Here is a 446,873-nt window from a genome sequence, read left to right as displayed (position 1 = left end):
GGTGTCGGAGGTGAGCAGGTCGGGCAGGAAGCCCTCGGCGATCGCCTTCCTGGCGACCTCGAAGCTGAGGTTGCTCTTGCCGTGCGCGCTGTCGAAGAGGACCCCGCGAGCCCGCGCGTCGAGCACCGCGGGAATGACCTTGTCGTCGTCGAGGATGCCGTGCGGCTTGCCGGTGTAGCAGTGCGCGACGATGTCCCCCGGGCGGAGCATCCCCAGAACCTCGGGCAGCGGCTCCTCGGTCTCCCCGATGTGGACCATGAGGGGCAGACCCGCGTCGGCGGCCAACGCGAGGGAGCTCTTGAGCAGCGAGCGCCAGGCCGAGCCGACCACGTCCTCGGAGAGACGGATCTTGAAGCCACGGACCACGTCCGGGTTGTCCCGCGCCACGGCCAGCGCGTCCTCGGCGACCAGCGTGTCCGGGTTGAGCAGCTCGCCGAAACGGAAGTCGATCAGCCCGAGCACCGAGACGTTGAGGAAGTTGACCAGGCGCATCTCGGCGGGCCGGACCACGAATTCGCGGAAGGCGGCGAAGGTCGAGGCGCCGACCGTACCGGCGTCGGCGGCGGCGACCACTCCCCGGCGCAGATGGGCCTCGTCCGGCGGCGCCCCCACCTTCGAGACGTTCGCGAAGACATGGGTGTGCCCCTCGACCAGGCCCGGCATGACCCACTTGCCCGCGCAGTCGACGACCTCCCCGGCCTGCGCGGCGAGCGAGGGCGCGATGCGCGCGACGCGGCCGTCGGTCACGGCCACGTCGGTGACCGCGTGCGTGCCCGCCGCGGGGTCGAAGACGGTGCCGCCGGACAGAACAAGGTCGAACGAAATCTCGGTCATCTCATATCTCTCATCTCAGGGAACTGCGAAGGCTCTGGGAAGGGGGGAACTCAGCGGTACCGGGTGCGCAGCGGCAGCACGCCGGCGACGGACACCTCCACCTCGTCACCGGGACGCAGGAAGACCCCGCGGTCCTGGCCCGTGCCCGCCGGGGTACCGGTCAGCACGACGTCGCCGGGTCGTAGCGCGGCGAAGTGGGAGATCCTGGAGATCAGCTCGGGCACGGCGAAGATCAGTTCCGCCGTGCTGGAGTCCTGCCGGACCGTTCCGTTCACGCCGGTCCTGACAGTGATCTTCTCGGGGTCGTCGACCGCCGAGAGTTCGAGCACCGAGGCACCGAGCGCGCCGAAGCCGGGGAAGCTCTTGGCCAGGGTGGGGGTCGCGGTGGCGACCATGACGTCACGCGCGGTCATGTCGTTGGCCGCCGTGATGCCGGCGATGTGCCTCCACACCTCACCGGGCGGGGTGCGGTGCATCGGCCACCCGATCACGAAGGCGACCTCGCCCTCGTAGTCCACCTGGCTGGAACGGTCCTGCGGCAGCGTCACCTCCGCTCCCGGCGCGGACACCGCCGAGGGCGACCGGAGGAAGAGGATGGGTTCCGAGGGGACGGACCGCCCGGTCAGCCGTGCCTTCGACAGGTAGTTCAGCCCCACACCCCAGATGGCCCCGGTGCTGCCCAGCGGGGCCAGGAGCTCCTCAGGCCCGATCCGGCCCCGCTCCCGCGCGGCGTGCGCGGGGGCGAAGCCCTCACCCGCCGCGAGCAGCTCCGCCACATCGGCGAAGGGCAGGTCCAGCAGGACGGCGCCGTCACCGTCGAGGTCACCGTCGAGACGTGCCAGACCACGCGGCGTGGCGATCAGGTTCACGCTTCCTCCCTGGAGAGCGAGCCGCCGCAGGCGGTGGCGAGGAGGACTGTCGCGAAAGCCATGACGGCCCCTGCGCGTCGCGTACCCATGCTTGCTCCTACTCCTCTCGCCGCCGCTCCGGGGGAGACGGCGAGGGTTCAGGGGGGTGGTTTTTCTCGGGGCATCGGCGGGCGGGCGCGCCAGTGGCGGGGTTCCCCACCGCCGTGCCAGGTCAACCGGGCTTCATGAACGTACGAGGAACGCTTGGCACGTGTCAAGATGCGGAATCACATCTCGCATTGCGTCACATTGCAGGCGTGCTTGAGCACTGCGGGAGACCACCTGCGATTTCCGGAAAGAATGTCTGATCAGCGAGAACGCACGCCGACGGGACACGCCGCCGCGCTGTGATCTCCGCTTCCGAGCCCGTTGGCCCGCGCTCAGACGGGCGTGGTGCCGCCCAGCTCACGCGACAGGTCGCGCGCCACCCCCAGCAGCACGGCGGCGGCCTGCGTCTCCAGGTCGCCCGCGAGGGAGGCCACCGTGCCGAGGACCGCCATCGAGGCGACCACCTGGTCACCCTCGAAGACCGGCGCCGCGAGCACGCGCACCCCGTGGTCCACCGGAGAGTTGATCGCGAGCCCGGTCCGCCGGACCTCCTTGAGGAGTTCACGCAGCTCCGCGGAGGCCCGCAGCCGCCGCGCGAGCCCGGGTACCTCTCCCGCGGGCAGGTAGGCGCAGAAGATCCGGCCCTGGGCCGAGCGGGTGACGTCGAGCTGCGAGCCGGTACGGACGCTCAGCCGGATGTCGCCGAGGGTGTTGTCCACGCAGCTGACCACCACCGGGCACTCACCGTTCCAGACGCTGAGCACGACCGTCTGGTTGATCTCGCGCATGAGCAGTTCGAGGTGGGGGGCGGCGGCCGCGGCGATGGGCAGCCCGGCCCGCGCGGCGGCCTCCAGCCCGAGCAGCTGGGGACCGAGCGAGTACAGCGCGCTACGCGGGTCGTAGCGGAGCAGGTTGGCCGCCCGCAACGCCCTGGCGTACCGGTGGGCGGTGGGCTTGCTGACCCCCAGGCGCGTGGTGATCTCATTGAGGCTCAGCCAGGGACGCTCGATGGTGAAACCACTCAGGATCAGCGCGGCGCGCCGCACCGTCTGGATGGCGGGCACCTCGTCGGCCACGTCGACGTCGCCGGGGTGCGCCTGATCCGCCATGCCGACTCCTCCGCACAGACCATCCGTTGGACCGGACTCTACCGACTGTCGAGCTCAGGCCGCATCGGAAGAATGGCCGGGCGTGGTACCGAGGGCGGGATTCACCAGCGGCGCCAGGTTGTTGACCGCCGCGGCGGCCTCGCCGAACCCGACGGAGATCAGCCGGACCTTGCCGTCATAGTCGCTGATGTCCCCGGCGGCGAACACCCTGGGCAGGTTCGTCCTCATCGACCGGTCGACGAGGACGTGCCGTTTACGCAGCTCAAGGCCCCACTTCTGGACAGGCCCGAGATCGGCTATGAAACCGAGTGCCGCCACCACGGTCTGGGCCGGCAGCGTGACGCGGTCGCCCTCCTTGACCTTCTCGACGACGACCTCACCGAGAAGGGGGTCGCCGCTGATCTCGGCGACCTCGTACGGGGTCAGCACCCGCACCGACGACGCGTGCAGCGTCGCCACGCTGCGCTCATGCGCGCGGAAGACGGGCCTGCGGTGCACGAGCGTCACCGAGCGCGCCAGCGGTTCCAGGGCGAGCGCCCAGTCCACCGCGGAGTCTCCGCCGCCGACCACCACGACGTCGTGGCCGGCCACCTCGTCCAGCCTGCGGACGAAGTAACGCAACCCCCGGCCCAGGTACTCCTCGCCCACGGGCAGCTCCCGAGGGGTGAAGGTGCCGATGCCCCCGGTGAGGAGCATGGCCTTGGCGCGCACCCGGGTACCCGCGTCGGTGACGACCTCCACGCCCTCCTCGTCGTGCAGCAGTTCGCAGGCGCTCTCCCCGAGCAGGAAGAGCGGATCGGCCTGAGCCGCCTGCGTCACCAGCTCGTCGACCAGCCGCTGCCCCTTCACCGCGGGAAACCCCGCGATGTCGAAGATGTCCTTCTCCGGGTAGAGCGCCGAGATCTGGCCGCCGGGCTCGGGCAGCGAGTCGATCACGGCGACGGACATGCCGCGAAAGCCCGCGTAGTAGGCGCCGTACAGCCCCGAGGGGCCCGCGCCGACGATCACCAGATCGACGTCGTACGCCGTCACGCCCCACCGCCGGGAGGCACCGCGGCGGGATGGTCGCTGCCGGTACGGCCGACCTTCCTGGCTCCGCCGGGAGAACCCAGATCGGCGAAGAACTCGGCGTTGATCTCGGCGAACCTGGTCGCCTCCGCCGGAAGGTCCTCCTGATGGAAGATCGACATCACCGGGCAGGCGGGTTCGCACCGGCCACAGTCGACGCACTCATCCGGATGGATGTACATCATCCGGTCGCCCTCATAGATGCAGTCGACCGGGCACTCCTCGACACACGATCTGTCCTGCACGTCCACACACGCGTCGGTCACGACGTAGACCATCAGTCCTCCCTCGTCGGCAACGTGGGGGAACAGTAGGATTCGGCCGCAAGCATTGTCAATATACGAGATGGCGTCTTGCATGGAGTTAACATGTGAACATGAAGAGCGATGCCCTGCGACAGCTGCGACACGCCACGGGCGCGGCGATCTCCAGCGGGCCGATCGTCGAGGCGATCCGGGTGATGGCCGCCGGCCCCAGCCCCCGGGGCCGGGAGCGCGCGACCGCGACCCGGCTGGCGGCGTGGGCCCGGAGCCGCTGGCCCGAGCTGCCCTGGAACATCCAGGCGGTCGGGGACGAGGGGGCGAACCTGACGTCCACCGCCGGCGGCTCGGGGCCCGAACTGCTCCTCTACTCCCACCTGGACACCTCCCTGTCCGGTGACGTCGAACACGACCGGTGGGCCACCGGGATCGACGAGGAGCCCGCGCCGCTCTCCGTGGACCCGGCGTCCGGCCTGCTGGCGGGTTTCGGCCTCGGCGTCGCCCGCGCACCCGCCGCCGCGGCGCTGGCGGGATACGTGGCCGCGGCCACGGCCCTGCGACGCCACGGCCTGCCACACCGCCTCTCCCTGCTCCTGGCCTCGGGCGGCACGCACTCGTCACCGTTCGCCCCCGCCGGGCCTTCGGGCATCGACGAGCATCTCCGGTCGCACCCGCTGCCCTCGGCCGCGGTGGTCGCCAAGTGCGGCCCGCGCGGCGTCCTGCACGAGGAGCCTGGAGCGATCTTCCTGCGCGTACGGCTGGGCGGCCCCTACCGGCCGGTGCTGGCCAGGGACGCGGGCGGCGGGCTCCTCGCCAACCTTGGCACCGCCACCGCGATCCTGGAGTCGTGGCGCACCGAGCACGTGGCGGCCAGGGCGGGCGCCGGTCGCCAGCTCGCCGCCGAGGCCGGCATCGGCGCGGTACGGGGAGGGCTCCTGGAGAAGCCCGACCTGCTGCCGGGCGTCGTGGAGCTCCACCTCTACCTGGTCACCGTCCCCGGCGACGACCCCGACGAGATCGCCCGGACCGTACTCGCCAGGATGCGGGCCGGAATCCCCGGCGGGCCACTGGACGGCTGCCGGGTGAGCGTGGACGCGCGGCTGGTCCATCCCGCCGGGGTGACCTCACCCGACGCCCCGGTGATCCGCCACGCGATCGCCGCCTGGCACGACGAGCACGGCGAACCCCCGCCCGCCGTCTCCGGCTGGAAGGGCTCGACGGACGGAGTGGTGCTGCGCGGCCACGGGGTCCCGACCGCCAGGGTCGGCCCGGCGGCCGGATCCGACCCGGCCGACCCCCGGCGGGACGTCTTCGATCCGCGGACGCTGGTGCGCTTCGCGCGCCTGTACGCCGGGATCGCCGTCAGGCACGCGCTCGGCGATGTCGAGGGACAGGGTCATCGACATTGAATGTTCTGGATGGCAGGATGCTGTCTCGCAATGCAAAATATACTCTCGGCGCCGAGCTGCCATACATAACGCGAGGGAACCAATATGGGTGACGACCCAGTGCCTAGCCTGAAAGGTGTCGCCGGCGAGAACAGAACCCCGGCGATCCAGACCGTCCAGCGGGCCGCGATGATCCTCAGCGCGTTCACGGTGAGCCGCCCGCACCTGACGCTCAACCAGCTCACCGCCAGCCTGGGCACCAGCAAGGCCACCGCGCACCGGTACACCAAGGCCCTGCGCGAGAGCAACCTGCTCCGCTACGACGAGCGCGAGGCGCTGTACTCCCTGGGGCCGCAGATCCTCACTCTCTCCGCCGCCGCCCGCGTCGGCATGCCCGTGATCGGCATCGCCGGGCCGTACATGCAGCGGCTCGTCAGGGAGATCGACGAGACCGTCGTGCTGAGCGTCTGGGACGGTGACACCGCCGTCGTCGTCCGCGTCGACGACAACACCGACCGCACCATAAGGGTCAGCGTCCGGATGGGCTCCCGCCTCTCGCGGACCGAGTCCGCCCAGGGCCGGGTCTTCTGCGCCTTCCTCCCCCCGGAGGACGTTCCCGGCCTCGAAGCGCAGCTGGCCGCCTCCCCCGAGCTGCGCCAGGAGCTCGTGAAAATCCGCGAGGACAACATCTCGGCCAACACCCCCTCCGTCAACGGCGTGCGCAGTATCGCCTCCCCCGTGTTCCGCGGCCCGGTTCTGCTGGCCGCGATGGCCATCGTCGGCACGACCTCCTCGGTTCCCGCGGGCACCCACTCCCCGCTCGCCGAGGCCCTGCGGCAGACCTCGGCCGAGGTGACGGCTGAGCTGGGCAAGGAACAGAATTCCCCTGGTCACTGACGTTCCGTGAACTCCAGGTGTCCGGATGGCGAACCGCATTCACGGTCGAAACCGGAGCCAAGTAGCGTAGGACCCGATGAACCAGCGCACGCTTCTGATCACGTTGACCGGTCCGGACCGCCCAGGCGTGACCTCACGCCTCTTCTCTGTTCTGGCCGGATTCCCCGTCGTCGTCGCCGACGTGGAGCAGGTCGTCATCCGCGGCCGGCTCACTCTCGGCGTCCTCGTCTCCTACGCGGGCGACACACCGACCGGCACCGGCGGCACCCTTGGTGCCCTCTGGACCACCGTCGAGCGGACCGCCGAGGATCTCGGTCTGCACGTGGAGATGTCCACCGGCTCCGATCCGAAGGAGAAGCGGCGCAGGGGACGGCTCAACGTCACCGTGCTCGGCGCGCCGCTGCAGCCCGCCGCCATGGCGGGCATCTCGGGGCGGATCGCCGCGGCCGGCGCCAATATCGACCGGATCGAGCGCCTGTCCAGCTATCCGGTGACCTGCATCGAGCTCTCCCTGTCCGGCGCCGACCCCGACACCCTGCGGGCCGAGCTGGCCGTCGAGGCGCACGCCCAGCAGGTGGACGTCGCCGTGCAGCGGACCGGCCTGCACCGCAGGGCCAAGCGGCTGATCGTGATGGACGTCGACTCGACGCTCATCCAGGCCGAGGTGATCGAGCTGCTGGCGGCGCACGCCGGCTGCCTGGAGGAGGTCGCCAGGGTCACCGAGGAGGCGATGCGCGGCGAGCTCGACTTCGCCGAGTCGCTGCGCCGCCGGGTCGCACTGCTGGAGGGCCTCTCCGCGGAGGTCTTCGAGAAGGTGCGCGAGGAGCTCGTGCTGACCCCCGGCGCCCGCACGCTGGTACGGACGCTCAAGCGGCTCGACTACCGGTTCGCGATCGTCAGCGGCGGGTTCACGCAGCTCACCGATGCCCTCGTGGAGGACCTCGGGATCGACTACTCCGCGGCCAACACCCTGGAGGTCGTCGACGGCGTGCTCACCGGGCGGGTCGTCGGGGAGATCGTCGACCGGCCTGGCAAGGCACGGGCGCTGGAGCGCTTCGCCCGCGAGGCGGGCATCCCGATCAGCCAGACCGTCGCCATCGGCGACGGCGCCAACGACCTGGACATGATCGCGGCGGCCGGCCTCGGCATCGCGTTCAACGCCAAGCCGGTGGTCCGCCGCGCCGCGGACACCGCGGTCAACGTGCCCTACCTCGACTCGATCCTCTACCTGCTCGGCATCCCCCGCGCCGAGGTGGAGGACGCCGACGCCGAGGACGGCGTCACCACCAACCGCTGAACACACCGGCCCTGGCCGCCCTCGCCCCCGGACGATCGCGGCTAACAGGTCCTCGGGGCGGTCAGGGAGGCCAACCGTACGGCTTCGGCGCTGAGACCCCGCAGAGCGGGCCGCGCGGCGGCGGCGTGCCTGATGCTACGCCGCAGACCCGTCATCCTGTCGCCCGCCCCCTCGGCCAGCTCGTCCAGGCGGCGGGCGGCCAGCTCGTCCACATACGCGCCGAGTTCGTCGAGGGCCCGATCCAGGTCGTCGGGCGGCGTTCCCGGCCGGTCCGTCCTGACCCCCTCGGCGGCCCTCTCCAACCGGTCGGCGACGAGGTCGAGGACCGTCACCGTGGGCCCGGCCTCGTTCCCGGGTGGCGGTATCGCGAACAGCGCGAGCGCGTTGTCCCGCAGCCGCCCGGCCACCGTCACCGCATCCCGCAGGCGCCGCGGCGCGGCGCCGCCCGGCTCCTTGTCCAGTCCGTCGAGCGAGTCGGCGAGCCGCCCGGCGGCGTCGGACGCCGAGGAGATCCGTGCGTTCACCTCCTTGGGGTCCTGGTCGATCAGTGACCGCACCAGCGCGGCGTGCCGATCGAGCATCTCCGCGATGGCGGCGGTCAGCGTGGCCCGATGCCCCCTGGACCACAGCAGCCGGGCGAAGAGCAGCGCCAGCACGCCACCCATGATCGTGAGCACCACCCTGGCCGCGGCCGCGCCCCAGTCGAGCGACAGGGCGAAGTCGGCCAGCATCAGCGAGAGCGGTGTGGCGAGCATCATCCAGTACCCGTAGCCGCACCCGCGCAGCGCGAAGCCCAACGCCGCGCAGACGGAGACGAACAGCGTCAGATACAGATGCCCCGGCGCGACCGCCAGCACCACCGCCCCGGCCACCGCGCCCACGGCCGTGCCCAGCACCCGCAGCCGCACCCGATCCACCGTGTCGCGATAGGTCGGGCGGAGGCTGACCGCCACGGTCACCACGAACCATTTGGCGTAGTGCTCGTGGATCACCAGCATCAGTACCATGGCCGCGGTCACCGCCAGGCCCACTCTGATCGGGTGGTAACCGGTCGTGATCACCGGTTTTCCCGACCGTACGAACTTCGGCAGGCGCGGCCCCACCTCGATACTCTCCGCCGCCTGCCGCTCCACCGAGCGCACGGCCATCGCGATCCGGTCCACACATCGGGTCACCTGCCCCAGCAGTGCGGCCGCGGGCAGCGGCGTGTCCCCCGCACGAGCGGTTCTGCGGATCTCCTCCACACTGTCGGCGAACCGCCCGACGGCGGCCAGCGCCCCCGGCATCTCGGCCGAGCCGCCAAGCAGTACCGCCTCTCGCAGCGCGTGGGCCAGCACCCCGATCGCCTCGTCCAGCTCCCGGGTCCACCCCGTCCCGGCTCTCGCCTCCACGGCCGCCGCGCGCAACACGCGCAACGCGATCGTCTGCTGGAAGATGCGGGTCAGCGTGGCCGAGAGCCGCTCCGAGGCCCCGTCGTCCTCCCCGACGACCCGGTAGAGGGAGAGCGCCGCCTCCAGATCCTTGAGCGCGGTGGCGGCCCGGTGGCGCAGCGACTCCCAGCTCTCGTCCGCGAGCGGTGCCCGTCCCCCGCCGGCCAGGAGGTCGGCGAGCGCCGTACCCGCCTCCTCCACGGTCCTGCGCAGCGGCCTGCCGCGGCGTAACGGCCAGATCGTCATGACCATCAGCACGGCCAGCAGGCCACCGCAGGCCGAGGCCCCCATGTGGAACAGCACGCCCATGGTGGAAGAGCCGAAGTAGGTCAAGGTCACGGAGAGGATCGCGGGTATGCCCAGCGCCCGCCAGTAGATGCCCGCCGCCGCGACCAGGCCGACCACCACGGCGGCGATCGGCCACGGGTGGGGGTGGATGAGCGCGCCGAGTCCGGAGCCGAGCGTGACGGTGGCCGTGGTGGTGAGCAACCTTCTGACCCGGTCGCCGTACAGCTGCCCGGGGGCGTCGCCGAAGAGCGTCAGGTAGCCGCCCAGAGCCACCGAGGCGCCCTCCGCGAGACGGCCGAGGAGAACGCCGAGCAGCAGCGGGAGGCAGACGACCAGCATGCACAGCAGGCCGTACGTCCAGGCGGGACGCCCGGAGAGCCGGAAGTCGGCACGCAGCATGTCGACGAGCCTGCGCATGCCACCCCCGATCCCGGGAGCTCCCCCGTGCCTCGTTACGCCTCGTTACGCCCTGGCCCTCAGGGCTCCTTGGGGCTCCATCTGGCGATCCCGCGACCGGCGTCGAGCTCCGCCCACTCGCCGTCCACCTCGATGACGGCGAACGCCCCTGGCGGGAACCCGGCGTCGCCGTCGTCCTCCTCGGTGAGCTGCCTGACCAGCTCGTGGACGCCGGGGTTGTGACCGACCAGGACCAGCGTGCGCACCTGCGGATCACTCCGCCGGATCAGCGTCAGCAGCTCGTCGGGGTAGGCCTCGTAGACGGCCGGTTCGAAAAGGACGTCCGCACCGGGAAGGGCCAGCTTCGCGGTCTGCCGGGTGCGCACCGACGGCGAGCAGATCACCAGGTCGGGGCGGAGGTCCTGGGCGGCGAGGGCCTCACCGACCCTGCGGGCGTCGTGCTCGCCGTCGGCGCTGAGGGGACGCTCGCGATCGGCGAGACCGGGGGCGTTGACCGCCTTGGCGTGACGCAGCACGACGAGCGTGCGCGCCGTCATCTCGAAGCCCACATGGCAAGGCCCACGATCACCGCGAACACCACGGCCATCGCCAGCAGGATGAGGATGAGAGTTCTGCCTCCGGAGGGCTGCTGTTCCATATCGGCCAGTTTCCCACCGAGACGGTCCGCACATGCAGAAGGGGTGCACGCGGCCCGTGCACCCCTTCGTCAAACATTGCTCAGCTGGAGACCTGCTCCGGCTCGCGGTCGCTGTTGTTCTCCTCCGTCGGGGCGATGCCCGCCGAACGACGCTTGGAGATGACCACCGCGGCGATGACGACGCCCACCGCGAGCACCGTGATGCCGATGCGCAGCGTCGGGCTGTCCGCGTAGGCCACCACGGCCGGGGCGATCAGCAGCGCCACCAGGTTCATCACCTTGAGGAGCGGGTTGATCGCCGGTCCGGCGGTGTCCTTGAACGGGTCACCGACGGTGTCACCGATGATGGTGGCCTCGTGGGACTGCGAGCCCTTGCCGCCGTGGTGACCATCCTCGACGAGCTTCTTGGCGTTGTCCCAGGCTCCGCCGGAGTTGGCCAGGAACACCGCCATGAGCGTGCCGCACGCGATGGCACCGGCCAGGAACGCGCCGAGCGGCGCGTAGCCGAGGGCGAAACCGACGGCGATCGGGGTCAGCACGGCCAGCAGGCCGGGCGTGGCCAGCTCCCGCAGCGAGTCACGGGTGCAGATGTCCACGACCCTGCCGTAGTCGGGCAACTCCGTGCCGGCCATGATCCCCGGCTTGGTGCGGAACTGCTCGCGTACCTCGAAGACCACCCGACCGGCCGCGCGGCCGACCGCCATGATCGCGAGGCCGGAGAACATGAACACCACCGCGGCGCCGATGATCAGGCCGACCAGCACGTTCGGGGAGTCGACGCTCAGGCTGAACGTGCTGAAGGAGCCCAGCGCCTCCTTGACGGACGCGCCCGCCTTGACCAGCTCGCTTTCGACCGCCGTACGGAACGCGCCGAACAGCGCGGTCGCGGCGAGCACGGCCGTGGCGATCGCGATGCCCTTGGTGATGGCCTTGGTGGTGTTTCCGACGGCGTCCAGCGAGGTGAGGACCTGGGCACCCTCGCCCTCGACGTCCCCGGACATCTCGGCGATGCCCTGGGCGTTGTCGGAGACAGGACCGAAGGTGTCCATCGACACGATCACGCCGACCGTGGTCAGCAGGCCCGTGCCCGCCAGCGCCACGGCGAACAGCGCGACCGTGACGTTGCCGAAGCCCAGCAGGAACGCGCCGTAGACGGCGGCTCCGATGACCAGCGCGGAGTAGACGGCCGACTCCAGGCCGACGCTGATGCCGGACAGGATGACCGTGGCGGGACCGGTGCGGGAGCTCTCGCCGATGTCCCGCACCGGACGACGGTTCGTCTCGGTGAAGTAGCCGGTGAGGACCTGGATGGCGCTTGCCAGCACCAGGCCGATGAGCACCGCCCCGATCGCGATCAGGCGCGGGTCGGAGGTGATCGCGGCGATCTCCGGGCTCACCCCGGTCAGCCCGGAGAAGCTGGCCGGCAGGTAGAGGTAGGCCGCGACCGCGACGAGGACGGCCGAGATGGCCGCCGAGATGAAGAAGCCCCGGTTGATCGCGGCCATCGCGTTGCGGTCGCCGGCGCGCGGGGCGGTGACGAAGATGCCGATGATCGCCGTGATCACACCGATCATCGGCACGATCATCGGGAACACCAGTCCCTCGACACCGAAGGCCACCTTGCCCAGGATCAGGCTGGCGACGAGCATGACCGCGTAGGACTCGAACAGGTCGGCGGCCATGCCCGCGCAGTCGCCCACGTTGTCGCCCACGTTGTCGGCGATGGTGGCGGCGTTGCGCGGATCGTCCTCGGGAATGCCCTGCTCGACCTTGCCGACCAGGTCGGCACCGACGTCGGCGGCCTTGGTGAAGATGCCGCCGCCGACCCGCATGAACATCGCGAGCAGCGCGGCGCCGAAGCCGAAGCCCTCCAGCACGGCCGGGGCGTTGCCCCCGTAGGTGATCACCACCACGGCCGCGCCGAGAAGGCCGAGGCCAACGGTGATCATTCCGGCCACGCCGCCGGTGCGGAAGGCGATCCGCATCGCGAGCTTCTCACCCGACTCGCGGGCGGCGGCGGCGACGCGGACGTTGCCGCGGACCGCCAGCCACATGCCGATGAATCCGGTCAGCGCGGAGAACAGCGCGCCGACGACGAAGAAAGCCGATCTGCCGATCCGCACGCCGGTCGTCTCCGCCGGGAGAAGGTACAGCAGGAACGGGATCAGGATGACGAACAGCGCGAGCGTCCGGAACTGCCGGGTAAGATACGCGGAAGCCCCTTCCTGGACGGCTCGCGCGATGTTTTGCATACGCTCGGTGCCTTGGCCGGCGGCCAGCACTTCCCGCACCAGTGTGCCGGCGACGGCGAGTGCGAGCAGTGCCACGACGGCGACCACGATCACGATGTTGAAGTGGTAACCACTCAGGGATACCGCTGGCTCTTCGACAGCGGCGAGATGGAGCACAGACATCCGACTCTCCTTGGCAAGACGGGAACACGTCCTGCCCGGAGTGCGCTGCCGAAGTGGTTAGACGAGCGGAGCGGCGCACATCCGGGATGGTTGGCAGTGCCGCTTCCAGTTGCAGACCCCCACGGAGGACGGCTCGCGTGCGGGCCGCTCCGAAGGATAAACCTTGGCCGGTCCCGGGAGTCTACGCAGCGAGGACGCGGATATGAAGCCTCTGCCTGCGGACAATTGACGCCGAGTCCAGCGCCTTTTACCGACCGTCCTGCTTATAACGGCATTTTGCCTGTCACACCTACCCCACCAGCCTCTGTTTCCCCCCAATTTCGGGTGGGAAATATCATGGTTATGTTTTGTCCAAAACTGGGTGTCCCACGACGAACAGCCGGGCGTGTCCAGATGGACACGCCCGGCTGTTCGAAGTCTTCTGTCAGGCCGGAGACAGGCCGTTCGTCGCCGCGGGCCAGCTCATGCGGATACACATGCCCTTCTGGCTCGGGTAGACCTGAACATCGTCGGCCAGTCCCGCGATGACCGCGATGCCGAAGCCGGCCATCAGATCATCGGGAAGTTGCCCGAACGGATCGTCGAACCCCAGGAGGCCGCGATCGTGCTCCAGTTCGTCACTGGGGGCGGAGTCGGTGACGGTCACCTCGAAGCGCCCTGAGTCATCACGTAGCTCGATACGGATCGGCTCTCCCGGACAGTGGAGGCGGTGCGCCTCCACGGCCCGCGAGCACGCCTCACCGACAGCGAGCCGTACCTCGTCCAGCAGTGACTCCTGCACACCGGTGCGTCTGGCGATCGCCGTGGCGACCAGACGTGCCGTGCGCACGTGCGCGGGGAGAGCGCTGAACGTCAGTTCGACGGTAGCCACGACTACTTGTCTCGACCGTGAGCTTCCTTGGCCTCGTCGACCGAGGCGTAGATACCGAAGACCTTCGTCAGCCCGGTGATCCGGAAAATCTTCAGGATGCGCTCCTGAGTGCAGACAAGCTCCAGTGAGCCATCGTGCGCCCTAACTCGCTTGAGCCCGCCGACCAGGACACCAAGGCCCGTGGAGTCAAGGAAGTCGACCTTCTCCATGTTGACGAGCAGGTGGAAATTCCCCTTGTTGACCAGGTCGATCAGGAGCTCACGCAATCTGGGCGCGGTGTAGACATCAATCTCACCCTCGACCTCAACGATGGTGAGACGGTCCTCGGAATGGTGGTCCAACTTCAGATCCACAGATCCTCCAGCGCCTTGCCTGCGAAAGTACCGATTCGAGCGTGCCCTCCTGGGACCGGATGATCCCCGGACGACAAGCCCCGACGCGCGGCATTCAACCATGCGTACGCTCAGTGTCTATACGAAATCACGATTCCCGGCGACTCTGCCCACAGATGTGAGACTGAAACCAGTGACCCCGCCCTCATCCTCGCCCCTCCGAGCGGGTAACGCCCTCAATCGCCTGCTCGATGTTCCCGCACGTCGCGACCGTGTCACCCATGTGGAGCACGTTCCCGCACGTCAGGCCGGTAAGACCCGGTGGCCGGACTGGGTTGACCAGCGATTGGTTACGCGCTGGGCGAACCACGGCGTTTCTGGCCTGTGGCCGCATCAGGCCGAGGCCGCCGAGCTGGCCCACCGTGGCCAAAACGTGATCATCTCCACCGGGACCGCCTCGGGCAAATCCCTCTCCTACCTGGTCCCGGCGCTTTCCGCGACGCTCGACGGCGGCACGATCCTCTACCTGTCCCCCAGCAAGGCTCTGGCCGCCGACCAGCTCCGCGCGCTGCGCGAGCTCGACCTGCCCGAGCTCCGTGCCGCCACCTACGACGGCGACACCTCCTTCGAGGAGCGGACCTGGGTACGCAGGCACGCCAACTACGTCCTCACCAACCCGGACATGCTCCATCGCGGCCTGCTGCCCCGTCACGCCCAGTGGTCGGCCTTCTGGCGGAGGCTCCGGATGGTCGTCGTGGACGAGTGCCACGGCTACCGAGGCGTGTTCGGCTCCCACGTCGCGCAGATCCTGCGCCGCCTGCGCCGGATCTGCGCGCGCTACGGCTCACACCCGACCTTTCTGCTCTCCTCGGCGACGGCCAGCGAGCCCGGGGCCTTCGCGAGACGTCTGACAGGCCTCCAGATGGCCGAGGTGACCACGGACGCCTCTCCCCGCGGCTCGACCACCTTCGCGCTGTGGGAGCCACCCCTGACCGATCTGCGGGGCGAGGGCGGGGCACCTGTCCGCCGCCCCGCGACCGCCGAGAGCGCGGACCTCCTGGCCGACCTCGTCGTCTCCGAGGTGCGGACCCTGGCCTTCGTCCGCTCCCGGCGGGCCGCCGAGTCCGTGGCCCTCACCACACGGGCCAGGCTCGGTGACCTCGTCGCCGACGGGAGCGTGCCCACGGACCTGCCCGACAAGGTGGCGGCCTACCGGGCGGGCTACCTGGCCGAGGATCGCAGGGGACTGGAAAAGGCACTGCGTTCAGGGGAGCTGCTCGGCCTGGCGACGACCAACGCCCTGGAACTCGGCGTCGACGTCTCCGGGCTGGACGCCGTGCTCATCGCGGGGTGGCCGGGAACCCGCGCCTCACTCTGGCAGCAGGCCGGGCGGGCCGGAAGGGACGGGCAGGACGCGCTGGCGGTGCTGATCGCCAGGGACGACCCCCTGGACACCTATCTCGTCCACCATCCCGAGGCCCTGTTCGGCAGGCCGGTGGAGACGATCGTGCTCGATCCCGGCAACCCGTACGTGCTGGGCCCCCACCTGTGCGCGGCGGCCGCCGAGATCCCGCTGACCCACGACGACCTGGACATCTTCGGCCCGACCAGTAAGGAGGTGCTCGCGGACCTGGTCGGTGACGGGCTGCTCAGGGAACGCGCCGCGGGCTGGTTCTGGACCAGCAGGGGACGCGCCACCGACCTCGCCGACATCCGCGGGTCGGGCGCCGCGCCGGTCCAGGTCGTCGAGATGTCCACCGGACGGCTGCTCGGCACCGTGGACGAGCCCTCGGCTCACTCCACCGTGCACGCCGGCGCCGTCTACGTGCACCAGGGAGAGACGTTCCTGGTGGCCGAACTCGACCTGGAGGCGGGGGTCGCGCTGGTCGAGGCCGGGGCACCCGACTACACGACCTTCGCCAGGGATGTCACCGATATCTCGGTCATCGAGTCCCTCAGCTCGCACCCCCTCGGTCCTGGAGAGCTCCACTTCGGCTCGGTGGAGGTGACCAGCCAGGTCGTGGCCTATCTCAAGCGCCGGGCCCAGAGCGGCGAGCTCATGGGAGACGAACCCCTCGACCTGCCCCCGCGCACGCTGCGGACCCGCGCCGTCTGGTGGACGCTGCCCACCTCGGCGATCATCCCCCTGATCGAGGACGGCCTGGACCTCGGCGGCGCCGCGCACGCGGCCGAACACGCCTCCATCGGCCTGCTGCCGCTCTTCGCGACCTGCGACCGCTGGGACATCGGAGGCGTCTCCACCGAACTCCACGCCGACACGGGGTTGCTCACCGTCTTCGTCTACGACGGGCACGAGGGCGGCGCCGGCTTCGCCGAGCGCGGCTACGCCCGCGCGCGCGACTGGCTCACGGCCACCCGCGAGGCCATCGCCTCGTGCGAGTGCGAACGCGGCTGCCCCTCGTGTATCCAGTCCCCCAAGTGCGGCAACGGCAACGAACCCCTCGACAAGGCCGGAGCCCTCCGCCTGCTGGCCGTCCTGCTCTCCTCCGGCGAACCGCGGATGTGAGGGCCGTGGATGTGAGGGCCGTGGATGTGAGGGCCGTGGAACACCCCGGCAGCGGGCCGGGCACCGGCCTTCCGGAGACTCGGCCTTCCGGAGACTCGGCCTTCCGGAGACTCGGCCTTCCGGAGACTCGGCCTTCCGGAGACTCGGCCTTCCGGAGACTCGGCCTTCCGGAGACGATGTCGGATCAGCTCATGCCCGGAGTGAAGCGATGCCCCGAGGAGGAGAGGCCATCGCGGTTTCGTCGCTCGTCCCGGCCGTCGTCGTCACGGTCCTCGGCCCAGAAATCGGTCGCGCCGGGCTGCGGGCGCTCCCAGAACCCGCTGTCCTCCATGGAACGGGGCGCAGGCGGAAGGTAGTCGTCCCATCGGTCAGCCGTCGGGGCCACGACCTGGCCGGCATCACCGACCTCAGAGGGCGGAGCCGTGACGGAAGAGGGATCCGCGTCCGGCTGCCCGGCCTGCCCGGTCTCCGCGTGCTCAACCTCCGCGTGCTCAACCTCCGTCTGGCGGGTCCCCTCCCGCTGTGACTCCGTCTCGCGACCGGCGGCTTTCCGGACCGAGGCCAGCCGAACCGAAGCCGGCTGAACCGAGATCGGCTGAACCGGGGCATCCTTAATCGAGATGCGCTGAGCCGGGACGCGCCGGGCCGGAGCCGACTCGGCCGAGATGTTCCGCTCCGGCACGGGCCGATCCGGGGCAGACCGATCCGGGGCAGACCGATCCGGGGCAGACCGATCCGGGGCAGACCGATCCGGAGACTGCCGGGGAGAGTAGGGGCGGACCGAACCACGGGAATCGGGCGACGGGCTCCCCGGGGCCAGACCGGTCTTGACCACGGCGAGGATGACCGCGGGACGCCGTGGATCGACAGTGACAGCGGTGCCGCCCTTGCCCGCCACACCACCCCTGCCGCCGGTGCCGGTCGTGCCGCTCCTGTCCGCCGTACCGCCTCGGCCCGTCGTCCTGGCGTCCCTCTTCGAGTCCCTCCCACCGAGCGGCTCGGGCACGAGGGGCGCGGCCTGCCCGTCGCTCCCTCCGTCACGGCGCCTGTCTCCGCCGGCGGAACCGTCCCCCACGGCCAGTAGCCTGCGACGGATCCAGGCTCCACCGTGCGCGCTGAGAAGCAGCAGGACGAGAGCACCGGCGATGAACATGCCGTACTGGCTCATACCGCCGGTCTGTACGTCAGATGACCCCGCTGTGGTGTTCGCATTCGGGGCGGAGTCCGCCTTGGTCACACCGGTCGCTCCGGAGCCGGGGGCACTGTCCGCGCCTTCCCTGTTCCCCTGATCGCCGCCGGCCCCCTCATTCGTCTCCTCGGCCTGCTCGGCGCCCGGCGAGGTGGCATCGCCGCCATTCTCCGCCTTTTCCGAAACCCCAGGCTTCTCCGTTGGCGCGACCACTGTTCCCGACGACCGGTTCGAGGCCGCCGTGGGCTTCTTCGCGGGCAACTGCGGAAGGTCGTGGACTCCGGCCTGCTTGTTCTCGCTCCTCTTCCCGCTTTTCCTGGTGTTCTGCTGACTGCCCGTGTCGCTCTGGCTCGATCCGCTCCGGGGGCCGGAACTCTCCTGGCCACCGGTTTTCCTGCCGCTCTTCGCCACCGTGGCCGCCGGCACCTTCACCGAGGCGACGGCCGAGTTGCCCGAGGAGAGCGTGCCGCCACCGCCGTTGCCGCGCAGGGCCCGCACCGTGAACCCGATCCGCTGTCCGGCCGCCTTCGCCGGAACGGCCAGGGTCGCCCTGCACGAACTCCCGGAACACGCGCTGCCCACCCGCACGGACCCGACTCTGCCGGTCCTGCTCGTGGAGATCACATAACCCTGCAGGTCAGGCTCAGCACCCCTGCTCCATCTGACGACCACCTGCTTGCCGTGCAACCGGGCGCTCACCCCGCTCGGCGTCGCCGGAGGAACGGCCTGGACCAGGGTCCTGCCGGTCTGGTGCCACTTGGCTCCGAGCACCTTGCCCCGCTGTTCGAGCCTGATCCGGTAACTGCCGTTCCGGTGATAGCGGGGATTCCAGGCGTAGGAGACTTTTTGATCTCCCTTCGCCACCTGCCTGCCATTGACGAAAAGGACCGCGTCGAACAGAAGATCAACTCTGCCGGAAAGGATCACTGTGCTGTTGGAGGTCACCCGGGACGGGACGTTCAGCCGCGCCACGGCCTGCGCCGGATTCGCGGCGGTGAGCACAAAGGACATGGAAATGATCGGCGCGATCACCGTCATGGCGACCAGTCTGCGAACTACTGTCACGACGTTTCCCTTCGTCGAGAACCGCGCGTCAGCCGGCCATCCGCCCCCCCATAAGGTCACCCGTACCGCCACCCGGCGGCCAGACCGTTCCCTCCTCCCGGCCGGCTCGCACCGGCCCCGCCCTCCGGCCCTGCGGTCGCGAGGCCGTCCGATGATGTCGTGTGACCTGGTGATTCGCATCTCACCCTCCCCAGGCCGATCGGGAAACAGCACGGATCACCGGTAAGCGGCACCTTACGTGAGCTTCCAGACTCTTGGACACGCCGTCCAAGAAGTCGTGATTTGATTGCGACCTTGTTTCCCGGAGGCTTCGTACACCCGGTTTCCCGAAGACTTCCGTCCGCCGATTCTCGGTGTTCGTCTGTGCGGAGCAGTTCTGTTCGGAGCAGTGCTCTGCCGCGTTGCCGTCGCAGCGTTCTTCTTGGCTGGATCTCCCATTTCATCAGCGCACGCCCGGCGCGGATGTCTGTTCCTGCCGTATCCGCCCTTTGAAGCCGTACTCAACTGCTTTCCGGTCGGCTCCCATCGGATTCCCGACGTGCTTTCCTTCAGCGGCCTGAATCAGCGATGTGGACAGGGCCGGCACGTGCTCTGGCGCTGATCGCCACCGCTCCCTTCAGGGGGAGTGAGACGTCCATGGTCACCTCGATCTCCGCGATGCCGTCATTTCCCACGGAACAGCGGGTGATCCTGGCCCCGTTGTCCGCAGCGAGCAGGGAGGCCCTCGCGCAACTCCGGTCCGGGTCCGCGAAGGCCAGCCGAGCGGCGGTGAGCGCGCTCAGGTCGGCAGCGCTCTGCGCTCGGTGGCGCGCGACCCGAGCCGTGCCCGCGACCATGACCGCCGCCGCGACCGCGAAGAGCAAAGCCATGAGCCCGACCGTCCAGATAGTGGCCGACCCCCGCTCAGCCCCACCGTCATCCATATCCTGCGGGCAGGGCCTGCCCTGCGTGAGACTGCGAGAGCGGCTTGACCAGAAGCCGCTCTCCCCAGGAAGCGAAGGAGTCACGGGCCTACCACTCCAGTCCGGGCTCGGTGACGGAGGCGGCACTCGCGTGCACGGTGACGCCCGGGAGCGAGGCGCCCCAGCGCGGCCTGACGTTCACCGACACCTCCACCCGTGCCATCTCCGCGCTTCGGGTCACCACGACGGTCGCGCCCGCGGGAGCCACGGACAGGACGCTGCCTCGGACCCGCTCCAGCGACTCGCCGCGCGAGGCGGCCCGAGCCCCGGCCCGGGCCGCGTCCACGCACTCCAGTTGCGCCTCGACCGCTGACACCGCCCACAGCCCGGCTCCCAGCACGACCAGAAGGGCGGGCAGCACCGCAGCCGTCTCCGCGGTCACCGATCCTCTGGTCCGGCGGGAGAAGATCGCTGCCACGGGGAGGGTCATCCCGCCACGGTCAGCGCTCGGTTGATCAGAGTTGTGATCATCTGTTGGACGTCGGGACTGGTAACCACTTTGAAAAGGAGGGCGGCGAAGGCACAGGCCGCGATCGTTCCGACCGCGTACTCCGCGGTGGACATGCCACGGTCACGGCGCGCGCCGGTGGTCAGCAGCGCCCACCGGGCACGCAGCCACCGCAACCGATCGCGCCGCGCACGAAGCGCGCTCGTTCGAGCCATCTGCTCCTCCTGGAGATCCCCGCCGGACCCACCGCCCGGCATCGGTCACGCCAGGGTTCTCCATGCGCCCACGGCCCCGTCGACCCGAACGCCATTCTGTGGATAACGCCATGGGCCCGCCTTCGGTCTGGGGATATCGCACTCAGACACCGGGCGGTGCGCACAGGCCGGCATGCCCCCACGCGAACGCAAAGATGATCCGTCGCCCTTCACCGGTGCCGGTCCGCCGCCCTCCCGCAAGAAACATCAGGCTCTCCACAGCCGGGGAAAACGTGGCACAACGCCAACCCCTCGACCAAAGGAGGCCACTTCAGGCCCTAGGTAGCGATATTTCAGGATACTTATCCACAGGCCTCGTCGATCTTCTGTGGATAACCCGGGGATTTGAGGAAAAACCTGTGGATAACCAGGAAGGCGGCAGCCAACGTGACCGCTCGACCGGGCGGCACTCACGAACAGGCGAAGAATCACAGGCCATGTCATCCAGGCGAACGCTCGGGACGTCTCTTACACATCCCCAGCCCCACGGGCCACTATGACGAATTCGTACGGCCCACAGGATCCTTGGTCCGCTTCCCAGGCGAGTGCCGTCGCACTACGTGATGCACGACAGCGAACTGGCCTACCCTCCGAAGTGTGGTCATGACTGTGGTGTTCGACATAGGCGAGACGTTGGTCCGCGATGATCGCTACTGGGGATCTCTTGCGGATTGGCTGAACGTCCCCCGCCACACCCTGTCCGCCTTGGTCGGTGCGGTGACAGCGCTGGGCATGGACAACGCGGAAGCGGTCCGCCTCCTCCGACCGGGCATCGACCTGCACGCGGTGCGCCGGGCTCGCGAAGCGGCAGGCCGGGGCGAATACCTCGACGAGAGCGACCTGTACCCCGACGTACGCCCCGGGTTGCAGGTCCTGCGTGACATGGGGCTGCGCGTCTGCGTCGCCGGAAACCAGACAGCCAGGGCCGGTGATCTTCTGCGAGGGCTGTCGATTCCCGCCGACGTGATCGCCACATCAGAGGAATGGGGCGTCGCGAAACCCGATCCTGGATTCTTCGACCAGGTCGTTCGGCTTGCCGAGGCTCCTGCCCACGAAACGGTCTACGTAGGCGACCACCCCGCGAACGACATCATCCCCGCGAAAGCTCTCGGTCTGCGCACGTGCATGATCCGGCGTGGCCCCTGGGGACACCTGTGGGGCGCCGACGCGGCTGTGCTGAGCGCAGTGGATTGGCAGATCGACAGCATCACGGAACTGCCATCTGCCCTGTCTGGATGAACGGAGCCGAGATGCCCCGCAAAGCCTCTGGCGAAGGCCCCGGAGGTCGCATAGCCGCGATCCGCAGCGCACGCCGCATGACCCAAGAGGACCTCGCCCTGGCAGCCCATATCTCCCTCAGCCTGCTCCGGAAGATCGAGCAAGGTACACGCGTCGCCAGCGACCCCGTCCTGGACGCCATCGCTGCGGCGTTGAGCATTGCCCCCTCCCGGCTCCTGGGGAACTCTGGCCGCCTCGACGGCCGCGTGCATGACGCGATTCCCGCACTTCGCGAGGTCATCACCACCTACGACATCCCTGACGAGGGCCCGGTGCGCCCCATGCCCGCGCTTCGAGCATCCGTCACCGGCGCGGTCCAAAAACGCCTGGGCGCTCAGTACGTGCGGTTGTCGCAGACCCTGCCCGAACTGCTCGGCGAACTCGTCCGCGGGGTGCACGCGCCGGGTGATCCCGCAGGCGTCTCGGCGTTGCTGGTGGCCACCTACCGTGCGGCCGATGCGGTTGCCTACAAATACGGGTATCTGGATTTGTCGGCCCGGCTGATCGAGTTGATGCGCCAGACCTCGGCCGTCGCCGGGGATCCTCTGCTCAGTGCGTCCACGGCGTATGTGCGGACCGAGGTCTTCTTCGCCACGCACACCTACCAGGCGGGCTTACGCGCACTCGAATCCGCGATGGACCAGCTGCCGCGAAAAGCCGGGCCTCTGTGTCTCGGCGTCTTGGGATCACTGCACATGCGGGCGGCCGTCATCGCCGCGCGAGCAGCCCACGCCGACGCCGCCATGGCCCATCTGAGGCAGGCGCGACAACTCGGCGACCAGGTCCCCGAGGGCATCTACTACGGGACCGCGTTCGGTCCCTGCTCGGTGCGCGTCCACGAGGCGTCGGTCGCCATCGGCCTGGGAGACCTTCAGCTCGCCCTCAGCCTGGCCGACAGCTGGTCGCCGCCGCTGGAGATGCCCGCCGAGCGCCGCAGCGGCTTCTTCATTGATCTGGCCAGAGCGCAGTTGTGGGCCGGTCAGAAAGACGCGGCCTTCGAGTCGCTGCTGACCGCACGCCGGATCGCGCCGCAGCACACGCGTGAACATCCTTGGGTCCGCGAGGATGCCGAGACCTTGCTGCGCCTGTACCGGGCCAGTAGCGAAAGCCTGGTGGGTTTCGCCGAATGGGTTGGCGCGGTCTGACTTCGGGGTGACACAGGCTGTGTCACTTCCCCAAGGACCGACGAAGCACCATGGTGACCGTTCGAGTCGAAGCGTAGGCGGACGGTGACGATACGTCTTGCCCGCGCAAAGGGCGAGACCCGCAGGCGCTGACACGCCGTACGGGCCCCTTGATCAGGAAGGGACTCCTGACCCGTGAGCAAGATTAGGACCATTCGCATCCGCTGGAAAGCAGAGGCCCCGCCACTGCCACTGGGCTGCCGCTGGTGTGGACACGCCCCCTATGCCCATGACGCATCCACTCTGCCGCACCGCCGCGACCACCACTGGGAGCAGCCCACGCCCCGGCAGGTGTGCGCCCGCATGGCCACCCGGCGGCGCCTCGGCCTGTGCCGCCCGCTCCCGGCGTCGGCACACCCACTGAAGGTCCACCCGCCCATCGCTCCCGCCCAGCCGCGCCCCGGCCATCACGCCCGGACGATGACGGCCCCCGCCACCCACAGCCGGGGCCGCGCGCCGGACACCTCCCCGCAGCGCCGTTACGAGCCGCACCGACGGGAGGTTCTCGCATGAGCACACCCCCAGAGAGTGACGCCCCCACGAGCAGGCACGACGGCAGTCCCGCCTCCCCGATGGCCGCCGCCGCGCCGTCGACCGCCGTGCAGTACGCCCAGGACCTGGCCGCTGTACTGGCCGAGGTTCACCACATCCGTGCGGACGTCCACGAGCTCGCCTCCGGCAACGCCATCGTCTCCGTCCATTACGGGCTGCTGGCCTACACCGACGGTGAGCGGTTCTGGTGGACCGGCCCCGAACTCAACCACGCAGGCAGCCCGCTGCTCAGCTCCGAGTTGACACTACTCGCGGCTGCCGGACAGCTCGCCGAGCACCACGCCATCCTGAGCGCGCGGGAGGCTGCCGACGTACTGTGCAACGGGTTGCCGCTGCTCGCCGACGTGATCCTGGCCGAGCATGTCGACCCGCGCTGACACCGACGCGGCCCGAGCCGCCCAGCAGGTACAGAAGTACGCGCCCACCTGGCTGGTCATCTGGAGCCTGCGCCACCGGCGCTTCGAGGCCTGGCAGTGCACCGACCCGGCGCGCTGCCACATCGTCCACGCGACCAGCGCCGCTGAGCTGTGGGACCTCATGGAGCAGGCAGAAGCCGACCCCCGGGCGGACCTCACCGCACGATGACCAGCCGCCTACACCCAGTGCGGCCAACCGTCCGGGTTTGCCACTCCCGGTGGCCCCCGAGCCCGTTCCCCGCCCTCGCGCTCTGCCACCGGACCGCCTCGAACGAACTCCGGGGCCATGTCCCTCGTCGCCGGAAAGGAGCCGATCGTGATCCCGCCCTACGACACCCCGGAAGGCGACCGGCTGAACGTGACCAGGTGGCATCCCGGCGCCATCGCCGCCCTCAAGCACCTGCGTACCGAGCTTCACGCCCACCGGATCTACCCGACGATCTCCTACTACCGGGGGCAGCCTCACCTCGTGATCAGTGCCGAGCTGACCGTTTGGGCCGGCCGCGCGGGCACGGTCTTCTGCTGGGGCACCTGCTTCCTCGAAGAGCCCGCCGACCAGGCGCCGATAGAGGACCTACCGCAGGTCGCGCGCCGCCTCGCCGGACGACTCGGGAAGCACTACGCCGAACCGGTGGACTCGCCCTGAGCCACGCGGCGACACGGCGCTCCCACCTCCCGTGCCATCGCATCCTCAACTCCCCGCAGGCGGTGGTGCGCGAGCCAAGGGCCGCCTGCGGGGCCAGAGACGACCGCACACCCTCCTATCCCACGGGCACGGCTCCCGATCGAAATAACGGTTCCCCCGCGGTGACGGTCGTCAGGGAAGGAGCACCTCGCCGGCGAGGCCGGCCACGACGGGGATGATGCCCAGGAAGACGAACGCGGGCAGGAAACAGAGTCCCAGGGGAGCGACTGCCTGGACGCCGACCCGTTGGGCGGCCGCCGACGATGCGGCGCGGGCGGCTCGGCGGGAGTCGTCGGAGAGCCTGGTGAGGACGTCGGCCACCGGTGCGCCACTCGACGCGGCCCGGCTCATGGCACGGGCCAGCGGGGCGAGCGAGCGCTCGGCGGCCAGGGCCTGCCAGGCGCTCTCCGGTGCGGCTCCCAGTCTCAGTTGGCCGCCCACCCAGGCCAGTCTCTCGCCCAGTGGTCCCCCGATCGCCTCCGCCGTGACGTCGACGGCTCCGGTGATCGGCTGCCCCGCGCGCAGGCAGGCGACCATGAGATCGGCCGCCAGCGGCAGATCCGCCGTCAACCGTCTGCGCTCCTCACGCAGTTCGGGTGACTCTCGCCTCCGCAGCACCGCCAGCGCGATCCCGGAACCTGTCGCCCCGACCACCGCTCCCGGCAGACCTCCCACGGCCAGGAACGCCGCCAGCCCCACGGCGAGGGCCGCCGCGATCTCACCCCGGCTCGGCCGCCGCCTTCCCTCCGGATCATGAACCATCCCGGCGAACGGGCCACGGGCCGTTCCCGCGACCGGATCCCGAGCCGTCCCCGTGGACAGCCCCCGGCCTGCCCTCGCAAACGGGCTCCGAGCCGTCCTCACAGGCAGACCCCGAACCGCCCCCATGGCCGGGAAAAACGTGGGTGCTTCGGCCTCCGGCCATGTCCTCGGGTACTCGGCCGGATGTGCTGAGCGCCGTGCGTGGCGGAGCCGGTCGGCGGGTTCACGCCGGGCGATCCACAACCGGGCGGCGATTCCGGCGAGCACCACGGCAAGCAAAGTGATCACTTTCTCTCCTTCTCGCGAGCCTGACCACGGGGACGTCAGACCTGCTGTGCTCGGATGACCAGGCGTTGGGTCCACCACAGGCCACAGGCGTCGAGTGCGAGGCCGACAAGCAGACAGCCGACGCCCGCCGAACCGCCGAACAGGAAGTGCAGCGGGCGCATGCCGAGGCCGGCCGCCATCAGCAGGCCGAGGACGGGCAGACCTGCCAGCAGGCGGGCCGTGGCGCGGGGTCCGGCGAGTTGGGCCGCGACGTCCTGGCGATGGCTCTGGGCCTCTCGCAGGGAGGCGGCGACACGATCGACAAGGACGGCCAGGCCCGCCCCCGCTGTCACGCTCACCTGCCAGCAGGCGGCCAGAGCCCGGAAGGCCTCGCCTCCCCGCTCCGGCGCCACGGCCAGTAAAGCGGCGGGGACGTCACCGCCGTCCCTGGCGGCCGCGACCAGCGGGCGCAGGGCCTCGGGATCGGGAAACCCCGCTGCCCGCACGGCCCGCGCCAGCGCGTCACCGGCCGTCCGTCCCGCCGCCAGTTCGGCGGCGAGGCCCTGACAGAGCTCGATCGACGCGACCCGCCAGGCCGCCGCGCGCCGGGAGGGCCGCGAGTGAGCGGCGAACCTCTCCCGCACAGAGGGCGAGGCGACCGGGCCGCGACGGCGCAGGCGGCCCAGGCGTGCGGTGCCGATATCCGCCCCCGTCCACAACCATGCCGCCAGGGTGACGAGAACCAGGGCGGCTGCCGTCATGACGTCGGCCGTGACATCGTTCTTGAGGCCGTTCGCGACATCGGTTCGCCGGGACTCGGGCAGCCGGGAACGTCCAGGTGCGTCTTCCGGTGAGACGGGGATGTGGGGACACCGGAACACGGGCTCGAAAGGCTTGGGGAACCTAAGGCATCGGGAGAAGCCCCTCGTGGAAGCGTGGGAACCCGGATATCCGGACACGAGCCGCCGAGAGCCTCGGAGGCCGCGGTGTCCCGGTAGGAGGTGACCGGTCTCTGGGGAGCCTCGGACGGCCCGTACGACCGCGGCGGGCGGGGTGACGGATAGGCACTGCGGCGGGGAGCCGGCGAGGCGGAGATGCCGGGCGCTCGGGCCGCGAGGGCGGGCAGGCCGGGGCCGGGACTCATCTGGCCGTCCGGGGCGAAGGTGAGGGCCGGTTCGGCCTCCACCAGTCCCGAGGGGCGGCGGATCATCATGCAGATCTCGGCGACCCGGCGGCGCCCGTCGGCGCGGTCGCGGGCGAGGTGGATGACGACGTCCAGGGCCGCGGCGATCTGGCTGTGGACCGCCTCCCTGCTGAGACCCGCCGCGCATGCCAGCGCCTCCAGGCGGGGTGGCACATCGGTCGCGGTGTTGGCGTGCAGGGTGCCGCAGCCTCCCTCATGACCGGTGTTCAGCGCACTCAGGAGGTCCACGACCTCGGAACCCCTCACCTCACCGACGACGAGACGGTCGGGGCGCATCCGCAGGGCCTGACGGACGAGGTCACGCAGACCGACGCCGCCGGCGCCCTCAAGGTTGGCCGGGCGCGCCTCCAGTCGGACGACATGGGGGTGTAGTGGTCTCAGCTCGGCGGAGTCCTCGACCAGCAGCAGCCTCTCACCGGGATCCGCCAGGGAGAGCAGGGCCGACAGCATGGTCGTCTTACCGGTCCCCGTACCACCGGTGACCAGGAAGGCGAGCCTCGACTCGATCACCGCGGTGAGAACGGCGACGCTTTCCGCCCCGATCGCGCCCGCCTCGACCAGATCATGAAGGGTGAAGGTGCGCCGGGGCGGGAGTCGTAAGGACAGGCAGGTGCCGTTGGGCGCCACAGGCGGCAGGACGGCGTGCAGCCGGACACCTCCCGCCAGACGGGCATCGACATAGGGGCAGGCGTCGTCGAGGCGCCTGCCCGCGGCGGAGGCGAGCCGCTGTGCGAGCCGCCGGAGCGCGTCTTCGCCGGGGAAGACGACCGAGGTCAGGCGCAGCCCGTGCCCGTCGTCGACCCACACCTCGCGCGGGCCGTTCACCAGCACGTCGGTGACCCGGGCCTCGGCCAGCAACGGCTCCAGTGGACCCGCTCCGATGAGATCGGCGCACAGGACCCGGGCCACCGCCAGAATCTCCGCGTCGCCGAGCATCGCCCGCTCGGCCCGCAGCGCTACCGCGACGTGCGCGGCACTGGGCTCGACCCCCGTCCTGGCCAGCCGTACCCGGACCGCCTCCACCAGCTCCGGCGAGACCGTCACCGCGCTCTCGACCCGTTTCACCTGTCCGCCCCGAGCCGCTCGTGCAGGAAAGCGGCACAGAACCGCCCGAGAGAGGTGCGACGGCCAAGTGGGGGAACGTTCCCCCGATCAAGCGCGGCGGCGAGGCGAGGCTGGTCGGGGAGGCTACCGCCGTGCGGGACGCCGAGCGAGCCCGTCACCACGTCGTCGTTCAGGACCCCGCTGCGCACAACGGCCCGCACCTCACCGGTGTGCTCGCGCAAGGAGGCCAGCACCTGTGCCGCGGCGAGCACGCCGCGCACGTCGGCGGTGACGACCAGGAGGGTGGTACCGGCCCTGCCGAGCGCCTCCACCGCGGCCTGGTCGAGGTGGCGCGGCAGATCGACGACCACCAGCTCGAAGCCCCTGCGCCCCGCTTCGAGGACCGAGCGCATCGCCTCGGCCGGGATCGGCTCGACCTCGCCCCGGCCGAAGGAGAGCAGCGTCAGCCCCGCGAAGGTCGGCAGGGCCGCCTGGAGCGCCGTGCAACTGACCCTGCCCTCGCGGGCGACCAGGTCCGACCAGCGCGCTCCGTCGGACTCCTCCTGACCAAGAAGGAGATCCAGGCCTCCGCCAAGCGGGTCGGCGTCGATCAGGAGGGTGCGGATGCGTCGGCGGGACGCGGCCAGCGCCAGTGAGCCCGCCAGCACGCTGGCCCCGGCTCCGCCGCGCCCGCCCGCGACGCAGACCACGAATCCCGGCTTGGCGGGTGGCTCGACGACGTCGGCGAACTCGTCGACCAGCCGGCGCTCCGCGGCGGGCAGCTCCAGCACGGCCTGGGCACCGACCGCGACGCATCTGCGCCATGTGTCGGGGTCGTCGCAGGTGCGGGTGACCAGGAGAACACGGGGGCGAGGTGGCGGTCCGGTCGAGGCCAGCGCGCCTGCCATGTCGTCACCGACGACGACCAGCGGAGCACGGTTCCAGTAGGGCCGGGCGTGCGCGGGCGCGTGGGCGACGTCAAGCTCGGCTCCGGCCGCGGCGGCGATGCGGAGCAGGTCGTCGAGCAGATCATGGTCTTCGGTGATGACCAGCGGGCGGTCCACTGCTGCCTCCTGGGATGCGGGGACCCCACCCTCCGCGACGGCTCCCCATCCCCGAGGCACCGAACGCCGTACTGTGGACAGCCGGCTCCAAGGTGACCCGGCCTGTGGAAGACCAGCGCCCGGGAGAAGTCGTACGAGCGCGGAAGGCCCCGGGCAGGCGGGCGAAGACGAACACCTCAGCGGGCCTGCCTCACACGTTCACGCGTCGACGCGCCGCACCGAGAGCCCGCACCGAAGAGGACCGGGAAGGACGGTGCCGCCGAGGCCGGAGTGTCGGCCTGGAAAAGAGGCGACCCCCGCCGGGGGGAGGGCGGGGGTCGCCGATCGGTCCGGCTCTGGGGGGGTAGAGCCGGTCCCGTTTCAGAAGAAAGCTTCAACGGCCAACCAGAGCATGGCAAAGGATTGCGGTGGCAACCTGTACACAGTTACTCCGGTTTGGGGAGATACAAACTCATGCTGCCCGATCAACTCAAGTTTCGTCGAGGAGTAATCCTCAATTTCCACTAGTTTTTTTAATGTAACGATCCAGTCTCCGGATACCTCCCGATCCGGGCGCGCTCCTCGCACGGACGAACCGCGACTACGTTAAGTGATCACCAGCGGAGCACGACCCGGCCCGCACGGACGACGTCGGCCGGCCTCGCGCGGCACAAGATGGCATACGGGTGGGTTTGCTGGTTAATGTTCCTCGATCCGCAAAGGTTTTGCCCCTAGGGGTTCCCATCAGCGCGAATCGGACGTACAAAGGTTGCACGGACCATGTGTCCGGGCACGACCGCTGGGTACCCACGCGCCGTCAGCCGCGGGAGGCGCGTTGAAGCGGGCTTGTCCCGTTTCAACGATTATCAGGTGCACGCTTGGTAACCCGGTAGGAACGTGCCGACGACGGCGCCCCCTACCAGGGGCGCCGTCGGCTCGTGTGGACAGGCGTCCGGGGATGTCCGTAATCGATGACCGAGGGTGATCGATTATGTGCGGACAGCGTCCCCCTGCCGGGATCGGGATCAGCCCCGCTGCATGGCCTCGCAGATCGCCGTGGCCTCGCGCACGCCCAGCGTGACCGCCGTCGCGCAGTGTCGCACCCACACCGCGACGCCCTCGGGGGTACCGCTCAGGTACGACCGCAGTCCCTCCCGGTAGGCCGGGCCGAGTTCGAGGTGACCCACCTCGACGGCCACCAGCGATTTCGGGTCCAGGCCGAACTCCACCAGCGTCAGCCGCTCCGCCGCCCGTGCGACCAGCCCGTCCGCCGACCCGAACGGGCGCAGCACCGCCAGTTCCGCGTGCACGACGGCGGCGAGCACCAGCGCCGGCGCCTTCGAGGATGCCGTCACCAGCTGGACGAGACCGTCCACCCGCGCCACCGCCTCCTGCGGTTCGGGCGCGGCACCAAGACCGAGCGGATCGGGCGCCTCGGCCGTGGCCCTGGGGCGGCCGAGGTCCTTGGTGAGCCCGGAGGCGGCGAGCGTGTGCAGCCTGGCCAGCACCTGGCGGGGCGCCGTGCGCCAGGTCGAGCCGAGCCGCCCCAGCTCGGCCGAGACGCGCAGCGCGCCCTGTACCACCGGGTCGGTGACCTCGGGGATGACATCGAGCGGGATGTCCACGCCCTCCAGCGCGGCTGACGCACGAGCACCGCGCAGGGCGGACCTGGCCGACACCTCCGGGCTCTTCCGCCGCAGTACGCGGTGCCCGTAAAGCCGGTCGACGGCCTTGCGCGCGTCGGTGACCGCCTCGGACACTCCGGGCATTCCTGCGATGACAGCCAATGGGTCGCTCACGCTGCCCGACCCTATCGGGGCCGCTCGGCGAGGCCTCGACCAGGCTGCGGGGTCACCCCCGGCGGCTCGGGAAAACAGCTGCGGAACCGTTCGCCGAGCGCATGACACCGTCCGGCGCATCACCGTGTCAATACGCATTGAATAACGCCGTCTATATTCCTACGGTGTCGAAAACACAACATTTCCGGAGTGGTCGTTCCCGAAAAACAAGGCGTTTTGAAGGCCCATGAGGCCTTGTCACCGATTGGTACAGACCTGTCTAGACCTCTTGTGGCGAGCACCGGTGGCCTGGTGAAGTGGGACACGACCAGTCGATAGCAGTACGTGAGGAGTGCGCAGTGGCCCCGGAGACCCCTGGTTCCGAGTCTCGTGAGACCCAGGAGACGCTGTCGAACCTGTTGAACGAGACCCGGCGGTTCGCACCTCCCGCAGGCCTGGCCGCGGCCGCGAACGTGACCGCCGACGCCTATGCGGAGGCCGAGCAGGACCGCCTCGCCTTCTGGGAGAAGCAAGCCGACCGCCTGGCCTGGTCAAAGCGCTGGGACAGTGTTCTTGAGTGGAACCCGCCTTTCGCCAAGTGGTTCGTCGGCGGCGAGCTCAACATCGCCTACAACTGCGTCGACCGCCATGTGGAGGCCGGTCACGGCGACAAGATCGCCTATTACTGGGAGGGTGAGCCCGAGGGCGACAGCCGCACACTCACCTACGCCGACCTGCGGCGCGAGGTCTCCAAGGCCGCCAACGCGCTCGCCGAGCTGGGCGTCGGCAAGGGTGACCGGGTCGCGATCTACATGCCGATGATCCCCGAGCTGCCGATCACGATGCTGGCCTGCGCCCGGATCGGAGCGATCCACTCGGTCGTGTTCGGCGGGTTCTCCGCCAGCGCGCTCAGCGGCCGGATCAAGGACGCGGACGCCAAGATCGTGGTCACCGCCGACGGCGGCTACCGTCGCGGCGCGCCCAGCGCGCTCAAGCCGACCGTGGACGAGGCGGTCGCGGAGTGCCCCGGCATCGAGCACGTCCTGGTCGTGCGGCGGACCGGCCAGGAGGTCGATCAGACCGACAAGGACGTCTGGTGGCACGACGTGGTGGACCGGCAGTCCGACGTCCACGAGGCGCTGCCGAACGATGCCGAGGATCCGCTCTACATCCTCTACACCAGCGGCACGACCGGTAGGCCCAAGGGCATCCTGCACACCACCGGCGGCTACCTCACCCAGGCCGCGTACACCCACGACGCGGTCTTCGACCTCAAGCCCGACACCGACGTCTACTGGTGCACCGCCGACATCGGCTGGGTGACCGGCCACTCCTACATCGTGTACGGCCCGCTGGCCAACGGCGCGACCAGCGTCATCTACGAGGGCACTCCGGACACCCCGCACCGCGGCCGGTTCTGGGAGATCGTGCAGAAGTACGGGGTCACGCTGCTCTACACCGCCCCGACCGCCATCCGCACGTTCATGAAGTGGGGCGACGACATCCCCGCCAAGTACGACATGTCGTCTCTGCGGATCCTGGGCAGCGTCGGCGAGCCGATCAACCCCGAGGCGTACGTCTGGTACCGCGAGCACATCGGCGGCAACCGCACCCCGGTCGTCGACACCTGGTGGCAGACCGAGACCGGCGCCATCATGATCAGCCCGCTGCCCGGCGTCACCGAGGGCAAGCCCGGCGCGGCCATGCGCCCGCTGCCGGGCATCACCGCCGACGTGGTCGACGACCAGGGCCGAAGCGTCGGCAACGGCGGTGGCGGCTACCTCGCGATCCGCGACCCGTGGCCGTCGATGCTCCGCACGATCTGGGGCGACGACCAGCGCTACATCGACACCTACTGGTCCCGCTTCGAGGGCATGTACTTCGCGGGCGACGGCGCCAAGAGGGACCAGGACGGCGACATCTGGCTGCTCGGCCGGGTGGACGACGTCATGCTCGTCTCCGGGCACAACATCTCCACCACCGAGGTCGAGTCGGCGCTGGTCTCCCACCCGAAGGTCGCGGAGGCCGCCGTGGTCGGGGCGACCGATCCGGTGACCGGACAGGCCATCGTGTCGTTCGTGATCCTGCGCGGCGATGCCGAGGAAGGCGCGGACATCGCCGCCGAACTCCGCGCCCACGTGTCCAAGACCCTGGGCCCGATCGCGAAGCCCCGCCAGATCCTGGTGGTGCCCGAGCTGCCCAAGACCCGCTCCGGCAAGATCATGCGGCGTCTACTGCGCGACGTGGCGGAGAACCGCAGCATCGGCGACGTCACCACCCTGGCCGACAGCACGGTGATGAACCTCATCTCGGAGAAGCTGCCCAGCGCCAAGGGCGAGGACTGAGCGAACCGGAGGACCCGGGCGGGCCAGGACCCCTGGCCTGCCCAGGGCCGGCTCCCCCAGCACCGCCGCGATGTTCACCGGCCCGCCGCCGGGGTAGCTCCCGGCCGTGACAACCTCCCCACCGGTGTCGTCGTCCGGCGCCGGAACCGAAACGGCCCGCCACCGCCCTGATCAAGGGCGGAGAACCAGCCGGCGATCCTGCCCGGCCTCCGCGTCCGGCCGGCCCGAAAGCACGCCCGGTGGTGCGGATTCCCGCCACCGGACGGCCGGGACCTCACCAACCCGGTACGGCCGGACTAAAGTCTGAAGTCTTGACGACGCAGATATTCGATGACACATGCGCGATTACCACAGTGGTGCTCGCGACACCGGCTCCGGTGACGATCCCGCCGCGGGTGTGCGTGCACGACCGCCTCAGGGCGCAGCATGATGTTCGACAGAGGCCCTTGATAGGAGACCGTCCATGACACATATTCCGCCCGCGGAACCACAGGAGGAGTCGCTGGGCGCACTGGTCGCCGCGGCCAGTGACCACATATCCACACTGGTCCGCGCCGAGATCGAGTTGGCCAAGGCAGAGCTCAGGTTCGACGCCAAGCGGGTCGGCGTGGCGGCGGGTCTCTTCGGCGCCGCGGCGTTCATGGCCCACCTGTGCCTGATCCTCGCCTCGTTCGCGATCGCCTACGGCCTGGTCGCCGCGGGCCTGTGGATCTGGCTCGCCTTCCTGATCGTCACCGTGTTCTATCTGGTCGTGGCCGGGCTGCTGATCTTCGTCGGCATCCGGCGGCTCAAGGGCCTGACCGGAATGCGGCGGACCCTGCACTCGCTCAAGACCATCAAGAGCGGAGCCGAGGCCGACGCCGTTCCCGCCGCTCCGGTCACGGCCGGTCAGGTGGGCGGCCATCGCGACCCGGTGAGACCGAGCCAGTGAGCAGACCCGACGAGTCCATGGTCAGGCTGGAGGGTCCGTGGACCCACCACTCGGTCCATGCCGGAGGCACCCGCTTCCACGTCGTGGAGGCCGGTACGGGCCCCCTTGTACTGCTGCTCCACGGATTCCCGCAGTTCTGGTGGAGCTGGCGCAACCAACTTGTCTCGCTTCCGGCAGCGGGCTACCGCGCCGTCGCCGTCGATCTGCGTGGCTACGGCGCCAGTGACAAGCCACCACGTGGCTATGACCTGTACACCCTGGCCGCCGACGCGGCCGGGCTGGTCAGGGCGCTGGGCGAGAGCTCCGCGATCGTCGTCGGCCACGACTGGGGCGGCCTGCTCGCCTGGACCATGGCCGTGAAGAACCCGAAGGCGGTCCTGCGGCTGGTCACCGTCTCCGCGCCGCATCCCCGTCGTCTCCGCACCGCGCTGTTCACCGAGCCGTTCGGCCAGTTCAGGGCGGCTCGCTACGCGCTGGGATTCCAGCTGCCGCTGCTTCCCGAGCGACGCCTGACCGCCGACTCCGGCGCCATGGTGGGGCGGTTGCTGGAGAAGTGGTCGGCTCCCGGCTGGCCGCGGGAGGAGGTGGCGAAGACCTACCGCGACGCGTTCCGCATCCCCAACGTCTCGCACTGCGCGCTGGAGTACCACCGCTGGTTCGGCCGCTCCCAGCTCCGCCCGGACGGGTGGCGCTACGCGAAGGCCATGCGCGCCCAGATCAACGTACCGACTCTGCAGGTGCACGGCGCGTTCGACCGGAACGTCCTGCCCCGCACCGCCCAGGGCTCGGGCCGCTACGTGGCCGCCCCCTACCGGTGGCGGCTGATCGAGGGCGCCGGGCACTTCCCGCACGAGGAGTGCCCGGAGGAGTTCGACGCCGAACTCATCGCCTGGTTGTCCGATCCGGAGCCCGACCGGTGAACGGGCGGGACCGGGACGCCGACGGGAGACCGCGCAACCGGCGTCCTCGCGACGCGTTCGGGAGGCCGCTCCGGTACGGCGCGGAGGGCGTGGAACGCATCCCGGACGACTACGCGCCAAGCGCGGAGGAGGCCGTCTCCGAGGCGCACAGGCTGCTCGGCGAGGGACGTCCGTTCCACGCCCACGAGGTGCTGGAAGGCCGCTGGAAGAACTCCCCCGCCCAGGAGCGCGAGCTGTGGCAGGGGCTGGCGCAGATCTGCGTGGGCCTCACTCACCTGCAGCGGGGCAACCGCGGCGGAGCCGCGACGCTGTTCGCCCGGGGCGCCGACCGGATCAGCCGGTACGGCACGCCGTACGAGGAGATGGCCGTGGCGGTCGGAAAGCTGGACGACCTGGACGCCGAAACGGCCATCGCGGTGATCAGGGACCTGATCCAGCGCCTGGTTCCCCCCGGGGGAGCGAATCCAGGTGGGACGTCCGTGGCCTGATCAGTTCCGGGTGCACTCCTGGGTGTTCACCCGGTTGGACAGCTTGGAGCCGTCTTCGGCGTCCGGCGCCACTTCGGCGGCGGTCAGCACGAAGCCGGTCTCCGCCCTGTCGGTGGCCGCCGCGAAGACGACGCCGTAGACCCTGCCGTCGGTGGTGAGCAGCGGCCCGCCGGAGTTGCCCTGCCGGACCAGGCCGCGGATCCAGTAGACATCCCGGTTGACGGTCTTGTGCTCGTAGATGTTGGGTCCCTGAGCCTTCTGCCGGTCCCTGATCCGGGCCGGGTTCATGGTGTAACCCTGACCGTGCGGGAAGCCCGCGACGATGGCGTCGTCGTCCTTCTTGGCCGTGCCGTCGAAGCGCAGGATCGGCAGGTCCAGGTCGGAGACGTGCAGGATCGCGATGTCCCTGTCGGGGTTGTAGAGCACGACCTGGGCCGAGTGGACGTTGTTGAGATGGTCGATGACCTGAAGGTCCTGGTCGACCCCGGCGACCACGTGCGCGTTCGTCATGATCTTGTCCTGGGCGTAGACGAACCCGGTGCCCTCGATGTGCTTGCGGCAGCTGGCGGCCACGCCCTGGACCTTGACGATGCCCCGACGGGCCCGCGAGAGCGCCGCGCTCTTCGGCACGCTCCGGTCGGGTGGCGCGACCTCGACGAACTGGCCGCCCGCTATGCCGTCGAACACCCTGGGAAAACCGGAGGTGTCGATGAAGTCCCTGAAGGGCTTCTGCAGGTCCCTGGCCAGCTTCGGCATCGTCTGGTCGACCGTTTTGATCAACAGGGACTTACTGACCTGCTCACCGAGCAGCGTGAACTGCGAGGAGGTGATCAGCGAGCCGATCAGCCACGCGATGATCAGCACCGAGAAGGCGCTCGCGAAGGTGCCGCCGACCGCGTCGACGACCTTGGCGGGCTCCCAGGTGACATGGCTGCGGACCACCGCGCCGATCGTCGACGACGCGAACTGACCGATCGTGGCGGCGAGGAAGACGATGACGATCGCCAGCAGCGCCCGCTCGGTCTCACCGTCGACCACCGCTCCGGCGATGGGCGGGGCGATGAACATGCCCAGCAGGCCACCACCGACAAAACCGACAAAGCTCAGAGCCCCGATGATGAACCCCTGGCGGTATCCCGACACCGCGAAGGCCACCATCAGGGCGATCAGGATGAGGTCGAGGAGATCACCGCTCACTCCCTTACGGTATCCAGCCCCTGCCCCGCGCGTGCACACCTTCTGCGAGGTCTCTGCGGTTATCGTGTCCGGATGGCGATGATCGAAGGAGCGGCGACCGTGGCGTCTCTCATCGAGACCGCGCTACGGGAGCGAGATCAGGAGGGCGCGGCCCGCTGGCGCGCGATCACCCGGTTGCAGGAACGGGGCGATCTGGAGACCTTCACCGCGGCACGGAGACTCTGCTCGGGAAAGACCGCGGCCGAGCGGATGCTCGGGGTCGACATCCTGGGACGACTCGGCTTCGTCGACCGGACGCTGCCGGTGCTCCGCGCCCTGTCCGTCGGTGAGGACGACTGCCTGGTGCTCTACTCGGTGTTGATCGCCTTCGGCCACCTCAGGGACCGCCGCGCGCTGCCGTCGGTGATCGCCCTCTCCGAACACGCCGACCCCCGGATCAGGTACGGGGCCGCCTACGCGCTGCCGAACATCATGGGCAGCCCACCCGACCCGACGGGCCTGGCCGCGCTGAGACGGCTGACCCTCGATCCCGACGGGGACGTGGCCGACTGGGCTCGCCTCGGTCTGGCCCTGTCAACGGGACGCGAGGTTGAGGACGTCGGGCGGGATGTCCTCGATCCGTGAACGGTCCCAGGGAAGCTCGAAACCCGAACGGCCGAGCACGGTGTCGAGCACTCCCGCGGTGAACCCCCACACCAGCAGCCCGCGCACCCGGAACGCCGGCCCCGAGTAACCGCTCGGATGGCGCAGCCTGATCCGGTTGGCCGGATCGACGAGCTCGCGGATCGGGATCCGCTCCACCGACTCCACCTCGTCCGGCGAGGCCGCGTGGACCACGCAGGGCGTGTGCCACCAGGCCAGCACCGGGATCACCCGGTTGTCGCTGCGGCTCACGTACAGCTCGGGCATGGTCCCGATCACCCGGACGCCCGTCGGATCGAGACCGGTCTCCTCAACGGCCTCGCGCAGCGCCGCGGCGATCGGGCCGTCGTCCTCCGGGTCCACCCCGCCGCCCGGGAACGCGGGCTGACCGGCGTGGGTGCGCCCGTTCGAGCTCCGCTGGATGAGCAGCACGTCCGGACCGAGCGGCCCCTCGCCAAAGAGCAGCAGCACCGCGGCCGACCGCCCGCCGGATGCCGGGGGGCGCAACATCGAGGGCACCGGCGTTCCTGCGACCCGCTCCGCCAGCGTTTCCAACCATCCGGGAACCTCTTCCACGGGCACACCTCCGGTCCTCTGCAACACGGCGTCCCGCCCCGCGCTTCCCGGTACCGGCGGGATGTCAGCGGATCCACCGGGACCCGAAGGCGGTCTTAGGCCCTGTCCTGTGGATCTTGCCGTGGCGAGGATCGGTCAGGTGGTGTCTCGCAAGGCGGAGGAGGGAGCCGCAGCGTGCTGCGGTGACCGACGACAACGCGGCGAGGCGCCGCCTGACCGTGGTGGGCAAAAGATCCACAGGACAGGGCCCAGCACAGCGGTGCGGAAAAGATCACGAGAAGGGGCCGGGGCGCACCAGCTTGGCGGCCTGGACGGGATCCGTGGGGCCGATGCCGTACGAGGGGCAGAGCGCGGCGAGCGGGCAGACGCCGCAGGCCGGCGTGCGGGCGTGGCAGACGCGGCGACCGTGCCAGATCAGGCGGTGGGACATCATCGTCCAGTCGCGCTTCGGGATGAGCTCGGCGACGACCCGCTCGATCTTCACCGGGTCGGTCTCCGAGGTCCAGTGGAAGCGGTGGGTGAGCCGCTGGAAGTGGGTGTCCACGGTGATGCCGGGCACCCCGAAGGCGTTGCCGAGCACCACGTTGGCGGTCTTGCGGCCGACCCCCGGCAGGGTCACCAGGTCCTTGAGCCTCCCGGGGACCTCGCCACCGAAGCGCTCGCACAGGGCCTGGGCCATGCCGATGATGCTGTTGGCCTTGGCCCGGAAGAACCCGGTGGGCCGGATGATCCCCTCCAGCTCGGCCCGGTCCGCACCGGCGTAGTCTTCTGCTGTGGGATATTTCATAAAAAGTGCAGGAGTGACCGTATTGACCCTTTTGTCCGTGCACTGTGCGGACAGGATCGTCGCGACCAACAGCTCGAGAGGATCGCGAAAGTCGAGTTCGCAATGAGCGTCGGGATAGGCCTCCGCCAGGATTCGGTCCATTCGCCGAGCTCGACGGACCAGAGCGAGCTGGGATTCACCACCGGGGCTGACATCGCGGAGCACTCCGACAGCCTACGCTCAAGGCCCCCCGCAGAGTCGCTCGGTGGGATGGGTCACAATGACTGCGTGAGCCGTGAAACGGGAGGCACTGTGAACTCCGACGACGTGCTGGGCAAGGCCCCTCTGTTCGCCGCGCTCGACCGTGAGAGCGCCGCCGCGCTGCGTACGAGCATCTCCGAGGTACGCCTCGCCAAAGGGCAGACCCTCTTCAGCGAGAACGAGACCGGGGATCGCCTCTACGTGGTGCTCGAAGGCAAGATCAAACTCTCCCGCACCGCGCCCGACGGCCGGGAGAACCTGCTCAGCGTGCTCGGCCCGAGTGAGATGTTCGGCGAGCTCTCCCTGTTCGACCCCCGTCCCCGTACGGCGTCCGCCACAGCGCTGACCGACGTCCTGCTGGCCGGGCTCGGACACGACGACCTGCGCCCCTGGCTGACCGGTCGTCCCGAGGTCGCCCTTCACCTGCTGCGCGCCCTGGCCCAACGCCTCCGCCGTACCAACGACGTGCTGGCCGACCTGGTCTTCACAGACGTTCCAGGACGGGTGGCCAAGGCCCTGCTGGACCTGGCCGACCGCTTCGGCCAGCGGGTCGACGACGGCGTGCGGGTCCACCACGACCTCACCCAGGAGGAACTGGCCCAGTTGGTCGGCGCCTCCCGCGAGACCGTGAACAAGGCGCTGGCCGACTTCGCCCAGCGCGGCTGGCTGCGCATCGAGGCCAAGGCCGTGGTCATCATGGACCTGGAGCGGCTGCACAACCGCTCGCGCTGACGGGCGGGACCTCGCCGCGGCTTCCCCCTCCAGCTCACGACGCCGGCCAGGTCCGCCGACGACGGACCTGGCCGTCCAGATAGGCGAGCTGCGCGTGAACCGACATCTCGGCGGCGAACCAGAGGGAGCTGTCCAGCTCCGCGTAGACGATCTCGACGATCTCGCGGGGTGTCGTCGCCCCCCGTTCCCTGGCCTCCCTGATCTGGTCCAACCGCCGCCGCCGGTGCGCGACGTAGCCGTCGAGCGCGCCGATCGGGTCGGGGAGCACCGGACCGTGACCGGGCAGCAGCGCCTCCGCCCCGACCTGCTCGGCCCTCGCTCTGAGCAGGTCGAGGGAGCGCAGGTAGTCGGCCAGGTCACCGTCCGAGGCGATCACGGTGGTGCCACGGCCGAGCACGGTGTCGCCGGTGAGGATCGCCCTGTCCCGCGGCAGCCAGAAGCAGAGCGAGTCGAACGAGTGGCCCGGCGTGCCCACCACGTGCAGCTCCAGGTCCCCGACGGTGAGCACGTCGCCGTCGCCCAGCCCCTCCTCACCCAGCCGGTGCGCGGGATCCAGCGCCCTGACGGGCGCGCCGACCAGCCCGGCGAACCTCGCGGCACCGCCGCTGTGGTCACGGTGCCCGTGGGTCAGCAGGATCGTGGCGACCCGGCGGCCCTCCAGATGCCCGGCGACCCGCGCCAGGTGCTCCTCGTCATCGGGACCGGGGTCGACGACCAGCACCTCCTCACCGAGGCCGATCACCCACGTGTTGGTACCGTCCAGGGTCATCTCGGAGGGGTTGGGGGCGAGCAGGTTGAGCGCGTGCTCCGTACCCGCGCCGTCGGGCCCCTCCAGGGGGATCCGCAGCCCGCTCACCGCGAACCGCCGAGCTCGTAGTCGTCGTCGAGCACGATGCGCATCTCACCGTCCACTTCGGCGATCTTGGGCAGGAAGGTCACGATCTCACGCGCGGCCGCGAGCGCCTCGGAGACCTTGTCGTAGGCGCACAGCTCGGTGAGCGTGCGATGGGTCGGGGGCATCAGGAAGATCCGGCCCGCCCTCCCCCGGCCGAGCGCGTCGGCGGGCCGGAGCCAGACCACCTGGTCGGCCTCGCCGCCGACGTCGCGGGTGAGCTGGCCCGGCGGGAGCGCCGCGACGAAGAAGCGGGTGTCGAAGCGCTTGTTCTCCACCTCGGGAGTGATCCAGTGGGCCCAGGGGCGGAGCAGGTCGGAGCGGAGGACCAGGCCGCGCCTGCCGAGGAAGTCGGCGAGGGAGAGGGTCCTGTCGATCAGGGCGAGCCGGTCGGCCTCCCAGTCGTCACCGGTGGTGTCGGCCACCACGGACTCCGCGGACGGCCCGGCCAGCAGTACCCCCGACTCCTCGAACGTCTCCCGCACGGCGGCGCACACCAGGCCCCGCGCGGTCTGCTCGTCCGCGCGGAAGATCTCGCCCCAGGCCGCGGGCGAAGGACCGGCCCAGGTGATCTCCTGGTCGGTGTCGCGCGGGTCGACCGACCCGCCGGGGAAGACGTAGGCCCCGGCGGCGAAGGCCATGCTCGCCTTGCGCCTCAGCAGGTAGACCTCCACCTGACCGGCGTCCTCGCGGAGGATGACCACGGTGGCGGCATCTCGCGCGGGGACCGGCGCGATCCGCCCGGCCAAAATGTCGCGTGCACGCTCACCGAACTCGCCGGGAAGCGGGATACCGCCCATTTGAGACCCTCCGCCAGAACATCACTCGGTTTCCGGGTCCATCATGTGGCACGGCACCGCCCCGGACAATCGCGGGGTCCCTCCCGGCGCGCCGCCCCGGCGGGTGGGGCGCCGGGAGGCCGGCCCCGGCGGGCCCCACGGCACCTCCAGGGCCCCCGGCGAGCTCTCGCCGCCCTCGACCCGTCGGTGTGCCCTCGCGGCCGTCAGGGCCTCGCTGACGCCGGGGTGTCCACCCGGCCTCAGCGGACCTCGGCGATCACCTCGACCTCGACCGGCGCGTCCAGCGGGAGAACGGCGACACCGACCGCGCTCCTGGCATGCCTGCCCGCGTCGCCGAGCACCGCGGTGAGCAGCTCGCTGGCGCCGTTGACGACCTGCGGCTGGCCGGTGAAGCCGGGGGCGCTGGCCACGAACCCGACCACCTTGACGATCCGCACGATGTTCGACAGTCCTCCGGCCGCCGACGCGACCGCGGCGAGGGCGTTGAGCGCGCAGATCCTCGCGAGCTCGTAGGCGTCCTCGACGCCCACCTCGGCGCCGACCTTCCCGCTGGCCCTCAGCTTGCCGTCCACCACCGGAAGCTGCCCCGAGGTGTAGACGTGGTCACCGGAACGCACCGCCGGGACGTACGCCGCCAGCGGCGGCACCACCTCCGGCAGGGTCAGGCCCAGCTCCGCCAGCCTCTCCTCGGCCGTCACTGCTTGGGCCGCTTCAGGTAGGCGACCAGCTGCTCGGGGTTGGGCCCCGGCACGACCTGGACGAGCTCCCAGCCGTCCTGGCCCCAGTTGTCGAGAATCTGCTTCGTCGCATGTACCAGCAGCGGCACTGTCGAGTACTCCCATTTCGTCATGCGGGACACATTAGCGAGACGGCTCCCGGTGAGCGGCCCACTACGGGTCCGCGAGCGCCCGGCATGGCTCATGCCCGCCACCCGGTACCGCCGGAGGCGGGCCGATGATCGGGGCGGTCCGCTGTGAGAATCTACATATTTACTTTCCGCATCCGATCGATTAGCGGGAGGGCCGCGCACGGCTCCCCGGGCCGCGCCTCCGGCTTCGGACGGGTTCGGCTTCGGGCCGTCCGGCCCACACCGCCTTGCTGACCAGCGTGATCGGCGAAAGAGACGCCCCGGCCCCCCTCGGGGCAGGCGCCCGCTCCCGGCTCAGGCCCGCCGGGCGACGATGCCGTTTAAGGGCTATCGGGGAAGGTGCCGGAGAGTTGTCAAGTAACCGTTGGGTAGCCTTCGAAAGGTGAGAGCTCGCGACACCGATTGGGACGGCGTACGCCTTCACGTCGTCACCGGCAAGGGTGGCACCGGCAAGACGACGGTGGCCGCCGCACTCGCGCTCGCCCTCGCGGCGGGCGGCGACAAGGTCCTGCTGGTCGAGGTCGAGGGCCGCCAGGGGATCTCCCAGGTCTTCGACCTGCCGCCGCTGCCCTACGAGGAGCGCAAGATCGCCGTCGCACCCGACGGCGGGGACGTCTACGCGCTGGCCATCGACCCCGAAGAGGCGATGCTCGAATACCTTGAGATGTTCTACGGCATGCGCAGGGCCGGCAGGGCACTCACCAAGATCGGCATCGTCGACTTCGCCACCACCATCGCCCCCGGCTTCCGCGACGTCCTGGTCACCGGCAAGACCAGCGAGGCCGTCCGGCGCAAGGGCAAGGACGGCAGGAGGGTCTACGACGCGGTCGTGCTGGACGCGCCGCCGACCGGCAGGATCGTGCGCTTCCTCAACGTCACCAACGAGGTCGCGGGGCTGGCCAGGGTCGGCCCGATCAAGAACCATGCCGACCTGGTGAACGGCGTCGTCTCCTCTCCGGAGACCGCCGTGCACTTCGTCACGCTCCTGGAGGAGATGCCGGTCCAGGAGACCCTGGACGGCCTGAGCGAGCTTCGCACCGCCGGGCTCCCGCCCGGGGGGATCTTCATCAACATGGTCCGCGAGTCGCTGCTGCCCGACTCCGTCCTGGAGGCCGCCGCCGAGAACCGGTTCGACCCGGCGGAGCTGGTGCTCGGCCTCAAGGCCGCGGGGCTCACCGACGGCGGCTCCGCCGCGGTCACGGTGGCCGATGCCCTGACCGAGGAGATCGCCGAGCACGCCCGCCGCACCGAGCTGGAGCGGGACGAGAGGCTGGCGCTGGAGGAGGCCGCACGCCCCCGCTACGAGCTGCCGCTGCTGGCCGACGGGGTGGATCTGTCCGGGCTGTACGAGCTGGCGGAATCGATCCGCACCCAGGGAGCAGCGTGAAGACCCCTCCGGTCCTCGACCTTGACGCGATCATCGACGACCCGCACACGCGGATCATCGTCTGCTGCGGTTCCGGCGGCGTCGGGAAGACCACCACCGCCGCGGCCCTGGGACTGCGCGCGGCCGAGCGCGGCCGTTCCGCCGTGGTGCTCACGGTCGACCCCGCGCGGCGGCTGGCGCAGTCGATGGGGCTCACCGAACTCGACAACACCCCCAGGCTCGTCGTGGGCGTCGAGGGCGAAGGCCGGCTGCACGCCATGATGCTCGACATGAAGCGGACCTTCGACGAGATCATCGAGGCGCACGCCGACCCCGAGCGAGCTCGCCAGATCCTGACGAACCCCTTCTACCAGTCCCTCTCCTCCAGCTTCGCCGGCACGCAGGAATACATGGCCATGGAGAAGCTGGGCCAGCTCCGGCGGTCGGACGACTGGGATCTGATCATCGTCGACACCCCTCCGTCCCGCTCCGCGCTCGACTTCCTGGACGCTCCCGAGCGGCTCGGCCGCTTCCTTGACGGCCGGCTCATCCGGCTGCTCATGGCCCCCGCCAAGGCCGGCGGGCGGAGCGCGTTCAAGCTGCTCAACGCGGGCTTCGGCATCGTCGCCGGAGCGCTGACCAAGCTGCTGGGCGCGCAGGTGCTCAAGGACCTGCAGACGTTCGTGTCCGCACTGGACGCCGTCTTCGGCGGTTTCAGGGCGCGGGCCGACCAGACCTACCGGCTCCTGCAGGCCCCCGGAACCGCGTTCCTCGTGGTGGCCTCGCCCGAGCGCGACGCGATACGCGAGGCGTCCTACTTCGTGGAGAGGCTGGCCGAGGAGCGCATGCCCCTGGCGGGCCTGGTGGTCAACCGGGTGCACCGCTCGCCCGCGGCCGTGCTGTCCGGGGCGCGGAGCACCGCCGCCGCCGAAGACCTGGAGGCGCGCGGCGAGCACGAGCTCACCTCCGCCGTACTGCGGCTGCACGCGGACCGGATGCAGCTGGCCGCTCGCGAGCAACGCGAGCAGGAGCACTTCATCTCCGCCCATCCCACGGTGCCCGTCGCGCGGGTCCCCGCCATGTCGCAGGACGTGCACGACCTGGAAGGGCTGCGCGAGGTGGGCGACCTGCTGGCCGCCCAGTAGCCGTCACGGCGGCCCAACGAGCCTTGGAGCGCGCGTTCGCCGGCCCATGACATGCGTGTACGGCTGGCGCCCGGCGCCAGCCGTACGGGATCGGCGCGAACTCAGCCGGCGATCAGCTCATTCGTCCGCTCATATTCTTCTTTGGCCAACTCCAGCAGGTCCCGCCAGGAGTCGACATCCGGTCGCCGACGCAACAGCGCTCGGCGTTCGCGCTCGGTCATCCCGCCCCACACCCCGAACTCGATGCGGTTGTCCAGCGCATCGGCGAGGCACTCGGTCCGGACCGGGCATCCTCGGCAGATCAGCTTTGCTCGGTTCTGGGCAGCACCCTGAACGAACAAAGCGTCAGGATCCGCACCCTTACAGGCCGCACGGGAGGTCCAATCCGTGATCCACATTCGACCCCACTCCCCTTAGGTGGTCAGTCGTGACTTGGGCCGACGGGCGCGGGCGTCGGGCCTCGGTATTCAATTGCTGCAGAAAGAGACCGTACGCAACCAGACGTTCGGGCCGACAGACCCCGGCGGGACCAATTTCTTACATGGTCATCCACGGCCATCTGGCCGGGAATGACTAGTCACCCACCTGCGATACAGCACGAAGTCATGGCAAAACAGGGTTCCGTTACCGTTTGGGCTATCCGTCCGACGTACCCTGGGTCTCGTGCAAGCTCAAGGCAAAGATCAGGGGTCGGCGGTCGGCAATGTGCTGAAGCTGCTCGGCGCGGCGGCTGTCACAGGTGTGCTCGTCGCCGCGGTGGCGCTTCCGGCGGTGGGTGGCGCGGGGATGACCGTGAACGCGGCGACGAACGAGCTGCGTCTGCTCCCCGAGGAGCTCAAGGAACCTCCCCTCGCGGAGAAGACCACCCTGCTCGACGCGGACGGCAAGCAGTTCGCCCAGTTCTACTTCGAGAACCGCGAGTCGGTGAGGCTCGACCAGGTCGCCGACGTCATGAAGACGGCGATCGTGGCGATCGAGGACACCAGGTTCTACGAACACGGGGCGATCGACCTGGAGGGCACCTTCCGCGCGGCGGTGCGGAACGTCTCAGGCGGCGGCGTCGTCCAGGGTGGCTCCTCCATCACGCAGCAGTACGTCAAGCTCGTGCTGGTCAATGCCGCGGAGACCAAGGAGGGGCAGGAGGCCGCGACCGCGCCGACCCTCTCCCGCAAGCTCAACGAGCTGCGCTACGCGCTGGCCGTCGAGGAGAAGTACACCAAGTCGGAGATCCTTGAGCGCTACCTGAACATCTCCTACTACGGTGCGGGCGCCTACGGCATCCAGGCCGCGTCCAGGCGCTTCTTCAACAAGCCGGCCTCCAAGCTGACCCTGTGGGAGGCGGCCACCCTGGCCGGAGCCGTGCAGAACCCGAGCGTCACCGACCCGAGCGTCGGAAAGGCCTCCCGCGAACGGCTGCTGGAGCGGCGCAACATCGTGCTGAGCCGGATGGCCGAGCTCGGCAAGATCACAACACAGGAAGCCGAAGAGGCCAAGAAGAAGAAGCTCGGTTTCAAGAACATCTCGGCCCCCGGTGGCTGCGAGGTGAGCGACTACCCCTACTTCTGCCTCTACGTGCAGCAGGAGATCGCCTCCAACGAGGACTTCGGCAAGACCCGCAAGCAGCGGGAGAGGCTGCTCCAGCGGGGTGGCCTGACGATCAAGACGACGCTCGACCCGAAGGCACAGCAGGCCTCGGAGAAGGCGATCCGGCAGCTCGTCCACGCCGGCGACAAGCCGGTCGCCTCGCAGGCGATGGTCGTCCCCGGCACCGGCGCCATCAAGGCGATGGCCGCCAGCCGGAAGTTCGGCGGGAACAAGAAGAAGAACGAGATCAGCTACAACCTCGTCGGCGACCGGCTGCACGGTGGCGGAGCGGGCTTCCAGGCCGGCTCCACGTTCAAGCCCTTCACCCTGCTGACCGCCCTCGACAAGGGCATGAAGCTGAACGACGGTTTCAACACCGGCACCGGCTACCAGGCCCCCAGCCACAGCGCGTTCCGCGACTGCAAGGGCAACGCGGTCGGCGAGCCCGGGCACACCGTCACCAACTCCAGTGAGGGCCCCGGCGGGTTCAACACCCTGACCACCGGCACCCTGGGTTCGGTGAACACCTTCTTCATGCGCCTGGAGCAGGAGGTCGGCCTCTGCGACACGGTGAAGATGGCCAAGAGCCTGGGCATCCAGCGCGCCGACGGCAACCCGCTGAAGGAGTTCGAGACCTTCACCCTCGGCATCAACGAGATGGACCCGGTGACCGTCTCCGCCGCCTACGCGACGATCGCCGCCCGCGGCACCTACTGCAGGCCGATGGTGATCACCGAGAGCACCGACCGCGAGGGCAAGAAGACGTCGTACAAGCCCAAGTGCAAGCAGGTGCTGGACGAGGAGGTCGCCGACGCGGCCACCCACATCATGTCCGGGGTCTTCACCAAGGGCACGATGAGCCAGGTCGGCGGCATCGGCCGCGACGCGGCCGGCAAGACCGGCACCACCGACGCCTACACCGCCGCCTGGTTCGCCGGGTTCACCCCCGACCTCGCCTCCGCGGTGAGCGTCGGCGACCCGCGCGGCGCCTTCGGGCACGACCTGATCGGCGTGACCATCGGCGGGCGCTACTACAGCCACGTGTACGGCGCCTCGATCGCCGGCCCGATCTGGAAGAACTCGATGCTCAACGCGCTCAGGGGCGTCGAGGCGACCTCGTTCACCCCGGTGAACATGGAGCGCTTCGGCGGCTGCACCGGCAACCGGTGCGCGCCCAAGCCGCCGCCGAAGTCCGACCGGGGTGACGGCGGTGACCGTGGTGACCGTGGCGGTCGCGGTGACGGTCGCGGTCGCGGCGGTGACGGTCCGCCCTCGGGCGGCGGCGACCGGGAGGTCAACGGCGGCTTCACGATCCCTCCGGTCACCCCCTAGGCCCGTCCCTCGGGACATCGGAGCCCTCCTCGCCTGACCCTTTCAAAGGTCCGGCGCGGAGGGCTCTGGCCTTACCCGCGTGCCGCACGGCCTCGGGTCAGGAGGATGCGAGGCGCGCCCGTACGGCCTGTGCGACGCGACCACCCTCGGCGCGCCCGGCGACCTTCGGGTTCACGACCTTCATGACCTGGCCCATGGCCTGCGGCCCGGAGGCGCCGCTCTCGGCGACGGCCTCGTCCACGAGGACGGCGAGCTCCTCGTCGGAGAGCTGGGCGGGCAGGTACGCCTCCAGCACGGCCTGCTCGTCGACCTCCGCCTGCGCCTGCTCCACCCGGCCGGCACCGCTGAACGCCTCGGCCGCCTCGCGGCGCTTCTTGGCCTCCTTGGCCAGCACCTTGACGATCTCGTCGTCGGTGAGCTCGCGCGCCGTCTTACCCGAGACCTCCTCGACGTTCACGGCCGCGAGGGCCATCCGAATCGTGCGGGTGCGGATCTCGTCCCTGCTCTTCATGGAGGCCGTGAGATCGGCCTTCAGCTTGTCCTTCAATGCGCTCATGCGGTCCATCTTGCCGCCTCACCAGCCCCGCTGTATCCAGAGTTTCCGTCCGGAGGGCCGATCTCGGGCATGATGAGAGGGTGAGGAAAGCAGCCGCGGTGCCCCTGTCCCTGTTCGGCGTCGGCCTGGCCGGCCTCGCGTACGCCTCGGTCGTCGAGCGCAACGCGTTCCGGCTGCGCCGCTTCGACGTGCCCGTGCTGGAGCCGGGGCAGCGTCCGGTGCGCGTCCTGCACCTGTCCGACCTGCACCTCACCCCCGGCAGGCGGATGCTCATCGACTGGGTCCGCTCGCTCGGAGCCCTCCACCCCGACCTGGTGGTCAACACCGGCGACTCCATCGCGCACCCCGACGCGATCACGCCCCTGATGCATGCCCTGGAACCCCTGCTGTCGCGTCCGGGGCTGTTCGTCTACGGCTCCAACGACATGTACGAGCCGAAGCCGAAGAACCCGCTGCGTTATCTCTGGCGCACCTCCAAGGCCGACTACGGCCAGAAGATCCCCACGCTTCCCTGGGAGGAACTGGGCACCGCCATGGCCGCCGAGGGCTGGCTCGACATGAACAACACCACCGCCCGCGTCAAGGTCGGCGATCTTGACGTGGCGGTGGGCGGCATCCACGACTCCCACATCAACCGCGACCGCTACGACCTGATCGCCGGTCCCGCCCCGGCCGAGGCCGACCTGCGGCTGGGGGTGATGCACTCACCGGAGCCCCGTAACATGACCCGCTTCGCCGCCGACGGCTACCAGCTGCTGCTCGCCGGTCACACCCATGGCGGCCAGCTCTGCGTCCCCTTCTACGGCGCCCTGGTCACCAACTGCGGCATCGACCGGGCCCGGGTCAAGGGCATGAGCCGCCACGACTCCGCCTACCTCCATGTCTCCGCCGGCCTCGGCACCAGCCCCTACGCTCCGGCCCGCTTCGCCTGCTACCCCGAGGCCAGCCTGCTGACCCTGGTGCCCCGCCGGCGCGGCGACGCAAGCACCCACGAAGTCCGCTAGACTTTCCCAAGCACGAGCAAGACCGGACGTGTGACCGGGGTGTGGCGCAGCTTGGTAGCGCGCTTCGTTCGGGACGAAGAGGCCGCAGGTTCAAATCCTGTCACCCCGACGTTGAACAAAGTCCCGAGGTAGAGAGCCGTTCCTGAGAGATCAGGAACGGCTTTCTGCGTTACTGAGTGACCATCTCTCGGAGAGCCTGGGATTGTGCGGCTTTTGGCGGTTGGCGTGGTAAGGGGGTTACATCTCATCTCGAACGACAGTGACCTGCGCTTCCCCATCCAGGAAGCCCGCAAACGTGCCCCGGTAGGGCTGATCAACCCTTCCCCCACCCAGCTTGCTGGAGCGCTGAAGGATCAGCCTACAGTTGGCGTTGGCGGGCGCTGGTGGAGACAGCTGACTCTCGCAGACTTCAAGGGCCACCAGCTCCCCGATCCTGCCGGAGGGTACTCCTGTCCGGTGGGATGGTGACTTAACAAGCGGGAAGCTAACCGGGACGACGAACGTCAGGTACATTGTTCTCATATACCACCCGGCTCCTTGTGGGCCGGGTTTTTCCATGCCTGGACTCGGTGGCCCATCGGGCCAGGAACGGGCTCACTTCTCATGTGACCGCTACGCTGATCAGTCAGTCGGCGGAACGTCGTCAAGACGCGAGAGCTCCGCCTGTGGGCCGGCATCGACCATGCTCCGGATCAGACCTCACTCGCCCCCGAAAGTTCCTCGCCCATGCACGATGGTAGGTGGGTCGCGCCTGGCGGCGGATCCGCTTTCCAAGCGACCGTCGCCGCGCTGATCAGTCGGCCTGCTGCGTCCCGTAGGCCGGCCAGCTCTCCCGCTCGTTGACGAACGTGCCGCGACCTTGCACGGTCACCGTCCATCCCTGCTCGCCGAGGTGCCGCATCGCCCGGCGGACGGTGCCCCGGCTCACGCCGTGTAACGCCGTACCGGGGCCCCGATCAGGAAGTGAGTCCTGACCATGAACAACCTTGGTGCTCCGATTCTCGACCGGACCGTGGCGAAGGCTGGAGTGATCCGCAGCCAGGTATGAGCGCGAAAGGGGAAGTCATGCGATCAGCTGGTGCGAACCGTACCTTGAAGAAGCAGGACGAGCGGTGGGAGGACATCATGAGCGAGGGTCGGCCGGTGCAGGCCGACCGCGATAAAGGCCCTGACCTGCGAAGCCGACTCCCGCGAGTGACCCCTATTCCCCCTTGATCACCCTGGTTAATCGCCCGCGCCTAACCCCTCCTATCTACTCGAACACCGTCCCCCTGGAGGGAATCCGGGGTGCAAGTCGCTATCGGCTTGCGTCGGGAAGCCGACTCCGGTGGGATGAGCAGATGGACGCCCAATTCTCCTTTTCCGGACTTGTGTCGGCACTTGACGGGGGCGACTTCTCAGGTCGCGCTCAAGCGAGTTTCCGAGTGCATGAGGAGGAGAGCTTCTTCGTCAACCCGGAGCTGCTCATACGGGAGGGGCTAGGCGATCTTCAGGCGTCGGTGCTGCTAGTCTCGGCGCGCGGAGCGGCGGGCAAGAGCCGGTCAGCCGAAGAGCTCTCACGGCGGCTGGGCGCGCCTCTTTGGAAGCTGGAGCGGGACACAGCGGTGAGTGCGACCGCTTTGCCGTTCATCCTCAACCGGTATCTGGAGACGGCTGATGTGGACTCGGTGATCAGGGCGATGACCCGGCCGACCATGTTGATCGACTCCCTCGATGAGGCACGAGCCCGGGTGTCGGGTACTTCGTGGAGCGAGTTCTTGCAGTCCCTGGCCGACGTGACCCATCTTGGCTGTCGTTTCGTTCTCTTCGGCCGCGAGCGGACTCTAGAAGAGACGTGGGTCAGTCTGGACGACGCCGGCGTGTCCCTCGCATGGCTTGAGATCTCGCACTTTGGACCGGATGAACGCCTGGAGTACGTTGACGGAGTTGTGCGGCGCCGAAGCAAGGAATCCGTGCTCAGGGGCCAGTATTACGAGGCGGCGCGGGACGCTGTGCTCAATTCGGTCGTCAACTCGGTGGCGGGAGATGTCTCGGGAGCCTTCGCTGGCTACGCGCCGGTGCTCGACGCTGTTGCGGCTGTCCTGCTGCGTGAAGAGAACCACTTTCTGGTGTTGAAGACCTTCCAAACGGCGCAGGGCGGGACACGTCATCTCCAGGAGCTTAAGCACGTTCTTGAGCACCTGCTGGCCCGCGACCAGCAGAAGATGAAGCCGACCGCGGAAGACCTCGGCCTCGACCCGTCGCTGACCTATACACCGGAAGAACAGATCGACTGGCTATGCCATGACCTGGAGAGGGGACGGGAACCGGAGCTCGCGTACATCACCGATCCGAAAGTCCGCAGAGACTATGTTGAAAGGATTCGGCCGTTCCTGGAGGACCACCCGTTCCGGAGCGAAGGACATTGGGCGAGTGCGGTCTTCACCGCATACGCAGCGTCCAAGCGGTTCGGCACGACCATTGACGGCCAACGGTTGGTCACGATCGGCAACGACTCGAGTCTTCTCTTTGATCTCGTCGCCCTGGAGTCCGATGACCTGGTGATCGACGAGTGGGGATTCGCTGCTCTTCATTCCTCGGTCACGGCTGGCGAGTTTAGCGGCGCTGTGGCGACGGTGACCGCCTACGAAGTCGATGCGGGAGAGTACGAGGGGGAGATGAGTCTCCTTCGAGCTGGCGTGTCGGCCCAGAAAGGATTTACGCTCCTCCCCGAGTCGGATCACGTGCTCCGGCTCTATGGACCGCTTGAAGACCTCACCGTCACGACGTCAGCCGAGGTCCGCATCCTTGCCCGGGACACCCCGACTGTGCTGGGCCCTGACCTGTACCTGCACTGCGGCGCGCTTTCCATCGAAGGCATGTCCGTCGAGTTCGCGCACCGGGCTGCGCTAGCGACGGAAGCTGAGGCGTCGCCCGACATGGTGATTATCGAAGTGGAGACGGGTGCTCTCACGCTCCCGAGCCTCATTGCACGCGATCCGCTGAGCGGAGTCTTCGAACTCCGGGTCCCCGAGGGAATCGCCCTCCACTATCCATGGGTGAACTACCGCCAGCCGCTGGACACTCCGGAGACGATCGATCTCAACGACCGTGCCGTGCGCTTCCTCAAAATGTTCATGAACCTGACCCGCGCCCATGGCCATAAGGGAGAGCGTGGGGTGTTCATTAAGAAGCTGCAGGGCAGACAATCACTGAAGGGGGAGGCGTTCAGCGCCGCAACCCGTGTCCTTGACCGTCGGAGAATAGCCCGCATGAGCGGCGAGATGATCTATCTCCGCGAGGAGTACGAGCAATACCGCTTCAGCGGCAAGACCCAAGATGGCCAGAGACTGATCGAAGACGTCTGGGACTTCTGGAGCCCGGTCGCCAAGAACATCGCTGAGAACATCTCCCTGAACGCCTGACCGCAGGGACAGCTGAGTTTCAAAACCACAAGGCCGCCATAGCATGATGAAGAGGTTCAGGGCTTCTGGGGCAGTCCCAACCTCTATGGTCTCCCTGCGGCTCTTACGGCAGGTGAGCGCACACGCGTTTGCTGGCCACGAACACACCTTGATTGCTTCGGGACGAAGAGGCCGCAGGTTCAAATCTTGTCACCCCGACGTTGAACAAAGTCCCGAGGTAAAGGGCCGTTCCTGAGAAATCAGAAACGGCCTTTCACTTTCCCGGATTCTGTGATCGTGCGTCGCAGGTGCGTCGAAATCACTAAAAGGGCGAATGTTGCCGCAGGAGTTGGGCCGTCTTTCATGGTTCTGCGGCTCGCGGTTGTGCCAGGGGCTTGTGTTGCCGCGCGACCGGGTGGCTTTCCAGCCGGTTTCTATCGCACGGCACCCGGCGTCCGGTCAGACTTCTCTGCTGCGGATGCTCGCCAGGAAGCCGCGCCAGGCCGCCGGGGAGAAGGTTAGCGCCGGGCCAGATGGGTTCTTGCTGTCGCGTACGGCGATAAGGTCTGGCAGGTTCGTGGCTACCTCAATGCAGTCATTGTTGCCGCCACTGAGGCTGGACTTGCGGAAATCAGCGGCAGACAGGTCAGGGGAGATCATGCCTTGCTCCTCATCGCAGCTATGCGTGTTGCGGACTCCTGGGGGGACAAGCACGCGCCGGCAAGGCGCTCGAACATGAGCATAAGCCTGCGGACCTGATCCGATGCTTCCACATAAACCTCACCGGCCGGACATTCGGCGTATCCGATGTCGGGGTCTTCGTCGCCGAAGCCGAGGACGGAGAAGGCTCCTTCCAGTCCGGTATGCGCACCGTTCGTGAGTGGCAGGACCTGGACGGTGACGTTCGGCCAGTCCATGATCCGAAGGAGGTCGCCAAGCTGGCTGGCTATGATCTCGGGCGTACCGATAGGCCGATTCAGGGCTCCCTCGTCCATGAGGACGTGCAGCGCCGATGTCTTTGATCCGAGGAGATTGATCTTCCGTGCCATGCGGGCGTCCACGCGGCGGTCCAGTTCGGTGCTGGTCAGGTCTGGCCAGGTGGCTCGGATGATCTCGCGGGCGTAGTCCTCGCTCTGTAGTAGCCCTGGGATCAGGAGCGGCTCCCATTTGTGGATGACGGTTGCCTCTGCCTCGAACTCGATGTAGCTGCCGGTGAACACGTCCGAGTAGGCCGTCCACCAGCCGCGTCGGGTTACCTCCCGGGCGAGTTGCACCGTGGCCTCGGCGGTGGCCTGGTCTACGCAGTACAGGTGGCAGATGGCGGCCACGTCCTCGGTTGCCGGGGCGATCTTGCCGGTCTCGAAGCGGTTGAGCTTCGACCTGGACCAGCCAAGTTGTTCGGCGGCGGCCTCGGTCGTCAGGCCAGTGGTCGCACGCAGGGTGCGCAGCTCACGCGACAGACGACGCAGGCGGACCGTGGAGTACTTCATGCGGTCAGTGTGCCGCAGCTCAACCGGCTCCTCCTGCTCAACGCAACAAATATGTGCGATGGGATTGCCAGCCTGAGATTCTCACGTCATCATGATGCTCGTCACACAGGGTAGGGAAATTCGAGCAGTCAGTGACAGGCTTGCGCCCGTCCTGACGCCAGCAGCCTTGACGCAAATCGGGCTTGTCAACGGTGTGGACCACCGTCAACAAGTCCTTGATCAGGAAGGCGCTCCTCATCCATGACCAGGCTTGGTGCCCCAGTCCTCGACTCGCAGACGGCAAGGGAAGGCTGCGGTTGCTTCGCCGACGCTGTGCCGATGCCGATGGGGTGCGCTGTCTGCGGGCACGCCCCCTACGCGCACGGCTGCTCTGACCGGCCCGCCGATCACGAGTACGCCCAGCCCTCCGGCGATCTGATGGCCACCCGCCTGGAGGCCCGCCGCACCGGGGACCACTCCTTGCCCTGCTTCGAGTCACTCGTCTTCGCGGCCCCGGCTGAGGCGATCGCGTTCATACCTGCTCAGCGGTCTGCCGAGCAGGACCCGGCCAAGGTGATCCCGATACCACCTACCCCACGGCTTCCCGAACAGGCCCTGGCCGCCGAGCCCGCGATACCGGCGCCGCCGCCCAAGCGGGCGCCCTGCCGCCCTCGCCCGGCGTCCCCGTCCAGATCCGCTCTTACCAGACCGTCCCGGCTCGGCACCGTACGTCATCTCGCGCCTCGTCCCAGGCGAACGACCACCTGTGCCCTGCGCCGTATAGCGGTCACCCCGTCTTCGTACCGGCCATCCGGCCCGTACGGCGCACCTCTCCGTATCCTGCCCTGCCCCATTAAGCGGGCCCGTCCTCCGCTACCAACGTCCGGACGGGCCCTTGATCGGATGGAGGTCCAATCAGTGGACGATGTTAGATCCAGCACCCCCGAACCGGCCATCCCCGGCTGGCGGCTGATCCTCAGCGACACCGGACGACTGTGGGCCAGCCGGGAAGAAGCCTTCCCCCCGGCCGCGTTCCACGCCGGAGCCGAACGGACGGTCGACGCTGACACTCTCGACGCCCTGCGGGCCGAGACCGACCGGCAGGAGACCATCGCCCGAGAGGCTCAAGAGCAAGCCGAGCAGGTGATCTCATGATACGGCGACGGCCCTCCCGCACCCGCGGACGACACCGCGACGACCAGGGTGCCACCCCCGTGCCGCACTACACCTGGGACCACGAAGCCCGCGCCGAAGCCGCGATGCTGGAGATCACCTGGCCAGGCTGGGCCGTCCTCTACGGCACCGGCAGCCGCCTCTTCCACGCCATCGCCACCTGGCCAACCCTCGAACCGCTGCTTCTCTGCGACCGCACCGTCGAAGGGTTGAAGGCACAAATGCGCGAGGCCGAGATGACCGCGCTCCTGCACCGCTGGGCACTCACCTCCACCTCGGCCAGCATCGGCCACTTCTGAGCAGGCACGGCGGCCACGTCCCTTCCCCGGTCCAGGCCGCCGTGCCGTTGACGACGTACCACGCGGACGCGAAGAAAGGCGCCCGCGTGGTACGCGACGCCATACGAGGCGAAGCAGTGAACGCCCTGGCCGGGACCGTCGTGGACGTTGGGATGGCCGGAGACGGGGGCGGACCCACGGGAGACGGGTGGGCGGCGACCGCACCTGGTCTACTTATCGCAGGTGCGATGGCATAAGGGCAGCATCTTTGTTGATTGCCAGGGAACCTGCCTCTTGAAGCCTGAATATGCGAAGGTATCGTGATTGTCGGTGACGACGTTCTGGGTCGGCACGGTGAAGTCAGTAAGGAGCCCTCGTTGTTCAGGCGTCTTTCCCGGTGGGCCACGATCCCCATCGCCCTCACGTTGGCCGCCGGCCTGGCCGGCTGCGGTGCCGGCGATCCGGCCACCTCCACCTCCCCCGGCGGGTCGTCCGGAGACGGGGCCACGACGCTGACCGTGTTCGCCGCCGCGTCACTGACCGGCACGTTCACCGAACTGGGCAAGACCTTCGAGGCCGCGCACCCGGGCACGACCGTGCGGTTCAACTTCGGTTCCAGCGCCACCCTGGCCCAGCAGATCGTCGAGGGCGCCCCGGCCGACGTCTTCGCCGCCGCCAGCCCGGCGACGATGAAGATCGTCACCGACGCCTCCCTGGCCGGCACCTCGGTCACCTTCGTGCGCAACACCCTCCAGATCGCCGTACCCGCCGACAATCCCGCCAAGGTCGACGACCTGAGCGACCTGACCGACCCGAAGATCAAGGTCGCCCTCTGCGCCGAGCAGGTGCCGTGCGGCGCGGCAGCGGTCAAGGCGCTGGACGCGGCCGGACTGAAGGTCACCCCGGTCACCTTGGAACAGGACGTCAAGGCCACTCTGGCCAAGGTCTCACTCGGCGAGGTCGACGCCGCCCTGGTCTACAAGACGGACGTCATGTCCTCCGGCGGCAAGGTTCAGGGCATCGACTTCCCCGAGGCGGAGAAGGCGATCAACGACTACCCGATCGCCACCCTGTCCAAGGCACCCGCCCCCGAGGCGGCCAAGCAGTTCGTCGATCTGGTGCTGTCACAACAGGGCAAGGACGTGCTGACCAAGGCCGGCTTCCAAGCCCCCTGACCCGCGATGACGCGATCCGCGACCCCGGCGGGCCGGAACGGCGCACAGCGCCGCCCCGGCCCGTCCGGCCGCCCGTCAGGAGGTACGGCAGGGGGTACGGCATGAGCGGCGACCAGCCCCGTAACGCCATCTGCCTGGGCGGCCCCTGCCACGGCATGCTCACCCACATCGACCAGGACATCGGCACCCTCACCGTGCCCGTCCCGCGCCGCTCACCCGAAGAGCCCGAGGGCGTCGCCCGCTACCGCATCACCCGCGAACGGGTGCACCATCCCTGCCGCACCGAGCCGTTCATCGCCCTGCACTGGGCCGATCCCCCCGAACCGGCCGGCCTGCCCTGCCCCTGTGGCCTCAGGCACTAGACACGCCGCTCCGCGTGCGCGCCTTCGCGCATCCGGCCGATGTGCCGCCCTCACACCGACGTACCGTCGAATGCCTCGGACGTGGTCCCCGTCCGTACGCACCGCGCGGGTCTCGTGGTCATCGGCTCGCCCTGTGGTTCCGGTCACCGCGTGGAGTACTCGACGTCACAGCGGCCAATGCCGGTACGGCCTCCCGCACTTATAGGGGCCTTTAAAGGCATAAAGTAACCCCCCGCAGTCAGTCGACCACAAGCGGTAAGGTACGTTTGTGGTCATGATCGCATCGATGCGGCGAGTCACACAGCGCGGAGGCGTCGCCTTCGCGCTAGGGCTGGCCGTGCTCGGTGCCGTCGTGTTGATGCACCTGACGCTGTGCGTGGTAGCCCCCGCCCACCAGGGCCATCATCGTGCCCCCGGCCCGTGGCCGCCGGCCACGGCGACCGTGGGGGTGAGCGCCGCCGGAGATGCCGACGCCGTCACCGGGCTGCTCACCCTGATCGGCGCGGGGACGCCGGCGGAGCATCTACCGTGCCCGGCGCCGCCCGTCGATGAAGATCACCACCTCTGCGGCGCGGCGGCCGGAGCGCAGATCACCGGCACGCGCGTCCTGGTACCGGCCGGGCCGGTCGTCGGTGATCCGGTGGTGGCCGAGAAGGCCACCACACCTCCACCGCCGCCCGCGCGACGGCGCGCGCACCCGGTCCGTCCGCCGCCCGGGGTCGCGCTACTTCTCCTCAAATCCGTTTCCCGGATATAGCCCGCCCCTCGGGCCGCCAACGACTCCACGCTCCCGCTGAGCGGTATGAGCCGTCGTTCGCGCACGCCCGTCAGCGAGCCGATCACATCGCATCCAGGGGAAACGGATCATGATATATACACTTAGTTCACCGCAGGTCACTGCGAGTTCGCCACAGATCGCCACCACCTCGCTCAGCCAGTTGATCACCGGAGCCACCTGCCACGCCCCCGAGCACGTGGTCGGCAACACCCCGGTGCTCTGGGTTCCGGAGATCGCCTCGGGGCAGGGGCGCGGGTTCTGGGCGAAGCTGGAGGGCAACAACCCCGGAGGGATCAAGGACCGCTCCGCCCTCTACATCGTCGAGCGGGCACGCGAGCGCGGCCTGCTTCGCCCCGGAGCGCCCATCGTGGAGTCCACCAGCGGGACCTTCGGCCTGGGCCTGGCGCTGGCCGGCATCGTCGGCGGCCACCCGGTGACGCTGGTGACCGACCCGGGCATGGAGCCGCTGATGCGCCGGTTGCTGTCCGCCTACGGGGCGCGTGTCGTCGTCGTCGGCGAACCGCACCCGGTGGGCGGCTGGCAGCGGGCCCGCCGCCAGCGCGTGCTGGAGCTGCTCGATGAGCACCCGGACGCCTACTGCCCTGACCAGTACAACAACCCCGACAACGTCGCCGCCTACACGGGGCTGGCCATGGAGCTGGCCGGCCAGCTCGGGCGGATCGACGTCCTGGTGTGCAGCGTGGGCACCGGCGGTCACAGCGCCGGGGTCTCCCGCGCGCTACGGCGCTTCTATCCCGACCTCCGGCTCGTCGGCGTCGACACGATCGGCTCGACCATCTTCGGCCAGCCCGCGCGCTCGCGGCTCATGCGCGGCCTGGGCAGCAGCATCTACCCGCGCAACGTGGCGTACGAGGCGTTCGGCGAGGTCCACTGGGTCGCACCCGCCGAAGCGGTCTGGGCCTGCCGGCGTCTGGCCGCGCTGCGGTACGCCACCGGCGGATGGAGCGTCGGCGCGGTGGCCCTGGTGGCATCCTGGCTGGCCCGCACGCTACCCGGCCACACCCGGATAGCGGCGGTCTTCCCCGACGGCCCGCACCGCTACTTCGACACCGTGTTCAACGACGACTACTGCGCCGAACAGGGGCTGCTCGGCGCACCGGCGGCGACCGGCCCCGACGAGATCGTCCACCCCGCCGAGCGCGAACTGACCCGCTGGACCCGGTGTACGACCGTGCTCGACCCCACCGTCCCGGGAAACGGCGTCGCGGGAACACCCGTCACTCCGGGAGGTGGCGCGGAGGAAACGGCCACCGTACCCGCCGGGAGGACACCCTCCGGAGACGAAGAGGGCCGGCGGTGAGAGGTACCCTGGCCCTGGCCCGCTCCTTTGACCGGCCGGTGAGACTGCTACTGGTCAACCAGCTCACCATCAACACCGGCTTCTACATGCTGATGCCCTACCTGGCCGGCCACCTGTCGGGAGCGCTGGCGCTGCCGGCGGCACTGGTCGGCCTGATCCTGGGCATCCGCAACCTCAGCCAGCAGGGCATGTTCCTGATCGGCGGCACCCTCGCCGACCGGCTCGGCCACAAACCCATGATCGTCGCAGGGTGCGGGCTGCGCACTCTCGCGTTCCTGATGCTGGCCGTGGCCGACTCGCTGCCCATGCTGGTGACCGCCTCGGCCCTGACCGGGTTCGCCGGCGCGCTGTTCAACCCCGCCGTACGGGCCTATCTCGCCCAGGAGGCAGGAGAGCGGAAGGTCGAGGCGTTCGCCGCGTTCAACGCCTTCTACCAGCTCGGCATCCTGATCGGGCCGCTCGTCGGCCTGCTGCTCAACGCGGTGGCCTTCAGGCTCGTCTGCCTGATCGCGGGCGTGATGTTCGCCGTGCTCACCGTCGCCCAGCTGCGGGCCCTGCCGAAAGGGGAGCGTCCGCGGGCCGAGGAGAGACGGGGCGTGCTGCTCGACTGGCGCGAGGTGTTCGGCAACCGGCCCTTCCTGCTCTTCTCGCTGGCCATGATCGGTTCGTACGTGCTGAACTTCCAGGTCTATCTGGGCCTGCCACTGGAGATCCGCCGGGTGACGGGTGGCGAGCTGGGGGTCACCCTCGTCTTCGTGGTCTCCGCGGTGCTGACCATCGTCGGTCAGGCCCGCCTGACCGCGTGGGCGACCCGGCGCTGGCGACCACCGCAGGCCATCGCCAGAGGTCTGGTCCTGATGGGGCTCGCCTTCGCCCCCGTGGCCCTGGCCGCCCCCTGGGCGGGCAGCGCCGGCACGTCCGGCGGCGTCGCCGGGGTGCTCGTGCTGCTCCCCGTCCTGGGGACGGCGGCGCTGCTCAGCCTGGCCACCATGATCATCTACCCGTTCGAGATGGCGACCATCGCCACCTTCGGCGGCCGGCACATGGTGGGTACCTACTACGGGCTCTACAGCACCCTGGCCGGGATCGGCATCGCCGCGGGCAACCTGCTCACCGGGTGGGCGCTGGATCTGGGCGCGCGGCTGGGTCTGCCGAGCCTGCCCTGGATGGCCCTGATGCTGATCGGCCTTGGCTGCGCCGCGGCCGTGGTCGCCCTGGATCGATCGGGACGCCTGGCGGCCTCGCCGCGGGCCGCTCCGGCGACGGCATGACGCGCCTCGGGGGCGGTCCGGCCTCGCGGAGCGGGTTCCGGCGGCCGGCTACCCGTCACCGGCCGGCTCGGTGGGCGGCGACGCGGGGTCCCACCCGCGCAGCAGGCCACGGGTGACGGCCGTGACCGCGCAGCGCTGGGCGGCGTAGGCGAGGGCCATGGTGTGGTGTTCCTCGGAGAAGTCGGCGACGGCATCGGCCATGAGGAACGGCTGCAGGTCCTGCATGAAGGCGTCGCAGGCGGTCATGAGGCAGCCGATGTGGGCGTAGACACCGCAGACGATGATCTGGTCGCGGCCCATGGCGTCCATCCGGGCGCGTAGGTCGGTCATCCGGAAGGCGCTGTAGCGCCACTTGGTGAGCAGGATGTCGGACGCCGCGGGGAGAAGGCTCGCGACGATCTCACTCTCCTGCGAACCGGGGACGCCCGAGCCCCAGAAGTCCTGGAGCAGGCCGCGCTGGTGGCTGTTCTGGCCGCTGGGCTGCATCGAGTAGACGACCGGAACCCCCAGCCCGGCGCAGGCCTCGCGCAGCAGGCCGATGTTGTCGATGAGCCCGGTCAGCGGTGGGGCACCGGCGGCGAAGGGGGCAAGGAAGTAGTTCTGCATGTCATGGACCAGCAGGATGGCACGGCGCGGATCAGGGCGCCAGGTCACCTGGTTCTCGGGAAGATCGCCTTCTCCCGGCAGCGGGTAGGAGGCGATCTGGGGAAGGGCCACGGGTACTGTCTCCTTTCCTGCGATGGTGGGTCAGCGGTCCTGGCCCAGGCCGACGGCGCGGAGCATGGTCTGGAACTTGGCGGTGGTCTCGGCGAGCTCGGTCTCCGGCACCGAACCGGCGACGATTCCCGCACCGGCGAACAGCCTCAGGGTCTGGTCGGCGACCTCGGCACAGCGGATGGTCACGACCCACTCGCCGTCGCCCGCCGAGTCCCCCCACCCGACCAGGCCGGCGTACAGGCCGCGGTCGAACGGCTCGATCTCCTCGATGGCCTGGCGCGCGGCGCTCGCGGGAGTGCCGCAGACGGCGGGGGTGGGGTGCAGCATGGTGGCCAGCTCCAGCGACGTGACCGCGGGATCGTCGAGCACGCCGGTGATCCGGGTCGACAGATGCCACATGGAGGCGGTGGACAGTGGCGAGGGTCCGTCGGGCACCGAGAGTTCCCGGCAGTACGGGCGCAGGACCTCCACGATGCTCTCGATCACCAGCGCGTGCTCGCGGAGATCCTTGTCGGAGGTGAGCAGGGCGCGGGCCCGCTCCGCGTCGACGACGGGGTCCGGGTGGCGGGGTACGGACCCGGCCAGCGGGTTCGTGGTGATCCGGCGGCCGGACCGGGAGACGAGCAGTTCCGGGCTGGCCCCCAGCAGCGTGCGGGCGGTGGCGGTGCTCGACGGCAGGTCGACCGCGTAACCGTAGGCCTGCGGGTCGCGCCGGATGAGGTTGCGCAGCACCCGCCCGACGTCGACGGGGGCACCCAGGGTGACGTCCAGGGCGCGGGCCAGCACGATCTTCTTGAGCTCTCCCGCGGTCAGCTTGGCCAGCGCCTTCTCCACCCCGCGCAGGTAGTCACCGGGGTCGGGAACCGTGCCGAATCCGGTGAACGTGCCCGTGACCTGCTCGGGACCGGCGGGCAGGCCGGCCGGTGGGCTCGTCCAGCAGACGGCGGCGGGCACCAGCAGGCGTGTCGGGCGGTCGTCGCGGAAGGGGATCGCGCCCACCACCACGGGGTTGGGGTGACCTGAGCTCCTGGCGTCCCGCAGGGCGGAGGCGACGCGGTCTCGCAGGCTCGTCGCCCCCGAATCGGGGACCTCCTGGCACACCCCCCTGGCGAGCAGGGTCCGGGTCGGCGAGGTGAAGAAGAAGGTGCCGGGTTCGTAATCCTCCAGGAGGTCCGGCATTCGGGACATGGTGAGGGTGTCGTTCGGCGACATGGGGAAAAGCTCTCCTGTCAGGAGGGGATCCAGGAATAGGAGGGACCAGCGCCGGCAGGCGGCCGACGCTGGGATTGGACCGTTCCGCTACCGGAGCGTGGCGCCCCCGTCGACGTACAGGTCCTGCATGGTGATGTGCCTGGCACGGTCGGAGGCCAGGAAGAGGACCGCGTTCGCGATGTCCTCGGGGTCGGCCAGGCGGCCGAGAGGGATGCCCACCCGGAAGGTGGCCGGCGATCCGTCGATGGCCGCCCGCGCGTCGTGGCCGCCGGCCCACAGGGCCCGCTGCATGGGGGTGTCGGTGGAACCGGGCGACACCACGTTGCAGCGGATGCCGTACGGCGCCAACTCCAGGCCGAGACACTTGGTGAACTGCGCGGCCGCCGCCTTGGAGGCCGCGTAGGCCGACATGTTCATCCGCGGCACACCCGCGGCGTTGGACCCCACGGTGACGATCGCCCCGGATCTACGGGGGATCATCCGGCGGGCGACCGCGCGGGACAGGTGGAAGACCCCACCGGTGTTGACGGCGAAGGTCCTGGCCCAGTCGTCGTCGCTGATGGCGACGGCCGATCCCGAGCAGAGCACTCCGGCCACGTTGACGAGCAGTTCGATCGGGCCGAGGTCGGCCTCGACCCTCGCGACGACGTCGTCGACGGCGGCGCTGTCGGCGACCTGGCAGGGGTAGGCGACCGCGGTGCCGAGCCCGGCGGCGACCCGCTCGATCCGCTCGGCGTTCACGTCGAGCGCGGCGACCCGCGTGCCCGCCACCGTCAGGGCTCGCGCCACCGCCTCTCCGATGCCCTGCGCCGCACCGGTGACCACGGCCACTCCGCCTTCCGCCAGCATGTCCCCACCTCCGTCAGCCTCTCGCCGGTAGGCAGGCTAGTGCCATTACTTTAAGTCGCGCAGCAAAAACTTATAGTTACTTTTCACAGATCAGGCGGACATCACGGAGGTTGATACGAACACTCCTGACCGCCGGACGTGGCAACGCATGAGGAGCGCGGGGGCCGGAGCGGTGCCGATTCCTAGGGCCTTCGCAGGAGTGACCGAGGGGATGACGCGTTTGTCTTCTAGCGATGTCACGTCAACCGTTACGACTTATGGTCACACTTCATGACAAGCCAGGATATTTCTGAGCAACCTCCGCACACTCCCCCTATTTCGCAAGCCACTCCTCCGACAGATCCATCGGAAGAGAAGGAAGGCAGCGGCGTCCTGGAGACCATCCGGCGCTCCATGGACGAGACCATCCTCGAATCCATCCGGCTCGACCCGGAGCGGGAGGCGGGTTTCAAGTGCGGCACCCTCGCCGAGGAGACGCGGACGGCCGAGGTCACGGGCCAGTAGGCACGGTGGGGACACCCGCGTCGCCGGTCCGATCGGCCCCGGCCGGCGGCCCGGTGGCGAGGCCCGGTGTTCCGGGTCCCGCCACCGGGGAGGGGGCGGTGCGGGGAGTGGCGGGGGGTGCCCGCACCGGTGTCCGGACGGGGCACCGCCCTGACACGGTTGTCAGGTGTCAGGACGGAATGCCATCCGCTCCGCACTTGATGATCGGGCGGATGCAGTCGCGCAGGCGGCGCTCCATCTCGGCCGGGGGCCAGGCGTTGAAGAAGTCGCCGTGCATCGTGTATCCCCGCCCGGACGCCAGCCGCAGCTGTGCCGGGTCACCGCTGACCGGGTACCTCAGCACCTGACGCAGCTTCGGCACCGGCACCGGGTGCGAGGCGGGACAGGCCCCGCCCACCGGGTAGGCCATGTGGCTCTTGTGATCGGCCGAGTCCAGGTCCCTGCCGTTCCAGCACTGCGGGAAGTCCAGGTAGGACTCCAGCATGGTGCCCGCCGGGCAGTTGACGAAGTCCTTGGAGGACCCCACGTGCCCGGCGTGCAGGCACGACCAGCGCGCGTTGCTGCTGGGGTCGCCGATCCCGGTCGCCTTGGCGTTGCCCGCGACGATCCGCAGGCCCAGGGGCAGCGGCTGGGTCCGCGCGATGATGTCGTCGCGGACGCCCTCACCCAGGTAGTAGAACGTGGTGCCGGTGGGTTCCACCGGGGTGTTGCCGTTGTAGAGGGTCGGCACCCAGTACGACGACAGGTCGACGCGCGGATTGCAGTTGCTGGGAGAACTCTGCAGGGACGCCAGCGTCGTGTGGGCGTTGGTGGAGGTGCTGCCGAAGAAGCTGTGCATGTGCGACGCGCCCGGGAGTCCCGGGAAGACGATCGGGTCGTCGGGCAGGCGGTGGCTGAACGGGCAGTCGGCGAGGAACTCCGCCACCCGGACGACCGCCGCGGACGAGCCGGCGGCCTGCGGGGTGTGCAGGACGAGGGACGTGCCCAGGAGCGCCAGCAGTGTGGTCATCAGGGTCAGTGGGCGTAACCGGCGTCGGAGGCCGGCCGGGGAGAGTGCCGGGTGCATGGGTGACTCCTTTGGGAAGCCCCCGGCACGGCTCACCGAGCCGTACCGGGGAGCGGTGGAGTTACTGGTAGACGCGTACGTAGTCGACGAGCATCTGCTTGGGGAAACCCGTGCTCGCGTCCGGCGGTCCTGGCCAGTCGCCGCCGACCGCGAGGTTGAGGATGATGTAGAAGGGGTGGTCGAAGACCCACGGGCCCCGGGTCGCCTCGACCTGGTCCTTGCTGATGGTGAAGACCGTCCGGCCGTCCAGGGTGTAGACGATGCCCTTGCTGTCCCAGTTGGCGGCCCAGACGTGGAAGTCGTCGGAGAAGTCCGCGCCTGTCGGCAGCGTGTACGGGCTGCCGACACCGCCGCCGCCGTTGTAGGCGGGTGCGTGGACCGTCGAGTAGGCGGTCTTGACGTCCTTGCCGAGGACTTCCAGGATGTCGATCTCGCCGTTGTACGGCCACGGCCTGCCGGTGAGGAAGTCGGCGCCCATCATCCAGAACGCCGGCCACAGGCCGTTGCCCTTCGGGACCTTGACCCGGGCCTCGACCCGGCCGTAGGTGAAGGTGAACTTGCCGCCGGTGTTGATCCGGCCCGAGGTGTACTGGCAGGTCCCGCCCGGGCACGCCGACCCCGGGGTGGCCTCCTGCCGTGCCGTGATGACGAGGTTGCCGGTGCCGTCCATGGCGGTGTTGTTGGGACTGTAGTACTCCAGCTCGTTGTTCGGGCCGGTTCCCGGGTCCTGGGTCCACTTGGCCGCGTCGGGCCTGGTCCCCGCCGCGCCGTTGAACTCGTCACTCCAGACCAGCCTTGGCGGGTTGGCCGGGTCGGGCGGGAGCGGCGGCGGGGTGATGGGGACGCCGCCGGTGCCCCAGACCTGGAACTCCCACAGTGAGTAGCCGTAGGGAGTGGCCCGCTGGGTGCCGTACATCCGCACGTAACGGCCGGTCCCGTCGACGTTCAGCGTCTGCTTGAAGCCGGTGCCGGTGGTCGTGGAGTAGATCGGCGTCCAGGTGGTCCCGTTCGCGGAGACCTGGATCTCGAACGCCTTGGCGTAGGCCGGATCCCACTGCAGCACGACCTTCTTGATCTGCGCGGTCGCGCCGAGGTCGACGGAGATCCAGGCCGGGTCGACCCAGCCGGTGGTGGAACTGGTCGCCCAGCGGGAGGCCGGGTCGCGGTCGAACGCCCTGGCCGGGGTGCACTCCCAGCAGTTCCCGTCGTGCTGGGAGCTGGAGGCCGCACCCGGCCTGCCGTACGACAGCAGCTTGAGCGCGCCCGGGTCGGGGTCCGGGCCGGTGGAACCGATGGTGCCGTAGACCTGGAACTCCCACAGCGAGTAGCCGTACTGGGTGGAGCGCTGGGTGCCGTACATCCGCACGTAACGGCCGGATCCGTTGACCGCCAGCGTCTGGTCGCCGCCGGTGCCGGTGGTCGTGGAGTAGATCGGCGTCCAGGTGGTGCCGTTGGGCGAGGTCTGGATCTCAAAGGCCCTGCCGTAGGCGGTCTCCCACTTCAGCGACACCTGCGTGATGGTCGCGGTGGCGCCGAGGTCGACCTGGATCCACTGCGGATCGGCGAACGCGCTGGACCAGCGGGTGCCCGCGTCGCCGTCGACGGCCGCCGACGCGGGGAAGGCCACGTTCTCCGCGGACGAGGCGGTCACCGTCCTGCCCTGGGACAGCAGGGTGTCGGCGGCGGAGGCGGGCATGACGGCGAGACTGGATGTGACGAGGGTGACGGCCGCGGCGATCATCAGGACCACACGGCGGCCGGGACTTCGAAGCGAGGGCATGGCGTCTCCTCGGGGGACGGGGGTGCGTACCGGTACGGGTCGGGGAGCGCTCTCTCAAGCAGAGAGTGCTCTCGTCCGACAGGGCCTGTCAAGTACCCGTTTAACCAGCAGGAAAAGGGCTGCACATGATCCGGCAATCAACCGCACACTTCAGGGAGCGCTCCCGCAAAACGCTTTGTACCGTTACAGGCGGCTGTGAGCTGGAGTTAAGAAGATCTTTTTTAGGGAGCGTTTTCTCCGATTCCGTCACGGATCACCGGGGAGGGAAATTTGCCGCCGTCCGTGCCGTTGACAGAAATCTCGCCTCTGATCACCCTTTGTGAGGGAGCGCTCTCTTCATGATCCTCGATTAGGCTTCTTGAAGGTGGCACCGCACGTTCCGGCACCACCGGCCAGTCAGCGGTACGGACTGCGGGAGAAGCACATGAGACGACCCACCCTGGAGGCTGTCGCCACCCGGGCCGGCGTGTCCAAGTCGACGGTCTCCAGGGTGGTGAACGGCGAGCCGACCGTCGCCTCGGACATCCGCGACCTGGTCATGCGGGCGGTGAACGAGCTGGGCTACGTCCCCAACCCGGCGGCGCGCAGCCTGGTGACCCGGCGCACCGACTCCATCGCGGTGATCGTCTCCGACCCGCCGGCCGGGCTCGTCTCCGACGACCCGATGTTCTCCACGGTCGTGCGCGCGGCCAGCCGCGAGTTCGAGGCGGCGGGCAAGCAGGTGGTGCTCATGCTCGCGGGCTCGGACGACGCCCGCCTGCGGGCCAGGCAGTTCGTGGCCGCCCGTCACGTGGACGCGGTCATGCTCGTGTCGATGCACGGCGCCGACCCGTTGCCGGCGGCGCTCGCCACGACGGGCGTCCCGCTCGTCTCACACGGCAGGCCCGCCTTTTGGGGGGCCGCGCCCTGGGTCGACAACGACAACGTCGGCGGTGCCGCCCAGGCGGTGCGGCACCTGCTGGAACGGGGGCGGCGCAGGATCGCCACCATCTGCGGACCGCTGGACATGTCCGCGGCCCAGGACAGGCTGGGCGCCTACCGTGAGGTGCTGAGCGAGACCGGGCGGCGCTCGATCGTGGCCATCGGCGACTTCACCCGGATCTCCGGAGCCGAGGCCATGGCACAGCTACTGGAGGACGACCCCGCGCTGGACGCGGTGTTCGCCGCCAACGACCTGATGGCGATCGGCGCCATGCGGGCGCTGCGCCGGGCGGGCCGGCGGGTGCCCGACGACGTGGCGGTGGTGGGGTTCGACGACATCGAGGCGGCCCTCTACACCGACCCCCCGCTCACCACGGTGCGCAGCCCGATGGGCGAGCAGGCCGCCGCCTCCGCCCGCCTGCTGCTCGGCCTGTTACGAGGCGAGGACGCCGCCCCGGTGATCCTCCCGACCCGGCTCGTGATCAGGGAGTCCAGCTAGCCGCCGGGAACCGAAGGAGTTCTCCCGGGCGCGGTCCGGGGTGAACGGCGCCCCGTCCCTGTGCTGGGCGCCTCGAACCTTCCCGCCGCGGGGCACGGTGACGTGTCCTCAGGAGACATCGCCTGGGTGGTGGGGCGGAACCCGCCCGCGCCCGGCATGGCCTCCGCTCTGGATGACGCGGGCCAGGCCGGTCAGCCCGAGTATGAGGCCCGCGCGCTCGTCGGCGGTGAGCCCCTCGAACAGCGCGGCGTGCGTGGTGCGCAGGTCGGCGCCGACCCGCTCGGCGGCGGTCCATCCGTCAGGGGTGAGGCGGAGACGGTAGAAACGGCGGTTGGCCGGGTCCCGTTCGCGCGACAACCACCCCCGCCGTTCCATGCCCGCGGCCAGACGGCTCACCGTGCTCTTCTCCAGGCTCAGACGGGTGGCCAGTTCCCCCTGGGAGAGCGTCCCGGAGTCGGCGAGCTCGCCGAGGGCGAACACCTCCGACAGGGAGACGCGCAGGCCACCGTAGTCATGCGGTTCGAGCAGTCCACCCGTCCTGACAAGCAGCTTCAACAGCCGACGCAGCTCGTCATCGGGGAACGTCCCCCCATGAGTTGTATCGTACAACTATCTATCCTATGCTCGACATTACACAGTTGTGCTTTACAACTATAGGAGAGCGTCATGCGTGCCATCCATCGCGCCCGTGCGAGCCTGTTCGGTCTCTTCCACCACGGTGGCCTCTACGACCGGCTCGTCAGCCACGGATTCCGTCCCCTCTACACCAAGGTCACGGCCGACGTCGTGTCGGCGGCGCCCGCGGGGGGAACCAGGGTGCTCGACGTGGGCACCGGCCCCGGGCGGGTCCCTCTCGCGATCGCCCGCGCCTTGCCGGAACTGCGGGTCGAGGGCCTCGACCTGTCCGCCGAAATGATCGACCGCGCCCGGCGGAACGCGGCGGAGGCCGGGCTCGCCGGCCGTGTCGACTTCGCCGTGGGCGACGTCGCCGACCTCCCCTACCCCGACGGTGACTTCGACCTGATCGTCTCCAGCATGAGCCAGCACCACTGGCCGGACGCCGCCGCGGGACTGCGCGAGTTGCGCCGGGTCCTCGGCCCCGGCGGCCGCATCTGGATCTACGACTTCCGGTTCGCGTTACGCCGGGCCGAGGCCGCCGCCCGTGCCGCGTTCCCGGGACATCCCGTCCGCCTGGAGACCATCCGCACCAGCCGCCTGCCGATCAGGTTCATCGGCCGGGTCGTGGTCGAAACCTCCTGAGGCCCTGCCCCGTCTCCGAGTCGTCTTCTTTGGACCCCCGAGGCCCCGTGCCTCCCTCCCGGATCGGGGACCGGGCGATGAGAGCCCCGGTGCTCGGCGGATATGGCGCGGCCGGCGCGTCGTGGTCCCGCCGAGCGGTCGGCTCGTCGACGGTCGGTGCCGGAGAGGTCATGGGAGTCCCTTCGCCTGCTGGTCCGGATCGGCGCCGGAGGCGACCGGCGACCGGCTGGGAGGACGGTGGAGGAACGGCTCCGAAGGATAGAGGACCTCTTCTGACCGGTCCACCGGAGATCACCGGCACTGGGCGAGCATGACCCTCTTGTCCGCGCGGGTGACCGGCAGGTGGTACTTCAGGGCCACCTGGGCGAAGCGGACCACGTAGGCGCAGCGGACCCCGCGCCTGGGGGGAAGCCAGGAGGCCGGCCCCGATCCGCCCTTGGCCTCGTTGGCGCCGCCGTACACCGGGAGGAGGTTGAGCGGGTCGTTGGCGATGCGCATCCGTTTGGACCGCGACCAGCGGGAGGCTCCCATCCGCCACTCGTAGGAGAGCGGGACCACGTGGTCGACCTGGATCTCATCGGAGCGCTTCTTGCTCCAGTGCACGATCCGGCCGGTGTAGGGATCACGCAGCCTCATGGAGACGACCACGCAGCCGGATCCGCGACGGTAGCGCACCTCCTCGCCGTCGCGGGCCAGCAGGTCGTCGCGGGTACGGCAGCCGTTGCGCGCGTACGGCACGCCCCTGGCGGTGTCGGCCCAGTTCGCGCCGAACCTGGCCCGGCTGTAGCCGGCCTTTGACCCCATCCGCCCGACCCGGAGCCTGCTGATCAATCTGACCGCGGCACCCCGGTCTCCGGCCGACCTGACGGGCGCCAGCCCGGGCCGCAGACCGTCCGGGTTGTCCAGCGGCACGACCCTCGCCGGCGCGGCCCTCGCGCGCGTGTCGCCGTGCGTCGACAGTGAGAAGAGCATCGCGGCGCCCAACACCACGGCGACCACCCCCCGCATGCCCACCCATGCCTCCAGAAGGGTCTACCGGCCCGTTCTTGACCAATTCCCGGGAATCGGCTGGTTGACACAGGAGTGTCCGCGGGTTGAGACCTGACCGGTCAGGGCTGGAAGCGGTAGCCCATGCCGGGCTCGGTGAGCAGATGGACCGGGTGCGCGGGATCACGCTCCAGTTTCTTGCGCATCTGGGCCATGTACTGGCGCAGGTAGTTGGTCTCCTTGTGGTACGAGGAGCCCCAGACGTCGTTCAGCAGGCGGCGCTGGGTGATGAGCTTGCCGGGGTTGCGGACCAGTATCTCCAGCAGGCGCCACTCAGTGGGGGTCAGCCGCACGCCACCCGAGACGGTCCTGCCCACCAGGTCCACCTCGTGCTCACCGATCACGAACCTGGCCGGCTCCTCCTCGGGAACCGAGGTGCGGCGCGACACCGCGCGGATCCGGGCGAGCAACTCGTCGACGCCGAACGGCTTGGTGACGTAGTCGTCCGCGCCCGCGTCCAGGGCCTCCACCTTGTCATGGCCCTCGGCCCGGCCGGACAGCACGATGATCGGGACGGTGGTCCAGCCGCGCAGCCCCTGGATGACGTCCACCCCGTCCATGTCGGGCAGGCCGAGGTCGAGCACCACCAGGTCGGGGTGCCAATCCGCGGCCTGGCGCAGGGCGGCGGCGCCGTCGGCGGCCACGGCCACCTCGTACCGGCGGGCGACCAGGTTGATCCTCAGCGCCCGCAGGAGCTGGGGCTCGTCATCGACGACGAGGATGCGCGTCACGGGTCCTCCACGGTTGCGGGCACAGCCTGGGAGGGGCATGGTGCGGTCTCCGGCGGCCGGTCCCCCTCCCCGAGGCCAGGTTACGGCCGGCCAAATGCCCGGAGTGGGCACGGGGTCCGGCCGGATCAGAGCCAGTTGCGCTTCTGGAACGCCCGGTAGAGCAGGATGGTGCCCACGACGATCAGGCCCGTGGACACCCAGAACCCGATCGGCTGCCCGAAGCCGGGGTAGGGCACGTTCTGCCCGTAGAAGCCGGTGATCATCGTGGGCACCGCGATGATGGCCGCCCAGCTTGTGATCTTCTTCATGATGTCGTTGAGCCGGAATCCCTGCTGGTTCATATGGGCCTCGCGGACGTTGCCCACCAGGTCCCGCAGCGACTCGCTCCACTCCGCGGTGCGCAGCGTGTGGTCGTAGACGTCCTGGTAGTACGGGGTCAGCCCACGGTCCATGACGTCCTCACCCCTGCGCAGCAGGCTGCCCACGACCTCGCGCGTCGGCACCGCCAGCCGCCGGAAGCGCACCAGCTTCTTGTGCATCTCGAAGGTCCGGCGCTGGATGTGCTGCATGTCCCGGGAGTTGTTCTGGAAGAGGTCGTCCTCCAGCTCCTCGACCCGGTCGTCCACCATCTGGAGGACCTCGAAGTAGCCGTCCACGATGTAGTCGAGCAGGGCGTGCAGCAGGTACGGCGCCCCGAACTTGGCCATGTCGGCGTTGGCGTCCCAGCGCCTGATCACCTCGTCGATGTCGAACTCGGGGCTCTCTCTCACGGTGACCAGGGCGTTCCTGGTCATGAAGATCGAGATCTCGATGAAGTCGAGCCCCTCCTCCGCGAGCCTCGTCGCGTAGACGGTGATGAACAGGTGGCTGTCGTAGGTGTCGAGTTTGGGGCGCTGCTGGCTGTGGATCGCGTCCTCGACGGCCAGGGGGTGGAGACCCAACTCCTCGCTGATCTTCGCCAGGTCCGCCTGGGTGGGCGAGCAGAGGTCGAACCAGACGACGACCGATGTGTCCTCCACGTGCTCGGAGACGTCGTCGATGGGAAACCCCTCGGCTTCCAGAACCCCGTTGCGGTACAGGCGAGTGCGGTCCATGGGCGCCCACCCTAGACCTGCGGTGACAGGCATGGAATCCCCGTCAGATCCACATCTTCAGACCTCATGCCCCAGCCGAGGGACCGGATCGCCCGGTGGCGTCTTCCGGCGGCCGGTCCGCCACATTCCCCGGCGACCACGGGGATTCGGATGAATAATCCCGCCCGCTCGGGGCAGCAGTGCCTACCACAACAGCCGAAGCCTGAGGTGAGGTCACATGATAGTGCTGGGACTTCTCTTGATCGTACTCGCGGGTGCGACCGTGATCGCGGTCTCCTGGGACGAGACCGCAGCATCGACCACCACCGCGACGTTCACCATGTTCGACCGCGTGATCCAGCTCACCCAGCTGGAGCTCTTCTTCGCGGGTGTGGCCACCGGGGCGGTTCTCCTGCTCGGCCTGGGAATCGTGTTCGCCGGGATGCGGCGCTCGTCCGCGCACCGGCGCAGGCTCCGTACCTCGCGCGCGGAGGCTCGTGACCGGGTCATCCGCCTGGAGGAGGAGAAGCGGGAACTGGAGCGCAAGCTCGAAGCGAACCCCGCCACTCCCACGGCTCCTGCGGCTCCCGTGGTCGACCGTGACCGTGACGGCGTCGACGACCGCGCCGAGGACACCGCGCCCCACCCCCGGGTCGAGGTGCCCCGCCAGCCCTCCACCGACCAGCTCGTGGCCGGTCGCCACGGGCGCTCGGACCACCACTAGTCACATCTCCCCTCAGCCGGGGCGGCCCGCGGGCCGCCCCGGCTGAGACGTACCCGGGCTGCCACCGTTCGCCATGGCCGTGTTCGGAGGAGTCTGAGGGGATCTCCGGCGGCGGTGCAGCAGCGTCATGAGCCCGCCGGCCACGAGCCCCCAGAAGGCGGCGCCGACCCCCAGAATCGTCAGCCCCGACGCGGTGACCACGAAGGTGACGACCGCGGCCTCCCTGCCCTCGGGGTCGGCGACCGCGGAGGCGACGGCCGAGGCGAACGCGCCGAGCAGGGCGAGACCGGCGACGGCCTCGATGAGCGACGACGGGGAGAGCAGGGCGAGCGCCGTGGCCAGACCCGAGCCGATGCCGAGGACGATCATCGAGGCGCCCGCGCTGACCGAGGCGATCCACCGGCGGGCCGGGTCGGGGTCGGCGTCGGGCCCGGCGGCCAGGGCGGCGCTGATCGCCGCCAGGTTCACCGCGTGGCCGCCCAGCGGAGCGCCCAGCGTGCTCGCCAGACCGGTGGAGACGAGGATCCCCCGCAGCGGGGGACGGTAGCCGTACCCGGCGAGGACCGCCATGCCCGGCACATTCTGCGAGGCCATGGTGACCAGGAACAGCGGGAGCGCGATACTGACCAGCGCCTGGACGTTCCAGGACGGGATGGTCACCTCCACCACCGGCCGCACGTCCACGGCTCCCAGCCCCGGCCCGGTCAGGGCGATCGCCGCGACGGCGACGAGGAGGGCCACCGGGGTCGCCCACCCTCGGGCGAACCTGCTCAGCAGCGCCCAGACGAGAACGGCGGGGCCGGCCATCAGCGGTACCTCGGCGAGCGCCCTGACCGGCGCGACGCACAGGTCGAGCAGGACCCCGGCGAGCATGGCACCGGCGATCGGGGTGGGGATGGACGCGATCCAGCGTCCCAGGACGGGGAAGAGCCCGGCCGCGGTGAGGAGGAGCCCCGAGACCGCGAACGCGCCGACCGCCACGGGAAAACCGCCCTCCACGGCTCCGGTCGAGACCAGTAACGCCGCTCCCGGCGTGGACCAGGCGATGGTGATCGGGAGCCGCTGCCGCACTCCCAGCCACACGGCCACCACGCCGTTGGCCACGCAGAGCACGAGCAGCCCTGACGCCGCCTGCCGCTGGTCCGCGCCCACTGCCCTGAGCCCGGCCAGGACCACGGCGAAGGAGCTGGCGAAACCGACCACCGCGGTCACCACTCCGGCCAGCACGGGTTGAAGCAGGCGTGTCATCTGCCGGTCCTCACACGAGGGATGCCTATCGTTCCGTAAACGGAACAGATCCGGTGCTGCACGATAGCCCCATGGACTCCGAAGCACAACACCCTCGCCCCGCCGTGGACGGTGGCATGGCCGACATCGGCCGGCGCGTCCGCCGGCTGCGCGAAGAGCGCGGTATCTCCCTGTCCGCCCTCGCCCGCGGCGCCGGCGTCGGCAAGGCCACGCTCTCCGGCCTGGAGAACGGCATCCGCAACCCCACGCTGGAGACCCTCTGGGCGATCACCACCGAGCTCGGCGTCCCCCTGGCCATGGCCTTCCACACCCCGGCGCCGGAAGGCTCGGACACCACCTCCGGCGGGAGCAGGCCCCCGGTCGTCCACGGAACCGCGGTGGAGGGGACGCTGCTCCAGGTCTTCGAGGACGCGGAGGTCACCTACGAGCTCTACCGGCTGGTGATCCGCGCGGGGACGCCACAGGTCTCGCCGGCGCACCACGAGGGCGTCACCGAGCACGTGACCGTTTTCGCCGGCACGCTCAGCGCGGGACCGGCCGGCGCCCCCCTGCGGGCCGGTCCCGGCGAGCACATCTCCTGGCGGTCGGACGTTCCGCACACCTACGCCGCTCTCGGTGACCAGGACGTCCAGGCCGGCCTGCTCATCCGCTACCCGCGCCGCTGATCCCGGCGGCCCGCGCGGCCGCCGCCGACGCTCGGCGACCCGCTCGAATTCATAAAATTTCTAAAAAGTAATATTTGCCGTATGACACCACGGTCCACAGCGATTCTCATCTGGGCCACGGGTGTTCTGGCCTACGTCACAGCCGTATTCCACCGGCAGTCACTGGGCGTGGCCGGCATCGAGGCGGCGGCGAGACTCGACGTCGGCGCGGCGGGACTCTCGGTCCTGGCCATGTGCCAGCTCCTGGTCTACGCGGGCATGCAGGTGCCCGTCGGGATGCTGGTCGACCGGCTCGGTTCCAAGCGCATGCTGGTCCTGGGGGCCATGGTGATGGCCTGCGGCGAACTCGTCTTCGCCCTGGCCGAAGGCCTGCTGCCGGGGATCGCCGGGCGGACGTTGATCGGGTGCGGGGACGCGATGACGTTCATCAGCGTGATCAGGCTGGTCGGCCTCTCCTTCCCGGCCCGTCGCAACCCGCTGATGGTCCAGCTCACCGGCCTGATCGGCCAGCTCGGCGCGATCGCCTCCACGGTGCCCCTCATCCACTCCCTGCACACCTACGGCTGGACGCCGACCTTCATGGGCGCCGCCGTGCTGGGCGTGGTCTCCGCGTTCCTGCTGGTCATGGTGGTACGCGACACCCGCCCCGAGCGTACGGGGGAGTCGCCGAGCCTGAAGGCCGCCTGGGCCGAGCCCGGCACCCGGCTGGGCATGTGGACCCACGCGGCCACCCAGTGCTCGGCCGCGGCCTTCCTGCTGCTGTGGGGATATCCCTTCCTGGTTCAGGGCCAGGGGCTGTCCCCCTCGACGGCGGGCGTGCTGCTGTCCACCCTGACCCTGTGCGGCATGGTGTGCGGGCCGCTGCTCGGCTACCTCGCCGGGCGGTTCCCCTTCCATCGCTCCCGGATGGTGCTCGTCGTGATCGGCACCACCGCCGGGGCGTGGACCGCCGTACTGGTCTGGCCGGGGCGGGCACCGCTCTGGCTGCTGGTGACGCTCGTGGTGGTGCTGGCGGCCAACGGCCCCGGGTCGTTGATCGGCTTCGACTACGCCAGGACCTTCAACCCGGCCGCCCGGATCGGCGTGGCCACCGGCATCGTGAACGGTGGCGGCTTCGTCGCGTCCGTGTCGGTGATCGTTTTGATCGGCGTCACCCTCGACCTGATGGGCGGGAGCGACCCGGAGGCCTTCCGATGGGCGTTCGCCACGCAGTATCCGATCTGGGCCCTGGGTGTCGTCCAGGTCATCCGCTACCGGGGCAAGGCGCGCCGCCTGCTCTCCGCCGCCCAGGCAAGCGCGTAGGGCCGGCCGTCTCCCGTCAGACGATCCGGGTGAAGGGCTCGGCGAAGTGGGCGGTGCCGATCATCCCCCGCTCCGCCCTGACCCGGTCGAGCAGCTCCACCCGCGTGGCCGCGGCCAGCTCGGGGTCGTCGTCGTAGAGGTAGGTCACCCGCGGATTCTCCAGTTGCACCGGATGCAGCACCACGTCGCCGGTCAGCAGCAGATCACCGACCTGGACGATCTGATGGCCGGGGGTGTGCCCCGGCGCGAGCAGCACCCGGATGCCCGGCAGCACCTCCGCACCACCATCCACGGCCTGCACCCGCTCGCCCAGCGGCCGGACGACGTGGTCCAGGACCGTCTCGGCCGCCGCGTCGATCTCCGCGCGCTGCAGGACGTACCGGGCGTTGGGGAAGGCCGGTGCCCCCGCGACCACCGCCCCGCTCGCGTGGTCGCTGTGCAGGTGCGTGATGACCACGGCCTCCACCTCCCCGGGGGCCGTCCCCACCCGGGCCAGCTCCGCGCCCAGCGCGCCGGGCACCGGCGCCCAGCTCGACGCGGGCGAGTCGCCGGGGCCGATGCCCGTGTCGACGAGCACCGTACGGCCCGCCGCGTCGCGCAGCAGGTAGCAGTGGAAGTGCAGGATCCACTCGTCCGGCTCGCCGTGGCGGCCACCGGGGAACATCTCCCGCATCGGGCGCCGGATCGAGTCGCCCATCGGCCCCACCGCGTCACACAGCGGGAACACCTCGACCCCGGCGACCGTTATCGACTGATGAAGCATTCGCTCTCCTGTTCGATTGAGTGGTTCCCGCCCTCGCCATGGGGACACTGCTCGCATCGTAGGGACATTCCATGACAATTCAGCTGCGGCGGAACGCGAGATGATGGAGCGATGCTGGACGATGTCGTCGAACACCTCGCCTGCCCGGTCTGCGGAGGCGCTCTGACCCTTCACGACCGGGCCCTCGGGTGCGCCCTGGGACACGGCTTCGACGTGGCCAGGCAGGGATACGTCAGCCTGCTGACCGGGTCGCGGGTGCCCGGGACGGCCGACAGCGCGGCCATGGTGGCGGCCAGGGATACCTTCCTCGGCGCCGGGCACTACGCCCCCCTTGCCGAAGCGATCGCCGGCGTCTGCCCTACCGGCGCGAAGGCAGTCGCGGACGCCGGGGCCGGGACGGGTTACTACCTGGCGCGGGTGCTCGACGAGCTGCCGGGGGCCGTCGGAGTGGCGCTGGACGTCTCCAAGCACGCGATCAGGCGGGCCGCGCGGGCGCACCCCCGGCTGGGGGCGGTGGTGACCGACGTCTGGAGACCACTGCCGCTGAGAGATGGCACGATAGATGTGCTTCTGAATGTGTTTGCCCCAAGAAACGGGGCAGAGTTTGCCCGAGTGCTCAGGGGTGACGGTGAGCTTGTCGTGGTCACACCCACCTCGCGGCACCTCGTACCACTGGTGGAGCGGCTGGGACTTCTGTCGGTGGACGAGTCGAAGGAGCGACGGATGGCGGAGAGCCTGAGCGAACACTTCGTCGAGACCGACCGGAGCATCCACGAGTTCGAGATGACCCTGGGCCGCGACGCGGTCGGGGCGGTCGTGGGAATGGGGCCCAGTGCCTGGCACATGGATGCGGAAGTTATGCGGAGAAAGGTGGAAGGACTTCGTGAAATGAGCCCCGTGGAGGCTTCTTTCCGTATGTCTATCTTTAAGCACCACCCCTGAGCAAGCCGTGTGCTTGACAGCCACCTTCGGGACGCCTGTTACTGATGTGACATTTAGTCCGAAATTCCCGGACATTACTCAAGCAATTACCCGGTGAAGACGACATACTGGACCGCAATCCGGCGAGCCCGCGACTGAACGCGTGAAGCTGACGCCTTGACGGAGGGAAGCGCCCTATGAAGGCGGAGGAACGCTGGCAGGCCAGGTTCCGCGCGCCGCGCGCGACGCTGCCTGTGTGGGCGGTCCAGGCTCCCAGCCGGTCCGTCTACCGCAGTAACGCCTCAGGGGCGTGGGAGGTCTACACCTGGGACCGCGCGGGCGGCTCGACCCGCCAGGTGACCTCACGTCCCAAGGGCACCTCGCACGGCGCGCTCGACCCCACCGGGCAGTGGATCTGGTGGTTCGACGACACCGACGGCGACGAGTGGGGCCGGTGGATGCGCCAGCCCTTCTACGGCGGCCCCGACGAGCCGATCGACCTCGACCCCGGTTTCCCCTGCGGCCTCGGGCTCTCGGCGACCGGTGAGGCGGTCATCGGCATGGCCAGGCCCGGCCGCGGCTTCACCATCCACCTCGTCAGGCCGGGGGAGCCCGCTCGGACGATCTACGAGCACGCCGAGGCCGCCGCCGTCTCCGCCGTCTCCCTGGACGGCTCGCTGATCGCGATCAGCCACAGCGAGCACGGTGACGCCCGGTACCCCGCGCTGCGCGTGCTCCGGCGCCACGGCCAGGTCGTCGGCGACCTGTACGACGGTCCCGGCAAGGCGGTCTCCGGCCTGCGCTTCGCGCCGCTGTCCGGAGATCGCAGGCTGCTCGCCCTGCACGAACGCAGGGGCCGCCGCGAACCCCTCGTCTGGGATCCCGAGACCGGTGACCAGCGGGAGATCTGGCTGCGCGACCCGGGGGAGATCACCGCCGACTGGTACGGCGACGGCCGTTCGCTGCTCGTCGTGCGGGGTCACCGCGGCCGCACCCACCTGAGCCGCTACGACCTTCCCGGCGGCGGCTTCTTCCCGATCGAGACCCAGCACGGCGTGATCGACGCCGCCGCGCCCCGCCCCGACGGCTCCGTCGAGTACGCCTGGTCCAGCGGGGCACACCCGCCGCTGATCCGGTCGACCAACGGCCACATGGTGATGAGCCATGGCGGCCCCACCTCACCGCCGTCGGTCCCGGTCGAGGACGTGGACGTGGAGGGGCCCGGCGGCCGGATCCACGCCCTGGTCTCGCGCCCCGAGCGCGGCTCCGGCCCCTTCCCCACCGTCTTCCTGCTGCACGGCGGCCCCACCTCGCAGGACGACGACTCCTTCGTACCGCAGGTGGCCTCCTGGGTGGACCTGGGTTTCGCGGTCGTAAGGGTCAACTACCGGGGCTCCACCGGGTACGGCTCGAACTGGCGGAACGCCCTCAGCGGCGATGTCGGGCACATCGAGCTGGCCGACGTGACCGCCGTCAGGGACGCCCTGGTCGACCGCGGCGTCTGCGACCCCGACCGGCTGGTGCTGTCCGGCGCCTCCTGGGGTGGCTACCTCACACTGCTCGGTCTGGGCACCCAGCCCAAGATGTGGGCGGCGGGCATCGCCACGGTGCCGATCGCCGACCACGCGGCCGCCTACGCGGAGGAGGCGGAGGCGCTGCGCTCCTACCACCGCGCGCTGCTCGGCGGCTCCCCGGAGGAACAGCCCGAGCGGTACGCGGGCAGCTCTCCGATCACCTACGTCGACCAGGTCGAGGCGCCGCTGCTGATCCTCGCCGGAGAGAACGATCCGCGCTGCCCGATCGGGCAGATCGAGGCGTACGTGGCCAGGCTCGCCGGGCGCGGCCACGAGCACGAGGTCTACCGCTACGACGCGGGCCACGGCTCACTGGTCGTCTCCGAGCGCATCACGCAGATGTCGGCGCAGCTGGACTTCGCCCGCAGACACGTGAAGACCGACATCTAGCCTCTGCCCGGCGCGAGGCGCAGGAGGCAGCCGCGGCGTGCCGCGGTGACCGACGCCCCGGCGAGGAGCCGCCCGACCACGGCGGGCAGAGGATCTGCCCGCCGTGGGTCGCGGCCGGCCCCGTCAGCGTGCTCGCAGGACCACGATCGCCATGTCGTCGGCGCTCGGCTCGGGTGCGAAGTCCTGGACGGCGCGGCGGATCCGCTCGGCGACCGCCCGCGCCGACAGGCCCACGCACTCGGCGAGCAGCTTGGCCAGACCCGCGTCGTCGTCGAGCAGCCGCCCGTCCCTGCGGCGCTCGGTGACCCCGTCGGTCACCGCGAGGAGCACGTCACCGGGGTCGAGGTGGACGACCTCCGCCTTGAAGGTCGCCTCGGGGAAGACGCCGAGCAGCGACTGGGAGGTCACCACCGTCTCCACGACACCGCTGGGTCGCAACCGCAGCGCCTCCGGGTGGCCGGCGGAGACCATCGACACGTTCAGACCGCTCGGCCTGGGCGTGATCTCCCCGTGCAGCAGCGTCAGGAACCGGGCGCGGTCGCCCTCCTCAAGGATGGCCTGGTTGAGGCGGTCGAGGACGGCGGCCACACCGTACCCCTCCCGGGCGAGCAGGCGCAGGGTGTGGCGGGCCAGGCCGGTGACCGCGGCGGCCTCGGGACCGGTCCCGCAGACGTCGCCCACCGCGAACCGCCAGGATTTGTCGCCGACCGCGAACAGGTCGTAGAAGTCGCCGCCGACCTCGTTGGTCTCCCCCGCGGGCTCGTAGACCACCGCGGGGTCGAGGCCGGGGATCTCGCCGGGCTCGTCGGGAGGGAGCAGGCTGCGCTGGAGCGCCCGGTTGGCCGCCGCCTGAGTGGCGTACAGCAGGGCGTTGTCCAGGGCGAGGGCGGCGCGGCGGCCGATGTCCTCGGCGTACTGAAGCACGTCCTCGGTGAACCGGTCGGGGCGTCCAAGGCACATCGCGCCCAGCGTGCGCCCGCGCGCGAGAAGCGGGATGACCAGCACCTGCGAGTCGGCGAGCTGCATGGAACCACCGGTCTGCGGGATCTGGACGGTGGCGAGTTCCTCCCGGAGCTCGTCGATGCGCCGCTCATCGGTGTGCCAGAGGTAGGCTGGGCGCTGCGGGCCGCCACCGTTGCTCCATGTGTAGACGGCACACCAGGTGGCCAGCCTCGGCACCACGATCTGCGAGATGATCGCGGGCACCATGTCAGGATCGAGGGTGCCCGCCAGCAGGTCGCTGGCGTCGGCGAGAAAACCCATCCAGATCGGCCCGCGGCTGGGCTCCTCGGCGGTCCACTCCGAGGACGGCCGCCCGGAGGAACCGGGCAGCCGGATCCTGGCCCAGTGCGTGCGCTGCTGACCGGCGAAGGTGACACCCCACTCCTCCACCGGTACGGACGGGGCGCAGGGGCTCGGCTCGGGGGCCCATTGCTGGCGCACCTCGATCTGCAGCCCGTCACCCAGGTGGTTCCAGACGACCTCGAAGGGGGCGTCTGAGACCTGCGAGGAAAGCTCGGCCGCCAGCCGCTCGGCGACCGCCAGCACGGAAACGGCGGCCCAGGCGGTCATCACCTCCACGGTGAACCGCCTGACGGCGGGGACGGCGGTGTGTCCCGGGGTGAAGGTCGCTGCCAGGACGGCGCGAGGAGCACTGGTCACTATTCCGTGACTACCACACTTCCCGTTGACATGGGGTGAATCGAAGGTGGGACTACACATTGCGCACCGTGACAGACTGGGGTGACTCACGGCTGCGCCCCCGGGAGTCAAGGAGGTCATATGACCACGGTCAACACCGTGCCCGACGTCGAGGAGCGACGTTACAGCGAATCGGATCTACGACCGATCCTGCAGACACTCATCACCTGGCGCAACGGCGATTTCCGCCGCCGGGTGCCACATGCCCCGCCGGGAATCCTCAGCGAGATCCGGCTGCTGCTCAACGAGGTGGCCGACCGCCGCGAGCATCTGGCCAACGAGCTGCACCGGGTCCGCCGTGAGGTGGTGAAGGAGGGCCGCTTCGCCGAGCGCCTCAGCCCCGGCCCCGGTGTGGGCTCGTGGGCCGAGAGCGTCGATTCGGTCAACTCGCTGATCGACGCGCTCGTCGGCCCGGTCAGCGGAGCGGCGGACGTGATCGACGCGGTGGCCAAGGGCGATCTGTCCCGCCGGATCGACCTTGACCGCGCTGCCAGAGGTGAGGTGCGCCGCCTCGGCAAGGCGATCAACGGCATGGTCGACCAGCTGTCGATGTTCACCTCCGAGGTGACGCGGGTCGCCCGCGAGGTCGGCACCGAGGGCCAGCTCGGCGGCCAGGCGCAGGTGCGCGGCATGGCGGGAAGCTGGCGCGACCTCACCGAGGCCGTCAACACCATGTCCAGCCGCGTCTCGGCGCAGGTCCGCGACATCGCGGCGGTGACCACCGGAGTCGCACGGGGCGACCTGAGCCGCAAGGTCACCGTCGACGCGGTCGGCGAGATGTTCGAGCTGAAGAACACGGTCAACACCATGGTCGACCAGCTGCTGGCATTCGCCGAGGAGGTCACCCGGGTCGCCCGCGAGGTCGGCACCGAGGGCCAGCTCGGCGGCCAGGCGCAGGTGCGCGGCGTCTCCGGCGTCTGGAAGGACCTCACCGACAACGTCAACGTGATGGCGGGCAACCTGACCACCCAGGTCCGCGCGATCGCCGCGGTGTCCACGGCGGTGGCCCAGGGTGACCTGTCCAAGAAGATCACCGCCGACGCCCAGGGTGAGATCCTCCAGCTCAAGGACACCCTCAACACCATGGTCGACCAGCTGTCGATGTTCGCCGACGAGGTCACCCGGGTCGCCCGCGAGGTCGGCACCGAGGGCCAGCTCGGCGGCCAGGCCCGGGTCCGCGGCGTCTCCGGCGTCTGGAAGGACCTCACCGACAACGTCAACTCCATGGCCAACAACCTGACCTACCAGGTCCGCAACATCGCCGAGGTCACCACCGCCGTCGCCAACGGCGACCTGACCCGCAAGATCGACGTGAACGCCCAGGGCGAGATCCTCGCCCTGAAGACCACGATCAACACCATGGTCGACCAGCTCTCCTCCTTCGCCTCCGAGGTGAGCCGGGTCGCCCGCGAGGTCGGCTCCGAGGGCCAGCTCGGCGGCCAGGCGCAGGTGCCCGGCGTCTCCGGCACCTGGAAGGACCTCACCGACAACGTCAACGTGATGGCCAACAACCTGACCACCCAGGTGCGTCAGATCGCCGCGGTGTCCACGGCGGTGGCCCAGGGCAACCTGTCCAAAAAGATCACCGCCGACGCCCAGGGTGAGATCCTCCAGCTCAAGGACACCCTCAACACCATGGTCGACCAGCTGTCGATGTTCGCCGACGAGGTCACCCGGGTCGCCCGCGAGGTCGGCACCGAGGGCCAGCTCGGCGGCCAGGCCCGGGTCCGCGGCGTCTCCGGCGTCTGGAAGGACCTCACCGACAACGTCAACTCCATGGCCAACAACCTGACCTACCAGGTCCGCAACATCGCCGAGGTCACCACCGCCGTCGCGTCCGGCAACCTGACCCGCAAGATCGACGTGAACGCCCAGGGCGAGATCCTCGCCCTGAAGACCACGATCAACACCATGGTCGACCAGCTCTCCTCCTTCGCCTCCGAGGTCACCCGGGTCGCCCGCGAGGTCGGCTCCGAGGGCCAGCTCGGCGGCCAGGCCCGGGTCGAGGGCGCCGAGGGCATCTGGAAGCGCCTCACCGAGAACGTCAACGAGCTCGCCGCGCGCCTCACCACCCAGGTGCGCGCCATCGCCGAGGTCACCACCGCCGTCGCCACCGGCGACCTGACCCGCTCCATCACCGTCGACGCCGAGGGCGAGATCGGCGAGCTGAAGGACAACATCAACATGATGGTGGCGGTGCTGCGCGACACCACCACCGCCAACCAGGAACAGGACTGGCTGAAGTCCAACCTGGCGAGGATCTCCCGCCTCATGCAGGGCCATCGCGACCTGATGGAGGTCGCCAAGCTCATCATGAGCGAGCTGACCCCGCTGGTGTCGGCCCACTACGGCGCCTTCTACCTCGCCGAACCCACCGGCGACCACGACCTGCACCTCATCGCCGGATACGGCGTGCGCTCCGGCAACGGCCCCCGGCAGCGGTTCGCCACCGGCGAGGGCATCGTGGGCCAGGCCGCGCTGGAGGGCAGGGGGATCATCCTCGGCAACGTGCCCGCCCGCTACCTGACCGTCGACAGCGGTCTCAGCACCTCCACGCCCGCGCAGATCGTCGTGCTGCCGGTCCTGTTCGAGACCCAGGTGCTCGGTGTGCTGGAGCTGGCCTCGTTCAGCGAGTTCAGCGAGATCCACCACGACTTCCTGAACCAGCTCGTCGAGACCATCGGTGTCACGATGAACACGATCATCGCCAACTCCCGTACCGAGGACCTGCTGACCGAGTCGCAGCGCCTCACCACCGAGCTGCGGGAGCGTTCCGACGAGCTCCAGCGCCAGCAGGAGGAGCTGCGCCGCTCCAACGCCGAACTGGAGGACAAGGCGGCGCTGCTGGCCAAGCAGAACCGGGCCATCGAGATCCAGAACTTCCAGATCGAGCAGGCCCGGCGCACGCTGGAGGAGCGCGCCGAGCAGCTCGCGGTCTCCTCGCGCTACAAGTCCGAGTTCCTCGCCAACATGTCCCACGAGCTGCGCACCCCGCTGAACAGCCTCCTCGTGCTGGCCAAGCTGCTCACCGAGAACGCCGACGGCAACCTCACCGCCCAGCAGGTGGAGTTCGCCAGGACGATCCACGGCGCCGGGTCGGCCCTGCTCCAACTGATCAACGACATCCTCGACCTGTCGAAGGTCGAGGCGGGGCGGATGGACATCCATCCCCAGCAGATCTCCCTGCCCAAGCTCGTCGACTACTTCGAGGCCACCTTCGCCCCGCTGGCCCAGGACAAGGGCCTGTCCTTCACCGTCGAGGTCGACCCGTCGATACCGCAGGAACTCCGAACCGACGAGCAGCGCCTCCAGCAGGTGCTGCGCAACCTGCTCTCCAACGCGATCAAGTTCACCCCCAAGGGTGAGGTACGGCTGCGCGTGATCCACGCCGGTCGCTCCGTCGCCTTCGTGGACGACACCCTGCGCGGCGCCGACGGCATCCTGGCCTTCGAGGTGGTCGACACCGGCATCGGGATCGCCTCGGACAAGCTGGAGGTCATCTTCGAGGCGTTCCGCCAGGCCGACGGCACCACCAGCCGGAAGTACGGCGGAACGGGCCTGGGCCTGTCCATCTGCCGCGAGATCGCCCGCCTGCTCGGCGGCGAGATCCACGTGATCAGCAAGGTCGGTGAGGGCAGCACCTTCACCCTCTACCTGCCACCGTCCTACGGCGGCCCGTTGGCCTCACGTGACGGCGGGGCGAGCGCCCCCAGTTCCTCCCCCCGCAACCCGGCGCTCATCGGCGTGCTCGAGGGCTCCGACGACCTGCCGGAGCTGGCACGGGGCGACGACATGCCCCTGCCGCACTTCCCCCCGCAGGGCGAGGGCAAGCCGTGGAAGGGCGACGACCCGCTGACCGGGACGAAGATCCTGATCGTGGACGACGACATCCGCAACGTGTTCGCACTGACCAGTGTGCTCGAACGCTACGGCTCCACGGTGATCTACGCGGAGAACGGCCGCGAGGGCATCGAGCAGTTGGAACGTAACGAGGACGTCGCCCTCGTCCTGATGGACATCATGATGCCGGAGATGGACGGCTGGGCCACCACCTCCGCGATCCGCCGGATGCCCCAGTTCGCGGACCTGCCGATCATCGCGCTGACCGCTAAGGTCATGCGAGGCGACCGGGAGAAGAGCATCGCATCCGGCGCCTCCGACTACGTGCCCAAGCCCGTAGACGTCGACCGCCTGCTGGAACGGCTACGCGGCTGGCTGACCAGGGGCAAGCCTGCCGGTGACTCCGACGAAGGCGTGTGATCGATGCCGGACAAAGCCAAGATCCTCCTGGTGGACGACCGGGAGGAGAATCTGATCGCGCTGGAAGCCATTCTCAGCTCACTCGATCTGATACCGGTCCGGGCGAAGTCCGGGGAGGAGGCGCTGAAGGCCCTGCTCGGCACGGAGTTCGCGCTGATCCTGCTCGATGTCCGCATGCCGGGCATGGACGGGTTCGAGACGGCGGCCCACATCAAGCGTCGCGAGCGCACCCGCAACATCCCGATCATCTTCCTCACCGTGGTCGACAGCGCGCCCGACTACGCCTTCCGCAGCTACGCGGCGGGCGCCGTCGACTACCTCACCAAGCCTTTCGACCCGTGGGTGCTCCGGGCCAAGGTCGCGGTGTTCGTGGAGCTCTACAACATGAACCGCAGGCTGGCCGAGCAGGCCGCCATGCTCCGCGAACGCCTCTCCGCCGAGCTGCCGCCCGGCGACGCGGACGAGCAGGCGACCGTGCTGCCCGAGCTGTCCAAGCGCCTGGCCGCGGTCGAGAACGAGCTCGACCGGGTCACCGAGCTGGCACGCAAGAACGGCGCCCCCGGCCTGGTGGGCCCGATATCCGACCTGACCAACCGCCTCAACCACCTGCGCGCCGGCTTCGACGCCCTCACCTGACCGGGCTTCCCGGTCCGCGACGCCGGCTCGCGGAGCGCGAACCTCAGCGGCGGGCGCGCTCCAGGGCGTCCCAGAAGCCGCGGCGCAGGGCGTGGCGGACCTCGTCGTGCAGGAGGAAGTCGATCGGCAGCGAGGAGCCCTGGAGCAGCCGTGCCTCCAGATCCGAGGGCATCCGGGGCTTACGGGCGAGAACCGCCTCCAGCCACAGGGCGGGGGCGTCCTTGGCGACGGACTCGCCGAAGTCGTGGCCTTCCTTGTGCGCGGCCTTCACCGCGTCGGAGAGGGTCGTCGCGGCACCGTTCCCGGTCTGCACCGGCACGGGGGCCGGCTGAGGACCGGTGTAGGCGCCCATCTGCGACGCCTGGTAGCTCGGCATGCCGCCGGTGTTGCCCAGCGAGTACTGCGGGGCGGACTGCAGCGGGCCGGTCGAGCCGTTGACGGCCGCGTGCGACGGCGTGGGAGCGGGCGAAAGCGGCGGCGCCTGGGGTGGCGAGGCGGCCGGAGCGGCCGGTGTGACCGGGGTGGCCGGAGACTCCTGGGTGTAGCTCGGATAGGCGGAGGGCAGCGCGTGCTGGGCATGGGCCGCGCGGGGTGCCTGGACCGCGGGGACCGGGCTGGTGACCGGGCTGGTGACCGGGGAGCCGTTGCTGCCGCGAGTCGCGACGGGGTGGCCGTTGGTACCGTGCTGGTGGCCGTTGACCGCCAGGGGAGGCGCCTCGTCGCCGATCAGGCTGACGTGCGGCCGCAACTGACCGGCACCGATCTCGATCAGGTCGTCGCACTCCTGGCGGAGCGTGCGGGAGACGGCCCAGCTGCCGTCGGCGCTGATGTGCACCACGGTGACCCGGATACCGAGATCCTGGGCGTCGCAGACGACCTGCGCCAGGTCCTCGTCGCCGCTGACCACGACCGCGTCGCAGACCGCGCCGTTGCGGGCCAGCGTCATCAGGTCACGGTGGACCTGGGCGTCGACACCCTCGCGGCGGCCGGGGCGGATGCGCGACAGGCGGAGCTTGAGGCCGGGGATGTCGGCCAGCGTGTCGTGCTCGGGAGTACGCCGGCCCTCCACCGTCGCCTCGTACCAGTAACAGCGGAGCAGCGGCAGGCCGGTGCGCTCTCTCGACAGCTTGTTGAGCAGTTGGAGCAGCCCCGGGTAGTCCCAGGAGACCGCCTCGCGGTGGCGGGTTCCGTGCACCGCCATCGCACCGTCGGACAGCAGGTAACCGGCGTCCACGAACAGCGCGCAACGATCCACCTGACACCGCCCTTCCTACGTGGCCCGATCCTCTGGCTCGGACAAGCCCGAAAGAGCCCAGAGAGACGGCCCTTCCTCAGGGTAATCAAGCGGCTGACCATCCGAGGGTGAATCCCGACGATTCCACCCGCGCTCGACCATACGCCGGACCGTTTACGCAGACCGTACCAGTTTGTCCCGTTCGTCAACCCCCTCCGCAGGGTGCTATACGCCATCCGTCTCCGAGGTCCCGCGCCGCGTCCGTCGTACCGGAGGCCCGGCCTGCTCGAACGCGCCTCACGGAGCGGTCCGCACGCTCACCGCCGCCGCGCCGAAAAGCAGGACGTCCTGGTGCGTGCTGAGCTCCAGCACCGGGGCTCGGCCGAGGCGTGCCCGGAAGCGGTCCACATCCGTGCCGAAGGTCGCACGGGTGCCCCTCGCCCCGGTGGCGGATCCGTCGAAGGGATTGCCCGGGTCCCGCCCCCCTCCGGCGGGCCGGAGGGTCCGGCCACCGAGCCTCACCCGATCACCCGCGACGCCCGCGTCACCCTCCCAGGTCACCAGGGCCACCTTCGCGGGCGCGTCGGCGGGCGTCAGACCTCCGAGCGGTATCCGCATCGAGCGATGCCCCCGCTCCAGCACCGTCGCGGTGTCGACCACGACGGTCTGGCTGTACGGTCTGCGCGGGTCGGCCACGATGATCACCAGGCTCCACCCGGCATGGCGCGAGACGCCCGGCCTTATCGAGGCGTCGGCCACCCAGTACGTCCCGCGTGCCCTGCCCAGCAGCCGCGTCACATCGGCGAACGCCTGGTAGCCCCGCCCCACGGGCAGCTCTCGTTCCACCACCCGCGCGGCCCTGACCTGCCGGTACTCCGTCTCCCCCGGCACCTTGAGCTTGATCCGCCCGCTGGGGGGCGCACTCGCCGACCAGTAGAGTCCCGCCCAGACCACCTTGCCGGCCGTCGGCAGCACGAGCCGGGCGGCGCTCGATGAGCTGGTCGACGGATCCCCGTCCCGATCGAGAGGGCGCATCTCCCAGCTGTTGTTGTCGCGCCGGTCGCCCTGCCCCGCGCGGGCGGCCTCGCACCCGGGCTCCGAGGGCGCGCAGCTCAGCAGGGTGTTGCCGATCGCGGAGACGGCCACCCGGCCGTCGGTGGCGAACCGTGCCGGAGCCCCCTCCGCCCGTACGCCGCTGCGCGACCTGGCGGCCACCCGTGTCCCCGCCGTGGAGACCGTGACCGAGGGCACCGCCCCGTAGGGCGCGTCGTCCGACACCAGGACTCTCAGGAAGACCGCCGTGGCCCGGCCCGCCGGCAGCGGACCGCGGACGCACCGGGCACCTCGCCGCCACGCCCGGCAGGACCAGCCGTCGACCGTGCCGACCGGCGTGACGGCACCGACGGAGTGTCCCCCGCGGGATCCGGACGGCAGCGTCACACCTCGCGGCAGCCCGACGTAGGCGACGACCTCCTCGCTCTGCCCACGCCCCGCGTTGCGCAGCCGCACCGCCACGATGCCGGTCTCGGACCTGATCAGGGCACCGAGCGCGTCGATCCTGGCCACCAGGCGGGGCGCGAGCCAGGAACCCGTCCGGCCGTCCTGCCCAGTTCCCGTCGGCCCCGGCCCGATCTCGGCCGGCTCGCCGGCGCCGGCCCCGCCGCTCTCACCTCCGGACGCCTCCGGCTGCCCGGAGAGTGTCGGTACGACGCCTGGGAGCGCCGGGGCCATGACGATCGGCTCGGCGGCCGCGCTCGGCGGGGGCGCGGGCTCTGAGCCCGATACCAGCACGAGTGCGGCCACCGTCGCGACCGCGGTGGTGACCACACCGGCCGTGACGGCGCGCCGCACGGATCGGGGAGCCTGCCGCCAGCGGCCGGGCAGTCCGCCCCCCGTCGTGACGCCCATCCTGCCGAGCGCCGCTAGGTAGGCGGGGAACGCGGGACCGACGATGAGCGGGCCGATGACGGAGCGGATGCTCTGGCCGATGCCGGTCAGCTCCGTGAGCACCGCGCGGCAGCCCGAGCAGCCCTCCAGATGCTCGTCCACGATCCTGCTCTGTTCCCTGGTCAGGCCGCCACGGATGTGGTGGCCCAGCCTGGCCAGTGCGGGCCGGCACTCGGGCGCGGTCGTCTCGGCCAGGTGGATGCGCAGGCACGCCTGGCGCATCCCCTCCCGCGCCCGGTAGGCGAGCGCGGCCGCGCCGTTCACCGTCAGGCCGAGCAGGAGTCCGGTGTCGTCGGGCCTGGCCCTCTCGACCTCGGCGTGCCACAGGACGAGCTGCCACCTCTCCGGCATGGACGAAAAGGCCCTGGCCACCGGCGAGCCCTCCAGATCCGCCGCGTCGGAGGTGTCGCCGACGGTACGGCGGAGGGCGGTGAGCAGGTGGACGCGGAACGCCTGCTCCGGGCCGTCTCCCTGGTCGATCACGTGGTGGACCGCCGCGAACGTCTCCTCGACGACGCCCTCGACCCCGCTCTCGACGGGGAGGAGCAGGCGGGCCAGTGCGTATGCCGCGGGAGCGTGCCGCTGGTGGAGCACCCGGTAGGCGGCCACGTCGCCGTTCCTGGCGGCAGCCAGCAGCTCAGCGTCGCCTTGAGATGTTTCCGCACCCATTGTGACCCCATCATTACCCGGAGTTGCCTGCCGGATAGTCTCGCAGTCCGTGCCGCGCGTAAACCCGGATCGCACTTTTGCCATCCGGCGGCCGGATCGGCGCCGCTCACCGCCGGCCCCGGATCTGGCGGCCTTCCGGATCGCCCTAACCTTGGTGCCATGAGCGATCGCGAGAACCTGCTGGCAGAGATCAAGGGCAAGGGCGTGGTGCACGGCAAGGTCGTGCTGTCCTCGGGCAGAGAGGCCGACTTCTATGTGGACATGCGCCGGGTGACCCTCGACGGGCAGGCGGCGCCGCTGGTGGGGCGGGTCATGCTGGACCTCACCGAAGATCTCGATTACCAGGCGGTCGGCGGGCTGACGCTGGGCGCCGACCCGGTGGCGACCGCCATGCTGCACGCGGCGGCCGCGCGGGGCAGGACGCTCGACGCGTTCGTGGTGCGCAAGGCGCAGAAGGCCCACGGCATGCAGCGCCGGATCGAGGGGCCGGATGTGGCGGGGCGGAGGGTGCTTGTGGTGGAGGACACCTCCACCACCGGCGGTTCCCCGCTGACCGCGGTGGAGGCGCTGCGCGCGGCGGGCGCCGAGGTCGTGGCGGTCGCCACGATCGTGGACCGGGGAGCCTCCCAGGCGATCGCCGACGCCGGGCTGCCGTACCGGACCGCCTACACCCTGACCGACCTCGGCTTGGGCTAGAGGATCGCCCGGCGCCTCGCGGGCCTTCCACCCGGGTGCCCTGTCTCGGTCACCGCGGCGCGCCTCGCGAGGCGCCGTCCGGCCGATCCTCGCCGCGGCGAGGAGCCACCGGGCACTACCGGTTTCGGGAGACCGTGAACTCCTGGCGCCCCCCCGACCCGCCGGGTGCGCGGACGGCCCCGTTCACCTGGACCCGGACCGCGGCCGAGTCGGCCAGCACGACGTCGACCTTGGGGTCGAAGGACTGGAACTGCTCGCCCTCGGCCATCTCCCGGTCGAGCAGCACATCGCCCCCGGTGACCTTCAGGAAGACCGTGGGGCATTGCTCCCGCAGGCACTCGACGAGGACCGTCGGCACCCGCTCGGCGGTGGCCGAGGCTGAGGCGGAGGCGGTCGAGGAGGCGTCCGCCGGCGACGTGGTGGTGGTGGTGATGGTGGCCGGCGCGGCCGACGGGTCCGTCTCGGCGCCGGAGCCGAGACTGCCGATCAGCGAGAGAACCCCGACCACGATCAGGGCGACGAGCGCCAGCGCCGCCAGTCCGGCGAGGACCAGGCGGGCGATACCCATGGGGTCAGACCTGTGGCGTCCCACACAGTGGAGATTAGCGGTTCGTGAGGATATTTCACGACTGACCTGGTAAATCAGCTCAGAAGCCCCGAAATCCTAGAAGATCCCCTATAACCAACCAGGTCATACTGGAGATCCCGTACCGGCGAGCACCAGGAGTCCTCCGGAGGTTTCCTACCGGTGGGCGCCGAGACCATGCCGAGGACACATCCGTACACCCCGAAGTGGTGGTGGAGCTATCCGGTTGGGAAGGAACCCGGAATACTGGCCCATGGGCAATGTCTTCATAGCCCCGTGCCAGCTGCCCACAGCCGTCTCCAGGAGATGACACGATGCCCATCGCGACCCCAGAGGTCTACGCCGAGATGCTCGACCGGGCCAAGGCGGGAGGTTTCGCCTACCCGGCCATCAACGTGACCTCGTCACAGACCCTCAACGCCGCACTCAGAGGGTTCGCCGAGGCGGAGAGCGACGGCATCGTCCAGGTGTCGACCGGCGGTGCCGACTTCCTCTCCGGTACCACGGTCAAGAACATGGTGTCCGGCTCGGTGGCGCTGGCGGAGTACGCCCGTGTCGTCGCGGCCAACTACCCCGTGACGATCGCCCTGCACACCGACCACTGCCCCAAGGACAAGCTGGACGGTTTCGTGCGCCCGCTGCTCGACATCTCCCTTGAGCGGGTGGCCAGGGGTGAGGACCCTCTCTTCCAGTCGCACATGTGGGACGGCTCCGCCGTGCCGCTGGACGAGAACCTTGAGATCGCCAGGGAACTCCTGGAGAAGACCGCCCGCGCAAAGATCGTCCTTGAGGTGGAGATCGGCGTCGTCGGCGGCGAGGAGGACGGCGTCGTCGGCGAGATCAACGAGAAGCTCTACACCACCTCCGAGGACGCCCTCGCGACCGCCGAGGCCCTGGGCCTGGGAGAGCGCGGCCGCTACATGCTCGCCGCGACCTTCGGCAACGTGCACGGCGTCTACAAGCCCGGCCACGTCAAGCTGCGGCCGAGCGTGCTCAAGGAGATCCAGGACGCGGTCGGCGCCAAGTACGGCAAGGAGAAGCCGTTCGACCTGGTCTTCCACGGCGGCTCGGGCTCGCTGCTCGAGGAGATCCACGAGGCCATCGCCTACGGCGTGGTGAAGATGAACATCGACACCGACACGCAGTACGCCTTCACCCGCCCGATCGTCGACCACATGTTCAGGAACTACGACGGCGTGCTCAAGGTCGACGGCGATGTCGGCAACAAGAAGGTGTACGACCCCCGCTCGTACGGCAAGGCCGCCGAGACCTCGATGGCGGCGCGGATCGTCGAGGCCGCCCAGCACCTCAAGTCGGCGGGCACCAAGATCTCCTGATGCCCCGGCGACCAACGCAGACCGGGAATTCTCGGTAGAGACCGGTTAAAACCGGTCAATGTTCGGAGGGTCCCCGTCAGGTCACGAGATCGGCTTCCGGAAAGTCCCCGGGAGCCGATCTTGGCCTGGCGCGGTTTCACCAGATAGGACTGTCGCTATGGAATCCCACGAGAACCTTCTCGCCGGCCCGCCGCCCACCCTGCTCCCGGACCTGCCTGAAGCTCGACAGGCGCTGGAATCCGGCGCCCAGCCATCCGACGTCGCCGCGCGCTTCCCCGCCTATCCGACCGCCTGGGCGGCACTCGCGGACGAGTATTTCGCGGCGGGACACGCCGTGACGTCGTACGCCTTCGCCCGCACCGGCTACCACCGGGGCCTGGACCAGCTCCGCAGGGCGGGCTGGAAGGGGCACGGCCCGATCCCCTGGGAGCATCTGCCCAACCAGGGGTTCCTGAGGTGCCTGCACGCACTGGCCCGCGCCGCCCAGAGCATCGGGGAGAAGGAGGAGGCCGAGCGGTGCTTCCAGTTCCTCAAGGACTCCAGCGCCGAGGCGTCCAAGGAGCTGACCGGCCGCTGATCCGGCCCTGATCCGGCCCTGATCTGCCCCTTGATCTGCCCATGGGATCTCTCGCCCCGAGGTGGGAGATCCCCATTTCGGACGCCGTCGGGTATTCTCACCACGCAAGAGCCCCTGTAGCGATTGCGCCAGGGGTTTTCGTTTTTGCGGTGGGAGAATCACAATGCCGGCTGTCGTTCTCGTTGGTGCCCAGTGGGGCGATGAGGGCAAGGGTAAGGCGACCGACCTACTCGGTGATCAGGTCGACTATGTCGTCAGATACCAGGGAGGCAACAACGCGGGCCACACGGTCGTCATCGGCGACCAGAAGTATGCGCTGCACCTGCTGCCGACGGGAGTGCTCTCACCGAACGTCATCCCCGTGATCGGCAACGGTGTCGTCATCGACCCGGGCGTGCTGCTGAGCGAGATCGACGGGCTTGAGGCCCGGGGGGTCTCCTCCGAGCGGCTGCTGATCTCCGCCAACGCGCACCTGATCATGCCCCACCACAAGGCCCTCGACAAGGTCACCGAGCGCTACCTCGGCAAGGCCAAGATCGGCACGACCGGGCGCGGCATCGGTCCCGCGTACGGCGACAAGATCTACCGGATGGGCGTGCGGGTCCAGGACCTGCTGGACCCGGGCATCCTGCAGCAGAAGATCGAGGTCGCGCTGGGCGAGAAGAACCAGATCCTCACCAAGATCTACAACCGTCGGGTGATCGACGCGAACAAGGTCCTGGACGAGTATCTCGGCTACGCCGAGCGCCTCAAGCCGCACATCGCCGACACCTCGCTGATCCTCAGCAGGGCCCTGGACGAGGGCAAGGTCGTGCTGCTCGAAGGCGGGCAGGGCAACCTGCTCGACATCGACCACGGCACCTACCCGTTCGTCACCTCCTCCTCCCCGACGAGCGGCGGCGCCTGCTCGGGTTCCGGCATCCCGCCGACCCGGCTCACCCGCGTGATCGGCATCCTGAAGGCGTACACCACCCGCGTCGGCTCGGGTCCGTTCCCGACTGAGCTCGACGACGAGATGGGCGAGTGGCTGCGCGCCACCGGCCGCGAGTACGGGGTGACCACCGGGCGTAACCGCCGCTGCGGCTGGTTCGACGCGGTCATCGCCCGGTACGCCACCCGGATCAACGGTGTCACCGACTACTTCCTCACCAAGCTGGACGTGCTGTCCGGCCTGGAGAGGATTCCCGTCTGCGTCGCCTACGAGATCGACGGCGTCCGTCACGACGAGATCCCGATGACCCAGACCGACTTCCACCACGCCAAGCCGGTGTACGAGGAGTTCCCCGGCTGGCAGGAGGACATCACCGGCGCCAGGAGCTTCGAGGACCTGCCCGCCAACGCGCAGGCGTACGTGAAGGCCCTGGAGCAGATGAGCGGCTCCAGGATCTCCGCGATCGGCGTCGGCCCCGGCCGCACCGAGACGCTCCAGATCCACCCGCTGATCTAGGCCCCGTCCCGCGGATCTTGCCGTGGCGAGGATCGGGCAGGTGGTGCCGCGCAAGGCGGAGGAGGGAGCCGCGGCGCGCCGCGGTGACCGACGACAACGCGGCGAGGCGCCGCCTGCCCGTAGTGGGCAAAAGATCCAAAGGACAGGGCCTGGGTCCGCTCCCGCCGATCCCCGCCGCGGGGATCGGCCAGGTGGCGCCGCACGAGTGCGGCGGCCGACGACACCGTGGTGAGCAGAAGTGCCAAGGGCCTGGTTTCGACCGGTACGACCCGCGCCCGGCGTCGCCGGGGCGCGAGCCGTACTGGGGATCGGTACCCGAGATGGATAAGGTCCCTGTGTGCATGCCGAGATTCACGGTCACCGTGGGGCCCGTGGGCTCCGTCCCGAGAACACCCTGCCCGGTTTCGCCCACGCCCTGGAGCTGGGCGTCGACGCACTGGAGCTCGACGTCGCACTGACCGCCGATCGGCGGCTGGTGCTCACACACGACCTCACAGTGTCCGCTGTGACCAGCACCGACGTCCGGCCCGCCTTCCGCGACGACCCCGCCTTCCCGTACGTGGGCAGGCCCGTCGGCGAGCTCACGCTGGCGCAGCTGCGCACGCTGGAGTGCGGAGTGCGGGTGCCGCGCCACCCCGAAGACCGTTTCGCCCCGACCCAGCTGCCGGTGCCGAACACCCGGATGCCGACCCTGGGCTCCGTGCTGGGGCTGATGGACGCCTACGGAGCCGACGGGGTGCGGGTGCACGTGGAGCTCAAGTCGGACCCGACCAGGCCCGATCTGAGCGCCGAGGTCGGTGAGTTCACCGAGATGGTGGTCGCCGAGCTCGACCGGCACCGCAGGCTCGACCGGGCGGCCATCCTCAGTTTCGACTGGCGCGTCCTGCGGATCGCCCGCTCCCTGGCCCCCGCGACCGGGAGGTACGCCCTGATCGAGCGTGCCACCATGGACAGCGCCTGGCTCGACGGCCTCCGTCTGGAGGACTTCGGCGGCGACGTCCCGGCCGCCGCCGCCGAGGCCGGGGGCACCACGCTCTCCCCCGAGCATGTGATGGTCGACCCCGAGCTCGCCCGGCGAGCGGAGAAGGCCGACCTGCCGCTGGCCGTGTGGACCGTCAACGACCCCGGGCGAGCGGCCGAGCTGCTCGATCTCGGGGCGACCGCGATCGTCACCGACTATCCCGACCGGATGATCACCCTGTGGGCCGAGCGGGGCATGCGTGTCCCGAAGCCGGTCACCCCCGCCCGCCCGATGAGCGCCTGAGATCGGGTCACATCCAGCCGTTGCGGCGGAAGCCCCGGTAGAGCAGCGTGCAGGCGATGATCATCACGCTGAGCACCAGCGGGTAGCCGAAGACGGAGTCGAGCTCGGGCATGTGCTCGAAGTTCATGCCGTAGATGCCGGCGATCATCGTGGGGACGGCCATGATGGCGACCCATGAGGAGATCTTCCGCATGTCCTCGTTGGCGAGCGCGTTGGAACGGGCGAGCGCCGCCTGCAGTATGGAGTTGCAGAGCTCGTTGGACGACTCCACCTGCTCGCAGACGCGGGCCAGGTGGTCGACGACGTCACGGAAGTACTCGCGCATCTCGGAGGGGATCATCCGGCGCTGGGCCAGCGTGGACATCGGTGCCTGGAGCGGTGTGACGGACCGCTTCATCTCGATCATCTCGCGCTTGAGGTTGTAGATCCGGCCGATGTCACGGGCGCTGACGTCCGCGAAGACCATCGCCTCGACGTCCTCCAGCTCGGCCTGCATCCGGTCGGCCACGGTGAGGTACTTGTCGACGACGTGGTCGGCGATCGCGTGCAGCACGCCGGTGGGGCCCCGGCTGAGCAGCGTGGGCTTGTCCTCAAGGCGCTCCCGCACCTCCGAGAGCGGGCAGTGCCGGCCGTGCCGCACGGTCACCACGAAGTCGGTGCCGACGAACACCATGATCTCTCCGGTGCCGATGATCTCGCTGGTCGCGGTCAGCACGTCGTGGTCGAGGTAGGCGACGGTCTTCAGGACCATGAACAACGAGTCGCCGTAGCGCTCGACCTTGGGTCGCTGGTGAGCCTTGACGGCGTCCTCGACGGCGAGCGGGTGCAGGGCGAAGACCTCCGCCAGCCACTCGACCTCGGGGGCGTCGGGCTCGTGCAGGCCGACCCAGACGAAGGCGTTGTTCCCTTCGACGGACGCGTTGTGCGCGCGGACGAGTTCCAGGGCGTCGGGGATGCCCAGGGCCTCGATCTTCTTACCGTCGATGTAGGCGGCGTACTCGACGAGCGAGTCGCTCGGCGGGACGCAGACACCGCTCATCCGCGCACCGAGCGAGACGGCGGGCGCGTGCGGGGCACGGATCGTGCGAGCGTGCTTGATACGGGGAAAAAGGAGCGAGGAGCGCATGGCGAGCCTTTCCCGCCCAACCTTGCGGGATTCCGCACGCGATGCGCTGTCACCACCAGTGGAAGCGACGATGCGTGCGGTGCCGGTCGGGCACCGAGATGGGGTGGTCGAGGGTGCGCACAGCAGGCGTGCGCGAGCACGTACTGCTGGGATCGCCAGAGGACATCCCGAACCACCTCCAATCGGCAAGAGACACGCAAAGCCACTCAAAACTTAACACGAAAAGGGGGATGGCTCTCAGCTTACTCCCAGGTTCAAGCATCGATCATGCACAACCCGACAAAATTCACACCCTGTTTACTGGCACCTCTCATGCGTACCGGCACGTCGCGGACTCGCCAAAGTCATCCACAGGCTGTGGATGACTTTGGCGTTCGGGCACCGGCGAAATCCGGGTGTGCCGACACGGCCCGAGGGACGATCCGGGAGGACGATAGGCTCTGACAAGTGCGCGTTCTTGTGATTGGAACCGGCGGGCGTGAACACGCCCTGTGCCGGTCGCTGGCGGCGGACCCCCAGGTCACCGAGGTTCACTGTGCTCCCGGAAACGCGGGCATCGCGCAGGTCGCGACCCTGCATCCGGTGGTACCGACAGACCCGGCCGCGGTTACCGAACTGGCCGAGCGGCTCCGGGCGGAGCTGGTCGTGATCGGCCCTGAGGCCCCGCTGGTCGCCGGCGTCGCCGACGCCGTCAGACAGGCCGGCATCCCCTGTTTCGGTCCCTCACGGCAGGCGGCCCAGATCGAGGGTTCCAAGTCCTTCGCCAAGGACGTCATGGTCGCGGCGGGCGTGCCCACCGGGCGGTCGTACACCTGCGTCACGCCGCAGGAGGTCACCGCGGCGCTCGACGAGTTCGGCACACCGTACGTGGTCAAGGACGACGGCCTGGCGGCCGGCAAGGGCGTGGTGGTCACCGACGACCGCGAGGAGGCGCTCCGGCACGCCGCCGCCTGCGGGCGGGTGGTCATCGAGGAGTTCCTCGACGGTCCCGAGGTCTCGCTGTTCGCGCTCTGCGACGGTGCCACGGCCGTGGCACTCCAGCCCGCCCAGGACCACAAGCGCGCCTACGACGACGACCAGGGCCCCAACACCGGCGGGATGGGTGCCTACACGCCGCTGCCGTGGGCCCCGGACGACCTCGCCGACCAGGTGATGGCCGAGACCGTCATACCGACCGTGACCGAGCTTGCCAGGCGTGGCGCGCCGTACACGGGGGTGCTGTACGTGGGGCTGGCCCTCACCTCCAAGGGCCCGAAGGTGATCGAGTTCAACGCGCGGTTCGGCGACCCGGAGACCCAGGTCGTGCTGGACCGGCTCCAGACGCCCCTCGCGGGCCTGCTGCTCGCCTGCGCGAACGGGACCCTCGACCGGTTCGGGCCGCTCTCCTATCGCGGCGGCGCCGCGGTGACCGTGGTGATCGCGGCGGAGAACTACCCGGCGGATCCGGTGAAGGGCGACGTGATCGAGGGGCTGTCCGACCCGGTCGAGGACGCCTACGTGCTGCACTCGGGCACCGCGCTGGACGGCGACCGGATCGTCTCGAACGGCGGCCGGGTGCTCAGCGTGGTCGGCACGGGGCCCGACGTCCCCGCGGCGCGGGCGGCGGCCTACGAGGCGGTGGAGCGCATCCGGCTGCGCGGCTCGCACCACCGCACCGACATCGCGGGCCGCGCCCTCTGAAAGCGGCACGGCCCTCCCCGGCCGAGGCGTAGCGCCTGATCGGCATGTCGCGATAAGCCTGGGGCAGTCGGTGCCCCACCCCAGGCCTGCCCCGCCCCCGGAGGAACGATGTCGCTTGATCCAGCGTTGACCGCCGAGCGGATCGGTGACACCGGCGTGTTGCGCTGGCCGGGCACCTGGCGGGTCTACGTGGCCACCCGGAGCGAGGAGATCAGGGCCGACGCCGAGCGCGCCCTGACGATGTGCGACGAGGCGGGCCGGCTGGTCTCGGTGGGCGAGGGCATCGGCACGCACCTGGCCCGCGCGCAGGCGTACGCGCGCGGCAGGCACGGCGTGCGGCGCTGGCTGACCGGCCAGGCCATCGAGGGCGCCTGGTCCAACGTCAACAGCGCCACCGTGATGCTGTACGGCGTGCTGCCGGTGGCGGAGTTGTGCGGGCGGGCGCCGGAGGTGGTCGCGATCGGCCGGGCCTACCTGCCCGGCGACGACCCCCGGCTTGTCCACCTCCAGGCCAGGCTGGCGGCGGGAGACCTCGGTGAGAACGACAGGCCGCTGATGCAGTCGGTGCTGCGGGCCGCGTACACCGCGCAGGCGATGGACACCGGGCGGGTCCGCAGCTTCCGCAACCTGCTCATCGGCGGGGTGGTCATGCTCTCCCTGATCGTGCTGAGCGTGGTGGTCATCGGTGCGATCTGGCCGGACGTCATCCCGATGTGCGGCGACCAGTCGGTGATCCGCACCCAGGGGCTGATGCCCGCCCAGATCTGCCCGACCGGCGGCCTGCGGCCCGGCCACGGCGACGTCCCGCTCGTGGCCCTGATCGGCATGCTGGGCGCGGCGCTGGCCACCGCCGCCTCGCTGTCGACCCGCTCGGAGCTGTCCACCCGCTACTCGCTGGCCGTCGTCCAGAACCTGCTCAAGGCGCCCGCGGGGGTGGCCACGGCCGTGCTCGGGCTACTGATCCTGAACTCGGGCTTCGTGCCCGGTTTCGCGGGGCTCGGCTCGCAGCCCGCGATCCTGGTCTGGGCAATGGCGTTCGGGTACGGACAGCAGGTCGTCACCCGCTTCGTGGACCAGCGGGCCGACAATCTCCTGTCGGCCGCCTCCCCGCTCACCACCGCGGTGAACACGAAGGGCAGGTAGCATCCGAGGCCCGAGGCCTCCCGGTGCCGCGCCCCACAGTGACACCCGCGAGCCCGGAAACCGCAGGCCAAAGCGTGGTCGCCGCGCAACGCGGCGGTGGCAGATGACTTATCGGCCGGTTCATGGGCAGTTCACCCTCGAACTGGCCGGTTCAGGGGCATTCAACGGCTACTGTTGGCCGATAACCTCGGCTGCCGCCTCGCGCCACACGAGTTACCCAGAACACTTCCAAGGAGCATGACGCATGGTCCGTTACCGCGTGCGCGGTGGCAACCCACTTCGTGGAACCGCCTTCATCCAGGGTGCCAAGAACGCCGTGTTGCCCATGATCGGTGCCGCGCTGCTGGCTTCCAAAGGTCGCACGGTCCTGCGCAACGTCCCCATCATCGAGGACGTCCGGCGCGCGGTCGAGCTGGCAGAGACAGTCGGCGCCAAGGTCGAGCTCCACGAGGCGGAGCGCACACTGGTGATCGACGCCTCGACGCTGAGCAGCCCGGTGCTGCCCGCGGAGATCGCCCGGCGCTTCCGCGGCTCGGTGCTGTTCGTGCCCGCCCTGCTGCACCGTCTCGGCGAGGCGATCATCGAGGGCGTGGGCGGCTGCAACCTGGGCAGCCGCAACCTCGACTTCCACTACCTGGGCTACAAGCGCCTGGGCGCGATCGTGGACGAGGGTGACGCGGTCATCCACGTCAAGTCGGCGGGCCTCACCGGTGCCACCCTGTACCTGGACACCCCCTCGCACACCGGCACCGAGAACCTGATCATGGCCGCCGCCCTCGGGCGCGGCACCACCGTGATCGAGAACGCCGCACTGGAGCCCGAGGTCCTCGATGTGATCGACATGCTGACCCGGATGGGCGCGAAGATCAGCGGCGGCGGCACCGGGTTCATCACCGTGGAGGGCGTGGAGGAGCTCCAGGCCGTCGAGCACACCGTGATGCCGGACCGCCTCGACGCGGGCGTGTTCGCCATGGCCGCCGCCGTCACCGGCGGAGAGGTCAACCTGGTCGGCGCCGACCTGGACCACCTCGGCGTGGTCCGCTACAAGCTGGAGCAGATGGGGGTGGAGTTCGCCGACCACGGCGCGGTGCTGCACGTGCGCAGGGATCGTCCACTGCGTCCGATCAATGTGATCACCGACACCTATCCCGGCTTCGCCACCGACCTGCAGTCGCCGATCATGACGGTCGCCTGTCTCGCCGACGGCGCCAGCTACATTCATGAACGAATCTTCGACGGTCGTTTCGCTCTGGCCTCAGAACTGAACAAAATGGGCGCCGATATTGAAGTGAAAGAGAACAGCGCCGTCGTTCGTGGTGCGACTCCGCTCACTGGAACACAGGTGACCGCTCACGACCTGCGCTCGGGAATCGCCCTCGTGCTCGCGGGCCTGGCCGCCGAAGGGGAGACCGTGATCGGATCGGGATATCTCATCGACCGCGGGCACTCTTATCTCGCCGAGCGCATGCAGGCCCTGGGCGGCGATGTGCGCCGAGAGATTTCAGCGCCATAATCAGCGGGTTTGAGCTGCTCAAAAACCGCTCTGACCTGTGTAAACGATGCCAGTCATAGCTTTAACCCGGAAGTAGCTTCCGGAATTGGCCGCAAATCGGGCGTGACATTACGGCCCTCACAAGCGATCGTTCCAAAAGAGAGCCGAAAACAAACGGACGGCATGATGGGACGAACATTGGTCGAGCGGGCCGAAGAAGCGCCACGAGTGTCACGCCCGGGTGCCATGACACCAGACCTCACCATCGGTGTGGTGGGCCCCCATGACCTCGTTGAACGGGTGATGTTGATGGGGCACGCGGCGGCCCCATTACCCTGCCGCCTGGTGGCGGCGGCATACCGTGATGAGCAGGAGGCCGCGGACAAGGTCACTCGATTGGGAGCCGGGGTGGACGCGTGTCTGTTCGCCAGCCCGGTCCCCTACGACCTGGCCCGGCGATCGGGGGTGCTGACGATGCCCGCGACGTATGTCCAGCTCGGCGGCGCCGCACTGATCGCCGCGCTGGCAAGGGCCGCGATGGACGAGCGGATAGACCCACGCAGGGTCAGCATCGACATCCTGAGCAGAGCAGAGGTCGAGGAGGCCTATAGCGATCTGAGCCTTCCCTCAGGGGACGTACAGAGCCGCGACGAGCCGGGCGCCACCGGCACGATCGCGGCCTTCCATGAACGCCTCGCCCGCCAGGGCAGCACGAGCGGGGCGCTCACCTGCCTGCCCGCGGTCGCCGACCGCCTTCAGACGGCAGGGGTGCCCGTGGTCAGGATCCGCCCCACCTCCGCCGCGGTGCGTACGGCGCTGCACACGGCGGCACTGCTCGGCGCGCACCACCGGCTGGAGGAGTCACAACTCACCGTGGTCCTGGTGGAGGTGCCCACGTTGCGCGAGCCGGTCCGCCGGGCCGCGCCACGCTACTGGCGCGACGAGCTCCGGCTCTCCCTGCACCGGTTGCTGGTGCAGGAGGCCAACCGGATCAACGCGTCGGTCACCGCGGTCGACGATCACAGCTACATGGTCACCGCGACCCGCGGTTCGGTGGCCGCGGCCACCGAGGGGTTCCGGGTCCTGCCGTTCGCCGCGCGGGTCCGTGACGAACTCGGCCTGGCGGTCGAGGTCGGCGTCGGCATGGGCCGTACGACCCACGACGCCGAGTCGCACGCCAGGGCCGCGCTGGCACGCACCCAGGCGGGCAAGCAGGCTCAGGGCTTCGCGGTCGACCGCGAGGGCAGGGCACTGATCCCGGCGCCCAGGATGCCTCCCCAGGGCACGGGACCGCTGAAGCCCAAGGGTGTGGAGGTGCTGGCCCGGCTGGCCGCCAAGCTTGAGGGTGGGGACACGGTGGTGGACGCGGAGGGCGCGGGCAAGATGCTGGGCGTCACCCCGCGTACGGCACGACGATTGCTGCGCACGCTGGTAGACGAGGGACTCGCGTGGCCGCTTCCGCCGAACCGGACGCCGCAACCCGGCCGTCCCCGCCAGTTGTACCGGCTGATCGTGGAGAAGCTCGGCACCCGCTGAGCCCTCCGCCTTTCGACCTGGAGGCTTCCGCCGCACCCGGACGGCGGAACCTCCCAGGTCACGGCCCGCCTGGCTCGGCATGGCGGGACCGGCCGGGGCACGGTCCGCCCCGCCCCGGCACGGCGAGAGTCCGCCAGGCCGCGAGCGCCGATCTCAGCGTGCCGGAGGGGGCCGCACCCCGCGCGCGAGATGTCGGGCCCTGCCAGTATTGTCACGAGCTATGGGTCATGACAGTGCTGACAGCCGTAAGGCGCTCCTCGTCTGGGGGGCGCTGGCGATCGTGTATGTGGTGTGGGGGTCCACCTACCTCGCGATCATGATCGTGATCGAGACGATGCCCCCGTTGCTCAGCGGCGCCATCCGCTTCGTCACGGCCGCGCTCATCCTCGGCGTCGCGGTGCGCCTGCTGAAGGGGCGCGAGTCCTTCCGGATGACCTGGAAGGAGGCCGGTGGGGCCGTCCTGGTCGGCCTGCTGCTGCTGAACGGCGGCAACGGCATGGTCGCCGTGGCCGAGCAGCACATCTCCAGCGGGCTGGCGGCGCTGCTGGTGGCCTCGACGCCACTCTGGCTCGTGATCTTCAGGGTCCTGTTCAGGGACCGGCCTCAGGTACTGACGCTCACGGGGGTGCTCATCGGGTTCGGCGGTGTGGCGGTCCTCTCGCTGACCGGTGGGAGCAGCGCGGCCGACAGCACCGGAATCGTGATCATCCTGCTGGCGTCGCTGTCCTGGTCGGTCGGCTCGTTCCTGACGTCCCGCATCCCGATGCCCGCGAACCCCTTCACCGCGAGCGCCGTCGAGATGGCCGCCGGCGGCGTCGGGCTCGCCCTGACCTCCGCCGTGGTGGGCGAACATGTCGACCTCGCGGGCGTCTCCACCCGGTCGTGGATCGCGCTCGCCTACCTGATCATGGTCGGATCGCTGGTCGGCTTCACGGCGTACGTGTGGCTGCTGAACAACGCCCCGATCTCGCTGGTCTCCACCTACGCCTACGTCAACCCGGTCGTGGCGGTCGTGCTGGGCGCCCTCGTACTGAGCGAGCAGGTCACCGGCCCGATGATCGTGGGCGGCATGGTGATCGTCCTCGGCGTGGCCCTGGTCGTCTCCACGGAGCGACGCAAGAAGCCGGAGCCCGTCTCCGACCCTGAGCCCGCGACCGTGTAGGCCGCGGGCTCGCCCGCGTGAGGCGGTCGTCCCGTCATGACGCTCCCGGCCGGCGCCGAAAGCGCCGCGGCGGGGCGGTCAGCTCCTCGGGAAGGCCGTCGCGGCCGCCAGGAAGGTGTCGTTGGCCTCGGGATCGCCGATGGAGACACGGACGCCCTCACCGGCGAAGGGCCGCACCGCGACGCCCTCGGCCGCGCACGCCTCGGCGAAGTCGAGCGTGCGCTCGCCCAGCCGGAGCCAGACGAAGTTGGCCTCGGTCGCCGGCACCGTCCAGCCCTGGGCGACGAGCGCGCCGCGGACCCGGTCGCGCTCCTTGACCACGACCTCGACCCGCTCCAGCAACTCATCCTCGGCCGCCAGCGAGGCGATCGCGGCGACCTGGGCGAGTTGGTTGACCGCGAACGGCACGGTCGTCTTGCGGACCGCCGACGCCACCGGCTCCGCGGCGATCAGGTAGCCCACCCGGAGCCCGGCCAGGCCGTACGCCTTGGAGAAGGTCCGCAGCACCGCCACGTTCGGCCGGTCGCGGTAGACGGCGATCCCGTCGGGGACCCCGGCGTCCCTGACGTACTCGTGGTAGGCCTCGTCGAGCACGACGAGCACGTCCTGCGGAACCCGGTCGAGGAACGCCTCCAGCTCGGCCGCCTTGACCACGGTGCCGGTGGGGTTGTTCGGGTTGCAGACGAAGATCATGCGGGTGTGCGGGGTGATCGCGTCGGCCATGGCCTCCAGATGGTGCCCCTCGCCCAGCAGCGGGACCCGCACCGAGGTCGCCCCCGCCAGGTCGGCCAGGAGCGGGTACGCCTCGAAGGACCGCCAGGCGTAGATCACTTCGGCGCCCGGCTCGCTCACGGTCTCGAAGAGCTGCTGGGCCACCGTCACCGAGCCCGCGCCGAGTGCGATGTGCTCGGGCGGCACGCCGAACCGCTCGGCGAGCGCCTCGGTCAGCCCGGTGGCGGCCGGATCGGGATAGCGGTGCATCTGGGCCGCGGCCCTGGCGACCGCCTCGACGACCGAGGGCAGCGGCTCGTAGGGAGATTCGTTCGAGGAGAGCTTGTAGGACCGGCCGTCGGCGGACACCACGGCCTTGCCCGCCCGGTAAGGGGGCATTGTGTCCAGGATCGCGCGGAAACGAGGCATGGCCTTACTTTATGAGCAGCGGGCGGATGGGGCATCATCCTGTAAGACTGGAGGTGAGAGGCATGCCCGACCGGAAGGACGACATGAGCATCGCACCGCTGGCCGAGAGGCCGAGCGCCGAGGCGCCGGACGCCGAGACGGAGTCGCCCGAGCTGGAGCCGCTGCCCGCCTGGGTGTTTCCTCCCAAAGCGGGCTTCTCGGCCGAGGACCTCGACCGACTTCGAGGGATCCCTCCGCACACGGAACTCATCGATGGCACTCTCGTCTTCGTGAGCCCCCAGACCAACTTCCACATGTCTGCGCTCTTTCTCCTGGAGAGCGAGCTACGTCGCGCCGTTCCGGCCGACCTGCGCGTTCGCAGGGAGATGACGGTGACACTTGGAAGGCGTCAACGACCCGAGCCGGACGTTCTGGTGGTCCGTGCCGAGGCTGTGAAGGGGCTGAAGCAGACCACCTACCAACCGGACGACGTCGTCCTCGCCGTCGAGGTGGTCTCCGCCGAGTCGGAGATCCGCGACCGGGAGCGCAAGCCCGTCCTCTACGCCCAGGCCGGCATCACCCACTTCTGGCGGATCGAGGAGAAGGACGACCGCCCGGTCGCCTACGTCTACGAGCTGGACCCGGCGACCAGGACCTACGCGCTCATGGGGATCCACCACGACCGGTTGAAGGTCGGCGTCCCGTTCGACATCGACATCGACCTGACGGAGATCGACGACCTCTGATCGGCCGCGGGCGGGGTCCACGGCTCACCACGGCGCCCCCCGAACTCCGCACCCGCGACGTGATCGACCGTCCCTACTCCTTGAGGGAGCGGAGCATCGGGGGGTGGAGGAACGTGGCGGGGCCACGGCGGTAGAGCTTGGCGGGGCGGCCGCCGTCGCGGGTGGTGGTGTCGCCGGTGGGTACCAGGAAGCCCTCGGCCCTGGTGACCTTGCGGTGGAAGTTCCGCGGGTCGAGGACGCGGCCCCAGACGATCTCGTAGACCCGGCGCAGCTCGGCCACCGTGAACTCCGGCGGGCAGAAGGCCGCGCCGAGCGGGGTGTATTCGAGCTTGCCCCGGGCCCGCTCGATCCCGTCGACCAGGATACGCCGGTGGTCGAAGGCCATCTCGCGCAACGCGGAGACCGGTTGCCAGCTCATGTGCGCCTCGGTGGAGGCGGGAAGGTCGGGGGCGAGACCGAGGTAGGCCACGCTCAGCACGCGCTGGCGCGGGTCGCGGTCGGGGTAGCCGTAGGTCTGGAGCTGTTCCAGGTGTACCGGGGCGCCCGGCAGGCCCGCCCGCTCCGCGAGGATCCGCTCCGCGGCGGCGGGTAGGTCCTCGTCGAGGTGGATGAAGCCGCCTGGCAGGGCCCAGCGTCCCTCGTACGGCGGGTTGTCGCGCCGCCAGACGAGTGCGCTCAGCGCCTGGAAACGCACCGTGAGGACGACCAGGTCCACGCTGACGGGAATGCGCGGAACCATGGCAGGCACGTTACACCGGTCAGAGCCGCACGCGGACGTGCAACGGCTCGGAGGCGGCACGTCCGTCGGCCGCGGTGACCAGGACCTGGACCCAGGCGTCCTCGGGCACCTGGGACCAGTCGAACGGGATCCACGCCGTCTCCATCCGCACCGGCAGGCCGGGCGGCATGTCCGTGAGGTTCACCCCGGCCACCTCGACGACACGGGGCTCCTGCTGGCCCTCCCAGGTGATCGTGACCTTGGACCCCATGGGCATGTTGTAGCCGCGGATCTCCACACCGTCCTGGATGTCGCGCTGCATGCGGACCGCGTCGGCCGCGATGGGCCGGTTCCAGTCGCGGGCGATCTCCTCGGCGAGGGACGGCGAGCCGCAGGTGTAGAAGTCGCTCCACATGTAGGAGACGACCTTGGAGACGTAGCGCCCGACCTGTGCCACGGCAGCGTCTAGCCGTTCCTTGTCGGTGCTCCCCCTCTTGTACCCGGCCGCGCAGGTCTCCTCGCCGGACGGCTCGAATGCCTCGACGTTGGCCCAGAGTTCCACGTTGTGGCCCCGCTCGGCCATCTCCGTCCGGACGGTTGACATCTCCCGGTAGTAATCACGGGTCGAGCCGTGGTAAGCCTCGCCGTTGGTCTTCTCCCCGACGACCGGCCACAGCCGCTTGTCGACCTTCTCCTCGCGTTGGTCGGGCCAGAACAGCCCGACCTTCCCCGTTCCCCGGCTGTCCTGCGGCGCGATGATCCCGACCCCGGTCCGGACAAGGGCCTCGAAGCCCCTGGCCACCTGCTTGGGAGTGGCGCTGAACGGCCGCTGCCTGCGGGCGTCGAGGTAGGGACTGACAAGGACGGGCCTGCCCGGCATCTCCTGCTCGACGATCTCGTGCTGCGAGGCGTACATCCTGAGCGTCGGGTGGTCGTCGTCCGACTCGCCGGTGTACTTCATCTCCCGCATCTGCAGCTCGAACGGCTGGTAGAAGCCGCCCAGCGAGGCCCGTTCCCGGAAGCGGGCACCGTAGTCCTGCATGATGCGCCGGGTGAGCGTGGTGAGCGTGTTCGTGCCCTGCTTGGCGGCCCGGGTCTGCTGCGCCGGGTCGCGAGGGGCCAGCGGCAGCGCGGGGAACACCTTCACCCCGAACTGGTCGCCGAGATCGAGCAACTCGGTGAGGCTGTCCTGGTGCGCGCCCGCGATCAGGATCACGTGGTAGCCGCGCCCCTTGCCCCTGATGTTCTCGCAGCTCGCGTCGTCGCTGCCGTCGTCGGTGGCGATGATCCGATAGAAGACGGCCTTCCTCGTGACGATCTTCCGCTCGAACTCGGGGCAGCGGAAGAGCTGGGAGCCGAACGCCTCGTCGGTCCGGTAGACGAACGTCCAGCTCACCCGGTTGCCCGGGTTCGCGGCCTTGAGGTCGTTCTCCGCCGCGGTCACGCACGGCACCCCGTTCTCCTCGCACGGCTCGTAGCGGGGATCGACCTTCCCCTCGCCGTCGAGGATCCGGCCGTCGTCGTCGACCCTGCGGGCCTGCAGGCCCCAGCCGATCCGGATCACGGTGTCACCGCCCACCTTGTGGATGGCGGCGAACTGCCGCCGCCAGGTGCAGTGGTCGGCGGTCGGGACGAGCCAGTAGCCGGTGATCGCGTACGGCGCCGCCATGGCCGTGTCGAACGTTCCACACGGGTCGGTGAACTCGGTCGACTCCGGGACCGGAACCGAGGGGGAAGGCGAGGGGGAGGGGGAGAGTGGCGAGCTCACGCTGGTCGGAGAACTGTCTTCGGCAGGCGTGATCATCACGAACGCCGCCACTCCCGCGAGGATCGCCACGCCCAGAAAAGCGATGAGCCAGCGCACGTTCAGGACACTACCGTTCTTGTGATCTGGCAGACATAAGGAGCTTTGCCATACCGGAAATCAGCTCTTGACGCCCGCCCACGCCTCCAGTTGGGCGACGAAACGACGGGCCGAGTTGGGCCAGTGGTGGTTCGCACGGGCCGCCGCATACCCCCGAGCGCCCTGGGCATGCCTGGCTGAGGCGTCGTCGCGGAGGAAGAGCACGGCCTGGGCCACGGCCTTGGGGTCCTGCCAGGGCACGACCATGCCGCTGTCGTAGCGCTCGACCAGCTCCACCGCGCGAGGCGAGGGGGTGGTGATCACCGGAATGCCGTGGGCCATGTACTCCACGATCTTCGTGGGCATGGAGTGCCGGTAGTTGGGCTCGTCGTGCAGCAGGGAGAGACCGGCCAGCGCGCCGTCGAGCCGCTTGAGCGCCTCGTCGTTGGGCATGAAGTCGCGCCACTCCAGTACGCCCTCCGCCACCGCCTCGTTCAGGGTCGGCCGCGACTGCGGGTCGGCGTAGCCGATCAGCTCGACCGACACCCGGTACGGCTGGAGCAGCCGGGCCACCTCGATGGCCTCGCGCACCCCGCGCGCCTCCGACAGCCAGCCGAGGTAGACGACGCGGTCGTCGCCCGGCGGCGTCACCTCGTCGGGCACCCAGGTCTCGTTGGGCACCACCAGGTGGGTCTGGCGGAAGCGTCCGGCGTAGGCGGTCTCGGCCAGCAGCAGGTGCAGGTACCGCTCGGCGGTGCCTTCGAGCAGGCGGGCCATGAAGCGCGCCGGCGGGCGGAGGAACGCCGGCAGCCAGGGCTTCAGTGACAACGTCGCCGGAGTGTCCTCGTGCACGTCCCAGACCACCGGGGGCCGCTTGCGCACCCCCACCACCGCGAGCAGCAGCTCCGGGTCGTGGATGACCACCAGGTCCACCTGGCCGCGCATGCGCTTGAAGACCTTGCGCGCGGCGCGCACCGCCGACAGCCGCCTGCGCTCGGCCGCACGGGGGAGGTCGACGCCGTTCACCCAGGATCGGGCCATGACGCCCCGCGCCGTGTACGGGGCCGCGTACGTGACCTCATGACCGGCGTCCACGAGCGCGCGGATCTGCCGGTGCAGGATCCGGGCGTCCTCGGGATGATGCACCACGGTCATGACGAGCACGTGCACTGCGCGCAGCCCTTCGTCGCTAGAGCCGCTCGACGCGTTCACCCTCGGCGAGCACGCCTCGGGTGTCGAGCACGAGCTTGCCTTGGTCCTCGACAATCGACAGATCGAAGGCGGCGTGTTGCTGGAGCAACAGCGTCACGTCGGCTTCGACGACTCCCCTTGCGAGGTCTTCCTCGCGCGGTACCTGAACTCCGTCGACCCGCCAGTCCTTGACGTACGGGTCGGCGAAGACCAGTTCCGCGCCCAGCTCCCGCAGCGCCCGCGCGACCGGCAGGGCCGGGGTCTCGCGCTCGTCGGCGATGTCGGGCTTGTACGTGACACCGAGCAACAGCACCCTGGAGCCGTTGACCGGCTTCCTGTGCCGGTTGAGCAGACGCTGCACGCGGGCCACCACGTACGACGGCATCCGCTCGTTGATCTCCTGGGCCAGCTCGACGAAGCGGAACGGGTAGCCCAGCTTGCGCACCGTGTAGGAGAGGTAGGACGGGTCGACGGGGATGCAGTGACCACCGACACCTGGTCCGGGGAGGAACTTCTGGAAGCCGAACGGCTTGGTGGCGGCGGCCTCGATCGACTCCCAGAGGTCGACGCCCAGCTCGTCGCAGAAGATCGCCATCTCGTTGACGAGGGCGATGTTGACGTGGCGGTAGGTGTTCTCCAGGAGCTTGGCCATCTCGGCCTCGCGGGTGCCGCTGACCGGCACGACCTGCTCGATGAACTGGGAGTAGAACCCGACCGCGCGGTCCTTGCAGGCGGAGGTGTAGCCGCCGACGACCTTCGGGGTGTTGCGCAGGCCGTACTTGGGGTTGCCCGGGTCGATGCGCTCGGGCGAGAAGGCGAGGTGGAAGTCGGTGCCCGCGGTGAGGCCGGAGCCCTCCTCCAGGATGGGACGGGCGACCTCGTCGGTGGTGCCGGGCCAGGTGGTGGACTCCAGAACCACCAGCGAGCCCGCGCGGAGGTTACGTGCGACGGTGCCGGTGGCGCCCTCGACCGCGGACAGGTCGGGGCGGTGGTCCTCGTCGAGCGGGGTCGGCACGCAGATGACGATGGTCCGGCTGTCGGCCAGAACGGACTCGTCCCCCGTGGCGGTGAATCCCCCCGCCAGCATGTGCTCAAGGTCGGCGTCGGTCAGGTCGTCGATGTAGGACCGGCCCGCGTTGAGAGCAGCGATCTTGCCGGGGTCGACCTCGAAGCCGACGACCCGCAGACCGGCTGCCGTGGCCTCCTTGGCCAGGGGCATGCCGACGTAGCCCAGACCGATGATGGCCAGGTCGTAGGCAGTCACTGGATGACCTTGGAACGCCGGAAACAACACTTCATGGTCGCAAAGGCTATCTCAAGTCCGAACGAGCTACGCCTAATGTGATTGAACGCATCACAAACGGCAGGTATCCCCGGTGCCATGACAAGGTCATTAACCAGCAATCGATCGGTAAATATCACGGTACGTCTCCGCGATGCGGCTCCACGTACGCTTCGCGGCCACCTCTGCCCGGCCGGCCTCACCCATCTCGGCCCTCCGTCCCGGATCGTCACGCAGTCCGGCGATCGCCTTGGCCAGTGCCTCGGGGTCTCCCGCCGGCACCAGGAGCCCGGCGCCCTCGGAGCCCACGAGCTCCGACAGGGCGGGCAGGTCGCTCAGCACGACCGGTTTGCCGAGAGCCATCGCCTCGACCGGTTTCAATGGCGTAACAAGTCGGCAGACGCGCAGGTCCTCGCGGGGACAGACGAAGATATCGATCGCCGCCTGGGCCTGCAGCGCCTCGTCGGGGCCGACCCGTCCCGGCATGATCGCGATGTCGCCGAGCCCCAGTTCCTCGACCTGCTCCAGCAGTGCCGCCCGCTCCACGCCGTCACCGACGAGCAGCATCCTGACCGGTGCGCCCTCGTCCCGCAGCAGCGCGGCAGCGTTGACCATGGTGGCGAAGCCCTCGTAGGCCACGATGCTCGACACCGAACCCATGACGATGTCCCCGGGCTCGATGCCGTAGGCGGCGCGGAACGCCGCACCGTCGTACTCGGCACTGAGCAGCGAGTCGTCCACCGCGTTCGGCGCCAGGTAGATCTTTTCTCTCGGCACCCCGCGCTCGACGATCTCGGCTGCCATGGTCTCGGCGAGGGTGACCACCGCGTCGGCGGAGCGCATGATGAACGCCTCGCGGTCGCGCTGGAGCACGTGCCGCTGGCTGCCGATGCGTTTGGGGTCGCGGGAGGCCCAGGTCTCCTCCAGGAAGCCCCGGACCTCGTAGACCATCGGCGTGCCGGTCCGCTCACGCACCGCCAGCGCCACCGAGCCGTTCCGGTGGTCGGTCGCGGCGTGCAGCACCTGCGGACGCAGGGTCCTGACCAGCTCGGTGACCTCTCCGGCGCCCCGGATCATCCGCCCCTGGCTCTCGAAGGGCACCTCACCACTCGGGATCAGCCGGTGGTAGGGAATCCCGTCGATCTCCTCGTACGGCGTCGCGTCGGCGTGGCCCTGCATCATCGGCCAGCCCCAGCTGGTCACGACGTGCGGATCCAGCCCGGCGGCCTTCTGCGAGGTGACGATGCGGTGCGTGCGAACCGTGTATCCGGCCTGCGTGTACGGCAGCGCGTTGGTCACGCAGTGCAGCACCCGGCCGTGGAACCGCTCGCCCACGATCACCTTCGCCTTGGGCGGGATCGGGTTCGGCTGGATCGCGGCCAGTTCTCCGGCGTAGTAGGCGGCCCGGCGCCTGATGAAGGGGTAGCGGGTGTGGGCCTGGAGCACCTCGGCGGCCTCGCTCATCCGGCCGGCGTCGAAGTGCTCCTTCGCCTCGGTCCACGGGCCCTTCACCATGCGCATGCCGAGCTTGCGGACAACGATCTTGGCTCGGCGCGCGACGGGCCAGGCGAACCGGCCCACGACGGGACGGACACTCGGCGGGAGCGCCTCGGCCGCCGCCTGCGCCACGCGTACCGGGTCGGACTTGACCTTTGTCGCCACGACCCGGGAGACGATCACCGGATGCTGGACGAAACCCTTGATCAGCCCGCGCAGGCCGGCCCTGGCCGACTTCGCCGACACCGGGGCCGGTGACGCCGGCTCCGCGGGGACCTTCTCCTCGGCCTGGGGCGTCGCTGGAGTGGGAAGCGTCGCCGACGCCTGGGGCGTGTCCGAACCGGGAAGCGTCTCCACGACCGGGGGCGTCTCCGCACTCGGCGGCGGGGCGGGCTCCGTGGGCATCTCCACGGCCGGAGGCATCTCCACGGCCGAGGTCGTCTCCGGTTCGGAGGGGGTTTCCGCCTCCGGGGTCGTCACCGTGCCCGAGGTCGCCACCGGCTCCGCGTCAGGCTCGGCGGCCGGAGGCGTCACCGATATGGCGGGGGTCGCCGGCGCCGAGGGCTTCTCGGGAGCCGAGGGCTTCGCGGGAACCGAGGGGGAGTCTGGCCTGTTGGCATCGGATACCACGCCGTGACCGTACCATAGGCAAGGTTTGCCCCACTGCCGCATGAAAGGCGAGGTCAATGAGGGACTTTGCCGGTCCGGGCGCTTCCCAGGGCCCCGAGAATCCCCTTGTCCTGCACGTGCTCGGCGCGCGGCCCAACTTCGTGAAGGCCGCTCCGGTGGTGCGCGCGCTCACCGAACTGGGCGTGCGACAGGGCATCATCCACACCGGCCAGCACTACGACGCGCTCATGTCCGACGTGTTCTTCGCCGACCTCGGCCTCCCCGAGCCGATCGCCAACCTGGGCGTCGGTTCCGGCTCGCACGCCCGCCAGACGGCGGCGCTGCTCGTCGGCCTTGAGGACGTGGTGCTTGAGCAGCGGCCGACGCTGGTCGTCGTCTACGGCGACGTGAACTCGACGCTGGCCGCGATCCTGGTGTGCGCCAAGCTGCACGTGCCGACCGCGCACGTGGAGGCGGGCCTGCGCTCCTTCGACCGGGAGATGCCGGAGGAGGTCAACCGGGTCGTCACCGACGCGCTGTCCGACATCCTCTTCGCCACCTCTCCCGACGCGCTCTCCCACCTGGCCGCCGAGGGGGTCGACCCGGCCCGGGTGCACCTCGTCGGCAACCCGATGATCGACAGCCTGTTCTCGGCGCTGGACCACCTCGATCCGGCCCCGGTCCGCTCCCGGCTCGGCCTGCCCGAGCGGTACGGGGTGGCCACCCTGCATCGTCCCGGCAACGTCGACGACCCCGTCTCCGCCAAGGAGCTGGTCGAGGCGGTGCTCTCGGTGAGCGAGCGCCTCCCGATCGTGGTGCCGCTGCACCCGCGCGGCCGGACCCGCCTGGCCGAGGCCGGGCTGGTGGACACCGAGAAGCTGCGCATCGTCGATCCGCTGGGCTACGTGGACTTCCTGTCGCTGGTGCGGGGCGCGACCCTGGTGGTCACCGACTCCGGCGGCGTGCAGGAGGAGACGACCATGCTGGGCGTCCCCTGCCTCACCGTGCGGCCCAACACCGAGCGGCCGATCACCATCACGCACGGCACCAACCGGCTGGTCACCCCCGCGCAGTTGCCCGCCGCCGCCGACCTGGCACTGGCGGACGGCGCGGCGACGCCTTCCGGTGAGCTGCCCCCGCTCTGGGACGGCAAGGCCGGTCCCCGGATCGCCCGAGTGATCGAGAACTGGCTGCGCGGCGGCAACCTCTCCCCGGCTGGGCAAGCCGTACCGCCCAAATCCCTTTAAAACGGCTATTTCGGCACGGCATAGGCCGTAGCCTGGCACGACCCCGGACAAAGGCGATCCCCCATGAGCGAAGAGACCCCCGAAGAGCCGAAGTTCCAGCGTCTTGGGCCGATCAACTGGCTGCCCGAGGAGCGCAAGGTCGTCGAGCGCTTCGAGGAGCGTGTCCGGGACCTTGAGCGGCGGCTCGCCATCGCCCAGGCGAAGGCCGACTACGCGCAGTGGAAGCTGGAGTCGACCAAGGTGCAGCGCCCGTACCGGGTGGCCGAGGCGCTGACCGCGGCCAAGGGATCGGGGGTCACCGCGCTGCCGGGCAGGCTGCGCTCCGCGATGCGGTCGCGCAAGGGCCCCAAGCCGCCCCGCCCGGTGGCCGAGGTGGTCGCCGAGCTCGACCAGCAGGGGCCCGTGGTCGACGTGCCGCAGGTCAAGTGGCCGGCCGGTCCGATCGTCCGTCCGGACATGAAGGTCGCGGTCATCCTGGACGACTTCTCCCGGATGGCGTTCAAGTACGAGTGGGACCAGATCGAGTTCGGGCTCCGCGACTGGCCGGAGATCTTCGCCGAGCGCCGTCCCGAGATCCTGTTCGTGGAGTCGGCCTGGCACGGCAACCAGGGCCGCTGGCGCTACCAGATGACCGGGACGAACGCCCCCAAGCCCGAGCTGCGCGCCCTGATCGACTGGTGCCGCGCCGAGGGCGTCCCCACGGTCTTCTGGAACAAGGAGGACCCGCCGAACTTTGACTTCTTCATCGACACGGCCAAGCTGTTCGACTACGTCTTCACCTGCGACGGCGACATGGTGCCCCGCTACCGCGAGGTGCTGGGCCACGACCGGGTCGACGTGCTGCAGTTCGCCGCGCAGCCCCGGGTGCACAACCCGATCCAGGAGAAGCGCGGCCGCCTGAACGACGTGGTCTTCGCCGGCATGTACTTCAGGGACAAGCACCCCGAGCGCCGCGAGCAGATGGAGACCGTCCTCGCCCCGATCCGCGAGCTCGGCCTGCACATCTTCGCGCGCAACGGGACCGTGGACGAGAAGTACGCCTGGCCTGCCGAGTACGTCCCGCACATCGTGGGCGAACTCCCGTACGACCAGATGCTGGCCGCGTACAAGATGTACAAGGTCTTCCTCAACGTGAACTCGGTGCTCGACTCGCCGACCATGTGCGCCCGCCGGGTCTTCGAGCTGTCGGCCTGCTCGACGTCGATCGTCTCGGGCTGGTCTCGGGCCATCGAGGAGACCTTCGGGTCGCTGATCCCGATCGCCCGTGACGAGCTGGAGTCGTACAACCAGGTCCTGCACCTGATCAACAGCCCCGAGCTGCGTGCCCGCCAGGGGCACCTGGCGATGCGCGAGGTCTTCGACAAGCACCTGTTCTCGCACCGGGTGGACCAGATCCTGGAACTGCTCGGCAAGCCGGTGCAGCGGCGGACCCGGTCGATCTCGGTGGTGCTGCCCACCAACCGCGCCGCCCAGATCGAGCACGCGATCTCCTCGGTGGCCAAGCAGATCCACCGCCCCGTCCAGCTCGTCATGGTCCTGCACGGCCTGGACATCGACCCCGTCGTGGTGGCGGACAAGGCGCGGATGGCCGGGATCACCGACGTCGTGGTGCTGCCCGCCGACGCGTCACTGTCGCTGGGCGCCTGCCTCAACCTGGGCATCGCCGCCGCGGAGGGCGAGCTGATCGCCAAGATGGACGACGACAACCTGTACGGCGAGCACTACCTGTCGGACCTGGCCCGCGCCTTCGACTACTCCGACGCCGAACTGGTCGGCAAGGGCGCGCACTACGCCTACTTCGAGGGCAGCAACACCACGATGCTGCGTCTGCCGGGGCTGGAGCACCGTTACGCCTTCCTGGTGCAGGGCGGCACCTTCCTCGGCAGGGCCGACATGTTCCGGCACTACGGCTTCGAGGACGTCACCCGGGGCGAGGACACCCGCCTGGTCCGCCGGCTCAAGGAGGACCGGGTCAAGATCTACTCCGCGGACCGGTTCAACTTCGTCTACTGGCGCAGCGGCGACGCGGGCATGCACACCTGGCAGGCCGACGACATCAAGCTCACCCGGAACGCGCAGTTCTCCTTCGTGGGGCATCCGGACGCGCATGTGATGATCTGATTTTCTGGCCGGGGCGTCGCGGGGGGTTTCCGGCGTGCTCGATGACGGGTCGGCTGCTCTTGCGGGGACGCGTTCTCTTGCGGGGACGTGTTCGCGCTCCGGTGGGCGGGTGCTCCGGGCGGCCGTTGTTGGTGGCGGGTCTGGAGGGTCAGGCCTTCGGCCTGGCGGGCGCGCTGGTTGCGGATTCTTATAAGCCGCCCGGAGCACCCACCCACCTCCGCGCACCCCTTGCCTTGCCGTACGCCCTGCGGGCCGTAGCCGCTTCCTCGCGGACCGCCCATCGGGCTCTTCGACGCTGAAGCAATCCGTACGGGGGGCGTTCTGGGTCCGTCGTCGTAGCTGAAGCGCCGGTGCGGGAAGGAGCGCAGAGGGCTCACCATGGTTCGTCTCAAATGGGAGATGCTGCTCCTGGTTTCTGATGATTTGAGGTTGCTCATCGTGTAGTAGGAGCGGGCCCTGGGAACAGCGCCTGAGCCAAAGGCCATCAGCGCGATTTGAGCACTTCGATCTGAAACCGCTGAACCAACGCCCGCGCCTCGTCCTCCCGTCCGGAGGGCACCGCGACGTCGGTGAGCAGCCACAGCTCGCCCTTCGCCCTCACGGTGAACCGCAAGCATGCGGGGATCTCGTTGGTAGCGATGAAGTCGGCCGCTCGGCGAGAGCCAGGCCCTCGTGCAGGCTCTGGGTGATCTCAGGGTCGGCCCCGCAGGTTCCACAGTTTCTGACGGCGCGCACCGGACACCAGGGGTTTCAGCCGCAGGGACTCATGATGACGGCAAAGCCCTTGAGCAGGCCGACCGTGCCGAGAAGAAGCGCGAGAGCGATCACCCCCAAGGTGACGCCCTTGCGCACCCGGGGTTGATAGTCGGTGAGACCGGTGACGGCATCCCACCCGGCCACCAGGGCGATGAACATCGCGAGACCGCCCAGACCGATCCCCGCAAGGTCGGTGTAGTCGCAGGTGGACTGCCCGTTGACCGTCAGGGTGGTCAGGTCCACGCGCACGACGACGGCGAGCACACCGACGACGAGCGCGGCCCAGGACTTGGACGACGCCATGCGGAGGTTCATGACCAGAATTTATCGGCGTCCTGTTGGGCACAGCTTGCAACCGGCTGCAACGCTCCGCCGCCGAAACCCCGGGGCCGTGAGAGATGACATCAGGCGCGGGCGAGCATGATGTCCTGAATCTTAGGAACCGGTGGGTTCGAGCGGACAGTACATGTGTGTGGAGACGACTATGCGCGCCCGGGTGCGCGCCGGAGATCCGGACGCCTTCAGCCGGCTGTTCGACGACCACGCACGCTCGGTCTACAACCACGCCTTCCGGCTGACCGGCGACTGGTCGGTCGCCGAGGACGTGGTGTCGGTGACCTTCCTGGAGGCATGGCGGCTGCGGGGCAGGGTCGACGGGGAGGGCGGTTCGCTGCGGCCCTGGCTGCTGGGCGTCGCGACCAACGTCGCCCGTAACGTCAACCGCGCCTTGCGGCGGCACGAGGGGGCGCTGGCCAGGCTGCCTCCGGGCGGGGTGGTGCCGGACATCGCCGAGGAGGTGGCGGGGCGCGTCGACGACGACGAGTTGCTGGCTTCGGTCCGGGTCGCGCTGGGCACACTGCGCAGGTCCGAGCGGGAGGTGATCGCGCTGTGCGTGTGGGCCGGGCTCGGGTACGCCGAGGCGGCGGAGGCACTCGGCGTACCGATGGGCACGGTCCGCTCCCGGCTCTCCCGGGCGAGGAAGAGGTTGCGGAAGCTCGCCGTGGACGCTGTGAAGAGCAGCCGGGAACCATCACGTTTCGGGCGGACGCCCGGGAGAGCACGGGAAGCGCGGTGGCGGCCAGAACACGCGGACCCGGGACACGTGGACTCGGGACACGCGGACCCGGGACACGCGGACCCGGGGCAGGCCGTCGGAGACGTACGGCGCCCCATGCGGATGGCCGGGGAGACTCGGGAACCGCGGTCGCGGCCCGGACAGGTAAATGGTGACCGCGACAACGCGGTCCGGTCCGTTCAGGAGAGAGCCCTATGAATGCCGCCAGGCCCCAGCCTGACCCCGGTCAGATCGAGGAGCTGGCCCGGCTGCTGCCGGTCCCGGTGGAGCGGGACCTTCCGGCGGGCCGTCGCCGACTGCTCAAGGAGCTCATGATGCAGGAGATCGACCAGGAAGTCCGGCCGCGGAAGCGAGTACTGCGGCGTCCGGCCTTCCTCATCCCCGCCCTGGTCGCCACCGCGGCACTTGCGGTGGCCGTACCGGTGTTCGTCTCCGGGGGGAACCCGGCCTACGCCGTGGCGCAGAACCCCGACGGCACCATCCACATCACCATCAACGAGGCCAAGAACCCCAAGGACCTCCAGGCGAGCCTACGGGGCATGGGACTCAACGCGGTCGTGGACTACATCCCGACAGGCAAGAAGTGCAGCCCCCAGCCCCGCAGCCAGAGCTTCCTGTCCAACCAAGAGGCTCCGCTCAGCGTCTGGCCGGCACCGAAGGGCCAGGAGGTGGGCTTCACGATCGACCCCAGGGTCGTCAAGGACGGCCAGACCGCCGTACTGGAGTTCAGCGTCGGCGAGAGTTCGGCCGGGGTGATCGCCGCCGGCATCTGGGCACGGGTCTCCGACGGATCCGTGGCCGACTGCGAGCTGGTCGACAGCACCGAGGCCCCGCTCGGCCCGCCCACGGGCGGCTGACCCATCTCTCCACAGGTGCGGCAGGCCGCCAGGCCATCCCGACAGGGGCGCCTGCCGCACCTGTGGCACGTTCGGGACGGTGGTGCGGCACGTGACGACGGCCCCGGCCCGGAGCGTTCCGGGCCGGGGCCGTGGTGGGTGCCGGTCTCCGGGGCCCGGGGTCCCCCCCGGGACCCGGAGACCGAACACGGGTGGACTTGGTTACCGGACGCCTCGCCTGCCGTACAGGCTCACCGCCAGTTCGACTACTCCGACGCCGAGCTGGTCGGCAAGGGCGCGCACTACGCCTACTTCGAGGGCAGCAACACCACGATGCTGCGTCTGCCGGGGCTGGAGCACCGTTACGCCTTCCTGGTGCAGGGCGGCACCTTCCTCGGCAGGGCGGACATGTTCCGGCACTACGGCTTCGAGGACGTCACCCGGGGCGAGGACACCCGCCTGGTCCGCCGGCTCAAGGAGGACCGGGTCAAGATCTACTCCGCCGACCGGTTCAACTTCGTCTACTGGCGCAGCGGCGACGCGGGCATGCACACCTGGCAGGCCGACGACATCAAGCTCACCCGGAACGCGCAGTTCTCCTTCGTGGGGCATCCGGACGCGCATGTGATGATCTGATTTTTGGCCGGGCCGTCGCGGGGTCCGGTGTGCTCGATGACGAGCCGACTGCTCTTGCGGGAACGCGTTTTCTTGCAAGGACGCGTTCTCTTGCAAGGACGCGTTCTCTGGCGGGGACGTGTTCTCTGGCGGGGACGTGTTCTCTGGCGGGGACGTGTTCGCGCTCCGGTGGGCGGGTGCTCCGGGCGGCCGTTGTTGGTGGCGGGTCTGGGGGTCAGGCCTTCGGCCTGGCGGGCGCGGTGGTTGCGGATTCTTATAAGCCGCCCGGAGCACCCGCCCACCTCCGCGCACCCCTTGTCTCGCCGTACGGCCTGCGGACCGTAGCCGCTTCCTTGCGGGCCGCCCATTGGGCTCTTCGACGCTGAAGCGATCCGTACGGGGGGCGTTCTGGAGCCATCGCCGTAGCTGAAGCGCCGGTGCGGGAAGGAGCGCAGGGGGCTCACCGTGGTTCGTCAGGCCCGTCGTGATTTGCCGTCGCCGGTCGGCTTGTTGTGGCTTGTCGTTGCCGGTCATGGCTTGGCTCGGGGGCGAGTGTGGTCGTCTGATGGGGCACACCGCGACTCGGACCGCCATTGTGACCGGAGGGTACCTCGCTCCACCGCTCTACCGTGGTCCAGCCGGACAGGCACACCGCGACTCGGATCGCCACTGTGACCGGAGGGAGGGGTACGCCTCGGGAGAGGGACTTCGGTCAGGTGGATCAGACGGGTCAACTGGAGAGGGAGCCGGGTCCGTCAGGTCCGCCGGTTCTGTTGGCTCCGTCGGTTCTGTTGGTTTCGTCGGTTCTGTTGGTTTCGTTGGTTGGGAGGTGGAACCAGACGGCGGTGCCTGCTTCGGGGTCGTGGTGGGTGCCCCAGGCGGTGGACATGGTTTCGACCAGGAGCAGGCCGCGTCCGCCGTCGCTGTCGGGTCCGGCCGCGCGGACGAAGGGGAGGCTGGTCGCCGAGCCGTCGTCGATGACCTCGGCGTGGATCATGCCGCCACCCAGGCCCAGGCAGACCGTGATCGATCCTGCTGCTGTCCTTCCGGAGTCGGAGTGGACGACGGAGTTCGTCACGACCTCGCTGAGCAGCAGTACCACGTCGTCGAGGGCGGAGTCGTCGACCCTGCCGGTGAGCAGGTCTCGTGCCCAGGCGCGGACCGTCGCGACCGAGCAGGCCAGGCCCGCGAACTCGGCGTGACCCAGCGGGTGTAGTACGGCCCAGCGTGCTGCGGTTGCCCGCCGGCGTTCGTAGCGGCAGGTGGCCTGCCCGTAGGTGTTCATGCGATCGCCGCCGAGACGATGACGTCGGCGGCGTTGTCGGCCCCGGCCCAGACCCCTTCGCCCGGCCTCCACACCCTGGCCCACCAGGGCCGCCAGACGAACACCCAGCCGCAGGCGCGCCGGATGACGGCGATCCGGACCCGGGTCTCGCCCGCCGCCATGACCTCCAGGATCGGCGGCCCCACCTGGGGAAGCATTAGCGAGGTGCTCACCCCCAGACCTCGCAGGTCCCACCCCAGCCGCACCAGGTGAATCAACTGCTCTTGCGGATCACGTGGCTTCACAGCCCGTCCTTCCCCTTGTCTGTTGAACTGGCCCGCTCGCACTTTCAGAGACGTTGATGCTTACGCACTGTCATTGACCGTATGCTCAGAGCATGCAGCCATGCAGCCCCATATGCAACCCCAAATGCATATGCATGAAGAAGGACTTCACGGAAAGTTTGATTCGCGAAATAGGTCAACCCGGCGGAAATCTCATGAAGGTGGACACGTGACCGAAGGTCAGAGCCCTACTGTTCGGCGACGCCAACTCGGCATGGAACTCCGCCGGCTCCGTGAGCGCGCGAATGTGTCCTCTATCCAAGCGGGCGAGCATATTGGTCGCTCTGATTCGACGATCAGCCGCTTCGAGACCGGCAGGGTCACCATCCGTCAGAAGGTTCTCGTTCAACTCCTCGATCTGTACAAATCAGCCGACGACGAGACCCAAGCTGTACTTGATCTCGCACGCGAAGCGAGCAAACGAGGGTGGTGGCACGCCCACGGAGACGCGGTACCGCCATGGTTTGAAGTTTTCATCGGGCTCGAAGCCGAGGCCACGTCAATCCAGACCTACCAACCTCAGCTGATCCCTGGCCTTCTCCAGACTGAGGCATATGCGCGCGCCGTCATCGAAGCCGACCACCCCGGAATGCCCGAGGAGGAAATCGACAGGCTTGTCGCCCTGCGCCTGGTAAGGCAGAAACTCCTTACCCGGTCGAACCCACCGGAGCTGTGGGCGGTGATGAGCGAAGCGGCTCTACGGCACGCCATCGGCGGACCGGCGACAATGCGTGAGCAACTTCTCAGCCTCCGTGACGCGCGGCGACTCGCAGGGGTCACTCTTCAGGTACTGCCCTTCGCCGGAGGCGCCCACCCTGGCATGCTCGGCCCCTTCCATCTCCTGGAGTTCCCTCAGCCTTCCGAAACTCATGTTGCTTACGTCGAGTATCTGACAGGCTCCATGTATCTGGAAAAGCCAGAGGAAGTACGCAGGTATAGACTCATTTTCGACCATATTCGCGCGGCTGCCCTGCCGCCGAACGAGTCCGTCGCGCTGATGAGCGCGGTCATAGAGGAGATGACTTCGTGACCGTAGAAGAGCGTGAGCCGCGAGACTTCCTCGACCTGTTTCACGCCGTCTGGCACAAGAGCAGCCTCAGCGGCAATGGTGGTGCCGACTGTGTCGAGGTCGCCACCAACCTCCCCGGTATCGCGGCCGTCCGAGACAGTAAGGATCCCTTGGGGCCAGCGTTGGTCTTCTCGCCTGACGAGTGGCGAGCCTTCCTCAACGGTGTCAAGAACGGCAGGTTCGACAAACTGAGGTAGTCAAGCGGGAGACGCTGCTCCTGGTTTCTGAAGCTTTGAGATTGCTCATCGCGCAGTAGGCAGCAAACCTGGAGGACAGCGCCTGGGCCAAGGGAAAAGAGATGCTGGATGGCGGAGAACCAGCCAGAGAGGGATCTAGCCCGTCTGGGGTGGCGGAAGAGTTCGCGCAGTCAGGGAACGACGGACAACTGTGTCGAGGTCGCCTTCGTTTCGGGCCTGGTCGCCGTCCGCGATTCGAAGGATCCTGGCGGCGCCACGCTCGCCTTCTCACCAGATGGCTGGACCGCCTTCCTCGGCCGCGTCAAGACCGGAGACTTCGACACCTGTCCCTGATCGTGTGACAGGTCAGAGAAGGTTCCTGAGAGGTGAGGGACGCAGGTGCCCTATGACGGCCTCGCCGCCGTTTTCACCTCTGATCTCATGCGCGCGGTCGAGACCGTTTGCTTGGCGTTCGCCGACATCGATGTCCCATCCGCAAGCCGGTCCTCAGCGCCCTCCAAGCAGGTTCCCAGCGTCGATCCATAGCCTCACCCTCGACCCTCGTGCCCGAAACGCCCGAGCATCCGAGCAACGACGAGGAGAGAGATCTTGCCGGAGACCGGGAACGACCCGATGACCGCTGACGAGCGGATCGACAGGTGCCTGCGAGAGGGATCGACCACGCTGGACCTGTCCGGGCTCGACCTGGACACGGTGCCGGAATTTCTCGGCGATCTCACCCATCTGACCAGCCTCTATCTGTATGACAACCGGCTGACCGCTCTGCCCGAGTCAGTGTGGAACCTCACCGCCCTCATCAACCTCTCCCTGGGCGGTAACCAGTTGACTGTTCTGCCTGAGTCGCTGGGCAACCTCACCGCCCTCGAATGGCTCTCCCTGCATGACAACCGGCTGACCGCTCTGCCTGAGTCAGTGGGCAACCTCACCGCCCTCACCGAGCTCTATCTGCATAACAACCGACTGACCGTTCTACCTGACTCAGTGGGGAACCTCACCGAGCTCTACTGGCTCTACCTGAACGGTAACCAGTTGACCGTTCTGCCCGAGTCGCTGGGCAACCTCACCGCCCTCGAATGGCTCTACCTGGGAGGTAACCGATTGACCGCTCTGCCAGAGTCAGTGGGCAACCTCACCGCCCTCACCGAGCTCAGTGTGGGCAGTAACCGGCTGACTGTTCTGCCCGAGTCGGTAGGCAGACTCACCGCCCTCACCGAGCTCGACCTGGTCGATAACCGGTTGACCGCTCTGCCCGAGTCGCTGGGCAACCTCACCGCCCTCACCGAACTCCGCCTGGGCGCTAACCGGTTGACCGCTCTACCTGAGTCGCTGGGCAACCTCACCGCTCTCAGCGCCCTCAGTGTGGGCGGTAACCGGCTGACTGTTCTGCCTGAGTCGGTGGGCAACCTCACCGCCCTCACCGACCTCTACCTGAGGGATAACCAGTTGACCGTTCTGCCCGAGTCGCTGGGCAACCTCACCGCCCTCACCGAGCTCAGTGTGAGCGATAACCCGCTGACCGTTCTGCCCGATTGGCTGGGCGACCTTCCCGCCCTCAGCGAGGGCACCAGGCTCCTACTGAGTGTCTTCTATGAGGAGCGTTGGGGTTGGCGGGGTCAGAAGATTTCACCGGCCCCACCAGGCCACGGCTCTATCTGATCTCCGTCTCCATTCCGCGAAGTATCTCAAATGTGATCACTGAGTATTTTCGTGACCTTGTCGCTCACCGCGACTGGCCGCGCTTCAGCTTGCGGCGTTCCCAGCGGTTGAGATGGCGGACGACCACGCCTGCCGCGCCATCGGTGCCGGTAAGGCGGGTCAGTGGTGTGCCCGGCAGCCGGTCGGAAGTGGTCTTGTCCTTCAGACCGCCGAGGCCGGGATCCATATCGCCGGTCTCCACGACCCAGCCGTCCGGGAGAATGATCGTGACCCCGGCCATCTGGCCGTGTGCTTCCACCTCGACCTCGGGTAGCCGACAGTCGGTCTGGGTGAAATCGAGCCTGGCACCGCCCAGGCCGCCTACGCGATCACCTTCGTGGGTACCTGCCAGCGCCCGACGCGCGCCGCGCCGTGCATGCCTCCCTTGAGGACCAGCGGCCGTCCCGAGTCAGGCGGAACCACGGGCGGCAGGTCGGCGGCGAGGGGCGCCAGATCGGCGTAGGTCTTGGCGGACAGCGCCCGTTCCAGCCGCTCATCGAGCTCGGAGAGGTCGATACGGCCCTCGGCCGCCGCCTCGCTCAGCCGTGCCGCCACCGCTTCACGGTCGTGGGAGACGCGCAGTTCACCACGGTGGAAGGATTCCGGGGACTCAGCGGCCGTGTAGTCGATGATACAGAAATACGGGCACAAACGCGGCCGATGCCGATCGGAGTAAGCCGCGTGAACCAAGGATGAGGCGGTAGCCCGCAGATCCCGGCACAGATTCCGCCCGTCGGCGGGAGGCATTCAGCTTCCCATGGCGGGCCGGCGTTCTGCCTGGCCGAGCGTCTCACTGGAGTCACGCTGACACTGGAGTCGCTGGAGGAATCCACCTACCTGTGCGGAGCCACCCCTGAACCGAGGTGAGCAAGACCCGTCATTCGTGTCCCGATGAGGTAGCCGCAGCCGGTGTATCACGAGGGGCGTTTGATGGGTTGCTGCGACATCTGTGCACCGGCGTCAACCCGAACGCTCCATCTGAGCAAGGGGCCCGAGCTTGACTCCTGATTTTTAGGCTAAAACAGGGAGTAAGATGAGAGGGAAGGGAGGTCCACCGCATGGCTGATGTCAAGCCCCGGAAACCCTCGGCAGGAGCGGCCAAGAAGCAGAAGCATCGGACGCTCCCGGCGCAACGTGATCATGAAGTAGCCGGTGCCGCACACTCTCCTCGCAGGAAAGAGATCGAGGAGCGTGCGACGCGGGCGCTGTTCGACCAAGCTCAGCGATTGGACGGAGTGGCTGCCAGCACCCATGAGACCGGCACCCGCGACACGGTCAGAGAAGTCGTCCAGGACCTGCTCGCCCACGCCGAGCCGGTGCGGGCGACGATTGCCTCGAAGATTCTCGGCATTGACGAGAAGACGGTTCGCGCATGGGTCAAGGAAGGACTGCTCATCCCGGTCAGGGGAGGGCCACGCCTGATGCTTGAGGCCGAGCGCCTGTACGCCGTGGCGACACTCGTTCAGGATCTACGCCGGGCCGGTCGCAGTCGTAACCTCGTCGAGGCGGTCTGGCACCGCCTACAGGACCGGGGACTTCTGGAGAACGATCAGCTGGCCGACGGCCTTCGGCAGATGGAACGGGGCGAGGGCCGTCCATGGCGAGAGATCAAGGCAGAGTGGAGTTCCAAGAACTCGGAACTGACCACCGGTGACTGAGGTCTATCTCTCGGTTCTCGCGGAGAAGCAGGGCGAAACCTTGCGCGGAGCGGACCTGAGAGCCTTCGTCACCTCCATCGGCGAACTGGAAGCACGAGGTTGCGCGGCCCTCGGGTATCGGCTCACCGGGGAGATCCCGGTGAGCCGGTTGTGCGTCAAGCACCTGAGAGGCGCCATGCGCGTTGTGGTCGCCTTTGAAGAGCCGGGCCGTGCATGGGTGCTCATGCTGGGGCCTCATGACGAGCGTAACCGAACGCACGATGTCTATACCTCGCTGTGGGAGGTGTGTGGGCTGAACGCACCGCCGGCAGGTGAACGTACTAAGCCCGCCTGTTGCGACGACGGCGACACGAATCCGAACCTGCCTGAGATCGAGGACCTGGTGGCTCGTTGCCATGATCTCGCCAAACCGCCTCGTCGGCGCAAGCGTGCGAACTGACAGACTTCGGTTTGGAAAGTGATCACACGCTGGGCGGGCTGTTGGAACGCGGCCACCCCCGACATCTGAGCAAGGGGCTCCGACGGCCCGGTGGCCGACCGCGAGCTGGTCGACAGCGCCGAGGCCCCGCTGCGGGCGACCGACCTTCGAAAGGGTGCAGCAGGTCGCCAGGCCGTCCCCGGCGGGGGGCGCCTGCCACCCCGGTAGGCGAACGGCCCCGGACCGGAGAGCTCCGGGCCGAGGCCGTCGTGGGTGCCGGGGGCGCTGATGTCCGAGTTCTCGGGGTCTCCCGCGTGGGAACCGGCCCCCGGTCACGGAGGGGGGACTTGGTTACCGGACGCCTCGCCTGCCGTACAGGCTCACCGCCAGGAGGACGCCGACGGCGGCCAGGGCGATCTGGATGACGAGTTCGATCCAGTCGATGCCCGACGTGGTGGCGACGCCGAGCGCTCCGGCGATCGCGGTGCCGATGAGGGCGGCGACGATACCGATGACGATGGTCAGCCAGATCGGGATGGCCTGCTTGCCGGGCACGACGAGCCGACCCAGGGCACCGATGACGGCGCCGATGACGATGGCGGTGATGATGCCGGTGACTGTCATGTTCCACGCTCCTGTCTGCTCAGCTGCCAGGCGTATGCCCTGGGAAAAGGCAACAACACATAACGGAGTGCCCCGAATTACTGGCCCTCGGTCACGATCCTGTTGTGAAGTGGTCGTATCCGGGTTCCGGCCCGCGATCACCGCCCGGTAAACCCCGGCGTCAGGAGATCCGGTCGGCGGGCTTTCCCGGCGTTGCGACAGCCGTGTCGCCGCCGGAGACGGCGGGGGTGGCGGGGGTGGCGCCGCTCAGCAGGGAGCGGACGAGTCCGAGACCGGTGCCGCCGAGGGTGAGAGCCTTGGCGAGCATCTCCTCGACCCCTTGGGCTCCGTTGAGGACGACCATGTGGTCGACGTTGCCGAAGGACTTCGCCCCCGCCTCGACGATCTGCGGCCAGTTCTCGGCGAGCTGCTGGGCGATGACCGCCTCCTGGTTGTCGGCGAGTGCCTCGGAACGGGCCCGGATCGCGTCGGCCTCGGCCAGACCCCTCGCCTTGGCCGCCTCGGCCTCCGCGAGTCCCTGAGCTCTGGAAGCCTCCGCGGCGGCCAGGCCGGTGGCCTTGGTCGCGTCGGCGGCGGCGAGACCGCGCAGCCGCACGGACTCCGCCTCGGCCGCGGCGGCCTGCTTGACCTGCGACGCCTGCGCGGCGGCGCGGAGCTCGGTCTCGCGGGCCTCGGCCTCGGCCCCGGCGATACGGGCGTCGCGCTCGGCCTGGGAGGCCGTCACCGTCTCGTACGCCCTGGCGTCGGCGGGCTTGCGGACCTGGGCCTGGAGTCGCTGCTCGGCCAGCGCCGCCTCAAGCTCGGCGGCGCGGGTCTCCTGGACGACGACCTCCTGGCGGGCGGACGCCTCGGAGAGCGGCCCCGCCTGGCGGGACCTGGCCAGGGCCTCGTCGATCTCGGCCTGGTAGGCGGCCTGCTTGATCTGGGAGTCGCGCCAGGCGGCGGCCTTGTTGGCGGCGGCGACCTGCTCGGCCTCGGTGGCCTCCTGGTCACGCTGGGCCTCGGCGATACGCGCCGAGGCGGCGATCCTGGCGGCGTGCGGCTTGCCGAGGTTGGTGATGTAGCCCGTCTCGTCCTCGATCTCCTGGATCTGCAGGGAGTCGACGATCAGGCCAAGCTTGATCATCTCATCGGCGGCCGAGGCTCGGGTCTCGCCGGTCAGCCGCTCGCGGTTGAGGATGAGGTCCTCGACCGTCAGGTTGCCGATGATCGACCGCAGGTGGCCGGTGAACAGCTCGTGGATGGCACCGTTCATCGAGTCCTGCTGGTCCAGGAAGCGGCGGGCGGAGTTGGCGATCGAGTGCAGGTCGTCGCCGACCTTGTAGATCACGACGCCGCGTACCACCACCGGGATGCCCTGCTGGGTGACGCAGGAGACCCGGAGGTTGGCGGCCCGGCTGTCCAGGCGCAGGCGGCGCGCGGTCTGGAATCCGGGGAGCACGGAGGTGCCCTTACCTGTGATGATCTTGAATCCGAGGCTGTCGGCCTCCTCACTCCTGCCCCGGGCCCCGAGCCCGGAGATGATCAGCGCCTCGTTGGGCTCGGCCACCCGCCAGATGGCCTTGAAGAGCAGGACGATGACGAGCAGGGCGACGAGGACGACGCCCCCAATGACGAAGTACTCCGTAGGCATCGTGGCCTCCGCGGTGGGGGGATGAGAGAACTGTCAGCCGAGCGCTCGGGAGACGTAGACGGTGCGCGGCGGGAAGAAGTCGACGATCACGACGATCGAGCCGACGGTGAACTCCTCGTCGGGAACCGTGGGATGCGCGTAGAACGCCTCGACACCGCCCCGGACCACCACCATCACCTCCCCGACCAGGCCGGGGCCGATCTTTCCGGTGACCCTGCCCTCTTTACCGACCACGCGACACTCCCCGGATCAGCCGTCAGAGGGAAAAACGAATGCGCGCCTCGCTCCGCCACGCACCATGCCACGGCATGAGCTCGTTCGGACTTCCACCGTTAATCCCCGTGCTTCACTTTATAGAGGTAACGAGCCAACCTTCCATAACGTTCCGGCTTATCCTGAAAATTCATACGGCACGCTCCCCGCTCACCCGCGCCGCCTCCCGTCCCGCGAAATCCGAGGTCAGGAGCGGAAAGGCACGAAGCAGCGGAGAACCACGCGGAGCGGTGCGTCCCGGTGCGCACCAGGACGCCCCAGGCGCGGGCCCCTTTCCACGGGCCGGATAGTCGCCGCCCGCTCCTCCTTTCAATTCCCGGCGACCATGACATGACTCTCATGCAGGAGATATCATGACAGCGCGCTAATGGCATGGGTAAAAAGTTCCCGAAAACGCAGCGCGGCGACCGCGGCGATCCATTCACATCGTGATGATCGCCCCATGACCGATCCTGATGAGATCAATCCACGTAAGGCCCTGGAACTCGGCATGGACCGGCCCATCTCCCGCCGGGACTTCTTCGACGGGATGATCGCGGCCACCGGGATCGCGGCGGCGTGCTCGCTGCCCGGGATCGGCGGATGGAACGCCTCCCCTGCCGATGGCATGGAAAAGATGTCCCGCCTCGCCGGCATCGAAGATCTGGAGCTCTCGCCCGACACCTCCTACCCGCCGTCCCTCACCGGACTGCGCGGCGACACCTCGGAGGCGCTGAGCGTGCCGCACGCCCTTCGCGACCAGCGGTTCTGGCCGTACGCGGGCACGCCGGAGCCCACCGGCGAGCGCTATGACCTGGTCGTGGTCGGCGCGGGGATCAGCGGTCTCAGCGCGGCCCACCGGTGGCTGGAGCGCGACCCCGGCGCGCGGATCCTGATCCTGGACAACCATGACGACATCGGCGGGCACGCCCTGCGCAACGAGTTCCACCCGAGGACCAGGAGGGGGCCGCTGGTCACGTACGGCGGATCACGGTCGATCATCAACCCGGCGGCGTGGACTCCCGAGGGGAAGGACCTGCTCGCCAAGCTGGACATCCGCCCCGGGAGGCTCGCCAGGGAGCGGAGGCTCTACCCGGACCTGGGGATGCACGACAGCGTCTGCTGCGACCGGGAGACCTTCCCCGCCGAGCGGCTGGTCGTGTTCACCCCCGGCAAGGGGGCACCGCGGTGGATCGCCGAACTGCCGGTCGCGGAGCAGGCCAGAAAGGACCTGCTCATGCTGTACGGCGACCCGCCGGACTGGTTTCCCGGCCTGTCCGGCGAGGAGAAACAGGAGCGGCTGGCCAGGCTCACCTACTCGGGTTTCCTCGCCGAGGTCTGCGGGGTCCACCCGGATGTGCTGAGGTTCGTCCAGACCATGCCGAGTGACGAGTGGGCCTACGGCTCCGACGCCTTCGGCGCGATCGACGCCTGGGCCTGCGCCGACGAGCACCGCTACCCCGGGTTTCAGGGGCTCGGGCTCGACGCCTCCAAGCCGTCCAGGTACAACTCCCCGACCGTGATCAAGGAGTGGGAAGCGGACGAGCCGCGCGCCTACCGCTTCCCCGAGGGCAACCAGGCGATCGTCCGGATGATGGCCGCCCGGATGGTCCCCGGCTTCGCCACGGCCGCCGACATGGCGGGGATCACCACCGCGAGCTTCGACTACGGCGTGCTCGACCGGCCGGGCAACCGGGTCCGGATACGCCTGTCCAGTCCGGTGGTCTCGGCGGTCAACGACGGTCGGCCCGAGGCGGCCACCGGCGCCACGGTCGGCTACTTCGACGGCGAGCGGGTGCGGACCGTGCGGGCCGAAAGCGTGATCATGGCCTGCTGGAACTCGATGATCCCCTACCTGGTCGGCGACCTGCCGCCCGCGCAGCGGGCGGCGCTGTACCGGGCGGTCAAGGTGCCCCTGCTGTACGCGACGGTCCAGTTCCGTGACTGGCATGCCTGGCATGAGATCGGGATCAGGCGCGCCAGGTTCACCGGCGCCCGCTGGTGCGTGGCCGAGCTCGACGACCCGGCCGACGTCGGCGGCTACCGGTGCCCGAGGACACCCTCCGAGCCGATCGCGGTGCACATGGTCAGCACGCCCGTCACGCCCGGAGTGTCACCCGCGCACGGCTCGATCGCCGGTCGGTACGCCCTGATCGAGACGCCGTACGGGCACCTGGAGTACAGCATCCGCGACCAGCTCACCCGGTTGCTCGGCCCGGGAGGCTTCGACGCGGCCCGCGACATCGAGGCGATCACGGTCAACCGGTGGGGGCATGGCTACACACCTGAGTACGCCACCCCGTGGGATCTCGGCTTCTACCCCGACGGGCAGCCGCCGGCGGCCGTCGCCCGCCGGCCGCACGGCCGGATCGCGATCGCCAACTCCGACTCCGTGCCCGCCGCCCGCGCCGACGCGGCCGTCACCGCCGCCTACCGCGCGGTCGCGGAGCTACAGCGCTGACGGGGTCGGCCGGGCTTTCTCAGCCTGGTGAAGGCCCAGCTCATCCTCGGCTCGACCGCCCAGCGGGTGACGCGCCGCACCGGCTCCGTGCACAGCAGGGCGGCGAACCCGACCCCGAGAAGCGCCACGACCGTCACCCCCGGCAGAGTCTGGGCCCAGTCTCCGTAGAACCGCTCGGCGACCTTCACCACCAGGCCGTGCAGCAGGTAGGCGTACATCGTCGCCGCGCCGAACCCCGAGTACCGGGTGCGCCTGGCCGGGGTGACCGCCAGAAACGCCGCGACGAGCAGCGCCCCGGCGGGGGTACGGCTACCCGACGGCGGCGGCGCTGGCGTCCCAGAGCGCGCGGGCCAGCGCGGGGTCGGCCATTCTCCCGGGGACGGCCGCCGGAGCGCTTTTGGCGAAGTAGCGGCCCGAGTGGGTGGCGCCGTCCGGGTGGGTGGCGAGGTGGACCATGGTGCTCGCGCCCTCCTCGACGGTCTGGCCCATCCCGGGGATGTTCTTCACCATCCACATCATCAGCGTGGCCGGGGCGAACTCGGTCCTGATCACACCGGGGTGGAAGCAGGTCGCGGTCACCCCGGTGCCCGCGAGGCGCCGGGCCAGCTCCACCGTGAAGAGGGCACCCGCCTGCTTGGAGTCCCCGTACTGGAGCCAGCCGCTCCAGCGCCGCCGCTCGCGGTCGAGATCGGACGGATCGAGGCGCCCGGTCTTGCCCGCCCGGGAGGAGGTGGTGATCACACGTTCCCCGACCCGCTCCAGCAGCAGGTTCGTCAGCAGGAAGGGGGCAAGGTGGTTGACCTGGATCATCGTCTCGTGGCCGTCGCGGGTGAGCGTACGCTCGGTGGTCATGACACCCGCGTTGTTGACGAGAATGTCAATCCGCTCGTAACGGGAGAGCAGCTCGGCCGCCAGCCTGCGCACATCGTCCAGGGAGGTGTAATCGCAGGTGAACGTATCCGGGACCGTTCCCGAGACCGCCGTTACCCTTTCCGCCACGCGAGCCGTCTTACCGGGATTACGGCCGACCAGAACAACCCGCTGCCCGCGCCTCGCGAGCTCTACCGCAGCCGCCTCACCAATTCCGGCACTAGCCCCGGTAATCACACTAATCATCCGATCCTCCACTGCGCAGAAAGCCTATTCGGTGCTAGTCTCCTATGCGATCTTCCGGAGGCCTATCCACCCCTAAGCCGGCACGAGCCTCCACACGCTCAGAGGTTGGGACGAGTGGACATGGGCTCTGGAAACCGCTCGATTCGGTTCAAGATTTTCTTGCTGTTGCTCCTGCCGCTGCTGTCGCTGAGCGCACTGTGGGGCTTCGTGCTCAACCTCACCGTCGGTGACGGGATCACGCTGCTGAACGCGAACAGCATCTACCAGTCGGTGGGTGTCACCTCCACTGATCTGGGACTACAACTTCAGGCGGAGCGGACGCAGTCGTCGGTGGCGATCAGTTCCCGGGTCCTCACGAGCGGGATGGGTGAGCAGCGCTCCCGGACCGACCGGGCGGTCGCCGCGTTCAGGAAGGCCACCGCCTCCGAGGATTCCGGCAGCCCGGAACTACGTAGCTCACTGGGCGCGCTGCTCAGCCAGCTCGACCGGCTTCCGAACATCCGGTCGGGCGTCGACAGCGGACAGCAGGCACGGCTGAGCGTGCTGTCGAGCTACAACCGGATCCTCGACGCGGTCTTCCTGGTGTACGACCAGATGGCCGCGGTGCCCGATCTGTCGATCTTCCAGCAGGCCACGGCCATGCAGGGCATGGGCAACGCCTATGAGATGTTCGCCAGGGAGAACGCGCTGATCAGCGGGGCTCTGATCGACTACCGGCTGTCGGAGGAGGAGCGCAAGGCCTTCGGCGAGTACGTCACCACCCGGAACTTCCTGCACACCAAGGGCGTGGCCTTGCTCGATCCCGAGCTGGGCGCGACCTACCGTGACACCTTCAAGTCCGCGGCCTTCGAGAAGTTCACGGACCTGGAGAAGGCCATCGTCAGATCGACCGGCAACCGGCTGCCCCCCGAGGCGACCAGGTGGAAGGCGACCGCGAACGAGATGTCGGCCTGGTTGGACAGGGTCAACCTCGCCGCCTCCAAGAAGCTGGCGGAGCGGGCCCAGACGGCGGCCACCGGCATCCTGCTCCGGATCGTGATCGCCGGCGGCGTCGGCCTGATCGCGGTGGTCGCGTCGATCATCATCTCGGTCCGCTTCGGCCGCCGCCTGGCCGCGGAGCTCGCCGGGCTCCGTTCGGCCGCCCTGGAGCTGGCGGACGTGCGGCTTCCCCGCGTCGTGGACCGCCTGCGGCGCGGCGAGGAGGTCGACGTGCGGGCCGAGGCGCCGCCGATCCAGGCGGGCGGCTCGACCGAGGTGCACGACGTGGCCCACGCGTTCGGCTCGGTGCAGCGGACCGCGGTCGAGGCCGCCGTCGGCCAGGCCAACCTGAGGCGTGGCGTCAGCCAGGTCTTCGTGAACCTGGCCCGGCGCAAGCAGAGCCTGCTCCACCGCCAGCTCACCCTGCTCGACAGCATGCAGCACCGGGCGACCGACCCCGACAGCCTTGAGGACCTGTTCCGGCTGGATCACCTGACCACCCGTATGCGGCGGCACGCCGAGGGCCTGATCATCCTGTCCGGCGCGGCACCCGGCCGGTCGTGGCGCAAACCGGTGCCCGTGGTCGACGTCCTGCGAGCCGCGATCGCCGAGGTCGAGGACTACACCCGGGTCAACGTGATGCCGGTGGCCGACATCTCGCTCGACGGGGCCGCGGTCGCCGACATCACCCATCTGGTGGCCGAGCTGATCGAGAACGCCACGATCTACTCCCCGCCGCAGACCATGGTGACCGTGCGCGGCGACGTGGTGGCCAACGGGTTCGCCGTCGAGGTCGAGGACCGCGGCCTGGGCCTGGGCCACATGGAGTACGCGGCCATCAACGAGCGGCTGGCCAACCCGCCGGAGTTCGACCTGGCCGACAGCGACCGGCTGGGCCTGTTCGTGGTGGGCCAGCTCGCCTCCCGGCACGGCATCCAGGTCATCCTGCGCGGCTCGCCGTTCGGCGGCACCACGGCCATCGTGCTCATTCCCCGTACGGTGATCGCCCAGCAGGGCTCGCCGCTCGCCCTCACCGTGGAGCAGACGTCCTCCAGCACCGAACGCGCCGCCGAGCGTCCAGGAGAGCTGTTCGGCTCCTCCTCGCACGACACGTTCTCGCCCCCCGCCAACGGCAACGGCAACGGCCTGCCCCGCAGGGCGAGGCCGGCCTCCCCCGCCCAGTCCACCGCCGCGCCCTCTCTCAGCGTGGTGACCGACCTGCCGGCCCGTACCCGGTCCGCCGGGCAGGAGGGGCGTCCGGAAGGGACCGCGGACCAGGAGACCGGCTGGGGCCACGCCCTCTTCGCCGCGTCGCCCGAGGGGGCGCCACAGGGGACCCGTGAGACCCGGCGGGCGCCCGAGCTCGGCGATGACGCTCCGACACGTAAGACGGCCTCGCAGCCCCCCATGGGGCCGGGTGGCCTGCCCCGCCGGGTCCGGCAGGCGAACTTGGCGCCTCAACTCCGCCAGGAGCCCGAGGCGACGGAGCCCGCCCAGCCGGAGCCAGGGGCGGAACCGTGCGAGGAGCGTTCGCCCGACGAGGTCCGCGCGTTGTTCTCCGCCTTCCAGGCGGGTGCGCGGCGCGGACGCGAGGAGCAGGACGATGACTTCGCACACCACACGACAGGCGACAAGGGGGACAAATGACCGGAAAGTTGACCAACACCGGCGAGCTGAACTGGCTCCTCGACGACCTGACCACCAGGGTGGGCGCGGTGCGCCAGGCGGTGCTCCTCTCCACCGACGGGCTGGCCGTCGGCTTCTCGAAGGGGCTCAACCGCGAGGACGCCGAACATCTGTCCGCGGTCGCAGCCGGATTCCAGAGCCTGGCACGCGGCGCGGGACGCCATTTCGGCGGCGGTGAGGTGCGCCAGACCATCGTGGAGATGGAGTCGGCGTTCCTGTTCGTGACCGCTGCCGGACAGGGCACCTGCCTGGCCGTGCTGAGCAGTTCCGACGCCGATGTGGGTCACATCGCGTACGAGATGGCGATGCTGGTCAAGCGGGTGGGCCAGCATATCTCCACCAGTCCGCGCCAGGGTCTCTCATGAGCGGGGGAGCGGGTGGCTGCGCCGTCCAAGGACCGTCGGATCCCCGAACCCGGTGCCGGAGGTCCGGATGACACACTGGATGGACGAGGAGGCCGGACCGGTCGTCCGGCCCTACGCGCTCATCAGGGGTCGCACCCGCTCCTCCGGTGACACTCTGGACCTGGTCGCGATGGTCACCTCGACCCGCGCCGTCCCGTCCGGGGGATTCGTCCCCGGGCCGGAACAGGAACGCATTCTCGCCATGGTCACCACCCCGACCTCGGTCGCCGACGTCGCCTCGGACCTCAACCTGCCACTCGGCGTGGTCAGGGTCCTTCTCGGCGACCTGCAGGACCACAAGCTCATCTCGATCGGGCGCGCCTCCGCGAGCGAGCGCATTCTCAAGGAAGTGATCAATGGACTTCGGGCCCTCTGACGAACCCGTCGCCCTCAAGATTCTCATCGCGGGTGGCTTCGGGGTGGGAAAGACCACGCTCGTGGGCGCCATCAGCGAGATCCGGCCGCTCCGCACCGAGGAGGTGCTCTCCGACCGCGGTATCGGCATCGACGACGTCGACGGGGTGGAGGGCAAGACCACCACCACCGTCGCGATGGACTTCGGCCGCATCACGATCAGGGAGGGCCTGGTCGTCTACCTGTTCGGCACCCCGGGCCAGGAGCGGTTCTGGTTCATGTGGGACGAGCTGTCCTACGGCGCGCTGGGCGCCGTGGTGCTGGCCGACACCCGGCGGCTGACCGACTGCTTCCCCTCGATCGACTACTTCGAGCAGCGCGGCACGCCGTTCATCGTGGCCGTCAACTGCTTCGACGGCGCCGACCGGCACGAGGCGGAAGACGTCCGTGTCGCCCTGGACCTCGACGTGGACGTGCCGGTGCTCCTCTGCGACGTGCGGCGCCGTGTCTCGGCGAAGACGGTGCTCGTGACCCTCGTGGAGCACTCGTTGAAGGTACTGACGGCCAGCCAGAGCTGAGTGGCGGGCCGGGTGCTCCCCGGCCCTCGCTACCGGAGACCGGACACGAACTCAGGTGCCCCACCGGGAGGTCACAGTGCCCGCAAGCCGCTGATCAACTCCCTCAGCAGGCTCTCCGGTGGCACGGAGGCGGCGGGAAGCGGCGATCTCACCAGGACCAGCCCCTGGTCGAGCAGGTCGCCCAGGAGGACTTTGATCACGCCGACCGGCAGCTCGGCCTCCGACGCGATCTCCACGATCGGGCGTGCCCGCCTGACCAGGTTGAGCAGCCGCCGGTGTTCGGAGCCCAGACACGCTCCCGGGGAGACCGGTGTCCCTGTCGCCACCGCCATCGAGAGCAGGTCGAACGAGGAGCAGGACGTCCTGGTGCGCCCCCCGGTCACCGCGTAGGGGCGGACGACGGGACCGGCCTCCTCGTCTACCCACTCGACGTCGTCGCTCATTGGCCGGCCATCCGGGGCCCGGTGGCCAGGTGCTGTCCGACCCGGGTGACCAGGCGGGCCATCTCGTAGGCGATCAGGCCCACGTCGGCGGCGCCGGTGGTCATGACCGACAGGCAGCTCCCCTGACCGGCGGAGGTGACGAAGAGGAACGCGGAGTCCATCTCCACCATCGTCTGGCGCACGGCTCCGCCGCCGAACTGCAGGCTGGTGCCCTTCGCCAGGCTCTGGAAGCCGGACGCCACCGCCGACAGATGGTCGGCGTCCTCCTTGGTCAGCCCTCTGGACGAGGCCATCATCAACCCGTCGTTGGACAGGATCAGCGCGTGCGAAACGTCCGCCACGCTCGTGACGAAATCATCCAGAAGCCAATAAAGCTCACCCGGCACGTGGTTAAACCCCTTCCCCTCTGATGATCCTTTTGATCTTCTTCCCCCACCAGCGCGACGAAACCGGTCTACTGGACCCGCCTCCGTTCGCGCTCCCGCTCTCACGGCTCCGGCTCAACGCTCGGCACCGCCGTCCTCGTCGTCGGCCCGGCCGCGCCGCCAGCCGGACTGCAGGGCGCTCATCAGCGCCCTCGCCTCCTCCGGTGACCGCTCCTCGATCTCGGTGTCGGGCGGACGTGGCTCCCCGGCCTGCGTCGGCGGCATGTTCGCCTGCCGTACCCGGCGTGGCAGCCCGCCGCCGCCGCGTCGCAGCGGCCTCCACAGGTCCGTGGGAATCGGCACCGCCGGCTCACCGGGTTCACCGGCGGCCCGTTCCGGCTGTCCCCCGGGCTCGGAGCGCACGCTGATGACGGTGAGCACCGGCGGCTCCGGCGACTGCTCGACGGGCTCCGGCTCCCCGAGCAGTTCCTCGGGGATGAGGACGACCACCCCGGTCCCGCCGTACGGCGAGGAGTGCAGCACGACCTCGACCCCGTACCTGGCGGCCAGCAACCCGACCACGGCGAAGCCCAGCCGGTCGGTGTCGCCCGGGTCGAACTCCGGCGGGCTGGCCAGGCGCTCGTTGATCGCGGCACGCCTCTCCGCGGTCAGCCCGAGCCCCCTGTCCTCGATCTCGACGGTGAAGCCACGGCCCACGAGCTCGCCGCGGACCGAGACCTGGCTGCCGGGCGGGGAGAAGACCGTGGCGTTCTCCAGGAGCTCGGCGAACAGGTGCATCATGTCCGCGACGGCGTTGCCGACCAGGGTGGTGCCGCCCGTCGGGAGGATCCGCATCCGGGCGTAGTCCTCGACCTGGGCGGCGGCCCCGCGCAGCACGTCCTCCATCGGCACCGCCGAGCGCCACTTGCGGCCCGCCGCCCCACCGGACAGGATCACCAGGCCCTCGGCGTGGCGGCGCATGCGGGTGGTGAGGTGGTCGAGCCTGAAGAGATTCTCCAGCGCCTCGGGGTTCTCCGCCCGCTTCTGCATGCCGTCGAGCAGCTTGAGCTGGCGCTGCAGCAGCGACTGGCTCCGGCGGGCGAGGTTGCGGAAGGAATGGGCTGCGCCCTCGCGCAGCCTGGCCTGCTCCACGGCGGCGTCCACAGCGCTGCGCCGGACGCTGTCGAAGGCGGCGGCGACATCGTGGATCTCGGCGGTGCTGCCCAGCGGTTCCAGCGCGGGTGCCTCGGCCGTCACGTCCACCTTCTCGCCGCGGCGCAGCTTCTCCATCACCCGTGGAAGCCGCACCTCCGCGAGGTCGGTGGCGGCCCGCCGTACGGCGGCGAGTTCCCTGGTGATCCCGCTGCCGATCCGGTACGAGACGAGCAGCGACGCGACGACCGCGACGAGGCCGAGCACGCCGACGACACCGGCGCGGACGTAGACGCCCACGGTCACGGGCTCGGCCCGCTCGACGAGCATGGGACCGGCCTCCGTCAGCGACCGCTGGTAGGCGGCGTCCAGCGCGTCGCCCGTGGCGCGCCACTCGGTGGCCGAGACAGCGTCGCCGGCCAGCAGGCGGGACTCCAGGATGGTGAACCGCGCGTACGTCGAGGAGGCGATCAGCTCCATGAAGGGGGCGCGCAGCGAGGGCTCCAGCTCGGGGAGCGTCTGTTCCATGAGGAAGGTCCGATTGGCGGCGAGCCGGGTGAACACCCGCGCCTCGCCCCCCGCCATCGGGCTCCTTCGCACCAGCGAACCCATGGCGAGCGCCCGTTCGCGGCTGAGCAGGTTGATGACCTGGTTCATCATCGTGACGCCGCGCAACTGGCGGTAGAGCGGGAGGTCGTTGCCGAGGCTCAGGGTGTTGTAGAGCCGGTTCAGCGCCTCCGGCAGCCGGGCGAACTCCCCGGAGAGCCCCACCCCGTCGATCCGCCCCGAGTCGATCCTGGCGCGGATCGCGTCGAGCCCCGCCATCTGTCTCATCAGCTCGGCGTGGCGTGTCCTCATCTCCTCGGACATCACCGCCCGCACCTCGTCCCTGTCCATCTCCTGGCGGAGACGGGTCCGGGCCTGGTCGGTGACCATCCGCTGTCCCGCGAGGGTCCTGTGGTCGGAGTCGGAGCGGGTGGCCAGGTACTCGGCCGACAGGATGTGCTCGCGTTGGACCGCGCTGTTCAGGTCACCTGAGGGTTTGCCGACGGATTCGTACAGCGTGCCGATGGAGCGCAGGCTCACCGAGTCGCCGATCGTGACGACCGAGGCGAAGCCCCACACCGCCACCAGCGAGGTGAGCGGAATGGCCAGCAGCACCGAGACCTTGAACCGGATGGACTTGCTCGATGCCATGTCACCTCAACGGCTCGCTCACGGAACGCCAGGGGGAGCCCCGGACGATCTCTAGATCGCCGACGAGAATAGCACTGGCGACTCCTGCTATTTGTAGCCTATTTGTGACATGTCATGAAATAGTCATGAGAAGTGACAAGTCAGCCCAGAGCGGCGCGTGATGCCTGAGTGGCGCTCCGTACCCAGGTCAGCCGCGCGAGCCGGGCGGCCAGCACACCCACCAGCGCGACCTCGGTCCCGAGCAGAGTCCACTCGGCGAGGCCCGCGAGCACCCCGTGCCCGGGGAGCGCCACGTAGGTGATCACCAGTAGGCCGAAACCTCCGGCCAGCGCCAGCCACTCCACGGTCCTGGCCACCGGCCGCCACCGCTCGTCCTCGGTGAACCGCGCCACCAGCAGGCCGCCCGCCACCGGCATCGCCACGAACACGGCGATCGACAGGTAGCGGTACGTCTGGCCGATCAGGTCGGTGCCCGTGCCGGGAAGGACCGGGGGCAGCACCGCGAGGAGGATGAGCCCGGCACCCCACCCCCGCATCAGCCGCTCGGCCAGGACCCCCATCGGCGCCCCGGTCGCGCGCAGCCCGGCGACCAGCGCGAGGGAGGCGATCCCCAGCGACGCCATGACGAACCCGGTGACTCCGCTGCGGTCCAGCGCGGCGTACTCGCTGATCGTCAGATCGAGCGAGTCCGGGTACGGAACCGGGTCGGGCCGCCCCACCATGGCGGTCAGGGCGGCCACCGCGGCCGCCGCGATCCCGGCGCACGCGATCAGGGGGTAGAGCCTTTTCGAGGCGAGCATGCATCAATCCTGCTCGCCGCAGGGCGTTTCGAGCATCCGGCGGCATCCCTGATCCAACCCTGAGCCGTCCCTGAGACGACCGGCCGGAGAGCGGCTTCACCCGCCTTGGGCCCCTCGGCGCCCCCTTGCGCGGCGCCCCCTTGCGCGGCGCCCCCTTGCGCGGCGCCCCCTTGCGCGGCGCCCCCTTGCGCGGCGCCCCCTTGCGCCGGGGAGGCGGGGCCTCCCCGGCACACGGGCCGTGTTAAGGCGCCCGATGCGTCCGGCGTCTCAGCGGAGCCCGCGAACCTCGGCGTAGCGGGCCCTGACCTCGGGCGCGGGGTCGGCCTCGTAGCGCTCGGACCTGCCCGCCTCCCAGGCCGGAGGCTCGTCGCCGCCGAGCAGCCAGGCGGCCTGCCTGGCCGCCCCGTCCGCGACGTACTCCCCCGGCTCGGGAACGACCACGGGCCGCCCGAAGACCGCGGGGGCGATCCGCCGTACGGCCTCGGACCTGGCGCCGCCTCCGATGAGCAGCACCCTGGCCGGATCGAGCCCGAGGGCGTCGAAGGCGTCGGCGAGGTGGCAGAGCAGCCCTTCCACCGCCGCCCTGGCCAGGTGGGCCGGGGTGGAGGTGCCCAGCGTCAGCCCGTGCAGCGACCCCGTGGCCGAGGGCAGGTTCGGGGTGCGCTCGCCCTCCAGGTACGGGACGTGGACGAGGCCGCCGGCCCCCGAGGGCGCCTCCAGGGCCAGCCGGTCGAGCTCGTCGAGACCGACCCCGAGCATCCGCGCGGTGGCCTCCAGCACCCTGGCCGCGTTGAGCGTGGCCACCAGCGGCAGAAACCGCCCGGTGGCGTCCGCGAACCCGGCCACGGCGCCGCTCGGGTCGGCGCTCGGGCTGTCGGCGACCGCGAAGGCCGTCCCCGACGTCCCGATCGACACCACCACGTCCCCCGGCAGGGCGCCGACCCCGAGGGCCGCCGCCATGTTGTCGCCCGTCCCCGGCGCGAGCCGCACCGTCCCGTTTCCAACCGCCTTGACCTCTCCCGCGCCGTCGCGGGGCCCCAGCACCTCGGGGAGTCCGGGAAGGGCGCCGAAGGCCGTCCGCAGCAGGTCGGTCCGGTACTCCCCGGTCGCGGGCGACCAGTACCCGGTGCCCGACGCGTCGCCCCTGTCCGTGACGAACTCCCCGCCCAGCCGCCAGGTGAGCCAGTCGTGCGGCAGGCACACCCTCGCCGTACGACGGGCGGAGTCGGGCTCGTGCTCGGCCAGCCAGCGGAGCTTGGTCACCGTGAACGACGCCACCGGCACGCTGCCGACCGCCTCGGCCCAGCGCTCGGGGCCGCCCAGTTCCCTCACCAGGTCGGCCGCCGCCCCGGCGGAGCGGGTGTCGTTCCAGAGCAGCGCCTTCCTGACCACGTCGCCTGAGGCGTCCAGGCAGACCATGCCGTGCTGCTGCGCGCCGACGCTCATCGCCTCGACGCCGTCCAGCCCGCCCGCCCGCGCGAGCGCCTCCCGCAGCGCCTCCCACCAGGCTCCGGGATCGACCTCGGTGCCCTCCGGGTGGGGCGCGCGGCCCTGGCGGACCAGGGCGCCCGTGCGGGCGTCCCTGATCACCACCTTGCAGCTCTGGGTCGACGAGTCGACCCCGGCCACGAGCGTCATCCGCGGACCCCGAGGAGGTGCTCCATGGCGAGCTGGTTGAGGCGGGTGAAGTGGAAGCCGCGCGCGGCCACCGCGTCGAGGTCGAAGGAGTCGCGGCTCAGGTCCGCGATCGTCTCGCCCGGTGCCAGCGTGGGCTCGGAGAGCTCGGCGACCCTGCTCGCGGCGAGCGCCCGGGCGACCTCGGGGTCCGCGCGGAAGGCCCTCGCCTTCTCCTTCAGGATCAGGTACGTGCGCATGTTGGCCGCGGCGGAGACCCAGACGTCCTCGGAGTCCTCGGTGCGCAGCGGCTTGTAGTCGAAGTGCCTCGGCCCCTCGTAGCCGCCGTTCTCCAGCAGGTCGACCAGGAAGAAGGCGTTCTTCACGTCGCCGTGGCCGAAGATCAGGTCCTGGTCGTAGCGGGGGCCGTGCTGGCCGTTCAGGTCGATGTGGAAGAGCTTGCCGTGCCAGAGTGCCTGCGCGATGCCGTGCGCGAAGTTGAGCCCGGCCATCTCCTCGTGACCCACCTCGGGGTTGAGTCCGACCCTGTCGGAGTGTTCGAGCTCGTTGATGAACGCCAGCGCGTGACCGACGGTCGGGAGCAGGATGTCGCCGCGCGGCTCGTTCGGCTTGGGCTCGATGGCGAACCTGATGTCGTAGCCCTTCTCGATCACGTACGAGGTGAGCAGGTCCATGCCCTCCTTGTAGCGGCTGAGCGCGGCCCTGATGTCCTTGGCGGCCCCGGACTCGGAGCCCTCGCGCCCGCCCCAGCAGACATAGGTGGTCGCACCGAGCTCGGCGGCCAGGTCGATGTTGCGGATGACCTTGCGCAGCGCGTGGCGGCGGACCTCGCGGTCGTTGCTGGTGAACGCGCCGTCCTTGAAAACCGGGTGGGTGAACAGGTTGGTGGTGGCCATCGGGACCTTGAGCCCGGTCTCGGCCAGCGCCTTCTTGAAGTTCGCGATGGCCCTGTCCCTGTCGGGCTCGACGGCGAGCAGGTCGTCGTCGTGGAAGGTGACGCCGTACGCGCCGAGCTCCGCGAGCCGGTGAACGCTCTCCACCGGGTCCAGCGGGGCCCGCGACGCGTCACCGAAGGGGTCGCGGGCCTGCCAGCCGACGGTCCAGAGCCCGAAGGTGAAGCGATCTTCGGGCTTGGGGGTGTAGGCGCTCATCTACGTTCCTCCGATTTAGTCCATTTTATGGACTTAATATGGATCGGGGTGGTGGGATCGTCAAGGGGGGGATGTTCCATGACACAGGCCGTACGCCACGACTCGATGCGCGCCCGCAACCTCGGCGTGGTCCTCGGCGAGATCCGCAGGAACGGCCCGGCCACCCGGGCGGCGCTGGCCGAGATCACCGGGCTGACGAAGACGACGGTGTCGAAGATGGTCGCCGACCTGATCGAGGCGGGCATGGTCGCCGAGTCCGGCGCGCTGCGGGACGGCGAGCGGGGCCGGCCGGGCACGGCGGTGGTGCTCAGCGGGCGGCGGGTCGCCGCGCTCGGCCTGGAGATCAACGTCGACTACCTGTCCGCCTGCGTGGTCGACCTCACCCTCACGGTACGGCTCCGATATTCACAGGCTGTGGACAACCGTAGGGCCTCCCCTGTGGAAACCCTCTCCCGCCTGGCAGAACTTGCCCACAGGGCTGTGGATGAAGCCCGCCTGGAGGGCCTGGCCATCGCCGGATCGACCCTCGCGGTGCCCGGCCCGGTGGACGGGGGGCTCGTGCACACCGCCCCCAACCTCGGCTGGCACCACGTCCGCGTCTCCGACCTGCTGGACTTCCCCGTCGAGGTGGACAACGAGGCAAACCTCGCGGCCCTGGGCGAGCTCTGGTTCGGGTCGGCCCCCGGCGACTTCCTGCACGTGTCGGGGGAGATCGGCATCGGCGCGGGCCTGGTGGTGGGCGGCACCCTGTTCCGCGGCGCCCGCGGTCTCGCCGGGGAGCTGGGGCACGTGGTCGTCCATCCGGACGGTCCGGCCTGCCGCTGCGGCGGCCGGGGCTGTCTGGAGCAGTACGCCGGGCAGGAGGCCCTGCTCCGAGCCTGCGGCCTGCCCGGCATCCCCGAACTGCTGGAGAGCCTGCGCGCGGGCGAGCCCGGCGCGCTGGAGGCCTGCGAACGCGCCGGACAGGCGCTCGGCATCGCCCTCACCTCGGCGATCCATCTGATGGACCCCGGCATGATCGTGCTGGGCGGCGTCTTCGCCCCGCTCTTCCCGTGGATCCGCGACCCGGTCCACCAGGCGATGACCGCCCGGCTGACCGGGATGCGGCACACCGTCCCCGAACTGACCGTCTCCCGGCTCGGCAGCGACGCCGCCCCCCTGGGAGCCGCCGGACAGATCATCCACCGGGTCCTCGCGAATCCGATCGCGACGCTGTCGAGCCGCGGTGAGAACGCTTAGATGGTCCGCTCCACAGGCTCGCAGGTTTCACGTTGACCTCGATCCCGGACCTCGATCCCGGCTGCGCGCAGCTCGGCGGTCATTCGGGGGAGCCATAGGTGCCCTCACGCTCGGTCTGGATCCGCCGCAGCCGCCCGGCCGACCGCTCGTCGGCCGGGCAGCGGGCCGACGCGGGGCCGGTGCCTGCGGCGCCGCCGGGCACGCCGGAACCGACCCTCCCGCATCGGCTGATGAACGCCATTCCACAGGCCGGTCTGCTGGTCGCGCCTTGACGGGAAGCCGCAAAAGCGTTCCCGACGGTGCCGTCAGTGATGCGGTGTTCCTAGCCTCACGCTCCCGAATATCATTCCATTCGGCAGAAATATGTGAATAAACTTTACTTTTGAGCCAGAGATGATCAAGATAGCAGCTCCCGGGTTCATCGGCGATGATATTTGCACGGTTTTATGGTAACCATTTGCGGGATTTATATATATCCGAATACCTGTGTCTGATTTATGGCAATTCGTCGGAAATTTCGGGTCGCCAGAGGCAAGATCATGTAATCTACGAACATAAGTGACTCGTCGGTAACCGCCCGTGACCAGGGAGAATATGCGCGTCCGGAAAAGTCACGAAATCAGTCCGGGAAACGACTCTGCTGCCCGCCCCGGATCCGATAGAAATCTCCCTGAGGGATTGGCTCGGGCGTTTGACGTGCCATGACCTACTGAAGAGGTCGGTTTACCGTCCGGAGTCAGTGAGGTCGAGCCCGGGCGGACGGTCAACAGTGACCAGCCGGCACAAGTCTCGGCCTCAAGCGAAGGCAAGGGATCGCCATGGTCGCCAACGAAGGTTGGTGGCGTCGATGGATGCCCGGGGAACTTGAGAACGCGGTGCTCGCGCACCTCGTCGCAAGCGGGCTCTTCCAGGTAGTCCATCAGGTGGAGAAGATCCTTGCAGTGGTACCTGGAGGACCCGGCTGCGCATAGCCGGCTCTTCCCTCCAGATACCAGCGCTGTTGCAAGGTGAAACGCGCGAAGGAAGAACCCTCGGGCGCGCATACCGGACCAGGTGTGCGCGATCGGGGGTTTTTCCCTGTAGGCACCAACTGCGGCACCTGTCATGAGCGTACTCGCTCCGTGTTTCAGAGCCCAACCACCGTAAACCTTTCCCGGTGGCGTCGGTGAGCGAACTCATGTAACTCTACGCAGCGAGGCAAATACCGCCTCGCGCGGACAACATTTTTGCGTTTTTTTGGTCCAATCCGCAACCAAAAGCTGGGAATCCGTAAGGGATAGTGCTCACAAAACGTACATTTCGGTCAATGCCGCCGACGGTCGGCAGGGACAACGGAAACTCCTGATGTGCAAGGCATCAGCCGTGACATACCTGCTCAGTAGGTAAAAAGCCGAACCGGCAGCACTTCGGCACCCCCCTTCACACTCGGGGTCCCGCCAGAGAACTCCCCGCCCGCAGGATGGTATTGAGCAGACCGATACCCTCCCGAGCCGCAACCATCGTCATGTGATCACCCAGACAGGCGCCGGTGCGTCGAAAATGACGTTGAAAGCCCAATAAGAAACTTATTCATGCACAGTTATTCACATAGAGGTAACCAAGATTTTAAAGCTCATGACACGGATCCGACGCTTAACGAGCGGCCCGATCCGGCTCGCCCTCCCTGCCAAGAGCCACGACAGGGCCTCGGCACAGACCTGCGAGGCAGACCCTGGGCACCTGCCCCCTTAATGTTCGACCACCTCATCGCCACAACGAGAAGCAGGGTCGTTCTCACCGCCAACGGCTGCTCCGTTGTTCCAACTGCCGCCAATTGCATCTGATGCGAACTCGCGGCTCTTTGCGGACGGTCACTGAAGGGTGGGTGTCCACCTGGGCCGACCAGCAATGATAGAGCGCGGACGACAACAATGACGATAGCGACTGGAGGGGTGCAATGGACATGCTGCCCAAAGCCGATGCCCTGCTCGTGGTGCGTACCGACTTCTCCGACCAGGAACGATGGCAGGCCGTACGCGACTCGCTCGGCGATATCGACAGGGACGGTTGGGCAAAGGAGTTCTCGGGCCAGGTGAAGGTCGTCGAGAACCCCGCCTATCAAGGCCTCACCTGGCAGCGGCTCCTCGCCCTGCTCCCGGACGGCTACAAAGACCCGATCCTCATCGTCGCCGACAAGGTCACCATCGATTCGCAGGAGATGCCGTTCCTGGTCATCGAACTGGAATGCACATGGGAGATGCGCGTCATCCCCTCTGAGATCCCCGGGATTCACGCCAACCTCTCCATCGCCAACATGGACTTCGGCGAGTTCGCCGAGAGCGCCGACGCGGACGGCGTCTTCCGTGGGTTCCGCGGCTGAACCGCTACGCCGCCAAGGAGCACGGAACGTCACCAGTAGGACCTTGGGGGACGATGACGGCCTGTCGGACGACCACTACGCCGCGGGGAAATTCGGCGCGTCCTGGGGGCAGGATGAGGGGCACCGGCACCGGCCCCGGGGCTGCGGGCAGCGGCGGATCCGGACGGCTGTCCAGGTCGGGTGTGGGCGGGTGGCCGCCAGGTGGTGAGGTTCGCCACAGGTCGAGTTCCACTTGCTGGATGAGGTCCCACAGGGCGGTGGCCCCGTGGGATGTGGCTACGAGGGGTTCGAGGTGGGGAGGAGGGCGGCGCAGATCTCCTGTAGTTGACGGAGTTGGGTGGGGGTCAGGCGGTCGAAGAGGGTCTGGCGTACGGCCTCGACGTGGCCGGGGGCGGCGGCGGTGAGGACCGCGAGTCCCTCGTCGGTGAGGATCGCCCAGCTCACCCGCTTGTCGGCGGCGCACGGCTCGCGCCGCGCCCAGCCGCGCTCCTCCAGTCGCTTCATCGCGTGCGACAGGCGGCTCTGCGAGGAGTTGAGCTCCGTCGCCAGCTCGCTCATCCGCATCATCCGGCCGGGTGCCTCGGAGAGTTTCACCAGCATGGCGTAGTAGGCGTGCGGCATGCCGGAGTCGCGCTGCAGCTGCCGGTCCAGCTCCTCCTGAACGAGCTGCGAGGCGGCCATGAACGCACGCCAGGTGCGCTGCTCGTCGTCGTCCAGCCATCGCGTCACGGCGCAAGCTTACTTGAACTCTCAACAAAGCGGGAGTAATCTACTTGAGAGTTCAAGTTTTTGGGAGGAACCATGCCGGTCCAGCGGCTCAACCACGCCGTTCTCTTCGTGCGCGACGTCGAGCGCAGCGTCGCCTTCTACCAGGAGGCGCTCGGCTTCAAGGTGGTCATGGGCATGCCGGGCGCCGCCTTCCTGCAGGCCTCGGGGTCCAGCAACGACCACGACCTCGGCCTCTTCGAGCTCGGCGCGCAGGCGGGCCCCTCGGGAGCCGGGCGCTCGACCGTCGGCCTCTACCACCTGGCCTGGGAGGTCGACACGCTGCGGGAGCTGGAGCGGATCGCCGTCAAGCTCGGCGAGCTCAACGCCCTCGTCGGCGCCTCCGACCACTCCACCACCAAGGCCCTGTACGCCAAGGACCCCGACGGGCTGGAGTTCGAGGTCTCCTGGCTGGTCCCCGCCGACCTGCTCACCTCAGAGACGCTGAGCGGGCGCAGCGCCATCAAGCCTCTCGACATCGCCAGGGAGAAGGAGCGCTACGGCGCCGACACCCGCGGCGGCCTCGGCGTCTCGATCCCCGTCTGATCATCTCGGGGAACGACCGACCGCACGCGCGACCCGCGCGGGAAAGAGGGGGGCGATCCGGCGGAGGCCTCCCCAGCCCTCCGCCGGATCACGGACTCCCCGGACCTGCCCACCCGGTTCGGGGATACTCCCCTTTTGACGATTTTCAGCCGTCCATAATTTCCTCGCGGGGCGTCAGAGCCTGCCGAACCAGTCGCGTACCGCGTCGATCCCGCCGGTCCCGAGGGCGACCATCAGCGCGCACCGGGCCTTCGAGGGCGCCAGGCCGCGGGCCCCGATCGCCCCGACGCGGGCGGCGAGCCCGGTGCCGAGGCGCATCTCGTCAAGCGGGACCGCACCGGTGCGGCACCTCGACGCGACGACCACCGGGATCCCCCACTCCGTCAGCTCGGCGATCGTCGTGAAGAGCCCGACCGGCACGTTGCCCAGGCCGGTCCCCTCCAGCACGACGCCCTGCGCCCCGGCGTCCACCACGGCGGTGAGCAGCACGGGGTCGATCCCCGGATAGGTCTTGATCAGCGCGACGTCCGACGCCGGGTCCCCACCGAAGGCGGGCGGCCGGCGCGGTGCGGCGGACAGCGTCTCGACCCGGCCGCCGGTCACCCGGCCCAGCACCGGGAAGGGCGCCGACGAGAACCCCGCGACGCTGGTGGCGTCGACCTTGGTGACCCAGCGGGCCGCGTGGATCTCGTCGTTCAGGCACACGACGGCCCCGGCGCCCCGCAGCGCGTCGTCGGCCGCGGCCGCGAGCGAGGAGGCGAGGTTGCGCGGGCCGTCGGGGGAGAGTTCGTCCAGGGAGCGGACGGCACCGGTCAGCACGATGGCGCCGCGCTCGGCCGCCCGGCCCGCGAGCAGATCCACCAGGTACGCGGTCTCCTCCAGCGCGTCGGTGCCGTGAGTGATCACGACACCGTCGAACCCGCGTTCCAGGATGGCCGAGCGCGCCCGGCGGGCCAGCTCCAGCATGGTCGGGGGGGACATGTCCCAGCTGGGCTCCGCCATCACGTCCTCGGCCACCACGTCCGCCGCGATCGCGCCGGGCGGGAGGGCCTTCAGGAGTTCGGCCCCGGAGGCGACGCCCGGACGACCGGGGGCGTAGGAGTGGGCGATGACGTCACCGGTCGCCAGCAGCAGCACACGCTTCAAGGACAGGCTCCCTTCGGCCGTAACGCGTTCGTTCCCGCGGACGGCCACGCGGAGCGGCGAGCGCCGGAACCCGGTGGGCGGCTCCGGTGACGCTCATCGCCGACACGGGCACCCCGGGTTCGGTCACCTCTATTTATAACCCATAGGTACCCCTATTGGGGTTATGTTCGGGCGGCGCGGTGTCACCTGCCTCCAGGGCGACCGGCGCACCGGACGGGGAACGCGGGCGGGCTCCCGCGATGTCAGGAGGTCCGGGCGAGGAAATCCCGGTAGTAGGTGATGAAATCAGGCTGCGAACCGTCGACGTCGGTGAAGCCGTACTCCGCCGCCAATTCGCCCGTGCTGTACGACCCGCCGGTCCTGGCCATGATCTCCGGGTCGGCGGCGAGCGCGGCCACGGCCCGGCCGATGTAGGCGGGCGTCTCCGAGGCGGCGAAGTGCGGATCCTTCAGCGCGCCGTCCCGCCAGTTCTCCTCGGTGACACCGAAGTGGTCCAGCATGGCCTCGGAGCGCAGGAAGCCGGGGGTCAGCGCGACCGCCGCCACACCGTGCGGCTTCAACTCGGCGGCCTGGTTGCGGGCGAGCCGGATGACCGTGTGCTTGGCCAGGTCGTAGAAGAACGAACCGCGATAACCGCCCAGCACCTCGTCGACATCACGCTCGGTGCCGTCGGTGATCTCGACGACCAGGCCGCTCCTCCGGGCGATCATCAGCGGCAGCGCGAAACGGCTGGTGATGATGTGGGTGTCCACGGCCCGGTGCAGCAGGCGCAGCCCGTTGTCCAGGTCGTGCTCCCAGAGCGGCCTGTCCCACTCGGCGAGCGGATCGCCGCCCCACACGTCGTTGACGAGCAGGTCGAGCCTGCCCTGCTCACGTCCGATCCGGTCGGCGAGCGCGCGTACCTGCTCGGGGTCGGAGTGGTCGCAGCGGACGGCGATGCCGGTCCCGCCGCGCGCCGAGACCAGTTCGGCGGTGTCCTCGATCGTCTCCGGCCGGTCCAGGTCGGAGCGCCCCTGTCTGGTGCTGCGTCCGGTGACGTACACGGTCATGCCCGCCGCGCCGAGTTCGGCGGCGATGCCGCGTCCGGCGCCACGGGTCCCGCCCGCGACGAGCGCGACGGCTCCGCCCGCCCGCACGACATCTCCCTGGTGGTCCTGCACGGGATCTCCTTCTCTGTCTGGTCTCGGGTATGCGGAGGCCATGGCTCGGGCGAGTGCCCCAGGACGGCGGGTGAGATCCCGCCGGGCCCCCACCCCATTAGTGAATGACTGTTTGTTAACTGTATCCGGTCCGGCTACGTTTATAAACGAACAGTCGTTTATAAACGAGAGAGTAGGGCCATGCACGAGAGCACAGCGGGTTCGGTGCCGTCCCGGGGCCTGCCGGACAACCGCCCGCGATACACGATCACCGGGGAGAGCCCTGTCGAGCACGGGCAGGCGGCCCCCCTCTCCAGGGACCGGGACCGTGACTGACCCCGGTCCCGTCCAGCGGCCCGGACTGCTGCTCACCGTGCTGTGCACCGCGCAGATCATGCTCGTGCTGGACCTGGTGGTGGTGACGGTCGCCCTGCCCTCGATGGGCGCCGACCTCGGCATCTCCCCGACAGACCTGCAGTGGGTCGTCACCGCCTACGGCCTGGCGTACGGCGGATTCATGATCGCCGCAGGGCGAGCCGGCGACCTGTTCGGACACCGGCGCGTGCTCGTCGCGGGACTGGTGGTCTTCACCGCGGCGTCGGCCCTGGCCGGGCTGGCGAGCGGCCCGGCGACCATGTTCGCCGCGCGAGCCCTGCAGGGTGTGGGCGGCGCCCTGGTGTCACCCACGGCACTGGCACTGGTCACCACGGCGTTCGTCGAGGGCGACGCGCGCAACCGGGCGCTCGGCGTCTGGGGTGCGGTGGCCTCCGCGGGGGCGACCGGCGCCGCCCTGGTCGGCGGCCTGCTGACCGACCTGGTGCACTGGCGGGCGATCTTCATGATCAACCTTCCCGCCGGCGTCGCTGTGATCGTGATGGTGTTGCGACTGGTTCGCGATCACCGCCCCGGCGGGGAGCGCCGCCTCGACCTGGCCGGAGCCGCCCTCCTGACCGGCGGCATGGTCCTGCTGGTCGCGGCGGTGACCCGCGCGTCCCAGGGCGGGACGGCGACCGTCTGGTCGATGGCGGTGGCCTCGGCCGTCGCCCTCGGGGCATTCGTGGTCGTCGAGCGCCGGGTGGCCGTACCGCTGGTGAAACCGGCGATGTTCGCCAACCCCTACGTGAGGTACGGGAATCTGATCTGCGTCCTGTCCGCCTCCATCGTGTTGGTGACGCAGTACTTCACCACGCTCTCCCTGCAGAACGTGGCCGGGCTGTCCCCCCTGCAGACCGGGCTGGCCTTCGCCCCCGTCACCGCGGTCATCGTCGCGGTCTCTGGAAAGGCGGGAGCCCTGATCGCCCGGTTCGGGCTGCGGCGGATGCTCGTGGGCGGTGCCTCCGCCGCCGCGCTGGGGCTGCTCGTGCTCGGCCTGTCCCCGGCGGACGCCCTGTGGGCCGGGGTCCTGCCCGGCCTGCTGCTCAGCGGGCTGGGCGCCGGATTGATGTTCGCCCCCTCGATGATCGTGTCGACCACCGGGGTGCCTGAGTGCGACCAGGGGCTGGCGTCCGGGCTGCTGAACACCTCCTTCCAGCTCGGCGCACCACTGGGCCTGGCGGTGATGAGCGCGGTGGCCGCCGCTGTCACCGGTGGGGAGACCGGCGCGCAGGCGCTCGCCGACGGCTACCGGTCAGCCTTCCTGTGGGCTCTGGTACTGCCCACGCTGATCGTCGTCGCCGTCGCCGCCCTGCCTCGCGACCGGTCCGCCCAGCCGGAGTCCTCCCCAGCCTGACCGGGCCCCGGGCCGCCCACAGGCCACTCCGGCACGACTCCACGGGGGTGAGAGCCCGCCCCCGGGCTGCCACACCCGTGAGGCCCCGGGGCGTCGGGGATCTCGACGCCGTTTCCGCTCCAGACCCGGGCTCCGGCTCACGCCGGAAGGCACCCCGGCACTACAAGGTGGGGTAAACCCCACCTTTTTCCTGGATACCTCGCCCATGTGCCCAAGCCGCCGCAGTCCCTACGGTGGTCCCATGAGCGGCATCGAGGCGACCACCCCCTGGTCGAGGATCAGCGCCCACTGGTCGGCACAGACCTGGCTCCGCACCGCGCACCTGGTGACGGGCCTGCCGATCGCCCTGCTGGGCGCGGCGGTGATCGCGGGGCTGACCGTGGCGTCGGTGCTGTTCGTGTGGACCGTGGTGGTCCCGGTGGTCGCGCTGCTGCTGTTCTTCTGGGTCGTCCGGCTGCTCACCCGGGTGCAGCGGTCCCGGTTCGCCGCCTTCCTCGACGTCGACATCCCCCCGGTCCCGCACCGCCCGCTGAGCAGGAACCCCTTCGGGCGGCTGCTCCAGGAGGCCAGGACGCGGAGCACCTGGCGCCGGCTCTCGTACCACCTGCTGGCCCCGCTGATCAGCGGCGTCGGCGCCGCCTCGGTCGTCGGGGCGTGGGCGGGCGGCCTGGTCACCGCCGCGCTCGCGATGCGGAGCTGGGCGATGGGGGAGACCTGGCAGAGCACGGTGTTCATCCTCGTCTCGGGGACGCTGCTCGTCTCCGGGCCGTGGGTGGCCCGCGGATTCGCGATGCTGGACGTGATCGCCGCCGAGGCCCTGCTCGGCCCCAGCCTCAGCGACCAGCTGGTGCTGCGGGTCGAGACGCTGCGGGAGAGCAGGGCCGAGGTGGTCGACGCCGCTGACGCCGAGCGCCGCCGCATCGAGCGGGACCTGCACGACGGCACCCAGCAGCGGCTGGTGTCGCTGGCGATGAACCTGGGCATGGCCCGCGCGACCCTCACCGACCTGCCGGAGCCCGCCCGCGAGGTGATCGTGCAGGCGCACGAGGAGGCCAAGCAGGCGCTGAAGGAACTGCGCGACTTCGTCCGGGGGCTGCACCCGGCCGTGCTCAACGACCAGGGCCTGGACGCGGCGCTGTCCGGCCTCGCCGCGCGGGCCCCGTTTTCCGTGCGGCTGGACGTCGACATCTCCGAGCGGGTCTCCCCCACGGTCGAGGCGGTGGCGTTCTTCGTCGTCTCCGAGGCGCTGACCAACATCACCAAGCACGCGCGGGCGTCCGGCGCCGAGGTCACCGTGGAGCGCCGCGGCGACCGGCTGCACCTGGCCGTCCACGACGACGGCCAGGGCGGCGCGGACCCCGACCTGGGAACGGGGCTGCGCGGCCTGGCCCGCCGGGTCGGCTCCGTGGACGGCATCCTGTACGTCGACAGCCCGCCGGGCGGGCCGACGACGATCAGAGTGGAGCTACCGTGCGCGTAGTGCTCGCCGAGGATTCCGTACTGCTGCGAGAGGGGCTCATCCGCCTGCTCGGCTCGGTGGGCATCGAGGTCGTGGCCGCCGTCTCCGACGCCGAGGGGCTGCTGCGTGCCGTGGACGAACACGTTCCCGACCTCGTCGTCACCGACGTGCGGATGCCGCCCTCGCACACCGACGAGGGCCTGCGCGCGGCGCTCGTGCTGCGCCGCCAGCGGCCGGCGCTCGCGATCCTGGTGCTCTCCCAGTACGTCGAGGAGCGCTACGCCACCCAGCTGCTGTCCACCGCGACCAGCGGGATCGGCTACCTGCTCAAGGATCGGGTGGCCGACGTCGAGGAGTTCCTCGACGCGCTGCGCCGGATCGCCGCCGGAGGCACCGCGCTGGACCCCGAGGTGGTCGCCCAGCTCCTGCTGCGCAGGCACAGCGACCCGTTGGACCGGCTGACCCGCAGGGAGTACGAGGTGCTCTCGCTGATCGCGGAGGGCCGGTCCAACACCGGGATCGCCGAGGCCCTGGTGGTCTCGGAGAGCGCGGTCGGAAAGCACATCAACAACATCTTCACCAAGCTCGACCTCTCCGGCGCCGACAAGGACCACCGCCGGGTGCTCGCCGTCCTGCGATTCCTGAAGGTTTGAGAACATGCCGATACGGAGCAACGCCAGAAAAGCCTGGATCGTCGTGGGCGGTACGCTCACCGCGCTCACCGTGGCCCTCACCTCCATCGCGGCGTGGAGCGAGGTCACCCAGGCCCGCCGGGTCGCCGAGACCACGCTGCGGTCCCACGCGCTCACCTCGCCGGAGATCGTCGTGGAGACCACCGGTTACGTCAACGTCTCGGTCGTCGGCGGCGCGGAACGACGGCTGGACCTGGAGCGGACGCTCCAGTGGGCCCTGGACCGTCCCGTGGTCACCGAGGACTGGGACGGGCGGACGCTCACGATCGGCGTCCGCTGCCCCGGCGGCGACCGTCCAGACGGCCCGAACTGCCGGGCCGACTACACCCTGAGCCTGCCCGTGACCACCGACGTCGAGGTGCAGAGCCGCTTCGGGACCGTGTCGGTCAACGGCGTCTGGGGCGACCTGCGCCTCTCGACCGCCGCGGGCGACGTGGTCGTGGACGGCGCGCGGGGCGCGCTGCGGGCACGGACGGAGGTGGGGAACGTGCACGGCACCGGTCTGAGGTCCACCGGAGCCGACGTCGAGACCGGCATCGGAGACGTCGAACTGGGGTTCGCGAGCCCGCCCGGCGACGTCAGGGCCGTGGTGCGGACGGCCGGGGACGTGGGGGTCAGGGTGCCGGGCGAGGACGGTTACGACGTGCGGACCGGCGACGGGAACGCGACCGTCCAGGTACGGCGCGACTCCACCGCCCCGCGGCGGATCACCACCCTAACCGCGGCCGGCGCGACGCGTATCCTCCCCTCGTGACCCGCGCCCTTCACCGACGGTGTATTACACGCACAGGTTTGACCAGGTCAAAACCAGTACGTGGCCCTCTCCGCCCTGATGCGGGACTTGAATTGGAATCATGCTTCCCTCCGACGACCCGCAGGGCCAGGCGGTCATCGACATCGCGGCGCGGCTCTTCGCCGCGTTCGGCTACGACGGCACGTCGCTGCACGATATCGCGGAGGCCTCGGGGGAGGACCTGACGTGGCTGCAGCGGCGGTTCGGCGACAAACGTGAGCTCTACCTGACCGTCGTCGACCACGGCAGCCGGATGGAGCGCGGCATCGCGACAGATGTGCTCAGCGCGCTCCCGGTCGCCGGCCCCGAGGAGGCCCGCGCCGTCGTGTACCGGCTCGCGGCGCGCTTTCTGGAGTTCTTCCTCGCCAACCCGCAGGTCCCCTCACTGTGGGCACACCGCTGGCTCGGCGACGCCGCCGACATCCCCGAACTTGAGGCGACCTACAAGGACCCCGTCATCCACCTCATCTGCGAGGCGTTGCGCCCCGCCGTGGAGGCCGGTCTGATCGACGACCGGGTGAACCTGGAACAGACGGTGCAGACGCTGATCTGGAGCGTGTACGGGTTCATGCACGGCGAGATCAACACCGATGGGCACAACTCCGCCTCCACCGACCCGCAGGCGCGACAGTACTTCCTCGCCCATCTCCAGCAGTTGGTCGACCGCATGCTGACCCCGCGCGGCGCCTGAGGGCGTGCGCCGGGAGGTCTCCCGCGGTCCCGGAGCGGCCTCGTTGTCGGCGGTATCGGTTACCGTGTCACCGATCATGAACACGGGGCCGGGAAGGCGCGCCGGTTCGGAATGGCGATCCTCTCGACGCCGGGCTTCGACCGTGCCCAGAATGGCGTTGAGGTGTTTCCACCGGCCAGGACGTTCCGCGCGTCCTGGCAATCGCGAGAACCAGCGGGGAGTTGTCGAAGGATGACCGCAACGACCATCTCGGCTCGGGGCGAGACCCTGGCCTTTCCCGACGGCTTCGTCTGGGGGGCGGCCACCGCCGCGTACCAGATCGAGGGCGCCGCGCGAGACGACGGGCGCGGTCCGTCGATCTGGGACACCTTCTCCCACACGCCCGGCAGGACCGCCGGCGACCACACCGGCGACGTGGCCTGCGACCACTACCATCGCTACGCCGGCGACGTCCGCATGATGGCGGAGCTGGGTCTCGGGGCGTACCGGTTCTCGGTGGCCTGGCCCCGGATCCAGCCGTCGGGCTCCGGACCCGCCAACGCCGCCGGGCTCGACTTCTACGACCGGCTGGTGGACGAGTTGCTGGCGGCCGACATCGCGCCGTACGTGACGCTCTACCACTGGGATCTCCCCCAGGCGCTGGAGGATCTCGGCGGGTGGACCAATCGTGACACGGCCTACCGCTTCGCCGACTACACGCGAGTCGTGCACGACCGGCTCGGCGACCGCGTCGGGACCTGGATGACGGTCAACGAGCCGTGGGTGGCCTCGGTGCTGGGGTACGGTATCGGCGCGCACGCGCCGGGCCGCGCGTCGGCGGCCGAGGCCTTCCGCGCCTCCCACCATCTCCTGCTCGCCCACGGGCTGGGCGCCCGGGTGCTGCGCGAGTCGGGCGCCCGCGAGATCGCCCTCACCCTGAACCTCGCACCGGTGATCACACCTGACCAGGTGAGCGACCCCGACCTCGTGCCGTCCGCCGAGGACGCCGAGGCGGTGAACCGGATCGACTGCCTCATCAACCGGCAGTACCTCGACCCCGCCCTGCGCGGCGGCTATCCCGCCCCGGTGCTCGCGATCATGGATCGGATGGGCGGGCTCGACCACATCCGCGACGGCGACCTCGAAGCGATCAACCAGCCCCTCGACCTGCTCGGGATCAACTACTACACGCCCTGCGTGGTGCGGTCGGAGCCGGGTGAGCCGGCCAACGCCGCCTATCCCGGGAGCGAGGACATCCGCTTCAGCGGCGCCCATGCCCCGACGACCGCGATGGGCTGGGCGATCGTGCCGATCGGGCTCTCCCAGCTGCTCACCCGGCTCTCCCGCGACTACCCCGAGGTCGGCCTGCTGGTCACCGAGAACGGCGCCGCGTTCGACGACGTGGTGACGGGCGACCGCGTGCACGACGCCGACAGGACCGCCTTCTTCGAGGGCCACCTGCGGGCCGCGCACGCCGCCGTCGAGGCCGGTTCGGATCTGCGCGGCTTCCTGGTCTGGTCGCTGCTGGACAACTTCGAGTGGGCCGAGGGATACGACAAGCGCTTCGGGATCGTGCACGTCGACTTCGAGACGCAGCGGCGGCTGCCCAAGGACAGCGCGCTCTGGTATCGCGAGGTGATCCGGCACAACGGGCTGCACCGCGAGCGGGTCAGGCGTCCCACGCTGGAGGCGGTCGCCGCCCGCGCCGGTGTGTCGAGGTCGACGGTCTCCCGGGTGATCAACGGTGAGGGCACGGTCAGCGACGAGTTCCGCGCCATCGTCCTGGACGCGGTCAACGAGCTGGGCTACGTCCCCAACTCGGCGGCCCGCTCCCTGGTGACCAGGCGCACCGACTCGATCGCGCTGGTCGTCTCCGGCTCCCCGGCCGGGGCGTACGCCGACGATCCGCTGTTCTCCGCGACCGTCCGCTCGGCCACCCGGGAGCTGGAGGACGCGGGCAAGCGGGTCACCCTCATGCTCGCCGACTCGGCCGAAGGCCGGCTCCGGGTTGAGCGGTACGCCGCCTCGGGACACCTGGACGGGGTGGTGCTCAACTCGACGCTGAGCTCCGATCCGCTGCCCGCCGCGCTGGCCCGTACCGGCGTCCCCGTCGTGTCGCTCGGCAGGCCCGCGGTGTCGGCGCCCACCTCGTACGCCGACATCGACAACACCGGCGGCGCCGCCTCGGCGGTCAGGCACCTGCTCGCCCGGGGACGGCGGCGGATCGCCGCGATCGCCGGTCCTCCGGACACGATCGCCGCGCAGGACCGGCTCAGGGGATACCGCGAGGCGCTGCGCGACACCGGGCACCGGTCGATCATCGCCGTCGGCGGCCTCACCCTCGCCTCGGGCGCGGACGCGATGCGCCAGCTGCTGCGGGACGACCCGGCACTCGACGCGGTCTTCGTGGCCGGCGACCTGATGGCGATCGGCGCCCTGCGGGTGCTGAGCGAGTCGGGGCGACGGGTGCCCGACGACGTCGCGATCGCGGGGTTCGACGACATCGAGGCCGCCTCCTACACCGTGCCCGCGCTCACCACGGTACGCACGCCCAGGACGGACCAGGCACGGGCGGCGGTGCGCCTGCTCCTGCGCCAGATCGACGGCGGCCCCGCCTCGTCGACGATCCTGCCCACCGAGCTGGTCATCCGGGAGTCCACCTGACGCACCGGCCGCGAGCCCCGGTCAGCGGGAGGTCCGCAGGTACGCCTTGCGCTCGTCCGGGGTCAGCTCGCGGATGGTGCGGTCACCGGCGAGCCGGAGCACCTCCTCCATCGGGCCGCACACGTCGCATCGCCAGACCCGCACCGTGGAGTCGCCGTGCGCGGTGACGAGGTTACGGCTGTCGCGGGCGAACTCCACACTCTCGACGGAGGCGCCGTAACCGTGGAAGACCACCGGCTCGCCCTCGCCCGCGGCCGCCTGGATCCTGACCGTGTTGTCGTTGCCACTGCTGGCCACCCACTGCCCGTCGGGGCTGAAGGACACACTCCACACCATTCCCCGGTGGCCGCGGAGCACCACCGGCTCACCGCGTCCCGAGACGTCCCAGACCCGGACGGTACCGTCGCTGCCGCCACTGGCCAGCCGCCGCCCGTCGGGGCTGAAGGACACACTCCACACCAACCCCTGGTGGCCGCGGAGCACGAGCGGCTCACCATGCCCCGAAACATCCCAGACCCGGACCGTGCCGTCCTCACCCGCGCTCGCGACCCGCCGCCCGTCCGGGCTGAAGGCGACATACTTGACTATCCCCCGATGGCCGCGGAGCACGAGCGGCTCACCATGCCCCGAGACGTCCCAGACCCGGACCGTGCCGTCACTGCCCCCGCTGACCAGCCGCCGCCCGTCCGGGCTGAACGCGACGTTCCACACCGTCTCGTGGTGACCGCGGAGCACGACCGGCTCACCGCGCCCGGAGGCGTCCCAGACCCGGACCACACCGTCCCGCGTGGCGCTCGCCACCCGCCGCCCGTCCGGGCTGAAGGACACGCCGAGCACCTCCCCGCCACCGGGACTCAGTACCACCGTGCCGCCCTTGCCGGTGACATCCCCGATGCGCACCGTGCCGTCACTGCCGGCGTCGGCCACCCGCCGCCCGTCCGGGCTGAACGCCGCGTCCCATACCTCTCCGGTGTGACCGCGCATGATGACGGCGTCGCCCACCGCCGTCACGTCCCAGAGCCGCACGGTGCCGTCATCGCTCGCGCTGGCCAGCATCCGGCCGTCGGGGCTGAAGGCGGCGCTCCACACGCTCCCTCGGTGACCGCTCAGCAGCAGGGGGGCGATGCTGTCGCCCGCGCTCCAGACGTTGACCGTGCCGTCGTTGCCCACGCTGGCGATCCTGCGCCCGTCACGGCTGAACGCCACTCCCTCCACGGTGCCGTCGTGCCCGCGCAGCACCATGGAGGAGTCGTCGCCCGGGATGTCCCACAGCCGTGCGGTGCCGTCGGTGCTGGCGCTCACCAGGCGCCTGCCGTCCGGGCTGAACGCCACGTTCTCCACCGAGTTCTCGTGCCCGCGAAGCACGGTGGGCCGTTCCTTGCCCTCCGGATCCCAGAGCCGCACCGTACCGTCGCCGCCCCCGGTGGCCAGGCGCCGGCCGTCCGGGCTGAACGCCACCCCCAGGGCCCGCCCCTCATGCCCGCGCAGCACGACCGAGGACGCACCGGCCCACCCGCCGCCGCCCGCCTTCCACACCCGTACCGTGCCGTCGTCTCCGGCACTGGCCAGGCGCCGCCCGTCCGGGCTGAAGGACACGTTCCAGACCTCTCCCGTGTGCCCCGGGAGAACCGCGGGCCGGTCACCGCCGGTCAGATCCCACACCCGTACCGTGCCGTCGACGCCTGAGGTGGCCAGGTAACGCCCGTCGGGGCCGAACACCGGGCTCCACGCCTGGCCTTCGTGCCCCCGCAACATGACCGGGTCCCCCGCCGGCAGGCCCTGCCCGGTCGTCCGCCACACCCGTACGGTCCCGTCACCGCTGCTCGTGGCCAGCAGGCGCCCGTCCGGGGAGAAGGCGACGCCGCAGACCTTGCCCCCGTCGACGGGCAGGATCAGACGCACCCGGGAGTCGACGACCGCCTGTCGCAGAACCGCGGCGGCCTCGACGGTGGGGCTGACCTCGTACGCCCGCCGGGCCATCAGCAGGCTGAGCTGGGGGTCGAGCTGGAGCTGGCCTCGGGCGTCGGCGGCGAGCTGGCGGGAGTAGGCGAGATTCTGCTCATACCTGGCCCGATCCGCCTGGACGAAGGCCATCACCGCCAGCGCGCAGACCACCATGCCGACCGCCGTCACGCTGATCAGCAGTCGGCGGGCCCGCCTGCTGCCCGCCGCGCGCTCACGCGCCTCGCGCGCCCGCGCGGCCTCCAGGAAGGCACGCTCGGAGTCGTTGATCCGGTCGAGCTCGCGACCGTCCCAGGCGGTCAGGCGTATCCCCCGGTAGAGCAGCTCGTCCGCACGCCCGTGCTGCTCCCACTCCGCCGCGGCCTCGGTGAGGCGCCGGTGCAGGCGTACCAGCTCCCGATCCTCGGCGAGCCAGCCCCGCAGCCTGGGCCACGAGCGGATGACCGCCTCGTGCGCCACCTGGACGCTGTCCTCGTCGACGGTGAGCAGCCTGGCCTCGGTGAGCCTGGTCAGCACGGTCGCCACCGCCGTCCCGTTCGGTCCGGACAGCAGCTCGTCGGGAGCGACGCGACGGCGGGTGTCCTCGGTGCCCTCGCCCAGTGCGGTCAGGCGCAGGAACACGTTCTTGACCAGATGGCGCTCCCGGTCGCCGGACTCGTCGTAGACCCGCTCGGCGCTCTGCGCGATCGCCCCCTGGATGCCACCGGCGGCGCGGTACCCGGCCAGCGTCATCGCGTCGCCCCTGCGCCGCTTCCACGTCTCCAGCAGCGCGTGCGAGAGCAGCGGCAACGCCCCCGGCTCCCGGCGGCAGTCGCCGAGGATGGCCTCGACCAGCGCCCGGTCGACCTTGAGCCCGGCGCGGACCGCCGGTCCCGTGACCACCTGCCGCAGATCCTCCTCGTCCATGGGCCCGATCAGCAGCTGCCGGTCGCGCAGCGCGGCCACCAGCGGCGGGTACTCCGCGCACCGGGCGTAGAAGTCCGCGCGGACCCCCAGCACCACCCGCGCCCGGTCGTCGGTACCGTCCGCCGCGGTGAGCAGCCAGTCGAGAAAGGCCACCCGCTCCCTCTCGTCGCGGCAGAGCGTGAAGACCTCCTCGAACTGGTCGACCACTATCACGACGCGTGCCGATTTCGGCCGTCCCTCAAGCAGCTGGCCGATGTCGAGGCGTGCGCTCCCGTGCTCGGCCAGCAGCCCCGCGTGGAGCACCGAGGCGCTGGCCCCCACCTCGTTCGACATGGCGATCGCGAGCTCCTCCAGCGGATGCTCGCCCGGGGTCAGCAGCAGCGTCGGCCACGCCTTACTCCCCCACAGTGCCCCATCCCACAGCGCCGGCAGCAGGCCCGCCCGCAGCAGCGAGGACTTGCCGCTCCCCGACGGGCCGAAGACCGCCAGCAGGGAGGTGTCCTCCAGCCGCGCGCGCACCTCACCGACCAGCTCCCGGCGCCCGAAGAACCGGTCGGCGTCACCGGGATCAAAGGTCACCAGTCCCAGGTACGGGGCGTCCGCGTCCTTGTCGGCCCGCTCCGCCGCGTCGGCCGAGGCGAACTCCGCGGCCAGCGTCCGCCACCGCTTCTCCCAGACCTCGGGATCGCCGCCACACGCCTCGACGTAGGCCAGAGTGACCGCGAGCGTGGGAAAGATCCCTCCACCGGCCGCCTCCGACAGCGCGGTCACCGAGTAGTGCGCACGCCGGGACAGCTCTCGGTAACTCGGCCGCCCGGCCTCGGTCCGCAGCTGCCGCAACTTTGACGCGAACCGCTGTAGCGGACTCGCGTCGGGATCGAGAGCCCTTTCCGGTCGCCCCATTCAGCCCCCGCCGACACGCGATCGTCGCTCGTCTTCTCCCGAAGATCGATTCTGGACAAGCGAGATGCAACCATGCCTGGCCGTACCGGTCCAGCGAATGGCAAGAATCCCTCGTAGACATGACGAAATCGGCGCCCATCGAAAACGACGTCGCCGATGGGCACCTCACCCCCGCACCGGCCCCCTTGGCAAACGGTGCGGGGGTTCTCGTGCCGCCGTTTCGGAATCACTCTCATGCGATCCGGTGGCGAAGCGCCGGCTCCTCCGTTCCCCGGCGGAGGGCCGGCGGCCGGGCACCGCCAGAACCGACTTCGGCCTGCGGGCCGAGATAGGCGGAGACGGGTCCCGGTGCTCGGGCGCGCCTCACGTCATCCAGCCGCTGTCGCGGCGCTTGTGGCAGGCGCGGTCGAGGAGGTACGCGGATGCGAGCAGGGCTACATCTCCGGCCTCGACACCGGGGAGAATGTCACATGGCGTCCCTTCGGTCAGCGAGCCGTCTCATCGACGGGCTTTACCCACCTGTTTAGCGGCTTCCAATTTGTCCAGCACATATCTCGTGTACTGGACAAACAACCTCCCCGACCGGGGGGTGCGGAACGTGGCGGATCCTTCGCGTTCCGCACCGTGGGCGGGGTGGCCCCGCTTCCTCCCGTCATGACGGGTGGGCAGCCCGTCGCCGATCCGGGCGAGACGCGCTCAGCCGGGTACCTTCTTCCCGTCCGCACCGACCGCGTACCAGTCTGCGCCGAAACTGTTGAGGTCCTGCCCGTTCGTCTCGCCGGCCGTGGTGTCCTTGATGAAGTAGTAGAGCGGATGGTGGTTGTAGGTCACCTGGGTCGTGCCGTCATCCCGCTTGGTGGTGCCGAGCAGCTTCTCCTTGACGCCCTTGCCCGCTCTGGGCTTTCCATCCGTGAGGAACGGCGGCCACGCCTGCGCGCAGGGGCCGGAACACGACGACTTCCCGCCCTTGTCCTTCTCGAAGAGGTAGAGCGTGCGGTCCCTCTCGCCGACCAGCACCTTTCCGATCTTCGTATCTCCCAGCCGGACCTCGGCCCTGGTCGCCGGCGAGGTCGAGGGCGAAGACGAGGTGGGGGTCCCCGGCGATGTGGGCGACGCGTTGACCTGGTTCGCGACCATCGGCTCGGTCGCGCTCCCGTCCCCGGCGGCGCCGCACCCAGCCGCGAACACCCCGAGCGCGAGCACGCCGGCATGGAGCAACTTCCTCATCTCCGACCCTCCAGGTAGCGGTGTACTGCTGCTGCACAGCAGACACTCCGCGCCCCCGGCACAGGACCACGACACGTACCGTTTGGCCATGCCTTTGCCCACCGCCGGCACCTCGCTCAGTGGAGGCGAACCGGCCGGACAGGTCCCGGCCCTCATCACCGCTGGGAGCCGCCGTCGAACGGGTGCCGGAGCAGGTTCCAGGCGGCGCCACGGTCCGGGCCCTCCTGTCCCCTTCAACGCCTGTGCCCGAGAGCACATCGGCGGGTAACCTCACCGACCAGACGCTGCCCCACCCCGCACGCGACACCGACGTCGCTCCTCAAGCACGACCCTTCCCGCCCACGACGCTCAGGGGCAGGGCCGCTCTCCGGATTCGATGCGAGAAAATCGCAGATTGTGAGGTAAAGGTGCCGGTCGGACGGGGTTCGCAGACGGCGAGGGGAGAGCTGCGGCTGTACGGGTGGATGCTCGCGCTGGCCGCAGTGGTCCTTCTCGCGGACCAGACTTCGAAGATCTGGGCGATCTCGGCGCTCTCGGACGGCGAGCGCATCCCGGTGATCCCAGAGCTGATCCAGCTGCGGCTGCTGTACAACCCCGGTGCCGCGTTCTCAATCGGTGTGAACGCGACGTGGGTGTTCGCGCTGGCGGCGGCCATCGCGGTCATCGGCATCCTGTACGTGGGGCGGCGGCTGCGCTCGCCTGCCTGGACCGCCGCGCTGGGCGGGCTCCTGGGCGGCGCCGCGTCCCACCTGCTTGATCGCCTCCTGCGTTCCCCCGGGTTCGGCCGGGGGCATGTCGTCGACTTCATCGACTACGGCGGCCTGTTCGTCGGCAACGTCGCCGACATCGCCCTCGTCGGAAGCTGCGCCCTGCTCATGCTGCTCAGCCTGCGTGACATCCCCCTCGGGGGCGTAGCCGACAAGGGGCATGCCTGAGCCGCGCCCTCCATGACCGATCTGGCGAACCTTCGGTTCGGCGAGGAAGAGCGTCCCCGCGAGATAGAGAATCCCGGCCGCGCCCGTCAGCCCGAAGGTCATGTACGAGTATCCGCCCAGAAATTCGTTGGCTCTGAAAATCGACAGGAACCAGAAATACCACCAGAACACTGCGTACGGGACGAGACCTGTTCCCATGACGGCCCGCACCCCCTCGGTCCCGCCCCGCCGCCACGCCAGAGCCGCCAGGGCCAGCGTGATCACCCCGGCCACGGCATGGCCCCACAGGAAGACCTCGACCTTGCTCAGCGCGAGCCCACCGTAGAGGCTCGGTCCATCGACGACCCTTTCCTCCTCCCACTCCAGCTCTCCTCTGACGACGAGACTGACTCCCGCGACCACCAGCTCGCACAGGGATGCCACCAGCAGGCACATGGCAGCGCGCCCCGAAACCCGCATCCGTTCCCTCACCGTCTCCGCCTCTCCTGGAGGCCAAGCGTGAAGGAACCCGGTTGTGAGGCGCCTGCGGATCACAAGCACATCCTCTACTGGACGCCGGAGCGGCGGCGGGCCGGCGGCCCGATGAGGCCCGATCGATCGTCAACCGGGCCCCGTGCACCCCCGTGTGAGGAGACGCCCATCAGGTCAGAAGGCGTCGCCCCAACGACCGCAGTCGTCGAACTTGTCGGTGCCCTCGCACACCCGGACCTTGAAGTCGTCGAAGCCGCTGCTCCCCTTGAACCCGCCGAACCGGTCGATGTCACCGTGACCGAGGGTCTTGAAGACCTTGGTGTGCGAACCGAACCGGTCGTGCCACTTGAACCACACGTAGCTGTAGGAGCGGTCGCGGTCGCGGTCGAACAGGTCGCCGTAGAACCAGTAGCGGCCGCCCTCCTTGGTCCAGTAGCCCTTGAAGTAGGACCGGTGCCCGAAGTCCTCGCCTTGGCCGAAGCCGGAGTAGTAGGGGCCGAAGAAGTGCTTGCTGGAGGTCTGTGCCTGCTGCGGGGCGGTCGAGGCCGTCGCCGCCGGGGCCACGGCCACACCGGCCAGCAGCGAACCGGCCAGGGCCGCTCCGGCGAGAAGTGCGCGCTTCGTGCTCATGTTCATGCTCCCGTGAGTGCGGTGTGGAGACGTGTCGTTCGGACACCACAGACGTTAGAAAGCTACGAAGAACCCTTCTGCGTACGAATCCACACTCATCCCCGAGAGTGCACTATTACGCATTCCCCCCTTCCATGACGGCCGAGGGACCCGCGCCGCGGCGATCCGGAATCGAACCTCGATGCCGGCGCCACCCGAGTCATGATCACGTCATCGCTCCGGCAGGGATCTCCATGAGGGTGCGCTGGAGCAGCCGGACGACGGTATCGATCATTACGGTGCTGGCGCGTGAAGATCCTCATGCTGACGGGCGCCGCGGTGTCCGCCCTCGTCCTGTCCCTGCCCGCCATCGCCGCGACGGCACCGGCCGCTCTTCCCGAGCCGCCGTCCGTCACCGTCGCCCGAGCCGAACTCGACCAGTTGAAGACGGCGGAGCCGCGCCCGATGACCGGCTACTCCCGCGCCAGGTTCCCGCACTGGTCCGCTCAGGGCGGCGCCTGCAACACGCGCGAGAAGGTCCTCGCCAGGGAGGGCTCGCTCGTCTTCCAGGACGGCCGGTGCCGGGCCATCTCCGGCGCCTGGAGGTCGGCCTACGACGGGAGGATGATCGCCTCCGCGAGCCAGGTCGACATCGACCACATGGTCCCCCTGGCCAACGCGTGGCGCTCCGGCGCCGACGGCTGGACCACGGAGAAGCGGGGCGAGTTCGCGAACGACCTGAAGAACTCCCAGCTCATCGGCGTTTCCGCCGCGTCGAACAGGAGCAAGGGCGACCAGAGCCCCGACCAGTGGCGCCCGCCGCTGGTGAGTTACTGGTGCACCTACGCGCGTGCCTGGACCGACGTGAAGTTCGACTACGGCCTCACCGTGACCGACGCCGAGCGGGCGGCACTGGAGAGCATGCTCGACACCTGCGACGCGGAATGAACGAGCGGTACCGGTCCGAGGTGACCACCGGTCCCGGTGGGGTGATGACCGAGGAGGTGGGAACCGTCACCGGAGACCTCACCGTGGTCACCGAGATCGCCGGCGGCCAGGCCGCCGTCCGCGTGCAGTACACCGGCGCGGAGGAGTGGTACGTCGCCACGGGCAGCCCGCTCCCCGTCTCGGTGGGCAGCGGCGAGGGAATCCATGAGGCGGTGGTGGCGATGATCCGGCACGGCGCGCCCGAAGGCGTCGCCCAGGCGACCGGCTGACACCACCGTCGATGCCCCGCTCTCCGGCCGACGGGGAGCGGGGCATTTCTCGCGCGTACGAGGCCGGCCCGGGCGGTGCTCCTGGTCGTGATCGGCCCGGGGTCGTCCAGGCGCCGATGAGCGGGTACGCGGATCTGCGTACGGTGAAGCCTCGGGTGAGCGGATGTCCCGGCGCGGCCGCGCGCCCAGACTCTGCGCATGCCGACCATGCTCATTCGTGCCTTCCGCGTGCCCGACCTCCGGAAGAAGATGCTCTTCACTCTGGCGATGATCACGCTGTTCCGGTTCGGGCAGATCCTGCCCGCGCCCGGCGTGAACGTGGTCGCGGTGCGGGAGTGCCTGAACACGACCCGCGGCGGGCTCATCGACATGTTGCAGCTGTTCAGCGGCGGGGCGATGCTGAAACTGTCGGTGTTCGCCCTCGGGATCATGCCGTACGTCACCGCCGGCATCGTGGTCCAGTTGCTCACCGTGATGATCCCGCGTCTGGAGACGCTCAGGAAGGAGGGGCGTCAGGGGCAGGCGAGGATCACCCAGTACACGAGGTATCTGACGGTGGCGCTGGCCGTGCTCAACGCCGCCACCGTCGTGTCGCTGGCTCGCGCGGGCCGGATCTTTCCCGGCTGTGACCGGCAGATACTGCACGACCGGAGCCCGATGACGATCGCGGTGATCGTGGTCACCCTGGTGGCCGGGACGTGCGTGATCATGTGGCTGGGCGAACTGATCACCGACCGGGGGATCGGGAACGGCATGTCCATCCTGATCTTCACGCAGGTCATCGCCGTGTTCCCCGCCTACATGTCGAACATCTTCCTGCTCAGCCCGTTCGCCCTGGCGACGATGCTGGTCGCGGGCGTCTTCCTGGTGGCGTCGGTGATCTTCATGGAGCAGGCGCAGCGACGGATCCCGGTGCAGTACGCCAAGCGGCTGGTCGGGCGCAGGATGTACGGCGGAACCTCGACCTACCTTCCGCTGAAGGTCAACCAGGCCGGGATCGTCCCCGTCATCTTCACCTCGTCCCTGCTCCTCCTGCCGCAGCTGGCGATGCAGCTGATGGGCGGCACGGGACCGGTCGCGGCGTGGATCGCGCGCTATCTCGTCTCGGGCGACCACCCGGTCTATGTGACGACGTACCTGGTGCTGATCGTGGCCTTCACCTACTTCTACGTGTCGATCACCTTCGATCCCGCGGAGGTGGCCGACACCATGAAGCGGTTCGGCGGGTTCGTGCCCGGCATCCGGCCCGGACGCCCCACCGCGGAGTACCTACGGTTCGTGCTCTCGCGGCTGACGGCCCCGGGAGCGGCCTATCTCGGCACGCTGTCGCTGATCCCGATCATCGCGTTCATGCTGCTGCGCGATCCGGCGACCCAGCAGAACTTCCCGTTCGGCGGAACCGCGGTCCTCATCATGGTCGGGGTGGGCCTGGACACCGTGAAGCAGATCGAGGCGCAGCTGGAGCAGCGCGACTACCGGGGCTTTCTCAGGGGATCGTCAACCCGGATCTGACCGCGAAGACGACCAGCTGGGCGCGGTCGCGGGCGTGCAACTTGACCATGGCACGGCTGACGTGGGTGCGAACCGTCTCGGGGCTGATGACCAGCTCCGCGGCGATCTCGTCGTTCGATCGGCCGGTGGCGACCCAGGCGACCATCTCCCGCTCCCGGGGAGTGAGGGTGTCGAGGCCCTCGACTGGGGTGATGTCGTGCCGGCCGAACAGCCCGATCACCTTCCTGGTGACGGACGGGGAGAGCAGGGCCTCGCCCGAGGCGACGACCCTGATCGCGTGGGTGAGCTCCTCGGGAGCGCTGTCCTTGAGAACGAATCCGCTGGCCCCGGCCTGGAGGGCGGCGAAGATGTACCGGTCGACCTCGAAGGTGGTGACGACGACCACCCGGGTGGTGGTGAGCGCGGGATCGGCGGCGATGGCACGCAGCGTGTCGATGCCGTCCATGCCGGGCATCCGGATGTCGAGGAGGAGGACGTCGGGACGGGTGTCACCGAGCAGCCGGAGAGCCGCGGCGCCGTCCGCGGCCTCACCGGCGAACTCCAGGTCGGGCTCCCTGTCGATGAGCGCCCTGAGCCCCATGCGCACGACGGCCTGATCATCGGCGAGCGCCACGCGGATCGTGCCCGCCGGAGAAGTCACGCGGTGTCCTGCGACGTCGGCCACCGCGGGGCGTCGGTCGTGGGGCTCTCCGGCTTCACGCGATGTCCGGGGGAGCCTCGTGCGGTGCGCGGGGAAAGCAGGCCACGACCTGGAACCCGCCGCCCTCGCGAGGGCCCGCGCTGAAGGCGCCACCGGCCTCCGTCACCCGGGCCCGCATCCCGGCCAGCCCCCGGCCCTCGTCCGTTCCGGCACGGCCGCTCCCCCTGTCCGCGACCTCCAGAACGAACCGGCCCGGGTCGCCGGAGACCCGGACCAGGGCTCTGGTCGGGCCGGCGTGGCGCAGGACGTTGGTCAACGACTCGCGCACGACGCGATAGACCGTGCCTTCGAGGTGCGAGGGAACGCTCGGCTCGGCCGGTTCGACGTCGACGGGCAGCCCCGCCGCGCGCACTCCGTCGATCAGCCGGAGCAGGTCGTGGTCGGCGGCCACCGGGTCGATGAGGTCGAGCGCGGAGCGGAGCTGGTTGAGCGCCCGCACGCTGGTCGAGCGGATCGCCTCCAGCGACTCGCGAACCTGGTCGGGCCGCTCGTCGAGCATGAGCAGGGCGACCCCGGCCTGCATGGCGATGGTCGCGAGGCCGTGCCCGGCGGCGTCGTGCACCTCGCCCGCGATGCGCGCCCGCTCCGCGGCGATCAGCTCCGGTGCGCTCGTCGACACCCGCGCCGTCTCGCCGGCCGGCTCGGTGACCGTTTTCACCAGCAGCGCCGGACGGACCGGCGCCGCGGTCAGACCCCAGCTCGCCGGGACATCCGTGCCCGTGATCCGGTCGCGCGAAGTCTCCGCGTCGAGGACCTGGCCCGCCGGGACACCCGCGCCGGAGAACCTGGCCGCGACACCCGCGTCCGGGGGTTGACTGGCCGCGCTGCGGGCCTGGACGAGACCGCTGGACGGCCACGGGATGGCCAGCCAGCCCACCCAGGCCAGCATGAGGATGACCGGCAGGTCACGGACCCGGCCCAGGCGGGAAAGCGCCACCGCGGCCGCCGCGAGGGAGGCGTGCGGACGACCGTCCGGATGCGTGGGCTCAGTCACCGTCCTCCATCAGAACAGACTCGGGTGAACCGATCCTAGCCAGTGCCGGGCGATCCCGTCCGGCCCCGGAGGTGAGCGTGCCCTGACCGCCTACCGGCGGTCTCGCAGGGATTCCAGCAGGCGCGACAGCTCCTCGGTGACGGCTGGGAGATCGCCGGGATCCGTCGAGCGGGCCAGCCACAGGGCCGCCTCGTTCATCGCACCGGACAGCAGCCGGGCCAACGGCTGCACGGGCCGGCGGGCGATGACCCCCGCCTCGATCAGCGTGACGAGCGCCTCGGTGAGGTGCCGCGCCGAGGACGCCTCGTCCATGGCCCGCCACTCGTTCCAGCCGAGCACCGCGGGGCCGTCGACGAGCATGATCCGCTGTATGTCGGGGTCGCGGCTCACCGCGAGGAAGGCCCGGCATCCCGCGACCAGCTGCTCCCACGGGTCGTCGTGCGCGTCCGCCGCCGCCGAGACCCGCTCGCCCACCTCCCGCTGCACCTGCTCGACGACCGCGTGGAAGAGGGCGGCCTTGCTGTCGAAGTGGTGGTAGAGCGCGCCCTTGGTCACGGCCGCCGCCCCGACGATCTGCGCCAGGCTCACCGCGGCGTACCCGTGCCGCGCGAACAGCGTCCTGGCCTCCGTCACCAGTGTGCGCCTGGTCTCCAGTCGTTGCTGTATCCGATCCATCGCGGCCTCCATCATTGGCATACCGATGGTATGTTAACCTCACATACCGACGGTATGTGAATATGTCGAAAGGAGGGGGCCGTGTCCCTCACCAAGTCCCTCACCAGCTTCTACCCGGTCGTCTGCACCGATCGGATCACCGAGTCCCGTGACTTCTACCAGCGGTTCTTCGGCTTCGAGACGGTGTTCGAGGCGGACTGGTACGTGAGCCTGCGACGGCCGGAGCCGCCGTACTACGAGCTGGCGCTCGTCGACCACGACCATCCGACCGTGCCGGAGAAGTACCGCTCGGCGGTGCGCGGACTGATCCTCAACTTCGAGGTGGCCGACGTCGACGCCGAGCACGACAGGCTGGTACGACGGGCGGGGCTCCCGGTCGAGCTGACACTGCGTACCGAGGAGTTCGGGCAGCGGCACTTCATCGTGGCCGCGCCCGACGGCGTGCTCATCGACGTGATCACCCCGACCGAGCCGTCCGCCGCCTACGCCGGACAGTACGCCGCTCCGTGACCCGGCGCGGCTCCGGCTGTTCCGGTCTCTCCGAGGAGCAGGCGGTTCAGCCCCGGCCCAGCCGCCTGCCGAGGCGCTGGGCCGGGGCCTCGATCAGCCGGTGGGTCAGGTAGCAGAGCGGCAGCAGCACGAGGAAGAAGATCGGAAGGTTCGGGCTCACCCGCAGCAGGAGCGGGTGGAGCAGGTAGAGGGAGAAGCTGATCACCCCGAGGTGGGCGAGCCACCGGGGGAACGACCTGTGCCGCAGCGCGAACGCGCCGCCGAAGAAGGCGGCGGCCAGCAGAAGCGCGGGGGCCCAACCGGGATCGTCCTTGGCGAGGGCCCCGCAGGCCAGGACCGTCAGCACGGCGGCGATGGCGACGGGCCATCGGATCGTCCCCTGCTCGGCACGGTAGACGGCCGTACCGGCGAACATCATGGCCGGCACGATCAGGCCCTGCCAGGCACCGATCCTGCTGCCCAGGACCACCAGCGCCAGCCCGAGCAGGCCACCCGTCACCGCGGCGGCCGTGCGCGCCCCGCCGCGCGCGGCCGCCGACACCACGATGACCACGACGACCGCGACGCCGAGGAGCGCGGCGACCAGGTCGGCGCGGCCACCGATGACCGGACGGGGCAGCAGGAGTCCGAGAGGTACCGCCGACACCGCAAGGACGATCGCGACCGCCGCCGACCGGTGCGCCTGCCGCACGGTGAACAGCCCGACAGCCATCAGGTAGAACGCCATCTCGTAGGAGAGCGTCCACATCACGTCGATGACGGCGGGCACGCCGAGCAGTTCCTGCAGCATCGTCAGGTTTCCCAGGGCGACGAGCGGCGCCGGGCGGGCGCTCACGCCCGGGTGGAGGGCGAACGCACCGGCGTGGGCGAGCAGGAGCGCCAGGCCGAGGGCGGCGAGCAGCAGGGGCAGGAGGCGGAATGCCCGTCCGGTCCAGAAGACCCGCGGGTCGCCGCGCCGCTCCAGGGAGGCGGGGATGATATAGCCGCTGACCAGGAAGAACACGAAGACGCCCCAGGTGCCGACGTCGATCCTGCGGTCCACCTCGGCCCAGAGGTCCGGGATGAAGGTCCACCCGGAGTGGTGCAGCACGACGGCCAGCGCGGCGGGTCCCCGCAGGGCGTCCAGCCAGGCCAGCCGGGAGGGAGTCGGGGCCATTCGCCCGACTTTAGGGGATAGAAACTAGTTCTCGGGTGCCGCCCGGTCCGCGGTGTCAACACCGCCTCTCCGGGGACGGGCGTCACTGCTTGCGGCGGTCCGGCGCGGGCACTCCCAGGAGCAGCTCGCGGACGGCGTTCCAGGTCCGGTGGAGAGCCGCCTCGACCTCGGGAGACCTGTCCCCGAGGATGCGGGCCCAGGCGCCCCGGTCCCCGGGCAGGACGCTGGCACCGGCCCGCAGCCCGGTGCCGGCGAGCACCGCGTGCATCGTGTCGGCCACGACCTGCGCGGGCTGCGCGGCGGTGACGACGTACAGGGAGGACAGCAGTCCGAATCCGGCCATCACCGCGGGTCCGGTCACCGGCCGTTCCCCCGGCACCAGGCGGAGCGGGTCGGCGAAGAGCAGCCGTGCCGAGGTGTCACGCACCTCGACGTCGCTGCAGTACGCCGTGTACGCGTGCCGCTCCCCCCGCGCCAGCCTGCCCGCCATCAGCGTCTCGCCCAGCACCACCGTCGCGTCCGCCGCGACGGTGACACGGAGCCGCTGGTAGTACCGCGAGCCGGCGAACGGGATCGTGGTGTCCGGCAGGTACTCCAGGTAGCCGCCCGGCCCCGCGGTGAGGTTGACGAGCTGGGTGGCGTAGTCCTGTTCCATCCGGTAGATCCGGGTGGCGGCCTGGGTGGTCAGGTGGACGGACGAGCCCTCGCCGCAGGAGACGTCGATGCGGTAGCGGTCGCCCTGGAGAACGCCGCCGCCGGACGACATGAACATGAGGTACGGCATGTCCGGGCGCTCGGGGTCGTAGTACAGCGGGCGGGCGATCTGCAGCGGTGTCTTCTGATAGTGACCGGTCAGCTCGGTCCGCCCGCCGACCCGCTCGAACGCCAGATGCAGGATCCCGACCTTGCCGGGGCTGCCGACCGGCAGCATGTCCAGGTCGGCGGCATGGCGCGCCACCGAGCCCGGCAGCCACCCCGGCTGGTAGCGCTCCGGGGCCAGATGGTCGATCACCGCCCCGGGGCGCACATCGCCTCCAGCCGCGCCTCGATGAAGTCGGCGACCTCGGTGACACCGGTGCCGGCCAGGCAGTCGGTCAGCACGACCGGCCCCGCCCCGCGCACCGTGTGCGCGTCCCGTTCCATCACCGACAGGTCGGTGCGCACGTACCGGGCGATGTCGATCTTGTTGATGACCAGCAGGTCGGAGTCCGTGGTGCCCGGGCCGCGCTTGCGCGGCATCTTGTCACCCGCGGCGGTGTCCAGGACGAAGATGTAGACGTCGGCGAGCACCGGGCTGAAGGTGAGCGTCAGGTTGTCGCCGCCGCTCTCGAACAGCAGCATGTCGATGTCGGGGAACCGGTCGAGCAGCTCGGCCGCCGCCGCCAGGTTCATGCTCGGGTCGTCACGGACCGCGGTGTGCGGGCAGGACCCCGTCTCGACCCCGACGATCCGCTCGGAGTCGAGCATCCCGGCCATCGTGCGGCGGACGTGTTCGGCGTCCTCCTGCGTGTAGATGTCGTTGGTGATCACGCCGGGGCTGTGCCCCCTGGCGATCAGGATGGGGACCAGCATCTCGATCAGGGCCGTCTTGCCGGATCCGACGGGCCCCCCGATACCGACCTTGAACACCTTCCGCGGTTCCATCTCGTGCCCTTTCAGGTGATGAACAGACGGGCCGCCGCTCGCTCGTGCGCGGCCGAGACCGTGTCGGCGACGGGTACCGAGCCGTTCAGGTCCATGGGGTCCTCGGCGGCGAGCGCCGCCCGCGCGACCCGGGCGAGGTCCGGCCGGACCTCGCCCAGGATCCGCTGGGCCCGGCGGAAGTCGGTGCGGCCCAGCCGCACCGCCGCCGCCGTCCAGCCCGCGGCGAAGGCGTACAGGTCACCGGCCACCGCGTGCGCGACGGGCACGCCCATGCCCGCGTGGATCACGCCGACCACGACCGCGTGGTTGCCCGGCACGGCCCTCTCCGCCACCAGGGCCGCCAGCCGGGCCGCCTCCGGCGAGGCGAACGCCCACACCGCCGTGTCGAGGACCTGCCGGCCGGTCCTGACCGAGGCGGAGCGCTGCTCGCGGTTGAGTTTGATCGCGTGCAGCCGCTGGTCGACCTCGACCAGCCGGTCCCAGTCGCCCGCTCCGACGGCGCGGTGCGCCAGCACCAGGGCCGTCGCGTCCCCCGGCCCCACCGAGTTGTACAGCAGATCGGTCAGCAGGCCACGCAGGTCCGCCGATCCGGTCGCCCCGAGCTGGACGTACCCCTCCAGCCCGTGCGAGAGCGTGTACAGCCCGCTCGGGAAGCCGGAGTCGGTGAGCTGCAACTGGGCGAGCAGCGGGCCCAGGCCGGTCAGGCTCATCAGATGAAGTAGAGCCGGTTCAGCGGCAGCTTGGCGGCCGGCTCGATGCTGACCGTCTTGCCGTTCACCGAGACCTGGTAGGTCTCCGGATCGACCATGATGTCGGCCAGCGTCGAGTTGCGCAGCATGTGACGCTTGTCGACGGTCCGGCACTGGCGTACGCCCCGGATGATCCGCTCCAGGCCGAGCCGCTCGGGCACGCCCGCGTCGATCCCGGCCTGCGACATGAAGGTGACGCAGGTCTCCTTCAACGCGGTGCCGAAGGCGCCGTACATCGGCCGGTAGTAGATCGGCTGCGGCGTCGGCAGGGACGCGTTCGGGTCGCCCATCTGGGCCCAGCTGATCATGCCGCCCTTGACGACCAGGTAGGGCTTGGCCGCGAAGGAGTGCACCTGCCAGAGCACGATGTCGGCCAGCTTCCCGTCCTCCAGCGAGCCGATCGTGTCGGCCATCCCGCAGGTGCGGGCCGGGTTGATGGTCAGTTTGGCCAGGTAGCGCAGCACCCGGAAGTTGTCGTTGCGCGCGGAGTCCTCCGGCAGCGCCCCCCGCTTGTCCTTGCAGTGGTGGGCGATCTGGAAGGTACGGGTGAACGACTCGCCCACCCGGCCCATCGCCTGCGAGTCCGACCCGACCATGCTGATGATGCCCAGGTCGTGCAGGACGGTCTCGGCGGAGATGGTCTCGGCGCGCACCCGGCTCTCCGCGAACGCCACGTCCTCGGGGACGTCGTAGCTGAGGTGGTGGCAGACCATCGTCATGTCCAGCAGCTCGTCCACCGAGTTGGCGGTGTAGGGCAGCGTCGGGTTCGTGGAGGCCGGCAGCACGTTGGGCTCCCCGGTCACCCGCAGGATGTCGGGGGCGTGCCCGCCGCCCGCGCCCTCGGAGTGGTACGTGTGGATCGCGCGGCCGTTGATCGCGCTGATGGTGTCCTCGACGAACCCGGCCTCGTTCAGCGTGTCGGTGTGGATGGTCACCTGGATGTCGTACTCGTCGGCGACGGACAGCGAGCAGTCGATGACGGCGGGCGTGGTCCCCCAGTCCTCGTGCACCTTCAGCCCGCAGGCGCCCGCCCGGATCTGCTCCTCCAGGGAACCCGGCAGGCTGCTGTTCCCCTTTCCGTACACCCCGATGTTGATCGGGATGCCCTCGTACGCCTGCAGGATGCGGGCGATGTTCCACGGTCCCGGGGTGCAGGTGGTGCCACGGGTGCCGTCGGCGGGACCGGTTCCCCCGCCGACCAGGGTGGTGATCCCGTTGCTCAGCGCGTTCTGCGCCTGCTGCGGGGAGACGAAGTGGACGTGGGTGTCGATCGCGCCGGCGGTGGCGATGAGGTTCTCGCCGGAGATCACCTCGGTGCCCGCGCCGATGACGAGCCGCCGGTCGACCCCGTTCTGGGTATGCGGGTTGCCCGCCTTGCCGATCCCGGCGATCCTGCCGTTCTTGATACCGATGTCGCCCTTGACGATGCCCAGGATCGGGTCGATGACCACCGCGTTGGTGATCACCACGTCCAGGGCGGCCGTGGCGTTCCGCGAGGCGGGGTCGGCCGACATCCCGTCGCGGGCCGTCTTGCCGCCCCCGTACTGCGCCTCGTCCCCGTAGTGCCCCTCGGTGTGGTCCTTCTCCACCTCGACGACGAGGTTGGTGTCCCCGAGGCGGATCCGGTCACCCACCGTGGGGCCGTACATGGTCGCGTACTGCTTACGACTGATCGTGGTCATCGGGATTCAGCCCTTCTTCGCGGAGCCTGAGGAGCCGTTCTTCTTCGACGAAGCCGCCGCGGACCTGCCCGGCTCGTCGAGATAACCGCGTTCGCGCATTCTTTTCAGTGCCTCGCGATGCGCCTCGTGCGAGCGGACGCTTCCGTTGAGCAGTCCACCGAAGCCGACGATCCGCAGGCCCCCGCCGTACTCGACCAGCTTTACCTCCTTGGTGTCTCCGGGTTCGAACCGGACGGCGGTGCCGGCCGGGATGTCAAGGCGCTTGCCGAACGCCTTGTCGCGGTCAAACCTCAGCGCGCGGTTGGCCTCGAAGAAATGGAAGTGCGAGCCCACCTGGACGGCCCGGTCACCGGTGTTGTGCACGGTCAGCTTCACCCTGGGCTGACCGGCGTTCAGCTCGATCTGTCCCTCGCCGTAGATGTAGACGTCGTCATCCGACATGGGATGTCGCCCCCCTCAGGTTCGCCACCGCCCGGAAGCCGTGGTGATGGTCGTCGTGGTCACCGTCGTGGTCACCGTCGTGGTCACCGTCGTGGTCGTGGCGATGTCCGGCCGCCGCGGCCGGCGGTCCGCCGAGCCGCGGGAGCACGCGTTCCCCGGGCATCACTTCCCGCCGACGGGATCGTGACAGGAGACCAGCTTGGTGCCGTCGTCGAAGACGGCCTCGACCTGTATCAGCTTCAGCATCCCGCGTACGCCCGGCAGCACGTCGTCGGGCCCGACCACCTGCTTGCCCAGCTCCATGCACTCGGCGACCGTCTTGCCGTCCCGTGCCGCCTCCACGATCGCCGAGCTGATCAGCGCCACCGTCTCGCCGTAGTTCAGCTTCAGCCCGCGCTTGCGGCGCTGCTCGGCCAGCTGGGCGACGAGGAAAATGAGCAACTTGTCCATCTCGCGTGGTGTGAGATTCATCGGGATCCTTTCTCCGCACGGCTATCCGGCGCGCTGGATTTTCGTGAACATCGGGATGGCCGCCAGGAACACCCAGGTCACCAGGACGAACGGCCAGGTGAGGGTGTGGCCGCCGGTGACGGCGAACAGGTTGCCGATACCGGCGGTCAGCGCCGCCGCGGACACCACGCCGATCACCGCGTAGACCGCGCTCACCCGGTTCACCAGCATGAACGTGCCCCACAGCGCGAGCCCGGTCAGCACGGCGTTGTAGCCGTACAGGCCGGCCCCGAGATCGGCGGCCTGCGCGCCCAGCGCCCAGCCGGTGAGCAGGCCGACCAGGCTGGCCAGGAGCGCCACCAGCCCGGTCACCCAGCCGGCCACGAACAGCCCGATCAGGAAGATCAGGCCGACGTACCACTGGTTCTGGAAGAACACCTGGCCGATGCCGCTGAGCGTGCCCCGCCAGAAGTCGTGCCAGCTCATCGCGGTGCCCGGAGCGGTGGCCGACGGCGGGGCCGAGCGCGCGTGCTCGGCCCAGATCCGGTTGAAGGACGGCCCGCCGATCACCATCACGCTGGTGACCACACAGAAGGGCGCGGTGAAGGTCGGCAGGTTGTACGGGGTGAGCAGCACGTTCAGCGCCGAGGTGAGCACGCTCCCGGCGATCGCCCCGGCGACGACCAGGAGCACGGTCATCCACCGGGCTTCCAGGTAGAGCACCAGGCTGACGCCGATCAGCGTGCCGCAGAAACCCTCCAGGCCCACCGAGACCCGGTCCCAGGTGACGCCGAGCAGGTACGCGGTGGCCGTGGCGACGAGCGTGCCCAGCAGGCCGAAGACGCCGAACCGCCAGCCGCCGGCGAACAACGCGACGATGAAGATCAGGCCCGTCCAGTAATTGGGCTGGAGATCGACCTGCGCGACCCCCCGGGGGATCGTCAACAGGTACTCCAGCGCGCGGCGCCCCCCGACAGGGTGCTCACCTCCGGGTGAGCCCGACGGCGGAAACGCCGATGTCATAAACGTCGTCCTTCCCGCCACTGACACGCGTCCTGCCCATGGACGGCCATCAAAGATGAATCCACGATGTGGGCACACAGCACTACTTTCCATGTGCCGAACCGGCAAAAATCAACCAAGGCCAGCATTCGGTCAAATATCAAAGGTGCTGAGGTTAACTCCCGACTTAGACGCCAACCATGTGAGCTAGGGCATCTCTGTCGGCAGGCGTGAAAAGAGCCGAAGGAGCAAACAAGACGAAGGGGCCCATAATGTCAGTCGGAACGAGCGTCTGGATATCAAGCGGGCTGAACACCGGTGATTCGGCCTGGATGCTGACCAGCACCGCGATGGTGCTGCTGATGACTCCGGGGCTGGCCTTCTTTTATGGCGGCATGGTCCGTTCCAAGAATCTGCTGACCACGCTTTACATGAGTTTCATCTCGATCAGCCTGGTGACCGTCATCTGGTTCGCCTACGGATACGGGTTGGCCTTCGGGAGGGACCTCGGTGGCGCCGGGCTCATCGGCTGGAGCGATTTCCGGTTCGCGAACATCACCCCCGAGACGCTGCACCAGCAGATCCCCGCGTACGTCTTCGCGCTGTTCCAGCTGACCTTCGCCATCATCACGGTCGCGCTGATCAGCGGCTCGATCGCGGGACGGACCCGGTTCGGCCCGTGGATGCTCTTCGGCGTCCTGTGGATGACCCTGGTCTACGCGCCGGTCGCGCACTGGGTGTTCTCCGACACCGGCTGGCTCAAGCAATGGGGCGTGCTGGACTTCGCCGGCGGGCTGGTCGTCGAGCTGAACTCGGGCATCTCCGGGCTGGCACTCGCGCTGGTGCTCGGGCCGGGTGTCGCCTTCCGGCGCAAGGACGCCCCGCAGCCCGCCAACATCCCCCTGGTCCTGCTCGGCCTGGCCCTGCTCTGGTTCGGCTGGTTCGGTTTCAACGCGGGCTCCGCGCTGACCGACGGCCCGCTGGCCGCCCGGGCGTTCCTCAGCACGATGATCGCGGGCTGTGCGGGGATGCTGACCTGGCGGCTGGTGGAGTGGATCCGCTTCCGGCACCTGACCAGGATGGGCTCGGCCAACGGCGTCCTGGCCGGACTGGTGGCCATCACCCCGTCCTGCGCGTTCGTCAACGTCGAGGGCGCGCTCGTCGTCGGCATCGTCGCCGCCATCGTGTGTACGTACGCGGTCGAGATGAAGCTGGTCCTCGGCTACGACGACACGCTGGACGTGACCGGCCTCCACGGGGCCGGCGGCATCACCGGCATCCTGCTGCTCGGGTTCTTCGCCACCGGCGAGCTCGTCGGAACCCCCGGCCTCTTCTACGGCGGTTCGATCGCGCTGCTGGGCAAGCAGCTGGTCGGTGTCCTGGCCGTCGGCCTGTACAGCTTCATCGTCACGTTCATCATCGGGAAGGTGGTCGACAAGCTGTTCCGGATGCGAGCGACCGAGGAGGAGCAGCGCGCCGGCTCGGACGTGGGCTTTGCCGAGGGGTGAGCCCGGCGGCCACCATGACGAGTCGCCGCCATGACCCCGCACCGCCGATCGGACCGCCCTGTTCACGTCAGCTGGCGCGTCAGGCCCCAGCTGCGCCACGGTGAGGGCGAAAGGCATCATCTGACCAGCCTGCAGGGGCTGGCCGCGTTGTCGCTCGACGCTCTCAGCTCGGTCGCCTACGGGCCGGAGGCGATCGCGCTCATCCTGGTCGCCGCCGGTGGCGCCGCGATCGGTTACACGCTGCCGATCACCCTGGCCATCGTCGGGCTGCTCACGGTGCTGGTGATCTCCTACTGCCAGGTGATCGCCGCGTATCCGAACGGCGGCGGCTCCTACGCGGTGGCCAAGAACGATCTCGGCGAACGGGTGAGCCTGCTGGCCGCCGCGGCGCTCATCGTCGACTACGTGCTCACCGTGGCGGTCAGCCTCGCGGCCGGTGCCGCCAGCCTCGCCTCGGCCTTCCCCGTCCTGGCCCCGCATCTCCTGGCGATCTGCCTGCTGGGACTGGCCCTGCTGACCGTGGTGAACCTGTACGGCATCGCCGACAGCGCGCGGGTGCTGATGCTGCCCACCGCGCTGTTCGTGGTGAGCATCCTCGGCGTCGTGGTGCTGGGGCTGGCCCGCTCCCATCCGGCGGCCGTGGTGGGGACGCCCGTGCACGTCCCGGTGACCGACGCGCTGGGAGTGCTGCTGATCCTCAAGGCGTTCTCCTCCGGGTGCTCCGCGCTGACCGGCGTCGAGGCCATCGCCAACGGCGTGCCCATGTTCCGCGAGCCTCGGGTCGCGCGGGCACAACGGACCGAACTACTGCTCGGCGCGCTGCTCGGGGTGATGCTGATCGGACTGGCGCTGCTCATCCACCGCGACCGGGTACAGCCCCGGCAGGACGTCACCATCCTCGCCCAGCTGACCGCCGGCGCCTACGGAACGAGCTGGGCGTACTACGCGACCAACCTCGTGGTCACGCTCGCCCTGGCACTGGCCGCCAACACCAGCTTCGGCGGCCTGCCGGTCCTGCTGAGCCTGCTGGCCCGCGACAACCGCCTGCCCCACCTGTTCGCGCTGCGCACCGAACGTCCCGTCCACAGGTACGGCGTCGTGGCCGTGGCGGTGGCGGCCGCCGTGATACTGATCGCGGTGGACGCGCGGACCCACAGGCTGATCCCGATGTTCGCCATCGGGGTGTTCATCGGCTTCACGATCAGCCAGGTCGGCCTGGTCAGGCACTGGACGACCCGGCGCCCGCCCCACCGGCTCGGCAGGACGCTGCTCAACGGCACCGGTGCCCTGCTGACCGCCGTCGCCACCCTGGTGCTGCTCACCACCAAGTTCCTGGAGGGCGCCTGGGTGGTCGTCATCGCCATCCCGCTGCTCATGCTGCTGTTCGCCCGCGTCGAGTGCTACTACACCGCGGTCGAAAAGCAGCTCGGGCTCGGGCGGACACCTGCCAAACCCACCCGGCCCGCGGCGGTCGCCGAGGCCGGGAAAGTGGTCGTCATCCCGGTCTCGGACATCACCACCAAGACGGAACGGGCCGTCAGCGCGGGCCTGGCCCTCGGTGGCGAGGTGGTGGTCGTCGCGGTGTGTTTCACCGAGGAGGGGGTGGACGACCTGCGGACGCGGTGGAACCTGTGGGATCCGGGGGTCCGTCTTGAGATCCTCGACAGCCCGCAGCACACCGTGGTCCGTCCCGTTCTCGACTACATCCGGCAGGTCGCCGACAGCGGAAAATGGGTCGCCGTGCTCATTCCCACCGTCGAACCACGGCACTTCCGCCACCGGTTGCTGCACAACCAGCGTGACCTTTTCCTGATGGTCACGCTACGGGAGCACACGGATGTGCTCGTCTGCCTGCTGCCCTTCCGAATCAGCATATAGACGACATCGGTGGTTGAAGTGGCCTTTTATGCTACGCGTTACCTATAGGCCGATTTGAGTATCACGCCATAAGCTGATTTAAGTGTCACACTCGGCAGTTGGGCCGCCCGAGTTGACATGATATTTCAGGCGAAAATGCCGGCCGCTCAGAAGCAATACCTAATCCTCCGCAAGCCAGCCGACTTTCTGATGGTCGCTTTGCCCTCAGCAGGAATGGCCGGTGCGAGCATCGCCAGAGAGGCAGAACCGATCATGACATCTGGGGGAAAAATGCTTCGAAAACTAATCCTGGCGCTGGCCCTGGTCACGGCGACCGGATCACCAGCCGCCACGACCACGGCCTGGGCGGACGGGGTGTCCACCGCTCCGGCCGCACAGGCGGCCGTCGCCGCCGCGCCGGCCGCGCAGAAGGCCGGGAAGTGCGACCCGGGATCGCCGTGCGCGGCGGTCAACTGCGGCCCAGGCCGCGTCTGCGTGCCCTCTCCCAAGCAGTGCTTCACCACGCCGTGCCCGCAGTACGACTGCGTGCCCATCTCCGGCACCGTCGGCCAGCCGTACTACCCGGGCTGGCACCCGCCGTACCCGGGCTGGCGGCCCCCGTACCCAGGCTGGCGGCCTCCGTACCCGAACTCGTACCCGGTCCCGCCGTACCCGGGCTGGCACCCGCCGTACCCGGGCTGGCGGCCCCCGTACCCAGGCTGGCGGCCTCCGTACCCGAACTCGTACCCGGTCCCGTGGCGGCCTCCGTACCCGCAGCCACGGCCTCCGTACCCGCAGCCATGGCCGCCCCGACCCCGCTAACGGACGACGGGCCGCTTCCCGGGGAAGCGGCCCGGCCGGAAACCCCTCGTCATTGACGGTGGCGGGCGTCATGCGGACCATGGCCGCATGGCGCCCGCCACCTCCGGCGGGAGCGCACCCACACTGTGCGAGGTAGAGCCGAGCAGGCCGAACCCGTGAAACAGGAGAAGAACGGAGGCCGGCAATTGACTCCTCTCGCGGTCGACGACGCCGGAAACGAGCTGACCGCCTTTCACCGCGGCACCGAGGCCGTGCCTCCCGGCGACGCCCCGCTCCCTCTCGCCCTGGTCGCCCTGTGGTCTCGCGGCCGGTTGCTTCTGGTGTTCAACCGCTACCGCCAGGAGTGGGAACTACCGGGTGGAATGATCGATGCGGGAGAGACGCCACGCCAGGCCGCCGTACGTGAACTCCACGAGGAGAGCGGCTTCCACATCACCCGGCTGACCTTCTCCGGGTACGCCGAGTACGTCCTCGGACCCGAACGACGCACCGAGTACGCGGCCCTCTACCTGGCCGACGAAGCCGCGCCGCACGGCGCGTTCACTCCCGACGACGAGATCGAGGACATCGTCTGGTGGCACGGGCAGGAACTCCCCGGCCGCGTGCAGATCCTCGACACCATGCTGGCAGCGCTTTCCCGGCCGTGAGCTTTCCGCAGGAGCGTCAGCGATGAGCCAGGCGGTCAAAAAGGGTCTCAGCCGATCCTGGCGCTCTGGCCTCCGTCGACCGGGAGCAGGACGCCGGTGATGAAGCGGGCCTCCTCCGAAGCCAGGAAGAGGGCCGCGTTGGCGATGTCCCATGCCGTACCCATGCCACCCTTGAGCGGGACCCGCTGGTGACGGCGGGCCTCGTACTCCTCCTTGTCCACGCCGTACTCCGCGCCCAGGTCGACGCCGATCGGGGTGTCGATGAGGCCCGGCATGATGGCGTTGACCCGGATTCCGTAGCGGGCGTTCTCCAGGGCCATCTGCTGGGTCGCGGCGTTCATGGCCGCCTTGGACATCTTGTAGGTGATGGGCGGATTGCCGGGAGAGGGGTTTCCGGCGATGGCCGCGATGGAGGAGATGTTGGTGATCACACCACGCTCGGCGGCCCGCATCACGGGGAGCACCGCCCGGGCCATCAGCAGGATGCTGCCAGAGTTGATCATCATGTTCCGCGCCCAGTCGTCGGGCTCGACGGAGGTGGGAGAGCCGTCGCCGATGGCCACGCCCACGTTGTGGTGCACCACGTCGAGGCGGCCGAAGCTCTCGACGCAGGTGGCGACCGCGGTCAACCAGTCGTCGGCCACCGACACGTCCCCCTGGACGGTGACCGCGGTTCCGCCCTGCTCCTCGACCAGTCCCGCCGTGACCAGCATCGAGTCCAGGTCACGGTCGATGAGGACGAGTCTGGCGCCCTCCCGGGCGAAGATCAGCGCCGTCGCCCTGCCGTTCCCGATCATCTGGCCGGGGATCTGTCCGGCCCCGGTGATGATCGCGGCGTACCCCTCCAGCCGGCCGGTCACGAGGCACCCGCCAGGCCGGGGTCGATCTCGACGCCGAAGATGTTCAGCGCCATCGCCGTCATCGCGTAGAAGCCGACGGTCATCGGCACCCGGTCACCTCCCACGACCAGCCGGCCGCATCACTACCCTGAGTACACCGGAGCATAACAGAACGTACTCACGACCAGCCGGTTATCAGCCCTTCGATTGATCGTGGCGCTGATTCCCCCGAGCGTGTGCGGAGAACGACGAAGAGCATCCCCGGACACTGGAATCCAGTTCGGAGATCCCGCGATCACGTCGAGCACCGGTCGGCGCTGACAGGCCTTGTGGCAGGGGCGACGGTGCGTTGAAAGGCGTGCCCCGCTGGTCACGTCTCACACGGTGATGACGACCTTGTCGCGCGCGTGCCCCTTCTCCAGATACCGGAGGGCCTCGGAAACCTCGCTCAGCGGGTACGTCCTTACGGCGACCTGCGGGGGAGGGAACGGACGGTCAGCGGTTGCGGCTCGCCAGGAAGCGGCGCCACTGCGGCGAGGTCCGGGCGAGCAGGCGCAGGGAGGCCGGGACCGTGGGCCGCGGGTCGTTACCGTCGAGGCGGAGGGTGGTCAGCGCGGTGAGGTCCGGGAGCCATTCGGGGACCTCCGCCAGCCGGTTGCCGCGCAGGTCGAGCTCGGTCAGCGCGGTGAGGTTCCGCAGCGGCTCGGGAAGCTCGGTCAGCCGGTTGCCGCGCAGATCAAGCCGGGTCAGGCCGGTGAGGTCGCCCAGCGACCCGGGGAGTTCGGCCAGTTCGTTGTCCCACAGGTAGAGCCAGGGGACACCGGTGAGGTTACCGATCGACTTCGGCAGGCTGGTCAGCCGGTTGTCCCACAGGCAGATCCTGGTGAGCGCGGTGAGGTCGCCCAGCCACTCGGGAAGCTCGGTCAGCAGGTTGTCCTGCAGTTCGAGCCCGGTAAGCGCGGTGAGGGCGCGCATCGACTCCGGCAGGCTGGTCAGCCGGTTGGTTTGCAGCTCCAACTCGGTGAGCGCGGTGAGGTTGCCGAGCCAGTCGGGAACCTCCTCCATGTGGTTGTAACCGAGGCGGAGCTCGGTGAGCGCGGTGAGATTGCCCAGTGACTCGGGAAGGCCGACGGGCGGCCGGCAGTGCGTCACGCCGAACGAGGTGAGCGCGGTGAGGTCGCCCACCCAGTCGGGAATGTCAAACGGCTGCCAGCTGCCGCCCAGGGAGAGCCTGGTGAGGGCGGTGAGCTTTCGCAAGGAGTCGGGAAGCTCGGTCAGCCGGAGGTCGAACAGGGAGAGGTCGGTGAGAGCGGACAACTCGCCAAGCCACTCGGGAATCCGAGCCGGCTTGTTGTGGCCGAGGTCGAGTTCGGCAAGAGCGGTCAGGTTCACCAGCCGCTCGGGGAGCCCGACGAGGTTGTTGTACGACAGGCGGAGCCGGGTGAGGCCGGTGAGGTCACCCAGCCACTCGGGAAGCTCGGTCAGCTCGTTGAAGGCCAGGTCGAGCTCGCGAAGATGCGTCAAGTCTCTCATCCGCTCGGGCAACTCCGTCAGCTTCAGCCCGTTCAGGCTGAGCGTGGGCGCCCCTTCCCGCCCGCACCTGTTGATCCGGATCAGGGCGGCCTTCGGACCGTTCTTGACCGCCATTGAGAGATCCCCTTTCCGAGGTCGGGGTGACCCGAGCGGCTCACCGGCGGAAAGCCTAGGGACCGGCACTTGCGGACGGCTTGTGTCCGTCTTTCCGAGCCGCACCGAACCCTTCGCGCTCCGCGCGGACCAGGCGCGGGCCGCGCCCGACCGGCGCGTGCTTGAGGTCTCAGCACTGCGAAGCCCGCAAAAGCCACGGTTCGGCGCGGTGTTGGGGCGCGGGAGGAAAGGCATCCCGGGGTTACTCATTCCGGAGGAGCAATCACATCACCGGCGGTCCACCCCGACCCGGACGGACGGCGCCGACGCCTCTTCACACCGCGCCTGCCACTAGCCCCGTTTTCCGCACGTTGGGGTGGGTGGGGTTCGGCTGAGTCGTTGACCTGCTCGAGCGGCTCGGAACCGGTACGACATGCGGTCGTGAGACAACGCGCGCAGTTCGGTGTCCCGAGTGTGGAAAAGACGCTCGGGGCGCTGCCGGTGGTGGCGGATTTCTGCCGGAAGTTGAGGATCGCCGATGTGGTCGATGCCCTCTGCCCCGTGGGTGACCTGGCCGAACTCACCCACGGCCAAGTCATCGAGGTGCTGGTCGCCAACCGGCTGACCTCTCCGGCGCCGCTGGTCCACGTGGCCGACCGGGCTCAGGCCTGGGCGGTGGGCGAGGCCTTCGGCATCGAGGCCGACCTGCTCAACGACGACCGGATCGGCCGAGCGCTGGACGCGATCGCCCCGCACCTGGATCACCTCACCGGATCGGTCGGACCGACCGCGATCGAGGCGTTCGGCGTCGAGGCCTCCCGCATGCACTGGGACATGACCTCGATCTCCCTGCACGGAGCTTATGAGCAGGCCGAACAGGGATATGCGGCGCCGAGGTTCGGCCATCCCAAAGATCGCCGCCCGGATCTGAAGCAGATCCAAGCGGGGCTCGATCGGGCCCGCGATGACCTGGAGCGGCTCCAACGCGGCCTGGGCAGCAGGCACTACCCCGACCTCGACAAAGTCACCGCCCGGATCGCGGTGATCAGCCGCGAACGCCAAGTCCGGCGAGCCCTTGCCCTGCACGGGAGCACCAAGGTCGACGGCTTGTACGCGGGCAGGCCCGCCGTCCCCACCGGACGGTTGATCTTCGAGGCGCTGACCGGTCTGCGGATCATCCCCGGGACCGGCCAGTCCCCTCCCGTCATCCCTCAGCCCACACCCGTTCAGGCCCATCTCCTCGATTTACTGGACGTGGACCCGCGAGATCTCCGCTGACAATCGGCCACGTGCGGAAAACGGGACTAGCGGGTATGTCTCACCTCGGGGAAACGCCTGGAGGGACCGTCCAGCAGATGACCGCGGTGGCGCAGGTGCAGGTCGAAGAAGGCCCGGGGATAGGCGCGCTGGAAGGCCAGCGCTCTCGCGGCCGGAATGGTGCCCACCAGTTCCCGGAGTTCCTGGTTGGACAGTTTCAGCAGTGGCGCGACCAGGGGCAGGATGAGCGCGTCATCGCCGAAGGAGTTGTGCGCGGCTCCGTTCAGGGTCAGGTTGAGCCGCCAGCCGCGCAGGTTCGACCAGAATTTCCGCAACTGGGGGTTGGTGGCCATGCCGCCCTTTCCTGGCGTGTCCACGACGAGGTACGGCCGGTTCAGCCCGCCGTCGACGACCGGCCCCAGCGCGGCTCCGTCCAGGCCCATCCCGGCTTTGATGCGCTGGTCGGCGTACATGGCGGACGAGGTGGCCGCTCCGCCCAGAGAGTGGCCGAACATGCCGATCCGCCGCAGGTCGAGGGCACCGCGCAGCCCCGTGGGGAGCTTCTTGCGGTCCGCGTCGGGATTACCGCCGGCCTGGAGCGCGGCCAGCTGGTTCAGCACGAACCGGGTGTCGTCGGCGCGTACCTTCGCGGCCTTGTCGAAGTCGGTGAGCTCCCCGTCGGGGTTCACGGTGACCCGGCCACCGGGGAACTCCACCACGGCCGCGTCATAGGTGTGGTCTATCGTGACCACCGCATACCCGTGGCTGGCCAGGTCCTCCACCACACCGGTGCCGAAGGACCGTGAGGCGTTGGCGCCCGGGGAGTACAGCACGACCGGTAGCCGGCCGAGACGCCGGTCGACGGGTGCCCCCTCGTGGCCGCTGGTCCGGCCGAACGTCACGCTGCCGGGTGCCAGTCCCAGGGAGCCGAGGTAGCGGTCGGCGGCGGCGCGTGGCATCCACGGGGCGAGAGGGCGCTTACGCACGTCGCGTGCCGGGTACCACAGGCTGACCATCAGCTCGCGCTTTTGTGGGGCGCCCACCCACGGCTCCCTCCTCGACTCGTCGACCAGATGCAGCGAGACCGTGCCGATCTTGTACGGTCCGGAGGGTTTCGGCAGGGTGAATCTCACCGGTTCGGTGTCGGCCACCACGGAGGCGCCCGCGGTCGCGGTTACGGAAAGCGTGAGCAGCGCGGCGACGAAGACCGCGACTCTTGTTCTGATCATGCTTCTACGGTTCCGTACGGCTTGGCCCCTGACCTCGGCCCGCGGCATGGACTTCGGGTCAGCCCGAGACAGGACGGCGGTGCTCGGCCATCGGGAGAGATCAGCCCGCGGCACTACGTCCTTGGGCGGATAACCGCGTGCCGTGATCGGAGCAGTGGGACGAGGTCCGCGCATCCCGCAGTGGTCAGCGGCCGCTCGATGCACTGACCAGCCCGCTCTCGTACGCGGCGATGACGAGGTGGGCACGGTCATGGGCGTCGAGTTTGGCCATCAGGCGGCGGATGTGCGTTTTGACCGTGGCCAGGCCGACGCCCAGCCGTACGGCGATCTCGGTGTTGGTGAGACCACGGGCGATCAGCAACAGCACCTCGCGCTCGCGAGCGGTGATCCGGCCGAGGTCGACGTTCGGCGCCCCGGGGTCGTCGGGCGTATGGCGGGAGAACTCGGCGATCAACCGCCTGGTCACCGTGGGCGCCAGCAGTGCCTCGCCGGCGGCGATCACGCGCAGGGCGGCGAGCAGATCGCCCGGACGGGTGTCCTTGAGCAGGAAGCCGCTGGCTCCGGCGCGGAGCGCGGCGTAGACGTACTCGTCGAGGTCGAAGGTGGTGAGGATGAGGACCTTCACATCGGCGGTGACGGGGTCGGTGCGGATCCTCCTGGTCGCCTCCAGGCCGTCGAGGTCGGGCATGCGCACGTCCATCAGGACGATGTCCGGCCGTAGCCGCCTGGCCAGGTCGACGGCGTCGCGCCCGGTGCCCGCCTCACCGACCGCCGCCAGGTCCGGGGCGCTCTCGATGAGCAGCCGGAACCCGGTGCGAAGCAGATGCTGGTCGTCGGCCACGAGCACTCTGGACGCTCCGCCGCCGGGTCGTGCGCCTTCGTTCGTGATCGCGCCCATCAGGTGATCTCCTCTTGCTCAAGGTGCCGGGACGGGCAGACGCGCCTCCACGACGAACCCGTACCCTGGTCGCGGACCGGCCGACAGCGTCCCGCCGTACAGGGCGGCCCTTTCCCGCATCCCGGCCAGGCCCTGACCGCCACTCCCAGCGGGCGGTGCCAGGGAGCGAGGGCCGGACGGGCCCTCGTCACTGACCACGACCATCACCTCGCCGGGCTCTCCGGGCGCGACCGTGACCTGGCAGCGAGTCGGGGCAGCGTGCTTGATCACATTGGTCAGCGCCTCCTGAACGATCCGGTAAACCGCCGGCCCCACGCCTTCGGAGACGGTCGGCTCCAGGTCGACGCGGAGGTCGACCGCGACTCCGGCCGCCCGCGCTCCGGCGGCCAGGGCCGGGATGCCGGCCAGCCCCGGAGCGGAACCGATCCCGCCGGTTCCCCCGTCGCGGTGGGTGGAGGTGGGGGCGGGGCGCAGCGTGCCGAGCACGAGGCGCATGTCGGCGAGGGCGGCGTGGCCGGTCTCCTCGATCAGAGCGAGCGCGCGCCGCGCCTCCTCGGGATGAGTCTCCGCGACGTGGTTGGCGATGGCCGCCCTGACGGTGATCACGCTCAGGCTGTGCGCGACGACGTCGTGCAGCTCGCGGGCGATCCGCAACCGCTCGTCCGTCACGGCCTGGCGTGCCGATTGCCGGATCGCGCGAGCGGCGTGCGCCCGCTGCTCGCGTACGGCCATGCCCACGGTCCAGGACAGGCCGAGCAGCAGCCACGCGAACGCGGTCAGCGACAACGCCTGTGCCCATGACGATTGCCGGGAGCCCACGGCCGCCACTACCAGCAGGGAGACGACGAGCGCGACGACCGCGGGCCGCCGAGGTTCCGAGAGCGCCACCATGTGCAGCGCCACCGCCACGACCAGGTACGACTCGCTCTCACCGGCGAGCCCGGCGAGTGTCGCGGCGGCGAGCGCCCAGTAGAACACCGGGCCGGGCCACCTCCTGCGCACGGCGAGAGGCAGCCAGGAGGCGAGGAGCAACGGCACCGTCACGGCCCTGCCCTGTAACAGCGCCGCGGCGGAAAAGCCCGCGCCGAGCAGCACCGCGGCGGCGGCGTCCAGGGCCACCCAGTGGCCGGGACGCAGCCGCCGAGCGATCAGCGGACGCGACTCGGACACGGAGCAACGCTATAGGCGCAGCTCATCGAAGGGATCGTCCCGAAGTACGTCATCTCCTGGGCGGAGTTCATCCGCCGGGATGAGCCGTGCCGTACGGTCCTGGGCTGACCCGGTGTCACCACCCGCGCTTCCGGCTCCACGTTCTTATGACCACTGGCGCCTCCGTACCCGTCCACAACAGCCTTGGGCTTTCACCGCTCCGGCACCCCTCGTACGCCCGAACGGGGAACCCACATTAAGCAACCAGAATCGAAATCGCCGAGTTCCCCGCCGGCCACAGACCCGGCAGCCGGCGGGGTCACCATCTACCTGAAGACCTCAGGGGAGTCGGCGAGGGTGTCCGGACAGGCCTCGCGAAAGCACGGCCACCGTGAGCAACCGGCGCCGCGTCCGGTACGAGGTGTCATCGCGGGTGTGCCTCCAGTTCGACGATTCGGGAATAGGCGCCGTCGTTCGCGGACCGCACCACCACGCGCAGCGCGCTTGCGGTGACCGGCTCGAAAGTCCGGCGCACCAGGCCTTCGGTGTTGCCGCGGATTTCGGCGACCGTGCGCCACTCGCCGCCGATCAGCAACTGCACGTCGGCATCACGGATGCCCCAGTCCTTCGCGGGGTACGCCGCGGAGTCGATGGTGTACAGGTCGACCCGCCCTATCGGCGCCGACGCGGCGAAGTCGACGGTCAGCGTGTCGGGAAACGTGCCCTGAGTCGCGTCGTTCCAGCCGTTCCCCTGCCCCCACCCGTCCGAGCTGCGATCCCCGTCGATCGCGCCCTCGGGCCGGAAGGAGCTGTGGGCGGACGATGCGCCGGCATGGCCGAGCCGGGTCGCCAGGTTGACACTCACCGGCACCTCCCGCCGTTCGGCGCCGACCGTGACGGTGAGCGTGCCGGTGCCTGGCACCGTCGCGTCCACGGGAGCGGTCAGCGTGACGGGGACTACCGCCTCGCCGTCGCTGCCGAGCTTCACGTCGGTCCGAGCCGGGGTAACGGTCAGCCCGCCGCTCGCGGCGAACGCGACCTGCGCGGTGCCCTTACCCTCGCCGAAGCGGCGCACCCGCACCTGCAGCTCCCGGGACTGACCGGGCGACACGCCGGCCGCGACCGGCATGCCGACCTCGTAAACCGGCTCGCCACCCACCGGCGCGAGTTCGGCGGAGACGGCCCGCTGAGGCCGCAGTGTCACCGGGCCGAGCAGCCCGGCGGGACGGTGGTCTCCGTGCCGGTTGGCGAGCGTGTTGGTGACGCGCACCTGGATGTCGTTCCGTCCGGCGCGCAGCGCGGAGGTGACGTCCTGACGGTAGGGCTTCCACAGCAGCGGGTCGAACGCCTGCCCGTTCACTGTGACCTCCGCGACGTCTCGGACGTCGCCCAGGTCGAGGACCAACCGGCGCCCGTCCAGGGTCGCCTGGTCCAGGTCCACGGTCCGCGAGTAGGTCGCCGCGCCGGAGTAGGACGGATCGATCGCCGTCCACGACCCGAGCGGCCGGTTCCGCGGCTCGGCGCCGGGCTTGTCCAGCCGCACCGACCAGTCACCGTCGACTGCGACAGGGGTGAGCGGGTCGTCGGTCGCGATGGTGCCGCTGAACAGCCGCCCCCCCGACGTACCGACCAGCCGGTGGCCGCCCGGCGCGTCGAGCACCGCGTCGACCCGCAGCTTGCCGGCTTCAACGGCGCGCACGGCGGCTGCGGTGATGTCGCCGGAGACCAAGTGCGGCACAGCGGCCGGCGGCGGCGCCGCGGACCGGAAGGTCACCACAAGGGTTTCGTACGGCTGAAGCTCCAACGGTACGGCGGTGTCCTGCCCGCCGAGCCCATTCCGGAACGTGGTGGCGATCGCGGTCCGGCCGGACTCCGGTCGCCAGAGCTCCGGGGTGCCCTTCGCGGCGAACGTCGCAGTTGTACGAACCACCGCCTCGCTCTCGTTTGTGACCAGGAACGCCTTGTCCGCGCCGGTCTCCAGGCGCAGCACCCGCACCGCCCGCTGCTCCGGTTCGAGCACGGCCGCGGCGACGCCCGCCGAACGGGCCACCTTCCCGATCCCCGCCGGCGCGGTCAGGCGGATGGTGTGCCCGGCGCCGTACCGGTGCTCGGCCGGCGCCTTGCCGTTCCCGAACAGCGACGCCAGCGCGTCCCGAAGCTCGGCGTCGCGTCCGCCGGCCTCCTCCGCCGACAGGTCGCCGATCGCGACCAGCGTGCCGCCGGACCGGACGAACTTCGCCAGCGTCCGCGCCGTCGCCAGATCCAGGGTGGGAGCCTGCGGGAGCACGGCCACCCGGTACGACTGCTTTCCCACCCGCAGCTGTCCGCCCTTCGCCCGGGCGTGCGCCCGGATCGCCTTGTCACCGGAGAGCGCGCCCTCGTCGAGCAGGTCGAAGTCGACCTGCGCGTCCTCCAGGGCGTACGCCGCGGCGGTGAAGTCCCGATCGATCGCGTCCTGGGTGGGCGTGCCCTGCCAGGACTCGGCGGCGCGCTGCGGTTGGATGAGGGCGGTCGGCGCGACGGCACGACCGCGGGCGACCTCCATGACCCTGCCGATCCAGTCGTTGAGCGGCTTCGCGGTGCGCCACCACGGGTTGCCGGAGCTGAACGGCGGCGGGTAGACGACGTTGTTCTCATCGGTCCACATCGCGTGCAGCACGGTCAGGTTGATCCCCCGGGCGGCGAACGCGCCTAGCAGCGCCCGCGAGAACTGAGGAGAGACCTGCCAGCCCATCGCGCCGAACGCCTCCAGCAGCACCCGCTCCTGCCCGTTCTGGTGGGCGGCGCTCGCCGCGTACCGGGGGAGCATCGTGCGCCCGCCGGCGGTGTACTGGTCGAACACGACGTCCGTGCCGGGCACCTGGGCCCACTGGTTCGCCTTGTGCATGTCGCCGGTGCTCGCGACCTGCTCGGCGGGGCCGTGCTCGTCCCACAGCGGGTTGGAGACATAGGCGACGCCGTGGTCGGCCATCCAGCGCGCCTGTTGCGCGTAGTACGCCTCGCCGAAGCGGTCGGAGACAGCCCGCCAGTACCGGCCCCGCTCGGTCCGCCCGTCCCGGCCCAGGTCGTCGAAGACCGCCGCGTACGCTACGCCCGGCGTGCTGCCGACGTTCTTCAGTGCGGCGTGCAGGCTCGGCGACCATGGCTTCTGCTGGAAATGCGCGTCGGCCGAGGCGATGAACGGCTCGTCGTCGAAGAAGCCGCGCAGCACGGTGCCGAACGCCCACGGGAACCGCCGGTGGTACTCGCCGGGCACCGCGTCGAGCATGCGCGCCACGGCGTCGTCGTCCAGCAGGTCGAGGTAGTTACGGCGGAACGACCAGGAGTTGTCGTCGGCCAGCGGTGTCGCGGCGAACGTGTCGACCTGCCACTGCCCCGCGGGCGCCTGCCAGGTCCGGCCGGAGGTCACATGGTCCGTCAGGTCGACAAGCTTGCCGACGTCGGTCGAGCCGGCCGGGCGCGCCACCGCGGAGACGGCCTTCGCGGCGGTCTTGCGGGGCGAGAAGTCCCCGAGGGCTGCCGTGTCGTCGAACGTCTGCCCGTACAGCGACCGGCCATCGGGCGCGGTGACGGTGAGGTCGTCGTACGTCGCGCGCTGATCGGAGACCGCGCGGAACCCGGCCGTGCCACGCGGGAACATGCCGTCGGTGACCGATGGACGGGCCTGCCCGTCCACGTACGGGGTGATGGTGTTACTGGAGACCACAACCTTGATCTCGTGCTCGGCGGCCGGATCCCAGCCGGGCACGCTGCCGGATTGGCTCAGCAGCGTGAACGCCCCGTCCTGCTGGCGCCAGATGTCCACCCCGCCGTCGTCGCGACGAGTGTCGACCAGGTAGCCGTTCCGGTCGTCGGTGGCGCGGACGATGATGCCGCCCGCCCCGCGCTCCAGACGGGTGTGGGCGGTAACCGTGTAATCGGTCCACTCCGCTCCCGCCTTCAGCACCGTCGCGCCGGCCAACGCCCTTCCGTCGGCCACGAGCCGGCCGCCGCTCACGTCCAGCCCGGTGGTGTTCGCGGCGAAGTCGACCTGCGCCGGGCCGGTGACCGTCCTGGTGGTACGGCTGAGCCCCTTCGGGCGCAGCTCGGGATGCGGCTCGTAGGTGCGGTCACCGACCTTGCCCCCGTTGACGACCAGCCCGCCGCCCCGGCCGCTGGGGAAGAAGTCGTCGTTGAACAGCCATAGGTGCATGCCGGTGCGCTGCGCCTCCCGCAGCGTGTGTTCGACGATGGCGAACCACTCCTCGCTGAAGAACGTCGGCTTCAGCGCGGTGGTGTCGAACGGGAACACGATCGCCTCGTACACGCCCTGCGCCCGCAGCTCGCCGAGCTGCCGGTCGACCAGCGCCGGCGTCACGGTGCCGTTCCAGAACCACAGCACGGTCGGCCGGCTGTCCGGGCGTGGGTCGGCGAACCGGGCTGCGTCCATGCCTTTCGGCGCCGGTTCTGCGACCGCTTCCGACCGCGGGGACGTGACGACGGCGAGTGAGCACAGTATGGCGAGCGCCGTGGTGGCGACTCGCGCGGTCAAGAACCTCATATCGCGACTTCTGGGATGAAGGACTTCATGTCGTAACTCCTAGTCCGATGGGGGGAGCTGATCGTGTGGTTGCCGGCGGGCAGGCCGGTGCGGTAGACGTACCGGCCGTTGGTTGAGACCTCGCGGGTCTGCGCCGCCTCAGGGCAGGATCCTGATCGCATCGATGCGGATGTCGCCCTCGGTCATCAGAGGGTCGAACCGGAGCCCGGTGAGCCGGGTCGCCTGGGCGGGAACCGTGACGGTGTAGGTGCGGGTGCCGCCGCCGGTCACGGCGAACTTCGCACTCTTGTCCTCGGAGAACCAGCCCTGCGCGGCCGTCGTCCAGAAGACCTGCCCCTGGCCGCTCGCGGACGTCGACATGGTCACCTCGACCGTGAGCCCCTGGTCCAGGTCGAGCGAGAGCGGCTCGCCCTGGACCAGGAACGGGTCGCCGCCGGTGGCGGAGGTGGCGAGCACGCCGCCCGCGACGGTGAACGGGGTGAGCTGGCTGGCGGCCGTCCAGCCCTCGGCGTCCCCGTCTGTCGCGAACTCCCACGCCGCCAGCGTGTGGGTGACGTCCACCCGCACGGTCGCGGCCGTCTTACGCCCGTCGTCGCCGGTCGCGGTCAGCGTGACGTCGTACGTGCCGTCCTCTGCCGACTCCGGAACCGTGACCGTCATGCCGGGCCGCACCGTGACCGGGACCCCCGACGAGGCCACGTCGTACCGCTGCGTGGCCGGCTCGACCTCCCAGCCATCCGGCGCGGAGACGGTGAGCAGACCGGACAGCCGGTCGGGCGCGATGCCCTCGATCGTGGCAGCGAGCCGGGCGCTGCCGCCAGGCCGTACCCGCACCGACCTGGGCGCGGCGTCCAGCGCGAGTGAGCGGACCTCCTCGCCTGCGCGCAGCGTGAGGTCGAGCACGCGTTGCGGGCGGAGCACCACCGGCCCGAGCAGGCCTGACGGGTGGGCCCGGTCCTCGAACTCGTTGGCCTGCGTGTTGGTCACCCGCACCTCGACCGTGTTCGCGCCCGGCCGCAGCAGGTCCGTCACGTCCAGCGTGTACGGCCGCCAGTCGACATGGCGTGGCTCCGATCCGTTGATCGAGACCGCGGCCAGCTCGCGAACCGCGCCGAGGTCGAGCGACACGCGCCGCCCTTCGGCGAGGAAGCCCTCGGGCATCGTCACATCACGGGTGTAGACGCCGGTGCCGGAGAACCTCGGGTCCAGAGCGGTCCACGACCCGAGCGGCCGGCTTACGGTCTGCGCGCCATCCCGGTCGAACCGGAACCGCCAGGCGCCGTCGAGCGGGATCGGCGTGAGCGGGTCATCGACGGTCACACTCCCGCCGTACGTCTTCCCGCGGTACCGTCCGCCGACGTAGACGTCACCCTTCCGCTCCACCACGACTCGCGCCCGCAACGCGTCACCGTGCGGTTCGACGGAGGAAACAGTGGCATTGCCGACAGTGGCGTGCGGAGTCCGGCCAACCGGGTGCACGCCGGGACGGAAGACCAGCCAGGTCGCCTGGTACGGCTTCAATTCCATCGGCACCGTCACCCGGTCGTCACCGAGCCGGAACATGGCCGCGAGCTCGGTCCGGCCCGTCTCCGGGTCCCAGATCTCCGGCGCCTGCCGCAGGCTGACCGTCACGTCGGTGCGCACGGTCGAGGCCGAGAGGTTGGTGACGAGGACCGCATCGTCCGCCGCCCGCTTCACGTGTCGCACCCGGATGTCAGGGCTGGCCGGGGAGATCGTCACCCCGGGGTCGATCCGCTCCTTCAGCACCTGCGCGAGCTTGGCGCCATCGGGCAGGTACACGGCGAGACCACCGGTGCCGCCGGCCTTGCGCGAGGCCGCGGGCTGAGCGGGGTCGGTGCCGAACAGCGCCTTCAGCCTCCGGCGCAGCTCGGAATCACGGCCCTCCGCCTCCCGGGTCGGCAGGCCGTCGACGGCCACGACCGTGCCGCCCTGGGTGACCAGCCGCTCGGCGGCGGCCAGCGCCTCCAGCGAAAGCACCGTGGTCTTCGGCATGACCAGGGCCTGGAAGGTCTGGTCGTGCAGCCGCAGCCGACCCCGGTTCACCGTGAGCCCGACGCTCAGGTCCGGGTCCCCGGCGAGCGCGAGTTCGTCGAGATAGTCGAAGTCGAGTTGTGCGGCGAGCAGGGTGTTGGACGTGCCCTTCCACGACCCGTCGACCTCGCTCAACCCAGGACCGTTGCCGGCGAAGCCGCGCACGGTCCACGGCGTGCCCTCGGCCATCACCGACGAACTGGGATAGAGCAGCCCGACCGGGTTCACCGGCGTGGCCCCTCGGGCCGGCTCGACGAGCCGGCCGGTGAACGAGGCGTACGCGCCGAAGCGCGGCCAGAGCGTGTTCTGGAAGAACTGGCTCGGCTGCGACTCATGCCGCCGCTGCCCGTCGATCGAGTAGTAGAAGGCGTGGTTGTCGATGAGGTCGACGCCGCCTGCCACCTCCCAGGCGACCGTGCGCTTCATCTCCTCCATCGACAGGTCCCAGCCGAACGCGCCGAAGGTCTCCGCGAGGTTGCGCTTGCGGTCGAAGAGGTGTGCCACCGAAGAGTTCAGCTTCGGCGTGATGGCGTTGGTGTCCAGGCCGCTGATCAGGTCCATGCCCGGCAGTTGATAGTGCTTGCTCATCTCGAACCAGCTACCGCCCCCGATGAGCCGGTGGCTGCCGAGATCCTCCTCGACGAGCGGGTTGGAGATCAGCGCGATGTCATGCGCCGCTGCCCAGTCGGCGAGCGGCTTGGTGTGCGCCTCGTTGTAGCGATCGGAGAGCGCGTCGTAGTAGTCGATTCTGGTCTTCGTGGTGGCAGCGCCCGTGTCGTACCAGATCGCGGCGAGCCGGGCGGTGAGGTCGTACCCGGCGTTGCGGCTGAGGTAGTCGCGGAACCCGGGGGTCCACGGGATCGAGCCGAGCGAGTCGACGCCGCCCCGGTTGTCCGGGAAGTTGTTGTAGAAACCCGGCTCGTCGTTGAAGATTCCCTGGATCATCGAGCCGAAGTACCTGCCGAACCGGCGCGCGTACGTCTCGTGGGTGATGTCGATGAACTTCGCCGTGGCCTTCGGGTTGAGCATGTCGACGTAGGGCTGGTCGGGCTCGAGGTCCGGATGGTAGTTGGCCAGCGGCCGCTGCACGAGGTGCAGCAGGCACCAGCGCCCCTCCGGCACATCCCAGCGCAGCCGGCCGTCCGCGCCGACTCTGCCGGTCAGCTCCACGGCGGATCCGCCGTCGAGGGCCGCGCCGCGCGCCTGGCCGTCGGTCACGCAGCCGCCGTCGCCGCTCGTGCGCAGCGCGACGGCGGCGACCAGCGAGGACGCCGGCGACTGGGTCACGTCCCAGCGGACGAGATCGCCGGAGAAGTCGTCCGCGAGCAGCGTGGCTCCGCCGTCGAGTGAGGTGACCTTCAGGTTGTCGAAGCGCGCCCGTTCGTCCTGGCCGGAGCGGAGGCCGACGCGCCCCTTGGCGAGCGCGGCGATCCGCGGGTCGCTGCGGCTGCCGACCTCCCGGCCGTCGAGGAAGAGCGTCACCGTGTCGCCGCGGACCTCGGTCGCGACGTGGTGCCGCTCGCCGTCGCGGATCGTCGTTCCGGCCGGAACCCGCCCGCCGACGAGCTGGTACGCCCCGTTCACCCGGACGTGCACACCGAACGTCGAGCCGGCCTCGGGGTTGTACGGGGAAGTCGTCGTGAGGTTGACCATGACCAGGTTCGCGGCGTCCCGGCTGTGCATGGTCCACCCGCCGGCCAGCGCGTCAACGGTCAGGTCGAACTCCATCCGGTATCCCGACCAGTCGGCCCCGTCCTTCGACAGGGCCACTTCCCCGCCGTTGACGGTGAGGACGTCGTCGCCGACCGACCAACCGCCCGGCACCGGCACCGGCACCGGCTCGTCGTAGCGGGCCGGCCCGGTCAGGTCCTTGGCGACCGGGGTGAGATACCACGGCAGGTAGTCGGGGTTGGCGGGCACCGTCCTTCCGTCGACGTCGCCGCCCTTGACCGTACGACCGCCGGCGTAGCCGCTCGGCCAGTTGAGGTCGTCGTAGAGCCAGGCCTTCATACCGCGGCGTTCGGCCTCGGCGAGGGCGAAGCCGACCTTGTCGAAGTAGTCCTTGGACAGGTAGTAGGCGTTCTCTGTCACGCCGAACTCCCCGCCCAGCCCCTGCCGGGGGTGGATGAAGAACTCCTCGACGCCGTTGTCCTTCATCTGGTCGAGCTGCTGGGACAGCTCGTCCTCGGTGAGCTTGCCGTTCCAGAACCAGAAGGCGTGCGGCCGGGCCGTGCCCGGCGGTTCGGCGAACAGGGCCGGGTCGAGCCGTCCGGTCTTCGCGTCCCAGCCAGGCGTCCCGGCACCGGCGGGGCCGGGACGACCGGCACCGGCGGCACCGGCGGAGTCGGCCACCGCGGTCGGCGGAACGGTCACCGCGAGGAGCAGCGCGGCCACACCGCCCGCCGCCCAGGTGATGAATCGTCGTGTCATGGAATCTCCTTGCGTCATTCGGAATTCGTCGTCTGTCCGGCCTTGGTGCCGTCCGAACCGGCACCGGTTCCTTGGGGGGAGTTAGATCGTTTCAATAGATGGCGAGGGTCGGCGAGCGAGTCCACGGTGAGCGCGCCGACCGAAAGGACCATCGCGGCGGCCGCCGTAGCCACCGCCGTAGCCACTGCGGTGCCACCGGTGGCGGGTTGCCACCGGTGGCGAGGGCCGCGGTCACCCGCACCCGGCCCGTGGCAAACCTCGTGCCCGGTTCTCTCATTCGGCACTTCTGTTAGAACGTTTTAAAGAAGCAACGAGTATTTTTCCCCGATCCGAAACATCCCGCGCATCCCTTGTCGATCCGGCCATCACACGGCCGGCACCGGGCCGTCAGCTCAACAGCGTGATCTCGCCGCATCCCGAGGCGCAGCGCGGGCGACGAAGCGGCCGCCGGCCCCACGCTGACGAGAACCGGCCCCTGGCGACAGAACGACGTCGAACCCGTCCGGGACGGCACCCCGCAACAGCCACCCAAGAGGCCCGGTCGTGTTGCCGGGAGCCGTCAGCGAAGGAACTCCGGCATCGCCGGGGGTTGGCCAACTCGTTCTCAACTGAAAGTGAATCGTTTCAACAGGTGCTACTTCCCGGCCTCTATCTTCAAAAAACGTCTTAGCAACCAGTCCCTCGGAACCTAAGCCTCGGCATCAAGCCCTGTCAATGGCCGATGAATAGGGCGTTTCCGACGTGTTACCAGCCGTAGACGGGCCGTGCGAGCATGGGGCCGAGCGGATGGATCAGCTGAGTGGCCCATGGCGTCCGGTTCCCGGGTCATGACCTGCTCGACCAGGGTCATGAACGGCACGATGCCGGTCGTGGCCGAGCAGCGGCTGAAGACGCGGGCGAGAAGGGGCGTCATCCCGGTTGTCTCCGGTGGGGTCGGTCACGAGATCGCCAAGGCAAGCCAATGACGTTTCCGGTGACCGGAGCGAGCTGCTCACCTCCTGGCAGAGCAGCCCGCCACCCGAGTCCACCTCCATCTCGCCCGCGGTGCGTGAGATCACCGGTCGCGAGCCACGTTCGTTCGCAGAGTGGGCCGCTGAGCACGCCGCCCACGCTGATCTGGTCGCGGCGCGAGGGATAAAGGTGTTACCTGACGGGCTGACCGGGACCGGCCGGTCAGCCGAAGTGCTCGGCCATCCAGGTGTCCCACCCGGACTGCTCGTCGCGGCCCGCGAAGTTCTGGTGACCGAGCACGAGGGCGTCGCCGCGGTCGGTACCGGAGTGGATGAACCGGTACAGGCCCTCGTCCGTCCGAACGCCCAGGTTGACGGGCAGGTTCGCGTAGTAGACGACCCCGGCGGAGCCGTCCGGGAGACGGACGTCGTCGCCCTCGGCGACGTCCGGCGTGACGCCCAACTCCTGGGTGACGGTCTTCCAGACGGCATCCGGACCGCCCGCTCCGGGCCGGAAGGCCGTGGTGACCGATGGGGTGCGGCCGGTGAAGTGCGCGAGGTACTGCTTGAGGGTCTCCTGGTAGATGGGCCAACCGGCCTGCATCGCCTCGAACTCGGTCTCCCAATCGTCGCCGAGCATGCCACTCTGCACGAGCCGCAGCACGGTCATGCCGCCGCCACGCCCCTCGATGAGGTATTCGAGCGCCATGAACCGGCCGTCGGGGGCCTGCTCGCTGCGGGTCGCCAGGCGGGTGCCCGGCTCGTAGGCGGTGATCGTGGCCTGCTCGGTGTGGCCCAGCATGGTCAGGTTCGCCGGGCCGCCCTCGGCGGTGCCCATCTCGGTGCGTCCCATGAACCAGGAGTCGACACCCGGCCCGGTCGCGATCGCGTCCCAGACCTGCTCGGGCGTGGCACTGAGCTCGATCTCCTGGCTCAGCTCGAACGGGTGCGTCATCGGGTTTCCTTCATGCTCGGGTGGACGGCGACGACGATCCGGTGGTCGCGACCGTGCTCGGCGGACTGGTCGTGGTACGTGGACACCAGGGTCGTGACGGCCCTGGCAAGCTCCTGGGCGAACGCGGCCCGGTCGGCGGCCGAGGCGAAGCGCACCTCGGTGTCGATCGCGAAGGTCGCGACGCGTTTGCGCGCCTTGGCGGCGCCGGCGATGAGCGCCCCGACGTCGCGGACCAGCCGGGCCGCGACGGCCAGCAGCCAGCCGGCCGACAGCTGGTCGGGAGAGCGGGCCGGGTCGGGCTCGACGGACGCCAGCGCGGCCGGGGAGATCACGTAGGAGGCCGCGGTCGCGCGCATGATGCGCTCGTTGACGTTGCCCTTGCGCCGCTCCTCGATCATCTCGACGAGCCCGTGCGCCTCAAGCGTCTTGAGGTGGTAGTTGACCTTCTGCCGGGGCAGGCCGACCTTGGCGGCCAGCATGGTCGCGGAGGCGGGCTCGCTCAACTCGGCCAGCAGCCGGGCCCGGATGGGGTCCAGCGAGACCTCGGCGGCGGCTGGATCCTCGATCACGGCGATGTCTTGCATGACCACAGGCTATGACCGACAAATTAACTCGTCAAGGACGCCTTATTTATCGGCACATCGGCCTTGCCGGGCTCGGGTCCCGGCGAGCCCCTCCCGAGGCCCAGGGCAGGACCGCGCCGGGTTCTCGCCCGGAACCTGCCGGCTCCGCACGCGCCGAAGGTCGGATCGCACCTGCGCGATCCCCGCCCGTGAGAAGCGACAGGCGGCCAAAAGTGCGTCGGCTCCGGTCCTGGTGTTCGCCATGCCGACGTATGTGCCACGGTGAGCCTTCGGGTGCGAGATAGCCTGACCTGGTGGGCGTCACCTCTGGTAGCTACGCGTTGGGACCCGAGTCCGGCCGGCTCATCGTCAATACGGCCCGTACCGGGCTGGGGGCGAAGGCCGGCCATGACCTCACCATCGAGGTCACCCGTTGGCACGGCGATGCCACGATCGACGTCGCCGATCCGGCCGGCTCCTCGGTGACCGTCGACGTCGACGCAGGGTCGTTCGAAGTCCGGGAGGGAACCGGTGGCATCAAGCCGCTCACGGACTCCGATCGTCGAGAGATCAAGAAGAACCTTCAGGAGAAGGTCCTGCACGTTGCGCGTTACCCGACGATCACGTTCCGGTCGACACGGATCAGCGGAACAGCGGAGTCGTTTCGCGTCGAGGGCGATCTCACCATCGTCGGCGTCACCCGGCCCGTCACGCTCCAGGGCCTGCTGACCGAGGACCGCGTACGCGGCTCGGCGACCATCGTGCAGACCCGGTGGGGCATCCGGCCCTATTCAGCGCTCTTCGGCACACTCAAACTCGGCGACGACGTCGAGGTACGGTTCGACGCCGGTCTCTCCCCGGGGCGGTGACCCCGAGCATGCGGGCCCGACGGCTCGATCTGCAGCCCTTGATCGAGATCGTCCACGGGTGCCGGTGAGGCCTCGCCCGTCACCTGGCTCCATCTCCTGAGGCCGCACACCGACGCCGACTTCCCGGGCCGGGTCTGGGCGAGCCGATGGGAATCGCCGCCGGTCTCGACACCAGGTCAGGACGTGGCGCTCAAGGCGTGCGGAGCCGGCCGAGATCAAGGTGCCGCGGTAGGTGACGGCGCACCTGTTTTACTTTATGGCGAGAAGATGTACGATTTCGCGTTCCCGTCCAGCGCTCCGGCGGCCGAGAAGATCAAGCGTGACCGGGGCGCCACCCGCACGTTCGCTCCGTTCTCCTCCCCCACGGCGATCGCCGCCTTCAAACCGATCGCGGACGCGTACGCCAGGCAGGGCGAGGTGGACGGGCTCGTCAACTACGAGTCCGTGCTGCTGGGCCTCAACGCCTCCGGCAGGCTCTCCGAGCCGCTCACGCTGATCTACCTGAGCGACGGGGTGGTGACGGCCGACTACCCGCTCACGCTGCTGAGCTCCGCGACACCGGGCAAGAAGGAGCTGTACCGGAAACTCGCCTCCTGGCTGCGCACCCCGGAGATCCAGCGGGAGGTCATGACCACGACCCACCGTCGGCCGATCGTCCCCGAGGTCGGGCCGGACCGGCGTTTCGGGTCCGCGCCGCTGGTGGAGCTGCCCTTCCCCAACCGGCGCGACGCGGCCGACGAGCTGATCGGCGTCTACCTCAACCAGGTACGCAGGCCGTCGCGGACGCTGTTCGTACTGGACACCTCCGGGTCGATGGAGGGCGAACGGATCGACGCGCTCAAGCAGGCGCTGACCGCCCTGTCCGGCGCCGACACCTCCGTCAGCGGAGCGTTCTCGCGCTTCCGTGACCGCGATACGGTCACGATGATCCCGTTCAACACGACCCCCGGCACCCCGCAGACCTTCACGCTGCCCGACCGGAATCCCGGACCGGTGCTCCAGCGGATCCGCTCGTACGGCGAGGCGCTGCGGGCGCACGGCGGACCGGGTACGTCTCACGATCTCGCACGCGGAGGTGGAGTCCCGGCGGCTCCACGCCGACCTGGACACCCTGCTGGCCAAGATCGGCGGGAACCGGTTCCCCGACGACGTGGTGGCGAGAGTCGGCGTGCTCGCCGAGGTGGTGCGCGACATCCTCCGGCGGGCGGACGCGCTCACCTCCGCACCCGACCACCTGCACATCGTGTCGCAGACGATCAGGGACTACCTGCCGTCCAGCCTGGAGGCGTACGCGAACCTGCCCCGCTCGTACGCGCTCACCCGGCGCGGCGAGCGGGAGCGCAGCGCCCACGAGGAGCTGCTCGCCCAGCTCGACCTGCTGGACAGCCAGCTGCGCAAGGTGGCCGAGTCGGTCTACCGAGGCGACGAGCAGGCCCTGCGCGACCAGGGCAGGTTCCTCCGGGACCGGTTCGGCGGCTCCGGCCTGGACCTCTGACCGCCCGATATCTCCAGCGGCACAGAGGTGCCGTCTTTCCACAGTCCCCTTCAGCCAGGAGTGGGAGGGACGAGTTGGAGCCTGATGTCAGAGGAATTTTCGATCACCAGGGTGCGACTTGTATCGGGTGACCAGGGGGCGGGGACCAGGAAGAGTCGCTTGTCGGACTCGACCAGCAGGCGCAGGCCGGTGTAGCGGTGACGGAACTTCTCCTTGCCTGGCAGGACGGTATGGACGACTCCCTGGGGTGGGTCGTCGACGAGGTCGTGACTGTAGAGGGTGACGGCTGGACGTTTTGTGAGGCCGTCGACGTCGTCGAGGGCTCTGCCGTTGCCGTAGACGAAGGCAAAGCTGTTGGCTGCCCAGAACAGGCCCGCGACGATCAGGGACAGGAGGGCGTAGCGTCCGACGTTGATGCCCTCGCGCGGGGGCATCCAGGTGGGCCGGGGGCGGCGGGCGGCCAGGGTCTGCCAGAGCGAGGCGCTGTATCGCAACAGGAGCGCGCCCAGCGTCAACGACAGCGGGGTCACACCGGGGGATTCTTCCCTGGAGACGGAAGGGACGAGAATACCCACGAGTGCTTTGAGGAGCAGCAGAACTGCCACGAGAAGCACTGTCAGCGTGATCCAGCCGGACAGCGTGTCGCGCCGGGGCTCGGAGACGAGCCACTGCCCGGCCAAGCGCAGGCTGAACGCGACCAGCACGGTGAACGCGACCAGCGTGATCGGGACGAACACCACATCCGAGCCGTACAGCAGCAGATCGGGCGTGGAGAGGTTGACCAGGTCCAGATAGACGCCGAAGTATTCGAAGCGGGCGCGCGTGGCCAGGTAACCAAAGTAGAACAACAGGGCCGTGATGACGCTGGCCGGGGCGATGATGTTGCTGTAGGCCGTCAGTTGCGCCACGAAACCGGGTGTCTGGGGGGTCTCCTCCTGGGGTTCGGCGCCGGTCACGTCTCAGTCGTTCGGGAAGGTTGTCTCAACTGGCGGCTCTCCCGATTCTGTGGTCTGCGGAGACGTCGGCCTATCCGTGACAGGCGGCTCCTCCGTCTCCGTGACAGGCGGCTCCTCCGTCTCCGTGTCAGGATTGTTCTGGTTGGATCCGGTGAACCCGATCTTTTGGTCGATGGTCAGCGTGATCGGGAAGGCCTCTGTCGGGTTCAGAGTGGAGGGCAGCAGCGTGCACGGTGCGACCTTCCGCGTGGTGCACGTCACGCGGGTCACCAGAACGATCTCGCCATGATGCTGGTCGCGGTCGGTGACCAGCAGTTCCACACCCACCGAGCAGCCTCGGCGCGGCGGCTGCCGTGGGGGCAGGACAACACCCGGCGCACACGGCACGGCCCCTGTCAGATCTGTGCTTCCCAATAAATCAGGTTCGCAGTTTCTCGCTCCGTAAACGTTCGACGGCCTCACGCTCATGCTCACGACCGTGATCGGAAGGGTCGAGCTGAGGTTTTCCAGGACGGCACACGACTGACCACTGGTGAAAACCCCGCCGAAATTCGCGGCCGGATACTGGTTGTCGACCGTCGCCCCGCCAACCCGCCAAGCCTCTATCCGGGGTTTCGGCCCGCTGGAATTTTGGTTGCCCGAGGACTGCGAAGCGGACGACGACTGTGAAGCGGGTGAAGACTGTGAAGCACCCGAAGACTGTGAAATGGGCGAGGAGCTTTTCCCCGTCGGCGGGTTTCCGGAATTCTGATTACCAGAAGACTGCGAACTGGACGAGGAACTCTCCCCCGCCGACAAGCCACCCTCGACAGGGCTGCTCTGGAACGCGGGCCGAATGATCAGGAACGCGCCGAGGGCGAAGAACACCGCGAGCAACGCCGCCAAAAGCACGTTCCTCTTCGGTCCGCTCATACATGCCTCCAGAACGGATTGTCGCGCGACTCGCCCAGACAGCGACCGAGAAACATCGAGGACCCGTGTCACGTGACTGGGCAGCCGGCACGAGCCCTGGCCCCGTTCGTATCAGGCGGATAGGAACATGAATCGCCTCGTACTCAAGTCACATACGGTTTGCCGGGAACAGCAGCAACCATGGTGGATCATATGCTTCTAGCTACCAGCTGAAAAGCCTCTCCAGGATTCCAGGCGAAAAGATCTGGTCACGCCCGGAGAGGTGGATCCCGAGAAGGCCAACCGTAATCCGGCGACCATTCAGGAGATAATCGACTCGATATTCACTTTAGTATTGTTTGTCTCATTCTCGCCGGCGGCCTCCTTCCGGCAATCGACGAGGATCTACAGCCACCCACGGACGATCATCAGGCCGCAACCCGGCTTCCGGCCTGAAATAGAACAATTCTGGAGGACACGCGTCTCAGATCTCGCCAACCGCGGCCGGTTCTTCCGCCGCGACCGAGCGGAACATCGGCAGCACGACGAGAAGGTCAGCTTCGGGCACTGTGTCACTCGCGACCTGTACCAGGGCGCGAACACCCTCGTATAGGTGGTTTCATGGCGCACACAGACATACGTTGACACTTGTCGGGAGGCCCCAATTATGTCGGACCTGTGAGTCACGTTCGGAACAGGTTGGGCGCAAGCGGCCTCGGTGGAGGCCGCTTAGACCTTGATCTCCAAGCGGTCGCGTGGGCGCTCCGTAGACGAGTTCGATCGATGGCGGCTCATCCTCAAATTCGCCGAACCACTCGCTGAGGTACGTGAGCCGATACTCCTGAACGGCAGGCGCGATGAGCGGGGTGCCAGAGTGAGCCGGTCTCCGCACACGTGCCGCCTCGGCCATCACCTCCTGACTCCAGGAAACACCGGCGAATCCGATGACGGCTGCGGCTCCCACGAACGCAGCCCGGCAAGAGGCGTTCATGACTAAATTCTCTCAGCCTCGATGTAACTGGCCGACACTCATCACTCCCCTGTCACCGGCTCGAAAGCGAGCGGCTCGACGTGGAACGCCGGGTCATGATTCCGGGATCTCTCCTGGTAGCACCGGCCCCCAGAACTGGAGCTTGTAGACACCAACCATATGAACAAAGCCGGGGTACTCGATCTTCGGAACGTTCTGCGGCTCTCTCTGCAGAACGCGAACGTGCCAGGTGGCGCCTGGTCGTCCAAGATCAAAGGTCTCGAATTCGTCTTCCCCGGGAAAATAGTGACTGAGCTGTATCCGTCCTGTCCGTAGGTAGATCTCGCCCGACCAGGAGCGATTCCACTCGCGCTCGGCCTGAGGTGGTTCCTCGCTCCACGACTCGTATCGGACGTACGCGATTTTGTCATCGTCGTGAAACATCACGGCATTGGGGCCGATCTGAAACCATTCGCGTCTCACTCCTGGCCATTCCCGATCCCAAACTGCCAGGTCGTCCCCGTCAAGCGCCCCCAAGTCGCTTACCATCCACCTTCCGCCCTCCCAATCTCTCGGCTCTATCTCCTGTACCAGGTCCGCGAGCAACTCGGCCACGAATTCCTCCCCCTTCATGTCCAACCGCCGGAGGTCGTTCTTGTTCGTGAAACTGGCGACGATCCAAGCAGAGCAGAACGACAGTTTCCCGACCGCCCGCACGCCGTCCAGTTCCCTATCAGGACCGTCCCGGCCATGATCAGGTGCTTGGAATTCGGTCCTGGCCGGTGCTGAACGGGTGTGTACTTACGTGCTCGATGGCGGAGCAGTGTGGGCGTTGACCTGTCGGGGGCACCGGGGCGATCCGCTACCGCACCCGTTCGGCCAGGAAGTCCTCCCAGGTCCGCCTGCCCACAGTGGCCCCCTCAAGAGACAGGTTCTCGCCGGCCCGGTACGCGCGGCCCACCTTCCCCGGCATCCGGACCGGCATCATCAACCGGCGTCTGCCGCACGCCCGCAGGTATTCGCGGCTCAGCTCGGCCATCCCGTACACCTTCGGCCCGGCCAGGTCGGACACTCGGCCGGCCGGCCTGCCGAGCGTCAGCTCCACCAGCCGGGCCGCCACCTCGTGCGGATCGACCGGCTGGAACCGGAGCCCACCCGGAACCGGTATCACCGGCAGCTTCGCCATCGCACGCACCACTTTCAAGACCAGGTCATGGAACTGGGCGGCCCGCAGCGTCGTCCACGGCAGGCCGGAGTCGGCCACGGCCCGCTCCGCGGCCAGCTGGGTCCTGAAGTACCCCAACGGCATCCGGTCCGCCCCGATGACCGAGATGTACACCAGGTGCCGCACCCCGGCCCGGGAGGCGGCCCGCACCAGGTTCCGGGTCGCCTCGTCATCGCCCCTGGGGCCGCCCGCGAGGTGCAGGACGGTCTCGGCCCCGTCCACCGCGGACTCGGCCCCCTCGCCCTTGAGCAGGTCGCCGGTCACGTACTCGATGCCGTCCCCGGGCTCGTGGCCGCGCCGGCTGAGCACCCGTACCTGGCAGCCGGCGTCCCGCAGCAGCGGTACGACGAGGCGTCCCAGCGTGCCGGTGCCGCCGGTGAGCAGGATGGGTGACGTCATGGCTTCTCCAAACTCGTTCGGTCCGAAAGTCGATCTCCCGGTCACATCGGCCGGCTTTCGCGGGTCTACTGCTGTGACACCTCATCCGGAAGGAATGTGACTCGATGGACGAGCGCGAATGGCTGACGGAGCGTTTCGAGGAACACCGGACTCACCTGCGGGTGGTGGCCTACCGGATGCTCGGTTCGGTGAGCGAGGCCGATGACGCCGTTCAGGACACCTGGCTGCGGCTCAGTCGCGCCGACACCGGCAGCGTGGAGAACCTCGGTGGATGGCTGACCACGGTGGTGGCGCGCGTGTGCCTGAACACGTTGCGCTCGCGCGAACGGCGCCGTGAGGACCCCCTCGACCTGCGCGTACCCGACCCGATCATCAGCCGTGAGAACGGGGTCGACCCCGAGCACGAGGCGCTACTGGCCGACTCGGTCGGGTTGGCGCTCCTGATGGTGCTTGAGACCCTGACACCGGCCGAGCGGCTCGCGTTCGTGCTGCACGACATGTTCGCCGTACCGTTCGAGGAGATCGCCCCGATGATCGAGCGGTCCCCGGCCGCGGCGAGGCAACTCGCGAGCCGCGGGCGCCGCCGGGTGCGGGGGCAGGCCCCGGCACCCGACCCCGACCTCACCCGCCAACGTGAGGTCGTCGACGCGTTCTTCGCCGCCGCCCGCGACGGCGACTTCGACGCGCTCGTCGCCGTGCTCCATCCCGACGTCGTGCTGCGCTCCGACGGCGGCGTCGCGCGTGCGCGCCACACCGTGGTGATCTCCGGCGCGCGGACCGTGGCCGAGCAGGCGCTCACCTTCGGACGACTCTCCCCGTTCGCACGCCCGGCGCTGATCAACGGATCCGCCGGAGTCGTGGTCGCCGCCCACGGCCGGCCGCTGTCCGTGATGGCCTTCACCGTCACGGACGGAAAGATCGTCTCGATTGAGGCACTGGCCGACCCCGAACGCCTCCGCGAACTCGACCTGACGGTCCTCGACGACTGAACCATCCGGTACGGAGACGTCTTGGCGATCCACTCGACCCGGGACTCCCGGTTCGCGGCCGGTGACAAGCCGGCGCGCGACGACGTCGCGCGCCCGTCAGCCCCGCTTCGGAGGGCGCGTGTGCATGGGCGCCGAGATGCGGTTCCACAGGTTGATCTGCGCCACCTGGGCGACCAGGTACCCGGCCTCCTCCGGCTTGAACGCGGCAGCCACCGCCTCCCAGACCTCGTCCGACACGCCGTCGGGCCGCTCCGTGGCGGCCTCGGCGTAGGCCAGCGCGGCCCGCTCGGCATCGGTGTACAGTTCCGACTCCCGCCAGGCGGACAGCTGGTAGATCCGATCCTGCGTCTCGCCGAGTCGCAGTGCCTCGTGGACGTGCATGTCGATGCAGAAGAGACAGCCGTTGATCTGCGAGCTACGGATCTTGACGAGCTCGCGGATCGTGGCGTCCAGCGGCCCCTTCAAGATCACCTGCTCAGCCTGGATGAACACCTTGTACATCTCGGGCGCCACCTCGGCGATATTCAAGCGTGACATCGTGCTCCCACCTTTCTCGGTCTCTCTTCCGGTTCTCACCAGGGAGACGAGATGGCACCCGCCGCTGTGACGGCTTTTGCCAGAAAAAGTCAGCGCACCGGAGCGATGTGCAGAAGCTTGTCCGGATTGAGCACCCGCCGGATCGCCAGGATCCGGCCGTCGGCCGCGACGTCGAAGGTATCGACCAGGACGATCAGCTTGTCTTGGTACGCCACCAGCGCGAGCTCCCCACCCACCTCACGGGGAACGAGCGGGAAGAGCCCCCACCGCCCGGCCACCCGGGACAGCACCATGGCGATCCGCTCACCGCCGGAAATGACCTTGCGCGCGGCGAAGACCTTGCCGCCGCCGTCGGTGACGTACACCGCGTCGGGATGCAGGAGCTCGACCAGGGACTTCAGGTCGCTCACCTCGTACGCGGCGCGGAACGCCGCGAGCACCCGCTCGCGCTCCGGACGACTCGCGGGTGGCTGCTGCTTCGTCGCGGCCACCCGGCGCCGCGCCCGTGAGGCGAGTTGGCGGCCGGCCGCGGGAGTGACGCCGAGCACCCGGGCGATGCGATCGAAGGGCACCTCGAAGACGTCGTGCAGCACGAACGCGACTCGCTCGGGCGGCGTGAGCCGATCCATGACGACGAGCATCGCCATGCTCACCGACTCGTCGACGAGCACCGGCTCGGCGGCGTCCGGACCGGTCAGCAACGGCTCGGGCAGCCACGGACCGACGTACGTCTCACGCCGCACCCGTGCCGACCGGAGGATGTCGTAGGACCTGCGGGCGGCGACCGTCACCAGCCAGGCCCGCAGATCCTCGACCCCGGACAGGTCGGCACCGGCCGCGCGCAGCCAGACGTCCTGCGCCACGTCCTCGGCGTCGCCGACACTACCGAGCAGTCGATAGGCCGCCCCGAACACCGCCGGCCGGTGCTCGGCCCACTCTTCCTCGGTCACACGCAGACGCTACAAGCAGCGTGGCCCAGGACGGACCGCTGATCTGCGTATCCGTTCGCCCGGGGTGGTTCATCTGCGGCCTCGTCGGGTGAGCGCGTTGCCGGCCGCGCCTATCGCGAAGCCGAAGGCGATCATTAAAACGTAGCTGTAGATCTCGTAGCCTTCGGGGGCGAGGAACCGGAGGAAGCCCATGAAATGGATCCAGCCGAACCACTCGTGCAGAAGGCCGCTCGCGCCGCCGGCCACGAGGATGAAGCAGAGCAGACCGGACAGGCTCGCCAGGGGGGACTTCGAGTTGGTGGAGGTCATGACCCCACGGTAGGCAGATGATGCCCGGCACGGAATCGGGCTTAGGACGGTCATGCGGTAACCAAAGTTGGCCGCCGGCGGTCGAGGGGGCGTACTTAAGTATCCGGTCGCACGGATTCCTGCTCGCAGGTGCGGCCCGGCGTGGATCGCGGGGTACGCACCGTGTTTCCCGCCCCCGGGACCGGGCCGCCGACCTGGGACGGTCGAGCGGCGGGCAGAGTCGACCGGCCCGGCGACGAGGGGATGTGACCGGCTCATCGCGTGACTCGCTAGCCTAAGGCGCGATGAACCGTTTCACGACGTCGAGAGGTGAGTTCGAGCTCACCCGCTTCCCCGAGGATCCCCGCGACCCGTTTCGCGCCTGGGACGCCGCCGACGAATACCTGCTGCGGTACCTCGACGGCGAACAGACGGATCTGTCGGGCACCGTGGTCGTGCTGGGCGACCGGTGGGGCGCGCTGGTCACCGCGCTCGCCGGTCACCATCCCATGCAGATCACCGACTCCTTCCTCGGCAGGCAGGCGACCCTGGCGAACCTGGAACGCAACAAGGTCGCCGGGGACGCGATACGGCTCAGCACTACCAGGGACGCGCCGCCGGACCGGATCGACGTGCTGCTCGTCCGGGTGCCCAAGAGCCTCGCGCTCCTTGAGGACCAGTTGCACCGCCTCGCACCGCACGTACACTCCGGCACGGTGGTCGTCGGCGCCGGGATGGTCACCGAGATCCACACCTCGACGCTGCACCTGTTCGAACGGATCCTCGGGCCGACCAGGACGTCGCCGGCGGCGAAGAAGGCACGGCTCATCTTCTGCGCACCGGACCCCGGGCTTCCCCGGAGCGAGAACCCGTGGCCGCGAAGCTACCCGCTGCCCACCGGTATCGGAGCCGTCTCGGGTCTGACCGTCACCAACCACGCGGGCATCTTCTGCGCCGACCGCCTGGACGTCGGCACCCGCTTCTTCCTGAAGAATCTGCCGCAGCGCCGTGGGCGCGAACATGTCGTGGACCTGGGCTGCGGCAACGGGGTGGTCGGGCTCGCCGCCGCACTGGGCAACAGCGAGGCCCAGGTGACGTTCATCGACGAGTCCTATCAGGCGCTGGCCTCGGCGGAGGCCACCTTCCGGGCGAACGTGGCCTCCGGCACCACCGTGGAGTTCTTGGCGGCCGACGGCCTGTCAGGCGTACCCGCGGGAACGGTTGACCTGGTGCTGAACAACCCGCCGTTCCACACGCACCGCGCGACGACCGACGCGACGGCCTGGCGCATGTTCAACGGCTCCCGCGCCGCGCTGCGCCGCGGCGGCGAGCTGTGGGTGGTCGGCAACCGGCACCTCGGCTACCACGCGAAACTGCGCCGGCTCTTCGGCAACTGCGAGGTCGCCGCGAGCGACCCCAGGTTCGTGGTACTGCGAGCCGTCAAGCGCTGACCACCCACCCGCTGACGAGGGAAGCGGGTGGGTGGTCAACGCCGCGCGGGAACGGTTGACCTCGACACGCTTCCCGGCCCGCGCGAACGCCTCAGGGGTCTCGTGGGCGCGTGGGTCGGTCAGCGCGACACCACGCCTTGCCTCCGAACCGGAAGTCACGCCGATCGAGGGCACCACGGCGGGGATGCCGGGCCACCCGTGCGCCGAACTCCGGGTCAGTGTCCGCTGGTGTAGCGGCCGGCAAGCTCGGCGCCGATCCGGGCCAGCTCGGCCTGGACGGAGTGCGGTTCGACCACCTCGATCATCGCGCCCCAGCCGGCCAGGTTCCGGGCGATGTCCAGCGGGGTCGGCGCGGCGAGGCGGACCCGGACACGCCCGTGGTCGAGCTCGGCGTCGATGTGGCAGTGCCGGCCGAAGTGCGTTCGCAGTACCGGCACGAACCTGGCCTCGATGAGCACGGTCGCCCAGGTGCGTGAACGCCGCTGCTCCACCTCGCCGACGACCTGCTGCCACGCGGTGGCGAGCGTGAAGTCGTCCGGGCGCTCGGCGGGCTGGTCGGTCGGCTCGGCCCCGGTGATCCGGTCGACCCGGAAGGTGCGCCGTCCTCGTTCGGTCCCGGCGAGCAGGTACCAGATGTCGTCCTTGTCGACCAGGCCCCACGGGTCGACCAGCCGCTCGGTCCGCTCCCGGGCGCCGCTGGTGTAGGTCAGACGGACTTTTCGCCTGCGGACCACGGCGGTCTGCAGCAGGTCGACCAGCTCGGGCCGGTGGCGACCAAGTTCACCCCACCGGGTGGGGTCGATCATCGTGGCGCCGGCGGCGGCCTCGGCGTCGGCCCGGAAGGTCTGCGGCAGCGCCCGCACGAGTTTGCGCAGCGCCGCCTTGGCCTCGCCCGAGACGGCCGCGGCCGGGCCGGCGAGCAGGAACAGCGCCTGCGCCTCGGTTGCCGACAACCCGCTGAGATCGGTGCGGGCACCGCCGACGAGCGACCAGCCGCCGCCGCGTCCGGGCTGCGGGTACACCGGGATGCCGGCCGCGGACAACGCCTCCAGATCGCGGCGGGCGGTGGCGACGGACACCTCCAGTTCGTCGGCCAGCTCGGCGGCGGTCACCCGGCTCCGGGACTGCATGAGCAGGAGGGTGGCGACGAGACGATCAGCACGCATGCCCCCAGTTTCTCCAACAAAGTGGTCAATTGGTGAGCACTTTGAGGTGGAACATGGTGACTGTCACCGAGCGAAAGAGGGAACCGCCGATGTTGCGAGGACTGGCCACCGTCAGCTTCTGGGCCGACGACCTGGAGGCGGCCAAGAAGTGGTACGTCGACCTGCTGGACGTCGAGCCGTACTTCGAGCGCCCGGGAAACGGGCAGCCTGCCGCCTACTACGAGTTCAGGATCGGCGACTACCAGGCCGAGCTCGGCCTCATCGACCGGCGTTACGCCCCGCCGGGCGCGCCCGCCGCCCCAGGAGGCGCGATCGTCCACTGGCACGTCGACGACGTGCGGGCCACCCTGGACCGGCTGCTGTCCCTGGGGGCCACGCCGCACACACCACTCACCGAGTACGGCCCCGGTTTCGTCACCGCGTCCGTGGTCGACCCGTTCGGCAACGTGCTGGGCATCATGTACAACCGGCACTACCTGGAGGTCCTGGGCCGATGATGCACTTCGCGGACGCCGACCGGTGGGAGGCGTGGCTGGCCGAGCATCACGAGGCCGAGGGCGGCGTCTGGCTGAAGATCGCCAAGAAGGGATCGGCCGAAGCGTTGATCACGATCGAGCAGGCGCTGAAGGTCGCGCTGTGCTACGGCTGGATCGACAGCCACCGCAAGTCCTATGACAGGCACTGCTTCCTGCAACGGTACTCACGCCGCCGCAAGGGCAGCCCCTGGTCGCGAGTGAACGTCGAGCACGTGGAGGCACTGACCGCCGCCGGGCGGATGCGGCCGTCCGGCCTGGCGGAGGTCGCCGCCGCCCAGGCGGACGGCCGGTGGGCGGCGGCCTACACCGCCCAGCGCAACGCCACCGTCCCACCCGACCTGGCCGAGGCACTGGCGGCCGACCCACGAGCCGCCGCCCGCTTCGAGGCACTCGACAAGACCGGCCGCTACCTGATGATCCTGCCGCTACTGAAGACCAGAACCCCGGCCGGCCGCGCGACCCGCCTACAAAAGACGATCTCCAGCTTGCTGAAGTGAGGAAACCGCCGATGCTCGTCGCACTGTAGAAGGTGTTTCAGGTCTTGCCGCGGGGCCGTGGGCATCAAGCGCTTCATGTCGGAGACATCGCAGCCATGTCCCCCGCCAAGCCCACGGGATCACCGTTAACTGGACACACCTAGGAGCGGTGTTGGGCTCGCCTGGGAGGTGGCCGGGAAGGTCGGGTTCCTCCCCCAGCCACCACAGGGCTGACTCCTGCGGCCGACGATCATCCTGGGGTTCACGCCCTCGCCGGAGGTCCGAAAGACGGCGAAGCGCGGGATAAAGACCACCCATGATTACCGTGGCGGTCACGACAATGAGCAAGCCGACGAGTATGAGCACTGCGTACACGAATTCGTAGGCGATCCAGAAGAGCACCTCTCCATAGGTGAAGCCGAGGGAAAGCTCGTCCGCTCCATCAGGAGGCAAAGCCGCTCCTCATCATGCGCGCCGCAGGTGCACGGTGAGGGTATATCGACTATGGGGGGAAAGTCTTCCGTGTGCGGTAACGCGGCCCCGGTACGGCGAGCGTGCCGACCATAGCCGCCGTTCGGAACCGGTGCGTCCGGACGGCGGGCTGTCGGGTGGAGGGTGAAAGTCCCCCGTCAGGGGCGCGGAGGGAGCGGGAAGCGGAGGGACGCGGCTGTGGCGTGGTCTTTCAGTTGGGTGTCGGCGGCGACGTGTTCGACGGAGCCGCCTTCGTTGATGACCGTTTCGGTCAGCTCGTCGAGGACGTCGGGGACCTGGCGCGTGGCGCCGCCGCAGAGCGGGCAGGTCTGGCCGGATCGGGCCAGCCAGCCGGATTCATCGCAGACCACGCCGGGGACCTCGACACCGTCCTGGATGAGCAGGGTGTCGATCGCGGCGGTGGTGCCGCCCCACAGGCATTCGTCGATCCCTGTCGCGGCGTTGCCACCGACGGCGGCCCTCTCGAAGACCTCCTCGACCAGGCGGCGTTCCTCCGCACGTTCGTAGTCGGCGACGAGGCGCTCGGCACTCTCCCGGATGTCCTCGGACGTCGCCACCTTGCCCATGTCGACGTTGAAGACGCCCGCGACCTTCGAGCGCAACTGATGCGGCAGGAAGTCCAGGAAGACGGCGACCTCATTGCGCTGGCCACCGATGATCAGCAGGTCGTAGTTCTCGGTGCGGAAGAGCCTGTCGAGCAGACCCACGGTCTGGCGATAGTGGCGTTTGGCCAGGTCATCGGCCTTGTTGCGGACCGTGTACTCGGCCAGACCGGCCCAGCCGGCGTAGTCGGGCTTACGGAGGACGCTCCCTCGTACCTCGCCGACCTCGCGCATCTCCTTCTGGTACAGCTCCCACGCGCGGGCCGACTCCTTGTCGACGACCAGGACGCAGCAGCGGTGATACTCGTCGAGCACCGCGAGCATGGGGCGGACGTACGGAGTCTGGTCCACCACGACCTGGTCGCGCACCTTGCGCGGGAGCAGCACGACCTCGAACAGGTCACCCTCGCCGCACGCGAACACCGCGACGGCACCGACCGTGCCCCGCCCGAGCTCCGGTATGCCCTCGATGCGTTCGATGTCCTGTCGCAACGAGAGCCGTGCCCGCCGGTCGAGCGACTGGTCCTCGGTGAGCGGGCGGATCCGGGTGATGAGGCTGTTCACCCGGGTACGGACGGCCTCGAACTCGTCAAAGCCCACAGCGACGTACATGGAGAGAACCGGCAGGCCGCCGCTGTCGAAGCGGATGAGGCGGTCGACAGTGCCCTTGGTGATCATGCGATGTCCTCGTCATGGCGGTCGGATGCTTGAGCTTCGGGGAGTGGTCGTGGACGCCCGCCGCTGATCAGGCCGGTCTCCACCGGGTGCGGGTCATGCCGTCCGTCCGTGCGGGGATGACGTGCCGCGCTCGACGGCCTCGGCGAAGTCCCGGTACATCGCGGCCACGCACCCGTACCGGCCAGGCCGCCCCTTATCGTCATGGAAGTCAATCTAGGATCCGCTAAGTAACGCGAAAGGCGAAGCCGGACAACGTGCCCGACAAGATGTCAGCGCAGCTCAGCGTGTGTGGCGGCCTCGGCCCCCCGCGGGGAGGCGCCCGCCCGGCTCACCGCCGCGCCGGATCGCGTGACATCCGGATCAGCACCGCGAGTCCCGCCACGAGCAGCAGCGACCAGCGGAGATGCGCCACCGTCCAGTCCTGCGGCCGGAGTGTGAACATCGCGACCGGTCCCGGCAGGGCGAACAGCAGCAGCCATCCGCCCGTCACACCGGGCGCCGCCGCGATACCCGGCTCCCGCATGCCGCGCCTCCTGGCCAGCGCGGCGGCGCCGGCCAGCCCCGCGGCGAGCAGCCCCGCCAGCTCCACCGTCGACCACAGGATCCACACCGTCGGCATGCCCGGCGCCAGGACCAGCAGTGACACCCCCCAGGCCGGAACGATCCAGACCAGCGCGAACCCCACGCGCAGCGCGGTCCGTACCCCCAGCGGCAGTGGCACCGACGCCAGCACGTCGGCCGCCGCGTCGTCCAGTACGAACACCACGGCCAGCGTGACCAGAGCGGCGATCACCCGCAACGACCAGACCGCGCCCTTCCAGGTGAGCGGTTCGTCATGGGGCCAGGCCAGGACCGCACCGGTGAGCAGGAGCGCCCCCAGCAGCGGCTGCCATCGGACCACCTTGCCGCTCAGCCGCGCCAGCAGGACCGTCTGAGCCAGGCGGATCATGGAAGCTGCCCGACGCCCGTGATCACCACGCAGAGCACCGCGACCGCCCCGGCCCCCAGCCAGAGCCCGCGCCGCGAGGTGTCCCTGAGCATCGCCAGCGCCCCCGCCCCGAGGGCGAGCGACAGCAGGTAGAGAGCGTGCGGCCCCGGGTGCCCGGGGATGAACCCCGCCGGGGCGAGGTACGGTGCGGGCCCCCAGATCGTGAAGTCCAGGTAGAAGCCGAGCATGTACTGGCCCCCGTGGTCAACCATGATCTTGTTGAAGGCCGTCAGCGCCAGCATGACGAGCACCGATGCCCCCGGCCACGGCAGCCACCGGGCGACGGCCACCCCGAGCAGGCAGGCCCCCAGCACGTTCAGCGGCCCGGTGCCCAGCTCCGCCGGGGACGGGAAACGCTCCAGCTCATTGTCGGTGATCACGTAGAGCCCGGCCAGCAGGGCCTGCGCCGTACAGGTCAGTGCGAGCGGGCCAAGAGCGGCGAGACAGAGCGCGGCGGTGCGCCGCTCTCGGTCACAGGGGACGACCGACAGCGTCTCCTCGGCCCGCCGCGCGGCGCCGGCGACCAGGTTCGCGGCGAAGAAGACCGGAACCCCCCAGAAGATGATCATCTCCGAGGTCAGCGCGGTGAACGCGGGTCGCGGTCCCGCCCAGCCGTCCTGGACGACCCGCAGTGTCCACAGCGCCAGGCCCAGCAGGGTGAGCGGATGCCGCAGGAGCCGCCAGGCCTCGTTCAGGGCGAGCGACGGCACGACCCGCGATCCGGAACCGGACACGTCCAGCACCTCGGCGGTCACACCGTCACCTCCGTCGTAGCATCTCCGAACAGCGGCGGGGAGCCATGCACCTCGAACGCCTCACGGTCGCCTTCGGCGGCGACCTTCGAACTCTCGTGGCCGCTCATCCGAACCGACCTCTCATTGATCTCACATCTGCCTGTCGCACCTCGGCGCCCGAAGGGTTCACGAACACGCCGGTCAGCCTGATCGATCCCTCAGGCCCGTGTTCCGGATTCGGCCATCGGCCCGAACACCGAGCGGCAGTCGCCTACTGAGACGGACCCTGGTCGATGCGGAGCCGAAGCGCGCGTGGTCCGCGGACCTGGCCGGTGGACCAGGTCACGGCCGCCGGGTCGTGCAGGCCGAAGTTCGGGATCCGCTCAAGCCAGACCTTCAGGGCGACCCGCGGCTCCATCCGCGCGAGGTGCGAGCCCACGCAGCGGTGGGTGCCGAGTGCCTAGGAGAGGTACGGCAGGCGGGCCGAGCGGTAGAGCACGACGATCAAGGCCACGATGGCCGCGAACCAGGCGACCAACACGAAAAGCCCCAGGTCGGCATAGCCGTGCTGGACTAACGCACCGAGCACTCCCAGGCCGACCACGGCCCAGCGCAGTACGTCGAGCAGAGCGGCCGGGGAGATGGCCCCGCGAGGACGGATCTGTCTGATGATGGCGTCGGTGATCAGCCAGACAGCGATCAAAGCGCCTGCCGCGTTGGCGATGCCGACCACCTCCCCCAGGGAGGAACTCGACAAGGTACGGCTCGAATCCGCGACGGACACGATCGTGGCGACAAGCGAGGTGCAGGCCATGGCGACAGCGGCCGGCCTGGCCCGGCCGAAGGGATCGTCGGCGGATCGCTCCAACCGGAACAGCCCGGACACGCACAGGCCCCAGCCGAAGGGGTCGAACAGCAGGTCGAAACCGTTGAAGCGGAAGGCGCCGAAGACGAAGACGAAACCGGTGGCGATCCTGGCGACCGGACGCATCCGCCCTGGCCTTTCAGGCTTGTCGTCCGCGGATGAGCCGGCCCTCAGAACCATTTTGTACTCAACACCTCATTGCAGATCTTGCCTGCGAGACCTCGCTGCCAGGCGACCTGGAGACGCTCCGCGGGTCCTGTCAGTTGCCATGAGTCCCACGTCACCTCCGCCGACCCCGACCCCAGCCAGGTTCTGTACGTGAACCTGACCGGCTGGGGCTCGTGTGGCACCGCCGCGCAGTCGGTGATGACAACGCGCCTCGTCAGGGTTTCGAAGTCACCACCCTTCACGGTGACCACGGAGCGTTCCTTTTTCGTCTCGTCAGCGGGTAGCAGGTGGAGGCCCGGCATTTCCGCCGAGATACCGGTGAGGGTGAAGGCCACCCCTTCGTTTTCAAGCTCGATATTCAGGCTGGCGTACAGGACGCCGTTCTTGTCCACCTCGGGGGAGAGGAAGAAATCGTCGATGCTCCACCGGATATGCGGAGTCGGCACCCCCGACCACCATATGCCCGTCACAATGAGCACAAGTGACAGGAAACCGAATACCGTTGACGAGACCAAAGACCGCACACGCTGAGAGCGCCATGTAGCAACGCCAAATTGCTGCCATATGTCACCTGAATCCACGATTCAAAACCATATATGGTGGCATCTCGTGACGATACCCCCAATGATCTCCTGGGTAGCCGCCGTAATCGTCGTACTGGTGGCGGCCATGCCAGTCACACAGGAGCGACTCACCAGGTTCACCGCGCTCCTTGACCTTTCCGTCACAGCGGCCAACGCCCGTCAGGTCATCGACCACTTCGCCGGTCTGCGCCGGTGGCGTCTGATCGCACTCGTCTTCGCCGTCCCCCTGGCGTGTTTCACCGACGATCCGTTCTACCTGGTTCTGGGCTGGTGTGCCGCCTCCATCTTCCTGCACGTACGACCACCGACCCCAACGCTCCGCGATCACGGTGACGCGGAGGGCCACGGCATGGAGATCTACCGAAAGGCGTGGCTGCTCGGTGTGGGCGGTGCCGTGGTGGCAGGCGGTTATCTGCTGACGGACCACGGCGCCACTCCGGCACGTCTGACCCACGCCGTCATCATGATCATTGTGACGGCGGCCGTACCGTTTGCCGCCCGGAATCTGCGAACCGGGCCGACTACCGAAGCGCCCGACGACACGACCCAGGCCGGTCTGGCGATTCGCCAATGGTCGACGCGGAACCTCTACCTCGCGGGAACCGCGGTCGTACTGGCAGGCGCGATACTCACTCCCGGGCAGCCACCACAGCGCGAGCTGCCCGAACACTCGATGCCCAGGTCGTTCCGGAATGACATGGCCATGTTCACGAAGGTGGACAAATATGCGGCGCCTACCTGTCCGTGGATCGATCAGATGGACGATCCCTGCCGGTATTGGCTGGTGAACGGACAACCGTTTCCGCAGGCCGCGCCTTACACCGTCAAAAAAGGCAAGGCACCCCGGCAGGCGCCGTTCGTCCGCAGTCCCGATAAAAAGGCCATCGTTTACTTGGGCAGAGACGACCGCCGCATGGCCTACCAGGACGCCAAGGGCATTCACCACCTCACCGGCAACCTGGCTGACGCCGAAGTACCCACACCCGCATTCCTCGGTCAGAGCAGGTATGTCGCCCTGACCAAGAATGGCACCCGGATCACCGACACCAAGACCTGGACCACAGTGTCGATCCCCGGTGCTCAACGCGTCCACGCCCTCAACAGGAGCGGGATCGTGGTCACGACGGCCTCTCAGGTGCTCGTGCTCGACCACCGAGGAAAGACGCGGATGAGCCTTCCCCTCAGGAAGGCCAGGAAGAACACCCGCGAGGACACGTATCACCTCCGGCCGGACGGAAAACGCCTTGTGGCCATCCGGGACTTCGGGAGTCGCGTCGAAACCTTCGACCCGGAAACCGGCAGGCGTTTGTCCAGCGTCACTCCCACGTTCCCCGGCGACGATTTCCTTGACGTTGGCCTCGGCTGGTCCGAACAAGGCCTTTTCCTGGTCCGCAGCGCCCTGAGCGAACGCGTCTACTACCTCAATCTGGCGACAGGCGAACTCCGGAGACGCAACTGAACCGCTCTCCCGAGAGCACACGAACGATTCACGCCGGAGACCGGGCCTGGTCGACGCGGAGCCGAAGTGTCCGAGGTCCGCGGACCTGGCCGGTGGACCAGGTCACGGCCGACGGGTCGTGGAGGCTGAAGTTCGGGATCCGCTCAAGCCAGACCTCCAGGGCGACCCGCAGCTCCATCCGGGCGAGGTGCGAGCCCACACAGCGGTGGATACCGAGGCCGAACGCGGCGTGCCGGTTGACCTCGCGATCGATGACGACCTCGTCCGCTCGCTCGAACTGCGCCGGGTCCCGGTTGGCCGCCGGGAACGACAGCAGGATCCAGTCGTCCGCCTTCATGTCGACGCCGTTCCAGTGCGTGTCCTCCCTGACCAGCCGGGCCATCGTGACCGGCGCGTAGACCCGGAGGAACTCCTCCATCGCGGTCGGCAGCAGCGCGGGCTCGTCGACCAGGCGCTCGCGGTCGGCCGGGGTCTTCGCGAGATGCCACAGCGACGCGCCGATCGCGCTCCAGGTCGTGTCGATGCCGGCGATGAGCAGCAGGGCCATCGTGCCGGCCACGTGCGACGGGTCGAGCTTGCGGCCGTACAGCTCGGCGTTGACGAGGTAGGTCGTCAGGTCGTCACGCGGGTCGTCGACGTGGTCGCGGACCTGCGCGAGCAGGTAGTCGAACAGGCTCCCCATCCGCGCCATGCGCTCCTCTGGCGGCAGGTTGATGCCTTCGAGCGTGTTCTCCACGAATTCACGGAACCGCGGCCCGTCCTCGGGTGGGAAGCCGAGCATGTCGGCGATGACCCGCATCGGGATGTACTGGGCGTAGTCACGGGCGGCGTCGACGGTGGGCTGCCCCTCGAACGCGTCGATGAGCGAGTGGCACAACGCTCTCGTCGCCTGCTCCCGCCTGGCGACCGCGCTCTTGGTGAACGCCGGGAGCAGCAGTCTGCGCGCGTCGTGGTGGAACGGCGGATCGGAGGAGATCGGCGGCGTGCCACCCACCGGCGCCACCTCCCGGGGCGGCCGGAAGTTGCTCATGATGATCGACCGTGAGGAGAAGTGCTCGGTGTCATAGGCGATCGCGGCGACGTCCTCGTAGCGGGTGGGCAGCCAGCCGCCGCCGAACCGGTCGGTGTGCGCGATCGGGCAGCGCTGCCGCAGATCGTCCTGGATGGGGTACGGGTCGGCGGCCCACTCGGGCTCCAGGTGGGAGAAATCGGTCGCCCAATCCGAGACCGGACCGGTGATGATCTCGTTGCGGGTGCCGAGGGGCAGGTCTGCCCGCGATTCCCGGAAGTCTCGGGTGAAGCGGTCGTCTCCGGTCATGTCACGCCTCCTGCACGATGTCGATCGCTCGTTCGGGGCAGTTGGACACGGCCAGGTAGGCCACATGCTCATCTCCCGGCGGCACGACTCCGTCCGCGACGACCTGCCCGTAGCCCTCCTCGTCCTCGGTGAACAGGGTGGGGGCGAGGTCGTAGCAGCGGCCATGTCCCTGGCATTTTTCAGAATTCATCTGGACTATCACTACGGTGCTCCACTCTGTGCGGGGGTGTCGTCAGCAGGGGCGAGGCCTGCCACGACTCGGGCGAGCAGCGTGCCCCACTCCGCGTCGTCGACCCCGTGCAGGCCGGGTGGGACGAGCGCGCTGCCCATCGCGAGCAGCAGGCAGAAGTGGGCGAGCGCGTTCGGCGACAGCGTGGGGTCGAGCTCGCCGTCGTTCTGGGCGACGCGCACCAGCCCGGCGAGCCAGTCGGAACGTTCACCGACGTAGTCACGCATCGGCCGGGCGACGTCCTCGTCACGGCGGGCGGCGACCAGCGCCTCGACGATGAGGGCGCCGCGGACGTCTCGCCGACGGGGCAGCCAGCGGCCGACGACAAGCAGCAGATCCGTGATCGACCGGTCGGGGTCGGCGGCGAACAGGTCGGCGAGCAACTGTGGCCCGTACGCGCGCAGCGCGGTCACGAGCAACTCGGCCTTCGAGCCGAAGTGCGCGTACAGCGCGCCGTTGCTCACCCCCGCGGCCGCGGCGATGTCGGCCACCCGCGTGCCGTCGTACCCACGCTTGGCGAAGACCTCCGCCGCCGCGTCCAGCAACCGCTCCCGGGTCTCCGCGGCGGTGACACCCGCGATGCGCCCCATACAGGAAGTAAAAGAGCATTCATTTAATTCGTCAAGAGCCTTGTTCTACAGCCCCGGCTTGTGTCTGGGGCCCTTGCAGATGTCAGTACGGCACGTGAGTTGTCAGTGGACTTGGCAGTGGGCCATCGGGGATGGCAGTAGACGCGTGTACGACAGGAGGTTCAGCCCGTGGCATCTGGCCGTATCCCTCGGCGTTTGACGTTGGTGGTTGAGCCACAGCCGGGTGAGTCGTTCGCCTCTTGGGTTGATCGGATGGCGGTGCGGAACGGATGCCCGCCGTGGACGCTCGTTGAGTCTTTGGGGCTGGACGTGCGTGCGAAGGCTGGCGATGTCCGCTCGCTGGCGTACGGCGTCGTCGCGAATCCAGAGACGTACGAGGCGATCAAGTCCGCCACGGGAGTGGATGCCAAGATCGTCCGGGGAATGCACCTGGAAGTGTTCGACGGCTCCGCCGTGAACTTGGCGGGCGTCCGTGTGGGGGACAAGGAGTCGGTCCGCCGGGCGGAGACTCGTGAGTGGGCGCAATTCTTCGGCGGTCGGGCTTGCTCAGAGTGCTTGGCGGCTTCGGAGGGAGCGTGGCAGATGTGGTGGAAGCTGGGTTGGGCCGGGGTCTGTCCGATCCATCGGGTGGGTCTGGTGGATCACTGCCCATCATGTCGCGTACGCATACGACGGGGGTCAGCTGGTCAGCCGCGTGGCCTGTCCCGCACACGCGTACCTGCCCCGCTGCAATGCGGCGCGATCCTCAGCGGGAGTGTTTGCGATCAACCGATCCCGCAGATCAGGACGAGTACGGTGAGCAATCAACTCGTCCACGCGCAACGGATGATGCTCGGGGTGGCGACGCGCCGCCGACCTGCGCTGATCGCGGCCCAGGTGGTGGGGGCCAGCCAGTGGTTCGCGGCGTTGAAAGCGATTGCGATGTTGGTCCGCCTGGGGATGCCGGAGGTTCTGCCTCTACTGGATGCGATGCCTCCCGATGCCCGGCGGGCAATGGCCACAGAAGCGGTGGTGCGCCGGTGGAATCGGGCAGGGTCAGCGGGCCGCTTCGGGATGATTCCACAGACCGCGTTGGTGGCAGCGGGATTGCTGGCAGTGGCCTTGCGCGTGGTCGCCGCGGAGGGGGAATGGGAATTGGCGGCCCGGTTGAAGCCACTGGCCGCAGCCGCTCGAATCAGATGGAACGGGCGGCATCCGGATCCGCTCGCGGAATTGGATCTGCCATCCGTGTTTGCAGAAGCCCTAGATGTCTTGCCTCGGCGCGGTCGCCGGTCCTGAGCGAGGCGGGGGAGTGGAATGGTGGTGAATCGATTGGTCTGTGGGCAATGGGTCCAACTAAGGGGGCATGGCAGGGAAAGCGAGGACAGAGCCGATCACAGGGCGCTACTGTGACTTGCATCACAGTAGTCTACCGGGCGTTGCCGAGGTCTGGATGACCAAGAACAGGCGGCCTGACGGTCTATGGAGGCGTGATGAAGCTGGCTGCCGACCTGCAGCTACGCAGCGTCCAAGTTCGCTACCTGCACCCGGATGGGCAGGAAGAGCGCTGCTCGCTCGAAGATGCCGCCGAGGTGGCCTTCGAGAACTGCGGCGCGATCCGGCGCATCCCGCACCGCGCCGATCAGGCGCACACACCGAGCACCCACTGGTCCTCCACGACGAACCGGATGATTGAATGCGAGTCGTATCTGGAGAGCGTCTGGATGACGCTGCTGGACTTCAACCCCGAGGTGAGCGGCTTCTCCGGCCAGCCGATGCAACTGTTCGGTGTGGATGATCGCGGCTCCTGGAAGGCCACGCCTGACTTGTTCGTCCGCTGGCTGGACGGCTCGGCGACGATGATGGAAGTGAAGAATCCCGCCCGGCTGGCCGATGCGAAGGTGAAGGCGACCGCCGAGCGGGTGGCGGCCTGCTGCGCGGTGGCGGGCTGGGGCTATGAACTGGTCGGCGAACCGCCTGGGCGGCAGCGCACGATCAACGTGCTGGCGTTGGCGGGTTATCGCCGCGAGATGGTGGGGGTGAGCCACTACCGTGCGCAGCTGCTGTCCCTGGCTGGCGAGCCGGTGCAACTAGGACAGCTGGTCAGCTTTACCGCCGAACCGCTGGTGGCCCGTGCGGTCGTGCTGCACCTGTGCTGGACCGGGGAACTGGCAGTGGACCTGACCCGGCCGCTGGAGGACACCAGCCTGGTTCAGGCCACTACGGCGAGCAGCGGCGCTGGGGCGCGGCAGTGAGCGGAGACGGAGAGGCGACCGGTCGGCGGCTGGCGACGGGCGAGTGGGTGTGGTTCAACGACGCACGCCACCAGGTGGTCGGTCAGAGCGGCAGCGAGGTTCACCTGCGGTCGGCCGGTGGGGAGTGGACGGCCATCTACATCGCGGCCCTGATGGCGGCGCCCGGGTTTCGGCTGGTCAGCGAGATCTCTGCCGAGTCGGCCTCCTCTGCCGTCGACGCCGGGGCGCTGCTGGACGGCTTGCCGGAGGACAAGGCGGCAGCAGTGCGTGACCTCGAAGCGCACTTGAACGAGATCAAAACCGGCTACCGCAGCGGCGATCCGGAGCAGGCCGCACCAGGTGAGCCACGCCCCGCCTACGATCTGGCGTTACATCCGCGGCGCGGTGATCGGGTCCGGGCTAAAGCCGCTGAACTCGGCATCAGCGAGCGGACGATCTGGCGCAAGCTGCGCCGTTTCCGTACGGAGGAACGCCCCGGGTTGATCGACGGGCGCGGCGCTGAGGTACGCGATCCGCTGGCCCGCGCCGATCAGCGAGTGCTGGATGCGATCCTCGCGCAGCACCGGGTCGGTGAACGGGAGGACTCCACCGGCGGCTTGGACCGGTTCTGCCGGCGGCTGCAGGATCGGCTGGATCACGAGTACGGACTGGGGACGGTGCAGATTCCCTCTGCCAAGACCGTCGCCCGCTACGTTGAGGTGCTGCTGCCGGGCCAGTACACCTTCGGTCGCGCTCCCTCGCGGCGCAGCGCGGCGGCGCGGCCGCAGCGTTCCTACCGGCCAGACCCGGCGGTGCGGCCGGGCCAGGTGGTGATGATCGACGCCACCCCGCTGGACGTGATCGCCTACGACCCGATCGGCGACGTCACCCATAAGGTGCACGTCGTGCTGGCGATCGACGTCGCGACCCGGACGCTGCTGGCCTGGCGGATGACCGTGAGCGACACCCGTGCGGTCGACGTGGTGATGCTGCTCAACGACGCGATCACACCGGAGCCGATGCGGCCCGGCTGGCAGCAAGCGCTGGCATTCCGGATGCTGCGCCTGCCCATCACCCGCGAGGTGGACCTGGAAGAGCGGCTGGAGCTGGCCGCGGCCCGGCCGGTGATCTGGCCGGAGGAGATCCTCGCCGACCACGCCAAGGTCAACCTGTCGGACGCGCTTCGCGAGGCCTGCCTGGATCTGGGTATCAACCTGGGCCTGGCCCGCAAGGCCAACCCCACCGACAAAGCCAACATTGAACGCGCCTTCGGCATTATCAGTGAAGATTTCGCCAAGCATGTCGCCGGCTACAAGGGCTCTGACACCTCCAGCCGGGGCCGGCTGGAGGAGCACGCCGCCCGGTGGAGCCTGGAGGACTTGGAGGAGTTCTTCGCCGAGTACGTGGTGGCCATCTATCAGCGGCGCGTGCATTCGGGACTGATCGTCCCGGGGTTCCCCGAGCTGGAGATGTCACCGAACCAGGCTTACAGCCTGATGGTGGCCCGCTACGGCTACATCGTCTGCCCGCCGAGTTCGCACCACTACTGCAAGCGGCTGCCGATCGAGTACCGGGTGATCCGCCCGGAGGGGGTGCAGCGCGACTACCTCATCTACGATGATCCGATCCTGGGCAACTACCGGCGGGCGATCTCGCCCGTCCCGGGCAAGGGCAGGAAGTGGCCGATCCGCTACCACCCCGGTGACCCCAGCCGGGTGTTCATCTTCCTCGAAGGCGCCTGGCACGTGCTGTTTTGGACGCATCTGCCGGACCCGGCCATCCCGTTCACCTGGCGAATGGTCGAACAGGCCCGGAAACTGCTGCACGAGGGCGGACTGCGCGAGCCGAGCCAGCAGGACATCGCCCAGGCCCTGGTGGATCTGCAACGCCGCATGGACGCACCCGAGTCGGCCACCGCCCGCACCCGCCGCGAGCTGCTGCGGGCCCGCGAGGACGCGCGCGCCATCAAACGTGATCAAGCTCGCGCCCAGATCCGCGAACAGGAGGAGCCGCCTCCGGCGCTGACCTTGGTCCCGCCCGCCGAAGAGAAGGAGCCTGTGGATGCGGTCGTGGTGGACCTGAGCGAGCTTGAGGAGTTCGAGATCTGGAACCCCGGCGCGCCGCAGGGGCCGGACGGCGCATGAGCAAGCGTGTCGCGCAGCCGCGTACCAAGGAGCACTGGCGCGAGCTCTGCGCCCGCCAGGCCCCGCCGCGGCCGGAGCCGGTCAGCCGCAGCGAGTACGACAGCTGGCCCGCCGAGCGCCGGGGCCCGTTCGATGAGCAGCGCGCACGCTGCAACGCCAACCCGCCGTTCATCAAGCACCCACAGATTCTGCAGGTGCTGGCGGTGCTGAAGCCGAAACTGACCCAGGGCCGATATAGCGAGGACGGCACTTACCACAGTGCGATCATCAACGGGCCCGGGCACTGCGGCAAAACGTCGCTGCTGAAGATGATCGGCAAGGACTACGAGCTGGCCTGGCGTGAGCGCCACCCTGGCTGGGCGCCCCGGCCCGGCGTGTCCGCGTCGGAGTTCCGCGGCGACTTCCTCGGCGACCGGGTGCCGGTCATCTACGTCAGCGTCAGCACCGGCGCCACCGCAGGCATGCTCTCCCAGGCCGTCGGCAAGTTTTTGCACGTCCCGACCCCCGGCCGCGCAGCGAACAAGTGGACGTTGACCGACCCTGTGCTGGATGCGATGGAGGCCGGCGGTACCGAACTGCTGCTCCTGGACGACCTGCACATGCTGGACAAGATCCGCGACGATGGCCAGGAAATGAACGACCACATCAAGAACCTAGCCAACCATGCCGCGGTCACCATCGTCGGCGCGGGGATCCTGTTGGAGCAGGGCAACCTGTTCACCGACGGAGCTCCGCCCCGCACCCTCCCAGGCAAGGCCGGCACTGCCCTCAACGGACACGAGCGCGGCCGGGCCGGGCAGTTCGGCTCCCGTTTCGCCGACCTGCAACACCTGGCACCCTTCCGGATCACCACCGCAGAGAAACAGCGCACCTGGATGTCGCTGGTGCGTCACTTCGAGAGCAACTTGATCCTGCTCGATCACCAGCCCGACTCCCTCACCTTGAAGCACTGGCGTTACCTGTACGAACGCACGTCTGGCTACATCGGCGGGCTGGCGATGCTGTTCAAAGACGCGGCGCACATGGCGATGGACTCCGGTGCTGAAGCGCTCACCCGCGACATCTTGGACAGCGTGATCCTCGGTCACGACGATGAGGTCGACTACGCCAAGACCAAAGCCCGCCGTCAAGCCGCCGCCAAGCGCCGGGCGAAAAGCGCCCCGCCCGCGTCCGGGCAGAGCACGGGCACCGGATGATCCCGCGCTACACCGCCGAACTCGCCGAGTCCCCGCGGCCACCGCTGCGCCGACTGGCCCTGGTGCCCCCGCCGGCCGATGGCGAGGCTTTCCACTCCTGGTTCTTCCGCCTGGTCGAGGCACACCACAGCCACCGCGACACAATTACGTCCCTGCTCGGTCTGCCCGCTTACACGCCCCGGCGCTACACCTTGGGAGAGGACTTCTTCGCCATCCACGATGGGGAATACGTCTTCGAGAACCTGCGCGATGCCACCGGCCTGCGCGCCCGTGCCATGAACGCCATGCTGCTCACTGGCCAAGGCGGCCGATTCATCGCCCATAGCTGGACCGGCAACACCACCACCCGCCCTTGGCCATGGCGCACCGACACTGCAGCCATCTGCCCTCGTTGCCTGGCCGCGCCAACCCCGATCTGGCGCATCGCCTGGCATCTGCTGCCGTGTGTGGTCTGCCCCCTGCACCGCGTCTATCTGACGGGCTGGTGCCCAAGCTGCCACACCCGGATCAGCGTCGGCGACACCCCTCGCTATCGGCGCGAATGCAACGGACCCTTCGGTCGGCAAGGACGCATCATCGGCTCTCGGAACTGCCGCCAGCAGCTCGCTCAGCTCCCTTGCCATCAGCTCGGAGACGAGCGTCTCCTGCGCATCCAGCACGACCTCTGCGCCCGCCTACGTCGCCCACGAGATGGCCCCATCGAACCCACCAAGGACTTCTGGGACCTCTATGAGCTGCTATTTCGGCTGGCCATCTATCTGGGCACCCCAGAGATGCTGCCCACCGGCACCGACGTCCACCTCTGGTGGACCTTTCACGAGTTCTGCCATCTACGCGACCAACTCGCTCTGACCAGCGGCCCCGCAGCCCGCCAGTTCTGCCGCGACTTGCTCAATTACCAACCCGGACCGTTGCTCAGCGCGGCCGCGATGCTCATCGTCGATGAGATCCGCCTCGACGGCACTTTGCTGGACGCGCTGCGCTACTTCATAGACCAGCGCCGCTTCGACCCCTGGGCCGGAACCCTCTGGCACGAGTTCTGCGACGACTACCACCCCACTGCGATCACCAACCGGGTCCTCAACCACCTCAAGATCAGAAACGTGGACCCAGCACTGCTGAAACCGCTCGCTCTCTGGGAACCAGGCGCGCCACATCACCTGCACCGACCCGAAACCATCGAGGACCTCGGCCTCCCCGAAGCCGCACTACTCCTGGCCGGCGAAGGACTACGCCCATGACAGACGGCCGAAGACGTCCTTATGCCCCTGCAGTGAGCACATTCGCAGGCAACAAAATCGCGATCAGCGGTGTCCCTCACCTAGAAACTGCCGCGCGCCACGCAGTTCGGTCCGAAGCCGCCCCTGAGTCATGTCGCACCGCAGGCGCACATCCATCGGACCGGGCAAACCGGCCTCCGAGCGCAGCCCTGAAGGCACCTTGTCCGCGTCGAGTCCATCGCGCCGGGCGATGAGCAGCCCCAGCTCGTACCGGCTCACCGCATCGGCTCCGGCGACGTGGTGGATGCCGTGATACTCGGATGAGGCGAGTTCGAGGAGAGCTGCGGCGAGATCGGCGACATGCACGGGACATCGCACATCGTCGGTGAACAACGTTCCCCTGACCCCGCCGCCGGCCAGTCGATGCACCAGCGCCTCGTGCGGAGAACCGCCGTCACCGATGATCAGGGATGTCCGAACTACCGCTGAGTTCGGCACGATGGCGTCCACCGCCGTCTCGGCGGCGGCTTTGGCGGCACCGTACGGGGTGATCGGGTCGGGAACGCACGTCTCGTCATAGCGAATCGCCGCACCGGAGAAGACCGCGTCGCTGGACACATGAACCAGGCGCCCGCCTGCCGCGGAGGCGGCGAGAGCCACGTTCACGGCACCCACCGCCGTGGTCGCCCAATCCGTCTGCCGGAACGCGGCATTGATGACCACCTCCGGACGCAACGCGCCGATCAGGGCGCCAACTTCCTCTCGCCGGCGCACATCGAGCGGCGACCACTCAACACCCGCAATCTCTCCCGATCGGGTCAGGTAGGTCCCGGCCACCTCGTGCCCGGCCGTCAAACACCGCCGGGCGAGCTCGCCGCCGAGAAAGCCACTGCCACCGACGATGAGGATTCGCATGGGCGGCCACCATAGTCGCTCATGTTCAACTGGCGTTCGATCCGACACACATGGTGCTGTATCAGTCGCAGCGCGCAGCCGGTCGATCATGATGGGCTGCGATTTCAGGTACGGGACTCGCAGATCAGCCAGTGCTCACTCGACGGCTGTGGAGACATGGCCAAGCGGCGCCAGATGGGCGAGGTCGTATCAGCCGACCTCCATCAACTCGGCGGCAAACAGCGCGCTCGCCGCCCTGAGGATCTCGTTGGCACGCTTGAGCTCGGCGTTCTTTTTGCGGAGATCGCGCAGCTCTGCCAGTCGGATGGTAACCAGTTGGTCGTCGTCTTGGTGCGTGGCCTCATCCTCGCGAATCCATGTCCGCAGTGCTTCGCGATGGACTCCTAGATGCTCTGCCAGACGGCTGATGGCCGGTTTGGGTTCCGACTCCCGGTACAGCTGCACCGCATGCGATCTTAGGTCATCGGGGTACTTTCTTACGGCTGGCACCCGATCGTTCCTCTTCCCTCGTGAGCCGAGCGACCTTCTGATGGCGATCATGACAAGGCGTGATGCCATCTGAAACCTCACTTCGATCTCTAACGGAGAGCAAGGCGATCACACTCCGTTAGATGTACCACGCATGGTACAGACTTTGGGTGGGGTGCATACCAGGTTTGGTACGTGCCATCTGCGATCACGCCCCGACTCACTGAACTGCGTAGACAGTTCGGCATCAGGGTCCGTGAGGTGCGTGAACAGCGGGGGCTGACCCAGGAGACGCTGGGTGAGATGGCAGAGGTCGACAGAAAAACCATCAACCGGATCGAGAACGGCGCTTACAGTCCGTTGCTGGATCACGTGTTCAAGATCTCCGACGCGCTCCAAGTGTCAGCCGCTGAGCTGTTTCGTCAACCGATCTCGTGATCGTGCCAAACGCGAAAGCTCCGTGGTGCAAGCGCACCACGACGTGCTTGCCCGCCGGTGGCGGCAAAGGTACTCAAAGACGCCGGCCCGCTTGCTACGGGAAAACTCCATCGGCTGTGACGGCACGGCTCACCAGACCCTGATGATCTAGATAGGTTGCTCCCTCACTTCCGGCCTGCCGGCGATCACACCTGTCGGATGGCGGGTGCACGCCGCTCTCCCGGCAGACGTGAACGCGGAAACGCCGCCTTCACGCTCGGCCTTCTCGAAGACTCGGAGGGATTCCCCGCTCGACTTTCATCATATATCGTCGATATTCGATGAATGAGGAGAAGGAACCTCTGGCGCGGGCCGAGGCCGAGGAGTACGCGAGCTGGTTCAAGGCGCTGGCTGATGCCACGCGCATCCAGATCGTGTCGCTGCTGGCCAGGCGCCGCGAGCCGATGACCGTCGGGGAGATCGTGACCGCTTCCGGGGTGGGGCAGTCGACGGTCTCCCACCATTTGAAGATCCTGGCCGAGGTGCGCTTCGTGCTGGTGGACAAACAGGGCACCTCCAGCCTGTACCGGATCAATGAGGAGTGCGTGAGGTGCTTTCCCACCGCCGCCGACGTCGTGATGGGCAACCCCGTCCCAGCCACCCCCACCCGCGACTGAGGAGCCGAGCATGGCCCACGACGAGGTAACCGACCGCTATTCCAGCCTGGCCCGCGCAGCGATCTCCGGCGAGACCGTCATCGACTGTGGTCCCGACGCGTTCGAGCAGGGCTGCTTCGGCCCCGCTGGCTACGACGACACCGCGGGGTTGCCTGAGGGTGCGCTGCGCGCCAGCCTCGGCTGCGGCAACCCGGTCGCCGTCGCCGAGCTGCGTAAGGGCGAGACCGTGCTCGACCTGGGCTCCGGGGGCGGCATCGACGTTTTGCTGTCGGCGCGCCGCATCGGCCCGTACGGCAAGGCCTACGGCCTGGACGCCAGCGCCGACATGGTGGAGCTGGCTCGCCGCAACGCCGAGCAGGCGGGCGCGGCCAATGCCGAGTTCGTGTGCGGCACGATTGAGGCGATTCCGCTGGCGGATCACCTGGTCGACGTCGTCATCTCCAACTGCGTGATCAACCTGTCCAGTGACAAGGCGGCCGTGCTGGCCGAGACCTTCCGGGTGCTGCGGCCCGGCGGGCGCCTGGGCATCAGCGACGTCGTCACCGACAGCCTCACCGACAGTGTCACCGACGGAGCCGCCGAGGCGCGGCGACGCGCGGCCACCGAGCAGCGGGTGGGCTGCGTCGCTGGATCCCTCGCCGTCGTCGAATACCGGGCTCTGCTAGCGGCGACCGGGTTCGTGGCCACCTCGATCACTTTGACGGCCGATCACGGCGACGGCGTGCACTCGGCCATCGTCCAGGCGGTCAAGCCGGTGATCTCGCCGGGGCTGGAGATCCGGCCGATGCGTGAGGCTGACGCCTCCCAGGTGCTGGCCATCTACCAGGCGGGTCTGGAGGGCGGTCAGGCCAGCTTCGAGACCGTCGCACCCAGTTGGGAGGGCTTCACCGCCGGTAGGCTCCCGCGCCTGCGCTACGTCGCGGTCGACACCGACACCGACACCGGTGAGGTTGTCGGCTGGGTGGCCGCCTCACCGGTGTCGGCGCGCCCGGTCTACGCCGGAGTCGTCGAGCACAGCGTCTACGTCCATCCCGGCCGCCAGGCCCACGGCATCGGCCGCGCCCTGCTGACCGCGTTCATCACCGCCAGCGAAGACGCCGGCATCTGGACGATCCAGTCCGGGATCTTCCCGGAGAACGCGCCCAGCCTCTCCCTGCACCAGGCGCTCGGCTTTCGCGTGGTCGGCACCCGCGAGCGCGTCGGCCTCCACCACGGCACCTGGCGCGATGTGATCATGATGGAGCGGCGCAGCACAGCCGTCGGGCGATGACCTCAAGGGCGGGCAGACCGGGGGTGAGGTGCGGGAACATTCGGCGGCCGGTGGTGGTTATGCATCTCGTGGCCGGTGTGCCCAGTGTCCCCGGGCCTCACCTTCGCCTTCGCGGAATACCGTTCGGCTGGAGCCGCGTTGCGCATTTCGCCGAGAGGCGACCTGCACACCGGTACGCATACGGTGAAACCAAGGTCCCGCCCTGAGTCAGGGTGGGGCCTTCGGTGTGTCCGGGGGCCGTTAACGAACGGGCCACCAGTCCCGAAGCACAGGGAAGTTCATCCTCCTGCAGGAGCATGGCGAGCCAGCTTGATCGCCGAGATCAGCAGGATAGCGGCGAGGATGGGGATGAGGATCAGGTCAGGGATGGCGCCGAGCAGCAGGCCGCTCAGGAGCGCGCCGACGACCGAGCCGACGACCATGACCGCGATGAAGCGCAGGTTGGTGCCCAGGACGGCGAAGCTGCCATCGCGGCTGTAGCGGGTGAAGGCGACCAGCATGGTGGGCAGGGACACCAGCAGCGACAGGCTGCCCGCAGTCTTGATGTCGACGGCGTACAGCAGCACGATCGCAGGAATCAGCAGCTCACCGCCGGCCACGCCCATGATCGCGGCGACCACGCCGATGCCGAACCCGGCCGCTACCCCCGTGACCACCTGCACCGGGGCGGGCAGCACCATCGAGCCCAGGGCGGTGGTGTGGGTGAGCACCAGGGCGCCTGCCATGCCCACCATCAGGGCCGCCAGCACCTTGTACAAGGTGGCGGTGCGCATCCGCACCGCCCAGGCCGCCCCAGCCCAGGCACCTACCAGGCTTCCGGCCAGCAGGTTGACCGCCACCGTCCAGTGCGCGCCCAGCTCGGCGAGGGAGACGGCGGCCAGGCGGGCAGGCAGGGCGGTGAGCACCACGATCAGGCTCATCGCCTTGTTCACGATGACCGCTGACAGCGCGGCGAATCCGAACAGGCCGATCAACAGCGGCAGCCGGAACTCCGCGCCGCCCAGGCCGATCATCCCGCCCAGCAGGCCCACCGCCGCCCCGGTGCTAAAGACCAGCGGCGCCGAACCCGCCGCGCGGGAGGGGAGGGCGGCTTCGTTCGTGCTCACGCCCACCACGCTCCTTGCCGCCCGGCGCCCGCGCCGTGTGCGCGTCGGCTTCTACGATCTCCTACCGCCCCCGGCGGGCGACGTGCGGGGCTGAGACGGCCGCTGTGATCACCAGAGTTTGGGACTGCAGATTCGTTAGTGACCCCCTGCAGTCCGACGACTTCCCCTCTGGAGCATCCGCATCGGCAGCGTGCCAGACCGATGCTCCCTGACAGGGCTTATCTCCGAGCGGCCCCGGGCGGGGAAGGTGCACATCCGCTGTTCACGCGGCGTTTCCCCCGCCGGGATCGATGGATGCAAATATCGATGTAAGTCGAATTAGACACTCGTCGATTCCATACCGAACGCTCTGGGAGCCAGCGATGACCAGTACCTACCAGCGCGACGACCTGACCATCGACCAGCAGCTGGCGATTGCGACTGCGGCCCGCCGGCTGGGTGAGGAGTTCACCGGCACCTTCTCCTCCGAGACGATCGAGCGGTTCCTGCATACCAGCTACGACCAGTTCGCCACCCGCGCCGTCGTGGCCAACTTCCTGCCGCTGCTGGCCGAGCGCTTCGCCCGCCAGCGCCTGCACGCCCTGGCCCGCGTCGAGGGCAGAAGCGACGGCCGTCCGATCGTGCTGTTCTTGTGCGTGCACAACGCCGGCCGCTCCCAGATGGCGCTGGGCTTCTTCCAGCATCTGGCCGGTGAGCACGCGGTCGGCTGGTCGGGCGGCTCGAAGTTCGCCGTCGAGGTCAACTCGGCCGCGATCGCCTCAATGGCCGAGGCCGGCATCGACATCTCCCGGGAGTTTCCCAAGCCGTGGACCGAGGAGATCGTCCGGGCCGCCGACGTCGTGGTCACCATGGGCTGCGGGGATTCCTGCCCGATCTTTCCCGGCAAGCGCTACCTGGACTGGGAGCTGGAGGACCCGGCGGGCAAGAGCGTCGAGGAGGTGCGCCCGATCCGCGAGGAGATCGAGCGCCGGGTGCGCGCCCTGCTGGCCGACCTCGACGTGCCCGCCACTCGATGAGCGTCCCCGCCACACCGAGCATGAATAGATGTATGTCAATATAGGTGAAGGTCTACTTCGACAGACTTCTATGTCAAGAGAGGGGGTCCGGTGGAGCCGCTGGAACTTCTGGAGTGCAGTGCGCCGCTGACGCGCGAGCCGCTGAACGCCGGGCAGGCCGCCGCTGCTGCGCGGGTGTTCAAGGCCCTGGGCGACCCGGTGCGACTGCGGATCTTGTCGATCGTGGCCAGCCACGGCGGCGGAGAGGCGTGCGTGTGCGACATCACCGCCGCCTTCGACCTCTCCCAGCCCACCATCAGCCATCACCTGAAGGTGCTCAAAGAGGTCGGGCTGCTGGTTTCGGAGCGGCGTGCCTCTTGGGTGTACTACCGGCTGGTCCCCGAGACCCTCGGTGAGCTGTCGGCCCTGATCGATGTCCCGGCCACGGCCTGACCCGACCGCGAAGGAAAACCCATGTCATCCTCACCGTCCACCCGCGCCCCGGCGAGTCAGCCAGGCGTGATCGGCGCCCTGTCCACCTTGGACCGCTTTCTGCCCATCTGGATCGGGCTGGCGATGGCCGGCGGGCTGCTGCTGGGGCGCCTGGTGCCCGGCTTGGACTCCGCGCTGGAGGCGGTCAAGATCGGCGAGATCTCGCTGCCGATCGCGTTGGGCCTGTTGCTGATGATGTATCCGGTGCTGGCCAAGGTCCGCTACGACCGCCTGGGCGCTGTCACCGGCGACCGCCGCCTGCTCATCGCCTCCCTGGTGCTGAACTGGGTCCTCGGCCCGGCGCTGATGTTCGCCCTCGCCTGGACGTTCCTGCCCGACCTGCCGGAATATCGCACTGGGCTGATCATCGTCGGCCTGGCCCGCTGCATCGCGATGGTGCTGATCTGGAACGACCTGGCCTGTGGCGACCGCGAGGCCGCCGCCGTCCTGGTCGCCATCAACTCGATCTTCCAGGTGATCGCCTTTGCCGCACTCGGCTGGTTCTACCTGCAGGTCCTGCCCGGCTGGCTGGGCCTGGGCGAAGGCACCGCGCTGCAGGTCTCGGCCTGGGACATCGCCTGGTACGTGCTCATCTTCCTCGGCATCCCGCTGGCGGCCGGATACCTGTCGCGCAAGCTGGGCGAGCGCACCCGGGGCCGTGACTGGTACGAGGAGCGCTTCCTGCCGAAGATCGGGCCGATCGCGTTGTACGGGCTGCTGTTCACCATCGTCATCCTGTTCGCCCTGCAAGGTGAGACGATCACCTCTCAGCCCGGCGACGTGGCCCGCATCGCGGTGCCGTTGCTGGCCTACTTCGCCCTCATGTGGGGTGGCTCCTTCCTGGCAGGCCGGGCGATCGGCCTGACCTATGAGCGCACCACGACGCTCGCCTTCACCGCGGCGGGCAACAACTTCGAATTGGCCATCGCGGTGGCGGTCGGCGTGTTCGGCGTCACCTCCGGTCAGGCCCTGGCCGGGGTGGTCGGCCCGCTGATCGAAGTGCCCGTCCTGGTGGCCCTGGTCTATGTCAGCCTGTGGGGCCGCCGCCTGTTCACCACCTCCACCTCCACCACCACTGAGGGATCGGTTCATGCCTGACAAGCCCAGCGTGTTGTTCGTCTGCGTGCACAACGCCGGACGCTCCCAGATGGCCGCCGGCTGGCTCACCCACCTGGCGGGCGACCGCATCGAGGTCCGCTCCGCAGGCTCGGCACCCGCCGAGAGCATCAACCCGGCCGCCGTGGCGGCGATGGCCGAGGTCGGCATCGACATCACCGGCCAGACACCGAAGATCCTCACCACCGAAGCTGTGCAGGACCCCAACGTGGTCATCACCATGGGCTGCGGGGATGCCTGCCCGTTCTTCCCCGGCAAGCGGTATGAGGACTGGAAGCTCGACGACCCGGCCGGCCAAGGCATCGAGGCCGTGCGGCCGATCCGCGACGAGATCCGCGACCGGATCGAGAAACTGATCGCTGAGCTGGATGCCAGGTAGCCACCGTCCGCCCCGTCCCAGGCGGGGCGGAGGGGGCGCCGCCAGCACCTGCCTCTTAGGCCTGCGGCGGTTGTGCCAGCAGCCACACGGTGGCCACCAGCAATCGCGCGGCGGCCAGCAGGGTGTCCGGCTCGACGCGCTCGGGGGTTTCGGCGGGGGTCTGGTAGCCGGGCATGCCCATCCCGACGCCGATCGCGGCCAGCCCAGCCGCGGCGTAGCGGCGGTTGTCGGAGGCCATCGCCCCGGCCCGCAACGGCACGCCGGTCAGTCGCGCGGCCTGGTCGAGGGTGGCCAGCAGCCCATGCGCGGGCCCGCCCGCCTCGACGGAGGCGGCCTGGTGTAGCTGTGCCGCCCCGTCCAGGTTGATCACCAAGGTGTCCGGCGGTACGTGGGGGGCGTGGTGGGCTGCCCCCCACGCCCCCGCCTCCTCGGCGTCCAGGAAGGCCACTGCCAGGTCCACCGGCGCGGTTACGGCGGCCAGAACGCGGGCGGCCTCCAAGACCGCGGCCACGCCGGAGGCGTTGTCGGCGGCGGCCGGTAGCCGGCGGCTCGGGTCGTCGCCCACTCCGTCGAAGTGGGCGCTCAGCAGCACCCGAGGCCCGCCGCGCCCCGCGTTCGGCAGGCGGGCGTGGACGTTGAGGCCTTCGGCGCCGATCTGCCGCAGCGGCACCGAAGCCGTCACCTGCACGGGGGTGGTGGCGAGCGTGTCGGCCATGTGCTGGTGCAGGTCGGCGCGCACGCCGAGGATCGGCACCGCCCGGCTGGGCGGGCCGGCGATCATCTTGGGCATCCAGCCCTCGGCGTCGGTGCCGCGGGCCATCAATACCCCGACCGCGCTCTCGGCTTCGGCCCGGGTGCAGGCCCGCGCCCAGTCCCCGGCTTCGGCCAGCAGCCACCGGCCGCGTACGTTCGCGCCGTCAGCGTCGCTTGCCAGGGAGGCGATACGTGGCCGGGGCAGCTCAGCCGAGGCGAGGTGTTCGACGAAGTCGCGGCGATGCTCCAGTCGTCGCACTCGCCCATCGGTGCTCCACTGCAGGATCGGCGTGTCATACAGCTCGCGCACGCTGACGACCGGGAAGGGGACGAGTTCGACCTCGGCGCCCAGCTCGCGCAGCTGCTCGGCGAGCCAGGCGGCGGCGGCCCGGCCGCCGGGGGTGCCCACCCGGCGGCCCGCGTAGCCGTCAGCGGCCAGTTCCGCGACACAGGTGAGCATTCGCTGCGCACTTACCTGCTCCAGGGCGGCCGCCAGCTCCGGGATCTCGATCGCATCCGGCGGCACGAGCGACCGAGCGGACGGTGAGGAGCTCATCCACAGCACCCGGCGGAAGTGGCGGCGGCAGCGGGAGCCGAAGCGGCCGCCGGGGCCTGCCCGCAGCACCCGGCCTCGGCCGCCTGGCTCGCCGCCGCGGGGCTGCCGCAACAGGAGGTCGCCGCCGCTTCGGCCGCCGTGCTCGTCTCAGGTGCGGCGGGGCCACCGCAGCACCCTCCCGCCGCGGGTGGGGTGAACGCCTCGTCGAGGTTTCCGATGAATCCGCCGCTGATGCTGTTGGCCATCGCAGGCTCCCTTCGGCGCGGGAGCGAGGCGCGGCCGCCCCACCCCCATGAATTAGATAAATATCTAAGTAAGGTCACCATTCCACACTGTTTAGATGGACGTCAAGTTAGATGGAAATCTAATCGCCCTGTTGGCTATGACGTCGGTTCCCCCATCGAAGGGGCGGCTGACACGGGGCGTCACCGCGTTGACAGTGAACACGTTGAGTGTGCATTTGCTGACAATCAGGTTGAATCGTCGTCTACGGTGGCCGAGGTAGAGCTGATCGTCACTGTGGTCAAAGGAGACCCGCTGCTCATGTTGCACAGCCCTCGCCGCCTGGAGGCCCTGCTCGGTGCTCCTTTGCCTCTGGTCACCTACGCTCAGATCGCCGCCCTCGTCGACAACCCCGACGCCCGTGAGGCCGAGGACCTGGACTACAAGGTCGACATCCCCGATGGGGACAAGGAGCGCAGAGAGAAAGGCAACGACGACGTCGCCGTCGATGTCGCCACCTTCGCCAACCACACCGGCGGCCTGATCATCGTCGGGATGGCCGACGTCGGCGACATCCCCTCCAAGGCATTGGATGTGCGCTTCCAGCGGCTGCAGTCACGCATCCGCAACGCAGTCGCCACCCGCGTGCACCCCATGCCGCGCTTCGCCATGCGCGAGGTGCCCAACCCCGCCAACCCCGGTCACGGGTTCCTGCTGATCTCGATTCCGCCCAGTTCACAAGCCCCGCACGCGGTGTCCAACCCGGTGCAGAAGAACGAAAGCCCGCTGCGCTGGCCGCGCCGGCACGGAGCCGACAAGGTGTGGCTGAGCGAGTCGGAGATCGCCGCCGCCTACCGGCGCCGCCTCATGGGCGCCAGCGATCAGGTCGATCGCCTGCGCGAATTGGAGGACCAGGCGGTCATGGCCGCCGCGGTGACCAGCGCCCGGCAGGGCTACCCCAGGCCGCTGCTGGTGGTCACCGTGGTACCGGATCTGCCAGGAGACCTGCTGCTGGATGGGACGAAAGTGCGTGACTTCGACGAGCAGACCAAGAGCGAGGTGGTCATGCTGGGTGCCCACACCGTCACCTTCGACAGCGTCAGCGTGGCCCACCGCCGCCTGATCGCCGAGGCCGGCGCCACCACCGTCCATGCCGTACGCGCCCAGCTCTACACCGACGGCTCAGCCACCTTCGCCATCCACCCGACCGCCATTTCCCCGGCCGTCAGCGACAAGCTCACGGTGTGCGTCTTGGACGCGGAGATCGTCAGCCGGACGGCCAGCGCTCTGCGCTACCTGGCCCGCCACGCACGCGACCGCGCCGCCGCGGCCGGATCGGCGATGGCGCGCGTGATGCTGGTAGCCGACACGCATCTGCACCCGGTCGTGTCGGCCAAGCCGGAACTGGAAACCGCCTGGCCCTTCGACAACCCAGACCTCATCCGCTATCGCGTCGACCTCAACACCACGACCCGCATCGTCGACGCCCACCGGCCGCTGGGCACGCGCTTCATCCAGTTGGCCTTCGGGGAGTCGGCGGTGTCGCTGGATGACCTGGCCGACGATGGACAACCGCTGGCCCGTGCCACCGCCGCCTTGTGCGGTGACCTGTTCCAGGCCTACGGAGTACCGGAGAACCAGCAGATCCGCAGAGACGGCACCATCAATCCCCATGCCTGGGGCGGCCACTGGGATCAGATCAAGAAATGGGCTGAGAAAGCCAGCATTCCGCTGGCTGCCGAGGACTAAAGCGCCAGCTGCCCCATCACCTCGGCCACCGTGGTGCGCGCCGTGCGGGCGGCGCCGATCAGGGTGGCCGAGGCCGGGCCGGTCCAGTCGCCGTAGCCGAGCAGGTGCAGGCGCGCCTCACCGAGCGCACGGGTGCCCTCGGTCGGGATCACCCCGTCGGGACCGCGGAGTTTCAGCGGGGCCAGGTGGCCGAGCACGGGCCGAAAACCGGTGCACCAGATGATGGTGTCGCAGGCCAGGGTGGTGCCGTCGGCCCAGGCCACCCCGTCCGCGGTGAGGCGGGTGAACATCGGCTCGGCTTTGAGGGCGCCCCGCCTCCGGGCCTCGCGCACGACAGGGACAGCGACGATGTCGCCCAGGTCGCCGATGCCGGGCGCGTCAGCGAAGCGGGCGCGCCGGGTGGCCAGGTCGAACAGGGCCCGGCCGTCGATGTCGTCGCTCAGCAGCCGGGGCGGGCGCAGCGTGGCCCACGTCGTGTCGGCGACGGTGGAGACCTCCGCGAGGATCTGCGCCGCGGAGTTGCCGCCACCCACGATGACCACGCGCTGCCCGCGCAAGGGTGCGGGGCCGGTGTAGTTCGCCGTGTGCAGCTGCTGCCCGCGGAAGTCACCGATGCCGGGGTAATACGGCACGTACGCCCCGCCCCAGGTGCCGGTCGCGCTGATGACGATCCGGGCATGCCAGGCACTGGTACCGGTCTCGACGGCCAGCCGCTCACCGCCATCGCGCACGGCCGACACGCGGACCGGCCGGATGATCGGCAGCTCATAGCGCTGCTCGTAATCGGCCAGATAGGCGACCGCATTGGCCGCGCTCGGATAGCCGCCGCCCTCAGGGATGGGCATCATCCGGCCGGGCAGCGAGCTGTAGGGGGCCGGGGAGAACAGCCGCAGGGACGGCCAGGCATGCCGCCAAGCCCCGCCCGGCTCGTCGCGGGCGTCCAGGATGACGAAGTCCGCCCCTGCCCGGCGCAGGTAGTAGCCGGCCGCCAGACCCGCCTGCCCGCCGCCGATCACCACGACATCGACCGGCCGCGACGAGTGGGACACCGCCTTCGGGCCGGTCACACGCTCGTGGACTCGACCAGCGGGGTGAACAGCGCACCCAGGCGAGCCACCGCGGCCGGGACGATCCAGTAGTAGACCCAGGTGCCGCGGCGCTCGGAATCGATCAGTCCGGCCATCCGCAGCACTTTGAGGTGGTGGGAGATGGTGGGGCCGCTCAGGTCGAAGGCGGGGGTCAGGTCACACACGCACGCCTCACCGCCCGCATGAGAGCCGATCATCGACAGCAGACGCAACCGGACCGGGTCGGCGACCGCCTTGAGCATCACCGCCAGCTCGGCCGCGTCGCTCTCGCCGAGCGGCTCGCGGGCGATCGGGGCACAGCACTGGACGGTGGCGGTGGTCATACAACAACTCCCCTACTTCGACATTCGTCTAAATCATACGCGATGGTAGGCGACCAGCGCGAACGCGGCGATCGCGCAGGCCAGCGCAACGGCTGCCATCACCCACTGGTAGCCGACCGCTTGGGCCAGCGCGACCGCGCCCAGCGGCGCCAGGGCCTTGTCTGCGACGGAGAAGGCGGCGATGCGGCCTGACAGCGAGGCATAAGCGCTGCTGCCGTAGCGCTGCAGAAGCAGGTGCGGCAGGGTGATGGAGGCAATGCCGAAGCCGAGCCCAAATCCGAGCACGCAGCCGATGGCGCCCGGCACCGTGCGCCCGGCCAGCGGAAGCAGTGCGGCGGCGACGCCCTACAGGGCGAAGATCGCGGCGGCGATGAGGGCGGCGGGCAGGCGGCGTTGCAGGCCGGTGGTGAGCAGGCGGCCGGTCACCGACAAAACCCCCAGCAGTCCGGCCAGTGTGGCGGCCAGGACGGGTGAGTGGCCCAGATGGATGAGGTAGGTGATGAGCAGGATGGACATCACCGCTGCCGCGCCGCCGTTGGCGGTGAAGGCGATCACCAGCAGCCAGAACGGCCGCCGACGGGTGGCGGCCTTGACGACCTGAGCCCGCTCGTGGGTCGTGGCCGGCCGATGTCCGGCGCGGGTGGGGCGGCGCACGACGAGCGCGTGCAACGGGATCGCCGCTACTCCGTAGATCACGGCCAGGACCACCAGGGCGGTGCGCCAGCCGTAGGAGTCGACCAGCAGGCCGGTCAGCGGCAGGAAGATGGTGGAGGCGAACCCGGCGACGACGGTGAGCGCGAGCAGGGCGTTGGCTCGGCCCTGGCCGTGGGTGGGGCCGTCGAACCAGCTGACGATGACAGCGAAGGCGCTTTCGTACAACACCATCGCGCACGCGATGCCGATCGCGGCGAAGACCGCGTACAACTGGGGCAGGTTCTCGACCCGCGACCAGGCCAGGACGGCGAGCGTGCCGATGATCGACCCGGCGGTCATCAGGCCCCGGCCGCCGCGGGCGTCCAGCAGGCGGCCGACCAGCGGGGCGCACAACGCGGCGATCAGGATCGAGCCGGTCAGCGCGGCCGCGATCTGGGCGCCGCCGGCGTGCAGGTCGGCCGCCATGGGGGTGAGGAAGACGGAGAAGGCGTAGTAGAGCACGCCGTAGCCGATGGTCTGCGTCACGGCCAGGGCGGCGACAATCCGCCAGCCGCGCCCCGAACGCGGCCGGCCGCCGCCCCCTTTCTCGGGGGCGGCGGCCTCGGTGGCAGGTTCAGCGGCGGAGCTCACCCGCGCGTCCCGACACAGCCAATCAGCCGACGTCCATCCGCCGTGGTCATCCAGCGGCCAGGCGATGGATCTTCGGCGATAAACCCCTGGACGTGCAGCCGCCAGGCCAAGGGTCCGGCCGTCCGGGCGATTGCCGGGGCGAACCTGGGGTTGCTGCTCGGCTCGCGGGCGGCGACCAAGCGCTCTCCCAGCCGGTGGGTGTCGAGCGGTCCGTGCTCGCAGATCAGGCGCAGGGCTTCCTTCTGGGCGGCGGTGGGGTACCCCTCAGACATCTGAGGCTCCTTGTCGGTGCGGCTTCAGCGCTGGTCGATGGCCGGTGTTCAGCCGCAGCACCCACCACCGTCGCCATCGCCGCCGCCGACGGTGACCAGCGGGAGCGGGGCGGCCAGCAGGCCACCGCTGATCCCGGTGGCCAGGCCAACCTTGCGCTCTTGCGCCTCGACCAGCCCCGAGGAGCACACACCGGTCTCCGGCAGGTCCAGCTGCACGTCACGGGCGGCCTCCCCGTCGCCGTCCAGCGCGGCGACAACCGAGCGAACCTGCTCATACCCGGTGGCCATCAAAAACGTCGGAGCGCGGCCGTAGCTCTTGACGCCGACCGCGTAGTAGCCAGACTCCGGATGAGCCAGCTCGTCGACACCGTGCGCGGGGACGGTGCCGCAGGAGTGGGCGTTGGGGTCGATGAGCGGGGCCAAAGCGCGGGTGGAGCCGAGGATCGCATCCAGGTCCAGGCGCAGCTCCGAGGCGATGGAGTGGTCGGGGCGGTATCCGGTGGCGGCCACGATGCGGTCGGCGGTGACCGACTGCTCGGCGCCGGACGGGGCGCGGCTGATCACCGTTACCTGGCCGTCGTTCTCCGTGATCGAGTGGGTGTAGAAGCCGGTGACCAGGGTGATGCGGCCCGAATCGACGTGCGCCCGCAGCCGGGTGCCCAGTGCCCCGCGAGCCGGAAGGGCATCGGCCTCGCCGCCGCCGTAGGTGCGGTCGGCGTTGGTGGCGCGGATCGCCCAGGTGATCTGCGCATCTGGCAGCTCGGCCAGGGCCAGCAAGGTGGTGGCCGCCGAGTGGCCCGCCCCGACGACCAGGGTGTGCTTGCCCTGGTAGGTGTCGCGGTCGGCGCCCAGCACATCGGGCAGCGCGTGGTCGATGAACGCCGCCGCTTGCTCCTCACCGAAGGCGGGCAGGCCGCTCGCGCCCAGCACGCTGGGCGAGGTGTAGGTACCCGAAGCGTCGATAACGGCCCTGGCCTGCAACTCCTGGCCGTCGGACAGACGCACCAGGAACGGGACCTGCTCGCGGCCGTTGCTGCGGACCCGGTCGTATCCCAGGCGGCTGATCTCGGTCACCTTCACGCCCAGCCGGACCTTGTCGCCGAACAGCTTTGCCAGCGGAGCGAGGTAGTCGGCGATCAGCTCGGCGCCGGTGGGCAGCCAGTCGGGGTCCGGGGCGCTCCAGCCGTCGGCCTCCAGCAACTGGCGGGCGGCGCTGTCGATGTTGTAGCGCCACGGGCTGAAGACCCGCACGTGAGCCCACTGCGCGACTGACGCGCCGGCCTGCTGCCCCGCCTCCAGCACAACGAAGTCCAAGCCGCGCGCCACCAGGTGCGCGGCAGCGGCCAAGCCGACCGGGCCGGCGCCGATGACCACGACCGGCAGGGCACCGGGTGCGCCGGGCGCAGCGTGCGCCACAACCTGCTCGATCTCCACAGCAGCGGTGGTGGAAGTGGTGGTGGTGCCGCAGTATCCGTCACTCATGAGGGCCTCTCCTGCCATTCGTGCGACATGTGATCGCTGGATTTCAGCGGTGGAGCAGGGTGGGGGAGCGCAACTGGCGGAACCGGACGCGCACCACACACCCCCTGTTTAGAAAAGCATCTAAGTAGTAAAGAGAGTGCCTCGCTGATTAGAGGATTGTCAAATCAGCAGATCGGGTGGCGCAGGTCGACCGTCGAGGGAGGTTCACCCGCAGGTGGCGCCCGGGGTGCAGATGTCGGGCGGGCAGCAGGCCTGCAGGCTGGTCTGCAGATCGCTCAGCGCCTGGCCGATCCGGGCAGGGTCGGCCCGGTAGTAGACCGTCTTCCACTCCCGCCGGGCGCTCAGCACCCCGCCGTCGCGCAACGTCGCCAGATGGGTGGAGGTGGCCGACTGTGCCAGCGCCATCCGCTCGGCGACCTCGCCCACCGTCAGCTCGATCCCACCAGAAAACAGCATCAGGATCTGCTGGCGGGTGTCGCTGGCCATCGCCTTGAGGAAGCCGCGCGCGGCCTCGGTCAGCTCGATGTCGGTGCTCGCCGTCTCCATGGAGAAGACTCTACCCCTCATATTGTCATTTCTTGATTTGACGATACGATGCGGCACATGAACACCATCGTCATCGGTGGCGGCCAAGCCGGACTGGCCGCCACCCGAACTCTTCTGGACGCCGGCCTGACTCCGGTGCTCCTGGAGGCAACAGACCAGGCCACCGGCTCCTGGGGCCGCTACTACGACAGCCTCACCCTGTTCTCACCCGCCCGCTACAGCTCTCTGCCCGGCCTGGCCTTCGGCGGCGACGGCGACCGCTACCCGCACCGCGACGAGGTCGTGGACTATCTGACCCGCTACGCCCGCGATCTCGGCCGCGGGGGCGCCGAGATCCGCACCGGCGCCCGCGTCACCGCCGTTGCAGCCGGTGCCCAGGGCAGTGGCGGTGGCTTCGCCGTGCACCTCGCCGACGGCAGCACACTGAACGCGCCCGCCGTGATCGCCGCCAGCGGATCATTCGACCGCCCTCACCTGCCCGTCCTGCCGGGCCGCGACGGCTTCACCGGCCAGATCCTGCACGCCGCCGCCTACACCAACCCCCTGCCATACACGGGCCGGCGCATCGTCGTGGTCGGCGCTGGCAACTCGGCCGTGCAGATCGCCTGCGAACTCGCCGAGACCAACACGGTGACCCTGGCCACCCGCACGCCGATCCGCTTCGTCGACCAACGTCCTTTGGGCAAGGACCTGCACTTCTGGTTCACCGTCACCGGCTTCGACCGCCTGCCCGCCCGCCTGGTCACTACCCCGCCTACCGTCCCCGTCCTGGACGAGGGCACCTACCGTCAGGCGCTACGCGAAGGCCGCCTGGAGCGGCGCCCGATGTTCACCCGCCTCGACGAAGGCGACGTGGTGTGGGTCGACGGCAGCCGCGAACCCGTCGACGTGGTACTGCTGGCTACCGGATACCAGCCCAACCTCGACTACCTGAACGGGCTCGGCGCCTTGGACGAGCGCGGCCACCCCCGCCATGACCGAGGCCTGTCCACCACCCATCCCGGGCTGGGCTTCCTCGGCCTGGAATGGCAGCGCACCCCCGCCTCCAACACCCTGCGCGGAGTGGGCCGCGACGCTCGCTACCTCGCTCGCAAGCTGAAAGCCCACTTGGGCGCGCGGCGCTTTCGAGCGGGTGTATATAGCAGTGGACGGCCCCGGTGGTGACGATCGCGCTGGTCGTCTTGCTGGTGGCGACCGTGCTGACCGTGGGCACCGGTCTCACCGGTGCCGCCTTCGCCCAGCTGCTGCGCCGCCTGGCTGCGCTCGGTTTCGTCGTATCCGCTGGATGAGCTGTTGCTCTGACTGGCAGTCGCAGCTAGGCCTCGGTTTGCGGCTCGTCAACATGGACTTCTGTGGGCCGAAGCGAGCGTCGTACTCGACGTGGCGGGGCGGCCCGTCAGCGAAACCGGTGGTTCGAGCGATGAGCGCGCCAACAACGAGGCTGGCTGCTTGCTGTGCGACGAAGGTGGCCGAGGGCCGATAACCGTCCGCAGCGCCGGAGGAGAGCGCGAGGAGGTTGCTCAGCCCGCATACGGGTTTGCCCAGGTGCGGACGGAGCAGTTCCTGAGCGGCGATAGAGAGCGTTGACAGGTCTGCAAGGCTGAGTGGGTGGTCTCCCTGGGCGATTCGGGCGATAGGCAATCCAGTGACTTGGTGCAGTCGGGTTTCGGCGCTGACGATGCCGGTTGTGGCGCGCTGCGGGTAGTAGCAGCGTAGGCAGGGGCCGAGCGGCAGGGCCTCGTGGAGGGCGAGGGTGGTTCCCGCTTGGCCTCCGGTGCTGCCGTCCAGGGTGAAATCGGCGTAGATGCGCTGGATCTCATGGCGTGCGGTGATGCTGTCGACGCCGCTCAAAACCATCAATGGCCAGGGCGTTTTCCCTTCGTCGATGCTGATGATCAAATCTTGGGCGGTCCCTTTGATCGGCAGAGCCTGGAGTCGGCCAGCGCGATTCAGTTCCCGGGCGAGCAGGTCGACCTTGAGGATCTGGTTCTCGGCGTCGGTGTGGCTGCCGAGGCTGTAGGTAGTGACGTTGGGCGTGTCGTAGGTCTCGGGGTCGACGACGGTGATCTGGCCGCTGGCACCGAGCGCGTCAAGGATGGTGGCGATGGCGGTTCCTACCGCTCCTGCGCCGACGAGCGCGATGGTCGGTAGCTCACTGACCGACGTGGAGAATGCACCTGGTTGCGTGCCCAGGGTGACCGGGCAAAAATCCAGTCGAATGAGCTGGCGGCAGGCGCCTGGCTTCAAGTTGGTGATCGTCTTGAATATCTCTGCGGTGAGGCTGGCGGCGGTGGTGACTGCTCCGAGGCCGGTTCCTGCAGCGCTCAAGCTCGGGTAGGAGGCTCCGGCATGGCGAAGTCGTACTCCGTGACCGTCGGGAACGGCGCTGATGGCGGTTTCCGCTGGCGGATGTGGCCCAAGGTGGATGTTCAAGTCCGCGGTGTCGGCGGTAAGCGTGACTGGTCTGTCCGAGTCAATCCCGAGCGTGCCTTCGACGATGTCGGCGATGACCTGGTCGGACAGTCGTTCAGGACTGTTGCCGGGGTCCAAGCTGATCTCGATGGGCAGCCGGCGGAGGTCGCCGAGCAGAACCTTGAGCGCGGTAGTCACTCCGGGTACGGTCGGTTCCGCAGTGACGTGAACCCGAATGCCCTCAAGTCGTTGCCGCAAGCCAGGCTCGTCGGTGTTCGCAGCGGCAGCGCCCAAGCGCACCCCGCGGGAATAGTCAGTGCTCAAGGACGCCTCCAGCATCGAAGGTGATGATCTTTGTGCTGGACAAGGCCTGGTCTGCGACTGCGGGGCTGGTGGGATGCCAGTCCTTTTCGTAGCGCCACCACCCCCATTGGCTCGGGTCGGGCGGTGGGTCGGTATAGGTGGGGATGATCGTGCTGATGAAACCCTGGGCGTTCAGGCCGGACCGACGGTCGGTCGAGGACATGAACGCCCGGTGTTTGTGTGAGTGGAACATGGCACGGACCTGAAGATCTCTGTCCTCGGCGTAGGTGAAGATCGCATCCAGCGCAGGCATTGTGATCACGAAGAGCCCTCGTTGCCGTTGAATACCGGCGCTGCCTGCCAGGGCTAGAACGGCGACGCCAGCCTCTCTCGGGCGGGTGATGAGGAGGCCGCCGGTCTCGACGTCACGCCGCCCATACCCCCGAACGTGCCCGAGGAGTTCTTCCACTGCACAAGGATGAAGGCGCAGGGCTGGGGTCGTTGTCATGCCGCGCGTCTCCCTGCGACTCGGTCGATGTCTCCGTGGATCGTTTCGACGACATACAAGAAGGGGTTACCGACGCTCCGCCACGCCTGCGGCCCGGTCGCCCATTCGGCGTGGACCGCCTGTCCCTCGGCGGTGAACGGCTTGCAGACGTCATTGGGTGCGCGATAGCCCCCAGCGGCGGGCCACCCCGACGGGTCCGTAGTTGTCCCGCCGATCTCCGGGGCGAAAAGCAGCGACGGAGGACGATGCGGGTAGACGCTCCAGCCGATCTTGGCGATGAAGGGACGGCACGCCCGATCGGTGGGCTGCAGAACGGCCCAGTACAGGCCCACTGGGTCGGTGTCTCGGCGGACGAGGGACCCCCCGGTCGAGGTCAGGAACTCCTGGACCGGGGGTTCGTCGCGCTCGAGCCGCAGGAGGCTTTCAAGATCCACGACGTGTGCCTTTCAGCCCTGGATCGTCTCGGTGCGCAGCTTCAGCCGAAGGGAGTCGGCACGGCCCGCGACCTCGGCGACAGTGCTGGTGAGCGCAGGCTCGTCCCCATGGTGGAGCAGGTAGTAGCGGGTCGTGCCATCCGAGGTGATCTCGAACTTCGTGAGGGCGTCGGCGAGCACCGTCTGAATCGATGTCTGCGGCGCGTAGTTGTGGCGATACGGCCGCTCTGCGGCCGCGAAGGCAACGGTGACCTCGATCTTGCGGGTCGGCTTGGTAGACACAATTTCCCCCTGGTGTTGCACCAAAGCATCAGTGTGCTTCTAGTGACTGAAGTTTGGCACGGGGTGGTGTTGCACGCAAGCTGCATCGCGAAAGTATGATGTGGGAATGACACGGCTACCGGATCTCGAGTTCTCTCAGGAAGAGATCCCGATCGAGACCGAGCGGCTGGCGATCGGGGAGCTTGGCCGACTTCTGAAGGAACGTCGGGGAAACCTGTCGATCCGCAAAGCAGCAGCCGATGCAGGCGTGAGTTTCAGCACCTGGTCACGGGTCGAGGCGGGCTCTCAGCCCGACCTCGCCACGTTCACCCGGTTGTGTACCTGGCTCGGCGTGTCTCCCGCTCGGTTCTTCAACTCCGTGAGCGAACGCGAGAGTTCGCCACTGGACCAGGCGATCAGCCATCTGCGCACCGACCCGCGCCTGACCGACGAAGCATCCGCGAAGATCAGCTCCGTCCTGCGCGACATGTATGACGCCCTTGCTCGGGAGGCGGGTCCGGCACGGCCGCCGGTGGCCTGTCACCTCCGCGCGACCTCGGTCATGCGCCCGGGCGTTCCTCAGCGCCTCGCCACGATCTTGAGTGATATGCACGACGAACTCGTCCGCCAGATCGAGATAGGCGAACTGTGACTCTTCCCCGTGGATTCAAGGCGAACGCCGAACGCGAGGCTGTGCGACTCAGAAACGAAATGGGCCTGTCGCCCAACGCGCGCCTGGACATCCACGACCTCGCCGACCACCTCGGCACCAAGGTCGTAAGCGCGGAACGACTCATCGCCGTCGACCGCCTGGAAGAACTCGAGCGGATGCAGGCCTTTGCCTTCTCCGCGGCGACCTTCAACGTTCACAGCAAGGCCTACATCGTCACCAACCCGCTACGCACCGCGGGAAGACTGGCAAGCGATGTCGCTCACGAACTGTCCCATTTGTTGCTCAAGCACGACCTCACCGAGGTCCGTGAGGTTGGCGGCGTCCCCTTCCGCACCTGCCAACCAGAAGAAGAAGAACAGGCCACCGCCATGGGTGGCACCCTCATGCTTCCCAGACCGCTCCTCATCACCGCTGTGTCCCAGGGCATGTCCCCCGAGCAGATCGCGGCCACCTACAACGTCACCACCGAGATGGCCCGCTTCCGCTACAACACCACGGGCGTTGCCAAGCAGTTCAGCCGCCGGTCAGGCTAAAGTCCCAACATCTCTCATCGACATAGACCGAGGTAGACCTCCGGGCGACCTCAGGCGTTTGTCCATTCGGTCCTGTCGGTCGGTGTCTTGCTCAACCCCGACATGCCCAAGCAGGTGCGCAAGGTCTATAACGGCCGCATATGACGACACCCGAATCCCATTCGGATCACACTGTCACTTTGAATGTCGTTCGGGCGGCCTGATTAGATGCCGATCAAAATGACAGTGCCCAGGTCGGCCCCAAGCCTCGCTGTCATGTTCGGCGACGCCAGACAGCTTGCCTGGACTCATCGAATCTGACAGTTTGGCGCGGATCTTGACAGTGAGAGATCGAAGATGACAGTTGGCCTCCGTCCTCGACACTTGGCCTTGGTGGTTTTGATCGGCTGGTGCCCGAGCTGCCACACCCGGATCAGCGTCGGCGACACCCCCCGCTACCGGCGTGAACGCAACGGACCGTTCGGCCCGCAGGGGCGCATCGTCGGTGCCCGCAACTGCCGCCAGGTGCTGGCCGACCTTCCCTGCCCCCTCACAGACGAGCGGCTGCTGCGCATCCAGTCAAAGAGGTCAAGGTCAGCGACAGCGAACTGCGCTGCGCGGACCCGCACCTGTCGGCCGAGGACATCGCGGTCGGCTACAAGCGGCTTCTGGAGGTGGAACGCGGCTGGCGCGACATGAAGTCGATCATCGATCTGCGGCCCGTCCACCACCGGCGTGAGGAACGCATCCGCGCCCATGTCATCTTGTGCTGGCTGGCCCTGCTGCCGGTTCGCATCATTGAAAACGCCGTCGGTGAGACCTGGGTGGGCATCCGCCGCCACGGTCCCACGGGCCGCTTCCGTCAGCGCACCGAGCCCACCAAGGTCCACCGTGACCTGCTGACCAAGCTCGGCGTCGCCCCGCCCCGGCAGATCATCGAGCTCGCCGCTCCCTCCTGACCTCGAACCCGTGCTCAAGCTCCTGGAGACACGCCCGCCCAGCGTGTCTCCACGTAGTTCCTCAGGTCAGATGCCGGTTTCGAGCCCTAGCCGCTCTGAATTACGCGGAACGCAGGTTCTTCTCCTTCGTTCTGAGGTCTCGTCAGGATGGGTTCGTTCAATACTGCGTTTCGCTCATGTACGAGGGATGCTCTGCGACGAGCGGTCCGTCGGGGAGGTCTCGCGCTGGATGAGCAGGCGGCTCGCGCTGCGCTCAGGTGAGATGTCGAGGCGTCGCAGGAGCTGCGCGTTGAGGGCGACGACAACGGTGGACAGGGACATGAGTACGGCGCCGACCGACATCGGCAGCACGAATCCGATCGGCGCGAGAACTCCCGCGGCGAGCGGCACCGAGATGAGGTTGTAGCCGGCGGCCCACCACAGGTTCTGCTTCATCTTGCGATAGGCGGCGCGTGAAAGCTCGATCACGGACAGCACCGAGCGTGGGTCGGAGCTGGCAAGGATGACTCCGGCGGATGCGATGGCGACATCGGTGCCGGCGCCGATTGCGATTCCGACGTCGGCCTGGGCGAGCGCGGGAGCGTCGTTGACGCCGTCGCCGACCATTGCGACCTTCTTGCCTTCCTTCTGGAGCTCCTGAACCTTCGCGGACTTGTCCTCGGGGCGGACACCAGCGAAGACCCGGTCGATGCCGAGTTCGGCGCCGACCGCTTCCGCGACCGCCTGCGCGTCTCCGGTGATCATGACAACCTCGACGCCGAGTTCGTGCAGCGCATCGACGGCTTGCCGGGACTCGGGGCGGATCTCATCAGCGAGCTTGAGCCCACCGACAACGGTGCCGTCCTGGACGACGTGGAGAATGATCGCCCCATCATGTCTCCACTCGTCCGCCTCATCGATCTCGGATTCGCCGACATCCTCCAGCAGCTTTGGCCCGCCGACGCGGACTTCTCGGCCGTCGATGGTCGCGGTCACTCCGACCGCCGGTGAGGACGAGAACCCAGATGCTGCGGGCAGGGCGAGCTTCCGCTCTTGTGCTGCGCGGACGATCGCCTTGGCGAGCGGATGCTCGCTGTCCGACTCCGCCGCCGCCGCGAGCGCCAGGAGATGGTCGGCATTCAGGTCGCCCGCCGGCTGCACGGCGGTCACGGTCGGCTCGCCCTTGGTGAGCGTTCCGGTCTTGTCGAACAGCACCGCGTCGATGGTGCGCATGCTCTCCAGCGCGAGCCGGTCCTTCACCAGCACACCACCGCGGGCAGCCCGCTCGGTCGCAATCGAGACCACGAGCGGGATCGCCAGGCCCAGCGCGTGCGGGCAGGCGATCACCAGGACGGTGATGTTGCGTACAACGGCGGCATCGGGGTCGCCGACCAAGCTCCACACGACCGCGGTGATTGCCGCGGCGATAAGAGCGAACCAGAACAACAGCGCCGCCGCACGGTCAGCGATCCGCTGCGCGCGGGAGGAGGAGTTCTGCGCCTCGGTCACCAGGCGCTGGATGCCCGCCAGGGCAGTGTCGTCGCCCGTCGCAGTGATCTCCACCCGCAGACTCGAGTCTGTCGCGACCGTACCCGCGGTGACGGTGTCGCCGACGCCGCGCCCTACTGGACGAGACTCGCCGGTGACCATTGACTCGTCCATCGCCGCGTTGCCGTCGATGATCTTGCCGTCGGCGGGCACACTGCTACCTGGGCGGACGACGACAAGGTCGCCGACGCGCAGATCGACCGGCGCGACCTTCACGATCTGATCCCCCTCGATGCGCTCGGCCTCGTCCGGGAGCAGGGCGGCGAGGGAGTCGAGGGCGGAGGTGGTCTGCGCGAGCGAGCGCATCTCGATCCAGTGGCCGAGCAGCATGATGACGATCAGCAGTGCCAGCTCCCACCAGAACTCCAGTTCGTGGTGGAGCAGTCCGATCGTGGCGCCCCATGAGGCGAAGAACGCGACGGTGATGGCGAGACCGATCAGCAGCATCATCCCGGGCTTGCGGGCCTTGAGCTCGCCTACGGCCCCGGTCAGGAACGGCCACCCACCCCAGACGTACATGACCGTACCGAGGGCTGGAGCGATGAACCATGCCCATCCGGGAACCTCGTATCCGAGGATCATCGCGAACATCGGCGAGAACGCCACGACCGGCACGGCGATGATCAGGTTGATCCAGAACAGTCGGCGGAACTGACCGACGTGGTCCCCATGCCCCCCGTGGCCGCCATGCCCTGCATGGCCGGAGTGACCTGCGTGGCCGGAGTGGCCCTCATGATCCGCGTGGTTCGCGTGATCGGAGTGGTCCATATGAATCTGGTGATGGGAATGGTCCCCAGGACCAGATTGGGTCATCGGAGCGCTATGTCCGTCGTGGTCAGGGGGTGTCTTCATGTCACCAGAATATACCCCATTAGGGTATCCCTGCTAGAGCGCCGATCGTGATCGGGGGCTGTGAGAAGCTCGCAGGATCGAACAGCCGGGGCGGCCTCGCCCCGATCCGCGCCGCTGAGGATGGGGCGAGGCCGGGTATCGGCAACCATCACAGGGTTGTCGATGCGCCTGTCCACTCTCCGGCTCTCAGCCGTCCTGCCCAGGTGTGAGACCCGCGACGAGGTTGAATGCTCCGGTGAGGATGTTGAGCGCGACGACCCCGACGACATCGGCGATCTCGCGGTCACTGTAGCCGTTGGCGCGGAGGTGATCGATCTGTTCGTCGGTGATGGATGTCGGCTCACGATAGACCTGGAGTCCGAGGGTGACGATCGCGGCGGTGGAGGCATCGGCCGACGATCCCTGGTGGGCCAGTTCGATCTCTTCTTCGCTGATGCCGAGCGAGCGGGCGGCGGCGATATGCGACTGAAGGCAGAGGCCGCATCCCTGCTGGGCCTGGACGGCGATCGAGATGCGTTCGCTGATCTTGCGATCGAGCTTTGCCCGCCGCATGGCGCGGCTGAGCTGCAGGTATCCGCCAAGCACGGCCGGTGAGTGGGCCATCGTCGACACCATGTCGCCGACCTGGCCGTGTCGCTGGACCAGTTCGCCGAGAAGATCGCGGGAGGCTCCGACGGCGGTTTCCGGGGCGAACCGGGAGAGGCGCGGCATAAGTCACTCCTTGGGGGTTTCGGATCGGTCTAATGGGGCGTCTCCGAACCTTGGCCAGGCTTTTCCGGGCCGGAACGCTGAGGGTTTCCCGGTCAACGTTCGGTGTGGGGCCACGAGGACGAGGCATCGCCGCCGTGTTCCATCAGAGCGGCGTGCTGAGCCTGGAGGGCGCCGCTGACCGCGAGATTCGCGACGTGTTGGTTCGCCAGGCGATGGAAGTGCCGGGCCATTGGTTGCCGGCTGCGACGATGCCCGCAGAGCTGAGGCGCTTGAGCCGGCGGTCGACGGCGTCAGGAGACCCGTCGACGATGTCGGCAAGATGATCCGGGGACATCTCCGACTCCTGCAGGGCGAGAACGATCTTCACCCGGACGGGGTCCGCCAGCCCAGCGAAGACGTCGATGGCCGGCCGGTCGCCTGGACGCCGTCGAGCTTGTTCAGCTTCCTCTCGATCCGGTTCGCGCAGGAGGCGCAGGTCATCCCGCCGATCTCCAGCTCGATACCCGATCCGCCAGGTAGGCGAGGTCGCCCTCGCGCAGCGCCACCAGATGCCCGAAGGCCCCGAGGTAGGGCTCAAGAGTCGTGACCGGCTCACCATCGCGAGCGATCGAGATCGTGAGCTCGCTCGACGAACCCGCAACCAGGTCGCCGCCGAGCGCGAGCCGCGCTCCGGCCTTCATCAGACGCGTACCGCCGAGTAGCCGGCCTCCTCGACAGCACCCAGAACCTTGGCGTCGTCGATGTCACCGGAAGCGGTGACAACGAGCTTGCCCGTCTGAGCGCTGACCTGAATGCCCTCGACACCCTGAATCTCGCCGACCTCTTCGCGGATCGACCTCTCGCAGTGCTCGCACGTCATGCCCGTCACCTGGTACTCGTTCGTGGCCATCGCGTATCCTCGCTTCGTAGCAAGTACCCCTACCGGGTAGCTGTATCGCCAACACTATACCCCGCCAGAGCATTTCCGAAAGGAGGGGTTCTGACGATGCGCATCATCCTGCGAGCAATCGCGGCGCTGAGAAGACCGGGGAAGCCCGGGTTTCCGCTCGCCGCTGCTGCCAGACGATCCGGTAGGTCGTTGACGTGCGAGCCGGTATCGGAAGCAGCACCTGAGGCGCGCCCGCCCGGCGCCTCGGGCGATCGCCGTTCTCCTTGTCGACCGTGTGCTCGCCGTCAGGCGGTGCGGCCACGATGTGCGCCACGAGAGTCGGCTTCCACGCTGAGCTGGTGCGTGCTCATTCGGGAGATATGCAGCAACGGAAGTTCCAGCCTCTAAGGAGCACCTGACAATTCGGCCTGGCGAAGCCAGAGCATCAAGGACGCGATAACGGCGGGACACTAGACGTCTTTTGTGGATAGACGACTGGCGGAATCACCCCTCGTTACGGGGTCCTCCGGTTCACGCCGGGTGAGCACCAAGGGGGCGTCCTCGGTGATGGCGACCGTGTGCTCGGAGTGGGCCGTGCGTGAGCCGTCGGCCGACCGGATGGTCCAGCCGTCGGCGTCGTAGACGATCCGGTCGGTCGTGCGGGCGAACCAGGGTTCGAGCGCGAGGGTCAGGCCCGGCCGGAGCGTAAGGCCGCGCCCTGCCCGGCCCTTGTTCGAAACGTGGGGCCCCTCGTGCATGGTGCGGCCAATGCCGTGGCCACCGAACTCGGTGTTGACCGGATAGCCGTAGTCGTGGGCCACCGCCCAGATGGCCGCCGAGATGTCACCCAGGCGATTGCCCGGACGCGCCACCTCGATCGCCGCCTCCAACGCTTCCTCGGTGGCACGGATGATCCGCAGGTCCTCCTCGGCAGCAGTGCCAACGACGACCGTGCGCGCCGAGTCGGCCACCCAGCCGTCGACGCTGACCGCGAGGTCCGCGCTGAGTACGTCGCCGTCACGCAGCGTGTAGTCGTGGGGCAGGCCGTGCAGGACGGCGTCGTTGACCGACAGGCAGATGACGTTGCGGAACGGGCCACGTCCGAAGGACGGCGCATAGTCCCAGTAGCACGACTTCGCCCCGCACCGTTTGATCATGCCGCGCACGTGGTGCTCCAGGTCCAGGAGGTTGACACCCACGTCGGCGAGCCGGCCGACCTCGGAGAGCACCTCGGCGACGAAACGTCCGGCCACGTGCATGCGTTGGATCTCCGCAGGCGTCTTCAGTTCAATCACGAATACCTCGCGCCACAGGGTGTTGGTATAGTTATACCGGCACCCTAGCACTTGCCGGTATAGTAATACCAGTCCTAGCTTTGGAGCATGGTCCGCCAACCGCTCACACCCGAGCAGATCGAAGCCGGCAGGCGTCTCGGCGCCCTGCTGCGCCACGCGCGAGCGGGACGCGACCCAGCGGAAGTCGCGCACGCGGCCGGCATCTCGCCGGAAACCCTGCGCAAGATCGAGACCGGACGACTACCCTCTCCCGGATTCGGCACGATCCTCTGCCTCGGTGAGGCGCTCAACCTGCCGGTGCAGGAGTTGGCAGCCGCCTGGCGCGGCAGCGACCTACCACTGGAAGCCGTCTTGTAGCCGCCCCACCCGTCCACGGAACCGGCCGGCACCATCGCAAAATGACAAGCCGGTGCCGACCGTCGGGGGCCTTGTCGCGACTCGGGGAAGGGCCGCGTGGAGATCACCCGCGAGAGGCGGACGACCAGTCCTTCCACGACGGCTGGCGAGCCGGGTCCGCCGCTCCGTAGCGGTCGCCCTGCGGCGCGGGCAGGGCGTCGAACTCGGCCAGATCCGCCGGGCTCAGCTCGACATCCACCGCTCCGGCGTTCTCCGCGAGGTACTTCGAGGTCTTGGTCCCCGGGATGGGAACGACGTACCGCCCCTGGGCCATCACCCAGGCGAGCGCCACCTGGGCCGGGGTGGCGCCGACGCGCTCGGCGATCTGACGCACCCGGCCCGCGATGGCCAGGTTGGCGCGCAGTGCCTCCTGCTGGAAGCGCGGTAGTCGCCGCCGGAAATCCTCCTCGGGCAGGTCGTCGAACGAGGAGAACCGCCCGGTGAGGAAGCCCTTGCCCAGGGGCGAGTACGGCAGGAAGGCGATGTCCTGCTCCTGGCAGTAGGGCAGTACCTCGGTCATCCAGTCCCGGGTCCACAGCGACAGCTCGGACTGCACCGAGGTCACCGGGTGCACCGACTGCGCCCGCTTGATCTGCTCCACCGTCACCTCGGACAGGCCGATGTAGCGCGCCTTGCCCGCCGCCACGGTCTCCGCCAGCGCTCCCCAGGTCTCCTCGATCGGCACCTCGGGATCCACCCGGTGCAACTGGTAGAGGTCCACGTGATCGGTGCCGAGCCGGCTCAGGCTCTCGTCGATCGACCTCCGGACATGCTCCGGACGACCGTCCAGGCCCTGAACGGGGTTGCCCGCGGAGTCCCTGGTGAGGGTGCCGACCTTGGTGGCCAGCACCGCACGCTCCCGATGACCGCCCGCCAGCGCCCGACCGATCAGTTCCTCGTTGGTGAACGGCCCGTACACGTCCGCGGTGTCGAGCAGCGTCATGCCCTCATCGAGCGCCTGGTGGATCACCGAGATCAGTGTGGCTTCGTCCCGCGGGGTCGCCAGGTCGTAACTGAAGCTCATGCCCATGCAGCCCAGACCCAGAACGCCAACCTCGGGACCGTCGGGCCCGAGCGTCGTGGTGCGCATTGTCCGTCCTCCTCATAGACGATGCCTCAACGATACGAGGGGAATCCCGAACCGGGCCGGGCACCGGTGCGAAATGCGGGATCGCCGAGCGACGGTACAGGTCGCCGCATCCCATGTCGCGATGATCAGCCATCCGGGCGTCGTCACCGACCTCATCATGGACGCGGCCAACGCCACCAACCGAACAAACCGCCGGATCACCCGCTACGGCATCCTGTACGACGCACGTGCTGCCCGCGGCGTACTGCCGGGCTGAGGCTGAGCCGAGAACCGTACAGCCCCCCGCGCTACTCGGATTCTCGGCGGGTGTGGGTCGAGTCGCTGCGGTAGTCGGTGTAGGTGTAGGGGTTGTCAAGGAGGGTGGTCTCGGGGACATCGGGATTCATCCCCTGCTGCCACGTCTCCTCTCCCATCGTCGTCCGCAGGTATTCGACGGTCTGCTCGACCTGTCGGCGGGCAGCGGCCAGGTCGATGCCGAGCAGACGGTGCTCATGCTTGACGACGCGGCCGTTGACCAGGACGGTGTGCACGTCGCCCCGCTGTGCCTGGAACGCGATGTGACCGTAGGGATTGAGCAGCGGGAACGAGACTGGTGAGTGCTCGTTCTTGATGAGGACGATGTCGGCCTTGCGGCCCACCTCCAGGGTGCCGAGTTCGCCGTCACGGCCGAGGGCGCGTGCACCGCCACGAGTGGCCCAGTCGACGACCTGGTCGGCGCGGAGGCTGCAGTGCGTGACGGTGGCGCCCCACACGCCGGCGTGGGTGGTGACCGCGACGCCGAGTTCGCGGGCGACCTCGAAGGCGGGCCTCTCGGGGAAGGACGGGTCACCGGTGACGTCGAAGGCGAGCTGGAAGCCGAGCATGTCGTCCCCGGTGATCCGCCGTCGGACGAAGTCGCGGAATTCCGGTGCGGCGGTCCATTCGGCGGGTGCCTGCTGGATGTTGCCGTAGGCCAGCACGAACCGGCCGGGCACCGACCGCAGCGCGTCCACGGCGGCGTCGGCGTGATCGACCGTCTGGAGTCCGTGTGACCAGTCGACGACGGTCGTGACACCGGCGCGGCAAGCGTTCGATCACGCTGAACCTGCGCGACGAGACCGACGCCGGACTGGCCCGCGAGCTGGCCCGCAGGGCGGACGTGGTGGTGGAGAACTTCAAGCCCGGCGGGCTGGCCAAGTACGGCCTTGACTACGACAGCGTCCGCGCGGCCAACCCGGGCGTGGTCTACGGCTCGATCAGCGGCTTCGGGTCGGGCAAGGGGCGCGACGTGCCGGGGTACGACCTGATGGTGCAGGCCATCTCCGGCCTGATGAGCCTGACCGGGGAACCGAACGGGCCGCCCTACCGCGCGGGGATCTCGGTGTTCGACGTGATGGCCGGCAACCACGTCGTGATCGGCATCCTCGCGGCGCTGCTCCATCGGGACGCGACCGGCCGGGGACAGCACGTCGAGGTGAACCTGCTGTCGTCGGCGCTGACGCTCCGCCTACGTGGCCGGCGGGGTGGTGCCCTACCGGATGGGCAACGCCCATCCCAGCGTGTTCCCATACGAGCCGCTGCCGACCGCCGACAACGACCTGATCGTCGCCGCCGCCAACGACGGCCAGTTCCGCAGGCTGTGCGAGGTCCTGGGCATCCCGGAGGTCGCCGACGATCCGCGGTTCGCTCGCAACGCCGACCGCACCGAACGCCGTGACGAGCTGCGTCCGATCCTGGTCGAGCGGCTGGCCGAGCGGGGCGCGGTCGAGTGGTTCGAGTTGCTGGTGGAGGCCGGTGTGCCCAGCGGTCCGATCAACACCATCGACGGCGGGTTCGCGCTGGCCGAGCGCTTCGGACTGGACCCGATCGTGGAGGTGGGGGAGGGCGATCGGGCGGTGCCCACGACACGGCATCCGATCAGATTCTCGCGGACCCCGGCCGGCTACCGGCTGCCGCCGCCGGAACCGGACGAGCACGGCGCGGAGCTGCGTGAGTGGCTCGCGGAGAAGGATGACCGTGGCTGAGCGGATCGACCGCCCCGGGTACCCGACCGCGCTCGGCGCGTCCAGCCTCAAGACGATCACTCTGCTCGGCCACGACCTGGCGGCGGACGTGATGGGCGAGCTGGCGTTCTGGCTGGCGACCCAGCGGCGGCCCGGGCGCGGCGAGGTGCGGGTGTTCGAGGCCGTCCTGGCCGCGCTGGCCGACCACGGTTTCACCCCGACCGCGATCGTCACCCGCCTGACCTACCTGTCGGCGCCCGACTCGGTACAGGGTGCGCTCGCGGCGGGCCTGCTGGGCGGCGGATCGAGGTTCCTGGGTGTCACCGAGGACACCGGCCGCTTCCTGCACGACGTGCTGGCCTCGGTGGACGGCGACCTGCCGGGGGGCGATGACGGCTGGGACGCCCTCGCCCTGAAGACCGTCCAGGCGCGGCGCGCGGCCAGGGAATTCGTCCCCGGGCTGGGCCATCACGTCCACTAGGAGGGCGACCCGCGCACCCCCCGGTTGATGGAGATCGCAGGCGAGGAGGGGCTGTTCGGGCCGCACCTGTCGTTGTTCGCCGCGATCGGCCGGGTGCATCCGCAGGTGCTGGGCCGGACACTGCCGCTGAACGGGGCCGGGGTGTGCGGCGCCGCGCTGGCCGACCTGGGCCTGCCGTACGACGCCAACTTCTACAACGAGCAACGAGAGTTCGGGCTGCCGCGCATGCTGCTCAAGGGGCAGGAGGACCTGTCGGCCTACCTGCTGCGCGAGGGCATGGACGCGGGATTCGACCTGGCATTCTCCAACGAGCTGCGGATCGACCACTCGATCACGTGCCCGATCATCACGCTACGCCCGCAGAACGACCTGCCGATCGTGCCGGTCTACACCAACATCTTCGCCCCGCCGCTGCCGCAGCCCAAGCGCTTCGTACAGCTCGGGAAGACGATCCGGGAGCTGGTGGAGTCCTGGCCGCAGGACACGAGGGGCGCGGTCATCGGCACCGGGCACCTGTCGCTGGAACTGGGCGGGCCACGGCAGTTCGGCCCGCACGGCCCCGACCCGGAGTTCGACCGGCGCGCCGTGGAGTGGATCTCCTCCGGTGACCTCGAAGGCTGCCTGTCGGAGGTGACGCTGGACAGCCTGCACGCCCCGGGCAACGCCACCCACGGTTTCATGGACTTCATGCTGATGATGGGCGTCGCGTGCGAGGGCAGGAAGGGGGCACAGCCGTTCCTGACCCTCACCCTCTTCATCGCGATGTTCGAACGCGACTACGACGAGCCGCTCGGTTTCCAGCGCGAGTACGCCGAACGGCTCGCGCACTTCGCGCTCCCCTATCCCGACATCGCCACCTGAGCCCATGCGTGCGGTAGAGATCCACGAACCCGGCCGCCCACCGGTGGTGGTCGAGCGAGACGCGCCCGCGGCCGTCCCGGACGAAACGCTGATCAAGGTCACGGCCGCCCCCGTCACCCCGCTGGACCTGCTGTGCGCGAGCGGCACGTCCTACTTCGGGAGACCGCGAACCCCGTATGTGCCGGGCGTGCAGGGGGTCGGGACCGTCGAGGGCGAACCGGTGTGGTTCGCGACCTCGGCGGGGATGGCGCCGGGGGACGGGAGCATGGCCGAAGTCGCCCGCGTGCCGGCGGACGACACGGTAAGGCTTCCCGCCGGAGTCGATCCGGTGGCGATCGCCGCGCTGGGGCTGTCGGCCATCGCCGCGCACCTGGCACTGACCTGGCGCGGCGAACTGGCCGCCGGGGAACAGGTTCTGGTGCTCGGCACCGGTGGCGTGGTCGGTCAGGCGGCCGTCCAGCTCGCCCGCATCGCCGGTGCCCGCAGGGTCGTCGCGGGCGCGCGGTCCGCCGCCGCCCGGGACCGGGCCGAGCAGGCCGGCGCCGACGCCGTCGTCGCGCTCGACACCGAAGACGTCGCCGAACTGGCGGCGCGCTTCGCCGCCGTCACCGACGGGCCGGTCGACCTGGTGCTCGACCCGCTGTTCGGCGTACCGGCCGCAGCCGCCGCGCGCACCCTGCGCTCCGGCGGCAGGCTGGTCAACCTCGGCGGCAGATCACTGCGCCTGCTCGGCTACCTGAATGCGGGCCAGTGCTCCGGCGTTCACGCCGGGGGTGAAGGCCCGCGCGGGAGTACCCGCCAGGGCGCGAGCGTGCTCTAAGCCGGGCGGTTTCGCTGCCCGGTGATTCCCAGATCGGCTAGGTTTTTGGTCATGAGCGGGCGGGGGACGGTCAAGCGGCAGCGTGGGCACAAAGCCCGCCTGGAGCTGACCGGTGCCCAGTCGGCGATCTTGGATGAGCAGGCGTTCGCCGCGATCACCGTGTGGAACTGCCTGCACGCCTACTGGACGCATTTCTCCGGTAAAAGGCCGATCCTGGCCCAGGCCGACCAGGCGATCCGCCAGGCCCGCGTGGACTTCCCGTTCCTGGCGGTGCTGCCCGCCCAGGCCGCCCAGGCCGTTTTGAAGACGTACCGGCAGGCGTGGGAGAACTTCTTCAACCCCGATCACCCCGCCCGGCGGCCCATCTTCAGGTCCAAGAAGGGGCGGCCTCGCTTGGCGGTTGATGTGCCTCAGGCCCGGAATATGCGGATCGTGCGCCTGTCGGCCCGGTGGGGTGCGGTGACCGTGCCGATGGTGGGCCGGGTCCGGTTCCGGTGGACCAAGGACCTGCCCGGCGTTGGGAGGAACTCTCCGGCGGGTGCGGTGACCGGCGGGCGTCTGGTCAAGGAGGCCGATGGTTGGCACCTGGTGTTTCGTACCGAGACCCCGGCCGCGCCCGTGCCCGCACATCAGGGCCCGCAGGTCGGGATCGATGTTGGTGTCACCGTCGCGCCGGCCTTGTCGGACGGGACGATGCGCGAGCACGGCCCCTGGCTCACCTTGGGGGAGAGGGAGCATCTGCGCCGGTTGGAGAAGACGTCGGCCCGCCGACGTGCGGCCCGGCCGCGCAAGAGCCGTCCCTCGGGGCGGGAGAGGCGCGTCTATGACCAGATCGCCCGGCTGCGCGCGAAAGCCAAGCGCCGAGCCGTCGACTGGCAGCACCGGACCACCACCGAACTCGCCGCCACCTTCGCGGTGATCACGGTGGAGAATCTGTCCATCGCGACCATGGTCCGCTCGGCCAGGGGCACGATCGAGGCCCCGGGCGGGAACGTCGCCCAGAAGGCGGGGCTGAACCGGGCGATCGCCGGCCAGGCGTGGGGCCGGACCGTCGCGCTGCTCGAATACAAGAGCGCCGACCGGGGCGGACAGGTCGTGAAGGTCCCCGCGCGGGGGACCTCGCAGACCTGTCACCGGTGCGCTCACCGTGACCCCGCGGCCCGCAACGGGACACGGTACGCCTGTACCAACCCCGGGTGCGGTTGGGTCGGGCATGCCGACACCAACGCCGCGATCAACATCAACAACGCCGACGGATCAGCGGTGTCAGGACGTGGAGACCTCGGGACTGCCCGGTCTGCGAAGCGTCAACCCCCGCGCGCCGCTTAACCGCGACGTGACGGGAGAATCCTTGGCCTTCAGGCCGAGGAGGAGGTCAAACCAACAACGAGCTGAGTCCGGAGCGGCGCGCCGCCTCGCTCACGCTGATCGCCGAACAGGCCCTGCTCGGCAACCTGTCCGTCGCCCACGAGAGCAGGCCGCTGTCAGATGCCGGGGAGGCGTGGCGGCGCCAGTGCGAGGGCACCGCGACCGGCCGGATCGTCCTCACCCCCTGAACAGCCCGGACGGCCGGTCAGGACGCGGCCGTCCGGGTCACCTGAGGCACCGTCTCCAGCCGGGCGAAGTCCGCGCTGATCTCACCGGCGGTCTGGAGCAGCGGCGGAAGGTGCTCCTCCAACAGCCGTTCCAGGGGGGTCTCCGCGGCGTGGCTGTTGACGTTGATCCCGGCGATCACGCGCCCGGACCCGTCACGCAGCGGCGTGGCGACCGAATGGATGCCGGGCGCGAGCTGCTCGTCGGTGAGCGCCCAGCCGCGCGCGCGGACCTCGCGCAGCTCGGTGTCCAGCTCCTCGCGGCTGAGCCGCCGCCGCGGTTCGATCCCGGAGCGGGACGGCTCGGCCAGCACGTGGTCCACCTCCTCGGCGGAGAGCGCGGCCAGGCAGACCTTGCCCAGCGAGGTCGCCTGCGCCGGGAACCGAGTGCCGATCTGCACGGCCAAGCCCACGATCTTGGGCACCGCGACCCGGGCCACGTAGACGATGTCGGAGCCATCGAGCTGGGCGATCGAACACGACTCGCCGGTACGGGCGACGAGCCTTTCCAGATGCGGGCGGGCAACGTCCCACAACCCCATCGAGCGCACATAGGCCACGCCCAGATCCAGCACCCGCGGGGTCAGTGCGAACCCGCCCTCACACGAACGCACGTAGCCCAACTCCTGGAGGGTGAGCAGGATACGCCGAGTGGTCGGCCGGGCCAGACCGGTCGCCGTGGCCACCTGGGTCAGCGACATCACCGGCCGGTGGGGCTGGAAGGCGGTGACGACCTCCAGCCCCCGGGCCAGTGCCTCGATGAAATCCGGTCCGACGCCTTCCCGCGGCATTCACCGACTCCTCACGCCAGGGTTGGTACAGGGCAGCCCACTCTACGGAGGACCGGCATCCGGACAGGTTGCTCAAGTGTGCGACATATTCGCCGCCCAGTTTATCTGTCCACGTAGCACGGCACGATGTGGATGTCGTCATGTCGTGCGGTGGCTCCGCCCCAACCGGTGGTCGGGGCGGCAACCCGCCTTCGATCGCTGAGCGGACAAGTAGCCATCCTCCGGCGCGGTCACCGGCCGCAGGACCGGTTCGGTGATCGCTTGTGGGCGGCGCCACGGTCTTCTCCGCTTTCGGCGAGCGGTTCAGACCATGCGCAGCACATTTCACTCACTCAGAGTAGTCATATGTATACTCTCAGTAGATCATTGAGGCCATCGAAAGGATCATCGTGAAGCGAATCGCCCTCGTCCCCGTCATCTCCGCCGCCCTGGTCGCTGTCATGGGCAGTGCCGCCTACGCCTCGCAGTACGTGGCCTACGAAGGGCCGGGCTTCACCGGCCGGTCGGTGGTCATCGACCGGTGCGGCCCGTCCAACATCCCCTTCCACGGGTCGTACAAGTGGTACGGCGACGGCCAGAGCGGCCGGATGTACAACCAGCCCGACACGCAGGGTGTGATGCACTTCGAGCTGCCGTCCAACCGCAACGCGGAGCAGAGGACGCCCGTCGGCTGGAAGAGCATCTTCATCGTGTGCTGACGCCCGGAAGGCGGACGGGCCGGGGCGCTCAAGCCGACAGGTCCTGCACCGGCCCCTCTCCGTCAGACTTCAGCGAGATATGGGATGAACAACTCCTTCTGCTATGAAGCGGAGGTTGCAGCGTCCCGTTCCACCGTCGTCACGCCGGGTGCATCGGCCGGGTCCCCTCGATCTCGTCGGCACTGTCCGCTCGGGCGGGTAGTAGCAGGGCGGTGGCGACCACGGCCACGGACAGCACCGCGCCGATGATGAAGGCCAGCCGCATGCCGTCGAGGTTGGCGAGCGCCTCCGTGGCTCCCGCGGACCTCAGGGCATCGGCTCGTGTGCTCATCACGGTGATCACAAGCGCGGTGCCGATGGCCGCGGCGACCTGTTGCAGCGTGCTCAGGATCGAGCTGGCGTGGGAGTAGAGCGGCGCTGGAACCGCTCCGAGCCCGAGGGTGAACACCGGGGTGAAGGTCGCGGCCAGACTCACCATCAGCAGCATGTGCAGACCGAGGAGCTGCCAGAACGGCATGGTCATCGTGATCTGGGTGAAGCCGGTGAGCGCGAGCATGATCCCGATCGCGCCGGGAATGACCAGAACCCGGCCGCCGAACCGGTCGAACAGGCGGCCGATGACCGGACCGAGCAGCCCCATCGCGAGGCTGCCCGGCATCACGAGGAGTCCGGTCTGCAGGGGGCTGAGCTCGCGGATGTTCTGCAGGTACAGCGGCAGCAAGATCATCGATCCGAGCATCGCCATGAAGGCCACCGACATCAGGATCAGCGCGACCGTGTAGGTGCGGTGGCGCAGGGTACGCAGGTCCATCAGCGGCACACCGCGCTTCTGCAACGACACCTGGCGGGCGACGAAGACGGCGATGGCCACCAGGCCGGTCGCCACGATCGCTGCGGCGACGCGGGCATCGCCGCCCTCGAACCGGCTGAGCCCGTAGACCAGGCCGCCGAAACCGGTGGCGGCGGTCACCACGCTCAACCAGTCGACGGTGCTGAACTGGGGCTCCCCGACGTTCTTGAGCTGCTTCAGACCGCGCCAGGTGATCACGGCGGCGATGGGGAGCACCACGGCGAACAGCAGCCGCCAGGACCCGAACTGGAGGATCACCCCCGAGACCGTCGGGCCCATGGCAGGCGCGACCGACATGGCCAGGGAGAGGTTGCCCATCACCCGGCCCCGGTCCTCCTCGGGCACCACCTGCATCAGCGTGGTCATCAGCAGCGGCATCATCACAGCCGTCCCGGACGCCTGGATGATGCGGGCGCCCAGCAGCACCTCGAACGACGGCGCGACGGCGGCCAACGCCGTGCCGAGCAGGAACAGGCCCATCGCGGTGCTGTACGCGCTGCGGGTGGACACCCGCTGCAGGAACCATCCGGTGATCGGGATGACAGCGGCCATGGTCAGCATGAAGGCGGTCGAGAGCCACTGCGCGGTCTGCTCGGTGATGTGCAGCGCGCTCATCAGCCGCGGGATCGCGTTGATCATGATCGTCTCGTTGAGGATGACCACGAATGTGGCGAGCACCAGCAGCCGGATCACGGCCGGGGTGCGACCTGAAACGGCGGTCGCGGGCTTGGCGGGTGAGTCAAGCTGTGGGCTGAGCACGGCACCTCAATCGGGGTTGTCGGACATGGCATGGTCATGGCTGCTGTCTCAGCCCTGGGTCTCACAAGAAGTTGTGGTCATGCAAAGACTGACGGACACCACCGACAAAACTCATCGCCCGCCCCCAGCATTCCGGCAAGTGATGCGAAATGTCACCCAGTTTTCACCGGCGGACGACGATCTTCAGATCATGCGAAGGAGCACCCGAATCGCTGTCGATCGACACCGACCGCAGGTCCCCAAACGATCTCCAGGGCCGTTCAGGCCCGTTCGTCGCGCTGGTCGCCAGACCTCCGGTCATTCAGGCCCGTTCACCTCAGTTCATGATCGTCCGTTCGGGTGGCTCCCAGAAATGAACTTGCCAGTGACCACGTGAGCTGCCAGTACTCCTCGTGGTGATCCGTCACAGCGCTCGTCCGCCGAACTCCAGGTAATAGTGGCGCTAGCACCGCACGCGGGTGGCGATATTCTGCGCACACGCCAACGACTCAGTATGCGTGGTATCCACCGCCAGGTCGTAGAGCACGCCTTGGTGAACCACCTCCGCCTGCGATGTGGCCATCCCGACGGTACGATCGCCTCGGGCGATCTCGCGACCTGCAGCGACCGCGCTCTCGCACTTGACACCGACCCACAGCACCTCCAGTCCGGCAAGAGCCTTCTGCCACCGTTGCTGAGATGCCGCCCCACCGAGGAATACGTCATCCACAATGACCCGAGCGCCCGCGCGGGCCATTGCGGCGATCCCCTCCGCCCACGCCGCATCCAAGATCCGGAATTCCGGCCCGACAGTAACCTGGCCGTCGGGGGCGAAGTCGATTCCTGCATCCGATGCCTGCATGGACGCGGGCATCGCCCCGACCAGGGTGTCAACTCCGACGGCAAGCCATGGATCCGGCAGGATCGCCTGCAAGCACCGAACAATCCCGGACTTGCCCGAGCTGGAGCCACCATTGAGAACAATCACCTGAGTTGTCACCGCGTCACATTAGTGGCCCGCCCCACACGTTCCATAACGGTTTTCGCATGACCCGTCCCTGCCCTGCCCCGACTGGCATCAGAGCCGCTGCGCATACGTATAGTGACCCCGCCACGGCAACGACGATCAGTCACGTTGTCCGGTGAGCCAGGGTGAGGAACGCCCCCAAGCACGTTTGTCACCTCGGTGGGAAGGCTTGGCGTGATCGTCGGAAGCGGCGCGGAATCTCGCATCAACAGGTCGGCCACCTTGAAGGGAGCAGCGGTGAAGCCGGGGAACAGAACGAAGACATGGCTGTGCGGCGCGGCGGACTCGGCGAGCTTGCGGAGGACATCCGCCTGTCCGACCTCTCGCAGCCAGTCGCCCACCCACTGAGCCAAGGCATCCCGATGTCTGCGACGAACCCGCCCGCTTTGTCGGGCGGCAGGTCGATGGTGAAGTACACATCCCCGGAGAGCTCCGTCCTGAGAGAACAGATTGAGGTCGTGCATGCCCGGCTCTGAACCATCGTCGTATTGACGCACATTCATCTCAGGCAGCACGGCCTGGATACAGCCCAGAGCCCATCTTTCCTTGGGACGAAGCTTTCCCATAAGAGAAATTATCCAGCATGAAGGTATCAATCATCACCGATATTCATCCACGCGGGCACACTACGTAACCGAGCTAGGCTTCCGGCGTGATCCGTACGGTGATCTTCGATGTCGGTGAGTGTCTGGTCGACGAAATCCGTTTAAAGAGGTAACCAGCCGCCTGCGGAAAACCTGTCGATCAGCACGCTGAACAGGGGTTACGGTTGCGATCGGCTCGCGTCATTTCCAACTGGTCTCGGTGCTCCTGTGAGCAGTGCCGAAACAGGGCAGGAGGCCGCTTCATGGCGATCCCCAAGAAGGGATCACGGCTCATCAGCGTGGACGGCGCCACCTTCCGGTGGCGGGTCCGTCGTAAGCCCACGTACTGCCAGGCGAACAGTTGGGGGCCGCTGACGTTCGCGGTAGAACTGGCCGAGACCCCGGGGCGTGTTCTTCTGGTGTCACTTCCCTGCTCCCGGCCGGACGCATGGTACGGAGAGCGAACGATCGCCATACAGCCGGCACTCGTGACGGCGACCATACGCCAAGCCCTTGATCGCGGCTGGGATCCACGGCAGGCGGGCAACGCCTTCGATGTCGGTCTCACGGATGACGACCTGGCTGACCTGATGAACGGCCAACCACCTGCCTACGAGGTCCCCTTCATGCGGAGATGACTAACTCCCCCAGGACGACCGACCATTTTTCAGGCGGACCAATCACCCTGGTCGGGTAGCGGAGACCGTGGTCAGAGGGATGTGGACGGTGGTCCGAGGGTGCTTGCGGGCGGAGGCGTTGCTGGTTCACGTCCTGGGAGATGGTGTGCGGGTGATCAAGCCCTGGCGCTGGTCCGGAGGTTCCCTGGCTGGCCATTCCGCTGCTTCCGAAGCACGCGTCAGTGGCCGATCGAAGGCGGGTCCAGCCACACCGATCGCCGGTCCACGAGGGGCGCCCGTCGACTCAGGCTGGGTCGCGTCGCCGAGCAGCCCGGCGTTTTCTCGCCGCTCCTACAGTGGAATCATGATCATCGATCAGAGCGATCTACTGGCCCGCCCGCGTGGCCGGCCGGGTCAGGCCTGCGTGGCCACGCGGGCCCCGGCGGTCGTCGTCTCCAGCACGAGCAGCCGTGCGGACAACGGGGCCAACGCGACACCCATCAGAGCGAACATCATGATCCCGGACACGGCGTCGGGCGCCGCGAAGTCGGCTGCCAGTGCCGCCACCAGCGTCACTGCCGCCCACCGCGGTGCCAGCCGCGTCCGCCAGAGGGCAACGACGAAGGCGAGGGTGCCCGCGACGGTCGCCAGCAGCACCGGGACGATGAGCACGGCGAAGGGCGGTGCCGTAAACATTGCCGCGGCGATCTCGGCCGCACCTGCCCGGTCCGGGTGGTGGGCGAGCGGGTACTGGGCCATCACGTAGGCGACGGGACCGATGTGGAGCGCCCACCCCAGCGCCGCGAGGACCGTCGCAGCGACGCCGAGCCGCGAGCCCTGGGCGCGGAAGAGCCCGGTGAGCCCGAGCAGGGCACCGGCGAAGCACAGGAACGAGATGACGAGCAGCACGTTCGCACCCACCCAGCGGGCGGGCTGCGCCTCGATCAGGGCGAGCTGGGCGGCGGCGTCGGCGGACGTCGGCAGGAGGATCGTGCCGGCCAGGCCGGCGACGGGGGCGGCGAGCAGTGCGACGGCGGTGCTTCGGCGTGACACGTGGACCTCCGGGGGAGCAGTGGTTGGTGCCGCCGACGCTAGGGACGGCCGGCACCAGAATCGTCGGAGGTCACGCCGAACCGCATACGAGCCTGCTCGTATGCGCCTACCTCCCCGGGGCGATGCCGCACGGGGCAGCGCGCCGCTATGGTTCGTGCCATGACCGACGACGGCGCCGGCGCCCTGGCGCAGTGGCTGAGGGCTCGGCCGCGGCTCGTGGACTTCACGGTGGCCGCCGTCCTCGTCGCGCTCGGTGCCGGGCAGGTGATGGCCGCGGACGGCGCCACGACGGCGCTGATCGTCTCGGTCGCCATGACGGCGCCCGTCGCGTGGCGGCGCCAACGGCCCCTGCTGGCCGTCCTGATCGGGTGGTCGGCCCTCTTCCTCGATGAGGGCCTGGGCGCGGACGTCACGAGCCAGGGCTACGCGGCCGTGATCGCGCTCATACTCACCGTCTACTCGGTCGCCGCCTACGCCCCGCTCCGCCGGGCGCTCGTCGGCTTGGTCGCGGCCTTGGCCCTGGTGTGGGGCGCGATCCCGTTCGCCGCGTCACAGACAGTGGCCGACTTCGCGTTCACCGGGCTGATCACGCTCACGCCCTGGCTCGCTGGCCGCACCATCCGGGACCGACAGCTGCGTATCACCGAGCTGCGACGCCTGGCCCGCGAGCTGGAGCACGAGCGGGAGGAACGGGCCTGTGAGGCGAGGGATGCAGAGCGCTCCCGCATCGCCCGGGAGATGCACGACGTGCTCGCACACACTATCAGCGTGGTGGTGGTCCAGCTCGGCGCGGTCGAGCGCATCGTGGAGTCCGATCCGGGCACGGCCCGCTCAATGGTCACCTCGGTGCGCGCCACCGCGAAGTCCGCGCTCGGCGAGCTGCGGTTCCTGCTGGGCCTCGATGGCGTTCCCGCGGCCGGGCCTCGTCCTTCCCTGGCCCGGCTCGGCGACCTTGCCGACGATATGCGTGCCGCTTGAGCTGACGGTCAAAGGTTCGGTCGGCGGGCTGCCGCCGGCGGTCGACCTGGCCGCCTACCGGATCGTTCAGGAGTCCCTCACGAACGTCATGCGCCACGCCACGGGCGCACCCGCCCGTGCCCTCGTGGTGGTGGATGAGGATGCCGTGCGTCTCACGGTCGAGGACGACGGCGCTACCCGGCCCGCGTCGCGGGTACACCCGCCCAGGGCGCCCGAGCGGGCCGGTTACGGCCTGATCGGAATGGCGGAGCGGGCCCGGCTGTGCGGGGGCGACCTTGAGGCCGGGCCCCGGCCGGGTGGAGGCTTCCGCGTTCGGGCGTGGCTGCCCCTGGTGCGGGCCGTGAGCGTGGCGTGATCCGGATCCTGCTGGCCGACGACCAGTCGCTCGTGCGTGCCGGGTTCCGGCTCATTCTCGAGACCGAAGAAGATCTCGAGGTCGTGGGCGAAGCCGCCGACGGGCGGCAGGCGGTCGCTGCCGCCCGCGAGCTCCGACCGGACCTCGTGCTCATGGACATCCGGATGCCTGTGCTCGACGGGATCGGCGCGACGCGTGAGCTGGCGAGGGCCAGCGCCACGGCCAAGGTCCTGGTACTCACCACCTTCGACGACGACGCCCTCGTCCACGACGCGCTGCGCGCCGGCGCGAGCGGGTTTCTTCTCAAGGACGTGGACCCTCCCGACCTCGTCCATGCTTGCCGGACCGTCGTCCGTGACGAGGCGCTGCTCGCGCCGGCCATCACCCGGAGGCTCATTGAACGGTTCCTCGCCACCCCGCCGCCGGGCCGCCCGCCGACTGTGTTCTCCCGGCTGACGGCGCGCGAGCTCGAGGTGTTCACGCTGATGGCTCGGGGTCTGGATAACCAGGAAGTCGCCGACCGGCTGGTAATCTCCGCCACGACCGTCCGGACGCATATCACCCGCATACTCGCCAAGCTCGGCCTGCGTGACCGGGTGCACGCCGTAGTCCTCGGCTATGAGTCCGGGCTGGTCCGTCCCGGCGAGGGTGCCTGATCAGATCCAGGTCGGCAGCCACACGTGCAGTCGCCGGCCCTCGTAGGAGATGGTCTGGCCGGTCCGCACCGGCCAGAAGAACACCGCCGCCGCGACGGCGAGCCCCACGACGACCCCCCACAGCACCCACGCCGCCGGGTTGAGGCGGGTGTAGCCGTCGTCGCTGACGAACAGCGCCAGGCGGGAGGGTGCACATCACCGGGGAGCGGCCGCGGACATGGCCGAGGGCGCCGGAGGCGGCGGTGGTCTCTACATTGTTGGTTCAGCGCCCTTTGTCCTGTGACAGCGAAGGTTAAGCGTTTGTCATCGAAGTTTGAGCGCTGATGCTGTGACGGATCCGGCTGCTTGCCAATGTCAGGACAAGACAATGGCTGTCAGTCCGGAGGGGGGACTGGTTTTCGGCTCTGTCTCGTAATCGGTGGTAGCCGTGCGTCACCGGTGCCAGGCTGGGGTGTGCTGGAGATCGACGCTCTTGCGGGTGTGGTGTTTTCGGGGTTGTCTGCCCTGGTCATCGAGGGTGTGGTGGACGAGGGAAATCTGATTCGGGTGGTGGCGCGGACTCGGGACGATCCCGTGCTGCGTCCGGTGTGCGCGACGCCGACCGGCCGGGTGCATGGGTTCTGCGGCCGGATGGTCGCGGACCTTCCCGTGGACGGCCGGCGGGTGGTGGTGTCGGTGCGGGTGCGGCGGATGGCCTGCCCGGTGTGGAGTTGCTCGTGGCGGACGTTCCGGGAGCAGGTGCCCGGGCTGCTGGAGCGCTACCAGCGCCGGACGAACCGACTCGCCGACCAGTTGGGCGCGGTGGTGAGAGAGCTCGCGGGCAGGGCGAGTGCCCGGTTGTCCCGGGCCTTGGGCGTGCAGGTAGCGCGGTCGACCGCGTTGCGGCTGCTCAGGCGGCTGCCGCTGCCTGCGGTCGGAGTGCCGCGGGTGCTGGGCGTCGATGACTTCGCGTTGAGACGCCGCCACCGGTACGCCACGATCCTCATTGACGCCGAGACGGGGACGCGGATCGACGTGCTGCCAGGTCGCGGCGCCGAGGTGCTGGAGGTGTGGCTGCGTGCTCATCCCGGCGTGGAGATCGTCTGCCGGGACGGTTCCCTCACCTATGGTGAGGCCGTCCGCCGGGCACTGCCCGACGCGGTGCAGGTCAGCGACAGGTGGCACCTGTGGCGGAACGTGTGCGACAAGACCCTGGCCGAGGTCCGCTCCCATACCTCCTGCTGGGCGGAGGTCAACCCGCCCCGTCCCGGGGGCGTCCGCGCGCGGACCACCCGCGAGCGCCGGCATCAGGTTCACGACCTCCTCGGCAAGGGTGTTGGCCTGCTGGAATGCGCCCGCCGACGCGACGTGTCCCTGAACACCGTCAAACGCTACGCCCGCAGGAGCGAGCCCGAGGAAGTCCGCCGTGCTCCGCGCTACCGACAGACCCTCGTCGACCCCTACCGCGACCACCTGCGCACCCGCCGCGCCGAGGATCCGGCCGTCCCGGTGATGCGGCTGTTCCATGAGATCAAGGAACTCGGCTACACCGGCGGCCTCAACCTCCTCTACCGCTACCTCACCCAGGGCCGAGCCGAAGGCGACCGGCCCGTCATCACTGCCCGCCATCTCACCCGGCTCTTGCCCACAGACCCCGACCGGCTACGCGACACCGACACCGACCTGCTGCGGGATCTCACCGCCGCATCCACGCCTTCGCTGAGCTGCTCACCCCCGCCGTCGGAAACGACACCCAGCTCACCGCATGGATCACCGCCGCACGCGCTGCCGACCTACCTCACCTGCACGGCTTCGCCAACGGACTGGAGCTCGACCGCGCAGCCGTCGATGCCGCTCTCACCCTGCCCCACCACAACTGCCGGACCGAGGGCGTCAACACCCGCACGAAAAGGATCATGAGACAGATGCACGGCCGCGCCGGATTCGACCTCCTTCGCCACCGCATCCTCCTCCCGTGACCATTACCCAGCGCTACCACCGATTACGAGACAGAGCCAACTGGGGACACACCCTTTCTTGCTGGGGCTTGGCAGCGTGGTGAGCGATGCGACGTTCTTCGAGATCAGTTCTTCCCGCAGGGTGTGACCAAGGGCGGACCGCAGAACGCGGCGGATGCCCGCGATGGTGCTGCGGGACGGATAGCCCTTGCAGCACCTGTCGAGCGAGCAACACCGCCGCCTGTGGTCCTTCTTCTGATCGCAGCAGGTGCAGAGAGTGGACAGGGGGTTCAGCCAGGTCTGTACGTCGCGGACGGTGAGCCTGTCCAGGCGCTGTGGCCGTGGGCAGCTCAGGCCGGGGCTTGGCTCATCCACGTCAGGTTTGGCGATGCGGCCTACGTGGCCGTATCGCCGAGCGCGACCAGCACGTCTCGAAGGGCTTCGATGGCGGCGCGCGTCGTGTGCGGTGCCACGTCGCGTAGTGCGGCGGCCTGTGCGGCACTGGCGGCGCGCACCGCCTCCTCGGCCAGCCTCACCCCGCTTGCCGAGAGCCGTACCCATGAGCTGCGCGCGTCGGACGGGTCGGGGTCGCGCTCGATCAGGTCTGCGGCGGCGAGGCGGCGCAGCACGTTGCTGGTGCCACCAGAGGTCAGCACGAGCCGCTGCGTCAGCACCGACGGACGCAGCCGATAGGGCTTTCCGGATGCCCGTAGTACGGCGAGGATGTCGTACTCCGCCTTGGTCAGACCCAGTCGGGCCAACTCCACCTCGACGGGCGCGTTGAGCAGCATGGCCAGCCGTGCGGCCCGTTTGCTCAGCTCCAGTTCGATGCCGACCGCGCCGGGCAGTTCCCTCCCCCACGCGTCGGCGATCTCGTCCACTGTGTCCCTGGCCATCAGCACATCCTACTTGCATCCAAAAAGCTTTACAGATAGCTTTTTTGAAAGCTTTTGGAGGAAGAATGAATCTGTTGATCAAGGGTGGCCATCTGGCCTCGGGAGACCGTGCCGACGTACTCATCGGCAACGGTGAGATCATCACGGTCGGCTCCGTCCCGGTCACGGACGCGGCCGAAGTGATCGACGCGGACGGGCTCGTGGTCGTGCCCGGCTTCGTCGACGGACACCGTCACGTGTGGCAAGCGCCGCTGCGCGGGATCGGCCCGGACATGACGTTGCCCGAGTACCTGACCGCGGTGCTCGGCCGAGCCTTGAACGAGTACGGGCCCCGCGAGGCCTACCACGCCACACTCCTCGGCGCCGCCGAGGCCCTCAACGCCGGCATCACAACCGTCTTCGACTGGAGCAACGCGACCCGCACACCGGAGCACACCGACGCGGTGCTGGACGCCTACACCAGGGCCGGCATCCGCGCCGTCGTAGCGCACGGCAACCCGGACGACGAGCAGGACGTACGACGAGTGGCAGCCCTGCACGGCCGGGTCACTGGCGCGCTCGCGATCCTCGGCACCGATTACGGCCCCTGGGACGAGGCCGTACGGCAGATAGAGCTCGGTCGACAGCTCGGCCTCGTCGTTTCCATGCACGCCAGCGGCGGCCACAACTCACCGCTGCGCCGCATGGACCAGGCCGGCCTGCTCGGCCCGCACCTTCAACTCGTACACGTCAACAACATGACCAGCGACGACGCCAAGCTGCTGGCCGACAACGGCGTCGGCGTCACCGTAACCCCGATCGTCGAGGCCACGATGGGCCACGGCGCCTCTTCCTACAGCCAGTTCGCCGACGCAGGCGGCCGGGCCGGCCTCGGCACTGACGTCGTCGTCAACGCCCCGGCCGACCTGTTCGAACCAATGCGCGACACACTCCGATCACATCGCGCACACACCGGCACCATGCATCCGGCTGGCGGCATCCTCGCCGCCGCCACCGTCGACAGCGCACGCGCCATCGGCCTCGGTGATGTCGTCGGAACGGTCGCCGCAGGCAAACGCGCCGACCTCGTCCTGCTCGACGGCCTAACACACCTGCTCGGCACCAGAGACCTCACCGGAGCCGTTGTTACCTCACTCGGCCCAGCCGACGTCCGTACAGTCGTCGTGGACGGGCGCGTCGTCAAACGCGACGGGCACCTCGTCGGACTCGACCTGGCCCAGCTACGTCGTTCGACCGCTGAGCTGGCCCATCGCGCGAGGTAGATGGGGCTGCCGGCGGCACCAGGCACCTCCAGGAAAAAGTCTGGCCGCGGGCGGGCCAGCAGGACAAGCGCCACAACCTGCAAGGCCGCCCATACCGTAAACCTCAGCACAACGCACTCTGAAGTTGAGCAACCGTCGCTTGTCGATTTTGCTAACGCAGTTACCAACGGCGACCCTGGACGATCATGGACGTAAGTGGATTGGGATCGCCGGACAGAGGCCCGTGACCAGGACGTCGAGGCACTTGTGGACAGCCGTGAACAGTCATGTGCTCACTACGGATCAGATGCTGTAGCTCGATCCCGTTGCTGTACGGGTACGGAAAAGGCCCTCCGGGATGATCCCGGAGGGCCTTTGACCTGCTGTGCGGCCGGAGGTACTCGAAACCCCGACCTTCTGATCCGTAGCCAGTTCGAGATCGTCCACTGACGTCCACAGATGTCAGAAAGCCCTGCTCAGAGCCATCTCACACTTGATCGTCTTCTGTGGATGTCCGCTCGCGTCCAGGGACGGTGTCAGCATTTCCGTTAGCAAGGTCACGCGCAGTGCAAAGGCTCTGTCGGACCCGATCGCTACTCTCCCGCACATGGCAGTCCCCGAGATCATCCCCATCGGCTACGAACCCGACTACCACACCGACACCATCGGCCACTGGGAGGGCGGGCAGTTCCTCGGCTCCGTCGTCGCCGCCTTCCCGGAGGGGTACACGCACACCGACGACTGGCAGACACACAAACGCTGGCACGCCGTCCTGCACACCTTCGACGCCGCCGGCCACCACCTCGACTCCCTCATCGAGCGCACCGGGACCGACGACAACCACCGGGCCGCCATCGACGCGGCGCAGGAGCGGCTGAAGCAGTGGCTCAACGCCCTCCCCGGCCTCCGCTACGGCGACATCGCCATCCGGCCCTTCCGCCACGAAGTCGACGGCGTGCTCTTCGGCCTCGTCATCGAGACCTTCGAAGGCACCGAACACGCCGAGCTCTACCCGGACAGCCTCGGCTTCTACGAACCCTGGGACGGCTTGTACGACACCTGACCGCCTGATCTGCGGAGTCTTGCAGTGGTCGGCGGCTGCCGGGACCGGCGGTATGTGATCATGCAGGCGGCGTCGCCGAACACCGCTCGCCCGAACGCTTCCGAGGTCGTACGGGCACACATACGATCGGCTGTGACGCCATGATCAGGAGAGCTCCGATTGACGAGCAGGAGGGCACGCCCCCATGTCGTCCGCTTCCTGGAACGCACCCATGCAGTGCCGTTCCCCTTCGACGGCACGATCTGTGACCTCTTCGCCGGCGTGGACACCGCCGCGATCTCCGAAAGGATCCGGGCCCGGCTTTTCGATCAGGGACACCGGATATCGCTCCTGACCTCCATCGTGACCGACCCACTGGGGATGCTGGCGTACGCCCACCACGTCAGCTGGGCCTACGGCACCGAAGCCGAGGAGATCGTCCGGACGCGGAGACGACTGCGGCCAGGACGGCCACACCCACACCGGGGGCACACGAGGTGCTGCGGGCCTGCCAGGCCAGCGGCAGGCGCGTCGCCATGGTGGGAGACACCTGCCAGGCAGCCATGGAGACCTACCTCGACGCGCACGGTCTGCGGCACCTGGCGGAGCCGGTCATCGGACGCGGGCAACGATGGCCTTCCTCGAAGGAGCCGGCCGGTGTCGCACTCATCCGGCAGGCGGTGAAGACGCTGGGTGCGAAACCGTCCGACTGCGCGCTGGTCAGCCTGTCTCCCCGGGGCATGTTCACGGCGGAAGACGCCGGAACCTGGGCGATCGGCGTGGTCAGCAAGCACGCCAAGCGCAAGCACCTCGCCGTCACCGGCAGTTCGGTTGTCATCTCCTCACTGCCCCAGTTGGCCGGCGCGCTCACGGCCGTTCCTCCTGCGGAGACCTTCGGCGCACCACCCAAGCAGCTCTAAGCAGGTCTACTGGTGTGTCATCGCTTGTCGGCTGGTTATGACGGCGCTTCACTCTGGCGCTTCGCCGACGTGTCGCCAAGCTCGCCGGGCTGACACGGCGGGAGCTACGGCAACAGGCCATGCTCTCCTTCGCGAAGGTCGCCGAGTATCAGCGGCGCGGCGTCGTCCACTTCCATGCGGTCATCCGCGTCGACGGCCCCGAGGGGCCGGCTACGACTCCACCGCCCTGGGCAACGGCCGACCTGCTGACCGATGCCGTACAGCATGCGGCCTCCGCCGTCGCGGTCACCGTCCCTGCAGTGCCCGGTGAACCCGTGCGGGCCTTCGGCTGGGGAACCCAACTCGACGTCCGCCAGATCACCATGAACGGCGACCTCACCGACCAAGCCGTAGCCGCCTACATCGCCAAGTACGCCACCAAAGCCGCCGAATGCGTCGGCACCCTGGACCGGCGCATCAACCCCCTCGACGACCTGATCGCCCTGCCGATCCGGGACCACCCCCGGCGGCTCATCGCCGAATGCCTGCGCCTGGGCGCCTTCGACGAGCTGACCGAATTCCGGCTCATCAAATGGGCGAACATGCTGGGCTTCCGCGGTCACTTCTCCACCAAGAGCCGCCGCTACTCCACCACCCTCGGCGACATCCGCGCCGCTCGCACCGAGTACATGCGCGGGGAAGCGATCACCACCGGTCGCCTGCCTCTCTTCGATGAGGACACCGTGCTCGTCGTCTCGCACTGGGAGTACGCCGGACAGGGCCACTCGGCCGGTGACGCCCTTTTGGTAAGCGCCCTTACCGGAAACCGCTTCGCTGCTTCGGGAGGCGTCCATGAGTAGTCCCGCGTTGCTCACCGTCCCGCAGGCCATGGCCTCTCTCCAGGTCAGTCGATGGACGCTCTACCAGCTCATCCGCTCCGGCGAACTCGACTCGATCGTGGTCGGCGTGCGCTGCCGCCGAATCCCCGAATCCGCCCTGAACGACTACGTGAACCGACTCTGTGGAAAGGCCGCCTGATGGGCAAGCGCTCGAACGGTGAGGGCTCGGTCTTCCCGTACAGGGACGGTTGGGCCGGCTACGTCTGGGTCGTCACTCCCGAGGGCAAGAAGACCCGGAAATGGGCCTATGGCAAGACCCGTGAGGAGACCCACGAGAAGTGGCTCAAGCTCCATGACCTCGCGAGCAAGGGACCGGTACCGACCAAGCACCCCACGGTCACCGCGTACCTGACGCGCTGGCTCGCCGAGGTGATCGAACCCAACCGGGAGCCGACGACCTACGTGGCCTATGAGCCGCTGGTGCGGCTCTACATCGTCCCCGGCCTGGGCAAGAAAAAGCTCGACAAGCTCACGGTCCGCGAGGTCCAGACGTGGCTGAACACACTGGTCACGCTCTGCACCTGCTGTGATCAGAAGAAGGACCACCGACGGCCGGAAGCCAAGCGGCGATGCTGCGCCATCGGAAAGTGCTGCAAGGGATATCCGTCCCGGAGCACGATCGCGGGCATCCGCCGTGTCCTGCGCTCCGCGCTCGGCAACGCCATTCGGGAAGAGCTGATCTCCAAGAACGTCGCGGCGTTGACTACTCTGCCCAGCGCGAGCAAGACCAAGAAGAAGCGCCAATACGTGGTGTGGGGTGTCGACGAGGCGCGGAAGTTCCTCGAACACCTGCGAACGGAGAATGATCCACTTTATGCCGCCTACGTGCTGATTCTCGTTCTGGGCCTGCGGCGGGGCGAGGTGCTCGGGCTCGCCTGGGACTGCGTCGACCTCGGTGGAGAGCAAGTGTGGATCTCCCGCCAGCTCAACCGCGTCAGAGGAGAGCTTCTCCACCGTGAGACCACCAAGACTGACGACTCCACCGCGTCGCTTCCGCTGCTCGGCCTGTGCATCACCGCGCTCAAGCACCGTCAGCGAACCCAGAACGACGCCCGTAAGGCGGCCGGAACGAAGTGGAAGGAGTCTGATCTCGTCTTCACCACGAGGAACGGCACGCCGATCGAGCCGCGTAACTTCAACCGATCTTTCGAGGTTCAATGCCGCAACGCGGGCGTCCCGCGCATCCGGGTCCACGACACCCGGCACACCTGCGCCTCACTCCTGGCCGCGCTCGACGTCCACCCGCGGGTCGCGATGCGCATCCTGCGACACTCGCAGATCTCGATGACCATGGACGTCTACACGCAGATCCCATCACCCGAGACCCGGAAGGCACTGGATCGTTTGAATGCCAGTCTCGACATTGAGGAAGGCGACCGCTAGACGCAATCGCCCACGCGGACCGACCGACGAAGGCCTTCCAGGATGCTCCTGGGAGGCCTTTCGTGGTGAGTCTCGCGGACTCACCACTCGGGAAGCTCGTGCGCGTCGGGATAGAGCATGATGATCTTTTCCAACAGCTCAGGGCTGTCCGTCTGCACATCCCAGTGGCCACTGTCGAACGCTCGGATCCTTACCTCCGGCACCGACGAACTGTCGGCGTAGCCCACCAGCTCTCCGTCGATGAGTTGACCGTCCCCGCTGAACAGGTCGATGAGATGCCTCGTGGTCACCAGTGAGTTCGCCGCAGCCTCGGTGATCGCTTCAGTCTCCGGAGAGACGAGCCAGTCGATGATCAATTGCCAGCGATGGCCCTCGATCAAGGCACCAAGGGAAGCAAGAACCTCCGCCAGGCCGACATAGTGGCCTCCTCGCCAAGCTGCGAACGAGAGGATACGAATCTCGGTCACACGCTTCACTCTCCTCTGCGGCGGACGCCCCTCATACGGGGCAGATCCCCCGTAGCGCCGTCAGATCCCGTTGCTGTATTTCACTGCTGTACGGGTACGAAAAAGGCCCTACGGGATCATCCCGGAGGGCCTTTGACCTGCTGTGCGGCCGGAGGTACTCGAAACCCCAACCTTCTGATCCGTAGTCAGATGCTCTATCCATTGAGCTACGGCCGCTCGCTGCGTAAGCAAGCATAGCGGGTTTTGCGGGGTGCCTCGAACCGGTTAGCCGATCGGTTCGTGACCGAGGGGGTGACATCCTCTCCGGGGATCGCTCTTCAAGCCCGCGGACAGAGACAGCGGCCGACCTCGGCCGGGATGAGCCGGCGACCGATGCGCGGAGTCAGCCACCGGAATCGCCGGCGACGCCGACCTTCTTCGGGAACAGCGTGTAGCTCAGCGGCCAGAGCAGGGCGATCAGCGGGATCTTGAGCGCACCGGCCATGAAGGCGTTCAACGCCGTAGTCCGTGACGGGTCGCCGACAATGAGGATCAGACCGAACAGCAGGGCGCAGGTGATGCCGTACGCGAGAACGATCCTGAGCCAGATGCCCCATTCGTACCGAGCCCTGGCCATGCCGCCGGGTGGAGGCCGCCATGGCTCGGGGCCACCGGCGAAGCGGTGGGCGAACTTCGCGTCGGCCCAGGTGATCGTACGGTGGCCGAAGACGATCGAGTAGCCGATGTAGGCGGCGGCCAGCCCGTGGCGCCAGTCCGCCTGGGCGCCGCCGCGCATGTCGATGACAGACGCGATGAGAAGAACCACATCGAGCAACGGGACCGCCAGCAGCAGCGCCGTGCTGAGCCGGCGCATGCCCCACAGGTAACGTGAGGCGAGCCCCAGGCCCAGCAGGACCCAGAATCCGATCTCACAGCCGATGATGATGGCCAGAATCATGAATCCATGGTCGCGAGCCGGTCGGCCTGGGACATCGTCGAAGCTGATGAACCGGCGTACATCCTTTTATGTACCGGCGATCCTCCCGGCGCCGCTCCTGCGGGCCGTATCGGAATGATGGGATGAGAGGCATGAGACGAGACGCGCTGGGGGCCGTGGCGTGTTTCGTCGTCGGTCTCCTGCTGCTCGCCGCAGGCTCCTACCAGCACCGATGGGCCGCCGCCCCGCTGTTCATCGGGCCGCTGGCGATCTCGTGTGTGGGAGTCGCGGTACGGCGGAGCAGGCCGCTGCTGGCGCTCGGGCTGGGGGGTGTGGCCTTCGTCAGCGACTCCGCCATGGGCCCGTCGCTGGGTACGCTCCTGATCGTCACCGACAACCTCTACTCGGGGGTCAGGTACGGTCCCCGCGCGCTGGGCAGGTGGATGCTCGGCATCACCTCGGTGATCGCCGTCGTCGCGGGTGTGGTCGCCGGGGTCCTGTTCCGGCAGTGGGCCGCCGCCGCCGTCTTCCTCGTTCAGACGGGTCTGGTCGGGGTGACCCCCGTCCTCACCGCGATGATCATAAGACAGCTGGAGGACCAGGCGACGTCCGAGCGGGCGCGGGCCGAGCAGGTGGCGCGGCTGGCGGAGCTGGACCGGGCGGCCGCGGTGCAGGCCGAGCGGGCCCGGATGGCGCGGGAGTTGCACGACATGATCGCGAACCACTTCAGCGCGATCGCCATCCAGTCCACCGCCGTCCTCTCCCGCCGGGACCTGGACGCGCGGACCGTACGGCAGGTGCTGGAGTCCATCAGGGAGAACAGCGTCGAGGGCATGGGCGAGATGCGTGCCATGATCGGGCTGCTCCGGCAGGACTGCGAGGAGCCCGAGGCGATCCGGCGCCGGGTGGCCGAGGCTGAAGAACTGGCGGAGCGGGCCCGGGAGGCGGGGCTTGACGTGCGGATACGGGTGGACGGCGATGCCAGGGAGCTGCCCGCCTCGGTCGATCTGGCCGGTTACCGGATCGTCCAGGAGTCACTGACCAACGCGCTCAAGCACGGTGGCAAGGCCGCCGACGTGGTGATCGACTACCTGCCGGGGCTGGTCACGCTGACCGTGGACAACCCGGTGGGCGAAGCGGAGCGGGAACTGCCCGGCGCGGGTGCGGGGATCATCGGCATGCGGGAGCGCACGAACCTCGTCGGCGGCGTCTTCGAGGCCGGACCGCATAATGACGGCTGGCGCGTCCGCGCCGAGTTGCCCACTCTGGAGAGCACGTGACCATCCGAGTCCTCGTCGCCGATGATCACGCGGCGGTCCGCGCCGGGATCGTCCTCATCCTCGATGGTCATGACGACATCGAGGTCGTCGGCCAGGCCGCCAACGGCGAGCAGGCCGTCGCGATGGCCTCCGAGCTCCGTCCGGACGTGGTGCTGATGGACATCCGGATGCCGAAGCTCGACGGGATCTCCGCGACGCGCGTGCTGAGCGGGATCGCCGACGTGCTGATCCTGACCACCTTCGACATCGACGAGTACGTCTTCGGGGCGCTGCGGGCCGGAGCCGCCGGGTTCCTGTTGAAGAACACCGACGCCGATGCCCTGGTGGACGCGGTACGGGTGGTGGCCAGGGGCGACGGGCTCATCGCGCCCTCGGTCACCCGGCGGCTGATCTCGGCCTTCGGCGCGTCGGTCCCCGCGCGCAGGCCGTACGAGATCGGCGGCCTCACCCCGCGCGAGCGCGAGGTACTGGCCTGCATCGGCCGGGGCCTGTCGAACACGGAGATCTCCGTGGAGCTGGACATGGCGGAGGCGACGACGAAGACCCACGTCAGCCGGTTGCTGAACAAGCTGGGTCTCCGCAGTCGCGTCCAGGCCGCGATCCTGGCTCAGGAGCTTTCCAGGGAGAGCTGAGTCCGGGGATCAAGGGCTCTCCGCCGGGACGTACAGCGAGAGGGTCTCCGCGACGCAGGCGGGCTTGGGCTTGCCCTCGACCTCCACGGTCAGCCGCATTTTCGACAGGTAGCCCGAGGGGGTGCCCTTGAGGTCGACGAGTTCGGCACCGGCCCGGACCCGCGCGCCGACCGGGATCGGCGAGGGGAAGCGGACCTTGTTGAGCCCATAGTTGATGCCCATGGCCAGGCCGCCCACCTGGAACAGCTCCACCATGAACGAGGGCAGCAGCGCCAGGCTCAGGTATCCGTGGGCGATGGTACCGCCGAACGGCCCCTGCTCCGCCTTCTGCACGTCCACGTGGATCCACTGGTGGTCGCCGGTCGCGTCGGCGAACAGGTTGACCTGCTCCTGGGTGATCTCGCGCCACTCGGTGTAGCCAAGATGTTCCCCGACGGCGGTCTTGAGCTCGGCGATGTTGGCGAAAATCCTCATATATGGAACTTTATTCCGTTGAGGGGACAGCGAGAAGCTCCACGCGCATCAACTCCCTCAGCCATGCCTTTGTTTTCGCTGTACGGCCTGCGGCGTAATACCGGCCGTTCATCCGGGTTCCCTAACGTGCCCGCCATGAGACGACGTATGACGATCACCATCGGCGCGGCCGTACTGGCACTGGCGGTGTCCGCACCGGCGGTGGCCGACCCCGGACAGCCCGGTTCCGACAGGCACGGACGCTCCGAATTCGGGCGCGCCACCCTGACCGGGTTCGCCTCCCTGCCCGCGCTGACCTTCGTACCCGGCAGCGAGCCGTCGGGGGCGCAGCTCGGCACGGCTCCGATCAACGGGGTGACCCCGCCGTTCACCGGGCAGCCGGTGCAGGGCTTCAGCGGCATCGTGCGGCGGCAGGACGGCACCTTCGACGTGCTGTCGGACAACGGCTACGGCGGCAAGGCCAACAGCGCGGACTTCCTGCTGCGGGTGCACCGGGTGAAGCCCGACTTCAAGCGCGGCAAGGTCGCGGTGCTCGGCGGGTTCGACCTGAGCGACCCCGACGGTCACATCGGCTGGGCGCTGACCCGGGCGGACCGGAAGCTGACCGGCGCGGACTTCGACGTGGAGTCGATCGTAAGGACCTCCGACGGCACCTACTGGATCGGGGACGAGTTCGGCCCGTTCCTGCTGCACTTCTCCGCCACCGGCAAGCTGCTTGAGGCGCCGATCCCGCTGCCCGGCGTGAAGGCCCCGGAGAACCCCTCCCTGGACGACGAGCAGCCCAACCTGGGACGGAGCAAGGGCTTCGAGGGCATGGCCCGTTCGGTCGACGGCCGCACGCTGTACCCGCTGCTGGAGGGCACCGTGACCGGCGACGAGGCCGGGACGCTGCGGATGAACGAGTTCGACCTACGCAAACGGGCCTACACCGGCAAGCGCTGGACCTACCGGCTGGAGAGCCCCGACAACGCGATCGGCGACATGATCGCGGTCGACCGGCACCGGTTCCTCGTCATCGAGCGCGACAACCTGGAGGGGGACGCGGCCAGGACCAAGCACATCTACCTGGTGGACATCCGCCACGCGGACCTGCGCAAGGCCCTCGTCGCCAACCTGCTCGACCTGGCCAACCCGCACGGCCTGGGTGGTTTCGGAGAGACCTTCAGGTTCCCGTTCCAGACCATCGAGGATGTGGTGATCCTCGACGACCGGACCCTGGGCGTGCTCGACGACAACAACTTCCCGTTCTCCGCCGGCCGCACCCCGGGCCGTCCCGACGACAACGAGTTCATCACCGTGCGCCTGTCGCGCCCGCTCCTGGCCGACCCCCGCGTCTACCGGTAACGGTCCGTGGCCCCGCCTGGTATCGCCGGTGTTGCCGGCGATACCAGGGCGATGACCGACCCCCGCCTCAAGGTTTCCCACCGAGGAACCGGCCGGTAATTCGCGGCAACCTCGCCTCTCATAACATACGAACAACTACGACAAAATCGTAAATAACAATAGATAAACTCCTGTCGGCCCTCACGGCGCCATTTATTTGCTCTGCCTCAACCGTTTCAATGAGCTATCTCACTGTCCGAGGGGTATCTCCTAGCTGCTGCCGCTTATGAGGTAGTGAGGGATATCAGATGTTTTCGGAACCAGAAACGAGATGGGGAAATAACGTGCTTCCTCGAAAGAGCGGACGGACACCGGGGCCGATCTCCGGCAGGCGGGTGGGCGTCCTCGCCATCGCGGCAGTCTCCGGCATCCTCATGACGTCGAACCAGGCACCGGCCAACGCCGCCATCGGGCAGGTCCAGGCGCTCGGCTCGATCTCACAGCTGAATGCCGACAGCACTCTCGACGGCCACCTCTCCCCTCACCCCAACCCCTCCCGCCGGCAGTACCGCGAGGAGAGACCCTCGGACAGATGGCGAGGAAGGCCGCACCGCAACCAGGACCGCCCCTACGACCGTTACCGCGGCCGCCGGGGCGGGAACGACTTCAACGAGAACGAGGGACCCGGGCGCGAGCGCCTCACGCGCTCGGAAAGAATGATGAGGGACCTCCAGAACGACCCGTCATTCCCGGAGATCATCATCCGCGACAAGTAGTCCCTGGCACCTGACCGCGACAGGTGATACGCCGCCGAGTGGAACCCGTCCGATGACGGCACGGCACGACGAGCAGGAGCGGTCACCTACGTCAGGAGCAGGGAAGAAGTGTGTGTCGTACCGGTTCACACCGGTATGACACGCACTTTCGTTTAAAGCGTGAATTTGCATGTGGTTATACCACCGAACCATGAGAAAATATGTTTTCCGGGCAACGCCGATCATTGATCATCAGCATTGGACCGCTTCGCCCTCCCGCCCCCTGATATCATCACCTTTCCCCGATCGTCGGACATCACAAAAGCTCTCATGAAACACTACACCCGAATAATCATCCTAAACCTGACTAAACCGTAGATGAGGCATAGGTTTTTCTGCACAGTACCGCTTATTTGCTCTTCCTCAACTATGCCGGAGCGTTATCCCCATAAGCCCCGGGTATCTCCTGCTCCGTCGTCACTTCCGTGGCTGCACGACGGATCCGGATATTTTCGGAATTAGTAAAGATATGGGGAAATAACGTGCTTCCTCGTAGGGGCAAGTGGGCGCCAGCCCATTCCGGTAAGCGTGCCGGCGCTTTGGCCGTCGCGGCGATGGCAGGCATCCTCGCGATGTCGTCGAACCAGGTGCCGGCGAGCGCCACCGCCGACAACGCAAGCATTCTGTTCGCACCTCACGGCGGCAACGGGGGTAACGGAGGCAACGGGAGCAAGGCCCGTCTTCAACATTCCGTGCACAGCGGTGAGAAGCCCATTCTTCGCCCATGCCGCTCCTGCGGATGCCGCAGGGGCCGTCGCTGCGGATGCCCTGGCGGTCCCGGCTGGGGTCCCAGCTGGGGTCGAGGCGGGGACGGGGACGGTGATGGTGGCCGGGACAACGACTGCGACCGGGGCGCCAGGCCCGCCTTTGACAGGGATCGCGACCGGGACGACGAGCGCGATGAGCCCAGAGTGGTCGACCTAACCGCCCCCGGCAGGCCTACTGCCACCTCCGGCAGGCCCACTGGGCGCACCACCGCTACCAGTTCCACCAACATGTCCGAAGGACCCGCAGGTCCGGCAGGACCTCCCGGACCCGCAGGACCCCCAGGGCCGATGGGACTGGCAGGTCCGGCAGGACCTCCCGGACCCGCAGGACCCCCAGGGCCGATGGGACTGGCAGGTCCGGCAGGACCTCCCGGACCCGCAGGACCCCCAGGGCCGATGGGACTGGCAGGTCCGGCAGGACCTCCCGGACCCGCAGGACCCCCAGGGCCGATGGGACTGACAGGACCGACGGGCCCGGGAGGACCCGCAGGACCGATGGGACTGACAGGACTGACAGGACCAAGAGGACCCGCAGGACCGATGGGACTGACAGGACTGACAGGACCAAGAGGACCCGCAGGACCGATGGGACTGACAGGACTGACAGGACCAAGAGGACCCGCAGGACCGATGGGACTGACAGGACTGACAGGACCAAGAGGACCCGCAGGACTGACAGGACTGACAGGACCAATGGGACTGACAGGACTGCCGGGGCTGATGGGACCAGGAGGACCCGCAGGACCGATGGGACCGGAAGGACCGAGAGGTGCGACAGGCCCCGCAGGACCCAGGGGTCCGGCAGGTGCGGCGACCCTGGCGGGACCCGCCACGCCCCCGTCCAGCGGATGCGTCAACCTGACCGGCGCCATGGTCGCTCTCCAACCCGTCTGCGCCATCACACCTGCCAGCCTCAGCGGATATGTCTACTCCGCCGCGCCCACCGGCCTCGCCGGGTCTGTCTGCACCACCGGTGCCATGGGCCTCGTCAGCTCGTACGAGGCCGTCGGGTGCGTGTAGCCCGCGGCGAAGAGGAAGGCCTCCACGACATTCATCGGCCAGAGGTCGCGCCCCTGCTCAGCAGGGGAACGACCCCCTGGAACTGTGACCGTCACCCGGCAAGGTGACAGCGATTCAAAGGGAGGGTGGGCTGCCGTGCCCGGTGTCACTCGGGCACGGCAGCCCACCCAGCGCCCTCCTCGCGGAGGTGAACACCGGCCGGTCTCCACGGACCATGATCCAATTGTGATCTTGGTGGACCGCCTGGCCCTCAAATCCACAGTCACATTCGGCACCGTTGCCATTACTGCCGCGATCAGCCCGATCCTGTTCGTCCAGAAGTGAGCAAAAAGTAGTCGATCTTCCCGTCCCCGTCCACAGACAGCTCTGTCCTGTAGCTCTGCAACGCGGTGGACGTCCGCCCGACCAGGGACGTCGGCTTGATGTCGGTCAACTTCTCCTGCTTCAGACCGGCCAGGCTCTTGGCAATCCTGATGAAGCTGGCCTGGAGGCCCGATACCGGATCGGTGGTGAAGGCCACGACGGCCAGACCGGCCAGGTACGGCGGCGTGAGCAGCCCCATGGCGATCAGGCCGGCGGCCGCGGCACGGCGCGAATCGCGCTGCAGCAGGACGGCCACGGGCACCAGGAAAACCACCGCGGCCAGGAAGAAGCCCGAGGCCCAGCCCACCACGGCGCTCTCCCCGTACCGCACAAGCTCGGCCCGCACGTCCTCGGTGACCCGCACGGTGACCGCGGCCTTCTCCGTGATCGTCCCGCTCGCGGCGCGGTCCAGCAGGAAGACGGCCAGCCCGAAGATCGCGGCCTGACCCGGCAGGAGGATCGGCCAGGGCCTCCCCGGTGGAACGGTTCTGCTCTCGGACATGACCGGACGCTCTCAGCCCGCCCATAAGATCTGCGTAACAATCTGCACGCTGGCTCCGCAGCGGTCGGCGCGACCGCCTGCTCATCCCATCCGCCGTCGACCCGCCTGCGACTACATGGCCTTCATCGATCCCAAAGACGCTCTCCCAAGATTCCGGGAGAGGGCCTCTTACCCGCGGAGGCTCGGGATTCGAACCCCGGATGGGCGGCACCCAAACCGCATCAGCAGCTCTGGTCTTGCCCGTCCCGATCGGTTCATCCTGGACCAACACGACGTGGTGGTCCGTCTGGAACGGGAGTGAACGACGTTGGATTGCAACTAGAGCCCTCCTGATCAGGATTCGACGAGGGCTATCTGCTCGGCGCAAGCGGCTCGGACGACGGCGATCAACTGCGGTTCAGTGCGCCCCCAGCCCGCTCCCCATTCGTCATCCAGCCCGTACAGAGCGCCAAGTGGTGGTGTGAGCATCTCGTCGGGATAATTCCAAGTGGTCATGAGTCGTTCGATCACCGAGACCAGCCAATGTTCACCACCGTCGCCTGCGAGGCACAACCGTGCCATGTCGACATAAACGGTCTTCACGGCGTCGGACCTGGAAGGTATCGCGGTATCCGTATCCGCGAGAGCCTCGACCAGCACATCGCGCACCTCGTGCGGATCGCGTCCGTCAAGCCCCGCGAGAATGCGCAACGTCTCACCATCCATGTCCTGGACGAGCCAGTGAGCGGCCCACATGGGGACTCGATCGGTAGGCAGGATTTCCAGTTCATACCAGGCGGCGACCAACTGCGGAGACGGAATCACCTGTCCTGCATCGTACGGCCAGCCATACACAGGAGGCATCGTGTCACAGCCGCCTCGGTGAAATGTCGTCACCGTATCCCCGCAGCCAGGTTGGAAGATTTCGGTACGCGGCTCCCCGAACTGCTGCGGGCCAGGTCGTGGGTGGTCTTGCCCTGTCCGTGAGTCCCCGTGATTCCCCACTGTTCCCCGCCTTACTGGCACCCGCACGCTGTCCTGTCGCGTTATCCGGCGTGGTCGAGGCGTGCGGCGTTGTCGTAGGACTCTCGGGCATCGAGCAGCTCGTCCCAGTGCTTCTCCGCCCAGGTGCAGGCGACCGCTATCGGTTCGAGCATGCTGCGGCCCAGCGGAGTCAGCTCGTACTCGACATGCGGGGTGGCCTCGGTGTAGATGGTGCGCTCGACCAGACCGTTCCGTTCGAGGGCCCGCAGCGACTGGGTGAGGACCTTGGGAGTGACGCGGCTCAGTGGCACGCGCAGCTCGGAGAACCGGCGCGGCCCGTGCTCGAGGCAGCGGATGATGAGCGCCGCCCACTTGTCGCCAAATCGGATCGGACTGAGCGAGGACGGGCACAGCTCCTCGAACATGTCGGCGGGCAGAGGTTCCCTCATGGCCTCACGATAGCCGGTATCCCAGTGGTAACCGCGGCCCCAGATAGCGTCGGCGAAACGGCCGGGGCTGCACGGGCTCCGGCCCTGGTGAAAGGCGGTTCGTCATGAACATCGTGGTCTTCGGCGCGGGCGGCCGGGCCGGGCGGCAGGCTGTCGCCGAGGCGTACCGGCGCGGCCACCAGGTCACCGCCGTGGTGCGCGACCCCGCAGCCCACAGCGACCTGACCGACGTGCGGGTAGTGGCGGGCGACGTCATGGACGCGGTCAGCATCGAACATGCGGCCGCCGGACATGACGCCGCCATCAGTGCCGCCGTGGACCTGTCCGTGCCACCGCACGACTTCTTCACCGCGTCGTCACGCGCCCTGACCACCGGCCTGGCGAAGGTGGGCGTACGCCGCCTGGTGGTGGTCGGCCTCGCATCGATCCTGCCCGGGGCGGCCGGCGCTCCCCTGATGGACGAGCCCGACTACCCGAACGAGTACCGTTCCTTCTACCTCGGCCACGCGGCGGGCCTCGACGGGCTACGGACCTGCGACCTCGACTGGGCGTACGTGGCCCCGCAGGCGACTTCGACCATGACGGTACGCGCACCGGCCGGTACCGGATCGCCGAGCATGGCGACCCGGCCAGCCGGATCACATACACGGACTTCGCGATCGCGCTTCTCGACGAGATCGAGGCACCTCTCCACCACCGCGCCACAGTCAGCATCCGGGAGGCGTGATGCCCGAGGTTCACGACAACCCGGACACCTGGGTCGCCGAGCACATCCGCCGTTTCGAGGAGACCGGCGGCCGACCACGGCCGGGCGTGAACGACCTGCTACTGACGACCCGAGGCCGGAAAACCGGCGAACTCCGCCGCACCGCACTCGTCTACGCACTCGACGACGGCCGCTACGTCCTGGCGGCCTCCAACCGCGGCGCGGACCACCACCCGGCCTGGTACCTCAACCTGCTTGCCGACCCGTACGTCACCGTGCAGGTCGGTACGGAGAGCTTCGCCGCACGTGCGCGCCCCGCCACCGCGGCAGAGCATCCGCACCTGTGGTGCCTGATGGTGTCGGCCATGCCGGACTACGCCGCCTACCAGGAGCAGACCCCCCGGAAGATCCCCGTGGTTCTCTTGGAACGCGGCTAAGACCTGGGCAGTAGCGTTCCGCGCGACCGCCTTGAGATCCTCAAACCTCACGTCGAGCCCCTGCAGCTCCCGCATGGCATGTCCAGTGGGTCGGGGCTGAGACATCCGATGGGCGGGGTGCGTCACGTCGGTCCGGAGTGACCGCCGACACGATCGGCGGGTTGTGGGCACGGGCCGGCACCGCCAAGGCCTGGATTGGTGGGTGTCGGTCGGCAACGGCCGGTGCAGGGCCAGGTCGGTGCGCAAGATGTTGGCCAAGACGATCGCGTCCTGGCTGTCGGACTTCTTGCGCGAGACCGCGTGTCGCTCCCGGTAGCGGGAGGAGCTGAGCGGGTTGACCGCAAACACCGGGCGGCCCGAGGCGCGCAGGCACGCCACCAGCAGGCCGCGGGAGGTTCGATCGCGACCGGGATCATGTCGTCCGCCTTGTCGCCGGTCTGGGTGAGCAGGTCCAGCAGTAGGAACGAAGTCCCGGACCGTCGATCGGCCCCCAACCACCACACGCCATCAGCCACTTACCGGCGATCGTGACACAGAACCGTATGACTGACATCTTGCTTACAAAGACGCATGCCGATCTTGCTCCACCTGCGAAAATACAGCTCAGCAGCCTGATCGCCCTCCTTGCGACCCTCCACTGCTCCCCCTTGTCTCCCATCTCATCGGGCACGTAACGGGCACGGCACCAACAACCCTTATCCGGCATCCCGCCTTGATTGAGCATGCTCTACCTAGTACCTTGCATTGCATGGAACCAGGCAACACCGAGAAAGCGATGAGTCAACTGCGGCGCGGTGTCCTGGAGTACTGCGTGCTGGCCTTACTTCGAGGCGGCAGCCGCTACGGCGTCGAGCTGCTCCGCGAACTTGGAGAGGTGGACACCATGGTCACCAGCGAGGGGACCATCTATCCACTGCTATCCAGGTTGCGCCGAGAAGGTCTCGTCGAGACCACCTGGCAGGAGTCGACCAGCGGCCCGCCGCGCAAGTACTACGAACTCACGCCGTCCGGTGCGCGGGCGCTCGAGGAGTTCACCGCGGAATGGTCCAGGTTCCACGCCGCTGTCCTGCATTTCCTCTCCAAGAACGAGTCCGGGAACGAGGCACCCTGAGCCATGACCGAAGATCTGCGGTTTGACGCGATGGCCGAGGAATACCTGTCCGAGATCGAAAGGGCTGCCGCCGCCCTCCCCGTGAACCGCCGAGCCGAGTTGCTCGCCGACGTCCGTTCACACATCCTGGTCGCCCAGGCCGAGGCCGCCTCCGGCTCGCCTGACGGCATCGAGGATCCCGCCGTCATGAGCCGGATCCTCAGCAAGCTAGGCGACCCTGAGGCCATCGTCGCGGCGGCTGTCGCCGACCTTCCCTCGGAAACCCCGGCGAACTCCACTGCTCGAACCGATTTCAGGTTGCTGGTGAAGACCGTCGTCATCCTGCTGGTCATCGGCGGCCTCCTCGGAATCGGATGGTTCGTCGTACATATCCTGTTCTGGGCCGGTGAGCCAGGGTGAGGAACGAGCCCTGGATCTTCGACCGCCGCTGACCACGACGTACCTCGGGCCTCCCGTGGCGATCGTCGTGCTGCCTCTGGGCGGCGGCGCGACCAGAGGCCGGCGCAGGCCGCGGTGGATGCCTGGGTGGCCGAATACAACCTCCCAATGGTCAGGAGGTCGGTGTGGGTGTCTGGCCGGGCTGCTGGTCGTGGTTCTGGCGCTCTCCCTTGTCGTGCCACTCGTCTTTCCTGCCGTGCCGGCCCTGGCCGTCGCGCGGGGTCACGTCGTGGATCTTGACCGCGGTGGCCGTGCCTCCGTCCACCTTCGCCATGACCACGACTCTCTGCCCGGTCTTCAGCGCGTCGGCGCCCTCGCCACCGCGGTTGATCCGGGTGTCACTGTTGATCACGTACTCCTTGGTGTAGCCGTCCTCGCTCTTGACCGTGATCGAGTCCTGGCTGACGGTCGTGACGTCGCCGTACTGAGCGGCGACGGTCACGTACCTGCCCGCACGGTCGGGCACGACGAACTCACCGTGGATGGGGTGGCCGCCGAAGCCCATCCTGTGGCCCTGGCCCGGCGCCTTGTCGGAAGGCTTCTCCGACGGAGCCGCCGACGGCGTGGCGGTGTCCGTGACCATGGGCGTCGAGGTCGACGAGGGCGAGAACGCGGCTGCGCCGGCACCCGGGACCACGACGAGGGCGGTGGCGGCGGCGAGCATCAAGAAGCGAAGGGCGCGGCGCTGGGACGGCTCGTTCGCCAGTGTTTCCGCGGTGCTGAATCCATCCTGCTCAGGGGCCATCTTCCTGCCTCCCGATAGTTGGGCGATGACACCACAATGCGACACTCAACCTAAAACTGCCGCAAATGCGGCTTATATCCTGATATATACCTTTTGAGGCAAGATATCGCAGTCGAACAGATCGCCGAAGAGTCCGACATCGTGCCGCGGACCTTCTTCAACCACCTCTACAGCGAGGAAGAAGTCGTGACGGCCTCCACCGCACGGACATACAACCCCGCCCGGCGCCTCACCTCGGAGGTCGTCGCCGCCTACACCGAGCTCGGTGTAGGCGGGCTCATCGTGGTCCCGCCGATCGGGCTCTCGCTCACCGAGTTGGAGGACTTCGTACAGACCAACGCACCGAGCGCAAGCAGCAGCAACCCGGCCGAGGCCCATGCGGCCCAGTCGCCCAAGGCGATGTAGAAGGTGGCCGAGCCCTCCCGAGGCAGGGTGGCCGTGACCGTGGTCATGCCCGTTCTGTCGCTGTAGCGCTCGGTCACGATCCGGCCGCGGTTGTCGCTGACCGTCAGCCATCCCTCGCGTGCGGCACGGGCCACCGCCAGGCCGTTCTCCACGCCGCGCACCACCGCCATGCGGCTGTGCAGCCACGCGTCCTCGTTGAAGTCCCAGGCGGGCGCGAGCAGGGCGGCAAGGCCGGCCTTGCCGTACTCCCTGACCAGGTCAGGGAAGTCGAGGTCCTTGCAGATGATGAGGCCGAGCCGATTGCCGTCAAGGAAGGCCAAGCTGGTGCCGGGCCGGAACTTGCGCTCCACCCCGGGGATCATGTGGTGCTTGTCGTAGCGCACGCCGGAGGGGTAACTCACCGCGCTGTTGGTCTCCATGGCGATCCCCACGACCACCTCCACGCCCGGGCGGGCGAACGGCAGGTCGGCGGTCTTGAAAACCTTCTCGGGCAGCACCACGATCTCCGCACCGCGGGCCACCGCGATGTCAATGGCCTCGCCGTACCGGCGGACAAGATCCTCGGAGTTGTCCGTCGCGATCAGCGCAACCTTTCGTCCTCCGGTGTCGGCGGGCGTCGCGAGCCGTACGAAACCATGGCCGAGCGTGAGCGCGACCAGCATGCCCGAGACCACCGCCGCGCGTGGCCGCAGGACCGCGATCGAGGCGGGCACGAACAGCAGGAGGAAGGTGACGCCCCAGACCCCGGTGACCGAGGCGGTCTGCAGCACGGGCAGGAAGTCGGCCTGTGTGTACGCCAGGCTCCACCAGGCCCCGTGCGGTCCGGCGAGGCTCATGACGTACTCAGTGGTGACCCAGACGGCCGGTACGGCTGCCGCCGCCAGGAGCGGCCTGCCGCGCACGAGCAGGGTACGGAAGAGCAGCACGCCCAGGCCGTAGCAGAGCGCGGGGCCGGCGATGAGGGCTGCGGCCAGTGCGGGCGGCATCTCGAGGGGCCGGGTGAAGTACGGCCACATCTGCGCCTGGCCGGCGAGCCAGACGAGCGTCCCGGCGGCGAAAGCCGTACCCCTGCCTGCCCGGCGAGCCAGGAACAGGACGGGCAGCGGCGCGAGCCAGGTGAGCCACCAGATGGGGTGGAGACCGGTGCCGAAGTGCATCAGGACGGCGGAGGCGAGGGTGAGGAGGATGCGTTCCATGCCGACGATCGTGCTTTTCCCCACCCTGTCGGCGCGTCAGTGGCGGGTGCGATCTCCGTTGTCACTCTCACCGGCGACCACCAGCCCGGACTCGTAGGCCAGCACCACGGCCTGGACCCGGTCCCGCAGGTCCAGCTTGGTGAGCATGCGGCTGACGTGCGTCTTGACCGTGTGCTCGGTGATCACGAGCGCGGCGGCGATCTCCGCGTTCGACAGGCCGCGCGCGACCAGCTTCAGCGTCTCGCGCTCGCGTTCGGTCAGTGCGTCCAGCCTGGCCGCCAGCCGGGGGGCGACGCCATGGGCGGGCCTGCGCACCAGGCCCTCGAGCAGTCTCCTGGTCGCCGCCGGGGCGAGCAGGGCCTCACCCGAGGCGACGGTACGCACGGCGTGGGCGAGCTCATCGCGCCGAATGTCTTTCAGCAGGAAACCGCTCGCTCCCGCCCGGACCGCGTCGTAGACGTACTCATCGAGGTCGAACATGGTCAGCACGAGCACCTTGGCGGCGGTGGTGGCGCAGATCTCCCTGGTCGCCTCGATGCCGTTCTTGCCCGGCATGCGCACGTCCATGAGGACCACGTCCGGCTGGAGCCGCCTGGCCTCGGCGATCGCCTCCTCGCCGTCGGCTGCCTCGCCGACCACCTCCATGTCCGGCTGCGCGTCCAGGATCAGCCCGAACCCCGCGCGGAAGAGATCTTGGTCGTCGGCGATGAGCACTCGTAACATGCGGGCTATTCAAGCGGAAATTCCGCTTTCACTAAGAACCCCCCGTTTCGTCCCGCCCCGGCCCCGAGCGTCCCACCGCATGCCACCGCCCGTTCCCGCATCCCGGCCAGCCCGTATCCGCCGCCCTCACCCGGCCCCCGCCCGTCGTCGGCGATCTCCACCGTCAGGCTCTCCCGCCAGGTCAGAGTGAGGCGTACGGCACGCGTACCGGCGTGCTTGCGCACGTTGGTCAGCGCCTCCTGAACGATGCGGTAGACGGCGGCCTCAACGCTTGCGGCGACCGGGCGCGGGGTACCGACGGTCGTGCTCACCACATCGAGGCCGCTGCGCTCAAGCAGCGCGGGGAGGTTGGCCAGACGGGGCTGAAACAGCGACTCGCCCAGGCGCTCGCCGGCATGGCCCCACGCCGGTCCGCCACCTTCGCCCTGGGTCCGCAGTGCGGCGAGCACCCCCCGAAGCTCGGCCAGCGCGCCCCTTCCCGTGCCGGCGATCGCATCGAAAACCGCCTCGGCCTGGTCTGGGTCGCTGTGCACCACCACCGGCCCGGCTTCGGCCTGAACCACCATCAGCCCAACGGAATGGGTGATGATGTCATGCATGTCGCGCGCGATCCGGGTGCGCTCCTCGGCCGCCGCCGCGATGTGCTCCTGCTCCCGCCGCCGCGCCCGCTCGGCCAGCTCGGCAGCTCGCGAGCGGCTCGCCCTGACACTGGTGCCCAGCGCGTAGGCGGCCACGAAGGCAGTCCCCACCAGCCGGAAGGTCTCGTCGTTCTCCCCCGGCAGCACCAGCGAGGAACCCACAGCCGCCACGATCACCGGAATCGCCGCCAGTCTCTTCCACGTGGGGCTCAGGTCGGCGATCGTGTAGACGGCCAGCAGCGGCCCAAAGGGCAGAAACGGCTTCTCCCACATCACCATCACCGACATCGCCGCCCCAACCACCACCGCTACCACCATCGGCGCCCACCTACGCCACCACACCGGCACAGACGCCAACAGCCCCAGCCCGATGATCCACCACGGTTTGGGATCGGGGAGTAGAAGCGGCCCAACCGTAGCCAGGACCACGCCCACCGCAAGCGCCCCGTCAACCGCTCTACCAACCCGGCCCGCCGCAAACATCTGCCCATTATTAGGATTTATCAACCCATTGCCGTCACTCTCTAGAGTGATCATTCCTGGCCATGCCAGCCCACTACGCGCTGAACGCGCCGAGCTACCGGCCTTCAGTCCCACGGTTCTCGGATCTTGGCCGTTCAGAGTAGTTCAACCTGGGCTAACGGGCGCGGGCGGTCTATCCGGAACGGCATGGGCGACGCTGGATTGCAACTGGAACTGCGACTGGGGAGCGGACACGAGCCTCGCGGGCACCTGATCTTGGATGCTCGATACCCGCACCGAGGGAACCGTCCCAGCACGCAGGCGCGGAAGAAACTCTTGTTTTCGCAGCTGGACCGCTCCTCGCGTGTCCCACCCTGTCCCACGGACGGTGTGCGCGACCTCGCCGCGGTGGTCGGATGAGTCCTGTCACCACGTACTGACGAAGGAACAGACACAGTCGGCGAGTTCCCCGGCCAACCCGATGAGAAAAGGTAGTGACAGGACATGAACCAGCACGCCAGCAAGAACCTCCGCGGCGTTAAGGGCATCGAGCAGCAGCCCAAGGGGCGCGGAACGAGGTTCACGCTCAACGGCGTACTTTGGTCACTTCAAGCGTTGTGGGGCTTGTTCTTTGCCGGCAGCGGTTTCGGCAAAGTGCTTTTGTACGACGAAGCTCTGTATGCGGCAGCACCCCGGGCCGTGGCTTGGTACGCCGCGGTGCCGCAGTCCCTGATCGTCTTCATCGGGGTCCTTGAGGTACTTGGCGGCGTCGGCCTGATCCTGCCGGCGATGATGGGAGTCAAACCGAAGCTGGTGCCGCTCGCCGCCGTTGGCCTGACGCTGACGATGATCCTCGCGGCCGGTTTTCATATCATGCGCGGCGAATACGAATTGGTGCCTGCGAATCTCTTGCTGGGAGGCGTCGCGGCGTTCATCGCGGTCGGACGATGGAGGCTGAGGCCCATCGCACCCGCGATCATCACCACCTCACGCGTACTCAAGTCGTTCGCGTTCCTGGTCGCACTGGCCCTGCTGGTATTCGCTCCGACGTGGTACACGATGACCAACGTCCAATTTTGAGCACCTGCGCTGGTAGGTCGAGGGCGCCGGGCGCGGATCCCCGCACCGCACGGCCGGCGCCGCGGCCCGCCGCTCCGGGCGGCCGATGCCCTTTCTAAACGGCATTGGGAGCGCGACTGGTCCCCTTGGAACGACATGGCACGGCACCGTATTGCAACCAGAGCTGCAACTAGGTGAGACCCGCGAGTCGTCGCCGCCACACCTGTGGCCCGAACGTGACGCCATGCCTCTCTCCATGAAGGATGCCGTATCCGATCATGTCGTCCTATGACGTTCACACACCTGCGGCCGCTGCTCCGCGTCTTCGCCATCCTTGTGATTCTGGGCAGCCTGACCGGGTGTCTTTCGGCTGGCGACCAGGGTGAAGCTCCGGCCTCCGATCCACCGGAGGCCAGACCAGGCGTCGTTCTTGCCTCGCCATCGATCTCTCCCCGCAGTGCGGCACTGAAAAGTCCCCTCTACCGCACGCCTCCCATCGCCAAAATCAAATGCAAGCTGCCCCTGCTTGAGGAGGACAGCTGGGGCTCGATGCGACGCTACATGCAGGCGGTGAGTGGCTGTCTCGACCGTGTGTGGGCTCGGCAGTTCGCCAAGATGCACGCGTCTTACACGCCGCCCAAGCGCAAGTATCTGGCGAAGCGGATCAAGACCACCGCCTGCGATGGGCTCACCCCCCCGAAGGGGGCATACGGCGTTTACTGTCCGTCCAACAAAACCTATTACGTGCTGGCCGACCGTAGTTCGTGGGCTTCTTATCATGCGTTCTGGGCCGCGCATCTCGTCGCCCATGAGCACAGCCACTACATTCAAGACCTGGTGAGCATCCTGAACTACCATGCGGAGCTCGACACCAAGGCCAGGAACCAGCAGGACCGACTTCTGGCCGAAAACAGGCTCGAAGATCAGGCTGGGTGTTTCGCGGCGGCTGCGCTACAGGCGATGCGCGATACGTTGCCCTCCTGGTCCGAGTTCATATCGATGTACAGGAGCGAGAAGGACCTCAAACTCTACGGGGTGTGGCTCGACCGTGGGCACAATGGCGGCCGACTCGGCTCCTGCAATACCTGGACAGCTCCCATGAAGAAGATCGGCTAGCCAGGTGAACCCTCTTACCGATCGCCCTGCCACGCACCGAGAATCTCGATACCAATCTCCCGGCCATCCTCATCGAGATCCATGTTCACCATCGCGCCGTCCATCGTGACCGTCCTGGCCACCCCACCCGGAGCGATGGGACCTCGCAGGTAGACGTACGCGGCCCCCACCCCGGGATCGTACGTCCACGTGCCGTGGTGCTCTTCCAGACTCATGATGTTCTCCCGGTCCTGACAACAGAAAGCCCCTGAACAAGAAATCCTTGTTCAGGGGTCATCGGGCACAGAGCCGACGAGGGGAATCGAATCCCTGACCTTCTGTTTACAAGGTCCCCAAATGATCTTCGCGAGCGTTCGCATGTGTTCGTCACCTCGCCGGATGGCACTCTCGTCGTCCATCCCTGTTCGCTGCCGTTCATGATCGTCCGCTCGGGTGGCTCCCACTGGATCGACTGTCGATTGCACTACGATCAGCCCGCCACCTGCACTGATGGCTACCACTCGCCGAGGGGCTTCGCGTCCCATGAGAACCGGATCGCGGGCTTGGTCTGGAGCACAACCGACTCCTTGCAGTCCTCCCGGAACCACAACTTCAGTCCTTCGTAGCCGGACCGCTCGCGCTCAACGGACAGCCTCCCGAGATGCCGCAGCTTGAGATACGCGACCTCCTCCCCGTCCGCGTAGATGCTGATAGACGCGTCACCCGCTGTGGGGTGGATAGAGAAGAGGACCGATATCGCGCCTCGGGTGAGCTTGAATGACTGAAGGCCGAGTGGCCAGGGAACGTCCTCGTCCTCGCCTTGCGGCTCGTCCTCGAAGAGCCAGATCAAATCTGCGAGCTCAGGGATCTCCATGGCGGGAACATACTTGAGCACGCTCACTTACAGCAGCAGCCCTCACGCGCGCAGGCCGCCCCTGCTCGATCCTGACCTTTCAGCCGCCGTCACCATCGAGCAGTGAGGTGATCTCAGCAAGATCAACTCGGGCATTTCGCTCTTGATGCCGCCAGAAGAGCGTTGGTAGCCCTGAACCAGGAGTGGAGCTTTCGGTAGAAGAGGTCGCACCACAAGCCGTCTTCAGTCCAGAAAGCCCCAGTGAGGTGGGCTGTCGGCGAGGTGCCCATGGCTTGGGTCCTAGGACTGCAACTACAGCACCTATAGAGATCAAAAAGGCCCTCTCCCTGAGTCTCGGGAGAGGGCCTCTGAACTGCGGAGGCTCGGGGATTTGAACCCCGGATGGGCGGTAAACCCAAACCGCATTAGCAGCTCGGGGCACCACCGTTCAGGACAGTCCCATCTGGACCAATACCTCTCAGCGGTCCTCCTGGAACGGACTGGTACGGCGATGAACTGCACCCCGGACAGACTTGCTCACCGAGCATGAGACATGAAAGACCCCCGTGGGGGACCTGTGAAGGCTCTGCCTCTCGAATCAAGATCCTACGGATTAAAAGATCGCCCCCCAGGCCGTTCCGGGCAGTTCAATGCAGGTCAGCAGACGTGGGCGGTCCACCCTGAAAGGCTCTGAACGCCCCTGTATCTCAACCCGAAGTGCAACCCGGCATCTGGTAGGCGAGAGCCGAGGATTGTGCTCCGACGGGCGGAAGGAATGATGACGTCAAGGGCCGTTGGATGTTCATCGATGGTGGGTGAAATCTCGCTTGCTGGGATCTGCAAGGCAGGAGACACTGAGCCTTTTCCATCACGCCGAAGCCACAGCTCAGGCGGGATGGAAAAGGCTCACTCTGCGGACGCCCTGGCCACCACATCAACGCGAGACAGCCGGGCACGACCCTTAAGAGATTCGATCCGGTATTCAAAATGCGCCCGAGATATCCCCAAATATTCAGGATGAGGGGGCGGTGAACGACGCCCGCTCATGCCGCATGCCGAGGGCGCACGGGAGGGGTCCAAGCCCTCAATCCAGAACCCGGCGGCATCTCGGCTACCGCGAGGACGGTTTCGTCGATCTTCCCGCCTCCGCGGGGTCCGCGCAGGGAGGCCGGAACGTAGATTGACCCATATTTTCATAGCCAAAATGAACCATGTGGCAGGTCTTTTCGGGCCCTAGATTCGGTGATGCCGCCACGGAGAAACGTTCCGGTGGCATCACCGAACATCGGAGAGATCATGAACTTTGCCACCGCTGACCAGCCCGTTCTCGTCCGGTCCGCCGAGGCCGAGGCCCTGCGGGACGGCGCGAGCAGCCTGATCACCCTGCTCGCGGACTCCGGGGACACCGGCGGTGCGCTGACCGCCAACAAGGCGACGTTCCGGAAGGGATCGCCGGGTGCGCCCGCGCACTTCCACACCCGGGCCACGGAGATGTTCTACGTCCTGAGCGGTTCGATGCGGATCCTGCTGGACGACACGATCGTGACCCTCGGCCAGGGCGACTTCCTCACCGTTCCGCCGACCGTCCCGCACGCGTTCGCCCCGTCGGCGGGGTCCGAGGCCGAGATGCTCGTCGTCTTCACGCCCGGGATGGACCGGTTCGACTACTACCGGCTGCTCGAGCGCGTCTACCGCGGCGAAGCCTCCGTCCAGGAGATCCGCGACAGCTCCGAGCACTTCGACAACCACTACTTCGACAGCCCCGTCTGGCAGCGGGAACTCGCCCAGCGCTGAAACCCCTCCACGAAGAAGGACTCCATCATGACCGCTCTGACCACCCCCGGCATCGCGGCCCGTCCGCGGCTGGGCCTCACCCTGGCACTGCTGGCGTTCGCGCAGCTGATCATCTCGATCGACTACAACATCGTGTATGTGGCGCTGCCCGAGATCGGCTCGGGTCTCGGCTTCTCCGCCCAGAGCCTGCAGTGGGTGATCAGCGCCTACGCGGTGGCTTTCGGCGGCTTCCTCCTGCTCGGCGGACGGGCGAGCGACCTGTTCGGACCACGCCGGATGTTCGCGTCGGGGCTCTGGCTGTACGCCGTGGCATCCCTGCTCGGCGGCCTTGCCACCGGGCCGGGCCTGCTCATCACCGCCCGTGCCGTCCAGGGCGTCGGAGGGGCGCTGCTGTTTCCCGCGACGCTGACGCTGGTGTCGACCTGCTTCCCCGAGGGACCCGAGCGCAACCGGGCGTTCGCTGTCTGGGGCACCGCGGGCGGCAGCGGCATGATCCTCGGCTCGCTGCTCGGCGGCATGCTGACCCAGGCGTTCGGCTGGGCCTCGGTCTTCTTCGTGAACGTTCCGCTGGCGGTGATCGCAGCCGTGCTGGCCCTCCCGCTCATCGCACCCGACGCCACCCGCATGACGGGCCGGTCGTTCGATCTGGCGGGCGCCCTGACCTCCACCGCCGGCATCACCGCGATCGTCTTCGCTCTCGTCCAGGGACCGGAGTCCGGTTGGACCTCGCGGGACGTCCTGGGCGCGGCGTTCATCGGCGCCCTGCTGCTGACGGCGTTCACCGTCGTCGAACGCCGCAGCGCCGACCCGCTACTGCCGCACCGCCTGCTGCGCGACCGCGACCTGACGACCGGCACCATGATTACGTTTCTGTACATGGGGACGTTCGGGACCCTGTTGTACTTCCTGACGGTCTACTTCCAAAGCGTCCACGGCTACGGTGCAATGCGCACCGGCCTCGCCTTTCTCATCCCGATGCTCGCCATCGCCGCGGGTTCCCAGACAGCAGGCCGCCTCGCCACCCGCCACGGCCTGCGCCTGGTCCTTCTCGGCTCCCTCACCGTCGGCGGCGCGGGCGCCGCGATCGTCGCCGTCGCTCTCTCTCCGGCCGCCTCCTATCCGGCGCTCGTCCCCGGACTCGTCCTGCTGGGGCTCGGCCAAGGCGCGGGCTACACCCTGATGTTCGGCGCCGCCACCCGGAGCGTCGCTCCTACCGACCAGGGCATCGCCTCCGGGGTCGCCTCCACCGCCCAGCAGGTCGGTGGCGCCATGGGCCTGGCTCTCCTCGTCGCCGTCGCCAACTCGGGCCTTCCCGCCGCCCCCTCCCCCGGCGCCATCACCGACGGCCTCCAGGCCGCCATCGCCATCGCCGTCGCGGGCATCGCCCTCACCGCCCTCGTAGCTCTCCGTCTCCGCAGACCTCGCTGAGAGCTCGGTCACGGCCCCGTCCCCGGACGGGGCCTTCGCCGTCCGCATGGGCGAGATCCGGCGGGTCAGGGGGCAGGTGGAAGGATCTCGCAGAGGGCGGCGAGGGCGGCGGCGTAGGCGTGGTCGGACGGGGCCGCGTAGCCGACGACGAGGCCCTCGAGGTGGGCGGGGGTGTCGGGGTGACGGAAGCCGGCCAAGCCGTCCAGGGATACGCCACGCCAAGCGGCGGCCTTCAAGGTAGAGGCCTCGGTGCCGTGCGGCAGGCGCAGGACGGCGTGCAGGCCCGCGGCGATGCCAGCCGCCTCTATGTGCGGAGCCTGGTCGGCGAGGGCCTCCACCAGACGGTTGCGGCGTTCGCGGTAACGCTGGCGCATGTGGCGGATGTGCCGGTCATAGGCGCCGGAGACGATCAGGTCGGCGAACGTGAGCTGGTCCACGATGCTGGTCCAGCGTTCGCGCTGGCCCTTCACCGCCAGGACCGGGTCGACCAAGCGTTCGGGGAGCACCATCCAGCCGAGCCGGAGGGCGGGCGAGATGCTCTTGCTCGTCGAGCCGACGTACAGGACGTGCTCGGGATCGAGCGCCTGGACCGCGCCCACCGGTTCCCGGTCGTACCGGAACTCGCCGTCGTAGTCGTCCTCGATCACGACGCCGCCGCGCTCGCGTGCCCAGTCGACGGCGGCGTTGCGGCGTGTCGGGGTGAGCGGACCACCGATGGGGAACTGGTGGGCGGGGGTGAGCAGCACCGAGCGGACGCCCCGTTGCCCGGCCAGATCCTCGGTTCTGGTGCCGTGGTCGTCCAAGCCGAGCGGCACCGTCCGGACCCCGTCGGCGGCCAGCAGGAAACGGTGGAACGCCAGCCCATATGCTTCGACGGCCAGCGTGCCGCGCAGCACGCCGCCACCGAACAGCAGGCGTAGCGCGTCGGCGAAACCGGCGCAGATCACGATGCGTTCCGGGACGGCCCGCACCCCACGGACACGGGCCAGATAGTCGACGAGCGCGGTGCGCAGCTCGATCCGCCCCTGGGGATCACCCGGCCCGAACGCGTCGTTCGACGCGGCCGCGAGAGCGCGGCGGGTCGAGGCAGACCAGGCGTTCCGGGGGAACGACGACGCGTCCGGCTGACCCTGCGACAGGTTGTGCACCGGGGCAGCGGACACAGCCCGCGGCTTCTTCGGCACCCGCGCCGTCTTCGCGGGAGCTGCGCGTTCGGCGACCCGGGTTCCCGAGCCCTGCCGCGCGGTCAGCCAGCCCTCGGCGACCAGTTCGGCGTAGGTGTCGGCGACCGTATTCCGGGCGATCCCGAGGTCGGCCGCGAGCGACCGATAAGGAGGCAGCCGCATCCCCGGGGCGAGCCGCCCGTCCTGGATCGCCGCCCGCAGCGCCCGCCCGAGAGCAGCTCTCCGCGATCCGGTCCCAGCCAGCTCAAGATGCAGGTCAGAACCGATGCGCTCCGCAGAATTGACCCAAGATTCCGACAGTGGAATGCACCTCCTGAGCGGTCTATTAACTCCCTAGATTAGTGCGCATGACGAACACCGCACCCCGCCTCAACTTCGCCGCCACCGCCCCGAAGGCGTTCAAATCCCTGCTCGGCTTCGACGCCGCCGCCCGCGACGGCCTCGACCCCGCCCTGGTCGAGCTGATCCAGATCCGCTCCTCCCAGCTCAACGGCTGCGCCTACTGCCTGCACATGCACGTCACCGACGCCCGCAAGGCCGGTGAGGACGACCTTCGCCTCCACATGATCGGCGTCTGGCGCGAGGCGAAGCACTTCTTCTCCCCCAGGGAACAGGCCGCGCTGTCCCTGACCGAAGCGGTCACCCTGATCGCCGACGCCGGCGTCCCCAACGAGGTCTACGCCGAAGCCGCCGCCCAGTTCGAAGAGGCCGAGCTGGCCCACGTGCTCGCCGTCATCTTCACCATCAACACCTGGAACCGCGTCGCCATCACCACCGCCAAGATCGCCGGAACGGACGAGCGCCGATGATGATCGCGGGCGCAGATCATCGTGTTCAGCTGGCAAGGGCTGCGTATCAGCGCCGTCGCCGCCAAACTCGGCTGTCACATGCAGACCGTGCGCGAGCGGATCGAGCGGTTCAACGCCGAGGGCCTGGCCGGACTCGCCGACCGGCCCGGGGCGGGGCGCAAGCCGCGGATCACCGAGGCTGAACGCGGACAGATCATCGCTCTGGCGCGCTCGACCCCGCCGGGACGGCTAGCCCGCGACGAGGCCGGCGACCTGAGCGCAGACGACGAGAGCGGCCCCGCGCAGTGGACGCTGGACAGCCTGACCGCCGCCGCCCGCACTCAAGGCATCCTTGTCGCCCGCAGCCAGGTCTGCCGGATCCTGCTGAAAGAGAAGGTCCGATGGCGCCACACCCGCTCCTGGACCACGTCGACCGATCCGGACTTCGCCCCAAAAGGGCCGAGGTCATCGGCCTCTACACCCAGCCGCCCCCAGGCACCACGGTCATCTGCGCCGACGAACTGGGGCCGGTGACCTCCGGGACGCCCGGCTTCATGACGCCCGGCACACGGCCGGGACGCTCCTTGTGGAACAGGGTGTGCACATCCGCGTCGTGCAGGAGATCCTCGGCCACGCGCGAGTGACCACGACTGAGCGTTACACCCACGTGGCCGGCCCGAACTGCAGCCCTGACAGGATTCGAAGATCAAGAAGGCCCTCTCCCCGAGATCGGGAGAGGGCCTCTGAAGTGCGGAGGCTCGGGGATTTGAACCCCGGATGGGCGGTAAACCCAAACCGCATTAGCAGCTCGGGGCGCCATCGTTCAGGACGGTCCCACCTGGACCAACGCCCGTCGTCGGTCTTCCTGGAACGAGCTGACACGGCGATGAACTGCAACCCAAACTGCAACCCCGTACAGGGTCTTCGCCTGCCTTCGGTCGCCGCGTCCTCCGGCACTTACATGTGCGGATGTCACTCAGCCGGCTGGCGTTGCCTTTCCCCGATCTTCCGCACCAACCACACAACGAAGGCCACGAATCCCAGCAGGACCAGTAGAAAGAGCGAGCCGATGAGTGTTATGGATCGGCTGCCCAGCACGTTCGCCAGCCACGGCAGGTCGAACAGCGCGGATATTCCGAAGATCACACCAAACCCGATCAATCCTAAGATCATCGTGAAGGCGAACCCTTTAGCTGCTTCCCGCAGGCGGCCCATCCGGTACCTTTCGTCGTTTAACCCGATTCTGTCTGGTAACCGGCAGGGGCGCATGGCAGCCGGTAAGCAGGTTCGTGGTCAGAACCGAACGGAAGTAGCAACCCACGAGGTCAGCAGGGCGCTGGTGGTCAGCGAACCGCTGAAGTACAGCACGTGCTGTGCGGCTCGAACTCCTGACATCCTGCTTGCAAATCGGTCTGATCTTGGGCCGTACGGGCTCTGAGCTGGGCGGCGGACTCCCCACGAGTGACCGTGACTGACCGCCGTTGACCGCCCTTAATGGCCCGCTAATGGCCCGACGATCAGCCCCGTGAGCTGGTCTTCCCCGCGCGGCGCGCACACCCCGCCCGCCTGATCATCCCGTCTGCCGTCGATCCGCCCGAAGGGGAAGCGGGGCGGGGCCACGGGGCCAAGGTGGAGCGCCCCACCGGACGAACGACCTTGGCCCCGTGGCCCCGGTCTGCTCGGCTTGCCCCGGGTCGATGGCAGACGGGATGATCAGGCTTCCACCTCAGCCACCTATGGACTCCAGGCTCGGCGCGGCGATCATCCCGGAGCCGGAGCGCCCCCGCCGGAGGCTCTCAGCCTTGTTATGGACCCCGCCCTGTTGTGTCCGGCCAAGTGCGGCCACACAAGGTTCACGGTCTGCCCGGCTGACGCAGCAGGATGGCTTTAGCCAGGTCGGTGGGTGTTCCGGTGCTGGTGTCTACCGTCATGTCATACGGGACGCCATGGCCGTGGACCGTCTGAAGATGCCCGCGTGCCAAACCGGGTGGGTTACGGCGCCCTATTTCTCGTTGCTCGGCGATTTCCAGAGGGCACATCACGCCCACGAGTAGGACATCGAGACCTGCCAGGGCTTTCATCCATATGGGCAGCAGGTCTGGGGTCAGCAGCATTTCGTCGATGACGACGTTGTCGCCGCCATGTGCGAAGGATGCCGCAGCAGTGCAGGCCGAATGGAGCATGCGGCGGCCGACCGGGCCATAGCGGATGACCACCTGAGGGTGACCACCCTCGTCCTGGGTGGTGCGGTCGTACCAGAAGCCAGATCGGCTGAGCGGGCCGTCGCGTCCTCCGCCCCAGTTCGGGGGGACGAGGCTGAACAGGGTGTCGATTCCCCAGTAGACGAAGGGGGTGTCGCTCTCGTCTTGGATGGCCTGGGCCAGAGTGGTTTTGCCGGCGCTCGATGTCCCGTTGAGGAAGATGACGCAGCCTCCGGGTCCGACGTGTGACATGCCAGCCACTGTATTGCGGCTGATCTAATAGGGTGCAGTGTGCTTGCGCGGCCCGAGTGGCGGGTGCACGCGAGAACGGCCCCCAGGCCGCACGCGCAGCGTGCGGCCCGCAAGCTCGGGCCGCGCGGCGGCGCGGAGCGCCGCCCTTGATAACCCATGAGAACAATTCGGCAGTGCCTCAGGTCGTGATCGGCTGGTGTGCCGCTGCTCAGGACTTCGTGAAGAGATTCAGCACGTCGCCGAAGCTGCTGGCAAGGCTGTCGAGCAGGGTCTTGCCTTTTTCGGCAGTCGCTAGAGACGGGCGGCCGATGACTCCGCTGTCCGTGTAAGCCTGCATGCCCTTCGTTAGAAGATGGCGGCGGTCGTCGGCGGTCCAGTCGGCGGAGTGGTAGCCGGGGCGGATCACTTCGGGGCAGGCGTGGAGTAGGAGGGAGGTCTCCAGTTCTCCGGCGTGCATGTCCTCGTGCATGGTGCTGGTGAGCTGGGCGGCGGTTCGGGCTTCGTGCCAGTCTTCGCGGGAGGGGAACAGCGCCATGTGGCGGCCTTCGGTGTTGCCTTCTTGGACGACGTTGCTCAGGACGTAGTTGCCGCCGTGGCCGTTGATGACGACCAGGGCTGTGGGGCCGGAGCGGGTGACGGAGTCGTAGACGTCGGTGACGATCGCGTGCAGGGTCCGCGCGGAGATGCTGACGGTTCCCGGCCAGGCGCTGTGCTCGTGCGAGCAGGAGATCGTCACCGGCGGAAGCAGCAGGACGGGGTAGGCGTCGGCAATCTGGCGGGCTATCAGGGTCGCAACGATGGTGTCGGTACTGAGAGGGAGATAGTCACCGTGCTGTTCGAAGCTCCCGACAGGAAGGATCGCAACCTGGGCGTTGCGCTGTCGCTCCTCGGTGGTGGTCGCGGTGGGCAGCAAGGGGGTCACCGGTCTCCTTGTGGCTGGGATGCTGGCAGGGAGAAGGACTCCGAGAGGGTGTCGACCCTGGTGAGCAAGTCTGCCACGTACGGATCTGCCGACCATCGGGTCAGGTGAGCGCGTAGCGCTGTGAGCTGGCCGGCGACCCGGCTGGATCGAAGGGCCTGCATGCGAGACAGAGCGTCTTCGGTCTACCCGGACGGCCAAAGCGGCGACTACCTCGACCCCGCCACAGGTGAACTGCTGCCCACCTGGGACGAGGCGCTCGACCGGCTCGACCAGGACGACGAGGCCGAACCGCTGCACGTGGTCCGCTTCGGCCCCCAGGTCGATGTTCAGGGCATCGTCGCCGGATCGCCGGACGCGCACAAGCGCATCGGCTACCTCACCAAGTACCTGACCAAGAACCTCGGCGACCCCCTCGACCCCGACGACCAAGACAACCAGGCCCGTCGTGACCACGCCGTGCGGATGGTCGAGGCACTGCGCTACGAACCCTGCTCACCGACGTGCCCGAACTGGCTCCGCTACGGCATCCAGCCCAAGGGCGCCAAGGCGGGCATGCTGCCGGGCCGGTGCAAAGGCAAAGCCCACAAGGCCGAACACCTCGGCTACGCGGGCCGCCGCGTCCTGGTCTCCCGCAAGTGGTCCAACAAGACCCTGCGCGAACACAAGCAGGACCGGCGGGCCTGGGTGCTCGACATGCTCGGCCTGCCCGACGACACCGTCACCGACCCGCACCGCTACGTCTGGCGGCCGGTCTCCTCCAAAGATCCCAACCGCACCCCACTGGCCAAACGGCTGCTGCGCGAGGTCGCCAACCGCCAGCGCACCCGCGCCCGGTTGATCGAACTTCAAGCCAGAGCAGACGGACGACCAATCGAAGATCTTTCGACAATCGGAGAGGCGGCCTGACATGGAACCACTGTTCTACCGGCCCAAGGATGCCGCCGTGATGCTCGGCATGAGCCGTACGGCCGTCTTCCGACTGATCAAGACCGGCGAACTCAAGTCGATCAAAGACGAGGGATACCGGCTGGTTCCCCGGTGGGCGCTCCACGAGTTCGCCCGTGCACTGGAGGCCAAGGCGGGGCTCTCACACGGAGAGGCGGCGTGATGGCGAAGAAGCCGGACGGCCGGTCCTCGATCTACTTCGGCAATGACGGCTACTGGCACGGCTGGGTCACCTTGGGTATCAAGCCCGACGGCTCCCCCGACCGTCGTCACCGGATGGCCAAGACCGAGGCCGAGGTGACACGCAAGGTCAGTGAGCTGGAGAACAACCGGGAGTCCGGACAGGTCACCAAGCCCGGCCGTGCGCCCACCGTCGCCGAGTGGATGACCGAGTACCTCGATGTGATCTGTGAGCGGCTCGTGGTTTCCGGCAAGATGGCGCCGCGCACCCTGACGGACTACCGGTCCAAGACCCGTCACTGGATCATTCCGCTGCTCGGGCGGCACCGGCTCAACCGGCTCGCTCCCGAGCACCTCGACACGGCTTACACCACGATGCTTGAGAAGAACCTCTCGACCAGCACCGTCCTCAAAGTTCATCGCATCCTGTCGCGGGCGCTGACCATCGCGGTACGCCGCAACAAGCTCACACGGAACGTCGCGACTCTGGTCGACGCTCCCTCGGCCGCATCCATCGAGATCGAACCGCTGAGTCGCGAGGAAGCCCGCAGCATCCTCGACGTGGCCGGCACCCGGCGGAACGGGGCGCGCTGGTCGGTCGCTCTGGCTCTCGGCATCCGCCAGGGCGAGGCGCTCGGACTCCGCTGGCAGTACGTCGACCTGGAGACCGGAGTGATCAGGGCGTGGTTCCAGATTCAGCGCACCGAATGGCAACACGGGTGCGCCGATCCCCATAAATGCGGGGAGAGGTGGCACCGCTGGCCCTGCAAGAAGAAGTGCAGGGATCACGGGCATAGCCCCGGCTGTAAGGCGGACTGCAAGAAGCAGGGGCACACCTGCTTCAAGCGGACCTGCCTCAAGGACTGTACGAGCCATGCCGACCGATGCCCGAAACGCACGGGCGGTGGCATCGTCTTCCGTCAGCGCAAGGGCAAGAGCAAGCTCACTCTCCAGTGCCCTCCCGAGTTGCTCGCGCTTCTCAAGGCACACCGCAAGGTCCAGGCCGCGGAGCGGCTCAAGGCGGGGGATCGCTGGGAGGATCACGATCTCGTGTTCGCCACTCGCCACGGCGGCCCGATCGAGCGCACCGAGGACTGGAAAGTGTGGAAAACCATCCTCAAGCAGGCCGGGGTTCGGGACGTGCGGGTGCACGACGCTCGCCACACGGCCGCGACGCTCCTCATCGAGCAGGGTGTGAACATCCGCGTCGTTCAGGAGGTTCTGGGCCACACGAGGGTGACCACGACCGAGAGGTACGCGCACGTGTCCACACCGTTGATGCGCGATGCCGGGGAACGGCTGGCCTCCGCGCTCTGGGGAAAATCTTGAGCGTTGCAACTAGGACTGCAACTACAGCACCTTTAGAGATCAAAAAGGCCCTCTCCCCGTATCTCGGGAGAGGGCCTCTGAACTGCGGAGGCTCGGGGATTTGAACCCCGGATGGGCGGTAAACCCAAACCGCATTAGCAGCTCGGATCTCGGCCGTCCCGATCAGTTCCACCTGGACCAATACGCTCGGCCGGTCCGCCTGGAACGGCATGGCACGGCGGCGAACTGCAACCCAAACTGCAACCCCACTCGGAGGCTTCAACCGTCGTAGTCCTCGAACTCCCACTCTCCGATCCGGCCGATCTTCTCCGCGAGTTCGCTCCACGTCGGAGCCTCCAGCACTGCTATCCGGTCGCTCAGCCACTTGGTCACCTCGGCGGGACGGGGGTTATCACTCTAAGTGTGGAAGTGATCACTATGGGTAGATGGTCAAGGTAGATCATCTTAACGCTTCGGGGGGAGCGTCAATCATGACGAACACACGGGGAACATCGGCTCTGACCACCACATTCGACCACGAGCAGACGGGAGGCCCGGCACGGGCTGCTCGTCACGGCGGGGAAAAACCCCCCTGCTCGAAGGCGAGGTGCCACTGCGGGAGCTGCTCGGCGATCAGGTGCTGGACCTGCTGCTGACGCGCTCGCGTGACGGAGCGGGCGGGCTGCGGCTGACCGGCGAGGGCTCGATGCTGGGCGAGCTGGTCAAGGCGGTGCTGGAACGCGCGCTGGAGGCCGAGCTGTCGACGCATCTGGGCTATGGCAAGCACGATCCGGCCGGCAACGGGACGGGTAACTCCCGCAACGGCAGGATCGGCAAGACCGTGCAAACCGGCGTCGGCCCGGTGCGGCTGGCCGTGCCGCGGGACCGGGCCGGCACCTTCGAGCCGGTGCTGGTGCCCAAGCGGGCCGGGCGTGTCTCCGGCGGCCTGGACGACATGATCATCAGCCTGTACGCGCACGGCATGAGCGTGCGCGACATCCAGCACCACCTGCGCCAGATCTATGAGGTCGAACTATCGCATGAGGCGATCTCCAACATCACCGACGCCGTGCTGGAGGAGGTCCGCACCTGGCAGGCCCGGCCCTTGGAGGCGGTCTATCCGGTGGTGTTCCTGGACGCCATCGTGGTCAAAGTGCGCGACAACCACACGGTGCAGGCTAAACCCGCCTACCTCGCGGTCGGCATCGACACCGACGGCGACAAACACGTGCTGGGCATCTGGCTCGCCAAGACCCCGCTCGACCACGCCACCGCCGGCGAGTCCGCCCGGTTCTGGAGCGCGGTCATGACCGACCTGCGCAACCGCGGCGTGCGCGACATCCTCATCGCCTGCACCGACGGCCTGAACGGCTTCGAAGACGCCATCCACGCCGCCTTCCCTTACACCATCGTGCAGACCTGCGTCGTGCACTTGATCAGAAACGCACTGCGGCCGGTGGCCCGCCGCGACCGGGCCGCCGTGGCCGCCGAGCTGAAGAAGATCTACACCGCGCCCAGCGCGGAGGCGGCCTTCGAGGCCCTGGCCGACTTCATCGCCTCCATCTGGGGCGAGAGGTACCCGCAGGCGGGCCGCGTGTTCGAAGCCGCCTGGGACCGCTTCACCCCGTTCTTCGCCTTCACCCCCGGAGTGCGCCGACTGCTCTACACCACCAACGGCATCGAGTCCCTGAACTATCAACTGCGCAAGGTCACCAAGGCCCGGGGACACTTCCCCGGCGACGACGCCGTGGTCAAACTCCTCTGGCTGGCCATCATCAACATCGAGGACAAACGCGCCCGCGAACGCGCAGCCCACAAGGAGAAAACCGGCAAGATCAAGAACTCGCCCAGCACCGCACGTCTCATCGAAGGTCAACGCACCATCGGCTGGCGTGAAGCACTCATCGAACTCGACATCGCCTATCCGGGAAGGATCAAGTAAAACAGGTAAAGAAGGCTCTCCATCTACCAAGAAGGGCCTTTACACACTTCAGGTGACAAGCTCGCGGGACGCAACTCGGGCACGAAGAGCCAGTGGCGGCCGATGAGGAAGGGATGATGTTGCAGCTGATCGGCGAGGGCCGATGGGGTGCAGACGGTGAGCTGGAACCGTTCCTCGTCCGGTTCTCCCTGCGGGCCGACGTACATCTCCAGCAGCTCACAGGCATGGGTAGGGTCGTCGAGACTGTGCCCGAGTTCGAGGTCGGGCCATCGGAAGGCGCCCACTCGTGCTCTCATCACTCAATGATCGCGCAACAGGGTGAAGCTATGAGCGGGCTGTCAGCTTGGGGAGTGCATGGATCATGGCTCGTAGGGACGCTGAGCTGGGCTTCGGACTGGTCGCGGTAACCATGGTGAATCCTCTGTCACTGAGGCCAATGGCATGGTGATCACGGCCCTGAACTCTGCTGCTCAATGGATTCGGCGATCGTACGGAGCCGTCGGATCTCGCTGAAGATCTCCTTGTCGGTGAGTACGGAGATGATCGTCAACCCTTGCGGGCCGCCTGGCTCTCTATGAAATTTTCCGAGGGTGTAGCAGAGCGCCGAGCGTAGTTCGCCAAGCTCTTGTTGAAGTGCGTCTCGCTGAACTCTGCGTGTCGCGAGCTCGACGCCCGTGGGTGTGCGGTCTCCTGCTGCGCCCTCATCGGTGGTGATGTCGATGTCTTCGACCCGTACGTACTCATCGCCGGGGCGAACGTCGATCACTACGGGAGTGTCGTCGGGGAGACCTTCGAGGTAGTCGAGGAGCTGTCTCACGGTGAGCATGACCGCAGGATTTCCAGGGCCAGCGCATCTGCGCAAGCCTTCCCCCTCTGTTCATCCCGTCTGCCTCGACCCACCGCGAAGCGACAGCGGGCCGGCGACGGAGGCACAAGCCCGTCTTCGCGTGTCCGTGTACCGACCGCCTTTCCTCGACCATGGGACGCCAACCGTCACAGACGAGCTTGAGCCGGAGGAGTCGAACTGCCGGGCTTGCTGAGTCGAGGCAAACGGGATGAACAGATTCACCTCAGCCACGTATGGCCCCGTGGTCGCGTACCGATGATCACCCCGGAGGCGAGCGCTTCCGCTCGGGCATAGCGGTTTTCAAGAGGGCTGCGTTCCAAGTGGAGGCAGGGCTTCTCACCAGGGCGGCTGCATCTTCCCGTACCTCGACCGTCAAAGATCATCCCGCGCATATCCCACAACAGTCATTGATCGACTTCAGCGTGCTTCGCGCTCTTACAATCCGCGCAAGCGGTGGGTAACTGACCGACGCAGACCTATTGGGTTCTTGTCAACCAACCGGGCCTGCGGATCTCAGGAGTGCCTATGAAGTTCGATCTCGCGGATAGATCCTTACGACCGAACTTCACATAAAATCTAAAAGGGCACATATGGTACAAAAGTTCATAGAAGCTAGCATATTCGGTCAGGTACATCCACACACTGTTTCTTCTTCGTTATTAACTACTCATTCCTCCTTCCTGAGTATGTTTAGTAATGTGACGAGGTCTGAACGAAAAGCAAGCGCCACCCCTACCTCTCCGAGGAGCGCAATGCAACTTTCGGAATTTAGCGTAGAAGGACTATTTGGGAAATATTCTCATAAAGTTGCTTTTCCTACGTCCAGCGAGGAAATTTCGAGTCCATCCATCACTATAATTCATGGAGCGAACGGCATCGGAAAGACTACCGTCTTGAAGATGCTGACAGCGATGATGAATTTCCGATTCCTCGTTTTAAAGGAAATTCCTTTCAAGGAAAGCACTCTCCGGTTTGACAATCGGCGCAAGTTGCACGTGAAACGGTCTTCGGACAAATTTGAAATTTCCTTCGCGGGAGAAAGTATAGTTTATCCTATTGCAGACACGCCTCCGAGTGAAGATGAGAAGTCTCGTTACGCATCTCTGAGAAAAAAATTCGTAAGCGCAACAGCTGGAATTACTCTTACATTCTTGCCAGCAGATCGACTACGTTTCCTGGGTCCGGACCCAGATTTCGGCCCTTTCTCTCCTGATGATGAGCGCAATAGGCGGTATCCCACATCATATATAGCCGAAATGCGAGAGCGGGACAGGGAGCGTGCAACTGAATTTCTATCTCGACAAGTTCGAAGTTTCATTCGTGAAGCACTGTTCGATTCCAGGCAATTCTTTGGATCGGGTGAACCAGACCTTTTCGGGCGAGTCATTCAGAATCTGCGAGATATTCACGACACAATTCCCTCTCGAGAGGAGGTGGCGCACGAGCTATCTCAAGTCTCGGACCTGGACAAGCTCCACAAGCGGCTAGGGCTACCTATCGATCAGTGGGATTACAAGCAACTCACCACCGCGTTGTATGACGAACGTGGAAAGAAGTCCAATGAGCACGTACTGGTAGCTATCAACACATATGTTGAGTTTTTATCGTCCAGAGCGAATGCTCGACAACTTATAGCTGAACGCTTGGTGACGTTCGAAGAGGTAATGTGCTCATTTCTGGAAGATAAGAACGTAACCGTCAATGCCAAAACGGGCATCCTTATTAAGGATAGCGTTACAGGCGTCCATCTGAATGAAAGCCAGCTAAGCTCAGGCGAGTATCAGCTTCTGTTTTTGATGGTTTCCGCATTGACGACTCGACGTCGCGGAACCGTAATAGCAATAGATGAGCCGGAACTATCGATGCACATATCATGGCAACGAAGATTAGTCAGCAATCTTCTGCGTTGCGCCTCGCGAGCAGCTCCTCAACTTATTATTGCTACCCACTCTCCCGACATACTCGGCGACTATCAAGAGAACATGACGGAACTCACGTCGAAGGGCGCTTAGAAGCCATGCGGAGACACTTATCTGGCGTGATAGCTGCTCATCGCATGGACCCCGCCCGTAGGGAATTATATGTAGAAGGCCCCACAGACAAGATATTTTTAGAGTGGCTGGCTGCAGAAAATAAGAGCGCTCGCGCGCTCGTACGCACCGTAGACTTAATACATGTTCCTGATGTCAATGAAGGGGGAAACAGAGAGCGTCTTGTTCGTTTCATGGAACTCATTAAGGACGAAGAGGTGCGTATCAAAGGCCTCATCGACGCTGACAACCATCATTTTCAGAACCCAAAAAGGGGCTATCCTCCTAACTTATGGATTACCGATTGGCGCTCAATTGAGTCGTACGTTATCTCGGAATTCTATCTAGACAAAGCTCTTCGGCTTGGATGCGCAATCGATTCAGTTCCGGCCAAATCGCTTTTCCCTATAATATCTTCTACTACTCGAAAGATCGCGGCTATCCGATATCTATCGGAAAGCGAAAACTTGAGACTTCCCGTTAACGAGTATCGATGGCTCAAATATATCGATTTTAATTCCAAGGGCGGTCTTACGCCTGACGTAGAAGGCATCTTGCGTTCTCTGCTACAGGCGGCGCATATTAGCGTGGCGCGGCTTGCGGAGCTTACTACCAAGCTCGTTGAAGTTGAAGCAACCTTAGCTGGACTCGAAGACCAATATGTACTTCATGGTCATGACTTCATGAAGATCTTGACTGAGCAGCTCAAAAAAATGGGAGTGAAACTGGATGATGCAGGACGACTAATGTGGACAGCGTTCGAGCGAGATCGCCTTACAGACTTCCCAACCTTGTCTTCTGTGGTCACGTATTTGTGTGACGACAGAACTATGTGACTCGGTGGGCCGGGACTGAGGAACGAAGTCCTGGACCTTCGATCGCCCCCAGCCCTCCATGGAGGCTAGCCACAGCCTGGCGATCGTGAGGGTGGTACCACTCCGGGGCATCTTGCCTGAGGTTCAATCTGTGGCAGGATGATGCTATGTCGATCACACGAAAGGGCCATGGCGCGTAGACGTCCGGCTCAGATCCGCGCTGATGGCACATGGCACTCGCGGCCAACCGCCACAGAAGTTCCCGCAATTCCAGGCCTGTCGTACCAGGGCCGTATCGCAGTCGCTCGTTTGCAGTACGAGCGCTATTGGCCCGGGGCGGTGGAAAAGGCGTTACGCGCCTGGTCGCTGCTCTTACGGAACCCCTGGCATCGGCTTCTCGATTCGGCGCAATCCTGCGGAGAGATGCTGTGCTGCCCCGATCCTGTTGAGCTCCGTACGATCCTGGACGCCGTGGTTCATGTCCTGCCTAAAAAGGACGCTTACGTGCTCCGCAAGAGGCTTGGTGACTTCGACGATCTCTGGTGGCTGCCCAAGACGTGAACGCGCAGCTGACGTCAATCCGGAGCATCCGCATGGAGGTGAAGCCATGAGGCGGCGGCGCGTCGCCAGGGTCGGCGAGTGCATCGGTTACGGCGAGCACGCGGTGCGGCTACGGCCCGGGGCGCCGTCGGCCGGGACCGGCGCCCACGCCGCACGCCCGGTCGGCGGGCGGCAGAGGGCCGGGTACGGCGGCGCGGCGCGCCGCCGCTTGATACCTATGAGAACAATTCGGCAGTGATCCGTGATGGGCTGCGCTCGGTGTGTGGGTGGCTGGTAGAACGCTGGGTGTGGAGGATCGTCGGGATCGCCTGCGGGCGTTGGGTGAGTTGCTGCGTCGGCTGCGTAAGGATGCTGGGCTGACGGGGAAGGATCTGGCGTTGCGGGCTGGGGTGGCTCAGCCGACGATCTCTCGGATTGAGACGGGGCGGCTTCTTCCGGTTTCGGAGACGGTGGATCGTCTCGTTGAGGCGTTGGGTCTGGATGATGCGGGCCGCGGGGAGCTGGATGCTCTGCTTGTGCGGTTGCGTGATGAGGTGTCTCGTCTCAAGGGTGGGCTTGCCGGCCGGGAGGCGGCCAATGTCGCTCGGTTGCGGTCGGCGCGTCGGGTGGTGGTGTTTTCTTCGGCAATGGTTCCGGCGTTGTTGCAGACGGCGGAGTATGCCCGGTTGGCGTTGGCGGTCGGTCGTGAGGTGGACGAGGAGGACGCGGCCAAGGCTGCGGCGGTTCGGGTGGAGGGGCAGGCGGTCCTGTTCGAGTCCGGCCGGGAGTTCTCCTTCCTGCTGACCGAGGGAGCTGTGCGCACGTGGCCGGGGTCGCCGGCGTTGATGCTCGCTCAACTCGATCGGCTGTTGCAGGTGGCGACGCTCCCTCATGTCACTGTCGGGGTGGTGCCGTGGTCGGTGCAGGCTCCGGCGTTCCCGTTGCATGGGTTCACGGTCTATGACGGTGCGGTGAGCGTGGTGGAGAGCCTGACGGGTGATCTGACGTTGACGGAGCCTGGGGAGCTGTCAGCTCATGGGGAGACCTTCGAGGCGTTCTCGGCGGTGGCTGTCTATGGCGAGGAGTTGCGGGATCTTCTGGGGCGAATCGGTGCCGACTATCGCACCTTGGCGACACACCTCTAACGGCTGACGTATTTATGCGTCGAATTCCTTGAGATGCTTCTAGCATCACTCATACGCTGGCGCGGTGGATGTATAGCCCCCTAGACACCGGAGTCCGCTATGTCGCCCTGGCGCATGTCCCGCACCTTCCCCGGCTCTCCCGTGGCGATCACCGAAGCGCGACGATTCGTCACCACCCTTCTGGGCGCCTGGCCCGGGACCGAAGACGCCGAACTGATCGTCAGCGAACTGGCCACGAACGCCGTCCGTCACTCCGCAAGCGGCCGGTTCGGCGGCTGCTTCACCGTTGCCGTCCAATCCGACCGCGGCCGGATCTGGCTCGGCATCCTCGACCAAGGCGGCCGACGTGCACCACACCCTCTCCCTCCTCAAACGGACGAGGAAGGGGGGCGCGGCCTGGCCCTCGTCGCCTCTCTGGCGGCCAGCTGGGGGGTGACCGGAGACGAGCAGGGTCGCATCGTCTGGGCCACCCTGAACCTGACTCCCGAGAAGACGGCTGCGCGGTGAAGAGGTGCCTGGCTCCACACCTGGGACCGTTGCAGGCCGGTCATGTCCTACTGGCCTGGATCGACCCGCGAGACGATGGGCGACGGCGAGTGATCGCCTGGACCTGTGACTGCCGTTCGGTCGTCTACGAGCTGTGCTCGGCAGGCGGGCAGTCCTACCTTCGCCGCACTGTGCAGGGCGCTCGGCTCGATGTCAGTGAGACTCCCCGAACCCGTGCCAGTGAAGCGCACGACCTTTGGGCCGAGCTGCTGACGGGGCACGTGCGATGACGCGCGGTGTGCCAAAGCGACGCTCAGCGATTCGGGCAACCAGTCCGAAAACTGGCGAACTCCTTAAAGCCGTACTGTCGAGGGGGATAGACGACATTTCGTCTAGGGGTCTAGACTCGGCTGAGCATCACCGAAAGGGAACACCTGTGCCGCCGAGTGACCTTGAGCGCATCGCCGCCATGGACGACCCGTATCTGTTGATCCGGGCCGCAACCGAGCGGCTGAGCATCGCGCAACAGGAGGTCACCGAACTGGCTCGCCTCCGACGCCGCGTCATCCAAGAGTTGCACGCCCAAGGCGTCTCGTATGCGCAGATCGCCGAGCAGGCCGGCCTGTCGCGCGGACGCATTCACCAGATCAAGCACACCGGACCGGCCCCGGAAGGGGCGTTCCTCGGTGTCGGCACGGTGACCGTGGTGACCCCGCTGCGGCTGGACCCAGAGCGAAACCGGCCCGTGGTCGCCCTGGACGACATGCGCTCGGGCAAGCGGCTGGAAGACCTCGCGCGCTCCTTCGGGCTCACCGTGGCCTCCGACAACGTCTCGGTCGACGGGCAGATCGATCTCAACCGGCCCGGCCTGCTCGTCATCTGCGGTCCCCGGATGGCAGAGGCGATGCGCACCGCCTACGACACCGACCCCGTGATCAGATGGGAGCGCGACGACCTCGGCTGGCTGCTGCGCGACACCCGGACCGGCGTCGCCTACCGCTCCGGCAGCCAGGTCGACCCGCCGCAGCCGACCGACTCGGCCTACCTCGGGCGTCTCCCCCGGCCAGACGGCAACGGCACGTTTCTGGCCATCGCCGGCATTCACCCCAACGGCTCACTCGGTGTCGTCGATCTGCTCGCCTCCGAGATCGCCACCATCTGGGGCCAGGTGAGTGACAAGCGTTTTTCCACCGTGGTCTCCGTCGAATACGAGCCCGCCACGGGGGAGCCGGTCCGTACGCAACTAGCCGGCCCTCTCTATCGACACGAGGACGACTGACGTGCGACTCAGTCTCGCCACCCAATCCGCCCACCCCGATCGGCCCAACGAAGACTTCATCGGGGCCACCTCTGAGGCGGTGGTGCTCCTGGACGGCGCCGGGACCCCGGCGGGACTGAAGACGGGCTGCTCCCATGGCGTCGCCTGGTACGCCCACACGCTCGGCTCAACCCTGCTGGCCGCGGTCACCCAAAGCACCGGCCCCCTGACCGAGATCCTTGCCGAGTCGATCAAGAACGTCGCCTCGTTACACGACTTCACTTGTGACCTGATGCACGCGGGATCCCCTTCGGCCACGGTCTCGATGGTGCGCCGTACGGGTGACGTCCTGGAGTGGCTGGTGCTGGCCGACTCCGTCGTTGTCCTCGACACCGGTACGACAGAGCCGACGGTGATCTGTGACGATCGAGTGAGTCAGACCGAGGCGCGCTACCGGGCGTTGCTGGATGGCCTGCCGGGCGGAAGCCCAGAGCACGCCGAGGCGTTTCGAGGCTACGTCGAGACGTTACGTGATCATCGTAATCGGGACGGCGGTTTCTGGGTGGCCTCCGTTGATCCCCTCGCCGCAGAACAGGCCCTCACCGGCACCGCCCCAGTGGATCAGGTGCGAGCGGTGGCGTTGTTGAGCGACGGCGCCTCCCGCCTCGTCGACCGCTTCGCCTTGGCAACCTGGCGGCAACTCCTCGACCTCCTCGGCCAGGACGGCCCCGATGAACTGATCCGCCGTGTCCGAGAGGCCGAACACAGCGACCCGGACAGCTCCCGCTGGCCTCGGGGCAAGATCCATGACGACGCCACTGCGGCGCTCTGGAAATTCTCCTAAGCCATTTCGTCGACCCCCCTAGACAGTTCGCCGACTCCGGCTTAACTTACTTGCATAGCCCCCTAGACACCTTGTCTCTGCGGAACGGCCGCACCTGTCTAGGGGGGTCGACAACAGGAGTTGCATCATGGCCATCCAAGGCCCCATCCCCGTCCGTTTCGAGCAGGTCTTCCCGCATGGCTGCTTCATCGTCGGCGAGGTCGAGCAGGTCAAGGACTTCGACGCCTCGTCCAAGGGACGCACCGTCTATGCCAAGGACAAGAACACCGGAGAGCTGGTGTGGCAGGTCGCGGTCATGGACGCCGATCCGACCGTCAAGGCCGGACAGAAGACGGTCTCGGTCAAGATCTTGTCCCCGGTTCAGCCGATCGTTCCGGCCGCGCTGCCGGGTCTGCCGTTCGTGCCGGTGGAGTTCGACGGCATGACCGCCACCGCCTACGTCGCCCAGAACACCGGACGACTGGCCTGGTCCATCCGGGCAACCGCGATGCGCCCTCCCCGCACCGCAGCGGCTCCGGTCAAGGCTTCGGCCGGTAAGGACGTGGCCGCGTGAGCGAGCGCAAGCCTTACACCTACGTCACCGCGTCGATCCATGAGGGCGTCACCCGACTCGATGTCTCCTTCTGCACCTCGGACATGTCGGCCAAGGCATTCGGGGGCGACGGTGAGCGACCGTTCCTGACCCTGTCCAGCACTGAGGCACAGATGACCATCACCACCACCGGCGGCGGACCGGTCACCGAACGGGACGTGAACCTCGCGCGGGAGATCTTCGCCGCTGCCGCGCGCTACCTGGCCGACTGCGAGCGCCTGCACACCGAACAGTCCACCAGCCTCCACCAGGTCGACGAGTCCGAGCAGGGCAAGGCTGCCTGACACGAAGCGGGGCCGCTGGAACTGGCATTCCGGCGGCCCCTCGGTTCTCCCTCTCACGCGAATTCAAGGAAGAGGCTCCAGCCTAATGTTCAAAAAACTGCCCGGCGACGAGACACGAACCCTCGTCTCCACTACCCCCGACACCGCCGTAGTGTTCCGCCCGGCTGTGGTCCACACCCCGGCCATTCTCACCCTCACGATCTTCCTGTGGCGTCTGCTGGCCGGAGTGCTCCGGCTCGTCTGGCCTCATCCGGTCGCCCTGGCCCTGCTCGCCGTTCCCACGGTGCTCGGCGTCCTGTACAGCTGGCGCGTCGCCCTGGTCGTCATCGCCGTTCCCGTCTCGCTGCTCGCCCCGTGGCCGTTCTTCGATCGGGCCTCGTTCAACCGCTGGATCGGCTGGCGACTGCTGGCCTTCTGGCGGCTGGTGTGGGTCTACCGACGGCACTGGCAACCGGTAATGATCATCTCCGGTCTCGGCCGGAACCTGCGCGGTCGTGACTACCTGCCTCACCTCGTGCGCATCACCTGCACTTCGTGGGCCGACCTGGTCACGGTGAAGATGCTCACCGGCCAAGCGGTCAAGGACTGGACCGAGCGTATCGAGCACCTGGCCCACGGGTTCGGCGCCACCTCCTGCCGGGTCACAGTCGCCCGGTCAGGTCGTCTGCTGCTGGTCTTCCCTCGGCGTGACCCGCTGGCCACCCCCTTACCCGCGCTCCCCATCCCCGAGGTCGCTTCGGTCAAGCCGGTCGAGATCGGCCGGTGCGAGGACGGCACTCCGTGGCGGCTCAAGGTTCACGGCACTCATGTCCTGGTGGCCGGTGCCACCGGGGCGGGCAAGGGCTCGATCATCTGGTCCACCATCCGGGGGTTGCTGCCTGCGGTGCGGGCGGGCCTGGTCCAGGTCTGGGCACTGGATCCCAAGCGGATGGAACTGTCCTTCGGCCGCGACCTGTTCGGCACCCGCTACGCCGCGAACCCGGCGGCCTGCGCCGATCTGCTGGAAGCGGCTGTGTCGATCATGCAGGAGCGGGCCGACCGGTTCGCCGGAGTTCAGCGCAACCACACGCCCACCGTCGATGACCCGTTCGTCCTGGTGGTGGTCGACGAGGTGGCGTTCCTGACCGCCTACCAATCCGACAAGGGCCTGAAACTGCGCATCTCGGCCGCTCTGGCCACGCTCACCACACAGGGTCGCGCGGTCGGGTTCGGCGTGATGGCCGCGTTGCAGGACCCGCGCAAGGAGGTCATGAACGTCCGCAACCTGTTCCCCGACAAGATCGCCCTACGCCTGGACGAATCCGAGCAGGTGGACATGGTCCTCGGCGACGGTGCCCGAGACCGGGGCGCGCTGGCCGATCACATCTCCCCGGTTCCCGAACAGGGCGCGGGCATCGGCTACGTCCGCTTGGAGACCTCACCCGATCCGATCCGTGCCCGTGCCAGCTACGTCTGCGATGCCGACATCCGCGCCATGGTCGCCGACTTCGCCGAGGAGGAAACCCAGTGAAGATCATCATTCAGGGCACCCTCGCCGAGATCGACGCGATCCCCTTCCGCCTCCTGGGCACTTTGTCCGACTCTCCGGCGCGGTTTGAGCTGGTGCTGTCCGACCTGGTCAACATCCGGCTGCGCCGCGACCCCTACAGCGCCTCCTACCGGTTCACCGCCGACGTGCTCGACCGAGAGGAGGACAGGTGACCGAAACCCCCACCCCCTCGCCGGACGGCTCCGACCGCACCTTGCCCCGCCTCGTCCGTGACACCCTGCCCTTCGCCCTGGACGTCGCGGTGGAAGTCGCCAAGCTCAACGGGGTCTGCATCCGCCCCCTCGAACTGCGGCGCCTGGACACCCACACCGGCACGGTCGAGTCGTTCAACATCCCCTGCGGCACCACCCAGGAAGCCAAGTGCCCGCCGTGTGCTCAACGCAACAAGCAACTGCGCAAGGCCCAGTGCCGGGAAGGCTGGCACCTGGAGGCCGAACCCATCGCCGAACCCCACCCCTCCACCGACGACCAGCGATGGCTGATCGAGTTCCGGGCCGACGTGCAGGCCAAGCGCGACGAGGCCGAACGCGACGGGGAAGACACCCTCGACTGGGACGAGGCGATAGCCGGGATCGATGCCGAGATCAACGCCGCTGGGATGCGCGGCAATGTCCTGAGCGGCCGGGCAACTCCCAAGCGCTCGCGCTCGACGAGGCGGCGCCAGGATGCGCCGGACCTGCCCAAGCGGGCCAAGCAGGACACCACCCTCGGCCGGACCTTCATCGCCCCCGACGGCAGGGTCTACCGGCCGTCGCTGTTCGTCACGCTCACCCTGCCCTCCTACGGCAAGATCCGCTCCGGTCTGGGCGTTCCGGTCGATCCGAGCAGCTACGACTACGCTCGCGCGGCTCGCGACGCCCTGCACTTCTCCAAGCTGGTGGACCGGTTCGTGCAGAACCTGCGCCGGGTGGCCGGCTACGACGTGCAGTACTTCGCCACCGTCGAACCACAGAAGCGGCTCGCGCCGCACCTGCACATGGCAATCCGCGGCACCCTGCCCCGCGCGGAGATCAAGGCCATCGCCGCCGCGACCTACCACCAGGTGTGGTGGCCCTCGGTCGATGAAGTCCGCTTCGACGGTGACCACCTGCCCATCTGGGCGCAACGGGCCGACCTGGGCAACGGCGCCACCTACCCGGACGGCCAAGCAGGCGACTACCTCGACCCCGCAACCGGGGAACTGCTTCCCACCTGGGACGAAGCCCTCGACCAGCTCGACGCCGACGAGGCGGCCGAGCCCCTGCACGTGGTCCGCTTCGGTCCTCAAGTCGATGTTCAGGGCATCGTCGCCGGATCACCGGACGCGCACAAGCGCATCGGCTACCTCACCAAGTACCTGACAAAGAACCTCGGCGACCCCCTCGACCCCGACGACCCCACCACCAACGACCTCGCCCGACGTGACCACGCCGTGCGGATGGTCGAAGCGCTGCGCTACGAACCGTGCTCACCGACGTGCCCGAACTGGCTGCGCTACGGAATCCAGCCCAAGGGCGCCAAGGCGAGCATGCTGCCGGGCCGATGCAAGGGCAAGGCGCACAAGGCCGAACACCTCGGCTACGCGGGCCGTCGCGTCCTGGTCTCACGCAAGTGGTCCAACAAGACCCTGCGCGAACACAAGCAGGACCGCCGGGCCTGGGTGCTCGACATGCTCGGCCTTCCCGACGACACCGAGACCGACCCGCACCTCTACGTCTGGCGGCCGGTCTCCTCCAAGGGTCCCAACCGCACCCCACTGGCCAAACGGCTGCTGCGCGAGGTCGCCAACCGACAGCGCACCCGCGCACGACTGATCGAACTTCAGGCCAGAGCGGACGGACGACCCATCGAGGATCTTTCGGCAATCGGAGAGGCGGCCTGACATGGAACCACTGTTCTACCGGCCCAAGGATGCCGCCGTGATGCTCGGCATGAGCCGTACGGCCGTCTTCCGGCTGATCAAGACCGGCGAACTCAAGTCGATCAAGGACGAGGGATACCGGCTGGTCCCCCGGTGGGCGCTCCACGAGTTCGCCCGCGCGCTGGAGGCCAAGGCGGGGCTCTCCCAGGAAGAGGCGGCGTGATGGCGACCAGGAAACCCAACGGCCGTTCTTCCATCTACCTCGGCAAGGACGGCAAGTGGCACGGGTGGGTCACGGTCGGGGTCAAGCCGGACGGTTCACCCGATCGTCGGCACCGTAAGGGCAAGACCCAAGCCGAGGTCACCGCCAGCGTTGCCAAGCTGGAAAAGGAGCGTGAGGCAGGCCAGGTCAGCAAGCCGGGTCGGCCTCCCACGCTCGCCGAGTGGATGGCCGAATACCTCGATGTGATCTGTGCCCGACTCGTCGCCTCGGGCGCGATGGCTCCCCGGACACTCGACGACTACCGGTCCAAGGCAGAGCACTGGATCAAGCCGTTGCTCGGTCGTCACCGGCTCGACAAGCTCACCCCCGAGCACCTCGACCAGGCGTATTCGACCATGCTGGAAAGCGGGCTCTCGCCCAGCACGGTGCTCAAGATCCATCGCATTCTCTCCCGCGCACTGAAGATCGCGGTTCGCCGGAGCAAGGTCACCAAGAACGTCGCGACGCTGATCGACGCACCGGTGGCCAACGATCCCGATCTTGAGCCGCTGACCCGCAACGAAGCGCGCAAGATTCTGGAGGCCGCCAAGACCAGGCGCAATGCGGCGAGATGGTCGGTCGCGCTCTCGCTGGGCATCCGTCAGGGCGAGGCACTCGGGTTGCGGTGGTCGTTCGTCGACCTGGAGACCGGCGTGATCAAGGCGTGGTACCAGGTGCAGCGCAAGCCCTGGGCGCATGGCTGCGACGGTCCCCACGAGTGCGGCCGGGAGTGGCATCGCTGGCCGTGCAAGAAACGGTGCACCGAACACAAGCACCTGCCGGACTGCCCCAAGGTGTGCAAGAGGCACGGTCACGTCTGCCCGAAGCGCACATGCCCGAAGGGATGCACCGGTCATGCGGACCGATGCCCCAAGCGCACGGGCGGCGGCATGATCTTCCGGCAACGCAAAGGGCGGAGCAAGCTCACCCTTCAGTGTCTGAGGTGCTCCAAGGATTCCGGACAGACCACTCGCTAGGGTGGTAACAGTCCGAAGGAGATAGAAACATGCCGAAAGGTTCCAGGCGTAGGTTCAGCCAGGAGTTCAAGGACGAGGCTGTGCGCATGGTCCTCGATGGCCCCCGTACGATCGCCGAGGTCGCCAGAGAGTTCGGCGTCCACGACACCACGCTCGGCAATTGGGTGAACACCTACAAGCGAACGCGTGCGGAAGAAGAACCGCACTCCCTCAGTGGCCCCGAGCGCGCCCGGTTGCGTGAACTCGAGCGGGAAAACTCCGAGCTCCGCGAGAAGCTTTCCTTCTTGAAAAAAGCCGCGGCCTTCTTCGCGGCCGAGAACAATCGGTGACCGCGAAGTTCGAGTTGATCGACGCGGAGAAGGCCAACCATAAGATTGTGAAAATGTGCGACTGGCTGGAGGTGTCCCGCTCGGGGTATTACGAGTGGCGCGACCGGCCCGCCTCGGCGACCGCGCAGCGTCGCGACCTGCTCCAGGACCTGATCGCGGGCATCTTCTACGAGCACGAGGAGGTGTACGGCTACCGGCGCGTCCACGCCGAGTTGCTGCGCCGCGGTGAGCGCTGTTCGGCTGAGCTGGTACGGGTGCTGATGCGCGAGCTGGGCCTGCTGCCGGCGCAGGTGCGGCCCTTCACGCCGAAGCTCACCGAGCAGGGCGCCTTCCGGGGCATCCCCGACCTGGTCAGACGCGATTTCACCGCCGTCCGGCCCGGCGTCAAGCTGGTAGGCGACATCACCTACATCCCGACCTGGGAGGGGTTTTGCTACCTGGCCACGGTGATCGACTGCTACAGCAAGGCCGTGGTGGGGTGGGCGATGGCCGATCACTACCGCACCGAGTTGATCACCGAGGCGATAGAGAACGCGGTACAGGCCTTCACCATTGAAAAGGACGCGATCTTCCACTCCGATAGAGGGTCGAACTACACGTCCGATGAATTTGGTGCCGCACTGAAGAGGTTGGGTATTCGGAGGTCCGTTGGCCGTACCGGCATATGTTACGATAACGCCATGGCCGAATCGTTCTTTTCGGCGTTGAAGAACGAGTGGCTGAAACGGTATGTTTTCACCAGCCGGGCGAAGGCTCGCCGAGCCGTGATCCGTTATATCGAGGGCTTCTACAATCGGCGCCGACTTCATTCATCTGTTGGTTACCGGACGCCATTCGAAGTCCTCGACGAGTACACAGCACTTCAGTCGGTGGCGTAGCTCACGGCCGCAGATTCCGCTGTCCGGAATGATCTCAGCCCCTCAGTCCTCCCGAACTGCTGCCTCTTCTGCGAGCCCATCGCGACGCACAGGCGGCCGATCGGGAGAAGGCGGGGGACCTGTGGGAAGAACACGATCTTGTGTTCACCACCCGGCACGGCAAGCCGATGGAACGGAGCGAGGACTACAAGGCGTGGAAGGCGCTTCTGAAGCGAGCGGGCGTCCGTGACGCGCGACTCCACGACGCTCGCCACACGGCCGGGACGCTCCTTGTGGAACAGGGTGTGCATATCCGCGTCGTACAGGAGATCCTCGGTCATGCTCGGGTGACCACCACCGAGCGCTACACCCACGTGGCCGGCGCCTTGATGCAGGACGCGAGCACTCGGATGGGAGCCGCCCTCTGGGGCGATGGGTGAGAACTGCAACCCGAACTGCAACCCCGACAGGGTTCGGAGATCAAAAAGGCCCTCTCCCCGTATCTCGGGAGAGGGCCCCTTACCTGCGGAGGCTCGGGGATTTGAACCCCGGATGGGCGGTAAACCCAAACCGCATTAGCAGTGCGGCGCCATAGACCTGACTAGGCGAAGCCTCCTGGTAACCGTTCGGCTCAGGACAGAGTACCGGCCATCCGGCGAGGCGGCAAAGCGGCTGGTGATCATGTCGCGGGCAAGGGTTGGGCGAGAGTTGTCCACAGGCAGTGGATAACTTTCGCCGCCCCTGTGGACAAACCGGGGAGTCCCCAGCTGAGCTCGGCGGGAATCCTGTGGATTCCCGCTTCGCGAGACGCTACATCTCAACAGGCGAACATGTTGGGGCCCCTCGCCGCCTGAGGGAACGGGAGGGGCCCCAAGAGGTCAGGCGGCCGGGTTGGCCTCGCCCTCGATCTCAATCTTGATCTTCTTGCCGACCAGGACGCCGCCGGTCTCCAGCGCCTGGTTCCAGGTCAGACCGAACTCCTCGCGGTCGATCTCGGTCGTGATCGAGAAGCCCCAGACGTCCTGGCCCCACGGGTTGGTGCCGGCGCCGCCGTACTCGACGGTGAGCTCGACCGGCTTGGTGACGTCGCGGATGGTGAGGTCACCGACGAGGGTGAACTCGTCACCGGAGTGGCCGACGACACGGGTGCTGCGGAAGGTCAGCGCGGGGAACTTCTCGACAGAGAGGAAGTCGTCGCTGCGCAGGTGGCCATCGCGGTCCGCGACGCCGGTGTTGATGCTCTCGGTCTTGATCGAGAGCTCCGCGGAGGAGTCCAGGGGGTTCTCGGCGATGGTGACGGTGCCGGAGAAGTCGCCGAAGTGACCGCGGACCTTGCTCACCATCATGTGCTTGACGACGAAGCCGATCCGGGTGTGGGCGACGTCCAGAGCGAAGGTTCCGGCGGCCGGGATCTGAAGGTTCTCCCAGGTCCGAGTGGTCATGCTGTGCTCCCGATGAGAAGGTTGCCGAGTAGATGGTTGCAGCAACAGATTTCTACACGAGGAATATTCCTCCCGTCAACTACCTTCGGATAGAGTGTGAACGTGATCCCCTTTGATGACTCCCGGCTGACGGCGATGGGCCTCCTGGCAGAGGTCTACACCGGCATCTCGGCCAAGACGCATGAGTCCTTTGCGGCCGCGGGGCTCTCAGAGATCGACTTTGAGACGTTGATCAGGTTGGCGCGCTCACCGGGACGACGGCTGCGGATGAGCGACCTGGCGGCGCAGACCAGCCTGTCCACCAGTGGAATGACCCGGGTCGTCGACCGGCTGGAGCGCGAGGGACTGGCCATCAGGCAGGCGTGCGCCACCGACAGGCGGGCCTCCTACGCGGTCATCACCGAGGCCGGCGCCGACCGGCTCAGCGGCATCCTCCCCCGGCACCTGATCGGCATCGACACCTGGTTCACCGGCCTGCTCTCCCCCGAACAGCTCAGCGCCTTCCTCGACACCCTCAGAACCATTCGCGACGCCGTACGGCCGTGTGCCACCGCGGGGGCGGACGCCGAGTCCGTCCCGTCCTCCCATGGCTAGAGCCCCTCACCGGGCAGATCGCCCGAATCGGATGTCCAGGGAAAGGCTCCGGTCAACGTGCGGGAACACCGGTTCAGGAGCCGTCCCGCAGAACCTGCTGTAGCGAGCAATGTGGCGAGGCCCACCTGACCGCGGTGGGCAAAAAATCCAAGGAGCAGGGCCTAGACCCGATGCTCCAACTCCCGTGGTTCGGAGAGTATGAGGTCGCCGCGGAGCTTGGCCATCCCCCGGGAGACCGTGCTCTTGACGGTCCCGACGCTGATGCCCAGGGTCTTGGCGATCTCCGACTCGGTCATGTCCTCGTAGTAGCGCAGGACGACGGCGGTCCGCATCCGGATGGGCAGCCGGTCGAGGGCCTGCTCGACCCGCTCGGGCAGGTGGGGGCCGCCCGCGAGCATCGGCTCGGGAAGTTCCTCGGACGGATACTCCTCCAGCTTGCGCCGCCGCCACCAGGAGATGTTGATGTTGACCATCGTCCGGCGCACGTAGCGGTCCAGGGCGGCGTGGTCCTGGATGCGATCCCAGGCGAGGTAGGTCTTGACCAGTGCCACCTGCAGCAGGTCCTCGGCGTCGCTCGGATTCCCGGTGAGCTGGTAGGCGGCACGCAGTAACGCCGGGCCGCGAGCAACGACATACTCGCGGAACTCCTCGTCGGTCCCGCCGGCCACCGCGATCACCAGCCTGTGTTCCAGATACGTATGGTGGTCAGAATCGCAGCCCGAACCCATACTGCGGCTGAACCGAAATCTATGTTTCATCCCATCAACGGTAAAGATCGGCTTCGATGGGCGACGGAGCACGCAAGAGATACTAGATAGCGGTTTGTCATCGAGTGGACACCAATGCGTTCTACCGAGGAGGGGAACTGTAGTACCTGGTTGGACACCTGCCGTGATTATTGGTGGAGCGGACAGCGGGACTCCGCGAAGCGTGTGACGCTGACTGCGACACCTCGCAGAACCTGGGGAGCGACGATGCCCTATCTCAGCGCCGATCGCCGCCGCGCGCTGGCGGCAGCCGCGCTTGGCCGGGCGGCGCAGCAGCCCGGCCCCCTCCCCGTCGAAGGTGAGTCCTTCCATTCGGTCAGCGGTGCGATCCTCGACGTCAGCCCGCACCTGATCGTCATCGACACCCCGGACGGCCACGAGGAGCGGCTCGTCATCGCGCCGTGGGCGACCGCCTGGCGTGGCGAGGCCGTCACTCCGGCCGACCTTCCCGTGGGCTCCAATGTGATCATCAGAGCGCTGCGGGCCGGCCGGGTCGTGGACCGGATCTGGGCGGACATCACCAGGATCACCGGTGTGATCCAGTCGATCGACTCGGAGGGCAAGGACCACTCCGTGGAGCTGTACTGCGGACCGCACCGTGGGCGGCGCACGATCGTCATCCCCTACCGCGCCTCGGGACGCCTGCGGGTCAGGCATCCGCAGTTCGAACCCGGCTACCTGTTCGACGCCATCGGGGTCCGCGAGGACGGCGTGGCACAGGCTCGACTGCCCGCGACCTCGCAGCCGCCCTACCGGTGGAGGGCCGTGCCGACGCCTCCGCCCGGCTACAGCGGCATGCAGTCGCGGATCTCGGGCACGGCCACCTGGTCGGACACCTTCGACTGTGGGGAGCAGGGGGTGGCCTACCCCATGTTGGAGCGGTCCGATACGGCGTGCGACGACGCCGGGGTGTCCTGCACCGGGCTGCCGTACCTGTCGCTGGGTTCGATGCTCAACGTACGCAACGTGTGCGCCGGGCGGACCTCGGTCCTGCCGATCGTGGCGTGCGGCTGTCTGGCCGGCCGGTTCTGCGACCGGTGCCTGGAGTGCGGCACCTCGCCTCGCGGCCGGATTCTGGAGCTGTCACCGAGTTCCTTCGTGGAGCTCGGTGGAGACCTGACCGCCGGATGCTTCAACGCCAGACTTGGAATGGGGTGACACGGATGCTGACGACGATCGCCGCCGAACAACTGCCGGTCCTGCTCCTGCTGCTGGTCGCAGGTACGGTCGCGAAGGTCTGGACCGTCGCGCGCGAGGCCGAGCCTGGCATGCTGAGCAGGCTGGGGCCTGCCGTGCTGGTGCCCGAACGCTGGCGTAAGCACATGATGCTGATCTGCGCGCTCGGCGAGCTGTTCCTGGCGTGCGGCCTGTTGGTGAGTGGCCAACCGTTCTTCCGGTGGGCGGTCGTCACGTTCTTCGCGGTGTCCACCTATGTCCTGTGGGAACTGCGGCGCCGACGCCCGGACGCGGGATGCGGATGCTTCGGCGAGGTCAGCGCGGTACCGGTGGGACGGCGATCGCTGGGCCGCACCATGGTGCTGACGGCCATGTCCGCGGGGCTGCTCCTGACTCCGGAGATCTCCGGCTGGGAGGCGATCTCCGGCATGACGTGGACGCACCTGCCCTACATGATCGCCGGTCTGCTGGTGCTCGCCGCACTCTCGCCGGAGATCGAGGAGGCGGTCGCCAGGATCCGCTACCGGGCCCCCTGTGAACAGCGTCGCCTCGACCCGGCCACCGCGCTCGGCCGACTGCGGTCGAGCACGGTCTGGCGCTCGCACACCGGCCGGCTGACGAGCACGGAGCCGGTCGACAGCTGGCGGGAACTGTGCTGGCGATTCTTCGTCTATCCGGGACAGAGCCACACGGGCGAGCCCGTCGACGTGGTCTTCGCGGTCTATCTGAGCGGACGCCATCCGGCGGTGCGGGTTGCCATGGTCGGCTCCGACGGGCGTCCGGTGGAGACCACGTCTCTTCCGAAATCTCTGCCGGTATCGGCCTGATGCTAGAGGACCCTAGATTCCTCTAGGCCGTGCCCCTTAGGCCCTGTCCCTGGGACCCGTTGCCCATCGTGGTCAGGTGGCGCCCCCGTGAGACACCACCTGACCTGACCTCGCCACAGCAAGATCCGCAGGGCAACACGATTGAGCTCTATATGGCTCTCTAGCTTCCCCGCTAGAGAGCCATATAGAGAGCTAGGAGCCCCCTCACACTATATCGAACAAACGTTCGCTCAGACCGGTTGGGATCGCAGGAACTTTCCGAAGTGCGGCACGGTGAACGCGATCAGCCCTCGCTCCGCGCTGTAGATCAGACCTTTCTTGATGAGGCTGTCGCGGGCCGGAGAGAGACTCGACGGTTTACGGCCGAGTCCTTCGGCCACCTCGGCGGTGGCGACGGGCTCGTCGCCGATGGCGGCCATGGCGTGCATGTAGTCGCGCTCGGCGGGAGTGGCCCGCTCGTAGCGGCTGCCGAAGAAGCCGACCGCGAGCTCCTCCTCGGCCTCCGGCGCGGAGACCCTGATGTCGTCGGCGGTGATCGGGCTGCGCAGCGCCAGGTCCCAGGCGACCTTGCCGTACGCCTGGACGAAGTAGGGGTAGCCGTCTGCCGCCACGTAGAGGGCGTCGAGGGCGTCCTGGGTGAACTCCACGCCCTCACCCTCCGCCGGGACGATGAGCGCCAGGTCGGCCGCGTCGCGGTCAAGACGGTCGATCCTGGCATAGCGGAAGAGCCGCTCGGAGTAGCTCTTGCTGGCCGACAGCACGCTGGGGAGATGTGGCAGCCCCGCGCCCACCACGATCAGCGGGCCGCCGCTCTGGGAGAGCTCGTGACAGGCCGCGCAGAGCGCCGAGACGTCGGGAGCCTGCACATCCTGCATCTCGTCGATGAACAGCGCGATGCCGACGCCCAGATCGGTGGCGACCCCGGCGGCGTCGACGAACAGCTCGGTGAGGTCGATCTCCAGATCCCCGGAGTCGGCGCGCCCCCGCCCCGCGGGCACGTCGATCGCGGGCGACCAGTGCGAGGTGCCCTTGGCCGCGGACGGGTCGCGCATCGCGAACGCCTTGAGCACGCCGAGGAACTCCTCGATGCGCTCGGGCGCCCGGTGTCTGGGGGCCAGCTCGCGGATCGCCATGTGCAGGGCGGCGGCCACCGGACGCCGGATCGACTGGTCGGGTCTGGCCTCGATCTTCCCGGTGCCCCACAGCCGCTGCATGGCCATCGATTTGAAGGTGTTGAGCAGAACGGTCTTACCGACGCCGCGCAGCCCGGTGACCACCATGCTGCGCTCGGGACGCCCTCGGGCCACCCGCTCAAGGACGATCTCGAACTGCTGTAGCTCACGGTCGCGACCGGCGAGCTCTGGGGGGCGCTGTCCGGCACCTGGAGCGTAGGGATTGCGCACGGGGTCCACGCTCTCGGACTTTATGACGGGATATAGCGGTCGGCTTAGATTTCCGTAGAAAGAGCTACGGCGTGTCGCACCGCGCTCCACCGGCACCCGGGGAAACGGGGCGTGTGTCGCGAGCATCGCCATGGCACACCCCTTCACCTGGGCGGACGTCAGCCCGAACCCGTGTTCGATCCCGTGCCCATGACTGTAGCGCGGGTTCGAACACAGGCGCGATACGTTTCGATGAAAAGCCTTCCCAAGGAACCCGGGTTCCCGTGCCAAGCAGCTACAAATCCGGGCGTAAGCCACGCGAGCACCCCCGTCACAGGGAGAGGCCCCGGGGCCGCTCCGGTCTCAGCGAACGGCCGGCGGGTCAGGCCCCCGCCAGGAGGCGCTCACCGCTCATCGTCATCGCCGACCATGAGCGTTCAGTCGCGAACGGTCAGACCCATCGAGCGTGCGGTGCCGGCGACGATCTTCTCGGCCTGGTCCAGGTCCGCGGTGTTGAGATCGGGCATCTTGCTCCTGGCGACCTCCCGCAGCTGCGCGCGGGTGATCGTGCCCGCCGCCTGATGCCCCGGGCGGGGGCTGCCGCCGTCCAGGCCGATCGTCCGGCGGATCAGCGAGGCCGTGGTGGGCATCTTGATCGCCAGTTCGAACGAGCGGTCCTCGAACACGGTGACGACGACGGGGACCACGAATCCCCGCCGGTCCTGCGTGGCGGCGTTGTACCGGCGACAGAACTCCATGAGGTTCAGCCCCAGCGGGCCGAGGTCCTTGCCCACGGCGGCGGGACCGGCCTCGCCGGCCGGAAGTTGGAGCTTGGCGGTCCTGTTGACCTTCTTCTTCGACATGTCCGGCAAGCTAAAGTCTCCTGTTACTGGAGGCTCAACGGAATAATGACCACATGAGCTACACGATCGGACAGCTCGCCAGACTCTCCGGTCTGCCGGTGAAAACGATCCGCTTCTACTCCGACATCGGGGTGCTTCCCGAACGCGGCCGCACCCGGAGCGGCTACCGCCTCTACGGCGACGAGGACCGTGGCCGGTTGGAGCTCGTCAGGGCGCTGCGCGAGATCGGCGTCGACCTGGCGACTATCAGGTCACTCGGCGACCGTGACCTGGGCGAGGTGCTCTCCCTGCATCTCCGTACGGTCGAGGCGCAGATCAGGTCACTGCAGCGGACCCGTGCGGTACTCAGGGCCACGCTGGAGCGGGACGAGGTGTCCGACGACGATCTGCGCCGGCTCAACGCCCTCGGGCGGCTCGGTGCGGCGGAGACGGCCGCACTGGTGAACGAGTTCGTCGACGAGGTCTCCGGCGAGAACCCCGCCAGGCAGAAGTGGCTCGCCGGCCTGCGTCCGGCCATGGTGCCCAGCCTGCCCGACGACCCGGGCGTCGAACAGCTCGACGCCTGGCTGGAGCTGACCGAACTGCTCTCCGACGACGACTTCCGCGCCTCCCTTCGCGAGATGGGCGGCGAGTTCTGGGAGAAGGCCGGCGAACTCGACCCGACCACCTGGCATGAGGCCAACGCCCTGATCACGGAGAGAGCGCTGGCCGCGGTGCGCGACGGCGTGGCCCCCGAGTCGGAGGCCGCCGCACCCGTCGCGGCCGGGATCCTCGCACTCATGGCCGACGCGCAGGGGCGCACCCCGGAGTCGGTCGTACGGGACTACACCGAGCACGACCCGCGCGCCGAGCGATACTGGGAACTGGTGGCCGTGGTCAACGGCACACCCTGGCCGCCGGAGTCCGTGGTCGCCCATGACTGGATCGGCGCCGCACTCGCCCATCACCTCGGGTAATTGATCAATTACAATGAACTGTTGTCGCTTTTGTCCGTTTTGATGGGAGGCAGCACGTGGCAAGATCCAAATTCACGATCCGTACCCGGGCGGCGCTCGCGATGACCGTCGGCTGCCTGGCGGTCGCCTCCTGCGGCACGGCCACCTCCCAGCCCATATCGGCCCGGTCCACGTCGGCCGCGCGGCCGACGTCGTCGGCTCCCGAGCCGACCGCCGCGACAACGACACCGACGACGACACCGGAGCCCGGCACCGCGACACCGACCCCGACAGGCCCGCCGAAGTTCTCCGCGAAGATCTCCCCGGTCACCCGCCGGCTGCTCGAACACTCCTGGCGGCCGGGCTGCCCGGTCCAGCTCAGCGACCTGCGGCTGATCACGATGACCTACTGGGGCTTCGACGACAAGCCGCACACCGGCGAGCTGGTGGTGAACAAGAGCGTGACCGACGACATCGTCTCGATCTTCCGGCGCCTGTACGACTGGCGCTGGCCGATCAACAAGATGGAGCTCGTCGACGTCTACAAGGGCGACGACTTCGACTCGATCGAGGCCAACAACACCTCGGCCTTCAACTGCCGCCCGGCGACGGGATCGAGTAGCTGGTCCAAGCACGCCTACGGTCTGGCCATCGACATCAACCCGCGCGAGAACCCGTACGTCTCGTCGAACGGCTCGGTGGCGCACCGCAACGCCCGCAGGTTCGCCAAGCGCCCGGTGCAGGCCCCCGGCGTGATCAACCCGGGCGACCGGGTGGTCAAGGCCTTCCAGGCGAAGGGCTGGGAGTGGGGCGGCTACTGGTCGGGCATCAAGGACTACCAGCACTTCAGCAAGGGCGGCGGCTGAGGCCCGGGCCGCGGTTCGACGTCTCGTCCCCCCGCTCCCGCCGCCGTGATCGCCCAGCCGGTGCGGGTGGGGCCACTCCGCCGGGTCTCCCCACACTCGGGATGTGGGACGGTGACTGCTCCCCTCCCCGTTGATTCCACCATCCGTGCGGATCGGGCCCCGGCGGCAACCCGGGGTAGAAGCCCGTCCAACAACTGCCCTAGTCTGGGACGACGAGGGGAGTACTTCCCAAGAGCCGACCCGGTCAGTACGGACGTTTCATAATGTCCCCGGGCGGCCACCTGCTGCGTGCGGGTGAAGGAGACCTCGAACGGCCAAGCACGTTCGAGGAGGCTTCATGCCCACCGAGGCATTCCTGTCAGCAGTCAGTCTTGAAACGATCGGTTCGCCACAACTGTGGATCATCACCGTGGCCGCTCTGGTGCTGCTGCTCGCCGTGGACTTCATGCTGACGCGGCGACCGCACGAGGTACGGATGCGCGAGGCGGTGGGCTGGTCGGTCTTCTACCTGGCACTGCCCCTGATCTTCGGCGTCTATCTGTGGGGGGTCTTCGGGTCCGGTGTGGCTGTGGAGTTCTTCACCGGCTACGTGGTGGAGAAGTCCCTGTCGGTGGACAACCTGTTCGTGTTCATGCTGTTGCTGTCCGCCTTCGCGGTCCCGGTCGCCCTGGCCCAGCGGGTCCTGCTGTACGGCATCGTCGGGGCGCTGGTACTGCGGGCGATCTTCATCGCCCTGGGGGCGGCCGTCCTGCAGAGCGGCACCTGGGCGTTCCTGCTGTTCGGCGGGATATTGATCGTCACCGCCGTGAAGATCATGAGGGACGCGCTGAGCGGGAAGGAGCAGCAGGTCGACATCTCCTCCATGCGCACGGTCCGGCTGCTACGGCGCTTCATGCCGGTCACCAACGACTATCGCGGTTCCCACCTGGTCGTTCGTGAGGGCGGCCGCCGCGCCCTGACCCCGCTGGCGCTGGCCATCGTGGCCGTCTTCGCCACCGACATCGTCTTCGCCGTCGACTCGGTGCCCGCGGTGTACGGCGTGACCGAGGACCCCTACCTCGTCTTCGCCACCAACGCCTTCGCCCTCCTGGGCCTTCGCGCGCTCTACTTCGTCCTCCTGGGCGTCCTGGCGAAACTGCGGCACCTGAACCACGGACTCGGCATCATCCTGGCCTTCATCGGGATCAAGCTCGTCCTGCACTGGGCGCACGGCGTCTGGACGTGGGTCCCGGAAATCCCCACTCCGGTCTCGCTGGGGGTCATCGTCGCGGTCCTGGCCACCGTCACGGCCACAAGCCTGTACGCCAACCGCCTCGACGCGAGGGTCGCCTCCTCACCCGCCGAACACCGGTAGCCGGGCGAAACACGATCGGGCGCGACGACACCCGGGCGAGGACACGACCACGGGGCCGCGCGGCGGACGTCCGGGCTTGACCCGGTCATCCGGTCGGCGAGGCTCAGCCGTACGCGGGTGAGACGCGGGGCTGGAGCAGATCCCAGCGGGTGCCGTACAGGTCACGAAAGGCGGCGACCGTGCCGTAGGCCTCGTGTCGTGGGGCCTCCTCGAAGGTGACGCCCGCCGACAGCATCCGCTCGTGGTCGCGGGCGAAGTCGTCCGTGTGGAGGAACAGGCCGACCCTGCCGCCGGTCTGGTCGCCGACGCGGGCCTCCTGCTCGGGACCGTCGGCGCGCGAGCAGGAGCGCCGTCTCCCGCGCGCCTCGCGGGCGGACGGTCACCCAGCGTCCGCCCTCACCCTGGGGCGTGTCTTCCAGGAGCTCGAAGCCGAGGACATCGACGTAGAAGGCGATGGCCTCGTCATAGTCACACACGACAAGCGTGCTGAGCCCAAGGTGCGGCTTCCCGACCGGTCCTGCCCTTTCCTGGAGCCATACCGGCCCTCCGGTGCGGGTGGTCTCCTGAAGATCGGTGATCGTCAGGACGACCCGGATGGCGAGGAGGCCCGCGGCGATCGGCAGCGCGATGCCGACGATCAGGGCGAGATCTGCCAGGCTGCTTTCCAGGCTGCTTTCCAGACCCTCCATGTCCGTCCCCGCCAGCCCCACGGACGCCAGCGTCGCGTACGGCCACAGCACCCACGTCAGCCATCATGCCCATATGGCTGATCCGATATAGCCGATACAGAGGTATTTCTGGCCGTCAGCGGAAGGCTTCTCCGCTTCCCCGAGGTGCGCTGCGGTCTCTCACCCGCGAGCGTTGGTCCGCGGCAGGTCTCCGGGAGCATGGACGGGAAGGCCGCCCCGGTCCAGTGCCGCCGGACCGGGCTGATGCATCATTGGTCCATGGTGGCCAGGGATGGGGACGGTTGGGCCCAGTGTGAGCGCGGGCACCGGCACTGGGGTGTGTACGGGGCGGCCGGGCTGCTCGCCGTCCACCACGACGCCACCGGGAAGCCTCACATCCTGATGCAGAAGCGCTCCGTCTGGAGCCACCACGGCGGCACCTGGGGACTGCCGGGCGGTGCCCGCGACAGTCACGAGGACACCGTCACGACCGCCCTGCGCGAGGCGTTCGAGGAGGCCACGCTGGACGGCACCGGCCTGCGGATCCAGGGCGTCTACCTCGACGACCACGGCGGCTGGTCCTTCGAGACAGTGATCACCGAGGCCGCGGAGCTGCTGAGGGCGGTTCCGGGCAACAGTGAGAGCGCCGACCTGCGCTGGCTTCCCGCCGAGGAGGTCACCGCCAAAAAACTTCACCCCGGCTTCGCCGAGACCTGGCCGGTGATCGGTCTCGCGCTCGCCCCCTCCCTCGTCGTCCTCGACATCGCCAACATCGTGGGCGCCCGCGCCGAGCACGGCTGGTGGAGGGACCGCGCCGGTGCGGCGGCCAGGCTGCTCACCGAGGTCGGCACGCACGCCGCCGGTGGCCTGTGGACCGCGCCCGGCCAGACCCCGACCCTGGCGCGCTGGTTCCCCCGGGTGACCGCGGTCGTCGAGGGGGCCGCCCGCGACGTCCCTCCGGTGTCCGGCGTCTCCGTGATCGCCGCACCCGGAAGCGGGGACGACGCCGTCGTCCAGGCCGTAAGGGACGCCCGCCCGTGGGAGCGCGTCCTGGTCGTCACCGCCGACCGGGGACTGCGCGAGCGGGTCACGGAACTGGACGCCGAGGTCGTCGGCCCCCGGTGGCTGCTCTCCCGGTTGTGACGTTTCACGTGGAACATCCTCAGGGCTCTGCGGCTGGAGCGGCCTGTGGTTTCAGGTCGCGGGTGGCCCGGTGGAACAACCAGTAGCTCGCCGCGGCGACGACGAGGAAGAGCAGGCGGGCGGGCTTGGGGATGTCCAGAATGAGCAGGCCGTCGCTGAGCGAGTGGAGCAGGGCCGCCGTCATGAAGGCGGCGATGATGGGGATGGTGACGACGGCGCGGCCTCTGACCTGCCAGACCCCGAAGGCCACCGCGCACACCAGGCCGGTCCAGACGAGGTGGCTGAATGGGGTACTGAGGCCGCGTAGCAGGAGAATCGTGCCCGCGCCTACGGCACCGCCGTTGTTGGCGACGCTCTTCCAGGCGTAGGCCATCGACTCCATGATCGTGAATCCGGTCGCACAGGACAGGCCGAGCGCGACCCCCGCGGCCTTGGTGAGGTGACGCCCGGTGAGGGCGACCGCGAGAGGTGGGACGAGCTTCGCGGGTTCCTCGATCCATCCGACCCGCAGGATCGAGGTGCTGTTCTTCTGGGAGATGAAAAGCGAGTCGAAATAACCGCCGAGCAGCAGGGCGACGCCCCCACCGAACAGGAACATCCCCATCAGCGTCATGGCCGGCACGCTGGTGGCGATCTGGATACGGTCGTGGATGGCGAGCAGGAGCGCGATGGGCCCGGCTGCGGCCCCGTAGAAGAAGGCTGCGGGCATGACCGCCTGGTTGCCGGCCGCCTGCATCATGGCGATGAGCGAGAAGGACAGAACGATCATGGCGATCCACGCCTTGAACCATCGATGCCGATAGAAGAGCAAACGGTCTCGCATAATGATTAATTCCCCGATATACCTGCCCCAAATTCGGGCGAATTGTCCATATTTATCTAAATATCGACTCCGCCACAATGACCACACCGACAATCATGAACACCACGGGCACCAGCCACCTGCCCGACCGCTCCACCAGCTCGATGATCTTCCTGTGCGACCCGAGCCAGGAGGCCACCGCGCACCAGACCGCGACGAGCAGCGCGAACACGGCCACCGTGACGACACTGGATGCCGGACCGATCGTGCGGAACAGCGGGGTGTAGACGGAGATGTTGTCGGCCCCGTTGGCGATGGTCACCCCCGCGATCGAGAGCAGACCGGAGGCGACCCGCGACGCCTCACCGTCACCGTCCCTTCCTGCTCTGACCAGCCCCCACACCCCCATGCCGAACGGCACCAGGCCGAGCAGCCCCACCCAGCGGTCCGGCAGCACCGCGAGCCCGAGGGCCGCCGCGGCCGAGACGGCCACCAGGGCGGCGATGCCCGTGTACTGACCGGCGACGATCTGCCATGGGCGCGGAACGCCACCCGCCCGGGATGCCAGGAACAGCACGGTCAACAGGATGATGTCGTCCACGTTGGTGCCGGCGAAGACGGCGACGGCCGTACCGATCGTTTGAATCACGGGCGCATTATGTCCCCTTCTTCCCAATACTCGCGGCGACCGTGGCCAGCCGTGAGCTACGGGCATTATGATCACATTCATCCACTCTTGTCGGCCCTCCGGAGACCGCACGTGGGCTATCCGCCTCCGCCGCAGTACGGCCAGCCGCCGCGGGGCGAGACGGGGCGCGGACTGACCGTGATAGTCGTCATGGCCCTCGGTGTGGTCATCGGGGCCGTCATCACCGTGTTCATGGTGCTCAACCCGCCCTCCTCGCCACCGGTCGCGGCTCCGACGCCCGATGCCGAGCACTCGGAGGCCTCGGTCCGCCAGGCCGCCCAGCCGGCGCTCGATGCGTACAGCAGCGGCTCCTACGGTGATTTCTGGGACCTGTGGACCACCGGGGCGCAGGGGTTGATCACCCGGGAGGAGTACGTGAGGCTGTTCGGCCTCTGCCCGCCGCTCGTGGCGAACTCCCCGTTCACCGTCGGCGAGGTCGCGATCACCGGCGACACCGCCATAGTCCAGGCCGACCGGCTCGGTGACACGACGGAGTTCGGCTTCGTCTTCGAGAGCGACTCATGGCGGTACGAGCCGTCGCCCGAGGAGCGGTCGGAGTACCAGAAGCCGGTCGACCAGATAGCCGAGCAACGGCGGGCCGCGGGATTCTGCGGCACCGTCACCCCCGCCCCGGGTCCGTCCGACCCCGCCACCGGCCCCTCCGACCCGGCTTCCGCCCCCTCCGATCCCGTTCCCGGCTCGTCCGATCCCGCGCCGAGTTCGTCCGCTTCCACCCGGCCATCAGGTTTCCTTGAATAATGAATTTTGGACCTCCACATATACACATATGTGGATACGCTCGGTTGCGTAGGGATACGCGTTGCCCTGGAGATGCCCGAGACCGGTGATCTCCCCACCGGGGATGAGACGCGACCTCGGGGGCGGAGAGGCAGGTGACGCGAATGACGACCGGCACCCGACCGGGAATCCCGCTCGCACCCGCCATCGAAGTCATGCAGAAGTGCTGCCATAATCCGCAATTCACAGCTACTGTCGAACTTATGGCCCACTCCATGCCGGCAAGGCGAGACGGCACAGGATCGGAAAAACCATCAGCGAATGATCACGATGGCGCCAGACATGAATCGGATTCGGTTCCGCTCTGGCTGGCACATCTTCAGCTTAGAGAAGGACAGAAGACCATCAGCACATCAGCTCCCGAAACCTCTATCACTATAGAGCTGGATAAAGCGGATTATGAGGCACTCTCTCGTAAGGCGCGGCTGACCGGAAACCGTGTCGTCGACGTGATCCACACGGCGGTCCAGCGAGAGATCGGCAACAAACCCCACGTGATCACCCTGATGCACCGCTGGAACCTGCACCGAGAAGACCTCAACATGGCGGCCGAATCCCTCGGGGTCGACCAGCTCTCCGAGGCGGAGTGGGGCCAGATCGGCATTCGCCCGTTCAGGAGGCATTGAGCCGTGCTTCCCGGTCGAGTGCTCGACGTGAGCGCACTGGTCGACATCGCGGTGGCGAAGACCGAATACTCCAGAAGCGTCGCCGCCATGTGCCTTTTCCGTGGCGGCGGGATATGCGTCCCGGCGACCAGCCTCGCGGCCGTCCTGTCCATCTCCCCGATCTCGACCCAGGTGGAGCTGTTCGAACTCGTCACGACCCCCGGTGTGAAGATCGATGACTTCACACACGGGAAGGTCGGAGACATCGCGGAGATCCTCGACGGATCGCGCGACATCACGGCCGGACACGTCATCTGGTGTGCCCGCGCCACCCGATGGCCCATCCTCACGGACCGCGGGGCCGAGCTCGCCCAGTACGACCAGAACCTCGAAATCGATCCGCTGCCGTAGCTCCCGCCCGGGGCGGAAGCGCCGTCCCGGGCAGGCCGCCATAACCATCCGGTTGAAACCGATGCCAAATATCATTGCGTGCGCGATCGATTTTCGGAGCCGGGGCTTTCACACTGGGAGGGTGACGTTCCAGACGAGGCGCATCAAGCTCGACATTCCCGACGGACCGGAATACGACCAGGTACGCGATATGCACGGTCACTCGGTCACGGTGTTCGCGTCCACGGAGATCAACGGTGAACGCTCCCTGAAAATCGGCAGCCGAACGTTGCGGCTGAGGAAGGTGGGCGTGGACGAGGACGGCGAGGAGCCGATGGACATCTACCGGGCCGAGTCCATTTCGGACCCCTCGTACTGAGGACCCCTCGTACTGAGGACCTCTCGCGCCGAGCGTCCGTCGCACCGAGCGCACCCGCTCGCGCTCGGCGCGGGCACCCATGCGCCCGCCCGTCGCTCACACCCCGAACCCGCGGATCCGTAACGGGGATGCCGGCGATCCGGCTGGGACCTCACCCGTCCCGGCTCGCCGACCTGTTCGGGCCGGCCACCTGACCCGAGGCCCTCGACGCCCTCGAAAGGTCCGGGCTCGGCGAACCAGCTGTCCGCCAGGCCCGCGGGGCCGAGCGCACCGGCCCCGTGACTCGGGCGAAAATCCACGAGGACACGGACGCCTGCCCGGGCCGGCCTGGAAGATCACCGGCACCGGAGGATTAGGAAATTATCATGTTTTCAGGATTCTGCCCTAATCCTCCCCTGCTCGGTTGCGCGAATATCCGCCTTGCGACGCTTCCTAAGGGAGTACTTTTCGACAGAGACGTTGCCACAACTGCCCGGTATGGCAAGCCGGATATCAAGCCCCCAAGTGAGGTAGCGATGCTGTCTTCCTTTGACCCGGAATATGCCCCGGTTGGTGATATAGGGACCGCGCTGCTCTACGTCGACTCGCTTCTCACTCGTATCCGCGAGGGCGTCTCGCAGGCCGCCCCTCAGCAGCGAGAGCTGATCGACGAGTTTTTCGGATCCTTCTCCAGCAAAGACGCCGGTGACGTGCTCGACGGCGCCTGCACGCTCGTCTACCTGTACATGGAGTGGCTGCGCCAGGCCCATGAGGAGCAGGACCGTGACGTGGTCGAATCCGTGGTGCCCTATGTCATCGGCAGCATGCGCAAGATGACGGTAAGCGTCAGGCCCGAGGCCATCCCCGCCATGGCGGGCATGCTGACCGCCAGCGCCATCGGCCTGAGCCCGACGCTCTGGCGCAAGCAGTACGGGCCCTGGACCGAAGCCGAGATGAACGCTCTGGAAGCGACCCTCGTCCTGCTGGCCGACTACATCAATCATCTAACCAACGACGAAACCATGGCAATTCACATGATCGCCGACATCATGGAATCCATGGAGCAAGCAGACGATAGGGGATAAATCTTTTATGTGTGGTTCCGCTAAACGCGGATCGGTGCCGATGGCCGTCAAATGAGCCGACCAGGGGCGCCTTTCTCACGCTCGTTCATGGCAGGACCCGCAGGTGACCTTCATCCGGACTGTTCCGGACCGTCCAGATGGAGGAAGAGCTCGTGCGCCGAATCGATGCTCGCACGCAACGCCTGCTCCAGTTCGTCGGCCTCACCCGTGAGATGTCCGATCTCCGGCATGCTCAGAGCATCGGCACCGGACTCGGCGAGCAGTTCCTCATAACGGGGCAGCCGCTCCACCAGCGCCTCGATCTGGTCGCGGGCCCGGTAGGCACGTTCGGCGTCGGCGACATGAGCCGCGTACCGTTCGAGCGCCTCCACCTTCGCGATGACGGCGCCCTCACTGCCGGCGAGCGCTCGCTCCAGCGGTTTCACAGCGGCTGCCACCTCCCGGGTGACCCCGCCACGCATGAGATCGCGATGCTCTCCACGGAGGGAGGAGAGCTTGGCCAGTAGGCGCGCGATCTCCCATTCCTGCGGCGGCAGCATGACGGCGTTCCGCGCGACGTCGAGCAGTCCCTCGGTGTTGACGCGCGATCGCAGGACGGAACCGACCGCCGCCCGTGTCCGGGCGAGCAGGCGCCTCGCGTCGGCGTCGAAGTCGTCGAAAAGGAAATAGGAATCCAGGTGGCGGTGCGCGAGACCGTACAGTTCCCGTTCCGGGGTAACGCTCTCCTCGACCTCCCCCGCGGCCCTGATCGCGGCGGAAAGAAACCACACGAGCACGATGAACAGCGGGATTCCGGCCATGGCTCCCCATCCAAAGGAAAGCGCCACCAGAAGGCCGGCCGCGGCGAGCATGCCGCCAACGGCCAGGGGGGCCGCGGATTTTTTCTGTGGTTCTTCCGATGGCCTCCAACCTGCTCGTATGCGCGCCAGCAGCGATGGATTCGCACGGAGCAGACCCGCGGTCTCCGGGGACAGACCGGGATCGACCACCACACCGAACCGCTCTCTTCCCGAGCTCTCCAGATCATCACCTCTTTCCGATGATCATTCTAAGGGAAGCCTCCGTCGTATATGAGTGGGCCGCTCGAAGAATGCCTGAAGCGGACCGGGGGCCACGAAAATCAATGGCGGTTCGCACCGCGCATACCGCGTGATGGCGCCCAGGAATCGACGCGGCACATGACACCGGACCCTCGGGCGTGATCGTTTTCAGGCGGCGATCCGCGGTCGGCCGCCCTCCGGGACCGCCGCTTCCGTGGTCTCGCGCACTTCACTCGCGACGGCGCCGCCCGGCTCCTTCGAGGGCTACGAGGGCTTCGAGGGCGAGGGCCCAGGGATGGCTCTCCGCTTCCCCGCCTCCGGCGGCGGCCATGTCCGGCTCGGACCTACCGGAGCCGAGCAGAACCGGGACACCCTCGGCCCGAAGACTTTCGACGCTCCGGCAGAACGGCTCGCGCGAGGCGAGGCCGCTGTTGACGAAGGGCAGTACGACCACGGGGATGCCGAGCCCGGGGGCTTCGGCGAGGAGGCCCAGGGCGTAGGTGTCGGCGATCCCCTGGGCGAACTTGTTGATCGTGTTGTACGTCGCGGGGGCGACGATGATCGCATCGGCCCTCGGCGGCTTGGGTTCGTCCGGCTTGCGGTAGCGGCTACGGACGGGGCGGCCGGTCTGCCGTTCCAGGGCGGGGACGTCGATGAAGTCCAGCGCGGACGGGGTGGCGACGATCTGGACGGCCCAGCCCGCGTCCTGGGCGAGGGCGACGAGACGCCCCACGTCACCGGCGCCGCCCGCGGCGCACACGATGACGTAGAGGACCTTGCCGGACCGGCTCACTGGTGCACCATCCTCTTGCCGATAGCCGAAAGACCGCTGACGCACCCGAGGTGCCGCCGGGTCACCGCCCCGCTCGCTCGACCAGATGAGGCCTCATGCGTCGACTCCAAACATGGAAACCTGTATCAGCTTCTCGGCCCGGTAGGGGCCGAGCTCGCAGCCCCGCTCAGGCCGCGTCGCCGGCAGCATGGCACACCGCCCGGCGACCGGCATGAGATAGTTCCAGCCCTTGATCGCGTATTGGGCTTTTGCTCGACCCTTGGAGAGACAGATGCGGATATGGCCCTGGTGGTCGGCGGCTGCGCTGGCGGCCTTCTTCCCCTCTGTCATGGCACGGATCGGCAGCGATCTCATCGCGAGCACCGGCCTCTTCTACTACGACATGAACGTCGGGGACGGGATCGGAATCTACCCGCTGGCCCAGGGCCTCGGCATCGGGCACTTCCGCTCCGCGGGCATCGACGTCATGCGGGTGCTGTGGGACGTCGAAGTGGTCATGCTGGCCTTCGCCCTGCCCGTCCTGATGGTGGCGGTCGCGGCCCTGCTCCGGCGACGCCCGCACGGCCGGACCACCCAGGTCGTGGTCGTTGTGCTGAGCGTCCTCGCAGTGATCAACATCGCCGCCAACATCGTCGGCCCCTGGTCAGACCTGACCCAGTGCCCACCGACCGACCTCACCGACCTGACCGAGAGCTACTCCTGCTACCGGAACGGCACGGGAGTCGGCATCCCGCCGTTCATCTACGGCCCCGCGTACGCCTTCGCCGCGTACTTCCTGGCCGTCACCCGTCATCACGTGCGCACCGAGGCGCCGGGACTCGTTCCGGACGGCGGCCTTCCCCGCTCATGAGCCCGGGATCCCGCGGCTCGGCGGGTCGACCGAACTGCGACCTGCCTGGCCGAGGAAGTGCGCCGGTACGGCGAGCGCTTCTGGTCGGCACACTGACCGAGCGAGAAAGAGCTACGCTCGTGCCGTGATCGCTAGGTGGGAGCCCACGATGACGGGCGTGCTGCGGCTGCCCTCCGGTCGGCTCGTCCGCGGCCGGGGGTTGCGCCGACCGCTCCCGGAAGGTCCCGCGCCCACCTTCGCGCTCTACCTGCTGAGCCATGAGCCACCCCCCGTCGTCTGGGAGACCCGGTGGCTCCGCTGGCCCGACTTCTGGTTGCCGTCCGACCGTACGGCGGCCGGCGACGCGTTACGCGAGGCATGGGTACGCGCCGAAGCCGAGCGCGTCGAGATCGCCTGCGGTGGTGGATACGGCCGGACCGGCACCGCACTGGCCTGCCTCGCCGTACTGGACGGGGTACCGGGCCACGAAGCGGTCGCCTACGTCCGGCAGCATTACGCCCGCCGCGCCGTCGAGACACCATGGCAACGCCGCTTCGTCTCCCGCTTCCGGTAGGCGGCGCCTGTGCTCTCCACGCTAAGCACGGCAATTGTCGGTGTCCTATTCCGGGACGTGACAGACGTGCCGGGATGGGGAGCGGCGAGCCTGCTGGTCTCAGCACGCTCGACATGGACAGCCTGTCACTAGGGTCCGCGGGTAGCGGGCAGAGCCCGAGGAGATGATCCGCTGTGACCTCGATAGACACTCGCGTCGTCGCCCACCAGGTGCGCCGGCTCGACGTCCCGCTCCCGCAGCGCTACGACGAGGCCGTACGCCGCTACGAAGAGCTGGCACCGGTCGTCGACATCGCCCGGTTCGAGCAACTCCCCAACTGGGAGGCCGCCCTTGAACTCGCCGCGACCAACGCGCCACACGGCTTCATGATCTACTGGAAATCCGACATCACCGCCATGATGGCCGGATCGCCATCCGGCTGGAAATGCACCGAGTACCTGATGGGCAACCACACCATCGCCGAGCGCATGTTCCACCACGACCCGTCGGTCATGCTCCATGCACCCCTGCGCATCGTCATCTACGCCGACGCCGAGGAACGCACCCGTCTGGCCGTCGACCAGCCCAGCACACTGTTCTCCACCTACGACAATCCCGCCATCGACGAAGTCGGTCAGCACCTCGACCGACTGCTCGCCGAACTCTTCACGGCCATGGGGGTGACGCCGCCCGCTGAGCTGAAGCCGACGCGGTGAGCAGGCTGCGCCGGGACCACGACGACCAGCACGCAGCGACGGACTCGTAATTCGCCCGGGGTTATCACTCTAAGTGTGGAAGTGATCACTATGGGTAGATGGTCAAGGTAGATCATCTTAACGCTTCGGGGGGAGCGTCAATCATGACGAACACACGGGGAACATCGGCTCTGACCACCACATTCGACCACGAGCAGACGGGAGGCCCGGCACGGGCTGCTCGTCACGGCGGGGAAAAAACCCCTGCTCGAAGGCGAGGTGCCACTGCGGGAGCTGCTCGGCGATCAGGTGCTGGACCTGCTGCTGACGCGCTCGCGTGACGGAGCGGGCGGGCTGCGGCTGACCGGCGAGGGCTCGATGCTGGGCGAGCTGGTCAAGGCGGTGCTGGAACGCGCGCTGGAGGCCGAGCTGTCGACGCATCTGGGCTATGGCAAGCACGATCCGGCCGGCAACGGGACGGGTAACTCCCGCAACGGCAGGATCGGCAAGACCGTGCAAACCGGCGTCGGCCCGGTGCGGCTGGCCGTGCCGCGGGACCGGGCCGGCACCTTCGAGCCGGTGCTGGTGCCCAAGCGGGCCGGGCGTGTCTCCGGCGGCCTGGACGACATGATCATCAGCCTGTACGCGCACGGCATGAGCGTGCGCGACATCCAGCACCACCTGCGCCAGATCTATGAGGTCGAACTATCGCATGAGGCGATCTCCAACATCACCGACGCCGTGCTGGAGGAGGTCCGCACCTGGCAGGCCCGGCCCTTGGAGGCGGTCTATCCGGTGGTGTTCCTGGACGCCATCGTGGTCAAAGTGCGCGACAACCACACGGTGCAGGCTAAACCCGCCTACCTCGCGGTCGGCATCGACACCGACGGCGACAAACACGTGCTGGGCATCTGGCTCGCCAAGACCCCGCTCGACCACGCCACCGCCGGCGAGTCCGCCCGGTTCTGGAGCGCGGTCATGACCGACCTGCGCAACCGCGGCGTGCGCGACATCCTCATCGCCTGCACCGACGGCCTGAACGGCTTCGAAGACGCCATCCACGCCGCCTTCCCTTACACCATCGTGCAGACCTGCGTCGTGCACTTGATCAGAAACGCACTGCGGCCGGTGGCCCGCCGCGACCGGGCCGCCGTGGCCGCCGAGCTGAAGAAGATCTACACCGCGCCCAGCGCGGAGGCGGCCTTCGAGGCCCTGGCCGACTTCATCGCCTCCATCTGGGGCGAGAGGTACCCGCAGGCGGGCCGCGTGTTCGAAGCCGCCTGGGACCGCTTCACCCCGTTCTTCGCCTTCACCCCCGGAGTGCGCCGACTGCTCTACACCACCAACGGCATCGAGTCCCTGAACTATCAACTGCGCAAGGTCACCAAGGCCCGGGGACACTTCCCCGGCGACGACGCCGTGGTCAAACTCCTCTGGCTGGCCATCATCAACATCGAGGACAAACGCGCCCGCGAACGCGCAGCCCACAAGGAGAAAACCGGCAAGATCAAGAACTCGCCCAGCACCGCACGTCTCATCGAAGGTCAACGCACCATCGGCTGGCGTGAAGCACTCATCGAACTCGACATCGCCTATCCGGGAAGGATCAAGTAAAACAGGTAAAGAAGGCTCTCCATCTACCAAGAAGGGCCTTTACACACTTCAGGTGACAAGCTCATTCGCCCTCCTGACCTGCTGGTTTCCCGAATCGCGGTTCGGGGTCGGATCCGGGATCTGCAACTGGGCCTCGGACGGCGGGCAGGTGAGCGCGGAGTGCCGCTCTTGATGTCCATGGGGATGATTCGGCAGGGTGTTGGCATGGTCGAGAATGCTTCGGACTGTGTCGAGGTTCGTGTCACCGCGAGCAGCCGGGATGAGGCTGAGCGGATCTGTTCGGCGGCGGTGGGCGGGCGACTGGCCGCCGACTGCCAGATCATCGCCCCGATCGAGTCCGTCTACTGGTGGGAGGGCGAAATCCAGCGCTCCGAGGAGTTGCTGCTGATGATGAAGACCACCGTGGAGCGGTTCGAGAACCTCGCCCGGCGGGTGCGGGAACTGCACTCCTACGAGGTGCCGCAGATCGTCGCGGTCCCCCTGACGGCCGGCAACGCCGACTACCTCGACTGGATCAGACGGGAGACGTCCCCGGCCTCCGGCGAATAGAGACGGTTCCCATGCCTCGCCGATGACGCCCACCTGAGTGAGGTCCTCCACAAGCTGCGCTCCTGGGTCACGGACATCACCAAAGCACGACGCCGCTTGATTCAGATGTCGTACGCCACGTTCGTGGCAGTGACCCGTCTGTGGGAAGCCATACCCAAGGCGGCATCATGGAACGATCGGCGTGTGAACACGGTGCCGGTTGAGACACGTCGCACACACTTCCGTCGCCTCGGACTGCTTCTTACCACGGCAACCCTGGTCACTTCCTGCGGAGCCCCGCCCCCGGCGAAACCCCTGCCTCTGGCAAACCTGGACCTCACGCCTTCTCCCTCGGTCAGCCGCACTTCCGCCTGTCCGAAATCGGGTGCCGTCATCACGACAGGGGAAATCGACGCTGCCATGGGACTTCGAGCGCTCAACATCGTGTTGACCAACTGTGGCACCCGCGCCTACAGGGTGAACGGCTATCCGACCATCCGTGTCCTCGACAGCGATGGAAAGCCACTGGACGTCAAAGTCAGCAGGGGCTCGTCGTCCATCGCTCTGATTGATGATTTCGACGCCACCCCCAAACCGGCGACGTTGAAACCAGGCGAAAAGACAGTGGCGGGGCTGGTCTGGAGGAACACGGTGCTGGACTCTCCGGTAGCCCCGGTGAACGGCTCCTACCTGGAGATCACACCGGCCCCAGGGGAGCGATCACAGATCGTGCCGCAACACATCGACCTTGGCACCACCGGAAAACTGGGGGTAACCGCCTGGAAATAAGCTGCCGATCTCGCTGCCCCGTGCTTGATTGTCACCGGTCGTTTCCGGGACCGGCCGCCGACCCACAGCCGAGATCACGACTCTTCAGCCGGTAGCTATCCTGGTGCTCCCAGAGCGGTCGATCATCGTTGCGGCAACAACGCCGCCGCCGCCGAAGGGCTTGTGGCTGGTCACGATCCCCTCAACCTCGCACGAGGAGCCGATTACGACCAGCACTGCCCGTAGCAGTCATCGACCAGCGGGCATTGTCATTGGCCTACTCCGGGGTGGATGGGGACTTAACGTATACGCCCATGCCGCGCACGGTCTCTACGAGTTCCTCGTCCTTGAGGACCTGGACCGCCTTGCGCAGGGTGTCGCGTGCGACCTCGAACTCCGCTTCCAACTCGACGAGGCTGGGGATCCGGCGGCCAGGCGGGATCTGTCCCGAGACGATGCGTTGGCGCAAAATTCCGGCGATCTGCCGATAAGGCGGTACCGGCCCCTCCCTGTCGATCATGTGACGAGCCTATGCGACCAGCCTAAACACCTGATAGCTACCCCAGAGGCTAGACGGGGATAGTACACCAAGGGTACGGTTCCCTCAAGCACCATGGGCCCGCCAAGTGCCGAGACCACCGGACAGGCCCTTGAGCAGGAAGAGGGTCCTGACCCGCGAACAACCTTGGAAGTCCGGTCCTTGACCAAGCTGCAGCGAGAGTCGATGGCTGCGGTTGCTTCGCCACCGCCCTGCCAACGCCGATGGGGTGCGCCGCCTGCGGGCACGCCCCCTACGCGCACGGCTGCCCCAATCGGCCCACCGATCACGAGTACGTGCAGCCGTCCGGTGATCTGATGGCCACCCGCCTTCAGGCCCGCCGCACCGGGGACCGCTCCCTGCCCTGCTTCGAGCCGTCCGCCCCTACGGCTCCAGCCGAGGCGGCCTCGTTGGTACCCGCCCAACGCTGCTCCAGGCAAGCCCAGGCCGTTCTACCGGCGTCGTTACCTCGGCGGACGCCCTGCCGCCTGCGTCCGGTGATCCCGCCCAGGTCCAGCCTCACCAGATCGCTCCGGCCTGGCACCGCGCGTCGCCTCGCGCCCCGCTCCAGGCGAGCGGTCACCTGCGCCCCGCGCCGCGCACCGCTCACCCCGTCTTCGTACCGGCCACCCGGCCCGTACGGCGCCCCCCTCCATGTCCTTGCCCGCCCCATGAAGCGGGCCCGTCCTCCGCTACCAACGTCCGGACGGGCCCTTGATCGGATGGAGGTCCAATCAATGACCGATGCCAAATCCACCATCCCCGGCTGGCGGCTCATCCTCAGTGATGCCGGACGACTGTGGGCCAGCCGGGAGAAGCCCTTCTGCGCCCTCGCCTTCCATGCCGGAGCCGAACGCACCGTCGATGCCGACACCCTCGACGCGCTGCGCACCGAGACCGACCGGCAGGAGACCATCGCCAAGCAGGCGCGGCAGCGGGCCGCCGGGCAGGTGATCTCGTGATCCGCCGCCGCCCACCCGCCGCACGCGGACGCCACCGCGACGGCCAAGCCACCGCCCCGCTCCCGCGCTACACGTGGGACCACGAGGCCCGCTCCGAAGCCGTCATGCTGCAGATCATCTGGCCCGGCTGGGCCGTTCTCTACGGCACCGGGAGCCGTCTCTTCCATGCCATCGCCACCTGGCCCACTCCCGAGCCACTGCTGCTGTGCGACCGGACCGTCGAGGGACTGAAAGCCCAGATGCGCGAGGCCGAGACGACCGCGCTCCTGCACCGCTGGGCACTCACCTCCAGCTCGGCCACCATCGGCCACTTCTGAGCGGGCACGGCGGCCCTCCCTTCCCCGGTCCGGGCCGCCGTGCCGTCACCGACGTACGGCATGGGCACGAGCATGCGTCACCTGGCCTCGGCACATCCACGCCGGGAGTGAACCGGAACGCGATCACCCACCACCAGGCCCCCACTGATCTACAAGTTGGTCTCCAGTCTCGGTCTTTAGCCTCGTCAACAGTGCTCCTGACGGAAGCGGCACCGAGGGAACGACGTCACAGGAGGACGAGCCCAGCAGCGAGCGATGGTGAAAGGAAGATCATGATGTGGTCCGAGGTAGGACAGGCGATTGCCGTCGCACGGATCCGCAAGCGCCTACGGAACGGATCGACCAGCCTCCACCTGTCCGATCTCGGCCTGGAGGCGTTGCCCGAGCTGCTCGGCGACTTCACTCACCTGACCAAGCTCGACCTGAGTCACAACCCGCTGGGCGTCCTGCCCGAGTCATTGGGGAACCTCACCGCTCTGACCACGCTCAATCTGTCACACCTCCGCCTGGAGAGGTTTCCTGAGTGGCTGGGGAATCTCCCCGCTCTCACCATGCTCAGCCTGCGCGGTAATCCCGTCCTGCCCAAGTCGCTGGAGAATCTCACCACGCTGACCACGCTCGATCTGTCCTTTCGCGGCCCGGAGGCGTTGCCTGAATGGCTGGGGAACCTCTCCGCGCTGACCAAACTCGACCTGCGCTACAACCGGCTGACCGCCTTACCCGAGTCACTGGGAAACCTCACCGCTCTCACCCAACTCGACCTACGCAACAACGAACTGACAGCCTTACCCGAGTCACTGGGGAAACTCACCGCACTGACCAAACTCGACCTACGCAACAACTGGCTGACCGCCTTACCCGAATCCCTGGGAAACCTCACCACACTGACCAAACTCGACCTACGCAACAACCAACTGACAGCCTTACCCGAATCCCTGGGGAACCTCACCGATCTCCCTCGGCTTAACCTGTACAACAACCAACTGGCAACCCTCCCCGAATCCCTGGGGAACCTCACCGGCCTGACCGAACTCGACCTACGCCGCAACCGGCTGACCGCCTTGCCCGAGTCGTTGGGAAACCTTACGGCCCTGCTCCGGCTCGACCTGCGCGATAACCGGCTGGCCGCTTTACCCGAGTCGTTGGCGGGTCTTATCGCCCTCGCGAAACTCGACCTGGCCAACAACGAGCTGGCCACCTTGCCCGAGTCGTTAGGGAACCTCACCGGCCTGACCGAGCTCGACCTGCGTGGCAACCGGCTGACAGACCTGCCCGAATGGCAGGAAAGATGTACCAGCCACACCAGATGAGGCTCTGCGGTCTCACACGTCCGCGTGCTCTGGCCGGAACGTCGCAGTGTGCCGGCCCCTCGCCGCTCAGAGCCATCGACGCCGACCCCGGAAACACCCTGGCCTACTCAGCCAGATCCATTCAGCCCAGTTCAGGACCGGCTCTGAGCGGATCTCACTCGACCTGTCCGACCACCTGGATTTGCAACATCAATATGCAACCGTGGAGTTTCGTGCCATACTCTTGCCCTGATCATTACGCATAATATCTATGCAGTCGAAAGGGCATCAAGATGAAAGCCCGTATCTGGTGGTGTCTGGCGGTGGTGACCGTCTTCCTGCCGACCATGTTCGCCTCCAACTGCGGATGGGTCAGCGAATCCGCCGGCTACTGCGGGCAAAGCATGTTCAACCGAAGCGGAATAGGCCTACCGCATCTTGCTCTGATCCTGGACATCAAGATCACATGGCTGATAAAGCTGCTTTTTATGGTTGACGCCTTTATATTGGTGTTCGCGATTTTGCCGATCATGGTCGCTCTGGCGGCAGCGGTGAGAAATCACTGGAGGGGGCGGATCAGTCTTCTGGTAGCCGGAATAATCGCAACCCTGGGGACGGTCAACATTTTGTGTACGGCCCTCTTCAAGTGGTTTTTCGCGTCCGGTGAGATCTCCGTCATCTTCGGCGAACGTGACGACCCTCCCGCCCGGGGCCTGGGGTCCCCGCCTTCCTCCGTCTGGCTGGGCCTCGCCTACCTTCTCGGCGCCGTTCTCCTGGTCATCGCGTTCAGGCATGGACGGTCGGGACCTCCATCGGCAGGAAGAGTCAAGGACAGCTCAGCCCCAGAGCCCTCAAGTGCGACAAACGAGGCACCCCACATGTCATCCCGCTGACGTCGTGATCGATCGCCCGGCGGGCTCCTCGCACCTCAGGGGCAGGTCGCGAGGTGGCATAGGACCCGGCGGCCGGGGAACCGGTCAGAGCGGGACTGGCCAGTCCGCTCTGCCGTCACGAGGAGACCTGACCCGATGCGCGTGACCTTCGCCACCGAAGCGGCCCCCGGGCGGCCGAACGAGGACTTCGTCGCCGCCACGCCGAACACCGTCGTCCTGCTCTTTGGACGCCCCGGCGCCTGCCACGTTTCCCGCCGCCGAACCTCTTCCAGCGGTTCACGCCTTGATGCTGCTCCTCCTGCGGCGGTCACGAACCGACGAGGTTCAACGGCGCCTACCGTCTCCACCGAACAGGTAACCGATGAAATCGCCGATTCGGCGTAGCACGCTGCGATCCCGGCCGGAGTCGGAGGTCTTGCCATGGCTCTGCCAGCGGTACTGGCCGTGTTGGGCCTCATCGCTCTCGCACTTGCGGCGGTCGACGATCCGGTGGGTGCCGTCAGCCTGACGTGAACTCGTGTCCACGCACTGAGTGGTCGACCGGTTGTCGGAACTGGCCACGGGCTTCTTCCAAAAGGTGATCCCCACCAGGGCGACCAGGACAACGATCACGGCTGTGATGATTATCGCGGGGATCCGGCGGCAGCCTTGCGGCTCCTCGCGTGGTGGATCGTCCGCAGGGTCGGAAAGCCTTCTGGGCACATACGACTCGTGCTCCGATGCGGTCATGTCCATTCCTGTCACGCGGACGCGGGATCGGGGACCATACGGCCCACGACAGGCCTACCGGCCCCTGTGACATCCAGCCTGACGACGGCTGCTTGCAACTCGCTTGGACATCGGTGCAGAGGCGGAACTCACCGACTACCACACGGGCACCACCTGGGCATCGGTCGGGCGGACCCCGGTGGTGGCCACGACCGGGGTCCGCCGCCCGGTCATGATGATCTCCGCAGTCAGTCCCCGCGGCGAGCTGCGCTTCCAGCTGTTCGACCACGGGTCGGACGCCGATGCCTTAATCGGGTTCTGCAGGCGCCTGCTCGCCGATGCCGACCGCCCGATGTTCCTGATCGTCGACAACTCCCGCGTGCACCGGGCCAAGAAGGTCAAGCAGTTCGTCGATGCGACCGAGGGTCGGCTGTCGCCGTTCTTCCTGCCGCCGTATTCGCCCGACCCCAATCCGGACGAGTGGGTAGCGCCCCCGCCGGAGGCTCTTTCAGCTGACATGATCCATGCCGAAACGGAGTGAGTTAGTGTCACCCGCGTGAGCCTGCTTGAGGTGGCCGCCGACCGGTTATCGCGCTTGGTCGCATGGGCTCGGTCAGCCGCACCGGCCGGGAGGACGGGTGGGCGCCCCGCACCCCTCGTCGAAGTGGCCGGTCTGCTGCTCGTGATCCTGCTCTTCTCACGGCTTCACGCCGCCGCCGGGAAGGACGTCGCAGCCGCCACCGCCAACGCTCTGACCCTGCAGTCCATAGAACGGGCCCTCCACCTGGACATCGCACTGAGGGCGAACCAGTGGCTGACCGAGAATCCATCCCTCATCCAGCCGGCGGTGTACTACTACCGCCTGTACTACCTCGCGATCATCGGTGTGCTGGTGTGGGTCTTCGTCCGGCACGCCGATGTCTACGTCAAGGTCCGCCGGACCCTCGTCGCGATGGCCTTTCTCGTGCTGCCCGTTTTCTGGGCGCTGCCCATGTCGCCCCCACGGTTCGCCCTACCGGGCGTCGTCGACATCATTGCCGAACACGACATCCTGGGCGGCCATGCCTCACGAGAGATCGAGAACGGCCAGAACCTGTATTCGGCGATGCCCAGCATGCACGTGGGATGGTCATTGTGGTGCGCGTATGCCGTGTGGTGCGCGCTGCGGGCCGCCCATCCGCGAATGGCGTTGCTGTCGTGGATCTTTCCGCTGGGTATGACGGCAGTCGTGCTCATCACGGGAAACCACTACGTCCTCGACATCGCCGGAAGCGCCGTGTTGCTGGTCGTCTCCATCGCTGTCGTATCAGCGTGGGGTCACCTCGCCGAGCGCCGGCGTGCTTGGGATTGAGCGCCTGCGTACAGCTTCGGAGGAACCGGCACTGCCCGGATGCTCGCTCACCTCGATCAGGCGGATCTCGCCGTTCTCCGGGCTGGCGTGGCCGCCGATGCGCTCATCGGTGCCTTGCCTGACTGGTCAACCTCAACAAGCGATCAGCCTTGCATGATCTGCGGTCGGCTGAAGACCGTGTTGTCGATGACCACGTCCGCCAAGCGCAGCGGGCCGACCTCGGCGACGTAGAGACGCTCGGCCGGCAGGTAGCGCTCGTGGTGGAGGGCCTCCGCTTCAGAGCCGGCCCAATCCTGGTCGCGTTCGGCCCCGCGGCGCAGAGAGGTCTCCGGGAGCGCTTCCAGCCGGATGCGGAAGTCCCAATGCTCGTTGATCTCCGGGCGGAACGCGAAGACGCCGTCGACGACCAGGACGGCGTCCGAAGATGCGATCGTCACCACCGACGAGTGGTCCGCCTGTGTCAGCGGGTCGATGCTGCACAGCACGGCCCGCCCTGAGCCATGCGAACTGCAAGGCTGCAGCAATAGCGTGGTCACGGCGGTGTAGTCGAAGGCGTTTCGTCACCCGACTCCCGGTCGTAGAGATGACGATCCCGCCACGGCTTCTTGAAGTCGTCCAGACTCGCCCGCAGCACGGAGCGTCCCGCTCGGTTGATCTGCTCGGCGAGTTCGTGGCCGAAACTCGTCTTGCCCGCTGCGGTCGGCCCGTCGATGCCCACCCGCAGCCGTCCGTCGCCGAGCGCCAGGATCCGGTCGGCGACCTGCTTGACCAGTGCGGTGCGCTCAGGTGAGGCGGGGGCGGGGCAGGGCTGCTGCCACGTTGAGACCGAGGTGTGGACATCGGCACGGCGCGAGGTCATGAACGGGAGCCTACGTCGCGTGACCTTCGGCTTCCACGTCAAGATCCATCCCGCATATATCCCGCGGACACCGGCCGAGAGTCGCTCACGGCTGCACACCCCGGAAACGATCAACGGCGCCTCACCGAGGCGAAGTTCCTGGTCAGACGCCGTTTGTAATGCTCAGCGGAGAGCGTGGGATTCGAGCCCACGAGACCGGTCACCCGGCCTAGCGGTTTCGAGAAGACTGCGTTCGAAACAGTGGAAGGGCCTCTGACCAGGACGGAAGCATCTCCCCGAATCTTAATCATCCCGTATATATCTCCAAGACAGAACGCGCCAGGATCGTCCCTGGTTGCTGTCAGCGCTGCCGTCAACGGTCGCCGCATGCGGCATTATGCTCTTTGGCGTTGTACGGGAGGAGCGGCAGGTGCAAAACAAATCCGGCGAGGTTGACCGCTTCATGACGGCCCTCGATCACCCGTTGAAGGCGGGTGTTGAACAGCTGAGATCAGCGATTCTGGCGTCAAACACAGATATTTCCGAGCATGTGAAATGGAACGCCCCGAGCTTCCGCTATGACGGAGAGGACCGGGTGACCTTCCGGCTCCGGCCGGGTGATCGGCTGCAACTCATCTTCCACCGCGGGGCGAAGGTCCGAGCCGACAGCGCCGAGTTCGCCTTTCAAGATCCCACTGGTCTCATGACGTGGCTCGCACCTGACCGAGGTGTCGTCACGTTCCCAGATCTGGAAGCCGTCCAGTCCCAGCAGGTAGCGGTGGTGTCCTTAGTGAACCAATGGGTTCGGGCGTAGAGGCGGGAAACGTTCAAGGCTCGGGTCGGAAAAGCGCCCCTGACCTGGGCGTTCGCTCTGAGAACAGGTGACGGGGATCGACCCCGTGCTGTCAGCTTGAGAAGTGCGGGGAGTACGGCAGATGGCGCGGCCGAGCTGGGCGTCGAACCTGAACGCTGAGGCCATGCACGTGGTGAAAAGCGCGGCAAGGGCAAGCTGGGCTGGGCCTGTTCGTCAGTATCGCGTTGTGCGGGGTGGAAGGGCGAAAGCACGCCGAGGGTGACGGGGGCTGGGGACCCACTCGTCGGTGACCCACCGGCTGTGCGGGGGTTCGCTACCGCGTTCTAGCTGAGGTGGCTCGTTTTCCTGTCAGGAAAAGTGGGCTTCAGGGCCCGGCCAGGCCCCATCATCAGTGAACTGTGATCCCCAGTAGAACGGGTTCACGTCACGAAGAGTGCGAACGCTCCATCCCGTCACGGCGAAGTCGTCGGGCACGCCGACCTGGACGTCAGGCCCCCACAAGGCCAAGCGTTCCTGGCAGATGCCACACGGAGGAAGGACGAGGACGCGCTCACGTCCTGGGTCCCGATACACGCACACGGAGGCGGTGACCTTCCTGTCGAGCGTGTAGGCCTGGCAGATGGCGCCGGTCTCATGACACAGAGACACGCCGCCGTTGAGGTTGTCCAGGCCGACGCTGGTGAGGATTTGCCCATCATCCAGGTAGACGGCTGCCGCACCACCTTGCTCGTCAGAAGGCCATCGCCGATCCATCTGCGCGACAGCCGCGTCGACAAGTTTTTGATCAAGCTGCATGACAGCATCTTGACACATCGGACGACCAGACGCTCATCGAACGATGATAGGGGTGCGGAGGCCGGAGAGTATGACCCAGATTCTTGTCGGGAAGCGATCAAACCTAGTCGATAGATTGGTAAATCAAATAGAAGGACAGTACCACCGAGACTTTGATAGAGACGAAGATCCCCAATGTGACCCCGAAGAATCTGCCGCCCGGACCCTGAAATTTCAGGAAAGCCCCGACGAGTGCCCCAAGCGCAGGAATCCCGACCAGAGTAAGTATCGCGAGCAACGGCTGCGGATCGTACCCGCTCAGCCCGATCACGATAGCGTGAGCCAGCATGACCATGAGGATCGCGCTCAACAAAATGACGATGAAAGCTAGAGGTTTGTAGCCTAGCTCATTCGGATCTGAGGGGTCGGTGGCCATAGTGACTGGACACTGGCATTGCCATGGCGCAGTGTCAAGATCGATGTCTGTTGAAATTGAGATGGGTAGCGGGGGGCCTGCACTGTCAGCTTTTGCCGGGGCCCTGCCCCCTGGTCACCCTCGGACTCACGTGATCACCAGGGGCTCAACGATTTTGCCGACACCCTGAGACCGTCACCGATAGGCCTTTACCTACGGCTTTGCATCCTTCTAATCTTGATCACCATGAAACGGGCTCTGATCATTCTTTCCGGCATAGTCGCCGTCATGCTCCCCTACGGAACAGCCCACGCGTATCCCATCAAGAACAACACCCTCACCGTCAACGCGATCTACAGCAGCGGAGCGCTCAACACCACTGAGTGTCCGGAGAAGCCCATCAAGCGGCGCAATGTGAAGCTCGCCGAGGCCTACGTGAAGGTCGTCGTGGGCTGCCTCAACACCACATGGGCAGCCCAGTTCGAGAAGTCGGGTCAGGCATTCAGGCGCCCGAAGCTGAAGCTGGTCACCAAGCCACCTGCCAAGTTCTGCGCGCTCAAGTGGGATCAGTCTGAGCAGGACGCGTACTACTGCGACCAGACCGAGACGATCTTTATCGTGCTCAGCAACGACCTGCTCGACGACCCTTCCGATCTGTACCTCTTCAACCTGGTGAGCATGGAATACGGCCAGCACGTCCAGACGCTCACCGACATCTACAGCGAGTACGAGGACATCGACTTCCGCAACAAGAAGGAGCTCCAGGAGCAGAACCGCCGCTATCAATTGCAGAGCAACTGCTTCGGCGCCGCTTTCCTCGCGAGCGTCTGGAACTCCCTCGACCGCTCCTCGGCCGATTGGAAGCTGCTGCTCTCACAGATTAAGAACTGGACCGACAAGCACAACGGGACAAGGACGAACATTGCCTACTGGATGAACCAGGGGTTCAACACGGGCGATCCGGGGGCGTGCAACACCTGGGCGGCGTCTGTCAAGCGCGTGGCCTAACCGACTGATGACGACCCGGAGATCCGTACGGCTCTGGCCTGGCTCGAACGGCACTCCCTTTCCATCTCCGACCTGGCCGAGGTCCGGAACGTGCGGCTCGGCCTGGACGCACTGACGCTCCGGCTCGACGGCGAGGCTGCCGCCGCCACCACGATCGCCCGTAAACGGTCGGTCTTCTACAACGCCCTTCAGTACGCGGTGGACCTGGAGGAACTGCCCTCCAACCCGATCGACAAGGTGAAGGCGTGGAAACCTCCGAAGGTCCGGGAGGTCGTGGACCGGCGCGTGGTGGTCAACCCGGCCCAAGCTCGGGAACTGCTCACCGCGCGTCTCGACCGTGGCCGGCACCTGCGCGGCTTCTTCGCGTGCCTCTACTTCGCCGGTCTCCGCCCGGCCGAAGCGCTCGGACTCCGCAAGCAGGACTGCCACCTTCCCTCGACGGGCTGGGGGGCGACTCATCCTGGCCAAGTCCAAGCCGCAGACGAACAAGAAGTGGACCAACAGCGGTGAGGCTCACGACGATCGGGGCCTGAAGCACCGGGCAGAGGACGAGGGCCGTCCCGTGCCGGTCCCGCCTGAGCTGGTGGCCATCCTGCGCGAGCACATCGAGGAGTTCGGCATCCACCAGGACGGCCGGCTGTTCCGAACCTCGCGCGGCGGCGTGATCTCCATCGGCACCTACTGCGAGGTGTGGAAGGCGGCACGAGCCTTCGCCCTGACTCCCGAACAGCAGGTCTCACCCCTGGCGGCCCGGCCGTACGACCTGCGGCACGCGGTGGTGTCCCTGTGGCTCAATGCCGGGGTGGCGGCTCCCGACGTGGCAGAGCGGGCAGGGCACGGAGTGGACGTACTGCTCAAGGTCTACGCCAAATGCATCGACGGGGGCGCGGAGATCGCCAACCAGAGGATCGAGGATGCGCTGGCGGCGTGAGTCCACCGGTTACGGTGAGAGGGTCTCGGTCATCCCGAGGCCCTCTCTTTTTTGTCTGGCTAAGCTGGGCAAACGTGGCCGGTTCCATCCCACAGATATCCCACGACCAGCGACATGTGGCGGCTCAGAGCCGCTCACGGCTGCACACCCCGGAAACGATCAACGGCGCCTCACCAAGGCGAATCGCCTGGTCAGGCGCCGTTTGTGATGCTCGGCGGAGAGCGTGGGATTCGAACCCACGAGACCGGTCACCCGGCCTAGCGGTTTTCAAGAGCGCCACGTTCTGAGAGGAAGCGTGACTCTGACCAGGTCGGGAGCTTTCTCCTGACTTCGAACGCAGAAGATCATCCCGTGCATATCCCGCGAGCCAGAGATGCCCATCCTTCAATCGTTGTGGTCGAGGATGAGAGGCATGGACTCATCGTCGATCTCTCCCGGGTCGAGATGCGCGTGATAGTACGTCGGCACGTCCGGCTCTGATAGGGCCAAGAGGTGTACCGCGAGAGCTCGTAGTCCGGCCTTATCAGCTCTGATCATGACCTCCCCATGCGCAACCGAGACGTGCACGGAATAGTCCGTCGGCCATGGACGGGCCAGCCCGCCATCGGGCCGATAGGAAGGGACGTCGATGATCAGAGTCTTGGTCGGATACTCGCTCACGATGCAATTGTGGACCATGGCTTCACCAGCGATCAGCAGGGCGGGAACTCCTCAACCGCCCGGTCGCATATCCCCGAAACTCGCGGATTAAAAGAAGTCGATTCGATCAAGATCAGAGGCTCTGACCTGCAGTCACAGTGTCCATGGACGTCCGCCAAGTTCCGCCGTCGTTCATCTCCTTGGCTGTACTGAAGCGCTCCGAGGTTCCTGGAGGCTGGTGCCCCCTCAACATCAGAGAACCCGAAGCGCCTCACTGAGTTGAGCTGGCTCAGATGTGGGTGACCGAGTAGTAGAACCAGTAAGCGAGAAGCGCCATCAGACCCACGCTGGCGATGAAGATTCCCAATGCGATTCCGAAGAATCTACCACCCAGCCCTCGGAATCTCAGGAAGGCTCCGATGAGCGACCCGAGCGCAGGAAGACCGACCAGGATCAGCGCCGGAAAAAGCAACTGCCGTAGGCCGTACTCGTTCACCTCAATCACAACGCGGCGTACCGGCATGACCATGAGGATCGCGCTCAAGAGAAGGAGGATGGCGGCGAAGGGTCTGTAACTGTGCCGGTCCGGATTGGAAGAGTCGGCGGTCATAGTGCTGGATGCTGGCATTGCCATGGTGCAGCGTCAAGATCTACCACTGTTGGGGCAGGCGTGGACGGTGCAGCGCTTGTATATCAGCTTGGGAAGTCTCTAACGCATCTGGTCGCTGAGCTGGGGAGACGATGACCTGCGGGGGAGCGCTTCGAGTGCCCGTGATTCCCCGTGAGTTCCCCTTGCTCCCTCTGCTGACGGGCACGCAACGGGCACGGCCTGAGAACCTCGTGCGGACGCACGCACCCCTCCCGCCGGATCTTCCCGTCTGCCTCGTCCCACCCCGAAGGGGCAACAGCTCGGGGACGGAGGATCAAGGTCGTCTTCGCGTGTACGTCAGCCGGTAGACGTTCCTCGGCCATGGGACGCCAACGGTCACAGACGGCCTTGATCCGGAGGAGTCGAGATGTTGGGCTTGCCTGGGACGTGGCAGGCGGGAAGATCCGGCTTCCACCTCAACCGCCTACGGTCCTTGTGGTGCAGCGTCGATCATCCCGGAGCCGAGGCCCCCGCCGGAGGCATGCTTTTCCTACGCCCGCGTGCGATCAGCCAGAGGAGCCATGCTTGGAACAGCCCGCCGGCGGGGTACAGCCAATAGAAGATCACCTCGTTGAGTGAGTCGAGTGGCAGGTACATGAGGAGCTGCGAGATCGGCGAGGTGGCCGCGAACAGCACCAGCGCCTCTAAGCCTTGACTGCCTGGTTGGCGGGTGCTGATTTCGACGTAGATCGTCGCGGCGATGACAATCAGCGCGTAGGGGCCGGCGATGGCCAAGGCGAAGGTGCCCCGGTCGTATCGGGTGACATAGCGGCCGACAGCTCGGAATAATCGCATGATCCCGAGCTTGCATGATCTCACCTGCGCCGACTTGAGTATCGGTACTCAAATGAGCGGCGGCGCATCCCTGGTCGGCGGGTGAGGGTTGGTGCGGCGGGTGCTGTGTGCGGCGGGCGGCCCGTGTTCCCGCCGCCGTTCGGGACCGGCGTCCACGCCGCACGCCCGGGCGGCGGGCGGGCGGCGGGCCGTGCGGCGGCGCGGCGCGCCGTCGCCTTGATACCTCATGAGAACAATTCGGCAGTGACTTAGGTCGTGATCGGTTGGTGTGCCGTTGCTCAGGGCTTCGTGAAGAGATCCAGCACGTCAGCGAAGCTGCTGGTAAGGCTGTCGAGTAGGGCTTTGCCTTTTTCGGCAGTGGCTAGAGATGGGCGGCCGATGACTCCGCTGTCCGTGTAAGCCTGCATGCCCTTGGTCAGGAGGTGGCGGCGGTCGTCTGCGGTCCAGTCGGCGGTCTGGTAGCCGGGGCGGATCACCTCGGGGCAGGCGTGGAGTAGGAGGGAGGTCTCCAGTTCTCCGGCGTGCATGTCCTCGTGCATGGAGCTGGTGAGCTGGGCGGCGGCTCGGGCTTCGGTCCAGTCCTCGCGGGAGGGGAACAGCGCCATGTGGCGGCCTTCGGCGTTGGCCTCCTGGACGACGTTGCTCAGGACGTAGTTGCCGCCGTGGCCGTTGACGACGACCAAGGCCGCGAGGCCGGAGCGAGTGACGGAGTCGTAGACGTCGGTGATGATCGCGTGCAGGGTCCGCGCGGAGATGCTGACGGTTCCCGGCCAGGCACTGTGCTCATGGGAGCAGGAGATCGTCACCGGCGGGAGCAACAGGACGGGGTAGGCGTCGGCGATCTGGCGGGCTATCAGGGTCGCGACGATGGTGTCGGTGCTGAGGGGGAGGTAGTCGCCGTGCTGTTCGAAGCTGCCGACGGGCAGGATCGCGACCTGGGCGTTGCGCTGTCGCTCCTCGGTGGTGGTCGCGGTGGGCAGCAAGGGGGTCACCGGTCTCCTTGTGGCTGGGATGCTGGCAGGGAGAAGGACTCCGAGAGGGTGTCGACCCTGGTGAGCAAGTCTGCCATGTACGGATCTGCCGACCATCGGGCCAGGTGAGCGCGTAGCACTGTGAGCTGGCCGGCGACCCGGCTGGACCGAAGGGCCTGCATGCGGGCCAGAGCATCTTCGGTTACCGCGCAGGCTTGTTCGCGCTCGCCCGCTATGGCGTAGGCGGTGGCCATGCGGGTCAGGAACAGCACATGGTCGCGCGTCTGGCTGGATTCGGGCCATTGGGATCTGCTGGCTTCGAATATCGAGATGGCCGCGGTGGCCTCGCCCAGTAGTACGCGGGTCGCGCCGGTCTCCATGGCGATGTAGGCGGGAGTGCAGTACGGGGCGCGGTCGCTCTCGCTCTGGGTCATCCCTGCGGTGGCCTCGACGAGGGCCGTCTCTGAATCACGAGCGGAGTCGGCTGCCTCTCCGAGGTGGGCGTGTGCTGTTGCCCGTGTTCTGAGGATGACCGCTCTGAGCCGGGGAGTGAGGGCATCGGCGTTGGCCAGGGCGGTGTTCGCCAGACCAAGGCCGTGGCCGTAGTCGCCGGCCTCGGTGGCGATGATGCTTTTGCGCATGAGGATGTAGGAGATGACGCGCTGGTCGCCCAACTCCATCGCGTAATCCAGGGCCTTGTTGGTCCACGTGGAGGCGCGGGTGAAATCACCCAGGTCCTGGTGCAGCCATCCGCAGAATTCCAGTAGCTCACTGGCAAAACTCAAGGCTTCGGCGCGATCGGCTCCCCGGGTCACCCGACAAACCTGCCCGATCACGGGCACCTGGTCCTGAACGGCGTTGATCAACAGGAGCGGTCCCATGATGGCCTCGGCCTGGATGTGGCCGGTAAGGACGTGCCGAAGTCCGGAGATGACGGGGCCCGGTCAAACTGGCCAAGTACGGGGTCAACAGACCCGTACCTGATGACGGCACCGCTTCATCAGATGGTGGTGTGCGCTGGGGATGCGGACTGATGGCGGGAAGTCGTCGCGGTGCCAGGCCGAGCGTCAGCCTGGCGGGATCGGGCATGTCCAGGCCGTCGGCGACACGCTCGAACACCTCGAACGAGGTGACTTTGACCGTTCCCCTCATGATCTCGCTGATCTTGCCCTGGCTGAGGTTCACGGCGGTGCCGATGCGGGTTTGGCTGACCCCTGCGTACTGGCGGATTAGTTGAAACATCTGGCCGATATTGCGTTTTTGGAGGGCCGTTAGCATTTCGGGGCGCTGCCACAGTTCCGGCAGGATAACGACTGGTTTAGTCGCATCTGCTGGCATACGTGGTATCTCCCCTTACTGCCTCGGCTTCCGAATATCCAACGCTTGCCGCTGCGAGTTATCCCGTCAAGGGATATCGACTATTCGGGGCAAGGATTCCGGCCAGGGATGGGTTGGCCAGCCCCTGATGACGAACCTTGATCCATGGTTGCCGAGGATGAGTCGACGGATCGGGGGTGCGGGACCTGCTGCGGCCGTGGCTGGCGGTGGATCCGCCAGAGTCGCGCCGATGTCGAGTGCCGCATTGACGGCCAGGTGGTAAAGCCGGTCCGCATCGAGTGCTTCGACTGCCTGGGCTCTGGCGAGATGGCGGCCTGATGAGCGGGAATGAGATTCCGGCCATCAGCCGACAGAGAGCGATCACGCCGGTGCGGGCGGCGCGGTGTCTGCGAGCTGAGTTGGCCGCGTTGAACATCGCCTCGGATGTTCACGACGGGTACGGGCTGGCGCTGGTGTCGGTCTGGTTCGGGCTGGTCGTGTGGACCGACGGCCGGGTGTTTCGCTGGTGGGCCGGACAGGAGGAAGGGCGGGCTCGACGTCGGCGCTACGCCTTCTGCCCCGCGAATGATCCGGTGACGGCCGCGTGCCGGGTGGCCGATCGTTGCGTCGAGCTTCGCGAACGGGGGCCTGCCCCGGTTCCCGGCCCGACTGGTTGTGCTCCGCAGTGATCGAGCTGACGGGCTGCCTGAGTCCGCATGTGGGGATGCCGCAGCGTAATCACACGCAGTTGGTCTGGCTGAGCCCTGACAGAGGAACCATGCGTCTGCGGGTGATCACTTGGACCTGCCGGTGCCGGGCCACGTTGTATGAGCTGTGCCAGGCCGGAGGACAGGGGTTCATCCGCCGCACGCTCCAACTGGACGGCAGTCCGGAGGTTCACGAGACCTATCGATGGCCGATCCGGCAGGCCAGCGATGTATGGAGGGCGTTGCTCTCCGGTGAAGCCCGATAGGCGGACGCGGCGGCACGGTGAGCCTCGGTTGGTCGTGTCGTCGCGTCTTGGGGTGAGGGCTTCCTGTCGGTCGAAGGGCTTCGCATCCTCGACATGCGCTGATAGCCTGCTTGGCTAGGCAAGCATGTTGAATGTGAGGCTTCAATGTCGTTTGAGTACACGCCTCCCAAGTACGCGCAGTTGATCACCGAGCTTGAGCGGCGCATCGACTCCGGCGAGTATCCGGCGGGTTCGCTGCTGCCCAGCGAACACACGCTCATGGCGGAGTTCGGCATGGCGCGTCCCACGGTGGTCAAGGCTCTCGGCGTACTTCGCGACCAGGGGTGGATCGTCACCCAGCAGGGCAAGGGCCGGTTCGTGCGCGGTCGCCCGGCGATTCCCAAAGGCCAGAAGGCGCGTACGGGCCGCGAGCTCCTCGACCGGACAGAGACTCAGGCCGCGAGCAGGCTGCTGGCGGCCGGACCGGTGGAGGCTCCCAACCGCATCGCCGCCTACCTTGGCCTGGAGCAGAAATCCGCGGTCGTGTTGCGCAAGATCCTGGTGGAGCGCGACGGCGAACCTACCGAGATCTCCGCCACCTGGGTTCCGGCCACTGTCGCCGAAGGTACGGCCCTGGCGGAGTCGGCCGATCTACGGCAGGGCATTCGGCGCTATGTGGAGAGTGCGGCCGGCGTCTCCCTGGATCACATCATCGAGCACATCACCGCGCGCAACCCCACAGCTGAGGAACGCAAGCTACTGGGCGTGAAGAACTCGGCCGCGCTACTGGCCGTGTATGCGGTCGCCTGCGATGCGACAGGTAAGCCGTGGGTGGTGGTGGAGACCGTACTCCCCGGTGATCTTCACGAGCTGGAAGACGCCTACCCGATCCGGTAATCCAACTTTCCCCATGAAGCCCGCTTGGTGCACTTGACTAACCAAGCGGGCTTCGTGCTTAATGAAGGAGTAACTTGGTCAGTCAAGCAGACTGGCTAACCAAGAAGAGGAGTTGTTGCTTTATGGCCCTCCAAGGCCCCATCCCCGTCCGTTTCGAGCAGGTCTTCCCGCACGGCTGCTTCATCGTCGGCGAGGTCGAGCAGGTCAAGGACTTCGACGCCTCGTCCAAGGGACGCACCGTCTATGCCAAGGACAAGAACACCGGAGAGCTGGTGTGGCAGGTCGCGGTCATGGACGCAGACCCCACCGTCAAGGCCGGTCAGAAGACGGTCTCGGTCAAGATCTTGTCCCCGGTTCAGCCGATCGTTCCGGCTGCGCTGCCGGGTCTGCCGTTCGTGCCGGTGGAGTTCGACGGCATGACCGCCACCGCCTACGTCGCCCAGAACACCGGCCGCCTGGCCTGGTCCATCCGGGCAACCACGATGCGGGCTCCCCGCTCCGCTGCGGCTCCGGCCAAGGCTGCGGCCGGTAAGGACGTGGCGGCGTGAGCGAGCACCTTCCCTACACCCGCGCCGTGGTGACTCTCGACGAAGACGGCACCCGGCTCGACACCTCGTTTCGCACTCCGTACCTGTCGGTCACGGTGCTGGGCGCCGAGGGCGGGCAGCCGTTCCTGACCCTGTCCTCCCGCGAGGCACAGGTGATCATCTCCACCACCGGCGGCGGACCGGTCACCGAACGGGACGTGACCCTCGCCCGACAGATCGCCGAAGCAGCCGCGCGCTACCTGGCCGACTGCGAGCGCCTGCACACCGAACAGTCCACCAGCCTCCACCAGGTCGACACCTCCGAGCAGGGCAAGGCGGCCTGACACGAAGCGGGGCCGCTGGAACTGGCATTCCGGCGGCCCCTCGGTTCTCCCCAGACGCGAATCAAGAGAGGTCTCAAGCCTAATGTTCAGAAAACTGCCCGGCGACGAGGCACAGCACCTCGTCTCCACCACCCCCGACACCGCCGTCGTGTTCCGCCCGGCCGTGGTCCATACCCCGGCCATCTTCACCATCGCCATCTTCCTGTGGCGGCTGCTGGCTGGAATCGTCCGGCTCATCTGGCGTCACCCGATCGCCCTGGCCCTGCTCGCCGTGCCCTCCGTACTTGGCGTTCTGTACGGCTGGCGACTCGCCCTGGTCGTCGTCGCCGTTCCCGTCTCGCTGCTCGCTCCGTGGCCGTTCTTCGATCGGGCCTCGTTCAACCGGTGGATGGGCTGGCGACTGCTGGCCTGGTGGCGGCTGGTGTGGATCTACCGGCGGCACTGGCAACCAGTGATGATCGTCTCTGGGCTCGGCCGGAACCTGCGCGGTCGTGACTACCTGCCCCGCCTGGTCAAGGTCACCTGTACCTCGTGGGCCGACCTGGTCACGGTGAAGATGCTCACCGGCCAAGCGGTCAAGGACTGGACCGACCGTATCGAGCACCTGGCCCACGGATTCGGCGCCACCTCCTGCCGGGTGACCATCGCCCGGTCAGGCCGGCTGCTTCTGGCCTTCCCCCGGCGTGACCCGCTGGCCACCCCCTTACCCGCACTGCCCATCCCCGAGGTCGCCTCGGTCGGGCCGGTCGAGATCGGCCGGTGCGAGGACGGCACCCCGTGGCGGCTCAAAGTCCACGGCACCCATGTCCTGGTAGCCGGTGCCACCGGGGCGGGCAAGGGCTCGATCATCTGGTCCACCGTCCGAGGGTTGCTGCCTGCGGTGCGGGCGGGCCTGGTCCAGGTCTGGGCACTGGACCCCAAGCGGATGGAACTGTCCTACGGCCGCGACCTGTTCGGCACCCGCTACGCCGCAACCCCGGCGGCCTGCGCCGATCTCCTGGAAGCTGCTGTGCAGATCATGCAGGAGCGGGCCGACCGGTTCGCCGGACTCCAGCGCAACCACACCCCCACCCTCGATGACCCGTTCGTCCTGGTCGTGGTCGACGAGGTGGCGTTCCTGACCGCCTACCAATCCGACAAGAGCCTGAAACTGCGCATCTCCGCCGCGCTGGCGACGCTCACCACCCAAGGCCGTGCGGTCGGGTTCGGCGTGATGGCGGCCCTCCAGGACCCGCGCAAGGAGGTCATGAACGTCCGCAACCTGTTCCCCGACAAGATCGCACTCCGGCTGGACGAGTCCGAGCAGGTGGACATGGTCCTCGGCGACGGTGCCCGTGATCGGGGCGCGCTGGCCGATCACATCTCCCCGGTTCCCGAGCAAGGCGCCGGCATCGGCTACATCCGCCTGGAGACCTCACCCGATCCGATCCGCGCCCGTGCCGGCTACGTCTCCGACTCTGACATCCGCGCCATGGTCGCCGAGTTCGCCGGGGAGGCAACCCAGTGAAGATCATCATTCAGGGCACCCTCGCCGAGATCGACGCGATCCCCTTCCGCCTCCTCGGCAACCTGTCCGACTCCCCGGCGCGGTTCGAGCTGGTGCTGTCCGACCTGGTCAACCTCCGGCTGCGCCGCGACCCCTACAGCGCCTCCTACCGGTTCACCGCCGACGTGCTCGCCCCAGAGGAGGACAAATGACCGACACCCCCACCCCCTCGCCGGACGGCTCCGACCGCACCTTGCCCCGCCTCGCCCGTGACACCCTGCCCCTCGCCCTGGACGTGGCAATCGAGGTCGCCAAGCTCAACGGGGTCTGCATCCGCCCCCTCGAAATGCGGCGCTTGGACACCCACACCGGCACGATCGAGTAGTTCAACATCCCCTGCGGCACCACCCAGGAAGCCAAGTGCCCGCCGTGTGCGCAACGCAACCAGCAGCTGCGCAAAGCCCAGTGCCGGGAAGGCTGGCACCTGGACCACGAACCCATCGCCGAACCCCACCCCTCCACCGAAGACCAGCGATGGCTGATCGAGTTCCGGGCCGATGTACAGGCCAAACGGGACGAGGCTGAACACGACGGGGAAGAAGTCGCCGACTGGGATGAGGCCATCGCGGGCATTGACGCGGAGATCAACGCCGCCGGGATGCGCGGCAACGTCCTAGGCGGTCGAGCGACCCCGAAACGCTCGCGCTCGACGAGGCGACGTCAGGATGCACCGGACCTGCCCAAACGGGCCAAGCAGGACACCACCCTCGGACGCACGTTCATTGCCCCCGATGGCAGGGTGCATCGGCCGTCGCTGTTCGTCACCCTCACCCTGCCCTCCTACGGCAAGATCCGCTCCGGCCTGGGCGTGCCGGTCGATCCGAGCACCTACGACTACGCTCGCGCGGCTCGCGACGCGCTGCACTTCTCCAAGCTGGTCGACCGGTTCGTGCAGAACCTGCGCCGAGTGGCCGGCTACGACGTGCAGTACTTCGCCACCGTCGAACCACAGAAGCGGTTCGCTCCGCATCTGCACATGGCAATCCGCGGCACCATGCCCCGCGCGGAGATCAAGGCCATCGCCGCCGCGACCTACCACCAAGTGTGGTGGCCATCGGTCGACGAGGTGAAGTTCGACGGCGACCACCTGCCCACCTGGGCGCCACGGGCCGACCTGAGCGACGGCGCCACCTACCCGGACGGCCAAGCAGGCGACTACCTCGACCCCGAAACCGGGGAACTGCTGCCCACCTGGGACGAAGCCCTCGACCAACTCGACGCCGACGAGGCGGCCGAACCACTGCACGTAGTCCGCTTCGGCCCCCAGGTCGATGTTCAGGGCATCGTCGCCGGATCACCGGACGCTCACAAGCGCATCGGCTACCTCACCAAGTACCTGACCAAGAACCTCGGCGACCCCCTCGACCCCAACGACTCGGACAACGATGCCCGTCGTGACCACGCCGTGCGGATGGTCGAGGCACTGCGCTACGAACCGTGCTCACCGACGTGCCCGAACTGGCTGCGCTACGGAATCCAGCCCAAGGGAGCCAAGGCGGGCATGCTGCCGGGCCGGTGCAAAGGAAAAGCCCACAAGGCCGAACACCTCGGCTACGCCGGACGCCGCGTCCTGGTCTCCCGTAAGTGGTCCAACAAGACCCTTCGCGAACACAAGCAGGACCGGCGGGCCTGGGTCCTCGACATGCTCGGCCTGCCCGACGACACCGTCACCGACCCGCACCGCTACGTCTGGCGGCCGGTCTCCTCCAAAGACCCCAACCGCACCCCGCTGGCCAAACGACTGCTGCGTGAGGTCGCCAACCGCCAGCGCACCCGCGCACGCCTGATCGAACTCCAAGCCAGAGCAGACGGACGACCGATCGAAGATCTTTCGGTAATCGAGATTCGGGAGGCAGCGTGAGCAAGAACCGCGACCAGCTCATGACTGTTCCGGAAGTCCTCGACGAACTCGGCGGGGTGTCCCGGCGCACCTTCTACCGCTGGCGAGAGATCGGTCACGCTCCGCAGGGCCTCAAGCTCCCGAACGGCGAGATCCGCATTTACCGCAGCGAGTTCACCGCCTGGCTTGAGACCCTTCGGGAGGCGGCATGAATATCTCGTACGACGTGAAGTTTTGGGAAGTTCGACGGAATCAATCCAGTAAAACCGTGTCGTATGAGATTCGCTGGAAGGTCGGTGGTCGTCAAAAGTCCAAGACTCTGCGAACGAAGGCTCTCGCCGAGAGCTTCCTGTCGGACCTCCGCCAGGCGGCCAGGCGGGGTGAAGCCTTCGACATGGAAACCGGCTTGCCCACATCCATGGCCAAGGTGAAGAACGCGGTCACCTGGTTCGCTTTCGTCATGGCGTACGTGGACATGAAGTGGCCACACGCGGCAGCCAAGACGAGAGACAGTCTCACTGACGCTCTGGCGACCGTCACCCCTGCCCTCGTCAACGAGAGCGCATCGGGCAAGCCTGAGCCGCTCATTCTCCGGGAGGCTCTGCGGCAGTACGCCCTTCCTCCGGTCTCTCGGCAGTCGGAACGCCCTGAAACCATCCGATCGGCTCTCGCGTGGCTTGAGCGTCATTCCCTCTCCGTGGCTGACCTGTCCAAGGTCCGCAACGTACGCCTCGGGCTCGACGCGCTGACGCTCAATCTCGACGGTGGAGCATCGGCGGCAACCACGATCGCCCGTAAGCGGTCGGTCTTCTACAACGCCCTTCAGTACGCGGTGGACCTGGAGGAACTGCCCTCCAACCCGATCGACAAGGTGAAGGCGTGGAAACCTCCAAAGGTCCGGGAGGTCGTGGACCGGCGCGTGGTGGTCAACCCGGCCCAAGCTCGGGAACTGCTCACCGCGGTGACCTATGTGAGCCGTCTCGACCGTGGCCGGCACCTGCGGGGCTTCTTCGCCTGCCTGTACTTCGCCGGTCTCCGTCCGGCTGAGGCGCTCGGACTCAGCAAGCAGGACTGCCACCTTCCCGCAACGGGCTGGGGGGCGACTCATCCTGGCCAAGTCCAAGCCGCAGACGAACAAGAAGTGGACCAACAGCGGTGAGGCTCACGACGATCGGGGCCTGAAGCACCGGGCCGAAGATGAGGGCCGTCCCGTGCCGGTCCCGCCCGAGCTGGTGGCCATCCTGCGCGAGCACATCGAGGAGTTCGCCATCCACGAGGACGGCCAGCTGTTCCGAACCTCGCGCGGCGGCGTGATCTCCATCGGGACCTACTGCGAGGTGTGGAGAGCGGCCCGGAACCTGGCATTGACTCCCGAACAGGTCGCCTCACCTCTGGCGGCGCGGCCGTACGACCTGCGGCACGCGGCCGTCTCGCTCTGGCTCAACGCCGGGGTGGCGGCTCCCGACGTGGCCGAGCGGGCGGGGCACGGCGTGGACGTGCTGCTCAAGGTCTACGCCAAGTGCATTGACGGAGGCGCGGAGATCGCCAACCGCAGGATCGAGGACGCGTTGGCCGCGTGACTCGCCGTTCAGCGAAGGGGCCTCGGAAACACCGGGGTCTCTTCTGCTCTATCAAGGTGCGCCGAAGTCACGATAGGTACCTGCCGAACTCGCGCTCCATGAGGTCCCAGAACGACCTGTAGCGGACCTCGCCCGGATGCCAGGTCGCGAAGTCCCATGCCTCCCACTCGCCGTCAGGTCCAACGACGTGCGGGTTGAGCAGGTACACCTGCCCCTCGATGTACTCGGATATGTAGAGGCTGCCGGACATGGACTCCTGATGGAGATACCACTGATCCTGTGGGTCGTGATCGTCCTCCAACTGATCCCAGATCCGGGCGAGTTCTGGGTCGACATCACGGGTCCAGCCGACTTCGGCCAGGGACATCAGGCGGAGAGATGCATGGCTGTACTCGTCCCAGCCATTGGTGACCTGGAGGAACTCCCGATAGCTTGGCGGCAGACGCATGCCGAGGCGTTCCTCGTGTCGCGCGATCTCGGCCTCCCCGGCACCCGGCGCGCCGAGCCAGGTGGCACGGCCGAATCCGTCGTCCGGATCCGCTCGCTGTTCCGGCGGAATAGCCCTGTACTCGGCGAAGTACTTCTGGGCCGCGTCGTTCACGGTGCGGAGAAGGTCGCCCCAGGGGTAACGGGGGGTATTGGAGATCGCCATGGCGGGGACCCTAACGGTCACACCCGACAGTTCAGCCGATGTAAGGCGCAACCGTCCCACCTGACCGGTTTCTGCTTCTGCCCTTGGTCTCCCTGTATCAGCCGCCCGCCTCGCTCCAGCCCTCGTCGAGCCTGGCCAGCAGCAGCTTCGCACCGGGACGATGCCCACCGCCTCCGGACGGATCATCGGCAACACGGCGGAGCATGTCCGTGGCACCACGGACGCGCCTCACGATTCCTTCGATGAGGCCGACAGACCCGGCCAACGGATCCTCGTAGGTCCCGAACCCCGGCTCGGGACAGAAGCATCCCCACCAGTCCAGCAGCGCGTTCAACGCCTCCTGGCGGGGTGGTCCCGGCTGTTCCCCGATCGCCTCCAGAAGCACGCTCGCCGCGGGAACGGCGGCCGGGTAGAGGGTTCCGGCATGGTCGTTTGTGACCGCGTACCGGAGATCGGCCAGCGCGCGGGCGGCCTGCCGAGCGTCTACAGACCGGGTCAGCGCCTCCATCGCCGCTCGGGCGGCCTCTGGGAGGTACCAGGTAGGTCCGGGTATCCGGTCCCAGTCCATATGATCCATGGCTCCCCTCCCGCTTCTCGGGGCAGGGTTCTCGGGCGCGGCCTGGGAGAACGTCTCAAGATCCATCCCGCATATATCCCGCGAACACCGGCCGAGAGCCGCTCACGGCGGCATATGGCTGCATACCCCGAAAACGATCAACGGCGCCTGCCCCAAGGGAAGTCCCTGGTCAGACGCCGTTTTCGGTGCTCAGCGGAGAGCGTGGGATTCGAACCCACGAGACCGGTCACCCGGCCTAGCGGTTTTCAAGACCGCCGCCATCGTCCACTAGGCGAGCTCTCCTGGTGACACGTCCCAAGAACGTGTCAGATTGCACACTAGTCTCTCATTGGCCCGGACGTGCCCGAGACCCGGCAGGCGCTGAACAACAAAGCGGAACATCGGCCTGCCGGGCCGGCGGGTCAGGGTTGGGGACCGGCGAAGCCGTCACCGACCGAGGCGGCCAGGCGGAGGTAGGACTCGCGGGTGGCGGGCTGGAGCCGCTCCAGGTCGATCTCCGCGCCCTCCTCCAGATGCGTGTCGTAGGGGACCCGGATGACCGCGCGGCAGCGGGCCGCGAAGTGGGCTTCCAGGCGGTCGAGGTCGACGGTCGACTTCGACCTCGGGCGGACGCTGCACAGCACCACGGTGGCGGAGCGGACCAGCTCCTCGTAGTGGTGGGCCTCCAGCCAGTCCAGGGTCGCCGAGGCGGCGCGGGCGCCGTCCACGGAGGGGGAGCTGACCAGGACGAGCTGGTCGGCCAGGCCGAGCACGCCGGACATCGCCGAGTGGAGCAGGCCGGTGCCGCAGTCGGTGATGCAGATCGAGTAGAAGTTCTCCAGGACCTGGGCGACCGACTGGTAGTCGGACGCGCTGAAGGCCTCGGACACCGACGGGTCACGGTCGGAGGCGAGGATCTCCAGGCGTGAAGGGGCCTGCGAGGTGAAGGCCCTGATGTCGACATACCTCTTGATCTGCTGGCGCTCGTTGAGCAGGTCGCGAACCGTCGCGGAGGTTTCGAGCTCAACCTTGTCCGACAGGGTGCCCCGGTCGGGGTTGGCGTCGACCGCGATGACCCGGTCTCCGCGTACCTGGGCGAGGGTGGCGCCGAGGCCGACCGTGGTGGTGGTCTTGCCGACGCCGCCCTTGAGGCTGAGCACGGCGACGCGGTGGTGGCCGGTGGCCACCGGGGTGCGCGCGCGGCCGACCAGCTCGCGACGGCGGCGGACCTCGGGGGACTCGCCCGGCTTGATCAGTCCTGCGGACGCCTTGTAGACCAGCTTCCGCCAGCCCCCGGCGGGCGCGTTGCGGCGCCCACGGAGCAGCGACTCCGGATCCAGGCTGTCGGCCGACGGCCGGGGGGCCGCGCCCGGAGGGTGCTGCCTGGCCGGCGTGCCGAAGGCGGCCGCCGGAGCCGTCTGACGGCGGCGTGCCTGGTACGGCTCCCGTACCGGTTCGGCCGCGTCCCTGCCGGGTGCGAAGGGGTTCTCCCGTTCCATCCGCTCCTGGGCTGAGGCGGCCTCCCGCCCGGAGGTGACACCACGTTCCTGGGATGAGCCGCTCTCCCGGCCGGGCGCGAAGAGGTTCTCCCGTTCCGTGCGCTCCTGACCGGAGGAACCGGAGGAGGAGTCCGAGAAGGCGGAGAAAGTGGAAGGAGAGGAACGTTCCGATGACGGTGACGGTGACGCGGCCGGCTCCGGCCGGTCGGCGCCGAAGGACTCGGGGGCCTGAAAAGGCTCGGGCTCGCGGGAGGACGGCGAGGCGGGGGCCGGAGCGGATGACTCCTTCGCCGCCGGTGTCGCCGCGGATTCGCCACCGGTGGGGAACCTGTCGGTTTCCACCGAACCGAAGGTGAAGCGGTCGGCGGTCTCGGCCGCGGGCCGGTCGGTCCCGGCGCTCTCCACGGAGAAGTCTCCGCTGCCGAACGAGAAGGCCGTGCCGCCCGGGGTGGACTGCGCGCGGTCCTGACCGCCGCCGAAGCCCTCACTGCCGAAACCGCTGCCGAAGGAGAACCGGCCCGGGTCGGTGCCGCCGAACTCGTCGCTGCCGAAGGTGAACCGCTGGGTGTCCGAGGAGGCCGGCGTGGCCGGCTCAGGGTCGGCGGTCCCGGCGGACGAGGTGGACGAGGTGGATGAAGGGGCGGGATCGGAGGACTCCGCCTGGCGCTGGGGTTGCTCGAACAGGCCGCGGGACGGCTCGTGCGCGGGCGCCGCGAACGGGGTGCGGATGTGCGGTTCGGTGAAGTCCCTCGGAGCGCTGTCGCCGGGTTCCTCGCGCGGCAGGGGCTTGAGCGGCGCGAGAAAGCCGTCATTGTCCTGCTTGCCGGGCGCCGGGGCGGGCACGGTGAAGGAGCTCACCGTGTCGGAGGCCTCCATCCAATCGGCCGCGTCGGCGTCCTCGACCGGTGGTTCGGCCGTCGGCGAGCTCGTGGCCGGGTGGGCCGAGTCGACGGCCGCGCGGAACAGCGGCGAGGACGCCGTGTCGGGCTCGGCCGGGACCAGACTCCAGGGGTCCTTCGGGTACGGCGAGACGACGGTGTCGTCCACCGTGGTGGCCTGCACCGCCAGGGCCGGCGCCTCCTCCTGCTCTTTGATGGCGTCAAGCCACGCGAGCTGTTCCTCGAGAGATTCCTCACGATCGTGTCTTGCCACCGTGTTCCCCCTCGGGATGGGCATAAAAGGGCAGCAAACACATAGCAGGTTAACGCCCTGTGTTCTTGTCAACGCGAGCAACCACCAAGTTGGCTTGGCGGATACCTTTGCTCACATGCGCGCCATCGTGATCGATAAACCAGGCGGACCGGAAGTTCTGACGTGGCGGGAGGTTCCCGACCCGTTACCCGAGCGCGGCGAAATCATCATCGACGTGGCGGCCTCCGCGGTCAACAGGGCCGACGTGCTGCAGCGGCAGGGTTTCTACAATCCGCCCGCCGACGCCTCTCCGTACCCGGGACTCGAGTGTTCCGGCGTGGTCGCCGAGGTGGGGCCGGACGCCGTGGGATTCGCGCCGGGTGACCGGGTGTGCGCGCTGCTCAGCGGCGGCGGGTACGCGGAGAAGGTCGCCGTGCCCTGGCAGCAGGTCATGCGGGTGCCCGACGGTGTCGACCTCGTCGAGGCGGCCGGGCTGCCCGAGGTGGCCTGCACCGTCTGGTCCAACGTCTTCATGACCGCGCGCCTGCGGAAGGGCGAGACCCTTCTCGTGCACGGCGGCGCCAGCGGGATCGGCACGATGGCCATCCAGCTGGCGAAGGCGTTCGGCTCGCGGGTGGTCGTCACCGCCGGGTCGCCCGAGAAGATCGTCCGCTGTCTGGAGCTGGGCGCCGACGAGGGGATCGACTACCGGCGGGAGGACTTCTCGGAGAAGGTCGAGGCCGATGTGATCCTCGACATCATGGGGGGCAGGTACCTGCCGGGGAACGTCAGGGTGCTCAAGACGGGCGGGCGGCTGATCGTGATCGGCCTGCAGGGCGGCACGAAGGGCGAGCTGAACCTGGGAGCCCTGCTGGCGAAGCGGGCCTCGGTGCACGGCACCACCCTGCGCGCCCGGCCCGTCGACGAGAAGGGGGTCATCGTCCGCGGGGTGGTGGAGAACGTCTGGCCCCTGGTCGACGCCGGGGCGATCCGGCCCGTGGTGCACGCCCGGGTGCCGCTGAGCGACGCGGCCGAGGCTCACCGGATCCTGGAGTCCGGGGAACACACCGGGAAAATCCTGCTAGTAGGTTGAAGACTATGAACGCTGAGGAGAGCACTCCGCACATCGTTGTCGTGGGCCCCCATGGCTCTCAGGAAGATGAGACCTCCGAGGGACGATCGGTCGCCGACCTGGTCGAGCAGCCCGCCAAGGTGATGCGTATCGGCAGCATGATCCGTCAGCTCCTGGAGGAGGTCCGGGCGGCTCCGCTGGACGAGGCCAGCCGCAAACGGCTCAAGGAGATCCACCAGAGCTCCATCAAGGAGCTTGAGGACGGTCTGGCGCCGGAACTGGTCGAAGAGCTGGAACGGCTGTCGCTGCCGTTCACCGAGGACGTCAACGGCGCCCCGCCGAGCGAAGCGGAGCTCCGGGTCGCCCACGCCCAGTTGGTCGGCTGGCTTGAGGGGTTGTTCCACGGCATCCAGACCACGCTCTTCGCCCAGCAGATGGCGGCCCGCGCCCAGCTGGAGAACATGCGCAGGGCCCTGCCCGGCGGCATCTCCCTCCAGCAGCAACAGCAGGAGGGGCACGGCGCCAACCCCGGCCCCTACCTGTAGGGCTCCCGTCAGGGGCTGTAGAGCCGTTCAAGGACTCCGGCGACCCCGTCGTCGTTGTTGGCCGCGGTCACGTGATCGACCGCGGCCAGCACCTCCGGGTGGGCGTTGGCGACGGCGTACGAGGTGCCTGCCCAGCGGAGCATCGGAAGATCGTTGGGCATGTCGCCGAAGGCGATCACTTCGTGCGACCCGATGTCGCGCGTCATGGCGAGATGAGCCAGCGCCGAGGCCTTCGTGACGCCGTACGCGCTCATCTCGATCAGTGCCCGGCCGCTGGAGTGGGTGGGGGTGACCAGATCGCCGACCAGCCCGCAGACCGCCGCGTGGAGAATGTCGGGATCCATCGTGGGGTGGAGTGCCAGTAGTTTGGCGCAGGGCCGCGAGGTGAGCGTGGTCGTCCCCACAAGAAGTCCGGCGACCGCCCTGCTGTCCCACCCGCCGAGACGGAAGTCCGATTCGTGGGCGAATCCACCCTCGTATTCCACTGAGAAGGCGAGGTCGGGAACCTTTTCCCTGAGCCGTCTCACCACCTCTTCAAGCACGTCCGGGTGGATGAGGTGGGATTTGACGATCTGCTCGGTGTGCAGGTCGTAGACGAGGGCTCCGTTGGCGCATATGGCCAGCCCGCGATGGCGCACGGCTCCCGCGACCGTGTGCATCCAGCGGGGCGGCCTGCCGGTCACGAAGACCAGCGCCGCCCCGGCGTTCTCCACAAGCGCAAAAGCGGCGGCTGTACGGGGGGAGACGGTGCCGTCCGAACGCAGAGCGGTGCCGTCGAGGTCGGTGGCGACCAGCCTGGGGCTTCGCATAACAAGTCCCAGTCTGCACTGTGATGGCCGGGGTGTCGGCCCCAGCATCCCGTCCCAGGAATCTTCCTGATGGCGGGAACACGCATGCGCCGGATAGTGTTAGATGTGATGGCGTTGTATTAGCTGAATCCCGTTGTGAAAACCAGTTTGACTGAGCCACCCCGGGGCCCGCTGTACGACACATGGGGTTCATGAGGTGTGAATCCCAAAGTTTCAAATCCTGAGGGAGAGCTTTAATGGCTCAGGGAACCGTCAAGTGGTTCAACGCTGAAAAGGGCTTCGGCTTCATCGCACCGGATGGCGGTGCACCGGATGTGTTCGTGCACTTCTCCGAGATCCAGGGCAACGGCTACCGTAGCCTCGAAGACGGCCAGCGGGTCGAGTTCGAGATCACCCAGGGCCAGAAGGGCCCGCAGGCCTCGCAGGTCCGCGCCGTCTGACGCATAGACCTCTTGGTTGAACCTGTTTGACCGGAAGGCGGGGTTCGCTCCTGGCGAACCCCGCCTTCCGCATTTCCAGGACATCCCACGACACCTGGTCGGCCCCCGGCTCCGGCCATCGCCCTCGTCGGCGGTCGGCAGGCGAGAGCCTCACCGGTGGACGAGCCCTGAGAGCCGCGGAAGACCGGGCTTATCGCCAGGACCCGCAGGACCAGGTTCCTGAACGGCCGCAGACTCCTGTTCACATTGGCCGGCCCGAGGAGCCGACCGGCGAAGGTGACGACCTGGAGGGCGACGGTCGGCGGTGTAACGGTCCAGATCCGACTGCCCGCCGCTGAGAGCGATTGTGAGGGCTTCGGCCAGGGCTATGGCGCCGAGAATCCCGATGTTCATTCCCTGCCCTCCTGCGGGACTGTGGAGGTACGCGGCGTCAGCGAGGGCACGACCGGGTCACGAACGCCGCCGTACTCGAACCGGGCCGCGTCGTGGCGGGTCTACCCGTCCATGAAGCGTCCGCACAGCCCCGTCCTCGCCTGGTTCGGGCATCCAGCGACGGTTGCCGCCACCTTCGTGTTGCTGGTCAACGACCATCTCCTCAAGGCCCTGTGGCCCGGCCCGGTCACCGGAAAGCTGAGCGACGTCGCGGGGCTGCTCGTCGCGCCGCCCGTGCTCGCCCTCGCCTTCCTTCCCGCCCTCGCTCTCACCCGGGCAGGCCCCTTCTCCTCCGTCCTGGCCCGGCTCGCCGCACCGGTGGCGATCGTCGCCACCGGTGTCGGCTTCACCCTGGTCAAGACCACCGAGGCGGGCGCGGAACTCGCCTCCCGGGCGTGGACCCTGGTCGCGGGCCCCTCCCGGGTCCTGGCCGACCCGACCGACCTGGTGGCCCTGCCCGCGCTGGGCGTCGCCTGGCTGGTCTGGCGTGGCTGCCGATCCGATCAGGCGGTACGGCGTGCCCGCGCGCTGGTCGTCATCCCGTTCGCCCTCATCGGGGTGACCGCCACTTCGGCTGTCCCGCCCCCGCCCACGGCCCTGTCGGTCTCGGCCGATGACGAAGCGATCACCGTCCTCATCGACTACGGCTCCTCATCAGCCGCCGTATCGCGAGACGGCGGCCGGACGTGGAGTATGCGGCCCGGTCCCGTCCCGGCACCCGCGACACCGTCCGTCCCGCCCTTACCCGCCACCCGTGCCTGCCTGCCGGACGACCCGAGGCACTGCTACCGCGTCGTCCCGCCGCGGCTGGGCGTGGACGAGACCCGGGACGGCGGGGCGAACTGGAAAACGGTGTGGAAGGTCTCCGAGGGACGCGAGGACGCCCTGCGCCGGAAGAACGATCGCCCTTACCTGCCGCCGTGGCAGGGTTCCACCGCCGTCGCGGTGCAGCGCGTGCCCGGCGGCCACGTGGTGGTGGCGGCCAACGGCATCGACGGCATCGCCGTACGCGACCCTCGGGGAACCTGGCGGCGGCTCGGCTTCTCGGCCGACGGCCTCTCCTCTGGCGCGGCGGTCCCGCTCGACGCGCTGAACATCGATCTGAGAGTGGAGCACAACATCGGCCTCTTCACCGGCCTGCTCGCCTTCATGGTCGGCATGACCGCCGCCCGGCGCCGTGAGCCACAGAACAGCGGCCTCGCGGCGGCCGCGTATGTCCTCGCCGCGCTCGGGTTCCTCTCCGTCCAGCCGTCGGAGAGCCTTATCGGCCCCTTGTTCCTCCTGTTCGGCAGTGCCTGCGCTCTCACTGCGACGGTCCTCGCGGCCGCGGCCGCGATCAAGGCACGCGTACCGACCTGGACCTGGATCATGCTGTCAGCCATCGCCGTCTGCATACCGGCCGTAATCTCGATGACCTTCTCCGGCTGGCTCTCCGGCATCCCCGACGACTACTCGACGGCGGAGTCCCTCGCCTGGCTCGTGGGCGGCGCCGGAGTCGGGGCATCGGTCCTGATCGGCTGGACGGCGGCGAGGAGTGCGGAGGAACGTCAGGTGGCGTGAACGCACGAAGGCCCCGACCGCGGCACAGGTTCCGGTGGCCGCCGCACCGTCCGGTTCGGAGGGTACGGCGAACTTCGTGATCCGGCGGGCCGGGCGGGGCCTTCGGAGACGGCTACTTGACAGGTTCGAGCACGTCGAGGCCGACGTACGGGCGCAGGGCCTTGGGCAGCACGACGGAGCCGTCGGCCTGCTGGTGGTTCTCCAGGATCGCGACGATCCAGCGGGTGGTGGCCAGCGTGCCGTTCAGGGTGGCCACGTGCTGGGGCTTGCCACCGGACTCACGGAAACGCACCCCGAGGCGGCGGGCCTGGAAGTCGGTGCAGTTGGAGGTCGAGGTGAGCTCGCGGTAGCGGCCCTGGCTCGGCACCCACGCCTCGCAGTCGAACTTCCGGGCGGCCGAGGTGCCCAGGTCTCCGGCCGCGGTGTCGATCACCCGGTAGGGCAGCTCGACCTTGGCCAGCATCTCCTTCTCCCAGTCGAGCAGGCGCCGGTGCTCGGCGTGTGCCTCCTCTGGCCGGACATAGGAGAACATCTCCACCTTGTCGAACTGATGGACCCGGATGATGCCGCGGGTGTCCTTGCCGTACGAGCCGGCCTCGCGGCGGAAGCACGAGGACCATCCCGCGTAGCGGTACGGCAGCGCGGAGCCGTCCAGGATCTCGTCGCCGTGGTAGGCCGCCATCGGCACCTCGCTCGTGCCGACCAGGAACAGGTCGTCGCCGGGCAGGTGGTAGATCTCACTGGCGTGGGCGCCGAGGAAGCCGGTGCCCTTCATCGACTCCGGCTTGACCAGCACGGGCGTGATCATCGGGACGAAGCCCGCCTCGATCGCCTGCTGCATGGCCATGTTGAGCAGCCCGAGCTGGAGCCGCGCGCCGACGCCCCGCAGGAAGAAGAACCGCGAGCCCGACACCTTCGCGCCGCGTTCCATGTCGATGGCGCCGAGCAGCTCGCCGAGCTCCAGGTGGTCTCTGGGCTCGAAGTCGAAGGACGGCTTCTCGCCGATCTCCTCCAGGACGACGTAGTCGTCCTCACCGCCCTCCGGAGCACCCTCCTCCACCAGGTTGGGCACCGTGTAGATCAGCTCATCGAGCTCGGCGGCGAGCTTCTCCGCCTCGGCCTCGGCTGACTTGACCTGCGAGGAGAGATCCTTCGCCCGCTCCAGCAGGCTCGTCTTCTCCTCCCCCGAGGCGCGGGAGACCGACTTGCCGACGGTCTTCTGCTCGGCGCGGAGCGTCTCGAAACGGCTCAGCGCACCACGTCGGCGCTCATCAAGGTCGAGCAGCGTGTCGACGACAGAGTCGTCCTCACCGCGGGCACGCTGCGACGCCCGTAGCCGGTCCGGATCCTCACGAAGGGTACGCAGGTCAATCACAGTCACAGGCTACCGAGGTACGGCTCGGGTCCGCGCCCGGTTTGCTCCGTACCGGCCGACGATCAGCTCTGGCCGGTACGGATCCTGTCAAGCCAGGCGGCGGCCTCGGCGAAGTCGTCGTCGTTCGTACCGCGCTTGATCTGCGGTGCGAAGGCGTCGGCGCGCGGGTAGCTGCCCAGGAAGCGCACCTTGGCGGAGATCCGGTGCAGACCGGAGATCGCCTCGCCGACCCGGGCGTCGGCGACGTGGCCCTCGAAGTCGAAGTGGAAGAAATAACGGCCGATGCCGTCGCCGGTGGGCCGCGACTCGATGCGGGACAGGTTGACGCCGCGGACGGAGAACTCGATCAGCATCTCCAGCAGCGCGCCCGGGTGGTCGTCGGCCAGGAAGACCACCAGGGAGGTGCGATCGGCACCGGTCGGCTCGGGCAGCGGGCCGGGACGGGTCACCCGGACGAACCGGGTCACGGTGTCGGTGCGGTCGCCGATCCCGGTCGCGAGCTGGACGAGGCCGTAGTGCTCACCGGCGATGCGCGCGGCGATGGCCGCGTCGTACGGCGAGCCGGGGATCGCGACCTCCTGCGCCGCCGCCGCCGTCGACGGGGCGGCGACCACCACGGCGTCGGGCAGCTCGCGGGCTGTGAAGTTTCGGCACTGGGTGATGGCCGCCGGGTGGGTGAAGACCCTCTTGATATGTCCCATCTCGGTGCCGGGGCGCGCCAGGAGCGAGAACTCGACGGGCAGCAGCAGCTCCGCGGTGATGAGCAGCGGCTCCCCCTGGGCGAGCTCGTCAAGGGTCGTGGTGATGGCGCCTTCGAGCGAGTTCTCCAGCGGGACGACGGCTCCGTCCGCCTCGCCACGCCGGACCGCCTCAAGGGCCGCGGTGATGTTCGGGCTCGGCAGACGCTCGGCCTCCGGCGCCAGGATGCGCAGGGCCTCTTCGGTGAAGGTTCCCTCCGGTCCCAGGTAAGCGAATTTCGGCATGACCTCAGATTATCCGGCGACTGTCGAAAAATGCGCCCAAGATCGCACCTTCGGACCGCTTGGTCCTCCCCACGACCGCCCGAGGCCGCTCCGCATTAAGCCGCTTCACTTCACAAGTCACATCAAACTTGGTCATTTCACAGCATTGATCACCACGGATCACTCCGTATCAGCGGAGTGCCTGGAATGCCGCTCTCCGTCTGGGCAGCCACACCCCCAGCAGCCAGACCAGGAAAAGCGCGCCCAGCCCGAACCCGTTCTGCACGATCTTGCCAAGCACGGGGCTGAGCACCGGGATCTCCGCCGCCTTGATCGTCACCCCCCACCAGGGGATCGGCAGCACGTAGTAGAGCCAGACCCCGGCGGCCACCCGGACCCTGACCGGGTCGCGCCCGTCGCCGGCCAGCGCCCCGAGCACCACGACCACCCAGGCCAGGTGGTGGATCCAGGCGACCGGGGAGAGCAGCACCGCCATCAGCCCGACCAGGGCGACCCCGGCCACCGGGTGCCCGTCGAGCAGCGCCCGGCGAGCGTGGCGGAAGCCGTACCAGGCGACCACCGCGACCAGCGCCACCCAGAGCAGGCTGGTCAGCACGTCGGGCAGGTAGAGCCGGATGAGCATGCCGCGCATCGACTGGTTGGTGGTCGCGGCGTTGGCACCGAGCCGCTCGGGATCGAGCAGCGCGCGGAACCAGAAGTCGGCGGCGTCCGCCGGGATCACCACGAACGGCAGCAGGGTCAGCAGTGCGGCGGTGAGCGCGGCGATGAGGAAGGTGTCGCGCCGCTCCCGTCTCGCCCCGGGGCCGAAACCGGCGATGAGCAGGTAGATCAGGAAGACGCCGGGAGTGAGCTTGACCGCGGTGGCCAGGCCGATCAGCATGCCGCGCGGCCACACCGGTCGCCTGGCCACGCAGTCGGCCAGGCAGAGCGCGACGAGCAGGATGTCCACCTGGCCGAAGCGGACCTGGTCCCTGATCGGCATCAGGTAGGTGCACGCGATCATCAGGACGGCGAACAGCAACGGCGCCCACAGCCGGTCCATCCCGCGCAGTCTCTCCAGACCACCCGCCCAGCCCAGGCCACCCGGCCGGGCAGGCGTCGCGCCCTGGGTGCCCGTCCCGGTGAGCAGGGCGCGGAAGGAGAGCCCGACGGTGACCGCCAGAGTCAGGAAGATCAGTGCCGTCCACGCCCACTGCGCCGCCGGCCACGACATCGCCGCCAGCGGGGTGGCCAGCAGGGCGGCCACCGGCGGGTAGGTGAACGGCAGCAACTGCGGCGCCGGGGTGACGAATCCGTAGACGGACCGGCCCTCCAGCACCGCCTCCCCGCCGGTACGGTACACATCCAGGTCGACCAGGCGCTGGTCGTCCACGTTGCCCAGCCAGTAGAGCACCAGCGGGGCCACCGCCGCGGCGACCAGCAGCAGCGCGGGCAGCCAAGGTAGCCACCTCGACCATGTCAGCCACGTCCACGTGCGCCGTCCGGCCGTGGTCACCTCGCCAGTCCTCACGACCAGGCAGGCTACCGTGGGGCCGGGGAAACGGCCGCCCGACGGATACGGACAGGGGAACGGATGGCTTCGACACCGCGCGGTCGCGGGCTCGCGCGCCCGGCCGCCACCGGGACGCCCGGCGCCGCGACACGGCCGGGGCGACCCGCGTGGCCGACGCGCCCCCGGCCCACCGGGACTCCGCCCGCCGAGGTCGTCATCCGGTACGGGACACGCGAGTCACGCGGCTCGAAGAGGAATCGGTCGACGGGGTTCTCCAGAACCGTGCTGATCACCATGTCCCTGCTGCTGGCCGGGGTCTGCGGGCTGCTCGGCGCGCTCGGTGCCGGTACGGCGAGCGCCTCGGTGGCGAGGGCGCTTCCCGAGCGGGTCGTGGTCATCGGGGTGCCGGGGCTGGAGTGGAGTGACCTGGACCCGGAGCGGACCCCGAATCTGTGGAGACTCGCGGGCGAGGGCGGGTCCGCCTCCATGTCCACCCGGGCGGTTCCGCCGCCGGACCGGGGGATCACCTGCCCGATGGCGGGCTGGCTGACGGTCTCCGCGGGCCAGCGGGCGGGTGCCCCGGGCACGGGCTGCGCACTGCCGCGCACGCCGGAGGCGACCTCCGACGGCGGGGCGAGCGTGCCCGGCTGGGACGAGCTGTCCGCTTTCAACGCCACCACCTCCTACCGGCCGGTGCTCGGGCAACTGGGCCGGCTCGCGACCGGGGCGGGCCTGAAGGTGGCCGCCGTCGGGCCGGGGGCCGCGCTCGCCGCCGCCGACACGTCAGGAAAAATCGCGAAATACGCGGCGAACATCGAGGAACTTGGCGAGCTGTCCCCGTACGGGCTGATCGTGGTGGAGGCCGACGACCTGGCCAGGGCCTGGATCGGCGGCGGCCTCACCCCGGACGGCGTCCCGGTCTCGATGACCGCTCAGACCAGGCGGGAGGCCGTGGCCAGAGCCGACCGCGTGGTGGGCGCGGTCCTCGACCGCCTGCCCCCGCCACGCGCGGCCGCCACCGCTCCGGCGACGCCCCCCACGCCGACCTCCGAAACCACGCGGGCCCCCGAGAGCACGCAGACTCCGGAAGCCGGAAGGACACCCGGGAGCGGGACCACGGTCCTGCTCGGCGGCCTGGCCGACACCTCGATCGCGCCGCACCTGCACGTGGCGATCGCCCGGGGCCCGTCTCCCGGCGGTGAGCCGTACCCGCGCGGCTACCTCACCGCCACCTCCACCCGCCAGGACGGCCTGGTCGCCAACACCGACCTGACCGCCACCGCGATCGACCTGCTGGGCCTGCGGGCCCCGAACGGGGTCGTCGGCCGCGCCTGGCAGGGCCAGGAGCCGAGCGGGGAGCCGGTCGCGGCGACCGTGCGGAAGCTGGCGGACGACGACCTGGCGAGCCAGGTGCTGCGCGAGGTGCGAGGACCGTTCTTCGCGGTGTTCGTGGCGGTGCAGATCCTGTTCTACCTGCTGGCCGCCGTCGCGATCCGGCGGGGCTGGGGCGGCTCCCGAGCCCTGACCGCCGTCCAGGTCGTCGCCGTGGTCAGCGGGGCGATCGCGGTCTCCACCTTCCTCGCGCAACTCGTCCCCTGGTGGAGCCTGCCCGCCCCGATGGCCGCGGTGATCGTGACGATCCTCGGATTCGCCTGCGTGATCACGGGGGCGGCGTTCGCCGGGCCGTGGCGGACGCACCCGCTGGGCCCGCTGACCGTGGTCGCCGCCATCACCTCGATGGCGCTGCTGGCCGACGTGATGACCGGCTCGGTGCTCCAGGTGAACGCGGTCACCGGCTACGAGCCGGTGACCGGCGGGCGCTTCTACGGTTTCAGCAACATCGCCTTCGCCGTCTACTCCGCCGGTACGATCCTGGCCCTGGCCGGGACGGCCCAGTGGCTGATCTCACGCGGCCGGCGCGGGCTCGCGCTCGCGGTGTGCGTGGCGTACGGGGGGCTGGCGGTGTTCGCCGACGGCTGGCCCGCGTGGGGCGCCGACTTCGGCGGGGTCCCGGCGTTCCTGGTGGGGGTCGCCGTCTTCCTGATCCTGCTGTCCGGCGGGCGGGTCTCCCCGGTCAAGCTGGGCCTGGCCGGTCTGGCCGGTGTCCTGCTGATCGGCACCATCGCGGTGGCCGACTGGCGCAGGCCCGCCGACCAGCGCACCCACCTGGGCTCCTTCGTCCAGCAGGTGCTGGACGGGGAGGCATGGACCGTGATCGGCCGCAAGTTCGGCGCGATGATCGGGGTCACCGTCGGCAACTGGTCACTGTCCCTGCTCACGCTGGTCGCGCTGGCGTTCCTGTTCCTGGTACTCGACCGTCCCTCACGATGGGGGGCCTCGGCCCTGGGCCGGGCCTACGCGCTCTCGCCCGCGCTGCGCGCCGGACTGATCGGCGCGCTGGCCTGCGCGCTGATCGGCTTCCTGATGAACGACTCGGGCATCGCGATCCCGGCGATGGCGCTCACGGTCGCGGTTCCGCTGACACTCGCCGCCTCCGTGCGCGCCCTGGCGCTCTCGCCGCCCAGCACACCAGAACGATCGTCAACGCCAGCAGCGTCCACGGCACCACCCGCTCCCTGAGCAGGGTCTTCATCCAGAGCAGGTCCTCGGGGCGCAGCGCCTCCCTGGCCGGCAGGTAGCCCAGCGACAGCACGGCGACCCTGGCGACCATGAAGCCCTCCAGCGCGGGCCAGGACGCCATGGCCAGCAGCGCGAAGGCCAGCCCGTCGTACCAGGGCAGCGCGTACGGCGCGGCGAACAGCCAGGCGATCACCATCACCGCGGCGACCGCGGGCGCGGTGTCGCCGGGCGCGGTTTCCGCGGGCAGTGCCCGCAGCAGCAGCCAGGCCAGGCAGACCATCAGCAGCAGGGAGCCGATCTGGATCCAGGCCGAGTACGCGCCCGGCCCGAAGAGCGACTGGAGCCCCACCTTGACGAGCTGCCAGGGAGTGGCGAGGGAGACCTTCCTGCTGGCGGCGCTCACCTGGTCGAGCACGTGCGGCCCGGCGAGGGCGTAGATCGCCACCACGGTGGCCGTCGCGGTCCCCGCCACCACGGCGAGCCTGCCCGGCGAGCGGCGCAGTTCCCACGCCGGGCCGAGGGCGACGAGCCCGGCGTTGAGCTTGACCCCGATGCCCACCCCGAGCAGCAGTCCGGAGGCGGCTCCGCGAACCGTGAGCGCGGCGACCATGCAGGCGATGGCGAGGGTGTCGATGTGCATCCCCGCGCCCAGGTGGTAGATCATCAGCGGGTTGGCCGCCCAGAGCAGTGCCGCCCGCCCGCGCAGTTCCTCGTCCCCCCTGGCGAAACGGTGCAGTAGCAACGCGGTACCGATGAACGCCGCGGCGTTGACCGCGGCCATCACAAAAACCGTCAGCCGGACCGAGTCACCGCCCACGAGGCTCGCCAGCGCCTGCAGGGCGGTGGCGACCGGGCCGTAGACGCTGGTCACCCCGGCCCACTCCTCCACCGCGCCGGTGACCGGATCGTGGGGCAGCAGGGCGGGGGGGGCCGCGTAGGGATCCTGGCCGAGCGTGACCAGCCGGCCGTACGCGGCGTAGTTGAGATGGTCGGCCGAGCCCGAGGGCGGCAGGAAGGCGAGCAGCCCCGCGGTGGCGCAGCCCGCCATGAGCAGCCATCGCGCCTCCGGCCTCCACCGGGACCTGAGCGCGGCGGCGAGCCCGAGCCCGCCCAGGACGATCGCGGCGGCGCCCATGGCGATGACCAGATGGGCGCTCACCGGAACGTCCAGCGAGTACGGCGGCTGCCAGGACGGCCCGGGCAGTCTCGGGACCATGGCGGAGGGCCCCAGCAGCCCGATCAGGACCGTGACCGCCACCGAGAGCCCCATGGCCCCGAACGCGGCGATGTCGAGCCGCCGCGGCATGCCGCCGACGGGGCTCCGCCTCTTGTCGCCGACCGACGCCTCCAAGCTCACCCGCAGATTCCAGCACATCCCACAGGTGCCCGGTGCGGCAGCGGCAGACCGGACGGCACCGCGAGGAGCGGCGGACGACCTGTTCTCCCGGTGGCCCGGGCCGTCCCCGCATCCCGCGGGTGACCTCGGCCGACCCGCGTCGCCGACTCTCACATGGCCTTTGACCTGCAAAGACATCGCAGATATGGAGGTCGCGAGTCCTCGCAGGAGCCGCGAAGAGCCGCTCGGCCGGGTGAATGTCGCCAGGCTCAGCGGCGGACCAGGAGGGCGCGGGCGACATCACGGAACTGCCTGGCCCGATGGAGCTGGGCCCGCCAGTCGGTGCCGGTGGCCCGGTGGGCCATCTCCACCTGGACCTCGCGTACCCGAAAGCCCTTTCTGAGCAGATCGATCGTGAGACCGGTCTCCACACCGAAGCCGTGAGCCAGTGGCCGGGCGGCTTCGAAGGCCGCCCGGGTCAGGCAGCGCTGGCCGTTGAGCGGCTGGACGGGCGTCCAGCCGGTGGCACGCTCGACACCCTCACGGGCGAGCTTCACGACGAACCCGTGGCCGCCGAGTTTCACCCGGGTGGCGAAGACGGCGATCGTCATGTCGACCTCGCCCGCCGCGACCGGCTCGATCAGCGGCGCGGCGGTACGGGCGGTCTCTCCCAGGTCGGCATCGAGGAACAGCAGGTGCCGGGGCTCCTCGTCGTCGAGCAGGCGGACGGCCTCGGCACCGCTCTCCATCGCGGCGGCCTTGCCCCGGTTGTGGCTGTGCCGCACGACGTGGGCCCCGGCCGCCTTGGCCACCCGCCCCGTCTGGTCGGTCGAGCCGTCGTCGACGACCATGACGAGATCGACGCCGGGGAGCGCCAGGGCCGCGGCCACGGTCGCCCCGATCCGATCATCCTCGTTCTTGGCGGGAATGATCGCCGCCGTACCGGTCATCGAACACCTCCAGCATGGAAACCCCGGGCTTCAGCCGTGGGGAGCGGGTCATCCCTGGGATTCGGAGGTCATCAGCTTCTCCGGCAGGGTCTCGTGCACGACGAAGACCGAGTCTAGGCCCGTGACCTGAAGGATCTTGCGTACGGCGGGCCGGGGCGCCGCCACCTCCAGCGTGCCGCCGCGCTCGCGCAGCCGCTTGAGCGCGGAGAGCAGCACGTTCATGCCGGTGGAGTCGCAGAACTCCACGGCGGACATGTCGAGGACCACGAGCATGGTCTGGCTCTGCCCGAGCAGCCGGGTGAACTCGGCCTGCAGGCGAGGTGCGGTGTATAGGTCGATTTCGCCAACGATGGTCACGACGGTGTGCCCGGCATGAGATCGAGTTGAGACTTTTAGCTCCACAGCGGGCACACTAGCGGCGCGAGAGCCACCGGTCACGCTCTCTTGAACAACCCGAGTCGTCCGCCCTTTGTCCCCCGTTTCGGCCCCATGGAAACCCGGAGTGCGCGAAGCTTGACACTGCGCAACACCGGCTTGGCCGGAAAAGGGAGAAGACCCGACACTCCCGATCATCGCTGCGCTACGGCAGCGACAGCCGTTGAGTTACAGGAAACGGGCTCGAACGCATCCATGAACACCGATCTACCCGAGGATCTCCAGCGGCAGCGGCTCCGGGAACACCTGGAGTCCATGATCACTCGTACCGACAAGGCCACCTCGTGGCGCGACGCGGCGAGTTCACTGCGGAACCTGGTGAACCACGAGGGACACGTCCCGATCAGAACCAGCCTGTCGACCGAGGACCTCGACTTCCTCGAAGGGGCACGCGAAGAGCTCCTCGACTTCGCCACGCTCGGCGTCAGGCTGCTCGACCTGCACCAGCCTCGTGACGCGGGCGGCATCACCAGCGACACGGCACATCCGATCCTGCGCTGCCGCAGCTGCATGTGGCGCTGGCCGTGCCCGACGTTCCGGGCGATGGTGGAGTCCCTGGGCACCACCAGGAGGCTCACCTCCTGCCGGCACGTCGAAACCGGCACCGCCGAGGACGACGAGTGCGCGCAGGTGACCCTCATGGTCTCGGTGAGACCCGAGAGCGACGCCACGACCACGCCGACCTCCAACGGCAACGGCCCCGGCTGACGGTCCGAACCGGCGGCTCGCCGGACTCGGGCCGATCGGATCAGGGCCGGTGACGGCCGGGCGGTGCCGTTCAGACGGAGATCGGCAGGCGGATCTCGAAGCGGCAGCCCGGACCGGAGTTGACGACGCCGATCGCTCCCTCGTGGGCCTCGACGATGCCGCGCGCGATCGCCAGGCCGAGGCCCGCTCCGGCGCCGTCGGCACTGGGCGTGCGGGCCGCCTCGCCGCGGAAGGCGACGTCGAAGACACGGGGCAGGTCGTCCGCCGGGATGCCGCCACAGCAGTCGGCGACGGACAGGCAGGCGATCTGGCCCTCGACCGAGGCGCGGACCAGGACGGCGCCGTCGCCGGGAGTGTGCCTGATCGCGTTGACCACCAGGTTGCGCAGCGCCCGGGAGAGCTCGGCCGCGTCGGCCTGGACGGGGATCACCGGGTCGACCTCGCCGGCCAGCCGCACCCCCTTGGCCCTGGCCAGTTGCTCCACCCCGGCCAGCGCGTCGGCGACCAGGTCGCCGAGGCCGATCCGGTTGCGTGACAGGCGCAGCGCCCCCGCGTGGATCTTGGACAGCTCGAAGAGGTCGTCGACCATCCCCGACAGCCGGTCCACCTCCAGACGGATCTGCCGGTGGTAACGGCCTACGGTCTCGGGGTCGGCGACCACCCCGTCCTCCAGGGCCTCCGCCATGGCCCGCATGCCCGCCAGCGGGGTGCGCAGGTCGTGGCTGACCCAGGCGACGAGCTCACGGCGCGCGCTCTCCAGGGCACGCTCGCGCTCGTGGCCCAGGCGTAGTCGCCGGTAGGCCTGATCCAGGCTCCCGGCGATCGTGTCGAGCTCGGCGGGAAGACCTCCGGGCGGGGTGAACTCCCCCGAGGCGGGCACCGCGTGCACGGCGTCGACGAGCCTGCGGCTGGCCGCCACGACCCGGCGGGCGAGCACCGTCGCGACACCCAGCCCGACCAGACCACCCACCGCGACCACGCTGAGCACGATGTCCCTCGGCGTACCCTCAATGATCATTTTCAGGGTGATGGCGACCACGCCGCCCACCGTCGCCACCACGGTCACCACGACGACCACCGCGAGCATCGCGCCGATCGACCGCTCGCGCAGCAGCCACATCGCCCCCAGCCCGGCGAGCGCGACCAGCAGGCCGAGGCCTGCGGTGACCACGACGATCAGCAGAATCTCGGGGATCACGGCTCCGCCAGCGGCTCGTAGCGGTAGCCGACGCCCCACACCGTGACGATGCGCCGGGGAACGGTCGGATCCGGCTCGATCTTCTCACGGAGGCGGCGGACGTGGACGGTCACCGTGGAGGAGTCGCCGAAGGACCACCCCCAGACCTGGTTGAGCAGCGCGGAGCGGCTGAAGGCCTGGCGGGGGTTGCGCATCAGGTGGGCCAGAAGATCGAACTCGCGGGCGGTCAGCATGATCTCGTCACCGCGGAACCGCACCTCGTGCGCCCCGACGTCGACGGTCAGATCACCGTCCCTGAGCACGCCGGTGCCGGTCGGCAGCGAGGCGCCGCGCGCCCGCCGCAGCACCGACTGCACGCGCAGAGCCAGTTCCCTGGGGCTGAAGGGCTTGGTGACGTAGTCGTCGGCACCGGTCTCCAGACCGACGACCCTGTCCATCTCCTCACCCAGCGCGGTCAGCATGATCACTGGAACCGGCCACCGCTCCCTGAGCTTCCTGCACACCTGGAGCCCGTCCATCTTGGGGAGCATCAGGTCGAGCACCATCAGGTCCGGCGGGTTGGACAGCGCGCGCCTGAGCGCCTCGGCGCCATCTCCGACGCACTCGACCACGTGACCGTCACGTTCCAAGTAGCGGGCCACCACCTCGGCCACCATCGGATCGTCGTCGACCACCAGAATCCGCGCACTCATGACCTCAACGGTAGGCCCGCGAGGGGAAATCACTAAGCCGTGTCACCGGTCCGTAAGCACTCGATCGTTACGATCAAGGCGCCCGCCGTTTCCCCTGTCAGCGTACGGTGGAACACATGAGTCGTATCATGCTGGCGGTCTTGGGCGCCCTGCTCGCGCTCTACGTGGTGTTCGGGCTCGTGCTGCCCGCCCTTTTCGGGCTGCTGAAGTTCGTGATCGTGCTGGCGGTCGTGGCCTTCGCGGTCGTCGCCCTGGTCACCGTGGTGTCCAAGTCCAAGAGATGAACCTGCTCCTCGCCGTCCAGACGCTGGCGGTCTGGATGTTCGACGGCGGCGGCGTCCTGACGGCGACCGCCGTGGTCGGGCTGGGCGTGCTCCTGCTCGCCTGGGCACTGCGACCGGCGCCCGTCACCTCCGGTGCGCGGGCGCGGGCGCCGCTGTCGCGGCGCGATCGGGCCAGGCGGACGATGTTCGTCCGGCAACGCGACCCCGGCGCGGCCGGGAGATCCCGGCCCAGAGCACCCTCCGCGGGCCCGGCGCCCGCGTAACCCCCCGCGACCACCGTGTGCCGCGCGCACGCGCTCTGAAAACCCCCGCGGTGCGCGGGCGTCCTCTGTACCGTCTCCACTCCGGTCAGAAGGGCCCCAACCATGTTCGACCCCGTCATCGGGTTCACCGCCGACCTCATCACCGCGCTCGCGGGGCCGCTGGGCTCCACCGCGCTCGCGATCGTCGTTTTCACGCTCCTCGTCCGGCTCCTGCTGCTCCCGCTCAGCGTCATGCGGGCCAGGGGCGAGCGGGCCAGGATCCGCCTCGCGCCGGAGGTCCGGAAACTCCAGAAACGCCACGGCCGCCATCCCGAGCGGCTCCAGCGGGAACTGGCCGCCCTCTACGCCAGGGAGAGGACCTCACCGCTGGCAGGCTGCCTGCCGTCGGTGGCGCAGTTGCCGTTCCTCATGGTGACCTACCAGGCGTTCGTCTCCTCGACGATCGCCGGCCAGGCCAACGCGCTGCTGACTCACGGGCTCCTCGGGGTGCCGCTCGGCCAGCAGTTCGCGGGCACGGTGGCCGGGTTCGGGCTGCTCAGCGGCCCGGCCCTGGTCTTCGCCGGGCTTTTCCTGCTGCTCGTCGCCGTGGCGTGGGTCGCCTCCCGCCAGACGCGGAGCACGATGAGCGAGGACGTCCAGCCCGCGGCGCTGCGCCGGACGCTGCCCCTGCTGCCGTACGGGACCGTGCTGGTCGCGGCGGTGCTGCCGCTCGCGGCCGGAATCTACCTGCTCGTCACGACGGCCTGGACCACCGGGGAGCGGGCGGTACTGCACCGGCCCGCGCTCGCCGGAGGCTGACGACACTCCGGACGGCGGAGGAGGTGCCGTCCCGCTTCATGACAGGCGAAGCGGGACGGCACCCGACGGAAGGACTATCCGCATTCCCTGAGGGCGGGTTCGGGGGTGGAAACATGGCCGTTACCTACCGTGTTGACCGCCGTGACCACCGCCCAGACCGTGGTGGTGTCCCCCTCGTGCCTGACTCCCCATGTCGAGGCCAGATATTCGACGATTCCGAGGCCTCGCCCTCCCAGGGAGGAAAGCGTCGGGCGCCCTGCCCTTGGTTCGGTGGCCGCGCCACCGTCACTCACCGCAACCTCGACCTGCTCCTCGGTCCAGTGCCATGACACCCTGATCTGCCCCGACGGCAACGGATGCGCGTGACGCAGCGCATTGCTCAGCAACTCGCTGACCACGAGCACCGCGTCGTCTATAGCGGTCTCGTACACACCCCGTTCCTGCAGGTCAGAGCAGAGGCGTTGGCGTGCGACAGCGACGCTGGACGGTGCATACGGCAACAACACGACGCTCGACGCACTCACCTCCCCGTATGCCTTTCCCCCCTGAGGAACTCACCCCAGTACGACCGAAATGCCCCGTTAGATAGCCTCGGAAACCGAGCAGCAATTACAGCTTGTGTACATTCGACAATAGATCAGCGGATCCGTTACCGACTCGTTACTGCCTTGGCGTGTCGATCAGGTAAGAGCGTCCGGCGTGTCGGCGATACGGAGTGCCAACCTCATCCGGGTGCCACCCGCGGGGCGTGGATGCGCCGACACCTCTCCTCCCTGGGCCCGTGCCAGGCTGCGCACGATGTAGAGACCAAGCCCGACTCCGCCGAACCTGCGGCGGTCACCACTGTCCGCCTGGACGAAGCGGTCGAAGACGCGCTCCCTGCTGGCCTGGGCGATGCCCACGCCCTCATCGTCCACGACCAACACCACCCGGTCACCATCCACCCATGCCTCTACCCTGATCAGACCACCGTCCGGCGAATATTTGAAAGCGTTCTCCAGCAGCTGGGCCAGCAGGATATCGGTGGCCAGCGCGTCGCCGGAGACCAGGGGCAGGTCATCGGGGACGTCGACCTCGACCCGGTGCAGATCCGACAGGATCGGCAGGCCCAACGTGGCTCCCCGCACCAGCTCGGCCAGGTCGAAGCCCTCGATCCTGAGCGTGAGCTCGCCGGCCCCCGCGCGCGAGCCCAGCAGCAGGTGGTCCATGAGCTGGCCGAGGGAACGGGCCCGCTCGGCGATGATGTGCACCGCGGCACGGCGCTCGGCGTCGGTCATGCTGTCCCAGCGGTCGTCGAGGGTGCCGGCGAAGCCGCGGACCACGGTGATCGGGGTGCGGAGCTCATGGCTGGTGGTGGCCAGGAAGAGATCCTTGGCCTCCTCCAGTTCCTTCGCGCGGGTGATGTCGCGGAAGTCGACCACCATCTCGCCCGTCTCCACGATCTCCGCGCAGAGCACGTCCAGCCAGATGCCCGAGGGCAACTGGATGGTGAGCTTCTCTCCCGGTGCCGGGAGCTGGAACGGGGGCGGACCGCCGATCACCTCGGCGGAGTGGAAGCCGGTCAGCTCGCCGGCGGCCGGGTTCCACTGGACGACCCGGCCCAGCTCGTCGAGGACCGCTATGCCGTCGGCGCTGGCGTCGAACACCGCCCGTTCGTGGGCCCGCTGCCGTACGGCCTCCTGGTAGGCCATCGCGTTGCCCACGGCGATGCCCGCGTGACCCGCGAGGAGCTCCAGCAGCTCCAGCTCCAGGTGGCCCACCTTGCGCTTGGCGAAGAGCGCGTACAGCGCGCCGTACGGTCGCCCGCCCATGGCCGCGAGACCGAGCGCGATGGTGTGCAGGCCGGGCAGCTGCGACCAGATCAGCTCGTCCAGCCGGTCCTGGTCACCGGTCTCCAGCAGGATGGTCCTGCCCTCGCGCAGCAGCTTGCCGACCAGGCTGGTGCGCAGGTCCGCCGTGGAGTTCCGCATCGAGCCGGGAAGGTTGTGGCGGGCCACGAGGCGGAGCCGGTCGCCCTCGATGAGCACGAACCCGCCCGCGTCGGCCCCGGTCAGGTCGGCGAGGCTGGCCGCGATCCGGTCGAGCACCGCGGGCAGCTCCAGCTCGGCGTTGATGTCGGCGACCACGTCGGTGAGCCGGCGGACGAGCTGTGCCCGGCGGGCGTTGCGGTCGTTGGCGCTCTCGTCGTCCTGGGCCAGGTGGTAGACGCTGACGTAACCGATGAGGGTGCCGTCCCGCGAGGAGAGCGCGCCGGTGTCGACCCGCAGGTCGAGCAGGCTGCCGTCCCGGCGGAACCGCTTGGTCCGCAGCGACACCTGGCCACCGGTGCGGACCTTCTCCAGGGCCGCGTTGTGCTCGGCCATCAGCTCCTCGGGAACCACCGGAACCCGCCGGCCGACCGTCTCCTCGGCCGACCAGCCGAAAAGGCGCTCGGCGGCGGGATTCCAGGCGATGACCGTCTGTTCACGATCAATGGCGACGATCGCGTTGGGCGCGTCGGCCACGACCGCCCGGCCGATGCCCCCGTCATTGTCGGCCGTGTAGTCCACCACACACCCATAGTGCCGTCTCAACCGGCCTGATCTTGGCACTTTCGTCCCGCACGTGTTGCCACTGGCCGGGCGATCCGTCCGATACTCTGCGGTCACCACACACCTGGATACGAAAGGGTGGGGCCATGTCATCCGGCGACATCGATGCATTGCTACGGGTGACCTCGCCCGACTACGTCGGCACGAGCCATCCCGACATCGCGTTCGGCACGCTCGACGGACCGCTGGGGCGTCTTACCCTCGCCGTGACCGGCCGGGGTGTGGTGGCCTGCAGCTACGAGGACGAGAACGTCGTCTTCGAGCGGATCAGCAGGGAGGTCGGCACCTTCATCGGGCCGGACCCCCGGCGGCTCGACCCGGTCCGCCGGGAGCTGGACGCCTACTTCTCCGCCCGGCTCCGTGCCTTCACCACAACGGTCGACCTGCGCCTGGCCACCCAGTTCTCCAGGACGGTACTGCAGATGATGCTCTCGGTGCCGTACGGGACGGTGACGACCTACCGCGAGATCGCCGAGCGGATCGGCAGGCCGCGGGCGCTGCGCGCGGTCGGCAACGCGCTGGGCAGCAACCCGGTGTGCGTCATCGTGCCGTGCCACCGGGTCGTCGAGAGCGAGTCGGTCCTTGGCGGGTACGCCGGGGGCCCTGCCGCCAAGGAACGCCTGCTGCGCATCGAGTCCCGCGCGTAGCGCGCCTCCGCCCGGTCAGGGACGGCGCCGGAGCGCACCGGTGCCCAGGGTGACGAGACCCGCGACGAGGAACGCGCCGACGGCCGCGCTCATCCACGGCTGCGGGACGAAACCGAGCAGGTCACGGGTATCGGTCCAGAACGAGGTCCACCAGGCCAGCTCCGGGGCGACCGGCAGCGCGGCGAGCATCCACCATGCCGCGAAGCCCAGCAGCCACGGGGCCACCATGAGCCAGCGCGAGGGCGCGCTGTCGGAGGTGTCCCAGCGCCTGGCTCCGCCGAGCAGGAAGTAGTCCACGGCGAGCACCGCGAACATCGGCACGAAGACCGCCCCGATCAGGCTCAGGAACGCGGTGTAGGTGTCGACCTTGACGAAGATCGCGAGCAGGGTGACCAGTACCCCGACGACCATGGAGATGACCCTGCGGTCCAGCCTGGGCATCAGGTTCTGCAGCGACATGGTGGTGGAGTAGACGTTCACGAACGACTGGTCGGTCTCCCGGAGCACCAGGATGCCGAAGAACAGCGGGCCGAGCGCCGCGGCCACGAAGGGGTCCCAGACCCGTCCGGTGTCGTTGCCGACCAGGGCGAGCGCCGCGATTCCCAGGACCAGGCAGGCCACCTGGGTGATCGTGTAGCCGCCGACGACACCGGTGAACGTGGCCCTGCCGGACCTGGAGAACCGGGCGAAGTCCGCCGCGACCGGCACCCACGAGACCGACAGCGCGATCACATAGTCGACCGAGGGCGCGAAGGCCTCCCACGACCCACCACCGATGGACGGTCCCCGGCTGAACAGGGCGACCGCGAACCAGATCATCGAGACGATCACGCCGGCGGTGACGTACCGGCGGAGCAACCGGACCGCTCCCAGCGGCCGGATGCTCAGCGCGGTGGTGATCACCCCTCCGACGACCACCCAGACCGCGTACGGCACCTCGATCCCGAAGGATCCGGCGATGGCCTGGGCGCCCTGGGCGATGACCCAGAGCTCGAACGCGCCCCAGCCGAACATCTGGATGATGTTCAGCACGGTCGGCAGGTACGAGAGCCTGGCGCCGAACAGCCCGCGGAGCAGGACCATCGCCGGAGCACCGGTCCGCTGCCCGGGAATGGCGGCCAGGCCGACCATCGCGGTGCCGATGACGCTGCCCACGACGGCGGCCAGGACCGCGGCCACGAAGCTCAGCGGCCGGTCGCCGAGCGGATCGATCAGCGCGATCGCGCCGGAGAATCCGAGCAGGCTGACCCCCAGGTTGGCCCAGAGCGCGCCCTGGTCGAGCACGCCGAGCTCCTTGGGAGGAGCCTCGTCGAGGGTGAGGGGAGCCTCGGCTGACTTGGAGTCAACGACGGCAGGCGACATCACACGCTCCCTACGCCGGCATTACCCGGACAGGTTCATGCGGTCGGCGGCGCGTCGGAGGGTCTGTGCGACCCTCTGCGTGGTTCCGCCCTCTCAGCCCGGTCACGCCCGAGCTCCCGCGGTAGATAATTCGCCCCGATTATGCCATTTATTCCTTTCTTGGCAAGGACCGCCTCCTCGATGGACGTCGACTCAGGCCCCCCGGGTCACTGAGACCAGTGAGACCACTCAGGCCACTCAGACCACTCAGGCCACTCAGGCCACGAACGGGTCCTGACCGCTCTCGGCGACCATCGAACGCCCCGCCACCTCCCAGGACTGCATACCGCCGCCGACGTTGATCGCGTCCCGGCCCATGTGGTTGAGCCAGGCGGTGGCGTTGGCGGAACGGCCGCCGACCCGGCAGACCACGTAGACGGGCGCCCCCTTGGGCACCTCGTCGACCCGGGACTGCAGCTCACCCAGCGGAATGTGGACGGCTCCCGGCGCGTGCCCGGCACGCCACTCGTCGTTCTCGCGTACGTCGAGCAGGAACGCGTCATCCGGCACGGCCCGTACCTCGACCTCAGGAACACTCATGCGCCCATTGTTCCAACTCCCACACCTGATGGGTGCGCGAAGCCTCTCGGATGCCCTCATCCGGACTCTCAATTTCCCCTGATAGTGAGCTAATTCACCACAACTGACCGACTGAATCGGCCAACCTTCGGCGCCCGGTGGCCGAAGGGTCGGCGAGACCACCGCCGAGGAGGGCGGAGCGGTCAGGAGGCCGGGAAAGACGAAAGCCGGCCACGAGAGGACGGGCTCAGGGCACGTCCCAGAAGGCGAGTTCGTGGGCCATTCCCTCGGTGAACAGCTTTCCCGCCCTACCGGGATCGGGTGCCGCCTCGTCGATCATCACGGCGATGCGCTCGGTCAGCTCGGCGAAGGCCGGGTGGGCGTAGGTGTCGACCCAGGCACGGTATCGCGGCTCGTCGGGCGGGTTCTCGGCCAGGGCGCGACCGAGTGTGGAGTAACCCCACATGCAGGGGTAGAGCGCGGCCAGGCCGTCGGCGTAGACGGCCGCGGAGTCGAGCAGGAAGGAGGTGTAGGCCGCACAGGCAGGCCCCTTTCGCACCCCGCCGAGATCGGCGCCGAACTCCGCGGACAGTGAACGGTGCAGGTTCAACTCCTCGTGGAACGTGGCGTGGGCCAGATCCACCAGGTCGCCCAGGTGCCCGTCAGGGGCCTGCCAGGCGAGTCGCGAGAAAACCCGGACATAGTCGAGCAGAAACAGGTAGTCCTGCTCCAGCCAGGACCGGAACACCGGCTCGGGCAGGTCCCCTCGCGCGATGCCGACCACCGTCGGGTGCGCGAGCTGCACCTCGACGAGCGGGCGGCCAATGGCATGCAGCTCCTCGGAAACACTCACAATCCGGGCATTATGTCAGGTGAGGGCGGCGGCACCGAAGGAGACGCCGAAGCGCTTGCACCAGATGGTGACGCTCTTCAGGCTGTCGAGGTCGGCCCCCGCGGGGATGGCGTAGTTGGCGTTACCCCGGTTGCCCTTCAGATCGCCGAGTTCGAGGTGCTTGCCGTCGTCCAGGTTGAACCATCCGGCCCTGCCCTCCTTGACGGGCTGGTCACTCAGCCAGACCCGCAGATCCGGGCCGTCGGAGGTGTCCAGGTCCTCGATCCGCAGGACCCGGCTCCCATCCGGGAGCTCCAGCACCCTCGCCTTGCCCGTGGTCTCGTGCTCGTGGGAGATGAACGTGCCCTTGGCCAGGTTTTTCGGCTCCTCGGGTGCCTTGGCGGGCTCGCTCGCCCCGTCTTCCACCACCGGGGTCGCCTCCGGCGCGGAGGTCACGGCCACGGTCGGCAACGCCTCGTTCACCTCGACCGTGGTGAACAGGCGCCAGGGCTGGAACAGGTAGAGGGCGACGCCGAGCACGACGGCACCGACCGCCAGAACGCCCCAGGTGGCGGGGTGTCGGAGCAGTCTTTTGATCCTCATCGAATACCTCCGGCGTGGGGGCCCCGGCTCTGGTCCTCAAGGCCGAGACCGGCCTTGAGGATCGACGCTACCGGCGCCGTGGTCGCGCGCCGCTTACGGAGTGCTTACGACCACGGCGGGGGCAGCGGCCTACTTGGCGAGGACGTCCTTGGGGACGGGCTTGTCCTCGGCCAGCGCGTCGAACAGGCGCAGCGCCTTCTCCCGATCCCACTTGACGACCGCCTGACCGTTGATGGTGGGCAGGGAGCCGACCGGGACGACGGTGGTGACCGGGTTGTCGCCCATGGCGAGACCGAGGGAGAGCAGGTCGAAGGCGCCGGTCTCCTCGCCCACGGACACCGAGTCGGCGGCGCTCAGCGCGAGCGGCACGGAGGTGAAGGGGTTGATCAGGACCCCGGGGCTGGCCGCCTTCTTCACCACCGCGGAGAAGAACTGCCGCTGGCGCTGGGTCCGGTCGAGGTCGGGGATGGCGCCGGTGGCACGGGTACGGACGTAGCCGAGGGCCGTCCCGCCGTCCATGAGCTGGAGCCCCTTCTTCAGGTTGATCCCGGCTTTGGGATCCTTGATGGCCTGCTTGACGTCGATCTCGACCCCGCCGATGGCGTCGACGATGCCCACGAAGCCGCCGAAGCCGATCTCCATGTAGTGGTCGAGCCGCAGCCCGGTCACCTTCTCCACGGTCTTGGCGAGCAACGTGGGGCCGCCGTCCGGGAAGGCGTAGGCGGCGTTGAGCTTGTTGCTGCCGTGGCCGTCGATCGGCACGTAGGAGTCACGCGGCAGGCTGACCAGGGTCGGGCGGCCGTCACCGTCGGGGATGTGCAGCAGCATCATCGTGTCGGTCCTGCGGCCCACGGCCTTGCCCGTGGCGAGCTTCTTGCGCTGTGCCGCGGTCAGGCCCTCCCGGCTGTCGGAGCCGACCAGCAGCCAGTTGGTGCCGGGGGTGTCGGCGGGCCGGCCCTCGTAGTCGGTGAGCGCCTCGATCCCGGTCAGCCGGGAGTTGATCATGAAATATCCGCCGATGGCCACGACCAGCAGCACGACGAGCAGCCCGGCGAGGATCCGCACGACCAGCCTGCCCGGACGCTTCGGGCGCCAGCCCGGCGTCCGCGGCCCGCCGCCGCCCCCCGGACCGCCGGAACCGGCGCGGGGGCCGTCGGAGGAGGCGTTCAGCGGTCTGACCGGGCTGGAGCCCGACCTGGCCTTTCCGTACACCCGCGAGCCTCCTCGTGGGGGCGGCACCTCCTCACCCGCGGACGCCCCCCGCCGGGCGGACGCCGCCGGCCCGCCCGGCAGGGGGTGGGCGGGCTGCCCGGCCGCTCGCTGCGGCACGGGCCCCGGCGCGGGCGATCGCAGCGCGCGAGTGCGATCGTCGTCTTCGGGCCAGTCAGCCACGTCGTGTCCCGCCACTTCTTGATCTCATGGTGAAAACGTCATTATCGACGCTACGTCGTGGCTCACGCGCATGCCGCAGGGTCCCCAAGGTTTCCCTATGTAAAAGTACTCAGACAGGTTGTTAGCCACCGACAATGCGATCGTCTGCTGATCCGGAAACATCAACCCCTACCCGGATCGTTACGGTAGAGAACTACCTCTGCTCGAAAGGATGATCGTGTCCACTCCGGACTCGTGGAGTACCTGCCCGTGCAAACGCACGGGAACCGCTGAACCGACCGGGAGAGCTACCCGGTGAACACGGCTCTGGGCCTGCTGGCCATACTTCTGCTCACCTTCGCCACCGGCTATTTCGTCGCCCAGGAGTTCGCCTTCGTCGCGGCGGACCGCGGTGTGCTGCGTGAGCAGGCCGACTCGGGCGACGTGGCCGCGGAACGGGCGCTGGAGGTGACGGGACGCCTGTCGTTCATGCTGTCGGGCGCGCAACTCGGCATCACCGTCACCGCGCTGCTCGTCGGTTTCATCGCCGAACCCGCCATCGCCACGGTCATCCGCCCCTGGCTGGAGGCCGCGGGAGTGCCGTCGGGTGCCGTGTCCGGCATCGCCGTGGCGCTGGCCGTCGTGGTCGCCACCGTCATTCAGATGGTCCTCGGCGAGCTCGCCCCCAAGAACCTTGGCATCGCCCGTCCCGAGCCGGTGGCGAAGTTCCTCGCCCGCTCGACGTTGATCTACCTGCGGATCGCCGGACCGGTCATCCGGCTGTTCGACTCCGCCGCCACCGGCCTGTTGCGCCGGGTCGGCGTCGAGCCGGTGGAGGAGATCGAGCACGGCGCCAGCCCCGAGGAGCTGTCCCGGATCATCTCCGAGTCCGCCAGCACCGGCGACCTGCCGCCACGGCTGTCGGAGCTGCTGGAGCGCGCGCTGGAGTTCGGCGACCGTACCGCCGAGGACGTCATGGTGCCGCGTCCCCGCGTGGTGCTGCTGAGGGAGGAACGCCCGATCTCCGACCTGATCGAAGCCGTCCGCAGGCACGGCCACTCCCGCTACCCGGTGCTCTGCGACCAGAACGGCGACGACGTGGTCGGCGTCACCGGCGTGCGCGAGCTGCTCAAGTCGGGGCTGAGCACCGGAACGCTGGAGAAGATCACCCGTCCCGCGCTCCTGGTGCCCACCTCCCTGCCGCTCCCCGTCGTGCTGGAGCGCATGCGCGCCGCCCGCGACGACCTGGCCTGCGTCATCGACGAGTACGGGGGGCTGGCCGGCGTGGTCACCGTCGAGGACCTCGCCGAGGAGCTCGTCGGCGAGCTCGTCGACGAGAACGACCCGGAGCCCGCGGGGGTCGTCGCGGGTGAGGAGGGCACCTGGGACCTGCCAGGCACGCTCCGGCTGGACGAGATCGAGCGGGCCATCGGGCTGCAGCTTCCGGAGAGCGACGACTACGACACCGTCGCGGGTCTCGTGCTCGCCACCCTCGGCCGGATGGCCGAGCCCGGTGACAGCGTGACCGTCACGCTGACCCTGCGGAACGACCCTCTGGAGAACGACGGCGCCGACGAGAAGGACGCGCTGCTCACCGTGCTGTCGGTGCACCGCAGGGTCCCCGAGTGGGTACGGCTGTCACTCGCCGTACCGCAAAAGGACGATCCCGAGGGGGACGCGACGCCGGGAACGGCGAGGAGAGAGGATGATCCGGCGATGACCGCGCCGCAGATGATCGAGCCTGTCCCGGAGACTTCCATGATCGAGCGGAGCGGGGTGAAGCGACGATGAACACCAGCGCCGCCCTGCTGCTCGGTGTGGCCCTGCTGATCGGCAACGCCTTCTTCGTCGCCGCCGAGTTCGCGGTGATCTCAGCCCGCAGGCACCGTCTGGAGGAGCTCGCGGGTAAGGGGGGCCGGTTGGCCCGGATCACCGCCCGCGCCGCCGTGCGCGGCGGCAGGGAGCTCTCCCTGATGCTGGCCGGTGCGCAGCTGGGCATCACGCTCTGCTCGCTCGGTCTGGGCATGGTGACCGAGCCTGCCGTCGAGCACCTGCTGGAACCGGTCTTCGGCGCGGTCGGCGTGCCCGAGTCGCTGCGGGTCCCCATCTCGCTGATGATCGCGCTGGCGATCATCACCTTCCTGCACATGGTGGTCGGCGAGATGGCTCCCAAGTCGTGGGCGCTGACCCATCCCGAGATCGCCGCGATGGGTCTGGCCCTGCCGTTCCGCGGCTTCACCTGGGTCGTCAGGCCGGTGCTCGCCGCACTCAACGGCCTGACCAACGGGATCCTGAAGCTGTTCGGCGTGCATCCCAGGGACGAGCTGGCCACCACCAGGACCCCTGTCCAGCTGGCGATGCTGGTCGGTGAGTCGGGCCGGATGGGGCTGCTCGACCGGGACGAGCACGACCTGCTCACCCGGGCCCTGCGAGTCCACCAGCAGCCGGTCGAACGGTTGATGCTGCCGCTGGCCAAGGCCACCTCGGTGCCCGGCGACGCGACGGGCACGCACATCCGCGAGGTGGCCGCGCGCGACGGGCACCTGCGCCTGCTGGTCACCTCCGGCCAGCCGCGCGACGTCCTGGGCGTGGTGCACATCAGGGACATCCTCGTCCGGCCGGATGCCAGCCCCGCGGAGCTCGCCCGGCCGGTGCCCCGCCTGGACAAGGCCACCACGATCCCCGACGCCGTCTCCGCCCTTCAGGACGCCCACGCGCATCTGGGCCTCGTCACGGACGGCGGCGGCGAGGTGGTCGGCATGGTGAGCCTCACGGACCTTCTCGGCGAGATCCTGGGCGTCCGGGTGCTCGCGACCCGCTAGTCCCGTTTTCCGCACGTGGCCGATTGTCAGCGGAGATCTCGCGGGTCCACGTCCAGTAAATCGAGGAGATGGGCCTGAACGGGTGTGGGCTGAGGGATGACGGAAGGGGACTGGCCGGTCCCGGGGATGATCCGCAGACCGGCCAGCGCCTCGAAGATCAACCGTCCGGTGGGGACGGCGGGCCTGCCCGCGTACAAGCCGTCGACCTTGGTGCTCCCGTGCAGGGCAAGGGCTCGCCGGACTTGGCGTTCGCGGCTGATCACCGCGATCCGGGCGGTGACTTTGTCGAGGTCGGGGTAGTGCCTGCTGCCCAGGCCGCGTTGGAGCCGCTCCAGGTCATCGCGGGCCCGATCGAGCTTCTTGGCCCGGGCGGCGGCCGCGGCCCGGGCGCGGGCCGAGGAGTGGACGAACACCCGCCGCAGCGCGAGTACCGGGTCCTTCTTGCGTGGCCCGGCCAAGGCCATGGTGTCTTCGACCACGTGCCACGATCCCCGCTCGGGGGCGGCTTTGGCCGCATCGCGCCGGGCGACGTAGTCGATTCGGGTGGCGGCGGACAGGTCCAGGCCGGCCAACTCGGTGGCCGGGACGTAGGTCTTGGAGGCCGGGGCGATGAAGGCGACGCCGTCGGCGCACATCGCGGCCAGGTTCGGATACGAGATCAGCTTGGAGTCGCCGATCATCAGTAACCGCTGGGCCGAGGCCAGTCGTTGCAGTGCCTTCATCGCGCCGATGACCTGGCCGACCTCGCCGGCTCCGCCGTCGAAGGCGCGATGAAACACCGGGATGGCGCCGTCGCCGGTGACGGCGATCCCCGCTTGGATCTGCTTCAGATCCGGGCGGCGATCTTTGGGATGGCCGAACCTCGGCGCCGCATATCCCTGTTCGGCCTGCTCATAAGCTCCGTGCAGGGAGATCGAGGTCATGTCCCAGTGCATGCGGGAGGCCTCGACGCCGAACGCCTCGATCGCGGTCGGTCCGACCGATCCGGTGAGGTGATCCAGGTGCGGGGCGATCGCGTCCAGCGCTCGGCCGATCCGGTCGTCGTTGAGCAGGTCGGCCTCGATGCCGAAGGCCTCGCCCACCGCCCAGGCCTGAGCCCGGTCGGCCGCGTGGACCAGCGGCGCCGGAGAGGTCAGCCGGTTGGCGACCAGCACCTCGATGACTTGGCCGTGGGTGAGTTCGGCCAGGTCACCCACGGGGCAGAGGGCATCGACCACATCGGCGATCCTCAACTTCCGGCAGAAATCCGCCACCACCGGCAGCGCCCCGAGGGTCTTTTCCACACTCGGGACACCGAACTGCGCGCGTTGTCTCACGACCGCATGTCGTACCGGTTCCGAGCCGCTCGAGCAGGTCAACGACTCAGCCGAACCCCACCCACCCCAACGTGCGGAAAACGGGGCTAGTACGGCGGCCGGGGCGCCTCACCGGCTTCCCGGGCACTCCGTGCCGAGGTCGTCTCCGAGGCGCCCCGCCGTCGCACCCAGTGAACACCGGTGGGCACCGGTGGGCACCGGTGGGCACCGGTGGGCACCGGTGGGCATCGATGGGCACCGGTGGGCATCGATGGGCATCGATGGGCACCGCACCTGCGGAACCGCCTCGTCCCGGATCGGCCCGCCGATCCATCGACTCGGCGGGCCGGCGAACGCCGCGGGCCGAGGGAGATCCTCTCCCTCGGCCCGTTTTCTCTGTCAGCGTAATACGTCAGGCGCCCAGGAGGGTGGCTGGTCCCGTTCGCCGTGGTCTCGGTGGTGTTGATCGCGGCGATGCCCCAGCTGGACCGATGGTTTTCACCCGCTCGCCGATGAACGTCTCACTGCCGCTGGTGTGGGCCAACGACCAGGCCATGGTGGCGGTTCAGTCGGTTTTCAGGTCCCGGCGGCCGAATCCGGCGAGGCCCGCGGCGATCAGGACACCGGTGACCAGGCACAGCCACACCAATGGAGTCGCGCTCGCCGCTCCGCCTGGGAGGTGGGGCACGTGGGCGAAGGGGGAGAGCCGGCGGATCCTCTCGTCGATCTGGAGCAGTTCCCCGAGCTGGCCGAGCAGGGCGAAGGCGACCAGGAACGCCCACGCGGCGGCAGTCATGCGGGGCAGGAGCCCGAACAGCAAGGCGGTGATCGCGGCGAGCACCCAGACGGCGGGGACCTGGGCGAGAGCGGCGCCCAGGATGCGCATCGCCTGCGTCGCGGGTTCGCCGACGCGCAGCCCGTGGGCCAGGCCGGCGGCCAGCCCGGCGATGGCGAGAATCAGCGCCGATCCGGCCAGGGCGCAGACCAGGTGGCCGCCGAGCCAGCGCCAGCGGAACACCGCGCCGGCGAGTACCGGTTCGGCCCGCCCGCCGGCCTCCTCGGCTCGTGGCCGCAAGACGGCCTGGACGGCGTAGCCGCCGGCCACCAGGGCGAACAGGCCCAGCTGGGTGGCGAAGAAGGTGTCGACCAGTGCGCCCGCGCCGCCGAGCCGGGTCAGCATGTCGGCGATCTGGGGGTTGTCGCCGACGATGTCGCCCACGCTGGCCGCCAGTGAACCGAACACCGCGCCGACCACGGCGAAGGCGGCGGCCCAGCCGAACAGGACGCCCCGCTGCAGGCGCCAGGCAAGCGCGAGCGGCGACCTCAGGGACGCTGCGGCGGCCGCCGGTCCCCGGCGAGAGGGCAGCAGTCCGGCGCCGACGTCGCGCCGCCGCGCGAGCAGATCGGCCGCCATCACCAGGAGGACCGCGACGGCGGCGAACACGGCCAGCAGCCACCAGCGTTCGTCGGCGAAGGCCCGCGTCCGCTGGGCCCAGCCCAGTGGCGACAGCCAGGACACCGCCTCGGCCCCGGCCGCGTCCCCGGCCGCGCGCAGCAGGAAGAACAGGCCCAGGACGGCGATGGCCAGGGCGTTGGCGGTGCGGGCGTTCTCGGTCAGCTGCGCGGTGACCGCCGCGATCCCGGTGAAGACCCAGCCCACGCCCGCCACGGCCCCGGCGAAGGCGATCGACCCGGCCGGCGGCAGCCCCTGCCCGGCGAAACCCGCGGTCAGGAGGAGGGCGGCCAGGAGGTTGGCCAGGCCGGTGACGATCACGGCGGCGGCGGGGAGCGCGTACCGGCCGACCGGGGCGGCGCCGATGAGTTCGGCCCGCCCGCTCTCCTCCTCGGCCCGGGTGTGCCGGACGACCAGCATGACGCTCATCAGGCCGGCCAGCACCGTGGCGAAGGTGGTGGCCCGCCAGGCGGTCAGCCCGCCGACGGAGGCGGCATCGAAGACCGGCCCGGTGAGCGCCTGCAGCGCGGGATTGGCCATGATGGTGGCGCCCAGCGCCAGGCGCTGCCCGACGTCGGGGTACAGATCGGCGATGGCGGAGGCGGTCGAGGCCGGGATGGCGACGATCACCAGAATCCAGACGGGCAGCAGCAGGCGGTCGCGGCGCAGCGCGAGCCGGACCAGGACACCGGTTCCGGTGAGGGCGGTCATGACGCGTTCACCTGGTAGTGGCGCAGGAACAGCTGCTCCAGGGTGGGCGGCCGGCAGGTGAGACCGCGCAGTCCCGCCTGGGTGATCAGCCGCATCACGCCGTCCAGGTGCTCGGCGTCGACCTCGAAGCTGACGTGATTGCCGTTGACGGCGAGGTCGTGCACGCCGGGCCGGCCGGCGAGGGCATCGGGAATCTCGGCCAGTTCGGCGCTGATCGAGGTCCGGGTCAGGTGCCGCAGCTGCGTCAGCGTCCCGGTTTCGACGGCGCGGCCGTCGCGGATGATGGTGACACGGTCGCAGAGCGCTTCGACCTCGGTCAGGATGTGGCTGGACAGCAGCACCGTACGGCCGGCGGCGTGCTCCTCGGCGACACAGTCGCGGAAGACCGCCTCCATGAGCGGGTCCAGGCCCGCGGTGGGCTCATCCAGCAGCAGCAGTTCGACGTTGGAGGACAGCGCCGCGATCAGCGCGACCTTCTGCCGGTTGCCTTTGGAGTAGGCACGGCCCTTCTTGGTCGGGTCGAAGTCGAAGCGGTCGATGAGAGTGGCACGTCGCCGTGGATCTATCCCGCCGCGCAGGCGGGCGAGCAGGTCGATCGCCTCGCCGCCGGACAGGGTGGGCCAGAGTGTCACGTCGCCGGGAACGTAGGCGAGCCGCCGGTGCAGGTCGACCGCGTCCCGCCACGGGTCGGCGCCGAGAAGTTCGGCGTGGCCTGAGTCGCCGCGCAGGAGTCCGAGCAGGACGCGCAGGGCGGTGGTCTTCCCGGCGCCGTTGGGGCCGAGGAAGCCGTGCACCTCGCCGGTCCGTACTTCCAGGTCGAGGCCGTTCAGGGCCTGGACATGGCCGAACCGCTTGGTGAGGCCGTTGATGAGCACGGCGGAGTCTGACGGCATGGGGGGACTCCCGGAGTCGATCGGATAGGACATTGCCGACCAGGCTTCCCGGCGCACCGCAGGTGACGTTACTCCTGGCGTGGGGGCGGCGCCAGCCCTCCCCGGGCGCGATCGCGCGGTCGCCGCGCCGTACCCAGGACTCGTTCGTCGTCGAACCACCGGGCGACCACGGTTGTCGGTGGAGGAGTGCGGCAGGATCGACAAGATGATGGTGACCGCGACGATCTGGAGGACGCCCTGCGCGGCGTCGCCGCCCAGAGTCCGCTGCCGGCCCTCCAGCTCGCCCACGCCAATTCTGGAAAAATTTTCAGCCGGCCTGACTCTCTGCCCCGTGCCGACGGCCGGCCCCGCAGGCGCATCCGACGCGGAGCCACCAAACCTCTGGCCGACTCGATCACCATCGCAGGTGAGAGCCGTACAGCCGACATGCCTGGGGCAGCCGTCTCAGCCGTGGGCGTAATGCACGCAAGCCAGACGAAAGTGATCTGCAAGCCGGGTGGGATAGATATCTCCGCATGCCCGGACGCCGCACGGAACCCCGTACAAGCAAAAAAGCCCCGGCTCTTGCGGAGCGGGGCTCTCTTTCGTCACTGTGGAGCCACCGATTTCATCGGTGGTTCCTTGTGGGCGAGGAGGGATTTGAACCCTCACGTCCTTTCGGACACACGGACCTGAACCGTGCGCGTCTGCCGTTCCGCCACCCGCCCTTGTTGGGTGCGGTCGAAACATTAGCACGTATCAGCCGGTACCCACGAACCCGGATACGATCCTCCTAGATGCGAAAGCGGAGCAGCTGGGTGCGAGAGAGCGAGGACCGAGCCAACGAGCCCCCAAGCGGCCGCGACCACATAGACGGAGGAGGGGAGGTACCCGGTGGGAGTCCTTCAGCGTTTCGAGCGGAGGCTCGAAGGCTTGGTTGAAGGGGCCTTTGCGCGGGCGTTCAAATCTGACCTTCAGCCGGTAGAGGTCGCCAGTGCGGTCCAACGAGAGATGGACGAGCGGGCGGCGATCGTCGCCCAGGGACGCACTCTCGTGCCCAACGACTTCGTGGTCGAGCTGTCCACGACCGACAGCGAGCGACTGGAGGTCTACGCGGACAGCATCAGCCACGAGCTGGCCAACCTCGCCAGGGAGTACGCCAAGGAACAGGGCTACTCCTTCGTGGGACCGGTCAGGGTCCGCTTCGAGACGGCAGACGACCTCGCGGTCGGTCTGTTCCGCATCCGCTCGGGCGTGATCCGTGGCGCGACGGTCGAGCAGGACGAGATCCGCCAGCCGGTGAGCGACGTGCCCACCGCCAAACCGCACGCGTTCGGAGGCCGCCCCCGCCTGCTGGTGTCCACCCAGGACGACCCGCAGGGCCAGCGGTCCTTCGACCTGACAACCCCGGTGACCCTGCTCGGCAGGGGCACCGACTGTGATCTACGGCTGGTCGACCCGGGTGTGTCCCGGCACCACGCCGAGCTACGGGTGGAGGGTCCCCAGGTCGCGCTCGTCGACCTCGGCTCCACGAACGGTACCTTCGTCAACGGCCAGCCGGTTCGCCGGGTCGAGCTCCAGAACGGCACTCGTGTGACGCTGGGGCGGACGACTCTGGTTTTCCGGCGCGATTAAAGGTAAATAGACGGTCCATGTCCGAGCTCACGCTGCTGCTGATCCGGCTCGCTTTCCTCGCGGTGCTGTGGTTCTTCGTGATTGCCGCGGTCGGCGTGATCCGGACGGACTTGTTCGGATCACGCACGGCCGCCGTCGTTCCCGCGCGCAAGGTTCCCAAGCCGGTGAAGCCCGCGGCCAAATCCAAGAAGGGGGAGCCACGGCAGATGGTCGTCACCGGTGGCCCCCTGCAAGGCACCACCATTACCCTCTCGGAGACGCCCATCACCATCGGCCGGGCGAACGACGCGACGCTGGTAGTCAGCGACGACTACGCCTCCAGTCGGCACGCCCGGCTCTTCCCCCAGGACGGTCAGTGGATCGTGGAAGATCTCGGCTCGACCAACGGCACTTATCTCGACCGCTCAAAAGTCACCCGTCCGACTCCGGTGCCGCTCGGTGTTCCGATCCGCATCGGTAAGACCGTCATCGAATTGCGCAAATGACCATCGCACTCCGTTACGCCGCCCGCTCTGACGTCGGCCTCCTCCGCGAAGGCAACGAGGACTCCGCCTACGCCAGCGGCCGCCTGCTCGCCGTCGCGGACGGTATGGGCGGCCACGCACACGGTGAGGTGGCCAGTTCGGTCGCCATCGCCGCGATGTCCTCACTCGACGCGGACGCCCAGGGAGGTGACCTGCTCAGCACCATCGAGGCAGCGGTACGCGACGCCAACCGCAAGCTGCACGAGATGGTGGGCCGTGATCCCAGCCTCAAGGGCATGGGCACCACCCTCACCGCCATGCTCTGGTCCGGGACGAGGGTCGCCCTGGTCCACGTCGGCGACTCCCGGGCCTACCTGCTGCGCGCGGGAGAGCTCTACCAGATCACGCACGACCACACGCTGGTGCAGTCACTGGTGGACGACGGCCGGATCACCGCCGAGGAGGCCGCCACCCACCCACAGCGGTCGATCCTGCTCCGGGCGCTCGACGGCAGCGGCGAGGTCGACCCCGACCTGTCCCTGCGCGAGGCCCAGGTCGGCGACCGCTACCTGCTCTGCTCCGACGGCCTGTCCGGGGTGGTGAGCGCGGAGACCCTGCACCACACGCTCTCCACGATCGAGGATCCCGACGGGGTGGTCCGTACCCTCATCGACCTGGCCAACCGGGGCGGTGGTCCGGACAACATCACCTGCGTCCTGGCGGACGTGCTGGAGGTGGACGAGGGCTTCGTCCCACGCACCGAGGCGGCCGTGGTCGGTGCCGCCGGCTCCGGCATGCCACGGTCACAGCCACCGGACACCCCGGCGGGACGTGCCAGCGCGGTCACCATGCCGCAACCGGTCATCGCCGACGACGATCCCGACGAGCCGATCATCAGGGCCGCCGCCAGGCCGGCCAAACGTCGCCGACTGTGGCCCCTTGTGGCCGTGGCGGGCGGTATCGCCGTCATCGGAAGCGGCCTAGGCTGGTACTTCGGCGGGCAATGGCTGGATGATCAGTACTTCGTAGGGGCCAGAGGTAACGAAATCGTGGTTTTCCAAGGTGTGAAGACCAACCTCGGCCCCTTTGAGCTTTTCGAGGTCGCCCAGAGCACCGCAGAATCGATCACGACCCTTGGTGCGTTCCAGCAGGGCCAGGTCCGCGACGGCATCCCCGTCCCCACCGTCGAGGCGGGTCTGAAAAAGATCGAAGAGCTGAAGTCGTCCGCGGCCAAGACCGACGACAAGACCGACGACAAGGCCGGCGAGAAGGCCGAGCCGACCACATCGCCGAGTGCCTCCACGCCCCCCGTCCCCAGGGCCCCCGAACCCACAAGGTCACAGTGAACACATGAGCACCCCTAGCGCCGAGCCTGTCCCGCTTCCCGCCAAACGGCGGTTGGCCCAGCTGGCGATGCTCGCATTCGCGGTCGCCATCGTGATGCTGGCGTACGCCAATGTGGGGCTGGCGCTCGACAACCAGGTCCCCGCGGGCATGCTCACCTACGGCCTCGGCCTGGGCGGTCTCATGCTGGCCGCCTACCTGGTGCTGGCCAAGTTCGCGCCCTGGGCCGACCCGCTGATCCTGCCGCTGGTGACACTGATCAACGGCCTCGGGCTGGTGATCATCTACCGGCTTGAGGCGTCCGGCATGCCCGGGGCCTCGGCCACCAACCAGCTGCTGTGGACCGCCGTCGGGGTCGTCATGTTCTCCGTGACGCTGATCGTGCTGCGCGACCACCGCGCGCTGCAGCGCCTGACCTACACCATGGGCGCCGTCGGCCTGGCCCTGCTGATCTCGCCGCTGCTGCCGTTCATCGGCCAGGAGATCAACGGCGCCCGCATCTGGATCGGTATCGGCGGCTTCACCCTCCAGCCGGCGGAGTTCACCAAGCTCGCCCTGGTCGTCTTCTTCGCCGGTTACCTGGTCGCCAAACGCGACGTGCTGGCCCTGGCCGGGCGGCGGCTGCTCTTCATCGACCTGCCCCGGGCCCGTGACCTCGGCCCGGTCCTCATCACCTGGGGCCTCAGCCTGGGCGTGCTGATCCTGCAGAAGGACCTCGGCTCCTCGCTGCTGATCTTCGGCACCTTCATCGCGATGCTCTACATCGCCACCCAGCGCACCTCGTGGGTGCTCATCGGCATCCTGCTCTTCGTCGGCGGGGCGGTCCTGGCGGGGCTGATCTTCGACCACGTCGCCGCCCGCTTCGAGGTCTTCCTCGACCCGGAGAACCCGGAACTGTACGACCGCGAGTTCGGCGGCAGCTTCCAGCTCATGCAGGGCCTGTTCGGCATGGGCCAGGGCGGCGTTCTCGGTACCGGTCTCGGCCAGGGTCACCCCAACCTGATCCCGCTCTCCTTCTCCGACTTCATCTTCACCGCCGCGGGCGAGGAGCTCGGCCTGACCGGGCTGATGGCCCTGCTGATGGTCTACGCCCTGCTGGTGGAGCGCGGCCTGCGCACCTCGATCGCGGCCCGCGAGCCGTTCTCCAAGCTGCTGGCGGGCGGCCTGTCGTTCATCCTGGCGTGGCAGGTTTTCATCATCGTCGGCGGCGTGACCAACCTGATCCCGCTGACCGGCCTGGTCACCCCGTTCATGTCCCAGGGCGGATCGGCGCTGCTGGCTAACTGGATCCTTATCGCGCTGCTGGTACGCATGTCGGACACGGCGAGGAAGCCTCCGCCCCAGGCCATCCAGGACGAAGGAATGACGCAGGTGTTCCAGCGATGAACGGTCCCCTCAAGCGCGCGGCCCTGGCCTGCCTGCTCATGTTCGGCCTGCTCATGATCAACGTGAACTACCTGCAGGCCGTGCGCGCGGAGGACCTGCGCGCCGACTCGCGCAACACCCGCAACTTCTACGCCCAGTACGAGGTCGAGCGCGGCCGGATCACCGCGGGCGACAAGGTTCTCGCCGAGTCGGTCGACACCGGCGACGCCAAGTTCCGCTTCCAGCGCCGCTATCCCGAGGGCAAGCTCTACGCGCCCATCACCGGGTTCTTCGCGCCCGAGAGCCAGCGCGACATCGAGCGGACGGAGAACCGCCTGCTCAACGGCACCAGCGCCGACCTGCTGATCCGGCGGAGCATCGACCTGTTCACCGCCAAGCGGAGCAAGGGCGCCAACGTCGACCTGACGATCAACCCCAGGGCGCAGGAGGCCGCCTACAAGGCGCTGGGCGCCAGCGGCAAGAAGGGCGCGCTGGTCGCGATCGAGCCGAAGACCGGGGCGATCCTCGCCATGGTCTCGATCCCCACCTACGACCCCAACCCGCTCTCCAAGCCCAACAAGGCCGACGTCAACGCGGCTTACAACAAGCTGGACAGGGACGAGGACAAGCCGCTGGTCAACCGGGCCATCGAGCGCACCTATCCGCCGGGCTCGACCTTCAAGGTGGTCACCATGGCGGCGTACCTGGAGAGCGACGACACCATCGGCCCGGAGACCCAGGTCGACGCCCCGCAGGTGCTCGACCTGCCCAACACCACCGCCGACCTGCCCAACTACGGTGGCGCGGCCTGCGGTGCCGGGCGCGTGACGCTCTCGTTCGCGCTGGAGAAGTCCTGCAACACCCCGTTCGGCAAGATCGCCATGGAGCTCGGCTACGACGCGCTGCGCGACCAGGCCGCCAAGTTCGGCATCGGCGGCGAGCCGTTGTCGATCCCGCTGCCGGTCGCGGGGAGCGGGATCGGCACCGAGGAGGACCTGGCGGCCCTCGCCCAGGCGTCGATCGGCCAGCGCAGCAACCAGATGACCCCGCTGCAGATGGCCATGATCGCCTCCGGCATCGCCAACAACGGCGTGGTCATGAAGCCGTACCTGGTGAACAAGATCGCGGATGCCGAGGGCGGCGAGATCGAGACCGCCGACCCCGAAGAGCTGGACACCGCGATGAGCGAGGACAGCGCGCGCAAGCTCCAGGAGATGATGGTCAACGTCGTCAACAAGGGCACGGCGGGCGCGGCGCAGATTCCGGGCGTGACCGTCGCCGGCAAGACCGGCACCGCCGAGACCGCCAGGGGCCAGGCGCCCCACGCGTGGTTCATCTCCTTCGCCCCCGCCGAGGACCCCAAGGTCGCCGTCGCACTGATCGTCGAGTCCGGAAGCGCGGGTGACGACGCCTCAGGTGGTCACACCGCCGCCCCGATCGCCAAGAGCGTGATGGAAGCGGTGCTGGGTAGATGACCGCGTTGCTCGGGGGCCGATACCGCCCGCTGGGGCGTATCGCGTCGGGCGGCATGGGCGAGGTGTGGCGGGCCAGGGACGAGTTGCTCGGCCGCGAGGTCGCGGTGAAGCTGCTCCGTGCGCACGTGGCGGAGGACCCCGCCTTCCGGCGGCGCTTCCGCTCCGAGGCCCGCATCGCGGCCGGGCTGTCCGACCCGGGCATCGCGCAGGTCTTCGACTACGCCGAGAGCGACGGCGTCGCCTACCTGGTGATGGAGCTGGTGCCCGGCGAGTCCCTGGCCGGCATCCTGGCCCGGGACGGCGCGCTGAGCCCGAAGGTCACCCTCGACGTGGTCCATCAGACCGCCAGGGCCCTGCAGGCCGCGCACCGCGCGGGGGTCATCCACCGGGACATCAAGCCCGGCAACCTGCTGGTGACCGAGGCGGGCGTGATAAAGATCACAGACTTCGGCATCGCCAGGGTGCTGGAGGCCGCGCCGGTCACCCAGACGGGAGTCCTGCTCGGCACCGCCCAGTACGTCAGCCCCGAACAGGCGTCCGGCGAACCGCTGACGCCCGCCACCGACATCTACTCCCTTGGGGTGGTCGCCTACGAGTGCCTGGCAGGCCGGGCGCCGTTCCTCGCCGAGACGCAGGTGGCGATCGCTCTCATGCACATCGGCGAGCCCCCGCCGCCGCTCCCGGAGAGCATCCCGCCCGCGGTCCGTGACCTGGTCATGGCATGCCTGTCCAAGGACCCGCTGCGGCGCCCGGCCGGCGCCAGGGAGCTGTCGGAACGGGCGGACGTGCTGCTCGACGCGCTGGCCGCCACCGACGACGCCACCGGTCTTGGCATGCTCACCGACCCCGCGGGCTGGCGCGCCGAGCCCGCGACCGAGTGGCCGCAGGAGATCACCTCGGCCATGGCCGCGCCCGTCGGTCCCGGCTCGGTTCCGGATTCGGGTGCGGGTGCGGGTGCGGGTTCCGGCGCTCACGGCGGTGCGGGCGGAGGTTCCACGGAGGGCGCCGGCGGGGGTGCCGGGGCGGGCGGGACGCCCCCGGGTACCGGGCCGGCGCCTCATGGGCGCCGTCGCCCGCGCCGGAGAACAGTGATCGTCGCCGTGGTCGCGGCGTGCGCCGCCGCGGTCGGGCTGGGCTCTCTGGCGGCCTACGAGCTGACCGGCCGGCCGGGCGGCAGCGAGCCGGAGAAACCGGTCGTACCGTCGAGCCCGGCTGTCGAACCGCCGACGGCCACGCCGAGCCGGAGCGCGTCTCCGACGAGCAGACCACCTGTCTCGCCGACGAAGACGGTCCGCCCCTCGGTCACGCCGTCGGCTACGGTAAGCACATCGGCCACGCCCACCGCAAGGCCGAGTACGTCACCACCGCCCAGCCCCAGCCCCAGCCCCAGCCCGACGATTCCCACCCCGACGCCCACCACCCCGACGGTGACACCGAGCCCCACACCGAGTACGACTCCCGAACCCGGCGATACAGACCAGCCGAATGAGGAGACGTGATGCGGCAACGGGTCGATGATGGACACCGGTGGCCCAAGAGCCCACCGGCACCCAAGATGAACGGTAAGGGACAGTGCAGGAAATGACTCAGCCCCGACGCCTCGGCGATCGCTACGAGCTTGACGGCGTCGTCGGGCGTGGCGGCATGGCCGAGGTCTATCGCGCCCGAGACATCCGGCTGGATCGGATCGTCGCCATCAAGACCCTCCGCGCGGACCTGGCCAGGGATCACATCTTCCAGGCACGGTTCCGCCGGGAGGCTCAATCCGCCGCGTCGCTGAACCACCCGTCCATCGTCGCGGTCTACGACACCGGCGAGGACGTCTCAGAGGGTGCGCCCGTTCCCTACATCGTGATGGAGTACGTCGACGGTCGCACACTGCGCGACCTGCTCCGGGCCGACCGGCGGTTGCTGCCCGAGCGTGCCGCCGAACTGGTCGACGGGATCCTTAGGGCACTGGACTACAGCCACCGTGGCGGCATCGTCCACCGGGACATCAAGCCGGCGAACATCATGATCACTCGCAACGGCGACGTCAAGGTCATGGACTTCGGCATCGCCCGCGCGATGGCCGACTCGGCCGCGACCATGACACAGACCGCCCAGGTGATCGGCACCGCCCAGTACCTCTCGCCGGAGCAGGCCAGGGGCGAGCGGGTCGACGCCCGCAGCGACCTCTACTCCACCGGTTGCGTGCTGTACGAGCTGCTGACCGGACAGCCTCCGTTCACCGGCGACTCGCCCGTCGCGATCGCCTACCAGCATGTGCGCGAGGAGCCGATCCCGCCGTCGCAGATCGACCCCGACATCCCCCAGTGGGCCGACGCCATCGTGCTCAAGGCGATGGCCAAGGACCCGGCGCACCGCTACCAGAGTGCCGGGGAGATGCGGGCCGACATCCAGCGGGCGATGTCCGGCATCCCGACGGACGCCCAGACCATGGCGCTGTCCAACAACTACGGCTCGGCCACCCGGACGATGCAGGCTCCCGGACCCGGCGGCCCGGCCACCCAGCGCACCACCGCCGTCCCGGCGTACGAGTACGGCGAGGAGGGGGGCGGGCGCACCGGCGAGCGCGGCCGACGCCGGCAGCAGAGCAACAACACCGCGGTCAAGACCGCGGCGTGGATCCTCATCCCCCTGCTGGTCATCGGTGCCTTCATCGGTGTGGGCTACATGTTCCTCAGCTCCCCCGGCACCTCCACCGCCTCGGGCAAGGTGAAGATCCCTCCGCTGGCCTCACAGACCATGGAGGCGGCGACCAAGGCGCTGACGGACCTCGGCCTGAAGGTGAAGACGGTCCAGGCGTTCGACGAGGAGATACCGAAGGGTTCGGTGATCGACACCGAACCGGCGGCCGACACCGAGGTGGACGAGAAAACCGAGGTGACGCTCAAGGTCTCCAAGGGCGTCGAGAAGGTCGAGGTGCCCTCCGTGCTCAACATGACCGCGGAGGACGCCAGGCAGGCCCTTGAAGACGCCGGCTTCAAGGTCAGCCTGCAGAGCAAGCCCTCCAGCCGGAAGCAGGGCATCGTCTTCGAGACCCTGCCCGAGCCCGGCAAGAAGGCCAACAAGGGCAGCACCGTGCGAATCTACGTGCCCAAGGAGGCGGTGGAGGTCCCGAGCGTGGCCAACCTCACCGTCGGGGACGCCAAGAACATGCTCAAGGAGGCGGGCTTCAAGTGGAAGATCGTCGAGCAGCCGAGTGACCTGCCCAAGGACACCGTGTTGAGCCAGTCTCCCGAGGCGGGCGGCAAGTACCAGCCGGGGACGACGATCACGCTGATCGTGTCGAGCGGGCAGCCGCCCCAGCCGACCGAGCAGCCGACCTACCCGTCCGACGAGCCGACCATTCCCGACGAGCCGACGGACGACACGCCCACGCAGCCCGACGACGGCACCATCTTCGATGAGTCGCCACCCGACGGGACCTGACCCGGAACACATGGCGAGCAGATGAGAAGGCCCTCGCGATCGCGGGGGCCTTCCTCGTTCCCCGTGACCTTCCGGCATCGCCCATGCGAGAGCCCGGAAACGGGGAAGAGCCCTTCCGCCACTCGGGGGCGATGGCGGAAGGACTCTCACTGGTCAATCGCCCAGGAAGGACGCCGCGTTACAACAATCTTTCCAGCCAGTTTCCGAGCAGCCGATGACCGTGTTGGGAGATCACCGACTCGGGGTGGAACTGCACGCCCTCCACGGGGGCCGTACGGTGGCGCAGGCCCATGATCACGCCGTCATCGGTGGTCGCGGTCACCTCAAGGATCTCAGGAACCGTCTCGGGCAGCACAGCCAGCGAGTGGTAGCGCGTCATGGTCGTCGGCGACGGCAGGCCGGCGAAGACGCCGCGCCCGTCGTGCGTGATCGCACTGGTGCGGCCGTGCACCAGTTCGGGGGCCCGCGACACGGTCGCGCCGTGGGCGATGGCGATGGCCTGGTGCCCCAGGCAGACGCCGAGCAGCGGGATGCCGTGGGCCTCGCAGTAGCCGACGAGCGGGACGCTCACGCCCGCGTTCTCCGGGGTGCCGGGGCCGGGGCTGATCAGAACCCCGTCGAAGCCGGCGGCGTCCTCGACCCTGATCTGGTCACGCGGCCGCACATCGCAGGTGGCGCCGAGCTCACGGAGGTACTGGACGATGGTGTGGACGAAGCTGTCGTGGTTGTCGACGACCAGGACGCGGCTCATCGGCCCACACCGGTCGGGTCGAGGGAGATGCGGGGTTCGATCCAAGGGAACACGAAATACCAGAGTACGACCGCGACCAGGGCGACCAGTACGGCGGCGGTGAACACCCTGACCGCCAGGTTTCCGGGAAGCAGCCGCCAGATCCAGCCGTACACGAGACTCCTTCTCCGGGTTGTCGAGGTTGGTTGCCGGGGCTATTCGGGTCGTTCGAGGCGGTCCTGGCTCCGGTCCAGCGCGCCGAAGACGACGAGCCGCTGGGCGGCCGAGTACTTCGGGTGGCAGGTGGACAGGGTGATCGTCGCCCTGGTCGGCGCCTTTCCCGGCTGGTCGGGGACCGGGGCGATGACGCCGAGCTCGGTGGGGTCGACGACGCGCCTGCCGGTGACCCGGTAGGTGTAGCGGGCCTCGCGGGCGTCGATCACGATGCGGTCGCCCCGCTGGAGCTCGTCGATGCGGCCGAAGGGGGCGGCATAGGTGGTCCGATGGCCCGAAAGAACGAAATTACCGATTTTTCCTGGCATGGCGGTTCCGGGGTAGTGACCCGGTCCCATCCGCAGCCGGTCCTGGTCGACGCCCTCCACGACGGCGTACCGGTAGTCGTCGCCGAGCCTGGGAATCGACAGCAGCGCGACCGCCCCGCCCAGCCGGACCGGGCCGGGCTCGTGCCCCCTGCCGGCCTTCGCACCCTCGATGAGCTGCCTTTGCAACAGCACCTGCTGCTCCGCGGTGTAGGAGCCGGTGCCCCACAACAGGTAGGCACAGAAGAGCAGGATGACCAGGCCGGCGGTGATGCTCAGATCGCCCATGACCCTCAACACGGCTCTCACGAAGGGCAAGGCTAGCGACGGGACACCCGCCCGGCAGGAACGGATCACGGGTTCGGCAGAACATTTGCCGCAGTATGGTGCCTCACGGAATCGCCATGGCCCACCTGCGCGGACTATCCTTACACGGGACTTCACCCACCAGCGACTACGCTAATCGACATGGCCTGCGCACGGTCCGGATCGCGCAGGGTTGACGCAGGAGAAGAACCCCAGTGCCCAAGCCCAAGACTCGCAAGAAGCCGGTCTACACCCCGCCGCAGACCTCACAGCAGATCAAGATCAGCCCGCGCTGGCTGGCGCCGGTCATGGTGACCTGCTGGATCGTCGGCATCCTGTGGATCGCCGTCTACTACGTGGCGCCCACCGCGCCCGTTCTCGGCGCCCTCCAGAACTGGAACCTGCTGGTCGGGTTCGCCTTCATCATCCTCGGTGTGATCCTGTCCACCCGCTGGCGTTAGCCTTTTCCACAGGCATTATCCACACCCTGGGGACTCAAGCCGCCGACGACAGCAGGACGGCGGTCCTGGTGATGACCAATCCCACCAGGATCGCCAGAACGCCGAGAAGCAGCACGCTCTGGAAGAGCGTGCGGCTGGACTTCGGCCCGTAGGCCAGCGCGCCCGCGACGACCATTCCGGTGATCAGGCCGCCCACGTGGGCCGTCCAGCTGATGTTCAGTCCCGGAATGAAGGTGATCACCAGGTTGATCACGAGCAGCACCATGATGGGGCGGAGGTCGAGACGGAGCCGCCTGCCGACTATGAAGATCGCACCGAACAGGCCGAAGATCGCTCCCGACGCGCCCAGGCTCGCGACGTTGATCGGATCGAACCAGTAGCTGAGAACCGATCCACCGAGCGCGCTGAGCAGGTAAAGGGCCAGGAAACGGACATGGCCGAAGGCTTGCTCCAGATAGGGACCCACCATGTACAGGGCCCACATGTTCAGCCCGATGTGCAGATAGTCCCGGTGCAGGAAGGCACTGGTGATCATCCGGTAGTAATCCGAGTCGACGGCCACCCCGAAGACCCACATCGCCAGTTCCGAGGTGATCCGGTTGTCCGTGGCGAGCTGGGCCAGGAACATCACGACGTTGATGCCGAGAAGCGTCCAGGTCACGTAGGGCTTGGCGATGACGTTGCCGCCGAACACCGACTGTGCCCGCCGCACGCTCCTGTTGCCCTCCGCCACGCACTCGGGGCACTGGAAGCCCACCGCGGCCTCGCGCATGCAGTCGGGGCAGATGGGGCGCTCACAGCGCTGGCAGCGGACGTAGGTCTCACGCCCTGGATGCCGGTAGCAGTTGGGGACAACGGCGTTGGGGTCGCTGGACGGCTGGGTGGTCATGGTCTGTGGCTGGCCCCTTCGCGCGTTCTGGTATCCCCAGACTGCCAGCCTATTCACGATCCCGAGTGCCCGTACACACATAAACGGCGGCCGGGCGACGCCGGCCGGAAACGCGAACGGCGGCCCCCGAAGGAGGCCGCCGGGCGAGAGATCAGCTCTGCACGCGCTCGATGGTCACCGACTCCAGGACCACGGGCTCGGTGGGACGGTCGCGGGCGTCGGTGTCGGTCTTGGCGATGGCGTCCACGACGTCCTGCCCCTCGATCACCTCACCGAAGATGGTGTGCTTGCCGTTCAGGTGCGGCGTGGGCACCACGGTGATGAAGAACTGGGAGCCGTTGGTGCCGCGGCCCATCTGGATGCCCGCGTTCGCCATGGCGAGCAGGTACGGGCGGTTGAAGTAGAGGTCCGGGTGGATCTCGTCGTCGAACTTGTAGCCGGGACCGCCGACCCCCTGACCCAGCGGGTCGCCACCCTGGATCATGAAGCCCGAGATGACCCGGTGGAAGATGGTGCCGTCGTACAGCTTGGCGGTGGACTTCTGGCCGGTCTCCGGGTGCACCCACTCGCGGGTGCCCTCGGCGAGCTCGACGAAGTTGCGCACGGTCTTGGGCGCGTGGTCCGGGAAGAGCTGGACCTTCACGCTACCGCGATTGGTGTTGAGCTTCGCGATCAACTTCTCAGCCATGATCGGACTGCCCCCTTCAGGTTGTGGCAATGCCTGTGCAAAGTATTGCTTTTGTCGCGCTTTGACGATTTCGGCCGGAGCCGATCCCTCATGCATCCTCCCACGGGCCGTCATGATTGAGCCGTCTTCGAGCGGGAAGGGGTGGCGACGGGGCCCCAACGAATGGGGAGGTTGTTGTGCCTCTAGCACTGTTTGGAAAGCGCCACATGAAGATCGTGGCTCCGGAAAGGCGGCTGCGCCACGTGAAGGCTCAGGCTGTCCTCGTCGCGGATCGGGTCAGCCCGCTGGCCGGCCAGGCCCGCGACGTAGCTGGCCAGGCCCTTGACATGGCCGGTCATGCTCGCAACGTGGCCGGTGAGAAGATCATCGTCGCACGCGGGTGGGCGGCACCGAGGCTTGACGCCGCCGCGCATTCGATCGAGGAACAGCTCGCGCCGAAACTCAGCGCCGCGCTGTCCCAGGCCGCCGCGAGGATTGATCCCAAGCCCGCCAAGTCCCGCGGATGGCCGATGGCCCTGCTGGTCACCGGCGTGGTGATCGGAGCGGCGGGCTACGCGCTGTACCGCAAGAACGCCGACCAGTGGGCGGACACCCTGAAGGACAGCACCTCCGACGTGTCCCAATGGGTGGGACACAAGATGGAGGCGGCGACGGGCAAGACCCCCGGCGTGACGGACGACGCCACGTCGAGGGCCGAGGAGGTCGGTGGCAGGGCCGACGCCAAGGCGGAGCACACGTCCAAGAAGCTGCCCTAGCGGTACGACGTACCAGGGTCGGCCGACCACGGCGTACGTCACCTGTCAGCGGTATGGCCCGCGCCTTCGAAGGCGCGGGCCATACCGCTGTGCGGATCGCGCGCCTGGACACCCGGGTCGGCCCGTTCCGGGTCGAGGTGATCGAGGGGCTCAGGCGACTGCGGGTGGTGCTCGACCCCACCGAGCACGGCCTCTCCTCCGACCTCACCTGGGAGGGCACCATCCCGGCCACGCTGGAGCCCCGGCACTTCTTACGCCGGCAGGAGCGCGTGGTGTTCGACCGGAGCCAGCTAGAGGCGATGCCGGAAGATTCCGCGCTCTGGTCGGCCGGAGCCGAAGCGAAGATCCACGACTTGTCGCTACTGGCCGTTCCGATCCTCCTCAAAGGCCAACGGAACAGCACTCACCTTGGCCGGCTGCGGGCAGGCCAAGCCGGACTCGGTCGACCGGTCACGTGTTGGACGCGATGGCGCCGGCGACCGCGCCCACCACCCCCGCCACGGCTACCACGCCGGCGGCGAACATGAACGGCCACAGCGTGTTCACCGGCGCGAAGAACACCAAGCCCATCAGCGGCAGTCCTAGCAGGACCAGGCCGAAAAACGCGGTGGTGAGGTGGGCCAGCACGCCCTTCACGTCCCGCAGCCCGGCCTTGTCGCCTTCGGGGGTGATCCGGGCGGCGTAGACGTCGCCCGGATCCGCTTTCCTGTGGGCGCTGACCTGGACCGCCTCGCCGGTGGCGTCGTAGACGAAGGTTCCATAGCAGAAGCGCACTCGCCCGGAGCTGTTGGAGTAGTTCCTGTACTGACACCCCCGCACGGTCACGGTTCCGGGCGCGGCGCTCTCACTGATCGCCAGCCGGACGTCGGGCATCGCCCAGACGGTGGCCGCCGTGGTCCATCCCACGCCTGGGATGAGCAAGGCGACCACAACGAAGATCTTCTCCAGGAGTAACCAAACGGACGTGTCACTCCGGCGATCCCTGCGAGAGGTGGGGCGGCGTTTACTGCGGGTCGCCCTGGTACGACGCGAGCGGCTCATGACCGCAGCCTGGACCAGAGCGCTTGCAACCCGTTTGTGAACGACTGATCACCTTCGCGGGGATCAAGGGCGACGGCCGCGCGCCCGGCGGCCAGCCGACCGGGCATACGGCCTGGAGGCCGCCGCCCAATTCCTAAAGCACACTGCCGAAAGGTTGATCGCGCGAGCCTGAGGAACCAAGCCCGTAGCCCGGAAGGCCGTGACGATCGCTCATCGGGGCCGGCCATCGCACGGGTCGGGGCGATCTCCTCATCAGGAGACCACGGCAACGTGAGTAACGACCACTACTTCCCGCGTTCTGACATCCGCTCTGCGGGCCGATGGTCCCGGTACGCGGCGGCCAAGAGTGATCAGGATGTATCCGAGGTCAGCCTGGAAGTTTCGCCCGCTGCGACCACCGGCCCCAACCGCTACGCGGCCCCATTGGGGTGCTTCGCATTGGCGTCGGCCGTCTCCGCTCCCGTACTCGGTTCGCAGAGTTATCGTCGGCGATTTTCGGCAAGCGTGACGACGTGGGTCCCTCCAGATCCCACGCCGCCACGCCGTCTAACGGGCTCTTCCGGACAGCAGTCCCGCCCAGATGGCCCGAGCATCGCTGATCGAATAAATGCGGGTGTCGTGGATCTCATGCTTGCGGTCGAGTTGGACGGTGCGCCGGATGAACGCCCGCCCGCCGCCCTCGTACCTCTTCCGTTACGACGATGAGATTCTCGTCAACCCGCATGCCTACGGTGAGCCCGCATCGGCCAACGCAACCTTTCACTTCCGCCGACTTGACGGAGGGACGGTTGCCGAGCAGTACATGACATCATTCGACCGCGTATGGACCGGAGCCGTGCCGTGGTCCGGGTCCGACTCCAGCGCAGGCGCGACACCGGCCAGTGGGCATTATCGATGGGCAAGATGGAGATCGGTGAGACGCCCTCACAGTGCGCCGTACGAGAGACCGAGGAAGAAACCGGCATCATCGTCGAGCCCGTGAGCATGCTGGGGGTCTACTCCGATCCCGGTCACATCGTCGCCTACACCGATGGGGAAGTCCGCCAGGAGTACGAGGTGATGTTGATCGCCCGTCCGGCCGGAGGCCAGCCGCGAGCCAACGACGAGGCCAGCGACGTCCGATGGGTGGCTCCCGAAGAGCTACAGTCCCTCGACATCCACCCGACCCAGTGGCGCCAGCTCAACGACTACCTGAGCGGCGCATACCCACATATCGACTGAGACCGTCACTGCCCCGCCTCGTGTCTCTCCCGCTCTTTGGCGATCCTGCGAGCGGTGGCGATCCGTTGCCGAGCCAGGATGTAGGCCGCCACCCGCTGATCAGAGATGCCCTCCAGCTCAGTGGAGACGAAGACGGGCTCGATGTCGAGCTGTGTGCCCCAGCGCAGCACGAGCGGAGGCGAGCCGTCCGAACACCCGTCGGGCGAGGCGATGGATACGCCGAAAACTGCCCTACCAGTACGACGTACCCGAGCCGCGCGCCATTGACCGATTCACCAAGCGCTTGTTAGAACGTGTTCCTGAGACAGAAGGAGCACCCGATGACGCTGTCGCCCCTCGACGACCATCCCGTACACCAGTCATCCGAGGTGATGCGGCACGTCACGACCTCGGACCGTAACTTCTACGACCGGTACTACTTCAACTGTCACGCCGGATCCGACGAGCTGATGCTCATCGTCGGCCTCGGGCAGTATCCCAACCTCGGGGTCACCGACGCGTTCGCCTGCGTGCGCCACCGGAACCTGCACCGCGTGGTCCGGGCCTCCCGGGAACTCGGCGACGACCGGATGGACACCCGGGTCGGCCCGTTCCGGGTCGAGGTGATCGAGGGGCTCAGGCGACTGCGGGTGGTGCTCGACCCCACCGAGCACGGCCTCTCCTTCGACCTCACCTGGGAGGGCACCATCCCGGCCACGCTGGAGCCCCGGCACTTCCTACGCCGGCAGGAGCGCGTGGTGTTCGACTCCTCCCGGCTGGCCCAGACCGGCAGGTGGAGTGGGCACATACTGATCGGCGACGAGCGCGTCGAGGTCACCCCGGACCGCTGGCAGGGCACCCGTGACCGCTCGTGGGGCATCCGCCCGGTCGGCGAGCCCGAGCCCCCCGGCATTCAGGCCCGCGACGCCGGCACCTTCTACTGGCTCTACACCCCGATCCAGTTCGACGACCACGCCATCCTGTGCATCGTCCAGGAGGACGAGAAGGGCCGCCGGGTGCTGGAGGAGGCGGTGCGGGTGTGGGGGTTCGGCACCCCGAGACAGGGCGAGGAGGAGTATCTCGGCCGTCCCGAGTACCGTCCGACGTACGTGGAGGGCACCCGGGACGTCCGAGAGGCGACGATCTCCTTCTCTCCGCCGGGTGGCAAGCCCTTCGACGTGCACTGCACCCCGATTCTCCCGGTGCACCTGATGGTGGGCACCGGATATGGCCTGGAATCGGACTGGAGGCACGGCATGTACCAGGGGCCGGAGCCGGTGGTCCAGGGCGTCACCCACACCCTTCCGGAGGACGCCGCCACGATGTGGGGTCTGGTCGACGCGGTCGGCCGCTTCGAGTACGACGGCCACGTCGGTTACGGCCTGTACGAGTACTGGGCCCTGGGCCCGCACCCGACCTTCCCCGAGGACTGAACCGCACCGGCCCCCCAACACGGTACGGCCTCCCGGGACGCTCCCCGATCGTCCCGATCGGCTGCGAGCCGGCCGGGGTCACTCCCGCACGGGTTTCCCCGGCCGGCTCGCAGGTCTTTGGGATCACCCCCGCGGAGCTACTCCTTCGTGGCGCAGGTGACGACGGGGGCGCCCTCGGCGGGCGTGCTCGTGACCTTGACCGCGGCACCTCCGAGCCCCTCGACCCTCTCGGCCGCCTCGACCTTCTCGGCCTTCTCGGCCCCCTCGACCCTCTCGGCCCCCTCGGAAACGTCCTTGAGGATCACGGTCATCGCCACGGCCTCCGGGGCCCCGGGCGCCGCAGGCACCGAGGGAGCAGCCATGACCTTGACGTCCTTGCCGGGAGTCACGCCCTCGGGAAGCGGAAGGAGCGCCTTCGCGTCCTCACCTTCCGCCTGGCCGCCCTTGAAGATCATGGCGTGACCGCTCGGCCCCCCGGCATCGTCGGCCCGTCCCGAGGGCACGGCGGGCACAGCGGGCACAGTGGGCACAGCGGGCAACGATCCGGCCTTCGCCAACTCCTTGATCTCGGCCTCGGTCAGCCGGCGCGTTATCAGGGTCGCCTGGCCGCCACCCTCGCACTGGATCTGCACGGTGCCCTCCTTGGGACCCGGCGTGGGCGTGTCGTCGGCGTTGGCGGCCCCGGTCAGGGTGGCCATCAGTGCCCCCGCGGTCACCACGGCGGCGGCGAGCATGCGGATACGCATGGGCGTTCTCCTTGTCAGGCGGATCTGGAGATCACAGACTCCCGCCCGCTGCCTGAACCCAGCCTGAAGGCGGCAGAAATCATCTTCAGGTTGGCTTTAGGCGGGGTACGGCACGCTGAACGGTATGCGCGTGCTGCTGGTTGAGGACGAGAAACGTCTGGCCCATCTGCTGAAGGAGGGGCTGGCGGGCGAGGGATTCGCCGTCGACGTGACGTACGACGGGCGCGACGGGTTGTGGATGGCGACCGAGAACCCGTACGACGTGATCGTGCTGGACGTCATGCTGCCCCGGATGAACGGTTACACCGTCTGCGCCAGGCTCCGCGACGCGGAGAACTGGACGCCGATCCTGATGCTCACCGCCAAGGACGGGGTGCACGACGAGGCCGAGGCCCTGGACACCGGCGCGGACGACTTCCTGTCCAAGCCGTTCTCCTACGTGGTGCTGCTGGCCCGGCTGCGCGCGCTGGTACGCCGGGGCGGCCACGCCAGACCGGTGTCCATCGCGGTCGGCGACCTGACCGTCGATCCCGCGGGGCTCCGCTGCCGCCGTGGGGAGGTGGACATCCCCCTCACTCCCAAGGAGTTCGCGGTGCTGCACGGCCTGGCGCGCAGGCAGGGCGAGGTGGTCTCCAAGAGCGAGTTGCTGGCCCAGGCGTGGGACTTCTCCTACGACGGCGACCCGAACATCGTGGAGGTCTACATCAGCGCGCTCCGCCGCAAGATCGACTCCCCGTTCGGCCGCTCGTCGCTGGTGACGGTGCGCGGCGCCGGCTACCGGTTGGAGGCCTGAGATGGCGTCGCGTCTGTCGGTACGGCTCCGGGCGACCCTCGCGGCCACCGCCATCGTCGCGGTCGCGCTGGGCGTGGCGGCCGCGGTGCTCGTCGGCGTGCTGACCGGGAGTCTGGCGCGGAGCGCCTCCAACGAGGCCGTCCGCCGTGCCGACGCCACCGCCAAGGTGCTCGCCGGCGGCGTGGCGATCGCCGGAAAACCCGCCAATACCGTCAGTCTGGCGAAGACGACTCTCCTCGACCCCGACGTCAAGATCCTCACGTACCCCGCACCGCTGGTCTCCGAGCTTTCGGTCCGAAGCCCGGCCGCCACCGCATCGCCCGGGGAAAAGCCCCCGGCAGTCGTGCGGGACTTCCAGGGCGGCATCGCGGCCCAGCCCGCCGAGGTGGCGCAGTGGGCGCCCGGAGACGACTTCGCCCTGGCCACGATGCCCGTGGACGCCGCCGACGGCGTGCTGGTCGTGCAGGCCAGGGCGTCGCTGGAGCCGACGGGAGACGCGCTGCGGGCACTGTGGGGCCTGTTGCTGCCCGGCATCCCCGCGCTGCTCCTGCTGGTCGCCGTCCTGACCTGGCTCGCCGTCGGCCGGGCACTGGCACCGGTCTCGGCCATCCGTACCGAGATGGCCGACATCACCGCCAGCGACCTGCATCGGCGGGTCCCCGTACCGCGGTCGCGCGACGAGATCGCCCGCCTCGCCGAGACCATGAACCGCACGCTCGACCGCCTCGAACTGGCGGTCAGCAGGCACAAGCGCTTCGTCGCCGACGCCGCCCACGAGCTCCGCAGCCCGCTGGCCATCCTGAGGACGCGACTTGAGCTGGCACCGCCGGGGCCGCTGGCGGCCGAGGCGCTGACCGACGTGGAACGGATCCAGGTGCTCACCTCCGACCTCCTCCTGCTCGCCCGCCTGGACGCGGCAGAGCCCGTCTGCCACCAGGAGGTGGACCTCGGCCAGGTGACCGCCGAGGAGGCGGCCCGATCGCGGCCCAGGGCGGAGATCAGGGTGACGCTGGAGGTGGCGGCCGACACGGTGGTCCTCGGCTCGGCCGGGCAGTTGCGCCGCCTGGTGGCCAACCTGGTGGACAACGCCGTACGTCACGCGAACTCCGCGGTCACCGTCCGGCTGGCATCCGACGGCGGTGAGGCGGTACTCGACGTGTGCGACGACGGCCCCGGCATCCCCGCCGAGCACCACGAGGCGGTCTTCGACAGGTTCACCCGGCTGGACGAGGCCAGGGACAGGGACGCGGGCGGATCGGGCCTCGGACTGGCCATCGCCAGGGACATCGCGGTACGGCACGGGGGCAGCCTGCGCATCGCCGGGGAGGAACGCGGAGCCTGCCTACAGGCCCGCTTTCCTGTGATATGAACCACACACGCGATCCATTCGTCCCCCCGGGAGGCCAGCCATGCCCACCCCCACCCGCCGATTAATGATCTTCCGAGGCCTCGCGGGCGGCGCCGCCGCCGCGATCGCGTCGGCCGTCGCGTGGGTACGCCCGGCCGAGGCGGCCGAGGAGTCCGAAGAGTCCGCCGGTCCCGTGCTCGCCAAGACCAGCAGCATCCCCGTCGGCGGTGGCCGGATCATCAACGGCAGATGGGTGGTCACCCAGCCGGTCAAGGGCACCTTCCGCGCCTTCAGCGCCAAATGCACCCATCAGGGCTGCGCGGTCGCCACCATCCGCGGCGGAACCATCAACTGTCCCTGCCACGGCAGCAGGTTCCGGATCGCCGACGGCTCGGTGGCCAGGGGGCCGGCCGCGCGGCCGCTGTCCCGCAGGAAGATCAAGGTCTCCAGGGGCGTCATCCGGCTCGGCTGATCGGCCGGTGCTCCCCTGGATCCCGTACGGGATGTCTTCGTGACGTCCGCGAGCATCCCGTGCGCCCCGGGGGGCACACCCGGCGTTCTCCGGCTCTGCGGATCCGGTACCGGAAACGCCGTGCGCTCAGAGCAGGCGGGTACGGCAGCCCAGTTCGTCGCCGATCCGCCGGAGTCCTGCGGTGAAACCATCACGCGCGTTCCGGTCGAAGCCGATGAAGAAGCGGTTGGCGAGCGGCACGGCCCACCGTCCCCGAGTCGCGACGTTGCGGACCCGGTAGGTGAGCAGGGCGCCCTCCGGATGCGGCTCGACGGCGTACTCCCCGCGGTACCACCAGCCGCCCTGGAAGGCGATGGTGTGTTCGCGTACCTCGACGGTCATGGCGTGTATCGGCGTGCTGAGGGTGAACCGCTCCGGGCCGCCCGCCACGACGCCGCCGTGCTCCGCCAGCAGCCAGACGTTGTCCGCGCCGACGGGCCCGGAACACACGGCCAGCAGCAGCCGCTCTACCCGGTCTATCGGGGCCTCGATCACCCCGGCCGCCTCGAACAGCGGAGTGGACTTCACCGTGAGCTCCCAGGGGTGTTCAGTCGTGCGGCGTCGTCTCCGGGGAGACCGGACGGTTCTCGGTGCTTCTCCTGCTCTTCGCGCGGATGGGGCGATTCATCGTCCTCGTCGATCCAGCCCAGCAGCTCACGGTTGAGGCTGCCGGTCCAGGTGATCTCGCCCGACTCCAGCCGGACGAGGAGACCGCGTACCCAGCCGAGCTCGGCGGCGCGCAGAGCGCGTTCGCATTCGAGCTCCAGCAGGAGCAACGGGGGCAGCCCACTCTCGGTGAGCCCTTTCAGATTGGCGTCGGCCGCGACGACCCTCCCCTCGAGGGTGGCGGCCCTGACCCGCAGCGCCCGCTCCACCTCGGCCTTCGGCAGGCACCCCATCAGCGAGATCGCCGCGGTGAAGGTGAGGCTGTCGGGCCCCACCTGCTCAAGCAGCCGCCGCAGCCGGGTGGCGAGCTCCGCCCTGCCCTCATCCGTCAGCTCGTAGACGGTGCGCTCCGGTCTCCGCCCCTCCCTACTGGTCTGGACAGCCGCGATCAGCTCGTCCCTGACCAGCCGGTCGACCGCGTGGTAGAGGCTGCGCGGCAGCCCGGTCACGTAGTCCTTGTGGGTGTCGACGACGAAGCGGTGCATCTCATAGGGGTGGCTCGGCCGGACCGAGAGCAACGCGAGCACGGTCAGCCGGACCAGATCGACGCCCCGTGCCATGGCCACTCCCCGCGCTCCGTGTAGTGCAAAGTTCTTTATTGCAATCTGCACTATATAGGTACACCGCACGCCCTACCAGACCCTGCGTTCTCGTACGGCTCGCGAGCGGGTCGGCGGGGGCGAGGACCGGCGTTCAGGTTCCGTGCTTCTCGTACGCCCCAGGGCGCACCCGCATGCGAGGGCGAGAGCCGAGCAGCGCGAACGGTGCGTGGCAGTGCATCGTTCGCGCTCAACGACTCCAAAAATATCTAATATATGTCTCTAAAATCACCATATAACATCGCCCGAAAACACATATCTGCTTTCTCGGGAAAATCCCTCCACATTAATCGTCGGGTCGCACGTAGCGGTATAACTCTTACTTTCTGGCAAGCGGCATTACAGGGTTAATCCCTCCTGCCAGCGGATAGACGTCACATATGCGAAGCACCGTCCACCGCGCCCTGATCGCAGGAACCATCTTCGCCCTGGCCACAACCCTGCCTGTCGGCGTCGCGCACGCCGCGATCGACCCCTCCCCGGATTTTCAGCAGGCCCCCCTTCCCGACCAATTCACGATCATCAAAATGGGCAGCAGGGGAATCGAGGTGCATAATGTGAAGAAAAGACTTAGAGATCTGGGTTTCACCCCGGGAAATCTCAGCTCCACGTATGATTCCGCGCTGCGCATGACCGTATGGGCCTTCCAGAAGGCCAACGGGTTGAGACCCGTCGACAGGATCGACCTGCCGACCTGGCAGGCCCTCCTGCGCCCCAGGCGCATCAGGCCCCTGGTGGGGTACGGAGGGCCCGAGCGGGCCGAGATCGATCTGCGACGCCAGCTCCTCACCGTGTGGAAGGGAGGGAAACCCGTGCTGGTGACCCATATCTCGACCGGTGCCCGCATGTCGTACTGCGAGAAGGGCCACTGCGGGTTCGCCGACACCCCGGTCGGCGACTACCGGGTCGGAGCGCGGGTCCCCGGCTGGTCCACCGGGATCCTGGGATCGATGTTCTACTCCGTCTACTTCAACGGTGGCATCGCCATCCACGGCTCCACCCTCGTTCCCCGCTTCCCCGCCTCCCACGGATGCGTCCGGATCCCGCTGCACAACGCCATCCCCCTCTACCGGCTCCTCCAGCCGGGTGATCCGGTGTACGTCCGCCGTCCCGAGGCCCGCGTCGAACGCCGCCCGGAGGCTCACCCGGAACGACCTCCGCGAATTCCCAGAGCGCGGCACCCCGAGGCCCCCCGTAACCCACGCGGACCCGGCAGGTCCGCACGCCCCGCGCACAACCCGCTCTGAGAGTCCCTCCTCAGCGGGTCCCGGACCGCTCTTTCGCGTGCTCAGGCGGCGAAGGCGTCGAGAGCTGAGAGGATCTCCGCCCTGAACGTGTCGCTGCCGGTGTGCCCGGCGTCGTCGACCACGACCAGCCGGGCGTCGGGCCAGGCCTGAGCGAGTTGCCAGGGCGTGTCGAGCGGTCCACCCAGGTCCAGGCGGCCGTGGACGAGTACGCCGGGGATCCCGGCCAGTCGTCCGGCCTCGCGCAGCAGGACACCCTCCTCCAGCCAGGCGGCGTTGGAGAAGTAGTGCGCGCAGATCCGTACGAAGGCCAGCAGGGCGGCGAAGGGCCGACCGCTGTAGGCGTTCGGCGTGCCGTTGGGCTCCAGGGAGATCACCGCGTCCTCCCACGCGGTCCAGTCGTGCGCCGCCCTGGCCCGCACCTCGGGATCGGGATCGGCCATGAGCCGTGCGTAGGCCGCGAGCAGATCACCGTCGCGGTCGGCCTCGGGGACTCCCCGCCTGAACCGCTCCCACTCCTCGGGGAAGAACCGCCCGACCCCCCGGTAGAGCCAGTCGATCTCGGAGCGGCGCGTCATCGTGACGCTGGCGACGACCATCTCCGACACCCGCTCGGGGTGGGTCTCGGCGTAGGCGAGCATCAGTGTGGAGCCCCACGACCCGCCGTACAGCAGCCACCGGTCGATGCCGAGGTGCTCGCGCAGGCGCTCCATGTCGGCGACCAGATGACGGGTGGTGTTGGTGCTCAGGTCGGTCGCGGGGTCGCCGGCGTGCGGCAGACTGCGGCCACAGTTGCGCTGGTCGAACAGGACGACCCGGTATCGAGAGGGGTCGAAGAGGCGACGGTGGCCGGGCCCGCACCCCGACCCGGGGCCGCCGTGGACGACGACCGCGGGCTTGCCCTCGGGGTTGCCGCAGACCTCCCAGTAGACGAGGTTGCCGTCACCGGTGTCGAGCAGGCCGTGCTCGTGGGGCTCGATAGGGGGGTACAAGGCGAGTTCCTCTCCAGAGATATAACAGCACTGGTACATTAGTGGCATGTCACCTCCCGAGCTACTCGGTACGCGACTGCGCCACCTCCTCGACCAGCTGGACGCGGGGGTCGCCGCCGTCTACACCGACCTCGGCCTGGACGGATTCCGCCCGCGCTACACACCGATCCTGCGAACACTGGCGGCCACCGGGCCCAGCTCCATCCGCGACCTGGGCAGAGCGATCGGTGTCACGCATTCGGCGGCCAGCCAGACGGTCGCGCAGCTGGCCAAGGAGGGTCTGGTCACCCTCACCCCCGGCGCCGACGCGCGCCAGCGGATCGTCAGGCTGACCGCCAGGGCCGAGTCACTGATGCCCCTCCTCGACAAGGAGTGGGCGGCGACCAGCGCGGCGGCGGCCGAACTGGAGGCGGAGCTGTCCTACCCGCTGAGCAGGCTCGTCGACGAGGCGCTGGAGTCGCTGAGCAGGCGGCCGATGCGGGACAGGATCGCCGGGGCGGTCGATCGGTAGACCGGGTCGTCCCTATTCCGGCGCCCGCACGCTGCCGATGCCCAGGGTGCTGACCATCGGCAGCATCCCCGACTCGAATACCGCGCCCAGCAGAGGCTGGTTGAGCAGGGCCAGCCGTTGGGCCGACTCGGTCCCGAGCGCGCGCCACGGTCCGGCGGCCAGTTCGTCGGTGACCCGCTCGACCTGGTCACGGAGCGCCTGGCCCGCCGGAGTGGCGACCCCTTCCGCGTCGACCAGGCCACGGGTGGCCAGCCGGTCGCGGGCGGCCGCCCATTCCTCGTCGCTCCAGCCGCGGCCCGCGAAGTTGCTCACCGGTGCGGCCCCGATCGCGGCGAACGAGACCAGCGCCTCGCACCCGTCCAGTTCCGCGGTCGCCAGGGCTGCCAGGTGCCCGTCGCCCCGGTGCTCGCGCAGCACGGTGTAGGCCTGCCAGAGCGCCAGGTGCGGCTCCTCGGGCCAGGGCAGATCGAGGTTGGCGGCGGCCAGGGGCCGGTGGACGACCTCGGCGCTCTCGGCGGCCCTGACGGCCAACTCGGCCGCCTCGGCCAGCTCGGGCGTGGCGACCTTGTCACCGAGGAGGGTGCGCAAGGTGCGGTCCACCGCCCGCAACCGGGCCTGGAGCACCGCTTCGGGGCGCGCCGTGGCCCAGATACCCGGCACGTGCTCGGCGACGGCCGCCGGGCTGAAGCTGTAGTAGGTGCCGGTGACCAGCTTCGGCCCGGCGGCACCGAGCGGCGCCGTACGCCAGGCGAAGTAGCTCGGCCAGCGCGACTCGATGTCGTAGCCGAGCCGCGCCGCCTCGTCGAAAGCCTCGGGGGAGAAGTAGAGCGACGCGTGCACCGGCTCGATCTGGTGCCACATCTGCCGTGCCAGCTTGGAGAACTCCGACATCATAAGCCCCGTTCATCACTATCTATGTAGGATATGACAGTGACAGTAGATCCTTGGCGCATCACTCGTCAACCTCAAATAGACAGTTACGTCGGTAGCAGGATCGAGTTGGCCGCCCTTCTGGTCAACCGCCTCACCGCCACCTCGGCGCACGGCCGCGAGGTCACGCCACCGGCCTCGAGCGCCGAGCGACTGGCCGCGATCAACGAGGAGGGCGTCGTGACCGACCGGGCTTCGCGTGCCCTCACCGTCGCGGAGGCGGATCGGCTGGCCGGGATCGCCGCCCGGCTACGGCCGGCGTTCGGCGCGGGCGAGACCATCACCGAGGTCGCGGCCGCACTCAACGATCTGCTGATACGGCACGCCGCCGTCCCCAGCCTGCGCGTCGATCCGGGTCAGCCCCACCGGCTGGCCTTCCACCGGCCCGACGCGCCTCTCGTGGACGCCTGGGCGGCCGACATGGGCACGGCGCTGGCCATGGTCATCGGCGTCGGCCAGGCCACCCGGCTCGGCGCCTGCCAGGCCGACGGGTGCGACCTGGTCTTCTTCGACACCACCCGCAACGGCTCGCGCAGATTCTGCGACCTGTCCTGCCAGAACCGGGCCAAGGCCAGCGCCTACCGCGCCAGACGGCACGCCGCCCGCCACCCCGCGCAGGACGCGACGTCCGGCACGGACCCCGGATAGATCCTGATTCGGGGTGTGGGCCGCTCGCGGCGGAGCACGGGCGACGGCCGAGCCCGCCGAGGTGGAACAGCGGATCACCGGCCTTCGGATGAGTGGACAGCTTCCAGCCCGACCGCTGGGACATCGTCGGGGCCGCCGTCTGCCTGCTCGGCGTGCTGGTCATCATGTACGCCCCGCGTGGATGACCGGAGTCTTCGCCGCGACGCGTGACCACCGATTCAGCAGAGGACTTGACGGTCACCGTGGGCGGTGGAGACTGATGCGGTGATTAAAACACTGTGTCCCCGGGACTACAACGAGGCCGTCTACGTGGGGCATTTCTTTCGTACCGGTACCCCCGTGGTGATGGACCTCACCAAGCTGCCGGACAGCGAGGCCAAGCAGTTCGTGGATTTCGCCGCCGGCCTGGTGTTCGGCAGGGGCGGGGATATGGATCGCCTGTCTCCCAAGGTGTTCCTGTTGATGCCTCGCGGAATGGCCGAGCGGTCATCGGACGCTCACGAGACGCGGTAGGCAGCCGGTCGGCCCCGATCTCCGTGGCCGGGTCATTCGACATGTCGAAAGCCGCCACAAGGGGCAGGTCCCGGTAGTGGTCCACCGCGAGTTCGCCGTAATGCCTCTCCACCGCGTCGAGCAGCAGGGCACATGCCCGACGGAGATCAGCAAGGCCAAGAAGCATGTCGCTCATGTGCGTCGTCGTCGCAGGAAATGCACTGATTACCGTGCGGACATTCTCTCGCTGACTATCGAAAGCGAACTTTTCCGTCAGGCACAGCGATCACCTGGCGGCCGTCAACAACCTTTGCAGATAATCCAGAACAGAACTAATTGCTATGCTGGGGATATGATCGCCATGGCATCCGCCCGCACCGAGCCCGATCTGTCGTTCCTGCTGGACCATGCCGGTCGCGTCCTGAGAACCCGGATGGCGGCGGCGCTCGCCGAGATCGGGCTGACGGCGCGGATGCACTGCGTGCTGGTGCACGCCCTGGAGAAGGAGCGCACCCAGATCCAACTCGCCGAGATCGGCGACATGGACAAGACCACGATGGTGGTCACGGTGGACGCCCTGGAGAAGGCGGGGCTCGCCGAGCGCCGCCCGTCCAGCACGGACCGGCGGGCCCGGATCATCTCGGTCACCGAGAAGGGCGCCGAGGTCGCACGACAGAGCCAGGAGATCGTCGACCGGGTGCACGGGGCGGCACTGGGATCGCTGCCCACCGATGAGCGCGAGGTGCTGGTACGGGCCATGAATCGCCTGGTGACCGGCCATCTGGCCGTCCCCGTCGAGGCGCCACAGGCGGTCCGGCGAGCCCGGCAGCGGGCAAAATAGATCTGCAAAGGATCGTCTACAACAAAACTATCTGCTACGGTCACTCCTGTTCCCTTCCGGACAGGAGATGGCCATGCCGCAGACCCCACCCTCATCCCGACCAACCCGGTCGCGCCGGTCGGCACTCGCCGTGCTGTCCGCCGCGGCGCTGATGACGATCCTGGACGGCAGCATCGTGACCGTGGCGATGCCGGCCATCCAGCGGGATCTGGGCTTCTCACCCGCCGAGCTCAGCTGGACCGTCAACGCGTACCTCATCGCCTTCGGCGGGCTGCTCCTGCTGGCCGGTCGGCTGGGCGACCTCATCGGCCGTAAGACCATGTTCCTGGCGGGCAACGCGGTCTTCACCCTCGCGTCGCTGCTGGCCGGAGTGGCCACCGGGCCCGGCATGCTGATCGCCGCCCGCTTCCTGCAGGGCGTCGGCAGCGCCATGGCCTCCGCGGTCGTGCTGGGCATCCTGGTGACGCTGTTCACCGAGGCCGGGGAGCGCGCCAAGGCGATCGGCGTCTTCAGCTTCACCGGTGCCGCCGGAGCCTCGATCGGCCAGGTTCTGGGCGGGGTTCTCACCGACGCGCTCAGCTGGCACTGGATCTTCTTCATCAACCTGCCCATCGGACTGGCCACGATCGCGCTGGCGATCAGGGCACTGCCCGGCGAGCGGGGGGCGGGACTCGCCGCCGGGGCCGACGTCCTCGGCGCCGTGCTGGTCACCGGCGGGCTGATGCTGGGCATCTACACCGTGGTCAAGATCGAGCAGTACGGCTGGCTCGCGACGCACACTCTCGGGTTCGGCGCGGTATCGCTCGCCCTGCTGGCCGCGTTCCTCGTCCGTCAGGCGACCGCGAGGACCCCGCTCATGCCGCTGCGGGTCTTCCGCTCGCGCAACGTCTCCGGCGCCAACCTGGCCCAGATGCTGGCGTTGTCCGCGATGTTCGCCTTCCAGATCCTCGTCGCGCTCTACATGCAGAAGGTCCTCGGCTACGGTGCGCTCGACACCGGCCTGGCGATGCTCCCCGCGGCGGTGGCCATCGGCGGCGTGTCCCTGTTCGTCTCCGCCCGGCTCAACACCCGCTTCGGCGAACGCGCCGTCCTGCTGGCGGGCCTGGCGCTCCTGTTCGGCGCGATGGGCTGGCTCACCCGCGTCCCGGTCGACGCGAACTACGCCACCGACCTGCTCCCGGTGATGCTGCTCATCGCGGGTGGCGGGTTGGTGCTCCCCGCGCTGGCCACGCTCGGCATGTCCGGTGCCAGGGCCGACGACGCGGGCCTGGCGTCCGGGCTGTTCAACACCACCCAGCAGGTCGGTATGGCCACCGGCGTCGCGGTGCTGTCCACACTGGCCGCCTCGCGTACCGAGGAGCTGCTGGCCGCCGGCGAGAGCCAGGAGGCCGCCCTGACCGGCGGCTACCACCTGGCCTTCGGCACCGCCGCCGCTCTGCTCGTGGCCGCCTTCGCCGTCGCGCTCGTCGTGCTGCGGCAGCCCAGGCCGGACACCGCCCCCCAGGACGAGCCCTCCGCCTCACCGACGGTCCGGTCCGGGATCGCCTGATCACCACCGCGGTCGGTTCGGCCCCCGCTCCGGATGTGCCACCCGGCTTTACCTTCGCGGAATCTTGACCCGCACCTGGAGGGTCGGTACTTGGTCTCCTCGTCACCACTGGTCACGCTGGGAGCGTCGAACACCACGTGAGCTGGGAGATGATCTGGATGAGGCGGCTTACGAAGTGGATGGTTCTCGGTTCGGCGTTCCTCGGTGCGGTGGCCACGCTCGGTGCGTTACCCGCCGGCGCCGATTCGCTCGGTGAACCCATGACGGGTGTGTCCGATGTGCCGGGGGATGAATTGGCAGCCCGGGCGCTGGTACTGACGCTCACTCAGAGGTCGACCGTCCTGCCGTCGACTCGGGCGGTGGTGTTGCAGTGTTCACCGGTCGGCGGAGGGACGCACCCGAAAACGCGGGAGGCGTGCACGGCTCTGGAACCCGCGAGTGGCGACGTGCGTAAGTTCAAGCCCGCGGCGGGGCTGGTCTGCCCGATGATCTATGAGCCGGTGACGGTGTCGGCGGTCGGTGTGTGGAGGAGCCGGTTCACCATGTCGTCTCAGACCTTCGGGAACAGCTGCCAGATGCGCAATGCGCTCGGAGCCGTGGGCAGCTTCTGACATCCGCCCGAAGCCTTCAACCTGGCCGGTGTACTGCGAGTCGTCGTCGGCGAGGTGGTCACGCCCATGGGCGTGACCACCTCGCCGACGACGTCGTGCACGCCTCCGGGCGAGCCGGTTCCCCCCCTTCCGATACGCGATCCAGAAATTGAAAACGCTCAACAGCAGGAAGGCCACCACCAAAAACTCATACGTCGGCTCAGACAGCGGAGAAACCGCTCAGGCGGTAATCTCTTCTTATGGTCCGTGCGAACACTCGCATTCCTTTCGCCCGATCACCGCAGAGCCGGAGTTTCCCGCTTCGACGATGCCCGGCTCCTTACAGGTCCGCGAGAAGCGTCCGAAGGGTGGCCCCTGTTTCGTCAGGACTCATGGCCATCGTGCACAGTCGTTCCATGACGCTGAGATACAAAGACACATCATCAGGTTTGTCTAGATACAAGGCTCCGGCCAGATGCTGGATGTAGACAACGTCCGGCAAGTCCACGGAGGCAAATCGCAGCGTGCTGAAGGAATGACCTGGCACCGGGTAAGTCCCGAATGGGATGATTTGCAGGACCACATTCGGTAGCTCGCTCATCTCGATCAAGTGCCTGACCTGCTCACGCATGACGTGTACGTCATCTGGCGAACGCCGCAAGGCTCCTTCGTCCAGCACCACCCACAATGTGGGCGGACTCGACCGGGTGAGCACCTGTTGACGCGTCATCTGGATCTGGACACGGCGATCGATCTGATTTTTCGTGCCCTCGGGGTCGAGGAGCCGATACCGCTTGCGAGCGTAATCCTCCGTCTGTAAGAGATCGTGAATACCCTGCACCTCGTACGCCCGGATGACGGTGCTCGCCTCCTCCATCCCGAGATATGGGCTGAACCACTGCGGCAGGAGATCGTTGAACTGCTGCCACCAGCCAGGCTCGTTGGCTCTCGTCGAGAGTTCCAGCAGCGATTCACGATCGTGTTGGTCCATGACGCCGTACAGAGTGAGCAGATCAGCCACGTCTCGCAGCTTGAAGGGGCTCCGCCCCAACTCCAGGCGGCTCATCTTGGACTCGCTCGCCCGAATCGCGTACCCGGCCGTCTCACGCGAGAGCCCCTTGGCTTCCCGGAGCCGACGTAGCTCGCTACCCAACACCATCCGAAGCACAACGGGGCCGAATGACGGGCCGGGTCGTGTCCTGCTGGGGGACGCGTTCCCGCCGCCCTCTGCCGGGACCATCAGCCACCTCCTCCGATCAGGCGTTTTCTTCCTTTACATGGCACCACAGCCGCGCATCGATCAGCGACACCCTCGAACGCCACTGATGAAGCCGGTCTTTCGTTCGATCCAACCGAATCATATTCGGCACACGGCGCAGGCTCGGGCAGATGCACGTGCAAATGCTTCTGCATATGGGCGCCCATATAGTCATGCAGATGCTCTTGCATAGGAAAGATCACTCCAGGAGGATGGCTCCAGTGACAAGAGGTCACAAAAAACGAGCGGCCCGCTGTAGTCGAGACAGGGGCCGCTCTCTGCCAATCCCCTCGCTGCAATCAGAAGAGAAGGACATCGCCGATGAGGATACCGTGGAGGAGCCCAGCAGAGCACAAGAGTTCGCCTGACCAGCCAAAACGGCTTCCCCAGCGCTGGGTGATCATCATGAGTGTGGCCGGTGTGGTCGGCGTGACGCTCGGTGTCACGAGCACCATCGGCGTCGGCCTGACCGTAGGACTCACGATCACCGCGCTTCTCCACTCCGTAATGGAATGATCACAGCAACAGGTCCCGGCGCAAGACGGTTATGACCGATCCGGTGTCGATGCGGCTCCAGGCGGTTCCCACATCTGGGCAGCCGCCTCGGGCTCGTCCCGCGGTACGCCACGCCATCGCCAAACAGGCCACCGAGTTCACAGACTCCCCTGTCACCAGGGTACGGGGAGGCCCTGCGGTCAGAAGAGGGTCAGCGGCTCGGTCGGCATGGGCTCGGGCAGCGGCTCGACCTCGGGCAGCCGGGCCCGTACGTCGTCGTGAAAACGACGGGCGAGCATCGGCGCGTCGGCGTTGTCGGGGGTATGGATGAACACGGTCGGCGAGCGGCCCTCGCGTAGCCATTCGGTGACCGTGTCGATCCACTGCCGCCAGCCCTCGATCGTGCGCTCCGTGGCGTCCCTGCCGAGGTAGCGCACGATCGGACGGTCGGTGAGCGCGATCGACCGCCGCGGCACACGCGGTTTCTTCGTCCACGCGTCTCGTTCGGCGTCACTGGTCGGAGGGCTCTGGAAGAGGGTGACGGTGTCGAAGGGAACCCACTCGGCACCAACGCCGGCGAGAACCCTTTCGAGAAGCCGTTCGGATCGCTCGTCATCGAAGAACGCGCGGTGGCGGACCTCGACGGCGTATCTGTACGAGCGGGGAAGCCTGCGCAGAAAGCCCGCCAGGGTGCCGAGGTCGGTCGGAGCGAATGATCCCGGCAGTTGGACCCAGAGGGCGTGAGCGCGAGGCCCGAGTGGCTCGATCGCCTCCAGGAACGACCGAAGTTCCTCCTCGACACCGGTAAGGCGACCCTCGTGCGTGATCGACTTGGGCAGCTTGACCACCAGGCGGAAGTCCGGGCCGGTCTGCCGCGCCCACGACTCCACCGTGCTTCGCGCCGGTGTGGCGTAGAACGTCGTGTTGCCCTCCACCGCGTTGCACCAGGTCGCGTAGGCCCGCAGGCGCTCCCCGACCGGGAGCGGATGAGGCAGAAAACGCCCCTGCCATGACTTGAGAGTCCACATCGCGCATCCCACATGAAGCCGCATGACCTCGACGCTATCCAAGGCCTGCGGGAGAGAGAACCGGGCATGCCTCCGCTACCGCCGGGCACGCAGTCCGTAGCGGTCTGGTGCCCTGGATGGCGAGCCTTGGCGGGGTTCCTCCAGAAGGTCGTCGCCGATGATCGGCGGGCGTGCCGGTCGGTGGCGGGATTCTGTCGGTGCAGGGGAGCACAATCGGCGGATGGAGAAGCCCAGGATTGTTTCGGCTGAGGAGTGGCGGCAGGCCCGCGACGAGTTACTCAAAGCCGAAAAGGAAGCCACCCGTGCTCAGGACGCGCTCGCCGCACGGCGTCGCCGCCTTCCAATGGTCAGGTTCGCCAACGACTACGCGTTCGACACGCCGACCGGTACGAAGACCCTGCTCGACCTGTTCGACGGGCGAGGACAGCTGGTCGTCTACCAGTTCATGGACAACGGGCCGGACCACTACTGCCCGGGCTGCACCGGGTTCACCAACAACGTCCCGGTGGCCGGGCTGGCCTGGCCGGCCGAGCTCGGGGTCACCTGGGTGACCGTGTCGAACATGCCACTCGCCCAGATCGAGGCGTACAAGGCGCGGATGGGCTGGACCCTGCCGTTCGTGTCCTCACACGGCACCTCGTTCGCCGACGACTGCGGCACCGGTCGTGGCTTCATGCTCAGTGTGTTCCTGCGCGACGGCGAAGACGTCTACCGGACCTACAACACCACCTCCCGCGGCGTGGACCGGCTTCTCTTCGCCAACAACATCCTCGACCTCACCCCGTACGGCCGGCAGCAGGACTGGGAGGACTCCCCGTCCGGCTGGCCGCAGCACCCCACCTACGGATAGGTGATCCACCGCGCGGACACGAATCGCTCGGCCTTGGTGATCCCGCCGAGACCGGACCGCACCGCCACGTCCGGCGTCCTCGCCCGCCTTGGCGATGAGATCGACGGCTCGAACGACGGTCCGCCGAACGGCGAGACAACCGAGAACGGCGCCCCCGGCGCCGGGCGATGAATCCTGATCATCGGAGCTGGACAGGCCGGGCCGTCACCGCACATCCGGGTGGACGATCAGTCGGGTGCCCGTGCGGACCGGGCGACGGCCGCCAACTGGGATCGGGAGGTGATACCCAGCTTGGGGAACGCCTTGTAGAGGTGATAGCCGACGGTCCGCGGGCTGAGGAAAAGCTGGGCGGCGATGTCGCGGTTGGAGGCACCGTTGGCCGCCAGCCGTACGATCTGGCGCTCCCTGGGGGTGAGCACGCTGAGCGGGTCGTCGGCCTTGCGCGGCGCCGCCGGAACGTCTCCGGTCGCGCGCAGCTCCGCCCGGGCGCGCTCGGCCCACGGCTCCGCGCCGAGCCGGTCGAAGATCTCCAGTGCGCCGCGCAGTTGCGACCGGGCATCCGCTCGCCGCCGTGCCCGTCGTAGCCGCTCGCCGTAGGCGAGTCGCGTCCTCGCCTGTTCGTACGGCTGACCGGCCGCCTCAT

The 446,873-nt window shown here is 68.4% G+C and carries 459 protein-coding genes, 6 tRNA genes, 12 pseudogenes and 1 riboswitch (2 of these 478 only partly in view); of the genes and pseudogenes, 242 read left to right on the top strand and 235 right to left on the bottom strand.

The window, feature by feature from the left end:
- From ACQP0P_RS04375 to fdxA, 5 genes are all read right to left on the bottom strand, one after another.
- Positions 1-834 carry the 5' portion of a hypothetical protein gene (locus ACQP0P_RS04375; RefSeq protein WP_433371182.1) on the bottom strand. 324 nt of this gene lie to the left of the window's left edge, so the window shows 834 of its 1,158 coding nt (coding positions 1-834); its start codon is at positions 832-834; its stop codon lies beyond the left edge, outside the window.
- 50 nt (positions 835-884) lie between these two features.
- Positions 885-1,703, bottom strand: coding sequence for a fumarylacetoacetate hydrolase family protein (locus ACQP0P_RS04370; RefSeq protein ID WP_433371180.1), 819 nt, complete (start codon positions 1,701-1,703; stop codon positions 885-887).
- A 419-nt stretch (positions 1,704-2,122) separates the two neighbouring features.
- Entirely contained in the window at positions 2,123-2,899 is a 777-nt protein-coding gene (locus tag ACQP0P_RS04365) for an IclR family transcriptional regulator (RefSeq protein ID WP_433371177.1), read from the bottom strand.
- A gap of 54 nt (positions 2,900-2,953) precedes the next feature.
- Positions 2,954-3,931, bottom strand: coding sequence for an NAD(P)/FAD-dependent oxidoreductase (locus tag ACQP0P_RS04360; protein WP_433371174.1), 978 nt, complete (start codon positions 3,929-3,931; stop codon positions 2,954-2,956).
- Positions 3,928-4,245 carry a ferredoxin gene (gene fdxA, locus ACQP0P_RS04355; protein WP_350930253.1) on the bottom strand — a complete coding sequence of 106 codons (318 nt, stop codon included), beginning with the start codon at positions 4,243-4,245 and terminating at the stop codon, positions 3,928-3,930. The genes ACQP0P_RS04360 and fdxA overlap by 4 nt, the downstream gene beginning before the upstream one ends.
- A gap of 98 nt (positions 4,246-4,343) precedes the next feature.
- Here fdxA and ACQP0P_RS04350 point away from each other — a divergent pair, with 98 nt between their 5' ends.
- The 3 genes from ACQP0P_RS04350 to serB all read left to right on the top strand — a co-directional run bounded on the left by ACQP0P_RS04350 (position 4,344) and on the right by serB (position 7,809).
- Complete coding sequence (locus ACQP0P_RS04350; RefSeq protein WP_433371171.1) at positions 4,344-5,636, top strand: hypothetical protein; 1,293 nt, start codon at positions 4,344-4,346, stop codon at positions 5,634-5,636.
- Positions 5,637-5,735: 99 nt separating this feature from the next.
- A complete protein-coding gene (locus tag ACQP0P_RS04345) occupies positions 5,736-6,512 on the top strand; it encodes an IclR family transcriptional regulator (RefSeq protein ID WP_433371168.1) in 777 nt (258 codons plus the stop codon).
- 76 nt (positions 6,513-6,588) lie between these two features.
- Positions 6,589-7,809 (top strand): phosphoserine phosphatase SerB, encoded by a 1,221-nt coding sequence (gene serB, locus ACQP0P_RS04340; protein ID WP_433371165.1) that lies wholly within the window; start codon positions 6,589-6,591, stop codon positions 7,807-7,809.
- A gap of 41 nt (positions 7,810-7,850) precedes the next feature.
- Here the strand turns inward: serB and ACQP0P_RS04335 are convergent, their stop codons facing one another.
- The 5 genes from ACQP0P_RS04335 to ACQP0P_RS04315 all read right to left on the bottom strand — a co-directional run bounded on the left by ACQP0P_RS04335 (position 7,851) and on the right by ACQP0P_RS04315 (position 14,219).
- Positions 7,851-9,944, bottom strand: a complete 2,094-nt coding sequence (locus tag ACQP0P_RS04335) for an FUSC family protein (protein ID WP_433371163.1) — start codon at positions 9,942-9,944, stop codon at positions 7,851-7,853.
- A gap of 59 nt (positions 9,945-10,003) precedes the next feature.
- Positions 10,004-10,480, bottom strand: coding sequence for a SixA phosphatase family protein (locus tag ACQP0P_RS04330; protein WP_433371161.1), 477 nt, complete (start codon positions 10,478-10,480; stop codon positions 10,004-10,006).
- A gap of 181 nt (positions 10,481-10,661) precedes the next feature.
- On the bottom strand, positions 10,662-12,995 hold the full coding sequence (locus tag ACQP0P_RS04325; RefSeq protein ID WP_433371157.1) for a sodium-translocating pyrophosphatase: 2,334 nt from the start codon (positions 12,993-12,995) through the stop codon (positions 10,662-10,664).
- A 424-nt stretch (positions 12,996-13,419) separates the two neighbouring features.
- Complete coding sequence (locus ACQP0P_RS04320) at positions 13,420-13,866, bottom strand: ATP-binding protein (protein WP_343961791.1); 447 nt, start codon at positions 13,864-13,866, stop codon at positions 13,420-13,422.
- A 2-nt stretch (positions 13,867-13,868) separates the two neighbouring features.
- A complete protein-coding gene (locus ACQP0P_RS04315) occupies positions 13,869-14,219 on the bottom strand; it encodes an STAS domain-containing protein (protein ID WP_030916965.1) in 351 nt (116 codons plus the stop codon).
- A 223-nt stretch (positions 14,220-14,442) separates the two neighbouring features.
- On the opposite strand from ACQP0P_RS04315, the gene ACQP0P_RS04310 reads away from it, so the two are divergent.
- The gene (locus ACQP0P_RS04310) at positions 14,443-16,725 is read left to right on the top strand and encodes a DEAD/DEAH box helicase (protein WP_433381678.1); all 2,283 of its coding nucleotides are present in this window, start codon (positions 14,443-14,445) and stop codon (positions 16,723-16,725) included.
- A 184-nt stretch (positions 16,726-16,909) separates the two neighbouring features.
- Here the strand turns inward: ACQP0P_RS04310 and ACQP0P_RS04305 are convergent, their stop codons facing one another.
- The 4 genes from ACQP0P_RS04305 to ACQP0P_RS04290 form a co-directional block, all read right to left on the bottom strand.
- Positions 16,910-18,979, bottom strand: a complete 2,070-nt coding sequence (locus ACQP0P_RS04305; RefSeq protein WP_433371153.1) for a hypothetical protein — start codon at positions 18,977-18,979, stop codon at positions 16,910-16,912.
- Positions 18,980-19,527: 548 nt separating this feature from the next.
- Positions 19,528-19,848 (bottom strand): Rv3654c family TadE-like protein, encoded by a 321-nt coding sequence (locus ACQP0P_RS04300; protein WP_433371150.1) that lies wholly within the window; start codon positions 19,846-19,848, stop codon positions 19,528-19,530.
- Between the two features lie 142 nt (positions 19,849-19,990).
- The gene (locus ACQP0P_RS04295) at positions 19,991-20,371 is read right to left on the bottom strand and encodes a TadE family type IV pilus minor pilin (RefSeq protein ID WP_350930264.1); all 381 of its coding nucleotides are present in this window, start codon (positions 20,369-20,371) and stop codon (positions 19,991-19,993) included.
- Positions 20,368-20,604 carry a DUF4244 domain-containing protein gene (locus tag ACQP0P_RS04290; protein ID WP_433371148.1) on the bottom strand — a complete coding sequence of 79 codons (237 nt, stop codon included), beginning with the start codon at positions 20,602-20,604 and terminating at the stop codon, positions 20,368-20,370. Before ACQP0P_RS04290 ends, ACQP0P_RS04295 begins: the two co-directional genes overlap by 4 nt.
- A gap of 642 nt (positions 20,605-21,246) precedes the next feature.
- On the opposite strand from ACQP0P_RS04290, the gene ACQP0P_RS04285 reads away from it, so the two are divergent.
- The 6 genes from ACQP0P_RS04285 (at position 21,247) to ACQP0P_RS04260 (ending at position 24,719) form a co-directional block, all read left to right on the top strand.
- Positions 21,247-21,882: an HAD family hydrolase gene (locus tag ACQP0P_RS04285; RefSeq protein ID WP_433381675.1), complete on the top strand. Its 636-nt coding sequence runs from the start codon at positions 21,247-21,249 to the stop codon at positions 21,880-21,882.
- A 77-nt stretch (positions 21,883-21,959) separates the two neighbouring features.
- Complete coding sequence (locus ACQP0P_RS04280) at positions 21,960-23,066, top strand: helix-turn-helix domain-containing protein (protein WP_433371146.1); 1,107 nt, start codon at positions 21,960-21,962, stop codon at positions 23,064-23,066.
- Between the two features lie 174 nt (positions 23,067-23,240).
- Entirely contained in the window at positions 23,241-23,618 is a 378-nt protein-coding gene (locus ACQP0P_RS04275) for a hypothetical protein (RefSeq protein ID WP_433371144.1), read from the top strand.
- Positions 23,615-24,034: a hypothetical protein gene (locus ACQP0P_RS04270; protein ID WP_433371141.1), complete on the top strand. Its 420-nt coding sequence runs from the start codon at positions 23,615-23,617 to the stop codon at positions 24,032-24,034. Before ACQP0P_RS04275 ends, ACQP0P_RS04270 begins: the two co-directional genes overlap by 4 nt.
- On the top strand, positions 24,018-24,242 hold the full coding sequence (locus tag ACQP0P_RS04265; protein ID WP_433371138.1) for a hypothetical protein: 225 nt from the start codon (positions 24,018-24,020) through the stop codon (positions 24,240-24,242). The genes ACQP0P_RS04270 and ACQP0P_RS04265 overlap by 17 nt, the downstream gene beginning before the upstream one ends.
- 147 nt (positions 24,243-24,389) lie before the next feature.
- Entirely contained in the window at positions 24,390-24,719 is a 330-nt protein-coding gene (locus ACQP0P_RS04260) for a hypothetical protein (protein WP_433371135.1), read from the top strand.
- A 171-nt stretch (positions 24,720-24,890) separates the two neighbouring features.
- On the opposite strand, the gene ACQP0P_RS04255 is transcribed toward ACQP0P_RS04260, so the two are convergent.
- The 5 genes and pseudogenes from ACQP0P_RS04255 to ACQP0P_RS04235 form a co-directional block, all read right to left on the bottom strand.
- Positions 24,891-25,520, bottom strand: a complete 630-nt coding sequence (locus ACQP0P_RS04255; protein WP_433371132.1) for a type II secretion system F family protein — start codon at positions 25,518-25,520, stop codon at positions 24,891-24,893.
- A gap of 323 nt (positions 25,521-25,843) precedes the next feature.
- On the bottom strand, positions 25,844-26,548 hold the full coding sequence (locus ACQP0P_RS04250; RefSeq protein WP_433371129.1) for a type II secretion system F family protein: 705 nt from the start codon (positions 26,546-26,548) through the stop codon (positions 25,844-25,846).
- Between the two features lie 344 nt (positions 26,549-26,892).
- Positions 26,893-28,056: pseudogene (locus ACQP0P_RS04245) on the bottom strand (TadA family conjugal transfer-associated ATPase); the annotation flags it as partial.
- Positions 28,053-29,099, bottom strand: coding sequence for a septum site-determining protein Ssd (gene ssd, locus ACQP0P_RS04240; protein WP_433371126.1), 1,047 nt, complete (start codon positions 29,097-29,099; stop codon positions 28,053-28,055). The gene ssd and the pseudogene ACQP0P_RS04245, both read right to left, overlap by 4 nt.
- Before the next feature lie 1,004 nt (positions 29,100-30,103).
- Positions 30,104-30,877, bottom strand: coding sequence for an oxidoreductase (locus ACQP0P_RS04235; RefSeq protein WP_433371124.1), 774 nt, complete (start codon positions 30,875-30,877; stop codon positions 30,104-30,106).
- 338 nt (positions 30,878-31,215) lie between these two features.
- On the opposite strand from ACQP0P_RS04235, the gene acs reads away from it, so the two are divergent.
- The 4 genes from acs (at position 31,216) to ACQP0P_RS04215 (ending at position 35,540) form a co-directional block, all read left to right on the top strand.
- Entirely contained in the window at positions 31,216-33,201 is a 1,986-nt protein-coding gene (gene acs, locus ACQP0P_RS04230) for an acetate--CoA ligase (RefSeq protein WP_433371121.1), read from the top strand.
- Positions 33,202-33,664: 463 nt separating this feature from the next.
- A complete protein-coding gene (locus tag ACQP0P_RS04225; protein ID WP_433371118.1) occupies positions 33,665-34,132 on the top strand; it encodes a phage holin family protein in 468 nt (155 codons plus the stop codon).
- Complete coding sequence (locus tag ACQP0P_RS04220) at positions 34,129-35,052, top strand: alpha/beta fold hydrolase (protein WP_433371115.1); 924 nt, start codon at positions 34,129-34,131, stop codon at positions 35,050-35,052. The genes ACQP0P_RS04225 and ACQP0P_RS04220 overlap by 4 nt, the downstream gene beginning before the upstream one ends.
- Positions 35,049-35,540, top strand: coding sequence for a DUF309 domain-containing protein (locus tag ACQP0P_RS04215; protein ID WP_433371112.1), 492 nt, complete (start codon positions 35,049-35,051; stop codon positions 35,538-35,540). The genes ACQP0P_RS04220 and ACQP0P_RS04215 overlap by 4 nt, the downstream gene beginning before the upstream one ends.
- Here ACQP0P_RS04215 and ACQP0P_RS04210 read toward each other — a convergent pair whose 3' ends face one another.
- Positions 35,541-36,737, bottom strand: a complete 1,197-nt coding sequence (locus ACQP0P_RS04210; RefSeq protein ID WP_433371109.1) for a MarP family serine protease — start codon at positions 36,735-36,737, stop codon at positions 35,541-35,543.
- A 72-nt stretch (positions 36,738-36,809) separates the two neighbouring features.
- On the opposite strand from ACQP0P_RS04210, the gene ACQP0P_RS04205 reads away from it, so the two are divergent.
- Positions 36,810-37,361: a HEAT repeat domain-containing protein gene (locus ACQP0P_RS04205; RefSeq protein WP_350958926.1), complete on the top strand. Its 552-nt coding sequence runs from the start codon at positions 36,810-36,812 to the stop codon at positions 37,359-37,361.
- Here ACQP0P_RS04205 and ACQP0P_RS04200 read toward each other — a convergent pair.
- A complete protein-coding gene (locus ACQP0P_RS04200; protein WP_433371105.1) occupies positions 37,311-37,955 on the bottom strand; it encodes an NUDIX hydrolase in 645 nt (214 codons plus the stop codon). The two genes, ACQP0P_RS04205 and ACQP0P_RS04200, sit on opposite strands and share 51 nt — an antisense overlap.
- A 271-nt stretch (positions 37,956-38,226) precedes the next feature.
- Positions 38,227-38,946, bottom strand: coding sequence for an endonuclease III (gene nth, locus ACQP0P_RS04195; protein ID WP_433371103.1), 720 nt, complete (start codon positions 38,944-38,946; stop codon positions 38,227-38,229).
- An 87-nt stretch (positions 38,947-39,033) separates the two neighbouring features.
- Between nth and ACQP0P_RS04190 the strand changes: the two genes are divergently transcribed.
- Positions 39,034-39,714, top strand: a complete 681-nt coding sequence (locus ACQP0P_RS04190) for a Crp/Fnr family transcriptional regulator (protein ID WP_326646545.1) — start codon at positions 39,034-39,036, stop codon at positions 39,712-39,714.
- Positions 39,715-39,748: 34 nt separating this feature from the next.
- Here the strand turns inward: ACQP0P_RS04190 and ACQP0P_RS04185 are convergent, their stop codons facing one another.
- The 4 genes from ACQP0P_RS04185 to ACQP0P_RS04170 form a co-directional block, all read right to left on the bottom strand.
- On the bottom strand, positions 39,749-40,570 hold the full coding sequence (locus ACQP0P_RS04185) for an MBL fold metallo-hydrolase (RefSeq protein ID WP_433371100.1): 822 nt from the start codon (positions 40,568-40,570) through the stop codon (positions 39,749-39,751).
- Complete coding sequence (locus tag ACQP0P_RS04180) at positions 40,567-41,406, bottom strand: NUDIX hydrolase (RefSeq protein ID WP_433371097.1); 840 nt, start codon at positions 41,404-41,406, stop codon at positions 40,567-40,569. Before ACQP0P_RS04180 ends, ACQP0P_RS04185 begins: the two co-directional genes overlap by 4 nt.
- 239 nt (positions 41,407-41,645) lie before the next feature.
- Complete coding sequence (locus ACQP0P_RS04175) at positions 41,646-42,104, bottom strand: RidA family protein (protein WP_433371094.1); 459 nt, start codon at positions 42,102-42,104, stop codon at positions 41,646-41,648.
- A complete protein-coding gene (locus tag ACQP0P_RS04170) occupies positions 42,101-42,256 on the bottom strand; it encodes a DUF4177 domain-containing protein (RefSeq protein ID WP_012887236.1) in 156 nt (51 codons plus the stop codon). The genes ACQP0P_RS04175 and ACQP0P_RS04170 overlap by 4 nt, the downstream gene beginning before the upstream one ends.
- 400 nt (positions 42,257-42,656) lie before the next feature.
- Here ACQP0P_RS04170 and ACQP0P_RS04165 point away from each other — a divergent pair, with 400 nt between their 5' ends.
- Together ACQP0P_RS04165 and ACQP0P_RS04160 are read left to right on the top strand one after the other, a co-directional pair.
- Positions 42,657-43,661: an ArsA-related P-loop ATPase gene (locus ACQP0P_RS04165; protein ID WP_433371092.1), complete on the top strand. Its 1,005-nt coding sequence runs from the start codon at positions 42,657-42,659 to the stop codon at positions 43,659-43,661.
- Entirely contained in the window at positions 43,658-44,785 is a 1,128-nt protein-coding gene (locus tag ACQP0P_RS04160; protein ID WP_030924170.1) for an ArsA family ATPase, read from the top strand. The genes ACQP0P_RS04165 and ACQP0P_RS04160 overlap by 4 nt, the downstream gene beginning before the upstream one ends.
- A 101-nt stretch (positions 44,786-44,886) precedes the next feature.
- Here ACQP0P_RS04160 and ACQP0P_RS04155 read toward each other — a convergent pair whose 3' ends face one another.
- On the bottom strand, positions 44,887-45,183 hold the full coding sequence (locus tag ACQP0P_RS04155; protein WP_012887233.1) for a WhiB family transcriptional regulator: 297 nt from the start codon (positions 45,181-45,183) through the stop codon (positions 44,887-44,889).
- A 265-nt stretch (positions 45,184-45,448) separates the two neighbouring features.
- Between ACQP0P_RS04155 and ACQP0P_RS04150 the strand changes: the two genes are divergently transcribed.
- Positions 45,449-47,701 (top strand): transglycosylase domain-containing protein, encoded by a 2,253-nt coding sequence (locus ACQP0P_RS04150; protein WP_433371088.1) that lies wholly within the window; start codon positions 45,449-45,451, stop codon positions 47,699-47,701.
- A 97-nt stretch (positions 47,702-47,798) separates the two neighbouring features.
- Here ACQP0P_RS04150 and ACQP0P_RS04145 read toward each other — a convergent pair whose 3' ends face one another.
- Positions 47,799-48,257: a GatB/YqeY domain-containing protein gene (locus tag ACQP0P_RS04145; protein WP_433371085.1), complete on the bottom strand. Its 459-nt coding sequence runs from the start codon at positions 48,255-48,257 to the stop codon at positions 47,799-47,801.
- A gap of 80 nt (positions 48,258-48,337) precedes the next feature.
- Here ACQP0P_RS04145 and ACQP0P_RS04140 point away from each other — a divergent pair, with 80 nt between their 5' ends.
- Together ACQP0P_RS04140 and ACQP0P_RS04135 are read left to right on the top strand one after the other, a co-directional pair.
- Positions 48,338-49,261, top strand: a complete 924-nt coding sequence (locus tag ACQP0P_RS04140; RefSeq protein WP_433371083.1) for a metallophosphoesterase — start codon at positions 48,338-48,340, stop codon at positions 49,259-49,261.
- Between the two features lie 35 nt (positions 49,262-49,296).
- Positions 49,297-49,370, top strand: a tRNA-Pro gene (locus ACQP0P_RS04135).
- 684 nt (positions 49,371-50,054) lie between these two features.
- On the opposite strand, the gene ACQP0P_RS04130 is transcribed toward ACQP0P_RS04135, so the two are convergent.
- Positions 50,055-50,189: a hypothetical protein gene (locus tag ACQP0P_RS04130; protein ID WP_433371080.1), complete on the bottom strand. Its 135-nt coding sequence runs from the start codon at positions 50,187-50,189 to the stop codon at positions 50,055-50,057.
- A gap of 496 nt (positions 50,190-50,685) precedes the next feature.
- Between ACQP0P_RS04130 and ACQP0P_RS04125 the strand changes: the two genes are divergently transcribed.
- Positions 50,686-52,665: a hypothetical protein gene (locus ACQP0P_RS04125; protein WP_433371077.1), complete on the top strand. Its 1,980-nt coding sequence runs from the start codon at positions 50,686-50,688 to the stop codon at positions 52,663-52,665.
- Between the two features lie 438 nt (positions 52,666-53,103).
- Here the strand turns inward: ACQP0P_RS04125 and ACQP0P_RS04120 are convergent, their stop codons facing one another.
- The 3 genes from ACQP0P_RS04120 to ACQP0P_RS04110 all read right to left on the bottom strand — a co-directional run bounded on the left by ACQP0P_RS04120 (position 53,104) and on the right by ACQP0P_RS04110 (position 54,649).
- The gene (locus tag ACQP0P_RS04120) at positions 53,104-53,304 is read right to left on the bottom strand and encodes a DUF397 domain-containing protein (protein ID WP_433371074.1); all 201 of its coding nucleotides are present in this window, start codon (positions 53,302-53,304) and stop codon (positions 53,104-53,106) included.
- Complete coding sequence (locus ACQP0P_RS04115; protein WP_433371071.1) at positions 53,301-54,134, bottom strand: helix-turn-helix domain-containing protein; 834 nt, start codon at positions 54,132-54,134, stop codon at positions 53,301-53,303. The genes ACQP0P_RS04120 and ACQP0P_RS04115 overlap by 4 nt, the downstream gene beginning before the upstream one ends.
- A 386-nt stretch (positions 54,135-54,520) precedes the next feature.
- On the bottom strand, positions 54,521-54,649 hold the full coding sequence (locus tag ACQP0P_RS04110) for a hypothetical protein (protein WP_433371068.1): 129 nt from the start codon (positions 54,647-54,649) through the stop codon (positions 54,521-54,523).
- Between the two features lie 382 nt (positions 54,650-55,031).
- On the opposite strand from ACQP0P_RS04110, the gene ACQP0P_RS04105 reads away from it, so the two are divergent.
- From ACQP0P_RS04105 to ACQP0P_RS04075, 7 genes are all read left to right on the top strand, one after another.
- Positions 55,032-55,268 (top strand): hypothetical protein, encoded by a 237-nt coding sequence (locus ACQP0P_RS04105; RefSeq protein WP_433371065.1) that lies wholly within the window; start codon positions 55,032-55,034, stop codon positions 55,266-55,268.
- Complete coding sequence (locus tag ACQP0P_RS04100; protein WP_433371063.1) at positions 55,265-55,585, top strand: hypothetical protein; 321 nt, start codon at positions 55,265-55,267, stop codon at positions 55,583-55,585. The genes ACQP0P_RS04105 and ACQP0P_RS04100 overlap by 4 nt, the downstream gene beginning before the upstream one ends.
- 356 nt (positions 55,586-55,941) lie before the next feature.
- Complete coding sequence (gene modA, locus ACQP0P_RS04095) at positions 55,942-56,739, top strand: molybdate ABC transporter substrate-binding protein (protein WP_433371060.1); 798 nt, start codon at positions 55,942-55,944, stop codon at positions 56,737-56,739.
- A 101-nt stretch (positions 56,740-56,840) separates the two neighbouring features.
- Complete coding sequence (locus ACQP0P_RS04090) at positions 56,841-57,101, top strand: hypothetical protein (RefSeq protein WP_433371057.1); 261 nt, start codon at positions 56,841-56,843, stop codon at positions 57,099-57,101.
- Between the two features lie 286 nt (positions 57,102-57,387).
- Positions 57,388-57,858: a hypothetical protein gene (locus tag ACQP0P_RS04085; RefSeq protein WP_433371055.1), complete on the top strand. Its 471-nt coding sequence runs from the start codon at positions 57,388-57,390 to the stop codon at positions 57,856-57,858.
- A 109-nt stretch (positions 57,859-57,967) separates the two neighbouring features.
- Positions 57,968-59,200, top strand: coding sequence for a PLP-dependent cysteine synthase family protein (locus ACQP0P_RS04080; protein ID WP_433371052.1), 1,233 nt, complete (start codon positions 57,968-57,970; stop codon positions 59,198-59,200).
- Positions 59,197-60,471 (top strand): MFS transporter, encoded by a 1,275-nt coding sequence (locus ACQP0P_RS04075; RefSeq protein WP_433371050.1) that lies wholly within the window; start codon positions 59,197-59,199, stop codon positions 60,469-60,471. Before ACQP0P_RS04080 ends, ACQP0P_RS04075 begins: the two co-directional genes overlap by 4 nt.
- Before the next feature lie 48 nt (positions 60,472-60,519).
- Here the strand turns inward: ACQP0P_RS04075 and ACQP0P_RS04070 are convergent, their stop codons facing one another.
- The 5 genes from ACQP0P_RS04070 to ACQP0P_RS04050 form a co-directional block, all read right to left on the bottom strand.
- Entirely contained in the window at positions 60,520-61,188 is a 669-nt protein-coding gene (locus ACQP0P_RS04070; protein ID WP_433371047.1) for an isochorismatase family protein, read from the bottom strand.
- 30 nt (positions 61,189-61,218) lie between these two features.
- Positions 61,219-62,367 (bottom strand): isochorismate synthase DhbC, encoded by a 1,149-nt coding sequence (gene dhbC, locus ACQP0P_RS04065; protein WP_433371045.1) that lies wholly within the window; start codon positions 62,365-62,367, stop codon positions 61,219-61,221.
- 120 nt (positions 62,368-62,487) lie between these two features.
- On the bottom strand, positions 62,488-63,249 hold the full coding sequence (locus tag ACQP0P_RS04060; RefSeq protein ID WP_433371043.1) for a 2,3-dihydro-2,3-dihydroxybenzoate dehydrogenase: 762 nt from the start codon (positions 63,247-63,249) through the stop codon (positions 62,488-62,490).
- A 673-nt stretch (positions 63,250-63,922) separates the two neighbouring features.
- Positions 63,923-64,762 carry a DUF1996 domain-containing protein gene (locus ACQP0P_RS04055; protein WP_433371041.1) on the bottom strand — a complete coding sequence of 280 codons (840 nt, stop codon included), beginning with the start codon at positions 64,760-64,762 and terminating at the stop codon, positions 63,923-63,925.
- Between the two features lie 118 nt (positions 64,763-64,880).
- Positions 64,881-66,599, bottom strand: coding sequence for a discoidin domain-containing protein (locus ACQP0P_RS04050; protein WP_433371038.1), 1,719 nt, complete (start codon positions 66,597-66,599; stop codon positions 64,881-64,883).
- Between the two features lie 424 nt (positions 66,600-67,023).
- On the opposite strand from ACQP0P_RS04050, the gene ACQP0P_RS04045 reads away from it, so the two are divergent.
- Complete coding sequence (locus ACQP0P_RS04045; RefSeq protein WP_433371035.1) at positions 67,024-68,019, top strand: LacI family DNA-binding transcriptional regulator; 996 nt, start codon at positions 67,024-67,026, stop codon at positions 68,017-68,019.
- A gap of 108 nt (positions 68,020-68,127) precedes the next feature.
- Here ACQP0P_RS04045 and ACQP0P_RS04040 read toward each other — a convergent pair whose 3' ends face one another.
- A complete protein-coding gene (locus ACQP0P_RS04040; protein WP_433371032.1) occupies positions 68,128-68,628 on the bottom strand; it encodes a MarR family winged helix-turn-helix transcriptional regulator in 501 nt (166 codons plus the stop codon).
- Positions 68,629-68,685: 57 nt separating this feature from the next.
- On the opposite strand from ACQP0P_RS04040, the gene ACQP0P_RS04035 reads away from it, so the two are divergent.
- Entirely contained in the window at positions 68,686-69,279 is a 594-nt protein-coding gene (locus tag ACQP0P_RS04035) for a class I SAM-dependent methyltransferase (protein WP_433371029.1), read from the top strand.
- A 291-nt stretch (positions 69,280-69,570) separates the two neighbouring features.
- Here ACQP0P_RS04035 and ACQP0P_RS04030 read toward each other — a convergent pair whose 3' ends face one another.
- The 3 genes from ACQP0P_RS04030 to ACQP0P_RS04020 all read right to left on the bottom strand — a co-directional run bounded on the left by ACQP0P_RS04030 (position 69,571) and on the right by ACQP0P_RS04020 (position 72,151).
- Complete coding sequence (locus tag ACQP0P_RS04030; RefSeq protein ID WP_433381670.1) at positions 69,571-70,287, bottom strand: HNH endonuclease family protein; 717 nt, start codon at positions 70,285-70,287, stop codon at positions 69,571-69,573.
- 101 nt (positions 70,288-70,388) lie between these two features.
- Positions 70,389-71,057, bottom strand: coding sequence for a response regulator (locus tag ACQP0P_RS04025; RefSeq protein ID WP_433371026.1), 669 nt, complete (start codon positions 71,055-71,057; stop codon positions 70,389-70,391).
- Between the two features lie 125 nt (positions 71,058-71,182).
- Positions 71,183-72,151, bottom strand: a complete 969-nt coding sequence (locus ACQP0P_RS04020; RefSeq protein ID WP_433371023.1) for a magnesium transporter CorA family protein — start codon at positions 72,149-72,151, stop codon at positions 71,183-71,185.
- 217 nt (positions 72,152-72,368) lie between these two features.
- Here ACQP0P_RS04020 and ACQP0P_RS04015 point away from each other — a divergent pair, with 217 nt between their 5' ends.
- Entirely contained in the window at positions 72,369-72,854 is a 486-nt protein-coding gene (locus tag ACQP0P_RS04015) for a hypothetical protein (protein WP_433371020.1), read from the top strand.
- Positions 72,855-72,866: 12 nt separating this feature from the next.
- On the opposite strand, the gene ACQP0P_RS04010 is transcribed toward ACQP0P_RS04015, so the two are convergent.
- On the bottom strand, positions 72,867-74,102 hold the full coding sequence (locus ACQP0P_RS04010; RefSeq protein WP_433371017.1) for a benzoate/H(+) symporter BenE family transporter: 1,236 nt from the start codon (positions 74,100-74,102) through the stop codon (positions 72,867-72,869).
- Positions 74,103-74,173: 71 nt separating this feature from the next.
- On the opposite strand from ACQP0P_RS04010, the gene ACQP0P_RS04005 reads away from it, so the two are divergent.
- A complete protein-coding gene (locus tag ACQP0P_RS04005) occupies positions 74,174-74,767 on the top strand; it encodes a helix-turn-helix domain-containing protein (protein WP_433371014.1) in 594 nt (197 codons plus the stop codon).
- 81 nt (positions 74,768-74,848) lie between these two features.
- Positions 74,849-76,069, top strand: a complete 1,221-nt coding sequence (locus tag ACQP0P_RS04000) for an MFS transporter (RefSeq protein ID WP_433371011.1) — start codon at positions 74,849-74,851, stop codon at positions 76,067-76,069.
- 16 nt (positions 76,070-76,085) lie between these two features.
- Here the strand turns inward: ACQP0P_RS04000 and ACQP0P_RS03995 are convergent, their stop codons facing one another.
- Complete coding sequence (locus tag ACQP0P_RS03995) at positions 76,086-76,832, bottom strand: MBL fold metallo-hydrolase (protein ID WP_433371008.1); 747 nt, start codon at positions 76,830-76,832, stop codon at positions 76,086-76,088.
- Between the two features lie 111 nt (positions 76,833-76,943).
- On the opposite strand from ACQP0P_RS03995, the gene ACQP0P_RS03990 reads away from it, so the two are divergent.
- A complete protein-coding gene (locus ACQP0P_RS03990) occupies positions 76,944-77,774 on the top strand; it encodes a putative RNA methyltransferase (RefSeq protein ID WP_433371005.1) in 831 nt (276 codons plus the stop codon).
- Positions 77,775-77,950: 176 nt separating this feature from the next.
- Positions 77,951-79,717: a prolyl oligopeptidase family serine peptidase gene (locus ACQP0P_RS03985; RefSeq protein WP_433371003.1), complete on the top strand. Its 1,767-nt coding sequence runs from the start codon at positions 77,951-77,953 to the stop codon at positions 79,715-79,717.
- A 123-nt stretch (positions 79,718-79,840) separates the two neighbouring features.
- Here ACQP0P_RS03985 and ACQP0P_RS03980 read toward each other — a convergent pair whose 3' ends face one another.
- Positions 79,841-81,379 carry a PP2C family protein-serine/threonine phosphatase gene (locus ACQP0P_RS03980; protein WP_433371000.1) on the bottom strand — a complete coding sequence of 513 codons (1,539 nt, stop codon included), beginning with the start codon at positions 81,377-81,379 and terminating at the stop codon, positions 79,841-79,843.
- A gap of 120 nt (positions 81,380-81,499) precedes the next feature.
- On the opposite strand from ACQP0P_RS03980, the gene ACQP0P_RS03975 reads away from it, so the two are divergent.
- Positions 81,500-85,678, top strand: a complete 4,179-nt coding sequence (locus tag ACQP0P_RS03975; protein WP_433370997.1) for a HAMP domain-containing protein — start codon at positions 81,500-81,502, stop codon at positions 85,676-85,678.
- A 3-nt stretch (positions 85,679-85,681) separates the two neighbouring features.
- On the top strand, positions 85,682-86,314 hold the full coding sequence (locus ACQP0P_RS03970) for a response regulator (RefSeq protein ID WP_433370994.1): 633 nt from the start codon (positions 85,682-85,684) through the stop codon (positions 86,312-86,314).
- Between the two features lie 43 nt (positions 86,315-86,357).
- On the opposite strand, the gene ACQP0P_RS03965 is transcribed toward ACQP0P_RS03970, so the two are convergent.
- Both ACQP0P_RS03965 and ACQP0P_RS03960 read right to left on the bottom strand, forming a co-directional pair.
- Positions 86,358-87,569: an NYN domain-containing protein gene (locus tag ACQP0P_RS03965; RefSeq protein WP_433370991.1), complete on the bottom strand. Its 1,212-nt coding sequence runs from the start codon at positions 87,567-87,569 to the stop codon at positions 86,358-86,360.
- A 276-nt stretch (positions 87,570-87,845) separates the two neighbouring features.
- Positions 87,846-90,164 (bottom strand): zf-HC2 domain-containing protein, encoded by a 2,319-nt coding sequence (locus ACQP0P_RS03960; protein ID WP_433370988.1) that lies wholly within the window; start codon positions 90,162-90,164, stop codon positions 87,846-87,848.
- Between the two features lie 159 nt (positions 90,165-90,323).
- On the opposite strand from ACQP0P_RS03960, the gene pyrE reads away from it, so the two are divergent.
- Complete coding sequence (gene pyrE / locus ACQP0P_RS03955; RefSeq protein WP_433370985.1) at positions 90,324-90,860, top strand: orotate phosphoribosyltransferase; 537 nt, start codon at positions 90,324-90,326, stop codon at positions 90,858-90,860.
- 115 nt (positions 90,861-90,975) lie between these two features.
- On the opposite strand, the gene ACQP0P_RS03950 is transcribed toward pyrE, so the two are convergent.
- A complete protein-coding gene (locus tag ACQP0P_RS03950; RefSeq protein ID WP_433370982.1) occupies positions 90,976-91,428 on the bottom strand; it encodes a hypothetical protein in 453 nt (150 codons plus the stop codon).
- A gap of 332 nt (positions 91,429-91,760) precedes the next feature.
- On the opposite strand from ACQP0P_RS03950, the gene fbaA reads away from it, so the two are divergent.
- The 4 genes from fbaA to ACQP0P_RS03930 all read left to right on the top strand — a co-directional run bounded on the left by fbaA (position 91,761) and on the right by ACQP0P_RS03930 (position 96,071).
- Positions 91,761-92,783: a class II fructose-bisphosphate aldolase gene (fbaA, locus tag ACQP0P_RS03945; protein ID WP_433370979.1), complete on the top strand. Its 1,023-nt coding sequence runs from the start codon at positions 91,761-91,763 to the stop codon at positions 92,781-92,783.
- Positions 92,784-92,940: 157 nt separating this feature from the next.
- On the top strand, positions 92,941-93,360 hold the full coding sequence (locus ACQP0P_RS03940; protein WP_030916144.1) for a DUF3151 domain-containing protein: 420 nt from the start codon (positions 92,941-92,943) through the stop codon (positions 93,358-93,360).
- A gap of 163 nt (positions 93,361-93,523) precedes the next feature.
- A complete protein-coding gene (locus ACQP0P_RS03935; protein WP_433370976.1) occupies positions 93,524-94,807 on the top strand; it encodes an adenylosuccinate synthase in 1,284 nt (427 codons plus the stop codon).
- A gap of 337 nt (positions 94,808-95,144) precedes the next feature.
- Complete coding sequence (locus ACQP0P_RS03930; RefSeq protein WP_433370973.1) at positions 95,145-96,071, top strand: glycerophosphodiester phosphodiesterase family protein; 927 nt, start codon at positions 95,145-95,147, stop codon at positions 96,069-96,071.
- Positions 96,072-96,078: 7 nt separating this feature from the next.
- On the opposite strand, the gene corA is transcribed toward ACQP0P_RS03930, so the two are convergent.
- The gene (gene corA, locus ACQP0P_RS03925; protein WP_433370970.1) at positions 96,079-97,197 is read right to left on the bottom strand and encodes a magnesium/cobalt transporter CorA; all 1,119 of its coding nucleotides are present in this window, start codon (positions 97,195-97,197) and stop codon (positions 96,079-96,081) included.
- A gap of 447 nt (positions 97,198-97,644) precedes the next feature.
- Here corA and purD point away from each other — a divergent pair, with 447 nt between their 5' ends.
- The 5 genes from purD to ACQP0P_RS03900 all read left to right on the top strand — a co-directional run bounded on the left by purD (position 97,645) and on the right by ACQP0P_RS03900 (position 104,210).
- Complete coding sequence (purD, locus tag ACQP0P_RS03920) at positions 97,645-98,877, top strand: phosphoribosylamine--glycine ligase (protein ID WP_433370967.1); 1,233 nt, start codon at positions 97,645-97,647, stop codon at positions 98,875-98,877.
- Between the two features lie 108 nt (positions 98,878-98,985).
- The gene (locus ACQP0P_RS03915) at positions 98,986-100,020 is read left to right on the top strand and encodes a hypothetical protein (protein ID WP_433370964.1); all 1,035 of its coding nucleotides are present in this window, start codon (positions 98,986-98,988) and stop codon (positions 100,018-100,020) included.
- A 244-nt stretch (positions 100,021-100,264) separates the two neighbouring features.
- A complete protein-coding gene (murA, locus tag ACQP0P_RS03910) occupies positions 100,265-101,533 on the top strand; it encodes a UDP-N-acetylglucosamine 1-carboxyvinyltransferase (RefSeq protein WP_433370962.1) in 1,269 nt (422 codons plus the stop codon).
- A 225-nt stretch (positions 101,534-101,758) separates the two neighbouring features.
- Complete coding sequence (locus ACQP0P_RS03905; protein WP_350922997.1) at positions 101,759-103,048, top strand: GTP cyclohydrolase IIa; 1,290 nt, start codon at positions 101,759-101,761, stop codon at positions 103,046-103,048.
- A gap of 220 nt (positions 103,049-103,268) precedes the next feature.
- Positions 103,269-104,210 carry an EamA family transporter gene (locus tag ACQP0P_RS03900; RefSeq protein ID WP_433370958.1) on the top strand — a complete coding sequence of 314 codons (942 nt, stop codon included), beginning with the start codon at positions 103,269-103,271 and terminating at the stop codon, positions 104,208-104,210.
- 78 nt (positions 104,211-104,288) lie between these two features.
- Here ACQP0P_RS03900 and hisC read toward each other — a convergent pair whose 3' ends face one another.
- Entirely contained in the window at positions 104,289-105,350 is a 1,062-nt protein-coding gene (gene hisC, locus ACQP0P_RS03895; protein WP_433370955.1) for a histidinol-phosphate transaminase, read from the bottom strand.
- 62 nt (positions 105,351-105,412) lie between these two features.
- Here hisC and ACQP0P_RS03890 point away from each other — a divergent pair, with 62 nt between their 5' ends.
- Positions 105,413-106,075 carry a Uma2 family endonuclease gene (locus tag ACQP0P_RS03890; protein ID WP_433370952.1) on the top strand — a complete coding sequence of 221 codons (663 nt, stop codon included), beginning with the start codon at positions 105,413-105,415 and terminating at the stop codon, positions 106,073-106,075.
- 73 nt (positions 106,076-106,148) lie between these two features.
- On the opposite strand, the gene ACQP0P_RS03885 is transcribed toward ACQP0P_RS03890, so the two are convergent.
- From ACQP0P_RS03885 to ACQP0P_RS03865, 5 genes are all read right to left on the bottom strand, one after another.
- Positions 106,149-106,814 (bottom strand): NUDIX hydrolase, encoded by a 666-nt coding sequence (locus ACQP0P_RS03885; RefSeq protein ID WP_433370949.1) that lies wholly within the window; start codon positions 106,812-106,814, stop codon positions 106,149-106,151.
- A gap of 19 nt (positions 106,815-106,833) precedes the next feature.
- Entirely contained in the window at positions 106,834-108,657 is a 1,824-nt protein-coding gene (locus ACQP0P_RS03880; RefSeq protein ID WP_433370946.1) for a DUF4434 domain-containing protein, read from the bottom strand.
- Positions 108,658-108,717: 60 nt separating this feature from the next.
- Positions 108,718-109,806: a glycosyltransferase gene (locus ACQP0P_RS03875; RefSeq protein ID WP_433370944.1), complete on the bottom strand. Its 1,089-nt coding sequence runs from the start codon at positions 109,804-109,806 to the stop codon at positions 108,718-108,720.
- 19 nt (positions 109,807-109,825) lie between these two features.
- On the bottom strand, positions 109,826-111,091 hold the full coding sequence (locus tag ACQP0P_RS03870) for a nucleotide sugar dehydrogenase (RefSeq protein ID WP_433370941.1): 1,266 nt from the start codon (positions 111,089-111,091) through the stop codon (positions 109,826-109,828).
- Positions 111,092-111,220: 129 nt separating this feature from the next.
- Positions 111,221-112,852 (bottom strand): glycosyltransferase family 4 protein, encoded by a 1,632-nt coding sequence (locus ACQP0P_RS03865; RefSeq protein ID WP_433370938.1) that lies wholly within the window; start codon positions 112,850-112,852, stop codon positions 111,221-111,223.
- On the opposite strand from ACQP0P_RS03865, the gene ACQP0P_RS03860 reads away from it, so the two are divergent.
- The 3 genes from ACQP0P_RS03860 (at position 112,809) to ACQP0P_RS03850 (ending at position 116,583) form a co-directional block, all read left to right on the top strand.
- Positions 112,809-113,243 (top strand): hypothetical protein, encoded by a 435-nt coding sequence (locus ACQP0P_RS03860; protein WP_433370936.1) that lies wholly within the window; start codon positions 112,809-112,811, stop codon positions 113,241-113,243. The two genes, ACQP0P_RS03865 and ACQP0P_RS03860, sit on opposite strands and share 44 nt — an antisense overlap.
- A 49-nt stretch (positions 113,244-113,292) precedes the next feature.
- Positions 113,293-114,462, top strand: coding sequence for a non-hydrolyzing UDP-N-acetylglucosamine 2-epimerase (gene wecB, locus ACQP0P_RS03855; RefSeq protein ID WP_433370933.1), 1,170 nt, complete (start codon positions 113,293-113,295; stop codon positions 114,460-114,462).
- 63 nt (positions 114,463-114,525) lie between these two features.
- Complete coding sequence (locus ACQP0P_RS03850; RefSeq protein ID WP_433370931.1) at positions 114,526-116,583, top strand: glycosyltransferase family protein; 2,058 nt, start codon at positions 114,526-114,528, stop codon at positions 116,581-116,583.
- Between the two features lie 484 nt (positions 116,584-117,067).
- Here the strand turns inward: ACQP0P_RS03850 and ACQP0P_RS03845 are convergent, their stop codons facing one another.
- Positions 117,068-117,196, bottom strand: a complete 129-nt coding sequence (locus ACQP0P_RS03845; protein WP_433370929.1) for a hypothetical protein — start codon at positions 117,194-117,196, stop codon at positions 117,068-117,070.
- A gap of 137 nt (positions 117,197-117,333) precedes the next feature.
- A complete protein-coding gene (locus ACQP0P_RS03840; RefSeq protein ID WP_433370926.1) occupies positions 117,334-117,654 on the bottom strand; it encodes a hypothetical protein in 321 nt (106 codons plus the stop codon).
- A gap of 169 nt (positions 117,655-117,823) precedes the next feature.
- Between ACQP0P_RS03840 and ACQP0P_RS03835 the strand changes: the two genes are divergently transcribed.
- The 3 genes from ACQP0P_RS03835 to ACQP0P_RS03825 all read left to right on the top strand — a co-directional run bounded on the left by ACQP0P_RS03835 (position 117,824) and on the right by ACQP0P_RS03825 (position 119,886).
- Positions 117,824-118,612, top strand: coding sequence for an RNA polymerase sigma factor (locus tag ACQP0P_RS03835; protein WP_433370923.1), 789 nt, complete (start codon positions 117,824-117,826; stop codon positions 118,610-118,612).
- The gene (locus ACQP0P_RS03830) at positions 118,609-119,271 is read left to right on the top strand and encodes a hypothetical protein (RefSeq protein ID WP_433370920.1); all 663 of its coding nucleotides are present in this window, start codon (positions 118,609-118,611) and stop codon (positions 119,269-119,271) included. The genes ACQP0P_RS03835 and ACQP0P_RS03830 overlap by 4 nt, the downstream gene beginning before the upstream one ends.
- 138 nt (positions 119,272-119,409) lie before the next feature.
- Complete coding sequence (locus tag ACQP0P_RS03825) at positions 119,410-119,886, top strand: hypothetical protein (RefSeq protein ID WP_433370917.1); 477 nt, start codon at positions 119,410-119,412, stop codon at positions 119,884-119,886.
- A gap of 709 nt (positions 119,887-120,595) precedes the next feature.
- Here ACQP0P_RS03825 and ACQP0P_RS03820 read toward each other — a convergent pair.
- A complete protein-coding gene (locus tag ACQP0P_RS03820) occupies positions 120,596-121,150 on the bottom strand; it encodes an ATP-binding protein (RefSeq protein ID WP_433370914.1) in 555 nt (184 codons plus the stop codon).
- Positions 121,147-121,434: a hypothetical protein gene (locus ACQP0P_RS03815; RefSeq protein ID WP_433370912.1), complete on the bottom strand. Its 288-nt coding sequence runs from the start codon at positions 121,432-121,434 to the stop codon at positions 121,147-121,149. Before ACQP0P_RS03815 ends, ACQP0P_RS03820 begins: the two co-directional genes overlap by 4 nt.
- 208 nt (positions 121,435-121,642) lie before the next feature.
- Between ACQP0P_RS03815 and ACQP0P_RS03810 the strand changes: the two genes are divergently transcribed.
- From ACQP0P_RS03810 to ACQP0P_RS03795, 4 genes are all read left to right on the top strand, one after another.
- A complete protein-coding gene (locus tag ACQP0P_RS03810; RefSeq protein WP_433370909.1) occupies positions 121,643-122,503 on the top strand; it encodes a helix-turn-helix domain-containing protein in 861 nt (286 codons plus the stop codon).
- Positions 122,500-122,739, top strand: coding sequence for a DUF397 domain-containing protein (locus ACQP0P_RS03805; RefSeq protein WP_433370907.1), 240 nt, complete (start codon positions 122,500-122,502; stop codon positions 122,737-122,739). The genes ACQP0P_RS03810 and ACQP0P_RS03805 overlap by 4 nt, the downstream gene beginning before the upstream one ends.
- A gap of 108 nt (positions 122,740-122,847) precedes the next feature.
- Positions 122,848-123,072 (top strand): DUF397 domain-containing protein, encoded by a 225-nt coding sequence (locus tag ACQP0P_RS03800; protein WP_433370904.1) that lies wholly within the window; start codon positions 122,848-122,850, stop codon positions 123,070-123,072.
- Positions 123,073-123,327: 255 nt separating this feature from the next.
- The gene (locus ACQP0P_RS03795; RefSeq protein WP_433370901.1) at positions 123,328-124,395 is read left to right on the top strand and encodes a leucine-rich repeat domain-containing protein; all 1,068 of its coding nucleotides are present in this window, start codon (positions 123,328-123,330) and stop codon (positions 124,393-124,395) included.
- 64 nt (positions 124,396-124,459) lie between these two features.
- On the opposite strand, the gene ACQP0P_RS03790 is transcribed toward ACQP0P_RS03795, so the two are convergent.
- Positions 124,460-124,693: a hypothetical protein gene (locus ACQP0P_RS03790; protein WP_433370899.1), complete on the bottom strand. Its 234-nt coding sequence runs from the start codon at positions 124,691-124,693 to the stop codon at positions 124,460-124,462.
- Positions 124,694-124,755: 62 nt separating this feature from the next.
- Entirely contained in the window at positions 124,756-124,989 is a 234-nt protein-coding gene (locus ACQP0P_RS03785) for a DUF1707 SHOCT-like domain-containing protein (protein ID WP_433370896.1), read from the bottom strand.
- A gap of 156 nt (positions 124,990-125,145) precedes the next feature.
- Here ACQP0P_RS03785 and ACQP0P_RS03780 point away from each other — a divergent pair, with 156 nt between their 5' ends.
- From ACQP0P_RS03780 to ACQP0P_RS03770, 3 genes are all read left to right on the top strand, one after another.
- Positions 125,146-125,301: a DUF6461 domain-containing protein gene (locus ACQP0P_RS03780; RefSeq protein ID WP_433381668.1), complete on the top strand. Its 156-nt coding sequence runs from the start codon at positions 125,146-125,148 to the stop codon at positions 125,299-125,301.
- Between the two features lie 191 nt (positions 125,302-125,492).
- A complete protein-coding gene (locus ACQP0P_RS03775; protein WP_433370893.1) occupies positions 125,493-126,092 on the top strand; it encodes a hypothetical protein in 600 nt (199 codons plus the stop codon).
- Positions 126,085-126,531: a hypothetical protein gene (locus ACQP0P_RS03770; protein ID WP_433370890.1), complete on the top strand. Its 447-nt coding sequence runs from the start codon at positions 126,085-126,087 to the stop codon at positions 126,529-126,531. Before ACQP0P_RS03775 ends, ACQP0P_RS03770 begins: the two co-directional genes overlap by 8 nt.
- Positions 126,532-126,861: 330 nt before the next feature.
- Here ACQP0P_RS03770 and ACQP0P_RS03765 read toward each other — a convergent pair whose 3' ends face one another.
- From ACQP0P_RS03765 to ACQP0P_RS03755, 3 genes are all read right to left on the bottom strand, one after another.
- Entirely contained in the window at positions 126,862-127,134 is a 273-nt protein-coding gene (locus ACQP0P_RS03765; RefSeq protein ID WP_433370887.1) for a GlsB/YeaQ/YmgE family stress response membrane protein, read from the bottom strand.
- 160 nt (positions 127,135-127,294) lie between these two features.
- Positions 127,295-128,767: an SPFH domain-containing protein gene (locus ACQP0P_RS03760; protein ID WP_433370885.1), complete on the bottom strand. Its 1,473-nt coding sequence runs from the start codon at positions 128,765-128,767 to the stop codon at positions 127,295-127,297.
- A 33-nt stretch (positions 128,768-128,800) separates the two neighbouring features.
- On the bottom strand, positions 128,801-129,001 hold the full coding sequence (locus tag ACQP0P_RS03755) for a hypothetical protein (protein ID WP_343961574.1): 201 nt from the start codon (positions 128,999-129,001) through the stop codon (positions 128,801-128,803).
- 481 nt (positions 129,002-129,482) lie between these two features.
- Here ACQP0P_RS03755 and ACQP0P_RS03750 point away from each other — a divergent pair, with 481 nt between their 5' ends.
- Entirely contained in the window at positions 129,483-131,480 is a 1,998-nt protein-coding gene (locus tag ACQP0P_RS03750) for an NAD(P)-binding protein (protein WP_433370882.1), read from the top strand.
- Here the strand turns inward: ACQP0P_RS03750 and ACQP0P_RS03745 are convergent.
- Together ACQP0P_RS03745 and ACQP0P_RS03740 are read right to left on the bottom strand one after the other, a co-directional pair.
- A complete protein-coding gene (locus ACQP0P_RS03745; protein ID WP_433370879.1) occupies positions 131,450-131,698 on the bottom strand; it encodes a hypothetical protein in 249 nt (82 codons plus the stop codon). The genes ACQP0P_RS03750 and ACQP0P_RS03745 overlap by 31 nt on opposite strands.
- 91 nt (positions 131,699-131,789) lie before the next feature.
- Positions 131,790-132,596 carry an SDR family NAD(P)-dependent oxidoreductase gene (locus tag ACQP0P_RS03740; RefSeq protein WP_433370876.1) on the bottom strand — a complete coding sequence of 269 codons (807 nt, stop codon included), beginning with the start codon at positions 132,594-132,596 and terminating at the stop codon, positions 131,790-131,792.
- 159 nt (positions 132,597-132,755) lie between these two features.
- Between ACQP0P_RS03740 and ACQP0P_RS03735 the strand changes: the two genes are divergently transcribed.
- The 4 genes from ACQP0P_RS03735 to ACQP0P_RS03720 all read left to right on the top strand — a co-directional run bounded on the left by ACQP0P_RS03735 (position 132,756) and on the right by ACQP0P_RS03720 (position 136,596).
- Positions 132,756-135,221 (top strand): nitrate- and nitrite sensing domain-containing protein, encoded by a 2,466-nt coding sequence (locus tag ACQP0P_RS03735; protein WP_433370873.1) that lies wholly within the window; start codon positions 132,756-132,758, stop codon positions 135,219-135,221.
- Positions 135,218-135,625, top strand: coding sequence for a roadblock/LC7 domain-containing protein (locus tag ACQP0P_RS03730; protein ID WP_350956873.1), 408 nt, complete (start codon positions 135,218-135,220; stop codon positions 135,623-135,625). The genes ACQP0P_RS03735 and ACQP0P_RS03730 overlap by 4 nt, the downstream gene beginning before the upstream one ends.
- Positions 135,626-135,692: 67 nt before the next feature.
- Positions 135,693-136,040, top strand: a complete 348-nt coding sequence (locus ACQP0P_RS03725; RefSeq protein ID WP_433370869.1) for a DUF742 domain-containing protein — start codon at positions 135,693-135,695, stop codon at positions 136,038-136,040.
- On the top strand, positions 136,021-136,596 hold the full coding sequence (locus ACQP0P_RS03720; RefSeq protein WP_343961561.1) for a GTP-binding protein: 576 nt from the start codon (positions 136,021-136,023) through the stop codon (positions 136,594-136,596). Before ACQP0P_RS03725 ends, ACQP0P_RS03720 begins: the two co-directional genes overlap by 20 nt.
- A 71-nt stretch (positions 136,597-136,667) precedes the next feature.
- On the opposite strand, the gene ACQP0P_RS03715 is transcribed toward ACQP0P_RS03720, so the two are convergent.
- The 6 genes from ACQP0P_RS03715 to xylA all read right to left on the bottom strand — a co-directional run bounded on the left by ACQP0P_RS03715 (position 136,668) and on the right by xylA (position 143,339).
- On the bottom strand, positions 136,668-137,039 hold the full coding sequence (locus ACQP0P_RS03715) for a DUF742 domain-containing protein (RefSeq protein WP_433370866.1): 372 nt from the start codon (positions 137,037-137,039) through the stop codon (positions 136,668-136,670).
- The gene (locus ACQP0P_RS03710) at positions 137,036-137,425 is read right to left on the bottom strand and encodes a roadblock/LC7 domain-containing protein (protein WP_343961557.1); all 390 of its coding nucleotides are present in this window, start codon (positions 137,423-137,425) and stop codon (positions 137,036-137,038) included. Before ACQP0P_RS03710 ends, ACQP0P_RS03715 begins: the two co-directional genes overlap by 4 nt.
- 114 nt (positions 137,426-137,539) lie before the next feature.
- A complete protein-coding gene (locus ACQP0P_RS03705; protein WP_433370864.1) occupies positions 137,540-139,753 on the bottom strand; it encodes a sensor histidine kinase in 2,214 nt (737 codons plus the stop codon).
- A gap of 140 nt (positions 139,754-139,893) precedes the next feature.
- The gene (locus tag ACQP0P_RS03700; protein WP_433370861.1) at positions 139,894-140,553 is read right to left on the bottom strand and encodes a DUF998 domain-containing protein; all 660 of its coding nucleotides are present in this window, start codon (positions 140,551-140,553) and stop codon (positions 139,894-139,896) included.
- Between the two features lie 267 nt (positions 140,554-140,820).
- Positions 140,821-142,191 (bottom strand): xylulokinase, encoded by a 1,371-nt coding sequence (gene xylB / locus ACQP0P_RS03695; protein WP_433370858.1) that lies wholly within the window; start codon positions 142,189-142,191, stop codon positions 140,821-140,823.
- Positions 142,188-143,339 (bottom strand): xylose isomerase, encoded by a 1,152-nt coding sequence (gene xylA / locus ACQP0P_RS03690; RefSeq protein WP_433370855.1) that lies wholly within the window; start codon positions 143,337-143,339, stop codon positions 142,188-142,190. The genes xylB and xylA overlap by 4 nt, the downstream gene beginning before the upstream one ends.
- A gap of 78 nt (positions 143,340-143,417) precedes the next feature.
- Here xylA and ACQP0P_RS03685 point away from each other — a divergent pair, with 78 nt between their 5' ends.
- The 3 genes from ACQP0P_RS03685 to ACQP0P_RS03675 all read left to right on the top strand — a co-directional run bounded on the left by ACQP0P_RS03685 (position 143,418) and on the right by ACQP0P_RS03675 (position 146,937).
- Positions 143,418-144,578: an ROK family protein gene (locus tag ACQP0P_RS03685; RefSeq protein WP_433370853.1), complete on the top strand. Its 1,161-nt coding sequence runs from the start codon at positions 143,418-143,420 to the stop codon at positions 144,576-144,578.
- Positions 144,579-144,676: 98 nt separating this feature from the next.
- Complete coding sequence (locus ACQP0P_RS03680; RefSeq protein WP_433370850.1) at positions 144,677-144,850, top strand: hypothetical protein; 174 nt, start codon at positions 144,677-144,679, stop codon at positions 144,848-144,850.
- Between the two features lie 1,664 nt (positions 144,851-146,514).
- Complete coding sequence (locus tag ACQP0P_RS03675; protein ID WP_433370847.1) at positions 146,515-146,937, top strand: DUF6924 domain-containing protein; 423 nt, start codon at positions 146,515-146,517, stop codon at positions 146,935-146,937.
- Positions 146,938-147,213: 276 nt separating this feature from the next.
- On the opposite strand, the gene ACQP0P_RS03670 is transcribed toward ACQP0P_RS03675, so the two are convergent.
- On the bottom strand, positions 147,214-147,666 hold the full coding sequence (locus ACQP0P_RS03670) for a MarR family winged helix-turn-helix transcriptional regulator (RefSeq protein ID WP_433370844.1): 453 nt from the start codon (positions 147,664-147,666) through the stop codon (positions 147,214-147,216).
- A 72-nt stretch (positions 147,667-147,738) separates the two neighbouring features.
- Between ACQP0P_RS03670 and ACQP0P_RS03665 the strand changes: the two genes are divergently transcribed.
- Positions 147,739-148,248 carry a VOC family protein gene (locus tag ACQP0P_RS03665; protein WP_433370841.1) on the top strand — a complete coding sequence of 170 codons (510 nt, stop codon included), beginning with the start codon at positions 147,739-147,741 and terminating at the stop codon, positions 148,246-148,248.
- 174 nt (positions 148,249-148,422) lie between these two features.
- Here the strand turns inward: ACQP0P_RS03665 and ACQP0P_RS03660 are convergent, their stop codons facing one another.
- Complete coding sequence (locus ACQP0P_RS03660) at positions 148,423-149,385, bottom strand: asparaginase (RefSeq protein ID WP_433381665.1); 963 nt, start codon at positions 149,383-149,385, stop codon at positions 148,423-148,425.
- Between the two features lie 251 nt (positions 149,386-149,636).
- Positions 149,637-150,554 (bottom strand): SDR family oxidoreductase, encoded by a 918-nt coding sequence (locus tag ACQP0P_RS03655; protein WP_433370838.1) that lies wholly within the window; start codon positions 150,552-150,554, stop codon positions 149,637-149,639.
- 180 nt (positions 150,555-150,734) lie between these two features.
- Between ACQP0P_RS03655 and ACQP0P_RS03650 the strand changes: the two genes are divergently transcribed.
- The 7 genes from ACQP0P_RS03650 to ACQP0P_RS03620 all read left to right on the top strand — a co-directional run bounded on the left by ACQP0P_RS03650 (position 150,735) and on the right by ACQP0P_RS03620 (position 158,540).
- A complete protein-coding gene (locus ACQP0P_RS03650; RefSeq protein ID WP_355548099.1) occupies positions 150,735-150,869 on the top strand; it encodes a hypothetical protein in 135 nt (44 codons plus the stop codon).
- Positions 150,862-152,262 (top strand): MFS transporter, encoded by a 1,401-nt coding sequence (locus tag ACQP0P_RS03645; RefSeq protein ID WP_433370835.1) that lies wholly within the window; start codon positions 150,862-150,864, stop codon positions 152,260-152,262. Before ACQP0P_RS03650 ends, ACQP0P_RS03645 begins: the two co-directional genes overlap by 8 nt.
- 241 nt (positions 152,263-152,503) lie before the next feature.
- Positions 152,504-153,742 (top strand): histidine kinase, encoded by a 1,239-nt coding sequence (locus ACQP0P_RS03640; RefSeq protein ID WP_433370832.1) that lies wholly within the window; start codon positions 152,504-152,506, stop codon positions 153,740-153,742.
- Positions 153,733-154,374 carry a response regulator gene (locus tag ACQP0P_RS03635; RefSeq protein ID WP_433370829.1) on the top strand — a complete coding sequence of 214 codons (642 nt, stop codon included), beginning with the start codon at positions 153,733-153,735 and terminating at the stop codon, positions 154,372-154,374. The genes ACQP0P_RS03640 and ACQP0P_RS03635 overlap by 10 nt, the downstream gene beginning before the upstream one ends.
- Positions 154,375-154,378: 4 nt before the next feature.
- Positions 154,379-155,167 carry a hypothetical protein gene (locus ACQP0P_RS03630; RefSeq protein WP_433370826.1) on the top strand — a complete coding sequence of 263 codons (789 nt, stop codon included), beginning with the start codon at positions 154,379-154,381 and terminating at the stop codon, positions 155,165-155,167.
- Positions 155,168-155,267: 100 nt separating this feature from the next.
- Positions 155,268-155,897, top strand: a complete 630-nt coding sequence (locus tag ACQP0P_RS03625; RefSeq protein WP_433370824.1) for a TetR/AcrR family transcriptional regulator — start codon at positions 155,268-155,270, stop codon at positions 155,895-155,897.
- A 231-nt stretch (positions 155,898-156,128) separates the two neighbouring features.
- The gene (locus tag ACQP0P_RS03620) at positions 156,129-158,540 is read left to right on the top strand and encodes a GH1 family beta-glucosidase (protein WP_433370821.1); all 2,412 of its coding nucleotides are present in this window, start codon (positions 156,129-156,131) and stop codon (positions 158,538-158,540) included.
- A 21-nt stretch (positions 158,541-158,561) separates the two neighbouring features.
- On the opposite strand, the gene ACQP0P_RS03615 is transcribed toward ACQP0P_RS03620, so the two are convergent.
- Positions 158,562-162,248, bottom strand: coding sequence for a hypothetical protein (locus ACQP0P_RS03615; RefSeq protein ID WP_433370818.1), 3,687 nt, complete (start codon positions 162,246-162,248; stop codon positions 158,562-158,564).
- Between the two features lie 759 nt (positions 162,249-163,007).
- On the bottom strand, positions 163,008-163,538 hold the full coding sequence (locus tag ACQP0P_RS03610) for a COG4315 family predicted lipoprotein (RefSeq protein ID WP_433370815.1): 531 nt from the start codon (positions 163,536-163,538) through the stop codon (positions 163,008-163,010).
- 407 nt (positions 163,539-163,945) lie between these two features.
- Between ACQP0P_RS03610 and ACQP0P_RS03605 the strand changes: the two genes are divergently transcribed.
- Positions 163,946-164,473, top strand: a complete 528-nt coding sequence (locus ACQP0P_RS03605; protein ID WP_433370812.1) for a signal peptidase II — start codon at positions 163,946-163,948, stop codon at positions 164,471-164,473.
- A gap of 645 nt (positions 164,474-165,118) precedes the next feature.
- On the opposite strand, the gene ACQP0P_RS03600 is transcribed toward ACQP0P_RS03605, so the two are convergent.
- On the bottom strand, positions 165,119-165,574 hold the full coding sequence (locus ACQP0P_RS03600; RefSeq protein WP_433370809.1) for a hypothetical protein: 456 nt from the start codon (positions 165,572-165,574) through the stop codon (positions 165,119-165,121).
- A gap of 288 nt (positions 165,575-165,862) precedes the next feature.
- On the opposite strand from ACQP0P_RS03600, the gene ACQP0P_RS03595 reads away from it, so the two are divergent.
- The 3 genes from ACQP0P_RS03595 to secY all read left to right on the top strand — a co-directional run bounded on the left by ACQP0P_RS03595 (position 165,863) and on the right by secY (position 168,282).
- Complete coding sequence (locus tag ACQP0P_RS03595) at positions 165,863-166,501, top strand: HNH endonuclease family protein (RefSeq protein ID WP_433370807.1); 639 nt, start codon at positions 165,863-165,865, stop codon at positions 166,499-166,501.
- The gene (locus tag ACQP0P_RS03590) at positions 166,498-166,770 is read left to right on the top strand and encodes a hypothetical protein (protein WP_433370804.1); all 273 of its coding nucleotides are present in this window, start codon (positions 166,498-166,500) and stop codon (positions 166,768-166,770) included. The genes ACQP0P_RS03595 and ACQP0P_RS03590 overlap by 4 nt, the downstream gene beginning before the upstream one ends.
- Before the next feature lie 198 nt (positions 166,771-166,968).
- The gene (gene secY / locus ACQP0P_RS03585; protein WP_433370801.1) at positions 166,969-168,282 is read left to right on the top strand and encodes a preprotein translocase subunit SecY; all 1,314 of its coding nucleotides are present in this window, start codon (positions 166,969-166,971) and stop codon (positions 168,280-168,282) included.
- On the opposite strand, the gene ACQP0P_RS03580 is transcribed toward secY, so the two are convergent.
- From ACQP0P_RS03580 to ACQP0P_RS03570, 3 genes are all read right to left on the bottom strand, one after another.
- A complete protein-coding gene (locus tag ACQP0P_RS03580; protein ID WP_433381662.1) occupies positions 168,257-168,862 on the bottom strand; it encodes a response regulator in 606 nt (201 codons plus the stop codon). The two genes, secY and ACQP0P_RS03580, sit on opposite strands and share 26 nt — an antisense overlap.
- A gap of 115 nt (positions 168,863-168,977) precedes the next feature.
- Positions 168,978-169,976, bottom strand: a complete 999-nt coding sequence (locus tag ACQP0P_RS03575; protein ID WP_433370799.1) for a sensor histidine kinase — start codon at positions 169,974-169,976, stop codon at positions 168,978-168,980.
- 90 nt (positions 169,977-170,066) lie between these two features.
- Positions 170,067-170,651: a TetR/AcrR family transcriptional regulator gene (locus ACQP0P_RS03570; protein WP_433370796.1), complete on the bottom strand. Its 585-nt coding sequence runs from the start codon at positions 170,649-170,651 to the stop codon at positions 170,067-170,069.
- Positions 170,652-170,732: 81 nt separating this feature from the next.
- On the opposite strand from ACQP0P_RS03570, the gene ACQP0P_RS03565 reads away from it, so the two are divergent.
- The gene (locus ACQP0P_RS03565) at positions 170,733-171,161 is read left to right on the top strand and encodes a VOC family protein (RefSeq protein ID WP_350923153.1); all 429 of its coding nucleotides are present in this window, start codon (positions 170,733-170,735) and stop codon (positions 171,159-171,161) included.
- A gap of 46 nt (positions 171,162-171,207) precedes the next feature.
- Here ACQP0P_RS03565 and ACQP0P_RS03560 read toward each other — a convergent pair whose 3' ends face one another.
- The 6 genes from ACQP0P_RS03560 to ACQP0P_RS03535 all read right to left on the bottom strand — a co-directional run bounded on the left by ACQP0P_RS03560 (position 171,208) and on the right by ACQP0P_RS03535 (position 176,833).
- The gene (locus ACQP0P_RS03560; protein WP_433370792.1) at positions 171,208-172,317 is read right to left on the bottom strand and encodes an acyltransferase family protein; all 1,110 of its coding nucleotides are present in this window, start codon (positions 172,315-172,317) and stop codon (positions 171,208-171,210) included.
- An 82-nt stretch (positions 172,318-172,399) separates the two neighbouring features.
- The gene (locus tag ACQP0P_RS03555) at positions 172,400-173,344 is read right to left on the bottom strand and encodes an urease accessory protein UreD (protein ID WP_433370789.1); all 945 of its coding nucleotides are present in this window, start codon (positions 173,342-173,344) and stop codon (positions 172,400-172,402) included.
- Positions 173,326-173,961, bottom strand: coding sequence for an urease accessory protein UreG (ureG, locus tag ACQP0P_RS03550; RefSeq protein WP_433370786.1), 636 nt, complete (start codon positions 173,959-173,961; stop codon positions 173,326-173,328). Before ureG ends, ACQP0P_RS03555 begins: the two co-directional genes overlap by 19 nt.
- A gap of 11 nt (positions 173,962-173,972) precedes the next feature.
- Entirely contained in the window at positions 173,973-174,671 is a 699-nt protein-coding gene (locus ACQP0P_RS03545) for an urease accessory protein UreF (RefSeq protein ID WP_433370783.1), read from the bottom strand.
- Positions 174,671-176,392 (bottom strand): urease subunit alpha, encoded by a 1,722-nt coding sequence (gene ureC / locus ACQP0P_RS03540; RefSeq protein ID WP_433370780.1) that lies wholly within the window; start codon positions 176,390-176,392, stop codon positions 174,671-174,673. The genes ACQP0P_RS03545 and ureC overlap by 1 nt, the downstream gene beginning before the upstream one ends.
- 6 nt (positions 176,393-176,398) lie before the next feature.
- Entirely contained in the window at positions 176,399-176,833 is a 435-nt protein-coding gene (locus ACQP0P_RS03535) for an urease subunit beta (RefSeq protein WP_433370777.1), read from the bottom strand.
- Positions 176,834-176,876: 43 nt separating this feature from the next.
- Here ACQP0P_RS03535 and ACQP0P_RS03530 point away from each other — a divergent pair, with 43 nt between their 5' ends.
- On the top strand, positions 176,877-177,020 hold the full coding sequence (locus tag ACQP0P_RS03530; protein WP_433370774.1) for a hypothetical protein: 144 nt from the start codon (positions 176,877-176,879) through the stop codon (positions 177,018-177,020).
- On the opposite strand, the gene ACQP0P_RS03525 is transcribed toward ACQP0P_RS03530, so the two are convergent.
- On the bottom strand, positions 176,996-177,304 hold the full coding sequence (locus ACQP0P_RS03525; RefSeq protein WP_433370772.1) for an urease subunit gamma: 309 nt from the start codon (positions 177,302-177,304) through the stop codon (positions 176,996-176,998). The genes ACQP0P_RS03530 and ACQP0P_RS03525 overlap by 25 nt on opposite strands.
- A gap of 21 nt (positions 177,305-177,325) precedes the next feature.
- A complete protein-coding gene (locus tag ACQP0P_RS03520; RefSeq protein ID WP_433370769.1) occupies positions 177,326-178,228 on the bottom strand; it encodes an urea transporter in 903 nt (300 codons plus the stop codon).
- Between the two features lie 329 nt (positions 178,229-178,557).
- Between ACQP0P_RS03520 and ACQP0P_RS03515 the strand changes: the two genes are divergently transcribed.
- The 4 genes from ACQP0P_RS03515 to ACQP0P_RS03500 all read left to right on the top strand — a co-directional run bounded on the left by ACQP0P_RS03515 (position 178,558) and on the right by ACQP0P_RS03500 (position 183,119).
- Positions 178,558-179,793, top strand: coding sequence for an ammonium transporter (locus ACQP0P_RS03515; RefSeq protein ID WP_433370766.1), 1,236 nt, complete (start codon positions 178,558-178,560; stop codon positions 179,791-179,793).
- 30 nt (positions 179,794-179,823) lie between these two features.
- Entirely contained in the window at positions 179,824-181,671 is a 1,848-nt protein-coding gene (locus tag ACQP0P_RS03510; RefSeq protein WP_433370763.1) for an APC family permease, read from the top strand.
- 270 nt (positions 181,672-181,941) lie between these two features.
- A complete protein-coding gene (locus ACQP0P_RS03505) occupies positions 181,942-182,472 on the top strand; it encodes a hypothetical protein (protein ID WP_433370760.1) in 531 nt (176 codons plus the stop codon).
- 185 nt (positions 182,473-182,657) lie between these two features.
- Positions 182,658-183,119: an NUDIX hydrolase gene (locus tag ACQP0P_RS03500; protein ID WP_433370758.1), complete on the top strand. Its 462-nt coding sequence runs from the start codon at positions 182,658-182,660 to the stop codon at positions 183,117-183,119.
- A 47-nt stretch (positions 183,120-183,166) separates the two neighbouring features.
- Here the strand turns inward: ACQP0P_RS03500 and ACQP0P_RS03495 are convergent, their stop codons facing one another.
- Both ACQP0P_RS03495 and ACQP0P_RS03490 read right to left on the bottom strand, forming a co-directional pair.
- On the bottom strand, positions 183,167-183,979 hold the full coding sequence (locus ACQP0P_RS03495; RefSeq protein ID WP_433370755.1) for an SDR family NAD(P)-dependent oxidoreductase: 813 nt from the start codon (positions 183,977-183,979) through the stop codon (positions 183,167-183,169).
- Between the two features lie 474 nt (positions 183,980-184,453).
- On the bottom strand, positions 184,454-185,605 hold the full coding sequence (locus tag ACQP0P_RS03490; RefSeq protein WP_433370753.1) for a leucine-rich repeat domain-containing protein: 1,152 nt from the start codon (positions 185,603-185,605) through the stop codon (positions 184,454-184,456).
- Positions 185,606-186,025: 420 nt separating this feature from the next.
- Between ACQP0P_RS03490 and ACQP0P_RS03485 the strand changes: the two genes are divergently transcribed.
- Complete coding sequence (locus ACQP0P_RS03485) at positions 186,026-186,862, top strand: DUF4277 domain-containing protein (protein WP_433370750.1); 837 nt, start codon at positions 186,026-186,028, stop codon at positions 186,860-186,862.
- A 26-nt stretch (positions 186,863-186,888) separates the two neighbouring features.
- Here the strand turns inward: ACQP0P_RS03485 and ACQP0P_RS03480 are convergent, their stop codons facing one another.
- The 5 genes from ACQP0P_RS03480 to ACQP0P_RS03460 form a co-directional block, all read right to left on the bottom strand.
- Positions 186,889-188,070: an alpha/beta hydrolase family protein gene (locus ACQP0P_RS03480; RefSeq protein ID WP_433370748.1), complete on the bottom strand. Its 1,182-nt coding sequence runs from the start codon at positions 188,068-188,070 to the stop codon at positions 186,889-186,891.
- 184 nt (positions 188,071-188,254) lie between these two features.
- Positions 188,255-188,968: a response regulator gene (locus tag ACQP0P_RS03475; protein WP_433370745.1), complete on the bottom strand. Its 714-nt coding sequence runs from the start codon at positions 188,966-188,968 to the stop codon at positions 188,255-188,257.
- An 18-nt stretch (positions 188,969-188,986) separates the two neighbouring features.
- Positions 188,987-190,138 carry a sensor histidine kinase gene (locus tag ACQP0P_RS03470; RefSeq protein WP_433370742.1) on the bottom strand — a complete coding sequence of 384 codons (1,152 nt, stop codon included), beginning with the start codon at positions 190,136-190,138 and terminating at the stop codon, positions 188,987-188,989.
- A gap of 403 nt (positions 190,139-190,541) precedes the next feature.
- The gene (locus ACQP0P_RS03465) at positions 190,542-194,657 is read right to left on the bottom strand and encodes a glycosylhydrolase-like jelly roll fold domain-containing protein (RefSeq protein WP_433370739.1); all 4,116 of its coding nucleotides are present in this window, start codon (positions 194,655-194,657) and stop codon (positions 190,542-190,544) included.
- 138 nt (positions 194,658-194,795) lie between these two features.
- Positions 194,796-199,139 (bottom strand): glycosyl hydrolase, encoded by a 4,344-nt coding sequence (locus ACQP0P_RS03460; RefSeq protein WP_433370736.1) that lies wholly within the window; start codon positions 199,137-199,139, stop codon positions 194,796-194,798.
- Between the two features lie 806 nt (positions 199,140-199,945).
- Between ACQP0P_RS03460 and ACQP0P_RS03455 the strand changes: the two genes are divergently transcribed.
- Positions 199,946-200,104 carry a hypothetical protein gene (locus ACQP0P_RS03455; RefSeq protein WP_433370733.1) on the top strand — a complete coding sequence of 53 codons (159 nt, stop codon included), beginning with the start codon at positions 199,946-199,948 and terminating at the stop codon, positions 200,102-200,104.
- A gap of 208 nt (positions 200,105-200,312) precedes the next feature.
- On the opposite strand, the gene ACQP0P_RS03450 is transcribed toward ACQP0P_RS03455, so the two are convergent.
- Both ACQP0P_RS03450 and ACQP0P_RS03445 read right to left on the bottom strand, forming a co-directional pair.
- A complete protein-coding gene (locus tag ACQP0P_RS03450) occupies positions 200,313-201,044 on the bottom strand; it encodes an SRPBCC family protein (protein WP_433370731.1) in 732 nt (243 codons plus the stop codon).
- Positions 201,041-201,628 (bottom strand): ArsR/SmtB family transcription factor, encoded by a 588-nt coding sequence (locus tag ACQP0P_RS03445; RefSeq protein ID WP_433370728.1) that lies wholly within the window; start codon positions 201,626-201,628, stop codon positions 201,041-201,043. The genes ACQP0P_RS03450 and ACQP0P_RS03445 overlap by 4 nt, the downstream gene beginning before the upstream one ends.
- 293 nt (positions 201,629-201,921) lie before the next feature.
- Here ACQP0P_RS03445 and ACQP0P_RS03440 point away from each other — a divergent pair, with 293 nt between their 5' ends.
- Both ACQP0P_RS03440 and ACQP0P_RS03435 read left to right on the top strand, forming a co-directional pair.
- Entirely contained in the window at positions 201,922-202,476 is a 555-nt protein-coding gene (locus ACQP0P_RS03440; protein ID WP_433370725.1) for a YceI family protein, read from the top strand.
- A gap of 1,075 nt (positions 202,477-203,551) precedes the next feature.
- Positions 203,552-203,971, top strand: coding sequence for a hypothetical protein (locus ACQP0P_RS03435; protein ID WP_433370722.1), 420 nt, complete (start codon positions 203,552-203,554; stop codon positions 203,969-203,971).
- A 50-nt stretch (positions 203,972-204,021) separates the two neighbouring features.
- Here the strand turns inward: ACQP0P_RS03435 and ACQP0P_RS03430 are convergent, their stop codons facing one another.
- The 4 genes from ACQP0P_RS03430 to ACQP0P_RS03415 form a co-directional block, all read right to left on the bottom strand.
- A complete protein-coding gene (locus ACQP0P_RS03430; protein ID WP_433370719.1) occupies positions 204,022-204,927 on the bottom strand; it encodes a hypothetical protein in 906 nt (301 codons plus the stop codon).
- Between the two features lie 3 nt (positions 204,928-204,930).
- Positions 204,931-205,839: a hypothetical protein gene (locus tag ACQP0P_RS03425; RefSeq protein WP_433370716.1), complete on the bottom strand. Its 909-nt coding sequence runs from the start codon at positions 205,837-205,839 to the stop codon at positions 204,931-204,933.
- 1,063 nt (positions 205,840-206,902) lie between these two features.
- Positions 206,903-207,505: a hypothetical protein gene (locus ACQP0P_RS03420; RefSeq protein ID WP_433370713.1), complete on the bottom strand. Its 603-nt coding sequence runs from the start codon at positions 207,503-207,505 to the stop codon at positions 206,903-206,905.
- Positions 207,506-207,650: 145 nt separating this feature from the next.
- A complete protein-coding gene (locus tag ACQP0P_RS03415) occupies positions 207,651-208,412 on the bottom strand; it encodes an SDR family oxidoreductase (RefSeq protein WP_433370710.1) in 762 nt (253 codons plus the stop codon).
- A 104-nt stretch (positions 208,413-208,516) separates the two neighbouring features.
- Here ACQP0P_RS03415 and sigJ (ACQP0P_RS03410) point away from each other — a divergent pair, with 104 nt between their 5' ends.
- Positions 208,517-209,401, top strand: a complete 885-nt coding sequence (gene sigJ / locus ACQP0P_RS03410) for an RNA polymerase sigma factor SigJ (protein ID WP_433370707.1) — start codon at positions 208,517-208,519, stop codon at positions 209,399-209,401.
- Positions 209,402-209,497: 96 nt separating this feature from the next.
- Here sigJ (ACQP0P_RS03410) and ACQP0P_RS03405 read toward each other — a convergent pair whose 3' ends face one another.
- From ACQP0P_RS03405 to ACQP0P_RS03395, 3 genes are all read right to left on the bottom strand, one after another.
- Positions 209,498-209,938, bottom strand: coding sequence for a carboxymuconolactone decarboxylase family protein (locus ACQP0P_RS03405; protein ID WP_433370705.1), 441 nt, complete (start codon positions 209,936-209,938; stop codon positions 209,498-209,500).
- Between the two features lie 89 nt (positions 209,939-210,027).
- Complete coding sequence (gene sigJ, locus ACQP0P_RS03400) at positions 210,028-210,888, bottom strand: RNA polymerase sigma factor SigJ (RefSeq protein ID WP_433370702.1); 861 nt, start codon at positions 210,886-210,888, stop codon at positions 210,028-210,030.
- A gap of 69 nt (positions 210,889-210,957) precedes the next feature.
- A complete protein-coding gene (locus ACQP0P_RS03395) occupies positions 210,958-211,197 on the bottom strand; it encodes a hypothetical protein (protein WP_433370699.1) in 240 nt (79 codons plus the stop codon).
- A gap of 284 nt (positions 211,198-211,481) precedes the next feature.
- On the opposite strand from ACQP0P_RS03395, the gene ACQP0P_RS03390 reads away from it, so the two are divergent.
- On the top strand, positions 211,482-212,627 hold the full coding sequence (locus tag ACQP0P_RS03390) for a methyltransferase (RefSeq protein WP_433370697.1): 1,146 nt from the start codon (positions 211,482-211,484) through the stop codon (positions 212,625-212,627).
- Positions 212,628-212,842: 215 nt separating this feature from the next.
- Here the strand turns inward: ACQP0P_RS03390 and ACQP0P_RS03385 are convergent, their stop codons facing one another.
- A complete protein-coding gene (locus ACQP0P_RS03385) occupies positions 212,843-213,793 on the bottom strand; it encodes a helix-turn-helix transcriptional regulator (protein WP_433370694.1) in 951 nt (316 codons plus the stop codon).
- 89 nt (positions 213,794-213,882) lie between these two features.
- On the opposite strand from ACQP0P_RS03385, the gene ACQP0P_RS03380 reads away from it, so the two are divergent.
- Together ACQP0P_RS03380 and ACQP0P_RS03375 are read left to right on the top strand one after the other, a co-directional pair.
- Positions 213,883-214,290 carry a VOC family protein gene (locus ACQP0P_RS03380; protein ID WP_355611307.1) on the top strand — a complete coding sequence of 136 codons (408 nt, stop codon included), beginning with the start codon at positions 213,883-213,885 and terminating at the stop codon, positions 214,288-214,290.
- Positions 214,287-214,826, top strand: coding sequence for a YdeI/OmpD-associated family protein (locus tag ACQP0P_RS03375; RefSeq protein WP_433370691.1), 540 nt, complete (start codon positions 214,287-214,289; stop codon positions 214,824-214,826). Before ACQP0P_RS03380 ends, ACQP0P_RS03375 begins: the two co-directional genes overlap by 4 nt.
- A gap of 608 nt (positions 214,827-215,434) precedes the next feature.
- Here the strand turns inward: ACQP0P_RS03375 and ACQP0P_RS03370 are convergent.
- The 6 genes from ACQP0P_RS03370 to ACQP0P_RS03345 form a co-directional block, all read right to left on the bottom strand.
- Positions 215,435-216,577, bottom strand: coding sequence for a hypothetical protein (locus ACQP0P_RS03370; RefSeq protein ID WP_433370688.1), 1,143 nt, complete (start codon positions 216,575-216,577; stop codon positions 215,435-215,437).
- 328 nt (positions 216,578-216,905) lie between these two features.
- Positions 216,906-217,526 (bottom strand): hypothetical protein, encoded by a 621-nt coding sequence (locus tag ACQP0P_RS03365; protein ID WP_433370685.1) that lies wholly within the window; start codon positions 217,524-217,526, stop codon positions 216,906-216,908.
- A complete protein-coding gene (locus ACQP0P_RS03360) occupies positions 217,523-218,320 on the bottom strand; it encodes a hypothetical protein (protein ID WP_433370682.1) in 798 nt (265 codons plus the stop codon). The genes ACQP0P_RS03365 and ACQP0P_RS03360 overlap by 4 nt, the downstream gene beginning before the upstream one ends.
- A 250-nt stretch (positions 218,321-218,570) precedes the next feature.
- Positions 218,571-218,738, bottom strand: a complete 168-nt coding sequence (locus ACQP0P_RS03355) for a hypothetical protein (RefSeq protein WP_433370680.1) — start codon at positions 218,736-218,738, stop codon at positions 218,571-218,573.
- A 21-nt stretch (positions 218,739-218,759) separates the two neighbouring features.
- Positions 218,760-219,290 (bottom strand): hypothetical protein, encoded by a 531-nt coding sequence (locus ACQP0P_RS03350; protein WP_433370678.1) that lies wholly within the window; start codon positions 219,288-219,290, stop codon positions 218,760-218,762.
- 44 nt (positions 219,291-219,334) lie between these two features.
- Positions 219,335-219,811, bottom strand: a complete 477-nt coding sequence (locus ACQP0P_RS03345) for a hypothetical protein (RefSeq protein ID WP_433370675.1) — start codon at positions 219,809-219,811, stop codon at positions 219,335-219,337.
- A 145-nt stretch (positions 219,812-219,956) separates the two neighbouring features.
- On the opposite strand from ACQP0P_RS03345, the gene ACQP0P_RS03340 reads away from it, so the two are divergent.
- A complete protein-coding gene (locus tag ACQP0P_RS03340) occupies positions 219,957-221,375 on the top strand; it encodes a hypothetical protein (protein WP_433370673.1) in 1,419 nt (472 codons plus the stop codon).
- A 28-nt stretch (positions 221,376-221,403) separates the two neighbouring features.
- Here ACQP0P_RS03340 and ACQP0P_RS03335 read toward each other — a convergent pair whose 3' ends face one another.
- From ACQP0P_RS03335 to ACQP0P_RS03325, 3 genes are read right to left on the bottom strand one after another with little or no spacing between them, the layout of a single operon-like run.
- Positions 221,404-222,693 carry a cytochrome P450 gene (locus tag ACQP0P_RS03335; protein WP_433370671.1) on the bottom strand — a complete coding sequence of 430 codons (1,290 nt, stop codon included), beginning with the start codon at positions 222,691-222,693 and terminating at the stop codon, positions 221,404-221,406.
- A gap of 1 nt (position 222,694) precedes the next feature.
- Positions 222,695-222,883 (bottom strand): ferredoxin, encoded by a 189-nt coding sequence (locus ACQP0P_RS03330; RefSeq protein ID WP_433370668.1) that lies wholly within the window; start codon positions 222,881-222,883, stop codon positions 222,695-222,697.
- A gap of 11 nt (positions 222,884-222,894) precedes the next feature.
- Positions 222,895-223,512 (bottom strand): TetR family transcriptional regulator, encoded by a 618-nt coding sequence (locus ACQP0P_RS03325; RefSeq protein WP_433370665.1) that lies wholly within the window; start codon positions 223,510-223,512, stop codon positions 222,895-222,897.
- A 252-nt stretch (positions 223,513-223,764) separates the two neighbouring features.
- Between ACQP0P_RS03325 and ACQP0P_RS03320 the strand changes: the two are divergent.
- The 6 genes and pseudogenes from ACQP0P_RS03320 to ACQP0P_RS03295 all read left to right on the top strand — a co-directional run.
- Positions 223,765-224,088 (top strand): annotated as a pseudogene (locus ACQP0P_RS03320) (hypothetical protein); the annotation flags it as partial.
- Positions 224,089-224,307: 219 nt separating this feature from the next.
- Positions 224,308-224,790, top strand: a complete 483-nt coding sequence (locus ACQP0P_RS03315; RefSeq protein ID WP_433358917.1) for a hypothetical protein — start codon at positions 224,308-224,310, stop codon at positions 224,788-224,790.
- A 194-nt stretch (positions 224,791-224,984) separates the two neighbouring features.
- On the top strand, positions 224,985-225,746 hold the full coding sequence (locus ACQP0P_RS03310; RefSeq protein ID WP_343961366.1) for a TnsA-like heteromeric transposase endonuclease subunit: 762 nt from the start codon (positions 224,985-224,987) through the stop codon (positions 225,744-225,746).
- On the top strand, positions 225,743-227,869 hold the full coding sequence (locus ACQP0P_RS03305; RefSeq protein ID WP_433358713.1) for a hypothetical protein: 2,127 nt from the start codon (positions 225,743-225,745) through the stop codon (positions 227,867-227,869). The genes ACQP0P_RS03310 and ACQP0P_RS03305 overlap by 4 nt, the downstream gene beginning before the upstream one ends.
- Positions 227,866-229,065, top strand: coding sequence for a TniB family NTP-binding protein (locus ACQP0P_RS03300; protein ID WP_433358714.1), 1,200 nt, complete (start codon positions 227,866-227,868; stop codon positions 229,063-229,065). Before ACQP0P_RS03305 ends, ACQP0P_RS03300 begins: the two co-directional genes overlap by 4 nt.
- Positions 229,062-230,306, top strand: a complete 1,245-nt coding sequence (locus ACQP0P_RS03295) for a TniQ family protein (RefSeq protein WP_433358715.1) — start codon at positions 229,062-229,064, stop codon at positions 230,304-230,306. The genes ACQP0P_RS03300 and ACQP0P_RS03295 overlap by 4 nt, the downstream gene beginning before the upstream one ends.
- Positions 230,307-230,369: 63 nt before the next feature.
- Here ACQP0P_RS03295 and ACQP0P_RS03290 read toward each other — a convergent pair whose 3' ends face one another.
- Positions 230,370-231,290, bottom strand: a complete 921-nt coding sequence (locus ACQP0P_RS03290) for an SDR family oxidoreductase (protein ID WP_433370662.1) — start codon at positions 231,288-231,290, stop codon at positions 230,370-230,372.
- Between the two features lie 216 nt (positions 231,291-231,506).
- A pseudogene (locus tag ACQP0P_RS03285) lies at positions 231,507-231,740 on the bottom strand (transposase); the annotation flags it as partial.
- Between the two features lie 123 nt (positions 231,741-231,863).
- Between ACQP0P_RS03285 and ACQP0P_RS03280 the strand changes: the two are divergent.
- The 3 genes from ACQP0P_RS03280 to ACQP0P_RS03270 all read left to right on the top strand — a co-directional run bounded on the left by ACQP0P_RS03280 (position 231,864) and on the right by ACQP0P_RS03270 (position 234,032).
- The gene (locus ACQP0P_RS03280) at positions 231,864-232,106 is read left to right on the top strand and encodes a helix-turn-helix transcriptional regulator (protein WP_433358716.1); all 243 of its coding nucleotides are present in this window, start codon (positions 231,864-231,866) and stop codon (positions 232,104-232,106) included.
- A 320-nt stretch (positions 232,107-232,426) separates the two neighbouring features.
- Entirely contained in the window at positions 232,427-232,762 is a 336-nt protein-coding gene (locus ACQP0P_RS03275; RefSeq protein ID WP_433358717.1) for an ArsR/SmtB family transcription factor, read from the top strand.
- Between the two features lie 10 nt (positions 232,763-232,772).
- Positions 232,773-234,032, top strand: a complete 1,260-nt coding sequence (locus ACQP0P_RS03270; RefSeq protein WP_433370660.1) for a GNAT family N-acetyltransferase — start codon at positions 232,773-232,775, stop codon at positions 234,030-234,032.
- Positions 234,033-234,310: 278 nt separating this feature from the next.
- On the opposite strand, the gene ACQP0P_RS03265 is transcribed toward ACQP0P_RS03270, so the two are convergent.
- Positions 234,311-235,138: a TSUP family transporter gene (locus ACQP0P_RS03265; RefSeq protein WP_433358718.1), complete on the bottom strand. Its 828-nt coding sequence runs from the start codon at positions 235,136-235,138 to the stop codon at positions 234,311-234,313.
- A gap of 362 nt (positions 235,139-235,500) precedes the next feature.
- On the opposite strand from ACQP0P_RS03265, the gene ACQP0P_RS03260 reads away from it, so the two are divergent.
- The 4 genes from ACQP0P_RS03260 (at position 235,501) to ACQP0P_RS03245 (ending at position 238,120) form a co-directional block, all read left to right on the top strand.
- Positions 235,501-236,154, top strand: coding sequence for an arsenate reductase ArsC (locus ACQP0P_RS03260; protein WP_433358719.1), 654 nt, complete (start codon positions 235,501-235,503; stop codon positions 236,152-236,154).
- Between the two features lie 90 nt (positions 236,155-236,244).
- The gene (locus ACQP0P_RS03255; RefSeq protein WP_433358720.1) at positions 236,245-236,586 is read left to right on the top strand and encodes an ArsR/SmtB family transcription factor; all 342 of its coding nucleotides are present in this window, start codon (positions 236,245-236,247) and stop codon (positions 236,584-236,586) included.
- A gap of 21 nt (positions 236,587-236,607) precedes the next feature.
- Positions 236,608-237,723: an ACR3 family arsenite efflux transporter gene (arsB, locus tag ACQP0P_RS03250; protein WP_433358721.1), complete on the top strand. Its 1,116-nt coding sequence runs from the start codon at positions 236,608-236,610 to the stop codon at positions 237,721-237,723.
- Entirely contained in the window at positions 237,716-238,120 is a 405-nt protein-coding gene (locus ACQP0P_RS03245; RefSeq protein ID WP_433358722.1) for an arsenate reductase ArsC, read from the top strand. The genes arsB and ACQP0P_RS03245 overlap by 8 nt, the downstream gene beginning before the upstream one ends.
- 55 nt (positions 238,121-238,175) lie before the next feature.
- On the opposite strand, the gene ACQP0P_RS03240 is transcribed toward ACQP0P_RS03245, so the two are convergent.
- Together ACQP0P_RS03240 and ACQP0P_RS03235 are read right to left on the bottom strand one after the other, a co-directional pair.
- Entirely contained in the window at positions 238,176-239,429 is a 1,254-nt protein-coding gene (locus tag ACQP0P_RS03240) for a M28 family peptidase (protein ID WP_433358723.1), read from the bottom strand.
- Complete coding sequence (locus ACQP0P_RS03235; protein ID WP_433358724.1) at positions 239,426-239,674, bottom strand: hypothetical protein; 249 nt, start codon at positions 239,672-239,674, stop codon at positions 239,426-239,428. Before ACQP0P_RS03235 ends, ACQP0P_RS03240 begins: the two co-directional genes overlap by 4 nt.
- Positions 239,675-239,921: 247 nt before the next feature.
- Here ACQP0P_RS03235 and ACQP0P_RS03230 point away from each other — a divergent pair, with 247 nt between their 5' ends.
- Positions 239,922-241,400, top strand: coding sequence for an AlbA family DNA-binding domain-containing protein (locus tag ACQP0P_RS03230; protein ID WP_433358725.1), 1,479 nt, complete (start codon positions 239,922-239,924; stop codon positions 241,398-241,400).
- Here ACQP0P_RS03230 and ACQP0P_RS03225 read toward each other — a convergent pair.
- The 7 genes from ACQP0P_RS03225 to ACQP0P_RS03195 all read right to left on the bottom strand — a co-directional run bounded on the left by ACQP0P_RS03225 (position 241,397) and on the right by ACQP0P_RS03195 (position 246,395).
- Complete coding sequence (locus ACQP0P_RS03225; protein WP_433358726.1) at positions 241,397-242,467, bottom strand: ArsO family NAD(P)H-dependent flavin-containing monooxygenase; 1,071 nt, start codon at positions 242,465-242,467, stop codon at positions 241,397-241,399. The genes ACQP0P_RS03230 and ACQP0P_RS03225 overlap by 4 nt on opposite strands.
- A complete protein-coding gene (locus tag ACQP0P_RS03220) occupies positions 242,464-242,811 on the bottom strand; it encodes a metalloregulator ArsR/SmtB family transcription factor (RefSeq protein ID WP_433358727.1) in 348 nt (115 codons plus the stop codon). The genes ACQP0P_RS03225 and ACQP0P_RS03220 overlap by 4 nt, the downstream gene beginning before the upstream one ends.
- A 33-nt stretch (positions 242,812-242,844) precedes the next feature.
- The gene (locus tag ACQP0P_RS03215; RefSeq protein ID WP_433358728.1) at positions 242,845-243,117 is read right to left on the bottom strand and encodes a hypothetical protein; all 273 of its coding nucleotides are present in this window, start codon (positions 243,115-243,117) and stop codon (positions 242,845-242,847) included.
- A gap of 39 nt (positions 243,118-243,156) precedes the next feature.
- On the bottom strand, positions 243,157-244,095 hold the full coding sequence (locus tag ACQP0P_RS03210) for an MFS transporter (protein WP_433358729.1): 939 nt from the start codon (positions 244,093-244,095) through the stop codon (positions 243,157-243,159).
- Entirely contained in the window at positions 244,092-244,367 is a 276-nt protein-coding gene (locus ACQP0P_RS03205; protein ID WP_433358730.1) for a hypothetical protein, read from the bottom strand. Before ACQP0P_RS03205 ends, ACQP0P_RS03210 begins: the two co-directional genes overlap by 4 nt.
- Positions 244,368-244,415: 48 nt before the next feature.
- Complete coding sequence (locus ACQP0P_RS03200; protein ID WP_433358731.1) at positions 244,416-245,849, bottom strand: FAD-dependent oxidoreductase; 1,434 nt, start codon at positions 245,847-245,849, stop codon at positions 244,416-244,418.
- Between the two features lie 204 nt (positions 245,850-246,053).
- Positions 246,054-246,395: an ArsR/SmtB family transcription factor gene (locus ACQP0P_RS03195; RefSeq protein WP_433358732.1), complete on the bottom strand. Its 342-nt coding sequence runs from the start codon at positions 246,393-246,395 to the stop codon at positions 246,054-246,056.
- A gap of 57 nt (positions 246,396-246,452) precedes the next feature.
- On the opposite strand from ACQP0P_RS03195, the gene ACQP0P_RS03190 reads away from it, so the two are divergent.
- Positions 246,453-247,559, top strand: coding sequence for a flavin-containing monooxygenase (locus ACQP0P_RS03190; RefSeq protein WP_433370657.1), 1,107 nt, complete (start codon positions 246,453-246,455; stop codon positions 247,557-247,559).
- 54 nt (positions 247,560-247,613) lie between these two features.
- Here the strand turns inward: ACQP0P_RS03190 and ACQP0P_RS03185 are convergent, their stop codons facing one another.
- From ACQP0P_RS03185 to ACQP0P_RS03170, 4 genes are all read right to left on the bottom strand, one after another.
- The gene (locus ACQP0P_RS03185; RefSeq protein WP_433358734.1) at positions 247,614-249,005 is read right to left on the bottom strand and encodes a ThiF family adenylyltransferase; all 1,392 of its coding nucleotides are present in this window, start codon (positions 249,003-249,005) and stop codon (positions 247,614-247,616) included.
- Between the two features lie 115 nt (positions 249,006-249,120).
- Positions 249,121-249,579 carry a hypothetical protein gene (locus ACQP0P_RS03180; RefSeq protein ID WP_433358735.1) on the bottom strand — a complete coding sequence of 153 codons (459 nt, stop codon included), beginning with the start codon at positions 249,577-249,579 and terminating at the stop codon, positions 249,121-249,123.
- A 35-nt stretch (positions 249,580-249,614) separates the two neighbouring features.
- Positions 249,615-250,052 carry a hypothetical protein gene (locus tag ACQP0P_RS03175; RefSeq protein ID WP_433358736.1) on the bottom strand — a complete coding sequence of 146 codons (438 nt, stop codon included), beginning with the start codon at positions 250,050-250,052 and terminating at the stop codon, positions 249,615-249,617.
- Between the two features lie 12 nt (positions 250,053-250,064).
- On the bottom strand, positions 250,065-250,334 hold the full coding sequence (locus ACQP0P_RS03170) for a hypothetical protein (protein WP_433358737.1): 270 nt from the start codon (positions 250,332-250,334) through the stop codon (positions 250,065-250,067).
- A 106-nt stretch (positions 250,335-250,440) separates the two neighbouring features.
- Between ACQP0P_RS03170 and ACQP0P_RS03165 the strand changes: the two genes are divergently transcribed.
- The 3 genes and pseudogenes from ACQP0P_RS03165 to ACQP0P_RS03155 all read left to right on the top strand — a co-directional run.
- Positions 250,441-250,965 carry a helix-turn-helix domain-containing protein gene (locus ACQP0P_RS03165; RefSeq protein WP_433358738.1) on the top strand — a complete coding sequence of 175 codons (525 nt, stop codon included), beginning with the start codon at positions 250,441-250,443 and terminating at the stop codon, positions 250,963-250,965.
- A gap of 59 nt (positions 250,966-251,024) precedes the next feature.
- On the top strand, positions 251,025-251,519 hold the full coding sequence (locus ACQP0P_RS03160; RefSeq protein WP_433358739.1) for an ImmA/IrrE family metallo-endopeptidase: 495 nt from the start codon (positions 251,025-251,027) through the stop codon (positions 251,517-251,519).
- A gap of 587 nt (positions 251,520-252,106) precedes the next feature.
- Positions 252,107-252,457: pseudogene (locus ACQP0P_RS03155) on the top strand (IS1634 family transposase); the annotation flags it as partial.
- A 174-nt stretch (positions 252,458-252,631) separates the two neighbouring features.
- On the opposite strand, the gene ACQP0P_RS03150 reads toward ACQP0P_RS03155, so the two are convergent.
- From ACQP0P_RS03150 to map, 7 genes and pseudogenes are all read right to left on the bottom strand, one after another.
- Positions 252,632-254,752, bottom strand: a complete 2,121-nt coding sequence (locus ACQP0P_RS03150; RefSeq protein ID WP_433381659.1) for a heavy metal translocating P-type ATPase — start codon at positions 254,750-254,752, stop codon at positions 252,632-252,634.
- Positions 254,753-255,022: 270 nt separating this feature from the next.
- Positions 255,023-255,451, bottom strand: coding sequence for a carboxymuconolactone decarboxylase family protein (locus ACQP0P_RS03145; protein ID WP_433370654.1), 429 nt, complete (start codon positions 255,449-255,451; stop codon positions 255,023-255,025).
- 238 nt (positions 255,452-255,689) lie between these two features.
- Positions 255,690-255,914 carry a winged helix-turn-helix domain-containing protein gene (locus ACQP0P_RS03140; RefSeq protein ID WP_433370651.1) on the bottom strand — a complete coding sequence of 75 codons (225 nt, stop codon included), beginning with the start codon at positions 255,912-255,914 and terminating at the stop codon, positions 255,690-255,692.
- Between the two features lie 44 nt (positions 255,915-255,958).
- A pseudogene (locus ACQP0P_RS03135) lies at positions 255,959-256,048 on the bottom strand (cation transporter); the annotation flags it as partial.
- The gene (locus ACQP0P_RS03130; protein WP_433370648.1) at positions 256,024-256,227 is read right to left on the bottom strand and encodes a hypothetical protein; all 204 of its coding nucleotides are present in this window, start codon (positions 256,225-256,227) and stop codon (positions 256,024-256,026) included. The gene ACQP0P_RS03130 and the pseudogene ACQP0P_RS03135, both read right to left, overlap by 25 nt.
- Positions 256,227-256,436, bottom strand: coding sequence for a heavy-metal-associated domain-containing protein (locus ACQP0P_RS03125; protein WP_433370645.1), 210 nt, complete (start codon positions 256,434-256,436; stop codon positions 256,227-256,229). The genes ACQP0P_RS03130 and ACQP0P_RS03125 overlap by 1 nt, the downstream gene beginning before the upstream one ends.
- A gap of 449 nt (positions 256,437-256,885) precedes the next feature.
- On the bottom strand, positions 256,886-257,710 hold the full coding sequence (gene map / locus ACQP0P_RS03120) for a type I methionyl aminopeptidase (RefSeq protein WP_433370642.1): 825 nt from the start codon (positions 257,708-257,710) through the stop codon (positions 256,886-256,888).
- Positions 257,711-257,797: 87 nt separating this feature from the next.
- Here map and ACQP0P_RS03115 point away from each other — a divergent pair, with 87 nt between their 5' ends.
- The gene (locus ACQP0P_RS03115; RefSeq protein ID WP_433370639.1) at positions 257,798-258,067 is read left to right on the top strand and encodes a helix-turn-helix domain-containing protein; all 270 of its coding nucleotides are present in this window, start codon (positions 257,798-257,800) and stop codon (positions 258,065-258,067) included.
- A gap of 103 nt (positions 258,068-258,170) precedes the next feature.
- Here the strand turns inward: ACQP0P_RS03115 and ACQP0P_RS03110 are convergent, their stop codons facing one another.
- Positions 258,171-259,196, bottom strand: coding sequence for an aldo/keto reductase (locus ACQP0P_RS03110; RefSeq protein WP_433370636.1), 1,026 nt, complete (start codon positions 259,194-259,196; stop codon positions 258,171-258,173).
- Between the two features lie 121 nt (positions 259,197-259,317).
- Here ACQP0P_RS03110 and ACQP0P_RS03105 point away from each other — a divergent pair, with 121 nt between their 5' ends.
- Positions 259,318-259,452, top strand: coding sequence for a hypothetical protein (locus ACQP0P_RS03105; protein WP_433370633.1), 135 nt, complete (start codon positions 259,318-259,320; stop codon positions 259,450-259,452).
- A 31-nt stretch (positions 259,453-259,483) separates the two neighbouring features.
- Here ACQP0P_RS03105 and ACQP0P_RS03100 read toward each other — a convergent pair.
- A pseudogene (locus ACQP0P_RS03100) lies at positions 259,484-260,263 on the bottom strand (amidohydrolase family protein); the annotation flags it as partial.
- Positions 260,264-260,268: 5 nt separating this feature from the next.
- Here ACQP0P_RS03100 and ACQP0P_RS03095 point away from each other — a divergent pair.
- The 6 genes and pseudogenes from ACQP0P_RS03095 to ACQP0P_RS03070 all read left to right on the top strand — a co-directional run.
- Positions 260,269-260,619 (top strand): annotated as a pseudogene (locus ACQP0P_RS03095) (CoA transferase); the annotation flags it as partial.
- A gap of 67 nt (positions 260,620-260,686) precedes the next feature.
- Positions 260,687-261,199: a CoA transferase gene (locus ACQP0P_RS03090; protein WP_433370631.1), complete on the top strand. Its 513-nt coding sequence runs from the start codon at positions 260,687-260,689 to the stop codon at positions 261,197-261,199.
- A complete protein-coding gene (locus tag ACQP0P_RS03085) occupies positions 261,192-261,659 on the top strand; it encodes a hypothetical protein (protein ID WP_433370628.1) in 468 nt (155 codons plus the stop codon). The genes ACQP0P_RS03090 and ACQP0P_RS03085 overlap by 8 nt, the downstream gene beginning before the upstream one ends.
- Positions 261,660-261,686: 27 nt before the next feature.
- Complete coding sequence (locus tag ACQP0P_RS03080) at positions 261,687-262,520, top strand: hypothetical protein (protein WP_433370626.1); 834 nt, start codon at positions 261,687-261,689, stop codon at positions 262,518-262,520.
- 4 nt (positions 262,521-262,524) lie between these two features.
- Positions 262,525-263,340, top strand: coding sequence for a quinone oxidoreductase family protein (locus tag ACQP0P_RS03075; RefSeq protein WP_433370623.1), 816 nt, complete (start codon positions 262,525-262,527; stop codon positions 263,338-263,340).
- Positions 263,341-263,391: 51 nt separating this feature from the next.
- A complete protein-coding gene (locus tag ACQP0P_RS03070; RefSeq protein ID WP_433370620.1) occupies positions 263,392-264,669 on the top strand; it encodes an RNA-guided endonuclease InsQ/TnpB family protein in 1,278 nt (425 codons plus the stop codon).
- Between the two features lie 244 nt (positions 264,670-264,913).
- On the opposite strand, the gene ACQP0P_RS03065 is transcribed toward ACQP0P_RS03070, so the two are convergent.
- Positions 264,914-265,723, bottom strand: a complete 810-nt coding sequence (locus ACQP0P_RS03065) for an IclR family transcriptional regulator domain-containing protein (RefSeq protein WP_433370617.1) — start codon at positions 265,721-265,723, stop codon at positions 264,914-264,916.
- Between the two features lie 389 nt (positions 265,724-266,112).
- On the opposite strand from ACQP0P_RS03065, the gene ACQP0P_RS03060 reads away from it, so the two are divergent.
- Positions 266,113-266,421 (top strand): MiAMP1 family antimicrobial peptide, encoded by a 309-nt coding sequence (locus ACQP0P_RS03060; RefSeq protein ID WP_433370614.1) that lies wholly within the window; start codon positions 266,113-266,115, stop codon positions 266,419-266,421.
- Positions 266,422-266,560: 139 nt separating this feature from the next.
- Here the strand turns inward: ACQP0P_RS03060 and ACQP0P_RS03055 are convergent, their stop codons facing one another.
- Positions 266,561-268,030: an MDR family MFS transporter gene (locus ACQP0P_RS03055; RefSeq protein WP_433370611.1), complete on the bottom strand. Its 1,470-nt coding sequence runs from the start codon at positions 268,028-268,030 to the stop codon at positions 266,561-266,563.
- 442 nt (positions 268,031-268,472) lie between these two features.
- Positions 268,473-269,009 (bottom strand): chloramphenicol phosphotransferase CPT, encoded by a 537-nt coding sequence (cpt, locus tag ACQP0P_RS03050; protein WP_433370608.1) that lies wholly within the window; start codon positions 269,007-269,009, stop codon positions 268,473-268,475.
- Between the two features lie 874 nt (positions 269,010-269,883).
- On the opposite strand from cpt, the gene ACQP0P_RS03045 reads away from it, so the two are divergent.
- Positions 269,884-270,258, top strand: coding sequence for a hypothetical protein (locus ACQP0P_RS03045; RefSeq protein WP_433370605.1), 375 nt, complete (start codon positions 269,884-269,886; stop codon positions 270,256-270,258).
- Between the two features lie 393 nt (positions 270,259-270,651).
- On the opposite strand, the gene ACQP0P_RS03040 is transcribed toward ACQP0P_RS03045, so the two are convergent.
- The gene (locus ACQP0P_RS03040) at positions 270,652-271,290 is read right to left on the bottom strand and encodes a hypothetical protein (protein ID WP_433370602.1); all 639 of its coding nucleotides are present in this window, start codon (positions 271,288-271,290) and stop codon (positions 270,652-270,654) included.
- Between the two features lie 159 nt (positions 271,291-271,449).
- Between ACQP0P_RS03040 and ACQP0P_RS03035 the strand changes: the two genes are divergently transcribed.
- From ACQP0P_RS03035 to ACQP0P_RS03025, 3 genes are read left to right on the top strand one after another with little or no spacing between them, the layout of a single operon-like run.
- Entirely contained in the window at positions 271,450-272,268 is an 819-nt protein-coding gene (locus ACQP0P_RS03035) for a histidine kinase dimerization/phosphoacceptor domain-containing protein (protein WP_433370599.1), read from the top strand.
- On the top strand, positions 272,258-272,623 hold the full coding sequence (locus ACQP0P_RS03030; protein WP_433370596.1) for a sensor histidine kinase: 366 nt from the start codon (positions 272,258-272,260) through the stop codon (positions 272,621-272,623). The genes ACQP0P_RS03035 and ACQP0P_RS03030 overlap by 11 nt, the downstream gene beginning before the upstream one ends.
- On the top strand, positions 272,620-273,279 hold the full coding sequence (locus tag ACQP0P_RS03025; protein ID WP_433370593.1) for a response regulator: 660 nt from the start codon (positions 272,620-272,622) through the stop codon (positions 273,277-273,279). Before ACQP0P_RS03030 ends, ACQP0P_RS03025 begins: the two co-directional genes overlap by 4 nt.
- Here ACQP0P_RS03025 and ACQP0P_RS03020 read toward each other — a convergent pair whose 3' ends face one another.
- Entirely contained in the window at positions 273,280-273,405 is a 126-nt protein-coding gene (locus tag ACQP0P_RS03020; RefSeq protein ID WP_433370590.1) for a hypothetical protein, read from the bottom strand.
- 327 nt (positions 273,406-273,732) lie between these two features.
- Here ACQP0P_RS03020 and ACQP0P_RS03015 point away from each other — a divergent pair.
- Positions 273,733-275,237, top strand: a pseudogene (locus ACQP0P_RS03015) (ISL3 family transposase).
- Between the two features lie 374 nt (positions 275,238-275,611).
- Here ACQP0P_RS03015 and ACQP0P_RS03010 read toward each other — a convergent pair.
- On the bottom strand, positions 275,612-276,112 hold the full coding sequence (locus ACQP0P_RS03010; protein ID WP_433370587.1) for a MarR family winged helix-turn-helix transcriptional regulator: 501 nt from the start codon (positions 276,110-276,112) through the stop codon (positions 275,612-275,614).
- 65 nt (positions 276,113-276,177) lie between these two features.
- Between ACQP0P_RS03010 and ACQP0P_RS03005 the strand changes: the two genes are divergently transcribed.
- From ACQP0P_RS03005 to ACQP0P_RS02980, 6 genes are all read left to right on the top strand, one after another.
- The gene (locus tag ACQP0P_RS03005; protein ID WP_433370584.1) at positions 276,178-277,374 is read left to right on the top strand and encodes an amidohydrolase family protein; all 1,197 of its coding nucleotides are present in this window, start codon (positions 276,178-276,180) and stop codon (positions 277,372-277,374) included.
- A gap of 586 nt (positions 277,375-277,960) precedes the next feature.
- The gene (locus ACQP0P_RS03000) at positions 277,961-278,416 is read left to right on the top strand and encodes a hypothetical protein (protein WP_433370581.1); all 456 of its coding nucleotides are present in this window, start codon (positions 277,961-277,963) and stop codon (positions 278,414-278,416) included.
- Positions 278,417-278,892: 476 nt separating this feature from the next.
- Positions 278,893-279,315, top strand: a complete 423-nt coding sequence (locus ACQP0P_RS02995) for an HAD family hydrolase (RefSeq protein ID WP_433370578.1) — start codon at positions 278,893-278,895, stop codon at positions 279,313-279,315.
- Positions 279,316-279,368: 53 nt separating this feature from the next.
- Positions 279,369-280,154 carry a replication initiator gene (locus ACQP0P_RS02990; protein ID WP_433381656.1) on the top strand — a complete coding sequence of 262 codons (786 nt, stop codon included), beginning with the start codon at positions 279,369-279,371 and terminating at the stop codon, positions 280,152-280,154.
- The gene (locus tag ACQP0P_RS02985; protein ID WP_355624648.1) at positions 280,147-280,332 is read left to right on the top strand and encodes a helix-turn-helix domain-containing protein; all 186 of its coding nucleotides are present in this window, start codon (positions 280,147-280,149) and stop codon (positions 280,330-280,332) included. Before ACQP0P_RS02990 ends, ACQP0P_RS02985 begins: the two co-directional genes overlap by 8 nt.
- A complete protein-coding gene (locus tag ACQP0P_RS02980) occupies positions 280,332-281,576 on the top strand; it encodes a site-specific integrase (RefSeq protein ID WP_433370574.1) in 1,245 nt (414 codons plus the stop codon). Before ACQP0P_RS02985 ends, ACQP0P_RS02980 begins: the two co-directional genes overlap by 1 nt.
- A gap of 80 nt (positions 281,577-281,656) precedes the next feature.
- Here ACQP0P_RS02980 and ACQP0P_RS02975 read toward each other — a convergent pair whose 3' ends face one another.
- The 3 genes from ACQP0P_RS02975 to ACQP0P_RS02965 all read right to left on the bottom strand — a co-directional run bounded on the left by ACQP0P_RS02975 (position 281,657) and on the right by ACQP0P_RS02965 (position 282,980).
- Positions 281,657-282,043: a hypothetical protein gene (locus tag ACQP0P_RS02975; RefSeq protein ID WP_433370571.1), complete on the bottom strand. Its 387-nt coding sequence runs from the start codon at positions 282,041-282,043 to the stop codon at positions 281,657-281,659.
- A gap of 143 nt (positions 282,044-282,186) precedes the next feature.
- Positions 282,187-282,259 (bottom strand) — tRNA-Arg (locus ACQP0P_RS02970).
- Between the two features lie 166 nt (positions 282,260-282,425).
- The gene (locus ACQP0P_RS02965; protein ID WP_433370568.1) at positions 282,426-282,980 is read right to left on the bottom strand and encodes a hypothetical protein; all 555 of its coding nucleotides are present in this window, start codon (positions 282,978-282,980) and stop codon (positions 282,426-282,428) included.
- A 131-nt stretch (positions 282,981-283,111) separates the two neighbouring features.
- Between ACQP0P_RS02965 and ACQP0P_RS02960 the strand changes: the two genes are divergently transcribed.
- On the top strand, positions 283,112-284,239 hold the full coding sequence (locus tag ACQP0P_RS02960) for a sensor histidine kinase (protein WP_433370565.1): 1,128 nt from the start codon (positions 283,112-283,114) through the stop codon (positions 284,237-284,239).
- Positions 284,236-284,871 carry a response regulator gene (locus ACQP0P_RS02955; protein ID WP_433370562.1) on the top strand — a complete coding sequence of 212 codons (636 nt, stop codon included), beginning with the start codon at positions 284,236-284,238 and terminating at the stop codon, positions 284,869-284,871. Before ACQP0P_RS02960 ends, ACQP0P_RS02955 begins: the two co-directional genes overlap by 4 nt.
- Before the next feature lie 9 nt (positions 284,872-284,880).
- On the opposite strand, the gene ACQP0P_RS02950 is transcribed toward ACQP0P_RS02955, so the two are convergent.
- The gene (locus ACQP0P_RS02950; RefSeq protein WP_433370559.1) at positions 284,881-285,345 is read right to left on the bottom strand and encodes a MaoC family dehydratase; all 465 of its coding nucleotides are present in this window, start codon (positions 285,343-285,345) and stop codon (positions 284,881-284,883) included.
- Between the two features lie 135 nt (positions 285,346-285,480).
- Between ACQP0P_RS02950 and ACQP0P_RS02945 the strand changes: the two genes are divergently transcribed.
- Positions 285,481-286,689 carry an esterase-like activity of phytase family protein gene (locus tag ACQP0P_RS02945; protein ID WP_433370556.1) on the top strand — a complete coding sequence of 403 codons (1,209 nt, stop codon included), beginning with the start codon at positions 285,481-285,483 and terminating at the stop codon, positions 286,687-286,689.
- 323 nt (positions 286,690-287,012) lie between these two features.
- Positions 287,013-287,444: a hypothetical protein gene (locus tag ACQP0P_RS02940; protein WP_433370553.1), complete on the top strand. Its 432-nt coding sequence runs from the start codon at positions 287,013-287,015 to the stop codon at positions 287,442-287,444.
- 1,732 nt (positions 287,445-289,176) lie between these two features.
- Here ACQP0P_RS02940 and ACQP0P_RS02935 read toward each other — a convergent pair.
- From ACQP0P_RS02935 to ACQP0P_RS02920, 4 genes are all read right to left on the bottom strand, one after another.
- Positions 289,177-289,305 (bottom strand): hypothetical protein, encoded by a 129-nt coding sequence (locus ACQP0P_RS02935; RefSeq protein ID WP_433370550.1) that lies wholly within the window; start codon positions 289,303-289,305, stop codon positions 289,177-289,179.
- A 260-nt stretch (positions 289,306-289,565) separates the two neighbouring features.
- Positions 289,566-290,135: a hypothetical protein gene (locus ACQP0P_RS02930; RefSeq protein WP_433370547.1), complete on the bottom strand. Its 570-nt coding sequence runs from the start codon at positions 290,133-290,135 to the stop codon at positions 289,566-289,568.
- Between the two features lie 333 nt (positions 290,136-290,468).
- A complete protein-coding gene (locus ACQP0P_RS02925) occupies positions 290,469-290,969 on the bottom strand; it encodes a hypothetical protein (protein ID WP_433370544.1) in 501 nt (166 codons plus the stop codon).
- Positions 290,970-291,160: 191 nt separating this feature from the next.
- A complete protein-coding gene (locus tag ACQP0P_RS02920; RefSeq protein WP_433370541.1) occupies positions 291,161-291,547 on the bottom strand; it encodes a winged helix-turn-helix transcriptional regulator in 387 nt (128 codons plus the stop codon).
- A gap of 104 nt (positions 291,548-291,651) precedes the next feature.
- Here ACQP0P_RS02920 and ACQP0P_RS02915 point away from each other — a divergent pair.
- Together ACQP0P_RS02915 and ACQP0P_RS02910 are read left to right on the top strand one after the other, a co-directional pair.
- Positions 291,652-292,059 (top strand): annotated as a pseudogene (locus ACQP0P_RS02915) (NAD(P)-dependent oxidoreductase); the annotation flags it as partial.
- A gap of 214 nt (positions 292,060-292,273) precedes the next feature.
- A complete protein-coding gene (locus ACQP0P_RS02910; protein ID WP_433370538.1) occupies positions 292,274-292,690 on the top strand; it encodes a nitroreductase family deazaflavin-dependent oxidoreductase in 417 nt (138 codons plus the stop codon).
- Positions 292,691-292,841: 151 nt separating this feature from the next.
- Here the strand turns inward: ACQP0P_RS02910 and ACQP0P_RS02905 are convergent.
- Positions 292,842-293,148 (bottom strand): annotated as a pseudogene (locus tag ACQP0P_RS02905) (IS110 family transposase); the annotation flags it as partial.
- A gap of 290 nt (positions 293,149-293,438) precedes the next feature.
- Between ACQP0P_RS02905 and ACQP0P_RS02900 the strand changes: the two are divergent.
- Positions 293,439-293,801, top strand: a complete 363-nt coding sequence (locus ACQP0P_RS02900) for a PadR family transcriptional regulator (RefSeq protein WP_433370535.1) — start codon at positions 293,439-293,441, stop codon at positions 293,799-293,801.
- 3 nt (positions 293,802-293,804) lie between these two features.
- Positions 293,805-294,200, top strand: a complete 396-nt coding sequence (locus tag ACQP0P_RS02895; RefSeq protein WP_433370532.1) for an HAAS signaling domain-containing protein — start codon at positions 293,805-293,807, stop codon at positions 294,198-294,200.
- A 151-nt stretch (positions 294,201-294,351) separates the two neighbouring features.
- Here the strand turns inward: ACQP0P_RS02895 and ACQP0P_RS02890 are convergent, their stop codons facing one another.
- The 4 genes from ACQP0P_RS02890 to ACQP0P_RS02875 all read right to left on the bottom strand — a co-directional run bounded on the left by ACQP0P_RS02890 (position 294,352) and on the right by ACQP0P_RS02875 (position 298,429).
- A complete protein-coding gene (locus ACQP0P_RS02890; protein ID WP_433370529.1) occupies positions 294,352-294,984 on the bottom strand; it encodes a hypothetical protein in 633 nt (210 codons plus the stop codon).
- Between the two features lie 251 nt (positions 294,985-295,235).
- A complete protein-coding gene (locus tag ACQP0P_RS02885; protein WP_433370526.1) occupies positions 295,236-296,585 on the bottom strand; it encodes a nitrilase-related carbon-nitrogen hydrolase in 1,350 nt (449 codons plus the stop codon).
- A 36-nt stretch (positions 296,586-296,621) separates the two neighbouring features.
- On the bottom strand, positions 296,622-297,308 hold the full coding sequence (locus ACQP0P_RS02880) for a response regulator (protein ID WP_433370523.1): 687 nt from the start codon (positions 297,306-297,308) through the stop codon (positions 296,622-296,624).
- 5 nt (positions 297,309-297,313) lie between these two features.
- Entirely contained in the window at positions 297,314-298,429 is a 1,116-nt protein-coding gene (locus tag ACQP0P_RS02875) for a sensor histidine kinase (RefSeq protein WP_433370520.1), read from the bottom strand.
- A gap of 483 nt (positions 298,430-298,912) precedes the next feature.
- Between ACQP0P_RS02875 and ACQP0P_RS02870 the strand changes: the two genes are divergently transcribed.
- Both ACQP0P_RS02870 and ACQP0P_RS02865 read left to right on the top strand, forming a co-directional pair.
- A complete protein-coding gene (locus tag ACQP0P_RS02870; protein ID WP_433370517.1) occupies positions 298,913-299,488 on the top strand; it encodes a DoxX family protein in 576 nt (191 codons plus the stop codon).
- A gap of 267 nt (positions 299,489-299,755) precedes the next feature.
- A complete protein-coding gene (locus ACQP0P_RS02865) occupies positions 299,756-300,583 on the top strand; it encodes a neutral zinc metallopeptidase (RefSeq protein WP_433370514.1) in 828 nt (275 codons plus the stop codon).
- Between the two features lie 14 nt (positions 300,584-300,597).
- On the opposite strand, the gene ACQP0P_RS02860 is transcribed toward ACQP0P_RS02865, so the two are convergent.
- On the bottom strand, positions 300,598-300,798 hold the full coding sequence (locus tag ACQP0P_RS02860; protein ID WP_433370511.1) for a DUF2283 domain-containing protein: 201 nt from the start codon (positions 300,796-300,798) through the stop codon (positions 300,598-300,600).
- Positions 300,799-301,076: 278 nt separating this feature from the next.
- A complete protein-coding gene (locus ACQP0P_RS02855) occupies positions 301,077-301,463 on the bottom strand; it encodes a hypothetical protein (RefSeq protein ID WP_433370508.1) in 387 nt (128 codons plus the stop codon).
- A 1,248-nt stretch (positions 301,464-302,711) separates the two neighbouring features.
- Here ACQP0P_RS02855 and ACQP0P_RS02850 point away from each other — a divergent pair.
- Positions 302,712-303,209, top strand: coding sequence for a cupin domain-containing protein (locus ACQP0P_RS02850; RefSeq protein ID WP_433370505.1), 498 nt, complete (start codon positions 302,712-302,714; stop codon positions 303,207-303,209).
- A gap of 27 nt (positions 303,210-303,236) precedes the next feature.
- Positions 303,237-304,637, top strand: coding sequence for an MFS transporter (locus ACQP0P_RS02845; RefSeq protein WP_433370502.1), 1,401 nt, complete (start codon positions 303,237-303,239; stop codon positions 304,635-304,637).
- Between the two features lie 65 nt (positions 304,638-304,702).
- Here the strand turns inward: ACQP0P_RS02845 and ACQP0P_RS02840 are convergent, their stop codons facing one another.
- Positions 304,703-305,983, bottom strand: a complete 1,281-nt coding sequence (locus ACQP0P_RS02840; protein WP_433370499.1) for a PLP-dependent aminotransferase family protein — start codon at positions 305,981-305,983, stop codon at positions 304,703-304,705.
- 185 nt (positions 305,984-306,168) lie between these two features.
- Between ACQP0P_RS02840 and ACQP0P_RS02835 the strand changes: the two genes are divergently transcribed.
- Together ACQP0P_RS02835 and ACQP0P_RS02830 are read left to right on the top strand one after the other, a co-directional pair.
- Positions 306,169-306,630, top strand: a complete 462-nt coding sequence (locus tag ACQP0P_RS02835; protein WP_433370496.1) for a carboxymuconolactone decarboxylase family protein — start codon at positions 306,169-306,171, stop codon at positions 306,628-306,630.
- A 21-nt stretch (positions 306,631-306,651) separates the two neighbouring features.
- Positions 306,652-307,143, top strand: a complete 492-nt coding sequence (locus ACQP0P_RS02830; RefSeq protein ID WP_433370493.1) for a helix-turn-helix domain-containing protein — start codon at positions 306,652-306,654, stop codon at positions 307,141-307,143.
- A gap of 438 nt (positions 307,144-307,581) precedes the next feature.
- Here the strand turns inward: ACQP0P_RS02830 and ACQP0P_RS02825 are convergent, their stop codons facing one another.
- The 3 genes from ACQP0P_RS02825 to ACQP0P_RS02815 form a co-directional block, all read right to left on the bottom strand.
- Positions 307,582-307,824: a hypothetical protein gene (locus ACQP0P_RS02825; protein WP_433382544.1), complete on the bottom strand. Its 243-nt coding sequence runs from the start codon at positions 307,822-307,824 to the stop codon at positions 307,582-307,584.
- A 638-nt stretch (positions 307,825-308,462) separates the two neighbouring features.
- Positions 308,463-309,062, bottom strand: coding sequence for a chloramphenicol phosphotransferase CPT family protein (locus ACQP0P_RS02820; RefSeq protein WP_433370490.1), 600 nt, complete (start codon positions 309,060-309,062; stop codon positions 308,463-308,465).
- Between the two features lie 208 nt (positions 309,063-309,270).
- Positions 309,271-309,984: a creatininase family protein gene (locus tag ACQP0P_RS02815; RefSeq protein ID WP_433370487.1), complete on the bottom strand. Its 714-nt coding sequence runs from the start codon at positions 309,982-309,984 to the stop codon at positions 309,271-309,273.
- 159 nt (positions 309,985-310,143) lie between these two features.
- On the opposite strand from ACQP0P_RS02815, the gene ACQP0P_RS02810 reads away from it, so the two are divergent.
- The 3 genes from ACQP0P_RS02810 to ACQP0P_RS02800 are packed head-to-tail and all read left to right on the top strand — an operon-like array spanning position 310,144 to position 312,438.
- Positions 310,144-310,890, top strand: coding sequence for a replication initiator (locus ACQP0P_RS02810; RefSeq protein WP_433370484.1), 747 nt, complete (start codon positions 310,144-310,146; stop codon positions 310,888-310,890).
- Between the two features lies 1 nt (position 310,891).
- Positions 310,892-311,092, top strand: a complete 201-nt coding sequence (locus ACQP0P_RS02805; RefSeq protein WP_433370481.1) for a helix-turn-helix domain-containing protein — start codon at positions 310,892-310,894, stop codon at positions 311,090-311,092.
- Positions 311,092-312,438 carry a tyrosine-type recombinase/integrase gene (locus tag ACQP0P_RS02800; protein ID WP_433370478.1) on the top strand — a complete coding sequence of 449 codons (1,347 nt, stop codon included), beginning with the start codon at positions 311,092-311,094 and terminating at the stop codon, positions 312,436-312,438. Before ACQP0P_RS02805 ends, ACQP0P_RS02800 begins: the two co-directional genes overlap by 1 nt.
- Positions 312,439-312,696: 258 nt before the next feature.
- Here ACQP0P_RS02800 and ACQP0P_RS02795 read toward each other — a convergent pair whose 3' ends face one another.
- The gene (locus ACQP0P_RS02795) at positions 312,697-312,810 is read right to left on the bottom strand and encodes an Imm8 family immunity protein (protein WP_433370475.1); all 114 of its coding nucleotides are present in this window, start codon (positions 312,808-312,810) and stop codon (positions 312,697-312,699) included.
- Between the two features lie 229 nt (positions 312,811-313,039).
- Between ACQP0P_RS02795 and ACQP0P_RS02790 the strand changes: the two genes are divergently transcribed.
- Positions 313,040-314,359 (top strand): IS256 family transposase, encoded by a 1,320-nt coding sequence (locus ACQP0P_RS02790; RefSeq protein ID WP_433381647.1) that lies wholly within the window; start codon positions 313,040-313,042, stop codon positions 314,357-314,359.
- A 23-nt stretch (positions 314,360-314,382) separates the two neighbouring features.
- Here ACQP0P_RS02790 and ACQP0P_RS02785 read toward each other — a convergent pair whose 3' ends face one another.
- Both ACQP0P_RS02785 and ACQP0P_RS02780 read right to left on the bottom strand, forming a co-directional pair.
- Positions 314,383-314,655: an Imm8 family immunity protein gene (locus ACQP0P_RS02785; RefSeq protein WP_433370472.1), complete on the bottom strand. Its 273-nt coding sequence runs from the start codon at positions 314,653-314,655 to the stop codon at positions 314,383-314,385.
- 152 nt (positions 314,656-314,807) lie between these two features.
- Positions 314,808-315,185, bottom strand: a complete 378-nt coding sequence (locus tag ACQP0P_RS02780) for a hypothetical protein (protein ID WP_433370469.1) — start codon at positions 315,183-315,185, stop codon at positions 314,808-314,810.
- Between the two features lie 611 nt (positions 315,186-315,796).
- Here ACQP0P_RS02780 and ACQP0P_RS02775 point away from each other — a divergent pair.
- The 16 genes from ACQP0P_RS02775 to ACQP0P_RS02700 all read left to right on the top strand — a co-directional run bounded on the left by ACQP0P_RS02775 (position 315,797) and on the right by ACQP0P_RS02700 (position 329,454).
- The gene (locus tag ACQP0P_RS02775) at positions 315,797-317,218 is read left to right on the top strand and encodes an AAA family ATPase (protein WP_433370466.1); all 1,422 of its coding nucleotides are present in this window, start codon (positions 315,797-315,799) and stop codon (positions 317,216-317,218) included.
- A gap of 26 nt (positions 317,219-317,244) precedes the next feature.
- Complete coding sequence (locus ACQP0P_RS02770) at positions 317,245-318,072, top strand: hypothetical protein (RefSeq protein WP_433370464.1); 828 nt, start codon at positions 317,245-317,247, stop codon at positions 318,070-318,072.
- Positions 318,073-318,360: 288 nt separating this feature from the next.
- The gene (locus ACQP0P_RS02765) at positions 318,361-318,612 is read left to right on the top strand and encodes a hypothetical protein (protein ID WP_433370461.1); all 252 of its coding nucleotides are present in this window, start codon (positions 318,361-318,363) and stop codon (positions 318,610-318,612) included.
- A gap of 317 nt (positions 318,613-318,929) precedes the next feature.
- Positions 318,930-319,736 (top strand): helix-turn-helix domain-containing protein, encoded by an 807-nt coding sequence (locus tag ACQP0P_RS02760; protein ID WP_433370458.1) that lies wholly within the window; start codon positions 318,930-318,932, stop codon positions 319,734-319,736.
- A gap of 141 nt (positions 319,737-319,877) precedes the next feature.
- Positions 319,878-320,243 carry an ATP-binding protein gene (locus ACQP0P_RS02755; RefSeq protein WP_433370455.1) on the top strand — a complete coding sequence of 122 codons (366 nt, stop codon included), beginning with the start codon at positions 319,878-319,880 and terminating at the stop codon, positions 320,241-320,243.
- Between the two features lie 415 nt (positions 320,244-320,658).
- Complete coding sequence (locus tag ACQP0P_RS02750) at positions 320,659-321,501, top strand: sigma factor-like helix-turn-helix DNA-binding protein (RefSeq protein WP_433370452.1); 843 nt, start codon at positions 320,659-320,661, stop codon at positions 321,499-321,501.
- Position 321,502: 1 nt separating this feature from the next.
- The gene (locus ACQP0P_RS02745; protein WP_433370449.1) at positions 321,503-322,324 is read left to right on the top strand and encodes a protein phosphatase 2C domain-containing protein; all 822 of its coding nucleotides are present in this window, start codon (positions 321,503-321,505) and stop codon (positions 322,322-322,324) included.
- Between the two features lie 127 nt (positions 322,325-322,451).
- Positions 322,452-322,877: a plasmid replication, integration and excision activator gene (locus ACQP0P_RS02740; protein ID WP_355558025.1), complete on the top strand. Its 426-nt coding sequence runs from the start codon at positions 322,452-322,454 to the stop codon at positions 322,875-322,877.
- Complete coding sequence (locus ACQP0P_RS02735) at positions 322,874-323,200, top strand: hypothetical protein (RefSeq protein WP_433370446.1); 327 nt, start codon at positions 322,874-322,876, stop codon at positions 323,198-323,200. The genes ACQP0P_RS02740 and ACQP0P_RS02735 overlap by 4 nt, the downstream gene beginning before the upstream one ends.
- An 85-nt stretch (positions 323,201-323,285) precedes the next feature.
- On the top strand, positions 323,286-324,710 hold the full coding sequence (locus ACQP0P_RS02730) for an FtsK/SpoIIIE domain-containing protein (protein ID WP_433370443.1): 1,425 nt from the start codon (positions 323,286-323,288) through the stop codon (positions 324,708-324,710).
- On the top strand, positions 324,707-324,901 hold the full coding sequence (locus tag ACQP0P_RS02725; protein ID WP_433370440.1) for a hypothetical protein: 195 nt from the start codon (positions 324,707-324,709) through the stop codon (positions 324,899-324,901). The genes ACQP0P_RS02730 and ACQP0P_RS02725 overlap by 4 nt, the downstream gene beginning before the upstream one ends.
- A complete protein-coding gene (locus ACQP0P_RS02720; RefSeq protein WP_433370437.1) occupies positions 324,898-326,610 on the top strand; it encodes a replication initiator in 1,713 nt (570 codons plus the stop codon). The genes ACQP0P_RS02725 and ACQP0P_RS02720 overlap by 4 nt, the downstream gene beginning before the upstream one ends.
- Position 326,611: 1 nt before the next feature.
- Positions 326,612-326,812, top strand: coding sequence for a helix-turn-helix domain-containing protein (locus ACQP0P_RS02715; protein WP_030926231.1), 201 nt, complete (start codon positions 326,612-326,614; stop codon positions 326,810-326,812).
- Positions 326,812-327,828, top strand: coding sequence for a tyrosine-type recombinase/integrase (locus ACQP0P_RS02710; protein WP_433370434.1), 1,017 nt, complete (start codon positions 326,812-326,814; stop codon positions 327,826-327,828). The genes ACQP0P_RS02715 and ACQP0P_RS02710 overlap by 1 nt, the downstream gene beginning before the upstream one ends.
- A 29-nt stretch (positions 327,829-327,857) precedes the next feature.
- Positions 327,858-329,035 (top strand): IS3 family transposase gene (locus ACQP0P_RS02705; protein WP_433358989.1). Its coding sequence is split into 2 segments (ribosomal slippage): positions 327,858-328,116 and positions 328,116-329,035, totalling 1,179 coding nucleotides; the frame shifts between segments, so codons are not numbered across the junction.
- 167 nt (positions 329,036-329,202) lie between these two features.
- Entirely contained in the window at positions 329,203-329,454 is a 252-nt protein-coding gene (locus ACQP0P_RS02700; protein ID WP_433381653.1) for a tyrosine-type recombinase/integrase, read from the top strand.
- An 86-nt stretch (positions 329,455-329,540) separates the two neighbouring features.
- Here ACQP0P_RS02700 and ACQP0P_RS02695 read toward each other — a convergent pair.
- Together ACQP0P_RS02695 and ACQP0P_RS02690 are read right to left on the bottom strand one after the other, a co-directional pair.
- Positions 329,541-329,630: transfer RNA gene (locus tag ACQP0P_RS02695), tRNA-Ser, on the bottom strand.
- Between the two features lie 262 nt (positions 329,631-329,892).
- Entirely contained in the window at positions 329,893-330,456 is a 564-nt protein-coding gene (locus ACQP0P_RS02690) for a YceI family protein (RefSeq protein ID WP_433370431.1), read from the bottom strand.
- A 102-nt stretch (positions 330,457-330,558) separates the two neighbouring features.
- On the opposite strand from ACQP0P_RS02690, the gene ACQP0P_RS02685 reads away from it, so the two are divergent.
- Complete coding sequence (locus ACQP0P_RS02685) at positions 330,559-331,050, top strand: MarR family winged helix-turn-helix transcriptional regulator (RefSeq protein WP_433370428.1); 492 nt, start codon at positions 330,559-330,561, stop codon at positions 331,048-331,050.
- A gap of 161 nt (positions 331,051-331,211) precedes the next feature.
- On the opposite strand, the gene ACQP0P_RS02680 is transcribed toward ACQP0P_RS02685, so the two are convergent.
- The gene (locus ACQP0P_RS02680; RefSeq protein ID WP_433370425.1) at positions 331,212-331,727 is read right to left on the bottom strand and encodes a SigE family RNA polymerase sigma factor; all 516 of its coding nucleotides are present in this window, start codon (positions 331,725-331,727) and stop codon (positions 331,212-331,214) included.
- A 297-nt stretch (positions 331,728-332,024) separates the two neighbouring features.
- Between ACQP0P_RS02680 and ACQP0P_RS02675 the strand changes: the two genes are divergently transcribed.
- Both ACQP0P_RS02675 and ACQP0P_RS02670 read left to right on the top strand, forming a co-directional pair.
- On the top strand, positions 332,025-332,975 hold the full coding sequence (locus tag ACQP0P_RS02675) for a hypothetical protein (protein ID WP_433370422.1): 951 nt from the start codon (positions 332,025-332,027) through the stop codon (positions 332,973-332,975).
- Between the two features lie 5 nt (positions 332,976-332,980).
- Positions 332,981-333,820, top strand: coding sequence for a MauE/DoxX family redox-associated membrane protein (locus tag ACQP0P_RS02670; RefSeq protein ID WP_433370419.1), 840 nt, complete (start codon positions 332,981-332,983; stop codon positions 333,818-333,820).
- 230 nt (positions 333,821-334,050) lie between these two features.
- On the opposite strand, the gene ACQP0P_RS02665 is transcribed toward ACQP0P_RS02670, so the two are convergent.
- On the bottom strand, positions 334,051-335,223 hold the full coding sequence (locus tag ACQP0P_RS02665; RefSeq protein ID WP_433370416.1) for an AAA family ATPase: 1,173 nt from the start codon (positions 335,221-335,223) through the stop codon (positions 334,051-334,053).
- 416 nt (positions 335,224-335,639) lie between these two features.
- A complete protein-coding gene (gene rplK, locus ACQP0P_RS02660) occupies positions 335,640-336,065 on the bottom strand; it encodes a 50S ribosomal protein L11 (protein WP_355614865.1) in 426 nt (141 codons plus the stop codon).
- A 53-nt stretch (positions 336,066-336,118) separates the two neighbouring features.
- Between rplK and ACQP0P_RS02655 the strand changes: the two genes are divergently transcribed.
- The 3 genes from ACQP0P_RS02655 (at position 336,119) to ACQP0P_RS02645 (ending at position 339,220) form a co-directional block, all read left to right on the top strand.
- Positions 336,119-337,021: a MerR family transcriptional regulator gene (locus ACQP0P_RS02655; RefSeq protein WP_433370411.1), complete on the top strand. Its 903-nt coding sequence runs from the start codon at positions 336,119-336,121 to the stop codon at positions 337,019-337,021.
- A gap of 56 nt (positions 337,022-337,077) precedes the next feature.
- Entirely contained in the window at positions 337,078-337,866 is a 789-nt protein-coding gene (locus ACQP0P_RS02650) for a M15 family metallopeptidase (protein WP_433370408.1), read from the top strand.
- 337 nt (positions 337,867-338,203) lie between these two features.
- The gene (locus tag ACQP0P_RS02645) at positions 338,204-339,220 is read left to right on the top strand and encodes a TerC/Alx family metal homeostasis membrane protein (protein ID WP_433370405.1); all 1,017 of its coding nucleotides are present in this window, start codon (positions 338,204-338,206) and stop codon (positions 339,218-339,220) included.
- Positions 339,221-339,323: 103 nt separating this feature from the next.
- Here the strand turns inward: ACQP0P_RS02645 and ACQP0P_RS02640 are convergent, their stop codons facing one another.
- Together ACQP0P_RS02640 and ACQP0P_RS02635 are read right to left on the bottom strand one after the other, a co-directional pair.
- Positions 339,324-339,455: a hypothetical protein gene (locus tag ACQP0P_RS02640; protein WP_433370402.1), complete on the bottom strand. Its 132-nt coding sequence runs from the start codon at positions 339,453-339,455 to the stop codon at positions 339,324-339,326.
- 136 nt (positions 339,456-339,591) lie between these two features.
- A pseudogene (locus ACQP0P_RS02635) lies at positions 339,592-339,909 on the bottom strand (VOC family protein); the annotation flags it as partial.
- A gap of 258 nt (positions 339,910-340,167) precedes the next feature.
- On the opposite strand from ACQP0P_RS02635, the gene ACQP0P_RS02630 reads away from it, so the two are divergent.
- Positions 340,168-341,031, top strand: coding sequence for an NUDIX hydrolase (locus ACQP0P_RS02630; protein ID WP_433370399.1), 864 nt, complete (start codon positions 340,168-340,170; stop codon positions 341,029-341,031).
- A gap of 19 nt (positions 341,032-341,050) precedes the next feature.
- Here the strand turns inward: ACQP0P_RS02630 and ACQP0P_RS02625 are convergent, their stop codons facing one another.
- A complete protein-coding gene (locus tag ACQP0P_RS02625) occupies positions 341,051-341,800 on the bottom strand; it encodes a PrsW family glutamic-type intramembrane protease (RefSeq protein ID WP_433370396.1) in 750 nt (249 codons plus the stop codon).
- A 106-nt stretch (positions 341,801-341,906) separates the two neighbouring features.
- On the bottom strand, positions 341,907-342,482 hold the full coding sequence (locus tag ACQP0P_RS02620) for a cadmium resistance transporter (RefSeq protein WP_433370393.1): 576 nt from the start codon (positions 342,480-342,482) through the stop codon (positions 341,907-341,909).
- A 111-nt stretch (positions 342,483-342,593) separates the two neighbouring features.
- On the opposite strand from ACQP0P_RS02620, the gene ACQP0P_RS02615 reads away from it, so the two are divergent.
- From ACQP0P_RS02615 to ACQP0P_RS02595, 5 genes are all read left to right on the top strand, one after another.
- On the top strand, positions 342,594-343,280 hold the full coding sequence (locus tag ACQP0P_RS02615; protein ID WP_433370390.1) for a hypothetical protein: 687 nt from the start codon (positions 342,594-342,596) through the stop codon (positions 343,278-343,280).
- A 143-nt stretch (positions 343,281-343,423) separates the two neighbouring features.
- Positions 343,424-343,945: a hypothetical protein gene (locus tag ACQP0P_RS02610; RefSeq protein WP_433370387.1), complete on the top strand. Its 522-nt coding sequence runs from the start codon at positions 343,424-343,426 to the stop codon at positions 343,943-343,945.
- A gap of 27 nt (positions 343,946-343,972) precedes the next feature.
- Complete coding sequence (locus ACQP0P_RS02605) at positions 343,973-344,335, top strand: hypothetical protein (protein WP_433370384.1); 363 nt, start codon at positions 343,973-343,975, stop codon at positions 344,333-344,335.
- A gap of 121 nt (positions 344,336-344,456) precedes the next feature.
- Positions 344,457-344,693, top strand: a complete 237-nt coding sequence (locus ACQP0P_RS02600; RefSeq protein ID WP_030921016.1) for a hypothetical protein — start codon at positions 344,457-344,459, stop codon at positions 344,691-344,693.
- Between the two features lie 365 nt (positions 344,694-345,058).
- Positions 345,059-345,757, top strand: coding sequence for a hypothetical protein (locus tag ACQP0P_RS02595; RefSeq protein ID WP_433370381.1), 699 nt, complete (start codon positions 345,059-345,061; stop codon positions 345,755-345,757).
- Positions 345,758-345,867: 110 nt separating this feature from the next.
- Here the strand turns inward: ACQP0P_RS02595 and ACQP0P_RS02590 are convergent, their stop codons facing one another.
- The 3 genes from ACQP0P_RS02590 to ACQP0P_RS02580 all read right to left on the bottom strand — a co-directional run bounded on the left by ACQP0P_RS02590 (position 345,868) and on the right by ACQP0P_RS02580 (position 347,920).
- A complete protein-coding gene (locus ACQP0P_RS02590; RefSeq protein WP_433370378.1) occupies positions 345,868-346,557 on the bottom strand; it encodes a hypothetical protein in 690 nt (229 codons plus the stop codon).
- A 469-nt stretch (positions 346,558-347,026) separates the two neighbouring features.
- Positions 347,027-347,590 (bottom strand): flavoprotein, encoded by a 564-nt coding sequence (locus ACQP0P_RS02585; RefSeq protein ID WP_433370375.1) that lies wholly within the window; start codon positions 347,588-347,590, stop codon positions 347,027-347,029.
- 93 nt (positions 347,591-347,683) lie between these two features.
- Entirely contained in the window at positions 347,684-347,920 is a 237-nt protein-coding gene (locus ACQP0P_RS02580; RefSeq protein ID WP_433370372.1) for a hypothetical protein, read from the bottom strand.
- Between ACQP0P_RS02580 and ACQP0P_RS02575 the strand changes: the two genes are divergently transcribed.
- The 6 genes from ACQP0P_RS02575 to ACQP0P_RS02550 all read left to right on the top strand — a co-directional run bounded on the left by ACQP0P_RS02575 (position 347,919) and on the right by ACQP0P_RS02550 (position 352,598).
- Positions 347,919-348,440: a hypothetical protein gene (locus ACQP0P_RS02575; RefSeq protein WP_433370369.1), complete on the top strand. Its 522-nt coding sequence runs from the start codon at positions 347,919-347,921 to the stop codon at positions 348,438-348,440. The genes ACQP0P_RS02580 and ACQP0P_RS02575 overlap by 2 nt on opposite strands.
- A 148-nt stretch (positions 348,441-348,588) precedes the next feature.
- Positions 348,589-348,993 (top strand): protein-tyrosine phosphatase family protein, encoded by a 405-nt coding sequence (locus ACQP0P_RS02570; RefSeq protein WP_433381650.1) that lies wholly within the window; start codon positions 348,589-348,591, stop codon positions 348,991-348,993.
- 173 nt (positions 348,994-349,166) lie between these two features.
- Positions 349,167-349,688, top strand: coding sequence for a DUF302 domain-containing protein (locus ACQP0P_RS02565; protein WP_433370366.1), 522 nt, complete (start codon positions 349,167-349,169; stop codon positions 349,686-349,688).
- Between the two features lie 273 nt (positions 349,689-349,961).
- A complete protein-coding gene (locus ACQP0P_RS02560; RefSeq protein WP_433381647.1) occupies positions 349,962-351,281 on the top strand; it encodes an IS256 family transposase in 1,320 nt (439 codons plus the stop codon).
- A gap of 204 nt (positions 351,282-351,485) precedes the next feature.
- Positions 351,486-351,830 carry a divalent-cation tolerance protein CutA gene (cutA, locus tag ACQP0P_RS02555; RefSeq protein ID WP_433370363.1) on the top strand — a complete coding sequence of 115 codons (345 nt, stop codon included), beginning with the start codon at positions 351,486-351,488 and terminating at the stop codon, positions 351,828-351,830.
- A 183-nt stretch (positions 351,831-352,013) separates the two neighbouring features.
- Positions 352,014-352,598 carry a DUF4232 domain-containing protein gene (locus ACQP0P_RS02550; protein WP_433370360.1) on the top strand — a complete coding sequence of 195 codons (585 nt, stop codon included), beginning with the start codon at positions 352,014-352,016 and terminating at the stop codon, positions 352,596-352,598.
- 256 nt (positions 352,599-352,854) lie between these two features.
- Here ACQP0P_RS02550 and ACQP0P_RS02545 read toward each other — a convergent pair whose 3' ends face one another.
- On the bottom strand, positions 352,855-353,097 hold the full coding sequence (locus tag ACQP0P_RS02545; protein WP_433370357.1) for a GntR family transcriptional regulator: 243 nt from the start codon (positions 353,095-353,097) through the stop codon (positions 352,855-352,857).
- 349 nt (positions 353,098-353,446) lie between these two features.
- Entirely contained in the window at positions 353,447-353,725 is a 279-nt protein-coding gene (locus ACQP0P_RS02540) for a hypothetical protein (protein ID WP_433370354.1), read from the bottom strand.
- 127 nt (positions 353,726-353,852) lie between these two features.
- Here ACQP0P_RS02540 and ACQP0P_RS02535 point away from each other — a divergent pair, with 127 nt between their 5' ends.
- From ACQP0P_RS02535 to ACQP0P_RS02520, 4 genes are all read left to right on the top strand, one after another.
- Complete coding sequence (locus ACQP0P_RS02535) at positions 353,853-354,077, top strand: hypothetical protein (RefSeq protein ID WP_433370351.1); 225 nt, start codon at positions 353,853-353,855, stop codon at positions 354,075-354,077.
- Positions 354,074-354,394: a hypothetical protein gene (locus ACQP0P_RS02530; protein WP_433370348.1), complete on the top strand. Its 321-nt coding sequence runs from the start codon at positions 354,074-354,076 to the stop codon at positions 354,392-354,394. Before ACQP0P_RS02535 ends, ACQP0P_RS02530 begins: the two co-directional genes overlap by 4 nt.
- Positions 354,395-354,666: 272 nt before the next feature.
- Positions 354,667-355,704 (top strand): leucine-rich repeat domain-containing protein, encoded by a 1,038-nt coding sequence (locus ACQP0P_RS02525; RefSeq protein ID WP_433370345.1) that lies wholly within the window; start codon positions 354,667-354,669, stop codon positions 355,702-355,704.
- Between the two features lie 272 nt (positions 355,705-355,976).
- Positions 355,977-356,576, top strand: coding sequence for a hypothetical protein (locus ACQP0P_RS02520; RefSeq protein WP_433370342.1), 600 nt, complete (start codon positions 355,977-355,979; stop codon positions 356,574-356,576).
- A 324-nt stretch (positions 356,577-356,900) separates the two neighbouring features.
- On the opposite strand, the gene ACQP0P_RS02515 is transcribed toward ACQP0P_RS02520, so the two are convergent.
- On the bottom strand, positions 356,901-357,188 hold the full coding sequence (locus tag ACQP0P_RS02515; RefSeq protein WP_433370339.1) for a hypothetical protein: 288 nt from the start codon (positions 357,186-357,188) through the stop codon (positions 356,901-356,903).
- A gap of 220 nt (positions 357,189-357,408) precedes the next feature.
- Here ACQP0P_RS02515 and ACQP0P_RS02510 point away from each other — a divergent pair, with 220 nt between their 5' ends.
- Positions 357,409-357,825, top strand: coding sequence for a transposase (locus ACQP0P_RS02510; protein WP_433370336.1), 417 nt, complete (start codon positions 357,409-357,411; stop codon positions 357,823-357,825).
- A 123-nt stretch (positions 357,826-357,948) separates the two neighbouring features.
- Entirely contained in the window at positions 357,949-358,635 is a 687-nt protein-coding gene (locus ACQP0P_RS02505) for a phosphatase PAP2 family protein (RefSeq protein WP_433370333.1), read from the top strand.
- 143 nt (positions 358,636-358,778) lie between these two features.
- Here ACQP0P_RS02505 and ACQP0P_RS02500 read toward each other — a convergent pair whose 3' ends face one another.
- Complete coding sequence (locus ACQP0P_RS02500; RefSeq protein ID WP_433370330.1) at positions 358,779-359,171, bottom strand: hypothetical protein; 393 nt, start codon at positions 359,169-359,171, stop codon at positions 358,779-358,781.
- Positions 359,168-359,494, bottom strand: a complete 327-nt coding sequence (locus ACQP0P_RS02495; protein WP_433370327.1) for a hypothetical protein — start codon at positions 359,492-359,494, stop codon at positions 359,168-359,170. The genes ACQP0P_RS02500 and ACQP0P_RS02495 overlap by 4 nt, the downstream gene beginning before the upstream one ends.
- Before the next feature lie 334 nt (positions 359,495-359,828).
- Between ACQP0P_RS02495 and ACQP0P_RS02490 the strand changes: the two genes are divergently transcribed.
- Positions 359,829-360,287 carry a DUF1801 domain-containing protein gene (locus tag ACQP0P_RS02490; RefSeq protein ID WP_433370324.1) on the top strand — a complete coding sequence of 153 codons (459 nt, stop codon included), beginning with the start codon at positions 359,829-359,831 and terminating at the stop codon, positions 360,285-360,287.
- A 348-nt stretch (positions 360,288-360,635) separates the two neighbouring features.
- Here the strand turns inward: ACQP0P_RS02490 and ACQP0P_RS02485 are convergent, their stop codons facing one another.
- Complete coding sequence (locus tag ACQP0P_RS02485) at positions 360,636-361,082, bottom strand: cytidine deaminase (RefSeq protein ID WP_433370321.1); 447 nt, start codon at positions 361,080-361,082, stop codon at positions 360,636-360,638.
- A gap of 103 nt (positions 361,083-361,185) precedes the next feature.
- On the bottom strand, positions 361,186-361,497 hold the full coding sequence (locus ACQP0P_RS02480; RefSeq protein WP_433370318.1) for a hypothetical protein: 312 nt from the start codon (positions 361,495-361,497) through the stop codon (positions 361,186-361,188).
- 225 nt (positions 361,498-361,722) lie between these two features.
- Here ACQP0P_RS02480 and ACQP0P_RS02475 point away from each other — a divergent pair, with 225 nt between their 5' ends.
- The 3 genes from ACQP0P_RS02475 to ACQP0P_RS02465 all read left to right on the top strand — a co-directional run bounded on the left by ACQP0P_RS02475 (position 361,723) and on the right by ACQP0P_RS02465 (position 363,415).
- Entirely contained in the window at positions 361,723-362,484 is a 762-nt protein-coding gene (locus ACQP0P_RS02475) for a neutral zinc metallopeptidase (RefSeq protein ID WP_433381644.1), read from the top strand.
- A gap of 90 nt (positions 362,485-362,574) precedes the next feature.
- The gene (locus tag ACQP0P_RS02470) at positions 362,575-362,994 is read left to right on the top strand and encodes a hypothetical protein (RefSeq protein ID WP_433370315.1); all 420 of its coding nucleotides are present in this window, start codon (positions 362,575-362,577) and stop codon (positions 362,992-362,994) included.
- 52 nt (positions 362,995-363,046) lie between these two features.
- Positions 363,047-363,415 carry a hypothetical protein gene (locus tag ACQP0P_RS02465; protein WP_433370312.1) on the top strand — a complete coding sequence of 123 codons (369 nt, stop codon included), beginning with the start codon at positions 363,047-363,049 and terminating at the stop codon, positions 363,413-363,415.
- A 215-nt stretch (positions 363,416-363,630) separates the two neighbouring features.
- Here ACQP0P_RS02465 and ACQP0P_RS02460 read toward each other — a convergent pair.
- The 7 genes from ACQP0P_RS02460 to ACQP0P_RS02430 all read right to left on the bottom strand — a co-directional run bounded on the left by ACQP0P_RS02460 (position 363,631) and on the right by ACQP0P_RS02430 (position 367,711).
- Positions 363,631-363,740, bottom strand: a tRNA-Ser gene (locus ACQP0P_RS02460).
- 59 nt (positions 363,741-363,799) lie between these two features.
- Complete coding sequence (locus tag ACQP0P_RS02455) at positions 363,800-364,075, bottom strand: Imm32 family immunity protein (protein ID WP_433370309.1); 276 nt, start codon at positions 364,073-364,075, stop codon at positions 363,800-363,802.
- Between the two features lie 268 nt (positions 364,076-364,343).
- A complete protein-coding gene (locus tag ACQP0P_RS02450; protein ID WP_433370307.1) occupies positions 364,344-364,664 on the bottom strand; it encodes a hypothetical protein in 321 nt (106 codons plus the stop codon).
- Between the two features lie 489 nt (positions 364,665-365,153).
- Positions 365,154-365,498, bottom strand: coding sequence for an SCO4225 family membrane protein (locus ACQP0P_RS02445; protein WP_433370304.1), 345 nt, complete (start codon positions 365,496-365,498; stop codon positions 365,154-365,156).
- Positions 365,499-365,776: 278 nt separating this feature from the next.
- Entirely contained in the window at positions 365,777-366,490 is a 714-nt protein-coding gene (locus tag ACQP0P_RS02440; protein WP_433370301.1) for a creatininase family protein, read from the bottom strand.
- Entirely contained in the window at positions 366,487-367,350 is an 864-nt protein-coding gene (locus ACQP0P_RS02435) for a hypothetical protein (RefSeq protein ID WP_433382541.1), read from the bottom strand. Before ACQP0P_RS02435 ends, ACQP0P_RS02440 begins: the two co-directional genes overlap by 4 nt.
- Positions 367,238-367,711: a helix-turn-helix domain-containing protein gene (locus tag ACQP0P_RS02430; protein ID WP_433381641.1), complete on the bottom strand. Its 474-nt coding sequence runs from the start codon at positions 367,709-367,711 to the stop codon at positions 367,238-367,240. The genes ACQP0P_RS02435 and ACQP0P_RS02430 overlap by 113 nt, the downstream gene beginning before the upstream one ends.
- Before the next feature lie 1,192 nt (positions 367,712-368,903).
- Between ACQP0P_RS02430 and ACQP0P_RS02425 the strand changes: the two genes are divergently transcribed.
- The 10 genes from ACQP0P_RS02425 to ACQP0P_RS02380 all read left to right on the top strand — a co-directional run bounded on the left by ACQP0P_RS02425 (position 368,904) and on the right by ACQP0P_RS02380 (position 375,472).
- Positions 368,904-369,635, top strand: a complete 732-nt coding sequence (locus ACQP0P_RS02425) for a GntR family transcriptional regulator (protein WP_433370298.1) — start codon at positions 368,904-368,906, stop codon at positions 369,633-369,635.
- A 122-nt stretch (positions 369,636-369,757) separates the two neighbouring features.
- On the top strand, positions 369,758-370,183 hold the full coding sequence (locus tag ACQP0P_RS02420) for a plasmid replication, integration and excision activator (protein WP_433370295.1): 426 nt from the start codon (positions 369,758-369,760) through the stop codon (positions 370,181-370,183).
- Positions 370,180-370,506: a hypothetical protein gene (locus ACQP0P_RS02415; RefSeq protein WP_433370292.1), complete on the top strand. Its 327-nt coding sequence runs from the start codon at positions 370,180-370,182 to the stop codon at positions 370,504-370,506. The genes ACQP0P_RS02420 and ACQP0P_RS02415 overlap by 4 nt, the downstream gene beginning before the upstream one ends.
- Before the next feature lie 82 nt (positions 370,507-370,588).
- Complete coding sequence (locus tag ACQP0P_RS02410; protein ID WP_433370289.1) at positions 370,589-372,013, top strand: FtsK/SpoIIIE domain-containing protein; 1,425 nt, start codon at positions 370,589-370,591, stop codon at positions 372,011-372,013.
- The gene (locus ACQP0P_RS02405) at positions 372,010-372,204 is read left to right on the top strand and encodes a hypothetical protein (protein WP_433370286.1); all 195 of its coding nucleotides are present in this window, start codon (positions 372,010-372,012) and stop codon (positions 372,202-372,204) included. Before ACQP0P_RS02410 ends, ACQP0P_RS02405 begins: the two co-directional genes overlap by 4 nt.
- Complete coding sequence (locus ACQP0P_RS02400) at positions 372,201-372,377, top strand: hypothetical protein (protein ID WP_433370283.1); 177 nt, start codon at positions 372,201-372,203, stop codon at positions 372,375-372,377. The genes ACQP0P_RS02405 and ACQP0P_RS02400 overlap by 4 nt, the downstream gene beginning before the upstream one ends.
- 6 nt (positions 372,378-372,383) lie before the next feature.
- Entirely contained in the window at positions 372,384-373,913 is a 1,530-nt protein-coding gene (locus ACQP0P_RS02395; RefSeq protein ID WP_433381638.1) for a replication initiator, read from the top strand.
- Positions 373,910-374,104, top strand: a complete 195-nt coding sequence (locus ACQP0P_RS02390; RefSeq protein WP_362871544.1) for a helix-turn-helix transcriptional regulator — start codon at positions 373,910-373,912, stop codon at positions 374,102-374,104. The genes ACQP0P_RS02395 and ACQP0P_RS02390 overlap by 4 nt, the downstream gene beginning before the upstream one ends.
- Positions 374,101-375,051, top strand: coding sequence for a hypothetical protein (locus tag ACQP0P_RS02385; RefSeq protein WP_433370280.1), 951 nt, complete (start codon positions 374,101-374,103; stop codon positions 375,049-375,051). Before ACQP0P_RS02390 ends, ACQP0P_RS02385 begins: the two co-directional genes overlap by 4 nt.
- A gap of 52 nt (positions 375,052-375,103) precedes the next feature.
- The gene (locus ACQP0P_RS02380) at positions 375,104-375,472 is read left to right on the top strand and encodes a hypothetical protein (RefSeq protein WP_433370277.1); all 369 of its coding nucleotides are present in this window, start codon (positions 375,104-375,106) and stop codon (positions 375,470-375,472) included.
- Positions 375,473-375,539: 67 nt separating this feature from the next.
- Here ACQP0P_RS02380 and ACQP0P_RS02375 read toward each other — a convergent pair whose 3' ends face one another.
- The 4 genes from ACQP0P_RS02375 to ACQP0P_RS02360 all read right to left on the bottom strand — a co-directional run bounded on the left by ACQP0P_RS02375 (position 375,540) and on the right by ACQP0P_RS02360 (position 379,331).
- Complete coding sequence (locus ACQP0P_RS02375; RefSeq protein WP_433370274.1) at positions 375,540-376,124, bottom strand: SMI1/KNR4 family protein; 585 nt, start codon at positions 376,122-376,124, stop codon at positions 375,540-375,542.
- A 97-nt stretch (positions 376,125-376,221) separates the two neighbouring features.
- Positions 376,222-376,701: a hypothetical protein gene (locus tag ACQP0P_RS02370; RefSeq protein WP_433370271.1), complete on the bottom strand. Its 480-nt coding sequence runs from the start codon at positions 376,699-376,701 to the stop codon at positions 376,222-376,224.
- Positions 376,702-376,894: 193 nt separating this feature from the next.
- Positions 376,895-376,983 (bottom strand) — tRNA-Ser (locus ACQP0P_RS02365).
- 119 nt (positions 376,984-377,102) lie between these two features.
- Positions 377,103-379,331, bottom strand: a complete 2,229-nt coding sequence (locus ACQP0P_RS02360) for an AAA family ATPase (protein ID WP_433370269.1) — start codon at positions 379,329-379,331, stop codon at positions 377,103-377,105.
- A gap of 115 nt (positions 379,332-379,446) precedes the next feature.
- Here ACQP0P_RS02360 and ACQP0P_RS02355 point away from each other — a divergent pair, with 115 nt between their 5' ends.
- Both ACQP0P_RS02355 and ACQP0P_RS02350 read left to right on the top strand, forming a co-directional pair.
- Positions 379,447-380,403 (top strand): NAD(P)H-quinone oxidoreductase, encoded by a 957-nt coding sequence (locus ACQP0P_RS02355; protein WP_433370266.1) that lies wholly within the window; start codon positions 379,447-379,449, stop codon positions 380,401-380,403.
- A 5-nt stretch (positions 380,404-380,408) separates the two neighbouring features.
- Positions 380,409-380,927: a bacterial proteasome activator family protein gene (locus ACQP0P_RS02350; protein ID WP_433370263.1), complete on the top strand. Its 519-nt coding sequence runs from the start codon at positions 380,409-380,411 to the stop codon at positions 380,925-380,927.
- Positions 380,928-380,935: 8 nt separating this feature from the next.
- Here ACQP0P_RS02350 and ACQP0P_RS02345 read toward each other — a convergent pair whose 3' ends face one another.
- Positions 380,936-381,736, bottom strand: a complete 801-nt coding sequence (locus tag ACQP0P_RS02345; RefSeq protein WP_433370260.1) for an HAD family hydrolase — start codon at positions 381,734-381,736, stop codon at positions 380,936-380,938.
- Between the two features lie 236 nt (positions 381,737-381,972).
- On the opposite strand from ACQP0P_RS02345, the gene ACQP0P_RS02340 reads away from it, so the two are divergent.
- On the top strand, positions 381,973-382,176 hold the full coding sequence (locus ACQP0P_RS02340; protein ID WP_012886943.1) for a cold-shock protein: 204 nt from the start codon (positions 381,973-381,975) through the stop codon (positions 382,174-382,176).
- A 150-nt stretch (positions 382,177-382,326) separates the two neighbouring features.
- Here ACQP0P_RS02340 and ACQP0P_RS02335 read toward each other — a convergent pair whose 3' ends face one another.
- Complete coding sequence (locus tag ACQP0P_RS02335) at positions 382,327-382,569, bottom strand: hypothetical protein (RefSeq protein WP_433370257.1); 243 nt, start codon at positions 382,567-382,569, stop codon at positions 382,327-382,329.
- Here ACQP0P_RS02335 and ACQP0P_RS02330 point away from each other — a divergent pair.
- Positions 382,453-384,168 (top strand): hypothetical protein, encoded by a 1,716-nt coding sequence (locus ACQP0P_RS02330; protein ID WP_433382538.1) that lies wholly within the window; start codon positions 382,453-382,455, stop codon positions 384,166-384,168. The two genes, ACQP0P_RS02335 and ACQP0P_RS02330, sit on opposite strands and share 117 nt — an antisense overlap.
- A gap of 112 nt (positions 384,169-384,280) precedes the next feature.
- Here ACQP0P_RS02330 and serS read toward each other — a convergent pair whose 3' ends face one another.
- The 3 genes from serS to ACQP0P_RS02315 all read right to left on the bottom strand — a co-directional run bounded on the left by serS (position 384,281) and on the right by ACQP0P_RS02315 (position 388,036).
- Complete coding sequence (gene serS / locus ACQP0P_RS02325; protein WP_433370254.1) at positions 384,281-385,543, bottom strand: serine--tRNA ligase; 1,263 nt, start codon at positions 385,541-385,543, stop codon at positions 384,281-384,283.
- 62 nt (positions 385,544-385,605) lie between these two features.
- Positions 385,606-386,526 carry a prephenate dehydratase gene (pheA, locus tag ACQP0P_RS02320; protein ID WP_433370251.1) on the bottom strand — a complete coding sequence of 307 codons (921 nt, stop codon included), beginning with the start codon at positions 386,524-386,526 and terminating at the stop codon, positions 385,606-385,608.
- Positions 386,527-386,695: 169 nt separating this feature from the next.
- The gene (locus tag ACQP0P_RS02315) at positions 386,696-388,036 is read right to left on the bottom strand and encodes a glycosyltransferase 87 family protein (RefSeq protein WP_433370248.1); all 1,341 of its coding nucleotides are present in this window, start codon (positions 388,034-388,036) and stop codon (positions 386,696-386,698) included.
- A 264-nt stretch (positions 388,037-388,300) separates the two neighbouring features.
- On the opposite strand from ACQP0P_RS02315, the gene ACQP0P_RS02310 reads away from it, so the two are divergent.
- The gene (locus ACQP0P_RS02310) at positions 388,301-390,598 is read left to right on the top strand and encodes a hypothetical protein (protein WP_433370245.1); all 2,298 of its coding nucleotides are present in this window, start codon (positions 388,301-388,303) and stop codon (positions 390,596-390,598) included.
- Here the strand turns inward: ACQP0P_RS02310 and mptB are convergent.
- The 3 genes from mptB to ACQP0P_RS02295 all read right to left on the bottom strand — a co-directional run bounded on the left by mptB (position 390,480) and on the right by ACQP0P_RS02295 (position 393,286).
- On the bottom strand, positions 390,480-391,955 hold the full coding sequence (gene mptB / locus ACQP0P_RS02305; protein WP_433370242.1) for a polyprenol phosphomannose-dependent alpha 1,6 mannosyltransferase MptB: 1,476 nt from the start codon (positions 391,953-391,955) through the stop codon (positions 390,480-390,482). The two genes, ACQP0P_RS02310 and mptB, sit on opposite strands and share 119 nt — an antisense overlap.
- Positions 391,956-392,203: 248 nt before the next feature.
- Positions 392,204-392,884, bottom strand: a complete 681-nt coding sequence (locus ACQP0P_RS02300) for a glycosyltransferase family 2 protein (RefSeq protein WP_433370239.1) — start codon at positions 392,882-392,884, stop codon at positions 392,204-392,206.
- Between the two features lie 48 nt (positions 392,885-392,932).
- A complete protein-coding gene (locus tag ACQP0P_RS02295; RefSeq protein ID WP_350913998.1) occupies positions 392,933-393,286 on the bottom strand; it encodes an STAS domain-containing protein in 354 nt (117 codons plus the stop codon).
- Positions 393,287-393,514: 228 nt separating this feature from the next.
- Between ACQP0P_RS02295 and ACQP0P_RS02290 the strand changes: the two genes are divergently transcribed.
- A complete protein-coding gene (locus tag ACQP0P_RS02290) occupies positions 393,515-394,027 on the top strand; it encodes a hypothetical protein (RefSeq protein WP_433370235.1) in 513 nt (170 codons plus the stop codon).
- A gap of 70 nt (positions 394,028-394,097) precedes the next feature.
- Here ACQP0P_RS02290 and ACQP0P_RS02285 read toward each other — a convergent pair whose 3' ends face one another.
- Both ACQP0P_RS02285 and ACQP0P_RS02280 read right to left on the bottom strand, forming a co-directional pair.
- On the bottom strand, positions 394,098-395,225 hold the full coding sequence (locus ACQP0P_RS02285) for a sensor histidine kinase (RefSeq protein WP_433370232.1): 1,128 nt from the start codon (positions 395,223-395,225) through the stop codon (positions 394,098-394,100).
- Positions 395,222-395,917: a response regulator transcription factor gene (locus ACQP0P_RS02280; protein ID WP_433370229.1), complete on the bottom strand. Its 696-nt coding sequence runs from the start codon at positions 395,915-395,917 to the stop codon at positions 395,222-395,224. Before ACQP0P_RS02280 ends, ACQP0P_RS02285 begins: the two co-directional genes overlap by 4 nt.
- Positions 395,918-396,033: 116 nt before the next feature.
- Between ACQP0P_RS02280 and ACQP0P_RS02275 the strand changes: the two genes are divergently transcribed.
- From ACQP0P_RS02275 to ACQP0P_RS02265, 3 genes are all read left to right on the top strand, one after another.
- A complete protein-coding gene (locus ACQP0P_RS02275; protein ID WP_433370226.1) occupies positions 396,034-396,201 on the top strand; it encodes a hypothetical protein in 168 nt (55 codons plus the stop codon).
- Entirely contained in the window at positions 396,198-396,464 is a 267-nt protein-coding gene (locus ACQP0P_RS02270) for a DUF6412 domain-containing protein (protein ID WP_433370223.1), read from the top strand. Before ACQP0P_RS02275 ends, ACQP0P_RS02270 begins: the two co-directional genes overlap by 4 nt.
- Positions 396,465-396,566: 102 nt before the next feature.
- Complete coding sequence (locus tag ACQP0P_RS02265; RefSeq protein WP_433370220.1) at positions 396,567-397,262, top strand: YidC/Oxa1 family membrane protein insertase; 696 nt, start codon at positions 396,567-396,569, stop codon at positions 397,260-397,262.
- A 74-nt stretch (positions 397,263-397,336) separates the two neighbouring features.
- Here the strand turns inward: ACQP0P_RS02265 and ACQP0P_RS02260 are convergent, their stop codons facing one another.
- Both ACQP0P_RS02260 and ACQP0P_RS02255 read right to left on the bottom strand, forming a co-directional pair.
- A complete protein-coding gene (locus tag ACQP0P_RS02260) occupies positions 397,337-397,768 on the bottom strand; it encodes an ATP-binding protein (RefSeq protein WP_433381635.1) in 432 nt (143 codons plus the stop codon).
- A 174-nt stretch (positions 397,769-397,942) separates the two neighbouring features.
- The gene (locus tag ACQP0P_RS02255) at positions 397,943-399,814 is read right to left on the bottom strand and encodes a PAS domain S-box protein (RefSeq protein WP_433370217.1); all 1,872 of its coding nucleotides are present in this window, start codon (positions 399,812-399,814) and stop codon (positions 397,943-397,945) included.
- Positions 399,815-399,939: 125 nt separating this feature from the next.
- Between ACQP0P_RS02255 and ACQP0P_RS02250 the strand changes: the two genes are divergently transcribed.
- Positions 399,940-400,500 carry a methylated-DNA--[protein]-cysteine S-methyltransferase gene (locus ACQP0P_RS02250; protein WP_386311530.1) on the top strand — a complete coding sequence of 187 codons (561 nt, stop codon included), beginning with the start codon at positions 399,940-399,942 and terminating at the stop codon, positions 400,498-400,500.
- A gap of 15 nt (positions 400,501-400,515) precedes the next feature.
- On the opposite strand, the gene ACQP0P_RS02245 is transcribed toward ACQP0P_RS02250, so the two are convergent.
- The 5 genes from ACQP0P_RS02245 to ACQP0P_RS02225 all read right to left on the bottom strand — a co-directional run bounded on the left by ACQP0P_RS02245 (position 400,516) and on the right by ACQP0P_RS02225 (position 405,247).
- Positions 400,516-401,862, bottom strand: coding sequence for a purine-cytosine permease family protein (locus ACQP0P_RS02245; protein ID WP_433370214.1), 1,347 nt, complete (start codon positions 401,860-401,862; stop codon positions 400,516-400,518).
- Positions 401,853-401,992: riboswitch (TPP riboswitch) on the bottom strand. Its footprint overlaps the gene before it by 10 nt.
- Positions 401,993-402,117: 125 nt before the next feature.
- Entirely contained in the window at positions 402,118-402,441 is a 324-nt protein-coding gene (locus tag ACQP0P_RS02240) for a rhodanese-like domain-containing protein (RefSeq protein WP_433370211.1), read from the bottom strand.
- Between the two features lie 226 nt (positions 402,442-402,667).
- Positions 402,668-403,273 carry a TenA family protein gene (locus ACQP0P_RS02235; RefSeq protein ID WP_350913977.1) on the bottom strand — a complete coding sequence of 202 codons (606 nt, stop codon included), beginning with the start codon at positions 403,271-403,273 and terminating at the stop codon, positions 402,668-402,670.
- Positions 403,274-403,288: 15 nt separating this feature from the next.
- Positions 403,289-403,855 carry a DM13 domain-containing protein gene (locus ACQP0P_RS02230; protein ID WP_433370207.1) on the bottom strand — a complete coding sequence of 189 codons (567 nt, stop codon included), beginning with the start codon at positions 403,853-403,855 and terminating at the stop codon, positions 403,289-403,291.
- Positions 403,856-403,984: 129 nt separating this feature from the next.
- On the bottom strand, positions 403,985-405,247 hold the full coding sequence (locus ACQP0P_RS02225; RefSeq protein ID WP_433370204.1) for an LCP family protein: 1,263 nt from the start codon (positions 405,245-405,247) through the stop codon (positions 403,985-403,987).
- 294 nt (positions 405,248-405,541) lie between these two features.
- On the opposite strand from ACQP0P_RS02225, the gene ACQP0P_RS02220 reads away from it, so the two are divergent.
- Together ACQP0P_RS02220 and ACQP0P_RS02215 are read left to right on the top strand one after the other, a co-directional pair.
- Positions 405,542-407,017, top strand: coding sequence for a hemolysin family protein (locus ACQP0P_RS02220; protein ID WP_433370201.1), 1,476 nt, complete (start codon positions 405,542-405,544; stop codon positions 407,015-407,017).
- Positions 407,014-408,048, top strand: a complete 1,035-nt coding sequence (locus ACQP0P_RS02215) for a hemolysin family protein (RefSeq protein ID WP_433370198.1) — start codon at positions 407,014-407,016, stop codon at positions 408,046-408,048. The genes ACQP0P_RS02220 and ACQP0P_RS02215 overlap by 4 nt, the downstream gene beginning before the upstream one ends.
- Positions 408,049-408,074: 26 nt before the next feature.
- Here the strand turns inward: ACQP0P_RS02215 and ACQP0P_RS02210 are convergent, their stop codons facing one another.
- The 4 genes from ACQP0P_RS02210 to ACQP0P_RS02195 form a co-directional block, all read right to left on the bottom strand.
- Entirely contained in the window at positions 408,075-409,331 is a 1,257-nt protein-coding gene (locus tag ACQP0P_RS02210; protein WP_433370195.1) for an IS1634 family transposase, read from the bottom strand.
- A gap of 577 nt (positions 409,332-409,908) precedes the next feature.
- Entirely contained in the window at positions 409,909-411,507 is a 1,599-nt protein-coding gene (locus ACQP0P_RS02205; protein ID WP_433370192.1) for an ABC transporter permease, read from the bottom strand.
- The gene (locus tag ACQP0P_RS02200; RefSeq protein ID WP_433370189.1) at positions 411,504-412,400 is read right to left on the bottom strand and encodes an ATP-binding cassette domain-containing protein; all 897 of its coding nucleotides are present in this window, start codon (positions 412,398-412,400) and stop codon (positions 411,504-411,506) included. Before ACQP0P_RS02200 ends, ACQP0P_RS02205 begins: the two co-directional genes overlap by 4 nt.
- A 624-nt stretch (positions 412,401-413,024) precedes the next feature.
- Positions 413,025-413,107, bottom strand: a tRNA-Leu gene (locus ACQP0P_RS02195).
- 166 nt (positions 413,108-413,273) lie between these two features.
- On the opposite strand from ACQP0P_RS02195, the gene ACQP0P_RS02190 reads away from it, so the two are divergent.
- The 7 genes from ACQP0P_RS02190 to pknB all read left to right on the top strand — a co-directional run bounded on the left by ACQP0P_RS02190 (position 413,274) and on the right by pknB (position 422,097).
- A complete protein-coding gene (locus ACQP0P_RS02190; RefSeq protein ID WP_350913967.1) occupies positions 413,274-414,014 on the top strand; it encodes a DUF3662 and FHA domain-containing protein in 741 nt (246 codons plus the stop codon).
- A 17-nt stretch (positions 414,015-414,031) separates the two neighbouring features.
- A complete protein-coding gene (locus ACQP0P_RS02185) occupies positions 414,032-414,499 on the top strand; it encodes an FHA domain-containing protein FhaB/FipA (RefSeq protein WP_350913965.1) in 468 nt (155 codons plus the stop codon).
- Positions 414,496-415,824, top strand: a complete 1,329-nt coding sequence (locus ACQP0P_RS02180; protein WP_433370185.1) for a Stp1/IreP family PP2C-type Ser/Thr phosphatase — start codon at positions 414,496-414,498, stop codon at positions 415,822-415,824. Before ACQP0P_RS02185 ends, ACQP0P_RS02180 begins: the two co-directional genes overlap by 4 nt.
- 4 nt (positions 415,825-415,828) lie before the next feature.
- Entirely contained in the window at positions 415,829-417,208 is a 1,380-nt protein-coding gene (locus ACQP0P_RS02175; protein ID WP_433370182.1) for an FtsW/RodA/SpoVE family cell cycle protein, read from the top strand.
- On the top strand, positions 417,205-418,662 hold the full coding sequence (locus ACQP0P_RS02170; RefSeq protein ID WP_433370179.1) for a peptidoglycan D,D-transpeptidase FtsI family protein: 1,458 nt from the start codon (positions 417,205-417,207) through the stop codon (positions 418,660-418,662). Before ACQP0P_RS02175 ends, ACQP0P_RS02170 begins: the two co-directional genes overlap by 4 nt.
- On the top strand, positions 418,659-420,161 hold the full coding sequence (locus ACQP0P_RS02165) for a protein kinase domain-containing protein (protein WP_433370176.1): 1,503 nt from the start codon (positions 418,659-418,661) through the stop codon (positions 420,159-420,161). Before ACQP0P_RS02170 ends, ACQP0P_RS02165 begins: the two co-directional genes overlap by 4 nt.
- 82 nt (positions 420,162-420,243) lie before the next feature.
- A complete protein-coding gene (gene pknB / locus ACQP0P_RS02160) occupies positions 420,244-422,097 on the top strand; it encodes a Stk1 family PASTA domain-containing Ser/Thr kinase (RefSeq protein WP_433370174.1) in 1,854 nt (617 codons plus the stop codon).
- 178 nt (positions 422,098-422,275) lie between these two features.
- Here the strand turns inward: pknB and ACQP0P_RS02155 are convergent, their stop codons facing one another.
- Genes ACQP0P_RS02155 through ACQP0P_RS02145 form a run of 3 tightly spaced genes read right to left on the bottom strand, consistent with a single transcriptional unit; the run spans position 422,276 to position 423,675 of the window.
- Entirely contained in the window at positions 422,276-422,848 is a 573-nt protein-coding gene (locus tag ACQP0P_RS02155) for an anthranilate synthase component II (RefSeq protein ID WP_433370171.1), read from the bottom strand.
- Positions 422,845-423,003: a hypothetical protein gene (locus ACQP0P_RS02150; RefSeq protein ID WP_433370168.1), complete on the bottom strand. Its 159-nt coding sequence runs from the start codon at positions 423,001-423,003 to the stop codon at positions 422,845-422,847. The genes ACQP0P_RS02155 and ACQP0P_RS02150 overlap by 4 nt, the downstream gene beginning before the upstream one ends.
- A gap of 39 nt (positions 423,004-423,042) precedes the next feature.
- A complete protein-coding gene (locus ACQP0P_RS02145) occupies positions 423,043-423,675 on the bottom strand; it encodes a class E sortase (protein ID WP_433370165.1) in 633 nt (210 codons plus the stop codon).
- A 212-nt stretch (positions 423,676-423,887) separates the two neighbouring features.
- Here ACQP0P_RS02145 and ACQP0P_RS02140 point away from each other — a divergent pair, with 212 nt between their 5' ends.
- A complete protein-coding gene (locus ACQP0P_RS02140) occupies positions 423,888-424,133 on the top strand; it encodes a cell division protein CrgA (RefSeq protein ID WP_343970662.1) in 246 nt (81 codons plus the stop codon).
- A gap of 34 nt (positions 424,134-424,167) precedes the next feature.
- Here ACQP0P_RS02140 and ACQP0P_RS02135 read toward each other — a convergent pair whose 3' ends face one another.
- The gene (locus tag ACQP0P_RS02135; protein WP_433370162.1) at positions 424,168-425,022 is read right to left on the bottom strand and encodes a rhomboid family intramembrane serine protease; all 855 of its coding nucleotides are present in this window, start codon (positions 425,020-425,022) and stop codon (positions 424,168-424,170) included.
- A 151-nt stretch (positions 425,023-425,173) separates the two neighbouring features.
- Entirely contained in the window at positions 425,174-425,710 is a 537-nt protein-coding gene (locus ACQP0P_RS02130; RefSeq protein WP_433370159.1) for a peptidylprolyl isomerase, read from the bottom strand.
- A 206-nt stretch (positions 425,711-425,916) separates the two neighbouring features.
- Here ACQP0P_RS02130 and ACQP0P_RS02125 point away from each other — a divergent pair, with 206 nt between their 5' ends.
- Positions 425,917-426,465 (top strand): hypothetical protein, encoded by a 549-nt coding sequence (locus ACQP0P_RS02125; protein WP_433370156.1) that lies wholly within the window; start codon positions 425,917-425,919, stop codon positions 426,463-426,465.
- Between the two features lie 38 nt (positions 426,466-426,503).
- Here ACQP0P_RS02125 and ACQP0P_RS02120 read toward each other — a convergent pair whose 3' ends face one another.
- Both ACQP0P_RS02120 and ACQP0P_RS02115 read right to left on the bottom strand, forming a co-directional pair.
- Entirely contained in the window at positions 426,504-426,653 is a 150-nt protein-coding gene (locus ACQP0P_RS02120) for a hypothetical protein (protein ID WP_433370153.1), read from the bottom strand.
- Positions 426,654-426,915: 262 nt separating this feature from the next.
- A complete protein-coding gene (locus ACQP0P_RS02115; RefSeq protein WP_433370150.1) occupies positions 426,916-427,395 on the bottom strand; it encodes a hypothetical protein in 480 nt (159 codons plus the stop codon).
- Between the two features lie 933 nt (positions 427,396-428,328).
- On the opposite strand from ACQP0P_RS02115, the gene ACQP0P_RS02110 reads away from it, so the two are divergent.
- Positions 428,329-428,727 carry an NUDIX domain-containing protein gene (locus ACQP0P_RS02110; RefSeq protein ID WP_433370147.1) on the top strand — a complete coding sequence of 133 codons (399 nt, stop codon included), beginning with the start codon at positions 428,329-428,331 and terminating at the stop codon, positions 428,725-428,727.
- Positions 428,728-428,732: 5 nt separating this feature from the next.
- On the opposite strand, the gene ACQP0P_RS02105 is transcribed toward ACQP0P_RS02110, so the two are convergent.
- Positions 428,733-428,897 (bottom strand): hypothetical protein, encoded by a 165-nt coding sequence (locus ACQP0P_RS02105; RefSeq protein ID WP_433370144.1) that lies wholly within the window; start codon positions 428,895-428,897, stop codon positions 428,733-428,735.
- Between the two features lie 150 nt (positions 428,898-429,047).
- Between ACQP0P_RS02105 and ACQP0P_RS02100 the strand changes: the two genes are divergently transcribed.
- Positions 429,048-430,139: a hypothetical protein gene (locus ACQP0P_RS02100; RefSeq protein WP_433370141.1), complete on the top strand. Its 1,092-nt coding sequence runs from the start codon at positions 429,048-429,050 to the stop codon at positions 430,137-430,139.
- A gap of 137 nt (positions 430,140-430,276) precedes the next feature.
- Here the strand turns inward: ACQP0P_RS02100 and ACQP0P_RS02095 are convergent, their stop codons facing one another.
- Entirely contained in the window at positions 430,277-430,885 is a 609-nt protein-coding gene (locus ACQP0P_RS02095; protein WP_433370138.1) for a hypothetical protein, read from the bottom strand.
- A 124-nt stretch (positions 430,886-431,009) separates the two neighbouring features.
- Here ACQP0P_RS02095 and ACQP0P_RS02090 point away from each other — a divergent pair, with 124 nt between their 5' ends.
- From ACQP0P_RS02090 to ACQP0P_RS02080, 3 genes are read left to right on the top strand one after another with little or no spacing between them, the layout of a single operon-like run.
- A complete protein-coding gene (locus ACQP0P_RS02090) occupies positions 431,010-431,678 on the top strand; it encodes a response regulator transcription factor (RefSeq protein WP_433370135.1) in 669 nt (222 codons plus the stop codon).
- Between the two features lies 1 nt (position 431,679).
- Positions 431,680-433,047 carry an ATP-binding protein gene (locus tag ACQP0P_RS02085; protein WP_433370132.1) on the top strand — a complete coding sequence of 456 codons (1,368 nt, stop codon included), beginning with the start codon at positions 431,680-431,682 and terminating at the stop codon, positions 433,045-433,047.
- 40 nt (positions 433,048-433,087) lie between these two features.
- Complete coding sequence (locus tag ACQP0P_RS02080) at positions 433,088-433,498, top strand: Rieske (2Fe-2S) protein (protein ID WP_433370129.1); 411 nt, start codon at positions 433,088-433,090, stop codon at positions 433,496-433,498.
- 126 nt (positions 433,499-433,624) lie between these two features.
- On the opposite strand, the gene ACQP0P_RS02075 is transcribed toward ACQP0P_RS02080, so the two are convergent.
- Both ACQP0P_RS02075 and ACQP0P_RS02070 read right to left on the bottom strand, forming a co-directional pair.
- Complete coding sequence (locus tag ACQP0P_RS02075) at positions 433,625-434,065, bottom strand: hypothetical protein (RefSeq protein ID WP_433370126.1); 441 nt, start codon at positions 434,063-434,065, stop codon at positions 433,625-433,627.
- The gene (locus ACQP0P_RS02070; protein WP_433370124.1) at positions 434,062-434,763 is read right to left on the bottom strand and encodes a helix-turn-helix transcriptional regulator; all 702 of its coding nucleotides are present in this window, start codon (positions 434,761-434,763) and stop codon (positions 434,062-434,064) included. The genes ACQP0P_RS02075 and ACQP0P_RS02070 overlap by 4 nt, the downstream gene beginning before the upstream one ends.
- Before the next feature lie 419 nt (positions 434,764-435,182).
- On the opposite strand from ACQP0P_RS02070, the gene ACQP0P_RS02065 reads away from it, so the two are divergent.
- Positions 435,183-436,049 carry a L,D-transpeptidase family protein gene (locus ACQP0P_RS02065; protein ID WP_433370121.1) on the top strand — a complete coding sequence of 289 codons (867 nt, stop codon included), beginning with the start codon at positions 435,183-435,185 and terminating at the stop codon, positions 436,047-436,049.
- A gap of 41 nt (positions 436,050-436,090) precedes the next feature.
- On the opposite strand, the gene pip is transcribed toward ACQP0P_RS02065, so the two are convergent.
- The gene (pip, locus tag ACQP0P_RS02060; protein ID WP_433370118.1) at positions 436,091-437,038 is read right to left on the bottom strand and encodes a prolyl aminopeptidase; all 948 of its coding nucleotides are present in this window, start codon (positions 437,036-437,038) and stop codon (positions 436,091-436,093) included.
- 46 nt (positions 437,039-437,084) lie between these two features.
- Between pip and ACQP0P_RS02055 the strand changes: the two genes are divergently transcribed.
- Positions 437,085-437,549, top strand: coding sequence for a MarR family winged helix-turn-helix transcriptional regulator (locus ACQP0P_RS02055; RefSeq protein ID WP_433370115.1), 465 nt, complete (start codon positions 437,085-437,087; stop codon positions 437,547-437,549).
- Positions 437,550-437,561: 12 nt separating this feature from the next.
- Here ACQP0P_RS02055 and ACQP0P_RS02050 read toward each other — a convergent pair whose 3' ends face one another.
- Entirely contained in the window at positions 437,562-438,440 is an 879-nt protein-coding gene (locus tag ACQP0P_RS02050) for an SCO6745 family protein (RefSeq protein WP_433382479.1), read from the bottom strand.
- 39 nt (positions 438,441-438,479) lie between these two features.
- On the opposite strand from ACQP0P_RS02050, the gene ACQP0P_RS02045 reads away from it, so the two are divergent.
- From ACQP0P_RS02045 to ACQP0P_RS02020, 6 genes are all read left to right on the top strand, one after another.
- Entirely contained in the window at positions 438,480-439,127 is a 648-nt protein-coding gene (locus ACQP0P_RS02045; RefSeq protein WP_433370112.1) for a CGNR zinc finger domain-containing protein, read from the top strand.
- A 92-nt stretch (positions 439,128-439,219) separates the two neighbouring features.
- On the top strand, positions 439,220-439,312 hold the full coding sequence (locus tag ACQP0P_RS02040) for a hypothetical protein (protein WP_433370109.1): 93 nt from the start codon (positions 439,220-439,222) through the stop codon (positions 439,310-439,312).
- 79 nt (positions 439,313-439,391) lie between these two features.
- Positions 439,392-439,640, top strand: a complete 249-nt coding sequence (locus ACQP0P_RS02035; protein WP_433370106.1) for a cell division protein SepF — start codon at positions 439,392-439,394, stop codon at positions 439,638-439,640.
- 331 nt (positions 439,641-439,971) lie between these two features.
- Positions 439,972-440,460 (top strand): MarR family winged helix-turn-helix transcriptional regulator, encoded by a 489-nt coding sequence (locus tag ACQP0P_RS02030; protein WP_433370103.1) that lies wholly within the window; start codon positions 439,972-439,974, stop codon positions 440,458-440,460.
- 73 nt (positions 440,461-440,533) lie between these two features.
- Positions 440,534-442,009, top strand: a complete 1,476-nt coding sequence (locus ACQP0P_RS02025; RefSeq protein ID WP_433370100.1) for a DHA2 family efflux MFS transporter permease subunit — start codon at positions 440,534-440,536, stop codon at positions 442,007-442,009.
- Positions 442,010-442,188: 179 nt separating this feature from the next.
- On the top strand, positions 442,189-442,620 hold the full coding sequence (locus ACQP0P_RS02020; RefSeq protein ID WP_433370097.1) for an SSI family serine proteinase inhibitor: 432 nt from the start codon (positions 442,189-442,191) through the stop codon (positions 442,618-442,620).
- Between the two features lie 319 nt (positions 442,621-442,939).
- Here the strand turns inward: ACQP0P_RS02020 and ACQP0P_RS02015 are convergent, their stop codons facing one another.
- The 3 genes and pseudogenes from ACQP0P_RS02015 to ACQP0P_RS02005 form a co-directional block, all read right to left on the bottom strand.
- A complete protein-coding gene (locus ACQP0P_RS02015) occupies positions 442,940-443,620 on the bottom strand; it encodes a DUF5753 domain-containing protein (protein ID WP_433382476.1) in 681 nt (226 codons plus the stop codon).
- A 3-nt stretch (positions 443,621-443,623) separates the two neighbouring features.
- Positions 443,624-443,758, bottom strand: a pseudogene (locus ACQP0P_RS02010) (helix-turn-helix domain-containing protein); the annotation flags it as partial.
- A gap of 794 nt (positions 443,759-444,552) precedes the next feature.
- Positions 444,553-445,404, bottom strand: a complete 852-nt coding sequence (locus ACQP0P_RS02005) for a DUF72 domain-containing protein (RefSeq protein ID WP_433370094.1) — start codon at positions 445,402-445,404, stop codon at positions 444,553-444,555.
- 196 nt (positions 445,405-445,600) lie between these two features.
- Here ACQP0P_RS02005 and ACQP0P_RS02000 point away from each other — a divergent pair, with 196 nt between their 5' ends.
- Positions 445,601-446,230 (top strand): DUF899 domain-containing protein, encoded by a 630-nt coding sequence (locus ACQP0P_RS02000; protein ID WP_433370091.1) that lies wholly within the window; start codon positions 445,601-445,603, stop codon positions 446,228-446,230.
- A gap of 227 nt (positions 446,231-446,457) precedes the next feature.
- On the opposite strand, the gene ACQP0P_RS01995 is transcribed toward ACQP0P_RS02000, so the two are convergent.
- Positions 446,458-446,873: the 3' end of an AAA family ATPase gene (locus tag ACQP0P_RS01995; RefSeq protein ID WP_433370088.1), read on the bottom strand. Its footprint extends 2,272 nt past the window's final position; only the last 416 of its 2,688 coding nucleotides appear in the window; the start codon falls outside the window, past its right edge; the stop codon is at positions 446,458-446,460.

Origin of the sequence: Streptosporangium sp. CA-115845 (assembly GCF_050943795.1) — a bacterium.
GTDB lineage: Bacteria > Actinomycetota > Actinomycetes > Streptosporangiales > Streptosporangiaceae > Streptosporangium.
Note: the sequence above shows the minus strand (reverse complement) of the source record. Positions and strands in the feature narration are given on the sequence as shown.

Bases quoted from the DNA above. Each gene is read 5' to 3' on its own strand.
- ACQP0P_RS04365 (WP_433371177.1), bottom strand. From the start codon at position 2,899: ATGGCGGATCAGGCGCACCCCGGCGACGTCGACGTGGCCGACGAGGTG.
- fdxA (WP_350930253.1), bottom strand. From the start codon at position 4,245: ATGGTCTACGTCGTGACCGACGCGTGTGTGGACGTGCAGGACAGATCG.
- ACQP0P_RS04350 (WP_433371171.1), top strand. From the start codon at position 4,344: ATGAAGAGCGATGCCCTGCGACAGCTGCGACACGCCACGGGCGCGGCG.
- serB (WP_433371165.1), top strand. From the start codon at position 6,589: ATGAACCAGCGCACGCTTCTGATCACGTTGACCGGTCCGGACCGCCCA.
- ACQP0P_RS04335 (WP_433371163.1), bottom strand. From the start codon at position 9,944: ATGCGCAGGCTCGTCGACATGCTGCGTGCCGACTTCCGGCTCTCCGGG.
- ACQP0P_RS04330 (WP_433371161.1), bottom strand. From the start codon at position 10,480: ATGACGGCGCGCACGCTCGTCGTGCTGCGTCACGCCAAGGCGGTCAAC.
- ACQP0P_RS04325 (WP_433371157.1), bottom strand. From the start codon at position 12,995: ATGTCTGTGCTCCATCTCGCCGCTGTCGAAGAGCCAGCGGTATCCCTG.
- ACQP0P_RS04300 (WP_433371150.1), bottom strand. From the start codon at position 19,848: ATGGCTTTGCTCTTCGCGGTCGCGGCGGCGGTCATGGTCGCGGGCACG.
- ACQP0P_RS04295 (WP_350930264.1), bottom strand. From the start codon at position 20,371: ATGACCCTCCCCGTGGCAGCGATCTTCTCCCGCCGGACCAGAGGATCG.
- ACQP0P_RS04290 (WP_433371148.1), bottom strand. From the start codon at position 20,604: ATGGCTCGAACGAGCGCGCTTCGTGCGCGGCGCGATCGGTTGCGGTGG.
- ACQP0P_RS04285 (WP_433381675.1), top strand. From the start codon at position 21,247: ATGACTGTGGTGTTCGACATAGGCGAGACGTTGGTCCGCGATGATCGC.
- ACQP0P_RS04280 (WP_433371146.1), top strand. From the start codon at position 21,960: ATGACCCAAGAGGACCTCGCCCTGGCAGCCCATATCTCCCTCAGCCTG.
- ACQP0P_RS04270 (WP_433371141.1), top strand. From the start codon at position 23,615: ATGAGCACACCCCCAGAGAGTGACGCCCCCACGAGCAGGCACGACGGC.
- ACQP0P_RS04265 (WP_433371138.1), top strand. From the start codon at position 24,018: ATGTCGACCCGCGCTGACACCGACGCGGCCCGAGCCGCCCAGCAGGTA.
- ACQP0P_RS04255 (WP_433371132.1), bottom strand. From the start codon at position 25,520: ATGGTTCATGATCCGGAGGGAAGGCGGCGGCCGAGCCGGGGTGAGATC.
- ACQP0P_RS04250 (WP_433371129.1), bottom strand. From the start codon at position 26,548: ATGACGGCAGCCGCCCTGGTTCTCGTCACCCTGGCGGCATGGTTGTGG.
- ACQP0P_RS04225 (WP_433371118.1), top strand. From the start codon at position 33,665: ATGACACATATTCCGCCCGCGGAACCACAGGAGGAGTCGCTGGGCGCA.
- ACQP0P_RS04205 (WP_350958926.1), top strand. From the start codon at position 36,810: ATGGCGATGATCGAAGGAGCGGCGACCGTGGCGTCTCTCATCGAGACC.
- ACQP0P_RS04180 (WP_433371097.1), bottom strand. From the start codon at position 41,406: ATGGGCGGTATCCCGCTTCCCGGCGAGTTCGGTGAGCGTGCACGCGAC.
- ACQP0P_RS04170 (WP_012887236.1), bottom strand. From the start codon at position 42,256: ATGACGAAATGGGAGTACTCGACAGTGCCGCTGCTGGTACATGCGACG.
- ACQP0P_RS04155 (WP_012887233.1), bottom strand. From the start codon at position 45,183: ATGTGGATCACGGATTGGACCTCCCGTGCGGCCTGTAAGGGTGCGGAT.
- ACQP0P_RS04145 (WP_433371085.1), bottom strand. From the start codon at position 48,257: ATGAGCGCATTGAAGGACAAGCTGAAGGCCGATCTCACGGCCTCCATG.
- ACQP0P_RS04120 (WP_433371074.1), bottom strand. From the start codon at position 53,304: ATGATCTCCCCTGACCTGTCTGCCGCTGATTTCCGCAAGTCCAGCCTC.
- ACQP0P_RS04115 (WP_433371071.1), bottom strand. From the start codon at position 54,134: ATGAAGTACTCCACGGTCCGCCTGCGTCGTCTGTCGCGTGAGCTGCGC.
- ACQP0P_RS04110 (WP_433371068.1), bottom strand. From the start codon at position 54,649: ATGAACGCGATCGCCTCAGCCGGGGCCGCGAAGACGAGTGACTCGAAG.
- ACQP0P_RS04100 (WP_433371063.1), top strand. From the start codon at position 55,265: ATGATACGGCGACGGCCCTCCCGCACCCGCGGACGACACCGCGACGAC.
- ACQP0P_RS04090 (WP_433371057.1), top strand. From the start codon at position 56,841: ATGAGCGGCGACCAGCCCCGTAACGCCATCTGCCTGGGCGGCCCCTGC.
- ACQP0P_RS04085 (WP_433371055.1), top strand. From the start codon at position 57,388: ATGCGGCGAGTCACACAGCGCGGAGGCGTCGCCTTCGCGCTAGGGCTG.
- ACQP0P_RS04080 (WP_433371052.1), top strand. From the start codon at position 57,968: ATGATATATACACTTAGTTCACCGCAGGTCACTGCGAGTTCGCCACAG.
- dhbC (WP_433371045.1), bottom strand. From the start codon at position 62,367: ATGCCGGACCTCCTGGAGGATTACGAACCCGGCACCTTCTTCTTCACC.
- ACQP0P_RS04060 (WP_433371043.1), bottom strand. From the start codon at position 63,249: ATGCTGGCGGAAGGCGGAGTGGCCGTGGTCACCGGTGCGGCGCAGGGC.
- ACQP0P_RS04055 (WP_433371041.1), bottom strand. From the start codon at position 64,762: ATGACCACACTGCTGGCGCTCCTGGGCACGTCCCTCGTCCTGCACACC.
- ACQP0P_RS04050 (WP_433371038.1), bottom strand. From the start codon at position 66,599: ATGCCCTCGCTTCGAAGTCCCGGCCGCCGTGTGGTCCTGATGATCGCC.
- ACQP0P_RS04045 (WP_433371035.1), top strand. From the start codon at position 67,024: ATGAGACGACCCACCCTGGAGGCTGTCGCCACCCGGGCCGGCGTGTCC.
- ACQP0P_RS04035 (WP_433371029.1), top strand. From the start codon at position 68,686: ATGCGTGCCATCCATCGCGCCCGTGCGAGCCTGTTCGGTCTCTTCCAC.
- ACQP0P_RS04030 (WP_433381670.1), bottom strand. From the start codon at position 70,287: ATGCGGGGGGTGGTCGCCGTGGTGTTGGGCGCCGCGATGCTCTTCTCA.
- ACQP0P_RS04020 (WP_433371023.1), bottom strand. From the start codon at position 72,151: ATGGACCGCACTCGCCTGTACCGCAACGGGGTTCTGGAAGCCGAGGGG.
- ACQP0P_RS04015 (WP_433371020.1), top strand. From the start codon at position 72,369: ATGATAGTGCTGGGACTTCTCTTGATCGTACTCGCGGGTGCGACCGTG.
- ACQP0P_RS04010 (WP_433371017.1), bottom strand. From the start codon at position 74,102: ATGACACGCCTGCTTCAACCCGTGCTGGCCGGAGTGGTGACCGCGGTG.
- ACQP0P_RS04005 (WP_433371014.1), top strand. From the start codon at position 74,174: ATGGACTCCGAAGCACAACACCCTCGCCCCGCCGTGGACGGTGGCATG.
- ACQP0P_RS04000 (WP_433371011.1), top strand. From the start codon at position 74,849: ATGACACCACGGTCCACAGCGATTCTCATCTGGGCCACGGGTGTTCTG.
- ACQP0P_RS03995 (WP_433371008.1), bottom strand. From the start codon at position 76,832: ATGCTTCATCAGTCGATAACGGTCGCCGGGGTCGAGGTGTTCCCGCTG.
- ACQP0P_RS03990 (WP_433371005.1), top strand. From the start codon at position 76,944: ATGCTGGACGATGTCGTCGAACACCTCGCCTGCCCGGTCTGCGGAGGC.
- ACQP0P_RS03985 (WP_433371003.1), top strand. From the start codon at position 77,951: ATGAAGGCGGAGGAACGCTGGCAGGCCAGGTTCCGCGCGCCGCGCGCG.
- ACQP0P_RS03975 (WP_433370997.1), top strand. From the start codon at position 81,500: ATGACCACGGTCAACACCGTGCCCGACGTCGAGGAGCGACGTTACAGC.
- ACQP0P_RS03970 (WP_433370994.1), top strand. From the start codon at position 85,682: ATGCCGGACAAAGCCAAGATCCTCCTGGTGGACGACCGGGAGGAGAAT.
- ACQP0P_RS03960 (WP_433370988.1), bottom strand. From the start codon at position 90,164: ATGGGTGCGGAAACATCTCAAGGCGACGCTGAGCTGCTGGCTGCCGCC.
- pyrE (WP_433370985.1), top strand. From the start codon at position 90,324: ATGAGCGATCGCGAGAACCTGCTGGCAGAGATCAAGGGCAAGGGCGTG.
- ACQP0P_RS03950 (WP_433370982.1), bottom strand. From the start codon at position 91,428: ATGGGTATCGCCCGCCTGGTCCTCGCCGGACTGGCGGCGCTGGCGCTC.
- fbaA (WP_433370979.1), top strand. From the start codon at position 91,761: ATGCCCATCGCGACCCCAGAGGTCTACGCCGAGATGCTCGACCGGGCC.
- ACQP0P_RS03940 (WP_030916144.1), top strand. From the start codon at position 92,941: ATGGAATCCCACGAGAACCTTCTCGCCGGCCCGCCGCCCACCCTGCTC.
- ACQP0P_RS03935 (WP_433370976.1), top strand. From the start codon at position 93,524: ATGCCGGCTGTCGTTCTCGTTGGTGCCCAGTGGGGCGATGAGGGCAAG.
- corA (WP_433370970.1), bottom strand. From the start codon at position 97,197: ATGCGCTCCTCGCTCCTTTTTCCCCGTATCAAGCACGCTCGCACGATC.
- ACQP0P_RS03915 (WP_433370964.1), top strand. From the start codon at position 98,986: ATGTCGCTTGATCCAGCGTTGACCGCCGAGCGGATCGGTGACACCGGC.
- murA (WP_433370962.1), top strand. From the start codon at position 100,265: ATGGTCCGTTACCGCGTGCGCGGTGGCAACCCACTTCGTGGAACCGCC.
- ACQP0P_RS03905 (WP_350922997.1), top strand. From the start codon at position 101,759: ATGACACCAGACCTCACCATCGGTGTGGTGGGCCCCCATGACCTCGTT.
- ACQP0P_RS03900 (WP_433370958.1), top strand. From the start codon at position 103,269: ATGGGTCATGACAGTGCTGACAGCCGTAAGGCGCTCCTCGTCTGGGGG.
- hisC (WP_433370955.1), bottom strand. From the start codon at position 105,350: ATGCCTCGTTTCCGCGCGATCCTGGACACAATGCCCCCTTACCGGGCG.
- ACQP0P_RS03890 (WP_433370952.1), top strand. From the start codon at position 105,413: ATGCCCGACCGGAAGGACGACATGAGCATCGCACCGCTGGCCGAGAGG.
- ACQP0P_RS03885 (WP_433370949.1), bottom strand. From the start codon at position 106,814: ATGGTTCCGCGCATTCCCGTCAGCGTGGACCTGGTCGTCCTCACGGTG.
- wecB (WP_433370933.1), top strand. From the start codon at position 113,293: ATGAGGGACTTTGCCGGTCCGGGCGCTTCCCAGGGCCCCGAGAATCCC.
- ACQP0P_RS03850 (WP_433370931.1), top strand. From the start codon at position 114,526: ATGAGCGAAGAGACCCCCGAAGAGCCGAAGTTCCAGCGTCTTGGGCCG.
- ACQP0P_RS03840 (WP_433370926.1), bottom strand. From the start codon at position 117,654: ATGAACCTCCGCATGGCGTCGTCCAAGTCCTGGGCCGCGCTCGTCGTC.
- ACQP0P_RS03835 (WP_433370923.1), top strand. From the start codon at position 117,824: ATGCGCGCCCGGGTGCGCGCCGGAGATCCGGACGCCTTCAGCCGGCTG.
- ACQP0P_RS03830 (WP_433370920.1), top strand. From the start codon at position 118,609: ATGAATGCCGCCAGGCCCCAGCCTGACCCCGGTCAGATCGAGGAGCTG.
- ACQP0P_RS03820 (WP_433370914.1), bottom strand. From the start codon at position 121,150: ATGAACACCTACGGGCAGGCCACCTGCCGCTACGAACGCCGGCGGGCA.
- ACQP0P_RS03800 (WP_433370904.1), top strand. From the start codon at position 122,848: ATGGCGGAGAACCAGCCAGAGAGGGATCTAGCCCGTCTGGGGTGGCGG.
- ACQP0P_RS03775 (WP_433370893.1), top strand. From the start codon at position 125,493: ATGGCTGATGTCAAGCCCCGGAAACCCTCGGCAGGAGCGGCCAAGAAG.
- ACQP0P_RS03765 (WP_433370887.1), bottom strand. From the start codon at position 127,134: ATGACAGTCACCGGCATCATCACCGCCATCGTCATCGGCGCCGTCATC.
- ACQP0P_RS03760 (WP_433370885.1), bottom strand. From the start codon at position 128,767: ATGCCTACGGAGTACTTCGTCATTGGGGGCGTCGTCCTCGTCGCCCTG.
- ACQP0P_RS03750 (WP_433370882.1), top strand. From the start codon at position 129,483: ATGACCGATCCTGATGAGATCAATCCACGTAAGGCCCTGGAACTCGGC.
- ACQP0P_RS03745 (WP_433370879.1), bottom strand. From the start codon at position 131,698: ATGTACGCCTACCTGCTGCACGGCCTGGTGGTGAAGGTCGCCGAGCGG.
- ACQP0P_RS03740 (WP_433370876.1), bottom strand. From the start codon at position 132,596: ATGATTAGTGTGATTACCGGGGCTAGTGCCGGAATTGGTGAGGCGGCT.
- ACQP0P_RS03730 (WP_350956873.1), top strand. From the start codon at position 135,218: ATGACCGGAAAGTTGACCAACACCGGCGAGCTGAACTGGCTCCTCGAC.
- ACQP0P_RS03725 (WP_433370869.1), top strand. From the start codon at position 135,693: ATGACACACTGGATGGACGAGGAGGCCGGACCGGTCGTCCGGCCCTAC.
- ACQP0P_RS03720 (WP_343961561.1), top strand. From the start codon at position 136,021: ATGGACTTCGGGCCCTCTGACGAACCCGTCGCCCTCAAGATTCTCATC.
- ACQP0P_RS03715 (WP_433370866.1), bottom strand. From the start codon at position 137,039: ATGAGCGACGACGTCGAGTGGGTAGACGAGGAGGCCGGTCCCGTCGTC.
- ACQP0P_RS03705 (WP_433370864.1), bottom strand. From the start codon at position 139,753: ATGGCATCGAGCAAGTCCATCCGGTTCAAGGTCTCGGTGCTGCTGGCC.
- ACQP0P_RS03700 (WP_433370861.1), bottom strand. From the start codon at position 140,553: ATGCTCGCCTCGAAAAGGCTCTACCCCCTGATCGCGTGCGCCGGGATC.
- xylB (WP_433370858.1), bottom strand. From the start codon at position 142,191: ATGACGCTCGTGGCCGGGGTCGACTCGTCGACCCAGAGCTGCAAGGTG.
- xylA (WP_433370855.1), bottom strand. From the start codon at position 143,339: ATGAGCGCCTACACCCCCAAGCCCGAAGATCGCTTCACCTTCGGGCTC.
- ACQP0P_RS03685 (WP_433370853.1), top strand. From the start codon at position 143,418: ATGACACAGGCCGTACGCCACGACTCGATGCGCGCCCGCAACCTCGGC.
- ACQP0P_RS03675 (WP_433370847.1), top strand. From the start codon at position 146,515: ATGGACATGCTGCCCAAAGCCGATGCCCTGCTCGTGGTGCGTACCGAC.
- ACQP0P_RS03665 (WP_433370841.1), top strand. From the start codon at position 147,739: ATGCCGGTCCAGCGGCTCAACCACGCCGTTCTCTTCGTGCGCGACGTC.
- ACQP0P_RS03650 (WP_355548099.1), top strand. From the start codon at position 150,735: ATGCACGAGAGCACAGCGGGTTCGGTGCCGTCCCGGGGCCTGCCGGAC.
- ACQP0P_RS03640 (WP_433370832.1), top strand. From the start codon at position 152,504: ATGAGCGGCATCGAGGCGACCACCCCCTGGTCGAGGATCAGCGCCCAC.
- ACQP0P_RS03630 (WP_433370826.1), top strand. From the start codon at position 154,379: ATGCCGATACGGAGCAACGCCAGAAAAGCCTGGATCGTCGTGGGCGGT.
- ACQP0P_RS03625 (WP_433370824.1), top strand. From the start codon at position 155,268: ATGCTTCCCTCCGACGACCCGCAGGGCCAGGCGGTCATCGACATCGCG.
- ACQP0P_RS03620 (WP_433370821.1), top strand. From the start codon at position 156,129: ATGACCGCAACGACCATCTCGGCTCGGGGCGAGACCCTGGCCTTTCCC.
- ACQP0P_RS03610 (WP_433370815.1), bottom strand. From the start codon at position 163,538: ATGAGGAAGTTGCTCCATGCCGGCGTGCTCGCGCTCGGGGTGTTCGCG.
- ACQP0P_RS03600 (WP_433370809.1), bottom strand. From the start codon at position 165,574: ATGAGCACGAAGCGCGCACTTCTCGCCGGAGCGGCCCTGGCCGGTTCG.
- ACQP0P_RS03590 (WP_433370804.1), top strand. From the start codon at position 166,498: ATGAACGAGCGGTACCGGTCCGAGGTGACCACCGGTCCCGGTGGGGTG.
- secY (WP_433370801.1), top strand. From the start codon at position 166,969: ATGCCGACCATGCTCATTCGTGCCTTCCGCGTGCCCGACCTCCGGAAG.
- ACQP0P_RS03580 (WP_433381662.1), bottom strand. From the start codon at position 168,862: ATGGGGCTCAGGGCGCTCATCGACAGGGAGCCCGACCTGGAGTTCGCC.
- ACQP0P_RS03570 (WP_433370796.1), bottom strand. From the start codon at position 170,651: ATGGATCGGATACAGCAACGACTGGAGACCAGGCGCACACTGGTGACG.
- ACQP0P_RS03560 (WP_433370792.1), bottom strand. From the start codon at position 172,317: ATGGCCCCGACTCCCTCCCGGCTGGCCTGGCTGGACGCCCTGCGGGGA.
- ureG (WP_433370786.1), bottom strand. From the start codon at position 173,961: ATGGAACCGCGGAAGGTGTTCAAGGTCGGTATCGGGGGGCCCGTCGGA.
- ACQP0P_RS03545 (WP_433370783.1), bottom strand. From the start codon at position 174,671: ATGAGCCTGACCGGCCTGGGCCCGCTGCTCGCCCAGTTGCAGCTCACC.
- ureC (WP_433370780.1), bottom strand. From the start codon at position 176,392: ATGACCACGATCAGTCGTAAGCAGTACGCGACCATGTACGGCCCCACG.
- ACQP0P_RS03535 (WP_433370777.1), bottom strand. From the start codon at position 176,833: ATGTCGGATGACGACGTCTACATCTACGGCGAGGGACAGATCGAGCTG.
- ACQP0P_RS03525 (WP_433370772.1), bottom strand. From the start codon at position 177,304: ATGAATCTCACACCACGCGAGATGGACAAGTTGCTCATTTTCCTCGTC.
- ACQP0P_RS03515 (WP_433370766.1), top strand. From the start codon at position 178,558: ATGTCAGTCGGAACGAGCGTCTGGATATCAAGCGGGCTGAACACCGGT.
- ACQP0P_RS03510 (WP_433370763.1), top strand. From the start codon at position 179,824: ATGACCCCGCACCGCCGATCGGACCGCCCTGTTCACGTCAGCTGGCGC.
- ACQP0P_RS03505 (WP_433370760.1), top strand. From the start codon at position 181,942: ATGCTTCGAAAACTAATCCTGGCGCTGGCCCTGGTCACGGCGACCGGA.
- ACQP0P_RS03490 (WP_433370753.1), bottom strand. From the start codon at position 185,605: ATGGCGGTCAAGAACGGTCCGAAGGCCGCCCTGATCCGGATCAACAGG.
- ACQP0P_RS03480 (WP_433370748.1), bottom strand. From the start codon at position 188,070: ATGATCAGAACAAGAGTCGCGGTCTTCGTCGCCGCGCTGCTCACGCTT.
- ACQP0P_RS03475 (WP_433370745.1), bottom strand. From the start codon at position 188,968: ATGGGCGCGATCACGAACGAAGGCGCACGACCCGGCGGCGGAGCGTCC.
- ACQP0P_RS03465 (WP_433370739.1), bottom strand. From the start codon at position 194,657: ATGAGGTTCTTGACCGCGCGAGTCGCCACCACGGCGCTCGCCATACTG.
- ACQP0P_RS03460 (WP_433370736.1), bottom strand. From the start codon at position 199,139: ATGACACGACGATTCATCACCTGGGCGGCGGGCGGTGTGGCCGCGCTG.
- ACQP0P_RS03455 (WP_433370733.1), top strand. From the start codon at position 199,946: ATGGCGTCCGGTTCCCGGGTCATGACCTGCTCGACCAGGGTCATGAAC.
- ACQP0P_RS03450 (WP_433370731.1), bottom strand. From the start codon at position 201,044: ATGACGCACCCGTTCGAGCTGAGCCAGGAGATCGAGCTCAGTGCCACG.
- ACQP0P_RS03445 (WP_433370728.1), bottom strand. From the start codon at position 201,628: ATGCAAGACATCGCCGTGATCGAGGATCCAGCCGCCGCCGAGGTCTCG.
- ACQP0P_RS03425 (WP_433370716.1), bottom strand. From the start codon at position 205,839: ATGAGCGGACCGAAGAGGAACGTGCTTTTGGCGGCGTTGCTCGCGGTG.
- ACQP0P_RS03415 (WP_433370710.1), bottom strand. From the start codon at position 208,412: ATGACGTCACCCATCCTGCTCACCGGCGGCACCGGCACGCTGGGACGC.
- sigJ (WP_433370707.1), top strand. From the start codon at position 208,517: ATGGACGAGCGCGAATGGCTGACGGAGCGTTTCGAGGAACACCGGACT.
- ACQP0P_RS03405 (WP_433370705.1), bottom strand. From the start codon at position 209,938: ATGTCACGCTTGAATATCGCCGAGGTGGCGCCCGAGATGTACAAGGTG.
- ACQP0P_RS03395 (WP_433370699.1), bottom strand. From the start codon at position 211,197: ATGACCTCCACCAACTCGAAGTCCCCCCTGGCGAGCCTGTCCGGTCTG.
- ACQP0P_RS03390 (WP_433370697.1), top strand. From the start codon at position 211,482: ATGAACCGTTTCACGACGTCGAGAGGTGAGTTCGAGCTCACCCGCTTC.
- ACQP0P_RS03385 (WP_433370694.1), bottom strand. From the start codon at position 213,793: ATGCGTGCTGATCGTCTCGTCGCCACCCTCCTGCTCATGCAGTCCCGG.
- ACQP0P_RS03380 (WP_355611307.1), top strand. From the start codon at position 213,883: ATGTTGCGAGGACTGGCCACCGTCAGCTTCTGGGCCGACGACCTGGAG.
- ACQP0P_RS03375 (WP_433370691.1), top strand. From the start codon at position 214,287: ATGATGCACTTCGCGGACGCCGACCGGTGGGAGGCGTGGCTGGCCGAG.
- ACQP0P_RS03370 (WP_433370688.1), bottom strand. From the start codon at position 216,577: ATGATCACCAAGGGCACTGTCGACCGCCTCATCCGCTTCGACAGCGGC.
- ACQP0P_RS03365 (WP_433370685.1), bottom strand. From the start codon at position 217,526: ATGATCCGCCTGGCTCAGACGGTCCTGCTGGCGCGGCTGAGCGGCAAG.
- ACQP0P_RS03350 (WP_433370678.1), bottom strand. From the start codon at position 219,290: ATGCGTCCGGTCGCCAGGATCGCCACCGGTTTCGTCTTCGTCTTCGGC.
- ACQP0P_RS03340 (WP_433370673.1), top strand. From the start codon at position 219,957: ATGATCTCCTGGGTAGCCGCCGTAATCGTCGTACTGGTGGCGGCCATG.
- ACQP0P_RS03335 (WP_433370671.1), bottom strand. From the start codon at position 222,693: ATGACCGGAGACGACCGCTTCACCCGAGACTTCCGGGAATCGCGGGCA.
- ACQP0P_RS03330 (WP_433370668.1), bottom strand. From the start codon at position 222,883: ATGAATTCTGAAAAATGCCAGGGACATGGCCGCTGCTACGACCTCGCC.
- ACQP0P_RS03325 (WP_433370665.1), bottom strand. From the start codon at position 223,512: ATGGGGCGCATCGCGGGTGTCACCGCCGCGGAGACCCGGGAGCGGTTG.
- ACQP0P_RS03310 (WP_343961366.1), top strand. From the start codon at position 224,985: ATGAAGCTGGCTGCCGACCTGCAGCTACGCAGCGTCCAAGTTCGCTAC.
- ACQP0P_RS03300 (WP_433358714.1), top strand. From the start codon at position 227,866: ATGAGCAAGCGTGTCGCGCAGCCGCGTACCAAGGAGCACTGGCGCGAG.
- ACQP0P_RS03295 (WP_433358715.1), top strand. From the start codon at position 229,062: ATGATCCCGCGCTACACCGCCGAACTCGCCGAGTCCCCGCGGCCACCG.
- ACQP0P_RS03290 (WP_433370662.1), bottom strand. From the start codon at position 231,290: ATGATCGACCGGCTGCGCGCTGCGACTGATACAGCACCATGTGTGTCG.
- ACQP0P_RS03275 (WP_433358717.1), top strand. From the start codon at position 232,427: ATGAATGAGGAGAAGGAACCTCTGGCGCGGGCCGAGGCCGAGGAGTAC.
- ACQP0P_RS03270 (WP_433370660.1), top strand. From the start codon at position 232,773: ATGGCCCACGACGAGGTAACCGACCGCTATTCCAGCCTGGCCCGCGCA.
- ACQP0P_RS03260 (WP_433358719.1), top strand. From the start codon at position 235,501: ATGACCAGTACCTACCAGCGCGACGACCTGACCATCGACCAGCAGCTG.
- arsB (WP_433358721.1), top strand. From the start codon at position 236,608: ATGTCATCCTCACCGTCCACCCGCGCCCCGGCGAGTCAGCCAGGCGTG.
- ACQP0P_RS03245 (WP_433358722.1), top strand. From the start codon at position 237,716: ATGCCTGACAAGCCCAGCGTGTTGTTCGTCTGCGTGCACAACGCCGGA.
- ACQP0P_RS03240 (WP_433358723.1), bottom strand. From the start codon at position 239,429: ATGAGCTCCTCACCGTCCGCTCGGTCGCTCGTGCCGCCGGATGCGATC.
- ACQP0P_RS03235 (WP_433358724.1), bottom strand. From the start codon at position 239,674: ATGGCCAACAGCATCAGCGGCGGATTCATCGGAAACCTCGACGAGGCG.
- ACQP0P_RS03220 (WP_433358727.1), bottom strand. From the start codon at position 242,811: ATGACCACCGCCACCGTCCAGTGCTGTGCCCCGATCGCCCGCGAGCCG.
- ACQP0P_RS03205 (WP_433358730.1), bottom strand. From the start codon at position 244,367: ATGTCTGAGGGGTACCCCACCGCCGCCCAGAAGGAAGCCCTGCGCCTG.
- ACQP0P_RS03200 (WP_433358731.1), bottom strand. From the start codon at position 245,849: ATGAGTGACGGATACTGCGGCACCACCACCACTTCCACCACCGCTGCT.
- ACQP0P_RS03195 (WP_433358732.1), bottom strand. From the start codon at position 246,395: ATGGAGACGGCGAGCACCGACATCGAGCTGACCGAGGCCGCGCGCGGC.
- ACQP0P_RS03190 (WP_433370657.1), top strand. From the start codon at position 246,453: ATGAACACCATCGTCATCGGTGGCGGCCAAGCCGGACTGGCCGCCACC.
- ACQP0P_RS03165 (WP_433358738.1), top strand. From the start codon at position 250,441: ATGACACGGCTACCGGATCTCGAGTTCTCTCAGGAAGAGATCCCGATC.
- ACQP0P_RS03160 (WP_433358739.1), top strand. From the start codon at position 251,025: ATGGGCCTGTCGCCCAACGCGCGCCTGGACATCCACGACCTCGCCGAC.
- ACQP0P_RS03150 (WP_433381659.1), bottom strand. From the start codon at position 254,752: ATGGACCACTCCGATCACGCGAACCACGCGGATCATGAGGGCCACTCC.
- ACQP0P_RS03145 (WP_433370654.1), bottom strand. From the start codon at position 255,451: ATGGTGTCGACGATGGCCCACTCACCGGCCGTGCTTGGCGGATACCTG.
- ACQP0P_RS03130 (WP_433370648.1), bottom strand. From the start codon at position 256,227: ATGAAGGCCGGAGCGCGGCTCGCGCTCGGCGGCGACCTGGTTGCGGGT.
- ACQP0P_RS03125 (WP_433370645.1), bottom strand. From the start codon at position 256,436: ATGGCCACGAACGAGTACCAGGTGACGGGCATGACGTGCGAGCACTGC.
- ACQP0P_RS03115 (WP_433370639.1), top strand. From the start codon at position 257,798: ATGGTCCGCCAACCGCTCACACCCGAGCAGATCGAAGCCGGCAGGCGT.
- ACQP0P_RS03110 (WP_433370636.1), bottom strand. From the start codon at position 259,196: ATGCGCACCACGACGCTCGGGCCCGACGGTCCCGAGGTTGGCGTTCTG.
- ACQP0P_RS03105 (WP_433370633.1), top strand. From the start codon at position 259,318: ATGATCAGCCATCCGGGCGTCGTCACCGACCTCATCATGGACGCGGCC.
- ACQP0P_RS03080 (WP_433370626.1), top strand. From the start codon at position 261,687: ATGGAGATCGCAGGCGAGGAGGGGCTGTTCGGGCCGCACCTGTCGTTG.
- ACQP0P_RS03075 (WP_433370623.1), top strand. From the start codon at position 262,525: ATGCGTGCGGTAGAGATCCACGAACCCGGCCGCCCACCGGTGGTGGTC.
- ACQP0P_RS03070 (WP_433370620.1), top strand. From the start codon at position 263,392: ATGAGCGGGCGGGGGACGGTCAAGCGGCAGCGTGGGCACAAAGCCCGC.
- ACQP0P_RS03065 (WP_433370617.1), bottom strand. From the start codon at position 265,723: ATGCCGCGGGAAGGCGTCGGACCGGATTTCATCGAGGCACTGGCCCGG.
- ACQP0P_RS03045 (WP_433370605.1), top strand. From the start codon at position 269,884: ATGGCGATCCCCAAGAAGGGATCACGGCTCATCAGCGTGGACGGCGCC.
- ACQP0P_RS03035 (WP_433370599.1), top strand. From the start codon at position 271,450: ATGACCGACGACGGCGCCGGCGCCCTGGCGCAGTGGCTGAGGGCTCGG.
- ACQP0P_RS03010 (WP_433370587.1), bottom strand. From the start codon at position 276,112: ATGGCCAGGGACACAGTGGACGAGATCGCCGACGCGTGGGGGAGGGAA.
- ACQP0P_RS03005 (WP_433370584.1), top strand. From the start codon at position 276,178: ATGAATCTGTTGATCAAGGGTGGCCATCTGGCCTCGGGAGACCGTGCC.
- ACQP0P_RS03000 (WP_433370581.1), top strand. From the start codon at position 277,961: ATGGCAGTCCCCGAGATCATCCCCATCGGCTACGAACCCGACTACCAC.
- ACQP0P_RS02985 (WP_355624648.1), top strand. From the start codon at position 280,147: ATGAGTAGTCCCGCGTTGCTCACCGTCCCGCAGGCCATGGCCTCTCTC.
- ACQP0P_RS02980 (WP_433370574.1), top strand. From the start codon at position 280,332: ATGGGCAAGCGCTCGAACGGTGAGGGCTCGGTCTTCCCGTACAGGGAC.
- ACQP0P_RS02965 (WP_433370568.1), bottom strand. From the start codon at position 282,980: ATGATTCTGGCCATCATCATCGGCTGTGAGATCGGATTCTGGGTCCTG.
- ACQP0P_RS02960 (WP_433370565.1), top strand. From the start codon at position 283,112: ATGAGACGAGACGCGCTGGGGGCCGTGGCGTGTTTCGTCGTCGGTCTC.
- ACQP0P_RS02950 (WP_433370559.1), bottom strand. From the start codon at position 285,345: ATGAGGATTTTCGCCAACATCGCCGAGCTCAAGACCGCCGTCGGGGAA.
- ACQP0P_RS02945 (WP_433370556.1), top strand. From the start codon at position 285,481: ATGAGACGACGTATGACGATCACCATCGGCGCGGCCGTACTGGCACTG.
- ACQP0P_RS02935 (WP_433370550.1), bottom strand. From the start codon at position 289,305: ATGAATGTCGTGGAGGCCTTCCTCTTCGCCGCGGGCTACACGCACCCG.
- ACQP0P_RS02930 (WP_433370547.1), bottom strand. From the start codon at position 290,135: ATGTCCGAGAGCAGAACCGTTCCACCGGGGAGGCCCTGGCCGATCCTC.
- ACQP0P_RS02920 (WP_433370541.1), bottom strand. From the start codon at position 291,547: ATGAGGGAACCTCTGCCCGCCGACATGTTCGAGGAGCTGTGCCCGTCC.
- ACQP0P_RS02910 (WP_433370538.1), top strand. From the start codon at position 292,274: ATGCCCGAGGTTCACGACAACCCGGACACCTGGGTCGCCGAGCACATC.
- ACQP0P_RS02900 (WP_433370535.1), top strand. From the start codon at position 293,439: ATGGAACCAGGCAACACCGAGAAAGCGATGAGTCAACTGCGGCGCGGT.
- ACQP0P_RS02895 (WP_433370532.1), top strand. From the start codon at position 293,805: ATGACCGAAGATCTGCGGTTTGACGCGATGGCCGAGGAATACCTGTCC.
- ACQP0P_RS02890 (WP_433370529.1), bottom strand. From the start codon at position 294,984: ATGGCCCCTGAGCAGGATGGATTCAGCACCGCGGAAACACTGGCGAAC.
- ACQP0P_RS02885 (WP_433370526.1), bottom strand. From the start codon at position 296,585: ATGGAACGCATCCTCCTCACCCTCGCCTCCGCCGTCCTGATGCACTTC.
- ACQP0P_RS02880 (WP_433370523.1), bottom strand. From the start codon at position 297,308: ATGTTACGAGTGCTCATCGCCGACGACCAAGATCTCTTCCGCGCGGGG.
- ACQP0P_RS02875 (WP_433370520.1), bottom strand. From the start codon at position 298,429: ATGTTTGCGGCGGGCCGGGTTGGTAGAGCGGTTGACGGGGCGCTTGCG.
- ACQP0P_RS02870 (WP_433370517.1), top strand. From the start codon at position 298,913: ATGAACCAGCACGCCAGCAAGAACCTCCGCGGCGTTAAGGGCATCGAG.
- ACQP0P_RS02865 (WP_433370514.1), top strand. From the start codon at position 299,756: ATGACGTTCACACACCTGCGGCCGCTGCTCCGCGTCTTCGCCATCCTT.
- ACQP0P_RS02860 (WP_433370511.1), bottom strand. From the start codon at position 300,798: ATGAGTCTGGAAGAGCACCACGGCACGTGGACGTACGATCCCGGGGTG.
- ACQP0P_RS02850 (WP_433370505.1), top strand. From the start codon at position 302,712: ATGAACTTTGCCACCGCTGACCAGCCCGTTCTCGTCCGGTCCGCCGAG.
- ACQP0P_RS02845 (WP_433370502.1), top strand. From the start codon at position 303,237: ATGACCGCTCTGACCACCCCCGGCATCGCGGCCCGTCCGCGGCTGGGC.
- ACQP0P_RS02840 (WP_433370499.1), bottom strand. From the start codon at position 305,983: ATGCGGCTGCCTCCTTATCGGTCGCTCGCGGCCGACCTCGGGATCGCC.
- ACQP0P_RS02835 (WP_433370496.1), top strand. From the start codon at position 306,169: ATGACGAACACCGCACCCCGCCTCAACTTCGCCGCCACCGCCCCGAAG.
- ACQP0P_RS02825 (WP_433382544.1), bottom strand. From the start codon at position 307,824: ATGGGCCGCCTGCGGGAAGCAGCTAAAGGGTTCGCCTTCACGATGATC.
- ACQP0P_RS02820 (WP_433370490.1), bottom strand. From the start codon at position 309,062: ATGTCACACGTCGGACCCGGAGGCTGCGTCATCTTCCTCAACGGGACA.
- ACQP0P_RS02810 (WP_433370484.1), top strand. From the start codon at position 310,144: ATGCGAGACAGAGCGTCTTCGGTCTACCCGGACGGCCAAAGCGGCGAC.
- ACQP0P_RS02805 (WP_433370481.1), top strand. From the start codon at position 310,892: ATGGAACCACTGTTCTACCGGCCCAAGGATGCCGCCGTGATGCTCGGC.
- ACQP0P_RS02800 (WP_433370478.1), top strand. From the start codon at position 311,092: ATGGCGAAGAAGCCGGACGGCCGGTCCTCGATCTACTTCGGCAATGAC.
- ACQP0P_RS02785 (WP_433370472.1), bottom strand. From the start codon at position 314,655: ATGAGAGCACGAGTGGGCGCCTTCCGATGGCCCGACCTCGAACTCGGG.
- ACQP0P_RS02780 (WP_433370469.1), bottom strand. From the start codon at position 315,185: ATGCTCACCGTGAGACAGCTCCTCGACTACCTCGAAGGTCTCCCCGAC.
- ACQP0P_RS02775 (WP_433370466.1), top strand. From the start codon at position 315,797: ATGGTACAAAAGTTCATAGAAGCTAGCATATTCGGTCAGGTACATCCA.
- ACQP0P_RS02740 (WP_355558025.1), top strand. From the start codon at position 322,452: ATGGCCATCCAAGGCCCCATCCCCGTCCGTTTCGAGCAGGTCTTCCCG.
- ACQP0P_RS02730 (WP_433370443.1), top strand. From the start codon at position 323,286: ATGTTCAAAAAACTGCCCGGCGACGAGACACGAACCCTCGTCTCCACT.
- ACQP0P_RS02715 (WP_030926231.1), top strand. From the start codon at position 326,612: ATGGAACCACTGTTCTACCGGCCCAAGGATGCCGCCGTGATGCTCGGC.
- ACQP0P_RS02710 (WP_433370434.1), top strand. From the start codon at position 326,812: ATGGCGACCAGGAAACCCAACGGCCGTTCTTCCATCTACCTCGGCAAG.
- ACQP0P_RS02700 (WP_433381653.1), top strand. From the start codon at position 329,203: ATGGAACGGAGCGAGGACTACAAGGCGTGGAAGGCGCTTCTGAAGCGA.
- ACQP0P_RS02690 (WP_433370431.1), bottom strand. From the start codon at position 330,456: ATGACCACTCGGACCTGGGAGAACCTTCAGATCCCGGCCGCCGGAACC.
- ACQP0P_RS02675 (WP_433370422.1), top strand. From the start codon at position 332,025: ATGCCCTATCTCAGCGCCGATCGCCGCCGCGCGCTGGCGGCAGCCGCG.
- ACQP0P_RS02670 (WP_433370419.1), top strand. From the start codon at position 332,981: ATGCTGACGACGATCGCCGCCGAACAACTGCCGGTCCTGCTCCTGCTG.
- rplK (WP_355614865.1), bottom strand. From the start codon at position 336,065: ATGTCGAAGAAGAAGGTCAACAGGACCGCCAAGCTCCAACTTCCGGCC.
- ACQP0P_RS02655 (WP_433370411.1), top strand. From the start codon at position 336,119: ATGAGCTACACGATCGGACAGCTCGCCAGACTCTCCGGTCTGCCGGTG.
- ACQP0P_RS02645 (WP_433370405.1), top strand. From the start codon at position 338,204: ATGCCCACCGAGGCATTCCTGTCAGCAGTCAGTCTTGAAACGATCGGT.
- ACQP0P_RS02640 (WP_433370402.1), bottom strand. From the start codon at position 339,455: ATGCTGTCGGCGGGCGTCACCTTCGAGGAGGCCCCACGACACGAGGCC.
- ACQP0P_RS02630 (WP_433370399.1), top strand. From the start codon at position 340,168: ATGGTGGCCAGGGATGGGGACGGTTGGGCCCAGTGTGAGCGCGGGCAC.
- ACQP0P_RS02625 (WP_433370396.1), bottom strand. From the start codon at position 341,800: ATGATCGTTCTGTCCTTCTCGCTCATCGCCATGATGCAGGCGGCCGGC.
- ACQP0P_RS02610 (WP_433370387.1), top strand. From the start codon at position 343,424: ATGACGACCGGCACCCGACCGGGAATCCCGCTCGCACCCGCCATCGAA.
- ACQP0P_RS02595 (WP_433370381.1), top strand. From the start codon at position 345,059: ATGTTTTCAGGATTCTGCCCTAATCCTCCCCTGCTCGGTTGCGCGAAT.
- ACQP0P_RS02590 (WP_433370378.1), bottom strand. From the start codon at position 346,557: ATGGCCGGAATCCCGCTGTTCATCGTGCTCGTGTGGTTTCTTTCCGCC.
- ACQP0P_RS02575 (WP_433370369.1), top strand. From the start codon at position 347,919: ATGGCACGGATCGGCAGCGATCTCATCGCGAGCACCGGCCTCTTCTAC.
- ACQP0P_RS02580 (WP_433370372.1), bottom strand. From the start codon at position 347,920: ATGACAGAGGGGAAGAAGGCCGCCAGCGCAGCCGCCGACCACCAGGGC.
- ACQP0P_RS02570 (WP_433381650.1), top strand. From the start codon at position 348,589: ATGACGGGCGTGCTGCGGCTGCCCTCCGGTCGGCTCGTCCGCGGCCGG.
- cutA (WP_433370363.1), top strand. From the start codon at position 351,486: ATGGTCGAGAATGCTTCGGACTGTGTCGAGGTTCGTGTCACCGCGAGC.
- ACQP0P_RS02545 (WP_433370357.1), bottom strand. From the start codon at position 353,097: ATGATCGACAGGGAGGGGCCGGTACCGCCTTATCGGCAGATCGCCGGA.
- ACQP0P_RS02535 (WP_433370351.1), top strand. From the start codon at position 353,853: ATGACCGATGCCAAATCCACCATCCCCGGCTGGCGGCTCATCCTCAGT.
- ACQP0P_RS02525 (WP_433370345.1), top strand. From the start codon at position 354,667: ATGATGTGGTCCGAGGTAGGACAGGCGATTGCCGTCGCACGGATCCGC.
- ACQP0P_RS02520 (WP_433370342.1), top strand. From the start codon at position 355,977: ATGAAAGCCCGTATCTGGTGGTGTCTGGCGGTGGTGACCGTCTTCCTG.
- ACQP0P_RS02495 (WP_433370327.1), bottom strand. From the start codon at position 359,494: ATGACCTCGCGCCGTGCCGATGTCCACACCTCGGTCTCAACGTGGCAG.
- ACQP0P_RS02485 (WP_433370321.1), bottom strand. From the start codon at position 361,082: ATGCAGCTTGATCAAAAACTTGTCGACGCGGCTGTCGCGCAGATGGAT.
- ACQP0P_RS02480 (WP_433370318.1), bottom strand. From the start codon at position 361,497: ATGGCCACCGACCCCTCAGATCCGAATGAGCTAGGCTACAAACCTCTA.
- ACQP0P_RS02475 (WP_433381644.1), top strand. From the start codon at position 361,723: ATGAAACGGGCTCTGATCATTCTTTCCGGCATAGTCGCCGTCATGCTC.
- ACQP0P_RS02450 (WP_433370307.1), bottom strand. From the start codon at position 364,664: ATGACCGCCGACTCTTCCAATCCGGACCGGCACAGTTACAGACCCTTC.
- ACQP0P_RS02445 (WP_433370304.1), bottom strand. From the start codon at position 365,498: ATGCGATTATTCCGAGCTGTCGGCCGCTATGTCACCCGATACGACCGG.
- ACQP0P_RS02435 (WP_433382541.1), bottom strand. From the start codon at position 367,350: ATGGGACCGCTCCTGTTGATCAACGCCGTTCAGGACCAGGTGCCCGTG.
- ACQP0P_RS02430 (WP_433381641.1), bottom strand. From the start codon at position 367,711: ATGTTTCAACTAATCCGCCAGTACGCAGGGGTCAGCCAAACCCGCATC.
- ACQP0P_RS02425 (WP_433370298.1), top strand. From the start codon at position 368,904: ATGTCGTTTGAGTACACGCCTCCCAAGTACGCGCAGTTGATCACCGAG.
- ACQP0P_RS02420 (WP_433370295.1), top strand. From the start codon at position 369,758: ATGGCCCTCCAAGGCCCCATCCCCGTCCGTTTCGAGCAGGTCTTCCCG.
- ACQP0P_RS02410 (WP_433370289.1), top strand. From the start codon at position 370,589: ATGTTCAGAAAACTGCCCGGCGACGAGGCACAGCACCTCGTCTCCACC.
- ACQP0P_RS02400 (WP_433370283.1), top strand. From the start codon at position 372,201: ATGACCGACACCCCCACCCCCTCGCCGGACGGCTCCGACCGCACCTTG.
- ACQP0P_RS02385 (WP_433370280.1), top strand. From the start codon at position 374,101: ATGAATATCTCGTACGACGTGAAGTTTTGGGAAGTTCGACGGAATCAA.
- ACQP0P_RS02375 (WP_433370274.1), bottom strand. From the start codon at position 376,124: ATGGCGATCTCCAATACCCCCCGTTACCCCTGGGGCGACCTTCTCCGC.
- ACQP0P_RS02370 (WP_433370271.1), bottom strand. From the start codon at position 376,701: ATGGATCATATGGACTGGGACCGGATACCCGGACCTACCTGGTACCTC.
- ACQP0P_RS02355 (WP_433370266.1), top strand. From the start codon at position 379,447: ATGCGCGCCATCGTGATCGATAAACCAGGCGGACCGGAAGTTCTGACG.
- ACQP0P_RS02350 (WP_433370263.1), top strand. From the start codon at position 380,409: ATGAACGCTGAGGAGAGCACTCCGCACATCGTTGTCGTGGGCCCCCAT.
- ACQP0P_RS02345 (WP_433370260.1), bottom strand. From the start codon at position 381,736: ATGCGAAGCCCCAGGCTGGTCGCCACCGACCTCGACGGCACCGCTCTG.
- ACQP0P_RS02340 (WP_012886943.1), top strand. From the start codon at position 381,973: ATGGCTCAGGGAACCGTCAAGTGGTTCAACGCTGAAAAGGGCTTCGGC.
- ACQP0P_RS02335 (WP_433370257.1), bottom strand. From the start codon at position 382,569: ATGAACATCGGGATTCTCGGCGCCATAGCCCTGGCCGAAGCCCTCACA.
- pheA (WP_433370251.1), bottom strand. From the start codon at position 386,526: ATGCCGAAATTCGCTTACCTGGGACCGGAGGGAACCTTCACCGAAGAG.
- ACQP0P_RS02300 (WP_433370239.1), bottom strand. From the start codon at position 392,884: ATGACCGGTACGGCGGCGATCATTCCCGCCAAGAACGAGGATGATCGG.
- ACQP0P_RS02290 (WP_433370235.1), top strand. From the start codon at position 393,515: ATGAACACCGATCTACCCGAGGATCTCCAGCGGCAGCGGCTCCGGGAA.
- ACQP0P_RS02280 (WP_433370229.1), bottom strand. From the start codon at position 395,917: ATGAGTGCGCGGATTCTGGTGGTCGACGACGATCCGATGGTGGCCGAG.
- ACQP0P_RS02275 (WP_433370226.1), top strand. From the start codon at position 396,034: ATGAGTCGTATCATGCTGGCGGTCTTGGGCGCCCTGCTCGCGCTCTAC.
- ACQP0P_RS02270 (WP_433370223.1), top strand. From the start codon at position 396,198: ATGAACCTGCTCCTCGCCGTCCAGACGCTGGCGGTCTGGATGTTCGAC.
- ACQP0P_RS02265 (WP_433370220.1), top strand. From the start codon at position 396,567: ATGTTCGACCCCGTCATCGGGTTCACCGCCGACCTCATCACCGCGCTC.
- ACQP0P_RS02250 (WP_386311530.1), top strand. From the start codon at position 399,940: ATGTCATCCGGCGACATCGATGCATTGCTACGGGTGACCTCGCCCGAC.
- ACQP0P_RS02245 (WP_433370214.1), bottom strand. From the start codon at position 401,862: ATGTCGCCTGCCGTCGTTGACTCCAAGTCAGCCGAGGCTCCCCTCACC.
- ACQP0P_RS02240 (WP_433370211.1), bottom strand. From the start codon at position 402,441: ATGAGTGTTCCTGAGGTCGAGGTACGGGCCGTGCCGGATGACGCGTTC.
- ACQP0P_RS02230 (WP_433370207.1), bottom strand. From the start codon at position 403,855: ATGAGGATCAAAAGACTGCTCCGACACCCCGCCACCTGGGGCGTTCTG.
- ACQP0P_RS02215 (WP_433370198.1), top strand. From the start codon at position 407,014: ATGAACACCAGCGCCGCCCTGCTGCTCGGTGTGGCCCTGCTGATCGGC.
- ACQP0P_RS02205 (WP_433370192.1), bottom strand. From the start codon at position 411,507: ATGACCGCCCTCACCGGAACCGGTGTCCTGGTCCGGCTCGCGCTGCGC.
- ACQP0P_RS02200 (WP_433370189.1), bottom strand. From the start codon at position 412,400: ATGCCGTCAGACTCCGCCGTGCTCATCAACGGCCTCACCAAGCGGTTC.
- ACQP0P_RS02185 (WP_350913965.1), top strand. From the start codon at position 414,032: ATGTCCGAGCTCACGCTGCTGCTGATCCGGCTCGCTTTCCTCGCGGTG.
- ACQP0P_RS02180 (WP_433370185.1), top strand. From the start codon at position 414,496: ATGACCATCGCACTCCGTTACGCCGCCCGCTCTGACGTCGGCCTCCTC.
- ACQP0P_RS02175 (WP_433370182.1), top strand. From the start codon at position 415,829: ATGAGCACCCCTAGCGCCGAGCCTGTCCCGCTTCCCGCCAAACGGCGG.
- ACQP0P_RS02170 (WP_433370179.1), top strand. From the start codon at position 417,205: ATGAACGGTCCCCTCAAGCGCGCGGCCCTGGCCTGCCTGCTCATGTTC.
- ACQP0P_RS02165 (WP_433370176.1), top strand. From the start codon at position 418,659: ATGACCGCGTTGCTCGGGGGCCGATACCGCCCGCTGGGGCGTATCGCG.
- pknB (WP_433370174.1), top strand. From the start codon at position 420,244: ATGACTCAGCCCCGACGCCTCGGCGATCGCTACGAGCTTGACGGCGTC.
- ACQP0P_RS02155 (WP_433370171.1), bottom strand. From the start codon at position 422,848: ATGAGCCGCGTCCTGGTCGTCGACAACCACGACAGCTTCGTCCACACC.
- ACQP0P_RS02135 (WP_433370162.1), bottom strand. From the start codon at position 425,022: ATGACCACCCAGCCGTCCAGCGACCCCAACGCCGTTGTCCCCAACTGC.
- ACQP0P_RS02130 (WP_433370159.1), bottom strand. From the start codon at position 425,710: ATGGCTGAGAAGTTGATCGCGAAGCTCAACACCAATCGCGGTAGCGTG.
- ACQP0P_RS02125 (WP_433370156.1), top strand. From the start codon at position 425,917: ATGAAGATCGTGGCTCCGGAAAGGCGGCTGCGCCACGTGAAGGCTCAG.
- ACQP0P_RS02110 (WP_433370147.1), top strand. From the start codon at position 428,329: ATGGACCGGAGCCGTGCCGTGGTCCGGGTCCGACTCCAGCGCAGGCGC.
- ACQP0P_RS02100 (WP_433370141.1), top strand. From the start codon at position 429,048: ATGACGCTGTCGCCCCTCGACGACCATCCCGTACACCAGTCATCCGAG.
- ACQP0P_RS02095 (WP_433370138.1), bottom strand. From the start codon at position 430,885: ATGCGTATCCGCATGCTCGCCGCCGCCGTGGTGACCGCGGGGGCACTG.
- ACQP0P_RS02090 (WP_433370135.1), top strand. From the start codon at position 431,010: ATGCGCGTGCTGCTGGTTGAGGACGAGAAACGTCTGGCCCATCTGCTG.
- ACQP0P_RS02085 (WP_433370132.1), top strand. From the start codon at position 431,680: ATGGCGTCGCGTCTGTCGGTACGGCTCCGGGCGACCCTCGCGGCCACC.
- ACQP0P_RS02080 (WP_433370129.1), top strand. From the start codon at position 433,088: ATGCCCACCCCCACCCGCCGATTAATGATCTTCCGAGGCCTCGCGGGC.
- ACQP0P_RS02070 (WP_433370124.1), bottom strand. From the start codon at position 434,763: ATGGCACGGGGCGTCGATCTGGTCCGGCTGACCGTGCTCGCGTTGCTC.
- ACQP0P_RS02065 (WP_433370121.1), top strand. From the start codon at position 435,183: ATGCGAAGCACCGTCCACCGCGCCCTGATCGCAGGAACCATCTTCGCC.
- ACQP0P_RS02055 (WP_433370115.1), top strand. From the start codon at position 437,085: ATGTCACCTCCCGAGCTACTCGGTACGCGACTGCGCCACCTCCTCGAC.
- ACQP0P_RS02050 (WP_433382479.1), bottom strand. From the start codon at position 438,440: ATGTCGGAGTTCTCCAAGCTGGCACGGCAGATGTGGCACCAGATCGAG.
- ACQP0P_RS02030 (WP_433370103.1), top strand. From the start codon at position 439,972: ATGATCGCCATGGCATCCGCCCGCACCGAGCCCGATCTGTCGTTCCTG.
- ACQP0P_RS02025 (WP_433370100.1), top strand. From the start codon at position 440,534: ATGCCGCAGACCCCACCCTCATCCCGACCAACCCGGTCGCGCCGGTCG.
- ACQP0P_RS02020 (WP_433370097.1), top strand. From the start codon at position 442,189: ATGGTTCTCGGTTCGGCGTTCCTCGGTGCGGTGGCCACGCTCGGTGCG.
- ACQP0P_RS02005 (WP_433370094.1), bottom strand. From the start codon at position 445,404: ATGCGGCTTCATGTGGGATGCGCGATGTGGACTCTCAAGTCATGGCAG.
- ACQP0P_RS02000 (WP_433370091.1), top strand. From the start codon at position 445,601: ATGGAGAAGCCCAGGATTGTTTCGGCTGAGGAGTGGCGGCAGGCCCGC.